This window comes from Psychrobacter sp. N25K4-3-2 (assembly GCF_015351755.1).
In the GTDB taxonomy this organism is placed as follows: domain Bacteria; phylum Pseudomonadota; class Gammaproteobacteria; order Pseudomonadales; family Moraxellaceae; genus Psychrobacter; species Psychrobacter glaciei.
The window spans coordinates 634385-1095757 of the sequence record NZ_JADKLX010000001.1 but is presented as its reverse complement, the minus strand read 5'-3'; the positions used below and the strand labels follow the sequence as shown (position 1 = coordinate 1095757).

The window sequence follows — 461373 nt, the reverse complement described above, 5'->3', positions numbered from 1 at the left end:
GACCCCATTACAACTAAAAGTTGTCAACCGTATCATGCCAGACACGACAGTGCGTAGCCAAGTATGGCAACATTATGGTGCTTGTAGCCCATTGAGCGCGAGTAGTTATTTTCGCCAAATAACCAACTATGCCGGCGCCCTAAAATTGCCCAACGAGCTCAATACTGGCAACAGTTATACCGTCTCAAAATCGCGTTTTATTGGACAAATGACTCGCCTTAATAGTGGCATGCCTGCTGCCAGCATTGATTTAATTTGCCAAGCGGGCAGTCGACGCCAAACGATATTAACCGATGTCCACGTTTGCTACGAAGGCAGTGAATTTGGTAGCTGCAGTGAAGTGGTAGATAATTGCGGCAAAAAGTTTATTATCTCAGGCGGTAAGTAACGCTCTTTTCAGCGAACGATGGATGAATATTGCTCATTTATAAATATCATCCTGATTAAGTAACTTCTGCTAAAGCTATTTTTTTATCACTTCCTCTTCATTCTCCATCCTTTATCTATAAAGGCTTGACCGATACCAATATCCTCTCGTATAAAATGTAACAATATAGTGAGGGATAGCGTTCGCGCTTTCTCTAGACGGTTAACGGGGGGAAGTGCTACACTATCTCTCGGTTTAAGACTGCTAGTGTTCAGTGAGCAAGTCGATATCTATAATGATAATCATCAATTAGGGAGTATTCAATGTCAATGAAACAGCCTTTACGTGTTGCCGTTACTGGCGCCGCTGGTAACATCAGCTATGCGATGCTATTCCGTATTGCATCTGGTGAGATGCTAGGTAAAGATCAGCCAGTTATTTTGCAGTTGCTTGAAATCACTCCAGCACTTGACGCCCTGAAGGGTGTGGTTATGGAACTAGAAGACTGTGCATTCCCATTATTAGCCGGTATCGTTCAAACTGATGATGCAAACGTTGCATTCAAAGATATCGATTATGCTTTGCTCGTTGGCGCTCGTCCGCGTGGCCCAGGTATGGAACGTAAAGATTTGCTAGAAGCCAACGCTGCGATTTTCTCAGCCCAAGGTAAAGCACTGAATGACGTAGCAAGCCGTGACGTTAAAGTATTGGTTGTGGGTAACCCTGCCAACACTAACGCACTTATCGCTCAGCGTAATGCACCAGATCTTGACCCACGTAACTTTACAGCGATGACTCGTTTGGATCACAACCGTGCCATGGCGCAGTTGGCTGGTAAAACTGACAGCACTGTCAATGACGTGAAAAAAATGATCATCTGGGGCAACCACTCATCAACTCAGTATCCAGATCTAACGGCTTGTACTGTTAATGGTAAGCCAGCATTAGATCTAGTTGATCGTACTTGGTACGAAGGCACTTATATCCCAGAAGTACAACAACGTGGTGCAGCGATTATTAAAGCTCGCGGTGCATCATCTGCTGCTTCTGCTGCCAATGCCGCTATCGCACACATGCGTACGTGGGCACTAGGTACTGATGAAAACGATTGGGTATCTATGGGTGTTTACTCAAACGGCGAGTATGGTATTGCCGAAGGCCTAATCTACTCATTCCCATGCACGTGCACTAACGGCGACTGGTCTATCGTAGACGGCGTTGATGTGTCATCTGATTTCTCAAAAGAGAAAATGGCAGCGACTGAGCAAGAGCTTAGCGAAGAGCGTGATGCGGTAGCTCATTTACTACCATAATCAAATAGCTTGCTAAAATTTTAGTGCTATTTGCAATCGTATTATGTATAAAAAGCCTTCTTGTTTGAAGGCTTTTTTACGTCTAAATATCTGTTATTTTTAACCGTTCCTATTAGATTGCTTTTAAGTGTTTGAGGCTCAACCATTAATACAATTGATAACGTTAGATAAACGTTGGTTAACAGTTATTAAAATAAAGCTTGCTACAATAAAGTGGTTAGCCTAAATAATAAATAAAACTAAAATTGCACCATATAAGGAGAAAAGTATGTTGGGTGAACCTGAATATAATATGAATGAGTTATTTGCTCAATTGGGACTTGATAGCTCAGATGAAGCGATTGATGAATTTGTTGAAAAACACCAATTGGCAAAAGAAGAAAAGTTAGTAGAGGCAAAAGTTTGGACAGACAATCAACGTGCTTTTCTACAAGAAGAATGGGAAAAAGATGCGGAATGGGTAGAAGTCATCGATGATTTAAACGTGCGTATGCATCCAGACGCGTAAAAAATAACCTAAAAGATAAGTTAATCTAAAAGACAAACAAGAAGTATAGAAAAGCAAAAACCCACGACATTGTATTTAGAATGTTGTGGGTTTTGCTTTTTTATATCTTGAATGCAATGCGTATAATCTAAGTTCGAGACTTTCCTACATTCTAGTTAGGCTGCTCTGCTCGCCATTCAAGCAATGCTTTTACATCATTATGAATACCAACTTTTAGCGCCTCTAAGCCATCATAATGTCGTTCACCATGCAAATAATGTAAAAAACGAACCTGTAAATTTAGTCCATATAAATCAGCCTGCAATTCTGGGAAATGTACTTCTAAACGCCAGTCACTGCCTTTATCAACAGAGGGTCTAATACCAATACTGGCTGTGCCAAACAAGCTATGCGGGCGCAAACCTGTTACGCCTGATTTTCCGTTAATCACTTGCGTGGTCAAACCATTAGCGATGACTTTGCCATGTTCATCTAAACTCACCACATCGACGGCAAAGATACCATGCAAAGCAGGTTTTAAGCGCTGCAAATCGATATTAGCTGTAGGGAAGTCCATGGTGCGGCCTATCTGATCGCCACCAACAACCACGCCTGTAATTGCATAATCACGACCAAGCAGCGTGTTAGCGGCGTCAATATCACCAGCCAATAACAAGTCACGAACGCGAGTGGAGCTAATACGGGAAGCTTTACCACTGTTATCTATAACGGTATGCAGATTGGTCACATCCAAGCCATAATCCCGCAAAAACTGACTGTCGCCAGTACGGTCATGACCAAAGCGAAAGTCGTCACCCAGTACCAATGCTTTTACGTTCAAACGCTTAGCCAATATATCTGCAAATGCCTGTGCTGATAGCGAACGAAAATCAGTATCGAAGCTCGCTACAATCAAAGTCTCGACCCCATGCTCTGCTAGCAGCGCTTGCTTTTCGGCTAGATTGGTCAGGCGCGCGGGGGCAGTAGCGGGGGCAAAAAATTCACGAGGCTGTGGCTCAAATATCATGACGGCAGAGCCAAGATTTTGCGCTTGGGCAATCTCACGAACTTGAGCCAGCATCGCTTGATGACCCAGATGTACGCCATCAAAATTGCCGATAGTCAGCGCACAAGGTGCTAGATTTATCGGATTCGTATGTGCAGGCAAAGCGCTCGACGACGCAGTCAGTTGCTCAAGAAAATAGGTGTTCATAAGTTTTCAGCTATGATAAGACCAGATAAAAAACGAAAAAACACACCTATACTAACAATCGATGTGTCTAAAAGCAGCCATTATAAAGTAAAATAGCCCCACTAACATCCTATAGTCGACGCATAGTGAAAGTATCAGTCACTCAGCGTGGTCATTCTTTATGAGTTATTTGTATTTGCTTGTGTTATCAGTATGACTATTATTCACTATTATCGATGATGCCGATAATAATGCTAAAAATTATGGAGATCTTATGTCTGATGTTGCCTTGAACGCTATATCAACTGATTTATCGACACATCAGCTCGCTGATCAGTTTATTGTGCAGCGTGCGAGTAAAGAAGATTTAGCAGAAGTCTTAGCCATTTATAATCAAAGCATACCTGCTAAACAAGCAACAGCTAACCTTACATTGGTAACCGTAGATGAGCGAGCTGCTTGGTTTGATGAGCATTTAAGCAGTCCAACAAGGCCCATATATGTGGTCAAAACATTGCGAGGAGGGGATGATGCAGAGCAAGCGCAGTCGCCGATAATTGCATGGGGCAGCTATAGTGATTTGTATGCGCGGACAGCCTATCATATCAGCACTGAGATCAGCGTCTATCTAAATCAAGATTATCAGGGTCAAGGCCTAGGTAGCTTGTTGACACGCTGGATGTTGACGCAAGCGCCAAGCTTGGGCATTCGAAACATTATCGCGCTTGTCTTTGCTCACAATCAGCCAAGTTTAGGACTTTTCCGTAAACTTGGCTTTGAGCAGTGGGGCTACATGCCAGAAGTTTGCGATATGGAAGGGTTTATCGCTGATGTCGTGATGCTTGGTAAAGCAGTGACATCGGATGATGCTTCAGATAAGTAAGCTAAAATAGCTTAACCCAAGATCTTCCATTGACCTTCTATCTTCTGTAGCTGATAGGTCAATGGCGCAGGTTCGCTCTGTCCTTTGAGCATCAATTCACCAGTAATAGTGGCACGAGTCTTGTCATCATTATACTTAGTATCAGTGATAGTAACGCCATCGACAGTCTGCTGAAAAGCGGATTGTGTTTTGGCAAGTTCTTTTTCAAAATTTGCCATATCTACTTGATAATATCCAACCGCTTCTTTTACATCGCCATAATATAAGCTATTTAGCGCCTGTTTGACGGTGTCTTCTGGCGTACCAGCTTCAGTCGGATTAGTCACTAAGCTTTTTTGTTTGGATGAAGCAGTGATTGGGTTGATGTTATCACTATCAATGGCTGTCTCATCTTTAGCGCTATCCGTCATTTGCTCGCTTGCCACTGTGTTATTTGCATCAACGTCTGCCGTCTGATTGGCTGCATCGACTTCAGGGTTTCCAGTCACGGCAGCTGTATCGCTCGCTGTGTTTGCGCTATCGGCTTCTACATTATCGTTGTTGCTACACCCGCTGATTAGCAGTCCGGTGCTCAATACACCAACGGTTAGTAGCATTGGTAAGCGTCGTAACGTTGAATATTCGACTGTCATAGTAAACCTCAAATTTCATTTATTTATCAATAATCGATTATGACAACTATCAGCGGCATTCACTGTCAATTCTCATATTAAGCTTGTTTTGGTTTAGTAAGTCATTTATTCAGCGTTCACAAATAAATTAGCCATGCTTTAGCTGACGCGGACGGAAGCCTGTTGCTAATAACACCACCCCATAAACTAGGGCACCAACCGCACACATAATGAGCAGAGCCGCGATACGTCGCCATTGAGCCTCATCGGCTGGGAAGTAAGGTAACATGATATAAAGGACACCAATCATAGAAGCGGTAGAGATTGCAAACTGAGTAAACAGCTTTTTCCAGTGGCTGCCAAAACGGAAAATATCTCGCTTATGTAAGAAATAATATAATAAGCCCGCGTTTACGAAGGCTGCACCTGTGGTCGCAAGGGCAAGACCACCATGCAGAGGTATCTCTAAAAAGTAAAATATCCCGATAAATATCACACTAAAAACCATATTGGCAAAGACGGACACGATACCGATTTTTACTGGTGTTCTAGTGTCTTGACGGGCAAAAAACGCTGGCGCAAAGATTTTAATGAGCATAAAGCCTAAAATACCACCTGCCATACTGCGTAACGCCAGCGAACTCATTTGCGCATCACGCAAAGTAAATTCACCGCGTAAAAACAGCGCTTGCATCAGCACATCAGCCAGTATAAATAAGGCTGCTGATGCGGGCACACCCACCAATATGATTAAACGTGCTGCCCAATCAATGGTCTTTTTAAAGCTAACATCGTCTTTTTTGGCTTCGCTTTTCGATAAACTGGGCAAAATGACCGTACCAATCGCTACGCCAATCAGTCCTAACGGCAGCTCACTCATACGTTCTGCCGCATAAAGCCAAGACACCGAACCACCAATCATTAACGAGGCAAAAATGGTATTGAGGAGCAGATTGATCTGAGTGACAGAGACACCAAAGATAGCAGGCAGCATAAGTTTTAAGATGCGTTTAACGCCTTCGTGCTGAAAGTCAATCTTGGGCGCGACCAGTAGCTTTTGTTGCCAAAGCTGCGGCAGCTGTATTAGGAACTGTAGCAAACCAGCGATTGCGACGGCATAACCGAGTGCCATAATCGGTGTATCGAACATAGGGGCAAAAATTAATGCACCGCCAATCATACATAAGTTTAACAGTACGGGTGCAAAAGCTGGCGCAGCAAAACGCCCGTAGCTTTGTAAAATACCGCTCGCAAAAGCGGTCATAGAAATAAATAATAAATAGGGAAAGGTAAGGCGCAGTAGCTCAGCGGTGATGGCAAATTTACCAGGCTGGTCAGCAAATCCGGGAGCAAATAACGTTACTACCCACGGCGCCATCAAAATGACGACCACAGTGAGCATCGACAAAATCAGCAACAGGGCGCCCGAGGTACGACTGACTAATATCTGTACCTGTTGTAAGCTGTATTTTTCTTTGTATTCGGACAGTACTGGCACGAAAGCTTGGCTAAAAGCGCCTTCAGCAAACAGACGGCGCAAAAAGTTAGGTATCTTAAAGGCGACCAAAAAGGCATCCATCAGACCACCTGCGCCAAACACCCCTAATAATACGACATCGCGTACCAGACCTAAGATACGGGACAGCATGGTCATGCTGCTGACGACCATGGTTGAGCGAAATAACCGACTTTTTGCCATGAGAACCTATTTTGCTAAGTTGTTTACTGCTGGTTGTTTACTGATGATTGTTTGCTGAGTTGCTGTTATCAAAAAACTGACGGATTATAGCACTTTCATAATCGAGATAAATGGATTGGATGTGGAATTGCTTTAGGGTGCTTAGATAAGCTAGGGCGTGTCCTCATTTTAAAAATGGTGATAAAAGTGAGGTAAATTGTAGTCAAACAAGGAAAAGAGCGCAGATAATATCGAGATATTACCTAGCTATTTGACGATGATTGGCAAGATTTAACCATTTTTAGCCCATTTAGATCGCTATCAGTTGAATTGAGGACACGCCCTAGTCCGTAAGGTTTTTTCCTACCAGTTTACGTAACTTTGGCCAGTCAAAATAATCGCCAGGATCTGTCTTTCGACCCGGTGCGATATCACTATGACCGGTTAAGTGTCGGCGGGTTTTGGGGTAGGCGTCATATAGCGCAGCGATAACAGCTGCAAGTGTGTCATATTGCACCGAGGTAAAGGACACAAAATCTGACCCTTCCAGCTCGATGCCAATGCTATAATCATTACATTCAGGACGACCAAGGTAGCTGGATCTGCCTGCGTGCCACGCGCGCTCGGCAAAGTTTACAAACTGTGTGATAGCACCATTACGTTCTATAAATAAATGTGCTGAGACTTCTGCGCCTTTAATTGTCTGAAAATAAGGATGCGCATCCCAGTCCAATTGATTGGTAAATAATGCTTTTACATAATGAACGCCATCACTGCCGCAGACGCTAAACTCATTCGGTGGCAGGCTAATATTGTGAATGATAATGGTGTCAATAGTCAGGTTGTCGGGTCGTTTATTATAGTTCGGCGACATAAGCCAAGTGGCTGAGGATAAGCGCCCGTCCTTTATAATCATTGGCGGTGTCGTGGACATAGTGCTCTCTTTTATTATGTGATTAATAAGTGCGTAGCAAATACTTGTGATTACCAATTTTTTATTAATTAATAGCAAGACTCTCTAAAAAACAGCTAATAACAACCTTCTTCTGACGATTCGATAGACCCAAAAACGCGATGAGCGTATGGCTTCTACAGTGCGAGATATTACTCATGTCTATATATTCAAACCTTGTGGTGCATTGCAACTTGTTGGCGACAGATTGTACGCCAACAAAGATGAGCAGGCGCGCGCGTTTACCATTAGCGATTGCAGGTCTGTTACTGACGGTACAAGCGCAGGCATTTTTGCCAACGCCAGCAGAGCTTGTGACCACAGGTGCGCTAGCGTTGGATAACAAAGCTGATGCTGGGCTAAATAATAACATCAAGCCAAATAGCACCTCAAATAAAGATATTACTGATCATCCGCGCACTAATAATACTATTGGTAGTGTCGATAATAACGTTAGTCATATTGTCGCTACCAACACCAACACAGAACAGCTGCTAGCATCATGGCGCGAGCAAGCAAAAACAGAAAACCTAGCCCAGCATATGACATGGCGACGTTTATTGTACTTCTTTGATGATCAAAAGAATCTAATTGGTAAGAAAAAAGACACAAGTCTCGTTGATGATGCTAGCTTCTTTTTAAGTGAAAAAGGTGCGCAAGACTCAGGCGCAGAGCTTGATGCATTGCTGGTCGCCCTTGCTGAAGAATTAGCACCGACTCATAATACGGTTGTCAAAGACAATACCGCTAATAATTCGGTACTTTGTCGTTTCCCAGCGCGCGTACAATGGCTGACCGATACGCTAAATATTGATAAGACAAGCTGGCAAGCTGAGTGTCCAGAGCTGGATGAGTGGATGCAAAAGCTGGCACCTGAGCAGCTGTCTATTATGTTTGCCGAAGAGTATTTGGACAATCCCATATCAGCCTTTGCCCATACCTTGTTGCGTATTGACTCAAAGGCCAGTGTGGCTGATCCCAGTCAGATTCATCATGCCTACGCGCTGAATTATACGGTCGATGGTGATCCAAACGATAGTTTTCCAGTTTATGCCATCAAATCCATGACAGGTCTCTATGATAACGCCATTGAAATCGATCCTTACCCAGAAAAGCTGGCGAAATACTTGCAAGACGATGAGCGTGATGCGTGGACGTATCAGTTGAACTTGACCCCAAGCGAGGTGCAACAAATCATGTTGCATGTGTGGGAAACCAAAGGGTTAGAACTACCGTATTACTTCACCACTGATAACTGCGCCTCTGAGGTTTTGCGCCTCATCGATGTCGTACGTCCACAGCAGCATTTACTAAGCCGATTACCTTATGCCGTCGTACCCTCTGACGTCATTCAGCTGCTTAATCAAGAAGACTTACTGGCGAACCCTCGTTATACGCCAGCTGACAATACCGTACGTCAAGCCGCGCTTAACCAAGCCAAGGCCGCCGCTAAGCTGGGTTATCAGCCATTGACTAAAGAAGCTGCCCAAGAGATTAAATCCGCAGAGCGCAATCCAGAATCCAGTATGTCAGCAGATGGTCAAACCATACTAGATCTACCTATCGTCGCTGCCAACAACAATCCAATAGACAGACATCCATTGCAAATGGCGCAGATTGGTGTCGGACAGCGCGGTGACAATAATTATATCGATGTGGGTGTGCGTGCAGGCTTTCATGACACCCTTGATCGGACCGCTGGGTTTTCACAGTTTTTTAATTTAGAAGGGCTGGCAGCGACGCTACGCCTTTATGACAAAGATGATAACAATAGCAGCCACAAACAGCCGGATAGTGTGGTCTTGCAGAATTTTACACTGCTGCGCGGACGCTCATTTAACCCAGTAAATAGCGCTCAGCAAGGCAAAACTTGGGGCGTCAGTGTCGAGGCGACCCGAGTAAACGATGGCTCACAGCAAGATGGCACGGATCATTTGGTTGGGAGCGTGGGCTATGAGACTGGCTGGTCGTGGGCATTTGGTACACCAAGTGCTGGTACTGGCGAGATGCCGCCGCAGTTATGTTACACCTTGCTATCAGGCACGGGACAAGCAGGGCGCGGTATTAATAAAGGCTTTCGCGTAGGTGCAGGTGTGAATGCTGGTTGCCGTTATCAAATTAACAATCAGTTACGTGCGCAGGCTGAATTGCAATTGCCATATTGGTATCATGGCAGCAGCGATGAGTCTAATGCTCGCGGTCATTACTGGCAGCCGGTCTCAACTTTGGGTCTACAATACGATATCGATAAAAAACAAGCATTACGTATCAATGCCAACTACGAGTGGCAAGATCGCATCGATGCCAATGACGATGTACAACTGTCGTATAGACGTTATTTTTAGCACTTATTATTAAAAAGATGGATAAGCAGTCATTAGAAATGGCGTTCGAATAAAGGATAAATGATGAGTACGCAAAATTTACTGATTATCGGTCAAGGTGATATCGGTTTGCCGGTCACCAACAAGCTTGCGCAAGATGGCTTTAACGTTACTGGGCTGGCACGCAATGAACGCGAGCACTATCATCTGGATAGTGAGGCAACGTTTATGCAAGCCGATGCGTTGACATTGACCGCTGAGCAGCTGCAAGACTTTACACATATGGCGATTATCGTCACGCCCGATGACTATTCAACCAGCGGCTATCACGAGAGTTACTTGGCGATTAATCAGCGTTTGGCGACGCTTGCTCCAAAGTTAACCAACCTTGAACGTATTGTCTTTATTTCCTCAACGGGTGTTTATGGGCAAGATAACGGCGAATGGATCGATGAAAATACCACGCCTGTCAGTCCTGAGCGCGAAGCATCAAAGGTCATATTGCAAGCAGAGCAAGTCTTGCAGCAAGGCTTTGGTGATAAAGCCATTATCATTCGTCCGAGCGGTATTTATGGTCGCGCGCGTCTCATGCGCCTGCGCAAAGCCAAAGAGAAACAAAAAGAGCCAGTAGCCGCACAGCACTGGAGTAATCGTATTATGGATCGTGATTTGGTCAATATTATCACCAACGTCCTGACCAGTACTGCGCCAAAATCACTCTATATCGCCACTGACTATGCGCCCGTCACCACTTATGAGCTAGGCGTTTGGTTAAGCGAGCAAATAGGGGAGACGCCGCCTGCTATTGATCATTCAAAAACAGCAGTTACGGGGAAGCGCTTGCATAGCAACATTCCGTTAGCTTGGCTGGATTATCCTGACTGGCAGGCAGGTTACCGTGATATTTTGAGCCATCAAGAGTAAGCCCTTAAGAGTCAGCTTTTAAGAGTAAGATAATTGCCTGATTTAAGCATTCTTATTCGTTTTATATTTTATAAACTATGGAGATTTCATGACCCAGCCTTCTACTTCTGATGACCGTTTGTCTCATGCTAATCTGGCAGCAGAAGGCGGTAAGCTGGCAGAAAACCATGTGCAAAAAAAGGCTGAGCAATCGTCTATGCTAGCTGATTCACAGCAGCCTGCAATCGTCCATCCCAACTTTGATCCCAGACAATCTCCCCTTGATCCTGCACGGCCCTTAACTGATATCCCAGAGCCTGCCCGCCGTTTGAACGGTCAATTAAGACGGCTTTACGGTAACTCTGCGCGGTTCTATCAGCCCAATGAAGACCGCTTTTCGAAATGGGCACTGATTGCTTCAGAAGCGCTGGCTGAGCATTTGTCATTACTCAATGCTGCCAAGCTTATCGAGTTGCCTGATAACTTTTATGAGAATCATAGTGAGCAGCCATTGTTATCAGCATTATCCGATATGACTATGTTAGATATGTCAGATATCCAAAAGGCCATTCGTGCTTATCCAAAACTGCACCGCTTTGGGTTTAGGCCTGCTGATCGCTCTGAAATGATTGAGTCAGATAATAAACGCCACGACGCTTCAGCATCGCTACGAGCATTGACCAAACGTTATAATCCTGATGAGCTACTCAATAGTCTGTATGCCGATGATTGGCAAGTGGTTTTGCAGCCGCAGCAGTTTGAGACAGGAGAGGGCAGTTTAGCGACAGATATCATGGCCTGTAGTGCTGCTGTCCACGCTCTAAAACAGTGTAGTACGCGCAAAAGTATCAATCATAGCTATAGCGCTGCGCAAATATGTCAGCATGTACGTAGCTATTTGCTCAGTCAGATTGTTTATGAGCCCTCGCAGCGGCACGCGTATCGTCAAATTCGGATGTTTTCTGGTCATATTATTGTTGCCGCTTATCATTTGGGCTGGGAGATACAAGTACGGAACGATGGCCAAAGCTATTTTAATGTCTCATCACGTAGTGGCTTACTGACTCGCTATGCCAATATGCAGGATTATGAGATCAATGGTTGGTCAAGCTGATCAATAATGCGTACAATAATGCCAGTTTTTCGCCCCTCTTTTTGCTGATAGGAATGTCATAATGTCTCACGTAGCACGCTCTCAAGACCTCACGTTTTCATCTCATCAATTCATTCAATTGGCCTTAGACAACCAAGTCCTGAAGTTTGGTGAGTTTGTACTCAAGTCTGGTCGCATTAGTCCGTATTTTTTTAATGCTGGCTTGCTAGCGACGGGTGAGATGTTGTCGTTACTAGCGCGCGGTTATGCCGATGCCTTGGCTGAACAAATGGCTGCTAGCAATAACGGTACAGATGAGCAAGAGCTGGTTATTTTTGGCGCCGCTTATAAAGGTATTCCATTTGTGGCTGCCACCGCGCAAGCCTTATGGCACCATCATGGTATCAATGCCAAGTGGGGTTATAACCGTAAAGAAGCCAAAACCCACGGTGAAGGTGGTAATTTAGTAGGCGCTGATGTCAGTGGCAAAGCAGTTTGGGTACTTGACGATGTCATTACGGCTGGCACAGCGATGCGCGAAGTGGTCGATATTTTAGAGCAAGCAGGTGCCAGTGTGGCAGGTATTATCGTGGCTCTTGATCGTAAAGAAAAAGGCTTGGCTGAGCATTCTGCGATTCAAGAACTTGCTGCGACGCTAGAAGTACCAGTGCGCGCACTGGTCGATATTGACGACTTAATCAGCTATTTGTCAGACGGCGAGAGCCATTACAAAGATGCGACCCAGCTAGCCAAAATGCAACATTACCGCGCGCAGTACGGCGTATAGTTGGGCACTGAAGTTTGAATCTGTTTTAATAATAATATAACGTAAGTGAGCCTTATCATGAGCCAAGAAAATCAAAAAAAATCTTTAAAAATACTCGTCATCATGGATCCTATTGAACGGGTTAATTATAAAAAAGACACCAGCTTGGCGATGATGTGGGCAGCGCAAGATCGCGGGCATCAGCTTGGCTACTGTCAGATTCATGACCTATGGTTGGACCGTGGTCAATTGATGGTCGATACGCAGCCGCTGACAGTAAAGCGTGATCCTGCAGATTTTTATACGTTGGGTGATAAAAGCACAGGTCCAGTCAGTGGTTATGACGTGATTTTGATGCGTAAAGACCCACCGTTTGATATGCGCTTTATTTATGCGACTTATATGCTCGATCACGCCAAAGCGGCAGGCGTGCTCGTAGTCAATGATCCACAAGCGATCCGTGATTGTAATGAAAAACTATTTGCGACGTGGTTTAGCGACTATATGAGCCCAACGATTGTGACCAGTAAACAGGCACATATTCGTCAGTTTATCGCTGAACAGCAAGATGTCATCGTCAAGCCACTAGACGGCATGGGTGGAACTGGTATCTTCCGTTTGACCGCTGATAGTCCCAATATTGGTGTAACGTTAGAGGTGCTGACTGAACTTGAGACACTGCCAATCATGGCACAGCGTTACTTGCCAGAGATTAAAGATGGCGATAAGCGTGTATTAATCGTCGATGGCGTCGTGATAGATTATAGTTTGGCTCGTATTCCAAGCAAAGGCGAGACCCGTGGTAATCTCGCAGCGGGCGGTAGCGGCGTAGCCATGCCATTGACTGATATCGAACGCCAAGTAGCAGAAGTTGTGGCACCAATCGTCAAACAAAAAGGCCTGATGTTCGTTGGTCTAGACTTAATCGGTGGGCGTATCACTGAAATTAATGTGACTAGCCCCACCTGTGTACGTGAGATTGATGATCAATGCGGTACAGATATCGCAACCGACTTTATCATGGCGATTGAGAATAAATTTACTGCATAGTTTTATCTATGTTAAGGAATACTTTGACTACGTAAAACCCATATTTTAAGGTATTGTTAGTCATTGATTTTTCTTACCGTTTATTAGCGTTACACGACGCCAAGCTGTGATCGATCATGGCTTGGATTTTTGTTATTTTTGCTGCATAAAGTGCTGTATATAAGACGATGATTTCCTCTATACTATGCGGGCTTTGGCTAGGTCATTATTTTTTCATAATTGTCACCGCGGCAGCGAGATAAACCCTTCATATAAATAAAGTAAAGATAGGCAGGCGTTCATGAAAACACCGCATATATTGATGATGGCAGCTGGTACTGGCGGGCACGTTTTTCCAGCGCTTGCCGTTAGTGATGAGCTGACCCAACGCGGTGCGGTCATTCACTGGTTAGGAACGCCAAACGGTATGGAAAATGGTTTGGTCAAACCGACTGGCTATACTTTTCATGCTATTAATATGCAAGGGCTTCGTGGTAAAGGCGTTGGTCGACTATTAAAGCTACCAATGACTCTGCTGTCAGCGACGATGGCTGCCGTAAAAGTGATTCGTAGTAATCAGATTGATGTGGTCGTTGGATTCGGTGGTTATGTGACTGCACCTGGTGGTATCGCTGCACGTCTAACCAATACGCCACTGATTATCCATGAGCAAAATGCCATCGCTGGCATGAGCAATCGCTATCTGTCTAAGCTTTCGACCAAGACGTTACAAGCGTTTGAGGATACCTTTGCTAATAGTGCGCAGAATGCCAAGCTTGAGACAGTGGGCAATCCCGTGCGCAATGCCATTACTGGTGTCGCAGAGCCAACGGTACGCTATGATGTGAATGATCGCTCACCGCTTAAATTGCTGGTAGTAGGCGGATCACTTGGCGCTCAAGCCTTAAATGACACCGTGCCAAAAGCGCTTGCATTGCTAAACGAGCCTTTTGAAGTGCGTCACCAATGCGGGCGTAACAATGAGGCCGCCACGCAAGCAGCTTACGCTAGCGAAGACTTAAGCAGGCATCAGTTTACGGTACAGCCTTTTATCGATGATATGGCAGCGGCTTATAACTGGGCAGATATGATTGTATGCCGTGCAGGCGCGTTGACCGTGACGGAAATTCAAAACGTTGGAATTGCTGCTATTTTTGTGCCGTTACCACATGCCGTTGATGATCACCAAACGGCTAATGCTCGCACGCTAACCTCACATGATGCGGCAGTCTTGTTACCGCAGTCGGAGTTGACAGCCAAGCGTTTGAGTGATGAGCTTGCTGTACTTAATCGAGAAAAGTGCTTAACGATGGCAAAAAAAGGTCATGCTCTTGCCAATCGTAGTGCGAGTAAGCAAGTTGCCGATATTATTTGGCAAGCGTTGTAGCCTGTAACTCATACCCATTATTTTTAATTTACCAAATTTTATTGACCTTTAATAAAGAGAGATCCTTATGTCTACCTCTGCGAAAGCATTACCTAAGCGTTTGATTGAAATACCAGAGATGCGCCGTATTCAGCATTTGCATTTTGTTGGTATTGGCGGTTCAGGTATGTGCGGTATCGCAGAGGTAATGAACAATCAAGGCTATCAAGTCAGTGGTTCTGACATCGCAGAAAGCTTGGTGACTAAGCGCCTACAGCAGATTGGCATCGAGATATCGATCGGTCATGACTCCAAAAATATCGCCAATGCGGATGTTATAGTCGTCTCATCAGCGATTGATCGTAGCAACCCTGAAGTAAAAGCAGCGCTTGAAGCGCGTCTGCCTGTGGTACGCCGCGCCGATATGTTGGGTGAATTGATGCGCTATCGTCATGGTATTGCGGTTGCTGGCGCGCATGGCAAAACCACCACGACCAGTTTGCTCACCACGATGATGGCAGAAGGGCAGCTCGATCCTACCTACGTAATTGGTGGTAAGCTGAATGCCTCTGGCAAAAATGCCGCACTTGGTAGCAGCCGTTTCTTGGTGGCAGAAGCCGATGAGTCTGACGCATCATTTTTGTCTTTACATCCAATGGCAGCGATTGTGACCAATATCGACCAAGACCATATGGAAACGTATGAGAATAGTTTTGATAAATTAAAAGCGGCTTATATTCAGTTTTTGCAAAACATGCCGTTTTATGGCTTGGCAGTGGTGTGCGGTGATGATCCAGAATTGTATGCAATGATTGATGATATCGGTCGCCCAGTCTTGACCTTTGGGCTTGAACCTTTTAACGACGTACAAGGCGTTGACTTGGTGACGGAAGGCACCAAAACGCACTTCACAGTATTGCGCCGTGACCGTGAGCCTTTGCGCTTGACGCTTAATATTCCTGGTACGCATAACGTCTACAATGCCCTTGCCGCTATCACCATGGCGACCGATGAAGGTGTCGATGATGAAGCGATCAAACGCGCTCTGCAGAAATTTGAAGGCGTTGGTCGCCGATTTGAGCAGCATGCCTCTGTCGATATCGATGATGGTAATGTCTTATTGATCGACGACTATGGTCATCACCCAAAAGAAGTCGACGCCACTATTAAGGCCGCTCGTCAGAGTTTCCCTGATCGTCGTTTAGTAATGCTATTTCAACCGCATCGTTACAGCCGTACCCGTGATTGCTTTGATGACTTTGTCGAAGTGCTCTCAAGCGTAGATGAGCTATTATTGTTAGACGTCTATTCAGCAGGTGAAACACCAATTACAGGCGCTGATACCAAGTCACTAGCGCGTAGTATTCGTTTGCGTGGTGAGGTTGAGCCGACGATTATTGATAAAGATAATTTAGCCCCTGTCATGCAACGTTTACTAAAAGCCAATGACATGCTCATTACTCAGGGTGCAGGTAATGTGGGACAGATTGCTGTCGACTTGGCTGCCAATAACCTTTACATTTAGTAAGCTAAAAATTTTAGGAACTGTCCTTATGACAACGAACGATAATCAAGAAAGTGTAAACAATAATAATGCCGTTGATGCTGCTGAAGATAAGACAGCCATTATCAATCCAGAGTCCGCTCTAGCTGCTGCTGCACAAGCAGAGAAAAATGATATGGAAAACAACCAGTCGAACCAAGACAAACCATTACGCGCTGATGCCAACGAAGTAAAAGATGCTGGACAATTTGGTAAAGTAGCCGTCATTTATGGTGGCAGCAGCAATGAGCGCAGCGTATCGTTAGATAGTGGTGCCGCTGTATTGCAGGCGCTACAAAACCAAGGCGTTGATGCCACTCATTTTGATCCTAAGCATCAAGACATTACTGAGCTTCGTGACTATGATCGCGTGTTTAACGTGTTGCATGGTCGCGGTGGCGAAGATGGCTTGCTACAAGGCGTATTGCAATGGTTTGATATTCCGCAGACGGGTTCAGGTATTCTGGCATCAGCGCTAGGCATGGACAAAGTTCGTACCAAGCAATTATGGCAAGGCTGCGGCTTAGCGACGGCACCATTTTCACTATTGACGGCCGATACCGACTGGCAGCAAGTGGTTAACATGCTAGGTTTACCACTCATTATCAAGCCCGTTCATGAAGGCTCAAGTATTGGCATGACCAAGGTCAACAATCTTGACGAGTTGCCAGCGGCTTATACAACAGCGGTACAGTGCGGTGATGCGGTCATGGCTGAGCGCTGGATTACTGGTCGCGAGTTTACGATTGTCATTATCGATGATGAAGCCTATCCGGTCATCCGTCTTGAACCTGCTGATATCACTAACTTCTACGATTTTGAAGCCAAATACAATCGTAACGATACCAGCTACTATATTCCGTGCGGCTTGAGTGATGCTGATGAAAAGCATTTACAAGACTTGAGCCTTGCGGCATTTCGCGCAGTAGACGCAAAAGGCTGGGGGCGTATCGATGCCATGCAGGATGAGGCGGGCAATTTTTGGTTACTTGAAATCAACACCGTACCGGGTATGACCAGTCATAGTCTGGTACCGATGGCAGCTAAGGCGCGTGGCATGGATTTCGATACACTGTGCTGGCATATCCTTGCGCAAACGTTATAAACACTTGGTAACCTTAGCTCAGATGTTTTTATCTAGGTTAATATAAATGATGCAGTTTATGGCAGAATTATTGATAGTATAGATGTTTGAAAAACCGCTATTAATGAGTAAAAATAACCGTTCGAATAGCACTGATACAGTTGGTTGTTGGCAAACATAAACATAATTGAATGTATCGCTAGCCCTGCTATACCACAGCTTCATGTAAACTTGTGTAAATTCGTTGTCCGTAGTAGGGGTTAGGCTATTGTTTGACCGCAAAATACGTTAATATTGTAATTATTGAATCGTTTTAGTGATATTTATGAATGATTTATGACCTTGCGTTGTAAATCGAGAGAAATAGACGCTTAATCGAGAATGATAGCGTCTCAAAGACGTTTTTAGATAAAATTTTTGATAGTATATTCGTATAATATGTCGCTGCAAAATATAAGCAGACTCACCTTTAACAAAAGCGCTATTGGCTTCATGCAAATAGCTTTATGCAAAAACAGGGACAAAGGTCATTATGGCTCAAACTGTCAACGACGTAACTGACTTGATGAGTGATAAAGCCCGTCGTCCAACATCTAACTTCCAAGTACCGAATTCGGTCAGATATTTTTTTATGGTATTGGTGTTAGGTTTGCTAGTGCTTATATTAATTATGGGTGGTAAAGCCTTACGTGATTCGCCTCCAGCTGCCATTCATGTCAGCAATCAGGGACTCACGGTTGCTCAGTACCAAAAGTTACAGCAAGTCATGAATCAACAGAAAGTGAGCAGTTTTTTTACTTCTGATCTACAAGCATTAAGAGATATTACTACGGGTCTTGCTTGGGTGGATCAAGTGAGTGTGACTCGTGATTGGCAACGTGGCATTGTGGTCACAGCGTTGCCCAAGCAGGCAGTTGCAAATTTTGGTACTGAACGTTTAGTCGATGCAAAGGGGATTGTTTTTGTCCCTGCTGATAGTAAGGATTTGACCCAAGCACAGTTTGCCACTTTGCAAGGTGAGATAACGCAAGCGCCGGTCATCATGCAACAGATGCAACAAATCAACGATTGGTATGCACCACTCGATATGCAAGTTGCAGATATTATCCTGTCGCCAAGAATGACATGGCTCATTCGTTTTGATAACGGTCAGCGAGTCATTGTTGATAATGAAAATACCGCGCAAAAGCTGCTGAATCTTAGTCAATTACTAGGTAATCAATTAAGTAATCGTCGAAGTGAAATACAGTCTGTAGATTTACGTTACAAAAATGGCTTTACCATCGCTTGGAATATGGCACAACCAGAAATCGAAGCACCAAAAAGCTGACTGTCATAAAAAATAGTGAGTAGCAAAAACAGTAAGCAAAAGTAGTTGATAAACCACCATTAATTAATGACACTTTGTTTATTTAGCATAGAGATTGTAGGTGCGGTAGGATATAACGGCGTAAAGATGGTGATTTTTTTAATGATTTAATGGAGACGTCATTTGGTTTCCTGTTTAGCGATAATTTGTCTGGTACCATGAAAAATACTGAAAATCTGGTTGTTGTCCATCTAAGTGCCACGGCAGTGTATGTCGTTATTGGCAGCGTTGTCTCTGCAAAAGACATTCGTATTATGGGTGTGGGGCAAGTCAAAAATAGTGACTTCTATCAAGGTCAAATAAAACATCGCGAACGCTTGCAAGGCGCTATCAGGCAAGCCATTCAAGAAGCAGAAGACACTGCCAATTGCCGTGTGCATAGTGTGTGGTTGACCTTGGCAACGCCTGAGCTCCTGAGTAAAAACAGTGCGGGCGAAGTGCTAGTAGAGGATGAAGTCGTCCGTGCCAAAGATATGGTACAGGCGTTGGCCAACGCCAAATCACGCGACTTGTCCTCAGACTATTATTTGATGCATTGTTGCCAGCAAGGTATCTATGTCGATGAACAAGACTTTATGGTCGACGATGCGATTGAGACGGTGGCGCACAATATCAGCGTGATGTATCACATGATGATGATGCCGGTCGCCAGCCGTCAGAACATCCAAAAACTATTGCAGAGTTGTGATGTCGGCATCGATCATATTGTCTTTGATGCGGTGACCAGTGCAGAATATAGCTTGATGAGTGATGAACGCCAGCAGGGTGTCTGTTTGGTTGATATCGGAGCGAGCACGACTAGCATCTGTGTTTATAAAGAAAACAAGTTGATTTTTACGCATTGTATCGCGACTGGCAGCCATGAAGTGACGATGGATATTTCAGCAGATGTCGGTATATCGATGATAGAAGCTGAAAAACTTAAAAAATCGCATGGTACGGTCGATGTCAATAGCGTCGATCCTAGCTCGTTCTTTATCTTTAAACCGCAAGGGACCAGCGACGAGATTAATATTGGTATTTATAATTTAGCCCGTATTATTGAAGCGCGTTATGTGCAAATCTTTACTGAAGTAGCGCGTCAATTGCATGAGGCAGATTTGATCAGCTATATTGATAAAGGTATTGTGCTGACAGGCGGCGGTAGCGTAATCAAAGGCATGATACCCTTTGCTAAGAAGCTGCTTAAAATGCCAGTCGTTTTGACCAATACCCACCCAGCAATCAGCGCTTATAATCACTTTGATAATGATGAATCATTCAAACAGCTAAATATCCAAGTCAATGATCGCGCTTATCAAACGGCATTTGGTACACTACTATATAGCCAAAGCGAGCAGTTTCGCCACAGTGAAAAAAGCGAACCGGAAGCGATTCAAAAAAACAGAGTAACAGGCGTCTTTCAAAGTGCAGGGCAACGTTTTGCTAGTGTGCTCAAGAAGATACTATAACTCCGCTGCTAACGACGTTGGTATAAAAATATTTGTATAAAAGTATGCTTATACAATAAGCGTTGTTGTTTTGAAAGATGTACCACAATTAAGCGTATAACGTAATATCAAAAGTAACATTTAAAGTAATACCCTGAGCAATGATGACATATTTTCGTCCAAGCTTAACGGTTTAAGATATAGCCCTGTTTTATTTAAATACATTTATATATAGTAAGTCGATAGCGCGTCATATGAGTGCGTTACCATGTATCGACCATCACGCTATCTGCAACTGGAGAATCTTTTTTATGTCAAAATACACCATGCCAGATGATAACCAGCTTCAAAATAACGGCCAAGCAAGCTTCACAGTATTCGGTGTGGGTGGTGGTGGCGGTAATGCGGTTGAACATATGGTACAACAAGGAATTAGAGGTGTGACGTTCGTCTGTGCTAATACGGATAAACAAGCACTTGATCGTCTGACAGCGCCGCATAAGTTACAACTTGGCGCAAAAACGAACCGCGGTCTAGGCGCTGGTGCCAATCCAGAAGTTGGACGTGAAGCAGCAGAAAGCGAAGAAGAAGCCATCCGCGCATTACTCGAACATTCAGATATGGTCTTTATTACCGCTGGAATGGGCGGCGGTACTGGTACGGGTGCAGCACCAGTCGTGGCTCGTATTGCCAAAGAGATGGAAGTATTGACGGTCGCTGTTGTGACTACACCTTTCAAGTTTGAAGGCGGGAAGCGTATCAAAGCAGCTAAGGCTGGTATTGAGCAACTGACCAACTTCGTTGACTCTATCATTACCATTCCAAATGACAAGCTGATGAGCGTCTACGGCAATATCTCTATGCAAGATGCGTTCAAAAAAGCGGATGATGTGTTATTACACGCCGTGCAAGGTATTGCTGAAACCATCGCAAGCGAAGGTATGATCAATATTGACTTTAACGATATCCGTACGGCGATGACTGCTAAAGGTCACGCCATGATGGGTATTGGTCGTGCCAGCGGTGATGATCGTGCGCGTCAAGCAACCGAAAAAGCCATTAGATCACCATTGCTCGATGATTTACGTTTAGAAAACGCCAAAGGTCTACTGGTTAACGTTATCTCTTCTGAGTCATTATCATTAGATGAGATGAGCAAAATCAGCGCAATCGTTGAAGAAATTACCGATATCGATGATGCCCATATCTTCTATGGTTCTGTCATCGATGAAAAAATGGGTGAAGATCTACATGTGACCGTTATTGCAACGGGTTTGACCTTGGATGAAAATGCAGGCCAAGAGCCAGAAGTAGTGGAGCAGCCTGTGCCTTCTGTGAATAGCACACAGCCTGTTGATCCTAACTTGCATACCAGTGCGCTAAACAGCCAAAAGCAGTCACAAGCGCAGCTGCATCAGGATAGTCTAGCGCGTGCAAATCCGACGCAAGAGCAGCCCAAAACCAAGACCAACAGCATTCAAGACTATTTAAAGCGTCAACAAAATAAATAGGTATTCTGCAATATTATTGGTCAGAAAAAGCCAGCGCTATGTCGCTGGCTTTTTTGTGCTCATCCATAAGAAATGATTTTTTTTGAAACATTATTTTTTAGTAAGCCGTTATTAGAGCGTGCTGAACGTTCACAGATAGTCTCTGTTAGTACATGATTAAAGGATCAAACATGCCTTAGTCATGTACCATGCGATATATGCTGTAATCATTATATTCATTCGTAACTAGCTGTTTATTAAGGTAATTTATAGGTCGGTAAAATATTATTCATTCGAATAAAAAAATCACGATAAGTGTTATCAATCAAAGAGATAAGAAAATTAACGCTTTTTAACTATGGCGAATGGGGTGTGGATAATGGTACACTAGGTCAATTGTAACAAAATATGTGGGAAAACAGCCATGAACCAACGAACCATAAAAGCAGCGATAGCTGTTACAGGTACCGGTCTCCATAGTGGTCAGCCTGTTGATTTAGAGTTTCATCCACAGCCAGTTGATACTGGTATTGTTTTCGAGCGCTCAGATATTGAAGGCAGTCAGCCAATTCCAGCCAGTGCTTTTTTAGTACAAGATACTATGATGTCATCCAATCTCGTATTCGGTGGCGCACGTGTAGGTACTGTAGAACACCTATTAAGTGCAATTGCTGGACTGGGTGTTGATAACCTATTGATTCGTGTTTCCGCATCAGAAATACCTATCATGGATGGTAGTGCTGCGCCGTTTGTCGCATTACTGATGCAAGCTGGTTTTTGTGAGCAAGAATCTTCAAAGAAGTTCATTAAGATTGTAAGACCAATAAAAGTAAAAGTAGACGATAAATGGGCAGAGCTACGCCCTTATGAAGGCTTTGAATTAAATTTTGAAATTGACTTTGATCATCCTGCTATTGATAAAGATTTTCAGCATGCACAATTGCAGTTTTCAACGCAAAACTTCATTGAGCAGTTGAGCTCAGCGCGTACTTTTGGTTTTTTACGAGACATCGAAACCTTACGTCAGAACAACTTGGCGTTAGGCGGTAGTATGGAAAACGCGATTGTCATCGACGAGGCTAATATCCTTAATGAAGAAGGCTTACGTTTTAATGATGAATTCGTGCGCCATAAAATTTTGGATGCTCTAGGCGATTTATATCTGATTGGCTATCCAATTTTGGGTCGTTTCAACGCTTATAAGTCTGGTCATGCATTAAACAATTTGTTGGTACGTGAGATATTGTCTAATCCTGATAGCTTTGAAATTGTAACTTTTGATGACAATGTAACCTGTCCTATCGAATATTTGCCCCTAAAAGGGGTAGCAGTTGAAGGATGAATACAGGAATACACACGAAGTATCGAAACATTTACGCAATATTACATAAAATGGTTATAAGAACCGTTAATTTATATTCTCGTATATAGATATATAAGTAAGTATTTTTAAACAATACAACGTTAGCGTAGATAATACCGACGCTGTAGGTAATCAAAAAATCATCTGTTAGTCGTATTCACATTGTGAAGCTGACTAACAGATGATTTTTTTTGTTTACGCCATTACAAAAACCTAGCGTAAATGGCATCATTTTTTGGAAATAGTTACATAACTTTACATGATGAAGTCGAGGTTTTTAATGATTTGCTAAGCGCAAAAGTGCTTTTTTGAGCTTTTCATCAGTGGTGACATGCTCTGCGGCCTGTGATATAGTCCGCTTTGTGTTTTGGCTAAGAGCCTGATTTTCATTGGCTTTGTGAGACTTTGATAAAGTTGCTGATAGCGCTAACGGTTTTTTAGATGAAAGACTATGCGCAGATATTTTAGCTACAACGACGCGAATTTGCTTGAGTTGTTTAAATGTAATCGACTGCTCTGTTAATATCTGCAAATAAGCGTTCTGTAAATAGCGAATATGGTTAGCAGCGGTCATTGAGCCCACACTGAGTGTTAATTGCTCAGAGGTTAAGCCAACGACCCAGCAGGTACTAAGAATTTCTTCCGGTAGACAGTCTATTAGAAGCTCTTTTATCTCAGTGGTTGCTTCAATATATAGACGCATATTGTCAGCAAGGGTTTGGGGTAGCGCGCTACCAGCAAAAGCTTGATGATCAATAAGTTGGGCAAGCCGATTAGGCTGTTTTTTTGACATCGTAATGACTCATCTAATAGGTGACAAAATCGATATTCATAACAAATAAGCTCAATATATATATGGGATGGATAGCAAACGATTTATGAAGCAGAAGACCGCGCTGCCAATAATACCAGCGTTAGTTACTGTAGAAAAAAGAGTGAGCTGTTGTACTAAGGATTTTATCATGTTTATTTGATGATTATGTCCTCTAAACTAATTGATGCTTTGTCACGGATGACGAGCAGTCTTGTATTAACAAATAGGTAGTAAATTTATGAAACAAGCTTTATTAATTTTGTCAGTACTGGGAATGGGCATAGCACAAACGAGTGGTGCTGCCGAGACCACCTTTCAACCAAATAATACCTTGAGTCATACCATCACCAATATCTCTACTTCTGCGAACTACGGTTCTAGTCGTAACATCTATAGCACTAATAGTGGTGCTCATGTATATAGCAACGACGAAATCAGTCAAGCGATTGACAACTTAAGCGCACATGCCAAGCAAAAAGAATATCAGCTTGCCTCGCTAACCAGTCGTTTATCGTATGAGCAGCGTCAGCAGCAAGCCAGCCGTGTGCCTGATCGCAACTCTGCTCCTGCTATGGCAGCAGCAAGCGCGTCACGAGTAGCGCTATCTAGAAGCTCTGGTTACTGTGCTCGCTACGTACGCAAAGCGCTACAATCAGCAGGTTATGAATTTACGCCAAATCCTTCAGCTTATCAGTACGCCTCTCGTGGTACGCTTGCTCAAGCAGGCTTTAGCAAAATCAGTAACGATATGTCGCCACAAGTTGGTGATGTTGTAGTCTACAATCGCACGTCAAGTCGTCCACATGGTCATATCCAGATCTTTGATGGCAATGATTGGGTATCAGACTTCCGTCAAAATAGCATTAGCCCATACAGTGGCACTTATAGCTATACTACATGGCGTGACTCGCAGTACGTTGATGATGCATCAGACCGCGGTATCTACCTTGCAATGGCTGACTAATAAGCGTCAAGTACATCGTATTTTAAGTAAACCGTTTTCTCCGAATCCAGTAATGCTCTTAATGACATTGCTGGTTTTTTTTGTTTTAAAATATTAGATACGCGTTATCGTTCAGTTGCTATCGATGACGCTAGCTGGTTAAGTAAGGCAGTTTCAGGATCAAACCTAGACCAGTAGCGACGGTCGTGAAAGTCAGGCGGAGAGGCATGTGTAGGTGCGAAATATAAAGCGGTTTCACCGAACCATAAAATGACGCAAGGATTTATGTGCTCAATAGTCATATTACTGATAGCAAAATTTTGGCTAGACAGTTTGTCTAATGGCACACCGAAGGTTCGCTCGCAGCTATGAGGTGTATGCGTTTTCGATAATTTGTTCGAGGCATTGGCCTTTATGGATGATATTTGCGTATTTGCGCGGTCAGTCCAGCTAATCTTTGCGGGTGTACGCCCATTTGCTAATAACAAAGGGGATGGTGGCAGAGTGGCAGGGTTTCGATAGCTGTCAAACTGATAAAGCGCATAACGACCATCTGGGCTGGCGTTAACTTCAATATAAGTCGAATTACTGCTAATGTCAGCCATATCGTGATTATTTATTGAGTTACCTGTTATAAAGCATTCAAGACAGCTCTCTTCCCACAAATAGTCAGTAAAGCCGACGTTTACTTCTTTCCAAGTAGGCCAGTCTAATTGACCCACCAAAGATTGTGTGGGCAAGATGATTTGATAGGTTAGCTGTAAATGCAACTGTGGCTGCTGCATGATATTCGCATGCACAACGACTTGGATAGCTCTTAGCGTGTCTATACTAACGCCAAGCTGCTGGGCATCATCTGCTATCTTTTCAGTGGCGATGCAAAGGTTAAAAGTCTGGCTCATAATTTGGTATGACTCAAAAAGTTATAATATTTGAATGTTCAAAAGACCCTAAGTTCACAAAAAGATAAAAGCCGCGAGCAGATTGCATCGCGGCTTTTAGGTTGTATCAAAACACTCAAATCAAGCTGAGTATGACACACTACTGCGTGTGACGAGCAAGGTTTGATAGCTTAGGGTTGGCATTTGGGTTTTTGCGTAGCAATAGCGCCATACGACCAATTGAGTGAATCAAAGTTGCCTTCGCAGTAGCAGCAAGCTCAGCACCGATGACATCGCGTTCTTCTTTTGTGCCAGCAGGCAATTTTACTTTGATGAGCTCATGATCTGATAAAGCGCGATCAATCTCTTCAGTAATGGTCGGTGTAATACCTTTATTGCCAATCATAACGACAGGTTTTAGCTCGTGACCGATGCCTTTTAGGCGTTTGATAGTAGCGTTATCGAGTTGCATAGAATTCCTAGGTGTTGGTAAAAATAAAAATGGTACTGTCAAAAAACAGTGATTGATCATTATAGATAATCTGTGCCCATCTTGCATGAGATCAGCAGGATTTTGCACGATTTTACGTGACGAAAATGTTAAACTGAATGTTTGGTCACATTATAAACGCTACTGCCTTATAAAGCAGTGTTTTAACCAATAGAATTTGGTCAGTTTGCGACCATCAACGAATAAATAGCCTGATTGATGACACATCTAGAGTAATCGACGCTTTATTAAATTTAGTTCGTCAGTGATAAAGCGATTCAAAAAATTGTATTCAGGTTTTGTAAGGTAATAGGAGCAGGTATTTTGGCCACGCGTATTGAGAACAAAAAACTGTCAAAGAGCAGCAGTGCTTGGATGAAAGAGCATATTGACGATCATTATGTCCAAAAGGCGCAAAAAGATGGCTATCGTGCCCGTGCCGCTTATAAGTTATTAGAAATAAATGAAAAGACCAACCTTATCAAAAAAGGCATGACGGTCGTTGATTTGGGTAGTGCACCGGGCAGTTGGTCACAAGTTGCTGGCCAATTAGTAGGTGAACAAGGTATCTTGATTGCCTCTGATATCTTAGCGATGGATACCTTGCCTGATGTTACCTTTATCCAAGGTGATTTTCGTGAAGCTGAGGTTTTTGACGCCATTATGGCAGAAGTCGGTGACAGGCAGGTTGACGTAGTATTGTCTGACATGGCACCCAATACTGCTGGCAATAGCGCAATTGATCAGCCGCGTATGATGTACTTGTGCGAGCTGGCAGTGGACTTTGCACTTGCAACCTTACCAGAAGGTGGCGCGCTTATTATGAAAGTGTTTCAGGGCGAGGGTACACAAGAATTACGCAAGCAGATGCAGCTGGATTTTAGTAAGATTCGTAGTATCAAGCCAGGTGCATCACGACCACGCTCAAAAGAGATGTTTTGGATAGCGATTAAATAGTTTTAACATCAATGAGTTGTTGCTATTGTAAGCGAGATGATAAGTCACCATAAAGTATCATTATCGCACTATAAAAACCGCTACAATCGTTAACTGAATAAAAGTGAAACCTGCTTGAATTATGCAGGACAACACCACATATCATGGTATATTAACTTTGTTTCGAGCATATGTTTTAAGCAAAGTCGTCTGAAAATAAGCGCTTTATCAGCTCATTTACGATAGGTCAATGATAGCGAGTACTTGTTAATGCGTCTTTTTAGTCGCTGCAATGCAAGTACAGTGTTAAGTGTCTAGGCAGTTATTCAAGCAATGAGCAATGCGTTTATAGACGTCACGTGTTTAGTAAACACACCAATAAGTAAGGGATGGGAATAACTAGTGAGCGACATGGTAAAAAATACCTTATTGTGGCTGGTGGTAATCGGCGTTTTGGTGCTGGTGTTTAGCGGCTTTGACCAATCGTCTGAGCCGGATAGCCTTAACTACTCTGAATTTGTGACCGCTGTGTCAGAAAGTCAGGTAGCCAGTGTTGAAATTGATGGCGAGCAGATCACCGGCGAAAAGAAAAATGGCTCATCTTTTGAGACCATTAGACCAGCCGTGGCTGATGAGCAACTAATGCCATTATTGCGCGAGAACCAAGTTGAGGTTCAGGGCACAGCACCGAAACGTCAAAGCGTGTTGATGCAGTTACTGATAGCCAGTTTCCCAATCCTATTGATTATTGGTCTGTTCTTATTCTTTATGCGTAATATGCAGGGCGGTGCAGGCGGTAAAGGCGGCGGCCCAATGAGCTTTGGTAAGTCAAAAGCTAAGATGCTGACTGAAGACCAAATCAAGGTCAACTTCGAAGACGTGGCGGGTTGTGAAGAAGCCAAAGAAGAAGTGGTCGAAGTGGTCGAGTTCCTGCGTGATCCCGATAAATTTACCAAACTTGGTGCAACCATTCCACGTGGTATCTTGATGGTAGGCCCTCCAGGGACAGGTAAAACGTTGCTAGCAAGAGCGATTGCTGGTGAAGCGAAAGTACCATTCTTCTCAATTTCAGGTTCTGATTTCGTTGAGATGTTCGTTGGTGTCGGTGCCTCGCGTGTCCGTGATATGTTTGAGCAAGCGAAGAAAAGTGCCCCTTGTATCATCTTTATCGATGAGATTGATGCAGTCGGTCGTCATCGTGGCTCAGGTATGGGCGGCGGTAACGATGAGCGTGAGCAAACGCTAAACCAATTATTGGTTGAGATGGATGGTTTTGAAGGCAATGAAGGCGTTATCGTCATTGCCGCCACTAACCGTGCTGACGTTCTTGATAAAGCGCTATTGCGTCCGGGTCGTTTTGACCGTCAGGTACAAGTTGGCTTGCCAGATATCAAAGGCCGCGAGCAAATATTAAAAGTACATTTAAGAAAGTTGCCGAATACCGTTAGTGTTGATGCCAACTCTTTGGCTCGTGGTACACCAGGATTTAGCGGGGCACAGTTAGCCAATCTTGTGAACGAAGCCGCTTTGTTTGCTGCGCGTCGTAACAAGCGTAGCGTTGATATGAATGACTTTGAAGATGCCAAGGACAAGCTGTACATGGGTCCTGAGCGTAAATCAATGGTCATCCGTGAAGAAGAACGCCGTGCCACTGCTTATCATGAAGCAGGTCATGCGCTAGTGGCTGAGCTACTACCGGGTACCGATCCAGTGCATAAAGTCACGATTATGCCGCGTGGTTTTGCCCTTGGGGTAACTTGGCAGCTGCCTGAGCATGATCAAACCAGTATGTATAAGTCAAAAATGCTCAGCGACATTGCGATTTTATTTGGTGGTCGTATCGCTGAAGAAGTCTTTATCAATCAAATGTCGACGGGTGCCTCAAACGACTTTGAACGTGCAACCAAAATGGCACGAGCGATGGTAACTAAGTACGGTATGTCAGATGCCCTAGGTATCATGGTCTATGAAGATGATGACAATTCACAAGGTTACTTCGGTGGCGGTGGTCGTACGATTTCTGAAGCAACTCAGCAAAAAGTTGATGACGAAGTTCGCCGCATGCTAGAAGAGCAGTATGATATCGCTCGAGAACTGATTGAAGGCAATCAAGAAAAAATGCATGCGATGGTTGATGCGCTGATGAAGTGGGAGACCATTAATAGTGATCAACTGCAAGACATCATAGCGGGTGAAGATCCACGTCCACCTAGAGTGTACCAGCATAATGAAGTAAACTTAGCTAAAGATAATGTGAAAACGACGGGCTCGACTCCGCCGCCATTACCAGCGATGTAGTTTACCGCTCATGAGTAGCAAACATAAAAAGCCCTTTTTAATAGAGGGCTTTTTTATTGTCATCATTTTATGAAGGATTTAGAAAGACAGCAGGTTTACTGATATCATAAGAGAAAAATAGAGCGCTAGCCCGGTTTTTATAAATTTAATCTACAACGGATTGGCTATGTCATTATTTCAACCTTTACCTATTTGTACCGTCTCTAGTCGCGAAAAAACTTTAGATTTATCGCAACCAAACATTATGGGCATCCTCAACGTCACACCCGATTCATTTTCAGACGGCGGCCGGTTCAATGCTATTGATAGCGCGCTTGCTCATGCCAAAGAGATGATAGAGGCGGGTGCGACCATTATTGATATTGGTGGTGAATCTACCCGTCCAAATGCTGACGCCGTTGCTACCACTGAAGAAATGAAACGAGTTGTGCCAGTCGTTAAAGCAATTAGACAGCAACTTGGTAATGCCGTTTGGTTGTCTATCGATACCAGTAATCCTACCGTTATGCAGGCAGCTTTTGAGGCAGGCGCTGATATTTGGAATGATGTAAGAGCGCTCAAACGCGAGGGTGCAGCAGCGTTAGCGGCGGAGCTTGATATACCAGTTATGTTGATGCATATGCGTGGTGAGCCGACGACGATGAATAATCTGGCGCTTTATGACGATGTCATCGCTGACGTTAGTGCGGAGCTAAGCGCTCGTATCAATGAGGTCACGAGCGTTGGTGTTAAGCGTGAGAAAATAATTATCGACCCAGGTTTTGGTTTTGCCAAAAGCTACGAACATCATTGCGCGCTATTGTCTCAGCTAGGAGAGTTACAAAGTCTTGGGTTTCCCATGATGTTTGGTATCTCCCGCAAACGTTTTTTGGCAGAAGTATTGACCAAAAGTGGCGTCGAAGCGGTGGCTACAACTGAGGCGTTAGAACGAGATACGGTCGGCGTTGCTGCTGGTATATTTGCCCTGCAACAAGGCGCTAGTATTATACGTACTCATAATGTCGCGATGATGCAGCAAGCAGTGGCGTTATGGCAGCAGTTATCTGCCTACAATCAACACTAAAAAATCAATGCTAGAATAGCCCTAATCACTGCTATCGCACTATATGAATATCTAATAGTTAACATTTAATATTAATCTGAACACCTACTAAAATAATGAGAGTAATGCTATGACCACTACGACCCAGCCAGAGCCAACCAATGAACAGCGGCGTGTCATTTATCAAGCCCGTCGTGGCTTAAAGGAATTGGACTTTTATATTGACCTATATGTGAAAGAGCTTTATTTAACAGCAGACCCCGCTGAGCAGGAAAGCTTTGCCCAAATGCTGACTCATGAAGATCCAGATTTATTGGATTATTTTACCAACCAAAATCGTCCAGATGATGAAAGCATATGGGCGCTAGTGAATAAGATCAAAACATGGCGTCATACCAAGGATATATAGTGGATTTACTTTGAAACAGATACAGTGCGATTGGGATGAATTTTTCGTAGCCTCTGTGATAGTAGCAAGTAAAATTTATACCAGTCGTACCTAACGAGTAATGTATCGATTTTATTCTGAACTGACCATATTATAGCTGGGTAGCTTATCAGTTAAGCTATCCATGATTTTGAGTTTCCTTTTATGTGGTTAAATTTGTATTGATGACTGAGACAGTCTGATAAATATGACGGTTTTTCCCATATGGCAGTTTTGTATATATGACAATGATTACCTCACCACGGATTGATACTGCTATCAAGACCGCTAGCCATTTGCGTACGTTACTGTATCTTGGTTTGGCGTCAGTCATGCTTGGATTGGCATGGCTTACTGCATTGGCGCTGTGGCAATATGTACTGATATTAACGATCACGGCAGCCGTCGTTAGCTATCTGGCATTGTCGCGTCCTATTTTATTGCATCTAACGCAGCCACCGCTCGACCAGCGTGTCGATCAACAGTGGCAACTTCTGATACGTACGAGTCAAAGTGATGGGCTATGGCAAGCACAATTGAGGACTGTTCAACATAATTATTGGACGATGAGCTTTGATTTTATTATTACAGAGCCTTATCAGCGCCCCTTGTCGGTGACTGTATTTCGTGATCAAGTGAGCCTTGAGCAATGGCGAGAGCTAAATATTCTGGCGAATGTGAATGCTGCAACAACAACTTGATTGAGTATACGAGGTTTCCCCTGAATGACATTAGATTTGTAATGATTTTAATAGGCCAATATGGTGAATAACAAAACACCTATCTCGATAGTAAGATAGATTTGTTATATTGAACTACAAAAGCATATTCAGCTTTTATGCCATTTATTGATTTTATAATGGTCTGGTCATATGGCATAGCGGCTGAGAACAACAAATAAAATGAACAAAAAGGAAGAAATTATGAGCCTATTAGGGAATTTAGTCAGTCAAGTAGCACGTAGTGCGATGGCTCCAGATGATGCACAGCGCAATCCTGTCAATCAGCGTACGACATCACGCCGCACTGGCGGGCTGGGTGATATTTTAGGTGGGGTATTGGGCGGTGGTGGCCAAACCGGCGGTTATAACCCACAGCAGTATGATCGTCAGACGGATAATGGATTTGGTCTGGACGACATTATAGGTAGTCTCACTGGCAGCAGTCAACGCGGCGGTATGAGCACTGGTGCGGGTGGTTTGGGCGACATCCTAGGTAGCGTACTGGGTGGTCAAAGTAATAGAAGTGGTAGCGGTGGCAAAGGCATGCTGGTTGCAGCTCTCATGCCCATGGTATTGAGCTGGATTCAGCGTAATGGCGGCTTAGGCGCTGCTCTCTCAAAAATTACAGGTATGGGTCACGACAATCAAGTGCGTTCTTGGATGAGTAACAATGAGGTCAATGACAATTTGGATCCTAATGAGATCAACCAATTATTTGACGAAAACGAGATTCAGCAAGTAGCTGCACAGACTGGTGCTAATGAGACTGAAGTGCGTCAAGGTTTAGCGGAGTTGCTGCCAGAAGTGATGAACCAATTGACGCCAAACGGTAACCTAGACAATGAAGCTGAAGCCAATCAAGAGATTGAGCAAATCATTGGTCAGTTATCGAGTCGACTGGGTACGTTAAAATAACCACGCTAAAATAGCTGCTTTTTAACAAACCAGTATTGATAAAAATGTAATAAAAAAAGAGTATGTCTAATGACGTACTCTTTTTTTACGACTAATCAATCGTTATGAGTCATTAGTCTAAAAGCGCTCATCTAACGTGTCTAGCGTATAGTTGAGCGCAGCAAAACAGATATCACTCTTGAAACCTCTATATTGTAAAAATCGTAGTTGGCGAGCTTTGTCTTTTTGCTCAGTGGGGATGTCGTCACCATATTTTTTGGTGCGGGCGGCAACCGCTAATTTCAGCCAATCAATCCCTTCGACGAGGTTGTCGGCGCTGTTATCTACAAATTCGCTAAACTCATCTGACTCTGCATTCGCCATATCGATTAGCTCGTCGATATTACTAGGCATCGCCATCTTTTTACGATAAAACTCCTGCTTGATACGTCCACGTCCCCGACCTTTACGAATATTTTCACGAATAAGCATGAGGGTAGTGCGATAGTCACTTTGATAGCCTTTCTGCTCAAACTCTTCGAGTAGTGCATCGATTTTGGCAGGATTCTGCTCCTTATCGAGTAGCTTTTGTTTTAATTCAGCCTTGCCATGTTCACGGCGTGATAAATAGTAAAACGCCAACCAACGTAAGCGGCTTTCCGCTTTAATGGCATCAACATCGGCCTGTCGTTGTTCAGGGGTACGTAGATAGGCTTTTAATGCGGATGGCAAATTGTCCATTTGATTAACTGCAGCAGTGTCTTTTTCTGGCTCTGATAAATGCTCATCGGTGGAACCAAATGTGGTGTCGTCGATGACGTTATCTGTATCTGAGTTTTCCTTTATATTGGACTTGCCATCTAGCGAGTTATCATGAATGTCACGTTTGATTTCCGCTAGCATCTCTTTGATACTTTGCGGTTCAGGCGATTGATAAGTAGGTACGTTATTAGGCTCTGGCTCGAAGTTAGCAGCTGGATGAAAGCGTTTCTTACGCTTTTTAGACTTGGTTTTAGAGGATTTGGATGAACGTTCAGGAGTAAAAAATGAGCTAGTGTCGTTGTCGAAGTGATCAACGGTTTGAGATGTTTCATCGTCCTCAGAAGTTGAGCGCGCGGGACTAGACTTTGGATGTTTTGATTTAACTACAGGCTGTTGTCGCTTAGCAGATTTTTTAGAGAGATATTTTTGAGTGGCTGTTTTTTGTTTAGAGACAGGAGTACTAGCTGAATCGGCTTCCGACTCAGCTAGAATTTCGGCTAATGTTTTAATCTTCATAACTATTAGGGCGTGTCCTCAATTCAATCGATGATCATCTGAAGCGGTCAAAAATGGTTAAACCTTGCCAAACAGCATCAAATAGCTGACTAATATCTCGATATTATCTACGCTATTTTCCTTGCTTGGCTGCAACTTATCTCATTTTTATCGCCATTTTTAAAATGAGGACAGGCCCTAGTCAGCTAATCAGTAAAAATAGTCAGGTAACGATTATTGTACTGGACTTGCCGCTGTTTCTTTATTAGCTTTGGCTACCTCTGGTGCTTTACTATCGTCGGCAACACTACCATCATCGGCAACACCTAGCTTTTCAGCACGGATTTTGGCTTCAATTTCTTCAGCAATGACAGGGTTTTCTTTGAGGAATAACACTGAGTTTGCTTTACCTTGACCGATTTTTTCATCACCATAGCTATACCAAGAACCTGCTTTACCAACTGCGCCAATTTCGACACCCAAATCAATCACTTCGGCTAAGTGGTTGGTACCTTCACCATAAGTGATTTCAAACTCGGCTTGACGGAATGGCGGTGCCATTTTATTTTTAATGACTTTCACACGGGTTTGGTTCCCGATGATTTCATCACCATTTTTGACCGCACCGATACGACGAATATCCATACGGACTGAGGCGTAGAACTTGAGGGCGTTACCACCGGTTGTCGTCTCAGGGCTACCAAACATGACACCAATTTTCATACGGATTTGGTTAATAAAGACCACCATACAGTTGGAGCGTTTGGCGTTACCAGTGATTTTACGTAAGGCTTGGCTCATTAGCCGTGCTTGCAGACCCATGTGTGAGTCACCCATTTCGCCTTCAATTTCTGCACGTGGTGTCAAGGCTGCGACTGAATCAATGACGATCATGTCGACAGCACCCGAACGTACCAACATGTCGGTAATCTCAAGCGCTTGCTCGCCGTTATCAGGCTGCGAGACTAGCAAGTCATCGGTCTGTACCCCAAGTTTACGCGCATAGACAGGATCTAGAGCATGCTCTGCATCGATAAAGGCACATACGCCACCTTGCTTTTGGCATTCTGCAATCGCCTGCAAAGTCATGGTGGTTTTACCTGAGCTTTCTGGGCCGTAGATTTCAACGATACGCCCTTTTGGTAAGCCGCCGATACCAAGGGCAATATCTAGACCAAGCGAGCCTGTGGATACTACGTCGACATCAAGCGCAGCAGAGTTATCGCCTAAATGCATAATGGTATTTTTACCAAACTGCTTTTCAATTTGACCTAGTGCCGCTTTGAGGGCTTTGGCTTTATTGTCGTCCATACTGGATTCCTTATCTTCAATCATTGGTGTAAGACTATAAATTTGGTGTTATAAAGAAAATATTCGTACCATGACAGTTAATGGCTCAATAGTGCTGATAATTATCTACATAGTAACCAGCGTTCAGCTAGATTATATAGGTTGTCATATCGATGAGATAGATAGTAATATTGGATATATCACTTTACTATACAGTAAAATCAAATAATGATAAAAGTAAAATTAAGTTCGTAATTAATGGCTACAGGGGTAACTTCTAGGCTGTATTAAGCTCGTTAATCATGAAGCGCTTCTTTGTGCCACTATTACTTAGGTAAGGCAATTATAACAAAAACCACGGATCATATAGCGGGTTAGATGATGTTAAACGACACTATATGTCGCATGATAAACGACTGAAATTTTATATAGACTATGCTAGAACTTATGTATTATTTCAGACGGGATAATGGGGTAGTTTGTCAATAGATTTATAAGTTGTCCACAACAAATAAATAGCGTTTATTTACCTTATGTGAAACATCGCTAATATTAAAATAATATTTTAAAATATTGAAAATAATTTATTATGATTTAAATTTCTATATAAGTTATTGAATAATATAGGTTTTTAAATTGTACAAAAAATGAACGATTTTACCTAACCCTTTAAGCTACCTAGGAAAATTCTTGTCAAGTAGTGACTTATACACAGGGTTATCCACAGCTTATGGGGAGAACTCGTGCAGCCCTTATAGTGCCAATGTTTGCATGAATGTATAGTGTCAGCGAATCATTCAATTATATGTTTTGTGCCATTATGCAACTATTTTTTCATCTGGCAATTTCGTCAAAATTGCTATGTTTCACATATTGCTGCTCTGTAAATTTAATAAATAAAATTCTTCAAAGCGTCTCAAACAGAGGGTTTGGCTGATTAAATACTGAATATATTTAGATAAAATGAGGATGGGTAATACCAGCTGCATAAAAAAGCGGCTAAATGTCTTAGCCGCTTTGTCAAAAATCATTAAGGGTAACGTGATAAGGCTTACTCTTTAATATAGATTAAATCCCAGACACCATGCCCGCGCTCTAAACCGCGGCGCTCAAACTTGGTCATTGGACGAAAGTCAGGGCGGTCAGTAAAGTTGCCTGCACCCGCTTGATTGGTGAGTCCTGAAAAACCGTCTAAAACCTCAACCATCCAAAAGGCATAATGCTCCCAGTCGGTTGCTGTATGAAACCAGCCACCTTGTTTTAAACTGCGCGTGACAATCGCCATACGCTCAGGGCTGACAAAACGACGCTTATAATGGCGCTTTTTTTGCCATGGATCAGGGAAGTAGAGCTGAATACGGTCGATATGATTTTCTGGAATCTGCTTGAGCAATTGAATGGCATCACCGTTAATGATTTTGACGTTGCTTAAACCTTGCGTACCTGCCATATAAGCACATTTACCGATACCTGGCTCGTGTACTTCAACACCCACAAAGTTACGGGTAGGCTCGGCAGCTGCCATCTCAATGAATGAGTCACCCAGTCCAAAACCAATCTCTACAGTAAGCGGCGCATCAATACCGTTGGGCGTATCGGCGAATAGTACGCGCAAGTCATCGATACCATCAAGATTGCCATCACCGAAGCTGTTATTAACCAAGTAGTCAGCAAACTCTGGATCAGTGAGAGCCAGCTCAGCGTTCTTATTCATGTGCGTGCGCCGTTTCATAAAAGTATTCACAATACGAATATGTTTATCATTTTGCGAAACGGTCTCAATGGCAGTATTAGGCTCAGCCACTTGATTTATATCATTTGAGTTATCGGGATTAGAGGATTGGTTCATAGGGTTACTAAGACTTTATAAAGTTGCGAATATGAGCGTATTATAGGTTAAATATGAGCAAGTGTGAACGTTCAATTATCAGGCAGTTGCTGATGGCGTAAACCGCTTTCACTCTCCTTTCAAACATTTTCTAAGCTTTCGTACATAATTTTAAACCGGCATCGATGATATCGTCCTTAGAAACTTTGGCGTCAGCAGGTGATAAATAGTTTTTATCTGTTTCAGTATCTGTCTCAGTATCGCGCCAGATTGTATCTTTTGCACTGAGTGTTTTCATTGGCGGCTTATCGATGTCTGTATTTGAATCAGCATTGAGAATATAACGCTCTCCACTGAGGGTTATTATAGAAATAATTGATTTGTCGTCAATGTCATCGCATCTTATTACCATACTCTCGGCAGTAAATGGCCATTGACCTACAAAGGTGCTTTGATCAAAACCTAGCTCATTTTTATAAGGGTCAGATATGGCACTGACGTTAACGATGATAAGGGTTATAGCAGTAGCGATTAGAACGGTAATAATCATAATGGTTATGATTATATTGCGCTTGAGTGTAGACATGAGATGCTCACGAATCAAATAAGGACAAGAGCTTAGTCGCTCTATGATTGGCTTTTGCATCAGTTTATACTAAAGATATTCTAAAAATATGAAATATTAATGAAGAATATAAAGAGTGTATTTAATCTAATTATTCGCTGAAAAAAGTGTCTTACAGTGATTATTGATACGCTTTTTATCGAGAGCCTACTGCTATGTTATTTATCGAGACGGATTCACCGCCACCTTTTTACCAAGAACAGCTGACTGCTGCCAAGCGTGAGCAGTTGGATAAATGGTTTATCGGTCATCGTACCCAACGCTATTATCTCAAGCGCTTTGCACAGTTTGATAAGCAAGGCTATTTGTCGCCAAAATGGCACTGGGCCGCGTTTTTTATTACTTTTCCTTGGCTGCTATATCGCAAGCGCTATATGGATGCGATCGTCTATAGCGTGGCAGGTTGGTCTTTTATTCAGCTTAATATTGCGATTGTGTTGGTTATTTTTGAATTTGTGGCGATGTCTTATATTCCTGATGCCTATCAAATGGCAACGCGGCTCGGTATTGCAGCGATGATTTGGCTATTTTGGGCATCTATGGTGGCACGTTGGACAGACGCTTATTACTACCGTATGGCACGGCGCGAAATCGCTGACGCCGTTGATGACCATCCACGAGATGACAACGCGCAGCAGGCACATCTGCGCCGAGAGGGTGGGGTGAGCTTATTTGGTTTGGGATTGGGTTTTGGGCTTTTTGCTTTCGCCTTACTGGTGATTAAGGTACAGTTTTTACCTATTATCGCGAAGCCAAAAGCCAATGAAATATTATTCAATGCTTATGACCTCACCAAAACGACGCAGAATCGTGTGGCTGTCATTTACCAACAGACTGGGCAGTGTCCCATTGATTTGCCATTTAACATAGACGACCCGCAAGTGCTGGTGCGTATTGACACTCAAGTGCCGGGCGTTCCTAAAACAGATTGTGCTGTCATAGGAACGATTCATGATGTTAAATTCCCACTGCGTTATCTCAATGAGCAAACAGTGGCTTTCTATCATGTGGAAGATGGCGATAGTTGGCAATGCACCAGCTCGCTAAACGAAAAACTGGCGCCGCCAAACTGCTCAACGGATTAAAAAAGGTAGTTAGGCTTTGGGATCAGGAACGATATCGTCTTTTTCATCAACGGGCGTCGCTTGGTTTTTTAAAGCGTCAGAAAACTCACTCAAATCCATCTTACGCGCCTTGCCAATATCCTCATCAAATAAGCTTTCAAGCTCTGCCATTGATGATTGTACTGATTCAATCAGGCTGGCTTCATCATCATAGATGGCTTGCTGACGTTCAATCAAGTCGTCATCATAATCACGGAAAGTCTGTACGGTTTCGCGCGCTTTTTCTGGAGAGATGCCGAGCAGCTGCAAGGACTCACGCGACATATCTAACGACGATAAATAAGTCTCACGCCAAATATGACGCACCCCAACTTCACGGAGGCGATAATAATGCTGACGATCACGCGCTCGTGCCAAGACGATTAAATCAGGGTAGTTCTTACGCAAGTATTGAGCGGTGGTAATAGAGCGCTCTAAGTCGTCAATGGCAAGAATAAACACACGTGCTTTTTTGATACCAGCGGCACGTAATATTTCAGGGTTTTTTGGGTCACCATAATAGACTTGGTTACCAAAGCGACGGACAAAATCCACCCGATTGGCAGAGCGTTCGATGGCTGTGAATTCGATATTATGCATACGTAATACACGACCGATAATCTGACCGACGCGGCCAAAGCCCGCGATAATGACCTGATGCTCATGATCGGGAATGGTGTCGTACTCGCGGCTGGGTTTGCTTTTGGCAAATAATGGCTCTCCTATTTTTTCTAAGAGTAAGAATGCCAATGGCGTCAGCGCCATAGAGATGGTCACAATAAGATTTAGGGTGTTTGCTAGCTCAGGTCGCAGGACGTTTTGGGCGGTGGCCACACTGAACAAGACAAACGCAAATTCACCCCCTTGAGCGAGAGTCACCCCCAATCTGATACTGGTTGGCCATCGATTGCCAGATATTTTTGCGATAGCGGTGACCACACCGAATTTGATAAACATCAATGCCATCGCACAGCCGATAATAAAGATGGGCTTGGCCAAAATGAGTTTGACATCAGTCAACATACCGACTGACATAAAGAACAGCCCCAACAGCAATCCTTTAAAGGGTTCGATACTGGCTTCCAACTCGTGACGGTACTCCGAATCTGCCAGCAATACGCCAGTCAAAAATGCGCCAAGCGCCATCGATAAACCAATTTGACCCATCAAGATAGAGACACCCATGACGATAAATAGCGCGACCGCAGTCAGTAATTCTGTCGCACCACTAGAGGCGACAAATTTAAAGAAAGGTCGAACCACATAGCGGCTGGCAAAAATCAGTCCAGCGAAAACGGCGAAAACCTTGCCAAAATAGATTAAGTCGTAGCTCTGCTCGCGCACCCCTGACAAAAACGGAATGACCGCTAATAAAGGAATCACGGCAATATCTTGGAATAACAAGATGGTAAATGCTTCGCGACCATGGGTACTAGACAGCTGCTGTTTTTCAGTCAGTATTTGTAGCACAAAAGCGGTGGAAGAGAGCGCCAAGCCGAAACCGACGATAAAAGCAGTATCGAGTTGTAAAGAGAAAAATTGATATAGGATACCCATCAATAAGGTGCCGGACAGACCGACTTGCAAGCCGCCAAGGACGAATATTGAGCGGCGCAGCGCCCAAAGCCGTGAAGGCTGGAGCTCAAGGCCAATGATGAAGAGCAGCATCACCACGCCAAATTCAGAAAAATGTAATAAGCTCTCAGCGTCGCCCGCTACATCTAGCGCACTAGGCCCTAATATCAGTCCGGTGATCAAATAACCAAGGACGGTCGCAATACCAAAGCGTTTGCCAAGGGGTACAAAGAGCAGCGCGGCTCCCAAGAAAATTGTAGCTTGTAACATTAAATTTGGTGAGCCGGCGGCGGCAGCGAACATCTGGAATCCTCAAAATTGGCAATAAAATAAGCAATGTAAAACAGTCAATATAAAACAAGAAGGACAATAATAAATAACGCGAGCATACGTTATTTTCTGCGATAAATCTTCCACACGCCATTATCGGCAAGCGGATTGTTATAAGCATCATTACGACGCTTACGCGGTGTCTGCCGACTGTCTATCATTTTAAAATTGGGCAAAGCGTGGACAATGAGTCCAGTACGATAAAATCGCACGCGCTCAGGCTCTAACATCTCACCTTTATTATCGCGACAAAAGACGTACGCACGCAAATCAATAAATTCACGATGAGCGACCAAACGTGCCTCATCATCGTTATCAAATACGGCTGCCATACGCGCAATCTCATCAGCGCTGTAATCCCCGCATTTATCCGTAAGTGCACCGACTGAGCCAAAACTTTTAGATTCTTTAGCGTGAGTTTTGGTTAGATGCAGTCGTTGCACATGATAAATAAACTGCGGTATTTCGAGGCTGGCTGGTAGCGGCAGATAATCAGGTGGTAGATTGGCCGCAGGATAAAAGGCCATCGCGCGTTCGAGCAGAGTCTGCCAACGCTGTTGATAAGCTTTGACTTCGGCTAAATTGCCTTCATAGATAGGCATATCGCGAACTTGTCGCAAAATATCAGGTGGAAATTGCGCATCACGAAAGCTGGCGATGTCTTCTTGCAGGGTTGATAGCAAAACCTTGGCGTGTTTTTTGCCATCTTTTGAGGTAGGGTCGTCGATATAGTCTGGGGCGACAAAAGGTGCTGAGCGTCTAGACATAGTGGTATATCATCAATGAATAAATTAAAAAGATACTAATAAGTATGTTTGCCAATGTTCAATAGGGTTTGAATTGATCATTTATCATTAATTGATAGTTATTATAACCATATAAACTTATTGGAACTTTATTTTTTTAAAGTGATTGAGCAAATTTTAATGGGAGTTGCCAATATAGCAGCCATATGAAGAGTTGGCTTAGTATTAAATTAGCATCGCTTAGGGTCTGTTGAACATTCAAATATTCGGACTGCTGATCGCTAAAATCGCACCAAACTAGGCGTAAACTGATGATAATGTCGAGACCTTAGCTAGGTTTATAACAACGTTTGCTGCGATTTTAGCATCAGCCCTTCGGGGCGGGACTATTTTTTGCCAATACATGGCGAAATTGTCTAACCTAGAATGACTAGGCGTCAAAAATTTCACTGCATATTGTCTAAAAAATAGCCACCGCCAGTGCCACATTTGAATGTTCAACAGACCCTAATATTAATACAGCATACAGATTTTGCTGAGTAGCGTTATTGACGGACTCTAATATAGCTGCTCAATGATTGTGACCAATATGACTCCCATTATCAACGGCTCGCTCGGAGATGTCACAGACTAACGCATCGCTATGGATAGCTGTTTGCAGATGCGATAAGCTTTCGACCTGAATAGTCGCATGATGAATGCCAAGTGTTAATAAGCTTTTTTCCAGATCCTCAATCAGCAGACTCGATTTGTGGATACTCATTTCTCCATCGACGACAACGTGACAAGACAGTGCATTTAAGCCGCTGGTGATACTCCAAACGTGCAGGTCGTGTACCTTGTGTACTTGAGGATGGGCGATCAGTTTTTGCTCCACATTGACTAGCGATATACCTGCTGGCGTGCCTTCCATCAATATATGGACTGAATCGCGTACGACGCGGTAACCGCTGATTAAAATCAGGATGGCAACGATGACTGACGCCGCTGCATCTGCCCACAACCAACCAAAACCTATCATTAGTAACGCGGCAATAATAGCCGCAACCGAACCCATCAAGTCGCTCAAGACATGCAAATAAGCACTTTGCATATTCAGATTCACTGGTGCTTTGCTATCAGATGCTTTGTCTGTACTGGCGCCGTGGCTATGCTCATTTTCAGCGTGGCTACCTCGGTGCATCAACCAAGCGACTAAAATATTAATCAGCATGCCAATGGTCGCAATGATAAGCATCCCTTGGGTAGCAATGTCAGGCGGTGAATTAAATCGTTTAATCGCTTCATAAAAAATCATCAGCGCGATAATAACCAAAGTAGCACCATTGACCCCCGCCACCAAAATCTCAAAGCGCTTATAACCAAAGGTCTTTTGATGGGTCGCTGCTTTTTCACCAATTTTGAACGCCATTAACGTCGCGCCAAGGGCCACCGCATCGCTGAGCATATGACCGGCATCGGATAATAGTGCCAAACTACCGGTGAGCCAGCCACCGATCGCTTCGATAAACATGTAGCCAGTGATTATAATAAAGCTAAACAGTAAAGTGCGCTGATAGCCTTTGGTATCGCGCGGTACCGTGGTCTGTTCTAAGTGTTCATCGTGGTCGTGAGTGTCTTGCTTGTCATGAGTGTAATTGCTCTCATTATCTTTAAGCAGAGGTTCAGGCATATCAGCATCGCTCTGATGAGAATGGTTACTTCGCTCAGGGTTTGAATTATTTTGACTCATAACAACACTCAGGATGATAGAAGGTAAAACGGATGGTTTATAAAGCTGGGTTTGCTTTGCATAAACCAGACAGATATACAGAATTTAGCACATTTAATAAATGCTTGCTGTATCTAGGGCGTGTCATCAATTAGCACATTTATATATTTAGTGGTCTTAAAATGGCTAAATTTTGCTAAACATCATCAGAAATTTTGCCAATATGTTCATATTAGCGGCTATTTCTTCCTTGTTTATCTGTAATTTTTCTCATTTTAAGCCTCACAATCTAATTGATGACACGCCCTAGGCGGTAAACGATGAATGACCGATTTTGAATAGCGTTCTTTAGTAACGGTGAGCTATAGTGTGATGATTGTAGTTAAAGGATCACGATTAGGAATTGGGCGTCACCAACCGACAGGATCGATATCCAAAGTAAGCTTCAGATATTTGGCACTGGGCAAGGTGAGTACCGGTTGCCACCATTGATTTAATACCTGATGTAACTGTCGTCGATCTTTGGCTAGCAGTAGCAATTGTGCATGGTATCGACTGTTCTTCTTGCTCATCGGTGCGTCGATAGGACCAAGCACAGCAAGATTATGGCCATTAGGTAGACTTGCAATCGCATCTTTCAATGCTTGCGTAGTGGCAGCAAGCGTTTTGCCTTCGCAGCGTATCAGGGCAGCATGGCTATGCGGCGGTAGACCCATCATTTTACGCTCTTGCAATAGCTCGCGAGCAAAGGACAGATAACCATCTTTTACCAGCTTTAATAACAGCTCATTATCTGGCTGCAAGGTTTGAATCAATACACGACCAGACTTATCACCGCGTCCAGCACGGCCAGCCACCTGAATCATCAGCTGTGCGGTATGTTCTGGCGAGCGAAAGTCGGCGGACAAGAAACCACGATCAGCATTGGGCAAGCAGACCAAGGTAACATTGGGAAAGTGATGACCTTTGGCGACCATTTGCGTGCCGACTAAGATGGCAGGCTTGCCTTCATTAATACGCTGATAGATATTCTCCCAGCTGTCTTTATGTCTGGTCGTATCACGATCGATTTGGATAATGGGATACAACTCTTTACTGGTTTGCGGATTGGCAAAAATCGCGTGCAGGTTTTCGCTGAGTCTTGTGGTACCCATCCCTTTGGCATCTAGGTTTTGACTGCCGCAATCAGGACAAACGGTGGGAATATAGGCTTGCCAATCGCAATGATGGCATTTTAAGTACGAGCTGCTTGAATAGGAATTAGATTGCGATTGACTATTATAATGAACGGTTAAATGCGCATCACAGCGTGGACAATCTGCCTGCCAACCACAAGCCTCGCATAGCAAAACTGGCGCATAGCCACGACGATTTAAAAATATCAATACTTGATCGCCCGCTTCGAGCGTTTGCCGTATCGCACCAATTAACGCATCTGTCAGCCCCGTATCATAGCGTGCACCATCATCTTGAGTCTGTTGATGGGTACTTTGCAGGCGCGCATCAATCAGCTGCATGGTTGCAGGCTTTGCATTGCCAGGGCGAGTCTGCAGTTGGCATTCTACTAATTTGCCGTCATCGACCAGTTTTAAATGCTCAAGAGACGGGGTCGCGGTACCAAGTACGACAGGAATTTTGCATTGCAAGCCGCGATAAAGCGCAACGTCAGCGGCATGATAACGTAGGGTATCTTGTTGTTTATAAGAACCATCATGTGCTTCGTCGACGACGATAAGTCCCAAATCAGCAAAGGGATATAGCACCGCTGAGCGCGTCCCGATAATGATTTGAGCATGACCCGTGCGGCAGTCTTGCCAGCCTTGTAGACGATGGGTGTTGGTCATGCCGGAGTGTAGCAAGACAATATGGGCGGCAAAACGACTGGCAAAGCGCGCGCGCGTCTGCGGGGTCAAACCAATCTCCGGTACTAAAATCAAAACCTGCTTGCCCGCTTCTAATACGGCTTGCATCGCTTGCAGATAAACTTCGGTCTTGCCACTACCAGTAATGCCGTTCAGTAAAATCCCCGTGTAGCGCTCAGCTTCGTGCGCCGCAATGATAGCGTCGACAGCAAGCGCTTGCTCATCATTGAGATCGAGTGGCATTTTTGCTAATTTAACATTCGATGGTGCTTGTTTTGGCTCAATATAGCGCTCGATCAGGCCTTTATCTTCCAGCGTTTTTAAAAAACTGCGCTGCATACCTTCTAACAGCAGCACATCTTCGCTCGCACCGCGCTCGCCGTGTAGCTTAAGCATATCAAATTGTTGCTTCTGCTTTTTGGCATTGGCACGAAAATCGCCATCAACGATATGCGGCAAAATTCGCCAGTGCGTAATCAGCAAGTCTAGCGGCTTGCCTTGACGAACGAGGCTGGGCAAGATGACAGCTAACACATCACCAAGCGGATAGTGGTAATAGCTTGCCAGCCAATAAGCCAGCTTTAACATGCTGGCATCCAAAATCGGCTCGGCATCTAGGCACTTATTAATAGGTTTGAGTTTTTTCATCGGTACGCTGCTATCCGCTTCAGCGATATGAGCGACCACGATACCGATTAAGGTTTGACGACCAAAGGACACCTCGACGCGGCTACCAATTGGCGGTATCCATGGTGAGTTATTATCTGGCAAAGCATTCATATCTGCCGGTAAGCTATAGTCAAACACCCGATAAAGGGGCACGGGCAGAGCAACTTGTACCAACATAAAATACATCTCTATTGTTTGGGTATTTAAATAATGAGAATAATAGTAAGCCCAAATAGTGATATTTGGGCTTACGCTAACAACCGTTATTTTTGCTCAATTACTTAAGAATTGAGTATGATGAGGCTCAAGATTATTCAATATATAGGATAGACTCAATTTCGACCACACCACCTTTTGGTAGAGCAGCGACTTGTACGGCTGCGCGGGCAGGGTATGGCTCGGATAGGTTGGCCACGAACACTTCATTTAAAACGGCAAAATCACTTAAGTCTGTCAAAGATACATTGAATTTAACCACGTCATTTAGACTGCCGCCAGCTGCTTCACAGATAGCTTTGATATTTTCGAACACTTGCTCAGCCTGTGCTTTAAAACCTTCTCTCAACTCCATGGTTTCAGGGTCGAAACCTAACTGTCCTGAAATATAAACGGTGTTACCGACTTTGACGGCTTGTGAGTAAGTGCCAACAGCGGCAGGGGCTTTATCAGTTTGAATGGTTTGACGGGTCATATTATATCCTTAAGGTGTTTTTTTCGTTTGATTGATTGGATTTACTGACTAAAAACGAAGTAGCAAAGTTTATCATTGTTTTGGGTTGTTCTGAAAATTCGAGATTAAAAGTAAGGGTATTTAACACTTCTATCTACAGCTGATAGAGTCGCATGATATTGGGAAAGCCCAGCAGCGAGCGCAGTTCGCGAATACCTTGTGCTAAATGATTGCGACTACGGACCACAATATGAATGATAGTGTCAGTATGGCGCACATCGACCGTTTCCACCCCCATATTTAACTGGCGCAGATGGTAGATAACCTCGCTGATTTGTTCGTCGCTGAGGGCAAGAGACAGCTTCAGATAAGCCGAAAAACGGACTTTGCTAGCGTGCTCACCGGATTCATTTTGTTTGATGGCCCTGTCATTGCGCCAGCGCAGCTGTATCACTTGATAAGGGTTGTCTTTGCGAATATCGTCGAGCGAGAAGCATTTATGGCGATGTACCACCAAGCCGTGACGGGATAAATGACCAACGATAGGGTCGCCATAGATCGGATGGCAGCAATTGGCAAAATCAAGCTCTACCCCTGAGGCATTGACAATCAATTGTTGCGGTTGGGCATCATCATCATTTTGTTCTTTAGCCTGCAAGTCACTGACTTCGTCGCTAAATAAGCGAGTGACCACCAGTTGTGGTAGTAGTGTGCCCGAGCTAATCTGTTCAAATAGCGCACTTTTTTCTGTCAGACCACGCCATTCTGTCAAGTTTTTCCAGTCGCTGTCCGTTAAATCATCGAGGCTTTTTTGATAGGTTTTTAGCGCGCGATCCAAGGCTTGTTGACCATGATGCTGTTTATCAGCAGCAGATAAATCCTTAAACCAGCGTAAAATCTCTTCACGGGCTTTATTGGTCACGACAAACCCGAGCCATTCTGCCTTTGGCTCTGAGTGGCTATTTACTTCAATCTCGACCAATTGCCCGTTTTTGACCACCGTGCCCAGCTTGGCTTTGTTGCCATCGATATTGGCACCGACGGCCACATTACCGACCATAGGTCCAACAGCATAAGCAAAATCAAGCGCTGTGGCTCCTTGTGATAGCTCATAAGCGCGACCTTTGGGACTATAACAAATAATTTTACTTGAATGCAGGTAATCCATCAGCTCGCTAATCGTCGAGACGGCAGCAGTAAAGTCAGGGCTGTTTTGATTTAAGCTGTCTTCATCAACCAAGTCTTTCATATTGCGTAATGACGCCTGAATGACTGATTGACTGACATCGGAGGCGTGTTCTGCCCCGATAACGCCAAGCCTTGCCGCATTTTGCATTTGCTTGGTCAAAATAGTGACTTTTACAAAATCATTATCCCGCTCATAAATAAGGGTCAGGGATTGATTGCCACCCGGTAGTGGGCGACGAATATTGTCAGCAATATGGGTATCATCGATTTGATATTTTTTGATAAGGTAATAAGCCAGTTTGTCGCAAGCTTCAATATTGTCGAGCACAATCTCAAAAGCATAGTGACGAAGTAGCGCATTAATTTCACCGCGATTGCGGAAAAACTGTCGATATATCACCACGCGATTGTCTAATACTTTGACGAGGCCATTGAGCCCTAAATTGTTTAAGACAATAGTCAGATAGCTATGAATAGCCTCTCTTTGAAAATTACGTCCCAGCCCGTGTTGCAGCAGCTTATCTGAAATCTTGTTATACATACCAGAATCAAGATTGCGGTAACACAGCACTTCAATATAATCAGCAATGTCATTGAGACCCATCAGACGGGCAAATGGCACATAAAAATCTAACGTCTCTTGCGCCGTCGTGCGCTGTTTTTCAGGACGTACCGCATCCAGCGTCGACATATTGTGTAAGCGGTCGGCAAGCTTAATGATTAACACCCGTGGATCAGCAAGGGTAGCCGTCAGAATTTTATGAAAAGTCGCCGCTTTATTTTGTTGCTTATTATGGGTCGAAGATTTTAATTTGGTGACACCATCAACCAGTCTAGCAACCACTTTGCCATAACGTTGCTCGATTTGCTCATCGCTAACGTCGGTATCTTCGACAGTATCATGTAAAATCGCTGCAATAATGGTATCTCGATCTAAACGAAAACCTGCCAATATTTCAGCGACCGCAATCGGATGAGTGATATAAGGCTCCCCTGATTTACGCTTGTCTTTAATATGCGCAATATCACCGAACTCACAGGCATCAACAATATCACGGCGTTCGGCAGCAGTCAGATAGCCAACTGAACGGAGCAAATTATATTGAGCATCATCGACTAGATGATGACTGAGTTTGGGAAGGGTTTGACTCATAAAGTGACGATCCTATTTTCCATTACCTATAATTGATTAAGCCCTGTTAAGGTAAATGGTGACTGAATGAATACTAATCTATCGTTAAAGCAAGATAATATCGATGTATGGATATATGGATAAAAAAGCAACCGTATGCAAGCTGTACTAGCGTCTCATTTACAAGGTTGATGCTGTCACGCTTTTAAATTGCAGCGACCATATTATAAAAGAAAACGATCATTGTAAAAAAGAGCAATAATTATAATAGAGAGCAGTAGAAAGGCGAGACCACTCTCTAATTAATCGTAAATCGTATTCAATGTCAACTGCTAAGCGTTGGTGCCAGAAAAAAACTTATAAATTTATACCCAGTGGTATGATTTTGGGCGTAAATGGCTTTCATGATAGCCAAAAGCATACAGTTGTAAACGAAAAACCACAGCATAAGCTGTGGTTTTTATCATCAATATGCATTCGCATGTCAAACAGCTTTTACTAGAAGCTATGATCGCCTGACAGTGCTAAATCCATTGAGCTAGTAGCAAAATTATGCTCTGGCTGATTTAGAATATCGCGAGTGATTTTGCCCGCGGCAATTTCACGTAGAGCCAATACCGTAGGCTTGTCGTTATCGACTTCAACCAACGGCTCAGCGATACCTTTGGCCAGCTGACGGGCGCGCTTACTTGCGACCAAAACCAGCTCAAAGCGATTATCAACATTATCCAAACAATCTTCAATCGTCACTCGTGCCATAAATAGCTACCTCGGTTGTTTTTATTAGTCACAGACATGGTCCGTCACTCAAATAAAAATAATATCAAAAATATAAAGGGGAATAGCTAGACATTGTAGCATTTTTTGCTTAGCTAGGTGGTTGCTTTTTATGTCTGCTTGCCAAATTAAACCCTACTGATAGGCAGTAATAACCCTACTCTTGTACTTTATTGCTTAGCAAGTTGCTAATCGTACGATGATAACGCTGCTGTTGGCGTTTTAGCGTCTGTCTATCAGCGACGATAATGGCTTTTAGCTCAGTCAAGGCGACTTCGAAATTATCATTAATTATGACAAAATCAAAATTCACATATTGCGCCATCTCAGTCACTGCGCCTGCTAAGCGCTGCTCTATGACTTCTATCGTGTCTTGCGCACGAGTTGACAAGCGCTGGCGTAACGTGGCAATGCTTGGGGGCAGAATAAAGACCATCGTCGCGTCAGTAAATATTTTTTTGACTTGTAGCGCTCCTTGCCAATCAATCTCCAAAATCACATCGACACCGGCCTCTAATTGCGCACGTACGCTTTGTTCTGAGGTGCCATAGTAATTGCCAAACACTTCGGCGTGCTCCAAAAATTTATTGTCGCTGATGGCAGTCACAAACTTATCGACATCGGTAAAATGATAATGATGACCATCGAGCTCACCAGGGCGCGGAGTGCGTGTGGTATGAGACACACTGACGGTCAAGTCATTGGTGGTGGCAAGTAGCTGCTTCACCAGTGAGGTCTTTCCCGTACCAGAGGCAGCGGTAATAATAAATAATGAACCTGTCATACAAAGTGTCCTAATGGGGTGTGCCCTAATAAAGTGTGTGCTAATAAAAGACGAAAAGATATGGTAGTGAACCGCCAAAGCGTCAAAGGCTGGTAAAAATATAAAATGTCATCATGTAGGGTTAGAGAAACCATAACCACTGCCTAATTATAAACTGCTTTTGACACTTTTGTTTTTTTAAAGACCGACTGCGTCTATAGCGACTGAGACGGTGGTATTTTAAAAGGCAATAAAAGCAAATTATGCTAAAGTAGCGTATTGAATGCATCCCAACTTTTGACGTTAAGCTTTTGACGTTAAGCGATAAATACAAATTATCTAATGATAGGCCATCTTATGCAAATTTATCTTGCCAATCCACGTGGTTTTTGCGCTGGTGTCGATCGCGCGATTGCGATAGTCAACGAAGCATTGACCCGCTTTGAGCCCCCTATTTATGTCCGTCATGAGGTCGTCCATAATAAATTTGTGGTCTCGGATTTGGCCAATCGCGGTGCGGTATTTGTCGAAGAACTTCACGAAGTACCCGATGGTGCAATCGTTATTTTCTCTGCGCATGGGGTCTCAAAAGCGGTCGAAGATGAGGCGACTCGTCGTGACCTGACCGTCTTTGATGCCACTTGTCCGCTAGTCACTAAGGTACATATCGAAGTCGCTAAATTTGCCCAAGATGGTATGGATGCGGTGTTGATCGGTCATGCTGGACATCCTGAAGTTGAGGGCACAATGGGGCGATTTAACCGTCGTCATGGTGGAGAGATTCATTTGGTCGAAAATGAAGCCGATGTCGAAAAGCTGACTGTGCAGGATGGTGAGCGCTTGGCATTTGTTACTCAAACGACCTTGTCGATGGACGATACGGCACGCGTCATCGATGCACTGCGCAATAAATTCCCTAGTATCGAAGGACCGCGTAAAGATGACATCTGTTACGCTACCCAAAACCGCCAAGATGCGGTCAAAGATTTGGCCAGTCGCTGCGAGATAGTATTGGTGGTAGGCTCGCCAAACTCTTCAAACTCAAATCGTTTGCGTGAATTAGCAGAGCGGATGAACTGCCGTGCTTACTTGATAGACAATGCCAGCGAAATGGACAGTAGCTGGTTTGATGGCGTAGAGAATGTGGGTGTCACCGCAGGGGCTTCAGCGCCAGAAGTATTGATTCAAGAGGTGCTACAGCAGTTGCAAGATTGGGGTGGCGACTTGCCAAGTGAGCTGTCAGGTATCGAAGAGAATGTCATATTTAGTCTGCCCAAAGCCTTACGTATTCCGGTCACGCAAGTAGGTAAGTAACATGAAAAAGCACAAAAAAAAGTTCGTATTGGCCGAAGCCACAGTCGATGACATTAATAAGCAATTGAAAATTAATATGTTTGTGATTGTCATTTTGGTATTGATGCTTATGCTTAATACGGCACAATTTACGAAAGATTATAGTGTCCTATATGGTGCGCTCATTGCCATCATGGCTTTTTTCCTCTTTATAATGGCTAAGAGTCGCACGTTGCTCAATATGAGAAAGCAAGAGCTTACTAAATAAACAATAAAGGTAAGCCACGCCTGAAAATTACTAGGAAGTGATTAACACGCTCTGGTAACGCATAACTTTTTTATACAACCATAACCACTTCTCACAACAGTTAAAAAATACTGGATGAATGAGCAAGATTTGAGACAACATTAAGGATGGTTAATGTCAGCTTATTACAACTTTATCAAACGTGAACAGCAAGAAGATGGTGTGATGATCGCACACTATCAGCCCACCAAGCATGCCCAAGGCGCTTGGAATGAGCACGAGCAGCATATGGCACCAGCGACAGGATTACTGACCGCTGAGCTTAGTAGATTTGCTCCACAAGAGAATATGAGAATTGCCCGTATTAGTCTCGATATTTTGGGACTCATACCGCTCGATGAGTTTACTGTTACTACCCGTTGTATTCGTCCGGGTAGAACCATTGAGCTGGTTGAGTCGGTGCTGAGCAGTCGTGGCCGTGATGCTATTATTGCTCGTGCATGGCGACTGATGACTCAAGATACCAGCGAGATTGCAGGGCTAGAGGATCAAAAAGCACAGTACCAACCTGAAGACTTGGCAGTCTGGGATGGTATGAAAGGTTGGCCAGGTGGTTTTATTAAAACAGTGCGCTTAGTCACTGATGCTGATCGTCGCGCTGGGCGTGGTATGGTTTGGATCACTAATGACGTTGAGATGGTCGAGGGCGAACCGACGGATGATTTGGTGCATTTATTGGGCATGGTCGATACTGCTAATGGCGTCGTGCCACGACTTGGTCTCGGACTATCAACGTTAGAATGGATGTTTCCCAATACTGATTTGCAGATTCATATGCATCGCGCGCCGCAAGGACGTTGGCTCGGCATTGACGCGGTACAACAGTATGGCGCTGATGGGATTGGAGTGACCAGCGCAGTGTTGCACGATATATATGGGCCGTTTGGTCGTAGCGAGCAGATTTTAACGATTCGTCCGATGCCGCACTGACCAATAAGTATTTAGTAATCTCACGAATCAAAACACACCGTATTATTTTGTAAAATTAAACAATATGGTTAAATCAATTAATTATACGGATGACTGATAATCGGGTTTAATAGTAATCAACAAGATAAAGTAGATTTATTGGAGAATACTATGAAAACAGACAGCCATTTTTCAAATAAGCTAACGACCATTTGGGATTTATTGATAGAAGCTTACTCAGAATAAGGGTTAAAGCGCTTCTTTTATCAATTATGTGAGTATATGGCTCACAAAAAACACCGCCTTAGCAAACTAAGACGGTGTTTTTTATTGAATAACCCTTTTGCGCTTGAAATTTTCTTTGCTGCCCCTATTAGTATAAACAGCTTAACGGTATCCAACAGGCTAGCTTTGATAATGCTATTAAAGCGGTCTTGGCAGGTTCATCGTTATTTTATAATAAGTACTTAATAGAATTCAAAGGAGTGTTTTATGAGTGAAGCAACTCAAGCTAAAGGTCTGAATCCAGAATTAAAAAAACATACGTTTGAAGCAGAAGTGGCGCAATTGCTGCATTTGGTGACGCATTCGCTATATTCTAACGCTGACATCTTTGTCCGTGAATTGGTATCTAATGCCTCTGATGCCTGCGATAAGCTGCGTTTTGAAGGGACTAATGATGACAGTCTTTATGAAAACGATGGTGAGTTAAAAATTCGCATCGCCGTCGATGAAGATGCTAAAACGATTACCTTTACCGATAATGGTATTGGTATGAATGAAGCGGATGCCATCGAAAATTTGGGTACGATTGCCAAGTCAGGTACCAAAGCATTTTTAGACAAATTGTCTGAATCGCAAAAGCAAGAAGGTCAACTAATCGGACAGTTTGGGGTTGGTTTTTACTCAGGCTTTATCGTGGCTGATACTATTAGTGTTGAATCGCGCAAAGCGGGCGAGCCTGTGGATACAGGTGTACGTTGGGTATCAGATGGTACAGGTAGCTTCACAGTTGAGCCTATCACTAAAGCCGCACGCGGTACTGCCATCACTTTGCATTTAAAAGAAGAGTACTCTGAAGGTGAAGACAGCTATCTAGATCGTGGCAAAATCAAGCGTTTGGTTAATAAGTACTCTGACCATATCAGCTTGCCGATTCAGATGCGTAAAGAGATCTGGCAAGAAGACGTAAAAGAAGATGAGAACGACGACGCACCTACTGGTGGCGAGATGGTATTGACTGACGAATGGGAAACCATTAATAAGGCCAGTGCATTATGGACACGTTCAGCATCTGAGATTGAAGATGATGAGTATGTTGATTTCTATAAAAATATCTCATATGACATGGATGCGCCGCTTACGTGGACACATAACCGTGTAGAAGGCCGTGTTCAGTACACGCAGCTTTTGTATATTCCTAAAAAAGCGCCTGTAGATTTATATACTCGTGAGCAGCAGCATGGTCTCAAGCTTTACGTCAAGCGCGTCTTTATTATGGACGAGGCCGAGCAGTTGCTACCGATGTATCTACGCTTTGTCAAAGGGGTTATCGATTCAGCCGACTTGCCATTGAACGTCAGTCGCGAACTATTACAAGAATCGCGTGATGTGAAGTCTATCCGTGATGGTAATGCGCGTCGTATTTTGACCTTGCTGGCAAGTTTGGCCAATAGCGAAGACAGTGATAAGCAAGAGAAGTTCGCGCAGTTCTACGCCGAGTTTGGTGATGTCATCAAAGAAGGTCTGGGCGAGGACATGGGCAATCAAGAACGTATTGCCAAATTGCTACGTTATGCGACCAGCACACAAGACAGTGTGACGACCAGCTTTGAAGACTATAAAGCGCGCATGAAAGACGGTCAAAAGGCCATCTATTACATAACGGCTGATAATTTGGCAGCGGCAAAGAACAGCCCGCAGCTTGAGTTGTTCAAGAAGAAAGGCATCGAAGTTATCTTGATGACCAGCCGTGTTGATGAATGGGCGATGAACTTCTTAACCTCATTTGATGAGACACCGCTACAAAATATCGCCAAAGGCGCGGTTGATTTGGGTGATTTGCAAGATGAAGCCGAAAAAGCCGAAGCCGAAAAAGCCGAAGAAACCATGAAGCCAGTGGTTGATAAGCTAAAAGCAGCGTTAGGCGAGCGTGCGAAAGACGTGAAAGTGTCTACGCGCTTGGTCGATAGCCCAGCCTGTTTGGTCGTTGGTGAAGGTGAGTTGTCGCCACAAATGATTCAGATGCTCCAGCAAATGGGTCAAGATGTGCCAGCGAGTAAGCCGACACTAGAAGTGAACCCAGATCATCCGCTGATTAAGAAGCTTGAGACCAGCGAGCAATCTGATGTCGATTTTGACAAGCTGGCGCAAGTCATCTTTGATCAAGCATTACTAGCAGATGGCGGTCAACTAGATGATCCAGCCGCTTACCTAAAACGCGTCAATGAGTTATTGATGAGATAGTATTGAGTCATTGATATAGAAGGAGGTCTTGTATTCAAGGCCTCCTTTTTTTAATTGATTTTCGGTCAGATTTGAGCGATTTTTTACAAATCAGCCTTATCCTCTTGACCGACAATCCGTTACAATCGCGTTAGATTGGCGAGCCATACTATTGACTCATGCTATTCGTTTTTTTGCTTATTCTATAGTGAATCAAACATAACGTCGCTGTGTGTAAGCCGCGCAAAAAATGTAAACAAATAACATTGAACGGCTGCTGCATCAAAATACTTATTATTGATTCACTTTATTTCTTTCGACTGGCTAGAGGTCTAAGTCTTTGTCACTTACGTCGCTAAAAACCGTATCGCTTCAGCGCTTTTCACTCAATTTCGCTGCCAATATTATCGCAACTTTATGGATGCTAGTGGGGTCAACGCGCGCGTTTTCTTGGGTTAAGCCCACTTTTATTCAGTTTGCGGTCTTCGCGCTATTGGCACTTGGTAGTAACGTACTTTTCTCATGGCTGGCTGCTGAAGGCGGCAGTATTTTTAATGAGCAAGGATTGGTCAGCTATCTCATTTGGCCGATGATTATTTTATTGAGTGGCATTATTTTGGCACGGCGAGCGGGCAATCAAGCGCTGGTTTTTGTGCCTGTGGTGCTATGGTTGGTTGCTGACACCTTGTCGGCATTATTACAAAGTCTGGTGCAGTTTTTTGGCAGTTATGGTTGGCTGCCGGACTGGAGTTATTCATTTTTACCCATTCTGTTTTTAGTGCTGTTCTTATGGCAGACGCTTGCCTTATTGTGGATTTTTTCTCGTCGCATGCGCACGCCATGGTGGGAGCGTATTATTGTGCTGGTAGGCGCAGTGGCGCTGTTGACTATTTGGCAGCGTAATGTCGCTGACCAACCCATATTTAAGCAAATTCCTGTAGAGCCGGTGTTAGAAGAGGCTGCATTGTACGAGCAGCCACGTCTGTTGCAACAAGCGCTTGATGGCATTGATCCAAGTATCGATGGCAAGACTGACTGGTACTTTATGGGTGTGGCTGGGTTCTCTGATCAAAATGTTTTTCGCTCCGAGATTAATAAAGTGCGTGAGCTGTTCGATGTGCGCTTTGGCACTAGCGGTCATTCGCTCTCACTCATTAATAATCAGTATAGCTGGCTCGATGAACCAATTGCGACTAAGACCAGTATTTTGCGCGGCTTAAAAAGAATTGGTCGGCAGATGAATGCCGATGAAGATGTGCTGTTTCTCACGCTATCCTCACACGGTACTGAAGATATCGTGCAATTGGCGAATCCACCACTTGCGATAGATAATTTAGATGCTACTTGGTTGCGTGAGTCTTTGGATGCTTCAGGTATTCGCTGGCGTGTAATCGTCGTATCAGCGTGTTACTCAGGCTCGTTCATCGATGAATTGGCCTCACCAACCACAGTGGTGATTACTGCCTCAGCAGCTGATAAAGCTTCGTTTGGCTGCACCAATACGGCAGAAATGACCTATTTTGGGCAAGCGTTCTTTGCTGAAAGCCTGCGTGAAAATACTAGCTTCGAATCTGCCTTTAAGGATGCCCGTTTACGAGTGACTGAGCGCGAGAGTGTGATGGGTTTTGAGCCATCAGAGCCACAGATGGTGATTGGTAGCCTAATGGAGACGGCACTACCTGCGTTTGAGCAAGTATTGTTTGATAAAACCCGTCCGCCAGTCGCTAGCCTTACGAATAATGCGGGTTCTACCACCGTTAATATTTTACCCAATAATACTGCAAACACCGCTTCCAACAGTACCTCTAACTTGCCAGTAAATGCTACCAGTGATATTGATTAAAATTTGAGTGCTATTTAACTTGTTATCAATGTGCTTTTTAATTTATAAAGCGCTGTTTATAGGCCATCGTTTATTTTACCTTGGACAAAGAGGAAGTTACTCATGAATAATACTTATAATAAAAGCTTGTCTGCTAACAGCCAGCTCACGCAAAAGAGTGTGAACCGTTGCTTTGACGGCGAGCAGCATTACTATAGTCATCAATCGACAGCGACGAAAACGCCGATGACGTTCAGTATTTATCTGCCTGATGAAGCGCTGGCAGGGCGGTTATGTCCTGCCGTTTTATATCTATCGGGTTTGACCTGTAATGCTGATAACGTCACCCATAAAGCGCATTTTCAACAAAAATGTAGCGAGCTTGGTATGATATTTATCGCTCCAGATACCTCTCCTAGAACTGGTGACGGCAGTGATAACGGTGACAGCGGTGAAGTGCCGAACGATGAGCGCTATTTTGTCGGTCAGGGCGCAAGCTACTATGTGGATGCGACACAACAGCCGTGGGCAGAGCATTTTAATATGCAAAGCTATATCATCGATGAGCTATACGATTTGCTGCGCTCAGAATTTCCCATTCATAGCATGGGTATCACTGGACACTCCATGGGCGGTCATGGGGCGTTATTATTAGGTTTTAAATTCCCAAGTAAGTTTGTCAGTGTCTCCGCCTTATCACCCGTCTGTGCCGCTAGTGAATCGGCATGGGGGCAAGCCGCCTATACTGAGTATTTCGGCGATGACCAATCACTATGGTCGCAAGCAGATGCATCAAAGATGATCGAAAAGGTCGGTCAGCAGTATGCCAGCATCTTGGTTGACCAAGGTGCTGCGGATAATTTTTTAGCAGAAGGTCAGTTGCAAACAGCCAAACTTCAAGACGCTTGTACAAAAGCCAAGCAGCCTTTAACATTGCGTTATCAGGCAGGTCATGACCATAGTTATTATTTTATTCAGAGCGTTATTAATGACCATATCGAACATCATTGGCGCATGGCACAACTTAGCTAAGCGTCGATATCGAACTCTTTTCACTAAGCCGCTCAACAAGCGCTAATGTTTAAAAGGTAAAATTATGGCAAGTTATCAAGATTTAACAGCATCTAATTCCGATGCGAATTCAATAAGTGACACCCATTCAATACGTGACACTCATTCAGAGTCTAAAAATGCGCAATCAGCACTTGCGACTATGCAAGCCGAAATGGATGCCGCTCTAAAAAATAAGCAGCATAGCAATAGTGACCGAGTCTCTAAAGCTAACTCAGATGAGTTCATCGCAAAAAATATCAATGACGCTGGTGATAGAGTGCTTGATGAGACCCAAGTCTCGCGAGTGATAGAGATGGCATGGGAAGACAGAACACCATTTGGCGCGATCGAGCACAGCTACGGTCTTAATGAAGCTGGCGTGATTAAGCTCATGCGCCAAGAGCTCAAGCCGTCGTCTTTTCGATTATGGCGTCAGCGCGTGAGCAACCGCGCTACTAAACATCAAGCGAAACGAGATTTTGGCGTTGGTCGTGCTTATTGTAAAACCCAATATAAACAGCGCTAGTGGTTTGACTCCTTAAGATTATTGCTTTAAAGGCTTAAGTTTTTTAAGTCAGTTCTTAGTATTCTTTTATTCCAACAAAATTAGGTAGCTCAATTATGATCAGTCCTTCTAAACCATATCTTATTGCACCGTCGATACTCTCAGCTGATTTTGCACGTTTAGGCGAAGAAGTTGAAAAAGTATTAGAGTCAGGTGCCGATGTGATTCATTTTGATGTGATGGATAATCATTACGTACCCAATTTGACGTTTGGTAGTATGATTTGTAAGGCGCTGCGTGACTATGGCATTGATGCACCTATCGACGTACATCTGATGGTGTCACCTGTTGACAGTATGATTGAGCAGTTTTTGGAAGCGGGTGCGAGTATTATTACTTTTCATCCAGAAGCCAGTGGACACATTGATCGTTCGTTGCAGCTCATTAAAGATGGTGGTGCTGAATGTGGTCTGGTATTGAACCCAGCGACGCCATTACATTATCTCGACTATGTCATGGATAAAGTGGATCAGATTCTACTGATGAGCGTCAATCCTGGCTATGGTGGTCAGTCGTTTATTGAAGGTACCTTGGACAAGGTGCGCCAAGTTCGTCAGCGTATCATCACCAGTGGTCGCGATATTAGGCTAGAAGTCGATGGTGGTGTCAAAGCCAGTAATATTCGTGCCATCGCTGAGGCGGGCGCTGATATGTTTGTCGCTGGTTCTGCGATATTTAATCAAGAAGACTATAAGGCTGCTATCGATGCCATGCGTGTAGAGCTTGCATTGGCCAATAATAGCTAATGACTGCTAATTATTATTAATGACTGCTAATAACTGCCGTATGACGTGATAGCCAAATTGACCCAATACCACTGGGGCAAAAAAGTATTAACATGTGCTGTATAACTTATAATCATGCCTAACAGCAAGTTCCGTAAAGGTAGGTGAAATATGGACACAAAAAATTCAATCAACTCGTCAGCGTCACCTGAACCAGTGGCAAGCACAGCGCAGCAACGTAGCTTAGTACCCAAAGGTATTACCATTGGCTTGGCTATGTTTGCGCTTGTTTTAAGCTTGGCAGGCTATGGCTTTCGTCTCATGGTAGGTGATGATACTGGCGAAGTATTACGCCACGCTGCGGTCATCGTGCCTGCATTTATGCTGGGTATTCCGCTGTTGTTCTGGATAGGGTCACGCATATTTAACAAGGTCAAAGGCACACATATAGAAGGCTGGAATGCGATTAGCTTGGGCTACTTAACCTCTTGTATATCGATACTATGGTTGATGGGCACTTATAGTTAATTTTTTAGTCGCCAAGATGAGATTGCTGAATAGCTATAACTTTATGAATATAGGGTCTGTTGAACATTCAAATATTAGGACTGCTGATCGCTAAAATCGCACCAAACTAGGCGCAAACCGACGATAATGTCGAGACCTTAGCTAGGTTTACAACAACGTTTGGGGTGATTTTAGTATCAGCCTTTCAGGGCAGGGCTATTTTTTGCCAATACATGGCGAAATTGTCTAACCTAGAATGATTAGGCGTCAAAAATTTCACTGCGTATTGTCTAAAAAACAGCCACTGCCAGTTCCACATTTGAATGTTCAACAGACCCTAATATGGCAATATTTTTTATAAGCGGTTTTTACACACTTTTTCATCATTAAGTCATGCTCTATAAGCATGACTGGAATTTTACATGCGAATCATACCGACCAAGATTGCTAACATTATTTATCCAAAAGACTTACCAAATGGCTTATTTACCAGCTTAATTATCGCATGTCTGCTGTTAGGGCTGGCATCACTGCGTCATGGTACAGATTTTCAAGGCTGGCTAAATGTCATCGAAAACTGGCTGCTTATGCTGTTGATATTTCCGACTGCTACTGCCACCGTTGCTTTGCCATTTAAATATCGAGATCCGACGTTAGAGTTAAAGCTCATGTATTACCTCGGCATGTTTGTGGCCTTCTTATTTACCATCGCAAAACTACGCTATTGGCGTTAACTGGTTTGCAGCGTTAGCAGGCGAAAGTTGCATTGATATGTAAGACTTGCGTGACAGCCCTTGAATTCTAAGGTCAAAGCGTCCATTGTATGAGTAAGATAGTTTTACCCGCGTTACTGTCAAATGCTAGCTTTATTAAATGAATTATTAGGGTTTCTTTGCAGCGATAAACGGGATAATAAGGATAACGTGAATGCCATACGACATTGATAATGAAATAGAAGTAGACAACGAAAGTACCGATCAATTTGCAGGATTTGCCAAAGAGACCACACTCGAGCTAGTAGAGGCGGATGATGGTCGATTGTTATTGCGTGACGCTGAACAAGATGAAGCGCCGCTGATGACCATTGATTTTTCTGAAAAACTCAAAGAGTTGCTTGGTAGCGATACGCAAGCGATAGGTCAGCACATGATTCATGCAGCGATTCAGGTCATTATGCAAAAGCAGATGAGTCAATGGCATGCACATGTCTATGATAAAGAGCCAACACACTATAGTTAATCTAATCTGCACAGCTGTTTCTGTATAGCTATTAATAATAGCGAGTAAGTTAGTAAGGCAAGTTAAGCACAAATAGTCAAAACGTCAGCAATAAAAAAGGGTATATCAATTGATATACCCTTTTTTTGTTCAAATAATAGCAATTATTTGATTTTAGCTTCTTTAAAGATCACATGCTGGCGTACTTTTGGATCAAACTTTTTGATTTCCATTTTGCCAGGCATAGTGCGCTTGTTTTTGGTAGTGGTGTAGTAATACCCAGTACCAGCAGTTGATACTAACTTAATTTTATCTCTCATGATAGCTTTCCTGTAAATGAGGGGTCTTCAAACGATAGGTACGGATCTAAAAAATTAAGTGGCTACAATAAATGTAGCAGAATGGCAGCTTAAGTAACAAAGATAATCGATGTCCTTAAGCTACCAGTCGTCACTTATACTTTTTGACCTTGTGCGCGCATATCTGCTAACACTTTATCGATACCAAGTTTGTCAATGGTGCGCATACCTTTGGTAGACACACGTAGACGTACAAAACGATTTTCAGACTCTACCCAAAAACGATGGTTATGAAGGTTTGGTAGAAAGCGACGACGGGTTTTGTTGTTTGCGTGCGAAACATTATTACCCACCATAGGGCGCTTTCCAGTCACTTGGCAAACTCTAGACATGGCGAACTCCTAATCTATGAGGTATGAGTTTTTCTCATACCAGTCTGGGCAAGTTGCACGTATTTGCGGCATGGACACAGCAAGCGGCAGCTTTGCACCAAACAAAACTATATGAAGGTTGAGCTGATATGACTGTCATCTAAAGGCAAATAACAGGCTAACCAATTCAGAAAATTTTAAAGCCGACATTTATACCATAAAAGTAATGAATACTCAAATATTTTTATGATAATTGTCTGCTTCAACGCGAGCTATTATACCTGAATTGAGCGAACTATGTGATTGATTATTTAACGGTAAAGGTTAATTTTTAGTTGTAAGTTATAACAAAAGTCAGTAAAGTTGCTGTTATAAAATTAATACAATCTGTTAATACAACTGGCTTTAATGTAAATCTATGTATCATTGCCAATCTATCATGATTCTGTGTAATGTTATTTTACTTATTTGCTCGAAAAAATTACTGCCGATGCGGAGTTCAAAACATGTCATATAGCTCATTACCACTTAGCTCTAAACTATTTCAATTTACAGCGCTAACATTGGCTTTAACTCTAGCAGGCTGTGGCGGCGGTGGTACTGATACGGTTGCACCAGAACCTGATTTAGGTGTGACGCAACCTGGGACGGGTAGTGGTACTGACGGTGGGGAACAAGCTATTGGAGACATCAATATTGTTGAAGGTGCACTCTTTAACGCTGATGGCAATGTCATAAATTCAGTTAGTTTAGAAGGCGCATACTATAAGATAAAGGTAATTGATGATACTCAAAACCCTATTATAAATGCAAAAGTTGCTTTTGATATTGATGCAGAGGGTATAGAGCTTTCTCAAACGACATCAGGCTCAGTTCTTACAGATGCAGAAGGCATAGCGCAAATATTCTTGAAACCTAGTAGTGCAGAAGTTTCGGGCGCATATACTATATCAGCAAATGCGACTTATGAGCAGCAATCTGCCACAGCCAATACCACGTTTTCAGTTCAAGCGACGAACGTCTCTTTATCAGCAATAACAGTTGGATCCAATAGTTTGGCTTCAGGAGGTCAAACGCCTATTAGCTTGAAAGTAACTGATCAGGCGGGGAGTGTTTTGAGTGGTGTCTTAGTAAACCTTAATAGCAGCTGTGGTCAAATACCAGAACAAGTTACATCTGATAGTGAAGGAATGGTTGAAGCAGTTTTTAAAGCTATTAATTCAGACTCTACACTATGTAGCGGTCCAGCTAGCATATCTGCAAGTACAGGTAACTCAACTCGATCTACTAATATTATGATTGAAGCACCTCAAGCAAACTCCATTGTTTATACATCTAATGATTTGACACTTGGTATCCAAAATAGTGGTTCTTCAAGAACAGGCGAAGTAGAGTTTACAGTGTACTCAAATAATATTCCTGTAGCTAACACTGACGTTATTCTTTCACTAAAAAAATCACCTTTAGGTCTATCATTTGGAACATTGGATAATACATCTGATATTCCTGCTAGAACAGATAGTAATGGTAAGGTATCGGTTCATATTTATCCTGGCACGACGCCTGGTCCAGTGGAGATTGAAGCCATATTGGCTAGCGATCCTCGGATCAATGCTTTATCAAAAGGCATCTCTATTGCAAGCTCACGAGTTACTCAGACAGGCCTCAGTCTCTCATGGGAAAAGAACGTTTTAGACTGGTCTTATGATGGTGATAGTGCTCAAATTAATGCAAGAATGGTAGATCGTAACGGTAATGCTGTGCCAGATGGTACAGTCATTAATTTCACTGCAGAAGGTGGCAAGATTACATCTAGCTGTGCCACAGTTGATGGCAACTGTGATGTCACCTTTACAACGCAAAACCCGCGTCCAGGTGATGGGCGAGTAAGTATATTAGCAGTTGCTGAAGGTGAAAAAGACTATATCGATATGAACGAAAACAATGCTTGGGATGAAGGTGTTGATATACTAGTTCATAATATCGGTGATACATTCCGTGACGATAATGAAAGCGGAGATTTTCAGATTGGTGAGTTTACTTATCCACTGACAACTGGGGCAAGCAATGCATGTGAAAATAATATTGATAAGTACATCAATTTAAAATTTCCATCATTGTCTGATTTGAAAAAACGTCAGTACGAATCTAGGTATATCAATGAGTTCGTTTCACCCAACAAAGTAACTAGCTGTAACACTGATTTAGATACGGTAGTACGTTATCAAGCTGTTACTTTGCTGTCTAACGGTAACGATACGCGTTTCACTGTAGGAAGTTTAGATCAAGGTGGTAATTTTACAGTTCGAACACCTCAAGCTATTTTTAGTAGTGACACATCAATATCATTTAGAGTGAATAGCGGTGGTTTTTACGACTTAAATCCTATGCCTTCTGGTACAACGATAACTGGTTCAGCAATTGACCAAACTTCTGCAAATCCAACTGCTACAATTGAACGTGTCGCAAATGGATTTTTCATTGAGGTTTTGGATGCTAATCCAAGATCAAGAGTTACTGTAAAAGTTGGTAATGAAGAGTTTTTAGTTCCTATTGGTAGTAACGGTACGGGAACTTCACAAGTATTTACTACTAATCCACCTATAGGCGACATTAGTGTAGAAAGCAAAAATAATACTTGTGAGGCTACCCTATCAGGTGTTACTAAAGTACCTGCTAACTTAGCAACTGGTATGCCGGGTGATAACTTGGGTACTTTTACAACCTTTAAGCTGAAAAACTGTCAGGCAACGGATGAGGTTAAGATTACTGCCACTTCACCAAATGGCAATGTAACTAGCTATACTTATACTATTGGATAGTTGCTTTAGGCTTTAGAACGAACCCCTAACCTCGCGTTGGGGGTTTTTACGTTATGAATCTTAATAACTAAAAAAAACCAACTCAGTCAGCAAAATATCGTAAAAGCGACTAAAATAGCGGTTTTCTTATACTACGAATAGATTCTAAAACCAGTAGTAAATTTTGATTTATTTTTTAGATTGGGCGCACTATGTTAAGTAATAAGACATCAGATACCACAATAACAGCTTCATCTTCTAACAATACCTCTGTTAACCCTGCCATTGATACCGCTACTCTTTTGATTAAATGTAAAGATCAAGCTGGTATCGTGCAAGCGGTATCCGAGTTTATTCATCGCTATGGTGGCAACATCATTACTCTTGATCAGTATTCAACCGCTCATGAAGGCGGACAGTATTTTATGCGCTTAGAGTTTGCGCTATCAGGGTTAAGCGACATCATTGATAATTTTGAAGCCAGCTTTGGGCATACGGTTGCCAAGCGTCACAATATGACTTGGCGCTTACACGATAATGCTATTCAAACCAAAGTCGGTATTTTGGTCTCCAAGTTTGATCATGCTTTACTGGATTTATTATGGCGCCACCAGCGTGGATTGCTCGATTGCGAGATAACCTCTGTCGTTAGCAACCATGAAGATTTACGCCAAGCGGTAGAAAACTTTGGTATACCCTTTCATTATGTGCCAGTGACCAAGGACAATAAGGTAGAGGCTGAAGAGCAGATTCATGAGCTAATGGCAGGCAATGACTTGCTGGTATTGGCGCGCTATATGCAGATATTGTCGTCTGATTTTGTGAAGCGTTGGCCGATGCAAATTATCAATATCCATCATTCGTTCTTGCCAGCCTTCGTCGGTGCTGACCCGTATCGTCAAGCTTATGATAAAGGCGTCAAGCTTATCGGTGCGACTGCGCATTATGTCACCGCAGAATTGGATCAAGGGCCTATCATTGAGCAAGATGTGCACCGTGTGACGCATCGTCAAGGTGTGATAGAGTTGCGGGCTATTGGTCGTGATATCGAACGCAATGTGTTGGCACGTGCCGTCAACTGGCATGTGCAAAATCGCGTCATTGTGACTGGCAATAAAACAGTGGTTTTTAATTAGAGCGGTTTTAAAGTTAAAAGAAAGCATTAAAAATAGAGTTAATAAAAAGCCGCCAGTAGTATTAAATAATACTATTGGCGGCTCCGCTTGTAATCACATTACGGTTTTAAAGCTAAGTTTATAAAAGCATCTCTAACACAAATTTGCTGCCGACAAAGCCAATAGCCAGTAGGATAAAGGCATAAATGGTGATGTTGGCCGCACGTTTACCACGCCAGCCAGCACGCCAATTACCGAATAGTAGCGCGCCAAATAATAACCAAGACAGCAGGCTAAACACGGTCTTATGCACAATATGCTGTGCCATCAAGTCTTCTACATAAATAAATCCAATGCCCAGAGCAATACTTAGTAGGACGAATCCTACCAAAAGCATATCGAACAATAGACTCTCCATACTTTGCAGTGATGGCAGTTTATTGACCCAAAAGCGATGGATAGTTTGATGCTTAAGTTCACGGATTTGTAGCCGCAAAAATAGCGCTTGCAGCGCTGCCATCAGCAGCACACAATAGGCGGCCAGTGATAATAAAATATGCGCCTCAAGACCAACGCTAATATCCGTGAGCGGTTGATAAGGAGCGCGGCCGATATAGCCAATCGTCATGCCTATCAGGGCAGTCGGTGCTGCCAAAATGCCGAGGCTAAGAATGGGGCGATAAAGACAGAACAGCACATAAAAGAATAAGAAAAACAGACTGGTCAGGCTAAACACATTAAATAAATTAAAATTTAGCCCATATAAGGTGACGACGTACGGATAGAGTAGCGTCGCGTGTGCGAGCATGCCGACTAATAGCAAGCCCAAACTGATGCTTTTATGGATAGGTTTATCCTGAATAAGCGCCCAGCCGATGTGGAAGCTGACGATGATATAAGCCATACTAGCAAGTAAGAATGCAAGGTGCACAGGTAAAAAGCCTCATCTCTTTATGAGCGTAAGATAGCCGCTCAATATAATGCTAAAGTGATCGTGTCAGAATGATTAGAATAATCGTCCAATTTATCATAAAATGGCAGCCAATTGAGTGTCATCTTATTTATTCCTCATAAATGCTGAGCGATGGCATGATAAATAAGATCTTGTATCGGTAACTGATGAGTTTACCCAGCAACTATTTTGCAAAACGTCTATAAGTTTTTAATCACCTTAATGCTATAGTATTGATAATATGCTGTTTTATTTGCTTAAATTGCGACCATTAACGTAAAAACACACCCTAATATTATTTATAAGCCATTGGCATGGTTTACCTAACAATTATTTTAATTGCGAATTATTTTAACTGAGAGTTATTTATGTTTGATACCTTAACAGAACGCTTATCGTCGAGCCTACGCAATATCGTAGGGACTGGGCAACTGACTGAAGACAATATCAAAGACACGCTGCGTGAAGTGCGCATGGCGCTGCTAGAAGCCGACGTGGCGCTACCAGTCACCCGTGACTTTGTAAAGCGCGTCAAAGAGCAAGCGCTTGGCGCAGAAGTGCTCAAAGAGTTGGCACCGGGGCAAGCCTTTGTCAAAATCGTCCACGATGAGCTGACGGAAATGATGGGCAGCGCCAATCAGCAGCTTGAAATGACAGGTAAGCCGCCAGTGGTTTATCTACTAGCCGGTTTGCAAGGTGCAGGTAAAACCACTACCGCGGGTAAATTGGCCAAATTTTTGCAAGAGCGTCATAAGAAAAAGGTGATGCTAGTCTCTGCTGACGTTTACCGTCCGGCAGCGATTGCCCAGCTTGAGCAAGTGGCTGGTCAGGTAAATGCTAAGTTTGTGAATTCAACGACGGACGAAAACCCCATTGATATCGCACTACGCGCTATCGAAGAAGCCAAGATTCAGTATCAAGATATTCTAATTATTGATACCGCTGGTCGTTTGCATATCGACGACAACATGATGGATGAGATTAAGGCGTTAACGGCAGCGGTCAATCCATCTGAGACCTTATTCGTCGTCGATGCGATGACCGGTCAAGATGCCGCCAATACTGCCAAAGCCTTTAACGATGCGTTGCCATTGACGGGTGTTATCTTAACCAAGACGGATGGCGATGCTCGCGGCGGTGCGGCGCTTTCTGTACGCGCCATCACAGGTAAGCCGATTAAGTTCTTAGGTCGTGGTGAAAAATTAGACGCGTTAGAGCTATTCCATCCTGAACGTATTGCCCAGCGTATCCTTGGTATGGGTGACGTACTTAGTTTGGTTGAAGAAGTCGAGCAAAAAATCGACCGTGATAAAGCCGAAAAAATGGCGAAAAAGATGCAAAAGGGCGGTGATTTCGACCTTGAGGATCTTTTAACCCAGTTCCAACAAATGAAAAGCATGGGCGGCATGGCAGGTTTCTTAGATAAGATGCCAGGTATGGGCGGCTCAGATATGCAAAAAGCGGTTGAAGATGCCAAGCCAGAAGAAAAAGTGCGTGAAATGGAAGCGTTGATTAATTCGATGACACCATTTGAGCGTAAAAACCCTGATAAGATTAATCCGAGCCGTAAGCGCCGTATCGCTGCTGGTTCTGGCCGCGAGATTCAAGATGTCAATCGTTTGCTCAAGCAGCACAAGCAAATGGCAAAAATGATGAAAATGATCTCCAAGCCTGAAGGCATCAGTAAAATGATGAAATCTATGCAAGGGTTGATGGGTGGCGGCGGTGCAGGCGCTGGTGGTGGCGGTCCTTTATTTGGTGGCGGTGGTCAACAAGGCGGCGCTAAAGACGTGAACCCACAACAAATGGCGAATCAAATGGGTCTGGATCCAAACAACATGCCAAGTACTGAAGAGATGCAAAAGCAAATGCAAGAAATGCAACATCAAGCACCAAAGGATTTTAAAAAGCGTTTTTAATTAATATCTGCTTGGATCAATAAGCCGTTTTAATGATAGCCCCATGGCTAAAATAGCCTTGGGGTTTTTTATGTCTGCTACATTCTGATGGATTAAGTATGAAAAACGCAGAAAGTCATAAAATTTGCTTATCCTAAATGCTATGATAGGCGCTGTTTTATAATGCTAAGCAAATAGGCTGAGGTGAAGATGTTTTTAGCAATGGATACCGTGTTTGATCAGTGTTCGATCGCGATTTTAGATGCCAGCGGTCAAGTGCTATCGAGTCATACGGAGACGGGTAAACGCCAGCAAACCCAACAAATTCTGCCGATGATTGATGCCGCTTTGTCCGAGGCTAAGCTGAACCTTGCTGATTTGCAAGCCTTGATATTTAACCGTGGCCCTGGTGCCTTTAGCGGTATACGGATTAATACGGCAGTGGTACAAGCGTTGTCTGTCGCCCATGATATTCCTTGTGTGGGTGTCTCAAGCCTACAAGCGATTGCGCAAGCAGCGTATCAGAAATATGGTGTGACCGACGTATATAGCGCCCTTGATGCGCGTATGCAGCAAGTTTATTTTGGGCAATATGTTGCAACAGATAATCTGATGCAGGCGGTTAATCAAGAAAATGGTGAAGATACCGAGCAGCTGCTCGATTATGACAGCCAGACAGTGCTTAATATTCCTATCGCTGGCAATGGTGCGTCGCTATTAGCATTACATGACGGTCAGATAATTCAGGCAGATATTCACCCTGATGCTACTGTGATAGGGCAGCTTGGTATTGCTCAGTTCATAGCGACAGGTGGCACAGAAGCCTCGCAAGCTCTACCAAAGTATCTTCGTAATCAAGCGTGGAAAACCCTTAAAGAGCAAGGTAAAGCGTAGTCAATCCCTATTATTTTTAACGCTATGTAAAATATAACAACACACTAAAAACTGTACTAACCAATAGGTCTGTATCTAGGAAAGCCATCGTGGATATCATTTTATTAATTCAAGCTGTCATCATGGGTATCGTTGAAGGTATCACTGAATTTTTACCCATCTCTAGTACTGGCTACTTGATTTTATCAGCGGATTTGATGGGCTTTTGGACCAAAGAAAAAGTCGATTTGTTTGTGGTAGTGGTGCAGCTTGGTGCTATCTTAGCGGTCATTTATGATTACTGGGGCAGACTATGGCAAGCGCTTATGGGTCTACTGACCGGTAAAGCAGAAGGCATGAGTAATCCAAGACAGCTTGGATTGAGCTTAATTGTTGCGACTATTCCCGTGATGATCGTTGGTTTTACCTTCGCTGACGAAATCAAAGCCTATTTATTTAATCCTATCGTCGTGGCAATTATGCTGATTATCGGTGGTCTGCTGATATTCTATGTAGAAAATCGTCCCAAAGCGATTATTGCGCAAGAAGCAGAAGACGTTAGTCTAAAAACAGCATTGATGATTGGTCTGCTGCAATGTCTGGCATTGATACCGGGGACATCACGTTCAGGTGCGACGATTATTGGTGCGTTATGGTTGGGTGTCTCTCGTAAAGCTTCCGCTGAGTTTTCCTTCTTTTTGGGTATTCCGGTCATCGTCGGTGCGGCATTATTGGATTTGCTCAAGCACCATGATGTGTTGACTAATAGTGCAGACTGGTTGGTTTTAGGCATAGGTACGATCGTATCATTTGTGGTGGCTTTACTTTGTATTCGCCTGCTGGTCGCTTGGGTCAGTCGTCGTGATTTCAAAATATTTGCATGGCTACGTATCATCACTGGCGTCATCGTTTTGGTCGCTGCTTGGGGTTTTGGCTATCAAATGGCTGGCTAGATTTTCACTATATTTTTTAGCCTTAGAAGCAGTAAATAGGGTGGAGCAGTTATGACCGTTTTACACAAAGAGTCTAAAAAATCTACTACCTTTATGCATTGCCAACTTCTCTATGTGAGCGAGTCTCAGCAAGCCCAAGTCGAGCGCATACAAGCGCTGATCGCTGTACATCAACTGTCAATTATTCTAGATATTGAGCTGTTTACTGATAAGCTCAATCAGAAACGTTGCCAGCAATTAAGCCAGACATCAATTCAACCTATTCTCTTGTTAGATGAGAAAAACAAGCTTTCATGGCTGAGTGATGGATTGAGCGTTGCGCCAGAATGGGATAAATTACAACGCCGTGTAGTGAGTGCGGGGCGTAAGTCTGAGCTATTATTGCAAGCGGCCAAAGTCACATCGGATAGTATAGTCATTGATGCGACGGCTGGTTTTGGTCATGATAGCCTGATATTGGCCAGCACGGGTGCACAGGTCATTATGCTCGAGCAGCAGCCTTTGATGGCATTGTTATTGTTAGTAGAACAGCAGCGTATGAGTGGGCTAGCAAATTGGCAAAAGCTGATGAGCCGTCTGCAGATTATCAATACCGATGCGCTCAGTTATTTTGACAGCTTGAATAATGTATCAGCAGCTGATCAGAGTAAGCTGATCGATGTGGTTTATTTGGATCCTATGTTTCCAGAGAATAGCTATCAAGATAGCAAAACAGGTAAAGGTGCTAAAGTAGGCAAGCATATGCAAGCACTACACCAATTAGCGCTCCCGCCCACAGCAGACGAAGAGCTGCAATTGCTACAATCTGCGCAAGCAGTCGTCCGTCAAAATGGGCGAAACACACAAGTACAGGGCCGTGTGGTTGTTAAGCGTCCACAATTTGCGCCGTTACTTGCGCATCAGCCAGCAAGTGAAAGCTGGCATAATGAAGCCATACGTTTTGATGGCTATTTTGTTTGATGGGTTTTGACGATGACAAGTCTACTTATTTAATAAGCTTAATGGACACGCGTAGAGATATTACGCTCAGATACTGAATATTTAGAGATGACACTGCAATGACTAACACTCACTCCGCTTTGAGTTTTAAAGAAAAGCTATATGCCTATATGCAGCTGACGCGCTTTGATAAGCCTGTGGGTATTGAGCTGCTACTGTGGCCGACGCTATGGGGTGTACTGTTGGCGGCAATGGGTCAGGCGCAGCAGAACGGAGCGACGGCAGGTCTGCCAAGTCTTAAAATATTTTTGCTTTTTGCCCTCGGTGCGATTTTTATGCGGGCGGCAGGTTGTGCGATTAATGATTTTGCCGATCGTAAGGTGGATGGTCATGTGACCCGCACCAAAGGACGTCCATTAGCTGATGGGCGTCTGTCTGCTAAAGAAGCAATCGCTGCTTTTTTAGTATTGGTATTACTCAGTGCCAGTTTGCTGCTTTTCCTGCCCGTTGAAGTGTTCTATTGGTCGCTTGGTGCGATCATACTGGCATTCATTTACCCATTTATGAAGCGTTTTACCCATTTGCCACAAGTGTTTTTGGCAGCGGCTTTTGGCTGGGCGATACCAATGGCTTACGTGGCGGTACAAGGTGCTCCTGATATTTGGTGCTGGCTGTTGTTTATCGCCTACATGTGCTGGACAGTGGCCTATGATACTCAGTACGCCATGGCTGACCGCGAGGATGATTTGCAGATTGGGGTCAAATCAACGGCAATATTATTTGGTCGTTATGATGTGATTATCATATCAATACTCCAAATGCTGTTTTTATTGATCATGGGCGCGGTCATATGGCATTACTTTGCACTGACAACGTTAGGCATAACACCAGTATTTGGGCTCGCGTTAGTGGCGATAATGTTTTCCAAACAAAACAGCGCTTGTGCCAGTCGCAATGCTTTGGCTTGCTTTCAGGCATTTTTAGCCAATATATGGGTGGGACGTTACGTCTTTGCTCTCATAGCAATCGCTTGTATATGGACGACTTTTAATGGATAAGTTCAATAAATTTTCGAGATTAAAAACGAAAAAATCATCTGATACCAATACTAATGCACCTGTCATCGATTATCAGGCAAAGCTAGCCGCACATGGTCTAACACGTGAGCAAGTCATCGCGACCGAGCGTAAATTGGCCAAGTTTGCTAATACGATGGATTCGCTCGTACGTGTGCCTTTTACCAAACAAGGAATGGGTGCCGATGCGGCGCTTTCGACCATTCCGTTGGCAGGAGATTTGGCAGGATTGGCGTTAACCAGCTATGCCTTTATATTAGGTCGTCAACTGGGTGTGCCTGCGCACAAAATGACGCCAGCTGTCAGATTGGCACTCATTGATATGGTGGTTGGCATCGTGCCTGGTATTGGGACGCTACTCGATATCTTTATTCGTCCCAGTCGCAAAACCTTAGGTATCGTGCATGAGCATCTACAGGACGAATACGGCATCACTGAAACCATGCATCTGGATCGACCGTTTTTGCATCAATCACTAGAAGACAAGCAACAGCGCAGTCGCTTTGGTTTTTTTTGGCGCAATCCAGTTGTTGCTTGGTTGTATTTACATATCCCTGATATGCTCGGCGTAATGGTCATTGTGGTGATTGGCTGGGGACTGTGGGCAATGATTAGCTGGCTCGTGAGTCTGTTTGGCAAGACCACTGGTTTTGGCTAGAGGAAAGTAAAAAGACCAAAAAAAGCGGCACACGTTACTATCTAATATTAACGTGCGTCGCCTTTTTTATGACAAATTTTTATAAGTATTCAGTCTCAGATATTACTCAGTGATGACCTCTGCTTCAGCACTGATTGCATCAAAGCTAGTGACTTTATTATTCCGAATAAGATCAATAGTGCCGCCACCCGCATGACTGACCAGCTGAATACTGCCATCGCTTGATCGATAAGTTGGGTTATTGCCTTGACCTTCAGGCGCGCTTAAAATCATTTTTGGTTTGTTCGGTAAGGTGACGATAGCATTGAGCACGCCCGCTGCCGAGGTCTCAAAAACGACAGAGAGTGATTCGCCAGCCGCATTTTTATAACGAACATCAGTGATTTGCGCGCCTTTAATGGCTTGTTCAGGACTGGGCGCTATGCCAGCATTATTCACTGACGGCTCAGTTGCACCAAGGTCATTTTCTAGCTCAGTTAAGCTTACATCTTGTTCTGAATTTACTTCAGGCTTTGCGGTATCCTCACCATTATCAGCGGCCGTATTAACATTAATATTGGTAGTCACGGGTGTGGTTTGTACTGCTACCTCAGCGATTGTCTCGTTATCTGTCTCAGGTTCTGGTGTTTTTTGACAGGCACTCAATAGTGAGATACTCAAAAAAATAGCAGAAACAGCCTGAAAATAGAGGGTAGGTTTAGTTGGGTTAAATATATGGGTTTTCATAAGGAGAGAAATATCCGTAAAGAGAGCTTTATTTAAGCACAGTAAATGGTCAGGAACAATCTACCATTTATTAAGTATTCACGGTAATAATGACTTTTCTATTGCCATTATATTTTTCAAGATAGTTTCGATGTTTACATAAATAAATGCTTTGCCACGTTCCTAGTCTTAGTGCTCTATTTACCCGCGGCACAGTCAAACTGACTCCAAACAGAATGCTTTAATGAGCGGGTAGATCATTTGGATTTTTCAAGTCAGCGGTGTTTGTAAGCGCGTACGGTTTGGCGACAATCGCGCAAGCATCGCTATTGAGAAGGGGGCAAACGATCCTAACATCATATCTGTTAGCGCTTCAGCACATATTGGTGCAATGGCATACCCTTTAGCACCCATCGCACTCATGACCCACATCCGTTTGCTTTGATCTAACTGTCCAACGATTGGATGATAATCCGGCGTTTGAGTGCGAATCCCCGCCCGTCCTTGCCACAAGCTGAGATCTGTTGGAATGACAGAGTCCATCTCAGGAATGGCAGTGACTAGTTTATCACGGCTAATTTTATGCTCTTCTTCGCGAATATCTGTGTCTGTATCATTACGTATAAAGCTCGCGCCTAGTAATAAATACGGCGCACCCACTATCACATTATTCAAAGTTTCATCGCCAGTTTTAGCAGTAAATAACGCACAGTAGCCACTATATTTAAGCGGTATTTTGGGTAGGCTTGTGAGCTGTGCGACTGTGGGCGTAAACCAAGAAAGCTGACCACGAATTTTACGGCAATCAAAAATACGCTTGTCCAGCTCATGACTCTCAAAAGCAGCGCAAATTACCACATTATCAGAGCTAATGGATATTATCTGTTTATCCTGATTATTGCCTTCGATACAAACACTTTCTTCTGTTTCACTAGCACTCGTAACGTCTAACTGCTGAAAGTGGATGAGCGGATGCGTCAGGATAGTATCCTTTAATGCTTGTGGATTGACCAAGCCAGACTGTGGTAAGTACAAATTCTCTGATAAATCTTGTGTTTTGAGGCCGCTCGCATCTTGCGCCTGTTCGCAGGATAGCGTGGTTGCCATGTCATCAGGATAATCAGCGATTTGCTCTGTACCGATATTGGCTTTGATTAATAAATCGAGCGCGCCAGTTGGCTCCAGTATCGGTGCTCTGCTTTCTTGCTCAGATTTTTTATTTAGCAAGCGATATAATCTGCTGCTATAGAGATAACCTATGGTATGCAGATGTTCGTCGACATGATGAATGGGCGTCATCTTGGGAGCGAGCAAGGCACGCGGGTTACCTGAAGCGCCTGCTAAGGGGGCTGATTTATCTAGCAGGGTGACTTGAATACCGCGATTAGCCAGCGACCAAGCCATTAATAGCCCAGAGACACCAGCACCAATAACGATGGTATGGGCGGGCAGGTTGCTAGTGGGTTTGGCAGACTCGCTATTGTTGTCTTTGGAGGGCGCTGCAGTGCTAGCATTATCGTAAAAGGTGATGTCTTTACTATTATCATCGTTTAAGTTTATAGTATCCAGCATGATCGCCGTTAGCATTTCGTTCTTACGACCAAAGCCTTTTACTTTTTTAATCTGAAAGCCACAGTTTTGCAGCCCACGTTTTACGATACCGGCACAGCTATATGTGGCAGCGGTGGTCGTTGGTCGCGATAAACGCTGCATTTGTGCAAAAATACTATCTGTCCATAAGGTACTATTACAGGAAGGTGCAAAACCATCTAAAAACCAAGCATCAACATAAGGCGCATGAAAGCTAGCAGCGTTATTTTCCAGTTTATCTAAGCTATCGGCGGCATCACCCAACCATATATCGACGGTCAGATTGTCCTCAAAGAAGTTTAGACGATGACAGCCAGCGATGAGAGGTGGGTATGCTGTTAGTAATGGCTCAATGAATTCAGCAAGCTCAGGCGCACGCTGTCCCCATAGGGCAAGGATCTGCGTTAAGTCTGCAAGCGGGATGGGATATTTTTCAGTCGTTATAAAATGCAGGCGAGCAGTCGCTAATTGAGGGTACATGTCCCGCAGCTGTCGCCATAGCTGCCAAGTCGCTAAGAGGTTTAACCCAGTACCAAAACCCAGTTCAGCGATCGTAAAGCACTGCTTTTCTACAAGGTTTGCTAGTCGCTCTGGCAGTTGATTGTGAGCTAAAAACACATGACGTGACTCTGCTAAACCATCAGCATTTGAAAAGTAAACATCACCAAACTCACCCGATACAGGCACTTTATTACCTGTATCATCCATCTGCCAGTGAATCTTGGCAGGGCTAATGACGTTTGGCTGTTCAGCGTTATTTAGTTGAGCGTTAGACATGGCGAAGTTCTTAGGAAAGTTGCTAGCTACAGCCTGACCAAAATAAAATCACTACAGCGTCAACCTCGCTGATCATACTCATGTATGGCTTACACTCGGTTTTTGTTGTGGATGTTATTTTAGGTTGACTGTATATGTGAAGAGTCAGAAAAATTGAATTCCATCAAGTGCCGTTAAGCTAAGTGTCGTTAAGCCAAGTGCCGTTAAGTATAGACAGACAATCAAATAATTTTAATCAATAAAAACAGATATTACCAACGTTCGCGGCGTACAAACACCAACCAAGACACAAAAATACCCACCAATAAACTGATTAACACCGTGAACGCGCCATATAAAAACAGTTGACCTTTACTCTCATAGACCAAGACATTGGCTTGGGTTTGCAAGTCATTGACCTGTCGTTGGAGTTGGGCATTACGACTGAGTAACTCTTGATTGGCGGTATTTAGCGCCTTGTTGGAGGGTTGCAGCTGTGCCGCCAAGGTATTATTAATATCAAGGCTTGAATTTGGGGTCGTTACTGGCGCGGTAGCCGCTTGTTCCGCTAACGGATCAGTCGTACCTGTATTCACACTCGTATTGGTAACGGTGGGGGCAGCGTGCGTTGACATAGCCGCGATTAGCATGACAGCAGCAAGGCTACATTGATAGTGGCGACTTTTTGACAAGGATGCGCACTGATTCACGACTGTGCTACTTTGTCTGATACGCTGTCATCGGGCTTGGGTAAGGTATGGATAAAGGGTCTGATATCGACATGACTGTACACACCGTCACGCAAGTAAGGCTCAGCGTTCGCCCATGTCTGTGCTGCTTCAAGAGAGTCAAAGTCAGCAATGATTAAGCTGCCTGACATCTCGCTTTTACCATGTTCAATAGGTGTCGGACCGGCGATAATTAACCGTTGTTCGCGATCTAATGCTTGCAGGCGCTCGACGTGCTCTGCACGAGTAGTCTGCCGTTGTGCGCTACTATTAGCAACGTCATGACCAATAATGGCAAATAAAGACATAATAATTCCTTAATAAATAGTAATAATAAATCGTATCATCATTAATGAGTAATCATTATCAATATTAGGATTTTGCAGTAATGAGTTATTATAAGACAGTAAACTTGCATACCGAATGGTGAATCATTCTAGCGGCTAATTATTTAGCGGCTACTTATCTAGCACTTATTTAGCCGTTTTATCGGTCAGCGCTGGATTGATATGTTTTTTTAGCAGCGCAAACTGAGCGACTACGAACACCAACATAATAGGAATCCAGCCATAAGTTTTGAAGTTGATCCAAGCCTCATCCGACATGGTAAATGCCGTGATATAATGCAGTACACCCATAAAGGCAAAAAACAGCGCCCAAGCGACGGTTAGTTTTTTCCAACCGCTAAGCGTCAAGGTAAAGACTTCTTTCATCGCTAGCTGCATCAACGGCTTATTGATAGCGGCACTGACAAGCAGTGTCAAAGCAAAAATGCCATTAATAATCGGTGATTTCCAACGCAAGTAAATGTCATCGCGTAGCAAAAGCGTACCGCCACAAAATACGATGGTCAATAATAGAACCACCCATTGCTGCTTATCAAATTTGCCTTTTTGGCGGATAAAATGAATGGCGTAGACAACAATAGTGGCAATCAGTAAAGCGCCTGCTGCCGCCAAAATACCTTGGGTACGGGCGACAATAAAAAAAGCGATCAAGGGAACAAAGTCTAATAGGGCTTTCATAGCGTGTGGCATGTCCAACGAAACGTATGGGGTAGTTTACACGTCTACTGCGCCAAAAAAAAGCAATCAACACGATAATCGTTTTATATGACATCCCTTAGCCATTTTTTGGCATTTTATTGATACCATACTCATAAGCGTTATCACATTCAAAACCTTAAGGCCACTTTATATGAAAATCGACTTACATTGTCACAGTACCTGCTCAGATGGCACTTATGCGCCAACGGAAGTGGTGCAACGCGCCCATGCGGCTGGCGTCGATGTATTGGCATTGACAGACCACGATACATTATTGGGTATCGATGACGCGAGAGCTACTGCCACTGCCTGTGGCATGACGCTTATCAATGGTGTTGAAATCAGTTGTGAACATACGCTGAGTGGTGGTTATGGTAAAAATAAATCCACCAACAAGATTATTCATGTGCTGGGACTGGATTTTACTGACCGCGAAAAAATGCATGCAACGCTGCAGCAACTACAGGATAGCCGCGCCACGCGTGGTCAACGAATCACTGAAAAGCTCAGCGAGCTATTAGATATCAACTATGATGAGCTGTGGCAAGCCGTACTGGACAAAGCGAGTGGTAATCCACAAGCAGTTGGGCGTGCACATATCGGTCAAGTATTGTTTGAGCGTGGCGAAGTGAAAACGGTACAAAAAGCCTTTGATAAATACTTGGCAGACAATAAACCCGCTTATGTGGCAATTGATGCACTGAGCATGGCTGACGGCATTGAGCTGATTCACGCGTGCGGCGGCAAAGCAGTACTGGCGCATCCAACGCGTTATCAGCTCTCAGCGACGCGAGTGCGTAAGCTTATCGAAGAGTTTGCTCAGCTGGGCGGTGACGCTTGTGAGCTGCCTGCGAATAGTGAACCGATTAGCACTCGTAGAATGGTCGATCGCAGCATAGCCGAGCACGAGCTCGTTACCTCGATAGGGAGCGACTTTCATGGGAGTAATATGCCGTGGCGACGGATAGGGGATGTGCCGACATTGCAGCCAGAACAACAAGGCATTTGGCAGTCATTTACGGCATTGGCTTAGTCCAAAATAAGCTATCACTCAGACCCAATAGATAAGCTAAACTACCTTTATTTAATAATGCTTAAATGTTATTTAATATTTTCAAAGGGCAACTCTTGATTATGTTAAGTCATGAACGATAATAATCGTTAAAATTTGACTCGCAATTATCTAGTAACGCCATGACGCAAAGCCACACCATAAAACAAGATGCCAGATATTGACGTATAAATCACTTAAACAGATTGATAGTTAAAGGAAAGATTGCCACACTAAATGCGACAATTTGGGTTTAATATAAGTTAACCTTTTTATTTTCTTGTTTGGTTTTAGCTCAATCACTTTTATTATCTGCGGTAGCCCAATTATGGCTGTAAAGATATCTCATTTAGGCTATAAAAAACTCTCCCGAGTTATTTTTGAATGGCAGGCGGCCGATAGGGCGTCGCTGCTGGCCTTATTTGTGTTGATAGAAGTGTTTTCCCATTGGCTATGGTGCTTGATGGTCTGGTGGTGTCGAGATACGCTCAATGATTATGTCAATATTCAACTGTTATATCCACTATGGTTAGGGGTGACGGTAACAGGATTGTTTATTTGGTGGCTAATCGGCTGCTTATCTCGTAGCGGAAACAACGGTAAAGATTTGGATAAATGGCAAATAATGTTCATTGTGCCTTATACCATTTATATTGCCGTGATCATCGTGATGATAGGCTACAGCAGTTTGTTTGCAGGGGTATCGCTGGTTGGTGGTGCGATGCTAGGAATGGTGTTGATCAAGCGTCGTTATGCTTGGCGAGTATTTTTGCTGCAAGTTTTTCTGATTTTGTTGGCTATCGTATCGCCTTATTTTGGTATTGATTTGCCTAGCTTGCGTCAGCTAACGGTGATTTATCCCATGCTTGATACTCCAAGTTATTTGAATTACAACGAAGTCATGGCTATCGAAAATGCCGTTGCCGCCTCCGCTTTTGAAAGCGCGACATTGGACTGGGACAGCATGAGTGAATTGCAGCTCTCTTCAACATTTTTTTGGCGATTAACCCATGTGTTTTTGGCATTGCCCAAAGCTATTTTTATCGTTTATATGTTTCGCACCTTGCTATTGATATTGGACGACAGCAAAAAAGAAGTGCTGCTACATGCCAATCAAGACGAATTGACCAAGCTGAAAAATCGCCGTTATGGTTTGACGCAAATGAAGCAAGTGCTGAAGTCAGTAGAAGACCATCAAGATATCAGCGTTATTTTATTGGATTTGGATTGGTTTAAAGAGGTCAATGACAATTACGGTCATGAGATAGGAGACCGAGTTTTAGTGGAGGTCGCACAGACGCTCTTGCAGTCTTTAACTGATGAAACTATCATTAGTCGTTATGGCGGGGAAGAGTTTCTGATTGTATTGCCAGATACGAATCACGACACGGCTATGATCATTGCTGAACAACTACGGTTAAGCATTGCTAAGCAAACCATCATTGTCGATGACAATATAAGTTTTAATGTGACTGCCAGCTTAGGGCTATATACGCTGACGCATGACGAGCGCAATTGCATAAAGCAAGCGTGCAAAACACCCATCCAAAAAGAAGCGTCGCAGTCGCTTGTAATACCGCGGATCATCAAATCGTACAGCAGTAAACGAGCGAATCGTCAAACTCCCACAGCGCAGCTACCGCATGATATTTGCCAGCGTTTAATTTGTATGGCGGATAAAGCTTTATACGAAGCCAAAGGCTGTGGTCGCAATCAAGTGGTGAGTGCCAACGAGATGTTGGCGGCAGAAAATAATAATATTAAGGTGCTCTACGGCACATGACTAGCTACCATAGTCGAAGGACCGCATACGCTTTAGTGTGTTAATTGCTTTACTAAGCTTGCCAAGACACTGGTGGCAAAGCTGCCTGTCGTTAAAGTAAAGTTCAGCACCAAGATTTGCGTCTCACCTTTATCCTGCCATTCCCAAGATAGTGCTTCAATAGGTAGGCGTAGCGCACGTCGTTGTGCTTTTACCTCGCGCTGCTCTAAGCCATTTGCCAAGCGACCTAATAGCGGATTTTGCTGAATCAGGTCATTCTCGATATCTGCCGCCACACCGCTGACTTTATCATTGCCTGCACCCCATAGCACAGCAGTGGGATGGATATCACCCGTCTCAAGGCGTGTACGCAACGTATCGTCTATCTCCTCGCTAGTAAATATTGACCCTGAACCATCTAAGTTAAACACTTCGCCTGCCAATCCAGTATTCCAGCTGCCATCACGCACTCGTGCTGCCAATATCTCATTGAAAATCAGACTACGTGCAGCAGACAGCTCCATGCTGTTTTGCTCTCGTGGTACGCGCTTACTTTTGCTCTTTTTGGATTGTGGTCGGCTTTGTTGCGGTGGACGCGCAAACAGCGATAATGCTTCTCTAATATTATTGCCATTACGTCCGAAGCGTTGAGGACCAAAATAGTTGGGCACACCAGTTGTGCTGATGTTTGCTAAATGCTGCTCGACACCTTGCTTTGCCAATACTAATTGCTCAGGTGTTGGCGATATCGTATCGAAATTAGTAAATTGGATATCACGCAAGGTAATGATAAATTGATTGGCACGATGCGTGCCGCGATTGAGCTTTTTATTGTGCCATTGCTGGTCGATGATAGTGACCGATTCATTGGCTCCGATATCTATCGGTGCAAACTCAGCCGCTGGCAACTGCTTTTTAGGTATCCGTAAGCTGAACCACTGCGTTGTCAATGCATGACGATCTTTCAGGCCTGAATAGCCAACATCGCGCAGAGGAATCTCTGCCCACTCTGACAGCAGTTTTGCCAGATAGGCTGTGTTCATCCCTGATTTTTGGATATGCAGCCATAGGTGCTCACCTTCACCGGTGAATTCGAGCGGCAATAGCTCATTAACGATGAAATCAGTTGCGTTGGCTTTATAGGTTGCTTGCTGTACAGGTGGTTGAATAGGCTGGGGCAACTGCGCAGTATCTGTCGCTGCGGTAATATCGATGCTTGCTATATCAAACTGCTCATTATCTTGAGTGCTTTCAAGAGCGGATTGAGGGCTAGCATTAATATCTGTGATGGCATTAGGAGAAGTCATAAAATCGTCTTTTATTTTGAGGATAAATTTTAACAAGAAGCGTTAAAGATAGGGACTAAAGGTTAAAAATTACGTTTTGCAACGCAGTAAACATACAAAAAAACAGCGTGTGCGAAAGGGTCTTGCTACTATCAATGCATAGCGTTTTAAAACAGCATTTAAAAAACAGAGAGAAAACAATGTTTTTCGTTGAGACTAACTGATGCGATAGGGTTATTTTCAACACGTTTGATTCAGGAAACCATTATAACTGTTAAGGAAGACTTATGACCAATGCAACGATTCACACAGTGACTATTAATAAGGCCGATATTGCCAGTGGCGGCATGAAATCGTACAAGCAAGATGATGATAGTATCATCTTAATTACCCGCGACGACGATGAGTTTCAGGCGTTCGATGGCAAATGCCCGCATGCAGGCGCAGATTTAGGCACAGGTTTGCGTTGTGGCAATCGCGTGGTCTGTCCTTGGCATCATGCGACGTTTGATAGCCGCGATGGCACACTGCTAGAGCCAGTAGCGACAGAAGGCTTGACTCAATATGAAGTGACCGATAACGGTGACAGCTTGACGGTGAATACCTCAGCTAAGATAGATAAACAGATTGCAAATGACAAACTGACGGATACACATACCCTCATCGTGGGCGGTGGCGCTGCTGGTTTTATGACAGCGCATCAACTGCGTAACACTGGCTATGGCGGCAAAATCACCTTGATTAGTGCTGATGAGAAAGCCCCTTATAACCGTCCATTATTGTCCAAAGCATTTTTAGCGGGCAATATGCCTGAAGAAAAGCTACTACTGGGCGGTGCAGATTGGGCGAGCAAACACGATATTAATTTGAGCTTAAATCAAACCGTCAGCGAAATATTACCCAATGAACGTACGATTGTCATCAAAGATAAAAATGGTCATAGCGACAGACAAACCGCTGATTTCTTAGTGGTCGCAACAGGCGCTGAGCCAAAGATACCGCCTTTTAAAGGGGCTGAGCTTGATGGTGTTTATACACTGCGCAGTATGGATGATGCCAAATTAATCAAAGCGGCCAGTCACGATCAGCGTGTGGTGATTGTCGGTACTGGCTTTATCGGTATGGAGGTCGCTTCCGCATTGGCGCAAGCAGGCACGACGGCTTCTATTACGGTTATCGGACAAGATCATCGGGTGATGGGAAATATTGTCTCCGAAACGGTCAGTAATGCGCTGATTAAGCTGCATGAGGAAAAAGGCATTCAGTTTGTCTTTGATGCCAGTGTGACCGAAATCGTTGAGGTCGAAAAAGCAGATGAGACTAGCGACAGCAATTTTTCGCAAGTTGGCGGTATTAAATTAGCAAATGGTGAGCAAGTTGATGCAGACATCGTGATTTTAGGGACTGGTATAGCACCACGTACAGAACTGTTCGAAGAAGTAAACGCGCCAGATGGCGTGCAAGTGGATGACCATTTGCAGCTACGCGATGGGGTTTATGCATTGGGCGATATCGCTAAAGCTACCAGCCAAATGGGACGCATGCGTATCGAACATTGGCGGGTGGCCTTGCAGCATGGTTTGGTCACTGCTGCCACTATCTTAAACGACCCTAATGTCAACTCACTAGCAGAGCGCATTCCTTTCTTTTGGACGATGCAGTATGGTAAGAGCCTACGCTATAGTGGTCATGCCGCGACACCCGATAATAATATATTGTTTGGTTCACCAGACACGCTAGATTATATCGAATATTATTTTGACGATGAGGGTGCAAACACACGTGCTAGTGCGGCAAGCACGCTTGGACGAGACAAAGAGTTGGTTGCCTTTTCTGAGTTACTCCGCAGTGGTCATGCGCCAACGCGCGCGCAGCTCAATGCAGGTTTTGACATGATTGAGCAATCGCAGGAATTATCGCGCTAGCACTATAGACGGATAAGTATTAGTATTTAAACTGGCTTAGGGATCTAAGCCAGTTTTTTTATACATGAATAAAAAGGAAAAATTATAATATGAATGAAAATAATATAAATCAAAGCAATATACAAACAGACCATTTTGATAAAGAGTCCGTATTTTTACGTCAGGCGGAAGCAAATGATATTGGTGCACTAGAGCAATTGTTAAATTGCTGTTATCGGGAGACGGCGGGCTGGACCAACGAAGCAGATTTGGTGGGCGGTATTCGTATCACGCCAGATGAGCTGGCTAATACCATCGCAAATCCCAAACACTATCTGTTTGTGTATCCAAAAACAACCAGTGGTGAAGGTGAGGCAGAAGAAACGGGTGAGTTACTCGGTTGTATCGCGGTCGATATCAAAACCAATACTGACTCAAACAAAAAAGCCTACATTGGCATGTTTGCCGTACATCCTGTGCTACAAGGGCAGGGCGTTGGCAATGTGATTTTGCAAGCAGCAGAAACCTTCGCTACTCGTCATTTATCGTCAGATGGGCAAGCAGATGATAGAAACCCTGCGCGTTTGACCATGTCTATCTTGAGTCATCGTCCTGAGCTATTGGCTTACTATCAGCGCCGCGGCTATCAGTTAAATGGTAATAAAATACCGTTTCCAAATGATGGCAATAATGGCGAACCAAAGCGCGAGGATTTGGAGTTATTGGAGTTAGAAAAAATCGTTAGCTAACAAAGTAAATCTGTCTAAATCAACGCCAAAAATGTCTGAAGGTCATAAATAGACCAATACTCAGTAAGATGAATGCCACAATAATTAAGCGCTTAAACCAGTTAAAAGCAGGCAAGCACGTGGCATTGTCATCAGACATGAGATAAGCAAACAAAAACAATAAGCTCGCTGCTAAGGTCATAATTCCCAGACCAATCGGTAATATAAACAAATACACCTGCCACACAGTAATCTCTCAACGGTCAGTATTAATTGCATCATAGCAGTATCGGGATTGTGCTGTCAGTATGCCTTGCTTTAAATTTTTCAAAGCAAATAATTTTTAGAAAATACAGTAATGATCAGTGCGATATAAAAGTAATGAGAGAGTTTTAGACATACGAAGATGTATGCTTGCATCAATATTAACAACAAAAAAGGATACACAAATGGCACCCTTTTTTATAGCAGCTCAGACTAAGAGTAATATTGCTTAATGAGCTTAGCGCATCGTCACAAACTCTTCTGAACCAGTTGGATGGATAGCAACCGTATTGTCAAAGTCCGCTTTAGTCGCGCCCATTTTTATCGCGACCGCAAAGCCTTGAATCATCTCATCGACACCAAAACCAAGACCGTGTAGACCAATGACTTTTTCATCATCGCCCAAGCATACCAGTTTCATCATACATTTCTGACGATGCTGGGTCACTGCGCTATACATTGAGGTAAATGTTGAGTTATAGCATTTGATATTGTCCTTGCCATAGCGTTCAACCGCGTCGATTTCAGACAAGCCAATCGTACCGATAGCAGGATGGGTAAAGATAACCGTTGGTATCAACGTATAGTCCAAATGTTCATTAGGCTTGTTGTTAAACAAACGCTCTGATAAGCGGCGACCGGCGGCAATAGCCACTGGGGTCAAATCCACACTATCTTCGATAATATCGCCAACCGCATAGATATTTGCAACATTGGTATTTTGGAACTTATCGACTTTAATTTTGCCGATTTCGTTCGTTTCTACACCCGTCACTTGCAGATTGATGTTGTCTGTCGATGGCGCACGACCAATCGCCCAAATCAAACAATCTGTCGCGTCTAAGCTGCCATTTTCAGTACATAAAGTCAGGCTACCATCTTCGTTTTTATTGACTTCCGTGAGTGTAGTATTGGTGTGCAATTGAATACCGTCTTGCTCCATCTCTATGAGCAATGCCTCTACTACACTGTGATCAAACGAGCGCAGCGGTGAGTGCTGGCGTACGTATAAATGCACCTCAGCGCCCAAACTGTTTAACACGCCTGCGATTTCAACAGCAATATAGCCTGCGCCCACAATCGCCACACGTTTTGGCAAATGGTTTAACGCAAAAAAACCATCAGAATCGATGCCGTATTCTGCGCCCTTGATATCTGGTTGAATCGGGTGACCGCCCGTAGCAATCAAAATATGGTCAGCGGTAATCAACTCGCCATTCACTTCTACAGTATTGGTATCGACAAATTTGGCAAAGCCCTTGATGACCTCTACACCGTTTTTGGCCAAATTATTGTCATAAGAGCGGTGAATATTTTCGATATATTGTTGACGGCTCTGCACCAATTTTTGGAAGTCAAAACCTTTAACATCCACATCAAAGCCATAGTCTGGCGCATATTTATGGATGGCTTCGGCAACTTGAGCGCCATACCACATCACTTTTTTGGGTACACAGCCCAAGTTCACACAAGTACCGCCCAATTGGTTGGCTTCGATAATGGCACATTTTTTGCCATAGCTCGCCGCACGGTTGATTGAAGCAATGCCACCGCTGCCGCCGCCTATGGCGATATAGTCATAATGTTTGGTCATAATGAATCTCTTTATTAAGTTGTTATTGGTGCTATCTTGGACTCTACCGTAATGGGTCTTATCATCCATCTTACAAGTTTTTTGTGGTTAGGGTATGTTAAGTCGCTTCGATGTGGTTAGTATCTCACTAAAAACAGCCTAACATTTAAATGCCTAAACCTACTTAAACAATGGCACGACGTCTATAAAATAGCAGCCCGGGAATGGACAAGCCGAGCACCAACCCTGAAGTCACAAATAACGCCTCAAACAAATACACCATCATTTGGCTAAATAACTCATCTGAAAAACCAAAATATCCAATCTGCACCATGCTCACCATCGCCTTATAAGCAGCGATACCGGGCATCATACAAATGACACTTGGCGAGATGAGTGCTTTGGGCGGTAGGGTGTATTTCTTGGAAAAATACACGCCTAAAAAGCTGGCAAGCATCGCCCCAAAAAAGCTAGCAACCACGAGATGCACATGTTGATAAACAAGAGCCGTCTTTAGTCCAAAGCCAAACGCGGTCATCAGCAAGCAAGGTAAGATATAGCGTTTGGGTACGCTGAACATCAGCGTCCAACCAAGGGTAATAATACACGACAGCGCAACGGTCTCAATGAACCACATCTCAAAACCCCCAGTGCTGTATGCGAAGTAAAACCAGTGCCATCACGATGCCAACGCACGCTGATAGGGTCAGCATATAAGTAAAAACCGCACGTCCAATCCCAATATTGACATAGCCTTTTAAGATATCTGAGAAAGAGTTGATCAAAGGAAAGCTTGGTACTAGTAAGAGCACACTAGAGGCAACCGCAATATCGGCATTATTCCCAATATCAAAATAATAAGTCGTCGCCCCAATTAAGGAAGCGATAAATGCCGTCACAATGACGGTGATAAAAGGATTGAAATGCTGCTTGGACAGATAAATACGGGTGAACATCGCTACCATACCAGCGATAAATGTCACTGCGGTAATCGACCAACTGCCACCATTCAGGTAAGCAAACGCCGCACAAGACGCGCCAACAAATATGCCTACCAGCCACGTTGGATAAACCGTTTTATCTAATTCATCAAATGCAAGAGTGGTGCGGTCAGTCAGCTCGGATTTCAGCTGATTGTTATTTGGCTTATCGCTATCTGTGTCGGCTTCGGTTTTATTGATAATTTGCTGGATTTGTACCAGTAAATTGACGTTGATGCTTTGATTAATCGTGTCTCTGGTGGTGGTGATACAGCGCTCATCGCAGATGGTGGTCAGGGTAATGGCATTAAAATTCAGCGAGCATTCAACGCTGTTCATCCCCAACGCAAGCCCCAAGCGTTTGCATAAGTCCACCACCACGGCAGACTCAGCGCCATACTGCATAAGGAGTAATCCGCAGCGCACGCATAGTCGAGTAATGTGCTGTTGCTGTACGTAACTGATAGAGGTCATTGATTAGATACGCATGTTGGCTATTGTGATATTTGTGAATGGTTATAGTGTATCGATACGGAAAGGTAACGATAGCATAACTTGCCGTGCTTATTTGCTACTATTATAAAGCGTAAACCCCTGTAGTAAGGAGAATAAAATGCATATCGCTATCTTAACCCTGACTTTTACTTTACCCGGTTGTGGCTCGTTAAAAGAAAAACGCCAACGTATTGGCGGCTTGCATGCACGCTTTGGCAATACGCCAAGCGTCGCGGTATGTGAAAGCGGTGAGCGTGATCGGCATGATGCCAGCGAATGGACGTTCGTGATCGTCGGGCTATCCAAACGTGAGGTCGAATCACAATGCAGCCAAATTGAAGAGAAAATAGAACGGACAGTAGATGCGCGGGTAATGAATGTTGAGAGGGAGTTTGTTTAGGTTGGGGTATTTATTGTGGGGAGCCAATCCCGCTTTCCGCTCATATTTGCTCATTGATACGAGGCGAGGGCTACGGTTTGTCCTGTCTCTTGCTCCGCGTAGCCAAGCCAAAACCCAGTCCTCGCAACTCGTCTAATTGAGAAGGATAACAGCTACAATCGGGGCTAAAAGTTGACTTTATATTAGCTGTAAGTAGTAATTTTGAGTTATCTTCATCTTAAAATATTTGATCTTACAAGCTTCACTTATCCCTTGGTTTGTAGAAGTCTAAGGTCAAATTCTAGTATAGTCAAATTGAAGAAAATACAAAATATATTGTGAATTTACAAGTGATGCGAGAATTCGTTATTTTAGTAAAAGAAATTTTTATTTTCTTTACATAAGTAATTATTAAGGATATGTTAATTATAAGTAATAAATACTTTTAAAAGGAATTAACATGCAACATTTAAGTAGGTTTTCGCAAACTCGTAATGTGGATCTTGGTTTGAGTGTTGGCATGGAAAATCGTGGTTGGGCACTACTGCACTCAAAAGAGGCCTCTTTTGAATATTCTCATTCAATTATTGATTTACTTTTTCGACCACAACAATCAAAGTATTTTGAAAGCTATTTTTCTAAGTTTCCTTTTGAATCAAAAGATATAGTAAATAAATTTGATAGTCTTTACGATGAGCTTGAAAAGTCGGTGAAAGAAAAATCTTATGATGACATCATCAAAGCAGCTACAGGTTTTCTTGAGAAAAACTCTATAAAGACTCCCTTCGAGCAAGGTAATTTTATAGCTAGAGTTAATGCCTTTTATACTCATAGACTATCTAGATCAAGCGAGTCAGAGCGCTCCAACTTCTTTCATAGCTTATCGCTAAAGGAACAGGAGCAGCACTTTTCTACCATAATGCAACGTGTTGATATCTTAAAAGCTCAATCGTTGGCTTTAGCCGCTACTGGAGACTTGTGGGATCATCCTGCAGATCCCATTTCACAAATAAGATCTGAAATAGCACTAACGCTACATGTGGCTCAAAAAAATCAAAAGGAAAGTTCACGAAAAGATCGAGTTTTTGATTTATCACAAGCTATGTCAATGGCGGCCTATTTACCAGCTTTTATATTCGACATTGATCCCTGCACATGGACTGCTGAACCAGAAAAGCCAACACAATCTGATTCTGCTGTGGCTAAAAATCCAAAAAATGGCAATAAAAAAACGATTGATGATTATTTCTTCCCAGCAGATCTAGAAGGAGATCCTAAATGTAGTTGCGATTGTGGAGATCCTGAATGTAAGCCCACAGATCCCTGTTGCGGAAAAATCAACTACTATATAACAGATGTGTTAGAGCTACGCGAAAAAACAGTAGCCTATATTCCATCGAGCCTTGCCTATATAGAGAACGTCGCTCCTGGTGAAACACGGGAAAGGGTGCATCAGTTTTCCAAAAATATCGAAGTATATAGTGAAGATGAAATAACGACTACACAGCTTGAAGAGCGTGATCATCAAGTTACAGATAGCTCTAAATTGCAAAAAGAAATCAAGAAACAAATGCAAGCCAGCCTTGATGTAGAAGCTAAGTTCAATGGTGGAAACTATTCAGTAAACACTAATGCAAGCGCCTCAAGAGATGTCGCTGAACAATCGGCTCGAGAAAAATTTAAAGAGATCGTAACTAAAGCCAAAGAAAGCATCGAAACAGAAAGTCGGTCTCTAAGAACACGTAGAGTGTCTACAGGGACATCCGAAGTGAACACCCATACTCAAACAGCAGGAGAAACAGCAGTAGTAGCTAAGTACTTCCATGTGTCCGACAAGAAGCAAGGTCAAGTATATTCTCATGGACTTCATTTAATGATGGATATTTTAATCCCAAGTCCCGCTCTTAGATTCAAAGAGTTGCAACGAAGAAAAGCCTCAGCAGCTTTTAAATTAGAAGCTCCGCGTAAACCTAATGTGACTTTAGAGAATATCGACCCAGCGAAACACAGCTCATACATTGAGTTTTATGAGCTGGCTGATGCTCCATCACCACCAATTGTTGCTGGTGATGTCTTTTACAAGACTTACCAAGGTAACGCTGGAGATATTATTAGTGTTAATGTGCCAGCAGGTTACAAAGCTACTAACATGATATTAGTTGACGGGGATATAAATCGGAGTGGTGCACATACTAAAGGTAGCATATCTTGTGAATTTGGTGGTGGAACAGTAACACTATGGAAAGCAGCTACAAACAAGCCACCTGACATTACAATGTCTTCTACTATAGCTCTAGAGGGCGTAGCAGTCGCCAACTTTACTGGTTTTCAAGCAAATGAAAAGTCATGGCTAAAAGTAAAAATAACCTTTACTCCCATTGCTGTAGATTTAGGTCCATGGAAGAATGACATGATTACTCTTATCATGGAAAACTATAAAGCAGAAATGCAAGCCTATGAAGACGCTCTAACCGAGCATGAAATGCAGTTTAAAGAAAAAGAACAAGAGATGCATCCTTTTACAGCCGAAGAGCATATTCGTATCCAAATGAAACAATCAGCCATTCATATGCTGTGTGAAAAGTTTGATGACGATGATGTGGTTAATCTAATGGCAGAGCCGTGTGGCTATCCTGAAATCAATAGAAAAGCAGCTACTAAAGCTACCAAACGTTGGCACTTTTTTGATCGAGCTTTTGACTGGAAGCGTGCAGAAATCATATTCTATGACTACTTTCGTAATCCGATGTGTAAATGGGCGGAGACCTTTGACCCAGATGAAAGTAACTTTATGCTTAAAGCCTTTAGTCGGGCAGGCTATGCACGAATACAAATCCCCGTTACTTTAGCTATGGAATATGATGTTCTCACTTATTTAAAAACAGGAAAAACTTGGGGTGGAAACGGTGAACCGCCTTCTGATCCTAGCGATCCCAGATACACGGCAGTTACATTTGAGCTTAAGCACTCTTATGACTGCTATCAAAACGATAGAGATGGTGTCATCACTGCCATTACGCGAACAGGTTCAACCACTAATGAAGTACTCGCCACAGACCAAGTATTGTTAGAAGGGTCAAATTTCTATCTTGATATTTTAGGCAATGTCTCTCATCAAGTCATTGACCTTGATAGAAATCATGAGATATTCATTAATGGAGTTGTATATCGCTTACTTGATATTGTTCAAGATCCAGCATCCTCTGCTCCTAACATCAATTGGATACTAACTTTAGATCGTATTTTAGAGAGTCCGATACTGGTAGATACCAGTGATCCGAGTTCGAGTTTGATTGAATACAAGCATGCCATTGGTGCCAAGTTTATAGGTGATAAGTTCTTCTTTGAATTACCAACTGATTTGATTTGGTTAGGTGATGGTAAAGATAATTGCCTTCCAGAGTATCCCATTGATTGTTAATGGGAGAGGGATATGACTAAAGGGATGAGTTGATGTATAACACTTCAAGAAACCATCGACCTCCTAATGGGAGTGAGTCAAAAAGTATAGATGAACCCTTACCAGTTATTCTTGCTGGGCCAATTGTTCGACGATGTGAATATGACTCAAGTAATGAAACTGCGACTGTTAATATATGGTTGGCTACGTCTAAAAACTTTGAAAGTATAACTATATCTGTTTCAAACGTATCCGCATCAGGATATCCAATAATGATAACTTCTGATACCAACTCTACGTTTCAAAATATCCAAATCAGTGACTATTTTTGGGTATGGATGTTAAAGGTAAAATTTAATACAGGTGTTGAAGAGCTTAATAACAACATAGTTAATGAAAACATCGAGAGTTATTTAAAAATAAAAAATGAGGAAAATCAGCCATCTATTATTATAAATAATCTAAAAATTTCACCAGAGTTTTCAAAAAGTATTCCTGATGAAAATTGGTTAAAAAAAACAATATCATTCTATCCAGATCCAAAACCTTTAGCATCTGAAACATTGTTTGCTTACGATATACATTTTTTATCTAAGAGCACCATTGTTGAAAGTGGAGAGAATCTAAGTAGCTATAAATTTGACTCTCTTGCTGGGGTTATGAATGGAGATATAAGCGCTATCACACTGGGAGAATTGGAACTTCCTATTTTTTCGGTTCAAATAGAAAACCAGTCATTAAAGTGCCTATTCGGATCTTGCCGTAAAGCTCATGGTCCAGGTAAAGATGCTTCTATAGGAATGGGGATAGAACTTGAACAGGCTCTGGATAGTGAAGATAAAGAGTTTCCTAATGCATTGTTTCTTACAGGTGATCAAATCTACGCTGATGATGTTCACAATAGTTTATTAGCTACAATAGAATCTTTGGTTGATAAATTAAATATAAAAAAGCATATTGAAGGTCCTGGGAGCCATGACAACAATAAAAAGGCTTACATATCAAAATTAGAGTTCGATAGAAAATCATATAGCGGACTGTCAGGTTTTACTTCCACAGATTCAGAAAATCATCTTCGTGATTTTGGAGAGTTTTCAGCTCTTTATCTTATAATGTGGAATTCAAATCTGTGGAATCAAAACTCTAAAATCAAAGATATTTTGAAGGATGCATATGAAGGAACCAAAAGCATCAGGCGCGTCCTTGCAAACGTTCCCACTTATATGATCATTGACGATCATGATGTAACGGATGATTTTTACTTTGATGACAAATGGAAAACTAAAGTTTTACAATCTGCTTCAGGAAGAAGGATAGTAAGCCATGCCCTTGCTAATTACTGGCTATTCCAAGCATGGGGTAACACTTTTGAGGGTATACCTGATAACTTTTCAGAAATGATTAATGGCTATACTATGGGAAATGAGTCAGAGCAATATGATTACGATAAAACATTTACCGAGTATCATGAATGGTCATTTATTGCCCCAACAGATCCTCCTGCCATATTTCTTAATACAAGAACACAGCGTAAATCAGAGAAAGAAGCTGAAGAAGAATATAGAGAAACAATTAGTGGTCCAATTCTGATCAATAATGCGGAATACAAAATATTAAACACACTTATGAATGATCAAATAGGTGATTTGAATAACAGGCCTATTGTTTTTGTCAGTCCATCTCCAATTCTAACGTTATCAGCTGTGGAAGCTGGAATAGATTTGGTAGTAAAAGATTCTCTAGCTGGAGACAAAGAAACATTTAATACTAATCCGCATACATTTCATCAATTTTTTCAGTTTATAAAAACGCTTAACCCATCACATCTTATTATAATTTCAGGGGATGTACATTACGCAACAATTGGGTATGGGGAACTTAGGAGTTTGGAGTCAGACTCAGAGATTTATATCTCACAGTTTACAAGTAGTGCTTTAAAAAATAAAATCGATCATTGGAAACCAAGATATGGACTTATGTTAACTGATAACCAAATAGGGTATCTACACGAACGCAATTACTACTATAAAAGGAATGGTGAAAAGATAGACCAGTGGAAATTTAACGAAAAGGAGACAGATACTGTATTTGCAGATTACAAGGAGAATATTTCTCATTTTTATAATGATTTAATAAGTGATTTTTCGCTAAAGTATGATTTTGTCAGTACTAATCAGTATGTTGAAAGTAGCTTTCATAATAAGGCCTACAAAAATAATAATTTTGGATACTTAGAAAAACTAGCATCGTCCACAAAAGTATCGGTCTCTATTCGAAATTCCAAAAATGAGGAATGCGTGACATTTGAAGGTGATACGGAGGAGTGGCCTATCTAAAAAGATAGCTTTAAGCTAATTGAATTATATAATTAGATAGTTAACTAAAAATATTGAGAGTTATTTATGAGACTGTATTAGGTTATATTCAACACAAAACAACCCAACAAAAAAGGCCACCCCTAAAGAGTAGCCTTTCAATTACTATCTAACTATTAGTTAGCTCACGTCTTTCATACCTTGCTCAAGCATCGGCTTTAAGAATATACCTGTATAGGATTCTTTGACTTCTGCTACTTCTTCAGGTGTACCTTCCGCGATGATCAGTCCGCCACCTTTACCACCTTCAGGGCCAAGATCAATCACCCAATCCGCCGTTTTGATGACATCCAAGTTATGCTCAATGACCACGATAGTATTACCTTTGTCGCGTAGGGCATGCAGGATATTGAGTAGCTTATCGATATCATGGAAATGCAGACCAGTGGTTGGCTCATCCAAGATATAGAGCATCTGTCCCGTATCACGTTTGGCAAGCTCACGCGCTAACTTAACACGCTGCGCTTCACCACCTGATAGCGTGGGTGCAGACTGACCCAAGCGAATATAGCTCAGACCAACATCCATGAGTGCTTGCAGGCGTTGATAACAAAGATAGTTTCAAGAGTAATTATTTGGAAGGGTTTCAACTTCTTTAATTAATAAGTCGCTAGACCTATCAGCTAGGTTGATAGTGAAAAAGTAGGTTGCTTCTTTTTGATAGTGCCTTCGATATTGCATGCTATTCTGAAAATGATAATTGTTAGCTGATATTACTTAATTTTGTTGGGTGTCGCAAGCTCCATCCAACCTACGAGCTAGCTTAGAACAAACATATGAAGTAACCGAGGCTATAGAGGATGACTATGCTATTTTTGAAGACCCAAGCATAATAAGTGTCAATGTCGTCGTAAGTATGCATTCTTAAGACAAATAATTAGTACATAAGTTGATCTGCGTTCAAAGTCGACGTTAAGAGTTAGCTGGTAGAACTTGTAGAAGAAGTAAGAGCTTCATTAAGAATAATGAAGCTCTTGATTATAAGTTAGCTTACTGAATAGATTTAATTGCTTGTAGAAGGGTACACAAGTGCTGATGTCTTGTTTGCTACCGTTTTTAACCATTCATCAAACCCTTTCTGGTTAATATATCCAGATTGAGTTTCATTAGCATAACCTACTCCATATCTACGACCATGAGCTGGTACACCATTGTCGTTTAAAGTAATCGCTGTATTGTAAGATTTATCCGTCACACTATCAAAAGATAATGCTGGGAACAATAAAATTCTCTTACCATTAATCACAGTTAAATATTCTGTGACTGCTTTACTTGGTCCAGTAGTATCAATATCTTTGGCACAGTTAGAGTCTAATGAATATAAGGTTGCTCCCAGCTGAGTATTATTAAATACAAGTCCCGTTCTACCGAAGCCTGACTCTGCTTTAAATGCGCAAACAACCTTTTCTGTCGTTGAATGAGCAGCGCGATAGGCTTCGATGTTTTGATAAGATGAATCATCATTTGATGTAGATGCTGCTTGTGACGAATAAACTTTGGCATCATCAAAATAGTAATATTCGCCCTCTGAGATTCCTGAATCAATTCTAAAGCTTTTAACAGAGCTGCTATAAGTTCCCGCATTAGGACGCTTGGGATCGATCAGAGTATTACTCAAGCTTTTGTCAGAAATACTGAATTTGTAAGTCGTATTATTTAAGTATTTAGCAGTAAATCCATCAGGAGTAGATGTCCAAATAGAATTTTCTGAATCGAATCTTTTAGTACTTAAGACACTACCATCTGAGTAAAGATCACCATAACCCATAAAACCAAATATTCGTTGTCTAGGATTTATACTCAAAGAGCTCCACTTTTTATCGACAGGTAAATACACCCAAGCGTCTTGATGGATCTTGTTATTTGAGTCTATCCACACACGAATAAAGCTAGGACAAGCTGTGTCACTAGAACTAGGGCAATTTACTTCATCACCAAGTAAATTAACAAGTTTTGGAAGATAAATACCGTTAGTAAGTGCAACCGCTCCTGAATTCGTATGTTTATACGGAAGCTTATTAGAATTTGATTCTACAAGATCGGGAATATTTACAGAAAGCGGTAGTTTAAAAGCTGGGGTCGGATCAGGCGTTGGTTTTGGATCAGGTGTTGGTTTTGGATCAGGTGTTGGTTTTGGATCAGGTGTTGGTTTTGGATCAGGTGTTGGTTTTGGATCAGGTGTTGGTTTTGGATCAGGTGTTGGTTTTGGATCAGGTGTTGGTTTTGGATCAGGTGTTGGTTTTGGATCAGGTGCTGGTTTTGGATCAGGTGCTGGTTTTGGATCAGGCGTTGGTTTTGGATCAGGCGTTGGTTCTGGATTAGGTGTTGGATTCTGTGTAGTAGTCTGAGTAGGCGTTGATGAAGAATCATCACCTCCACATGCAGTCAATAATAGTGTGCATGAAATAGCACTAATAGCTAGTGATAAACGTTTTTTCGAATTCATTATTTAAATGCCTAAAGTGAGTTTTCGCGTAATATAATGTAAACATTATGTCTAAAAAGTAAACATATGTAAATATTATCATAGTACTTAATCACTAACCACCTTTTTAGGAATTGTATGAAAAAGTGTATCAATTCATATTCGTCTTGTTTTGTACTGTTAAGGATGAATTAAAGACTTTGAAAGAAGACACTGGTAGTGCTCCGCTTTATATATCTTTAAATCGTTCAAATAAAAGAGAGTCACTAAAAAAATTAGCTCGCATACCAGTGACGTGGATACAATCAAATAGTAAGTTTAGTCTAATAAACCTAAAACCCAACAAAAAAGGCCACTCCCTAAAGAGCGACCTTTCATTAATTATTACCTAAGTTCTATTAGCTCACTTCTTTCATACCTTGCTCAAGCATCGGCTTTAAGAATATGCCCGTGTATGATTCTTTGACTTCTGCCACTTCCTCAGGCGTACCTTCCGCGATGATCAGTCCGCCACCTTTACCGCCTTCAGGGCCAAGATCAATCACCCAATCCGCCGTTTTAATGACGTCAAGATTGTGTTCGATGACCACGATAGTATTACCTTTGTCGCGTAGGGCATGCAGGATATTGAGCAGCTTATCGATATCATGGAAATGTAAACCAGTGGTTGGCTCATCCAAGATATACAGCGTCTGTCCCGTATCGCGTTTGGCCAGCTCACGCGCTAACTTAACACGCTGCGCTTCACCGCCAGATAGCGTCGGTGCAGACTGACCCAAGCGAATATAGCTTAGACCAACATCCATCAATGCTTGCAGGCGACGATAAATCGCTGGAATGGCTGAGAAGAACTCAGTGGCATCTTCAACCGTCATATCAAGCACGTCGGCGATGGTTTTGCCTTTATAGTGAATCTCTAAGGTCTCACGGTTATAGCGCTTGCCTTCACAGGTATCACACGGCACATACATATCCGGTAAGAAATGCATCTCAACTTTGATAAGACCATCACCTTGACACATCTCACAGCGTCCGCCTTTTACGTTGAAGCTAAAGCGACCGGCTTTATAACCACGGGCACGTGCTTCTTGGGTTTGTGCAAACATTTCACGTACTGGGGTAAACACGCCCGTATACGTTGCTGGGTTTGATCGCGGTGTACGACCAATCGGGCTTTGATCGATATCGACCATTTTATCCAAATGCTCAAGACCGCTGATGCTGTCATGCTTATCCGCGATGAGCGTCGAAGCATTGTTTAACTGAGTCGCGGCAAGTGGCATTAAAGTACGGTTAATCAAGGTCGATTTACCAGAACCTGAAACACCCGTGATACAGGTCATGATACCGATTGGTAAAGACAAATCAACATCGTGTAAGTTGTTACCAGATGCACCTTTTAGCTCAATGGTCATCGGTACTTTTTTCGGTTTGGCTTTACCTTTTTCCTCAACCTCTATCGTTTTGGCTTTATGACGAATCGCTGGAATCTCGATTCTTTTCTTACCAGACATATATTGTCCAGTCAGTGATTCTTTATTGGCCATGATGTCATCGACCGTACCTTGAGCGATGATATGACCGCCATGGACACCCGCGCCAACACCGATATCGATAACGTGATCCGCTTGGCGAATGGCGTCTTCATCGTGCTCAACGACCAATACCGTATTGCCCAAATCACGCAAGCGCGTTAAGGTTTTTAATAGACGATCATTATCGCGTTGATGCAGACCGATTGATGGCTCATCAAGTACATACATGACGCCCATTAGACCCGCGCCAATTTGGCTAGCAAGACGAATACGTTGTGCTTCACCGCCCGATAGCGTTTCAGCAGAGCGGGCAAGGGATAAATAATCAAGTCCGACACTGACAAGGAAGTTGAGACGTTCATTAATCTCTTTAAAGATTTTTTCCGCGACTTCACCTTTATGACCGCCAATTTTTAGCGTTTTATAATAGTCAGCCGCATCACCGATAGACATTTTGACGATTTCAGCAATGGTGTGCTCATCGACACGGACATTGCGTGAAATCTCATTGAGACGCGCACCATCACAGACGTTACAAGTGGTATCAGCCAAATATTTGGCTAGCTCGTCACGGACGAGATTGCTTTGCGTTTTAGCATAACGACGCTCTAGATAAGGCAGTACACCTTCAAATGGTACGGTCTTGTTAGTCTTGCGACCGCGCTCATCGGTAAAGTTAAAGGTCAGCTTTTCTTTACCAGAGCCATTCATAATAAGGTCTTGCTGAGCGTTTGGCAGATCTTGCCACGGGGCATCCATGTCAATTTTAAAGTGCTTGCAGACAGTAGAGAGCAAACCAAAGTAATAAGCGTGACGCTTATCCCAACCATTGATGGCACCTTGATTAAGCGATTTTTCATGATGGGTAATCAGTTTCTCAGCAGAGAAATACTGACGTTTGCCGAGACCATCACAGCTTGGGCAAGCACCATACGGATTGTTAAAACTGAACATGCGCGGCTCAAGCTCAGAGACGGCACGATCACAAACAGGGCAAGAATGCTTGGCTGACATCACTTGGTTTTCATCACCGCCTTCTTTTGGATTGCCATCCATAAAGTGTAGCGTCACCAAACCTTGACCTAAGCGCAGAGCAGTCTCCAAACTTTCAGCGACGCGGTTACCCAAGTCATCACGAACTTTAAAACGATCGACAACCACTTCGATGGTATGCTTTTTCTTTTTATCCAGTGTCGGCAGCTCATCAGTGTCATAGACATCACCGTCGACGCGCACACGTACAAATCCTTGACCGATCAATTGCTCAAGCAATACCGTATGCTCGCCTTTACGCTCACGAATGACGGGTGCCAAAATCATGATTTTGGTGTCATCTGGTAGTGCCATGACTTGATCAACCATCTCAGTCACTGACTGCGCGACCATTGGCTCGCCATGCTCAGGGCAAAACGGCGTACCAATACGCGCATACAGCAGGCGCAGATAGTCATAAATTTCGGTAATCGTCCCGACCGTAGAGCGCGGGTTATGGTTGGTTGATTTCTGCTCGATAGCAATCGCAGGGGAGAGACCCTCGATACTATCGACGTCAGGCTTCTCCATTTGCGAGAGGAACTGACGCGCATACGCCGACAAGCTCTCGACGTAACGACGTTGCCCTTCGGCATACAAGGTATCGAATGCCAATGAAGATTTACCAGAACCTGATAAGCCGGTAATGACCACGAATTTATCTCGTGGAATGTCTAAATCGACATTTTTTAAATTATGAGTACGTGCGCCGCGTATTGCGATATGGTCATGTGCCATCGGTGATAGGTTTCCTATTTGCTAAAATGGTATTTAAAAAAGATGGTCGTCGTTCAATAATAATATAGGTAACTAATATGAGTAACTAATATGAGTAACTAATGACTATGGGTAACTTAGGGTGAGTTTATGGGTTAAACAAAAGCGTGGATAGTTCTCAAATGCATATCGTTTGATAAAAGTTAAGCGTTGTATCGAACAATATAAATGACTGTTTTTATTTTGTGCTTTGTTTTTGACTTTAATAAGCAAATCTAAATCAAATCAGTGTTAACTAATAGGGAGGGTTTGTTATAAATTTATCCAAGCTGTATCAGTACAAGCTGTGTCAGCTTAGGGTATGTCTTTTTATCAGGACATGCGTCATAAGTGCTGTTTAGGCAACAATGTCTGCGCTGCCTTGTTTTATTGTCATGATGGAGGGATTATTCAAGGTATGGTGACCCATCAGATGCACTTGGTAACAAAATTATGGTGTCACTCCTACAGGTAAGTGCAGGAATGGTCAAAGGAAGCGTAAAAAGACAAAAGTCTCGGCAACCTGATGGCGAATGTCTTATACTAGTGGGCTTAATTTATAGCTAAAGCCTTGATAGAGTCACAATAGTATAAGCAGCGCAGTAGTGACAAATCAGCAATGACGAACCAGTGAGGCAAGTATGAATAGCGTAGAAAAACGGGCAATTCTCGGGGTCGGTGGTATATTTGCCTTGCGGATGATTGGTTTGTTTATGATTGTGCCCGTGTTTTCTGTGTATGGCGACAATTATGCGCATGCGACACCGTTTCTAATTGGCTTAGCGGTCGGTATTTATGGGCTAGGGCAAGCAATCTTTCAGATACCGATGAGTCTTGCTGCTGATAAGTTTCCACGTAAGCCGATTATCTTTTTGGGTCTGGTGCTATTTGCTCTTGGCGGTATCATCGCTGCCAATGCCACGGATATTTATGAAGTTATTATCGGTCGGGCGCTGGCAGGTAGTGGCGCGGTCTCTGCGGTATTGATGGCGCTACTCGCTGATGTAACGCGCGAAGAAATGCGCACCAAAGCGATGGCCACGATGGGCTTGACCATTGCGACCTCTATCATGTTGGCATTTGCTTTTGGTCCGCTATTGGTCGGTTCGCTTGGTATCTCTGGGTTGTTTTGGTTGACCTCAGGGTTTGCTATTCTAGCAATGCTGCTGCTTTTTTTCGTACCGACGCCGCTACGAGTGCTCAAGCATAATTTAGATAATAAATCGATTGGTCAGCAGTTAGCGACGGTACTAAAAATCGGCGATTTAAACCGCTTACATATCGGTATCTTTGCGCTACATCTGACCATGACGGCGATATTTGTCATATTGCCGCATCAGCTCAATGACGTGATGGGTCTATCGGTACGCCAGCAGGGTTTAGTCTATTTGCCATTGCTATTTATTGGCTTTGCCGTCGCGATTCCTTTTATTATCATTGCCGAAAAGAAACGCAAAATGCGCCAAGTATTCTTGGGTGCGATTGCCTTGATGACCGTCGCCTTAGCAGTGCTAGCATTGGGTAGTCAGGTCGGCATCGGTATTATTTTAGGATTGCTGCTGTACTTTATGGGCTTTAACTTGCTTGAAGCAACGATTCCTTCGTGGATATCCAAGCGCGCACCAGTTGCCAATAAAGCCACGGCTATGGGGCTGAATTCTTCCAGTCAGTTCTTTGGTGCATTTGTGGGCGGGGCAATGGGTGGCTTGCTATTGAGTCAGCCTAATCTGCTGGCGTGGGGAATATTGGCTATCATTATGGGCATTTCGTTGCTGCTTATTATCCCAATTGCTGATCCACCGTATTTATCAAGTACGACCGTTACGATTCCCAAAAACATCAACATACAAGATTGGTCGCGGCAAGTGCTAGCAGTAGACGGCGTTGATGAACTGGTGGTCATGGCAAAAGAACAAGTGGCTTATTTAAAGCTGGATAAGACCCAGTTGACAGAGGATTCACGGCAGCAGCTATCGAGCTTGGCGCAAAGTCCATTAGATCTTTAATAGATTAACTATGCAACAATCTAAAGGTTATAGAAATAAGCCTAAATGGGCAAAACTGAGTAGACAATAACCGCGTAGACAGACCCTAATAAGTGAAAACTAAAAATTCATCTCTGTTTAAAAGGAATTAATATGAGTCAGTTTAAAATGCTGTTGAATGGTGCTTTTTTTGGTAAAGATGTTGCTCCCCGAGCAATGGTCAAACTGGCGATAGGTTTTGGGCTATCTGCCACGCTTTTGACCTCTGGCTGCGCCACCCAAAATATTCAGGCTTATCAAAACACCACACCAACGCTCGATATGCATGAATTTTTCTCCGGTCAGATTGATGGCTGGGGCATGTTTCAAGGTCGCAATGGCGAGGTCAAAAAACGCTTTTACGTCGATATTGATGCCACTCATGAAGGCGATAACGTCATTGTATTGGATGAAAATTTTGACTGGGCGGATGGCACAAAATCGCAGCGTATATGGCGACTGACCAAGCAAATGGATGGCAGTTGGAAAGGTACGGCAGGTGATGTCATTGGCGAGGCGACAGGGGAAGTGGTTGGCAATACCTTGCATTGGAATTACGTATTAGAGTTGCCCGTTGAGGACAAGACTTACAAAGTGAATTTTGATGATTGGATGTATCTTATTAATGACGATGTCATGCTCAATCGTTCAGTCATGAAAAAGTTTGGCGTAGAGCTGGGTAGCGTTACTCTCAGTATGCATCGTAATAATAAATAATCGTTGGCATTACTGATATTTTATGGTGTTTTTCAGGGCTCTAAGGAGTCCTTTCTACTTATAATCCTCGCTAAGATGTTGATACTTCAAAATAATGAATAGTATGGCACAGAGGGAAGTTGATTTTTAATAGTGATAAAAACAAAGCCTCAACACTGCACGACGTAGCATGTCGTTTGCTGTATACAGTGACTAGATATTTTAAAAGAAAATAGTTAAAGTAAAGCCATATTACTGATAGAATTAATGGTTTATATTAAAGACTCGATTAAAGCTCGTAATTAAATTATTCATAAGTAAGAGGACGGAACTATGCGCGGAGTTAATAAAGTTATCATCATCGGTAACCTTGGAGCAGACCCTGAGGCACGTCAATTTAGTAACGGCGGTAGCGTGACCAATATCTCGGTTGCGACGTCAGAGCAGTGGACAGACAAGCAAAGCGGTGAAAAGAAAGAAGCCACCGAATGGCATCGTATTTCACTCTTTAATCGTCTAGGCGAAATCGCCGCGCAGTATCTGCGTAAAGGCAGTAAGGTCTATATCGAAGGCAGTTTGCGTACCCGCAAATATCAAGATCCCAATGGTCAAGACCGCTATATTACTGAGATTCGCGCTGAGCAAATGCAAATGCTGGATGGCGCAACGGGTGGTCAGGATAATGGCGGCTTCAGTAATAATAACCAAGGTGGCCAAAATCAAGGCTATGGCAACCAAGGCGGTCAAAGTAACCAGAATAATTTTGGTCAGCAAGCAAACAATCAGCCTGCTCAGCAAGGTGGTTACAACCAATCTAGCGGTGGTCAAAACAGCTTTAACAATAATCAAGGTGCACCTGCTCAGCAGAATCAGTTTAATCAACCTGCTCAAAAGCCTGCACAATCAAAGCCGACAGCAATGCCAGATGGTCCTGTCGATGATGATATTCCATTCTAGGATATACCTTAGAGGAATACGTAAATAAAGAATGTTGATTAAGTTAGATAGAGCCTATAAAAATAGGCTCTTTTTTTATGGAGAAAATAAAGTAAGCGTAAATAGTTAATGAAGAAAATACTTATAATTTTAGCAATTACTTTATTGCTCTCGATAATGTTATACAGCATAAAAAAGTGAATTTGAAATACGATAGAATAAGAAAAATTCCTCATTTCTGTTAGCTATTTATCTGCTTGTTTATCATATCAACCATATCTATAAACGAAATTATTCATGGTCATTTTTATATTTTTTTCGCTAGAAATTATTAAAATGACCACTTATATCCTATATCAACCGTTCATTCTATTAGATTTTACTAATGCTAACGCTTCATTAAATGTGTTGATATAATAAAAAGTCGCCAATGATTTAGCAAAAATTACACCTTAAATCTTTTAAAAAAAATGGTTTTGAAAGAATTTATAAAAGTTCAAGGTAGGGTGGATTTATAGCCCAAAGTATCAAAAATTATTTAAGCAGCACCGTATTGTGGTCGTGTTTGCTTAAGTATCAGCGTTAGGTTTATCAGATGAATAATAGCGATGTATTTCGAAAAAGTGACTTGGGTCGAGAAGAAATTAAGACGCAAAGTCTAGGTGTGTTGCCGCGAGAGGCGAGAACATTGTTAATCATGATTGATGGCAAAAAGACTTATCAACAATATCTTGATTCGCTTGATAACAGTAAGATGTTCGCTGAGTTTGGCGGGATAGCACCTCTGTTTGAGTTGTTACAAGAGTTTCAGTGTATTGAGTTGATAGCAGATGATAATGCCAGCGTTGCAAGTCAATCGTATGTAACCCCGCAACCAGCGGCACCACGTACTGTCACTGAGCAGCAAGTGGCTGAAATACAGCCCACGACGCGAGCAAACGAAGACAGCAAAGCACTTCAGCCTCAATCCATTCAATCGCAGAGCAATAGTGCCGCTGAGTTTGATGCTACCTTTAACGATAAGCCAAAAAAGACAGCTTCTTTTACTGGCTATTTTAAGCGCAAAGCCGCTGATGTTAATTTTGAGACATTAAAGTCAGAATTGGCGACTTATATCGAAAAAAATGCACCATCTGAAGATGTATGGGGCTACCTGCTAAATCTGGAGCAGTGTACTGATGCCCCGCAATTATTGGCTCTCATACAAAAGATCCAGCGCTCTACCAGTGGTGGTTTATCGCAGGGTGTGGGTGAGTTTTCCAAAAGAATCAAACTCTAAATTTTACTCACTTATCGTAGCGATGCATTTGGCTATTGCTTACAAGAAAATCTAAATAATTTATCGGAGTGCGTTATGGACGTCGCTGAGCTGTCAGAAAAGAACCAGTCAAATATGCTACATGGCGAGCATATTATTACACGTTTGACCTATATTAGCCGTTATAACAAAGACAACCCTAATGGGGAGGTCACGCGTATCCTAGCGCAAGCGCAACAGAATAATGAGCATAATGGCATTACGGGTGCATTGGTATTCAATCACAATTACTTTCTTCAAAGCATTGAAGGAGCGAGACCTGTCATTAATGAGCTATTACGCAAGCTTGTAAAAGACGAGCGGCATTTTTCCTTACAGATTATTGAATGTCGCGAGATTGAGCAGCGCCACTGGAATAAGTGGTCGATGAAATATCTTATCCCAAGTGATGAGAATAAAGGACTGGCGCTTAAATTTTCGACAAGCACTCAGTTCAATCCTTATCTGATGAGCGCCAACCAAATCATGATGCTGATTGATACATTGTCAGAACTTCAAGAGCAAGAAGAAAAAGAGGCTTCTGCCAAGAAGAAGTCTTGGTTTGCTATCAGTTAATTGACGTTTATAAAGGTGCCAACACCCTATCACATTGCATAAGAGACCAGAGATGACATCATCAACTTCAGATGCGCATATTTTAATGAGTATGACGTACGTGAGCCGTGCAAACCCAGACGTATCAGCGAAAGACTTTAATGAGATTTTGCAGCAAGCCCAAGCCAATAATGCGGCAAATGGCATCACGGGTATGTTGACCTTTAATAAAGACTATTTTTTACAAACGGTCGAAGGACCTAGAGCACAGATTAATCGTTTATTGTACGCTCTCATTGCCGATCAGCGTCATCACGATTTACAGGTGATTGAAACACGCGAGCTCAAGCATAGAAAATGGGCAAAATGGTCAATGAACTATGCTTCTCCAACCGAATCTAACGCCGCGATTTATCTCAAATACTCTACGACAGTTGATTTCAATCCGTATTTATTAAGTGCCGAATCCGCTCTTGATTTGATGACTGAGCTTAGCGCACAACGGGCTTAGTCTGTTGAATTAACATCGAATAATAAGCAGTATGTCACTTAAGTAATATGACAATTAAGCAGTTCAAAATAAAAGAGGGACATTAAAAATGGCGTTCTGCTGATATAAATTTTTCTCGCCTTCCTAAGTCGTGTCCTCGATTTGAACAGAAGCGACTATCTGAAGGTTTATTGTTTATAGCATTAATACGCTTACCTGTATTGAGTGGATTGACTAATGTTGTTTAATTACTGCTTTTTATAATATTATTACTTACCGGATTTATTCCTAAGTTGGTCCAAATAAAGGTTTTTTAAGTGGATAAAAGATATAGCATTAAATTAGGCTAATTATTGGCTATTTCGTATGATATAGTCCGATGACTATAAAGTTATTACGATGGTTATTTTGGTGACTGTGTTGACATAAAACTTATGATTGGTTTTATTGTATTGATATTGTTGCATATTGACTACAAAGTTCATTAATTCCCTATTGTTATGAATACTGTTTTTGTTTATATTGTCCCTACTTATTAATGCCACTGGTAATAGCTTATCAACGTCACTAATAATAACGTTTTGATAAGCAATAAATGAAATTGACTATTAAATTTCGTATTACTACTTATTATTTGTGAATTGGCACTCTTTAGCGCTTAATAAATAGTATTATATTTATTAGGTTTATATCCCTTATATAAAAGTTGAATTTATTATGAACAACAATACTGCCCTTGATTTAGACAGCTTAAACGTCGATGAGCTACGTGCCATCACTGAAAACGCCCAACAGTTAATTGCCAAAAAGCAACATCAGCGTTTGTATGATGCTTATATGCAGTTTGAAAAAATTGCCGAAGAGAGTAATAGCACCATCGAAGAGATTTTAAAGGCTGGTGAGACGTTAGAGAAAAAGCGTAACATCAAGTATCGCAACACCGATAATAATGAAGAAACATGGACGGGTCGCGGTCGCAAGCCACTATGGTTGGTTGATGCGCTAGCAGCAGGTCGTGACATTGAAGATTTCGCTATTTAATCTGTCAAGATTCGAATAGCAATGCTAGGCATTACTTTGTCCTTATGACTTTCATAACGATTGAGTCAAAAGTGCATTAGTAGACAGAAGTCAGTATCTTTATTGCCAATATTTTGGTAAAAAGATACTGGCTTTTTTTCTGTCATCTGTATGCTATTGTTTGTTATGATAATGACGTTTTTACCTTATATAAGAGTTGTGTAACCGTGGCCCAAGTCTCTGCGTCGTCTCATAAGCGTCCCCGTAAGCTGTGGTGGCTATTTGGGTTTATATTATTTGCGCTATTTGCCTTATTGCAAATGCCTGCGTCGTGGCTACTTGAAAAATATGCACCTAATAATCCTTATGTGCAGCACGTGTCGGGCAACTTATGGCAAGGCTCAGCGATTTGGCAGCTGCCTTTGTCAGCAACGCCATTGACAGGTGCGGCGAATTGGTCGTGGCAGCCGTGGCAATTATTTTTGGGTAAGTTGGGTGCAGAAGTCGATATCACGACAGAGCAGACCAGATTAAACGGTCAAATAAAGCTTGGCACCAGCGCATGGCAGATTGATGATATGAGCGGCAAGATTGCGCCGGAAACATTGGCCAGTGTGGTCGATTGGCAGCTGCCCAATACACCGATTCAAGTCAATGCGGTATCGTTAAAACGGCAGACCGGTTCGGATAATGACTCCAATAAAAAGTCCTCTGGTTTCAGTGAGGCCGATGGTCAGTTGACTTGGGTCGGCGGTGAAGTAGGTTATCCGAGTGGCGGTAAGGTTTTTTATATCACTATGCCAGCGATGCGTGCCGAGCTTAGTACGGAACAAAAAAATGATAAAAATCTGCTGCACGTTAATTTATTAAATAATCAAGATAAGCGCTTAGGGGATCTGTATGTCGATGGCGATAATATGCTAGATGTTAGCTTGACCCAGCGTTTATTAGAAAATATGCCTGAATACAAAGGACAAGCCCCGCAAGATACGCCCGTTGTCAGTGTGCGCCAGCCATTGTTAGCCGGTTTGGGGACGCGCTAGATGTCTACTGCTACCTTAAAACCCATCATCAATGTTCTCAATCGCTGCGCTGGTTGGCTGCTACTATTAGCAATTGCTTGGCTGTGCTGGACGGCGGCACGGCTATTGTGGTTGTTGCTAGCTGCGCCTTTGGCACCAGCTTTACCGCTAGCTCCTCTACAAAACGCCAATACATCTGGCGATGATTACAGTGGTCTGTTTGCCATTTTTGCTGACCCCGATCCTGTCGCTGCGGCGGTACAGCCACCCCCTAATATTGGCTTAAAAGGGGTTTTGTTAGCCGTGCCAGAGAGCATGTCGTCCGCCTTATTAGACGTCAATGGCGAGGTCAAAAACTATCGCATCGGTGACAGTCTAAAAGACAGTGACTATACTCTGATCGCTGTCGACTGGAATGCCGTTATCATCGCCGATGCCCGTGATCAGCAAACGGTCATTAGAATGGCAGAGGCGATGGCACTCGACCAAAGCGATATGCTAGCAGGTGCCGTCAGCAATCAGCGTTTGCCAAACAGCAACGCATTGCCCAGTGCTCCAATGCCAGCACAAGATAATACTGAGTCCACAGCAGAGACGACTCCTGAGAGCAGTCCGCAATCTGCTATTGATGAGGCCATCACGTCACTGAAAGAAAATCCAGCCAGTTATCTGAGCAGGATGGGTGTCATGGCCTCAGGCGAAAACTATCAGGTAACGGCAGCGATGCCTTCAAAACTACGCAATCGTCTAGGGCTAGAGCCAGGTGATCAGGTCTTGACCGTTAATGGTCAAAGTGTGGGCAATAATCCTAGCCAAGATGCTGGTATCCTGCAACAAGTACAGCAAGCAGGCGAAGCACAAATAGAAGTCAAACGTGGCGAGCAAGTGATTACGATTCGCCAGCAATTTTAGGCAAGCAATGTTTTAGTAAGCTCTTTCTTATTAGGCCGTTTTAAGTAAATAATGACCATCTGGTTGGGGCTATGGTAGCAACACGCCAGCTGACAATATTCAGTACATACTAAGCGACATCACTGTAGGTAATTATCAATATGGTACGTTCTCATAAATTTTCAGTCACGCCTTTGCACCATACCTTACAGCGCTTGATGCGCCTATGCCGTCCTCTTTGCCTAGCCATACCGCTATGGGCGGCCAGTACAGGTCTTGTTAGTGCTGAGAGTTGGAAAGTCAACTTGCAAGATGCCGATATCAAAGCCTTTATCAACGAAGTGGCGACCATTACCGATCAAAACTTTGTCCTTGATCCACGTATCAATGGCAATGTGACGGTCATCTCCAATAAAGCTTTGTCTCGTGATGAGATTTATCAGCTGTTTTTGAGTGTGATGCAAGTCAATGGTATTGCCGCGATTGACTCAGGTACAACTGTTAAACTGGTGCCAGACAATGTCGCCAAGCAGTCTGGTGTGGCCGTCGATTTGCGCGGTGATAGTGTCGGTGAAGCACTGGCAACTCGGGTCATTTATTTAACCAATACTCAAGCGGCAGAGGTGTTGGGAGTCATACGACCACTCATGCCACAGTCTGCCCATGCTGCTGCTGTGCCTGGTGTTAATGCGTTGGTATTGTCAGATCGCGCTGATAGCTTGAATCAATTAACCGCGCTCATCCGTGACTTAGACAGCAACGTTAATGACAGTTTACAAGTGATACCGCTACGACATGTCGATGCAGAGCGTATGATGGAGCTGATCAGTGCTTTGGTGGCGAGTGCCGGTAGTGGGCAAGCACAAGGGGGCAATAATCAGCTTAAAGTCATCGCCGATACGTCCAGTGATAGGCTGCTGGTCAAAGGCAGCCCTGAGATGATCGCCAAAGTCCAAGAAATGGTCAATCAGTTGGATACCACGCCTACAAGACGCCTGAGTGGTTTGCGGGTTTTTCGATTGAAGTATGCCAGTGCTGGTCATATTGCAGATATGCTACGTGGCTTGCTAGCCAATCAATCTATCAATAGCGCTGGCGCGACCTCGACATTAGAGGCCGCCTCGCTAAATGATGCAAGTACGACAGGTGCATCGATTAATGGTGCAGCCAGTGATAGCATTGGTAATAGCAGTACAGCAGTAGTGCCTGCTAGCAGCGCAAGTGGAACGAGTACGGGGGTGGGCGGTCGGCCGTTCAGTATCATCGCTGATGAAACGCAAAATGCTGTGATCGTCAATGCCGCACCCGAGCTGATGTTTGAGATTGAAGACGCGGTTAGCCAATTAGACAGTCGCCGTGCACAAGTATTGATTCAAGCCGCTATTGTCGAAGTATCGGGCGATGATGCGACCCAGCTGGGTGTGCAGTGGGCGCTGGGTAATGCCAACAGTGGTTATGGAGTAGTAAACTTCAACAATGTTGGTGCTAGTGCGACAACCCTTGCGGCTGCCGCCTTAGCAGGTACTGGTACGGCAGGTATCAGCGCTGCTGCCAGCTCTATCGCTGGTGCTTTGATAGGGATTGGAGACAGTCGAAAAGACAGTCAGGGTAATACTGAGTTTTATGGTGCCATCTTACAAGCACTGGATTCTTCCACCAGTGCCAATCTACTGTCCATGCCGTCAATTTTGACATTGGACAATGAGAAGGCGAGTATTTTGGTTGGTCAAAACGTGCCTTTTGTGACTGGCTCTTTTACCACCAGTGGCAACAATTCAAACAATCCATTTCAAACGATTGATCGCCAAGATATTGGTATTAATCTCAATGTCATTCCGCATATTGGTGATAATGGCACAGTACGCTTGGAGGTATCGCAAGAAGTATCGTCAGTCGTGCCAGGTAGTACGGGTAATGCCAGTGGTTTGATTACCAATAAGAGCCTCATCAACACGACTATTCTAGCCGATGATCAACAGACCATCGCTCTAGGCGGTTTGATGCGCGATAACACCACGACGCGCCAACAAAAAGTGCCTGGTTTGGGCAATGTACCCTTTATTGGTCGATTGTTTCGTTCTGACAATGACAACACGCAAAAAAGCAACTTAATCATCTTTCTACAGCCGACTATCCTACGCGATGGCGGTGCAGTGGCGAGTGTGACTGAACGCAAGTTCAACCAAATGCGTGTCCTACAGCTGGTCATTGACAAAAACGGGACGATTAAGCAGTTGCCCTTAAGTGGGACAGAAGGCTGGGATGGCAATGTCGATGCAGATTACGAATTGATGCCACTCAATCCGCTCGTACCGAGGCGCAATCAAACACCAAAAGCTACGTCACAAGGTTTTACTAAAGTAGATAGTCCAAGTAGTGGTATCACGACTTATCCTCTCAAGCGTTAAACGCAAGCTCAATCAAGCTATCGTATCGTGCGGTTTTATTGAAAATATGACACCGTACATAAGCTTGCGTATTCATAACACAGATAAACACAGCCATTACTATATCCCAGTATACTAAGTAATTTAGATATACCGAATATTGATAAAATAACGTTTTAGTGCACTCTAAAAGACAAACAAGCTGTAAAGGGGTGGAGGTGATGGCGCATCGTATTAGCAAAAAAAAATGGCTTATGTTAAGCGCAGTTGGTACGGCTTTATTACTAATACCGCGTCGTAGCAGCCGCCAAACAGGTAACAGTCGACAATCAGACAGTCACCCACAAAGCGAGATTAAAAAACAAAACGCATCATGATCATTCAGATGCTAAACGTGGACTTTTTTCATGGTGATTTTGCCTATTATGAATATTTTTACGAACAATGATTAAGTTTGGAACCTGTTAATGACTGCTCTTGACTCACCATATATCGCGCCGCATTCATCGTCTGCTTTGCCACTGATTGACACGCATACACATTTTGACGCACCAGTATTTGATAATAATAGAGCGGTACAGGTAGAAAAAGCGTGTGAGCAAGGGGTGCGCCATCTTATGTTGGTGGGCTATTTGTATGAGTATTTCGATCGTCTGTATGAGACTAAACGCCTGATTAATGAAGATTTTCAATCGATTATAGCGCAAGCAGCTATAGTGCAATCATCGATAATTAAGGCTGGCAACCAGTATAACTCGTCTCTAGATGCTCATATTGCGCTGGGTTTGCATCCTTTTTATATCAAGCAGCATACAGAAGCACATCTGGATAGTATGGCAAAGATGCTTGCTGACGAACGCCCATTAGCAATCGGTGAGATTGGCTTAGATACTTTTACAGATGAGATGAAACAGCCTGATGTTTTAGCCAAGCAAGAGTATTTTTTTAAGGCACAATTGGATATGGCAGTGACCCATCAGCTGCCGGTGATGCTGCATATCCGCAAAGCCCATGCTGAAGCGTTAGCCATATTGAAAGCACATGATTATAATGCGCATAATTTGGGCGGGGTCGCGCATAGTTTTAGTGGTGGTGAGCAAGAGGCAAAGGCTTTTGTAAAACTAGGATTTAAGCTCGGCGTTACTGGACAAGTCACCAATCCAAATGCTAAAAAACTGCGTCGCGCGATTCAAGCAGCCGTTGATAGTTATGGTCTTGAGTGCTTGGTGATTGAAACTGACTGTCCGAATATGACACCCATTATGTGTCAGCATTCAAACAATAGCCAGTCAGCGCTTGGGCAAAATTCAGCCAATGAAGGGGATGATACTTCCGCTCATAATAGAAACGTTCCCGCCAATTTGCCATGGGTGCTGCTGAGTCTGAGTGAGTTACTCGATGTACCGTCATATCGCCTTGCCGAGCAACTATGGCAAAACAGTTGCGATGCCCTACGTACTGACTGGCATTATCCTATACCGTCAAAAGGGTAATGGCTACTAACAGTAAAAAGTAACGTGATAGAGAATAAAATAAAAGCAACTTGAGCTACCACCTTTAAAAAGAGCGTTTAATCTGTTATGAGTGAAGCACAATTATTTGACCCGTCGTTTGTAGAGCCTAATACCGTTGAGCATTCTGTCGTTCATGACGACAGTGACAGCGCAAGTGAGCAATATGAGCGGCGTTTCCAAGGAACGCAAACCCTCTATGGTCGCTCAGCCGTTGATACTTTTGCGGCAGCACATGTGTATGTGATTGGCGTCGGGGGCGTTGGTTCTTGGGCAGCAGAGGCATTGGCTCGTACCGCAGTTGGCACTATTACTCTGATTGATTTGGATGTATTGGTGGCTTCTAATGTCAATCGGCAATTGCCAGCGTTAGACAGTACCTTTGGGCAAAGCAAAATTGCGGCGATGGGGCAACGCCTTGGTGAGATTAATCCCAAGGTCACCGTCAACTTAATTGATGATTTCCTGACAGTCGATAATGTTGCCGCACTCCTGCCGAGCCGTGAAGAAGCAAAGGCTGCCATTGCTCAAGGTCATCCTATTGTCATTCTAGATTGTGTCGATGATATGCAGGCCAAACTTGCTATCGCCCTACATTGTCGTTTCAATAAATTAAAATTGGTCTGTGCAGGCGGTGCGGGTGGTAAGATAGACCCTAGTAAAATTACGGTAAGTGATTTGCGCGATAGCTATCAAGATCCACTACTGGCCAAGCTTCGCAATAAATTACGTCACGAAAAAGGCATTAATAGCGCTCTAAAAGAAAAGTTCGGCATCAAATGCGTCTATTCTACAGAACCACCACGCGTCGATAAAAGCTGTCAAACGGGCGGTTTACATTGCGGCGGTTATGGTTCAGCAGTAGTGGTGACATCGGTCGTGGCAATGCTGATGGTGAGTGAAGCGTTACAATTATTGATAAAGCAGACGAACGTCTGAGTCTAATGAATGGAGTCCACCTTGACGATACCCAACTCACCTAAGCGCAGCTACCCAGTCGCCGCAGATGAAGTAGATCGTATTAGCAAGCTCAAAAAATATCAGGTGCTCAACCATAATGATGAGCCTGCTTTTTCTCGTCTGACTGAACTTGCTAAGTTGTTTTTTGACATGCCAGTTGTCACTATTACCTTTATGGATGAGGAGACTCAGTATCTAAAATCTGTGCATGGGCTTGTTGATATATGTACGACGGCGCGTGAAGTGGCTATCTGTAACTATACCTTGCTGTCGGATGGGGTGTTTGTGGTCGCAGATTTGTCAAAAGACAGTCGCTTTGATCAGAACCCATTGGTGACGGAGTCTACCCATCTACGCTTTTATGCGGGTGCTCCCATTATCATGCATGAAGACAATAAGACGTATCGTCTAGGCTCTTTTTGTCTGATGGATACAGAGCCTTATCATGGCTTTGATGCTAAGCAAGAAAAATTATTGGCCCAGTTTGCGATGATGGCTGCCGATGCTTTACAACTACAAGATAAACAACGTGTCGCCAAGCATGCTAATGAGATGAAATCGGACTTTTTGGCCAACATGAGCCATGAAATACGGACACCGATGAATGGCATTATCGGCATGGTAGAGATGCTTAGCGAGACTAAGCTCAGCCAAGAACAACAAGAGTATGTGGACAATATAAAAGTCTCAAATGAGCATTTGCTAGCGATTATTAATGGTATTTTGGATTTATCGAAAGTTGAGTCTGGCAAAATGACCATTGATGCCATCCCGATGAACTTGTCCACCTTATGTAATGAAGTGGTTAGTCTCTTTGCTATCAAAGCTCGACAGCGCGGCTTGATTTTAGACTATCATTATATGGAATCGCTATCACCTTATGTGCAAGGGGATCCGGTACGTCTCAAACAAATCATGGTCAACCTTGTCAATAATGCCATCAAATTCACCCGTGAAGGTGGGCGAGTGAGTATCGATGTTAAGCACGTGCCCAATTGTTGCTATATCAATGACAAGTCTAAAAATGATGAATCTGATGATGTTTTGACTGATGAGACCATTAGTGGTGACAGTATCATTGAAGAGAGCACTAGCCAAGAAAACATGACCTTATATATTCAGGTCACCGATACAGGCGTCGGTATCAAGCCTGAATCAGTTGATGCGATATTTGATGCTTACAATCAAGCTGATAAATCGACCCATCGTCTGTATGGTGGTACAGGTCTTGGGTTGTCTGTGTGTAAATCTCTGGTGGATCTAATGGGTGGGTGCATTAATGTAGATAGTGTGGTCGGTGTCGGGACTACCTTCACGGTATTGTTGCCGCTACCTACTATCGGTGAGGAGCAGTACGAGAGCTGGCAAGATTCAAACGACTTTACTATGATAGTGCCCACTCAGGAGCGTTCTGGTCATATATTGTTAGTTGAAGATGACAGTGTCAACGCGACGATAGCCAAAAAAGCTCTGAATAATAGTGGTCATACGGTCACGCATGTCACCGATGGGCAGCAAGCGATTGAGACTTTTGCGTTGTACCCTGAGCGTTATGACCTCATTTTGATGGACCATCATATGCCGATTATGGATGGCGTACAGGCAACCATTAAGTTACACGAACTTTATGATCCTCAAGTACTGCCACCGATTATCGCTTTGACTGCTAATGCAATGGATGGCGAGCGCGAAAAATATCTCAATGTGGGCATGCAGGATTATTGCACCAAGCCCTTTAAACAAGAGCAGCTAAACGCCTTGGTACAATATTGGCTGATGCATAAGCAATCGTCAGCTGATTAAGAGAGTAAGGCAGACTTAATTTGCAAAGATATAGTCAGAGCACTTTTAAACCGCTACGGTGTTACCCATCCTAGATGTACGCAGTGTAATATCTGTGGTCAGTTGCCTTGTAGCGATTCTAAAATTTTTTGATTATAGATCTACTAAATCGCACGAATGCATTTTTTATTGTGCTGATTGTTAAAAATGTTTTAGTGCTTGTTTATGATATTTTTTCGATGGCTTTCTGACAAGTAATAAAAAAGCTTAACCATTTAATAATGGTTAAGCTTTTTTTATGCGTTACTAGGGCGTGTCCTCAATTCAATCGAGCATTCTCTAAATGCGATAAAAATGGCTAAATTTTTATCGCCATTTTCAAAATGAGGACACCCCCTAAATCAAGTTGAGCGATTAGTTAACGCGAGTTTGGTAGTCACCAGTACGGGTATCGACACGGACGACTTCACCTTGCTGAACAAATAATGGCACACGTACAACCGCGCCTGTCTCTAACTTAGCAGGTTTGCCGCCACCACCTGAAGTATCACCACGTACGCCAGGATCTGTCTCCGTGATTTGTAACTCAACGAAGTTGGGCGGCGTGATCGACAATGGACTTCCATTAAATAGAGTGATGGTACATACGGCATTGCTGTTTTCTTTTAGCCATTGTACTGAGTCGCCCATTGCTGTTTTGTCAGCTTGGATCTGCTCAAAGCTTTCAGGATGCATAAAATGCCAAAACTCGCCATCGTTGTATAGATAGTTCATTTCAGTGTCCATGACATCAGCCGCCTCTAAGCTATCACCTGACTTGAAAGTTTGCTCCAATACTTTACCACTACGAAGATTGCGCAACTTGACACGGTTAAAGGCTTGACCTTTACCAGGTTTGACAAACTCGTTTTCAAGAATGGCACAAGGATTGCCATCGAGCATGACTTTTAGACCGGCTTTAAATTCATTAGTAGAAAAACTTGCCACAAGAAACTCCTAAAGGTTGCGAATATATGATCAGTATTTGGGTGTGGAGATAACTGTGCTAAGCGCTGTCGTCACGCCAACTATTCATGGATGACTGGTATGCTTTGATAGGGTACTCACTAAGGGCGTATAATGACGCCTTTTAGGCACAGGTACTAGGTTGTCATGATAAACCATTTAATCACACAAAAAAACTGGCAAACGCAATTATCCGAAGGCATTACCAGCATTGATGAGCTGCTTAGTATCCTAAAACTGGAATCCTTGCGTGCTGACGTTTATGTGCCTGAGCATTTTGAGCTAAGAGTGCCGCGTGCTTTTGTCGCAAAAATGACCGTTGGCGATAGCCATGATCCTTTATTAAAGCAAGTGCTACCCGACCAACAAGAGCAAGTCACAGTGACTGGCTACGTGGCAGATCCTTTAGCCGAAAACGACCATAACCCGACCAAAGGCTTATTGCATAAATATAAATCAAGAGTGCTGTTAACGATTACAGGTGCTTGTGCGATTCACTGTCGTTACTGCTTCCGTCAGCATTTTGACTACAGTGCCAATATGCCCACTGCCGATGCCAAACAAAGCATCATCGACTATATTACTGCCCATCCTGAGATCAATGAGGTGATCTTGAGTGGCGGCGATCCTTTAAACGTGACCAATAGACGGTTATTTGCTTGGTTAGATACCTTGGAAGCCATCCCACAACTGACCACCATTCGGCTACATACTCGTTTGCCAATAGTGATTCCAGCACGTTTGGATGCGCCATTATTAGAGAGGCTGGCACAAAGTCGGTGTCATATCGTCATGGTCATTCACTGTAATCATGCTAATGAGATTGATGTGCTCACAGCAGAGTATTTGCAGCGGGCGCGAGCAGCTGGCATGACTTTATTAAATCAGGCCGTACTTCTAAAAGGCATTAATGACAGCGTTGCTGCTCAAATCGCTTTAAGCCAACGCTTATTTGCCGCTGGCGTATTGCCTTATTATCTGCACGTGTTGGATAAAGTGGCAGGAGCTGCACATTTCGATAGCGACGAGCGGTCAGCAGTCGCGCTTTATTGGTCATTATTGGCAGTATTACCCGGTTATCTGGTACCTAAGCTGGTCAGAGAGCTGCCAGATAGACCGTTTAAGGTGCCGATTGACATTTACAATGGGGCTTAAAAGTTGCATGATGACGAGGCAATATTATTTATGGACAAATAATGACCAATAAGTGCATAAGCAGCTGTTATTACGACCTTCTATCGATAGCTAACGCTTACCCGCTTGCTAATAGTTTGTGCAGCTATCACTGCGTAATGACTAAGGATAGTAATGATAACTTTATCGGATTTTCAAGAGCATCTGGCTTCGACAGAGCCGTTACAGCCTGCTTCTAGCCACTCGACCAACGGTCAAGAGCAGCATTTGCGCAAGTGGGTGGCACTTTTGCCATCGCAAACAGAAGCGCAGCAAGCAGAGCAATTGGAAAAAGTACTCACAGAGTTGAGAGTGGCTGACGTAGATGATCAGCAACGTTTTAAATTAATTCGTATCGTCCTTGATGCTGCCGATCGGCTGATTGCTGCTTTACGTCAGTCTTACGTCCATGAGACGGGAGCGCTGAGTGACGCTCAGTTGGACTGTGTTGCTCAAGTAAAATCTTTATATTATCTGGTTATTCTGGTCTGCGACGGTGTGATACGCCGCGAAATATCGTTGTTAGACAATCAAAAAACGCCGGCAAGTAGCGGCTGGCAGCGCCGTTTTACGGGCGAAAAATCTGCGCCAATGACGTTAGCCATCGTTATTTACCAGACGATGTTAACGTACCAAAAACTATTGATGGAAGAGGCCATTTGTTATCAAAAGCCACCCTCATATGTCTGGGCTGCACTCAATCGATTGTATTATCTTGCCTGTCAGCGCCATGCTGCAAAGCTTGACTTAAGTGCTTATGTCGTTACCAACCGCGCGGACAGTATACATCGATTGTATTGTCAAATATGTTTGCACAGCTTGCTCAATGTGCGCGGATTGCGTCGTTCTAATATCTTGCTGGTCCATCGCTTATTACCGGAGTGGGCTGAACCAATCGTTGCGACCATAGAGCCGCAAACTGAGACACGCGTCTTTGTCAATTTGCATAGTGAGAATCCACCTACTTATTTGACCGCCCACTCTAGCATCAATCCCTATGAGAGCCAGTACGACTGTCTCTTCATTGAGCTGGCATCAGTGATCGAGCATCTAAAATCACGCCAGCAAGCATTAATCAATGAGGGTAGCGAAGGCGTTGAGTGCTGTTTGCTGAATAAGATAGCAATGGCGATAACCTATCGCTATATGCAGCCGCAATTAACCGTACCGAATAAGTATAGCGCTAAGCAAGATGCCACAATGGTGATTGGATTTAACGATATTCATTATCATGCTAGTCATGCGCAAGGATTGATAAGCTTGATCGGCACCAAAGAGCTGCCGGATGGGGAGCGACCTCGCTATGATACCGTACCAAAAAAACCCGTGGACAGTAACTTATCAATCGTTGAAACCTTTGACAGCAAAAATATCCTTTCGCCTTTTCGCACGTTGCAGCTGATGGTAAATCCTGTTGATGTTGATGTTGATGTTGATGTTGATGTTGATGTTGATGTTGATGTTGATGTTGATGTTGATGTTGATGTTGACGTTCGTCCTCCCATTACCACTCCGCCACCGTTACAAATAATGAGTCTCTCTTTATTATGCCGTTCTGAGACGACGACTGCTGACTGGTCAATTGGGGTTGTACGCTGGCTCAATCTTGATACTCATAATCCAGAGGTAGAGTGGCAAGTCCTTGGTCACAAGTTAATCACTTGCGGGCTGCGTCTAGAGGATAGGAAGTCACGCAGTCAGCATTTTGTGCCAGCCTTCATTGTCGCTGGCGATGATCAGCTACAGACGACTTGCAGCTTAATAGTGCCGACCTTTCATTTTCAGACCAATGATAGAGTGATCATGCGCTTGCATAATAAACAGAAATTGTTACGTTTATTACATCCCTTATTGGTGACCGATGAGTTTAGCCAGTATGAAGTGGTACAACTGTAGTTTACGCAAGTATTTATTTGGATAGTGATATAGTCAATCCTATATAAATCGGCTGCGGTGGCAGCCTCTCTAAGTCTACTATTTGCCATACTTCAGCATGTCCAAGTTAAGTTAATATGCAGTCGGTTAAATTATTGTCTATAATGAGAGATACTGCGACTTACATTTTTATGGTCTAGAAATACCTACCTACCAAGTCAGTCATCCTAGACCGCATCAATAAACCAGTATTTTCAATACCCGCTGAGCCTAATACTTGTAGTGCTTGCTTATTTGCTGTGCTATTTTGATGTTAGAAAAAGCAGCAAGGTATCGAAATTAAGCGATAAAAATAAATACGATCATAAGATTCAAAAGGCCTCCTATGCGTACTCAGTCCGTCTTAAATCTACTAGTTATCGATGCCGATCAGCTCTATGCTGAGCGTCTGGTGGATTTGCTAGATTCTTATTATGACAGCATCAATCTAGGCTTTTTGGATGACAAGGAAGAGTTGCTCAAATCACTCCGCCAGCCGTGGGATGTTTTAGTTTTTGGCCAAGCCTATGATATGAGCTTTACCGACATGGTGGGCATCGTGCAAGAGCAGAGTATTGATCTGCCGATGATCTGTCTGATGAGTGCAGAGACAGCTCCGACTGCTCATAATGAGGACGGTTTGCCTTCTGTGATGAATGGCACGATGGTTAAGGCGCTTAGGGCAGACCAAGAGACAGCAGTGGTGATGGCTATTTGCTTACAGCATGATAATTTGCGTAGCCGCCGCCAGTTAAAAGCTCTGCATCATGTACTGTCTGAGGCAGAGCAGCGCGCTAATATTTTAATCAAAAACTCCAAAAGTGCGGTTGCCTATCTTGACCAAGGTATTCATATCTTTGCCAATGACCCTTATCTTCAGCTATTTGGTTTTGAATCAATGAACGATATCATTGGTGTACCCGTTATTGATTTGATCGCAGGCGGCGACAACGTCAAAGCCTTTAAGCAGTTTTTGCGACAGTTTGATAAGGGTAGCCGTGAAGAGGTCGAGTTCAAATTCGAAAGCCTACGTAAGGATGGCAGTACCTTTGAGGCAAAACTACAGCTGGCAGCAGCCACCTTGGATAGTGAGCCCGTTACTCAAATTATTATCCAACAAAATAACAGTAATAGTGCTGAGGTTGCTAAGCGCTTGGCAGAAGCTGAGCGTAAGGACAGCTTGACAGGAATCAACAACCGCCACGGTTTTGAAGAGCAGTTGATGACGGTACACCAGCAAGCAATCGATGGCGTACTGACTGCAGGGCTAATGTATGTTCGGCTCGATAACATTGGTAAAATTAGAAGTAGCTTGGGTTTGCAGGGTGTCGATACGACGGTCAAGCAGGTAGCTTATACCCTAGACGAGCTGGTGCCAGAGGGTTATGTAAGCCGCTTTAGCGATACAGCATTTACGATACTAGTAGAGAATCAGACAGCCGCAGAGCTCGAACAGCTCGCCGAGCACATTGGCTCACGTATTAGTGAGATGCTCATTGAAGTCGATAAGCGTACGACAAGCACCACCGTTAGTATTGGTATTGTCAAAATCGAAAAAAATACCGCTGAGCCTAAGATTGTATTAGAGCGAGCAATGGATGCCATTGCTCAGATTATGACTGAGACCTCTAATAAAGGTGGCACCTATCATTTATATGATCCGAGTGAGCATGCGAATAGTGATGACCATGCGCTCGCTGAGTCTTTAGTCGATGCCATTGCCAATAATCGTTTTGAGCTATCGTTTCAGGCGATATATGACATCAATAATGACCGTAGTGACTTTTTTGAAGTCTATCTGCGGCTGCCATTGGCAGATGCTGACAATACCGTGTTGACGCCTCAACAATTTATGGCGGTTGCTAAAGCGCATCAATTGCTAGAAAAAATAGATCGTTGGGTACTGATTAATGCCTGTAAAAAGATAAATGACGTCCGTAAGATCCATCCTGAAGCGCGACTATTGATACAATTGACCAGTGCTTCGCTGGTTGATAAAAAGCTGCCAAACGTTGCCAGTCAGCTAATTAATGCCGTTGGCGGTGCTGCAGGAGCATTGACGCTACAATTTAATGAACAAGATATCGCTGATCATTTAACGGTTGCCAAATCTCAATTTGAAGCACTTGACCAAGTGGGCTGTCAGCTTGGTATTACTAACTTTGGCTCGTCTACTAAGTCCGTTGAGATTGCCAGCGTTGTCCAGCCAGATATCGTACGTTTGGCTCGTAGTTACGTGCAAGATATTGATTCTGCGGATAATTTAGAAGCCGTTAAGTCTCTTATCGTGCGTACCAACGCGGTTAAAATCGATGTGTTGATGCCTTACATTGAAGAAGCGGCAACCATGTCTGTCGCTTGGAGTGTAGGTGCGCGCTATCTGCAAGGGTATTATTTGGAAGAGCCAAGCAGTACAATAAAAGTGGCTAGTGGTACATAAGAGCACCTAATCTTGTGTGACCATACAGGTATAACCTTAGACGTTTCTTAAGCGTTATTTATTGGTTTAGATGCCGATAAATAACGCTCTATTTTTAAACAGCTATCTATGCGTACCGACCGATTTTGTCTGATTTCGCATTGCATTATTATCGATATCGTCTTATATAGCTGGTGCTCCTCAACTAAAGATTGTCAAAAATGTCTATTATCAGTAAGTCATCATTGAGCGGTATTTTTACCGCTGTTCTACTGCTCACCGCCTGCGGGGAAAGTATACCACCTGATCATCGCGCGCCTGTCACGCTGCCACTATATACTGGAGGTAACGCTGTCAATGGTGCCCTAATTTATAAAGAGGCTTGTGGTCAGTGTCATCAGCTCAATGCCGGTCTCAATAAAAAAGGCCCGCAGTTGATGAATATATATGGTGCGCCCGCCGCAGAGCTAGAAGATTACACCTATAGTGATGGCCTAAAAACATCAGGTTGGATATGGGATGCAAAAACGCTCGATCCTTATATTGCGGATGCGGAAAAAGCCATGCTAGATTCAAAAATGCTATCTAACCCTATGCCTGATGCTAAAGAGCGTGCGGATGTGATCGCTTATCTGTCAACGCTTCGTGCCGCCGCGCCCCTAGTGGAAGATGAGGCAAAGTAATTCCTGATTTATACTCATTATCCAAAAAACGAGCCAATGATTACTATGACCCATACAGCCATCGATATGTCTCTTTCTTCTACACGCCAGCCAACGTCAGAGATATTCAGTAAATCTGCGCCTAGTGCTAGCGACTATCGCCATAACCAGCAAAAAATCGCCCAGCTTATGGCACAGTTAAACCAAATTGTGTTGGATAAACCTCAAGCCGTTAAGTTGGCGCTCAGTGGTATATTGGCAGGTGGTCATTTATTACTGCAAGATATACCGGGTATGGGTAAGACGACCCTGGCGCAGGGATTGGCACAGTTATTGGGCTTGAGCTTTAGCCGTGTGCAGTTTACTAACGACATGCTGCCAGCAGATATTTTAGGCATGAGTATCTATGACCAAAGTAAACAGCAATTTGAGTTTCGCTCTGGGCCTATCTTTACTCAGCTGTTACTGGCAGATGAAATCAATCGCTCCAGCCCCAAGACGCAAAGCGCATTATTAGAAGCGATGGAAGAGCGGCAAGTCACCCAAGATGGGAAAACCTATTCTTTGCCACAGCCGTTTTTTGTGATTGCCACCCAAAATCCTTTGCAGCAAGCAGGTGTCTATCCACTCCCTGAATCGCAGCTAGATCGATTCTTACTATGCTTGTCGCTCGGTTACCCATCACCTGCGGCAGAGCGTGAGCTCTTAAAAGGTCAGGATCGCCGCGAGCTATTAAAAGAGTTGAATGCCGTGCTAGATACGGACGCTGTGTTATTAGCCCAGCAAGGGGTCAAGCAAGTTCATGTCGCGGATGTGGTTTTGGATTATCTACAAAGACTGGTGGCAAAAACACGAGCAAGTCAAGAGTATCATGGCTTATCACCGCGTGGTGTGCTGTCACTACAGCGTGCTGCACAAGCTTATGCCTATGTATCGGGGCATATGGAGATGACACCTGAAGATATTCAAGCGGTGTTCGCTGCGGTCACTGATCATCGTCTCGGTCAGCGTTTTGTGCCCGCGTATGTGACGGGAGGACAAGCGACGCAGACCATCGCACAACGCATATTGGCAGACGTGGCTGTTATTGTTTAACCGTTTGATTTTTTATAACGTGCGTTTATGTCCAAAACTGCTATTCAATTGTGAATGAGAGTATTAATTTTATGGTAAGGATAGGGTAATCATGAGCTTTTTGCCAAAAGCCTTAACCGTACCAGCTACTTCAGCATTAAGCCGTTGGTTTGCCTCGCGTGCGCCTAAAAGTGATAGCGCCACGCTCAATTTGCGTAATGTCTATATATTTTTTAGTCGTGAAGGGATGCTATTTGCGGTGTTATTGGTCATTACCTTTATCGCTGGCATTAACTATGGCAATAATCTGGTGCTGGGCTTATGTTTTTATTTGGTCAGTGTCTGGCTGATCAGCTTTCATGTGACCTTTGCTCATATCTCAGGTCTAAAAGTACAATTAATAGAAGTGACCATGGCAGAAGCGGGTGCGCCTGTTTGGGTGACTTTGCAGCTGCGCAGTGAGAGCCGCCAACCAAGACGGCAGCTGTTATTTGGCTTTGAGCAGGTTGATAAAGAGACGGATAAAAAATCCAGTAAGAAAATCAAACCTAACGTAGATAGTCAAAACTCTGTGCTCGTTACACGGCTACAAGGTGAGCAAATTATTCGTTTGCCAGTACATACGCATAGTCGTGGGCAGTTTGAATTACCACGATTAAAAATCAAAACCGTTTATCCTTTGGGCATTATGCGGGCATGGTCTTATGTCTATTTTGCGCGTACGGCGTGGGTCTATCCAAAACCTGAAGCCTTTGACTGGCAGGCGCAGTATTCGGTCGCAAGTCAGGAGGATTTAGCAACAGGCGGGCAATATCGACAAGGTCAAGATGACTTTGAGCGGCTCGATAATTATATTGAAGGTGAGTCGCTGGCACGAGTTTCTTGGGGTCATGTGGCGCGCGGTCAAGGTATGTTTACCAAGCACTTTGCTGATCCAGTCGGTCATGAACAAAGTTTAGATTATGCCGATATGCCAGCGGCGCATCATGAGCAGAGGCTGGCACAGATGGCGTATGGGGCGATGAGGTTAGGTGATCTAGGCGTGCCATTTAAGATGCGCTTGCCGAGTGATGTCTCTGCTGCTCTGATGGGAGAAGGTGATAGTTTTGCGCAAGCGTGCTTGCTAAGGTTGGCAAAAACGCCATGACCAGTATCTCTAAAATAAATGACTCAAAGAAACCGGTAGAAGTATTTACTGGCTCTTCTAAATCAGACTTTATAAATTCTGCAAGCTTTGAGCAGTTGGCATTGGGTCAAAATATCACTTCTCATACTGAGCAGGCTAGCGATACTAAATGGACTCGCAAGCTATTTGCCTTGCCAGCGTATTATTGGGTATTAATCGCCCAAATCATCGTCATTTTACCTCATGCCGCGCATCTGCCTTTATGGCTGATTGGCTTTGCTGTGGTTAGTATCGCCGCCCAACTACCGCGCATCAAAGCTAAGTTCAAAAAATTGCGTCATCTAAAACGTGTCTATCAAGGCATGCAAATGCTCGGCTTCTTGCTGGGTCTTTTCGGTCTATGGCTGACGTACAATACAGCGTTTGGTCTCGATATGGGCGTGGCATTTTTAGTGCTATGTCTCATCAGTAAGCTGTGGGAATTGTATAAACGGCGCGATGCTTATGTGGTCTTAAATTTATCGCTATTCGTGCTTGCCGCGCTGTTTTTGATGGATCAAGGTCTTGTTACGACTTTAGAAGTAATCATCGGTGCTGTCATTATCTTGTTGGCATTTATTGCACTCAATGACGACGGCAATACTCGCGGTGATGGTCGTCTGCGCACTTTGGGTGTATTAGGTCTTGGGGCACTGCCATTATTGGTTGTATTGTTTTTATTCTTCCCGCGCTTACCACCGCTATGGTCAGTTCAGCTATCGGGTCAGCAAGCAACCACTGGCGTCTCCGATAGTATGTCGCCCGGTGACTTTGCTAATTTGGGACAATCGACTGAGCTGGCTTTTCGGGTAGAGTTTGCAGATAAGCGCCCACCGCAGCAGCAGCTGTACTGGCGCGGCTTGGTATTTAGCGACTTTGATGGGGTTACATGGCGTCCTAGCCCTCAGCAACAACAATGGCGGCCTGCACCGCAAATGCCTGTTTGGATGGAGAACGCCTTTGCTACTATCCCCGATGAAGTGAAAGTTGCGCCTACCAGCTATGAGGTTATTCTAGAACCCACACAACAAAAATGGCTATTTGGCCTCGATTATCCTTTTGCCCAGCGCCAAGACATCAGTATTACTTCAAACTTTACCTTATTAAAAGACCAGCCAGTTACTCAGCAGTTCCGTTATGACGTATTGCAATTTGCGCCGATGCGCATTGACCCTGTTCTGTCTGAAGCGTTGCGGCGTCTGAATCTTGCTCTGCCAGCTGATGGCAACCCACAAGCACGCGCACTGGCAAAGCGATTATTTGCGCAATCTGGCGCAGACCCTACACGCTATATAGCGGCTATTGAACGCTGGATTAATCAAACAGAATTTCGTTATACTTTATCGCCACCACGATTAAATAATAACCGTATTGACGAGTTTTTATTTGAGACTAAAGCGGGATTTTGTGAGCATTATTCTTCAAGCTTTACGTTTATGATGCGGGCAGCTGGCATACCTGCACGGGTCGTGGCAGGCTATCAAGGTGGCGAGCTAAGCCGCAGTGGTGATGTTTGGGAAGTTCGGCAGAAAGATGCGCACGCTTGGACGGAGGTTTGGCTTGAGGGTCAAGGCTGGGTACGTGTCGATCCGACAGCTTTTGTTGCGCCTGAGCGCGTTGAGCAAGGAATGGATGCGCTGACGCAGTCGCAGGGAGCGGCGATGTTCGGTGATGGCGCTAGTGCGCAAATCAGCTATCAGCAATATCAAATGCTACAAACCTTGCGCCGCCTCTCAGATCAAGCCAGCTACTATTGGCAAAAAGACGTCGTCGGTTACGATCAGGACAAACAAGCTGACTCATTACTCAAATGGTTCAACATCCGCTCAGTCATGCAGCAAATTATTTGGTTGGCAGCGAGTGCTATTACTGTCATGGCTATTTTAATCTTTGTCATCTGGCAACGTCGCCGCAAACGCTGGCATCTAGCAGATCTGCCGCTTGCACAGCTATCAAAACGTATTGGTAAGGTGGATAAATCGCTGGCTCGTGATGACAGCGAAGGCCAACTGGCATGGCTTGAGCGCGTGGCACTGGCTATTGATTCAAATGCCGAAGGTGGTACTGATAGCCGTTTAACAGACAGTGGTCACTCAGAAATTGTCCAAGCCAAAATAATGCAGATTCAACGAGATTATCGTCAGCTACGCTATGGGCGTCTCAGTACACTTGAAATCAGTGATAAAGAATATCAAATAGTGCTTAAACAGCTCAAAAAAAATGTCGGTGAGTTATTTTGATGACTGTTTGTGAAAGCGTGGTTTAGCGCATGAGAAGAAGTTAAGGGTAATAAAGGAGGTGGCTGTATGGCAATATATGTGGATTTTGTGCAAATAGAATTTAAAGGCTATAAATGGTGCCATATGTTGGCTGATACGCTGCAAGAGCTGCATGAGTTTGCCTTATTGATAGAAGTAGATCAGCGCTTATTCCACCGTCATGCCAGTTATCCGCATTATGATGTTACGGTACAGATGCGCGCGATAGCGATTGAATATGGCGCTATCCCTGCCGGTCGAAAAAAGATTATCGAATGTGCTAAGAAGTTAAAAATAGAGCTACACGAGCAAATAGCACAGTCTAAGAATGGCTAATAAGTTAATCTTTTAAAGATATAAAAAAGGTGGGTTATGCTTTTGCATCCCACCTTTTTTGTGTTCATATTTCCATTTATAGCTTATTTTGCAATAGCTGCCTTACTGACACCATCAAGCGCTTTTGCGATGTTAGCTATCTCGGTATCACAACCTTTGATGTTATGACGCTCTTTCAAATATTCAGGATTGTTGTACGACAACCAGACTTTTTTATCGGCATCTTCACTGATTAGGATTTTTTGTGGTAAGTCGATGGCGACGCTTTGCTCGCAATTCATCAATGGCGTACCCGCTTTTGGGTTACCAAACATAATCACCTGTGTTGGTCTCAATGTTAAATTGGCACCCTGCGCATTTTTTTGATGATCGACGCGCGCAAATACTTTCATGCCTTTACTTTCGATAATCGCCGCCAGCTTATCAGCAGTATCTTGCACGGAATGATTACTTTGCATCGTAACCAAACCCTTTTCAGCATTGATAGCAGTCATCGTTTCTGGCATTGATGGCATCTTATCCGGCGCGTTTAAAATATTTTCAACGCTGGCGCACGAGGACATGGCAAAAGCTAAGGCAGCGATAGAGACAATCTTAATCATAAAAATTCCTTTTATTATGGTTGTTTATAGTCAGAGCACTTTTAAACCGCTACGGTGTTACCCGTCATAGATGGACTCAGTGTACTATCTGCGGTCGGTCGCCTTGTAGCGATTCTAAAATTCCTCAACTATATTTAGTGATTGATGCTTGGTTTTGTTAAGCGATCTTCTTCTAATATTACAGATATTTCTTAATCATAGTGGATAATATTCATTTTAAGTAAAACCGAATAGGGGCTTTGCATGTTCATGCTAAATGCTCCGATAGATAATCTACCAGTAATCGAATCTTTGGCGATAAATGACGGTTGTGCGGATAGATAGCCCAGATACTTTCTTCAGGCTCTCTATAGTCATCCAGCAAGCTTATCAGTTCACCAGATGCTAGGTATTTTTGCACATAATAATCTGGCAGCTGGACGATGCCCAAACCTTTTAGCGCAGCATCAACTAGGCTATGACCACTGTTATATTGAACGCTGCCCGAAACGCGTAGATTCTTTTCTTTATCAGCATTTTTTCCAGAATCTATTTTGCCATCTTCTATAAAGTGCCAATAGTCACGTGTGCCTAGCAGACAATTATGTTTACTCAGCTCACTCAAAGAGTGCGGTGTACCGTGTCTCTCAAGATAAGCAGGCGCGGCACAGACAAAATTCGTACGACGGCTGAGTTTTTTTGCCATCATGGTTGAATCGCTTAACTTGCCAATACGAATCGCCAAATCATAGCCACCGTCGATCAAGTCCATTTTTTGATTGCTCAAAAAAGCCGTTACTTCGATATCGTTGTATCGCACCATAAAATCATTGACCAGTGGTAATAATTGCTGCTCGCCATAAGTGACAGGAGCGGTCAATTTAATCCTGCCTTGTGGCTTTGACTGTAGGTGGCTCACTGCTTGTTCAGCGGCATCCAAGCCATCAAGCACACCACGGCAATGCTGATAAAACACGCGGCCTTCTTCGGTCAGTGAGACCTTGCGCGTGGTTCGATATAGCAATTTTATATTCAAGCGCTTTTCTAACGCGCTGATCTGCCGACTGACTTGCGCAGTCGAGAGGCTCAATTCTTTTGCGGCGCGCGTGAAGCTCTCATATTCTGCCACACAAACGAATTCGCTAATACCATCCCAGCGCATGATTGTTACCACTGTGTAAAAGATATTTGCAAATATAGCATATTGTTATCACCTCAGAAACAACTATAATTATCGACATAGCATGAAATGTTTTACAGACTGCTACAACTGTAGCTTGCCTCTATTAGGTAAGCACTATAAGCTGAATAGGTCTGCGCTGAATAAGCGATAAAATTAATTAAAAAGAGAGACAACTATGTCAGATAAATTTATCAAATCGAAAGCCGCCATTGCTTGGGGTCCAAACCAGCCGCTATCTATCGAAGAAGTGGATGTCATGCTGCCACGTAAAGGCGAAGTATTGGTAAAGATCATCGCCAGTGGCGTTTGTCATACCGATGCCTTTACCTTATCTGGTGAAGACCCAGAAGGCGTATTCCCAGCGATTTTGGGTCATGAGGGTGGCGGTATCGTTGAGCAAATCGGCGAAGGCGTGACCAGTGTCCAAGTTGGCGATCATGTTATTCCTTTATACACCGCAGAATGTGGCGTCTGTAAAATGTGTACCTCAGGCAAAACCAATTTGTGTTCAGCCGTGCGCGAGACCCAAGGTAAAGGTCTGATGCCAGACGGTACCACGCGTTTTTATAAAGATGGTGAGCCAATTTATCATTACATGGGCTGCTCAACTTTTTCTGAATATACTGTTTTGCCAGAGATTTCATTGGCTAAAGTCAATAAAGAAGCACCATTAGAAGAAGTTTGCTTGCTAGGTTGTGGCGTCACTACGGGTATGGGCGCGGTCATGAACACTGCAAAAGTCGAAGAGGGTGCTACGGTCGCTATCTTTGGCATGGGCGGTATTGGTCTGTCAGCGGTCATCGGTGCTGCCATGGCAAAAGCCAGTCGTATCATTGCGGTTGATATCAACGAGAGCAAATTTGAGCTGGCCAAAAAACTGGGCGCGACTGACTGCATCAATCCAAAAGATTATGACAAACCAATTCAAGAAGTCATCGTTGAGCTAACTGATGGCGGGGTTGATTACTCATTTGAGTGTATCGGTAACGTCGATGTGATGCGTTCCGCGCTTGAGTGCTGCCATAAAGGCTGGGGCGAGTCAGTTATCATCGGTGTCGCTGGTGCTGGGCAAGAAATCTCAACCCGTCCATTCCAGTTAGTGACTGGTCGAGTCTGGAAAGGTTCAGCATTTGGCGGCGTAAAAGGCCGTTCAGAATTACCAGGCTATGTTGAGCGTTACCTAGCGGGCGAAATCCCACTACAAGACTTCATTACCCATACCATGCCATTAGAAGACATCAACGAAGCGTTTGACTTGATGCATAAAGGCGAAAGTATTCGTACGGTTATTCATTTTTAAGAGTCAATCTTAAGGTAGTAGTTTTAAAATGAATATCGTGTCATAGCATTCATAAAAATGCCGCTTCTATTAGTAGAAGCGGCATTTTTTGTTTTATTGCTAAAAAGTTTGATTGCTAAAAATTAGAAGGGTTATTTGCTCTGATTATTAAGAATAATCTGATCGGTAAGCGTACCTAAATCTGATGCTATAAAATCAGGTGTGGGAACATTCGACGCTGATAGCAACGCATTATAAGGTCGCGTGAGAAATGCAGCGTGGCAACCAGCCGCTTGCGCGCCGATAGTATCCCAAAGGTGACAGGCGACCAAACACAACTCTGACACTTCAACAGACAACTCTTTGGCTACCATCTGATAGGTTTCAGGTGCAGGCTTAAACTTGCCGACAGTCTCAACGCTGAAGTGCTGCTCAAAAAACTGACTTAGCCCTGCTTTTTCTAATGGTGTTGGAGATGGACTGCTCGCTGAGTTGGTCAACGTCACCAGTCGAAACCCTGCTTCAGTTAGCTTGGTTAATGCTGGCACCGTATCAGGGTGGGCTGGCATTTTGCTCATACGCTCTTTTAACTCATCGATATCGCTTTTTGTCAGCGTGACATTATGAATATCAGCCGTCATCTGTAAGGCAGCGACGCCAAGTTCGCCAAAAGGTGTATAGAGACCGGATAAGGTCATGGTTTGAGAATAAAGCACCAATTGGGCAAACCATTCTCTCAGTATTTTTTCATTATCAAATAAGCGAGAAAATAAAGGCGCGAGGGTATCAATATCGAGTAGCGTCTCATTGACGTCAAATACGATAATCGAAGGTGAATGCTCAGAAGACATAAGAGATTCCTTTATAAAGAGACAATGTAAGAGCTAATAAAACCTAGTCTGGCATGTCAGCCAACTGCTGCAAGATACTCGTGAAGTTCTCCACTCCTTGAGCACCGCTAACCAAATGACGCTCATTGAATATCACCGCAGGTACGCTTTGAATACCTTGCTGCTGCCAATGTTGCTCAGCGGCACGTACTTCTTTAGCAAAACGTTGGTCTTCCAGTACTGCTAGCGCCTCGCTACGATCGAGTCCAGTCTCCGACGCAATATCCGCGAGCACGGAATGATCAGAGATGTTTCTGCCATTGGTAAAGTGAGCGGTGAACAATGCTTGCTTTAACTCATGCATGCGACCTTGCTGATGCGCCCAATGTAAAAGCTGGTGCAAGTTAAAGGTGTTGTGCATGCGCATGTCATCACTAAAGTTGAACTCAAAACCAACTTCACTACCAGCTTCCGTCATTCTCGCTCGGCTGGCGTCAGACTCTTGCTTGGTTGAGCCATATTTTTCGGCAATATGCTCCCGAAAATTTTGACCTTCGCTTGGCATATTAGGGTTTAGCTCGAACGGATGCCAATGAATCTCGTGTTCGGTATTGGTTTGCTTGAGTGCTTCAGCCAACTGTCTATAACCAACGACGCACCAAGGACAAACGACATCTGATACGATATCTATACGTAGGGGCTTCTCGATATTTTTCATATGACCTCTCGTTATTTACAAGTTTGTTATTCATGATTTTGGTATTTATGATGGTAATTATAGTCAGTGAAAAGTAATATCGATACATCACATACTGCTGACATCATTTTTCTTGCTTACTATGCCTGCTCAGACAGAGGCGACAAAAAATTGATATCAGCAATACCGTCGCGTTTTTAGGATACTTTGACTATAACTACCGTCTTATTCAATAAGATTTTAACTGAAAAAACTGCTGCTCGATTGTTTTCGAACAGCAGTCTCTCTTACAGCAGTATAAAAACACCAGAGGGGTCATTACAACCCCAAATTGGCGGTTTAATTAGTCTGCTTTGTGCCATTCAAATTTCTGGAATGGCTTGTCGATTGGCGTGTTAGCAAGATGGTTGGTGTAATTGCTCATCACTTTTTGCGCCGCAGCAAGGACTACTTCTAGGATTTGGCGTTTGGTAAAGCCAGCATCCAAGAATGCTTGTACAGCAGCATCATCTACGTTACCGCGACCACGGACTACAGAGAGTGTAAAGTCACGTAGCGCTTCTAATTTCTCAGTCGGTAGTGTAGTTTCATTGCGCAATGCTTCGGTAATAGCATCATCCACTTTCATGCTTTTGGCGATACCAGTATGTGCAGGTACGCAATAATGACAAGCATGCTCGACGTTGATGGTTTGCCAGACAACGGTGACTTCTTCGTCATCGAAACTGCTGTCCAAAAATAACTGATGTAGACGTTGATAGCCTTCAAGCAACCCAGGCGCTTCAGCCATCACAGCATGCAAGTTTGGAACCATGCCAAATGCTTTGATAGAAACGTCTAGCAAGTCTTTGCTCTCTGCTGGTGCGCTTTCTTTGTCGTGTAATGTAAATTCGGTCATACAAAATCCTTAAAATAAATAGTTGTTAGGTTGTTTTTAAAGTGTTGTAGCTTAGATTTCTTAGATTAGATACCTTAAATCAGATCTCTTAAAAAGGACAAGTCAATTTGAGTGAATACTCAATTTAAACATGTCGATCTTCTCTAAGTGAATCAACTGCAACCACTATAAACAAATTTGAGTGATTGCTCAACAATGAATTGTGAAGATATATAGCCAATTTGTAACGGCCACCAAAAATGTGACTCATGAAAGGATAATGACTGTATTGAAGATTTTACCGAACACATTTAAAACTTGTTCGATTGTCTACTGACGAATATAGAAAACTGACCAATGTAAAAAAGAGTCATTATTATAAATAAGATGCCCGCTAGCAGCATCACTCACGTCTCGACATTCTCTATGATTAAAAAATACCTATGATTAAAAACTACACTGTAATAACTACAAAGTAAAAACAAAACAACTTTTTTGATACGTCATAATAAATTTATCGATGCCGTCTTTTGAGGCGTATTTTACCATTCCATTATATTCATCTGCCAGCGAGAAGCCAGCATGTCTACTTTGACCTTAACAATCAATAAACAGGATTATCAGCTCGATAATCTTGACGCCCGTACGACACTGCTCGACGTCTGTCGTCAGCACTTACGAATCACTGGACCTAAAAAAGGCTGTGACCACGGTCAATGTGGGGCTTGTACGATGCTCATCAATGGACGACGGGTTAATTCTTGTCTGACACTTGCCGTCATGCATGATGGGGATGACATCACAACGATTGAAGGCATCGGAATGCCGGATTCGTTATCGGAATTGCAGCAAGCCTTTAAAGACAACGACGCATTTCAGTGCGGATATTGCACGCCCGGTCAGATTTGCTCAGCGACCGCATTGATAGAAGAGATAAAGCAAAATTGGCCAAGTCATGTGAGCACAGACTTGCAACATCCTGACGGTCTCCTTGTACAAGAAATCGCTGAGCGCATGAGCGGTAACATCTGTCGCTGCTCAGCTTATCCAAATATTATCAAAGCCATTTCACAAGTGCTTGGGAGTCAATTGTCAGAGTCTAATATTCAAACAACGGACAATACTGCGCAAAATCCAAGCGTGACAGGTATCTGGTCGCCGCCACCGAGCGAGGCGCAACTCGGTAAGACCTCAGCGAATAACAAGACAGCAACTGCTACAACAGGAGGCCGCTCATGAAACGCTTTGAATATAGTCGTGCTGATGCACCAGAGCAAGCGGCAATATCTGCCAGTACTGAGGATGCGTCTTTTATCGCAGGTGGTACCAACTTATTAGACTTGATGAAATTGGAGATTGAAACGCCAATTAAATTGGTCGATATTACCCGTTTAGAATTAGAGCAAGTTGAAACTACTGCCGATGGTGGTCTGCGTATTGGTACGCTTGTGACCAACAGTGATTTGGCAGCGCATCCTGACGTTATTGCAAATTACCCAGTATTGTCCAGAGCAATTTTGGCAGGAGCGACAGGTCAGCTGCGTAACAAAGCGACCACTGGTGGTAATTTCTTGCAGCGCACTCGCTGTTATTACTTCTATCAAACGGATAGTGCCTGCAACAAACGTGAACCGGGAACAGGTTGTCCTGCCGTCAACGGTGAGAACCGTACGCTGGCTATTTTAGGAACCAGTGACGCCTGTATTGCCCAACATCCCTCTGATATGGCAGTGGCCATGCGCTTGCTGGATGCCACTATAGAGACAGTCAAAGCTGATGGATCGACTCGCGCTATCAATGTGAAAGACTTTTATTGCTTACCAAAAGATACGCCACATATCGAAAATATATTGGAGGCAGGCGAGCTTATCACTCATGTTGTATTACCTGCGCCTGTTCAAGGTATGCATACTTATGACAAAGTGCGCGATCGCGCTTCTTATGCCTTTGCGCTTGTGTCCTGTGCGGCAGTCATTGACGCTGACGATAGCGGTAATCTAAAGGCGGTACGATTGGCATTTGGTGGTATCGGTACTGAGCCATGGCGTAACGAAGAAGTTGAGGCACTGTTAACGGGTACCGATGGTAATAGCGATGTTATCGCGCAAGCCGCCGATCTGTTGTTGCATGATGCCAAAGGTAATGGTCAAAACGACTTTAAGATACCGTTGACGCGTCGCCTACTAAAACAAGTCATTCAGCGCGCACTAGCGGGCGAGGGAGCATAATCATGTCATTATTTGAATCAATCACTCAGTCAGAACCGACCAAAAAAATGACCATGGATGAGCCTGTCGAGTCTCTGTTTAGCAAAACGGCGAGTAAACTGGTCGGTAAGCCAATCAACCGTATCGATGGCTCGTTAAAGGTTAGCGGTCAAGCCCACTATAGTGCCGAAATCCATTTAGACAATAAAGCGTACGGTGTCTTGGTCGGTGCGACCATTGCTAAAGGTCAAGTCGAGAATATCGATAGCAGTTCTTTAGACGGCATTCCTAATATTATCAAGGTTGTCACAGACCCTAAGCATTTTTTGCGTAACTCTCAGCAAGGTGGGTTAAAAAAAGCGCCAAAGCAGGGAGCAACTGAGATTTTTTATCATGGTCAACCTATCGCTGTGGTCATCGCTGAAACCTTTGAAGCGGCAACAGAAGGGGCGAAGGCGCTTAAAGTCAGTTATAAAGATGAGACTGACCAAGCGGCATTGAATTTTACTAAAGAGCTGTCTAACGCCCATGCAGTCGATGAAAAAAAAGGCTCTGACAAAAACTATGTCCAAGGCGATCCAGAACAAGGACTTATTGACTCTGATGTGACGCTCGATCGCTTTTACCATACGCCAAGTCAAAACAGCTCTGCTATGGAGCCACATGTGACATTGGCGCATTGGGAGGAAGACAAGCTAATTCTCTATACTGCCAATCAAATGCTCGCGTCTTGTAAGCAGCAAGTCATGGACGCCTTAAACTTAAACAAAGACCAAGTTCAGTTAATCGCGCATTATGTCGGTGGCGGGTTCGGTAGCAAGCTGGGTATTGCGCCCGAATCTATTGCTGCTGCAATTGCTTCAAAAGAGCTTGGTCGACCAGTATTGATAACCATGACGCGTCCACAAGTGATGGAAGCGACAGTCAGACGCTCAAACACTCGTCAGCGCATTGCGATTGGCTGTGACAAGGACGGCGTTATTGACACATTGATTCACGATACTGTTTCTAGCAATTTGCCCGGAGAGGCATTCTTTGAGCCAACTGCTCTGTCTACCCATTACTTGTACCGCGGTAAAAACCGCCGTGTGAACTATGAAATGGTAGACATGAACCAAGTGCTATCAGGCTCGATGCGGGCGCCTGGTGAGGCGGTTGGCATGATCGCCGTTGAATGTGCGATGGATGAGTTGGCTTCACAATTAGATATTGATCCTATCGAGCTGCGTCGCCGCAATGAACCCGAAAAAGACCCTAGTAAAGACATTCCGTTTTCTTCACGTCAGCTGATTGCTTGTATGGAACAAGGTGCAGAGCAATTCGGCTGGAATCAGCGGAATGCCAAACCTGCCAGTCAATTAGAAGGAGACTGGTGGATAGGCACGGGCATGGCGGCGGCCGCACGTGGGAATCAATTACAGCCTTCTGAAGCGCGAGCAACTCTGCAAATCGATAAGTCAAAAGCACTCGGTGTCAAAGCAGTTATCGAGACAGACATGACGGATATCGGTACAGGGTCTTATACTGTGTTCTCTCAAGTAGCCGCAGATTTACTAGGACTACCCATTGACCATATTGAGATGAAACTGGGTGATAGTGCATTTCCGCCCGCAGCAGGTTCAGGTGGTAGTTGGGGAGCGGCAAGTGCAGGTAGTGGTGTCTATCTTGCTTGTGAGCAGCTGCGTGAAATGCTAGCAGAAAAAGTGGGTCTATACCCTGATACGATTCAGCTAGATAACGGTCAAATTAAGCAAGTAGGAAAGCACGATCTAACTGCTATAGAGGCAGCCAAAGAGAGTAGCCAAGCGTTCGCTGATAGCACTATCGATAAAATATCTGAAACGACCGGAGTTTCATTTTCAGAGAATGTGTTAGAAGAACAGTCAGAATCAGAAAAATATGATTTTGACAGTAAAGAGTCATATACGCTTGCCGACGTGGTCGCTAGCTATGAGGAGCAAAAAATCAGTGCCAAAGGCCAAATAAAGCCAGGTAAAAATGGTAAGAAGTATCGTCAATCCTCTTTTGGCGCGAACTTCGCTGAAGTAGCTGTTCATAAGGTCACGGGCGAGATTCGAGTGAAACGTATGACGGGTGCATTTGCCGCAGGTCGTATTCTTAATCATAAAACAGCAACTTCGCAATGTTATGGCGGCATGGTGTTTGGTATTGGTTCAGCGTTGATGGAAGAGGTCATCCACGATAAACGTGATGGTCGTCTGTGTAATCATGACCTTGCTGAGTACCACGTCCCCGTCAATGCAGATGTACCGCAGTTGGATGTGATATTGGTAGAAGAAGATGATCCTTATACCAACCCAATGCATATAAAAGGTATCGGTGAGACCGCGATTGCTGGCGCTGCTGCCGCGATTGCTAACGCTGTCTACAATGCAGTCGGTGTACGTGTATATGATTTTCCGATTACCCTCGATAAGCTGCTTTATGAGATGCCAGAGTAATTTTTTAAGCCATATGTACGACAGGAACCCGCTTAATGAGCGGGTTTTTATAACTCAATCAGCAGTATATTTCATCATTATCAAAAAAATAAATATCAAATAAGAGGCGTTATGAATCAAGTCGCTGACATTCTTGAGCTGGCAAGTACGGCTAAGCAGCAAGGCGTTGATGCTGTATTGGCAACGGTCGTACGCACCGAGGGCTCAGCATATCGCCGCGCTGGCGCGATGATGCTAATCTGTGAAGATGGTCGCTCAGTTGGGATGATTAGTGGTGGCTGCTTGGAGCCGCATATTATCAAACGTGCCTTTTGGCTCACGCGTGACGGTGCCACTGTGCAAGTCTATCAGACAGGCGACGATATTGAATATGCTGACAATGGTCAAGCGAAAGCAGGTGCGAGGGGAGCTAAGTCTGATATATATAATGAGTCAGATAGTGATTTAGATGACGCGGACTTTGATGAGCTAAATTTTGGATTGGGCTGTAATGGGCGAGTGCATGTATTGTTTGAGCGACTAACGACAGCAACGCCATTGTTAGAGACCATCCGTAATGTTCGACGTACTCAGCAGCCGATTACTGTAGCGACTTTAATTCGTGTTAACGACTATCAGCATCAAGATTCTATAACGCAAAACAGTGATAGTTTGCGAACTGGGATGAGAGTTAATTTAGATGAATACTGCAATTTGGGAAGCATTTCTGCACAAGGGAAAACAGTGTTTTCAAGCATACTTGCCAATACTGTAGAAGAGTTAGCAGAATATAAGCTGTCTGATAAAAATGCCAAATATGTGATAGTGGAAAACAGTGAGTTAACAACAGAGTGGCTCGTGCAACGCCTGCAACCACAATTGCGTCTATTGATTTGCGGGGCAGGTAACGACGTGATGCCACTAGTGACCATGGCCAAGCTACAAGATTGGCATGTGACAGTTATAGATAGTCGCGCGCAATATGCGACGCGTATGCGGTTTCCTCAAGCAGACGTTGTGATGTCGCTACCCTTAGAGGACAGTGAGACTTTGCTTAAGCTTAGTAACAACGCAGCAGTTGCTTTGATGTCACACAGCTTGAGTCAAGATCGCGCTCGCTTAGCAATACTGCTTAAGCATTCAGACAATTATAGATACTTAGGGCAATTGGGGCCGGGCTATCGTACCGAACGCTTGATTAATGAGATTAGTATAAATCTTAGCAATCCTACTATGTTAGAAGCGGGTATCCGTAAATTGCATTATCCGATTGGTTATAAGATGGGCGGAGACGGCCCTGAGGCACTCGCGCTCGGTATCATGGCACAGATAAATGCTGTGATGCACGAGCAAACTGCACCAGTCGTTTTCTCGCACAATAAATTTTCAAATATAGCAGCGGTGAGTAATGATAAAGATGCTGATATTATTCAGAGTATCGTATGAGCAAGAGTACATTTACAGAAGGTACTGAGCGACAGAGACAAAATCATGCGGTCATTATCTTGGCAAGTGGACTCAGTCGGCGTCTCGGTCAACCAAAACAGATACTTTTTAAGGATGGCGAGCCGTTAATTGCCTGCATGACTCGACTGGCATTGGGGAATAACCCGCAAGCTATCGTTGTCGTTATTCCTGATAATCGTCGTTTGATTGCCAGTGCGATTACGGATTTAGCTGATCAACACCCATCGGTTCAAATAGTGGTGAATCCACAACCTGACACAGGTATGGCGCATAGTTTAAGTTTGGGTATTGAGACCATCGCTAGTTTTGAAAATCCGTCAATCAATCGAGTGCTCATCATGGGAGTGGATCAAGTGTTACTAGACGAGTTGCATTTGACGGCTTTGCTCGCTGGCAAGCAGGCTGTGGTTGCGAGTAACTATCACCATTGGCAACCTTTAGAAAAACACCAAAGTCTGCATAAAGGTGCATCTGATATCATAGGTTTACCTTTAGCAATTAACTATAAATTGCTTAGACAGTGGCAGCTAGAGTTGATAGGCGACAAAGGGCTTCGTCACCTCATTAGAGGATTGCCTGCCGATCAAATAGGTAAAGTCGATAATGATCAACTTAGCTATGACATTGATACGCCTGAGCAGCTAGCATATGCAAAACAGCAAGGATGGCTTGATGATTAGCTTTACGAATATAATTTATTTTAAACCATGAGATGCGAGAGAATAAAATCATACATACGATAGAAACTGAACGTCTGTATCTTAGACAGTGGCAAGCAAGCGACTTTGCGACCTTTGCCGACATGAATGCTGATCCAGAAGTAATGCAATACTTTCCTAAGCTATTAACCTCTAAAGTAAGCGATATCATCGCCAATAAGTGCCAGCAGCTTATTGCAGATAATGGCTGGGGGCTTTGGGCAGTTAGCCTAAAAGTTGATGAAGAAAATAGCGGTGGCTTTATCGGGTTTGTTGGATTAAACGATACGCATGCTGATATGTCGTTTGCCCCTGCGGTTGAGATTGCATGGCGTTTGAGCAAAGAACATTGGGGACAAGGGTATGCTACTGAAGCAGCTCGTGCGTCCTTAAATTTTGCCTTTACTGAGCTGGGGCTTGAGGAAGTGGTTTCATTTACTGCGGTCATTAATAAGCGCTCGCAACTGATCATGCAGCGCATTGGTATGACGGATGCGCAAGACAATTTCTATCATCCTGCGCTCAAGTCTACTCACCCGCTAGCTGAGCATGTGTTGTACAAGATATCTCGTCAGCAGTGGGAAAATATATAGAAAACTTGCCATAAAATGGCTCTGTATTGTTTATCAATTTTGACCAGTCTCAATCCGCGAAAATGTCAAAATATGCCCCTTAAAAGGCAAGTCTAAGTAAGTGGTATTCTCAGGCTTGACATGTTGACTACTAAAGCCAAACTCAGTCATCTTGTTGGTCAGCTTGTTTTTGCGACCGCGCCCAGGATCGACCACGATGACCTCGCAGGTTGGCATAGCATGACGGTCAATGAACTCAGCCAGTATATCAATATGTTGGTCTTCATAGAGTAAGTCACTGCCGATAATCATATCAAACTTGCCAAGATGGCTATTGTCTTCTGCCCAGTCTAAACGCTCAAAATTGATCTCTTTGTTATTATTCAGCGTGGTATTTCTATCAAGGAAATACTCAACCGTTGGATGATAGTCAGTCGCTGTGATGTCCGCATGTCTATGATTGAGTAGCAGACTAGAGAGCGCCATACCGCAGCCAACTTCCAAAATACGTTTGCCTGCGATATCGTAATCGAGCATGTGATTGGCCAGTACCAAGCTTGACGGCCATATCACCCCAAACATCGGCCAAGAAGCCGAGCAAATGCCCAAATTCAACGCTTCATCGTCAGGGTCACTAAATTGTTGGTTGTCACGCAGGGTGCAAATATGGATATCGGTGTTGCCAATTTCAATCGTTTGATAACGCACGCGCACAGTGGTCAGCGAAGTCATAAACTGTCCTAAAAATAAGCAAGAATGCAAAGTTTGGCAGAGGTTGCCACTTTCAGTAAGGTAGGACGTTGGACGAGGTGATTTAAATCTTGGAGGCTTTATATTTTGTAGAAGCTAGGGTTTTATGGAAACTTAAACAGCAGTAAGAAAACATCTTACATGCGTGAGAGGAGTATGACCTAAACGTTGACAAGTTGTTGTTAATTCTGAGGGTATTCTTATTACTGTGTGAAATTGACTAGAATTAGAAAGCAGTAGAAAAATGAATGGCATGAGAGGAGTTGGTGTAAGAGAGGGCAGTGCGCTTAATTTTATATAAGCGCACTGAGTATTACTCTAGTGTGAAAGGTTGATATTAAGCAGTATATCAATTGGTTCAACTGAATTAATTCAGAAATCTTAGTCCAGAGGTTTTTAGTGCCCATACCAGCTCTACAAAGGCGCGGCTATTGGTCAAAGGTTCGCCATCGATGATGAGAACGTAGCCAGCACTATCTATCCATAAAAACACAAAGCTGGTCTCAGGAATGAGCAGGTCAACTTGCTGAAAGAAAGAGATCGCTTGGCTTTCTACTGCCCATCCACGTTGCTTTTGTCGTAGCATAAATCCTGAAAAATCAGCTGCCGCGACACTGAGCATGTCTGCTTCTTCTTGGCTGTAGCCAATACGTGCCAAGCAAAATCCTTCATCAGAGCCAATGGCAGCGCGGCGTTTGCCCGATAAGCTGGCAACCACATAGGGCAAAAACTGATCTAGTGGCAGATTGGGCGCTGGTAACAGAAGAGACAGTTTTTCAATCCAGCCATGTTCTATAAAGCTCTGTAGCCATTCATCAGAATAACGTTGGAGCCAATCAGCAGCGAGCAATGTCTGATCATAAGACAATAAATCCTGTAATGCTAGCTGCTCAGCAGTCGGTTCGTTTTGTGAAAATGCTTCAAAAATACCGGCTGGGGTCAGAGTTAGATACGTTTTAGCAGCATTTAAATAAGAAGACATAGTAACTACCATTATGATGAAAGTGATTAATAAGTGACAAATTAGGCTTTCATATAGCTGAATTCAAATAATTTCGATACAAGGAAACCGAGCGCAAGTTATACATTAGTATGCTTAGCGAGGTTGACGATGTAGCGGATTTATATGGATTTGGCTATAGTTTGATCAAGGTGCTGTTGGCAATTATCCCAACGCATATCGAACTGCCAATCACTTTTGCCCAAGCGAAACCATACTAAGGAAAACGCCAAACGATCATTGCGCGCGATACAGTGGGCAAAAAACTCATTTTCGATTTGCTCAATCGTACCCCAATCTTTGTCATCACGCGCTTGCATTAGCTCCGTCGTGATGTCTTTAGCGATTTCTTTGGCATCATCGCTACTGATACGTAACCGTTGTTTTTGCTCATTTAGAGAAGGTGATATCAATACGCTCCAGCGGGTCGCGAGCATACTATTGCGTTGAATATATCTTTTCTTATCGATACAGTCGCGGAACCCTTGTTGAATATGAGGGTATAGGCGATCTTTGACACGAATGAACAGGTTATTTACATCGTAAGGAATGTCGTACCAGCAGCCATAAAAAAAATCTGCAACAGCACCTTGCAGCGGCTCTCTTTCAGTCAATAGTAGAGCCGCATTGATACGTTGTTCATGAAAGTAACGGTTGTTGGGTGCCAAAAACACTTTGCGCGAGTAAAACCGAAATGCTCGGTGCGCGACTTTCTCATTCTCTTTGATAAGGTCTACATCAGACATAATGGTGTTCCTCAGTCCAGCAAGGTCTGCATCAAATCTATCATAAATTCGGCGTCTTCTTCATTCATCGCCTCAAACCCTTGCGGCATACCAAGCTCGGCTAAGGCTTTTTTACCATCATCATCGTTGTGCAGATTGAGAATGGCCTCTATAAAGATTTGCGCATCAGGGAAGTCGTCTTTAATAAGTAGCACGTGGCTGATGTCAGCCAAGTCACTTTCGATGAGTACGGAGAGCTGGGTCTTGGTCAACCGCGAAAAGCTATGAAAAATCTCTGCCAAAAAGAACGCGGCTTGGGCGTCACCCTTAATGACTTTACGAGCAGCTGCCTGATAGGTTTCAGTGACATCCCATGTCAGATCAGATTCTTCGATATCGACGGCTTCTAGTAATCGTAAGCCAATCAGTTTGACATCTCGGTTGTCTGCCATGGCGATGGTAGCGCCAGCCTGAATGTCTTCTAAGTGGCTAATGTCGCTATTTGCAGCAGCGGCAATGACCATTTCATCAGACTTTCCGATAGGGCGGGCGACGGCTCGGTAGCCTTGCTCACGGATTAGGGTTGCGGCATCAAAAGGGTTGGCGTAAATGACCTGAATGTCACCCGCATTAATGACTTGCTCTTGCTCAGCATGTGATGCAGGGATGTTCAAGTGCATATTTAAATTGGCACGTTTTTGAATCAACGTATTGAACATGTGCCAGCCTGCAAAACGCTCAGGTGAAAAATCTGGGGCGATTAACATATTGTGTGTCGTCATGATTTAGCCTTCCTCGTTTTGTTTCATTTGGGCATATTGCGCCATTGCCGCTTCGATTTTGCTGCGTGATGGCTTGCGTCGTACGGATGTATAGCCGACGGTTTCGCCGTGACGAACGTTAGGTACGACGGTTGCATAGACCCAATAATGACTACCATCTTTGCACAAGTTTTTGACGTAGCCATGCCATTTTTTCCCTGCTTCGGCAGTGTCCCACAGGTCTTTATAAGCCGCTTTTGGCATGTCAGGATGGCGCAAAATGTAATGCTGCTGGCCAATCAATTCATCCACATGGTAACCGCTAATCTGAACAAAAGCATCGTTGACGTGTGTGAGTATGCCATCCAAATCTGTACGCGAGACAATCAATTTGCCATCTGGATAAGGGCGTTCGATACCCGTGTCATAGACAGTCCGCGACGTGCCATCATGGTAAGTCAAGGTAATCTGTTCGGCAGGCATATCAGGCTTGTGTGCATCAGGGATTGGAGAACCCATGGTCATCTCCTTCATTGGTCGTTATGTAGTTAATCTTCTATAAATTGGATACGGTGTCAGCCTTGCTTAGCCTACTACTTGTAGTACTTTCACCCGGCTTCCTTGTATCCAAATTATATTGAACCGACTATGTTTATAGTAATTAAAAAGCGAATAAATTCGATAAGCAGTCGCCAATCAAATGAGCTTTGCAAGGGCTTCTGAGGCACGTTTGATATCTAAGAATATCAAACCAAGCTTGGCATTTGGTTTTGCCATAATAGTGAGTACCGCCTCATCTCCCGATGACGTCATAATAACGTAGCCTTTTTCACCCTGAATCATAATACGATCGATACTGCCACGTGCCAATTCACGACCTGCACGGTCACCCAACGATAATAATGCTGCTGACATAGCACCCACACGGTCTTCATCGACGCCAGTTGGCAGAGCTGAAGCAATCATCAGACCATCGTTAGAGATTAGGGCAGATGCTTCAACATCTGCCGATGAGCTGTTTAGGTCTTCTAGTATCTGTTGAAATGAATCGGTACGCATATCGCTTTCTCTGTACTGGTGATTGGTTTGTATTTATGAACTAGCTGAGTTAGCCAGAAATATCCTTGTTATAAGAAAGGTATTATAATTCCTTACTAATAATATTGATATACATTTGCTCAATAAAAAGCGAATTTTTTGGTATTTTTTACCGTTTATCATCAAATTTTTTCCTTTTGTCTTTATTTTTTAGAGAGAAATGACATTTTTCTATTATGTCTAGTCGATGAGCGGTTAAACGTAACAGCTCAAATTTAGCTAACAAAAATTGCTTATAGAGTTTTATGATGGAGATATTTACTAGACTTATCAGTCTTAAAGATGATATATAGTTGTAAGATGAAAAATGTTGTCACTTCTAAATTTGCCATATAAGCACAAATTCAGTCAGCTTTTTTAATCCCATTTGTCTCTATACAGAACCTTGTATAGGGGCGATTTCAGTTTTACGTCAGCGTTCGTAATCCTCTTATCCGTTGTGATATGACGTGACGCTGACGTAAGTAAATATGATCCCCAGTTTTATCCTAAGGAAGAGACGTATGAGTATCAGTCAGGCCATCGAAAAAATCGAAGCACGTTATGCGCATCAGCCAGAGTTTATTCAAGCAGTAAAAGAGGTGGCGATTACGATTCAACCTTTATACGATGCTCATCCTGAATATAGTGCATTGAAAGTATTTGAGCGTTTGGTGGAGCCTGATCGGGTATTTGGTTTTCGTGTTAATTGGGAAGATGATAAAGGCGATGTGCAAGTCAATCGTGGCTGGCGTGTGCAGTTCTGTAATGCTTTAGGCCCTTATAAAGGTGGTCTTAGATTCCATCCTACCGTCAATCAGTCGGTATTAAAGTTCTTAGGCTTTGAGCAAATTTTCAAAAATGCCCTAACTGGCCTACCTATTGGTGGCGGTAAAGGCGGGTCAGATTTCGATCCTAAAGGTAAAACGGACAGTGAGATTCGGCGTTTTTGCTACGCCTTCATGCGTGAGCTACATCATTACGTGAGCAAAGATATGGATGTGCCTGCTGGTGACATCGGTGTCGGTGGTCGAGAAGTCAGCTATATGTTTGCGATGTATAAGAATTTAACACGCGAATCAACAGGTGTTATCACTGGAAAAGGTGTGGGCTTCGGTGGCAGCTTGATGCGTACAGAAGCGACTGGCTATGGTGCGGTATATTTCTTAGAAAATATGCTTCTTGCCCAAAATGACACGCTCAAAGGTAAAAAGGTGCTGATATCAGGGGCAGGTAATGTCTCATTACATGCTGCCGAAAAAGTGAATGCACTTGGTGGTATGGCAATAACGGTCTCTGACTCGCAAGGAACTTTGCATGATGAAAAGGGTCTTAATCAAGAAAAAATCGATTGGCTCAAAAAACAAAAACAGAAGAACAAGCCGTTAGCAGATTATGTTGGTGTTTATGGTGGAGAGTGGCTTGCTAAACAAAAACCATGGCAGTTTGAGGCTGATATTGCGATTCCATGTGCCACTCAAAACGAAGTCAATGAAGCTGACGCCAAACTGTTCGTCGAAAATGGTGTGAAGTACGTGGTCGAAGGCGCTAATATGCCACTCACTGCTGAAGCGATTGACTATATCCGTTTGCACCGAGTCCATTATGCACCTGGTAAAGCTGCTAATGCTGGCGGGGTAGCAGTATCTGCGCTTGAAATGTCGCAAAACTCTGTCCGTCAATATCAAACCTTTGAGCAAGTCGATGAGCGTCTAAAAGGTATTATGAAAGATATCCACGACAGTGCTGCGAACGCTTCAGAACAATATGGTCAAACTGACAATGGTTATGTCGACTATATGGCTGGTGCCAATATGGTTGGTTTCAAACGTGTGGCTGATGCGTTGGTCGCTTTTGGTATTTTGAACTAGTCTTACTTATAAGGGTTAAACAAGCCTTAATAGTTGGTTAATACGGACGAATAGCAAAGCCCCAGTCATTGAATGATTGGGGCTTTTTTAATGGCGATAAACAAAGGTAGGTTGATCATATTGTGTCGCGCCATTCACCTTGAACCATAATGCCTTGGATAGGATTTAGTCCCATCTGATAGGCCAGATCAGCAGGACGGGCGATATCCCATAGTACTAAATCAGCATCACAGCCCACTTCTACTTTTCCTTTGTTAGATAACCCTAATGCTTGTGCTGCATAGACGGTCGAGCCTGCTAGTACTTCTTCGGGCGTCAGGTAAAATAACGTACAGCCCATATTCATCGTTAATAACAGCGACGTCAACGGTGAGGTGCCAGGGTTACAATCGGTTGAAATAGCCATGGGAACTTGATGTTTACGTAAGGCTTCAATCGGTGGCAACTTGGTGTCACGTAGCGTATAAAACGCCCCTGGCAATATCACGGCAACGGTATTGCTAGCCGCCATTTTTTTAATATCTTCTTCTGATAAGTGCTCTAGATGGTCGCTCGATAGTCCTTTATATTCAGCAACTAAGGCACTACCACCTATATCAGATAATTGCTCAGAGTGCAGTTTGACTGGTAGGTTTAATGAACGAGCCACTTCAAACACTTGTCTAATTTGCTCTGTGCTAAAGGCGATGTTTTCACAAAATCCGTCGACTGCATCGACTAAGCCTTCTGCATGTAGAATCGGTAGCCACTCGCAGACTTGTTCGATATAGTCGTCCGCATGGTCTTTGTACTCAGTGGGTAGGGCATGTGCAGCTAAATAAGTGGTGCTCACATGAATATCGTATTTCTCTCCCAGTTGACGGGCGACCGTGAGCATTTTGCGCTCCGTGTCTAAGTCCAAGCCATAGCCAGACTTGATTTCGATACTGGTAACGCCTTCTTTCATAAGTGCGACTAAGCGTTTCTCACTTTGTGCAAATAGTGACTCAATATTAGCGGCGCGGGTAGCACTGACCGTCGCGACAATACCACCGCCTTGTGCCGCAATGTCTTGATAACTCGCGCCTTGTAATCGTGCTTCGAACTCATTGCTACGGTTGCCACCATAGACGATATGCGTATGGCAATCGATAAGCCCTGGGGTTATCCATTTACCATCTGCATCTGTGATTTGGCTAGCTTGATATTTAGACAAATGAGCAGTGATTTGATCCTGTGCACCAATCCAAGCAATTTTGCCGTTTTTAATACCGATAGCCGCGTTAAGTAACTGGCCATATGGGATGCTATCAGCCTGCTCATTTGTATCACCACCTGTATTAATACCAAAACCATGCTGCGCTGAAAACGTCGCAAGATTGGCATTGATAATGACATGGTCAAATGATGTCATAGTAGATGCATCTAGCGTTTGTTCTATAGGATTTTTCGATACGGAGTTCTTTAATTCATTCATAATATGCTCCTAATTATTGTGAAGTCAGTGATCTTTGTTGGTAAGATCTAAGCGCTAAGTAAGTGCTGCTCTACAATAGTTGCTAGTAAGCGAGCAGCAACTTTGCAGCTACGACTGTCAATATCAAAGGTAGGATTGATCTCAGCAATGTCTGCCATTTTTACTTTGCCTGATGCCATGATGGTTTTTACCATGCGCTCAACAAAACCTAGTTCAATGCCGTAAGCGGCAGGTGCGCTCACTCCCGGGACAATACTAGATGGTAGGCAATCCATATCGATGGTTAGATATATTATATCGACCTGATCTACAAAGTTTTTGACGCGCTCAGCAAGTGTGTCCCAAGGCTGATAATGACAGTCTTCATCACTGATAACCTGTACGCCCAATTGCTCAGCACGATCGAAAAGCGCCGCTGTATTAGAGAACCGACTGACGCCAATACAGCAATAGTAAAAAGGCTGATCGTGTGCGTCAAGATGCTCGGCAATTTGGCGAAACGGTGTACCAGAGGTCGCTACATCAGACTGACGAATATCAAGATGAGCATCGAAATTAATAATTCCGATAGTAGGCGCTGTGTTTGTGCTGATAGTTGCTTCGCTTATATTTTCTAAAGCCTGCCATAATCCCAAAAAGCTACCGTAAGCAATGGCATGACCACCGCCAAGCCCGATGGGTAGGCCACCTTGCTTGACAATAGTACCCACTGCATCAGCATATTTGAGCTGAGCTTGCTCAAGAGTGCTCTCGGCAAAGCCATAATTATCATCACAATGAATGTCACCAGCATCACCCAATAAGCTCGGTAGTTGACCATCAAAACGTTGTTGCAAATCAGAGATGACTGGCAGCGTAGCAAAAGCTCGACGAATCAGTGGCGGGGCGGCTCTAGCACCCACGCGGCCTTGATTGCGTCTGACGCCTTGATCACATGCAAAGCCAATTAGCCCAATATTTTGATTCTCGTAGGGCTGAGCAAGCTGATACCAATAGCGAGCACGTGCAGTCTCAAATGGCTCAGCGCGCCCTGTCCACTGAGTCATATCAGCAGGTGTATGGCTAATGCGTGTGGTATTCGGTGCTGTTGTTATCGCTATTGTCATCGCTGCTCTCCGCACGTTAATCTTTATTTAGACTCGTACCAGTCGCTGCGTAGTGACTGCCAGTGTTCAGCAAGCGTACCGTCTAATACTAACTGCTTGGCCGCTTCGATATCAGGGGCTAGGTAGCGATCTTTGTCATAGAAAGTCACTTGCTCACGTAGTTTCTGATGTGCCACCGTCAACGGCTCTGAAGTGTCTAGTCCGCGATGAAAATCGATACCTTGACCAGCAGCTAATAGCTCAATGCCAATGATGGTCGCGGTGTTTTGCGCCATCTCGTATAGGCGGCGTGCGCAATAGGTGGCCATAGACACATGATCTTCTTGATTGGCAGAAGTTGGGATACTGTCGACGCTACCAGGATGGGCGATAGATTTATTTTCTGAGGCCAGTGCTGCGGCGGTCACATGAGCAATCATAAAGCCTGAGTTTACCCCAGCGTTATCAACCAAGAATGGCGGTAAGCCACCTGATAGCGTCGCATCGATCAGCAAGGCGATACGGCGCTCAGACATAGAACCAATCTCGGCAATTGCCAATGCTAAAATATCAGCGGCAAAAGCGACTGGCTCAGCATGGAAGTTACCACCTGATATGGCCACTGGGCCATCTTCGTTATTAAAGATAAGTGGATTGTCCGTTACGGCATTGGATTCGATTAATAAGGTTTTACCTGCTTGGTTGATGATATCAAGACAGGCACCCATAACTTGCGGCTGACAGCGTAAGCAGTAAGGATCTTGCACTCTATCGTCTTGCTCGCCGTCATGTGAGGCACGAATAGCACTGCCTTTGATTAATTGACGGTGTGCTTTGGCGATTTCGATTTGACCATGATGGCCACGTACTTCGTGAATACGCGCATCAAACGGTGAATCGGAGCCTTTGGCAGCATCAATCGACATCGAGCCAACGATGGTCACAGTCTCAAGTAAATCACGCGCTAAGAAATAACCCCGTAAAGCTAGCGCGGTTGATACCTGCGTACCGTTGATAAGTGCAAGGCCTTCTTTGGCTGCAAGAGTAATAGGTTCAAGTCCATGCTGGGCTAGGGCATCAGCGGCAGGCACTTTTTTACCAGCAACAAAGACATCACCTTCGCCCATCATCGCAAGTGTCATGTGTGATAACGGAGCTAGGTCACCAGAAGCGCCAACAGAACCTTTGGCTGGGATATTTGGCGTAATTTGATTGTTGATTAAGGCTAGTAAACTGTCCACCACCTCGCGGCGTACACCAGAGACACCTTGCGCCAAACTGGCGACTTTCATCACCATAATCAGTCGTACTACGCTATCTGGCAACGCTTCACCAGTGCCCACTGAGTGAGAAACGATCAGGTTGCGTTGAAGTAGCTCAAGTTGGTCGTCACTGATACGCGTCTTTGCTAACAGGCCAAAACCCGTATTAATACCATAAGCGCTTTTGTCGCGTGCAATGATGGTACGCACATCTTCGTGCGAGGCATCTATTGCCTTATAAGCACTCTCAGGTAGTGTAAATATGACAGGCTGCTCATAGATATCACGTAGCATCTTAAAGCTAAGCTGGCGAGGGTATAGGGTTAGTTGTTTGATGTCGTTCATAGGGGTAATCCTAGTGTTGTAAGCCGTATGGGTTATATTATTTTTGATTCGTATCTTTTTTAAAATGAAGTTGTTGAAAGGTTTTTAATCAACGAAATATCTATTATTGAGTTTGAATTTTTAGCCAATCCAGTTGAAGTACATCGCCAGATGTCCGAATGCCGCAGCCAATAAAATACTGAGTACCACTCGCTCGAACCAAATGATGACCATTTTGCCAACAGAGACTGGAATCTCGGTCGCAAGCACACACGGAATCATGGCTGAGAAAAACAGTACACTGCTGATGGAAATGACCCCTGCGACATAGCGTGTCAGAATATCTGCTTCACTTAGTAGTAATGCTGGCAAGAACATCTCAGCCAATCCCGCTGACATTCCTTTGGCAGCGACGAGCGGCTCTGGCAAACCGCCCAACCAGGTAAAGGGGTAAAGCAGTAAACCTAAAGCGTCAAATACTGGCGTGTACTTGGCCAATAATAAACCAGTGAGTCCAACGGCGATGATAGACGGCACGATAGCAGCGGCCATCGTTAAACCGTCACGAAAGTTAGACCATAAGATTTGTTTGAGGTCAGTGGCACGGCGCGAAGTAGACAAACCCAAATCAAATGCTGCTGCTAACCGTGTACCACCTTTATGATCTAAAGCGGGACGTTCAACGCTATCATCAAAAAGGCTGATAGGCGGAATACGAGCGGTAATCGCAGTGACAATAAAGGTAATCACTAGCGTAGACCAAAAGAACACATTCCAAAACTCCATCAATCCAAGCGTTTTGGCAACAATAACCATGAACGCCGCTGACACGGTTGAAAACCCAGTCGCAATGATAATGGCTTCACGCGCTGAGTATTGCTTTTGCAAGTACACGCGATTGGTGATGAGCAAACCAATGGAGTAGCTACCGACAAAGGAAGCAACGGCATCAATCGCTGATGAACCTGGGGTTTTCCAAATAGGTTTCATAATCGGCTGCATGAGCACACCAACCATTTCTAGTAAGCCAAAACCAACCAAGAATGCCAATATCAATGCCCCAATCGGTACAATCATACCGACTGGTAAGGCCAGTTTTTCAAACAAAAACGGCAGCATGTCCTTTTCCATCATAAAGGCAGGCGCTACGTCAGCCACATACATCACTGCCAATATAAGACCCATGATTTTAAAAGCAGTCATAACCATGTGAGTGATGTTTTTACGCCATGAGCCATCGATAAATGGCTTACTCACACCATAGAGCATAAGTAAAAACAATAGCGTCACGGACAAAGTATGCTGCTGAGTCACCAGATAGGTCGCGCCATGATCGAACAAAATCGTGCTTTTTTCACCAATGGTAAATGGTACGAAGAACATCACCAAACCGATGGCACTGAATACGATAAGCTGTATTAATGCAATAGGGGTTGATAGCAGTTTTTTGGACGAGGTCGTTGCATTTTCATCGTTCAGACCGGATGTCGTATTTTGTTCAATCATATTATCCTCCTTGATAAAATGTGCTTGACAGGCTACTTAATCATTGGCAGGTTTAAACCATACTCTTTCGCTGTTTTAATCGCCAGCTCATAACCTGCATCGGCATGACGCATGACGCCTGAGCCGCAATCATTGACAAGCACGCGTGACAATCTTTTGGCTGCGGCGTCAGTACCATCCGCGACGATGACCATACCTGAGTGCTGCGAGTATCCCATGCCAACGCCGCCGCCATGATGTAGTGATACCCACGTCGCGCCGCCAGCCACATTCAGCATACCGTTTAATAACGCCCAATCAGATACGGCGTCTGAGCCATCTTTCATGCTTTCTGTTTCGCGGTTTGGACTGGCAACAGAACCCGTATCCAAATGATCACGACCAATGACGATAGGGCCTTTTAGCTCACCGTTTTTGACCATCTCATTAAATGCCAAACCTGCTTTGTCACGCTCACCAAGACCTAACCAGCAGATACGCGCAGGCAAGCCTTGGAATTGAATGCGCTCTTTTGCCATGTCTAACCAGCGATGGATATGTTTGTTTTCAGGGAATAGCTCTTTGATTTTTTGATCAGTCTTATAGATATCTTCTGGATCACCTGATAACGCTACCCAGCGAAATGGGCCTTTGCCTTGGCAGAACAGTGGACGAATATACGCAGGGACAAAACCTGGGAAGTTAAAGGCATCTTTGACCCCTTCATCAAAAGCGACCTGACGGATGTTATTGCCATAATCGGTCGTTGGAATGTTCATCGCTTGTAGATCTAGCATCGCCTGTACGTGTACGGCACAAGATTGAGCGGCTGCTTTAGTCAGTGCTGCGTGTTGCTCTGGATCTTCTTGGGCGGCTTTCCATTCCTCTACCGTCCAGCCGCTTGGTAGATAGCCATTGATTAAGTCATGCGCTGAGGTTTGATCGGTGACCAAATCAGGCTTTATGCCATCAGCGTTAGCGCGCTTGACCATCTCAGGTAAGATGTCTGCGGCATTACCAAGTAGGGCGATAGAAACCGCTTCACCCGCATCAGTATGTTGTTTAATCAATTCATAAGCGTGGTCAAGGTCATCGGCTTGCTTATCGACATAACCAGTGCGCAAGCGGAAATCGATACTAGACTGCTGACACTCAATGTTCAATGAGGTTGCACCCGCGAAGGTTGCAGCTAGTGGCTGCGCGCCACCCATACCACCAAGGCCCGCAGTCAAAATCCAACGACCCGCCCAGCTACCATCATAATGCTGACGACCCGCTTCAACGAAAGTCTCATAAGTACCTTGGACGATGCCTTGCGTGCCAATATAAATCCAGCTACCGGCTGTCATTTGGCCATACATCATTAAGTCTTTGCGATCCAACTCGTTAAAGTGCTCCCATGTTGCCCAGCGCGGTACAAGGTTGGAATTGGCAATCAACACGCGCGGTGCATTTTCATGTGTTTGAAACACGCCGACGGGTTTGCCAGACTGCACCAATAATGTCTCGTCATCTTCTAATTCTTTTAATGACTCTAGGATTTGATCGTAGCTTTCCCAGTTGCGGGCTGCGCGTCCAATACCACCGTACACAACTAGACTTTTTGGGTTTTCCGCCACATCAGGATGCAAGTTGTTTTGCAGCATACGATAAGGCGCTTCGGTCAGCCAGCTTTTGCAATGTAGGGTGCTGCCAGTAGGCGCGGCGATTTCGCGGCTTTCGTCACGGCGGGTCAGCTTAGTCTCTTTGTTGGTTCCATGGTCAGTCGTCATGATCATATCCTTGTGATAGCGAATAGGGCGATACAGTAATCAAAGTAAGTGTTTTACAGTCAGGCTATAAACGCAGCAAAATATCGAGTAGATAAAGCAGATTGTTTATGCTGCTGTAAAGTTGTATATACAAATTATCAAAGATACTTTTTTCATGCAAGAAGTTTTTATAAATAACTCAATTATTTTTGTGCGCATTTTGGTAGATAGGTAGGTGTCATGTGGTTTTGCTGACGTTCATGAGGGTATCTCGTGATATTATGACGCTATTCTCATTGGTGAAACTGACGGTTAAAGGCGAACATGACAAAAATGATTCCGGCGTATCAACGTATAAAAAACGCCATATTAGACAACATTCATTCTGGTAAATGGCAAGCGGGTAACGCGATTTCGACAGAAATGGCACTGGCAGCAGAGTTTGGTGTGTCGCGAATGACGGTCAACCGCGCGCTAAAAGAGCTGAGCGAAGAGCGGGTATTAGAGCGTCGGCAGGGGTCGGGAACGTTTGTCGCGCAGCAGCAGTTCAATCATACGTTTGTAGAAGTGCGTAATATTGCACAGGATTTAAAATCTGCCAATCGCGATTATCAGGCACAAGTAGTAAGTAAGCGCACGCTAACTGCCGCTATGTTGGACGATGAATTACGGCGTAAATTTGGCATTGATAAGGATGATGACCGTATTGAACACGAAGTAGCTGTTTTATACGAGGTAAAAATCATTCATTTTGCAGATGGTCAGCCCATACAGTTCGAAGAGCGCTGGGTAGATGCGAATAAAGTACCAGCGTTCATTGAGCAGGATTTTAGTGTGGTCAATACCAGTGATTATTTGATTGCCAAAAGTCCACTAGAGCGCGGCAACTATACTATTCGGGCCTTAGCGGCACTTGATGAAGTAGCAAGTGCACTACAAATTGCCCCGCAGTCACCGACGCTCGTATTGCGTCGCCAGACCTACTCGGCAGGCCAAGTCGTTACTTTTGTAAAAATGTGGCATGCTGGTGATCGCTATCAGTTTTCAGGTGAATTATAGCCAGCACCTTACGTATACTAACTGATTGTGTACGTTTTTTCTGTCTAAAGTGAGATACTATATCCATAAGCTGGTATTTAATGAGCAGAAATTACTATTTATTGAATAGTAATAAGATTTGAACAAGCGTTAAAAATTCAAAAATAAACTAGAAATAGCATTGAAAAATCGCCTAAATAACCTCAAATTGGGCAGTCAAAGCCGAATATTGCAGGACAGTTTATACTGTTCTCTTGTGCCGGCTTTCCCTATTTATTAGCTTTATGCGTTTTCACTTTATTCATTCACTCTTATAAGGACGTCTTATGAAACGTCGTACTCTTTTAGCCCTTGCCGCCAGCACTATGTTCCTTGCCGCTTGTGGTCAATCTACTACCAACGAAGCCGATACTACGGCAACTGACAGCGCTGCAACAGGCGGTTCTGATTTGCTACAGCGTATCAATAATGGCGGCACCATCAACGTCGGTACAGAGGGTACTTATCCTCCGTTCACGTATCATGATGAGAGTGGCAAACTCACGGGTTATGATGTCGAAGTGACGCGCGCAGTGGCGGAAAAACTGGGCGTAGAGGTTGAATTCAAAGAAACCCAGTGGGATGCGATGCTGGCAGGTTTGGATTCAAAACGCTTTGATATGGTGGCCAACCAAGTCAGCTTGACGACGCCTGAGCGCTTAGCTAAGTACGATAAGGCTCAAGCTTATAGCTGGTCGGGTGCGGTTGTATTGGCACCAACGGACGATAATCGTTATAGCTCGTGGGAAGGTCTAAAAGGTCTACGTACGGCGCAATCACTCAGCAGTAACTATGGTGAACTTGCAGAGCGTTACGGTGCAGAAATCGTTCCTGTTGATGGCATGGCACAAGCAATCCAGTTGGTCAAACAAGACCGTGCTGACTTTACGATGAATGATAACCTTGCAATATTAGATTATCTAAAAAAATTCCCAGACAGCGCGCTTGAGATTAAATTGGTTGCTCCTGCTAGCGAGCAGACTGGTTCAGGATTAGTCTTGATTAAAGGCGATGATGCTGTTGTAGCAAAATTAAATGAAGCAATGGCTGAGCTACAAGCTGATGGTACGTTGACCAAGCTTAGTCAAGATTTCTTCGGTGCTGATATAAGTCAACAAAAATAATGCTAGCTTCTATAACCTCATGGATAGCTGAATTGCTGGCATTGTTGCCATTCATGGATCCGGATCGGGCGCAGATTGTCATCAATTCATTTTGGCCAATGCTCAAAGGCGGTATCTATTATTCGATACCGCTCGCGTTGATCTCATTTGCGATTGGTATGGCGATTGCGCTGACAGTGGCGCTGATTCGTATCATTCCGCGCGCCAGCTGGTTCCATGAGATTGTCTACAGGCTTGCTCGTATTTATGTGTCTGCGATTCGCGGTACACCGATGCTGGTACAGTTGTTTATCATCTTTTACGGACTGCCTAGTGTTGGACTGAAGCTTGATCCGTTTCCTTCCGCGATTATTGCCTTTTCGCTGAATATTGGTGCTTATGCATCAGAGACAGTGCGTGCTTCGATTTTGTCCATCCCAAAAGGACAGTGGGAAGCAGGATCGACCGTTGGCTTGACGTATCTACAGACTTTCCGTCATGTGATTTTGCCGCAAGCACTACGAGTGTCGGTACCGCCGTTATCTAATACCTTTATCAGTTTGGTAAAAGACACGTCGCTTGCATCATTGGTGCTCGTCACTGAGCTGTTTAAACAAGCGCAGATTATCACGGCTCGTAACTATGAGTTTATGCTGGTCTACACAGAGGCAGCGGTGATTTATTGGGGTATTTGTTTATTCTTGACCTTTATCCAAGGCAAGCTTGAAACTAGGCTTGATCGTTACGTGGCGAAATAGCGCCAGATAGCGATAGGTTAGTATGACATTGCTTACTGACCTATTGCAGGATAGCTTTAGCATCATCAGCACAACAGGAACCTTTATGATTCAAGTCACCAATATTCACAAGGCCTTTGGCAGTAATCAAGTGCTCAAAGGCATTGATTTGACCATCGAAAAAGGCAAAGTGGTCGTGATATTAGGACCATCTGGGTCAGGTAAAACGACTTTTTTACGTTGTCTTAATGCGCTGGAAATTCCAGATCAAGGCGTGATTGCCTTTGACGATGACAGCCTTACGGTCGATTTTGCTACTAAACCTAAGAAAAAAACCTTGCTCGCACTGCAACGTAAGTCAGGTATGGTTTTTCAGTCTTATAATTTGTTTCCACATAAGACCGCCATTGAGAATTTAATGCTTGGACCGACAGTGGTACAAGGACAAAGTAAAGCGCAAGCCCGCGAGCAGGCAGTGGTCTTGCTTGAGAAAGTTGGTCTGTCAGATAAAGCCGATCTGTATCCGTTTCAGCTATCTGGTGGTCAGCAGCAGCGTATTGGTATTGCTCGTGCGCTGGCTATCGAACCGTCATTATTGTTGTTCGATGAGCCAACGTCCGCGCTTGATCCAGAGCTGGTACAAGACGTCCTTGAAACGATGAAACAGCTTGCGTCTGAAGGCTGGACGATGGTCGTAGTCACGCATGAGATTAATTTTGCTCGTGATGTCGCCGATCATGTGGTTTTAATCGAAGATGGTGTTGTCGTCGAAGAAGGCAGTGCCAAGCAGTTGTTTGAGGACTCAAAGCATCCTCGTACGCAAGCATTTTTACAGCGTATTGATCAAAAGTAAGCTTGAGATAATTCAAGCTGTCTATTAGCTCTTCTTATTGTAAAGTGTTCGTCTTTAAGCGATGAAACCAAGAAACCCCAACTATGATGTCATGGTTGGGGCTTTTTTATAGAAACGGATAGAGTGTATTTTAAATGAGCAAGCAAGAAAAATTGATATCAGCAGTCCTAATATTTGAATGTTCAACAGACCCTATATCTTTTGCCGTTGTTTTAACCAACGAGGTACGCGCGTAGCAGTACCGTTTAACACCGCATTTAATAAAGCCGCGAGCAAAATAAGCGCCACGCCCAGATACTGAATCCAAGACAAGGATTGATGTAGTAACAGCACCGCAAGGGCAATCGCAGTCAACGGTTCAAAAATCGTAAAGACTGATGCGCGAGTGGCGGGCAATTTTTCTAACGCTTTCATGTATAGCCCGAAAGGCACCACGGTACCCAATAATGACAACCCTAAAACATAGCCCCAAGTCAGTAAAGGTAAAGTGAGCAGCTGCTCATAGGTATTATAGGTGTCGGGCAAGAATAGTAGTACGCCGGCACTAATGATAATGGAAGTAAAGAATACCAAAGGGGCAGGGTGAGCATCGTGCATCGCGCGCTTGCCCAACACGCCATATAAGGAGTAGCACATTCCTGCTGACAAGCCGAGTAAAATACCCCAGTTGACTTGCGCTTGCTCGCCCAGCATCGTTAAGCCGACACCAAACACTGCCATTAATGCCAGCAAGACTGATTTGCGTGTAATGGACTCACTAAGCAAGAATTTCGAAAATAATAAGCTAAAAACGGGTGCGGTATATAGCAAGGCGACAGCAGGTCCAGCACCGACGTAAATCACCGCAAAAAAATAGCATAACGACATACCAAGCACACCTATCAAAGACTGGAGCGCCAGTCCGAGCCATTGCTTGGGTCGTAGTTTGATCAGATGTGGCCACAGTTTTGGTAGCATGGCTAGAATAATAAATGCTGCCGTGACGATGCGTAATATCGTCACTTGCCAGCCGCTAAAGCCAATTTGATTAAGGTAGGTAGAAAATATACCTAACGTACCCCAGCAGACAGCTGCCGTAATGATTTGGATAGTGCCTATCCATGATTGCCGCGCTGACATGACGCTATCGGTGTTTGCCATATTATTTTCTTCTTATTATCTAAGTGACACAAGGTTTTGTAAGATTACCAGCGACTCAAGTCAAGCGCCCGAGCACATACTGAAAGTCGCGCAAATAAGAAAAGACAACCTGATGAAAGGCTGTCTTTTGTTTGTTTTTTAGTCTATCACTAAAAGAGAAGAAATGGCTACTAGGGCGTATCCTAAATTTAATCAATCCACAAAAACCACGCTTGTTCTCGGGTATCATTCTGCTGAATAAAGCACACTTTTTCAGCTTGGGTTCTTGGTTGATGTTTGACGTCGGCACCGCAGTCTTTTGAACGCTGTTTTATCCATTCTACTTGCTCTTGTCTTAAGCTGGATTCCATTTTCTTACCATATAAGCGTCTGACTTCATCTCGAATGCCGCGATAGCTATCATTCAGTTCTTGATCAGAGCTTTTATACCTATCATTAATAAGTCCGACTTGTGACGCTAACGGCAAATAAGTAGCATTTTCTTTGTAGGAGAAAGTACCGCTATCTGTCGTCCAGTTACTGGCTACGTATAGCTCATTATTTGATGGCTCTATAAATCCGTTGAAATCTTCCCCCTCAAAAGTATAACCCTGAAATCCACAAGGAGTCACGCCATCTTTGCATAAACTATGCTTGGTCTTAGCAGGATAAAGCTTAATGGCATAGGGCGATTTATCCAGTCTTTCATTGAGCAGTTTCGTTTGCAATAACTGTCCTAAATCTGGAGCGACCAATAGCATGTCATCGCAAGTCACATGCCCTTCTGCGCAGCCTTCATAGAGGTTCAAACGTTGACCTTGGATGTCCATACCTAATATAAATGTTGCTTCCAAAGGTGCTACGGCTGAGCTAAAAGAAGCGGCTATCATTAGGCCAGAGAACAATGTGATACGTCTGAGTGAGCAAGATGCAATTAAGGGCATGACAAACATAATGGATTTATACCTGCATTAAAAAATTACTCAATAGACGCTTAGCACCTTCAGTCGCAAATGACTCAGGGTGAAACTGAACACCTTGAATTGGATAATCTTTGTGCGCCAATCCCATAATCTCATCACCGGTCAATGCGGATTCATCAAAGCTCAAATCCACACGGCTGTCATTGGCGACCACAGAAGTAATCGTAAGGCAGCTTGGTATAGTATCGGCTTTTACGATTAGTGAGTGATAGCGCATGATCTCAAGCTCTTGCGGCAGGCCTTGATAGATACCTAAACCATTATGGCGAATCGATGAGACTTTACCATGCATCGGTACGCTGGCACGCACCACATCACCACCGAACACATGAGCGATACCTTGCATACCCAAGCAGACGCCTAGTAATGGCACAGTTTTACCCAGTGTCTCGATGACTTCTGCACAGATACCAAAGTACGCTGGATCATCGGGGGAGCCAGGGCCAGGTGAGATGATGATTCTATCCAGATTCATCGCTTGCACATCTGCTAGGGTGATTTCGTTATTGCGTTTAACGATGACGCTGGCTTCTTTATCACTGTCTAAGGTTTGCAAAATCTCACCCACATATTGGTAGAGATTGAAGGTAAACGAGTCGTAGTTATCAATAATTAAAACATTCATAGGTCATAAACTCTTTTGTAAAAATATAGCTAGGTAAAATATGGTCAATGTACGAATTACGGTTGGTACAAATTACAGTTACATAAAGCTGTCTAATACGACTTTCATCGCAGACAGTTTACGCTGAATCTCTAAGTATTCATCGGCTGGGTTTGAGTCATAAACGTTGCCACCACAAGTTTGGGCATAGGCAGACTCGCCATTGATGAATAGACTGCGAATAGGAATGGCAAAGATACAATCACCATTGAAATTAAACGAGCCTAATGCGCCGCCATAAGCACCGCGTCCGTCTGGCTCTAGCTCATTAATCACTTTGATGGCTTCTACTTTAGGCGCACCTGATAGGGTGCCAGCAGGGAAGTTGCTGGCAAGGGCACTAAACATATCTTCATCAGGGTGCAAGATACCAACGATTTCAGAAGAAATATGCTGCACGTGTGAGAAGCGTTTGATATCCATCAAGCTACGGACTTTTACCGTACCAAATCGTGCCACACGGCCGATATCGTTACGATGCAAGTCGACTAGCATATTGTGCTCGGCAATTTCTTTGTCGTCGTTGAGTAGTGCGCGGGCAAGTTTACGGTCTTCGATCACATCAACCCCGCGCTTGGCAGTTCCTGCGAGTGGGTAGGTTTCCATTTCACCCTGACGTAAGCGAAATAATAGCTCAGGGGAGGCGCCAATGATGCACTGCTGAGCAAATTTCATAAAATACATATGCGGCGATGGATTGACGGCGCGCAGCTTTTCATAAATGGGCATCTTGTCGCCAGCGATACGATACTTAGACTTAAAGCCTACTTCACACTGAAAGATACGCCCAGCGATAATGTCTTCTTTGACCTGCATGACGACATTGGCATGCTCCTCTTGGCTCATGCCATCACCTAAGAACTCGACTTTCGGCGCTTCATAGCTAGGCGTTGGCTCATTGAGTAGGGCCTTGATTTGCTCAATACGGTTTTCTTGCTGAGCGGTCGGGTAATAAAAATAGAAAATTTCCCCCGTCATTTTATCTAATGTCAATCCATCTAAATACACGCCAAACTTAAATGGCTCAAAATCTTCGCTGGCTTTTGCATTGAGGCTAGGCTCAAAGAAGTTCACGCAGTCATAACCCAAATAACCGACCAGACCGCCACTTTGATCGCGGGCGATGACATGCTGCGGCGTGATGGTACGGAGCAGTTGATAAGGGTTGTCAGTTTGATAGTGGCTGGTTTCAGCGGTTTTATTATCGGTAATGGCAAGCGTAGTGCGGTCTAATGCCGCTATGGTCGTGACAGGATCAAAACCTATCGCATGATGGCGTGAGATATGGCTGTCTTCGCCCAATGATTCGAGCAAATAGCAGGTATCAAAAGCGCTCTCGATGCGTTTGAATAGCGCAAAGAAATCAATATCTTGCGTAAGCTTAATACGCTTTGGTTTGCTCGGAATATCAATAGGAGCAGGCTTGGTCTGTATGCGAGTAATAGAGGTCATAACAAAGTCCGAAATTCATCAAATGTGTGTCGATTAATAAGTAAGAAAGTAGCAATTAAAAAGGTGGATAGTGCTGAAATAAGTGGCTTAAGAGCGACTTCTATGAGTGGTCAGTAACGCGCTCACGTCATGGCTTTGCTTGGCCTTGGCACCGCGAGAGACAGTGGCGATACCAACGCCTAGCTGCTCAGAGATATCACGTTGCGTGATGCCGCGATCAAGCAAATCAAAAATCCGAATACGGTTGGCAATGTCGTGCTGCTCTTTATCCGTCAGCAGTGCACTGAGCAGCTTGTCGATATCTGAGCTATCAGTACAGTTCGTCAAATGTTTCACTAAGCTCTGATAAGGATCGGTAGTCATAATAGGTAATCTTAGCCAAAGAAAATAGATAAGTCGCTCATCGAGTAATTTTTCGCTGAGAACTATCTTGTTTCAGTATTCTAGTACAGTAGTACAAGAAAAACAAGTGCTAGCCCATATCGTTATTATTGATCAAGACACGCCCTAGTTGATCTTTCATCAATGCTAAATCAGCCGTGCTTATAGCCCTGCATACCTTTGTATTTGTAATTATCAAAGCATCTCATTGTATATTCGTGCTTGATCAGAATTATTCATGCAAATTTTTATATTAATTATTGCCAAATTGTTAATACTTCGTTATTATGCCTCTCATTATTTAAACGCTAATAATTATCATTAACATTAATAATGTTATTCGCACGATGAGTCAAGTGTTTTAAAGTATTAAATCTTCTGATAGGCACTATTTCAAAGGTTATCTAACGACCTTTGAAAATAATTCTAAAAATTCTAATTTCTGATAGTCAATAAAGTGAGTGTGTTATGCGCGAAGTAAAGTTATCTAGTCAATTGACGGTATTGTCAATGGGTGTCGCAGCAGTATTATGGACGCAAGCTGCCAGTGCCGCAACGGCAGCAGATATGCCAAATACGACGTTACAGACTATCACCGTAACAGCGAATAGCTCAGTACGTAACGCTGTACAAGAAGACTCTGTTTATATAGATGACTATACGCCAGCGGCACAAGCCAGCCACTTGAGCGATTTTCTGGACGTTGTGCCAGGAGTAAGCGTGGGCGGTACATCATCGGTCAACCAACGTATTCGTGTACGTGGTCTTGATGATACTAATTTAAAAGTAACGATTGATGGCGCACGTCAAGAAGGCGCGTTGTTCTACCATATGGGTGATGTCACCATCGATCCAGATCTGCTAAAACAAGCAGAGGTATCAGTCGGTAATAACTCAGTGACGCTAGGCAATGATGCTATCGGCGGTGCGGTTGCTTTTGAGACAGTTGACGCGGCAGATTTACTCAAGCCTGGTCAAAAAGTAGGTGCTAAGCTTCATACGGGTTATGCTAGCAACAATGATGAACTGCTAACCTCAGCCACTGTTTATGGTACGCCAACAGAAAATATTGATTTACTGGCTTATTATGGCAAGCGTGATGCCAATGCTGGCGAAGACGGCAAAGGCCGTGACATTCAAACAAAAGACAGCGAAGGCGAAAATATCCTATTGAAAGCTGGTGCTTATGTCGGTAGTGATCATCATGTAGGTGCTAGCTTCAGCCGTACCGAAAACAAAGGCAAGTTCCCATTACGTCCAGATTTTCCTGCTGGTGGCTGGAACCCAATCATTCCGCAGGAAGTCAAACGCGATACCTACGCGCTTGACTATGCCTATAGTCCTGCCAACCAGTTGGTCAATGTAGACGCCAATGTCTATCAGACCAGCACGCAGATTTTGCGTAACTCTGATGGCGAGCCTGGGTTTGAGTTTGATGCAGAAGTAAAAACCACAGGCGGCAAAGTACAAAACACCAGTATCATCGATAGCAGTATCATCAATGGTGTGCCAGGGGTTCATAAGTTAATCGCTGGGGTTGAACATTACAAAAAAGAATCTGAGATGACACGCGACTTTGGTAACACCAGTACCGATGAAGCGACCAATACCTCAGTCTATCTAGAAGACCAATGGCAAATGGGTAAGCTTAGCTTAACGCCAGGTGTCCGTTATGACCGTTATGAGTCTCCAGAGTATGTATCTGCTGGCAAGACTTATGACAATGTCGTTGGCGCATTAGCTGCTAGTTATGAGATTGCACCACGTACCCAAGTATTTGCGAGCTATACTCAGTTGTTTAATGGTCCAGACCTTAGCCAAACGATTTTTAATTCCGATGGTGTTGATACCTATGTGAACAATGATCTAAAAGCAGAAGAAGGTGACAATGCAGAAGTCGGTATTGCTACAACGCTGCGCGGGCTGACTATGGCTGATGACTCTCTTAAATTAAGTGCTAAATACTTTGAAACCAATATCGAAAACTATATTGAGTTTGTACGTGCAGGTGGTAGTAGAACTGGTATGAATTGCACAACTGGCCAACTAGGTACAAGTGCTGCCCCTGAAGCCTGCCAAGGTGTCATTAATAATGACGAAGATTTCAAAATCAAAGGGGTAGAGCTATCAGCCGACTATCGAGCAGATAACTTCAACATGGGTCTAAGCTATGCTCGTGCGCGTAGCAAAGGTGAAGATACTGGTTATAATATTTCTTCTGTCAGTGGTAGTGGCTCTGAGTCTGGCGACAAGTACATGGTCAACCTGGGTTACGCTCCAACCAACACTACCGAGCTTGGCTGGCGCAGTACTTATGTAGCCGATGTGACACCGAATACCGCTGGTGATGACAACGAAAAACCAGGCTATGACGTGCACGATATCTTTATGACTTATACGCCAACTCAAATCGAAGGTTTAAAAGCCACATTAGGTGTATACAATATCTTTGATGAGACTTATGCGAGCCATGCGTCACGCAATTCTATCGATGATGCCTATACTGATTTTGAGATGGGACGTAATATCAAAACGTCTTTAACGTATCAGTTCTAATTTAGGTTATCTAGTTTAAGTCTAATAGTACTTATCAAGTCAGCTGTCTTTACATGAGAGCTGGCTTTTTATTGCCTATTAGCTTTTAAATTGGCTACAACAGCAGTGACGTGCTAACTGATAAGTACCTACTAAAACAACATATGACAAAGAACCAAGACCAATGATTTCACTTAACCCTCGCCAAGCCTGCCTTTGGATTCACCGTTATACGGGGCTTGCCATGGCAGCATTTTTAATTATCGCCAGTATCACTGGTGCACTATTAGCTTTTCATGACGAGCTGGACGATGTGTTCAATCATAAACTAGCTCAGGTCGACGTCCAAGAGACACCGCAACTGCCTATCGCCACGCTTCATGATAGAGTCATCAGTGCCTATCCAGAACATACCTTTTCTAGCATGCCGACGTCGATAGCGATGGACAGGTCGGCAGTATTTTCGGTAGATAGAGTCCGAGGTAAGACCGCCGAAAATCAACCGAAAGCACCGTTTCAAGAAGTGTATGTGAACCCCTATGACGGTAATATCATCGGTACTCGTGATAGAGATGAGTGGGCATGGCGTAATACCATGTGGAAAGTGTTTTGGTTACATCGCGACTTATTGCTTGGTGACATTGGTAAATGGGTCTTGGGCATTGTCTCACTGGTCTGGACTATCAATTGCTTTATTGGTTTTTATTTAACCTTTCCACGAGCGGTTAAATCAAATAAAACCAAGCAAGCTTCTAACAAAAAGCGCGCCTCGCTTTTTAAACGTTGGCTACCTGCTTGGAAAATTCGTCGCAAAACCAATCTCTTTAAGCTCAACTATGATTTACATCATGCTTTTGGTTTATGGCTTTGGGTTATGCTATTCGTCATTGCGTGGTCAAGTGTCGGATTTAATTTAAAATCCGTCTATCAGCCAGTGATGCAAGCTGTTGTCGGATTGACCCCAAGAGAAGGGCGACCAACTACCAAACCTGAGCCGAATAAAACAGCAGAACAAAACAGTCGTGCAGATGGGAGTGCACATTCAAATACGGGGGTCAATAATCGCTTAAACGATGTGGATGTAATCACTCATGTGGTGAATAAGACCAATAGCATTGCCTATTTAAGCGCACAAGCCGATAGTGTAGCGCAACAGAACGGCGTGTCTGTGCAGCAGCTGCTAGGTATTCGCTGGGTCGAAGAAGACAAGCAATGGCAGATGCGCTTTAAAACGGATAAAGATATCGGTACGCACGGTGGCGCGTCATCTATTACTGTTGATGCGGCAACAGGCAATGTCGAGCGCGTCAATTTTGGTTATCAAAATACCTTTGGCAATAAAGCAGACCAATGGCTATCAACCTTGCATATGGGGCAGATCGGTCAAGGGTGGAGTCATCGATTGTATCAAGTATTTTTGGCGATGATTGGACTGGCTGTAGCAGTATTATCAGGGACTGGTGTTTATCTGTGGTGGAAAGGTCGTCAACAGCGCTTAAAAGCGATGCAAAAGGGTAGGTAATATTGCCAGATTTCTAAGGTAGGCTTTTAATTCAGTAAATAGCTATGTACTGCATTAAAGGCATGCCCTAGTTATCACTTGAATTGCAAAAATATTGTGTATGCTATCGAGACAGTAAAAATGAAGTAAGCAAACGTCTCACCTAGCATGACATTTCTATGCCAGCTATTATTTTCGTCATAGTTTTTTGTGTAATCTACGGAAGCAATATCTTGAGTAAAGTCCATAGGAATAACGACTAATCTTAGAGCATACAAAGTGAAACCTAACCAAGTCAGGGTATTTGCTATGTCTTTATCTACAGCAGAAGACAGGCACAGACAAAAGCTAATCACTAAAATTAATAGAGATAGATTTTTATAGTTTATCCATCGATTATTCAATAGAGCTTTATGCATCGACAATTCCTTTTTTCGTTTGCAAAATTCTGTACTTAAACCGCATCAACAATCACTGGACGACCTTGATGGTTTAGCACGGTCACATCGACATTGTACAATTCTTTCATGGTCTCTTGCGTAATGACATCGACTGGCTGACCAACAGCCATCACTTGTCCTTCTTTCATCGTGACCACTGTATCAGCGAATTGTGCGGCTTGATTGATATCATGTAAGACGATGACGACGGTCTTCTGCTGACTGTGGCTCAGCTCTCGTAGCTCACGCATTAGGCGACCAGCGTGATACATGTCCAAATTATTCAGCGGCTCATCGAGCAATAAATAGGGTGTATCTTGGCAGACAATCATAGCAATCAGTACGCGCTGGCGTTGACCACCAGACAATGTCGATAAGAAGCGGTCGGCCAACAGCCCCAGCTCAAATCGCTCGATAATCTCTTGTACTTTTTGCTGATCGTCAGTAGTCGGTTGTCCCTGATGATAGGGATAACGCCCAAACATCAGCAGCTCATGTACACGCAATCGACCTTGCACTTGATTGTCTTGGCCAAGCATCGCCACTGTCTTAGACAACGTCCGAGCATGACAACTGACGATATCACGTTCCTCATTATTTACAGCGAAACTCACTTGTCCCGACTGTAGCGGTTGCAGGCGTGACATAACTGAAAACAAGGTAGATTTACCAGCACCATTAGGGCCGATCAAAGCAATGACTTGTTCGCTTGGTAGAGACAGCGTAATGTCATGTAGAATTTGCTGTTTGCCAATATGGTATGAGATATTATTTAGTTTAATCATAGTGCTTCTTGTCTTTATTTACGTTGTGTCGTAAAAATTAATAATAAGAATACCAAGCCGCCCGCGAGTTCAATCACGACTGATAACACACCTGCCATACCCAGTACTTGCTCAAAGATGGTTTGACCGAGTACCAAGCAAATCATAGCGACCAGACTGACCAATATCAGCCGCTCGCTGTGGTACATATGACGGGCGATACGATTGGTCAATGCACATACCAATAAGCCAAAGAACGTCACAGGGCCGACCAAAGCCGTAGCAGTGGCGACCAATATAGCGATGACCGTTAATAGGCCAAATGCGAGACGTTGATAATGGATACCAAGGTTAATAGCTTGGGACTTACCGAGCATCAACACATCACACTGATAACGCCAGCGCCAAACAAATATCGCAGTGATAGCACAGATAAATAAGCTGATACCCAGCAGCTGCGGGTTGACCGTATTAAACTGTGCATAGCTGGCAGATTGCACCACCACAAAGTCATCAGGATTAATCAGCCGTGCAATCAGGGTTGATAAACTGCGAAACAACACACCAAAGATAACACCGACCAATATCAACCGCGTCAAATCTTGACTGCTTTTTGAGAATAGTAGTTTAAATAATAATAACGACGCGCCAAACATCAAGACAATCTCAAGCGTGAACTTGGCAAGAGGGTCGATACTGGTAAAGCTAATCGCACCCAAAAAGAAAACCAATAAGCTTTGCAATAGAACATAGAGCGAATCAAACCCGAGTAGGGAGGGGGTGAGAATCGGGTTGTGCGTTAAGGTTTGAAACAGTAGTGTCGACACTCCGATAGCATAGCCGACCACCACTAATGCCAGCAGTTTTTTGCCACGTAATGGTAGGGCAAAGCCCCAATGTCCGTTGACGTTGAGTGTCAAAAATAGCAACATTGAGATAAGTAGAATAATGGCTGCGATGGATTTTGGATGCTCAGCTATGAATGCCCAAAATTTTGCCAACTGACTCTGAATAGCAGAGGTGGAATATGGGCTGTCTGTTGAATATGAGCTATCTATCGCTGTGCTGGTTTTGGTAGCACCAGTCTTTGTGGCAGTAAGCTTAGTTGATGAGAACATACAAAAATCCTATGGTGCCAAGCTTATCTAATAAAGCAAAAAATGAACGACGGTAAATAAGTGCCGAAAGTGAATAAAGACCTTGCTACTGCTCAGCTGGGGCGCGCAATAGTAGCCATAAAAACAGCACCGTACCGACCACGCCAAATACCGTCGCGACAGGCACTTCGAACGGATAGCGAATCGAGCGCCCGATAATATCGCAGAGTAGGACGGCTGAGGCACCGAGCAATGCGACTGCTGGCAAGCTACGACGTAACTTATCTCCCATCAATCGGCTGACGATATTAGGCACGACTAAGCCGATAAAAGGAATCATCCCAACAGTGACCACGACGACAGCGCTCATCATTGCGACCATACCCACACCAAGCCAGGTGACCTGCCGTTTACTAATACCCAAGTTCAGTGCGATATTATCGCCAAGTCCCACAATGGTGAGCTTATCAGCGATGATATAAGCCAAAACACACAGACCTCCGGTCAGCCATAGCAACTCATACCGACCGGCTAACACGCCAGAGAAGTCACCAAACTGCCAAACGCTTAGCATCTGTAGCGATTCGGTTTGATAGGCAATGAAAGTGTTAACCGCTTCGATAATGCCGCCAAAGACAATGCCAATCAGTGGAATCATCAAAAAATCCGTCGGCGGAATACGATGAATCAGCAGCATAAACAGCATCATGCCAAATACGGCAGCGATGGTCGCCACGCCCATTTTGACAATGAGTGCGCTGGCTGGAAATAGCAGACTAACCACTAGCAAACCAAGTGCGGCACTTTGAGTCGCACCGACCATGGATGGCTCTACAAAGCGGTTTTTTAGCACCACTTGAATAATCATCCCAGCCACTGCCATCGAGATACCAGTCAAGATAATCGCAATAGTGCGGGGGAGTCGGCTGACTAAAAAAAGCGAGCTATCAGAGTTGGCGCTATGATTGATAAGGCTGTGTAGAAAACCGGACCATGAAAAATCAGCCACACCAATCGATAAGCTCAATAACACCAAAAGCCCCATAATAATGAGGCTTGCTGTATTAATTAACCACGGTGGTATGACGGCACGTCGATGTTTAGAATTGAGACTGTTGCCAGTGCTTCTTTTCCAACTTGATGTTGCCGCTGGCAAAGAAGTATTAGCTTTAACGCTGGCATGAGCGCGAGAGGAAAATAACGACATAACGTCTACTGGCTTATTAGTATTTGATTAAAAATATGGCTTGTATGGTCATCGCTTTTATTTCGCGTTAGCGAAGGCTGTCTTAATCGTCGTTAAATCCTGCATCCACTGATAATAACCGCCAAAGGCAAGATATGAGTCTGGGCTAAGGTAAACCACCTGCTGCTTGCTCCATGCGTTGGTTTGCGCGACCAACGGATTGTCTAACACGGCTTTGGCACCAGCGCCATCTTCCCCAATGGCGGCACTGCGATCGATGACGAATAGCCAATCTGGATTGGTCTTTTGTAAGTACTCAAAAGATATTGGCTGACCATGACGACCTTCTTTGATTTGATCATCAGCGATGGGTACGTTTACGACATTATGAATAAAGCCGTAGCGTGATTCAGCACCATATACAGACATTTTATTGCCATTGACCATGACCACTAGGCCAGTACCGCTGTCTTTGGTGACGGCTTTGGTTTCTTCAATCAAACCGTCAATATCTTGTTGTAATCTAGCGGCTTGTTCACTTTTGCCAAACAATGCGCCTAAATCGGCCAAGCGGCGTTTGCTTGACTCATAAATATTGGCCGTATCAATAGACATGTCTAGTGTTGGGGCAATGCTAGAGAGCTCGTCATATTTTTCAGCCATACGTGAGCCAACTAAGATAGCTTGCGGCTGCATAGCATTCAATGCCTCAAGATCTGGCTCAAATACCGTACCGACGCCTGCAGGTGCTGGTTGATTTTTGGCTTGTAAGTTATCTAGAGGTGTTGTGGCTGGCGCGCCATCAATAGCCACATCAAGCGCTGCCAAATCCTGCATCAATGTCATGTCATACACCACGATTGGCGATGGGTTTACTGCTAACTCGACGTCTCCTTTTACGGTATCCACTGTGATAGTGCTAGCAGCGCTGTTGTCAGCAGTTTGATTTTCAGTCGTGGTATCTGTTGGCTCAGAGTCCGTTGATTCTGGTGAGCTACAGCCTGCCACACTGATACTAGCAACGAGTGCGGTCGTCATAGCAGTCAGTAATGGGCGTTTAAAAAAGGTGCTAGGAGAGCGGTTAGACAATAAAGCGATAGACATAAATAACTCGGTATATTAGCTGGTTGGACAACGTGTAAATAAAATGATTGGCCATATGAAAAGAAAAAGAGCTTATCTAGCGTGATGCTCCACGCTATACAATGCTCGACGGTATTACTTTAAAAGTCATGTTTTTTTATTGATTGTTTTTTACGCTTAAATATAGAGACGCTTATATTATTAAGACAAGCCCTAATATCTTGAAAATTTTTATATTATAAGATGGGCAATCAATCAGTGGCTATGATAAATTAATTGAGACTCATTATCAATACAAATGATAATGAGTTTTATTAACGTTTCTGTGTTTATTGATTTTGACTGCCTCAACACAATAAGTTTCGATAGCGATATTCGAGATAGGATAGCCGAATGACTAAGCAGATTTTTCTTTTCAAATAATGCAAATTATTGGTTCAGCATTTACCTGATAAGCAAATCATTATAAATTTATTATTGATAATAGTTATCGTTTGCATTATTATCTACGCCATTCTACCTCGGTTAATTAATATTAGGGTGTTATGAGTTCAACGGATTTAGACGCGCCACCACTCAAATTGATACTCGCGGCTATTATTATAGTGGTGGGCTTGCACGTGCTGACAGCAGTCGCATTAGTGGCGATCAAGACCCCTGAGATAAAAGTTGAACCAGAAAAAGACACGCCACCTATCGAGATCGAGATGGTGACGTTACCGGCTGAAACGAAAGAGCCAGAGGTTGCGATGGATACTGCTGAGCCTGTAAAACCTATACAGCCACAGCCTAGGTCTGTCACTACCACTAAACCTGAAATAGTGAAAGAATCTCAGCCGCTAGCGAAGACTAAACCAGCTGTCAAACCAGTGGTAACATCAGAAAAGCCTAATTTGAAGCCTAAAACGAAGGCGCAACCTGATACAACAAAGGCTGTGGAAAACGAACCTTTTAAACATGAAGTAAAACGGCAAGAGTCGATATCAACAGCTCAAGCAGATGCTTTAGCTGCTGATAACAACCGTAAGATATTGGCAGCACAAGCTAAAAAAGCCGCACAAGAAGCCCAACAATTAGCCGATGCCAAAGCTGCCCGAGAGGCTCAAGCCGAAGTGGATGCCAAAAAAGCAGCAGAAGCAAAAGCGGCCGCAGAAGCCGCTGCTCGTGCAAAAGCACAGGCCGCCGCTGCCGCCGCAAGTAATACTCCTGTGAACTTCACAGCGACCAATGCCAATTGGGCGTCACGACCGAACTTTAGTTTTCCGACTAGTGCGGCACGCAGAGCTAGGTCAGGTGATAAATTGACTGTCGTTTTAGTGTTGCGAGTAAATAAGCAGGGCGGGATTGATAATGTACGCGTTGCTCAATCTTCTGGTAATAGATTATTAGACCAAGCTGCACAAAAACAAGCTGACTCTGGCAAGTTTAAGCCCTTTACCGAAGCTGGTGTGCCAGTGGTAGGCAACGTGACCTTGCCGATCGAATATGTCGTTCCTTAACCATAAGCATTTTGACCCATTATTTATATATGGCACTAATATCGTCGCTGTCATCTGCATAGATTTATTAGCTGCAGCGAGACTAGATAATAAAACAATACTCTAAGGAGTCTAATATGGACTTTATGCAATACTGGCAAATCAGCGACATGGTGACAAAAACTTTGTTCTTTTTGTTGCTGGCTTTATCTATCCTCTCTTGGGTGACTGGCATTATTCGTGTGCTACAAAGCCGCAAATTGGCCGTCAATGTTGCAGATGATTTGAGTCAACAGATTCAGATAAAACAGGCCGAGATGATAGCCGCAGATACCTCTACTCGCCGTGTGGTTACTGAGCAGACCCTGCTCAAGCATATTGGTCGTTATCGCTTTGCCAGCGAGCGTGGATTGCCTATCCTTGGGACGACGGCAGCGATTGCGCCGTTTATTGGCTTGTTTGGGACAGTATGGGGTATTTTCCATGCACTGCATAATATCGGTATGAGTGGGCAAGCGGGCTTGGGACAAGTGGCAGGGCCAGTTGGTGAGGCACTTATTATGACAGGTTTGGGGATTGCCGTGGCGATTCCAGCAGTGGTGTTTTATAACCTTGCAGTGCGTATCAACCGCCGTGTGATGTATCACGCCAACGACAGAGCGCATGACTTATTGGCACATTCTGTCGAGATGGTAGTCACACAGCAGCCCTCAATAGACAGCAAGTCTACAGTTGCCCAAGATTCATTGGCAAAAAGTATGCACTCAAACGCAGCAGATGCTCAGCAAGTGACGCATTATCAGAGTTCAGCTGCGTCGCAGCCTTAACAATTATCCATTGATGAAACAGTCCGTTAGGCGAGAGCCAAACGAGCTGTATTGCGAATAACCAAATGTATTGAGAGTGATTATGGCATTTCAATTGGGCGATGATGATAGTCAAAGTATGAATGAGATGAACCTCATTCCGCTTATCGACATCATGCTGGTATTGATGATTATATTTCTATTGACGGCGACCGTCTTGAATCCGACGGTGCCATTAGAGTTGCCGAAGACCAATGCCGAGGTCAATGAAACACCGCCAGAGGCTATTCAAATCAGCATTGATAAAGACGCAGGGATATTTTGGGACAGCGATGCGATTAGCATGGAGGAGCTAGAGGCACGGTTACAACAGCAAAGTGCCGCGGGTAAAGATCCTTCTGTACAATTGCGTGCTGACAAAGACAGTAAGTACGACACTGTCGCTCAAGTGCTCGCCGCTGCCAGTCAGGCTGGTCTTAGTAAAATAGCTTTTGTTAACGAATAAAGTAATTTGCCGTGCCTAATACCGTGCTTATATTAAGAAGCTTATCAGTAAAATTAGCAGGCTGAGCGATATAAACCTAGCTAAGGTCTCGACATTATCGTCGGTTTACGCCTAGTTTGATGCGATTTTAGCGATCAGCAGTCCTAATATTTGAATGTTCAACAGACCCCAAGATAATAATAAGAATAATTAAAATAATAAACTTTTTTCAACCTCGCTAGGGTAACCTTGCGAGGTTTCCTTTAATGCAAAACTTATTTAATACACTGTCCCGTTTGCCACAATATCTCGTTCAATTATCGTTATCTTGATTTCGATATGGTTTTTTGAAGGGATAAGAAGCTTCATATGGTTAGCAAGGATGACGATGTTTAGCAGAATTTAGCCATTTTAAAACCACTAAATATACAAATGTGCTAATTGATGACACGCCCTAGATTACCAACCATAGACAAATGGACTATAACCATAACGACCAGCAGGTCCGTAGGCAAATGGATAGGGTGTGCGTAGGTAATCAAGATCACGCTGGCGAATATAATAGTAGCGTCCTTGAGAGTAAGCTTCTTCCAACTTCTCGATGCCCTCAAGGGGACAGACAGGCTGCCAGTCATAGCCTTCGCGACCAATTTTATAAGCATTAAGCTCAGTGCAGTAATTTTTTAGACCTTGCTGTCGACCTTGTTCCCATTGAATGCGGTTGGGGCTAGCACCGCCGACGCTGGCGCATTGATTGGTATATTGACCAAAGTATGCGCCCGAGCGTCCACGGATGCCATCGGTGTAGCCGACTTCTTGCCAATTGCTGCTTTGGCACTGCTGCGGTGTGAGACTTTGGGTCGTGGCACAGCCTGACAGGGTGAATAATGCGGCGCTCATCAGCGAAAAGACGATACTGGTTTTACTCATGAATTTATTCGTCAGTTTGCTGGCTAAAAGAGCGGTTGATGAGTTTGACTCAATAAGATAATTCATAATAAACCTGCGCGCGTCTAAAATTATGGTTTATCATAGCACTTTTTGCTGCGTACAACTTTTTGTATCTTGTTATTAAACTTATTTTTTTTCGTACTAACTGATTGATATGCCAGTATAAATAGTAGGATTGCTGGGTGAAATGCATTTGCCAATCAAGTGCCAATCAAATGGCAATCACCTGATTATCGACTAATCCCTTTATGAGCCCTGCTTGATTTTTTATGGTTCGTGCTTATTATAAGGACGGGTACGACAAATCACTGGTCAGTCAGTTACTCGTTAATAGGTTTTATGATAGATCAGGTCAAATGTATCGCCTCAGCAGTATTTTAATTCAGCTAAAGGTCAGGTTGTTATGGGAATATGGATTGTCATCGCCATTGTACTATTTGTACTAGGGAGTATGATGGCGCTCAAACCGAGCGGTATCGATCAGCGCTTGGATCATTTACGCATGACCGCCCGTCGCTTACAATTGAACCCAAAACTGATCGCTTGTCCGGATTGGATCATGGGCAAAGACAATGAATATGGTCGCGGGATGCTTGGTCAGTATGGCTTGGTGCTAGATAATGTCAAACTGCCACTAACCCGTTATCAGGTCATCGATGGGTGCTGGCGACCAGATAGCAATGCAAACAGCAACGCAAACCCTGCAGACAAAAATGCGAGTGGCAGTAGTAATGGCAATACGCCACCTCAAACCAATTTTAGCTTGGACAAAGTGCCGCTAGCATTGCCAGCCAGTATTGAGCCGTTTGTAAAAGCCTTGTTAATCAAGTCCAATAGCATTGTTATTTACTGGGAAGATATCGCCTATGTGCGCCCAGTAACAAATCCTAATTATCAGCAAAAAATGATTGAGGCAGACTTACTAGTACTAAAAGCACAGCTTAAAGCGTGGGCGTTACAGATGCAAAAAAATCGCAAGAACTAGTAAATCGTTTTTTAGTCTCCATTAATGAGCAATAGGTAAGCAGTTTTGCGATGCCCCAGTTATTTACAGTTGACAGCTCAGCGCCTAGCAGTGTAACGTCTTTGTATCTTTATTGCTGTTTTATGACTCGTATCGGCGTCGTTGCTTGCTTTATACCTTTTTATATCGGCAGCTATTATTACAATAAATCGTTGATCTATGATGATCAGCTTCCATAAATTACCATGCTGCTGAATTTAACCTTACTTTTAAACTACTTATATTATGGTGTCGTCAAATATGGCAAAAACCACAACTAAAAAAAGTCCAGCTCCTGTCTCTGACAGCTCCAAAGGTAAGTCTTTGGTGATTGTTGAGTCACCAGCTAAGGCAAAAACGATCAATAAATACCTCGGCAATGACTTCGTTGTTCGCTCGAGTATCGGACACGTACGCGATTTACCCGTCGGTGCGAGTAAAAGCGCGAAGAAGCCAGCGACTAGCAAAAAAGATGACAGTCTGAGCAAAGAAGAAAAAGCGCAGCAAGCATTGGTACGTCGCATGGGTATCGACCCTGAACATGACTGGGCAGCAGTGTACGAAGTACTGCCAAACAAAACCAAAGTCATCAAAGAGCTCAAAGCCTTAGCCAAAGACGCTGACAAAATCTATCTGGCAACGGATATGGATAGAGAAGGGGAAGCCATCGCTTGGCATCTCAAAGAAGTCATCGGTGGCGCTGATAGCAAGTATGAGCGCGTGGTCTTTAACGAGATTACCAAAACCGCCATTCAAAATGCCTTTAAGCAGCCCTCAAAACTCGATATCGATCGCGTCAATGCCCAGCAAGCACGCCGCTTTTTGGATCGCGTCGTTGGTTTTATGATATCGCCATTATTGTGGCAAAAGGTTGCACGCGGTCTGTCAGCAGGGCGTGTACAGTCGGTCGCCATGCGTTTAGTGGTCGAGCGTGAGCATGAAATTCGCGCCTTTATCCCAGAAGAGTACTGGCAGATTCATGCTGATACTCACGTCGCCAGCAGTAAAAAAGACGCTGAACAAATTGCCATTCGTTTAGAGGCGACCAAGCAAGGTGGCAAAACGCTAAAGCTTGTCAATAAAGAGCAGACGGATAAAGTCTTAGAAGTGCTTAACGCCAACGACTTTATCGTTAAAGAGCGTGAAGAGAAGCCAACACAATCACGTCCGAGTGCGCCATTTATTACCTCGACATTGCAACAAGCAGCCAGTACGCGATTGGGATTTTCGGTTAAGAAAACTATGATTTTGGCGCAGCGTTTATACGAAGCCGGTCATATTACCTATATGCGTACCGACTCGACCTTTTTATCTGGCGATGCACTTGCCGCTGTCCGTGGCTATATCGAAGACAGCTATGGCGCGAAGTATGTACCAGAAAAGCCTAACTTCTATGGCAATAAGCAAGGCGCACAAGAGGCGCATGAAGCGATTCGTCCGTCTAATGTCAATATGAAATCCACACAGCTGAAAGGCGTTGAACGTGATGCGATACGTCTGTATGAGCTGATTTGGCGTCAGTTTGTCGCCTGCCAAATGCTACCAGCAAAGTATCTGTCAGTGAACTTGTTTGTTGGTGCTGATGATGTCGAGCTAAAAGCGCGTGGTCGTACGCTAGTATTTGACGGCTATACCAAAGTCATGCCGCCGGCGAAGACCGATGATACCTTGTTACCTGATGTCAAAAAAGGCGATAAGTTAACGCTAGACAAGCTTGATCCAAGCCAACACTTTACCAAGCCTGCACCGCGCTATACCGAGGCAAGCTTAGTCAAAGAGCTTGAGAAAAAAGGCATCGGTCGTCCATCGACTTATGCTTCTATCATCTCGACCATTCAAGATCGCGGTTATGTGAAGCTTGAAAACAAGCGTTTATTTGCCGAAAAAATGGGCGATATCGTTACTGATAGACTGACGGCAAGTTTCCCAGATTTGATGGATTATACCTTTACCGCCGCGCTTGAAGACAAGCTTGATCATGTGGCAGAAGGCGATACAGACTGGAAAGATGTCCTCGATAATTTTTACGGTGACTTCAAAACCACGCTTGATCGTGCTAAAGAAAAAGACGGCATGCGTCCAAATGATCCAACCGATGTACCAGACGTCCACTGCGATATTTGCGATCGTCCGATGCAATTACGTACAGGTTCTACGGGTGTCTTCTTAGGTTGTACGGGTTACAATTTACCACCGAAAGAGCGCTGTAAAGGCACCAAGAACTTAATGCCAGTCGAAGCTTTTGCTAATCTTGATGATGCCGAAGGTGAGGAAGACGAAGCGGCCGAAGTCAAAGATTTGATGGAGAAAAAACGCTGCCCGAAATGTGGCACCGCAATGAACGGCTATATCGTGGATGGTGGCCTTAAGCTACACATCTGCGGTAATAACCCTGACTGCGACGGCTATATTTTAGAAGAAGGTAAATTCGAAGTACCGGGTTCAGACGCACCTACCATCGATTGTAATAAATGTGATGGACAGATGGAGCTGAAGACGGGACGCTTTGGTCCTTACTTCGCTTGTCAGAAATGTGACAACACTCGTAAAGTACTAAAAACAGGCGAAGCAGCACCACCGCGCATGGATCCTATTCACTTGCCAGAGCTAAAATCGGTCAAGCATGAGGATTACTTCATTTTGCGTGAAGGCGCAGCTGGGATGTTCTTGGCAGCATCTAAGTTCCCGAAAGTAAGGGAGACACGTGCACCAAAGCTCGCTGAGCTAAGAGAAATCAAAGACAAAATGGAAGACAAGTTCCAATATCTCTTTGAAGGTCCAGACGAAGATCCTGAGGGTAATGCAACGATTCTACGTTGGTCACGTAAGAAAAAAGAGCAGTATATCGGCTCTGAGAAAAATGGCAAAGCCACGCGTTGGGGTGTGTACTGGCGCAAAGGCGAGTGGGTAGAAGAGTAATGCTTTTTTACCTTTAGGCTTTGTACCTCCATCTTGCTATCGTAATATTTTAAGTCATAAAAAAACCTCTTAGATAATCTAAGAGGTTTTTTTATGCTGTCAATAAACTCTAAATGTCATTAGTTCTTTTCGATGATACCACAAGCGATACGGTCGCCTGCATTACCTGCTGGCTGACTAGTATAGTCATCAGTACCACCATGAACGATAAAGGCTAGGCGATTAACGCTGTATTTACCTGCTTCTGTTGCCGCGATTTTTTTGTTCACATAATTAATAGTAGCAACACCATTTTCATTTGCCGTTAGGTTTGGCAAATCACCTGCATGACCATTCATATCATCAGGATTAGAATGTGGCTTTTTGTCCGGATTAAAGTGACCACCTGCCGCTTTACCCATAACATCACAGCTACCAGTTTCATGAATATGTAGGGCAACAGTCTGACCCGGTGTCAGGTTCATTAGCTTACCGTAGACCTGTACACCACCATCGACTGGGCGTAAGAAAACTTGTCCAACTTCCGTTTTATTCGCGTCTGTTGTTTTAAGCGCTGATTTCAACACAGGTTGATTCAGTGGATTGCCAGTCTTTAATTGACCTTCTGTACTCTGGCAACCAGTCATAGCTAGAGCAGAACCACATAATAGAGCGCTTGCAAGAATTACTTTTTTCATCGTCTTCTCCGTTTATTTAAATAGTCTTTCAAATTTTTATATTTATAATCGTTACTGGTTTTGTTACAACATATCGTTGATATCGCAATCAGTATAGCTAAGAGCTTGTCATAGATATTCATTAAAAGCGCAACAATCGGTTAATAAATGTAAGTATCGTATGGGTTTGAAAATTGGTTACGGTGTTTTCTTTACTTCGCTTTGCCAAACTAAGGTTTCGCCTGATTCTAACTTCTGAGTAAGGAGATAGTTGGATTCTGAATTATCAGAAGGATTAGATACTTTCTGCTTATCAAGATTGTCCAGGGTTAACTGACTAGAACTATAAAGCATTAGCCCGCTAAGGCTTGATTCAATATCATCAATGTCATCACCACACCCTACCATCGTTGAAGGGTTGCCACCAATTAGCAATATTTGATTAGTAGATAAAGCATAAGACCCACCAGCCCCGTTGCATCCGACAGAAAATCCAACACCTTGGCTAAAACTACTTTGCTGAGGATTGCTATAATCATGTGAACCAAGTCTGTAGTTTGCAGTAATAGGTACATCTGGACGATTAAATTTATTAATAGTTTTATTGGTATCGTCAGTTGCACTAATAAGACGCCATTGGTATCGCTCTAATAGTGCATTGGTCAGCGGTATGCCCACCACAGGATATTCAGGCTTGGGCGTACCCGAAAAAATCAGTGTTTTTCCTTTATTGGTTTTTAGAGCCAGCTGTTTTAATGTCTTGTTAGAACTCTGTGCAAAGTTTGGTAGTACTGGATCAAATCTGAAAGCTGTATCTGAATAGGGTATAAAAACACCATTTACGACATTTCCTGTTTTGTTCTTGATTGTGTTTTTATTACTCAAATTTTCGATAATTGAATGGTTTACTGTGGTGCAGTTATCAGATGGTTCTCTGACATTGATTTGCCCATAAAGGTACGGTAATGGTAACCACATATCAAAAGAAACTTGGTGACGCTGACAGCCTTCTGTAAATGTTAAAAGGCTTGGATGTACCTCCATTATCAAAGGCAGCTTTTGGTTAAGAGGCTTAATTCGACCATTATCATCGCTGACATGGGTTAATTGCCACTCATATTTTGTGGTGGTTTGAAACAGTCTGGATTCGAGTGTGGTCGCTGACCATTCCTTATCGTCGATAATGGGGCTGGCTTGTGCTGAATGATTGATACTTTTGGTTTGGCAGCCTAGTAAGGCGAGGGGTAGTAATGCACTTATTATAACTAGAGGGATTCGTAAACGATTTAACAGCATATATTTCTACTTGATAAACATTTGTCTAAAATATAGCACAAGGTCTTAGAGGAATTGTTGTTTATTTTTGTCAAAAAAAAGCCGCCCATCATAGTGATGAGCGGCTCTTTAATTTGTAAGACTGGATTAGTAATTGATCAGATTAGCTATGCAGTGCTTTGCCTGAGGTTTTATCAACCGTCACTTTAGCAGGTTTAAGCGGCACTGGCATACTCACCAACGCAACTTTTAATATCTCATCAATCGTTGCGACTGGCTGAATAGTCAGGCCTTCTTTGACGTTATCAGGGATATCGGCCAAATCACGCTCATTGGTCGCTGGAATCAACACATGCTTGATACCACCGCGATGTGCCGCAAGTAGTTTCTCTTTGAGACCACCGATACGTAGGATTTTTCCTCGTAAAGTGATTTCACCTGTCATCGCAATATCTGGACGAATGGCGATACCTGTCAATGCAGATACGAGTGCTGTAGTTAATGCACCACCAGCTGATGGGCCATCTTTTGGCGTAGCGCCTTCAGGCATATGCACGTGGACATCCGTGGTTTTGAACGTCTCGTAATCAATCCCTAAGCTGTCACCGCGAGCACGAACCACACTCATCGCTGCACGAATCGACTCTTTCATGACATCGCCGAGTGACCCTGTAAAGCTAAGCTCACCTTTGCCTTTCATCGCAACTGCTTCAATGGTTAATAATTCACCACCGACTTGTGTCCACGCCAGACCAGTGATACGACCAATCTCAGGCTCTTCTTCAGCCAGACCATAATCATATTGATGAACACCAAGGTAGTCATCGATGTTTTTGTCATCGACTGTCACTAGCTGACGTTCAGCTTTTTTCGGAGCACGTGCGCCATGGCTTTCAACCGAACCGCGAACAACTTTGCGGCAGATTTTATTCACTTCACGCTCAAGGTTACGGACACCTGCTTCACGGGTATAACTACGAACGATACTATGCAGTGCCGCTTCAACAATCTCAATCTCGCCTTCTTTGAGACCGTTATTCTTGATTGCTTTTGGCACTAGATACTTCTGTGCGATATTTACTTTTTCTTCTTCGGTATAACCCGGTAAGCGGATAACTTCCATCCGATCAAGAAGCGCCGCTGGAATATCCATGCTGTTAGCCGTACAGATAAACATCACTTGCGACAAATCTAAGTCCATATCTAAATAATGGTCGTTAAACGTATCGTTCTGTGAGGGATCTAACACTTCAAGCAATGCTGATGCTGGATCACCGCGGAAGTCTTGCGCCATCTTATCGATTTCATCCAATAAGAATAGCGGATTTTTGACTTCAACTTTGGCCAGTGATTGAACGATTTTACCCGGCATCGCACCAATATAGGTGCGGCGATGACCACGAATTTCCGCTTCATCGCGCACGCCGCCAAGCGCCATACGCACGAACTTACGACCAGTGGCACGCGCAATCGACTCACCCAATGAAGTTTTACCAACACCAGGAGGACCGACGAGACATAGAATCGGACCACGCAGTTTTTTCACACGTGATTGCACGGCGAGGTATTCTAAGATGCGGTCTTTTACATCTTGTAATCCGTAATGGTCTTCGTCTAATACCGTCTTAGCTTTGTCTAAATTGATCGAAACTTTAGTCGTCGCATTCCACGGCGTGTCCAAAATCCATTCAATATAGTTGCGTACGACTGACGATTCACTCGATGCCGGCGGCATCATTTTGAGCTTTTTAAACTCTTGCTCAGCTTTTTTGCGTACATCCTCTGGCAGGTCAGCATCTTCTAGACGCTGCTCTAGCTCAGCCACATCATCTTCACCATCGAACGCGCCGTCATTCATATCTGACAGCTCGTTTTTGATGGCTTTCATTTTTTCGTTTAAGAAGTACTCGCGCTGATTCTCTTCCATTTGCTGACGGACAGCTTCTTGGATATCTTGTTCGATATTCTGCTCAGCACTTTGTTTGACCAAATATTCAGTCAAGGTATTGATATGCGTTTTGATATCGTCTTTTTCTAAGAACGACTGTTTGATATCAAGATCCATCGATACACGAGTTGAGATGAAGTACACCAACTCAAGTAAGTCGTCAATGCGTTTCGCCACGCGCGTTAGCTCACGGGCATTACGCAGACGCGCATCAGCATAGCTTTCAAATAGCGTGGTCAACGCTTGAATGGTGTTCTTTTGCTGACTCTCATCCATACTGACATCGAGGTCAGCACGTTCAAATTTCGCCATCAATAACGTGTCGTGATCTTCTATATTGTCAACGCGCGCACGATACTGACCTTCGATCAATACCTTGATGCAGTTTTCATCGCTGTCATGTGGCATGGTGCTGACGATGCGGCACACTGTACCGTATTGATATAAGTTGTCTTGATCGATGTCTTCGGTCAGCGAGTCTTTTTGCGCCACGACCAGTACTTTATTGCCATACTCAGCCTGTGCCAGCTCGACCGCTTTCACCGATGGTGCACGACCTACGAACAAGGCAATCTGCATATGTGGATAGACGACCACATCACGCAGTGCCAATAACGGTAAGTAGGTGTCGTCTTCAACGCTGTCTTTAGCATCGTCGTCTTCACTAGTACTGTCTTCACTATCGTCGTCTTTGACAGTGGTTTCAGTATTGTCAGACGCTGTCTCTAACTCGCTTTCTGACGCATGACTAGACAACGTGTCTGGCTGGTTATCATCAGCAACAGTAGATGAAACGTCGACATCTATGTCGATATTGTCTTGGGCTATTTTATGTTCACTCATATATTTTTCCTCGTTCACCAGACTTGTAAAGTCAAGTTCGTGGTTCATGTTTAGATAAATGGTGCTCCCAGATAAAATTGCAAGGCTTGTACTCAAACTCACCTGCTTAACTGTGCAAAATATTTATATCTAACTGAATACAGAGCATCATATGGTTATGAGCTTTATGCGTTGCTGGTGAGAATCCGTATATCGGAAGTAACCATACAAGAATCATAGAAAGCAGTCATAACAGATGCTTATAGATCACTTATAAATAGCATCTATCAAATATCTATTGGGGTCTACGCATAGGTTTTATAGGCAAAATAAGGTAAACTGTCGCGCGTCTTAAACGGTGTGTTTTAGAGTAGAACGCTTTATAGACACATTCGAGAAAAAGCATTTTTGAGACGATGGCGATATCCATACATTATGAGATATCAATAAGTTTAAATTGAACCAAAGCAAATAGAATACGAGGCAACACATGGCAATCAATGCGGTACTGCTGGCAGTCATCATCATGTTGGGGCTGTCACTTGCGCGAGTGCACGTGGTGCTCAGTTTATTAATTGGTGCGCTGGCTGGTGGATTAATAGCGGGTCTTGGTATCACTGATACGCTCAATGCGTTTCAAGAAGGTATTCGTAATGGGGCGCAGATTGCACTTTCATATGCGTTACTTGGGGCGTTTGCGGTCGCAATTGCTCATTCGGGTTTGCCGCAATCACTGGCAGGATCAGTCATCAAGCGCATTGATGCAGGTGGCACCAGTGGCATGATTAAGTACATGCTGTTTGCAGGCTTGATTACCATGAGCTGCTTTAGCCAAAACTTAATCCCTATTCATATTGCCTTTATTCCGCTACTTGTACCGCCATTATTGTTAGCATTTAATCGAATGCATATTGATAGACGTCTGATCGCTTGTCTGTTGACCTTTGGTTTGGTCACCACCTATATGTTTATCCCATATGGCTTTGGTGATATCTACCTCAATCAAATCATGCTAAAAAACGTCGGTGAAGCAGGCATTGATATCACTAATATTTCTGTGGTCAAGGCCATGGCAATTCCTGCACTTGGTATGCTCATTGGTTTGCTGGTTGCTGTATTTATCAGCTACCGTAAGCCACGCGCATATCAGCAGATTGCGATAGATCAGCAAGCGCATGATGCCGTAGTAGAAGGCGATGCATTAAGTAAAACCGCTGCTGGTGCACAGTCGCAAAGCAAGCTAAAAACGCTGGTTGCACTGGCTGCTATCGTGACTGCTTTTGTCGTGCAGTTATACACAGACTCGCTACTACTTGGCTCAATGTTTGGCTTTGGTGTGTTTATGGCGACTGGCGTGGTGAAATGGCGTGATGCTGATGGCGTCTTTAATGACGGTATCAAGCTGATGGCGATGATTGGCTTTATTATGATTACCGCGCAAGGGTTTGCGGAAGTCATGAAAGCGACTGAGCAGATTCAGCCACTCGTTGATGGGGCTGCGTCACTGTTCGGTGGTAATAAAGCGATGGCTGCATTTATCATGCTATTGATTGGTCTCATTGTGACCATGGGTATCGGCTCGTCATTCTCGACCATTCCTATTTTGGCCGCCATTTATGTGCCGCTATGTATTTCGTTAGGGTTCTCACCATTGGCGACTGTGGCGATTATAGGTACGGCGGGCGCGTTGGGTGATGCCGGTTCTCCTGCGTCAGACTCGACATTAGGGCCCACTTCTGGTCTAAACATCGATGGACAGCATGACCATATCAAAGACAGTGTAATCCCCACTTTTATTCACTACAATATTCCTTTGTTAGTGTTTGGTTGGATAGCCGCGATGGTGCTGTAGGTGATTTGGTCAGCCCTTTAACTCAATCCAAGTACCCAACAAAAAAGACGCTTATCGGTAAGCGTCTTTTTTTTGCATTAGTTATAGGACTGTTAGAATAATTAAATTAGACGGTTATCTTAAGTACCGATATCTTGCTTTATACTTTCTATATTTTTGCGCAACAGGTACACGAAAAACAGCGTAATGAAGGGGTCATAAACACGATCTAGTCTCAAATCGCCATTGATGTATTCAACAATAGCCAACGCAAACAAAGACAGCAGAATAAAAGAAAAGCATTGAGATATAGGAACCAAAAAACGTAGAAAAGATGTGCTGCTAGAGGGCTTTATATGACGTATTTCAATATGGGTGCTAAGCGCGAAGGTATAAAATGCTGCAAGCGCTAGCAAAAAGGTTCTTAGTTCAGCAAAATCAAAGCCGTTGTAATCATAAATATAAGCCGCAGGCGTGGCCAAGAGTAATAGCACGAACAGATAAAAACAAACTTGTAGCGAAGCGGGCGACATAAACTCTTTTTTTACTTTGTCCACGATCAACGACCTATACTGTAATGATAATTATTTGCGATAAGTATAGTTTATAGGCCATGTAGAAACAATAGTTTGGCAATAAAAAGCAAGCGTCGATCAAATCAAACCACTCTATAACCGCGTTTCTTCAAATTGTGCTCTATCAGTTATATATGTGTTATTCATCAAAATCTCTAATTTCACCGCTTAAACTACTCAAAAACTCATCACTTTGCGCTAGCAGCTCGTTTAAGCGTTTCTCGTTAATTAACGCTGATAACTCATCAGTACTAAAAGCCTGTTCTTGACTGTAGTAGCGTTGCTCTCTAGCGTCCTCGTTGCCTAACGTTTGTAAATATTCATCCACGTTATCAGCGCTAGAATTTTTTTCAGACTTTTTATCGTCATTTTTCATCAAAACCACCTTATGCCGCTTGGCGTAATTAAGCCATCTAATGGTACATCCCACGGTTGGCGCTCTAATTGCTCAACCACTTGAAAGTCATAACACCAGCCAATTTTTAATGGCTTTTTAGCGCCCGACCGATAGCTTTTGCCAAGCGTCGTATCATAGAACCCACCACCCATGCCCATACGGTTGCCGTTTAGGTCGACCGCCACCAGTGGGCAGATAATGACATCCAATTCGCGCGCCCAAAGTAGTCGACGATGATGGTTTTGCCTCATGCCCAAACGATGAATGCGAGTCGGTACGTTGACGAATTTAGAATGGTAAATTGGTACAAAACGTAATCGTTTGTCATTAGTGCCATCGCTAGTACGACCGAGCGAACCGACGACTGGTAAATAAGGTAAATAGCCTAAGCGTTGACACCAATCTAATATTGGCTGAGTAGGTAGCTCACCAAAGCCATCGTAATATAAGCCAACTCGTGCATTAGCTGGCAAGCGCTGCTGTAACTTCGTTAGATGCAAACTCGCTGCTTGTCCCATATTCCTACGCGCACTGTCAGTCAGCTGCCGCCGCTGGCGAGTAAAGTGTCGTCTGGGCGGGTTGCTAACGGCTGATTCCTCTGACGCTGCGTTTTTTGGTTCAGGATGCATATCTATACTATCCGCTAGTTTGTGAGTTTGATGATGACAGCTGCTTTTAGACGTTAGCAATGGCTATTTGTCAATATTCAACGGGTCGTAGTCATGCTATCATAACGCCACTTTACATCGTATTCTCCTTTATGTGCAGCAGCTGTTGCACTTTTTATCGTTCAGTTATTTAACAACAAACCAGTAAAGAGGGTAGTTATGTCGACACAGAATCAGGCAACTCGTACCGAAAAAGACACCATGGGCAACGTAGAAGTCCCAGCTGACGCTTATTGGGGTGCGCAAACCCAGCGTAGCCGCGAAAACTTCAAAATTGGTGGCGAGACTTTGCCACGTCCGATGATTGAAGCAATGGCACTGGTCAAAAAAGCCGCTGCAATCACTAATGCTAGCCTAGAGCGTATCGAAGATGACAAGCGTGATCTCATCGTGCAAGCTGCTGACGAAATCATCAACGGTGGTCTAACGGATCAGTTCCCATTGGTTGTATGGCAGACGGGTTCTGGTACGCAGTCAAACATGAACATGAACGAAGTATTGGCCAACCGTGCCAACGAAATCGCTGGTTCTGAGCGCGGCAGCTACACGCCAATTCACCCAAATGATCATGTCAATCATGCACAGTCTACCAACGACAGCTTCCCAACGGCGATTCGTGTGGCTGCTGCTCGTCAGATCAACAGCTTGTTGATTCCAGCGGTAAAAGCACTACGCGACACATTAGCGGCTAAAGCCAAAGAATTCGATAGCATCGTAAAAATCGGTCGTACGCATTTACAAGATGCTACTCCATTAACGTTAGGTCAAGAGTTCAGCGGCTATGTTAGCCAACTTGATCACTCATTGGTACGTATTGATAACGCGTTACAAGGTCTATATGAATTGCCACTAGGTGGTACTGCAGTTGGTACGGGTCTAAACGCCCATCCTGATTATGCAGTAAAATCAGCTGAGCAACTAGCGACTTTGACTGGCTTGCCGTTCGTTACCTCACCGAACAAATTTGAAGCACTAGCGGCTCGTGATGCAGAAGTATTTGCGTCAGGCGCACTAAAAACGCTAGCAGCTAGCTTAAACAAAATCGCTAACGATGTACGTTGGTTGGCATCAGGTCCTCGTTGTGGTCTAGGCGAATTGACGATTCCTGAGAATGAGCCAGGCTCTTCTATCATGCCGGGTAAAGTTAACCCAACTCAGTCAGAAGCATTGACGATGGTTGTCGCTCAAGTCATGGGTAACGATGTGACGATCAGCATGGCTGGCGCATCAGGTAACTTTGAGCTAAACGTTTATAAGCCAGTTATCGCGTTTAACTTATTGCAATCTATCAAGCTGTTGGGTGATGGCTGCAACAGCTTCAATGAAAATTGTGCCGTTGGTATCGAGCCAGTAAAAGACAAAATCGATGATTTCTTGCACAACTCATTGATGCTAGTGACTGCATTGAATCGTCATGTTGGTTATGAGAATGCTGCGAAAATCGCTAAGACTGCGTATAAAGAAAACAAAACCTTGAAGCAAGTTGCGGTTGAGCTAGAGCTATTAACTGAAGCTCAGTTTGATGAGTGGGTAATTCCTGCTGATATGGTGAACCCTAAGTAAGCAGTAGACCAAATAATGACGCTGCTACGGTGTCAGAATTGCTTAATGTACGACAAGTACAATTTGTACTGCTAGTAGCAGCATCATATTTGTTCCACTAAAAATTTAGAATAAAAAAAGACCTTGTCACTTCTTGTACGAGAATGTGGCAAGGTCTTTTTTCTAGCTATCAGTTCGAAAAATTGAAATAGATATAATTATTCGTTTTCATTTTTTTCTTTAAATACTTCGATTCCATTGGGAAATAGCCATCTAGCGACGATGTAAATAATTCCAATCACGTTGATAGTAGTAGTGGTAATAAAAGCTATTAATACGTTATCTGATAGATTAAATTCAAAAAGAGTAAAATCTAGACTTAACCATTCGATTTTTATGTGTAAGTTGCCTATCCCAGTTAGCAGTACGATAAAACCGATAAAAATTAACCAAATATATGTTAAGCGATAAATATTTTTAGCATATTTCTGTCGGAGAGTATTAGTTTCTTTATAATCTCTAAGAGTTTCTTCTGAACGTCTATGTGCTAGCTCTTCTTCCTTTGTTTGTTGATAAGGTTTGGCTAGGTTTTCTTTATACTTTGACAAATAATCATGAACACTTTTACTTGAGTTGTTCGTAGTGTTTCTAAAAATTTCTTCAGGTATATCGTTATTTCGCAAAGATTTCAGTGTCTCGTCTAAATCGTTTTCATTATTCATATTATCTACCAAAACGTTTAGTTAGATTGTTGAGTAATAACGTTTATCAATGTTTTATAATAGTCAGCAATCACATTATTATCTATCATGCCATAGTCATTATTTCTCCAAGTAATATCCCAAGGAGTACCAGCTTGATGGGTTAGATCAGATAACTTATAAGCAGACATATCGCTATATTTTGACCAGACATAATTAATGATTTTTTCTTCATTTAAATCAATTCTATCCTCATAAGGACTTATTGGAATTGTAGAGGTAATATTGTTAGAGCCATAGCTCATGAGGCTAGAATATAATGGTTTAATTAGTGGTCCATATGTCCACGCATAGGTCTCTTCGTAATATAAAGGTTTGTCGAGTAGAGCTAGACAAAAGCCATTTGCTATGTAAACTAATTTTTGTAGTTGCATGTTGGATAAAGGCTTACTTTCTGCATGTGAACGCTCGATAAAAGCGTTAGCTATTACCTTAGCTGACGTAGTCATTATTTCACCTTATTAAGAAATACAGATTTAGGTAGTTTGTTATAAAACTAGCACAATTATTTTATTGTTATTTAGCGACAGATGCTAATAGACGAGATAGTAGCTCAAGAGATGTCATGGAATTAAATATCAGGATACGTTGTAAGTATAAGAAGCTGCTATCATAAATATAAAAATTTTTATATTTGTTACCTACTAATTATATGATGTACTCTAGCTGTTCTAAATGCAAGACAATAGTAACAACTGCTAAAATCTGTCTCAAGTATAAACGACAACTAATGTCGCATATAAAGTAATTGGTGAGTGATAGAGTTCTATAAGTTTTATCTGATACATCTCAAAGAAATATAGATCATAGCAATTCATAGTCAAATTAAATTGTTCAAAAAAGCCGAGCAAAGTGCTCGGCTTTTTTAAATCAAAAATCTAAGCTCAATTAGAACTTATAAAGCAAACCAAGCGTCGTCGCGGCTTCAGTACGTGAGTCTACCATTGGGCTGTCGTATTGCTCAGTCGGCAGATAACTTAGGCTTTGACTGGCGAATCCTGCCCAGCGCTCATTGAAATCGTAGTTGGCACTAATATTGATATAAGGATTTAAGCTCGAATTAGATTTATAAGCAGCAACGCCCGTTTCTGCTGATTCTTTTTCACTGACGCCATAGTAGTATTCATTGTAGTCAGCATCATAATACTCAAAGCCAATGCTTGGATAGACCGTTAGCTTGTCTTTAGTAATTCTGGCAAGGTAGGTCAAGCGCGCCGTGTTACCACCACTACGATCTAGCACGTCAGCGCCTATTTGAGCACGGAAGCCGCCGACAGGTGTACGGCGCTGATAGCTAAGTCCTGCTTCTGCTGACGACTTACGTTCATCAAGACCTTGAAGCGCGCCATTGGCATCATCAGGATCAAACTCGCTGCCCGCGAGCTTGGCATAAGCAGACAGCTGATTCACACCATCATTGATTAGATATGCACCCGCTTGAGCACCGCGCACATAAAACTTATTATTGTCATAAAATGCACCCGGCAGCACCCGCACTTCGGTGCTGTCTTCTAGATCATAGGCTGACTTGACCGCCATGACGTTAACGCCAACGCTGAGCTCAGCATCTGGATCAGCCGGTAAGTTTTTATTAAAAAAGGCGGCATTTGACATGCTGGCAACACTAAATAGGGCAGTAGCTATTAAGGTGTTGAGCAAGGTGCGCGTAGAGATAGTGGGTAGCACTGAAGATTTAAACATAATCAAGTCTCGTAAGTAGGTAAAAATAGCCGGATAACAATAGAGGAATAAGGAAAGCCAAAATCAGATGTCTGTTTTTGTGAGCCGTTTAATGATCATAGATAAGTGTCACCATTTACTCAACAGCTTTTAGCACTTGCACTATCTGCTGATGAATATCTTGCCACCACCAGACAAAGCCAATGCCTATGAGCAACATCACCAGCCATGGCAATAGTTGCCAAATGAAGGCGGGCTTGACCGCTGTTTTTTGCTCGATTGTTTCTTGCTCGATAATGTGGACACGATTAGCGTTCGTATTTATAGCTAAGTTTACACCAGTGTCGTCATCAAAATGAGCATTATTATCCAAATCAACGTTGCTTATCGTTGACTGATCGATATAGCTGGTTTGGTAATTGTTTTGAGTGGTGGTTTGGGTATTAGCTTGATAATGGCTCTGGTTGATAGCGACTGTCTGCATGATGGCTGCCATGCGCTGACGATGGACGATTCCGATTGCCAGTGCAATGATCAATCCAGTAACTGCACCGCCAATATGACCAGCATTGTCAATACCTGGTACGGCAAAGCCATAGACGAGGTTGATGCCCATAATAAGTATCAAGCTCTTTAAATTGAGCACTAAGCCATTGACCGATATTTTAAATACAGCAGCTATTAATAATGCCGCACCGATACCCATGATACCGCCAGAGGCACCAGCCGATATTCCTGGCTGTCCGGTTCCTTCCAAAATGCCTTGCCACGTCACATAGCTGTTCAGTAAATTGCCACCGATGGCTGCCAATAAAAACAACGCCAAAAACTTAGCAGAGCCAAACATCGGCTCGGCAACTTGTCCAAAGAAATACATGGCAAAGCCATTAAACAATAAATGCATGAGGCCAATGTGCAAAAACGCACTGCTCACCAACCGCCATGGATCGTCGCCCATGGTAAAAGGTAAGGCATTAGCACCCCATTTAAGCAATGCCTCAGTCGATGGATTATTGGCATCGACGCCTGTCAGCACCTGCATGATGAATAGTCCAATAAAGCTGACTAAGAGCAGGGTAGTCACGGGTGCTGTTTTTAAAAGCTGTTGAATGGTCATAAAAGCTAACTATCAATTCAAAAGGTGGCGTAGAGTATAAAGGGTATGATCGGATCATGTCAGTCAATGGCATGTTATTAGCGATATCAAAAACCCATATGACGTTTTATAAGTAAATGCATCTTATAGGCTTTCAATATTAATGTCTTATGCCTTGTGCCTCATAAACATTGTAGTGTTGATGCGTCATGACGCAGTGTTACTTGATGACGGGATAGTAATTATCCTATGGCAGATACTATGACGCCAGCAGCTGCTGTAAGTCCATAACTGAAAACGGATAATCCAGACGCTGCGTCTTTGTCAGTAGCACGGGAATGCTAGTGGCAAATTCCATCATCAGCGATTCATCAAAGTCGGCGATATCGACATACTGGTAGGTAATTGGCTGCACGGCTTGAAACTGAGTCAGCAGCTGCGTCGCCACGTCACATAAGTGACAGCCGGTCGTTCCAAGTAACCACCATTGATCAATATTTTCAATGTTCCCAAGATCAGGGCGTGCTGCAACAACACGGTTCCGTAATGTTTTTATACTATTATCATTATGCATGTTTCTACTCTTATTGTATGCCTTCAAAATGCTTGTTTAGCGTTTTTAAGCCGACATATCAATGTGGCTTAGCGGTTATGACATGATAAAGAAATGGGGTAAATAATGACAGCGATTGTGAGATTAGGTAAGATGAGCTGCTGTTTATGATTATCAATTTTATCTTATTACTTCTTTAACCACTCGGATATCGCGCATGGCAAGTTTTGGCACATTCATTAAACGACTGTTATTGGCAATTATGTTATTGGTCGTCGCATTCCATATTTTAATAGTTGGGCTACTATTAATCTGGAAAACACAGCCGATTAATAACAGTATGTTTATGTTGACGCATCGCTTAACTGGTGGCACGGTCACTCAGACGTGGGCTGAATACGATGCTATCGCCAAGTCAGCCAAGCAAGCAGCGATTGTGAGTGAAGACTCGACGTTTAGTCAGCACAGTGGCTTTGATTTTAAAGGGATCAAAGCGGCGCAAAAGAAAAATGAAGAGACAGGTAAAATGTCTGCTGGTGGCTCGACCATCACTCAGCAGTTGGCCAAAAATCTATTTTTGACCTCGCATCGCTCTTATGTGCGTAAAGCGGAAGAAGCTGTAATCACCGTTATGATTGAAACGCTGTGGGACAAGCAACGTATCATGACCGCTTATCTTAATGTTGCCGAGTTTGGCAATGGCATCTATGGTATTGACGCAGCGGCGCATCACTATTTTGATAAGTCTGCGGCCAATCTGAATCGAGACGAATCAGCACTCCTCATTGCGATGCTCACCAATCCAAAGTATTACGAAGATAATCAAGGTGACAGACGCTTACGTAACAAGCAGCGTATTATTAAAAAACGTATGAAGAATGCAGTATTGCCGCAAGCGTCTTAATCGACATGTGCTAGTGGTTTGCTGAATGATAAATACAATTATAAATAGCACGATAAACGAATGACATGATCAATAGTCACGTGGCTGCAATGATAGGACGTCACTATTATTAAATTTACTATTATTAAATTCACTATTATGAATGCCACTATATACACTATAGATAAGTCAATATAAAAAGGATACAACGAGGCTGGGATAATTTTTTGCAGCCTCTGTCGGCGTAGGCACAGCAAGCAAGAAAAATTTGTACCAGCCTCATACGATAATATCGTGTATCTAATTTATTCAGTATCGACTATATATAGGTATCAAAATATATAAGCGTCAAAATACAGCTTTTCAAATAAGTTGGGAATAAAAAAGATAGCTGATGACAGTAAAGACAAATTACTCATTGATGATAAATTGATAACGACAGGGGAATAGCGGTATGGCAGATATGAATAATCAGAACGACAGTGTCATGACTAACGACAATACCGATGTTAACGACCTGAATATGCACCAAATGACCCAGCTTAACGTAGCCGATAGCGCAACAGAATCTAGAACAGAACAGCTTAGCCAGCAGCTGACTGACATTGCATGGCAGCGCTCAGAAGATGGCAGCTATTCGCCCAGTAGTTATATCAATCGTGATTTGTCCTTATTGCAGTTTCATCTGCGGGTCTTAGCGCAAGCCGCCAGTCCTCACCATCCGCTACTTGAGCGCTTGTTTTTCTTAATTATTTTTTCATCCAACCTCGACGAGTTTTTTGAGATTCGTGTCGCGGGTATCATGCAAAAGCTCAATATAGGTGACGTATCGACTAGTGCTCATGGGATGCGTCCGAGTGAAGTGCTAAACGAGATATCCGTTATCACGCATGATGCCATCGCTGAGCAGTATCGTATTCTTAATGAAGATATCTTGCCTGCGCTCGCCAAAGAAGACATTCGATATCTAAAACGCGATGAGCTGAATACTGAGCAATCGGCATGGATGAAGCGCTATTTTACAGAACAAGTCTCACCAGTGCTGACACCTATTAGCATTGATCCTGCGCATCCGTTTCCGAGATTGGTGAATAAAAGCCTCAACTTTATTGCCACTTTAGAGGGCAAAGATGCCTTTGGTCGCGATATCAATCTTGCGATTGTCCCAGCGCCACGTAGCCTGCCACGGGTCATTCGTCTGCCAGATGACCTGACTGGTGGTAAAGAGCACCATGTCATGCTGTCCGCCATCATTCACGAGCACATCGGTGAGCTGTTCCCAGGTATGCAAGTGACAGGCTGCCATCAGTTCCGCCTCACGCGCAATGCCGATTTGGACTTAGCAGATGATGTCGAGGATATTGCCAAGGCATTAGAAGGCGAGCTTGAAAATCGCCGCTTTGGCGACAAAGTACGGCTTGAGGTGACGACTGATTGCCCAACACCGATTAGCGATTATCTTCTCAATGAGTTTGAGCTACATGACAATCAGCTGTACCGTGTCAATGGTCCTGTGAACTTAACTCGCTTGCTGTTTGACTTTAATATACCCAAGCTGCGCTATGAGCCTTTTACCCATATTGTGCCAAAACCCTTTCGCCGTGAGCTGGACAAGCTTGATAAAAGCACCAGTATATTTTCTGCCATGCGCAAAGGCGATGTCTTGGTACATCATCCTTTTCATGCGTTTTCACCGATTATCAATCTACTTTGGGAAGCGGCCAGTGACCCCAAAGTATTGGCGATCAAACAAACCCTGTACCGATCAGGCACCAATTCAGAAATCGTCAAGGCGCTGGCTGCTGCTGCCCGCAATGGCAAAGAAGTCACGGCTGTCATCGAATTACGTGCCCGTTTTGATGAAGCGTCCAATATCGCTGTCGCCAATTTTTTACAAGAGGCTGGGGCAGTGGTGGTTTACGGGATTGTCGGCTACAAGACCCATGCCAAGCTGATGCTTATCGTGCGCCGCGAAGACGATCGCATTCGCCGTTATGTGCATCTCGGCACCGGTAATTATCACGCAGCCAATGCCAAAGTCTATACCGACTATGGCTTGTTCAGCGCTGACCCTGATATCTCAGAAGACGTACATAAAATCTTCCAAGAGCTGACAGGCATGGGCAAACCTGCCAATCTAAAAAAACTGTTGCACGCACCATTTACGTTGCACGAAAAGTTAATGAGCTTTATCGATGATGAAATTACTCATGCCAAGGCTGGCAAGCGCGCACATATTATTATCAAAGTGAATGCTTTGACCGAACGTCGTCTGATCGATAAGTTATATGATGCGTCGCAGGCAGGCGTCAAAATAGAATTGATTCTGCGCTCCATGTGCTGTCTGCGTCCACAAGTAAAAGGCCTATCTGAAAACATCACCGTACGCTCAGTCATCGGGCGCTTTTTGGAGCACACACGCGTTTATTACTTTTATAATGATGGTGATGAGCGCTTGTATTGCGGCAGTGCTGACTGGATGGATCGCAATCTATTCCATCGTGTCGAAGTCGCTTTTCCGATTGAAGACAAAAAACTGTTCAAGCAGGTTTATCAAGATGGGCTGCTCAATTATCTACAAGATAACGTCCAAGCATGGCTACTTAATGGCGATGGGGCATGGCAGCAAAGTCAACCAGCCGCCGATGAAGCACCACATATTGCCCAAGATCATTTGCTACGGGTGATCAATCACGTCGGTGAGCCAATATAGATAAAGCTTTCGCTTATCTTGTTTATTAATGCTGTCATTTAATGGCATTAGCCCTATAAAAGCCCTATAAAAGCCCTATGATTTATTTAACCAAGCGTTGGCTACGACCGACGCTTGGTTTTTTTGCGCTCGGATAAGTTACAAACTGTCTTGTAACCTCACATTTATTCACATATTGATACGGCAGTACACTGGTGCGCTGTTGGTTGGCTTAACTATAATTGATGACAGTTCTACCGCTATTGCACAGATATTTCTAATAAAAAATCATACTGAGATGCTTACCTTTGTAGAATGTTATTCGATTTTGCAAAGGTAAGTGTACAAAGGATGGCTGGTTTACTAAACAACGATAATAATAGGAATTGCACCATGAGTAACACTAACAACGATACTTCAGACATTAAAAAAGCAGCAGAGCAGGTTGATGATCATCAAATTGAGAAAAATTTAAATGAAGATAAAAAGGTAGATGCTCCTGAAGAACTGAGCAAAGAAGAGCAAACCTCTTTTATTGATGATGAGCTACGGACAGATAAGTAAGCAGCAGTTTGAACGATATCAATGACTATGTTAAATATTAAATAAAGAATTAACACCATAAACGCGAGGGACACGCTATGACAGTCAATACAAAACCAAATAACAAAGAGAAAGTATTGGTCGATGATCCCGTAGCATCAGAACCAAAAAATACCAACGAAAACACTAAAGACAGTTATGAAGGTCGTAAACACGAACCTAATATCGATGGACCACAGCAGGATTCACAGGAAACAGACGAGATATATTCCGACCCACGTGAAGAAGAGCACTTACCAGCAGGTGGAAAAAACGTGGCGGATCTCAATGCTCATGATTTGAGCAAAAATAACAACACCTAGTATTTGCATGACTGCTTGGTATTTTCTATTAATTAAAACGCTGACATCATTCGTTGGCCTCCTAACACGATAAGGACATGACTATGCAACCGCAAGATCCTGCGCTAAGTAGAACCGCAATTGATGATACTAATGCTGAGGCAATGCATAAAGAACCTGTCAATAACCATGACGTCGTCGAAAGCCATACCAATCAAAACAAAGGGACTGATACTTTAAAGGAAGAGATCGTTGATTCAGAGCATGTGAATGACAATGACAATCCTGCGCGTCAGCCTGATCGCCGAGATCAGCAGGGCAGTAGTCCGTTTGATGACAATATCAACGAAGACACCGTGGGCAGTGAAGCACCAAAAAGCGAAGGCATCACGGACATGAATAGATATGCCAATATTGACAATGCACAAACTCGTGTCTTAAACCCAGACGAAAAAGACTGATTTCTTAGCAATATATTTCTGAGTATTATTAATATGAGTATCCTCAAGTTATCGAATACTCGATGTGAAAAATAATTATTATAATAAGGATTAGTTATGAATAAGTCTAATGATACAGTTAACCATGATAACCATCAGCTCAAAGATGCAAATGATAATAATGGTATCGTCCCTGATGATGCATTACAAAAGGCAAATCCAGCTGCTGCAGAACAAGCGACTGACGATCATGATCCGCATAATGTCGCGAAAAATCACAAACAGTATGACAGTCCGCTTATGGAAGATAAGAAATAGTCATAACTGACCATTATATTCTGTACAGACAAATAAAAAACCTAACGCTAGGCATGGTTTATGAGACTAGGGTGTGTCCTCATTTTAAAAATGGTGATAAAAATGAGATAAATTGCCGTCAAACAAGGAAAGTAGCGCAAAAAATATCGAGATATTGATAAGCTATTTGACGATGTTTGGCAAAATTTAGCCATTTTTAGCCCATTTAGAGAGTAGTCTATTGAATTGAGGACACGCCCTGATGTTAGATTTTTTATGCGATCGATATGGGTACTTTTATATAGCGCTTATTTAACAAAATCTGCCAGCTTAAACGCTAAGCAGGGGTGCCGCTGTGAAAGCGCAGCTCAGTATCAGGACTGGATATCAACTCTGCTTCTACTTCTTTGAAGAATGCGACACGCTCATCGATATTGTCATCAGATAGCGATTGTGCCAATGCCAAATAATCTTCGAAATGGCGGCTTTCTGACTTCAATAAGTAGCGATAGTATTTTGCCAAACGCTCATCGTCGATGACGTCAGAAAGCGCAGCAAATCGCTCGCAAGAGCGTGCTTCGATAAACGCACCAATGATTAGCACGTCGACCATCGCTGCTGGCTCATGAGTACGCTTGTGCTTGAGCAACCCTTTGGCATAACGCCCCGCACTCAGATATCTCCACTCTTGCCCGCGCTCATGCATGATGCCGAGCACTTGCTCATAGTGCAACATCTCTTCACGTATCAATTGTGCCAACTTGCGCTGCAAATCATACGAGAACTCATAGCGGAATAATAAATTCATCGCTGTACCAGCCGCTTTTTTTTCGCAGTTGGCATGATCTTGAATGATTAATGGCACATCCGCAGTAGCCGCATCTACCCACGCCTGGGTGGTTCGCGAGCCCAAAAAGTCATAGACAGCGGATAGGTCGACCTTAATAGGGGTGCGCAGCTGTGCGATATCGGCACTCTCTTTTTCTATACGGTCTTTTTCTACACTGTTTTCTTCTATATTGTCTTTGTCTATAACGTCTTCTACACGGTTGTGGGAAGCAACGTCGTCTTTGCTGTTGCTGGGTTTCATACTTTCTTTATTCATAGTCTTTGCCATAGTGGAATGTTAAACACTTTTTAATCAAATATTAAAAGTTGAATAGATAACCGTTGAGCATAAATAGAGGCTGTAATGATTACTTACAGTTTATACTGAACGTATAACGGCCTAGCTCTAAAGTATGGATTAATGCCCCTAGAGTATATGGCTCATAGAGTATCATTATTATACAGCCTAAGTATTTACTTAGTGAATGGCGTTTCCTTGTTTATTTTATTATTTGATAGTAGGATGAGATTTTGCTTTTCAGGCATTTTGTCTTACTATTGATTATCATTCAGTAGCGGCTAATGCGCATTATATCAACTGCCAATCCTGTATCAAAACACAAGATTTATAGACTAAGACTTCTCAAAGACGGTCCAAAAATTATAGATGCTACATTAACCAGATGTTGCATCGAACAGGTTTTGCACTAACCAGATATCACATGAGCAGCTGCCCGATTATAGCTGACAGTACATATTATTATGTTTGCTATTTATCCACTGTAAAGCAAACTAGGCACAAATGCTGCAAGGGCACACATTTTCCAACCATTAGAGTAGCAACCTAGCATTAACACACCTCACGAACAGATAAGGATAACAATATGAGCCAGTCTTCTAACGCCAACCGTGTTCAAAAAGGCATTCTTGCCATCGACCAGCAGATGTATGACTTTATTGAAAACGAAGTGCTGCCGAAAGTCGGTGTTGATTCAGAAAGTTATTGGTCAGGTTTTGAAAAAGTCATCAAAGAATTTACTCCGCGTAATAAAGCGCTGCTAGAAACTCGTGACAAGATTCAAGCGCAGATCGATCAGTGGCACCTGCAACACCCTGCCAAAGACGGCGAAATTGATTACCCTACTTATAAAGCATTCTTAAAAGAGATTGGCTATCTGTTACCAGAAGGCGATGATTTTAAAGTTAGCACGCAAAACGTTGATGATGAGATTGCTCATATCGCAGGGCCACAGCTGGTCGTGCCAGTCCGAAATGCTCGCTACGCACTCAATGCGACGAACGCTCGTTGGGGCAGCTTATACGATGCTTTGTATGGTACTGATGTCATTAGTGATGATAATGGCCAAGAAGCGAAAGGCGGCTATAATCCGACTCGCGGTGCGGCAGTTGTCGCCTATGCCAAAGCATTTTTAGACGAGCATTTTGCCTTGGCGTCAGGCTCGTATAACGATGTGACCGGATTTAAAGTGGTCGATGGCAAACTTGAAATCGTCCAAGGCGATAGCAGCACTGAGCTAAAAGATACCGCCAAATTTGTTGGTTTCGTTGGTGAGGCTGAATCTCCTACTGGTATTTTATTAAAAAATAACGGCTTACATGCTGAGATTCAAATCGATGCCAATCATCCGGTCGGTAAAGATGACCCAGCAAACATCAAAGATGTACTATTAGAATCAGCGATTACGGCGATTCAGGATTGTGAAGATTCAATCGCTGCTGTCGATGCAGAAGAAAAAGTAGAAGTATATCGCAACTGGCTGGGTCTAATGAATGGCGACTTGCAAGAAACCTTTGAAAAAGGGGGCAAGACCAGTACTCGTAAGCAAAACCCAGACCGCGAATATAACACCCCAGACGGTGGAAAGCTGATCTTACCTGGCCGTTCACTACTATTGATTCGTAACGTTGGTCACTTAATGCAAAACCCTGCAATCTTAGTTGATTTGGGCAATGGTCAAGAACAAATCTTTGAAGGTTTAATGGATGGCTTGATTACGCCACTATTGACGCTCAATGATTTGAAAGGCAAAAATGAGCTATCAAACTCACGTAAAGGCTCGATGTATATTGTGAAGCCAAAAATGCATGGCCCTGAAGAAGTTAAAATGGCCAATGACTTGTTTAACGCTTCAGAAGATTTATTAGGGCTTGAGCGCAACAGCCTTAAAATCGGCATCATGGATGAAGAGCGTCGCATGACGGTTAATTTAAAAGAAGCCATTCGCCAAGCGAAAGAGCGCGTTATCTTTATTAACACTGGTTTCCTTGACCGTACTGGCGATGAGATGCATACCAGTATGAACGCAGGCCCATTTGTTCCTAAAGGTGATATGAAGTCACAAGCATGGCAGCCAGCCTACGAGCAGTGGAACGTTGATATCGGTCTAGAGACTGGCCTGCAGGGTGTTGCTCAGATTGGTAAAGGCATGTGGGCGAAGCCTGATGAGATGAAAGAGATGATGGATACCAAGGCCGCTCATCCTAAGTCTGGTGCGAGTACGGCGTGGGTACCATCGCCAACAGGTGCAACCTTACACAGCATGCACTATCATCAAGTCAACGTCGCTGATGTACAGGACAGCCTAAAATCACGTGAGCGTGCCAGTTTAGACGATATCTTGACCATCCCATTGGCGAAAGACACCAACTGGACAGACGAAGAGAAACAGCAAGAGCTTGAAAACAATGCTCAGGGCATCCTAGGTTACGTCGTACGCTGGGTAAACCAAGGCGTTGGTTGTTCTAAAGTCCCTGACATCAATGACGTTGGTCTCATGGAAGATCGTGCGACCTTGCGGATATCGAGCCAACACATTGCCAACTGGTTGCATCATAACGTCGTGAGCGAACAGCAAGTGATGGATACGATGAAGCGTATGGCAAAAGTCGTCGATGAGCAAAATGCAGGTGATAGTGACTATCAGCCAATGGCAGATAACTTTGAACACTCTTATGCGTTCAAAGCGGCTTGTGATTTGGTGTTTAAAGGTCGCGAGCAGCCAAGTGGTTATACTGAGCCACTATTGCATCAAGCGCGTCTTGACCTCAAAGCAAATGCCTAAAACGATAGGTTAAGTATCATGTTTGCTCATGTAATCTAAGTGCTATTTAAGCCTCTAGGCATGATCAGGCCTTGATGTATCTTACCCGTTTGTGACTGTCATATGTGTCAGAAATATGACAAACAATTCTTTATGAGCGCTATTTATTTATCAATAAGTAGCGCTTTTTTTGGGTCAATGTATCGTATTTATTACCGCCAATTAATATTATCAGTAATGATATTAATTAATGGGTATCGTATCTATTTGAGTCGATAGGGGTTTTTTCATAACGGTTCAAATATGACAAAGCATTTGTTATTCGATAGTAGATGTATCGAAAAAGCAAAAAAAAATGTTGCAAATTATGTCAAAGTTGTTATGCTTGTATTCGAAGTATGAGTTTGGTAACGGATGTTACGCAACGGAGTGATAAAGACCAAAGATTACATGGCAGTTACGTTCTAATCCCAGTCATGTGAGTCATGGTTTTTTTTGTCTTATTGTAGTAGAAATTCGCCACACTTGTTTTAGACCAATCTCGGTAGCCAGTTACACATTATATCTTTGAGGATTTGTGACGATACCATTATGGGCGCCAGCTAATCATAGCTTGCTCATTACTACAATTGTAAAGTGGAGATACCCCATGAAAAAACTACTTTTAGCTACAGCCATCGCAGCCCTATCTGTATCTGCAGCCAACGCAGCACCTACTGTTTATGGTAAAGCTTTCGTTACTGCTGACTATGTAAATGCTGAGCGTGATGGTAACGATGATCAATTCGACGTAGACAGTGATTCAGTACAAATCAACTCAAACATTTCACGCCTTGGTTTTAAAGGTTCTGAAGCAATGACTGCTAACACTGATGTTATCTATCAGTTAGAGTATGGCATTGCCATCGATGGTACTGATGACAATATTGGTCTTAAAAGCCGTGATACCTATCTTGGTCTAAATAACAAGCAATATGGTCAATTCCGCTTTGGTCGTAACTACTCAGTAACTGACTACATCAACAACGTTACTGTTACTGAAGGTTTTTGGGATAATTTAGGTGTTAGTAATCTTGATATGGAAGGCGATGTTCTTGATGCTGTAACTATGGCTGATGGCGGCCGTGTCAATGACTCTATCGTATGGATTGCCCCTAAATACAACGGCTTGCCTTTAGAGCTTGCTCTACAATACGGTGCAGACGAGCGCTTTGTAACTGACAGTGACGACCGTGACAGTGGTTATGGTGCTTCATTAATGTTTGACCAAGGTACAGGCTTCACTGCTGGTGTTGCTTACGAAAAAGACATGAGCCAAGCTGGTGATCTTTTACGTGGTAGTGCTACCGTTGATCTAGGTAAATACATGGCTTATCCAGTTATGTTAGGTGCCATGTATCAAGTAGCTGATTTCGATGGCGGCGATGAAGATGAAAAAGGTCTAATTGTAAGCGCTGAAATGGGTCTAGCTAACTTTGCTCGTCCAGCATCTGTATATGTACAGTACAATGGTACTGAAAACTTGGCTGGTTTTGATAACCGTGATTCAGATCAAGTTGTTGTAGGTGGCAAATATAACTTTAAAGACAACATGATTGCTCATGCTTATGTTGGTAACAACTCTGCTGAAGACAAGAATAGTAATACTGATCTTGACGTATTCGCACTTGGTGGCGGTCTAGAATACTTATTCTAGTATCACACTCAAGTAGATAGTATAAAAAAACTCATCCTTCGGGATGAGTTTTTTTATGCGAAAAAAGAAAGTAGCCCTCCATTGTAATCAGTCTTAAAATAGATAGTTACAGTCATGTAAATTTTGTTCTTTCATCTTACTGTAATATTTGCTTGATAAAGTAGTGTCTAAGCCGTTCTGGTGGCTCGTTATATATCATGGTCTTGGGAGTTTGTAGCAATACCATTGTACATGCCAGTCAATCTTAGCCAATTTATCACTCAAATCGTCAAGTGGAGATACCCTTTGAAAAAATTACTTTTAGCCTCAGCAATTGCAACGCTATCAGTTTCTGCCGTTCAAGCCGCGCCAACGGTTTATGGCAAAGCATTCGTCACTGCTAACTATGTCAACGCTGAGCTTGATCGTCAGTCTATGGATCTGCCTAACGACACTATCAATATTAATGAAGACAGCAGCTCAGTACAAGTCAGCTCGCATTCTTCACGTCTAGGGTTCAAAGGGTCCGAAGCAATCACTGCTAATACCGATGTGATTTATCAATTAGAGTATGGCATCAAGATCGATGACAGCGGTAGCAGCAACATTGGTTTTAAAAGCCGTGACACCTATTTAGGTTTTAAAAATAAAGACTACGGTCAATTTCGCTTTGGTCGCAACTACTCGGTGTCAGATTACGTCAACAACGTAACCGTTAACGAAGGTTATTGGGATAATATCGGCTCAAGCTCTCTTGGTGGTGATGGTACACTGAGTGAAGCGCTTACCTTGACTGATGGTAAGCGTATTAATAATTCAATCGTATGGATTGCACCCAAATACAATGGTCTACCATTAGAGCTTGCCTTACAATACGGTGCTGATGAGTCTTTTGTCTCTGATAGCGATGACCGTGACAGTGGCTTTGGTGCTTCACTGATGTTTGATCCAGGTACTGGCTTTACCGCAGGTGTGGGTTATGACAAAGACATGAGCGTCACAGGTGAGATTCTTCGTGGCAGTGCCAGTGTCGATTTGGGCAAATACATGGCTTATCCAGTGAAGCTAGGCGCGCTATACCAGCAAGTTGATTTTGATAATTCAGATGATGAAGAGAAAGGATTGGTCGTCAGTGCTGAGATGGGTTTGACTAACTTTGCTCGCCCAGCATCTGTTTATCTTCAGTATGATAAGACTGAAAACTTGGCTGGCCTTGGTGGCAACGACTCAGACCAAATTGTATTGGGCGGTAAATATAAGTTCAAAGACAATATGATTGCTCATGCTTATATCGGTCAAAACTCTGCAGATTTAGAAAACGGTCTGCTCGTTGTTAGAAACAATGCTGATGATACCATTGACTCAGTTAAAGCTCGTGGTGATGCGGATGTGTTTGCTATCGGTGGCGGTTTAGAATATAAATTCTAACTCAATATAGTCAGTTCAATATAAAAAAGAGACAGTGTGACTGATATGAATTTTTTGTACCCTCTGTCTGCGCTTGCACAGCAAGCAAGAAAAATTTGTACCAGTCATACATTATAATGTCGTGTATCTATTTTATTTAGTATCGACTATATGCTGCATAAATACTCTGCTAAAAAGCTCATCCTTCGGGGTGAGTTTTTTTATTATGCGGTTTTAATCAATAAACATTGAGCAAAAACCAAGAGTTTCTGATAGTTTGCGCTTTTGCCCTATATTTTTTGGCGTATCTTTAGTAAAATCCTTCTTTACCAATTACCGAAAGAGTACTATGACCAAGTTTATATTTGTGACCGGTGGGGTAGTGTCCTCACTAGGAAAAGGTATCACTGCTGCTTCTCTTGCTGCGATACTCGAAGCGCGCGGTGTGAACGTGACAATGACCAAGATGGATCCGTATATTAACGTCGATCCAGGTACCATGAGTCCGTTCCAGCATGGCGAAGTGTTCGTCACTGAAGATGGGGCGGAGACGGATTTAGATTTGGGTTATTATGAGCGTTTTTTACGCCACTCTAAGATGAGTAAGAGTAATAACTTTACCAGCGGTCGCATCTATCAGAATGTACTGAATAAAGAGCGCCGTGGTGAGTATCTTGGTGGTACTGTGCAGGTTATCCCGCATATCACTGATGAGATTAAGAGCAAAATTCTTGCCAGTGGCGAGGGTTATGATATCGCTATTATTGAGATTGGTGGTACGGTCGGTGATATCGAGTCGTTGCCCTTTATGGAAGCAGTGCGCCAGATGCAAGTAGAGCTAGGTCGCAATCGCGCCATGCTGATGCATTTGACCTTGGTACCTTATATCGCTAGTGCTGGTGAAACCAAAACTAAGCCTACCCAGCATTCGGTTAAAGAGCTTCGTTCTATTGGTTTACAGCCTGATGTCTTAATTTGCCGCTCTGATCATCACATCTCACAAGACAATCGCCGTAAGATTGCGTTGTTTACCAATGTCGAAGAACGTGCGGTCATCATGTGTGAAGATGCGCAAAGTATTTATCAAATACCGCGTACCCTTTATGAGCAAGATCTTGATGATTTGATTTGTGAGCGCTTTGGTTTGGATGTACCTGAAGCAGATTTGAGCGATTGGGACAAAGTGGTTGAAGCCCAGCTCAATCCTGAATCAACGCTCACTGTAGCGATGGTCGGCAAATACGTCGAGCTGCCTGATGCGTACAAATCAATTAACGAAGCATTATTACACGCTGGTATCACTCATAAAGTAGATGTGAAAATTGATTATATCGATGCCGAACGTTTGGAAGGCGACGATGTTTTATTTGCACAGCTTAATGATGCCGATGCTATTTTAGTGCCCGGTGGCTTTGGTGAGCGCGGTACCATGGGTAAAATGAAAGCCATTACTTATGCTCGCGAAAACAACGTGCCATATTTGGGTATTTGCCTTGGTATGCAGTTGGCCGTTATCGAATACGCACGTAATGTGATGAGTATCGATGCCAACTCTTCTGAGTTCGATCGCAAGACTGCTGAGCCGATCATCGGTCTCATCACTGAGTGGCTAGATGAGCGCGGTGAGTTACAGATCCGTAGTGATGACTCAGATCTTGGTGGCACTATGCGTCTAGGCGCACAGCAAGCCGAGCTGGTGGCTGGCAGCAAATTAAGCCAAATCTATGGCGCGAGTAATATCACGGAGCGTCATCGTCATCGTTATGAGATGAACAACCGTTATATCGAGCCATTAGAGCAAGCAGGCATGACGATATCGGGTTATTCTGCCAAGCAGCATTTGGTTGAGTCGGTTGAGATTAGCGAGCATCCATGGTTTGTCGCCGTACAGTTCCATCCTGAATTTACCAGCTCGCCACGTGGTGGTCATCCACTGTTTAACAGCTTTGTAAAAGCCGCAAAAAATCATAGCGAAACAAAGTAATCGTTAAAATGTGAAGTGTTGTGAAATATAGTGTGAAAGCGTTATTTTCACCAAAAAAGACTGATCTACGGATTGGTCTTTTTTTTTGCTTAATTTGATGGGTGATAATGGTTGTTTAGATATTCTTTAAGTTAGCGATATCTAATTACGCTTGGACACTTTTTTTAATTGGGCTATCGGTTACAATATGGAATATACGTGTTGATAACAATAATGAGGACAAGGGTTTCATGGAAAATCTATTAACAGCGCAATCACATATTCAGCTTAAGACTCCGAGTAATAACACCATTAATATTGGTAACGATCAGCCCTTTGTGCTGTTCGGTGGTATGAATGTCTTAGAGTCCAAAGAATTGGCGTTCGAAATTGCTGAACAGTATGTCGAGATTTGTCAGCGTTTGGGCATCGGCTATGTGTTCAAGGCCAGTTTTGACAAGGCCAATCGCTCAAGCCTGCATTCGTATCGAGGTCCTGGATTAGAAAAAGGTGTCGATTGGCTGGGACAAATTAAAGAAAAGTTCCAAGTGCCTATTATTACTGACGTGCATGAGCCGTACCAAGCAGCGCCCGTCGCTGAAGTTGCTGATATCATCCAACTGCCCGCTTTTTTATCGCGTCAGACTGACTTGGTGCATGCGATGGCGAAGACCGATGCGATTATTAATATCAAAAAAGCGCAGTTTTTAGCGCCGCATGAGATGCGCCATATCGTCAATAAATGCCTCGAAGGTGGTAATGACAAGCTGATACTTTGTGAGCGCGGTAGTGCTTTTGGTTATAATAATTTGGTCGTCGATATGCTGGGCTTCGATACCATGAAGCAAATGGACATACCGGTATTTTTCGATGTCACCCACAGTCTGCAGCAGCCAGGCGGCCGTAGCGATAGCGCTGGTGGACGACGTGAGCAAATCACGACACTTGCACGTGCCGGTATGGCAACTGGATTGGCAGGGTTGTTTTTAGAAGCGCATCCAAATCCAGAAACTGCAAAATGTGATGGTCCGTGCGCCTTGAGAATGAGTCAGTTAGAGCCATTTTTACGTCAGCTTAAGCAAATTGATGATCTCGTTAAAGGCTTTGAGATATTAGATACTCATTAATAGTATAGATTATAAGAGAGTAAGATAATGGCCATACAAGTTGCACAAGTCAGTATCGAAAATATCGATGACGCTGAAGGTCTTGATAGCTTGATGAAAGCGCTTAAGAATATTACAGGAGTCACTGCGATTGAGCTTGATCCTGATAATGACGTTGCAACCGTGCGCTATGATGATACCGATACCAGTATTCACGCCCTAACTGCCGCGATTAGCATGGTCGATTATGTTACCCAACCGTTTCCTATCGATTCACCGCAAAATCCACATCATGATGATTAGCGTTGAGCAAAACATTCTTTGATGATAGGTCTTTTAATAAAGTAACAACCAAACAGTCTTGTTACTGAGGATGATAGCGCTTATGCTTGTTTAGTGTGGCTTTGATAAATTTTAAAAGGTAAATATTAAAGAACAGCTATCAAGGCTATTTTTCACTAATAAAAATAAGGAGCCTACCATGGCAAACCAAACACGTATTATTAAAATTGACGGCATGACTTGTGGTGGCTGTGTGGCCAGTGTCCATAACGCCACCGCTGATATTGATGGGCTAGATGATATCAGTATCGAGCTTGCAGACAATCAAGCAACGGTCACCTTTGATGATAGTAAAACCAGTGCAGAAGTCATTGCGTCAGCTATCGATGACGCTGGCTTTGATGCCACCGTTGCTAACGCTTAATCTTATCCATTTGTATAAAAAACCGGCTATCATGGCTGGTTTTTTAATGGTTAAAAATTATTGATAGTAGCGTCGACATACAATCTTTGTGTCTCCCCAATATGGCTGAAGAAGTTGAGTGATTTGTATTATTATCAATCAGGATCATTGTTTAGCATTATTGCCATTACTGATGATAGTAGCATGCTGATTATTCGATTCGATTACAGTAATATTCAATAGCAGAATGTTTTATTTGTTTGACTTAGATGTCCCCTACACTGGGTTGTTGTTTTAGCTCAGACGACTTTATAACGCCATAACGCATAAACGCCATAACGCATAAACGCCATAACGCATAAACGCCATACCGAGTTTTATTTATGAATGATTCTACCCAAACTGACAATCATAACGCCTACGATGTAGAAACTGACATTCAATCCAATACGCCGCTCGCGCCGCAGCGTGCGCACTTGCAGTTGGCTATTGATGGCATGACGTGTCAGGCCTGTGCCTCGCGAATTGAAAAGGTGCTCAATAAAAAGCCGTCGGTATACGAGGTGAGTGTGAATTTCGCTGGCGAGACCGCGAATGTCGATTATGATCCGACCCAGACGACACCTGAGCAAGTCACAGAATGGGTAAATAAAACTGGTTTCGTTGCCAATTTGCAGGCAGCTGATAGTTTGTTTGCCCAAACTGATAAAGATACCGCGACCGAATACCCATGGCGATTGATTGGTTTGTGGCTATGTTTGCTGCCGTTTTTAGTTGGTATGGCAGGTATGCTGACAGGTTTTGGTATGGCGTGGATGCCACCGGTTTGGATTCAGTTTGTCCTAGCGACGATTGTACAATTTGGCTTAGCATTACCGTTTTATAAGAGCGCTTGGGCATCCATCAAAGGTGGTCTTGCTAATATGGATGTGCTGGTCGTCATTGGTACGGTAACCATATGGGCATATTCAACATATCTGTGGCTGACGCATGGCGATGGTACGTTAAATAGCCTACTACAAAGTGGTCACGCTGGTGGTCATGGGACTGGCAATAGCCCTGATGTGTATTTTGAAGCAGGGGTGATGGTCATCGCTTTTGTGCGAACGGGTAAATATTTAGAAGAGCGTACCAAAAAACACAGCCTTAACAGTATTGATTTATTATTGTCTTTAACGCCTGATGAAGTTGAACAGCAGCAGCCAAATGGTGATTTTCATAATGTTGCTCTTAAAGATGTGCAAATTGGTGATATTTTGCGTGCCAAACAAGGTAGCCGTGTGGCAACGGATGGGGTAGTCATCGAAGGTAGTGGCTGGTGTGTGGAGAGTCACTTAACGGGTGAGTCAGTACCTCTCAAAAAAGAAGAGGGTAATAGTCTGCTAGCAGGCGCTTTAGTCGAAAACGGCAGCTTACTATATCGTGTCAATGCTAAAGGCAGTGATACGAAGCTGGGTGATATGGTACAAGCCCTCAGCGACGCCCAAGGCTCAAAAGCCGACTTGGCGCGTCTAGCTGATCGAGTCACGGCTATTTTTGTGCCAGTGGTGGTAACGATTGCTCTAGTCACCTTTGGGGTTACATGGTGGCTAACAGGTATGGTTGATACTGCCCTAATGCATGCCGTATCAGTATTGGTCATTGCTTGTCCTTGTGCGCTTGGCTTAGCCACGCCAGCGGCTATCATGGCTGGTATGGGGGTCGCTGCTCGTCATGGCGTTTGGTTTAAAGATGCGCAAAGCCTTGAGGCAGCAGGTAATATTGATACGGTCGTGCTCGATAAAACGGGTACATTGACTATTGGCAAACCGACTATCGTCGATAAGGTGATGGTTGATAAGTCGCTTGCTGTGGATGATGTATTGCAGATTGCCGCCAGCGTCGAGGCGCATGCCAGCCATCCGTTAGCCACCGCGTTAATAAATACTGCCAGAGACCGTAATCTGCCACTAATGAATGTTACGGATATTAGTGTCGTTAAAGGCGCTGGTATACAAGCGAACATTGAAGGTTTAGGTGTGGTAAAAGTCGGCACCGCAGAGTTTGCCAATTTAACGCTACCAAAGCTGATGCCAAAAGTATGGCAAATCGCCAGTACCGTTGCCATTAGTATTAACGATGAAGCCTTAGGTGCTTTTGCTTTAGCTGATGATTTAAAAGCCGATACCCCTCAGGCCATTACTGCGCTGCAAGATGCTGGTATCAATGTCATTTTGATGAGTGGTGATAAGCAGTCCGTCGTCGATCATGTCGCAGGGCAGCTGGGTATCAAGCAAGCTTATGGCAAGATGAGCCCACGCGATAAAGCGAGCCAAATCGCCTTGTTGCAAACGGCTGGTCACAAAGTCGCAATGGCAGGTGATGGCGTCAATGATGCGCCAGCGATGGCAACCGCCGATGCCAGTTTTGCGATGTTTGAAGGCACAGATGTTGCCCAGCATAGTGCTTCTGCCCGTTTGATGGGCGAGTCGCTGATGCATATCGATGCCGCGCAAAAAATTGCGCAAGCCACGCTACGTAATATTAAGCAGAATCTGTTTTTTGCCTTTATTTATAATTGTCTTGGCATTCCACTTGCCGCTTTTGGTTTTTTAAATCCTATGATTGCCGCCGCTGCGATGGCGCTTAGCTCTATTTCTGTATTAATGAATGCGCTACGTCTAACTCGATTTAAAACGGAGGTTGAACTTGATAACACGGTATCTGCCTCTCAGACTAAAGCGGAACGTCCAACAAAAGCATAAAAGTCATTTTACTTTTAATATCAGCTACTGAGACAAATTGATAATTAATATTTGGCTATCTATGTGTGGTTTTATGACCGCCAGTCGATGTAAGATAAGGGAAGTTTAGTGAAATTTATGCTATGATGCCAACCACTATAGCTGACGGTTAAAGTACTAAACAAACCCTGAAGCCTGCCCAAAACTAGCCGAGTATATCAGTAGAAAAATCTGGTCTAGGTATAGGGCTATATGATATTTTGCTTTATCTTTTTTGTATTCTAGTTGCCGTTATTTATCCCACAAACTTGGCATGACCAAAGGAATTAACAGACATTATGTACGCTGAAGAAACCACCAACGTTGCCGCAATTAAAGACATTCGTGCTCGTGAGATTTTAGACTCGCGCGGTAACCCAACAATTGAAGTCGATGTTATCTTAGCTGACGGTACTGTCGGCCGTGCTGCTGCCCCAAGTGGCGCGTCTACTGGCTCACGTGAAGCACTTGAGCTACGTGATGGCGACAAAAACCGCTATATGGGCAAAGGCGTCAAAAAAGCCGTTGCCAATGTCAATAGCCAGATTCGCAGTGCGTTGATGGATAAAGAGGTCACCGAGCAGCAAGGTATCGATGATGCCATGATTGCGCTAGATGGTACAGAAAACAAAGACAGCCTTGGTGCCAATGCGATGCTAGCGGTGTCTCTTGCCACTGCAAAAGCCGCTGCCAAGTCACAGAGTCTGCCATTACATCAATACATCGCCAATTTGCGCAACCAGACGTCGTTGACCATGCCTGTACCCATGATGAACATCTTAAATGGTGGCGAGCATGCAGATAACACAATCGATATCCAAGAGTTTATGATTGAGCCAGTTGGTTTCACCAGCTTCTCAGAAGCGTTACGTGCTGGCACGGAAATTTTCCATAGTCTAAAGTCCGTCCTAAAATCACAAGGCTTGAGCACAGCGGTTGGTGATGAAGGCGGCTTTGCTCCGAACCTACGTAGTAACGAAGAAGCTATCACCGTTATCATGCAAGCGATCGAGCAAGTTGGCTACAAAGCAGGCGAAGACATTCATCTTGCACTAGATTGTGCGGCTAGTGAGTTTTATAAAGATGGTCAATATATCTTGGCAGGCGAGGGCAATAAAGCGTTTGATAGTCAAGGATTCTCAGATTATTTAGTAGGGTTGGCGCGTCAATATCCTATTATTTCTATCGAAGATGGTCTTGATGAATCGGATTGGGATGGTTGGAAATACTTAACTGAGCAGATTGGTGATAAAGTCCAATTGGTTGGTGATGATTTATTTGTGACCAATCCTGCTATCTTACAAGAAGGTATTGATAAGCATATTGCCAACGCGATTTTGATTAAATTCAACCAAATCGGTACCTTATCAGAAACGCTAGATGCGATTTATTTGGCGAAGAAAAATGGTTATGCGACGATTATCTCGCATCGTTCAGGTGAAACTGAAGACAGCACCATTGCAGATTTAGCCGTTGGTACTGCTGCTGGTCAGATCAAAACTGGCTCACTATGCCGTTCAGATCGCGTGGCGAAATACAATCAGCTGCTACGTATCGAGCAACAAGTACGTGCAAGCTACCGTGGTCGCGAAGAGTTTATCGGTCTACGTGGCTAATTAGCTAAGGTTAGGCAGTATGTCATTTTTGATATATTGTCTAGCAAGCTTAGCTGGTATTTATTTTATTATCTCTCTATCGTTTGGCCTATCACATGAAATACTTTAGCCAATTTATACTACTTGCTTTAGCCGTTGCGGTGCTGTTAGGACTGCAATATCAATATTGGCTGGGTGAAAATGGGCGCTTTGAGCATAATAAACTACTGACTCAGACTGAAGATCAGCAACGCTTAAATGACAATCAAGTGGCCGCAAATAACTTATTACGTACTGACGTCTATGATTTAAAAAATGGACTTGAGGCAGTAGAAGAGCATGCGCGTTTAGACTTAGGTTTGATTAAGCCAAATGAGACGTTTGTCCAAGTATCAACCGCACCAACGACGCACAGTCGCTACTAATCTTTAACGCCATCGTAATGAGTGTTCATTGATAACGATGGCTTTGCTTTTCTCGAAACCACTATTACTCCTCCTCTTAATACTCATACCTTCCCAGTCATATCATCATGCAAGCAAACCCTGATTACTACTTTATGAACACCACCTTATGAACGTCACCTCATGAATACTACACCTAATATACATGCCATTATCGTCGCTGCTGGTCGCGGTAATCGTTTTGGTGCCTCTATCGCCAAGCAATATACTATGCTGCAAGGGCAGACCTTGCTACAGCACAGTGTGGCACGGCTTGGATGTAGTGCTTATATTGATAAATGTTTATTGGTCGTCGCAGCAGATGATAGCAAAGCAGAGACACTCAATTTTACGCTTCCAATTCATTATGCTATTGGCGGTGCTGAGCGCTGGCAGTCTGTACAGGCGGGGGTAGAGGCGATCGTTAATACAGGTGCGGATGACTCAGACTTGGTGCTCATTCATGATGCTGCGCGTCCAGCAGTTCCAACTCATGATATTGAACAAGTCATTGAAGCGGCAATGCTTGAGCCTTATGGCGCTATCTTAGCGACCCCTGTTGCTGACACTCTAAAGCAATCCTGCAAACAATCCAGCGCTCACTCTGAGCTTATGCGTGATTCTCTAAACGTAAACAAAGACACGTCTAGCGCTTATGTTAAACAAACGATTGATCGCAGTAATATGTGGCAAGCCCAAACGCCCCAAGTATTTCGTTTAGGACAGCTAAGACAAGTATTGAAGCATGTGGCTGAACACAAACTCGATATCACCGATGAAGCCAGTGCATTTGAATACTTAGCACTGCCTATTCGTCTAGTGACTGGCAGTCGCCAAAACATCAAGCTCACCTATCCTGATGACGCTATCTTGCTCGCAGCGATTCTGAAAGCCCAGTCTTAGGGCATATCCTCAATTTGAAAAATCGCTATCTGAAAGCCTAGTTATTTTGATAAATATCAAAAAACTACCTTCTCTTTATTGGCTTACCTTCACTATTTGTTATTAGTCCAAATTATTATGCTGGCATATTGGTGAGTTTACATGACGCGGCAAGTGATATTGTCATAAGTAGCATTCTGTACCAATCTTACAATCTAAATGACGGTTCTATCATTAACTGATCACGTTTTTTTATCATTAACTTCCCGTCATATTGTCTCCTTATGCTACCAATATTAAAAAATCATACCCTACATTCTCATTATGAATGAATATATTATATTATTTAGTATTACTACTTAATGATGTAATATAAACATATATTGATTTGATGACTAAACTAGCCTATGATGTAACCAACTTAATACAATTAATATAAACATTTATAAAATCAATAATATACCAAGCCAATTCGATGTTTTCGAAAGTCTTGTCTCTATGTTTTTTCTAAAGTTAGTATGGTTGTTTTAGCTACATTTACCTGAAAATAGGGAGAAGCTGATTGTCAGTAGTCAATGATTCGACAAATCCAGTAACGACAGATCTCTGCCAACTTGTGTATTTGAGCCGCATCACGTCGACTGGTCTATCAAACGCCAGTACACTGAACGATATCGCAGAAGTCGCCAGCAAACATAATAAAGCTGATAATATTACGGGTATTCTTTGCTACGGCAATGGTTACTTTTTACAGTGTGTGGAAGGTAGTGAGCAAGCGTTAACCAATCTCAAGAATCGCTTGATAATGGATGATCGACATAAAGACTTAACCATTTTAGATTTTTCAGCATTGGAAGATCGTCGTTTCGCTGGTTGGTCACTGCGCTCGATTACTCTTGAGCGCTGGATGATTAAAGAGCCTAAGCTTAAGAAGTTTATGCCGTTTAAGCCTTATGCGTGGAGCACTGACGAATGGACGGAGTTTTTAGATATCTTGCAAGGTTATTATGAAAAGCATGTCAGCACAGGCGAAACTGACAGTCAGCCGATACAATATAGCACTTTAGGTTTAACCTTAAGTAAAGTTGTCGGACAGCACCAAGCCTTTTTCTTAATTCAGACCGTATTGGGCTCGCTGATTATATTAGCGCTACTGTGGTTCATGATATCGGATAAGATTTTTTAGAATATTTTAATTTTTTAGGTCATAAAAAGTAGACCGCTTATGTCGAAAAGCCAGCAAAGATTGCTGGCTTTTTTTGTTATGAATTTTGATAGCTTTTGATAATTATAGTCAGGTTAGGTGTAATATAAAAAGAGACAGCGTGACTGATATAAATTTTTTGTCGCCTCTGTCTGCGTAGGCACAGCAAGTAAGAAAAACTTGTACCAGTCACGCATCATAATGTCGTTTACCCATTTTACTTAGTATTGATTATAACTTTGATATAAGAGCAGGAGTGAAAAAACAGATAAAGGAGAGGATTGGTAGGCGGATTTTTTTATTTGTCGTGTCTTTTTTATAGTGAGCTGACTGTACATCCATGCTTGGAAGTTACAGTAGCAATTAGTTGCGATACCAAGAAAGTAAATCGGGAAAATAAACCGAAAAAATGAATAGACATAAAAAAAGTCCAATCACGATATATTGTGATTGGACTTTTTGATGGTACATTTATCAGTCTTATCTGATGCCTTTCGATAACAGTGCTGATAAGTGACGCCAAATAGTGGCGTCCCCAGGGGGATTCGAACCCCCGTTACCGCCGTGAAAGGGCGGTGTCCTAGGCCTCTAGACGATGGGGACTAGTAACACAACACCTCAGCTGCTTTCACCATTTATGCCGAAGTGGTGCGTATTTTAATGGCGTCTGCGCTTGCTGTCAAGCCTTTTTCTTCGTCTTTTTAATATTAAGTATCTTTTTTTGAGCGCACGGCGTGGATGTAAGTCATTACTCTTTAAATGATGGCGAATCCATAGAGATGTGCAAGCACTAATAGTTAAGGCGAGCAGCATATAGCCGATGATGGTGCCCCATAACTTAAGTTGTGGATCCATAATAAAGTCCCTCCTATTACGCCTTAACAGCAGCAGTGCTACTACTAATAGCAGCTATCAAGGCAGTGTGAGCAACTTAAACCATCTATAGGATATAACGGCGTCGTTTGGGAGTGAAATAGTGGCAAGCAAGTAAGCTATTAAGTCCCTTCAACAGTACTACATAAAGTCAGGAAGGTTTGTCAACTTACTGAAAGTGGTATCAATCATATCCCTATTGATTGTCAAATCAAGATGTCCAAGATGTCAAAGTCATCAAGTATTATAAATAGCACTATTACGTATGGTTGGCAACATAGGATATGTGACTTATGTATTATCGCTATCGCCCGATTCTTCTTTAGTGTCCTCATTATGCATCGCGTTGGCCAGCATTGGATAATGGTTAAGTATATGACAGAATAGCTCGGCTGTTTTTTGGGTGTCATATAGTGCGGAGTGGGCATTTTTGCCGTCAAACTCAAGCCCTGCTGCTTTACAAGCGCGTGCCAGCACTGTCTGACCGAAGGCAAGCGCTGATAGAGTCACCGTGTCAAAGACTGAGAAATTATGGAATGGGTTGTGGCTTTTACTGTTGGTACGTAGCACGGCTGCATTTAAAAACCCTAAATCAAAATGCGCATTGTGTCCAATCAAGACACATTGACGGCAGTCTTCAGCACGGCGGACTTCTTTTAAATCTTTAAAAATTCGACGTAGTGCGGTTTTTTCATCTTCGGCAATGGCTTTACGCATCGGATTGTTGGGATCAATGCCAGTAAAGGCAAGCGCACTTGGCTCAAGATTCGCGCCTTCAAAGGGCTCGATATGAGCATTAAATGCCTCACCAGGATAAAACACACCTTGCTCATTGAGTAATACAGGAATGCAGGCAATTTCTAGCAAAGCATCCGTTTGCGCATTAAAACCTGCTGTCTCCACATCGACGACGACAGGCAGAAACTTGCGAAAACGGTCTTTCAAGCCCATGGGCGCTTGCTCGTCTGCTGCGCTCTCTTCGATGTGAATAGTTGACGCGACATTGAGGCTAGCATCTACATTGCTTAATGGGTTGTCGTTCGGTAAGGCGGCATCGTTTTTAGTGGTCATATCAGGTTAAATCGCTTTTATCAGTCGTATTGTTATATTGAATTAGAAATGAGTATCCCATGAAATCAACCGCTCCTTCAGTACAAAGGCATTATTGATATCATAGGATAAAATACAGAGGTTGCTTTATAAGTGCTATGTTTTATAAGTACTATGCTTTGATAGACCAAGGCAGCGTCTCGCCCGCCATAAGCGGGGTCAATGATGAGCCATCAAAATAAGGGTAGCCTGCGGGTACTTGCATAGGCGTTTTGATTAGGGTAATCGTGCTTTCATTGACTGGCAAGCCATAGAATTGAGCACCAAAGCGACTCGTAAACCCTTCTAACTTGTCTATTTTACCAACACTATCAAAAGCGGTGGCGTACAAAGGCAAAGCAGTTGCCGCACTATAGCAGCCAGCGCAGCCGCAAGCCGCTTCTTTTTTATCCGTTGCATGTGGGGCAGAGTCAGTGCCCAAGAAGAACTTTGGATTGCCACTGGTGGCGACATCTAATAAGACCTTTTGATGACTTTCGCGCTTTAAGATAGGCAAGCAATAAAAGTGTGGTTTGATGCCACCAACCAACAGATGGTTGCGATTGAACATCAAATGCTGCGGGGTGATAGTAGCCGCAATATGATTGCCTTGCGCCAAGACAAAGTCAGCCGCATCACTGGTAGTAATGTGCTCCATCACAATCTTTAACGTCGGGAATTTGATGATAATTTGTGCCAATACCTCATCTAAGAAGCGTTTTTCGCGGTCAAAAATATCCACATGATTTTGTGTCACTTCGCCATGCAACAGTAGTGGCAGGTTGTGCCTTTCTAACGCTTCAAAGACATCCACACAGGCATTGATGTCAGTGACACCATCTGCAGAGTTAGTGGTGGCACCAGCAGGGTAGAGCTTAACTGCTTGGACGATACCTGACTGTGCTGCCATTTCGATATCTTGCGCCGTCGTCCGATCTGTTAAGTATAACGTCATGCGCGGGTCAAATGCTGCTTGGCGCTCTGCAGCCAAATCGCTAGCTTGTAGATGCTCCATGATCCGCGCACGATAGGCACGCGCATCGTCGACATTTTTGACAGGTGGTACTAGGTTTGGCATACAAATAACACGGTTAAAACTACTGGCTGCATGCGGTACGGTAGTGGCTAAGGCGCTGTCATCACGGAGGTGAATGTGCCAATCATCTGGCTGAAGGATGGTCAATTCGGTCATTGAATCAGTCATAGTGTCATCGCGCTCTATATCGTCATTTATGGGAATAAAAAGGAATGATGCTGTGTGGCTATAATAACAGATTTGCCTGCGCGACTAAATATGCGACTAAATATGCGACAACATATCTGTATATCATTTATGGGTCATTGTGTATTTACCAAGATGAATAAGGATTTTATGCACATAATGGCGGGAGACGATAAGCAAATGAAGGCCAAAAGCTAGCACCTTGTGGCAGTTACACTTTTGCCGATAGTAAATATGATGTACACTGAGCAAGCAATGTATCTTTTGATTGATTCTTAGCGTCTTTTACCCTTAGCATAGTTCACACAGTCAATTCTCATAATAGGAGTTATTCATGGCTCAGCTTGATCCAAAAAATATTAATAAAATCGTACTGGCCTATTCAGGTGGTCTTGATACCTCAATCATCGCAAAATGGCTACAAGTAACCTATGATGCCGAAGTGATTACCTTCACTGCTGATATCGGTCAAGGCGAAGAAGTTGAGCCAGCACGAGCCAAAGCTAAAGCCATGGGCATCAAGCACATTCATATCGAAGACTTGCGTGAAGAGTTTGCCCGTGATTATGTATTCCCAATGTTCCGTGCCAACGCCATCTATGAAGGCGAGTATCTGCTAGGTACTTCTATTGCGCGCCCATTAATTGCCAAGCGTTTGGTTGAGATTGCCAAAGAGCACAACGCCGATGCGATCAGCCATGGTGCGACTGGTAAAGGTAATGACCAAGTACGTTTTGAGCTTGGTGCAGTTGCCTTGTCTCCAGACGTTGTGACCATTGCCCCTTGGCGTGAGTGGGATTTATCAAGCCGTGAGAGCTTGATGGAATATGCCAAAGAGCATGACATTGCCATCGACTATGCAGGTAATAAGAAAAAATCACCTTATTCTATGGATGCCAACTTACTGCACATCTCTTATGAAGGTGGTATCTTAGAAGATCCCTATGCCGAAGCAGAAGATGATATGTGGCGTTGGTCAGTCAGCCCAGAGCAAGCCCCTGACGAAGCCCAGTATCTAGAGCTAGAATATGAAAAAGGCGACATCGTTGCTATCGATGGCGAGCGTCTCAAGCCTTATGAAGTGATGATTAAGCTCAACGAAATCGGTGGCAGTCATGGTATCGGACGTTTGGATATCGTAGAGAACCGTTATGTAGGCATGAAGTCACGTGGCTGCTATGAGACGCCAGCAGGTAACATTATGCTAAAAGCACATCGCGGTATTGAGTCGCTAACGCTAGACCGTGAAGCTGCGCATCTAAAAGATGAGCTGATGCCGCGCTATGCAAAAATCATTTATAACGGCTACTGGTTCAGCCCTGAGCGTATGATGCTACAGGCGTTGATTGACAAATCACAAGAGTATGTCAACGGTACGGTTCGCGTGAAACTATATAAAGGTGCTGTGAGTGTCGTCGGTCGTAAATCAGACGATTCACTATTTGATGAAAAAATTGCTACTTTTGAAGATGATGCTGGTGCGTATGATCAAAAAGATGCCGAAGGTTTCATTCGTTTGAACGGATTACGTTTGGCGATCGAAGCCAGCCGTGGTCGTGATTTATCTAAGTAAGTTTTTTGGCTACTTATAGCCAATTAGGAACTTAGATCGCACAACAAAAAAGAGACTCTATGTTGATAGGGTCTCTTTTTTTATGGCTGCTTTTTTATGACTATCCGTGTCTACTCAGTTTTTGCAGTGTCTGCAATGACAGGCTCATCATCATCTACTTTTACGATAGCCACATCTTGCTGCTGACGTTCTTCGAGGAGGTCCTGCTCTATGACCTCTTCTGTTGCAAGGATAGCACCATCAGATTTTTGGCTTTGATATTTGAGAGTGGCGAGCGCACCAAGAATACCGATGACGACAAGAATGATGAGAATAACGGGATTTTTCCAAAGCGGTGTTGAGGTCTCATACTCAATCGGTTTTTCACTGATCGTTGCCGGTGTGTTGTCGTTATTGCCACCGATCAACCCCAAGCTAACCAATGGCGGTTTCGGGGGATTTGCAGGTTCAGAGTTTACGCGCAGACGGTTTCGGCTGAGATAGATATCCGAGATTTTAGCCAGCTGTAACAACCAGCGCTGGTGGGGTAACGCAATTGCCTGCATTTCTACAAACACCAACATGTCATTATGGCGGCCTTGCTGCAAATTATCAGGTGAGCGCCCGATGGCTTTTAGGTAGTTGCCAGTTGCCAATTGCATGTCTTGCACAGGATCATGATTTTCAGGTTTGAATCCACTCAGCTCATACCAGTAAGGATCAAAAGGAGGCGGAGTGCTTGATAACTGCTCAGCATTTAATAAAGTACGCTCCGCATTACTCTCTAAATTGTTCTCTATAGCTTCAACAGATTTTACCGCTTCAGTAGTTGATTCGGGCACGTCACTATTGCTTTCTGTCTCAGCAGATAAGGTATGTGTATGCTCTGGACTAAAACGTGCCGCTGATAAAAACTGTGGTTGTAAGGCGAACCATTTATTAATTTCATCATTATCGAGTTGACTGTATTCTGCCAAGATAGCCAGCTCACGGAGTACAATCACACACAAAGCGGTGAGTAAAATTTGTGCTTGTTGCGTCGTTGCATCAATCTTCTCAGCGATATGTTCGCTTGCCTTTATGACACGGGCATTATCGCTAAATACAGCATCTGCTGCATCGTGACGATGGTACATTGTGGCGCTAATGGTTGCAAAGTTCATTGAGTTATACTGTCGTAACTCTTTAACAGCACTACGACTAAATAGCTTTTTGCTGACTGATTGTCCCTGATAACGCTGCTGATAGGCGAGAAGCGCACTTACGATGGCTTGTAGACTGGCATCCATCCCTAAGCGAGCTTGTGGTAGAGAGAGCTGTGCAGCATCGGCCAAAAGTGACAGCATCGGCTGGGTATCATGATATAAAAAATCATACATCGACACACGTGTCGGTGAAATAGTCGTCATAATCTGCTAGCATCAAAAAGTGTGCCCCTATATTACGGTGCCAAATGTCTTGATACAATCCCTTGATAATAGAAATTTTCAATCATTTTGCTAATAACCTTGATAGTAATCTGATGAATGACTGATAGTCGGAAGCATTTATGACCAATAATAAGACGCTTGATAAACAACTCGTGATTAATATCGCTGAGCAAACATTAACGATGTACCAGCAGCAGACTGAGGTTGTGAGATACGTAGTCTCCACTGCAAAGAATGGTATTGGTAGTCAGCAGGATAGTGGTTGCACGCCGCTCGGTAGGCATACCATTGAACAGAAAATAGGTGGTAGCGAGCCTATGAATGCTGTGTTTATAGGGCGTGTCCCTACAGGCGAAGTGTATAGTGCGGATTTTGGCGTACTACATCCTGAGCGCGACTGGATACTGAGCCGTATTTTATGGTTAAGCGGTCTTGAGGAAGGCGTTAATAAAGGCAGAAACAGCCAAGGCAGCTGTGATACTTATCAGCGCTATATCTATATCCATGGCACGCCAGACAGCGAACCGATGAGCGCACCTTACTCACACGGCTGCGTCCGTATGCGTAATCAAGACATTATTGAGCTGTTTGAACAAGTCGAAGAGGGCATGCCCGTTACGATCGTTGTTGATTAGGTCGTGTTGCGTACAAATTTAGCCATGGCGCTGATAGACACTATTTAAATACGATAAAAAAATACAGCCTGTTATACAACAAGCTGTATTTTTTATGGAACGTTCTTATTTTATGAGAGTAGTGTCCGTCTTAAAAATAATATTACTACTACCAAAACGTTGAGCTGTCCGCAAATTTTGCTAAACGTGCGTCAATATGACTTTGGTCATCAGTCAGTATGGCTGCAAACCAACCCGCGCCATATAAAGCATTAGCATCTGTTGTTGATTTTAGATTGTAGAACTGCTGATATTGATTATCATCGTTCAGTTGTTCTAACGCTTTTTGCGCTTTTATCAGCCGTTTTAGCCAACGTTTGGTTTTCTTCTTAGCTTTTTTCTTACTTAGTAAAGGTACGGAGAATTCACTGATGTAACGCAAATCTCTTAACTGATTGAGCAACTCGCTTTCAGGTTGGTCATTATGAGCGATGTCTTCGTCTACATCATCGCTCATAAGCTCGGTAACACTTACTTCGTCAGTTTTTTTATTGGTTTTAAGGCATTTTTTATATTGTTTGGAGAGGACTTTTTCCATCTTGTCGCGGGCAAGCTGATCAGTCTGAGGTTCAATGCTTGGGTCGCTCATGGTAAAGGCAATTAGCTCTAGCAAGGTTATTTGAAAATCATTAGCTTGCAGCGTATTAATGGGTGTAATTTTAATATTTTCGATATCTGTCGTCCAGTCAACGGCAGGCGCGCCACATGCTTGTAGCTCAGGTTCGATCTGTGCATTGATATAAGAAAGCTGATAATAATCGCTAAGTAAGTTCGCAGTTTGATTAAGTATCGGCAGCCATTCAGGGTTAATTTCATCAGAGAAGTCGACAAATGCTTTCAACGCAGTACGCAAGCGATCAATACCAATCCGTAATTGTAAAGTATGATTATCATCTATGCTGCCAGCGACGATAGCACTACTATTTGGTAGTATCTGCAATAAGCAATTGTGTACTACCGCACGTATAAAGCCAGGTGCACTGCTGTCTTTGTCTATTTGCAATTGACTTAGGCTTGCGTTGACTGCAGGACTGTGGCTCTGCTCATTAATAAGTAAGCCGCCATTTTCGGCTTTGGTGACGGTAGATAGACACAGCTTATAGCGCTTGCACCATGTTTTGGCAGTCGTAAATAGAAAATCTAAATCTCCTGACACCAATTCAAACTCTATCTCTCGAATGGCTTTGCGCCGAGTTTCATCAGTACCATGAATAATTTCTCCCTGATCATAAGCCATTTCGATACAATTATCGGTTTCATCCTCATTACTTTCTGTTAGCAACCGCGTAGTGCGCTCGACGTCAGTAACATAAAGTCGTGTTAGCGTCTTTGCTAGCTTTTTGAGTTTAAAATCAGCCAATGCCTCAGCGATTGGAGTGTCTTCATATATTGTCAAATCAGGCATGAGCTCATGATTATCGAGCATCGTTTGTACTTGCTCATTATCGAGCACGGCATTATGCTCTAAGCGCGCCGCAATCCCATCACCACCCGCTTTGATAGTCTGTACCCATGTATCACCTTCTTTGCGAATACGCAGGCCTATACTTGCTTGTGCAAGCTGCTGGTCAGGCGTATCGTAATAGTGTGCCGCCAGTTGCAGTACTTGTGACGATTTAACGTGCGTTTGACGCATCAAACCTTTTAACCGCGATTCTGGCACCAAAAACTTCAGCTCTATTTCTTGCATCGTATTTTCCTAGTCAGGTAATCAAATTTCGATAATCATAGATAGTCAGGTATTAGTGGTTCGATAATTATAGTTCGAGAATCATAGTCAACTGACTAACATCGTATGAAAGCTGCCTCATAATGACAAGTGAAATTTTGACAGTTTGCATGCGTTTTATGCTTAGCAATATACTTTTGGCAAATAATCATTATAATCAAGGCAAGGAATTAAACAAAAGTAAGATAAAATGGAGTTACAGCGATGAAAACGAGGCTAAAAAAGACAGGGGCTTTTTCTGTAAGACAAGCCCTCAAATCAAACACGTCAGCATCAGATTACAGTGACTCCATCTTCCAAACGGCGACCTGGGTTAAAGTATGTAGCGTTATAGCCTTGACTGCTATTATCGCTAGTGGCTGCAGTCAACAAAATGAGGAATATGAATCAGAACAAAGTAGCGCTGAGACCGAATATGTGGCTACGGAACAAGCGATTGAAGAGATAGCGGATCAGGGTGCTGATATATCAGATACTAATAATGAAGACTCACCTAAGTTACAAGTACAAAACCTATCTAATGATAGTGAGCAAACCCTTAATAGCCAAGCGGCTGATATAAAAATAGCAGATAAGACCTTACTTATCAACGCGGCAGCTGACTTTAAAGTAGAGGATGTGGTAGAGAGTAGTAGCGCTATTGAAAGTTTAACCTATCAGCAAAAGGGTTACGTTGCATCAAGTCATATTAGCAATCGGGAGCGTGATAGTCGTGGTTTTGTGCAAGGGGATAAGAACGTTGTTTTGACAACCTATTATCGACAAGCTGAGATGACCGTACGTATCCCTAGACAAAACGTGAACAAGTTCCTAAAACAAGTACAGCAGCAAGTGGCTTTTTTGAATGAGCAGGAATTCTCAGCTCAAGACGTCACTTTGGATATATATCGTGAGCAACTGGCAAGTAAGCTCAATAGCGATATGGCAAAGGATCTCAGTCAAGAACGGCTTGATAGCAAAAATGATAAAGATCAAACCAGTAATGTCGATACGATCACCGCCACCTATGCGGCGCGGCAACAGCAGGAATATGCGCAGTTAGAGCAAATGAATATTGCGGATAGAGTGAAATACAGTACGATCAACTTAACCTTTACGCAACCGGATATTAGTTATAAAGAAACGACGCAAAATATAGATCTACTGATAGAAGCTGAACGTCCAAGCTTTAGCACACAAGTGGGTCAGGCATTCAAAGAGGGTTGGGAGATGTTAAGAGAAGTCGCCATCACTTTGATTAGACTATGGTGGCTTGTCGTATTAGTAGGGGTTTTTTATATGGTTTATAGAGTTATAAAAACACTGTATCGCACATTTCGTAGAAGTACTAGGCGTATGAACCACGCCAAGCTCAACGCAAAACGTAGGTCTGATATGAAAACTAAGGGTAATAGCCATACTGATGACCGTCATTCTAACGATTAAAGCGCGTTTTCTATCGAGAGTCAGTTTTTGAGATGCTTGTTATTCAACTGAGTTTTTGATTGTATTCTTTATAGTGGGTAACGTCTGCCCATAAAAAAGCCGCCCTACATGATGTAGGGCGGCTTTTTTTATAACTTTTACTGATAAAAATTACTTACAAAGTGTCGGTGATTAGAACTGGTTCATCGTGTTCTTGCCGCCGCCAGCTTTCAGAGCATTATCGCCTGAGAAGATTTCTTTGTGATCATCGCCAAGGTCAGAACCTGCCATTGCTTGGTGCTTAACACAAGAGATGCCTTCACGGATTTCTTTACGTTGTACGCCAGCAGCATAAGCAAGCATACCTTCTTCACCGAAGTAGCCTTTAGCAAGTTCATGAACGCTAAGAGCAGTCGTGTGGTAAGTTGGTAGGGTGATTAAGTGATGGAATACACCAGCTTCACGTGACGCGTCTTTTTGGAAGTTTTTAGCCGCTTCATCAGCCGCTGCATCCAATTCAGTACCGTCATAATCAGCACTCATCAAGTCATTCTTGTTGTATGCTGAAACGTCTTTACCAGCTTCTTCCCACTCTGCAATAACTTGCTTACGGAAGTTTAGCGTCCAGTTGAACGATGGGCTGTTGTTATAAACAAGCTTCGCTTTTGGTTGCTCTTCTTTAATACGATCAACCATCATTTTGATGTGTTCAACGTTTGGCGTAGGCGTTTCGATCCATAGTAGATCAGCACCGTTTTCTAGAGCAGTTACGCAATCAAGTACAACGCGATCGATGTTGGTGTCTTCACGGAATTGATACAAGCCGTTTTGCAAGCGAACAGGGCGTACTAGTTTGCCGTTGTGCTTAAGCAAGCTGTCGTTTTCTAGAGCATCTTCTAGCGTTACTTCTTCCATTTCGATAAAATCGATATATTTAGAAGCAAGATCGCCTGGCTCATTTGATACTGGTATTTTTTGCGTAAGTGACGCGCCTTCAGAATCAGTACGAGCAACGATAACACCGTCTTCAACACCAAGCTCTAAGAATGCATAACGAATAGCATTTATCTTAGAGATGAAGTCTTCATGCGGTACAGTTACTTTACCAGCCTGATGACCACATTGCTTAGCATCAGATACTTGGTTTTCAACCTGAATAGCACAAGCACCAGCTTCAATCATTTGCTTAGTTAGCAAGTAAGTCGCTTCTTCGTTACCGAAACCCGCATCGATATCAGCAATGATTGGCACAACATGCGAATCAAAGTTTTCGATTTTTTCTAGAATAGCTGAGGTGTCTTGACCCGCTTCTTCAGCAGCGTTTAGCTCACGGAAATAGTCATTCAATACTTTAGCATCAGCTTGACGTAGGAACGTATAGATCTCTGCGATTAGCTTAGGTACTGACGTTTTTTCGTGCATTGATTGGTCAGGTAGAGGACCAAACTCAGAGCGTAATGCTGCTACCATCCAACCTGATAGATAGATGTAAGTTTTAGCAGTAGTACCAAAGTATTTTTTCTTAGCATACATCGTTTGTTGTGCAACAAAACCATGCCAAGCACCTAGAGACTGAGTGTACTGAGACGTATCGTTGTCATAGTCTTCCATGTCTTGGCGCATGATTTTTGCAGTATACTTTGCAATATCTAAACCGGTTTTGAAGCGGTTTTGTGCCATCATACGTGCAGCATCAGTTTCGCTGATATTTTGCCAGTTACCGTGTTTTTGCTTTAATTCACGTACTAGATCGATCGCTGACTTATAAACAGTTGACATATATAGTCTCCTTGGTGGGGTGTAAAAACGATAAAAATTAAGTGATAAAAAATGATTACGACTGTCTGTTATTAAAAGAAATAGAATAAGATTTTATTAACGTCATCGACATCTAATAAGAATGGACATCATTAAAAAGGATGGATGGTTATATTCGCCAAAAATAAATGTCTATCAAACGTAGCTCCACTTACCCTAAACAAACCTATCTATAAACACAAGGAATTTGCTGAACTCAGCAGTTGACAAATTATCTGGTACAGGGCGATAACTTTGCGCTCACTCAGTATGTTTTATAGACTGCCAAAACAATTATAGAGTTGTGATTTCATAATTGGCGATGAGAGGTGTTACAATAATCAATGATGCTATCGTCCAAAAAATATAATCGTCTAAAAGTTAATTTAGTAGTATTGATGGTCAATTCATTATGTTTTGCTATCGATATAGACCATTAAAATATAGTGTTGGTCAGTAAGGCTTATAATCAGCATCTCAACCGACAGTTTCTTGCTTACATGATGACTTGTCTGTGTCACTTACTATAACTGCCTTACCAAGATTTATCTAATTTATGATAGTTATCTTGGGTATTTTATTTAGTTATAATATATAAAAAACAATGTCTTATGATTACTGGTTTGCGTTATAATTGGCAAATACTAGAAAATTTTAATCAAAAAAACAACGATATTGTGCGGTTCTAGAGAATAAATCTCTATGACAGCATTAAAAATACCAATATTTAAAATGGTATTTATTCTAAGGCAAAGAGAAATATATATGAATTTGCAGCGGGTTGATTTAAATTTATTGGTACATTTAGATGTATTGTTACGAGAAAAAAACGTGACACGTGCTGCCGAGCAGCTTGGCATTACTCAACCTGCTATGAGCAATATTTTACGGCGTTTACGTAAACTATTTAACGATCCATTACTGGTACGTTCATCAGAAGGCATGACACCAACTGAGCGCGCGCTTGAGCTACAGCCTCGTATCCGCGAGATATTGGCTGACTTGACCCAAGTTCTAGAGCCACGTACCGAATTTCGCCCTTATAGTACCTCACGTGTCTTTCGTATCATGACCTCAGACTATGCAGAGGCGACCTTAGTACCCAAACTGGTAAAAGCATTACGGTCTGAAGCACCCAATGTTATTTTGGATTTTTTGACGCCATCCGATGTCTCTTATCGCGATATGGAGCAGGGGCGCGTGGATTTGGCCATCAACCGCTTTAATGAAATACCGCAAAGCTTTCATCAAGTGTTGGTCTGGCGTGATACCTTCAGCTGTTTGTTGTCTTCTGACAGCCCTTATGCTAACCGCTTCAATCTCAAAAATTATCTAAAAGCGCAACACGTTTGGGTGTCCAAAACTGGGATGGGTGTAGGGTTTGGGGTCAACCCAGAAAAATCTGGTGGGTTGGGTTCTATCGATCAAGCACTGCAACGTTTGGGACAAAAACGCCAAATCAGCGTTTTTACCCGTCATTACCAAATGCCGGCTATGCTGGCAGCCAATAAAGATTTGATCGCGACATTGCCCACCCGTGTGGCAAAAATGCAGGCCAACAACGACAGTATAAAGATGGAAGAACCACCATTTTTTATCCCTGAGTTTGAGCTAACTATGGCGTGGTCACCTCTATTACAGCATCATCCAGCACATAGATGGTTGCGTCAGCTTATCATGCATGTGGCACGTCAAATCGTTGACGAAGAAGAAAATCCACCGCAAGACATTCCCATTATTAATCACTTGTTTTAATTGGTTTTTAAGCAATTACGCAATCAATATAGTCAGTTATTGAACTACTTAAAATACCGTTATCGAGCTCGTATTTCGTCCAGACCATGAACCAGCCTTATAATTAGGCTGGTTTTTTTGTTTAGTTTTTCTAAAAATAATTATTCAATATTTAATTATTTATTAATAAGATAGTCACACTATTAACATCTTCAACACACTTCACAATATATTGTAAAACTCTTCGCCGATTACCTTGTTATTATAGCTGCAGATGGAAGACGACTTACCGACATGTCGTTCTATCAGCGTGACAACTAAATAATTACAAGTCACGACTACACTGAAAGTCACGACTATACTAAATATATAAAATTCAAATATATAAAACCAAATAACAAGGGCAGCAATTATGTCAGACATTACTACTATCAACCCAACCACGGGCGAAGAGATCAAAAATTACGATTACATGAGTACAGATGAGGTCAACAAAATTGTTGATGCCTCACATAATGCGTTTTTAGAATGGCGCAAGGTGAGTCACGAAGAGCGTGGTCGTGCTATCAAATCTATCGGTGATAAGCTGATGGAATATAAAGAAGAGCTGTCTAAGCTAATGACTGAAGAGCGTGGCAAGCTTTATAGCCAGAGCTTACAAGAGTTGGATCTGTGTAAAGCAATCTGTGATTATACGGCTGAAAATGGTGTTGCTTCTTTAGCGGACGATGTACGTGATATCGAAGGCATGAAAAAAGGTATTGTATCGTATCAGCCTATCGGTATTATCTACGGTATGCAGCCTTGGAATTTCCCAGCATATCAGGTATTTCGTTACACCATTGCCAACTTGATGGCAGGTAACAGTATTCTACTAAAGCATGCGTCCAACGTGACGGGTTCAGGCTTACTGATAGAGAAAATACTTCACGAATCTGACTTGCCAAGCGATTTATTCCGCACTATTATCATTGATCATGATCAATCAGAAGCGTTGATTGGACACGATAAAGTACGCGGTGTGACATTGACTGGTAGTGACTCAGCAGGTGCTATTGTTGGACAACAAGCTGCTAAAGCGATCAAAAAAGCTGTACTAGAGCTTGGCTCAAATGATGCATTTATCGTATTAGAAGATGCTGATATAGAAGTGGCAGTAGAAACTTGTGCTCAAGCTCGCTTGATCAACAACGGCGAAACTTGTGTGGCTGCCAAACGCTTTATCGTCGTCGATAGTGTGTATGATGAATTCCGTAAGCGCATCGTCGAAAAGTTTGAAGGCACAAAAGCTGGTGACCCAATGGATGACAGTTCAGACATCGGTCCTCTAGCACGTATAGATCTACGAGAGCAGCTCCACGATCAAGTAGAAAAGAGTGTGGCTAAAGGTGCAACCATCGCTGTTGGTGGTACAGTTCCTGAAGGTAAAGGCAGTTTCTACCCAGCAACTATTCTAGAAAATGTGCAAAAAGGTCAGCCTGCATATGACGACGAATTGTTTGGTCCTGTCGCGTCACTCATTCGTGCCAAAGACGAAGAAGATGCTATGCGTATTGCCAACGACAGTCGCTACGGTTTAGGTGGTGCTATTTTCTCTAAAGATGAAGAGAAAGCCATTCGTTTAGCACGTGAGCAATTCGACACAGGTATGATTTACATCAATGGTTACGGTCTTGCCAATCCTGCACTGCCTTTTGGCGGCGTGAAAAACTCAGGTTATGGTCGTGAGCACGGTGGCTTCGGTGTGAAAGAGTTTGTCAACATCAAAGGTGTTCATGTATTTTAAGAATACATACCAACATGCTTATGACCATTTATATTTTTAAAATATAAATGGTCGTTAAATAAAAAAAGCCCAGTGACTCGTTATGAGTGACTGGGCTTTTTATTGTGTTATATAAATTACGTTATAAAAAAATAACTCAGCAAACTGAATTTTTTATACGTCTATAAATAGTTGTAGTGGCAATGCTGGCAAGTAAGTTGTAGCCTTTGACGAGATGTTATCTACTTCTAGCGATAACACATTTTTTGCTAACAGTAAAATCGTCCACGGCAGTAGCTGGTGTTCAAGCTTCTGTACCCGTGACTGTAAGCTTTCTACTGTGTCGTTGATATTGACGTTCAATACCGCTTGGGTTAACACTTGACCTGCATCAAGCTCAGCGGTGACGACATGGATACTACAGCCATGATGACATTCACCCGCTTGCAACACTCGTTGATGAGTATCTAGTCCTTTATAAACAGGCAGCAGAGAAGGGTGAAGATTGATCATCGGTGCTGGTGCATTATCGATAAATGAGCCGCTCAGCACCCGCATAAATCCAGCCAAAACAATTAAGTCAGGTTGCCACGCCATTAATTGGGCACTAGCATGGCTCTCAAAGGTTTTGATAGCCATGCGCTTACCGCTATCAGTGTGCGATAACACGGCGACAGGTATATTGGCTTGCTCAGCACGCTTGATAGCGTAGGCATCTTCACGGTTGCTGATGATACCTACTATTTCAATCGGGAGCGCGCCTGCTTGCATCGCATCTATTAAGACTTGTAGATTGCTACCACTACCTGATACTAGCACGGCAATACGTAACGGCTTGATGGGTTGGCTTGATTGATCAAGGGACATTAACGGTATACCACTGCGTCGGCTTCACGATTGATCATCTCACCCAGTTTCCAAGCATTCTCACCAGCATCATTCAATGTTTCAATTGCCTTGTCAGCGTGCGCTTTAGGCACAACAATCACAAAACCAACGCCGCAGTTAAAGGTGCGGTACATCTCACTTTGCTCGATATTACCTTGGGTTTGCAACCAAGTGAACAGCTCTGAAAACTGCCAGCTATTGGTATCGATGCTAGCGGCTAGCGTTTCAGGCAATACACGCGGTAAGTTATCCGTTAAGCCACCACCAGTAATATGCGACATGGCATGAAGGGCTGAACTGCCAAGGGTATCTTGTAGGGCTTTAATGGCTTTGACATAGATGCGTGTCGGTGCCATCAGCGCGTCTTGAATAGATTGACCATCTAACTGCTCATTGCTGCTAGTGACATCAATACCGCTGACTTCGATGACTTTACGTACTAGTGAGTAGCCATTAGAATGCGCGCCGCTTGAGGCAAGAGCGATTAAAACATCGCCTTCTGCAACATTCTCGCCAGTGATGACTTCCGCTTCTTCGACCACGCCCACACAAAATCCAGCAAGATCGTAATCATCGTCTTGGTACATGCCTGGCATCTCAGCAGTTTCGCCACCGATAAGTGCACAATTAGCCAGCTTACAACCATCACCAATGCCGCTGACGACAGTAGCAGCGACATCGACATCGAGTTTACCAGTTGCATAGTAATCTAAAAAGAATAAAGGCTCAGCACCGCACACCAATAAATCGTTGACACACATCGCTACCAAGTCGATGCCGATCGTCTCATGACGATTCAGCTGTAAGGCAAGCTTGAGCTTAGTACCGACACCGTCAGTACCAGAGACTAATAAAGGTGAGGTGTAACCTGTTGGAATACGGCACAACGCGCCAAAACCACCCAACCCACCCACGACTTCAGGACGAGTCGTGGCTTTTGCTACGGACTTGATTCGCTGAACCAATGCATCGCCTGCATCGATATCAACGCCGGCATCTTTGTAGCTTAACGAAGGCTTGTCACTCATAGTCATCTCACAGTTGGGGAATATAATTAGAATTAAAAGGTAAAGTCATTGATTATGCAAAAATCAAGGTTATAAGGTTTGAAGATAGTGGGCGCATTATACCTAATAATAGACCTCACTCGCAAAGCAACTTGCCAATATTCGGCTAAGATTAAAGATAAGCGACAAATTAAACGCTAAGAAACAAAAAATGACTGCTTTTTTTATCTACTCTGCGATAATAAAGTACTTAGAATCAAAGCACTTAGAATTTATAGACGTAAAGATAACCAGACAGTTATTTGCTAGCAATAAAATTGCCCTTTTAACGATAGGTTATCGATATCAGCTTACTTGTAGGATAGCCCTTAATGATCAACCAATCGATTGACCCTTTTTTTCGGCGTTTATTTATCGTCGTCGCGCTTATCATCACCTTCGTTTTGCTGTATTTAATGCTACCAGTCATTCTGCCGTTCATTTTTGCTTTTGTGCTCGCTTATTTATTCAATCCGCTGGTCAAGCGTCTCTCGAAATACATTAAACGCTGGATAGCCATTATTATTGTCTATTCTACCATTACCTTGGGGATGGTACTGCTGCTTTGGTGGTTGATACCAACATTGTGGCATCAGCTACAAGCGGCTTGGGAATATTTGCCTAAAGTGTTGAGCTGGTACAATGAGGTAGTACGCCAGTGGTTGATCGCCAATACCAATATTCGCTTACCCCTACTAGAAGCGAAGGGCGTTTCTGAAACGTTGGTTGAATACCTGCAAACGCATTATAAGTTCTCTGATGCCAGCTCGATGATGAGTCAAGTGCTTGCTTCGAGTATGAGTTTTATCAATAATGCAGGATTGATTGTTTTAGTGCCCATTTTAACCTTTTATTTCTTGTTCAATTGGGACAAACGCCTGCAGATGTGGAGGATGGCGATTCCAGCACCATACTGCAAAAAAGTCATTGGTATTGCCCAAGAGTGTGATCGGGCATTAATGGCGTTTATCAAAGGTCAGTTGTTGGTGATGGTTTTATTGGGTGCCATTTATGCCGTACAGCTACAACTTATTGGGCTGGAGCTAGGTCTTATTATCGGGATGGTGGCTGGTATCGCCAGCTTCGTACCTTATCTGGGCTTTGGTATTGGTTTTATCGCGGCAATTATCGCTTGTTTATTCCAGTTCGGCTTAAATTGGACATATCTGTCATTGATCGTTGGCGCGTTTTTAGTGGGACAAGCCGCAGAGGGCTATATCCTACAGCCTTTATTACTAGGTGATAAAATTGGATTGTCACCATTATGGGTCATATTCGCGGTACTAGCTGGCGCGAGCCTACTGGGTTTCGTTGGTATGCTTATCGCGCTACCAGTATCCGCGGTCATTAACGTATTATTCCGCCATTTGTACAGTTATTATCTCTCCACGGACTTTTATAAAGGTCGGAAACAGTTGGTGTTATTTAAAAAATAATGAACATCTTGTCATTGAAAGTTGATAAATTTATTAGATAATAAACATGAAATTTGGGCTTGATGGATGATGACTGACAAAGCTTAGTAAGTAAAAGACTTGTCAGTCATTTTGCAAATATGTTATATATAGGCGCAGTAGTAGCGGTAATAGCCGTTACTATGATGGTTTTGATAAGCGTCGTCAGTTTTGATAATTGTCAGGTTAGACTAAGCTTGATTGAAACTTCAAATCTGTTTAAGCGTTTTTGATTAAGCCTGTTTAAAAGTTACCGAACCTTTTTCCTTTTTTACCTATTGCGCTACGCAAACCGAGTTGATGATTCATGGCAGAAGCCCAGCTAAGTCTCAATCTGGACATTAAGCATGATGCGAGTCTCAGTGACTTTGCCGGTCCCGGTTGGATGTCGATTATTGATGCAGTGCGGCAGCTACATGTCGGCCTGATTGGTCAGTTGTACCTGTTTGGCAGCCCCGCTACTGGCAAATCCCATTTACTATCCGCTATTTGTGAGTCTTTCATTGAAATGGACAAATCCGCGATTTGTTTGTCACTCAACGAATTGATTCATGCCGATGTCCATGTGCTCTCATCTTTAGAGAACTTCGACCTTATCGCAATCGATGATTTGGAAGTGCTGGAGCAGAGCAGTCAGTGGCAAGAAGCCTTATTCCATCTCATTAATCGCAGCCGTGAAGGTCAGCGCCAGTTATTATTTGCCGCCAATAAATCTGCCACTGACTTACCGTTTCAGCTGACAGACCTGCTCACTCGTTTGGCACAAGCGCCTACTTTTAAAGTACCAAATGGTCACGATCTCGCTGATCGTCAAGCCTTGTTGCAGTCTATCTTGCGTCGTCGCGGTTGGCAGTTTGATGAGCGTATTATTGATTATCTACTTACCGAAGGGCCGCATCGTATCGGTGCCATGATGGAGGTGCTCAACTACATCCAGCCGATGTTCTCAAACTTAGGGCGTAGTAATATCTCTAAGGCGGTAATCAGTGATGCCTTGCGTACGATTGATGAGCAAACGCTAGCGGCGGAGCTTGCAGATATTGCCCAAGAAACGCAAGTGGATAATGATGCCGCCAGTCAAGACCAACATACGATGCCACTCGATTTTTAATATTCAAAATGTAATTTATTTTATTCAAAATACCGCTGTTATCAATGCCTTTATTATCAATGGAACCACTTATGAAAACCAATGCTTCTTTACTAAAAAAACTGACCATCAGCACCTTACTAATTAGTGCAGGATCGGTGTCTATGCTCTCACATGCTGCTGTTACTTTGCTCGTCGATGACTATATCAAGGTGACCGCCATTAATGGTCAAGAAGTTCAACAGAGTGCCTTTCAGCCATTGACCAAAAAATTCACTTTGCAGCCTGGTCAGCACGCTATCACCGCGAAATATGACCGACTGTATCAGTTACCTCGCGACGAACATGATTATCTGCGTTCAGGAAATATTAGCGTGACAGCAGAGTTGGCAGACAATCAGACATACCGCTTGACCATGCCCAATCAACCAGAAAAATATGAAGCAGCCAAAGAGTATGCGGATCAACCAACCCTCGCAGTGCAGCAGAACAATACTATTGTCGCTAGTCAAAAAAGCATTGCAAACAACGACGGTGGTTTATTTGCTGGATTGGGCAAAGCGATAGGCGGTGTATTTGGTGGTAGCACTGATGCAGAATTACAAAACCAGCGTGCGATTGCGGCTATTGGTCAGCCATCAGTTACTGCCCAAAGCAACGTCAGCATAGCGCCAACGGCTCCTGTTAGACAGGCTACGAGTGTGAATACCTCTACCAACACGTTAGATGCATTTATGCAGGTTTGGCTACAAGCAACCCCTGCAGAGCGCGAAAAAATGCGTCAGTGGATTCAACAGTAAATCAATACTCTATAAAGTATTGATAATAATAAAAAATTATTGATAATAAAAAAGCACCCATATCGGGTGCTTTTTATTGTTCTACATTCGACTATTATTTAAATTATCGTGATCTGATGGTTATTAACCCAAAAAAGCGTTGTACATCCAGATCAGCTTTTCTTGCTCTTGCACATAGGCATCTACGAGGTCAGCGGTGCCTTGATCTTCACTTTCTGCTGCCAACGCTGATACTTTACGTTGCTCTACAATCAGCTCTTGTAGGCCAGTTACTACGCCTTTCACACAAGTATTGCCATCTTTGACGTTTTTGTCTTCTTTGATACTCGTATGCTGAGTAAAGTCGCTATACGCGTGGAGTGGGGTACCACCTAACGTCAAGATACGCTCAGCGATTTCATCGATTTGTACTTGTAGGCTGGTATACAGCGCTTCAAACTGTGGGTGCAAAGTAAAGAAATGCTCACCTTTGACATTCCAGTGGTAACCACGGACGTTGATATAGAACATGTGATAGCTTGATAGTAAGCTATTAAGCTCAGTGATTACAGCGCTCATATCTGCTTTTTCTAGGCCGATTTGGTTAGTAGCGTTATTAGAGTTACTCATAATATTATCCTTATAGTGTGAGTGTGGTTATACGGGATTAAATAAAGAAGAGTAGTTCTAGTCAATCAATATATAAAATATATCAATGTAAGCTCTATCTCTTCCTTTGATGCTTATAATAATAGCAAACTATTACTAATAAGTTAAATTTAATAAATACAATTTTATGATTTATTTTATAAAACTATAATTGGCTCTCTCTACCATTACTATAAATGATAGAGAAATGCTTACCTTCATTATGCTGGTGGCTGCAAGTTTTCAGGGTTTAATCCTTTAACGGGGATTACTTCTTGCAAATGCTGACGTACCGTATCAATAGGAAATTTTTGTGCTTGTAGACGTTTAGGGACAATCTGACTGCCTTGTTGACCTTTCATCTCAAACATCATAAAGATATAGTCGTCTGTTTCATCCCAGCTTTTGATAGCAGTCCAAGGTATAACGGCTTGTTGAGTGTTGCTCGCGCGCATTTGCATGCCACGCATTTGTGAGTTTTTCATCATATCAGGTTGATTGACGGGCATTGCCATCACTAAGCCATGCTTTTGTACACCCAACTTCATTTGGCGCATTTCATCTGGCATCTCTTGATCTGCCACTTGTTTTTCGAACTCTCTTTTGACGTACCATTTAAAACCTAAAGTGCGAACCAACAGATAAACCACCACTGAAACCAACATGACCCAAAAGATAATCGTGGAATAGCCGGTGACAAAGATTAACCCTGCAATGGCTAGTACCACCACCACCGCCATGATGATCCACTCTTTGGTCTTTAAACTTGATAGACCAAATGAAGGGCTGGCACTGGCAAACAGTTCATACTGTGCTTGGTGAAATTCAGCCTCAGTCAGGTTTAAGGCGACAGGTTGGAGCGTGTAAGGATACAGAGCCATAAAGGTTTCTCAAATACTTGTGTTAAAAGTGTTGGATTTAAATCGCCAAAGTGGAGCAGCTATGCGGTACTTGGCTGAAAATGTAAGAAAGGTATGCGCTTATCTTACCGAAAAGTATTCCTAAATGAAACATATAAGCAGGTCTGTTCGCTGATAGAGGCGATATTAATGGCATTAATAGAGAGGGGCGAGGCTTATTGGGGTGAGCTGAACGTTAGGCCATGTATTTAAGACAAATGTGATTTTCTATAGATAATAAAAGTAATAGATGAGAACTTAGTCAAAAGTAGCCAAAACATGGTCAAATCTGCTGCGTCTTGGTATTATAGCGGCTACAAGATATATTGATGCAAAACATAGCGGCGCAGGCATTAAGCGATTATTATATTAATAATATTTTTAACCCTTTTACTCACCTTTAGTGTTACAGGCAACTATTATGATTGATGCAAAACTCTTACGCGGCGATTTAAACGATTTACAACAGCAACTGGCCACTCGTGGTTATGCACTTGACATGGATTTTTGGCAAACCGTTGAGTCAGAACGTAAATCTTTGCAGATCAAAACTGAAGAGTTGCAGTCGCGCCGTAATGCTGGTGCTAAGCAAGTAGGCGCGCTAAAAAAATCAGGCGAAGATGCCAGTGAGCTATTGGCTGAGATGCAAAGTGTCAGCGGTGAGATTAAAGCTGCTGAAGATGAACTGCGCACTTTGCAGGAACGCATCACCAAAGCTGGCATGCAAATCCCTAATATTCCAGCAGCCGATGTGCCAGTGGGTACGTCAGAAGAGGACAACGTAGAAGTTCGCAAGTGGGGCACGCCGCGTACGTTTGATTTTGAGATTCAAGATCACACTTATATTGGCGAGACACTTGGTATGCTGGACTTTGAAGCGGCGACTAAGCTGACTGGCAGTCGCTTTAATGTGCTAAAAGGACAGTTGGCGCAGATGCATCGCGCACTGATTCAATTTATGCTGAATACGCATACCATGAAGTACGGCTATCTTGAGACCTATGTGCCTTATATTGTGAATTCAGACAGCCTCAAAGGTACGGGGCAATTGCCAAAGTTTGAAGATGATTTATTTAAATTGAAAAATCACACAAACAATGAAGACATGGACTTCTATCTCATTCCAACCGCTGAAGTGCCCATGACCAACTTGGTACGTGGCGAGCGTTTGGACATTAGCGAGCTGCCACTTAAATTTACCGCGCATACGCCTTGTTTCCGCAGTGAAGCGGGCTCTCATGGTCGTGATACCCGTGGTCTGATCCGTCAGCATCAGTTTGAAAAAGTTGAGATGGTCAATATTGCCACGGCTGAGCAGTCTGATGACTTGCTAGAAGCGATGACAGGACAGGCTGAATACATCTTGCAGCAGTTGAACCTGCCGTACCGCACTGTGCAGCTATGTACGAGTGATATGGGTTTTGCAGCACAAAAGACTTATGACATCGAAGTATGGTTACCGAGCCAAGATACGTACCGTGAAATCTCTAGCTGCTCTAACTGTGGTGACTTCCAAGCGCGCCGCATGGGCACACGTGTCAAAGACGGCAAGCAAACCAGCTTGGCTCATACTTTGAACGGTTCAGGTTTGGCCGTTGGTCGTACGCTATTGGCAGTTATGGAAAATCATCAAAACGCAGATGGCAGTATCACCATTCCAGAAGTATTGCGTCCGTTTATGGGCGGTGCTGAGACGATTTCAGTTTAATAGCTACCTTGCTTATACCAGCTGTGAGTTACTAAGATGACTCGCAGTTTTTTAATATAGGGTAGTTTGATAAAACTGATATAAATTACTGTGAAATACTCATCGCTAAGCCATGCCATTTTTTGGCGTGACTTGCATCAAATATGTTAATATTGCACTTTGATTTTATAGCCAACACGGTAAGGGCGCATTTTGCGTCCTTATTTTATTACCCTTTGAGTAAACTCTCCTCTTATCAGCCATACCCCTCATTTGAATATTAGGACACTCTATGCCAGCTCCAATTAGCGAACGTAAATTAGCCAATGCCATTCGTGTACTGTCGTTTGACGCGGTACAAAAAGCCAACTCTGGTCATCCAGGTGCTCCGATGGGCATGGCTGATATTGCTGAAGTTCTGTGGCGCAAGTTTTTGAAGCACAACCCAACCGATCCACAGTGGCACAACCGTGACCGCTTTGTCTTATCGAACGGTCATGGCTCAATGCTTATTTACTCATTGCTGCATTTATCTGGTTATGATTTGAGCATCGATGACCTGAAAGGTTTCCGCCAGTTGCATTCAAAAACCCCAGGTCATCCTGAGCTTGGCTATACACCAGGTGTCGAGACAACTACTGGTCCACTAGGTCAAGGTATTGCTAATGCCGTTGGTTTTGCTATCGCTGAAAAAACCCTAGCCGCACAGTTCAATCGTGAAGGCCATAACATCGTTGACCATAACACCTACGCGTTTTTAGGTGATGGTTGCTTGATGGAAGGTATCAGTCATGAAGTTTGCTCATTGGCTGGCACGTTAGGTCTTGGCAAGCTAGTCTTCTTCTATGATGACAACGGTATCTCTATCGATGGTAATGTCGAAGGCTGGTTCACTGATGATACGCAAGCGCGTTTTGAATCTTACGGCTGGCAAGTTATCAAAGTAGATGGTCATGATACTGATGCAATCACTCAGGCAACTGAACAAGCGCTTAAAGAAACTACTAAACCAAGTCTTCTGATTTGCAAAACTACGATTGGCGCGGGCAGCCCGAATAAACAAGGTCTAGCAGCCAGTCATGGTGCTCCGTTAGGTGATGACGAAATTGCCTTGACTCGTGATGCATTGTCTTGGAAGCATGCCCCGTTTGAATTAGATGATGAAATCTATGAAGCGTGGGATGCTAAAGCCAAAGGTGACGTACAACAAAAGAACTGGGAAGCTGACTTCGAAGCTTATAAGAAAGCATATCCTGAACTAGCAGCTGAGTTGTTACGCCGTTTAAATGGTGATTTGCCTGCTGACTTTGATAATCAAGCACAAGCCTATATTCAGCAAACGCAAGAAGCGGGCGGTGATGTCGCCAGTCGTAAAGCCAGTCAAAATGCCATCAATACTTTGCAGCCATTATTGCCAGAATTGCTAGGCGGTTCAGCGGATTTAGCTGGCTCGAACCTCACGCTATTCAAAGGCGCTAAAGGTATCGAAAAAGACGCTGGCGGCAACTATATCTATTATGGTGTACGCGAATTCGGTATGACCGCGATTGCCAATGGTATCGCCTTGCATGGCGGATTTATCCCTTACGTAGCGACGTTCTTGATGTTTATGGAATACGCACGTAACGCGGTACGTATGGGCGCATTGATGAAGCAGCGCGTTATCCATGTCTATACGCATGACTCTATCGGTCTGGGTGAAGATGGCCCAACGCATCAGCCAGTTGAGCAATTGACTAGCTTACGTACCACGCCAAATCTACGCACATGGCGTCCGTGTGATGCGACTGAATCTGCAAGTGCTTGGGTAGAAGCAATCAAATCTGCAAACAATCCATCAGCATTGATCTTTAGCCGTCAGAGCTTGCCACATCAAGCGCGTGATAGTGAGCAAGTAGCCAACATCACCAAAGGTGGTTATGTACTGGCGAAAGAACAAGGCGAGCTACAAGCCATCATCATCGCTACTGGTTCAGAAGTTGGCCTAGCGATGGAAGCGTATGAAGCGTTGAGCGCAAATGGTGTTGGCGTGCGTGTGGTCTCTATGCCGTGTGCTGAGATTTTCGTCGAGCAAGATGATGACTACCGTGAAGCGGTATTGCCTGCCAATATCCGTGCTCGTGTCGCAGTCGAAGCGGCGCATGTAGATTACTGGTATAAGTTCGTTGGTCTAGATGGCAAAGTCATCGGCATGACCACTTATGGCGAATCTGCACCTGCAGACCAGTTATACAAAGAGTTTGGTATTACGACTGACGCTGTAGTTGATGCGGTAAATGGTTTGGTGTAATAAATCTAACTTAATTAGCGTTTAAAAAGAGCTGCCGGAGAAATCTGGTGGCTTTTTTTTATGGTTTTATTTTTGGTTTTAGAGCTAATACTGTTTTATTATAGCCATAAATTCAATTATAGTTAACATACTTTAAAGCTTACATTATTGGAAGTATTATGATTTGGCTTATTTCTATTGGTATAATTATTTTATTACTTTTTTTATATCAGGCTTATGAAAATAGCAGGAAAGCAGTAGCTGAGGAAAAATTGAAGATAAATTTCAATATTTTTTTAACAAACAACTATAAAGATATTGAATATGCAAGTTTCGCTTTGGCTAAATATTTTCAAGGTGGAATGTGGGCGACTGGTTTATCGGTTGATGACGTTTATATCAATAAGGCAAAACATCCAAAAATTAAAAAAATCATAGATGATTCTGAAAAATCAGGATTTGGAAGTTACTGGATTTGTAAAAAATTATCCTCAGAAGCTATTAAAATTAGAGATAAATCTTTTAAGAATTTTCTAGAAAATAATGGTCATGATCTAGAGGACGTTATTAGCTACCTAGTATCTATTCGAGAGAGCTTTGTAGGAGGAGTTTGCCATGCATTTGAAATTGAAGAAGCTACAAAAAATTGTGAGATAATTACACAGCTAGACTTAAAAGCAAGTAATGGAGTATTTCCAAATGAAATGCTATACGATTATATCGAAAAGTTAACTAACGAAAAATTAGAGATGATGAAAATTGAGAATGACGACGAGTTTAAAGTTTTTGTTAATCAATAAGGCATAATGAATGTAGGTCTTGCTAAACGCACCACATAAACTAATTGCTATTTCATGATAAAAGTACCAAAAAATCATGGATTAGAGGAAAGTTATTTACAGACTTAACCTAGATGTAATATTTATAAAAAATTTTTACTATATAACTATAAAAATAAAATAGAGAATCATAGTATATAAAACGGTACGACAAATTAGCTAAATGCTACGATTTGTCGTGTTATTGCACTGGGATAAAACCATGTCACTCAATCTCACATCTTCTAAGACAACAACATGCTAAATTACACTGATTCTATTAACTCGCAAAAGCCATTCCTTACGTCTAATCAACCGACTGTTGAAACAGTAAATGTGCTCTTAACGTTAGATGATTTTTTCTCTGGTATGTCAGAACAGGCGAATCCTGATAAGTCAGATGATTTGACCAGACATCAGGACTTTAAATATGGAAGAGAGCTTCGTAACTGCAATCTTGATTATTCAATAAATAGTCTCAAGCGAGTTGATGAGTGGTTGCTAACGGTTAAAAATAGACTGCCTGACTTTACAGAACATCGAATCTTTTCTTCAGAATACCCGCTGCACAATAGCTCGACTATTGAGATATTGAGCTATTATTTAGGTGAAGTCATTGGGCGAGCTCGTAGAGAAGCCCCAGTTTGGTACTCTGATGCAAGCGATCATTGTATAGGGGAACAGGCCGCACTGACTGAAAACATGTTTGTCGAGTTTGATAGTGATATCCAAGATTTGTGTGATTTTTTCGTTCCTAAGCAAGTGATTTACCAAGCATTGATAATAGCTAGTGACGATGGGGTATTACAAGACCAGACAATTTGGCAAAGTGTGTTGGAACTAGTTCCATCTACTATATTAAGCAATACAGATTTTAATCAGCCTTTGCCACCCGTACCCATTATGGAGTTGAAGTTTGATAGAAAGATTGAATTTGCTAATTTAGATCGAGCGGATTTAGCTTACTTACAGATGATGCCTCCAAAATGGATGAAAGATGACGTCTTGTATGAACAGATCAACCAATTGGCCAAGCTATATAAAACAGGCAAAGTAGTATGGGCTCATGTCGTCCAAGCAAATAAAATGCTATGGTCTTCTGATCAGGCATACTCTTGTCCTGCTGGAATAGTATACGATCCGACAGGGCGAACACCAGTTTCTTATCTAGCAGAAATTGCACATAAACTTTATACTTTTAAAAATACCATTCCTGATACAGATGATATAGAAATATTAAAGTATGCCGAGCACATAACTGACGAACATACTAGAATGCTTGGTTTTGACATCCCTAGTAGCATTACGCCTTTACCACTAAAGTCTACCAGTCTGTTCGTTTGGCGATTACATTTACCCAATGGTATTTTGCAAAGCTCATTTCCTATTTTAATCAGTGATGAAACAGCTGAGGTTACTGTACTTCCTGCCAAGTTTTGGGAGCAAGCTTATTATGATGAATGGATTCAAGACAGTTATTTTGAAGAAGATATGTATTACGGCGTACGAAAACTTTATGAGAGTGACAATCCTTGGAAAAAGTATGAGAAGCACCTTCGGCCACAAGTGACTGAGCTTACTGATGATATTCCAAGCTTAGCTAGCGAAGTCTCCTTTAATAGCCATAAGCCTACTTCAACTGATATAGCCTTCGTTGCAACCTCAATTCAGCAGAATTTTGCAGAAGCAAGACAAGAAAGTACAAGCTTCATGAAAACTGTCATTGCCGTAATCTTATTCATAGCTGTCTTATATGGGTTTAAGTTCTTTATTTAATAGATATCAACCTAATGAATTGTTTTTTGAGAAAGCCACCATGTCCCTAAAATCCAGCTTTAAAGGTTTCTTAGGTGAAACCGTCATCAATGTCGCCATGTGGATCAAGCTTGAAAAAAACGTTTATCACCGACTAAACGGTATTACCTTGCCAAGAGCAAATGGCGGTAGTACCCAAATCGACCATATTATTGTCTCTGTATACGGCATCTTTGTCATCGAAACCAAAAACTATAAAGGCTGGATATATGGTAGCGAAAAGCAAAGACAGTGGACGCAAGCTTTCCCAAATGGCAGTAAATTCAAATTCCAAAACCCATTGCGCCAAAATTATCTGCACATCAAGACGCTTGCAGATTTATTAGGGTTGGAGCTGAGCTATTTTCATTCGATGATTGCCTTCATTGGTGAGTGCGAGTTAAAAACCCGTGATGAGTTACCCGAACACGTCTTAACAGGTGGTATGGTGTCTTATGTTAAGAAAAAGCAGGATGAAATACTGACTGAAGACGAGGTTAAGTCCATCGTTGAGCAGATTAACAGCAATAAATTTAGCAAGTCTTGGCGAACCAATAGAGAGCATAAGGCCTATCTGAAAGATAAGCATAGCCAGTCAAATAAGCAGCCTAGCGATAACGCTAATGACAAGCCAGTTGCTAAAATGGCTAATAAGCCAATACTTGAGCCGATAGTAAAAGAAACCGCTAAACGAGCCACGCTAAAAAGTAGAGAAGTACTGCGATGGTCTGGTCAGACTGAGATTGAATCTAGCGATTTACCAATTGATAGCTTGAGTACTCAGCAGACAATTACACCGCATAATATTACCGATAAAGTGTTTCTTACGCCATTCGAAATTGTAGAGCCTGAACTAGTAGCGAGTTCCTCTGAGACAGATGTGGTGATAGACCATACAGCTGATTTGATTCAAACACCAACCTGTCCGAGATGTAACGGTGAGATGATCAAGCGTGTTGCCAAAAAAGGCGCACGCCAAGGACAGTCCTTTTATGGGTGCGCGCAGTTTCCTAAGTGTCGCGGCGTAGTAAATATTGACTAATCTTTAGTTACTTTAACCATATATTTCTTCTAAACGTAAACATGCAACCAGTCGACCGTCCCACTCTCGCAGCTGTGGCTCTACTTCGCTGCATTGCTGCTTGGCATATGGGCAGCGTTTGTGTAGGGCGCAGCCACTTGGTGGATTGAGTGGGCTTGGTAACTCTCCTTGTAGGGTCAAATCATTCTTATGACCATTTACCGTTGGCGCGGCAGCCAATAGGGCTATGGTATATGGATGTTTTGGCGCGTTATAAATCGCTTCTTTCGGCCCGTGCTCAACAGCTTGACCTAAATACATGACCATCACATCATCAGCGACGTGGCGTACGACTGACAAGTTATGCGAGATAAAAACGTAAGCGGTACGATACTCATCCTGCAAATCCATAAATAGATTTAAGACTTGCGCCTGAATGGAGACATCGAGGGCGGAGGTCGGCTCATCAGCGACGACAATCTTAGGGTTGAGCATCATCGCGCGGGCAAGGGCAATCCGTTGGCGCTGACCACCAGAAAACATATGCGGATAACGGCCAGCATGTTCAGGACGTAGACCAACATTTCTCATCATCTCGTTGATTTTGTCACGTTTTTCTTCTTTAGAGAGTTTGGTATGGATATCTAATGGTTCCGTCAATTGATAGCCAATAGTATGGCGCGGATTCAAGCTACCATAGGGGTTTTGGAATACCATTTGAATTTCGGTACGCAGCTCTTTAAGCGCCTTTCTACTATAGTCAGTGGTGCCTTCATCGTTGATAAATAGCTGACCATGAGTGGGCTCTTCGATCAGCGTCAGCTGGCGGGCAAGCGTAGATTTACCGCAGCCTGACTCACCAACGACTGCCAGTGTCTTGCCAGCTTCAAGCTCGAATGAGATACCATTGAGGGCTTTAACATACGCTTTTGCCTTACCCAAGCCTTGAGATACGGGGTAATGCTTGTGTAGATTGTCTGCTTTTAGGACCACTTTATTACTCATACTTGTGACTCCAATGTAGCAGCGTGAGAGATAGGGTTGCGAGAAGAAGGATCAGCATGAATACAACGCACCTTGCCAGTAGGCGTGTCTAATATGGGCGGTGGTACTTCGCAAGCGGACTCTTTGTACGGGCAGCGAGGAGATAATAAGCAACCGCTTGGGCGATCGTATTGACTGGGCACAACTCCTGGTAAGCTATTCAGTCGGTCTTGATCGATAGCCAACTCAGGGATAGCTTGGAGCAATGCCTCAGTATAAGGGTGCGCAGGGTTTTGAAAAATCTCCGGTACGGTACTAGTTTCAACCACTTGTCCGGCATACATGACTGCAACATCACGCGAGTTTTGTGCGACCAAACCCAAGTCGTGGGTAATAAGTACCATCGCCATTTGTTTTTCGCGTTGTAATCGGCTCAGCAAGTCCATGATTTGCGCTTGTACCGTGACATCCAGAGCCGTAGTCGGTTCATCGGCGATAAGTAGTTTTGGCTCACAAGCAATAGCCATCGCAATCATGACGCGCTGACTCATACCGCCCGATAGTTGATGCGGATAGACCTTAAGACGGTTTTTTGCATCGGGCATTTCCACTAACTCTAGCAATTCTAAGATACGTGTCTGTACGGCTGACCCTCGCAAACCAAGATGCTTGCGTAGTACTTCGCCCAGCTGCATCTCAACCGTAAAGCTTGGGTTTAGGCAAGACATCGCATTTTGAAAAATCATAGAGATGTCTTTGCCAATGATGCCGCGCTTCTCTTTGGCTGGCATACTAAGCATGTCTTTATTATCGAACATCACTCGCTGAGCGCGAACGGTTGCAGAGGGTGGCAACAGTCCCATTAGCGCCATCATAGTGACGGACTTGCCTGAGCCAGATTCACCCACCACGGCGATGACTTCGCCTTGTGTGATTTTCAATGACACATCATCGACGGCACGAAAAGCACGTACCCCTTGTCCAAAAGTGACGGACAGGTTCTCGATGTCTAATAGCAATGGTGATTCTTTTGCTGACACGCCATTCATAGAGGTATGGCTGGTTGGCGTTTTAATTAATGGATCAATCATCTTAGGTCACCTGCTTTAATTTGGGATCTAGCGCATCGCGTAAGCCATCACCAGTCAAGTTAATCGACAGGGCAGCCAAGAAAATAGCGACACCCGGCCAAATAGCGAGCCAAACATTACTTTGAATATACTGACGTGCCGTACCTAGCATCGCGCCCCATTCGGCATCAGGTGGTTGTACACCAAAGCCTAAGAAACCGATCGCGCCTGCTTCTAAAATAGCAGAAGAGAAAATCATCGTCGCTTGTACGATGAGCGGCGCCATACAGTTGGGTAGAATGGTCACAAACAATAACCTGAGCACACCAGCACCCATCACTTGCGAGGCAACAAAGTACTCACGTTGTAGCTCTACCATCGCAGTGGCACGTGTCAGCCGAATAAAGGGTGGTGTACAGACCAGTGCGATGGTAATAATCGTATTGGTCATAGAAGGCCCTAAAATAGCGGCAATGATGATCGCCAATAGTAAGCTCGGATAAGACATTAAGATATCATTGACCAGCATGACGGCTTTGCCCCAAACTTTGGGCCAAAACGCAGCACTCAGTCCTAATGAGACACCCACCAACATGGCAAGAGTCGTCGCACTTAGACCGATAAACAACGAGTAACGCGCGCCATACATCACCCGAGATAGGGTATCTCGGCCAGCATCATCAGTACCTAGCCAAAACATTGTATTGCCGCCATCCAGAAAGGCAGGTGGCAATTGCTCTTGACCAGTAAATAATTCATAAGGGTCATGAGGGGCAATAGCAGGCGCGAGTATGGCAATGAGAACCATCAATGCCAGTACAATAAACCCAAGTACCGCGCCTTTATTACGGCAGAACGTCGATAAAAATAGCTGCCAAGACGAGGGTGGTGTCATGGCTGTAAGGTCAACATCAGAGGGGAGAACAGAAGGCTTCATGAGCATTTCCTACAGTGACCAGTGCTTTGCTAATATTTAAAGTTTTAGTGTTTTAGCCTTAATAAGTATTAAGCATTTGCTAAAAAATCACTCAAAACCATACAAACAACAATAGCCACTATTTATAATATGAGTATTTATCAATGTGAAATTAAGAAGTATGTCGAATACGCGGATTGATCAGACCATACAAAATATCAATAAATAAACTGACTAAAATCAAGGCGGTGGCGACCAATAAAATACCGTTTTGCACAATAGGATAATCACGGGTAAAGAACCCATCAAGTAGCCAATTACCAACACCTGGCCAACTAAAGATAGTCTCGGTAATAATAGCGCCAGCCAATAACGTTGCCATCTGTAAACCAACGACAGTGACTACGGTAATCAAGGCATTGCGCATCACGTGTATCAGTATCACTCGCCGTGGTGATAAGCCTTTGGCTCGTGCCGTACGCACATAATCTTCATCCAATACCTCTAGCATCGCAGAGCGTGTCATCCGCGCGATCATCGCTAAGGGAATGGTCGATAAAGCAATGGAAGGTAAGATAAAGTGCTTGACCACATTCCAAAATGCGCCAGGTTCTCCCGAGCTTAGCGAGCCGAGCAGCCATGATCCATACAATGGCTGGACATCTAAAAACTGCGCCACAGATATCACCCCAGCAACGGGCAGTAGACCTAAGTAGTGGGCAAATATACCTGTCAGGATAGGGCCTAATAAATAGATGGGCATAGAGTACCCTGCCAGCGCCCCTGACATTAATGTGTAATCAATCCAAGTACCACGGCGTAGGGCGGCAAAGATACCTAAGCTCACACCGATGACGCTAGCAATGACGATGGCGCACAATGCTAGCTCTAAAGTGGGTACAAAATGGGCAAAGAAATCTTGTAATACGGGGGTTCGAGTACGGAAGGACTCACCAAAATCACCTGTTAAGATACCGGTCAAGTAATCCCAATATTGGACGATGAGAGGTTTGTCTAATCCTAGCCTTTCTAGGGCGCGAGCATGTAGCTCTGGATCAACCATACGCTCACCCATCATAATCTCGACGGCATCTCCAGGTACGAGACGAATCAGAGTAAAGGTTGATAGCGTTAAGCCAAGATAGACAGGAATGAGAATGGCAATACGACGCAGAATATAAAGTAGCATGGGCTGCTCAATAGTTGTGGTTCAATGATTAGAGTATTGGTAGTGATGAGAGTGTCGGTGACAGAACGCTTAACGAAGCGCTTAACTCATATGAGTTCGGCTGGAGCAGAGTATCTGACCCAGCCGAATATAAATGAATCAATCGTATATGTCGTACCGAAATTAATCAGTTAAGATTATTCGACTTTCACACCATCGAAACGTATTGAGCCAAGCGGGCTAATCTTATAATCAACTACGTTTGGTGCGGTGAATACCGTCACGACTGAATGTGCCATCGTCGTCCAAGGTAGCTGCTCTTTGAATATCTGCTGCGCTTGCTCATACTCATTGATGCGTTCGTCTTGATTGTTGATCTGACGGGCATTGGTCACTAAATTATCAAAGTCTTTATTACACCAGCGCGAATAGTTGTTTCCGCCGACAGCGTCACAAGACAATAATGAACCAAGCCAATTGTCAGGATCACCATTGTCACCCGTCCAACCCGCTAGAATAACATCGGGCTCACCTTTAGCAGCGCGCTTTAGATACTCACCCCATTCATAAGTCACAAGATTGGTATCAACACCAATCTTAGCCCAATCTGCTTGGAGCATTTCAGCCATTAGCTTGGCATTAGGGTTGTAAGGTCGTTGAACTGGCATATACCATAGATTGATAGCCAGATTGTCTGCCCCCGCTTCTTTGATAAGGGCTTTTGCTTTTTCAACGTCATAAGGCGCATCTTTGAGGGATTTGTCGTAGCCCCACTGCGTTGGCGGCATAGGATTGGTCGCTTTGAGACCTTCGCTCTGATAGACCGCATTGATAATAGCGTCTTTATTAATTGCCATATCTAATGCTTGACGGACTTTCAGATCACTCAGCTTAGGTTTTTCCACGTTGTAGCCGACGTAGCCGACGTTGAAGCCAGGCTGATCAAGGACCGTGGCTTTGCCTGATTTTTTGACAGATTCAATTTCGGCAGGTTTTGGGTAAGCAGATACATGACACTCGCCCGCTTGCACTTTTTGGGCACGAACCGCTGAATCTTTGGTGATAACGAAGACCAGATTGTCGATATGGATGTCGTCTTTGTTCCAATAATCTGGATTCTTGGTATAACGAATTTGCGCATCTTTTTGATAGGAAGTAAAGACGAAAGGTCCAGTACCAACTGGTTTGGTATTAATATCAGCCGCATTGCCATCAGCCATCAATTTGTTGGCGTATTCAGCAGAGTTAATATAAGCAAAGGGCATCGCTAGGTTCTGTAAAAACGGTGCATTGGTCTCGCTAAGGGTGATTTTGACAGTATAATCATCCACCTTCTCGATATTGGAGATGATATCAGGCAGTCCCATGCCGACAGAATATGGGAATTCAGCAGGATAGGCCTTGTTAAAGTCAAAGTCTGGGTTGGTTATGCGTTCTAGGGTGAAGAGAATGTCATCTGCATTAAAATCTCGAGTGGCAGTAAAGTAATCCGTCTTACCAAATTTGACGCCTTTGCGCAGATTAAAGGTGTACGTCTTACCATCTTCGCTGACATCCCAGCTTTCAGCCAGTCCTGGTTGAATTTCGGTACCCGCTCTTTTGAATTCTACCAAGCCGTTATAGATGGGGAAGGCGCTCGCATCAAAATCAGTGCCTGACGTATACTGCGCTGGATCGAATCCAGCAGGGCTACCTTCTGAGCAATAGAGCAACGTTTTAGCTGCTTTGGCATCTGAGCTGGCAGCAGAGTCATCGGTGGTTTTGTTGTCTCCACTACAGGCACTAATACCCAAGGCAAGCGTCGTCAACATCGTAAGTTTGAAGAGTGAGTTCTGCATTATTACATCCTATGTAATGATAAATAGCCGCCAATATAGTTATAGTTTCGCTTTCGAACCATAAATATAACTGACGAGCTTCTAATTCCCTTTAGAATAGTATTTATATAATATTTTCAGTATACAAAGTAAAAAATGAATGAGGTTGTATTCGCCTGAATTCAGATTGCAAAAAATACCAATATAAATAAGTCGTTTAAATATACTCTTTTAAACAGTGGTAACGCAAGCCATCTCTAAGATAATTTTGATAGAAAATGTACCGTTTTAATATCTTTATTTCCGAATGTATTAGGGCTTGTCCTCATTTTTAAAATGAGGACAAGCCCTAGCCCTAATACACTAATAGCCACTGAATTTAGCAATCTAACGCCGCTTGTCGATTTTTTCGGTATTCTAAAGCTAGAAGATAGATTACGAGGGTCTGTATTTGAATATTCAACAGACCCTAATATAGAATAGTCTAAATAAGTCCTAAAAATAGCGACGAAAAAATATGAGCCAGATTTTTATAAAATCGGCTTATTCTCATTTTTTTGAATATGAAGTTTTTAGTAGATACGATTTTAAAAAAGAGCACCCCTAATAAGGTGCTCATCCTTCTGTATTTTATGAATTTGTATCTTATAAAATAGCTTGCTCAACATTTTTATGTTTGGCTTTGATAAGATCGGCCATTTTCTCAGCAATCATAATCGTTGGTGCATTGGTGTTGGCGCTAATCAGCGTTGGCATCACTGAGGCATCAATCACGCGCAATCCACGCACACCGCGTACCTTTAACTCTAAGTCAACCACTGAGCTTTCATCTGAACCCATGCGGCAAGTGCCCACCGGATGGTAGATAGTGTCCGACTTGTTGCGAATATAGCCAAGCATGCCGTCTTTTTCGATATAAGGGGCAGGGTAGTCTTCGGTAATATATTTGGCCATTGGCGACTCTTGCATAATGGCTCGCGTACGCTCAGCGCCTGCCACCATATACTCTACATCTTTGGGGTCAGAGAGATAGTTTGGATCAATCAACACCGCGTCTGAGGGATTGGCAGAGTCAAGCCTGACGGTACCGCGACTTTCAGGGCGTAGATAACAGGTATGACAAGAAACGGCAAAGCCACGTCTAAGATCACGTCCGTGTTCAATTACGCGAGAGATGACAAAATGCAGCTGAGTATTTGGCCATTCTTGTGGGTCGTCACCGACACTAAAGAACGCGCCTGCTTCTGCATAATTGGTAGATAACAGACCTGTGCCATCTTTTCTCCATTGACGAATGCTTTTGGTCAAGGTTGAAATAGTCGCCATACCAAGACCGATGACATCAGTGGTATTGACTTCGTAATCAAAAACGACGTCTAAATGATCTTGTAAGTTACCGCCAACGTCGGGTGCATCTACCACCACCTCGATGCCATGAGACTGCAAATGTTCAGCAGGACCAATGCCCGATAGCATTAAGACTTTAGGGGAGCCAAAGGCACCGCCTGATAGTATGACCTCTTGGTGCGCCATCACACTATGCTCGACACCGTCTTTTTCGTACGCCACCCCGACGGCTTGATTGTCTTTAATAATGACACGGTTGGCTTGCGCATGAGTAATGACCGTTAAGTTCGGGCGATTTTGGACGGGATGTAGATAGGCGGCTGCGGCAGAGCAGCGTTGCCCTTGTTTTTCTCCGTGGAAATGGGTGACTTGATAGAGACCTGCACCGTCTTGTTTTTTGCCGTTAAAGTCATCATTTTTATCTAAACCATTGGCAATGGCAGCTTCTACAAAGGCTTTTGAGATGTCACGTGGACTTAGTAAATCGCTGACATGAAGTGGTCCACTATCACCATGCAGCTCATCGCTACCATGGATATTGTTTTCTGCTTTAATAAAGTAGGGCAGTACATCATCAAAACCCCAGCCTGTGCAACCTTGCTCGACCCAGCGTTCATAATCAAGCGCACTGCCACGGGTATAAATCATGGCATTGATAGCGGAGGAGCCACCCAAACATTGACCGCGCGGTTGAAAGCCGCGTCGGTTATTAAGGTGTTCTTGAGGGGTGGTATGAAAGCACCAATTATTTAATTTTAGTGGCTTGCCCGGTACCATTAAAATCAGTCCAGCAGGAACACGAACTGCCAAGTCTTTGCCGTCACCACCGTACTCTAATAAGCAAACACTGATATCTGGGTTTTCTGTGAGACGGCTGGCGAGCACACAGCCTGCTGAACCGCCACCAACGATGACGTAATCAAAATTTTTGTCAAATTCCATTTTATATTCCTTATAGCATCCATGCTAATTAAAACGCGCACATTAAAGTAGGGTACGCTTTACAATATCTATTATTTTGCTGAAATAATAAAATAAAAATGACTCTGCGGTATCTATTTTCGTAAGCACTATAGAACAGACTGGCTTAAGGATATTAAGCTCATCGTTTAGAGTTTACGCTGTTTGATTTTGTACCAAACGGCCTTATACCGCACAGACTTCTGAGCGTACGATAAAGCGTTTACCTTCAGGTATTTCTAGCGAAAAGCTGGCACCGCGTCCATTGACGACATCAATGGTTAGATCGGTATGTTGCCATAGGTTATATTGTGCTTTGCCCATATAAAATGGACAACCAACCAGCTCACTGACGAGGACGTCTTGTCCACCCACTTTAAATTCGCCCAATGGGTAGCACATGGGCGAGCTGCCATCACAGCAGCCACCCGATTGATGGAACATCAGCTCGCCATGCTTAGATTTTAGCAATTCAATTAATGCTTTGCAGGATTCTGTCGCCGTGACTTTCATAACTAACTCCTTGTAACTTATGAATAGCTCATTCTTATCGAGACTTTATTAAAGCAAAAATGCAACCTACCTTGCGACAGATTGCATTGATTTATTTAGAAAACAACCAAAGACTGATTTAAAAGAAACCCATCGCTTTAGGACTGTATGAAACCAGCATGTTTTTGGTCTGCTGATAATGATCGAGCATCATTAGATGGTTTTCACGACCAATACCTGACTGTTTGTAGCCACCAAACGCTGAATGCGCAGGATAGAGGTGATAGCAATTCGTCCAAACGCGACCGGCTTTGATGCCACGACCGAAACGATATGCACGAGTGCCGTTACGTGTCCAGACACCAGCACCTAGACCATATAAGGTATCATTGGCCAGCGCCATCGCTTCTTCATCATCTTTAAAGGTAGTGACAGCAAGCACAGGACCAAAGATTTCTTCTTGGAACACGCGCATGTCATTCGTGCCTTCAAAGATGGTTGGCTGCACATAATAACCGTTTGCCATGTCGCCATCATGTTTGGCAAGTTCGCCACCGACTAAGACTTTGGCACCTTCTTTTTTACCGATATCGAGGTAAGAGAGGATTTTTTCTAGCTGATCTGAGCTGGCTTGAGCACCAATCATGGTATCGGTATCGAGCGGGTTACCCATTTTGATGGCTTTTACGCGAGCGATACAGCGTTTCATAAATTCATCATAGATGCTTTCGTGTACGAGTGCACGTGATGGGCAAGTACAAACTTCGCCTTGGTTCAGCGCAAACATCACCAAACCTTCGACGGCTTTGTCTAAGAAGTCATCGTCTTCGTCCATGATATCGGCAAAGAAGATGTTTGGACTTTTACCGCCCAGCTCTAGCGTTACTGGAATGATATTTTCACTGGCGTATTGCATGATTAAGCGACCAGTGGTGGTCTCACCCGTAAAGGACACTTTATCGATACGTGGATTAGAAGCAATTGGTTTACCAGCTTCTACACCAAAGCCATTAATGACGTTCAGTACGCCTTTAGGCAGAATGTCCGCCGCGCCTATTATGTCAAGCATAAATAAGACAGAAGCAGGGGTTTGCTCGGCAGGCTTTAGGACGACGCAGTTACCCGCTGCAAGTGCAGGCGCAATTTTCCAAATCGCCATTAGAATAGGGAAGTTCCACGGGATGATTTGACCGACGACGCCAAGTGGCTCATGAAAATGATAGGCAACGGTATCTTCATCAATTTGGCTAATGCCGCCTTCTTGCGCGCGAATCACACCAGCGAAGTAACGCAAATGGTCGATGGCGATTGGAATATCAGCAGCGAGGGTTTCACGTACGGGTTTGCCGTTTTCATAGCTTTCGGCAATAGCGATAGCCTCTAAATTGGCTTCGATACCATCGGCAAGTTTGAGCAACATATTAGAGCGTTCAGTGACACTAGTTTTGCCCCACGCGTCTTTTGCTGCATGAGCGGCATCTAGGGCAGCTTCAACATCTGCTTCTTTAGAGCGTGCGATTTGACAGAAGGTTTTACCATCGATTGGACTTGAGTTATCAAAATATTCGCCATTGATGGGGGCTACCCATTCACCATTGATAAAGTTGTCGTATTTTTCGCGGAATTGGACGGGACTGTTTTCAGTATTGGGATAAGCGTATAACATTAACCACTCCTTGTTGTGTATTATGGCTATTTAAAATAGAGTTACTTAAAGTATAGTCAGGTGAAGCGTATAGTCACATGAAGATAAATACTTGGTCTTCCTGAACAAGTTATTACCCTATCGTACTGAGCTTTGGTGCGGAACGATAATGACTTTTTATAATGATATATTTTGTATCATATAACTTTAAGTTATGTGATATGTAACGGTTAAAGTGGTTCGCAAAGCGAATGCAGCTGTTATAATTGTTGCCATCTATTTTGGCTTGCTATCTCGGCTTGCTAGGGTTCTTTACTTAGACGTGGCAACTTTCTTTTTCTATACTTTATTTTTTATGCCCTTCTTCTTATTACTATTCATTTAATTGGTTTGGATCTATGCGTCAATCTTCTGCTCTTGATATCCTAAAAACAGGTCAAAACGTCTTTTTGACTGGCTCAGCAGGTTCAGGTAAAACTTATACTCTCAACCAGTACATCGACTATCTTCGTGCGCGACGTGTGCCGGTTGCCGTCACCGCGAGTACGGGCATTGCCGCAACGCACATGAATGGTACGACGATTCATAGTTGGTCGGGTATTGGTATCAAAGATGAGTTGTCTGATCGCGACTTGAGCAATTTAGCGCGTAAGCAATTTTTAGCAGACCGCTTAAAAGATACTGCGGTATTGGTCATCGATGAGATATCGATGCTGCACGCCAAGCAGATCAATTTGGTCAGCCAAGTACTCAAACATGTACGCAAAAATGACAAAGCGTTTGGTGGTATTCAGGTAGTGGTGGCAGGCGACTTTTTTCAGTTACCGCCGATTGGTAGTAAGGGTGAGAGCAATCGTGAAAAATTCGCCTTTATGTCGGAAGCCTGGCTCGATGCTAAGTTTCATATTTGCTATTTGTCTGAGCAGCATCGGCAGGTCAGCGACGCTGCGAATGGTGGGCTTGATTTAGACGATATTCTTAACCAAATCCGTCGTCAGGAAGTGACCTTTGAGGCGATTGCTGCGTTAGAAGCCACCTATGATCAAAGCGTCGATATCAAGCGCACTCGTCTCTATACACACAATCTCAACGTCAATAAAATCAATGACAAAGAGCTTGCTGCGCTAGATGGAGAGATGATGCGCTTTGAGGCGACTGCGACAGGCGACAGTAAGCTGGTTGAGACCCTAAAAAAGACGGTACGTACCCAAGATGAGCTGATTCTCAAAGTGGGCGCAAAGGTGATGTTTATCAAAAACAATGCCGAGCTTGGCGTCTCTAACGGTACGATGGGTGAGCTGATTGGTTTTGCTGCTGTTAAAATCGATGAGAGCAAGGACAGCAGTGAGGCGTTAATCGAAGATGATAGTAGTGACGATACTAATGAAGACAATGCTAATGAAGATGCTGTCGAAAATACCGCTAAAGGTAAAAAGAGTGCTGCCAAAAAAGATAAAGAAAAACCAAAAACCAAAAAACCAACCACGCAAAAAATGCCGGTGGTTAGGCTTAACTCAGGCCGTGAAGTCATCGCCGAGCCCGAAGAATGGATGATCGAAGATGAAACCGGTGATGTGCTGGCAAGCTATGAGCAAGTACCGCTCTGTCTAGCATGGGCAATCACTATTCACAAATCGCAAGGTATGACCCTCGATGCGGCTGAAATTGACTTATCACGTACCTTTGAGCTTGGGCAGGGCTATGTGGCACTGTCACGACTCAAATCGCTGTCGGGCTTGCAACTGCTGGGTATGAATGACATGAGCTTGCAACTTGATCCGTTGGCACGCGGGGCAGATAAGCGGTTTTTGGTACTGTCTGACGAAGCCGATGCCAATTATGCGATGCTAGATGAAGAGAGCATGCAGCAGGCACATGAAAAATTCACCTTGAAGTCAGGCGGTACATTGAGTAAGTCTGTGATTGATGCCTATGCCACTCTACAAAAAAAGCGCCGCGAACAACAGCATGCGAAGCTCGATAAAAAACAGAAGCTTGGCAATCAGGTCTCTGATAAGTCAGACAGCACCTTACTTGCGACCAGAGTGCTGTTAGAAGAGAGCTTGACCATTGCAGAAATCTCGCAAGCGCGTCAGCTGTCACAATCAACCATCATGCGTCATATTGGCGATCTAAAGGCACAAGATCCAAGCCTTGCGTGCGACCATCTGCGTCCAGAGGATGAAGTGATGACAGCCGTTGGTAATGCTTATGTCGCCATCAAGGTTGCCAATAATCCAAACGACTTTAATGATGATGGTAGTATCAAACTGCGTCCGATATTTGATCATCTCAAGCAGAGTATTGACTACAATACCATTCGCTTAGCGCTGATTTTTATCACGCCATAACGTCTATTAAGCTTTGATAGGTAGCAGCCATCAAAACAAAGCACGTTCAAGGTAACAGCTCTCCGATCCTACCGCCCTTTATAAAATAGCGATAACTTGTTATGCCTGATTTTTCTAGCGCCACTTATCAATTGACCTCTGACCCGATAGCAGCGAGCTATCGTACCACTGGTGAGCACACACAGCCACTGAGGATTGCTATCAATGGGTTTGGACGTATAGGGCGCAATGTACTTCGCGCCTTGCTAGAGCGCTTTGAAGTGTTAGGCCGTGCCATTCATGTGGTGGCGATTAATGATTTAGCGCCAGCGGACATACTCCTTCATTTGTTAAAATTTGACAGCACGCACGGTCGCCTCAGTAGACTGGGCGTCAATGCTGAGCTTGTAGAGAGTGGTGCAGATGACGCTAGCAAGACCCAGCTTTGCCTGACCAAGAACAATCTGACTTACTGCATCAATATGCTATCAGAGCCTGATCCACAAAACCTACCTTGGCAGGTGCTGGGTGTCGATGTGGTGCTAGAGTGTACTGGACACTTTCGCTCTTATGAGCAAGCGACGCTACATATCGACGCTGGCGCGCAGCAAGTGATTATCGGTGCCGCGCCATTCGATGATGTGGATGCCTGTATCGTTATGGGTGTGAATACGGAGGCATTAATGCTTGAGCTACCGATTATATCGAGTGTCTCTTGTACCACGCAGGCATTGGTGCCGCTCATTGATACCCTTGATAAGGCGTTTGGTGTGACGTCTGCCATGATGACGGAGATTCATGCGGTCACCGCTGATCAGACCGTGCTGGATCAGGCGCACCGTGATCCAAGACGGGCGCGCGCGTCCGGCTACAACATTATTCCGACCACCTCTAGCAGTATCGCTGCGACAGAGCGGGTGTTGCCAGCGATGGTGGGCAAGATAAATGGACATTCGATACGCGTGCCAACCATCGATGTGGCGGCGATAGATGTCACTTTTGTGTTTGATACACCAGACGTCAGTGTCGAGGCTATTCGAGAGGTACTCAAATCGGCCAGTCAGGCACATTTGCATGACATCATGGCTTATACCGAAGAACCACTGGTGTCCAGCGATTTTATCCATCAGACTGAATCGCTGATTATTGATGGACAACAGCTGATGCAAGTGGGCGGGCAATACAAGGTTTTTGCGTGGTATGACAATGAATGGGGCTATGCTAATAGGCTGCTAGATATGTGTTTGCATCTGGCATCTCATAAAAAACCTATCGTCAATCCTGTATAAAAGAGTGACAGTGTTAACCTCGCTTGAAGTATGACTTATACCTCTGAACTCAGTTGCCTTAATTCTCTTTTAAACTGAATCAACGATAGCATCAAAATAATTTAAATTCGTTCAATTAATTGCTTGCATTCTCATGTTATATCGCTATAATATTGCACCAATGGAGACGTGGCAGAGTGGTTGAATGCACCGGTCTTGAAAACCGACAAGGGTTTGTAGCCCTTCGAGAGTTCGAATCTCTCCGTCTCCTCCAAATTCGAAAGCCGCAATTATTATTAATGATTGCGGCTTTTTTTGTTGCATTTTTATTTTATATCGTTATAATGATCCACCAATGGAGACGTGGCAGAGTGGTTGAATGCACCGGTCTTGAAAACCGACAAGGGTTTGTAGCCCTTCGAGAGTTCGAATCTCTCCGTCTCCTCCAAATTCGAAAAAGCCCTAATCAGCAATGATTAGGGCTTTTTTTATGATGAATTTTATAACACCATTTTTATCAATTATCTGAATGACTGCTTTTACTTTATTAGTGACTCATCGAACTCAATTTCTTGTCCATTCTCTAACACCAATGTGCCTTTGCTGATCATAATAGTCATGTCCTTGGTGTTTTTTATGGCGCGCATGACGTTGATGTCTTCTATGCTACTCTCAATGATAATTTTGCCAGACTGCTCTGGTTGAATGGGAGGATCAAACTGGGTTAGTGGTACGTTAAAGCTTTTGCCTTGCGCCAGCTTAGTGTCTTGCATGGTCAGTGTGCCTTTGAAGCTTTGAATGGCTACCTGACCGTGGTTTGATAGCATGAACTGTAGTTTTACTTGGTTTAAGCTATCGTCGTCGCTGGTCTTGACTGGCAACAGGGCGACAGGGTAGTTCTGTGCATTGGCACTATAAGCTGGCTGACTGCTGACAATAGGGCTTTTTTTACCCGTTGGATTGTTTGGATGTAGTCGTTCATATTCACGCTGTTGCACAAGGGCTTGCTTGATGGTGGTACGCGGCATCGCACCAGATTCGTATGCGTCACTGAGCTTCATTCGCAGCATATATCGGCTAAGTACTTGTTGATCGGGCTGGGATAATTGCTCAAAGGTTTGCCCCAATTTCTTTTGCCATTGGTCTGAATCTGTCGGTATGGTTGTTTTACTTGGGTCAGTCTGCGGCGATGAGCAGCCAGTCGCAATTACTAGCATTGCTACCGTCATGGTTGAAAACAAAGTTTTGTTGAAACGCTGATGTAAGCTCGTCATCGTACACCTCCTTGTAAATCTTTATTATGTTGAAACCCAATAAATAGTCGCGATTATTTTATTAATATACCTCGTTTAATGACAACTTGTGTTTAATTATGGCTAAATACGGTAGCAAATTTAATAGAGCGCTAAAAAAGACGAGTGACTTTAAGTACGAAAGGAAAGCACATAACGAGAAGCGGATTTAAAAAATATCAATAATGCTTTAATCTTTATAACAGACAAAAAAAGACCAAGTTCGCTGTAGCAAACTTGGTCTTTTTTAATAAAAATCATTGTGAGGTTTTATACGACCGACCAGTGACTTTTTAAATGTACTTTTCTAATAGCATTTAATAGCAGTGCTACTAATCGTTGTTCTGTAGCTCAGACAAAGGATGAGTAATATTGTTATTGTGCGTTACCACAATAGCCTCATCGATGATATGTTGGCTCACACCGCGCTTACGGAGGGTTTCGATAAATACTTCATCATGGGCTAGGGTGTAATCCTGATGGTCACGATCGAGACCTTGGCGAATATACAAGCGTATAAGACCTTGAATACGTTTGAAACCTAACTCAGACGAAGTCGCTTCTAGTAGCGAAATCATTTCTTCAGACAGACGAATGCTAACTGGCCGCATGATTTTTTGCGGATGATCAGAAAACTTATTTTTTATACGTACAGGTATCATAATAAACCATTACTTTTAGTGAGTAGGAGCAAAGCACTCAAACAAAAACAAACCCAATCAAGACTAACCTTACCATACAACAAAAATGTCTAAAAGAACACCGCAGCTGTGCTAATATTATTAGAAGTAAATATAAAAGGGGCAACAATAAAAAAACCTCCATCAAATTATGATGAAGGTTTTTAGTATATGGCTCTCCAACCTGGGCTCGAACCAGGGACACACGGATTAACAGTCCGTTGCTCTACCAACTGAGCTATTGGAGAATAGATGGTCATAACAGCAGATTATTCATGCTTTATATCAAAGCGATTACTTATCTTGTTTGCGTTATGTGGGGCACATTTTAGCCAAGTCGTTCGAGGCTGTCAACCTTATTATGACATTAATAATAAATATTGTCGTAACTTATCAAAAATAACCCGTAATCCCTTATCAAACGGGCTATTTTGATGAATCCTTATATCTGAAATCTTTATTGAGTGACTAGATTAAGTGACTAGGATTAAATAACTAGGGCAAGCCTTAATTGATAGGCCTTTACAGAAGGTTTTAGCCTTATTAATTCATCATTAAAATAAGCACTCATCAGTATTAGTTATCAGTCTTTGCAATCATATTTGATTAGATGAATTGCCTATCTTTTTGAATATTAACGCAATACATACACCACTTGAAACAAAAAACTTATGAGTTAGCCCTTCACATTGCTAGAATATGTCTATAGAATACCGACCGTACGGTATCTTTAATACATGCTCAAACAATTTATTATGACCAATTGATACTGAATCGAGAAACATGCTTGATTCGAAAAGGTATGTTAAATATGAGTCCTACCACTATTGCTTATGGTTACTTAGCCATTGCCATCATTTGTGAAGTGATCGGCACCACCTTCTTGATGAAGTCAGAGCAGTTTACGCGTTTGGTACCGACGCTCATTATGGGTTTGCTTTATGTCATCTCGTTTTATTTGTTGACGCAGACCCTTAAAACCATACCGCTTGGTATTGCCTACGCGCTGTGGGGCGGACTCGGAATCGTACTGACATCACTCGTGGGCTTGGTGTTTTTTAAGCAAAGCCTCGATACAGCAGCAGCAGTTGGTATCGCTATGATTGTGGGCGGTGTGATGGTGATGAACTTATTCTCTAATTCTGTGGTGCATTGATATGGAAGTGGAAAACGCTTACAAACGTAAAAAACAGCCAGAAGTTGTGCGTCGGGCGCTGCTCGATCAGGCAGCACGAATAACGCTAGAGCAAGGGTTATCTAAAGTGACCTTTCAAGCAGTCGCTGATGCCGTTGGGGTAACTAAAGGTGGCGTTATGCATCATTTCGCCACTAAAAACGCGCTTATTTTGGAAGTGTTTCATGATGCGATGGCGAAGTTTGAGGCAGAAGTAGATACAGCAATGGCTAAAGACCCCGTGCGTTATGGCTCTTTTACCCGCGCTTATATCGATGCCACGATTAGCCTAGGCGAAAAAGGACAGGCAGAATTTCATAGCCAAGCAACGTTGTATGTATTGATGCTAGGCGATAGTAAGCTGCGCGAACTATGGGCTGAGTGGTCAAATCAGCAATTGAAAAAGCATGAGCCAACTGATAATACCGAGACCTTATGTATGGCACGTTTGGTCGCTGATGGGATTTGGCTCTCAGATTTTTCCGGCATTGACATAGTAGATAAACAGTCATTACGTGATCGTTTGATAAAAATGACGCAACGTGGCTTTGATGCATAAAGATGGTGCAGCGCATTTATTAAAACGCTGCGCTCAAATAATTTATTAAAGAACAATTGATAAGTACATAACGATTTTTAGCCATATAACAAATTTTAGTCACACAACGACTTTTAATCATATAACGATATAACTTTTATTTTTAAAACTTAAACCATGACGACATTATTCGGTACTAGCTTGTTCATAAGGCTTTTGCCAGTCGTCAATAGGAGCACTGCATGACAGCTATTAATACAAACTCAAATAACTTAACAGATATTATCGACTTAGAACAAATACAAACGGCTTATATTAACGGCCGTTATTTGGCGGTAGATGAAACGCTGACGATTTTTGAAGATATCAATCCAGCGACGGGTGAAGTGCTGGCGACGATTCAGCAAACGACCGATGAGCAGATCAATGAAGCGGTAAAAGCGGCACAAAAAGGTCAAAAAGTTTGGGCAGCGCTGACAGCAGTTGAGCGTGGTCGAATCCTATCAAAGGCGGTTGAGATATTACGCGAGCGCAATGACGTACTGGCATTGCTCGAAACGAAAGACACTGGCAAAGCTTACTCTGAAACCAAGTATGTCGATATCGTCACTGGTGCGGATGTCGTTGAATATTATGCAGGTCTTGCACCAATGATTGAGGGTCGTCAGATTCCGCTTCGTGATACCAGCTTTGTTTATACTCGCCGTGAGCCGCTGGGCGTGGTCGCTGGTATTGGTGCGTGGAATTATCCGATCCAAATCGCGATGTGGAAGGCAGCACCAGCACTAGCTGCTGGTAATGCGATGATCTTTAAGCCGTCAGAAGTAACACCTTTGACGGCATTGAAACTGGCAGAAATTTTGACAGAAGCAGGTTTACCAGATGGCGTATTCAACGTCGTGCAAGGGAATTATGAAGTGGGTGAGGCCTTAACTCAGCATCCTGATATCGCAAAAGTATCCTTCACTGGTGGCGTACCGACGGGTAAAAAAGTCATGTCGAGTGCGGCATCATCATCTCTTAAAGACGTAACATTAGAGCTGGGTGGTAAGTCACCACTAATTATCTTTGATGATGCAAATATCGACACTGCTGCTGACATCGCCATGATGGCGAACTTCTATAGCAGTGGTCAGGTATGTACCAATGGTACGCGTGTGTTCATTCCTAAAGCGATGCAAGCTAAGTTTGAGCAAGCAATTTTGACGCGTGCCAATCGTATTAAGCTGGGTGATCCAATGGATGAAAACATCAACATGGGCCCACTAGTTAGCTTCCCGCATATGGAAAGAGTGCTCGGCTATATCGAGCAAGGTAAAGCCAGTGGCGCACGCTTGCTAACAGGTGGTGACCGTGTGATGACAGGCGAATTGGCAAATGGCGCATTCGTTGCCCCAACGGTATTCACTGACTGTACTGATGGAATGACTATCGTACGTGAAGAAATCTTTGGCCCAGTGATGTCGATATTGACTTATGAGACCGAAGAAGAAGTCATTCGCCGTGCCAATGATACTGAGTATGGATTGGCAGCTGGCGTCGTGACTGCTGATTTGACCCGAGCACATCGAGTCATTGCTCAAATTGAAGCGGGTATCTGCTGGTTAAATACATGGGGCGAATCAGCCGCTCAAATGCCAGTCGGCGGTTATAAGCATTCGGGTATTGGCCGCGAAAACGGCATTGAAGCCCTTGAGCATTATACTCAGACCAAATCTATCCAAGTAGAATTGGGTAAGTTTGAATCTGTATTTTAATCATTTGTATTGAGAAAATTCTTAATCAGTAAAGTGGTTCAGTAGAGCTAATTTGTTCTTTGTTCGACTTTGCTGATAGTAAATGATTTATTTTTCAATATTATGGAGCATGTTATGACATCAACCACACCTGAATATGACTACATCATTGTCGGTGCAGGATCAGCAGGCAATGTGCTGGCCACACGTCTGACCGAAGACGCCAATATTAAGGTATTGTTGTTGGAAGCTGGTCGTCCAGATCATCGTTTAGATTTTCGCACACAGATGCCAGCAGCGCTCGCCATGCCGTTGCAAGGAACAACCTATAACTGGGGCTACAAGACCGATCCTGAACCGAATATGAATAACCGTGTCATGGACTGCGGTCGCGGCAAAGGGCTTGGCGGTTCATCTTTGATCAATGGTATGTGTTATATCCGTGGCAATGCACTAGATTTTGATGATTGGTCTAAGATTAAAGGCTTAGAAGATTGGACGTATTTGGACTGCCTGCCGTATTTTAAAAAGTTGGAAAACCGCGATGCTGGCGAGAATGACTATCATGGTGTGGGTGGTCCCGTTGAGATGACCACCTCAAAACCAGGGGTCAATCCACTGTTTCAAGCGATGATTGAAGCAGGCGTGCAAGCTGGCTATCCGAGTACCGACGATTTAAACGGCTATCAGCAAGAAGGCTTTGGGCCGATGGATCGCTTCGTGACGCCTAATGGTCGCCGTGCTTCAACGTCCCGTGGCTATCTGGACCGTGCTAAACCGCGCAGCAATATCACAATTTTGACGGGTGCACTGACCGATGTAATCTTGTTTGATGGTAAGCGTGCCATCGGTGTCAAAGTCGAGCATCAAGGTCAAACCAAGAACTTTCATGCATCGCGTGAAGTGATTGTTTCCTCTGGTGCAATTGCTTCGCCACAACTATTGCAGCGCTCTGGTATTGGTCCTGGTCAATGGCTAAAAGACTTAGGTGTCAATGAGATTCTAGATTTGCCAGGTGTGGGTAATAATTTGCAAGATCATTTAGAGCTGTATATGCAGTATGAATGTAAGCTGCCAGTGTCGATTGCACCTTCCAATAAATGGTGGAACAAGCCCGCCATCGGCGCGGAGTGGTTATTCAATGGTACGGGTCTTGGCGCGTCAAATCAGTTCGAAGGTGGCGGTTTTATTCGTACCGATGAGAAATTTACGCATCCTAATATTCAGTACCATTTTTTACCACTGGCGGTACGCTACGATGGTCGTAGTGCGGTTAAATCGCATAGCTTCCAAGCACACGTGGGCTCATTACGCTCGCCAAGCCGCGGTCGTGTCAAGCTGACGTCGAAAGACCCAAGTGCTCATCCGAGTATCTTGTTTAACTATATGTCTCATGATCAAGACTGGCAAGAGTTCCGTGCTGCCATGCGCATCACTCGTGAGATTATGCATCAGCCAGCACTTGATCCTTATCGTGGTCGCTCGATTGCACCAACGGATGATCTAGTGACTGATGCACAGTTAGATGAATATGTCCGTAATCATAGCGAAACCGCTTATCATCCGTCTTGTACCTGTGCGATGGGCGAAGACAATGATTCGGTCGTCAATGGTGAAGGACTCGTACACGGCATCGATGGCTTGCGCGTGGTTGATGCGTCAATTATGCCAAATATCATCAGTGGTAATCTCAACGCGACCACCATTATGCTGGCAGAAAAAATCGTTGATAAAATGCGCGGCGTACAATTACCACGCTCGACGGTAGATTATTTTACCGCCAATGGTGCACCATTGAGAGCTGAGCCGATGCGTGCTTATGGTTCTGTTTAAATTAAATATTAATAAGAAGGCCTTTTTATAAAGGTCTTTTTTATCCGTGCTACTGTTTTAGAAAACGAACACCATTAAAATTGATTTTTTAATGACTTACCTTGTTGCTTAAGTAATTACTGAAGTAGCCATTATGGAAGTGGTCATTACTTGAGCAACAAATTTTTATTTATTGGTACTGCTTTGTGCGTCATGCAGTTATTTGTATGTCATGCGGTTATCAGTCATAAAGTTATGACGGACAAAGCAATATCAGACCCTGTTTAATTTACCTATTGAGGTCTTTTATGTACAGCTCGCCATCAAAGGATGCGACGAAACCCCTGACTCTAAATAAGACGGTTTTTTTAGGCTCAGCTATTATTTCTATTTTATTGATAATCTGGACGATTGCGTTTCCAGATTATAGTGAGGCATTATTAAGTTCAAGCATGGCATGGGTATCAGAGAGCTTTGGCTGGTATTACATGCTGGTGGTTGCCGCTTATAGTATATTTGCCTTGTTTGTTGGCTTTTCTAAGTATGGCGATATCAAGCTTGGTCAAGATCACGAAAAGGCGCAATTTCCCTTTTTAGCGTGGGCAGCGATGCTGTTCTCCGCTGGTATCGGCATTGATTTATTGTTCTTTGGTGCGTCTGAGCCGTTGATGCATTACCTGACGCCGCATACGGGGTTAGAGCCTGCCAGTGAGGCGGCTATGCGTGAAGCACTTGCGCAGACCTTTTTACATTGGGGTCTACATGGCTGGGGCATTTATGCCTTAATCGGGATGGCATTGGCGTACTTTGCTTACCGTAAAAACATGCCACTCGCGTTACGTTCACCACTGACGCCTATCTTTGGCGAGCGCTTAATTAAAGGCTGGCTTGGTGATGGTATCGATACCTTTGGTGTGGTTTGTACCTTGATGGGTATCGCGACCAGTTTGGGTATTGGTGTATTGCAAGCCAATGCTGGTTTGACTCATGTGTTTGGGATTGAATCTAGCAAAATGGTTCAAACCTTTATCATCATAGGTGTGGTCGCTGCCGCGGCGATCTCTGCGATGACTGGTGTGGAAAGAGGCGTCCGCCGTTTATCCGAATTCAACATGCTGTCTTCGATATTGCTATTAATCGCGATATTGGTGATGGGTAACACGGTTTATTTGCTGAATACCTTTACCCAAAATATTGGTCAATACTTCCAAACCATCGTTTTCAAAACTTTTGATGTTTATGCTTATGATGGTCAAGCAGGCGCTGACTGGAAGTCAGGCTGGACGATATTTTTCTGGGCATGGTGGGTCGCTTGGGCACCGTTCGTAGGTCTGTTTATTGCGCGTATTAGCCGTGGTCGTACCCTGCGTGAGTTCGTATTTGGTGTGATGTTTATCCCACTTGGTTTCATCTTTGCTTGGTTCTCTATCTTTGGTAACTCAGCGATAGACTTGGTTGCCAATGGTGCCACTGAACTTGGTGAAATCGCAGTCAATGATGCGGCGATGGGCATGTTTGCCTTGTTTGAGTATTTCCCTTACAGCGAAGTGCTATCATTTGCAGGTGTTGTGATTGGGTTAGTATTCTTTGTGACTTCAGCTGACTCAGGCGCGTTAGTATTAGCAAACTTGAGCTCAAGAGGTATGACCAATGATACTGATGCACCTGTTTGGTTACGCTTATTTTGGGCAGCAGCAACCGGTCTTATTACCTTAGGATTATTGTTTGCTGGTGGTTTTGCCTCATTACAGTCAGTATCTGTGATTGCAGGTTTGCCATTCTCACTCATTCTTGTGCTCTATATGGTGGCGATGTGGAGATCATTAAAAGAAGAGGGCAATAAGCGCAAAGCCAGTACGATTGGTACGGCTAACGTGCTCGATAGCGGTAAGAGCTGGAAAGCTCGCTTGCAACGTATTGTTAGCTTCCCTAAACATGCACAAGTTGAACGGTTTTTACAAAATGTGGTCAGACCTGCCATGACGGAAGTTGAAAAAGAGTTTGCCGCAGGTGGTCTAAAGACGTCTTTGGATATCCGTAACCCTGAACATATCGGGCAAGATATAGATGAGGGTATGGACGAGAGTAGCGGTCAAATAGATGGTCTCAAATTGCGTGTTGGACATGGCGATGAAGATGACTTTATTTATGAAGTTAATTTGATCAAAGCGGAACGTCCTAACTTTACATTGAGCACCTCAACTAAGAACGCAGAATACTATTATCGTGCGGAAGTGTTCTTAAGCGAAGGCTCGCAAGAATATGACTTGGTGGGCTACTCCAAAGAGCAAGTATTGGTCGATATTTTAAATCAGTACGAGCGTCATTTGCAGTATCTACATTTAGAGCGTTAATTGATTTATCAACACGTTCTGAATATTTAAGTAAAAATATTGTAAAAAATAACCCCATAAGTTGAATTCAGCTTATGGGGTTTTTTTATGAACCAATGATAGGCAGATAGTAGATATAGGGTAAAATCTATACAGACAAAATTTGAAGTACCAGCAAAGGATAAATTTGTGACCACATTAAAGTACATCGCTCATTATTCTGAGCAAATTCAAACCCAAGCCGCGTTACTCATTAGCGATGGTAACTTGGGCGCTTATCTAGAAAAAAAGTATCCCACTCAGCATCAGGTGCAAAGCGATAAGGTGCTTTATCAATATATCAATGACATTAAAAACCAGTATATGCGCAAAGTTGGCCCGTTATCGAATGTCAGTTATAGCAGTAAATTAAAAGTCTTAAAACATGCGCTGGGTATCCATACCACTCAGTCTCGCGTACAGGGCAGTAAGCTGAAATCGCACAACAGCATCACCGTGGCCAGCTTGTTTCAAGAAGCACCGCCTGAGTTTTTGCGCATGATCGTCGTACATGAGTTGGCGCACTTTAAAGAGCATGAGCATAACAAAGCGTTTTATCAATTATGCTGCCATATGGAGCCTGAATATCATCAATTTGAGTTAGATACGCGGCTTTGGTTGCACTGGCGAGAGTTGTAACCTTAATATAGTCATTCCACTATAAAAGTATTACAGCGTTAACCTCGCTTGAAGTATCAAATATACATCTACACTTGGTTGCCTTGTACTACTTTTAAATTGAATCGACTATAGTATGAATAGCAACCTTAATAAGGTTCATAGTAATCTTAATAGCAGCCATATAAATATCGTGTCCTTTTCTGTGGCAATCATCTGAGCCGCTAGGGCGTGTCCTCAATTCAATTGATCATATCTAAACGGGCTAAAAATGGCTAAATTTTGTCAAAAATCGTTAAATAGCTGGTTAATATCCCGATATTATCTGCGCTATTTTCCTTGTTTGACTGCAATTTATCTCATTTTTATCACCATTTTTAAAATGAGGACACGCCCTAGAATTACGTTATAATCCTAACCAAATAATCTATACCCCAAGTCAATAAAAGGTTGTAAGCAATGATTAATACCAAAATATATAAATCTATTTATAAATTGGCAGAAGAGTTACTAGAGGCTGACCGTATCGGTAATCAAGAAAAATTTGATGCGTTTTATGCTGAGTTAAAAGCCGTCTGTACTGATAACGAAAACACAGACAAAGATCATCCAGAGCAGTGGGAAACGCTTGCTGACTTTACAGAAGATTTGGATGAAGCACTGGTCATTTATGACAAAGCACTCGAAAAAGCAAAGGCGATCAATTCAAAAGATCATCTGTCGTCGATTGCTTTTTCTATGGCGGTGCTACAGTTTGAGACAGGTAACAAAGAAGCGGCTATTCAAAGTCTACAAAATGCCAAAATCACGGCAAATAAGATTGAGGATAAAGAGTTTAAGGTTGAGATAGATGAGATGCTGACTAAGTTGTTGGGTGAATAATTTCAACTAAGCAGGAATAATTTTATATGCAAGACGTACCTATTGTAATTGTTGGCGGTGGCCTAAGCGGTCTATATGCGGCATTTTTATTAGAGCAAAAAGGCATCGATTATATATTGATAGAGGCTCGTGATAGATTGGGCGGGCGTATCACTGTTGCCAAGTCATCAGCAGGTCAGAATGCTAGCAGTCAAAGTGTTGATCATAAAAAATCAAACGACGGCTTTGATTTAGGGCCGTCGTGGTTTTGGCCAGAGTATCAGCCACAATTAAGTGATTTGATTGAAGCATTAGATTTACCACGTTTCGCCCAGTTCGAAGAAGGCGATACGATGGTTGAACGTGCTGCCAATGAGTTGCCTATCCGTACGCAAGGCTATCAGAGCTCGCCACCATCTATGCGCCTCGTGGGTGGAATGACGGCTCTAACTGATGCTTTATACGCGCGCTTAGATGCCAAGCGTGTCATAACCGGTCAAATCGTAAAGCGTTTAACCAAGACTGGTCAGCATATCGAAATAGAGAGCGAAGATAGCTTTAGGTATGCGACTACGTTGCGAGCGCAGCATATATTACTTGCGCTACCACCGCGGTTGGCGGGCAATAATATTGTATTTGAACCTGCTTTACCGCAAGATTTAGCGATAGAGTGGCAAGAGACCGCCACTTGGATGGCACCACATGCCAAGTATGTGGCGGTTTATGACTCGCCCTTTTGGCGCAATCAAGGACTGTCAGGTGCAGCACGCAGCGCGATAGGGCCACTCACTGAGATTCACGATGCCTCACTAGTAGAAGGCAAAGGCGCTGTGTTTGGTTTCTTTGGCGTCCCTGCGCAAGTGCGCCAAAATGTTTCGGAGATGGCGCTAAAAGCGCATTGCCGTGCGCAGATGGTGCGGCTTTTCGGTACACAGGCAAACACACCAACTGCTGAATATATCAAAGACTGGGCGCAAGATCCATTTACGGCGATGCCTGCTGATGCCAGTGGCGCAGGTCAGCACGCAGTAGCACCTGCTTCCAAGCCAACAGCAGGTGTGTGGCAAGACAGTCTAACTGGTTGCGGTAGCGAATGGTCAGCGCAGTTTCCTGGCTATGTCGCTGGTGCTATTGACGCGGCAAACAGAGCGGTACAAGGTTTGCCTAATGTTGTAGTGCAGTCTGGATCGTAAACAGGCGCAGGCTTTCGTTTTCTAATATGTCTGGTTTAACATAAGTTGAGACAGTATATTTCTAGAAAGTAACGGGCAAATATAAGTGTAAATAAGCGTGTTCATCCGATGAACGAACACGTAGTAGGCAGTATTGAAAGCGCTAATAAAGAGACTGATAAGGACATCTACAACGGCTACTTAATTAAGAAAAAAAGATATATTCTTTATTTCTATCAGACGAAATTAATTTTTCTAACTGTTCAGACTGACGTATACTGATGAGGCTCCATATATAAAATATGCCCACGGACGAGCACTAAAATCACTATAAGGATATTCAGATGTTAGGAAAAATGATGTATCAGCCGCTGCTCATTAGCAGCCTCATTGAGCACGCCGCCCAATATCATGGTGATACCGCTATCTTGTCAAAAGAAGTCAATGGCGAGATGACCAAGAGTGATTGGTTGACCGTCTCCAATAACTCAAAACGTTTGGCAAATGCGCTACAAGCACTGGGACTTAAGTCATCAGAGCGCATCGCAACCTTGGCATGGAACAATCGCCGTCACCTAGAAGCGTGGTACGCAATCTCGGGTAGCGGTATGATTTGCCATACTATTAATCCCCGTTTATTCCCCGAACAGCTTGCCTACATCATTAACGATGCGGACGATCAAGCTTTGTTCTTTGACATTACTTTTTTGCCACTAATTACCGCTATCAAAGAGCGCATCAAAGGTATTAAGCATTTTATTTATTTGGGTGATAGAGACGAAAAAGTCTTGGAGCAGTTACCGAATGCTCTGTTCTTTGATGAGTTGCTGGCAGATAATAGCCCTGATTTTGACTGGCCGCAGTTTGATGAAAAGCTTGCAAGCTCACTCTGTTATACCTCAGGAACGACAGGCAATCCCAAAGGCATTTTGTACTCTCATCGTTCCTCAGTTCTGCATGCGATAGCTTTGTGTATGCCCGATGTGTCCTCGTTGTCTGCCCAAGATGTCTTGCTACCAGTAGTGCCGATGTTCCATGTCAACGCGTGGGGCACGCCTTATGCTGCTGCTCTGACGGGCTGCTCTCTGATACTACCCGGTCCAAATCTTGATGGTGACAGCTTAGTCGCAGTAATTGATGACTATAAAGTGACTGTGGCTTTGGGTGTGCCAACTATTTGGCAAAGTCTGCTAACCGCTGCCAAAAACAAAGGCAGTAAGCTGGACAGTATGACGCGTACGATCGTCGGCGGTGCAGCATGTCCGCCATCAGTCATCAAAACCTTTAGAGAGGACTTTAACTGCGATGCAATACATGGTTGGGGCATGACCGAGACCAGTCCGCTCGGCACGATGAATCAGATAAAAGCCAAGCACAAATCGCTCAGTAAAGAAGAAATTAATGAGCTGCGTAAATCGCAAGGTCGGCCTCCTTATGGTGTCAAGATACGTCTGATGGATACGGAACAAAAAGATAAGCCAGTTGCTGAAGATGGCGAGTCACAAGGGCGCTTACAGATTCGTGGGCATTGGGTCATTGATGATTATTTTACTGAAAATAAAGATGCCATTACTGCAGATGGCTGGTTTGATACCGGTGATATCGCCACGATTGATGCTGACGGCTATATGAATATCCGTGACCGCTCAAAAGATTTGATCAAATCAGGAGGCGAGTGGATATCTTCTGTGGAATTAGAAAATATCGCTGTGGAGCATCCAGAGGTTAAGATGGCAGCAGCGATTGCAGCGACTCATAAGCAATGGGGCGAGCGTCCAGTCTTAATTGTCGTCAAAGAAGCGGACTCGGCAGTAGATGAAGCGCAGATTCTTGAGTTCTATAAAGGTAAAGTGGCCAGTTGGCAAATACCTGATAAAGTCGTCTTTGTAGATAATATCGTGCTCAACGGCGCAGGGAAAATGATGAAAAATAATTTACGTGATGAGCATGGTGATGTCTTGCTTGACTAATATAGTCAATCCACTATAAATCAGGTACGGTGGCAGGCTCATTTAGTCTACTATTTGTAGTGCTTTAACTTGCCTTCCTTGTACCTGAATGGTCTTGAACCGACTATGGCATTAGGGTTAATTGATTCGAGGTTCGTTCAAGGTTACATAGATATTCTTAATCATATTTTTGACGAAAAAGTCCGCCTATAAGCGGACTTTTTTATTTTTGATGTCAGTTTCGATATTAGTTTCGATGTCAGTTTCGTTTATACGTACTGGCACACCGAAATTATAATACGCTCTCTGCATCCTTTTGCTTTACAACTTTATGCTGATCTTCTGTGCTATCGACTTTCCAATAACTGGATATGTATAAATGCGTTTTTGGTATTGGGCAATCTACCTTAAAATAATGGCGTAGGGCACGCATACTATGGAATTCACATGCCGCCCACACTGCAGGTTGTCCTGCTAGCCACGTAAGCGTTTTAACGCGATCAAGTAATGGGCTGCTTTGTTCATTTGGATGTGCATTTATCACCCAATGAATGTCAACGTTGTCTGGCTTCTTGAGTAGTTGCTTATCTGCTTCGGTGGTAACCTCAAGGACTGCATAGCCGTGTGCGTCAGCAGGTAGCTGGGCAAGATTGACGGTAATCGCCGGCAGCGCTGTCATATCACCGATCAATAAAAACCAATCAGCCTCATTGTTAATCAGCTTCTTCGGTCCAGGGCCGCCTACTAATATTTTCTCACCTATTTGGGCGTTACGTGCCCATGTTGAAGCAGGGCCTTCTGTCTCGTGCAACGCAAAATCGACATCGATTTCGTCATTTCGTTGAACGCTGACGGTATAGGTGCGCATCAATGGTCGAGCCTCATCGCCTTGAGGGAATATCAGTTTGATATAAGCACTTTCTTGGTCTGCCGGAAAATCAGTCAGTCCAGCACCGCCAAGCGTGATACGGCACATATGTGGCGTGAGGTATTTACTGCGAACAATCTCTAGCATTCTTGGGGTGGGTTTTGCCATTTTAATACCTTCCTTTATTTGACTGATTGGTTGTATATCAAAAAGTATGATAATTATAATTTAAACAACTTTTGATGATTTGAAAGCCCTTTAGAATCAGAGCATTGCTTGCTTGTTGATTTTTATTGGTAGCATGCTTTTTAAAACAACACTGAATATAAAAAGTTCGATGGCTAAGTTAATAACAATGATAATCATTAACATATGTATATTACGCTAATTGGTACTTATGTCAATTGGGTTGTAAGTGTTTGGTCGTTGGTCTTGATCATTTGCTTCTCATACTCAAGTAAAAGTGCTACTAGACAGCAGCTAAAACAGATGAAGTTTTGAGGTTCTTCAAGGCAACAGACCCTAATATAGATACGGCTTATAATGTGAATTATGCTATAAATGATGGTGGAGAGAATCAGGTAACTGTTTTTGATTAGCGTCTCTCAAATGAGAAAGGCTAAACGTTGGCAGTAAGCACACTTAAAACCAAGGAGTAGGTATGTCTGCAAGCAAACAAGAAATCGTCGCTTTTATAGAGGCGGAGTTTCCGCAAACCAAATGTAGGGTCGAGTCAGTAGATGAGAAGGGTTCGACCTTATCTCATGAGATAGGTGTCAATGAGCTGCGACCTGGTGGCACGGTCTCTGGGCCAGTATTGATGAGTGTCGCTGATGTGGCCATCTATGTGGCAATATTGGGAAAAATCGGTATTGTACCGTTGACTGTGACAACGAGCTTGACCATCAACTTTTTGCGTAAACCCTCAGCAGATGCCCGTATCATCGCCGAGTGCACGTTAATGAAAGTAGGGCGCACATTAATCGTGGGCGAGGTTTCGCTTTACTCAGAAGGCTCTAGCGACTTGGTCGCCCATGTGGTTGGTACTTATTCTGTACCACCACAACCGAGACAGACGACTTTATAGCAATCTATATTTAGATAAATTAACAGACACAAAAAAACCTCAAGTAAACTAATACTTGAGGCGAAACTTGCTTAAACTCGAAAGTTTAAATTCGTTTTAAATATGGCGCAGCGGACGGGACTCGAACCCGCGACCTCCGGCGTGACAGGCCGGCATTCTAACCAACTGAACTACCGCTGCTTAGGTCGTTTTTAGCATCTTACTCGTATAAATAGGCCCACTTTGCTAAAAGAGTGGTGGGTGATGACGGATTCGAACCGCCGACATTCTGCGTGTAAGGCAGACGCTCTACCAACTGAGCTAATCACCCTGAGAAGCGTTAGCTTCGCAAGTTAAAATTCCTTAAAAGGAATCTTATAGAAGTCTTAACATTTAAAGTTGTCACACTCTAAATTAATAAAAATTCTAACAACATAGAACTCAATTAAGTCCCCTTGCTGTGGGTGTGTATTATATAGATTTACATATGCCTGTCAAACGTTATTTCATATATTTTATAAATTAATGATTATCTTTCTTTTACGTCAGCGACATTAAGACTGGTTCAGCCCATATGGTGGGTACATAGTTACCTATTGTGTGTGCGTCAAAAGCTACTATACTGATAATGTTTTGTGGTACGTGCAGGTATTGGATAATTTGATTTGTATTAATTGACTGATTGGTTGATGGAGGCAGGCATAGACACTTTTGCTATTGAAAAGTACTTTACGACATGGTCATTGGGTGACTTTGCAGAATTGGGGCTGATATTACATGTCGTGCTCATGATACTCATGACATTACGAATTGTATCGGTACAGCGCAATATTGGCGTATCGATCGCTTGGGTTGCTGTGCTCTATACCTTGCCTGTCGTAGGATTAATTGCCTACATACTGCTTGGTGAGCCAATGATCGGACGTCGCTATCGTGAACGCATGGATCAAGCCAGTCTGCTGATGAATGAGATGGCAAAGCGGGAGCATTTGGTCTTTGATAAAGGGCAAGATTTGTTGCCTGATAACTATCGCGGTGTCAGCCAAATAGGGACGCGCTGGACAGGGTTCGGGGTGTTTCCCGATCACCAGATGCAGCTACTAACCGCGCCCAGTGCTATTTTTAAGCGTTTGATCGATGATATTGAGTCAGCAAAGAGCATCATCTTGATGGAGTTTTATATCATCTATCCGAAGGGGCAGGTAGTAGAGGTGATAGAGGCGTTGGTCGCTGCCGTACAGCGCGGGGTTGAGTGTCATATATTGGCTGATAGTGTTGGTAGTTTTAGGTTTTTTAATAGCAATGAGCATCGAATATTAGAGCAAGCAGGTGCCTTTGTTCATCAGTCGTTACCAGTAGGCCTGTTCAAGACCTTATTTAAACGTTCAGATCTGCGTAATCACCGAAAAATGGTGGTCATTGATGAATATATTGGTTATATCGGCAGCTTTAACTTGGTCGATCCTAAGTTTTTTAAACAAAATAAAAATGTCGGACAATGGATCGATGTGGCGATACGTAGTGTGAGCCACCGTACCATCAGTATAGCGACGGCGATGGCAAAAGTTGTGGTCACCGATATCGGCGCTGAAAACAACAACAATCTAGACGAGCTTAACCAGCGAATCAATAACTATACCCGTAAGCTATATGTGATGGATCCGACTATCAATGATATCAACAGTCGGGTAAAATTTTTGGGTGATAGTATCGATGCTGATGAGCCGCTACATACTGGCTCAATGTCGATAGTCATACCACAGATGCCCGTAATAGAAGGCGTGATCGCGCAGTTGATACCTTCGGCACCGCAGGTAACAGCGCATGTTATTTATAATACCTTGGTGACGGTTATTCATCGCGCCAATAAATGCATTTGTATTACCACGCCATACTTCGTACCTGATGAGTCGCTATCAAGTGCACTGACGATAGCGGCTAAGCGTGGGGTGGAGGTAACGATTATCGTTCCCGAAAAGGTCGATTCGTTTTTAGTGCAGCATGCGTCACAAGCGTATTATGAAGAGTTATTGCAGGCGGGCGTCACCATTGCCTTATTTAAGGGCGGGCTGCTACATGCTAAAACCGTGGTGATCGATGATGATTATTGTCTGTTTGGTACAGTAAATATTGATATGCGCAGTTTTTATCTCAATATGGAAGTCAGCTTGGCGATTTATACCCCTGAAATGGTCGCTCAAATTGCTAACTGCCAAGAGACTTATCTACAGAGCTGTCATTTTTTAACGTTAGCAGAATGGCAGCAGCGCGCAGGCTATGAGCGTTTGTTTGATAATGTGGTACGCTTGTTTAGTCCTTTATTGTAGCGGTTTATTGTAGCTATTTGAATTTTAGGCTAAGGTAAACTATCTACACATTGTCTTTATCCACACATTGCATTACTGTCGCCATCATAACGATTTCATCCTATTCATTACCTATTAAACTGTAAAAGGACACGCTGGTCTTATGTCTGCATCGCCTCTAACACCACTGGATTATATCGCCGCAGGCTATTGGCAAGATTTCTTAGCGAATCGTCCGATCGCAGGTAGCATTGCCTATGAAACTGAGCTACGTGATTGCGTTTTGGATGAGTCACTGTCGAGCTTACAGCGAGTAGATACTTTGCTATCGCAGATACGCCGTGATCTGATTAAAATGGGTAACTGGGATGAAGCGACGCTGTTAACGGATGAACGCTATCGTAATCTTATGATGTTTTTGGCATTTTATGCCGGCCAAGTATTGGCGCAGCAATGGCAAGCCACAGCGCATTGGTATGGTCAATTCGAGCTGCGTAAACGTTATCCAATATGGTCGCTGAGTACCGATGATTTTTATCAGCATATGGCAGTGTTATATAGTGAGAATAATAGTGCCAATATTAATGCCAATGCCAATATTAATGACAGTGCCAGCTTACCAATATTTTTTGCCCTAGAACCGATAGGTTTGCGCTTGTTCGGTCATGTCGATAGACCTTTTGTTGCCGTACAAGGTGGTCAAGTTGCTAGTGGCTTGTATCAAGCGGTTAGTGCCAGACTGCCAGTCGCTAATAATGATTACGTGTCTACCATTATCACTCAAGACAATAAATCTAACGTGGCTGCTCGCATGGCTCCTCAAGTGGATTTAGGCTCAAGTAGCATAGACTCTAATTCTCAGACAGTGGGCAATAGCGCAGCATTTTTAGTAAAGCAGAATATAACGGTTACACAAGCAGATGATTTAAATGAAGAGGCTTCTACGTATATCGTATCAGACAGGCTAACCAATGAAAGCTTATCGAATGAACAAGAGAACCAATTAAAGCCTGAACCATCTAAAGCGGAGCTGCCAGTAGCACAGACCATTCCCTTGGTAGAAACCAAGCCAGCAGCCGCTGTCAAACCCTCATCAACCCCAGAGATTTTTAGCCAATTACTCATAGAGTTAGATGAGATTGAACGGCCGCAAACTGCGGGCAATGCTGAGGATCAGCAAGCCCGCAAAGTCTTGGATCAGTTTGAACAGCATGTTGCCAAGCAATCTAAACCGCGTGCGCAAATTAACTTTTCAGAGAATCATTTGGCGGCAAAAAAGCAAGCGTTGTTAAAACTACAAGAGGCCGCGCATGTTGGGAATACCGCTGCTATGCTGCGTTTGGCGATGTATGAGCTACTCGGTGAAGGCTTGATGATTGATAAAAATGCTGGTATAGAGGCAGGTGTTGAATGGGTTAAGCAAGCCGCTAGCAAAGACGACAGTCGAGCGCAGCGCTTACTCAGTAAGATGTACTACCAAGGGGTTGGCGTCGTGCAAGATATTAATAACGGTAAATATTGGCTAGAGCAAGCTGCCCAAAACGGTCACGTGGAAGCGGCCAGTTTGGTGGCACAGTGGCAGCAAGCGCAAACGTTGATAACGACACAAAAGCAAGAGCAACACAGTATTAAGCGCTATCAGCTGTTACTGGCGGTAGTGCTAGTAGTGGCGGTGTTAATACTAATTATTGTCTAAACGATTTTTGTTAGCTCATACTGCGTAAAAGCTTATTATTAAGCAGAAAATTCAGGTAGAATTGTCGCGTTTTTTACCATCAGTTTTTTTGAGAATGGTATTATCTGATCCATTACTAATCTGGGCTGTTCTATGCCATCTTCTCCTACGCCATCCAAACCCTCTACCACCGCGTCTTCATCTACCGCGTTGTCCAGTCCAGCGGTATATCCGCCACCCTTTTATTATCAATTTATTATCGGCTTACTCAAGCCGCTATATCGCCTACAGGTTTGGCGACGCTCACACAAGCGCGATAACTATCAGCAAGAAGTGGCGCAGCGTTTTGGCAAGCACTATCCTGCAGCGCCAACAGCTGATATCAAAGCTGAAATGCACCATAAAGCTGAGATGAATAATAACGTTATCTGGTGCCACGCGGTGTCTTTAGGTGAGACCAATACAGTAGCGCCGTTGCTAGACATGCTATTGGCGCATGGTTATCAGATTTGGCTGACCAATACCACGCAGACAGGTTTCGCTCGCGGTGCCAGCCGTTTCGCTGATGACATTGCTCAGGGTCGGCTTAGCCATAGTTATGTACCTGTAGATAGCCCCGCTGTTATTGAAACGTTTTTAGCGCACGTGCAGCCAGTCGCGGCCTTATTTGTAGAGACCGAGCTGTGGGCAAATATTTTAGCCAAGCTGTCCGAGCATCGTATTCCGAGCATCTTAGTCAATGGTCGTCTATCAGCCAGTTCATTTACAAGCTATCAAAAAATCGCTGCTGTCAGCGCCAGTATGATGAAAAACCTGACGTTAATTATTGCGCAAGACAACGAGTCTGCCAAACGCTTTCGTCAGCTGGGCGCTCATAGTGCGCAAATTCGGGTGGCGGGCTCACTCAAGTGGGTCATTAATAGCCCAGTGCTCAATAATGAAACGATTGATAGCAAAACTGATGATGTACAAGCGACTGATAGCAACGCTGCTAAGAAAGAACATGAGCGTGTCATTATACAAAAGCAAAAGAGCGGTATTGCCGTCGAGTTGGGAATAGCGGATCGTCCTATTTGGGTCGCGGCCAGCACCCATAGCGGCGAGGAAATCATCTCTCTGTCATTGCAAGAGCAGCTATTGTCCAACCCAGCGCTGGCAGACACGCTGTTGATTATCGTGCCCAGACATCCTGAACGCTTCGATGAAGTGGCGACACTTATCCAAAACAGTCAGTTAACAATGGCACGGCGCAGTAACGAAGAAATAATCAATACGGACACGCAAGTCTATTTAGCAGATAGCATGGGCGAGCTAATGACATGGTATGCATTAGTGGATGTGGCGTTGGTGGGCGGTTCGTTGGTCGATGTGGGCGGACACAATCCAGTTGAGCCAGCGAGTGTGGCAACACCGGTACTAATGGGACGCCAAACCCAATCGTGTCAAAGTGTGGTCGATAAGCTGGCGAGTGTGGGCGCGTTATATCAGCCAAACAATGCGTTTTATCACCCAATTAATATAGAGGATGTTGCTACCAATAATGAAAATATCGACCATTCAGATATCATTAGCTCAGATATCAGTAGCTCAGATATGAAGGGTAAGCAAAAATCCTCGCGCAAAAAATCCTCATTGGCTGCTAACGATACGGCGCTCATTTATGATCAGCTACAGTCTTGGCTTATCCATCCGCTATTAGCCAAACAAGCAGGGCAAGCTGGCGAGCAGATGACCGTACAGCAGCAAGCAGTATTAACGCGTCAATTTGCCATGATCGAAAAGGTGATTGAGCAACACTCAAACCAAGAGACGCTATGAACTGTCTATTACTGCCTGCCGAAAACTTTTCGCAAGATTCTGCGATAATCAATAATCTATCGCAAATTAACCATATCAATGACGTGTTGACCGCAGCAGTGGGAGATACCCTTAAAATCGGGCAACTCGGTGGCAATCTTGGTACGGCGATGATTGAGGAGATTGCTGCTCATCGTATTCAGCTAGGTGATGTCCAATTGTCATTTGTGCCACCTGCTAAGTTAAATCTGACGGTCATCTTGGCATTGCCACGTCCAAAAGTGCTGCGCCGCTTGATAATGGATATGACGGCGCTTGGCGTGCGCGACATTATCCTTATCAATAGCTACCGCACGCAAAAGAGCTATTGGCAAAGTCCGATGTTGAGTCGTCTCGATGAGTTCGTATTAGAAGGCTTACAACAAGGAGTGGATACTGTTGCCCCGCGCATTACTTTGCAAAAGCGTTTTAAACCCTTTGTCGAGGATGAGCTGGCAAGTCTAATCACCAACCGCGCTATTGTCGCGCATCCTTACAGCGATCTGTCATTTTCGCAATATGTGCAGCAGCAAGTGCTAGCAAAGCAAGAGCAAACTGCGCCATCGCTCGTAGAAACCAACTCAGCTAATAGTACCTCCTTGCCCAGTCTCGTTTGTATCGGCGCAGAAGGGGGCTGGATCGACTATGAGATTGAGCTACTTGCCAGTCAAGGCTGTCAGGCGGTACACATAGGTCCACGCATATTACGTACTGAAGCGGCAGTCAATGTGATTTTGGGGCAATGGTTGTTATAAAAAAGTGTTGAGCGAACACTATTTGGCTAAATCATTGCTTTTGAAATTGTATTTTAAAAGCAATGATTTAGCCAAACAAACACCAGTTTATCCAGTTAAATAAATGTATTGATAATTAATCTCATTTCTATTAGTATGTTGTTTTCAACTAATATGCTCTTATTACTCTTAATGAGTAATGTTTTTTATCTCTCTCACTTATCCGTAGCACCATTATGGGGAAAACCATGTCATTGAAAGCTTTCAGCGCAAATTTACCTTCTACCAAGCTCACTTTACCTGTTGCCGTATTTGGCATGATGCTAGGGCTTGCGGGTTGTAGTAATTCCTCTACGCCAGAAGAAAGCGTTGATGCTGAAGCGGCGCCAGCCAGTAGCGAGCAAGAAGTGGCTAACGATGGCGCGACGAGTGCTGAAGGACAAACGATTACGATCTACTCATCACGTAACGAGCAGCTGATCAAGCCTTTGCTAGACCGCTATACAGAAGAAACAGGTGTCAAAATTGAACTGGTCACTGATAAAAGTGGTCCATTGATGGCACGCTTGCAAGCGGAAGGTCAAAATACGCCAGCGGATATGTTATTGACTGTGGATGCGGGTAATTTGTGGCAAGCCACAGAACAAGGATTGCTCCAACCAGTGGCATCGACGGTATTAGAAGCCAATGTCCCTGCAAAATATCGTGATCCAAAAGGTCAGTGGACAGGTCTGTCATTACGTGCCCGTACTATCATGTATGACCCAAGTAAAGTCAGCACCGACCAATTATCCACTTATGCAGATTTAGCGGATCCAAAATGGAAAGGCAAGCTTTGTTTGCGCACCTCAAACTCTGTATACAACCAGTCATTGGTTGCCAGTATGATTGAAAACTTAGGCGAAGAAAAAACCGAAGCCGTCATTCGTGGTTGGGTAGATAATTTGGCCACTGACGTCTTCAGTGATGACACTAGCATGTTAAAGGCTATCGCTGCCGGTCAGTGTGAAGTGGGCTTGTCTAACAGCTACTACTATGGTCGCTTGCTCGATGAGCAGCCTGATTTTCCTGTCAAAGTCTTTTGGGCAAACCAAGGCACTACTGGTACCCACGTGAATATTTCTGGGGCAGGTGTGGTGACAGGATCAGACAATCCTGATGGCGCCCTCAAATTAATGGAATGGTTGTCTTCGGATAAGGCGCAAGGTCTCTATGCCAGCTCTGATAAAGAATATCCAGTCAAAGAAGGCGTTGATGAGTCAGATATGCTCAGATCGTGGGGCGAATTCAAAAAAGATGATATCAACGTGCAAAAGTTTGGCGAGCGTCAAACCCAAGCGATTCAAATGATGGACAAAGCAGGTTATAAATAGAGTATCACAAGCCAACCACGCCCAAAAAATGACAGTAACCATAAGATAAATGTCAGCATGACTCTTAGTAAGCGGAACAGTAAGCTGAACAAGTTTGGCAGAGAAAATGGTGTTTTTGGGTGTGCGATAGGCGAATTAGATCGGGATCTCTATGCGTATGACATGGTAATAATTATATGATAACAACGCCAAATGCGTCTGTTCGTCAAGACAAGACAGCCAACGACCATAACAATGGCAGTGACCATAGTAGTTTGGCTGTTAGTCAAGACCATGCCGTTCGCAAACGCATCCTCTCAAAATCAGTCTTAGGACTGATTTCGTTGTTTATGCTGGTACCAATTCTCATCGTCCTGCTGTCATGGACGCAGCCAGTGGCAGACATCTGGACGCACATGCGCGAGTATGTGCTGCCACAAGTCCTCAAAAATACCGCGATTTTATTGGTGATGGTGACGGTTATCTCTGGCAGTATCGGCACCGCACTTGCTTGGATCACCAGCATGTATCGCTTTCCCGGACAGCGCTTTTTTTCGTGGGCGCTGATGCTACCGCTGGCGATACCTGCTTACGTGCTGGCATTTGTTACCGTCGGTATTGTTGATTTTAGTGGACCGCTACAGACAGGTTTACGAGAGTTAGGCATCGATACAGCCATTCCGTCAGTACGCAATGTCTGGGGCGCAGGCTTGGTCTTGTCACTGGCATTTTATCCCTACGTTTATTTGCTAGCGCGTCAGGCCTTTTTGTCACAAGGCAGGCGGGCGATTGAAGCGGGTCAAATGCTTGGTTTAAGCCGCAGTCGCGTGTTTTTCCGCTTGGCATTACCGCAAGCGTTACCGTGGATAATTGGCGGCTTGTTACTCGCCAGTATGGAAACACTTGCGGACTTTGGTGCGGTTTCGGTCTTCAATGTCGACACTTTTACAACGGCTATTTATAAGGCTTGGTTTGGCTTTTTTAGTCTAACGACTGCCGCACAATTAGCCGCTTTATTAATCGGTGTGGTATTTATCGTGGTATTGTTTGAGCAGTATTGGCAAGCCAAGCGCGGTAATATAGTTACCCAAGGCAGCAATCAGCGTTTTGAAGCCAGTGCGTCTGCTAAACTGGCCATGACGCTGCTATGTACACTGGTGTTTTTGCTGGCTTTCCTAATACCGTTCTTGCAGTTGATCTACTGGACCGCGTTGAATTTTCGCCAAGATTTTGACGCCCGTTATATTGATTTTGTTACCAACAGTCTCATGATTGCGAGCATGACCACCATTTTCATTGCTTTTTTAGCCATCATCATTGCGTGGATCAAGCGCCAATATCCTGATAAATCAACCAAGCTCATGACGACTTTAGCCAATCTAGGCTATGTCGTACCGGGTACAGTACTGGCTGTTGGTATATTTATTCCCATTGCTTGGATAGACAATCAGCTGATTGCGTTTGGTGTGACTTCAGAGCAAGTGCTGTCGGGTAGTGTGATCGTGATGCTCCTTGCCTTATCGACGCGCTTTATGACCGTAAGCTTTCAGCCAGTCGATCGGCAGTTACAGCGACTGACTGTCAATCAGGAAGCGGCTGCTAAATTACTGAGTGACAGCCCTTATCAGCGTTGGCGGCAAGTGATGTTGCCTGTACTCAGCCCTGGGGTGCTAACGGCTTTATTGATGGGTTTTGTCGAAGTGATGAAAGAGATGCCGATCACCTTGATGACACGGCGACAAGGCTGGGATACGCTAGCAGTGCGGGTATTTGAGATGACCAGCGAAGGCATGTGGGGCAGAGCAGCATTGCCAAGTTTGCTGATTGTGTTGGTCGGTCTTATTCCTGTTTGGATACTGCTGCGCCAAAGTGATAAGCAGGGATAAGTTGAAAACAGTTTATTATTTAAGACATTGCCGTTTATTATTTAAGAAGTTAAAGACAGAGTTGCTCGCGCTTAAGCCTTCATTAGTACCATAATTTTTTACCGTTTTATTTATTGGTTTTATTCATTAATCGCTTACTGGTACCATCTATGTATACTGACTTGATTAAAGACTCAACAGACCCAGCCAATCCTCAGTCGGCGACGGCTAAAGTGAAAGTGCACGCTGATAATGTAAAAAAATCACCAGTATCAACAGATGAAGTTTACCAAATGCAGGATAATAATACCGTTAATCATGATAGTAATTCTGCCGCACATACTGAGACAAATATCGCCACCAATCCTTACTTTAGCGTCCAAGATTTAATCGTCGGTTATGACGATACCATCATCGTTAATGGACTATCGCTAAGCTTACAGCAAGGCGAGATTGGCTGCTTTTTAGGTTATAGCGGCTGCGGCAAGACCACGGCATTGCGAGCCATTGCAGGGCTAGAGCAAAGTCGTCGCGGCACGATTGGCTTAAATAACCAACGCTTGACAGAACAGACGCCGACGACCTCGTTTGCCGTCGCGCCAGCCAAACGTGGCATGGGCATGGTGTTTCAAGATTATGCGTTATTCGGGCATTTAAGCGTGGCAAAAAACATCGCTTTTGGTCTCAATAAATGGTCAGCGGCTGACAAAAAAGCCCGTGTGGCTGAAATGCTAAGCCTCGTTGAATTGACTGAGCATGCTGACAAACGGCCCAATGAGCTCTCAGGTGGACAGCAACAACGCGTTGCTTTGGCACGAGCGTTAGCGCCCAATCCCAAACTCTTGCTACTCGATGAGCCGTTTTCTAATTTGGATGTGGTACTGCGTGAGTCATTGGCGATGAATGTCCGCGATATTCTCAAACGTACCAATACCACCGCTATTTTGGTGACTCATGATCAAAATGAGGCTTTTGCGCTGGCGGATAAAGTAGGCGTGATGAATAAAGGCCGATTGGTACAATGGGCGACACCAAGCGAGCTATATCATGAGCCAATCAGTCCGTTTGTCGCTGAGTTTGTCGGTGAAGGGGCGATGATAGATGGCATTATCAAAGAAGGTCACGTCGAGACTGCGTTAGGTGACATTTACCGTCGCATGGAAGTTTATGATGAGTCAGGGCAGCCGCAGTATTGTGAGTACGACTACCCCAATGGCACCCCAATTAAGGTGCTCGTGCGCCCTGATGATATAATCCATGATGATGATAGTACGCAGACCGCTTTGGTGATTGGGCGCGTCTTTCGCGGTGCCAATTATCTGTATCGCTTGCAACTCGATGATGGGCAGACAGTTTTATCCTTGGTCGCCAGTCATCATAATCATGAGATTGGCTCGCAAATTGGGATTTTGCCGATACTTGAGCACGTTGTTGTTTTTGATGAAAAAGACATCAATGCGACGACTTGGTCAGAGTACGATCGGTCCGAGCGCGTGGCAGAAGCCAGATAGTCGCTTTAGCAAATTATGATTTAGGTGCTCGTTATCATTAAGCTTATTCAACTTACCGAGTTGCCATTATATGTAGATAGCGACCCAGCCATTTATACGGCTCTCGTTGTGAGTAGCGCAGCTCCATGCGTATGACTGCATCAGGATCATTATGACCACCACGCTTGAGCGGCGCATAATCATGAAACACGCGCAAGCCACTGGTTAGAATGGTTTGGTAATGATGTGTGGTGAGCCAAGATTCGACTTCTTCTTTGGCGACTGGATAATTAGGCGTCAGGCTTTTTTTAGTGTCAGCCTTATAATCAGTGTTATCGAGCAGATTAAAATTACCCATAATTAGATTACGATAGTCAAAGCTCGCTGGATTATAAAAGCACAATGACAGCGCGCCATGCTCAGCCAATAGCCGATCACAAAAGTCCATAATCGCTGCTGGTTCTGCGAGCCATTCGAGTAGGGCGTGCGACATTATCAAATCAAACTTAGCTGCTTTCTCAGCATTCATACCCATACTGTCTTTATTCTGCAACGCATCGATTGCCAATTTATCCTCTATCTCCTGATAAGGGCACACATACCAGTGTATATCTAGATTCCTATCGATTTCTGCGGCGCTCGCTTTTGCTTTCTCTAACATATTGGCAGAGATGTCATTGATGACCACGCTATGCCCTTGAGCCGCAAGCTCAATCGCAATCTGTGCAAGTCCTGCACCCACATCTAAAACCCGTAAAGGTCGCCCAAGCTCTTTACTCATCTGGGCTGTATAGGCAAAGATATCACGGCGCAATACTGCCAGTCGAATGTCGCCTTTAAGACCACCGTAGACCTTTTTTTCAAAATAATCCGCAATCGTATCAAAACTACGATCGGTGCGCGTCTCGTCTTGCATCGCTGTTTCTTTTGTGAGATCTGTCGATTGGCTGTTGGTTTCTTTCGTGCTTTGACTGCTGGTTTGCATAGGGTGATATCTGTATTAGGGTTAAATTTGGAACATCGTACAACAAAGACTAAAGCTAAGCTAGAACTGCTTTAACGGCAACAAAATTTTTCGTATAAGGTAAAAGACGCCATTCAGCGCATGTTTTGCAGTAGCTTTTCATAAAATTTTACGGTATAAATAGTAAGGTTTAAGAAACAATAACTATTGAGAAAATTTTGCTAAAAAGTGTTTAATACGAATCATTGATGAAAAAAGCTGCCATGCTAAACGGCATTTACTGCCAAAAACTTTCAGCGAACGTCTGATTTACAATTGCTAAGGACAGCAACCATGATCAAATTCACCACGGATACCAGCGACAAATTATCTGCCCCTTTATCTGCCCCTACTTATCAATCCATGTCTATCACTACCAAAATACCAAAGATGTCACGCTGCCTATTGTCGGTAGCCGTTGCCAGTGCTTTGCTGCTCACCGGTTGTGGAGATGACGACGATGATAATGACACAGCATCCATTATTTTTCCTACTAGCGTTGAGACAATTAGTGCTTTCAGTACTGCTCAAATAGATGGTATTCCTGGATTGGAAAATGCTGGTACGCCTGATGCTAAGTGTGATATTAAAGTAGAGAAAGTCACCTATCAAACGGTAGGGTCAGCAGGCGAGGTTACCAATGCAACTGCTGCTTTAATGCTGCCTAGTGGTGAGGGTGCAGACTGTTCGGGTGATCGTCCAGTATTATTATATGCTCATGGTACGACTACCGATAAAAGCTATGACTTTAGCCAAGTTGGCAATCCTCAAAATTCAGGCTCGGGTGAAGCCACCTTGATAGCAGCAAACTTTGCCGCGCAAGGCTATATCGTTGTAGCCCCTAACTATGCTGGCTATGATGATTCAGAGCTTGATTATCATCCGTACTTAGTTGCTGAGCAGCAATCTGCTGACATGATTGATGCGTTGAATAGCTCGCGTATCGTCATCGATGCACAAAAACGAGATAAGAATACCGATTACGCCAATATCGATGATTCAGGCGAGCTATATATTTCAGGTTATTCACAAGGTGGTCATGTTGCTATGGCTACTGCTAGAGCGCTAGAAGCACAAAACAAACCAGTGACAGCCATTGCGCCTTTATCAGGCCCTTATGCTTTAGCCGCCTTTGGTGATGCTATCTTTACAGGGAGCGTTAACCTTGGTGCAACGCGATTTGCGCCATTATTAACGACAGGATTACAGAAAAAGTATCCAAACATTTATAATAATGTTAATGAGATTTTCACTGACCAGTATGCTAATACTATCCTTCCAAGTGATTCAAGTTTTGAGCAATTAGTCGAGGATAATAAACTGCCTGGATTTGCGCTGTTCCAGTCAAAATCTACTGGCAATGCAGTACTTGACCAGCTACCTTTTAGTACACTACCTTTTGCGTTTGTAGGATTTTCTCCTGATAACTATCTCATTAAGACGGACTTTCGTGCCGCTTATGTGACAGATATGCTTGCAAATCCTGATGGTTTGACAGCAACAACACCAGCTGGAATACCAGCCGCTTCTCCACAGAACGAGCTTCGCAAAGCCCTAAAAGACAACGATTTACGAGGATATGTACCAAAGATGCCAACATTGTTATGTGGTGGTCATCGTGATCCAACGGTATATTATGATTTAAATACAGGTGCAATGACTGCTCAGCTGCAACAAGCCAACCTAAATGTCACTGTTCTCGATGTCGACAACGAAAATGAAGCGGGTCGTGGCATTCCAACGTTACTACCTTTAGGTCAATCAGCATTAGCAAACCCTTGGCTAATGACCAATACTATTGATAATATTCAGTCGCGATTTAATAAGAATGTCGACGCTGCTGGAGCTGGCCTCTTATCTAGCTATCATGGTGGTTTAGTCGCTAGTGCTTGTACTGACGCCACTCGTGAATTCTTTAAGCAAGACTTCAGTGCCAGTGCCAGTGCCAGTGCCAGTGCCAACCGAACTTAATATGCCAAGCGGCAATAAGTTATTTACAGATGAATGATGTCAAAAAACTGCATCCCAGTGGGTGCAGTTTTTTTATGTATAAACCCATTATTTTTTAGGAGGATAAAACAATGAAGTCAATACTGTTATCTTTGCTAGCGCTCACCTTTGTATTGTTGCCTATGAGTCAAGCACAAGCAAAAAATACGCCTTGCTCCGGTAAGATGGGCGGTGTTTCTCATTGTTCAAAAGATGGTAAATTCGTCTGTAAAAATGGCAAAATTAGCCAGTCTAAGCGAGTATGTCATTAAAGATATTTCGGCGGATATTGCTGGATCCAAAAACCTGCGCTAATGAGCTGTTTTGCTTGATTTTAATGACAGTCAGAACCCCCTAAATCAACAAATTTGTGCTAAAATAGCTTCTTTTATTCAACATTACTTTTAACAAAAACCGTATCGCCATTTTCCTATGGTTTTGCACGTTTTGAGGTGTTTTTTAGCGTTGATATAACAATCATAGTTGCGCATTTGTGCAGCTATATTTTTGTATCAGCTTAAACCTTTTTAAGGTGTGCAACCCTTAGAGAAATTATGTGAGTGAAGGAGTGTATATGAGCGACTCGATCAGTCCTATTGCCATCGTGGATGAATTAAAGCAATCCTATTTGGATTATGCGATGAGCGTGATCGTCTCGCGCGCGCTGCCTGATGTGCGTGATGGGTTCAAACCAGTGCATCGCCGTGTGATGTATGCGATGCACGTGCTGTCTAATGATTACAATAAAGCCTATAAGAAGTCGGCGCGTGTGGTCGGTGATGTCATCGGTAAATATCACCCGCATGGCGATAGTGCGGTCTATGATGCGATTGTACGGATGGCGCAGGACTTTAGTTTGCGTTATCCGATGGTTGATGGTCAAGGTAACTTTGGCTCGATTGATGATGATCCACCGGCGGCTATGCGTTATACCGAAGTACGTATGACCAAGCTGACCCATCAGATGCTGGCTGATCTCGACAAAGACACTGTCGACTGGGAAGACAACTACGATGGCTCTGAGCGTATGCCAAGCGTGTTGCCTGCGCGTGTGCCTAACTTGTTGGTCAATGGTGCGACTGGTATTGCAGTCGGCATGGCGACCAATATGGCACCGCATAACCTGACCGAAGTCATTAATGCGTGCTTGGCATATGCCGAAAACCCGCAAATATCAGCTGAAGAGCTGATGACTCATATCTCCGGTCCTGACTTTCCCACGGGCGGTATCATCTACGGTCGTGCAGGTATTTTGGATGCTTATCGCACGGGTAAAGGCCGCTTGCACATACGTGGTCGCTATATCATTGAAGCGATGAGTGATACGGGCGTCAACCGCGATCGTGAGCGCATTGTATTTACCGAAGTACCTTATCAGACCAATAAAGCGAAGCTCATTGAGCGTATCGCTGAGCTGGTACGTGACAAAAAAATCGAAGGTATTACTGAGATTCGTGATGAGTCTGATAAAGACGGCATGCGTATCGCCATTGATTTGCGTCGCGGCGAGACGGCTGAAGTTATCGTCAATAATTTATTCCTCCAAACACCGCTTGAGTCTAGCTTTAGTATCAATATGGTGGCGCTCGATAATGGTCAGCCAAAGTTATTGACCTTACGTCAATTAATCGCTGCTTTTGTACGTCATCGTCAAGAAGTGGTGACGCGCCGGACAATTTATGAGCTTAACAAAGCTCGCGTTCGTGGTCATCTGCTCGAAGGCTTGACCGTTGCACTGGCGAATATTGATGAAATTATCGCTGCGATTAAGGCGTCTGCAAACCGCGGCTTGGCACGTGAAAGCTTACTGAACAACACATGGGGTTCAGGTAGTGTCGTGGCGATGCTAACCGCTGCTGGCAGTCAATCAGTACGTCCTGACTTCATCGAAGGCGAAGATCCAAAAGCACCGTTTGGTCTGATTGAGGGTAATGAGCATTATCGCTTATCGCTTGAGCAGGTCAATGCTATTTTAGATATGCAACTGCATCGTCTAACGGGTCTTGAGCAAGACAAACTGACCGAAGAATACCAAGATTTACTGCGTGAAATCGCCCATTTAGAGTCTATCCTTGGCGATTTTGACAAGCTAATGACCATTATCTCTAATGAGATGATTGAGATTCGTGAGAACTTCGGTGATGAGCGCCGCACTGATATTATTGATTCACGTATGGACTTTAACCGTGAAGACCTTATCCCAGAGCAAACTGTAGTCATGACCGTTTCTCGTACTGGTTATGCAAAAACCCAGCCAATTGATGATTATGTCGCGCAAAAACGTGGTGGTAAAGGCAAATCTGCGACTGCGATGAAAGAAGACGATGTGATTGATCATTTAGTAGTGACCTCAACGCATTCTACAGTATTGTGCTTCACTGATAGTGGACGTGTCTTTAGCCTACGCGGCTTTGAAGTACCGATTGCCAGTCGCGGTGCCCGTGGTCGTCCATTAGTGAATTTAATTGGGTTAAATCCTGATGAAACCGTGACAACTATCTTGCCTATTCCAAAGATAGTAGAAGAGCTACCGGTAAAAGGTGACACATCATTAACAGATACCTTAATAGATGGTGATGATGAGTTATCAGAAGATATCAATCAAGCAGAGCCACCTTTTGTATTCTTTGCAACTGCTAATGGTACAGTGAAACGGGTAGAGCTTAAGCAGTTTGCCAATATTCGATCAAACGGCTTGATTGCCGTTGGATTAGAAGAGGGTGATAAATTAGTCAGTGCTCGTATCACCAATGGTAGCCAAGAAGTAATGTTGTTTGCTTCCAGTGGCAAAGCCATTCGTTTTGATGAAAATGATGCTCGCGCGATGGGTCGTACTGCGAAAGGTGTCCGTGGTATGCGTCTGGCTGCTGATGAATTCATTAAGTCGTTAGTCGTTATCGAAGATGATGTCCGCGAAATCCTAATCGCTTGTGAGAAAGGCTTCGGTAAACGTACCTTTATCGATGAGTTCAATACCCAAAATCGTGGTGGTGGCGGTGTAATCGCGATTAAGACCAGTGAGCGTAATGGCGCGTTAGTACGCGCCACCAAAGTTGACTCTACCGATGATATTATTTTAATTTCTGACAAAGGTACATTGGTTCGTACGCCAGTTGAGCATGTCGCTAGCTCTGGTCGTAATACGCAAGGTGTCACGCTGATTCGTCTGTCAAAAGATGAAAAACTGGTTGCTATGGCACGTGTCGAGCACGAAGAAAGCGATGATGAGCTAGTTGATGCTATGAGAGAAGATGGCACGTTGCATGTAGAAGGCCAAGAGCAAATAGACATCGATGCGGCAACTGGCAACACCGCCACAACTGAAGTTGATGATGCTATCGATATTGCAAACAATGATGAGTTAGACGGCGAATAAATATCTCAGTAGTTAGCTTTGTGATATAGGGCATGTCATTAATTAGCACATTGATACATTTAGTGGTCTTAAAATGGTTGAATTTTGCCAAACATCGTCAGAAGTCTTGTCAATATGTTCATATTTACGGCAATTTCTTTCTTGTTTGGCTGCAATTTTCCTCATTTTAAGCCTCACAATCTAAATGATGACACGCCCTAGTCTTATACGATTGTTCTAAAAAAAGCCTCTGACGTTATCGTCGGAGGTTTTTATTTTTTGATTCTCATTTTTCTCAATAATGTAAATAAGGTTCTATTTTTAAGGCTGTTGTTATGCTTACGACCAATCAAACTTTTCAGGGAACTGTCGCATCGGTATCATCGAGTTTTTTATTTTCGATGATGTTTGTATTTGGGCTGTTTATGTTGCCCTTAACGGGGACACAGGTAGCATCATGGCGTGTCCTTATGATGCTATTAAGTTTGGTAATATTGCTTAGTTTGACCAAGCAGTGGCAGCATGTCTTTGATTATATAAAAACGCTAAAGACAGTAAAGGAGTGGTTGATATTTATATTGCCCGCACCGATTTTGGGTGGACAGATTTGGTTGTTTATGTGGGCGCCCGTTAATGGGTTTGGTCTGGACGTTACGCTGGGTTATTTTTTATTGCCGCTTGTGATGATTGTGCTTGGTCGATTTTTTTACCATGAGCATATGAGCGTCCTACAGTGGGCAGCCGCACTATTCGCAGCGTTAGGCATCGGTTACGATATTTTTCAGTATGGTTCGGTATCTTGGGTGACGCTGTTTGTGTGCTTGGGCTACCCACCTTATTATCTGTTGCGTCGTACACTTGCTGTGCCACCAGTGACGGGGCTGTTGTTTGATTTAACTCTGCTGACGCCAGTAGTGCTCATCATACTTTATGTGACTGGTGGTTTTGACGTTGCGGCACAAGAGATGAAGTTTTGGTATCTGTTGCCGCTGCTTGGTGCTTTGAGCGCGCTTGCGATGTCACTGACGATGATTGCGAGTAGTAAGCTGCCCGTGTCATTGTTTGGCGCGTTAAGCTATATAGAGCCGATGCTGTTGTTTGTATTATCCATTACGGTTCTGAGTCAAAACCTCGATGAAGGCGGCTCGCTCTTTATGTATGGCATGATTACGCTTGCGCTACTGGTCATGATGGTTGATAGTGCCACAGGCTATCTTGTTCGTCGTCGTAACGATCATCTTTATGGTTATAGAGAGCCACAAGTGGGCGGTTTCCCACCGCGACGCCATTTTATCAATCAGCGTATCGATGGCGTACTAAAAGCGCATCGTTTTCGCAAGATACGTCGTTACCAAAAAAAGATGAATAAAATACAGCAAAAAATTGAGCAACTTGATTTAAAATAAGCATTTAGAGTCATTAAACTTACTCAACGAAGAAGTTGATATACTAAATGAAAGGCAGTATTGCTTATCTATTCTGACTTTGACATAATGCAGCCCATGATATAAGCACGACATATCAAAAGCGTTGATCTTGGATTGCGCGACGACCTTATATGCAAAAGCCTCAGACGTTCTCGTCTGAGGCTTTTGTTTTTTTTAAAATTGCCAAGGATGTGCCCCAATCTCTAAAGGCTGCTGTGATGCTGACTACTAACCAAACCTCGCAGGGTACGATCACTGCTGTGGCTGCAAATTTCTTATACTCTCTGCTGTTCTTATTCAGCTTGCTGCTGCAACCGTTATCAGGTACGCAGGTCGCTTCGTGGCGTGTGCTAACGATGTTTTTTAGTTTGGTGCTATTGGTAAGTATATTAAAACAATGGCAGCATATTTTTGACTATCTAAAAACATTAAAAAACGCCAAAGAGTGGTTTTTATTTATATTGCCCACCCCAATTTTGGGCGCACAAATCTGGATATTTATGTGGGCGCCAGTGAATGGTTTGGGGCTTGAAGTGACGTTGGGTTACTTTTTATATCCAATGATTATGATCGTCGTTGGTCGATTTTTTTATAATGAGGATATGAGCTTACTTCAGTGGGCTGCCATTGTATGTGCGGGTCTTGGTATCGCTTATGATATCTTTGAATATGGTGCTATCTCTTGGGCGACGTTGTTTGTCTGCTTGGGTTACCCGCCGTATTACCTACTGCGTCGCTATCTAGCCGTACCACCCATCACTGGTCTTATATCGGACCTTGTGTTGTTATTGCCAGTCGTATTGGTTGCGCTGTATATGAATGGTGGCTTTGAAGTAGCGATAACCAACCATAAACTGTGGTATCTGTTGCCTTTACTTGGCATTATTAGTACCGCTGCCATGTCATTGACAATGGTCGCCAGCCAAAAGCTACCTGTCTCGTTGTTTGGAACGTTGTGCTACCTTGAGCCGATATTTTTGTTCGTATTCTCAATCGCAATTTTGGATCGTAACTTACATGATGGTGGATCCATGCTGATGTACAGCATGATTTTTGTGGCATTGCTTATTATGATCGCTGATAGTGCGCTTGGTTATTTGGGACGCAAACGTGATGACCGCTTACATGGCTACAATGAGCCACAAGTGGGCAGCTTTCCACCACGCCGTCGCCTAGAAAATCGCCGTATTAAAGGCGTGTTGGCTGCACATCGGTTTCGTAAGATTAAGAAGTATCAGCAAAAAATAGACAAAATGACGCGAAAAATAGAAGTGCTCCATGCCAAATAAGCAGGTGTCGTTGTAAAACCAAAGTTGACTTGGCAGGCATTATTTTTCGTAACTACTCTACACAGTTGTGGTGTCAAAGCCGCGTTAAGTACGCTATTATCAGTAGCAGCAGTATCACACTCGACCTAATTTGGCACATGATATCTAGGGCGTGTCCTCAAGCTGAACGAAAATACCTAAATGGGTCAAAAATGGCTAAATCTTGCTAAACTGTGTCAAATAGCTAGTTAATATCTCGATATTATCTGTGCTACTTTCCTCGTTTGGCTGCAATTTATCTCATTTTTATCACTATGTTCAGAATGAGGACACACCCTAAAATAGTATAGCGGACTTACAATTACTTATTACTAGGATGGTTTATGTTACACCTTCATCATTTAGCAAACTCACGCTCGTTTCGTATTTTATGGTTATTAGAAGAGCTCAAAGCCGATTATCAACTGACGTGCTATGAGCGCAATAAAGCTTACCGCGCGCCTGAGAGTTTAAAAGCCATACATCCGATCGGTCATGCACCGATATTGGAAGTGGATGGTCGCCCGCTGATTGAGTCAGGGTTTATCATCGAATATCTGCTCAAGCATTATGATAAAGCCCATCAGTTCAAGCCTGCTGATGACAATGAAGCAGCGTGGGAAGCCTATACGTTTTGGTTGCATTTCGCTGAAGCGTCGGTGATGCCACCGCTCATCATGCGATTGGTGTTCACCAAAGTGGTTGAGCAATCGCCGATGTTGATTAAACCTGTTAGCAAGGGCATCAAAGCAAAAGTCGAAAAAAGTATGATTGCTAACAGCTTAAACAAAATACTCGACATGATGGAGCAGCATCTACAGGACAATCATTGGTTCGCTGGTGAAGATTTTAGCGCCGCCGACATTCAGATGCATCTGGCGGTAGTAGGTGCCAATGCTGGTCCGGGCTTAGATAAGAATAAATATACCAATATTTTAAATTGGCTAAAACGCTGTGAAGAACGTGAGGCCTTTAAGAGCGCAGAAGAAAAGGGCGGTCGTCTTAAGTTTTAGTTGCTGGCGTTTACACATGTATAAGCGCTTGATTTAATATTTTGATAAAAGGTTTTGTTTATGCATAGACAAAACCTTTTTAGGATAAAGTAATGTCTGATCTGAATAAATCTGAAAACAAAAGCATCGATACCGATGTCAATACTAACCCATCGCTTGCTCGTCAAGAAATCAATAGCCAGCAGGTGTCTATCAAAGCGTGGTCACAAAAACTGCTGGTCGTGCTGCTATGTGTAGCGAGCTTTTATGGTGGTTGGAAGTCTTATGAGTCCAATATGGTCAATGAGTGTACTGCCAATGGTGGGCAGATGGTAGCAGGCGACCGAACCATGATATGCCAACTATCATAAGCCGTATTATTCATTAATAATTTTGTATTATGAGTGCTAAATCATGCTCAAACTGACCTTTTTAGGTACTTCAGCAGGGGTGCCAACCAAACAGCGCAATGTCACTGCCTTAGCGATCGAATGCTTGAATCCTTATTCATCGGGCGCTAGTCAGCAGCCTAAAAAATCGCGTCCGTGGCTATTGATTGATTGCGGTGAAGGTACGCAGCAGCAATTGCTGCACACCAAGCTCTCCTTACATCAATTAACTGCCATTTGTATTACCCATGTGCATGGCGATCATTGCTATGGTTTGCCAGGATTGCTGGCGAGTGCGGCTATGTCTGGACGCCGCGAACCGCTGACCCTCATTGCACCGAAAGCCATCGCTACATTGCTTGAAGCTATTACCGTCCCCACAGAGTTGTATTTGCCCTTTGCCATCAATTTTATGGCGATTGAAGAGTTATTGTCTCCAGATAGTGGGAGTAACAGTCAGGTAAGTATCAGTTTAGACAGCCAGCATCAGCTTGATATTGATATCACACTGCTATCACATCGCGTCGCCTCTCATGGTTTTGGTATCACTCAGACTATCAGTCAGCGCACGCTTAATACGGATAAGTTGACCGCAGACGGCATTCCAGCAAGTGCACTGTGGGGCAAACTGCAGCAAGGTACAGATGTCATGACCGAAGATGGTCGTGAGCTGCGCTCAGCATATTATGTCAATAATGACGCTAAGCGCACACGGATAGTGGTAGCGGGAGATAACGATACGCCAGCTTGTCTCACCTCTGCGTTGGTCGATACTGATTTGCTGGTGCATGAAGCGACATATACGCATGAGGTGTTGACTAAGATTCAAGCCAAAAATCCAGACTTTGACCCCATGCATAGTAGTGCGCAATTGGTGGGCAAATTTGCTCAAGATATCGGGCTTAAGAATTTGATTTTGACCCATTTTAGCGCGCGTTATCAAAGCTTTGATAACCCAGATAGCAGTACGGCAAACATGGGGCATATTCGCTTAGACGCGCAAAGTGTATATCAAGGTAATCTCTGGTTGGCCGCAGATTTTGACCAATATATGGTCGATGGTGCAGTTGACTTGGCAGGTAATCAAGAGGGCAGTCAAGAGGAGGATCGCGTGCAGTATCTAGGCTCTGCACGCAGTGATTAGATATGGCTTAGCGCTTACCGTCTGCAATTTCCAATTGCGTTATACCGCTCCAGTATCGACTGAACTGGTAAGCAACTCGTCCTGAGCGACCACCACGTTCAGAGGCCCAACGTAGCGCGTCCTTTTTGATCTTGTCAGGCATGGTCTGACTTTCCAAAACATTCTTAGCATCGCTATCCATATCAGCTGAGATTTTCTGCTGCTCTAAATTCAGATAATGCTGAACGATATGCAGATAAGTCTGCTGATCCATAGGATGGAAAGTGAGTGATAAACCGAATCTATCTGACAATGACACGGTCTCATCAATAGCCTCATAAGGATTGACTTCATCCGTCTGACCATTGTAGATATTGACATTGTCTTTCATCATTTGCGGTAGCAGGCGACGGCGATTACTGGTGGCATAGACCAGTAGTTTGTCTTGCTCAGAGTCTAGCGAGCCATCAAGCACGCTCTTTAGCGTACGATAGCTTTCATCTTGACCGTCAAACGCGAGATCATCACAGTATACGATGTAGCGGCAATTACAATCTGCTGGTAGGGCATTAATGGCAGCGCGAATCTTATCTAATATTTGCAGATCATCGCGAGCAACTTCAATAATACGCAAGCCTTCACTATGATGGGCTTGTAGCAAGGCGCGAATCAATGATGATTTACCGGCACCGCGTGTACCCGTCATCAGCACGTGATTGGCAGGGTAGCCTTTTAGGAACTGGCGCGTGTTTTGTACCAGTTTAGACTTTTGCGTATCGATACCATGCAAGTCATCTAAGCTCAAAAACAGATTGACCGACAAAGGCTCTAAATTACCAGTGCGTCCACCAACCCAGCGATAAGCAAGCTGGCGTGGATCGATTTCAATCGTCGGTGTCACCTGCTCTTGCAAGTACTGACTGAGCAAATCTAACAACGGTTGAGGTAGGGCATAAGTAGGCTGATTAGAGGGCGTGGTTGGGATGATTGGTTGTGACATAGTGGCTCAAGTATTTAAGGTTGTCTTTAATACCATACCCAAAAATATCATTAACGTGGCTAAACTTTTGGCACCTACTGAGCGTAGTACTGGTAAAAATTATTCGCGCTACTATTATTTTTGGAAATGATACGAACAGGCAGGCAGTAATCTCACCCTATTATGAGAAAAACACCATGGAAAATAGTGCCAGTAATCTTTCTATTAAGCAAGCGTTACAGGCGCAATCTCAGCAGCTATTACCCATTATTACGCAATCACTGACCACACTGCATTTTAGCGAAGTCGTTCACCAGCGTATTACTCAGCAAAATCATGAGCATACGCAAAATATTGAAAATACTTATTATCAAGGCTTAACCCGCGCCCAGCATCCGCAATTTGGTAGCGTAATGATTAAATGGCAGTTGAGTGATGCCGCTTATCCTATCGCTTTCGATTTAACTCATGAAGCAGACGTTTTAGCTGCTGTAAATACTTCATTGAAAATCAAAGATAATGCTATCGCAATCGCACCGCCGCTATTGGCGCATCATTGCGTAAGCGTTCAAGTACTGGAGCAGTTACAACAGCTGGTAATATTAGTCATGCCTTATTACTCTAATGGTAGCTTGGCAGGACAGTTGAGTGATCGAAATCAGTATTCATTGACGGTGCAACAAAAGCATCATTTCTTAGTGCAATCCGCATACTTGATAGCCAATTTGCATCAGGCTAGCTGGCTACATAATGATATTAAGCCCAGCAATATTTTGCTAGATGGTTTGTTGCCAAATAGTGCGGATAATAGCAGTGTAATGCCTGATTTACTGTTGACCGATTTTGCCTTAGCGCAGCGCTGCAACGCAATAAGTGTGGAAAATCCTGCTGGTACACCTTCCTATCTCGCACCTGAGCGCTGGCAAGGTCAGGGTGCAACGGTGAAAAGTGATGTCTATGCATTTGGCATAATGATGGTTGAGATATTAATGGGCGTGCGACCGTTTCAGGTAAGTGCTAACAGCAATGATAAATTAAAAGCGTGGGCGATTCAGCATTGCCAACAGCCTATTCCAAAGCTGTCATCAGAATATAGTCGTTACCAATGTATGGTCGATAAGGCATTGGCGAAGCGGGTAGAGAGACGGTATCGGAGTATGGAAGAGGTGTTGGAGGGTTTAGAGCGTTTGTGATAATAGATAGCCAAATTCCAGACACAAAAAAACCTGCTAAAAAGCAGGTTTTGATATTTGGTCTAAGATGTACTATCCGAAAATGGTGGGGCTGGAGAGACTCGAACTCTCACACCTTGCGGCGCCAGAACCTAAATCTGGTGCGTCTACCAATTCCGCCACAGCCCCATTTTCGTTACTCTATCATTATTAGCGTTTAAACTCAAACACAACATAGATAGTTAACTGATTCGGTAGTGCGTCTCAGTGGTTGGCTATTATATAGAGTTTGAATGGTTTGACAAGCCCTTTTTGCAATTATTTTTAATTATTTAACGATTATTTTTGCTCATCGTGATAAATAACTGATTTTACTGGAATTATTAATTCAATTATTTTGTGCTTTTATCACTCTTTGGTCTGCGTTTCTGCTGCTGACATATCTAACTGCTGTAATTTACGGGTGAGCGTATTACGTCCCCAGCCGAGTAAGTTGGCAGCCGCTATCTTTTTGCCACCGCTATGATTGAGTGCCGCTGTAAGTAACACTCGTTCGAACTCAGGCGTTGCCGTTTGTAAGATGTCAGTTTCGCCTGTTTGTAGCGCTTGTTTGGCCCACTCTGCCAGTGCCTGCTGCCAACTTGGATTTTTAGCGATATTTTGAGTTTGATTATTTTGACTATTTAGATTACTGCTATTTAGATTGTTGCTGTTTAAATTATTGCTATCTATATTGGGGCTATGTGAGCTATCACCGTTGTGCTGCTGGTTGTACTGATCAAATTCAGACGAGGATGACGTTTGTTGTGGCTGCAACTCTGTGTTTGCTGGCATCGCTTCAAGCAGCTCTGGCGGCAAGTCATCAACCATGACTATATCTCCGGTTGCCATGACCGTTAGCCATAGACAGACGTTCTCAAGTTGACGCACATTACCGCGCCAGTCAAAGGCTTGCATAATCTGTAGCGCCGCAGGCTGTAGCTGTTTTAAGGCGGTGTTCATTTGCTTAGCAGCTCGTTGCATAAAATAACTGGTTAAAGCAGGAATATCTTCGCGGCGCGTCCGTAGTGGTGGCAGCGGTAGGCGAATGACATTGAGACGATAAAATAAATCCTCACGGAACCGACCTAGTTTGACCAGTTCTTCCAAGTTTTGATGGGTGGCAGCAATGATGCGCACGTCCACTTTGACCGGTTGCTGTCCGCCCACACGGAAGAATTCACCGTTTGCCAATACCCGTAGCAGCCGCGTTTGGGTGCTAAATGGCATGTCACCGATTTCATCCAAAAATAACGTACCGCCATCAGCTTGCTCAAAACGACCTTGCCGTGTCGTCGTTGCGCCAGTGAATGCACCTTTTTCGTGACCGAATAACTCCGATTCAATCAAATCGTGCGGAATCGCGGCCATATTGAGGGCAATGAATGATTGCTGGTGACGCGGTGAATGCTGATGTAGGGCACTGGCGACCAGCTCTTTCCCTGTGCCTGATTCACCGGTAATCAAAACGGTAATGGGTGAGTGCGCCAATCGCCCAATCGCACGAAACACTGTTTGCATCGCTTGTGACTGACCAATGATGCCGCTGGGGTTGTCATTGGCTTGTGAATCATTTTTGATCTCAGCTTTGTTTTTAGTCGTCTTATGGGCTTTGGTGGCTGTCTTAGTGTTATGAGTGGCTGTATTTTTACTAGTGGACTTCGTATCTGTCTCAGGCGATTTATTTGCAGTTGTTTTGGCATCCGACTCATTTGGTTGATCTATTTTCGCCATGTCTGGTTGAAAATTAATCGCTTTATAAATCGTAGCGACTGCATCATCTAAGTCAAACGGCTTCGGCAGATATTCAAATGCTCCTGTCTGATAGCTATTGATGGCAGAGGTCAAGTCTGAATGCGCTGTCATGATGACAATCGGCAACGCAGGGAAGTGCTTATGCACCCAGTCGCTAAAAGACAAGCCGTCCATCATAGGCATCCGAATATCGGTCAATATCACATCCGGTAGCTGCGTGGCTGACTCGCGCTGCTGCAAGATATCATTGAGGCGTGTCCATGCTGCTTGTGCTTGGGTAAAGCTGATGACCGTCAACCCAGCATCTTCAAAAGTATCCGCCAACACCAAGCGCAGCGCTGCATCGTCATCGATGAGCCATAAGGTCGCAGGGTTGTCAGCAGGCGCATTATTGACCGTTACTTTCATAGCTTGATTGTTAAGTGTTTGATTGTTAAGTGCTTGGCTATCAGATATTTGATTGCCAGATGTTTTATCATTCGAGCCTTGATTGTCGCTGTTAGATTTAAGGTTGTCGTTATATGCAGTCATGTATCAGGCCTAGTGAGCAAGTGATTCAGGGTTGTTGTTTGATAGGTTCAGCCATGATTTTTACGCATCGGTTGCGGGCTGTTTAAAGGGTAAGTACAGCGTAAAACGAGTCTGACTGTTATTGTAATTATAACTGGGATTAGAATTTGGGTTAGCACTTTGTGCTTGATTTGAGCTGACGTCAATCATACCATGATGACAGCTGATAATATCTTGCACAATCGATAAGCCAAGACCAGTACCAGCGGCACGACTGGTCACCATCGGGAAAAATATCTGCCCAATCAGCGCTGCATCTATCCCTGAGCCGTTATCCGTAATGCTAACTTGCAAAGCTTGTTTGTGCTGTTGGCTGCCAATCGTATGTTGGAAGGCAACGCGCGTTTGAATATGCAGTTTTGGTTGATAGTTTTCCTCAACCTCAAGATTACTATGCAAAATATCTGAAGGTAATTGATCAGCTTTGGCTGGCGCGTTTTGTTGAAGTGTCTGCTCAAACTCAGTCATTGATTCACAGGCATTGTTAATTAGGTTTAAAAACACTTGAATCAATTGATCTTTATCAGCGCATAACTCAGGTAACGACAAATCATAATCACGTTGCAGTATAACTTGGGGGTACTGATTGAGCACTAAGGTTAAAACATGCTCAAGTGGCTCATGAATGTTAAGCATTTGCCAGTTTGGTAGCTGATTGGAGCCAAGAAACTGTCCGATAAGATGGGTTAAGCGATCGGTCTCTGAGATAATGATATCAGTATAGCTGCGGAGCTTCTGCGCTGTTTTTTGCAACTGTTTATCGCTATTCGGAGCAGAATTTATATCGCTAATAGCAGGAGACGGAGGGTTATGTAACGCAGTCGCCTCGCTGAATTTGATAAATTGTCGCTGTAATAATTGTGCCGCGCCGCGAATACCTGCCAATGGGTTTTTGATTTCATGGGCAACCGAACGCAGCATATGACGGGCAACATTATATTGCTGCTGCTGACGCTGCTCCTCTGAGATACGGCTTTGGCGGTCTTTACCCCACATCTCAATGATAAAGTAAGGTTGCTGCTCATAGATGACAGGCGTCACGCTATAGTCGACTGAGAGCGGTAAGTTGCCATTGAGTGGGGTTTTGATGATGTGATCATGATCGATAAAGGGTTGTTGATATTGCTTTGCTTGATGAAATCGCTCGGTCAAGGCGCAGTGATTATCTAGCTTGTCATGTTCGTTGTTATTGTTGTCGTTATCCAGAGTCAGAGCAGCGCGCTCATCGAGCTTTAATTCATCGGTTGCGAGCAGGGTCAATATTGACTGATTGAGCAAGCGCTCACTGCTGATGGCTAGTAGTTGTTCAGCTTGGGCATTTAGCCACGTAATGACTAGCTCGTCATTGACCCACAAGATAGCGGTGAATAAATGCTGTGATATAAAGGCTAAGTCAGGAGTCGGTTTGGCGGTTGTAAAATCAGCTGTCATTGTCAGTGCCTAATAAAGAATAATACTGAACGTAATATTTAACCATAAATCAATACACTAGCGCGGCAAAACTGGTGATTATCACAAAAAAAACGTACAATGCGCTCAGCCAATTTATCTCTAGCAAGGTCAGCCATGCCCAAAACTTCTATCGAGTCTATTAATACGACAATCGTAACATCCTCGTCAGCGTCTATTGCCCCAAAAGACACTGCCACCCTCTTTAATCCTGCCAAGCCGACAGCAACGCCTGCGCAAAGCTCGACGGATAGTAGTGAACCTTACCATCATAAAGCCAATCACAATCAAAACCGTAGCATTGAGCAAAGTAGTGAGGTTACGACAGCCAATGCGACTGCCACGATGCCTGTTAGTGCCGCGCCAAAGATTGGTTTTGTATCACTAGGTTGCCCAAAGGCACTAGTGGATAGTGAGCGTATTATTACAGAATTGAGCCGTGATGGGTATCAAGTTGCCAGTGATTACGAAGGTGCCGATCTCGTCGTGGTCAATACCTGCGGTTTTATCGAATCTGCGGTGCAAGAATCATTGGACGCCATTGGTGAAGCCATTAGCAAAAACGGTAAAGTGATCGTCACTGGTTGCTTGGGTAAAGAGGCGGACAAAATCCGCGCCATGCACCCAGCCGTGCTAGCCGTGACCGGTGCGCATGCGTATGACGAAGTGATTACGGCAGTGGCGCAGCATGTACCCAAGCCGAACCGCAGTTTGGACGCAAACTATGACCCAAAGATAAATTTAATCAATGAAGCGGGTATCAAATTAACCCCAAGCCATTATGCTTATCTAAAAATATCGGAAGGCTGTAACCATCGTTGTACTTTCTGCATTATTCCAAGCTTGCGCGGAGATTTGGTCTCGCGCCCGATTGATAATGTCATGAACGAAGCCATGGCGCTAAAAAACGCTGGCGTGAAAGAGCTGCTAATTATTTCGCAAGATACCTCTGCTTATGGACTGGATTTGAAGTATAGAACCAGTTTTTGGAATGGCATGCCGCTCAAGTCGAAGTTTTATGACTTATGCCAAGCATTGAACGATTTGGGTATTTGGGTACGTCTGCATTATGTCTATCCGTATCCGCATGTAGACAAAGTCGTTGAGTTGATGGGCGAGAAGAAATTATTGCCTTATCTTGATATTCCGTTCCAGCATGCCAGCCATCGCATCCTAAAGGCAATGAAGCGTCCAGCGCATAGCGAAAACACCTTGGCGCGTATCAAAGCGTGGCGTGAGATTTGTCCAGACATCGTCATTCGTTCGACCTTTGTGGTTGGTTTCCCCGGTGAAACAGAAGAAGATTTCCAATGCTTGCTTGATTGGTTGGTCGAAGCTCGCCTTGATCGCGTGGGTGCCTTTACTTATTCAGAAGTCGAAGGCGCAGTGGCTAATGATTTGCCAGATCACGTCCCTGAAGCCGTCAAGCAAGAACGCTATGAGCGTTTCATGGCGCTACAGCAAGACATCTCAGCACAGAAGCTGCAAGAAAAAATCGGTAAAACCTTGACGGTATTGGTCGATGAGATTGATAGTGAAGAAGGGATTGCGATTTGCCGCAGCTATGCTGACGCCCCTGAGATTGACGGTCATGTCTATGTTGATGATATCAATGCGCAAGTCAAAGTCGGGCAATTCCTCACGGTCACGATTGATGATGCTAGCGAATACGATTTGTTTGCCAGTTACCAAGGTTAGATGACTGTTATTTAAATGACCGCTATAAAGGTTAAATGACTACGATAATATGTGAGTGAAAATTGCCCAATGGTAGGCAGTTTTTGCTACAATTAGCGCAATTTAGCCTTTTTATACGCCTGCCATCAAGTATGGCGGTATAAGCGAGTTTAAAGGTTAACTGTATTTGTGTTTTACCGATGATTTTAATTATAATTAACGAAACTATAGTTTAACGAAATAAGGTGACCTCATGTCTGACAAAAACCCGCGTTACTCTCGTATCTTGCTGAAACTCTCTGGTGAAGCCTTAGCCGGTAGCAAAGATATGGGTATTGATACCGAAGTGCTCGATAAGATGAGCTTGTCTATCGCGCACTTGCGAGGGCTTGGGGTACAAGTCGGTATCGTGGTCGGCGGTGGTAACTTATATCGCGGTGCCCAGTTACAAAAAGAAGGCTTGGTTGGTCGCGTCACCGGTGATCAGATGGGTATGCTAGCGACGGTCATGAACGGTCTGGCGATGCGTGATGCCCTTGAGCGTCGCAATATCAAAACGCGTTTGATGTCAGCTTTGCCTATTGGCGAAGTGACCGAAAGCTATAGCAGTCGCAACGCCATTCGCTACCTAAAAAATGGCGAAGTGTGTATCTTTGTCGCAGGTACGGGCAATCCTTTCTTTACCACTGATACGGCTGCTTGTCTACGTGGTATTGAAATCGAAGCGGGCTTGATTCTAAAAGCCACCAAAGTAGATGGGGTTTATGACAAAGACCCAAGCTTACATGACGACGCAGTGAAATATGACGGTCTGACTTTTGATGAAGTATTAGAACAAAAGCTTGGCGTTATGGATTTGACCGCGATTGCTTTATGCCGTGAGCACAACGTGCCGCTACAAGTGTTCGATATGACCAAACCTAATGCTTTGTTGAATGTCATTATGGGCGAAAATGAAGGCACACGAGTTTTTCATTAATTCATATTGATACAGCGGTCATTAGCACTATCATAGCAATGGCAATAAATAGCTCACTGGTTTAACAGTTAATACCTTAATAATTAACAACAATGAATGATTTGTCGATAGCGATAAATAAGGATACATGATGATCAAAGAGATTAAGCAAGACGGCGAAGCACGTATGCAAAAGACATTGGAAGCGCTTGAGAGCACTTTTAGTAAAGTTCGTACGGGTCGTGCGCATCCAGGTATGTTGTCAGGTGTGATGGTCAGCTACTACGGTTCTGATACAGCACTTAATCAGGTAGCCAGTGTGAACGTTGAAGACTCACGTACGTTACTTGTTCAACCGTTTGACCGTACCATGGTACAAGCGATTGATAAAGCCATTCGTGAAGCAGATCTGGGTTTGAACCCAATGACCGCTGATGTGATTCGTGTACCGATGCCAGCATTGACCGAAGAGACGCGCCGCGACATGCAAAAGCTTGCGCGTGGAGAAGCAGAGAACAGCCGAGTCTCTATCCGTAATATCCGCCGCGATATGATGAATGACATCAAAGAGCTGGCCAAAGAAAAAGAAATCTCAGAAGATGACGAGCGCCGCGCCAGTGATGATATTCAAAAAATCACTGACAAATATATCGAAACTATCGATAAAAGTCTGACCAAAAAAGAAAGCGATTTGATGGACGTTTAAGCACTGTCTTTGATTTGTTTTTTATCAATAAAAAATAAATCAAGCGCTTAAAAATTAAGTTTTTTAATGCAGACAATATCATAATAATAGACAGCTAATGGTCAATCACTATTGGCTGTCTATTGCTATATGGATTGTGATGACATAAGCACAGAGTTTTATAACGTTTCTTTAATAGCTCGCAAATAGGCCTTAACAGTTTACAAAAATGGTTTTCCAATCCTCATTAGCTCTAGACTGGTTTATGATAAATTTGTGAATCTTAAGCATGACGCTTTTTTAATGCGATAGAGCGCGTTATGATTGTTTTACCTCAATACATTATTTTACCTCAACAATAAGTCGTATCGCCCATGTCTATTCCCACCGTTTTGGCTCCTGTACTCATTCCTCGTCATATCGCCATTATCATGGATGGTAATAATCGCTATGGTACAGCCAATGCGCTCGGCAAAGGCCAAGGCCATGTGGCAGGTAAAGATGCGCTAGATCCTATCGTGGAGTATTGTGTCGACGCGGGTATCGAAGTATTAACAGTATTTGCTTTTTCCAGTGAAAACTGGCAACGTCCCCCTAGCGAGGTGGCGCTATTGATGCAGCTGCTAACATCGACCATTCATGAGCAGATGCCGCGTATGAATGAGTACCGCATTCGCTTGCGTTTCATCGGTGACCGTAGCCAGCTTAGTCATGATTTACAGACATTGATGGCAGATGCAGAAGCAGAAACGGCTCATTTTGAAGCCATGACATTGGTGATTGCCATTAGTTATGGGGGGCAGTGGGACATCGCCAACGCCGCAAAACAGCTGGCACAGCAAGTAGAATCCGGTGAGTTGCGCGCTGCAGAAATTGATAAAGAAATGCTTGGTAACTATGTGCAATTAGCCGATGCGCCTGCAGTTGATATGTTGGTGCGGACGGGCGGCGAGTACCGAATTTCTAACTTTTTATTGTGGCAATCAGCTTATGCTGAGCTGTTCTTTACCCAGACATTATGGCCGAACTTTACTGCCGATGAGTTGGCAGCGATGGTCACAGAGTTCGCACAGCGTCAACGCCGTTTTGGCAAAACCAGCGAGCAGATAGTGACAGAGCAGCAGCGCTAAAGCCACTGATTTAGTCAGGATCGAGTGGTTCATGATGACGTGATTCATTATCAAATCTGTAGCATATTCGCTGGCATTTATTGACGAAATACAGTCACTGTTTTAAAACGTACGTGTTCGAAAAATCTATCAAGCCATTAATATTACTTGCTTGTGCAGTCACAAACCGCTTTAATTGGTCTCAATCGCCACTAGTAGGCTATTGTAGATTAGCTATTATATAAGGCACTTTTATATAAGGCACTTTTTGACCAGACATTTTTCATTATTATAAGGTTCGACAAGTATGTGGCAACGAATTAAAACGGCAATTGTTCTCGTTATTATCGTTGGTATTGCAATGTTTGCGAGCCAAACCCCTATCTTGTTTGCCCCATTATTGGCCATTGGCGTGATTATCGCGGCGCATGAATGGACAAAGCTGATGCCAAAATGGCGCCAACCTGCGGTGTTTGTGGTATTGGTATTGGTACTGACTTTAGTTTCGCTGATGTTCAAAGTGACTTGGCTATTTTGGTGGGTGGCTTCACTCGCTATATGGTTGATGGCGCTATCTTGGGTCAGGGTATTCCCGACACACACCAATTGGTACGGAAAGAAACTAGCGTTGATGGGTGCAGTTATATTGACCGCATCGATTACGGCGATGTTTTATTTGTGGCAGCTGTCAGCATGGTGGCTACTCTACGTATTCTTACTGGTCTGGTGTGCGGACAGTGGTGCTTATTTTGTAGGTCGCAAGCTCGGTCGCCGCAAAATGGCGCCAAATGTCTCACCTAACAAGAGCATGGAAGGGTTGGCTGGCGGTCTTGTGACTGGTCTGCTAGTTGTGGTTGCTATTAGTGTCTTCAAACTACAATTAACTGGTGTACCATTAATCGCATTTGTGTCGCTATCAGCCATCACTATTCTTGCCTCTGTACTCGGTGATTTGTTTGAATCGATGCTCAAGCGCCGCGCTGATGTAAAAGACTCAGGAACGATTTTACCGGGGCATGGCGGGATACTTGACCGTATTGATTCGCTATTGTCTGCCACGCCAATATTTGCGCTTGGCTTTTGGGCGATACAGCAGCTGGGCCTCATCGTCGTTTAAGAGACTGATGCAAGCTCATTGATTTGCTGAGTCTGATTAGGCGACTGGTTTTTGCCAACATCTTAGTTTTATCTATTATAATAAAGCATCGATATAGGGTCTGTTGAACATTCAAATGTGGTACTGGCAGTGGCTATTTTTTAGACAATACGCAGTGAAATTTTTGACGCCTAGTCGTTCTAGGTTAGACAATTTCGCCATGTATTGGCAAAAAATAGCCCTGCCCTGAAAGGCTGATACTAAAATCACCCCAAACGTTGTTGTAAACCTAACTAAGGTCTCGACATTATCGTCGGTTTACGCCTAGTCTGGGGCGATTTCAGCGATCAGCAGTCCTAATATTTGAATGTTCAACAGACCTTAATCTAGCATCGATGCTTTGCTGTTATTCATACCTTATTAACTCTCCTGATTTTTTATTTAAATTTTAACAGTAACAATATTTTGGGCACCGATGGTTATGACGCAACGCATCGCCGTACTAGGCGCAACAGGCTCGATTGGCGATAGCACGCTAGCAATTTTGGTGGCACAACCGCTCAATTACCAAGTCTATGCGCTATCAGGCTACCACCGCTTAGACAAATTGTTTGCGCTTTGCCAGCAGTTTTTACCCAAGCGCGTCAGCGTACCGACAGCCGCAGTCGACGACTTTTCTGAGCGTCTTAGCGCGGCAGGTCTTGATATCGATGTGGTAGGCGGGGCAGCAGGGCTGGTCGATATTGCTACCGATACGCAAACTGATACCGTTGTCGCTGCTATTGTTGGCGCAGCTGGTCTGCCTTCTACTTTGGCAGCCGCACGGGCAGGTAAGCGTATTTTATTGGCCAATAAAGAAGCGTTGGTAATGGCTGGGCAGGTAATGATAAATGCCGTTAAAACAAACAATGCCACCTTGCTGCCGCTCGATTCTGAACATAATGCAATTTTTCAGTGTCTGCCACTCGCTATTCAACGAGATAACACCCAAATTCACCAGCCAAACCATGGTGTCCGTAAGCTATGGTTAACCGCATCTGGTGGGCCATTTTTGCAGCAGTCATTTGCTCAGATGCAGCAAGCGAGCGTCGCTGAAGCCGTTAAACACCCAAACTGGTCGATGGGGCAAAAGATATCGGTCGATTCTGCAACGATGATGAACAAGGGACTTGAGTTGATTGAGGCTTGTCATTTATTTGACTTGCCTGAAGATAAGATAAATGTGGTCATTCATCCACAAAGTATCATCCACTCAATGGTAGAATATAGCGATGGCAGCTTTTTAGCGCAGCTCGGCAGCCCAGATATGAAAACTCCGATTGCTCATGCGCTCAGTTACCCTGATCGTATCGAAAGCGGCTCGCAGCCTTTAGACTTGTTTGCGCTAAGTGCTCTAGAATTTATTCAGCCTGATTTGCAGAAGTTTGCGTGTTTGCGTCTTGCCCGTCAAGCCATGCAAGCAGGCACACAGGCAACGATTGTGCTTAACGCTGCTAATGAAATTGCCGTTGCTGCATTTTTGAACGGTCAGATTCGTTTGACGGATATTGCTGATATTAATGAGCAAGCCTTAAATGACATACAGGTACCACCATTAAACGACACGGCTGACATAGAAGATATATTAACAATTGATAAGATAGCGCGCCATCTTACTGACAAGCTTGTGGCAAAGTTGGCATAATCATGGCAAGAGTTTCTTGGTTTAAAAGTGATATTAATAGAACATGCTAAGAGAAAATACTGAGAAAAGATCATGACGTTTTTATTAACGCTCCTTGCGGCAATATTTGTCTTAGGTCCGCTTATTGCCTTACATGAATGGGGGCACTACATTGTAGCGCGACTCTGCGGTGTTAAAGTTTTGACCTATTCGATTGGTTTTGGTCCCAAACTCTTTGGCTGGACGAGCAAAAAGAGCGGCATTGATTATCGTATCTCAGCGCTGCCGCTGGGTGGTTATGTCAAGATGCTGGATGAGCGTGAAGGCGAGGTAGCCAAAGATGAGCTACATTTGGCCTTTAATCGTCAACATCCGCTAAAAAAGATTGCCATCGTTGCCGCTGGCCCTATCATGAACTTTATTATCGCGATTGCGTTGTTTTGGGTGTTATTTATGACACCATCAGAGCAGTTGGCGACGAAGATTGGGCAAGTATTACCTGATACACCAGCGGCTATAGCACAGCTGCCCGTTGGTGATAAAATCGTTGCGATTGATGGTCATGAGGTGCAAACGTGGGAAGGGATTAATTATCGTCTTGCTGGACGGATGGGCGAGACTGATAATGTCAGTATAACCTTGCAATCAGAGTCGCAGGCTTCCAATGCAACGAAGACTTATCAAGCACCCGTTAAAACATTTATGCAAGGCACATCGCAAGGTAAAGACGCGCTAACGAGCTTTGGCATGCTACCATGGCAGCCAGATATTGAACCTATCGTTGGTGATCTGAGTGCTGATGGTGCTGCCAGTCGGCAGGGGCTAAAAGTCGGCGATCGCATCACAGCTATCAATGATACAGAAATCAAAGATTGGATTAGTGCTACCCGTATTATCCGCGATAATCCTGAAACGCTGCTTAATTTTATGGTTTTGCGTGATGGAAAATCTGTTCAATTACAGATTATGCCGCAAGGTAAAAAAGACAATCTAGGTAATGACTTTGGGCAGATTGGTGCTATGGTGGCGCAGTCTGAGATTGTCATTCCCGATGCTTATAAAGCCACCGTCGTGTATGGTCCTGGTGAGTCATTGGTTAAGTCGTTTGAAAAGACAGAACAGTTGGCGGTGATGACGGTCAGCTCAATGGGAAAAATGCTCTCAGGTATGATTGGTCTGGACAATTTATCAGGGCCTATTACGATTGCTAAAGTCGCCAAACAAAGCTTTGATATCAGTTGGCAGATGGTATTGTCCACCGCTGCTTTGATTAGCCTGAGCCTCGCCGTACTCAATCTTTTACCGATTCCAGTGTTAGATGGTGGTCATATTGTGTATTATCTCATAGAGCTGATACGTGGTAAGCCTCTCTCGGAAGGGATACAAATGGCAGGGCTAAATATCGGCTTACTCTTGCTGGCAGGTTTCATGGTGTTAGCAATTGGTAATGATATCAGTCGACTGTTTTGATAGACTACAGAGCAGCCTAAAGGGTAAGCCGCGATACACTAATGGTTTTGCGCGTATCTTGCGCTGATTATTGGTAGACGTGCTGCGCTCTTTTGTATCGCTGTCTCTGTACTAATCGTAATTTTTAGTTTATTTTATGATGCGTTTTATATAAAGTGTCCTGAGTCTCCCGCGAGTGAGCGAATGATTTCACTCGGATTGGGCTAGACAACATGTGCTTTTTAACTTAACTTCAGCAAGTTTTTTATTGACGGATAGTGTTTATGCGTACGCCTTTATTTATGAGCGCGGCAGGGTTGCCGTTAGTTGTAGCGATGATGAGTATGCCTGTACAGGCGGCAGAATTTGTGGTCACTGACATCGGTTTCAATGGTTTACAACGCCTAACTCCTGATAGTCTCTATCCGGTTTTACCTATTTCGGTAGGCGACACGGCGAATGATAGTAGTCTGGCAGCCAGTATTAAGGCGCTATATGCGACTGATAACTTTGCCGACATCCAAAGCCGTGTCGAAGGCGGTCAGCTACGATTTGATGTCGTTGAGCGTCCAATTATTGCTGAGGTCAGTTTCGAAGGTAATAAGCTCATTCCAAAAGAAGGTCTAGAGCAAGGACTTGGCAACGCTGGTCTGTCAGTCGGTAGTGTACTTAAGCAATCGACATTGCAGGGCGTCGCCAATGAACTACAGCAGCAATATATTAGCCAAGGTTATTACAATAGTAATATCGAAGTTGATCAAACGCTACTGGATGGCAACCGTGTCAAGCTTGATGTGCGCTTCATCGAAGGTAAGCCTGCTAAAGTGGTTGATATCAATGTTATTGGTAACACACATTTTAGTGACGAAGAGATTAAAGACGTTTTCGCTGTCAAAGAGTCGTCATGGACACGTTTGCTGTCTAAGTCTGATCGCTACGCAAAAGAAAAGCTGGCTGCTAGTTTAGAGAATTTGAAAGCGCTGTATCAGAATGATGGTTATGTGCGTTTTAACGTGGATAATGCGGTACTCAATATCAGTGAAGACAAACGCAGCGTCTTTATTGAAGTCAGCTTGAGTGAAGGCGAGCAATATCAGTTTGGGGAAGTGAATTTCTTAGGTAAGCCGACATTTGAGACCAATGAGCTTAAAGAATTGGTTACTTTTGAGCAAAATGAAAAGTATTCACAAGCTAAGCTTGATGCCACGACTGCTTCTCTAAAGAGCCGTTATGGGAATGAAGGTTATTATTTAGCACAAATTCGACCAGTACCGCGTATTAACGACGAAACTAAAATGGTCGATGTCGATTATTATATCGATCCAGCACGTCCTATCTATGTACGCCGTATTAACTTTACGGGTAATACCAAAACTCAGGATGTGGTACTGCGTCGTGAAATGCGTCAATTGGAAGGGGCGCTCGCCTCTAGCGAAAAAATTCAGTTGTCACGTACGCGTCTGATGCGTACAGGTTTCTTTAAAGCAGTCAACGTCGATGTCAAGCCAGTACCCAATCAGCCAGACCAAATGGATGTGAATTTTACGGTTGAAGAGCAGCCTTCTGGTAGCTCAACGATTGCTGCCGGTTACTCGCAAAGTGGCGGTGTTACTTTCCAGTTAGATTTAACGCAAAATAACTTTATGGGTACGGGTAACCGCGTTAAAGCGGCGCTATCACGTTCAGAAACTCGTGATTCTTATAGCTTGGGTTATACCGATCCGTACTTCACCGAAAACGGTGTTTCTCAGGGTCTGAGTGCCTATTATCGCGAAACCAAATATGATGACAGAAACGTCAGTAACTATGTCACCGATTCTTATGGTGCTACGCTGAACTATAGCTATCCTGTCGATGAAACCAAGCGTGTTAGTGCTGGTCTAAATGTTGATAATACCTCAGTACGTGGTGGTCGCTTCCTTGGCGTATCAAACGTACAACAGATTATCGATGATGGCGGATCGTTTGAAAACTTTACTGGAGACTTCGAAGGTCGTACTGGCTTCAAAAACGACTATCAGACCTATAACTTGCTGTTTGGTTGGGATTACAGCACTTTAGATCGCCCAGTATTTCCGACCAAAGGTATGAGTCACACGGTTGACGCGACCATTGGTCTTGGTGATGCCAATTATCAAAAACTCGTTTATCAAGGCAATGTGTACTATCCACTTTATAAAGATTTAGTAGCACGTGGTTATACCAAGCTCGGTTACGGCAATGACTTACCTTTCTACGAAAACTTTTATGCTGGTGGTTACGGCTCGGTGCGTGGCTATGAAGCGTCAACGCTAGGTCCTAAATCACAAGGCTATTTTGACGCGATTAATAGTGACAGCCGCTTTAAAGACGAAGAGGTCGGTGGTAATGCCTTGGTCAGCTTTGGTAGTGAGCTGATCTTACCAATGCCATTTAAAGGTGATTGGGCAGATCAAGTGCGCCCAGTGCTATTTGCTGAAGGTGGTCAAGTATTTGATACCACGAGTAAAGAAGATCGTACGTTTATTGACCCTAATACGGGTGAGCCGACTAAGAATTCAGATGGCAGTGAAATAAAGCTGTTAACGCAAGATAATGACATGCGCTATAGTGCGGGTGCGGGTGTGACTTGGTATACGCCAATCGGTCCAATTTCACTGAGTTATGCCGTACCGTTCGGTGATAAAGAAGGTGATGAGACTGAGAAGGTACAGTTCCAGATTGGTAGCACGTTCTAAGTTGCCAGCGCTTATTAGTTTGGTTTGATGGCTTGTATTAAGTCAATATTATAAATCAATCAAAAATCTGATCTTCATAGGTCATCGAGTTGATGTTTCAACTTGATGACCCTTTTATTCATTCTAATGTTAATGCCAACTATGATAACGATTGATCAACTTATCACGCGGATTGAGCAGCGTCAGCCTATCATTAATAAGGCTGATCTTAGTGCTGAACAGTTACAGCTGACACTCAACAGTGTTGGTAGTTTAACCACTGCTAATGATGCACAATTAAGCTTTTTGGCAAATTCTCATTACGTCTCTAGCTTGACCAACAGTCAGGCAGCGGCAGTGTTTGTCACTGCTGAATACCGTGACCAAGTACCAGCAATGTCGATAGCGCTGGTAGTGGCAGCGCCTTACTTAGCTTATGCGAGTGCCAGTCAACTATTTGCTCGTCAAACGCCAGAGGTTGGTATCCATCCTAGTGCGGTCATTGCGGATAGTGCGATCATTGGTGAACAGGTCAGTATTGGTCCATTTTGTGTAATTGGTGACAATACGAGCATTGGTGCGCGCAGTCGTCTTGATGCCCATGTGGTCGTCGAACCCCACAGTACTATCGGTACTGATTGCCTTATCAAGTCGCAAGTCGTCATCGGCCATGACTGTATTATTGGCAATCATGTTAGGCTGCATGCTGGCGTCAGCGTAGGGTCTGAAGGCTTTGGTTTTGCCCCAACCAGAGACCCGAGTATTACGGGCTGGGAGCGCATCGCTCAGCTTGGTCGTGTGATCATCGGCGACCATGTACGTATTGGTAGCCAGACCTGTATTGATCGCGGTGCTATTGATGACACGGTAATTGGCAATCATGTTATTATTGACAATCTTGTACAAGTTGCCCATAACGTGCACATCGGTGATGGGACGGCTATTGCTGCCCACACGGCAATTGCGGGCAGCACGAGTATTGGCAAACGTTGTGTTATCGGTGGGGCAGTTGGTATCACTGGTCATATTGATATCACCGACGATGTGACGTTGTCGGGAATGACCATGGTGACCAAGTCAATTAAGGTCGCAGGGTCATATTCCTCTGGAACAGCTGCCATGCCGACTGCTAAGTGGCGCCGTGCCGCTGTACGCTTTCGTCAGCTCGGCAGTGAATAACGCCTATACAAGTTCGTCATCCATAAATTTTTTAACATAGCTTTTAACATACAGCTTTTTTAATATAGCAAGGAAGCGTCATTATGAGCAGTACCTATATCGATATCCCATCCGACGAAGACATCAAAAGCTTAGCGGAGCAAGGTCTGACGTTGCCGCTAACCTATCATACGCTCAAGCATTATTTGCCACATCGTTATCCTTTTATGTTGGTAGACAAAATTATCGCTTGTCAGCCTGGGGAATGCATTACTGGTATCAAAAATGTGACCATTAATGAAGAGTTTTTTAATGGCCATTTTCCTGATGAACCGATTATGCCAGGGGTATTAATGGTAGAGTCCATGGCGCAAGTTTCTGGCGTATTAGGCTTTATTAGTGCCGGATTGACTGCCGAAGATGGCTATCTATATCTGTTTGCAGGGGTGGATAAGGTGCGTTTTAAGCGCCGCGTCATTCCTGGTGATCAACTGATTATCCGTGCCAAAACGGTTATGCAAAAGCGCGGTATTTATAAATTCGATTGTACGGTACATGTTGAAAATGAGCTTGCTGCGAGTGCTCAAGTCATGATTGCCCGCCAAGAGCAATAGTTTATCTTCACCATCTTGGAATGAAGACTGGCTCAATCGTTCAAAGACTGACGCTTATATCGGCGATAGTACTAACCACTAATCATTATAATCTGAACGGGTATTGGCTTAATTTATAAAGTTAAATTGGTTGTATTTGTTTTACTATTTACTTGCATCAGATGATACAAAGGCCTAAATTATGAGTCAGATCCATCCAACAGCACTCATCTCACCGTCCGCTCAGATTGATGAGACTGCTATCATCGGTCCTTATTGTATTGTTGGCGATGAGGTGACGATTGGTGCCTATACGACGCTGCATCGGCATGTCGTCGTGGCAAGACTTACCCGTATTGGCAGCCACAATCAGTTTTATCAGTTCGCCAGCATCGGTGAAGATCCACAGGATTTGAAGTATGCAGGTGAGCGTACTTGGCTTGAGATTGGCGATCATAATACCGTTCGAGAAGCTTGTAGCTTACATCGTGGCACAGCCCAAGATGGTGGACTGACCAAAATTGGTAGCCACAACCTGATGATGGTTAATACGCACATTGCTCATGACTGCTTGATTGGTGATCATAACGTACTGGCTAATAATGTTGGCATCGCAGGCCATGTAACGATTGGCGATCATACGATTATCGGTGGTAACTCAGGTATTCATCAGTTCTGTACCGTGGATGATTATAGTTTGGTGGGCGGTGCCAGTTTAATCTTAAAAGATGTAGCAGCCTTTACTATGGTGTCTGGCAATCCGGCAAAAACTCATGGTCTCAATGTAGAAGGCATGCGCCGTAAAGACTGGTCTAAGCACACGATTGACATCTTACGTCAAGCGTATCGCACGATCTTTAGATCAGGCTTAACGACAGCTCAGTCGCTTGAAATTCTAAAGCAAGAGCTATTACCGAAAGAGCCAAAAATTCAGCTGCTTATTGATTCTTTGCAAAAAAGTCGTCGGGGTGTCGTTCGCTAACTAAGTGATAGATAGTGTACGGATAGAAAGTTAGAGCATTACCTTGTTGAAGGTTCGATGAACCAAAAGGTTGTTAAGTAGTCATAAACATAAAAAGCCATAGCCAATTGTTATGGCTTTTTATGTTTATGACTACTTGACTTTTTTAGTCGCTTAGCAGAAACTGAGCGTTTACGATATTGTAAACAATTCTTTCATAATGTTGCTAGGCGCGTCACATTGAAGCGTTGATTAGATAGTCTGTGGTACGGAGGACTATTTAAAATAATCATGGAAGATTATAAGCGACATTAATTGAAGCACGAGGACAGAAAAAATGGCTATCAATAAACAAGAACATGCACAGTGGAGCTCAAGTTTTGGCTTCGTATTAGCAGCGGTTGGTTCGGCAGTAGGTTTAGGAAACATATGGAAATTTCCATATATGGTTGGTGAAAGCGGTGGTTCAGCTTTTGTTATTGCTTATTTATTCTGTATCGCGCTGGTAGGTTTTCCTATCTTAGTTGCTGAATGGTTGATTGGTCGTCGTGGGCAAAAAAACCCAGTCAATACTTTTGCAGACGTAGCCGCAAGCGAAGGTAAGTCACGCAGTTGGGGTATCGTTGGGGCCACTGGTATTTTGGGCGGCTTTTTGATCCTATCTTTTTATAGTGTGATCGGTGGTTGGGCGCTCAATTATATTACTAAAGTAGGTACAGGAAGTTTTGTAGGTCAAGATAGTGATTCTGTCGCTGCGACCTTTGATGCCATGCTTGCTTCAGCTGGTACGCTGACGATTTGGCATACCGTATTTATGGCGCTGACCGCTTTGATTGTTGGTATTGGTGTGACCAAAGGTATCGAAACCACTGCCAAAGTTTTAATGCCGCTACTAGGTGTGATTTTATTTGTCATCGTGGGTTATAACGTGATAAATGGTGGCTTTGGTGAAGCAGTAGCTTACCTATTTACGCCAGATCTTAGCAAGCTGACCGCTGACGTTATGCTTGCAGCCTTAGGACATGCTTTCTTCACGCTATCTATTGGTATGGGTATCATGGTTGCTTACGGCTCATACTTGGGTCGAGAAGTGAATTTGCTTAAGACCGCACGTACCGTGGTTATTTTGGATACGGTCATTGCCTTGGCAGCTGGTTTAGCCATCTTCCCAATTATCTTTAGCAACGGTCTTGATCCTGCTTCAGGTCCTGGTCTTATCTTTGTGAGCTTGCCGATTGCTTTTGGTAGTATGGGCGCAGGTACGATCATTGGTACCTTATTCTTCTTACTCATTACTTTTGCTGCTATTACCTCATCTATCTCATTGCTTGAGCCAACGGTTGAGTTTTTAGAAGAACGTACTCCGATGAATCGTACCGTATCAACCATCGTTGCAAGTACAGTGATCTGGTTATTAGGCATCGCCGCTTTATTATCATTTAATCTATGGTCTGAATTTACGATTATGGGTAATGGTATTTTTGATGCCTTGGACAAAATTACCAGCAAATTCTTATTGCCATTGACGGGTCTGGCGGCGATTATTTTCCTTGCTTGGAAAATGGATCAACGTACTATTCAACAAGAGCTTGGCTTATCGAATGGTGCTTGGCAGCTTTGGCAAATTGTCGCTAAGTTCGTAGCACCAATTGCCGTGATCGTGGTATTTGTAACCTCGTTAATGGGCTAGTACTGATTAATTAGAAATAATAAAAGCAACACACTAAAAAGGGCTTAAGATAATTCTTAAGCCCTTTTTGTATTTATAACTATTTCAAAAAATATGATTAGCGTAAGTTTAGTTCAGGAACCGCTTGTCCACGCTTGCTATAAAATTCAGTGACGAATTCATCAAATTTGTCTTGTTCAATAGCGTCTCTAATACCTTGCATCAAACGTTGGTAATAGCGCAAGTTATGAATAGTCGCTAACTGCGCGCCTAGCATCTCTTTGCACTTGTTTAGATGATATAAATAGGCACGGCTAAAGTTTTGACAAGTATAGCAGTCGCACTCTGGGTCCAATGTACCTTCATCATTGCGATATTGGCTGTTACGGATACGTACAACGCCAGCATTGTCTAAGTCGCCTGTAACGAAGTAATGACCGTTACGCGCGTTACGAGTCGGCATGACGCAGTCAAACATATCAACGCCGCGACGGACTGCTTCGACAATATCTTCAGGCTTACCAACACCCATCAGATAGCGTGGCTTGTCGGCTGGCATCGCATCTGGAATATAGTCCAAAACATCCATCATCTCGTCTTTTGGCTCACCAACAGATAGACCGCCGATGGCATAACCATCAAAGCCGATATCGAGCAGTCCTTCGAGCGACTGCTGGCGCAAATCGGCATACATACTGCCTTGAATAATGCCAAATAAGGCATTGGTGCTGCCCAGTCTGTTGTGCTCATCAACGCAGCGCTGTCCCCAACGTAATGAGAGCTCTAATGATTTTTTGGCTTCATCATGAGTCGCTGGGTAGGGCGTGCATTCGTCGAATTGCATGACGATGTCTGAGTTTAAGCTGTACTGAATCTGCATCGATTTTTCTGGTGATAAAAATACTTTAGCGCCATCGATAGGAGATTTGAAATCGACCCCTTCTTCAGTGATTTTACGCATTGCCCCCAGACTGAATACTTGAAAGCCGCCTGAATCGGTCAGAATAGGCTTATTCCAATGCATAAATTTATGCAAACCACCGAACTTATCGATGACTTCAGTACCCGGACGCAACCATAAATGAAAGGTATTACCTAACACGATATCAGCGCCAATGGCTTCAATATCACGTGGCAACATACCCTTGACCGTGCCATAAGTACCGACAGGCATAAAAGCAGGCGTTTGCACGTCGCCATGATTGAGATGAACCGTACCACGGCGTGCACGCGTCTCGCCGCTGGCCGTTTTATGTAAGACAAATTGCATATGATAATCGCTATTTACGCTATGAAAATGGCGCTAATTATAGCATTGTTAGGAGTTTTTTTGGATACGGATGTTTGTTTATCGATAATATAAATCTTCGATATGATCGTGCTATAACCTAAAGAACACAGAGGGTATTACGGAAACACACAGACAGCATTACAAAGTAATTGGTACAGTAGATCATAAATTAATGATAAAAAAATCATCATCAAATTTTCTATTTGGATGCCGGAGATGCAATATGACAAGAACAATTCCTCTACTATTAAGTGGTTTATTATTCATACCAGGAGTTGCTATGGCCGTTGAAGAGCCTTATTACACCGTAATAAGTCAGTCGGAAGATTTTGAACTACGCCGTTATGACCCACAATTGGTGGCTCAAACACTGGTAACTGGCGATCAAAAAGATGCCAGCAATAAAGGGTTTAAAGTATTAGCCGATTTTATTTTCGGTAACAACACTGCACCGACTGGTGGCAGTGGCAAAATCAGTATGACAGCACCAGTCAAGATGCAGCCGTCACAAGAAATTGCAATGACGGCACCAGTTAACATGCAACAAACCGATGGGAAATGGCGCGTACGTTTTGTGATGCCGAGTCAGTATACGATGCAGACATTACCAAAACCGAATAATCCAGAGGTCGAAATAATTGAAGTGCCTGCTCAAACTTACGGCGTTATCAAATTCTCAGGATTTACCGGAAGCAGTAAAGTGGATGATAAGACGGAGGAGTTGCGCACTTGGATGCAAAGTAAGAATCTAACGCCTACAGGTGATCCTGAACTGGCGCGTTATGACACGCCATGGACACTCCCATTTTTACGCCGTAATGAGGTGATGATTCGTTATCAGTAAGCGTATTTGCTACAATATTAGTTAAATAGCGCCCATAAAAAAGACAGCAGATGCTGTCTTTTTTGTATTGAATTCTTAAGAAATCTAGCTTAGTTTTTTTGCTCGCGGATAATGTTTAGCATGCGGCGTAATGGTTCAGCTGCGCCCCATAATAGTTGATCGCCAACGGTAAATGCGCCTAGATACTCAGGGCCCATATTAAGCTTACGCAAGCGACCTAATGCCACTGTCAAAGTGCCTGTCACTGCCACTGGTGTTAAGCGGTTCATGGTGGCTTCTTTGTCATCTTCGACTAGATCTAACCACTCATTGCCACTGTTTTTTAGTGCGGCTTCGATTTCCTCTAACGGGATGTCCTTTTTGAGCTTGATGGTCAAGCCTTGAGCATGACAGCGCATCGCGCCAACACGGACACACATACCATCGATAGCAATCTTATCAGCTTCAGAGTTACCAAGAATTTTATTGGTTTCGACACCGCCTTTCCACTCTTCCTTGGATTGCTTATTTTCTAATTGTGCATCGATATAAGGGATCAAGCTACCAGCGAGTGGTACACCGAAGTACTGCTTAGGAAAGCCCTCTGAGCGTTGGGTCTGGGCGATCTTTTTATCAATCTCAAGGATCGCGCTCGCAGGATCAGCCAATTCATCTTTGACCGCATCGTGTAGCACGCCCATGCCGCTAATGAGCTCGCGCATGTTGTTGGCGCCAGAGCCACTCGCTGCTTGATAAGTCATCGCGCTGACCCATTCTACCCAGCCTCTATTAAACAATTCACCAATAGCCATCAGCATGAGTGATACCGTACAGTTACCACCGATAAAGTCTTTTTGACCATTGGCTAGGGCGCTATCAATGACGCTACGATTGACTGGATCAAGAATGATAATACTGTCATCTTCCATGCGCAGAGTGCTTGCTGCATCAATCCAATAGCCATTCCAGCCGCTAGCACGCAGTGGTTGATGAACTTTTGAGGTGTAGTCGCCACCTTGGCAGGTAATAATTACATCACAAGCTGCTAGTGCGTCAATATCATGAGCGTCTTTTAGTTGGCTGGTCTGAATACCATCGAAACTTGGCGCATCACCACCAGCATTACTGGTTGAAAAAAATACCGGCGTGATACCGTCAAAATCTTTTTCTTGCTGCATACGTTGTATCAATACGGAACCAACCATGCCGCGCCAGCCTACCAAACCTACTGTTAAATCACTCATGAATCTTAATCCTTTTTTACCGTTATTTATTGCATTGCCAGCCGATAACAATGCCGTGAATGACCATAAAAAGCAAGGCGTTTTAGCAGATTTTGGCTATTTTTCATACACTAATAACTATGTTCACTATAACTTTACGTTATCATCATGAGCCTATTATGAGATCTGCTGTGTTCATATTGGATAAAGTCTGAGAAAAATGACGAAAAATATAACAAGCTCAGTATCGTGACTGCGCTGACATTGTAACGTTTTATGGTCAGCTGAGCATATTAATGCTCCGTAGTAGGCGATAGACTGATGAAATGCTAAAGTAATACCAAACCCAAATATACGACTAGCTGTGTCAAACTCGTTTAGTCTACAATGCGTAGTACTTACACTCGTTTTCCTTGCTACTCTAATTTTTGTGAATGGTATAAGTATCTATTCTTATCAAAGATAATCATTATACAAACGTTAGTCACTGGCTGACGATGAGTATATGAATCATTGGCTCAGCCAGCAACTCAATAAATGGTTAATACATATTATGGATCTCTCATTATTATATTATGGCGCGCAGTGGTTAGCTGGACTTATCGCGTTTGTGACGATTTGGGGGTGGTTGCCTCTTGATAATTGGTGGGTGCGCGGCGTTGAGTTTCCCCGTATTCAAATAATGGTGCTTGGGATTATTGCTTGGATTGGCATGTTGGTATTTTGGTCAGACTGGCAGCTGGGGCAGTGGTTATTGTTCGTTGCCTTAAGTCTCACTTTGGCTTTTCAGATTAGAATGGTATTGCCTTACACCAAACTATGGAAGAAAGAAGTACAAAGTGCCAAGAGCAAGCCAGATGGCCAAGATCATCAATTAAAAATCATGGTGTCAAATGTCTTAACCCCTAATGATGAAATGCAAAAATTGGTCGATTTGGTCAAGCAAAGACAGCCAGATATTTTGATTACGTTAGAAAGTGATAAAAAATGGGAACAAGCATTACACCAAATCGAGCCAGACTATCCCTATACCGTAAAAGTCCCGCTGGATAATCTGTATGGTATGCACCTTTATTCTAAGCTTGAGCTGATAGATCCTGAAATCAAATATCTGATGATTGATGATATTCCCTCTATCCACACGCAGCTGCGATTGCAAAGCGGCCGAGTAATTTGGCTGTATTGTTTGCATCCTATGCCGCCAAGCCCGACGGAAGCGGACAAATCAACGACTCGTGATGCCGAACTGCTCATGGTCGGCAAGCATATCAAAGAAAAAAATCAAACAGCGATACTGGCTGGTGATCTCAATGATGTGGCATGGTCAAAGACAACGCGTCGCTTCCAGCGTATCTCAGGGTTATTAGATCCACGTATTGGTCGTCATTTTATCAACACCTTCCATGTCAGTTATCCATTTTTACGTTGGGCGTTAGATCATATTTTCCATAGTGCTTGCTTTACAGTGGTCGATATCCAGCGTATGCCATCTGTAGGATCCGATCATTTCCCTGTTATGACGACTTTACAATACGAGCCAGAAGAAACGAGTCGACAAGAAGGTAATGCCCCCACGGCACAGGCAGAAGATATCCAAGAGACAGAAAACAAAATTGAAGAAGGCAAAAAAGAAGGCAAAAAAGTCTCAGATGAGCACAGAGAAGAGCAGCGAAGTTTTGGGTAATGGCAGACCTAAGTGATGGGGTGAAATGCGCTATCATGACGTAAGCATATGCTTACGTTAAATAAGGTCTTTAGCCTCTAGTCGCATCAAACTGATTGCCTTAAAATACCACCATCAACACAAGGATACGCATGGATGCAGTGTTGAGACCGTATCAATAAAAGCACAGGTCAGCCCGCTGTCTTATAGGATACTGTTTGTGACTTAGGATGAGTCAACAAGGAAGAAATAACAACAATAATATGAAGCGCCATAGCCCCGAACCAATCGCCCTAGGTTCGGGGCTTTTCTTTGTGTATAAATTATTGATTTATAAATTTCAGCTTCTAGCATATCAAGGTTTGAGAGCATTTAGATATAGTCAGTGAAAAGTAATATCGATATATTAGCAGTATCGTCGCGTTTTTGGGGTATTTTGACTATACGAGAGTTTGAGTTGAGGACATGCCCTAGGGTAAAAGAAAAAAGCCTACGCGTTGTTCATACAAAAGAAGGGTACATGCAATGGCATATACCCTTTTTTTATTTAGAAATGTGTACTGATATTCAGCTTGCTAGCGTCTCGTCAAGCAATTAGCCAAGCACTTGAATATAAGCGCCAGCACGTAGCTCTTGTAGCCAATCTTCTTTGGCTTGTGGTGCTAGACGTTGATATAACGCTTGACGCGCCATGTTACGGCGATATTGCTCACTAACGTCTTCTTGACGCTTACCTTCTACTTTTAAGATATGCCAACCAAATTGGGTCTTAAAAGGAGCAGAATAATCACCAACTGCTGTATTTTTCATCACTGCTTCAAATGGTCCGACCATATCTTCTGCGCTTACCCAGTCCAGATCGCCACCGCGTCCTGCTGAGCCTGGATCATCCGAATAGGTTGATGCCAAACCAGAAAAGTCAGCGCCGCTGCGTAATTGCTCATACAGATCATTAATCTTCTGCTCAGCAAGGGCATCCGTTTGTAGCTCATCGACTTTGATCAAAATATGACGAGTGTTCCACTGCGGTATGAGCATTTTATCACTTTCTTTTTTATCAGCAAGCTTAATGATATCAATGCCTTCAGGCGTCAATAACGGCGCACTCACTGCGCCGACATCGAGCTTAGTAATCTCACTCGATAACTCTGTCGGTAGCGAGGCCGCTTTATGAAAGCCCATATCGCCACCTTGTATAGGGATAGCGTAGCTGCCTTGACTGGCAGTAACGGCTGCAGCCACGTCGACATTTGGTTCTAATAAGCGTGCACGCAATGCTTGGGCCACTTTGAGTGCTTCAGCACGCTGGGCTTCTGACAGTCGGCTGTAGTCATCCATATAAGGGACGCGTACATGAACAGTTTGGTACTCGCTTTGGTTCAAACGTTTGGCTTCTGGAGAAGCCAAAAATGCGTCGATATCTTGCTCACTAATACGCACACGACTGCTGATTTGGCGTTGTTGCAAAGACTGAATGGCGGCATCTTCAATGAGTTTGGCTCGTAGGGTCGCATAGCTCCCAGGTTGGTCAGCGTCTAAGCGTTGCTGTAAAGCAGCAATACTACCAAGCCCTTCAGCTTGAGCAATTTGACCAAGACGCTGATTGATATCGGCTTCGTTAGGATTTAGACCCACACGTTTGACCAGTGACAGTTGCAGCTCACGCAAGATGAGAGCATTTAACACTTCAGACTGTAGCTGTGCTGAATTGGCAATCGGTTCACCAGCAGCTTGTGCCCGTGCTTGTGTTTGGGTGATCGCATCAATCAAGTCGCTTTTTAAGATAGCATTTTCATTGACCAAAGCAATGATGCCATCGGTACTGTTTGCTGGGGTCAAGCGATTGACGTTACTTTGCTCAGCGCTAGCATTTGTTTTAGATGCTGTTGCAGAATTAACGGTGGCAGCTTGAGCGCTGAAACTAAGTACAAGGCCTGCACTCATACTCATAGAAAGCAGTACGGCTCGGCTGGTCTGACGTAAAGAAAAAAATCTCATGATGCTCCTCATCAATGTCATCGCATCGGATGGTAGTCGGTCAACGCTATCTAATATCTTTAATAAGCAAATATTGTCTAAGGTTGCCCATAATAGGGTTACAAACAAGGTTATATAAATAATGACGAAAACAATGCCTTAATATAGCATTATTTGCGCCTTGTTAGTCTTTCCATGCAGTCTGGACGGGTTCAAAGCCCAAGACCTTATCAGCGAGCAATCGTGTCAAACGGCTGCTATTGTTACCAAGACCATTCAATCTAATCTCTGCCATAATCGCTTGTGTCGGCTTGTCTTTGACGTTCAGGTCATTATAGTAACGACGACCGTAAACGGCAAAACCAAAGCAGCAATCTTCATAATCGATGCCGATTAGCGAATCGAGCATTTTATCACGATTATAATCATATTGACCTTGAGCCAATACTCGCCAGCTGTTATTGATCGGGAACACGGCTGAAGCAGTAAAGGCAGACAGCGGCAATTGATTGGTGTTTTCATCGCGCTGACGCTTAACAAAGCCAACGTTAAACAAGCTATTATCCGATGGCTGATAACGTAGCTCTGTCGTAACGTAGTTCAAGTCATAATCATCGGTTAGCGCACCGCTGACATCGACCCAAAAATTATTGTAGGGTTGCGTACTGGTATCCCAAACCATTCCTGAAGAGGAAGAGCTAAAGACAGGTTGTTGATTTTCAAGGGTCACGCGACCATCATCGATATAAAACTGCTCAGCAATGCTACCATCAAAACGTGTCACACCCGTTGCATCGATGTAACGATAATTAATCCCAGGGGTAATAGAATGCAAATCCTGCAAGCGATCATGACCTAAAAACCAACTGTCTGAAAACAACTGCTCGTAGTTAATTGAGGCGATACGAGTGTTAAAGTTAGGGATGTCGTTTTGGTTTTTAAATGGCGAATAGGTGTATTTCAATCGTGGACTCAATAGGCGATAGCCACCCATGGTATCGTCAAAGGCACCGAAGGGTGAGCCTGCTTGGTAGAAGTGCAAACCTGCATCAATACTGGCTTGCGGTACAAATACCGATTGGCTACCATCTTCTTCACTAAGTTGGTTGTCCGCGAGGCTGTCTTCGTCATATGAGGTATACAGATGTTGTAGGCTCAGCTTGGGCTTAATATAACCCCATGATTTTTCCATCGGATAAACAGCGCTGATTTTGTTATAGACCCGCGCACCACTTTTTTCATTTTCAGAACCGTCATCGATAGATTTTTTGAAATAAGCAGAATCATGCACACCCGTGATATCAAAACGCTCTGCCCACGGTAATCGATAGTCAAGTTTGAGCTGCGGTAAGCGTGAATAAGGCTTGTCTTTGTCTTCTAACGGCTCACCATTATCGGTAAAAGCATTGAGCGTTTGGAAGGTCTCAACCTTTAGCTCACCATTGACATAATCGTTGTAATAATTAAGTCGAGCGCGACGTGGCAAGTTTAAGGTGTTGTCTGATAAACCCAAAGTATCAAAGTCGTTAATATAATCTTCATCCGACACATAGCTGTATTTAGCATCACCACTTAAGCGTGGGATACTGGTAGATGACCAATAATGATCATAAAAAAAGCTGGTGCGATCTTCGTCATCATATTCTTTGTCGTTCGGCAAATATGAACCGTTAAAAATACCTTCGCCATAATTTTCGGTCAAGTAGCGAAACTCACCTGTGAGCATAGGGTTGCGATCGCTATAGATGTGAGTATTGATCGTCGCATCATAATTGGGTGCTAAATTGAGATAGTAGGGGATATCAACCTCAAGCCCACTTTCACTACTAATGCTCGCATTCGGTAATAAGAACCCTGTACTGCGTCGGCTGTCTATGGGGAAGTTAAAGTAAGGCAGATAAAACACTGGAACATCCGCAATACGGAAAGTCGTATTGTAAGCTTCACCGCGACCAGTCTCCGTGTCCAAATCAATACTTTTGGCATCGAACTGCCATTTGCGGTCAGTCGGTGGGCAAGTGCTGAACATGACCTGATCCAGCTCATATTGGCTGTCGTTAGGTCGATTAAGGCGCTTAGCATAGCCGTGTGCTTGGAGTTCTACGCTCGCAAACGCCACGTCATTAGCCGTTGATTGTCCAGTTTCAGTATTGTAAGCCAGACTGTCTGCGACACCAATGAGACCACCTTTGGCTGCCTGTTCGGTGATACTGCCTGTACCTGTGTTTCTAGTGTTAGCACGGGTTACTTGATTGCCAGTTGCTTGATCGGTAAACATGACTTTACCTTGTGCAGCGGCAACACCACGACTCAAATCTAACAAGATACTATCAGCTTCAATATGCTGAGTACCTTGATCGACAATCACGTTACCAGATAGCTCCGCATAGTCGACATTGTCATAATAACCATAGTCGGACTCTGCAAATAAAGGCGCTCGATTATTAGCCACGCCATTCAGATTGGTCGCCACCTGACCATTATCCATCGCCGCTTCATTGACGGCTCGTTGATAATTAGCATTTTGTTGCGGATAGACCCATCGGCCTTCGCAGCGCTGGGCACTATCGATGACGTTTGGTAGCAGCCGTAAGTTTTTGCCTACTTTGGCGATGGTTTGCGTCGCAGGTGATAAATTATTTTGGATATTATCTGGTTCAGACTCTAAAGTACTATCACTCGTATTTAGGACTGATAAATCGGTATCAGGGGTCAGCTCATAAAATTCTGCCAAACGCAGCAAGCTGTTTTGAATGCTCTCATCGCTGGCATCGATTGCATCGCTGTCATCAATCGGTTTCAGCGTATTGCTAGCGTTGTCAGCCACTCGCACATCGTTATTTCTCGAATTGGTGTTGTCGCCGATGGTCGTTAGGGGTTTTCTCTGTGCCTGTACGTCAGAGATAGCATCACTATTGTCGTTGATTTCAGTGATGTCTAAATCGCTATTATCAAATGTGCTACTAGCCATCAAAGCAGCGTTGCTGGCTTCGGGAGCAATATTTACAGTTTCTTCGTTTACTGCTTCATAAGCGCTATTCTGTGCAGTGACGCGCGGGTAACTAATGTCTTGATTGACGGTGTTAATATTGGTATTGGTATTAGAGCTGGCATCGTTATTGACATCGCCGGCTGGGTCAGAGACATAACTGCTGACAGTATCGGTGGCTAATGGCGCAGTTGTCTGTGTGTCAGCCTTGGTGAGCGCTGCACTGACGGTCAAGCTCGATAAGCCTAAGGCACCGAATAAAACCAAACGGATGCTTTGGTAAAGCGGAGAATATAACAAGGGCACACCTATGATTGCAGAGCCTATTGGATTACGATATTTAGTTTAATAGCCATGTTTTAGCTATATTTAGCGGTTCATAAATGACTAAAAACTTAGTGGTTCATAAATGATTAAAAAATCAGGAGTTAATCATATACTCTCAAAAATTTGGCTGTTTTACATATAATGACGACTAATCATAGTCAAAAAAAACCAAATCAGCTACACTATTTACCAAAATTTATGACATTGCCAAGCTGTTTTCTTGAAAATTGCTGGGCAACATTGATAAAACTATGTGTCAATACCTACATTACAACAGATACTGTCAATCAAGCTGTCACTATTTTAGCAAGGTTTTGCCTGACTTATCACTACTTTAATGATTTACGACTTATATTTAACCTGCGATGTACTCTATGACTGATACCATGCCTTTGAACGCCACCCTGAACGCCACTCTGAGCGACAAGAATAACCGCCAACAGCAGCTAGAGAATTGGTTGCAGCAAGTGTTTGCCGACCAAGCATTTGTGCTCGATAGTTTGCCTGGTGATGCGAGCGCCCGCCAATATCACCGTATCCAATTGGCTGATAAGGATGACGCCACCGCGCGCTATATTGTCATGGATTCTGCTGACGAGCAAGATGCCTTGCAGCAGTTTATCAATGTTGCAAAGCTGATGGCGCCCGCAATCAATGTGCCGACGCTGGTTGCGCAAGATGTAGCAAAGGGCTTTTTGGTATTGCAAGATTTTGGCACGATAGAATTTGCGCATTTGCTCGTTGATGCGACACCTGAGCAGATTAATGATCATTATCAATTGGCCATGCAGACCTTGGTAGCGCTACAGACTGTGCCAGTAGAGACTGCAAAAATTCAGTACCAATTGCCTGATTACGACAGCACGTTATTGAACCGCGAGATGGATTTATTCAGTGATTGGTTCATACCCTATATCGGGGTCGAACTCGATAATGAGCTATGGAACACTCTAAAAACGGCATTGATACAAGAGATTTTACAGCAGCCAGCAGTGATCGTGCATCGTGATTATCACAGTCGAAACCTGATGCAAGATCAAGCGGATCGCTCGCGCTTAGGCGTGATTGACTTCCAAGATGCGGTGATTGGCTCTTATACCTATGATTTGGTGTCATTGGTGCGTGACGCTTATGTTGAATGGCCAGAGCATCAAATATCTGGTTGGATTCGTGATTTTTGGCAGTTGCAACAACAGGCGGCGCTCACCACCGCCGATAGTGCTGAACAGCTTGAGAATGATATGAATGTGATGGGCGTACAGCGGCATCTTAAGGTACTAGGAATCTTTATCCGTTTGTCTGAGCGAGATGGTAAAGACCGTTATTTGGCTGATATCCCCAAAGTCATGCGCGATCTAATACTTGAGTTAAATTGGCTTGCTGAGCATGGCAATGAGGCGATGCAGCAAGCGCTATTGCCATTTAATCAATGGCTTGCAGATCAGGTATCACCTGCTTATCAAGAGAAATTTTCCTCGCTATAGAGATGGATAATAAATTGCATCTATCTCTCTCATTATAAATTGAATAAGGAGCGTGCATGTCTACGATTACGCAAGCAATGATTTTGGCTGCTGGTAAGGGAACGCGCTTGCGTCCGTTAACACTTGAAACGCCTAAGCCCTTAGTAGAAGTAGGTGGACAGCCGCTGATTGTTTGGCATATTAAGGCGCTACAAGCCGCGGGCATTACCGATATTACGATTAATGCCTCTTGGCTTGCTGACAAGCTCATGGATACATTGGGTGATGGTAGCGAGTACGGGGTCAAATTGCATTGGTCAGTAGAAGATGATGAGCCTTTAGAGACCGCAGGTGGTATTTTTCAAGCATTACAAACCGGTAAACTGCGAGATGAGCCATTTATTTTAGTCAACTCCGATGTCTGGACGATGTATGATTTTGCTCAGTTGCGGGACTATAGACTAGGCGCTGATCAACGGGCGCATCTGTTGTTGATTGACAATCCAGAGCATAACAATGGCGGCGATTTTGCAATCAGTAATGGTCTGGCTAGTGAGCAGCCAATTGGCGAGGCAGACAAATATACCTTTGCCGGTATTAGTGTGGTGTCACCACGATTGGTTGATGGCGTAGTAACAGGGCAACCGGCAGCGCTAGCACCTCTGCTCAGGAAAGCCATGCCCAAATTCCAAATTACAGCGGAAGTCATCACTGATAATTGGATAGACGTAGGCACACCTGAGCGCTTAACGCAGGTCAATGAGTTTATTGACAGTCATGGCGTGGCTAACCATCTCGGTGCATAATTTTTAGTAATAGTACTTTAATTAATAGAACTTTAATCAATAGTATTTTAAGAGACCATACTTTAACGAAGATCATAAAAAACGCCGCACTGGTTATAAATCAATGCGGCGTTTTTGTTTTTTTTAGCGAAATAAGGAAGGTTTTACACACCCATCGCCAATTTTATCAATTGGGCAATGGTAAAAATAACGGCAAACCCTGCTATATATAAACCAATGAACCATGCCCATTGCGACTGTTTTTTACTGAGTTTTTTCATACTCATCTCCATTGACGTATTAAGACGCTTGTTGGCTTAAGCACTCGCTGTGGTAAATACGAACCGTAGCGAGTGCTATTTTTACGCTTAATACATATGCTCATGACCTGTTTTACCTTTAAAAGTGTAATAGGCAAACGCGGTATAACTCAAGATAATCGGCAACATGATACCGGCCCCGATCAGCATAAAGGACAGTGAGGTATCGGCCGCGGCCGCCTCATAGATAGTCATTTGATACGGTACGATATAAGGGAATATCGCTGTGCATACCCCAATATAACCCATCAAAAACAGTGCGACGGTCAATAAGAACGGACGATACTCACGTTCAGTCCGTAAATCTTTACGCATGAAAAAGAACAGCAGTAGCACGATAATTGGCATTGGCGCTAGATATAATGCACCCGGCAAACTGAACCAGCCTTCAAGGGCCTCGATATCTGAAAAATACATAAACACGGTAACGACAATCATCGCCAATACCAATGCTGATAATATCCAACCAGACACTTTACGTGCCCATACTTGCAGCTTATGTTCGGTTTTAATGATTAACCATGTAGAGCCAAGCAAAGCATAACCAACTATCATGGCAAAGCCGCAGACGATAGAGAAGGGGGTGAACCAGTCAAATGGGCCACCAGTATACAGACGATTGCTCGCCTCTAAGCCTTGTACCAAGGCACCGAGCATAATACCCTGCGAAAAAGTTGCCACTACTGAGCCGACGAAAAAGAACGTATCCCATACATGACGACGTGAAGAAGCTTTGAAACGAAATTCAAATGCCACCCCGCGCATAATAAGTCCGAATAGCATCGCAGTCACAGGCAAGTAGAGACCCGTCATAATGATGCCGTAAGCGACTGGGAAGGCGGCGAATAGACCACCACCGCCCAATACCAACCATGTCTCGTTACCATCCCAAAAAGGGGCAATAGAGTTCATTATACGGCTGCGGTTTTTATCTGATCCGGCAAAGGGAAACAAGATACCACAGCCCAAATCAAAACCATCCAACAGCACATAAATGAAGACGGATAGGGCGATCAATCCGCCCCAGATTAAAGGTAAATCTAATACATCACCGTAATTAAACATTAGCGTAACCCTCCATCATCGACATCATTTGCAGGTGCGTCGATATCTTCAGAGTCATCATGCTCTGTTTTTTCGCTCGCCTTCTTATCGCCACTAAGCGTGCGGCCTTGACCTTCGGTGATAGAGTGCTCATAGAAATTATCATCTGCTGGATCTTCATAAGGCTTAGGCCCCTGCGCAATCAAGCGTAGGATATAAAAACTGCCTGCACCGAACACGAAGATATACAGTATGATAAAGCCAATCAGCGTGGTTGCTACTTGCTGTGCGGCAAGCGGTGACATGCTCTCAGCTGTACGTATGACGCCGTATACTGTCCATGGCTGACGCCCTGTTTCGGTCACAAACCAACCGGCGAGTAGAGCGACAAAACCAAGTGGTGTCATCATCATCCAAGCACGGTGAAACCACACACTTTTAGGGTCAAATTGTTGTTTTTTGAAGAATTTGTACAGACTGAATAAGCCCACTAGCACCATTAACATGCCAATACCAACCATGATACGGAACGCCCAAAACACAATAATAACGGGAGGTTGGTCCTCTGGTGCCCAGTTTTTAAGACCTTTTACTTCACCATCTAAGGAGTGGGTCAAAATCAAGCCAGAGACATAAGGGATTTTGACTTCATATTTATTGGTCTGGTTTTCTTGGTCAGGAATGGCAAATAAGCGCAAAGCAGCACCGCGCTCATCTTCCCAAATACCTTCCATCGCTGCCACTTTGGCTGGTTGATGCTCCAAGGTATTTAGACCATGCTCATCACCGATCAACACCTGCGCTGGCGCGACAAAAATCGCCATAACCATCGCCATACTAAGCATGACGCGGCCATGCTGGCGATGTTCAGTATGCTTTTTAGATTGGAGATAATAAGCGCCGATACCACCAATGACGAAGGCAGTAGTTAAGAACGCCGCGGTCATCATATGAGCGTAACGGTAAGGAAATGAGGGGTTAAAGATAATCTCAAGCCAATTGGTTGGATAGAGCAAGCCATCCGCACCCATCATAAAGCCCTGAGGCGTTTGCATAAAGCTGTTGGCTGCCAAAATCCAGAAGCCTGAAATCAGCGTACCAATGGCGACAATGGCAGTTGAGGCAAAGTGCATGCGTTTGCTGACACGTCCCCAACCAAATAGCATAATACCTAAGAAGGATGCTTCTAAGAAAAAGGCCGTCAATACTTCATAGGCGAGCAGTGGTCCTAAGACATTACCGGCTTTGTCGGAGAATACAGCCCAGTTAGTCCCGAACTGGTAGGACATAACGACACCTGATACCACACCCAAGCCGAAAACAACGGCGAATATCTTGACCCAATGCTTATAGACTTCTGCATAAATGGGCTTGCCCGTTCTGAGCCATCGAAACTCAAGGACTGTCAAAAAGCTGGCAAGTCCGATAGAAAAGGCAGGAAAGACGATATGAAAGGATATGACAAAAGCGAACTGAATGCGCGCGAGCGTCAGCGCATCAAGCTGGTCAATCATAAACGTAGCGAACATAAACGGTTACCCTTATCTGTTAGCTGAATAGCGCTGGCTTCCATGACACGCTCAAGTAACTGTCCGTAAAGCAGGATGACAAGTGTTACGGGCAATGGCTTAGTATTAGTTAGCAACCAATATCAATGTATCAAATGCGGCTAAGCTAAGACTGTTTAGCTGAATGAAGTAATTTATATCCCTATAAATTAATGTATGACTGTCAGTTAAGATGAATATAGTATGCGCCACCATAAGTATACACGCAAGCTACTCATGGGGCTGGTCGCATACCTAACAGTCACCAAAACTTCCTTGAAGAAACACCCTTTCGGCTGATCAATTAGGCTGACATCATTGCTGTAACTGTTCATGCAAAATCTGTCGCAGCGTTAGTACGGTTTGTGGATTTTCTTGGATGCTATGACCGCCATTAATGACGGTTTCAGAGGCGGCACCTTCGAGATGGGCACTGGTGTAGGGGACGATACCATCTGACAAGCGTTCGGTCAGTGCTTGGCTGATATCTTCATCGACAGTCACAGCGGCGACGAGTGGCTCACTGATTGACTCAGATTCAGATGCAGGGCCATTGCTTGCATTCTCGCTACTGTCCTCTTCTGATACTTCTTGGGATAAGTCAATTCTTGCACCACCGGGTTGCATTTGCGCCAAGCCGTTAGTGATATCGGCATCGTTATTAGCGATAATCGAATGATAAGTAATGCGATCATTGATGCTGATGTCTTTGGTTAGCTGAATAAAAGATGATTTATCGCTTAGCTGGCTAGCACCATTCTGCAAATACAGAGCACCTAAGGGGTTTTGCGCCAAGTCGCCCTGAATGGCGAGGGTGGCCACGTTATCGGTGACAGTCTTGACCAATCCCACAGGTAAGTACACGATGCGCCTTAGCGCTCGAGTAAACCAGCGATCAGCGTAATCGGTGCCTTGAAAGGGTGAGGACAAGAAGATGGCAGTATCGACTTGTGGCAGGGTGTGTAGCTCAAAACGGTTACGCAGATCGTCGTTAGCAAAGGCTTTTTTCAGCATGTCATCGACTCGTCGTTTACTGCTGTTTTCGAGTAAGTCTTTATCCTCTAAAGCGTCTAAGTTGTTGGCCAAATTGTCATCAGACAGCATCATGCGGGAGATGATACCACCCATGCTATGACTGATAATCACGCTATTTTTGCTGGCACGATTTTGTCCTTCAGGATCAGTCTGTTGATACGTACTATTGATTAATTCCTGAATTTGATAACGGTTCTCTAAAATAGGTAAATTGGTCGGATAAAAAATCTGCCATACCTGATAGTTATCACGCAACTTATCATCATTAAAAATATCGTTGGTCAAATTCACCCACGTGGCGGGACTAGACGCCAAGCCATGCACCATGATGATTACCCGCTTGTCAGGATCGTAAGGCTCTAGCATAAACAGCTTAGGTAAGCTGGCCTGTTTTTGGCGGGTGATTAGGTTTAAGTAACCGACGCCATCGAGCTGGTTTTCTGCCAGCCATAGTCCATAGCCAGCAGAGAAGTTCGCTGCCAGTGGATAGTCATCACCCAAGATAGTGGCGCTCTCGCTGCGATAAGGGTTGTATAAATGAATATCGAGCTGATGACTGCTGAGCGTATCAAGGACGCTATCTCCCGTGGGCTTAATTAAGCCCGTCATCAATAAATGCCCTGTAGGATAGATGCGTGAGCTGGGCGCGCTATCATCTTTTTTCCCGTCAACGGTATCTTTATTGAGCTGCCCCGATAACGATGAAACCAACAGTTGTCGGACAGTCGTGGTATAGCGATCATCCAATGAAGCGACTAAGCTAATACCCAGTCCTGGACGTTTGCTGATTGAGTTGAGGCCTGAGAGACGCAGCTCATAAGTGGATACCAAGTCAGCGAGCGCTGAGGTTTGTTTTTGTGCATTTTTTAGATAGTTACTTTCGTTGGGCATAAATATATTGAGATTATAACGGTCTACTTGCACCTTCATCACTTCGATCTGGTCAGTAGGTTTACCGTTTAACGATGCTCGGTTTGCGATCGCTTCTTGTTTGCTCGTATCTTGAGACGCCGTGCTCATTGGTAGATAGTCCACTTCGGTCTTACCCATCAATTTATTTGTGCCATCTACCGATTGATATAGTTGGGTAATGACGTCATTGCTGGCTGCGTTATAAATATCTTGAGTTTGGATGTCAATATCGCTTGGAATACGGTTTTTTGCCTGAGATTGACTTTTTACTTTATCTGCTCCTTCAAAGTCATGTGCCAAACTGTCATAAAACAGATAGGTATAGCTGGATTTGATGGCATCAAACAGTTGACTTTGGTAGTTGATCAAGCATTCGTCTGTATTCTTCTGCTGACTCTCAGACTCATCATCGCTCAGAGGCGCGTTGGCATAATAAGGATCAAGCGGCGGACGGGCGAGGGCATTTTGACACTCTTTGGAGTCGGCAAGCTGACGAGCTCTGGCATAATGTAATTCTGAAAACACAGCCAGCGCTGGACGGTAATTTTCATTGAGCATGCTGTCAGTGAGCTGCATTAGGCACAAATCAAACTGTTGAAAACAGGCCTGTTCGTTGAGTCCTGCTGATAACAAGGCTGACGCTGTATCAGTACTGAGCTCATTGTCTGTGACGATATTGCCGCGCTGTGCAGAAATGGTCTTCGCTGATGCTTGTTTTTCAACCGATACGGTACTACAAGCTTGTAATAGTGCCATTGCCATTATGAGCCCTGATAGAATGACAGGTTTTATTTTTATAGTAGCGTGTGTTGCCGGATTACTGACAGGGCGAGTGAAGGTCATAGGTAATTCCAATAAATAATAGTCATGCCTATAGTCATCATAGGTCGTCAATATAATAAAACGAGTGTAGCGCAACTTTTTGGATTTCACTATTTTATTTGAAACTTCAGGTGTAATGGACAAAATTAATAGTAAAATTTTGTTTAATAATATTCAGAATAAAATGAGTGTGACGACAACGTATCAAATTTTTAACCTGAATGGCTAAAGAGGTTATTTGAATAAGCAAAAGAAAAAGCAACAATGACTAGGGCGTGTCTTCATTTCAAAAATGGCGATAAAAATGCGATAAATTGCCGTCAAACAAGAAAAATAGCGCAGATAATATCTGGATATTAACCAGCTATTTGACGATGTTTGGCAAGATTTATCGCATTTTTAGCCCATTTAGATGACTATCGAGTGAATTGAAGACAGGCCCTAGCATTGAGCCAAAAAAAACCTTCTTTTTATATTGATATCAAACCAATACAAAAAGAAGGCGCTGCGTACTTTAGTTTTAAATCAGATATTAATAATTGAGATTAATAACTGGATTTATGCCCCTGGCTTTACGTCGATATCAGGCGCTGGTATGTCCCAAATATAAAACTTGCCATCTTCAACGAGCTTAATTTGTTGACGAATAACTGCATTATTAGGGACTTGTTGCTCGAGACGACGCAAACGCTCTAGAGCATTATCGCGACGATCACTTAACAAGTCTGACTGTGCCAAGCTCTGCTCCGCTTCGGTGTAGCCCAAAGAGACGGCTCGGTCTAGATATTTTTGACCTTCTTTGAAGCCACCGCCTTCTGATAACATCATACCGTACAAGAAGTTGGCTTCACCACTATCAGATTTGATCTTGATGGCACGGTCGACATATTTGCCGCCACGTACCGTATAGTCTGAGCCTAAGTCCAAATTACGTCCCATACCATTGAGTTTGGCCGCCCGAAGTAGCACGTCATAAGAAGCATTTGGCGATTGGGCATAAGGCTCAATCCATTCGGTCAATACTTTGATTTTTTCACGAGTATAGTGACGTTGTGAGCGATTAGGAAAGTTCGGTGGATAATGACGGGCATTAGGAGAGACGTCTTCAATAAAGTCATCTAGCAAGCTAACGTCAAGCTTATCAGTACCTAAACCTTGCTGCTGTGGAACCAACACTGTCGGTACAAAGCTAACGCTTGAAAGTTGCACTTGCGGGGTTGGAATATTAGATAGCTGACCACCACGAAGGTCAATACCGGTTGCTGTCATTGGTCCACGCTCGTACACACGAGTCGTCCCTGTCAATTCAGGAGTTGCTACTGCTGGTGCCTGCGGTACTGCTGCTGACTGTGCAGCATTTAATGGCGGCTGACTTTGCTGAGTGCCAGTTGGTAGGGCATTGTTTTGCTGGGTACTATTTGCCGTTGCCATATTTGCCGCTACGTCGGTTTGAGCCGTACTGGCAGCAGCGTTAGCATTTGGCTTAGCAAGACGAATGACGCGTCTGCTTGAATCCATGGCACTAGGGACAGCAGCGACTGTGCTAGCGCTAGCTGTGCTGTCAGTTTCTGCCGCATTAACAGGGACAGACAACATCATGGCACAGGCAGCCGCTAAGGCGGTCAAGGTCGCAAACTTAGGCGCTTTAGTAGATGAGTCGGTAGACAAGCTAGAGTGGTTGATGGCTTTCATAAAAGTCGTTACCTTGTGTATTAAGTCGTTATTTACAATCGATTGATAGTTGTTTTGTATTATCGAAGCTATTTTGTATTGTCGAAGCTATTTTGTATCGTCTAAAATGTTTTGTATTATTGGCGCGCAATCTTGCAAATTTCTAATACCCTAGCAAATTAAGCTGAATGCTATCAGTAGTAGGATTGTTAAATTAAATAATTCAGTCAGCCCTATGAGAGGCGCTACTCACTATGCATTTACAGATGATAAGCCGTGGCTTTCATCCGATTTGCCATCCAACGCATGGTCTGACGCACTGGTGGTGATAAGGCCGCGCCGCCACTTGCTAGTGCCAGCTCGCGATGGTGCAATTCTTCAATATCCATTTGCGCCAGTATCTCTCTTGAGCGCTGATCATGGACGGGTAATTGCCCAATATGCTCTTGCAGATGCTCGCTGACTTGCGCCTCGGTTTCGGCGACAAACCCCAAACTAAACTCGTTAGAGATAGTGCCTGCTACTGCGCCAAGACCGAAGGACATGCCGTACCATAATGGGGTAAAAAGGCTGGCATGACTGCCTAATTCCTTTAAACGCGTCTCGCACCACACTAGATGGTCGACTTCTTCTTCGGCTGAATGCTGCATAGCTTGCTTGACGCCATTGTCTTTGGCGGCAAAGGCTTGACCGTGATATAGACCTTGCGCACATACTTCGCCAGTATGATTGATGCGCATCAGTCCTGCCACGTGACGCGCCTCCGTAATGGTCAGCTCAGGAATATCGTCATTACTGACGGGCAATGGACGGGTACTGGGGTTTGAGTGCGGAACAACCGCTCGCAATGCCTTGTCAACCCCAAGTAATAACTGGTCAATTTTGGATAAGGGACGCAGGGCCATGATTCACTCCTGATGGCTTTATTTTTTATCAATAAAATACTTTTATTAAGGCTATTTGCTTTTTAAGGCAGTCATATTCTGTTCATGCACATTACTATAGCAAACAATACAAATTATCGGCACCACTATTATCGGCTGCATGATTCAGTGAACACCAACTTTACTAATGCTCGTTAGGTCTTCTAAGCATTTAGTCTTGTCGGCTAAGCTCGTCATCATGAGTTTGGATGACCGCATGCTTTACGTGTTTGTTCAGCTTAATATATAAAAACGCACCAAAAGCAATGTTTAGCAGACCAGTGACCAAGAATAATTGCGGTAGCGTCAATCCTAAGGTGTTTAGCACTACAATCGCAAAAATCGCTGAGCTGACCATAAAGATAGCATTAAAAATGTTGTTGGCACCAACGATACGTGCGCGGTGGCTTTTGGGCGCGTAAGCCTGCATAGACGCATATAAAGGGACAATATATAAGCCGCCACTAAACCCTAAAAAGAACAAATCGACAAACACGCGCCAACTGCCACTCACGCCAAACAAATCACCAATACCCAGTAACGTCTCAGTATTAACGTCAATGTTTAGTCCTGACAAGGAAAAATACAAATCGATAGCAAAAATACTTAAACCAGCAATACCAAAAGGCAGTAAGCGTAAACTGACTTGGTTTTTGGTCAAGGTTTTACATAACAAAGACCCGATCGACACACCAACAGAAAATAACGTTAATAGGAAAATAACCACTGACTCATCGCCATGCAAAATGACTTTGCTGAATTCTGGTACTTGGGTCAAAAACGTCGCGCCATAAAACCAAAACCAGCTGTTGCCAAGAATGACAAAGAATAAGAAAGGCAGCGAGTATAAATAGCGTACCGTCGACCAGCTGGTGGTAAAAATATTCCAATTAATCTTGAGCGTCGGCTGCATGGCTGGCATCGTAGGAATATATCGAGCTGCTAGATAACCCAAAACAGCGACGACCAATACGGTGGCGCTAATCCAATAAAGGGATTGCGATAGCTGGGTCAAAACACCGGCGACAATCATACCAATGAGGATAGCCAGTGAGGTGCCCATCTGAAACAAACCATTGGCACCGACGAGCTCATCTTCCTTCATCGCTTGCGGTAAGTAAGCGTATTTAATCGGGCCAAAAAAAGTTGAATGTGTGCCCATCAAAAACAACGCCACAAATAATAAGCCGTACCACTCAAAGACAAAGCCTACAGCAGCAATCGCCATAATGACCAGCTCAAGCATTTTAATGAAGCGCGTGAGCTTTGACTTTTCAAACTTATCAGCGATTTGTCCCGCCAATGCCGAAAATAGAAAGTAGGGTAGTATAAATAGCATTGCCGCTAAGTTATTTAAAATACTAACTTCCATGCCCAACTGACTGGCAGCGGTATAAGTCAGTACTAATATGAGTGCTTGTTTAAAAATATTGTCATTGAACGCCCCCAAAAACTGGGTAAAAAACATGGCGCTAAAACGGCGGCGCTTAAATAACTGAAACTGGTTGGCCATGAAGATTCCTACAGATGGATCGCGGCTGATAGATGAAAAATAAGGGCTGCGCGCAGCTTTTGAGGTGTAAGCAATTATCAATATTATCAAAAACTTATCGAAATATAGCATAGGTTTTATCAATATTAAGCCGTATAATAGCAAGGCTTCGATAAAAATACATGCGCCCGATGCTATGATTTCATAATTAACTAAGTTATGATTTGTAATTTTACATGGTTGTCTTTTGAAGGGTTACCTTGTGAAAGCATCAATGAGGTGAAGGTATCAATGAGACTCAAGACTCGGTATCACTTAAAACGACCTATTTTATGCTAGCAAGTTTAGATGATAGACGTTCAGCGCTAAAACTTAGCAATAAAAAAGTACGGTAGTCCATAGAGCATCTCAGCTAACTGTTATAAGTTTATTCACCGGTAATACCTGATGAGTCTATCGTCAGTGACTTGTGCCGCGTGAGGTGATAGGAAATAAGTATACATGGAACAGCAGCCTTCAACTCTAGCGCGCCACTTGTCAGTTACGCAGTGTAATGCGTTAACCAGTCATGATGGGAACAACATCAAACCCTCTAAATATGCCGCGACTGATGAGTTGCAGCCGGCATTGTCGCGTACTTATTTTACACGCTCAGCGCTTTTTAGTGCATTAGCGACCAGTTTGGTGGGCTTTGGCATCGCGCCTATGGCATTGGCTGAGACCACAACAGGTATCGATACTAGTAGTCAAATCATTGATAGTCAGAACGCTGGTTCTCAGAATGATGACACGCAAAATACAGCCAGCCGGTCAACCGCCAGTACTGCGACACTAGCCCAACCACCAACAGCATCACAGCCCCCGACCCCTCGCGAGCCATCTTCTACTGAAGACACTCAGCTCGATATCGCATTGGATGCCTTACGACTAAAAAGAGCCGTGGAACAAGGCATCATTGATAAGTCAGTATTAGATGATTATAGAGAGCAAAACCTAAGCAATAAGCAGCCTAATAGTAAAGAGACAGACGCGCAAAATTCACTATCTAAGCAAGCATCTGCAAATCAGCAAGGTGTTGATGATAATGACAATATCAATGACAATGATTTGGATAATGAGCTTTATGATGTAGACGACTTGAGTGACGCGCAGGCGAACGTTGCCAATAAGGATTTGTTGCAGCAAGCTGAGACAGTGCAGCAGCAAGGCTATCAGATGATGACGCCTGAGGAGATTGATCGCGAGCTGGCAGCGCTAGATAGGCAAAATGCGCAAGACATTGACAGTATCAATAATGGTAGCGCCGCTACTAGCACTGATATTAATGGCATGAATGGTATTAGCAATAACGACAGCGACTTTGATGCGCCTATCGCGACGTTAAACGATACCAACCCGCCTATCGGTTTAGATGTGAGTCTCGACGCCACCAACTTGCCAGCACCGAACAACCTTGATACGTTAGGAAGAAATGAGACGGCGGCTGAACAGGCTAAGACCGCTGAAATCATGGCACGACCCATTAACGTAAGCGATGCTGTCAGTAGTGGAAGCGCTGATGACGATAATATTATTATCGATGATCAGATGTCAGTCAGTGCAGATAATGTGATAGGAGAGGACGGCGAACAATCAGATATCATCAATCCAAATGATTATTTGCCAGATTATCAGTCCGAAACCCAAGCCGTCAATCAAAGTATCCTGCAGGCCAAAAAGCCTAAGGCGCTGTCTCGCAAAAAAACCAATATCGTTAAGCGGCTCTATGATAGGTTATTTAATGATGGCGCTCTAGCGCTACCACATGTAGAGACAACGGTTTACTTGCAGCAAGTCGCTGCTGACGATGCGACTAACGCTCAACCAAAAGTTATCGAAGCAGACGAAGACACGCAACCGATTAAGAATATTAAGGCGGCGCTTGATGACACGACCGTCCAATCTGTCGTTGACTTTACGGCAGCTTTACCGCGTCTGCGTCAAACGGCATTAGATGCCGCAAAAGCCGTTGGTTATTACGATGTGACCTTACGTTTGCGCCAACCCAATAGCGACATCATTGAGGTGGTTATTGAAGATTTAGGCGAGCCGGTCACTGTGGATAGTCGTATTGTCGAGATTCGTGGCGAAGGTAGCGCGCAAGAAGAATATCAAGCGTTAGAAAAAGAGCTGCCACCGCAAGAAGGCGATGTATTTAACCATCGCGTCTATAAAAACAGTAAAGCAGCGCTTGAGTCACTCAGCAATACTTATGGCTATTTCGACCAATATTGGTTAAACAAATCAGTCGATATTATTTTGCCAGACAACACCGCTGATATATCGCTGGTTTATAACACGGGCGACCGTTATGAATACGATGATGTAGTGTTTTTTACTTATGATGCAGCGACCAATACTCTGACCCGCGACCCTGATAAGCTACCTGTCGAACTGTCTTTATTGCAGCAGTTGTTTGATTTTAAACCCGGTGATCCGTTCTATCGCCCCGATATTACCAAGTTTAGTAACGATTTATCGGCGACGCGTTATTTCAACACTGTGAATGTCGAATCCATTTTGCCACCCAATGAAAGCAGCGAAAACAGTACTTTAGCTTTTGATAATGCACCCGCCAATGCCATAGGTAATACTCTTGACAACGATGTTGATGGTGAGGTCAATGCTTCAGAAATTATCGATGGCGTAGCGGCAGCAAATAATGGGGCAGAAAGTAGTAATAATACGAATGGCACTGTCCAAAACAGTGATGAGGCAAATGGCAGTGAAGGCACCAACACTGCCAACAGTGGAGAAACAGTCAATCCGGCTGATATCGCTGCCATTGAGTTTGAGGCAGACGAGCAAACACTGGAAAAACTTCAAGCCATTAAACAAAAAGCCAATCGTTTAAGTCGCCTACCAGATGATCGGGTATTAGACGAAAAAGACCAAGAGACAGACACGATTTTAGGTAAAATCAGTGACTCTATTAGCAATGTGGCACAAAAAATATTTCCGGATGAAAAAAGCATTCTTGCGGATGAAAACTTTGTACCACCAACGCTGGCAGGACGTAAAACGCCGCAACAAGTACGAGAGAGTAAAAAAGTCCCACTATATGTCTTTGTCTCTGCCAGTAAGCCACGCGATGCCCAAGTAGGTATTGGTTATGGTACCGATACTGGCGTACGTGCCACGGCGAAGATAGATTACAATCTACTCAATCGTCAAGGCTATCAGGCAGGGGCAGAAACAGAAGTCTCTAGAATTACTAAGAATGTTTCGGTCTATGCCAGTCGACCGTGGAAGCATCCGCTTAATGATAAGTTAGATGCTCGCCTGACTTATGAAGAGGAAGTCATCGATCAAGGCGAAGGCAACTTTGATCTGTCTACCCGAACGCTAAAAGCGGCATTGGCACGTAATATTCGCCGTGACAGTGGCTGGAATCGTAGCTACTCTGTGCGTTACCGTTTAGATGAGTTAGAGACGGGGGTGGATGAGGCCAACTTAGAAGATCTGCCCATACGTTTTACCTCTTCTAGCCCGCAGCAACAAGCGCTGTTATTGGGCTATGGTATGAATAAAACGGATGTGGATAGTGCAACCAATCCGACCCGTGGTATCCGTCAGTACTACTCTATTGAAGCAGGAACTGAAAAGGCATTAAGCGATACGGATTTGGCAATTGTGCGTGCGGGTGTCAGCGGTATATATAGTTTTGGTAATGATAATAAACACCAAGTTCTTGGTAGCCTCAATACCGGCTACATTTGGGCCGATGACTTTTATGACGTGCCTTACAAGTTGCGCTTCTTCGCGGGTGGCGACCAAAGTATCCGCGGTTACGATTATGAAAGCTTATCGCCAATTGACAAAGGCTATCTGACGGGTGGACAAATCCTCGCCGTTGGTAGTGCCGAATATAACTATGAATTCAGACCTGGCTTCCGCGGTGCGTTGTTTACCGATGTGGGTAACGCCTATGACAAAGACTTCGAAACTGAAACCAAAGTCGGCGTCGGCGTTGGTATTCGCTGGGCATCACCAGTCGGTGTAGTGCGGGTTGATGTCGCTGCTGGTGTGACAGAAGAGAGTATTCCGGTTCGATTGCACTTCTTTATCGGATCGCCTTTATAAGAGCCTCGTCAATCGTTTTTTAGCGATTGTTGACAATCATTTTTTAACGTAGTTGAGTGTGATGTTGACCGAAAATACCCCGCCTAATGATTCATCGGATGAAGATCCGGCGCAACGAGATGCCCGTGCTGTAAGACGTTGGTATCCGCTGTCTTTTTTGCTCAAACTACTGGTGCTCATACTAATTGTGCTAGCAATTATGTTCGCCGTATTTTTTTATGCGGCTGGTACTGAATCAGGTACCAAGTTCTTATTAGAAAAGATCAGTGCCGAGACGGGTATTAAATTCAAATATGGGCGCGGTAATTTACGTGATGGTTTGTTGGTCACGGATATCGATATCGAGGCGACCGAAGACCTTGAAGTACGGGTAGATAAAGCCTATGTCAAAATAGGCTGGCGTGCAGTATTTGCAAAAGAAGTCCATCTACGGGATGCCGACATTCAACGTATTGAGATTATCAATAAAAAACCACCAACGGGTGAGGCTTTCGATTATAAAACGCTCAAGCTACCGGTGAACCTGCGTTTTGATCAAGCAAAAATAAAAACGATTGTCTATAAGCAAGTGACGAAAGACCCTATCATCGTCCATGACATTACCGCTCGTGACTTAACATGGGTTGGCAGCATGGTCACGGTAGGTCGTGGTGACTTACGCTATGCGGACATTGTCAAAGTCAGTGCTTTACAAGGTGAGATTGATCTTCAAGGTGACTATCCGTTAGATTTGAGTGCTATTGCTGAAGTGAGTGCTTTAGACAAAGCCTATATCGATCCGCTAAATATCACTGCCACAGGCAGTTTAAAGCGTACTGTCGGCAAAGTGCGTAGTCGCTATAATGATAGCGATGTCAGCGGTGATTTTGTCGTACAGGCATTGGACAAGGATTTGCCACTTCAAGCAAAACTGCAATGGGATGATATTTTGATTCCTTATGCTGAAAGCCAAAATATTCGTTTAAAAAGCGGCACGGCCACTGCCTCAGGTGTCATCTCTGAGATACGCCTGCGTATCAATACCGAATTGACTGCCAAAGATATCCCCTCAGGGCATTATCAAGGGCGGGCAGTGATTGCCAATAGCCAACTGCGCATTGATCGTTTGGATGCTCAGGTTCCAGCTGGAAACTTAATACTACAAGGTATTTTAGATTGGAAAGATAGCTTCGATGCAAAAGTACGAGTGACGGGTAGCAACTTCGATATTCGCCGTGTTATTCCTGACGACTATGCCGATTTCAAAGCCTATGCCCCGCAAAAACTAAATGGTCGACTATCGCTACATTATCAACAACAGAACAGCGCGGGTAACTTAGAAGTTGACGCAGATTTCCGTCAGCGTGATGGCGAGCATATTAATGCCAATATTACCCAAGGTAAGACCTCTGCGAAGATCAAACAGGCAGCGCCTTTATATATCGATGCCACTTGGCAAAATCTGACCCGTCGTAACGTCCCTAACATCGGTAATATCGATAGCCCAAGCGGTCAAGCGGATGTCATCGTGCGCGGTTCAGTGCTTTCTGTCGATGCCAAAGCTGTTATTAATGAGCTGAATGCCGCTCCCAAAGGCAACTACGATGTACGTGTCCGCAAAGTGGGTAATGTCATCGATATCAATCGCCTTAATTATGATGGCATCGTCGGTGACCTATCGGGTACAGGGCAGATCCAACTGGCGAGCAAGCAGCGCCCATTAACGTGGCAAATTGATGCCCGTACCAATGGCTTACTAACCAAAGAGTATCGTAGTGATCTACCGCTTGAGCGTTTAACGGGCAGCATTAGTGCCAGTGGTCGCTTAGTGAATATCACCAAAAGCGGGGTCAAGGGTCAGCGTCATATTATTAATTTAAACAATACCGATTTGCAGGCGCAGCTTGATGCCACGCAAGACGGTCGTGCTATCGGTATTACTGGTGGCGGTGACGCCAAAGTTGATATCGTTGGTGGCGAGCTGTCTATGTTTGATGTGCGTTTTGATGGGCAGGTCGATACTGCGGATGTGCCAAAGGGTCGTCTGTCTATCGATGCAGCTGGCACGCCAAGGCTGATCAGTATTCGCAAGCTCAATTACAACGGTGAGGCTGGCGCAGTGAATGCAAAAGGTGTCATCGATTTGCGCAAAAATATTGGTTGGACAGTTGACGGTCGCTTTGATAACTTCAATTTGGGTTATTTTTTACCCAATAATCCCGCTATTATTACTGGTGATCTAAAAACCAATGGCGAGTGGCAAACGGCTCCAAAAAACAACGCGAATGCTAAAGGTAAATTGAATAGCTTTGCAGTAAATTTTAACGGTGTATTAGATGCCGAGCAATTACCAGCAGGCAAACTCACTATTGATGCCAATGGCGATGCTCAACTCATTCGTATCAAACGCTTCCGTCATGTCGGCGCTGCAGGTAGTATCGATGCTAGCGGCACTGTCGATGTACGTAAAGGTATCGCTTGGGATATCAAGGCGGTAATGAATCGCTTTAATTTAGGTTACTTCCTCAAAAGTACGCCAAGCGCTATCACTGGTACTATAGATACCGACGGTCGCTGGAGTGATACTCAGCAAACCATTAATATCAAACAAATCAACTTGACCGGCATGTTAAAAGGTCAGCCGCTTAGTGCAAAAGGCAGCTTAGCCGCGAAAATGCGTCTGCCAAAAGACTTGGCGAGTTACTTTAAGCGTCTGCAAACGCAAGATGCACAAGCACAATATAAGCAAGTGAACGCCTTAATCGACAGTTTAAATGCCAATAACCTCGTCTTACGTTGGGGTGATAACTACATCACTGCTAATGGCAATGCCAAGCAATTACAAACCAAGATTAATATCACCAGTCTCGATCAGCTCTCCAATAAGCTGACTGGTAAAGTGACCGGCGGTGCGACCTTATCGCAGCCTGCGGGACAAGCCTTGCCCACTATTTATATTGATTTAGTCGGTGAGCGTATGGCGCTCCCAGGTTTTATATTGCGTCAAGGTCGTATTCGCGGCAAAATCGTCAACTTAGCAAATAGCCCAAGTCAGCTGATTGTCAGCGCTGAAGGCTTAGATGCTGCGGGACAGAGTTTTAAAAGCGTTAATGCGTCTTTTAATGGCACTGAAAAGTCGCATGTGGTCGATCTAAACGTCGCGAATGAGCAACTTGATATTGCGGCAAGACTCAAAGGTGGCTTTAATCGCGACACACTCAGTTGGTCTGGGGTGATTGGTAAAGGTCGCGTCAAGTCTAGATACGCCACGTTGAACCAACTACAGCCAGCGCAATTAATCGTCAATTTGCCCAACAATCAGAATGGCAATAACCGTGAGCTTAAAGTGCAACTTGCCGCACACTGTTGGCAGGCGGCAGATCAAACTGGCAAGCTATGTTTGCGTGAAAAATTAATCGCTTCGCCATCTGGTGGTCAGGTTGACGTAGTGCTACAAAAGCTGGATACCTCGCTATTTTCAGTATTTCTACCTAAAGATATTGATTGGCATGGTCAGATCAATGGTAAAGCCGTTGTCGGTTGGCAACGCGGTCGTCCACCGACTATTAATACCACTTTATATTCTGACAATGGCAAAATCGGCTTGCTCCAAGATGGTGATAGCGCTCCTATAAGTCTGTCATATAAGCGTGTATCACTGATTGCCTTGTCAGTACCTGAGGGTCTCAAACTGCGTACAGACATCAATACTGGTCGCGGGGCACGTGGTTATGCGGAAGTTATTGTCGATCCTTATAAAGATCCTAAACCCATCTCGGGCGCATTGGTGCTCAACGAGCTCAATTTAGCGATTTTCAAACCTTTCTTCCCCGGTATGCGCGTACTCGAAGGTAATATCACCATGGCGGGTGGTGTGGGTGGCACATTGGATAAACCACAGTTCTATGGCGATGTTAAATTGGCTAATGGTCGTATCGCGATGCTCGACCTTCCTGTCAATTTAAGAAAAGTTAATGTCGATGCTAAAATTCGTGGCACGCAAGCGACTGTTGATGGAACCTTTAATAGTGGTACGGGCAGCGGCACGCTAACCGGAACGGTAAACTGGCAGCAAAAACTACAAGCCAAACTGAGTATCGCTGGTGAGCGTCTAGTACTGACCCAGCCGCCATTGCTATTGGCTGAGATTAATCCTGATATCGATATCATCGTGCGTCCAGGCGACCGTTACGTCAACATTACAGGTGCTATCAGTGTGCCGTCGGCGACCATTCGTCCGCCAGAAGCCAGTGAAGACATTATTACGCAAACTGAAGATGTGGTCGTCCTTGATCGTCGTCTTATTGGTAATATCGACGAAGTTTTAGCTATCTCAAAACCTTGGTCGATCAATGCCGATATTGGCGTAGATTTAGGGGATGATATTAATTTCCGTGGATTTGGTGCCGTTATTCCTTTGGCAGGTGCTATCAATATCACTCAAAACGGCACGGGCATTATGCGCGCCACAGGGGTGGTACAGGTATCACGTCGTACCAATATCAATGCCTTTGGTCAGAGTTTAGAGCTTAACTATGGTCAGGTACGCTTCAATGGTGATGTCATGAAGCCTAACTTGAGTATTGAGGCCGCCAAAACCATTAGTGGAAAAACAGTTGGCGTGCGTGTTAAAGGCAGTACTGAAAGTCCAAATATTATTGTCTTTAACAATGCTGGTCTTACTCAGCAGCAAGCAATGAATGCCTTGGTAACGGGTCGTATCGATAATAAGAGCGCTACACAAATCAGTGAGCAAGGCTTTAAGTCACAAGTGACTAATAATCTAGCCGCTGCTGGTCTGAGCTTTGGCCTGAGTGGGACGCGCAACTTGACCAATCAAATCGGTCAAGCTTTTGGTCTACAAAGCCTGACTGTTGATGCTTCTGGCGGTAGTGAAGACACCAACGTCAATGTCACTGGTTACGTGACCCCTGACTTATATATTCGCTACGGTGTGGGTGTTTTCAATGCGCAGAATAGCTTATCTGTCCGTTACCAATTGACGCGTCGCATTTACGTCGAGGCAACGTCAGCGGCAGAGAACGCAGTTGATGTGGTCTATAGTTGGCAGTTTTAGGTAACGCTGTCATCCGTTGCTTATTCATCAATGAATTGCAATAGTGGCTCGATAGCACTTACCATGTTCTACCTAGTAAAACGCTGTCCAATAAAAAATGCCTTCATCGAAAGGCGTTTTTTATTGAGGTTTAATTTTGACTATTTGGTCAAAATTAAGCGATTATTGCGGGTTAAGCGTAAGCGATATTCCTCACCTTCGTGCTCAATACGTACTTCTTTGGTCAAGGCAAACAGATGCTGTGACTGTAAAGTTGGTAGGCGATTTTCGCGGCAGTTCAAGTAACGAGAGATAACCATGCTCATAGTAAATTCCTTTTGATAAAACAGTTGAGTAGTCGACATCAGAGAGTAATAATTATTAACGATAATAATTATCATTTAGATTGCGTTTTTTTGCAAGGTAATTGATAAAATAAAATGCAGTTATTATGTAAACTTATATGAAGCAGTAGTGATAAAGCCCATTTCAAATAAATTTTCACCAGTCTTGTCGACCTTTTGATTCCATAGCAGACCACCATTTCAAGTTATTATCAGCAAACAATGAAATAAGCACTTAAGGACAGTATTATGCCAAACCTCTCAAAAATCCCAGCAACGAGTCATCAAAAGATTGTAAACGTCGCTGTCGCTGTTATTCATTATCAAGCACATTATTTGCTTGGGTTCCGCGATGCGGCTCAACATCAGGGTAATCGTCATGAGTTTGTAGGTGGCAAGATTGATGCGGATGAAACCGCAAAACAGGCCTTAATACGCGAAGTCGCTGAAGAAACTGGGATCGATATCCATGGCAATACGGTCGTCAAACTTGGACGGCTACATCATGATTATGGGGATAAGCAGGTAAGCTTGCAGGTCTATAATATTGAGCTGACAGCGCTACAGTACGAACAGCATCGCCATCTTCGCTATGGCTTAGAAGGGCAGGCGCTAAAATGGGTCAATAAATCTGCGCTATTGGCGGGAGAGTATCACTTGCCTGCTGCCAATAAAACGATTCTTGAATGGTTGCGACTACCCACGCAGATAGCGATTACTTATCCTCTGGCACACTTTAGTGATCGACCCAATCCAGCAGCAGAATGGTTGACTTACCACGAGGAAAAGGTAGCGCCTCATGCTTGGCTATACATTCGAGTTAAAGACTCAGGCTTTGATAACAGCGTAAAGCAACTGATGACTTTGCGTCCAGATATTCAGGTGATTCTGCCTTTTGATCATCACATGCAATCTGTGCAACCCGACTATCAAATCGTTGCTCATCAAATCTCTCAGACTGCGCTCATGAAATGGCTTAATGATGGGGAGCACGTTTCTGTAGGTGAGCAGACGTCATTTAACGATCGACCATTGATAGTTAGTTGTCATGATGCGGCTAGTATTTATGCTGCCAATAAGCTTGCTAATGCTCGTTTACAGCAGCAGCTACCACCAGTTATCGGTATTTTTCTATCACCGTTATTAGCGACCCAAACTCACCCTGATACTGCACCATTAGGTTGGTCAGATTGGTCAACTCTGGCACAGCTGGCAGATATGCCTGTCATCGGCTTGGGTGGTTTATCACCTGCTATGATCGAGCGAGTCGCTCAGTACGGTGGTATCAGCGTGGCAGGTATTCGTCAGTTTATTTAGCGATTTTTTTAGGTCGTATCTTTATTTTTATCGGGTATTTGTTATAAAAGGTTTATGCAAGTAATGGATCTTCTCTATATTTATCCAGCCAGTAACTCTGTGTTTATTCTTTAGCACAAACATAGAATTACTTACAAACCGTTGCGTTTTCCTACATTGCAACACTGTTTTAATCGTAGTGCTGCCATTAAGATAAGCTATCAAATTAGAAAGTGTCCATTAGAAAGTACCCACGCTTAGAAAGTGCCCACGCTATTTTTTATAAATGACGATTTTAGTGTTTATAAGCCAGTAATCGGGTCAAGCTGTCTTCACTACTTCTAATAACATTTAATTTTACTCGTATTATTTTTCACATTAGCAGTGTGTTTGAGCAAGAAATTAAATGGTAATCATTTGATAATTGATCAATTTTAACCATCACCACTAATTAATGGTACCTCTATGAAAACCAATAAGTTACCTCAGTCAGCATGGTCTGATTCACAGGCAGCCGGTTCTCAAGCGCAGCAACTCAGCCAATCAAAGGCTCGCTATCCGCATGATAGTGGGCAACATGCCAATAGTGCTAGCAACGATGCTAGCTATGACAGTTATGACGATGAACGTTCAGACTATTTGGCAAGAGATACGTCTCTGCAAGACAGCTATTTTGGATACAAGAGTATCGACAAAAGCCTTACACAGGCAAAAGAGTTTGCTATGATTGAAAACGGCAGTACCGGCAGTATCGGCAGTAACGATCCAAAAAACAGTGATCCAGAAGATTTTGACACAGCTAATGGCTACAAAAAATCTGGTGGCTCTCAAAAAATCAGCGGTTATAAAGAAACCAGCGGCTATAAAAAAGTGCAGAAGAAACAAGCACAAAAAATCAGTGAATTAGACGTATTTAGGTCAGAAGATTACGCTGATACTTCAACAGAAAAACCTCAAAAAACCGATGATTTATCATTGACTACTACTTCATACAAAAAAATACCGGAGCGTATATTCATGAACGGGCTTATCAAGCATACCGGCATTGCCTTAGCGATTATTATACCGTTGGCAGCGTTTTCGGCATATGCCGCACCGTTGCCGGCTACAATGTCCGTCAATAAAACCTCTGCTACGGCGACGACTGATAAAGCGACAACAGAGACATTGTCGGTGAAGCCTAGCAGTATCATGCATAGTTCTGCCAATGTACCAACGACCGTCGATAGTGTGGATCTCAAACAATATGCAGGTACGTGGTATGAGATAGGTCGATTGCCGATGTATTTTCAGCGCAATTGTGCCAGTGATGTCACTGCCAATTACACCGAAAAAACAGATGGCTCAGGAATTATAGTCACTAATAAGTGTCAGGCTGAAGATGGTTCAGGCATTGTAGCTGAGGGGTTGGCAAAACCTGCTGACGATACGGGTAGCAAATTGAAAGTCACGTTCTTGCCTTCATGGATTCGCTGGCTGCCAGTTGGTCGCGCTGATTATTGGGTGTTGGCACGGGATCCGGATTACAAGACAGCTTTGGTCGGTACACCCGATAAAGGTAGTCTATGGTTGTTGGCACGGTCGCCCAATATCAGTCAGGAAACTTACGCAAAGTATCGCCAAATTGCCCAACAACAAGGATATGATTTAAAAGAATTTAAATTGACAGCGCACAGTAATCAAACGGTTACTCTGGTGCCATAACTGTCTAAAATATTCGTGTTTATCAAAAGGTAGCGTAATAAGCTGCCTTTGTTTTTATAATCTATTAAATATACCTTCAAAACGCGTTATAAGTGCTTGCTGATCGGTTAGCACTGGCAAAATAGAGCATTTTAAGCTAAAATCTAGGCGATCTAAACACTCTGATGAAAATGATTGACATGAATATTCTTCTGTCATTTTATTTGAGTGGCTTACTTAGACTAAATTTAATCTATCTGTTTGATACTTTTTCATAATACTTTACTGATCATAAGGATGTTTCTCGTGAGCAATGCTGATACCTTACGCCAACTACATCAAGAGCACTTGAGCAATTACAACAACCAAGAGCAACAAGCGATCGAGCTTATGGGGCTATTGAATAAGCTCTATAATGAGCAAGATGTACAAGTAACATTGTTCGGTGAGACGCTAGGTACTACCTCAGTTGGTCAGATATTAGCACTACACCAAAAAGTAGCACTGCGCGACCATGGCGCTAAGTCTATCGATATCGCTGACACGTTAGCGATGGTAAAAGTCATCGCAGAGAGCAAAGACATTCAAGCCACTCGTATCGATGTTGGTCAATTGATTGCTAATGACACTGACGTACAAGCTGCACTCAAATCTGTCAATAATGCAGGTGCCGTCAATGGCGCGACGGATGTTGTATTGTATGGTTTTGGCCGTATTGGTCGTATTTTGACCCGTTTGTTATTGTCACAAGCGTCAAGTGCAAAAGGTTTGCAACTAAAAGCCATCGTTGTACGTCCAGCTGCTGCTGGTGATTTGGCTAAGCGTATTTCATTGCTTGAGCGTGACTCGATTCATGGTAGATTTTTGGGTGGCATTAGTATCGATGATGACAACAATGGCATGATTATCAATGGTCGTTTTGTGCAAGTAATTTATGCTAAAGACCCTAGTGAAATCGATTACAATGCTTATGGTATCGACAACGCTTTGGTCATCGATAATACAGGTATCTGGAAAGATGAAGCAGGCCTTGGCAAGCATCTACAATCTACTGGTGTGAAAAAAGTTCTGTTAACTGCACCTGCTGGTGGCGATATTAAAAACGTCGTTTATGGTGTGAATAATAATACTATTGGCGACGATACGATCGTGAGTGCTGCTAGCTGTACGACCAACGCGATTACCCCAACGCTTAATGTATTGAACGATGAGTATGGCATCGAAAACGGTCACGTAGAGACCATCCATTCATTCACCAATGATCAAAACTTAGTCGATAATTATCACAAAGCAGATCGCCGTGGTCGCAGTGCAGTTATGAACATGGTGATTACCAGCACTGGCGCAGCAAAAGCAGTTGGCAAAGCATTGCCAGAACTAAGTGGTAAATTAACGGGTAATGCTATCCGTGTACCAACGCCGAATGTCAGTTTAGCTATTTTGAATCTGAACCTTAAAACAGCACCAAAAAGCGCTGATGCGTTAAATGAATTTTTGCGCAAGATGGCCAACAGCAGCACTTGGCAGTCGCAAATTGCTTATACCGATTCTACAGAAGCCGTATCAACGGATTTTGTTGGCACGACTCATGTCGGTATCATCGATGCTCAAGCAACTATTTTGACGGATAATCATGCCATTGTTTACATTTGGTATGACAATGAAGTCGGCTATAGTACGCAAGTATTGCGTTTGGCGACGCAAATGGCTGGAATCAGCTACACTCAGATTCCAGCATAAAAAGCCTAAGGTGACATCATTTATGCGGTAATACCTTGCAATCCGTATAGATTCGTCGGTTTTTAGATGCGCTAGTTTTTAGATGCAGTACTTAAGCACCCGATAGTCCGATTGGTTATCGGGTGTTATTGTCATAATGACTACCAAGGGCGGCTTCACACACGGGTCGCAAATATTTTTTAAATCAGTTTTTAAAATTATTGGTTTTTATAACCACACAAACACATAGCTATACCCTAAAATACAGTCGTTGGCTGTAACCAGTTGATAAACTGGATGGTAAATTAAGGAACGTAAGATGCGATTTATTGATGAAGCCGTCGTAACGGTAAAAGCAGGTGACGGTGGTAACGGAATCGCCAGTTTTCGCCGAGAAAAGTATGTCCCACGTGGTGGACCTGATGGTGGAGATGGTGGCAAGGGCGGAGATATTTACGTCATTGCAGAGGATAACACCAACACCCTAGTGGACTATCGTTATACCCGTCGTCACGATGCTATGCGAGCAGAGAATGGCCACAGTAGAAACTGTTCAGGCAAGGGCTCCGATGATTTGTTTTTACCAGTACCTATCGGTACCACAGTAGTTGATACCGAAACTGACGAAGTGTTGGGTGACTTGGTTGAACTTGATCAGACGTTACTGATTGCCAAAGGTGGCGATGGTGGTTTGGGTAATACCCATTTCAAAAGCTCGACTAACCAAGCACCACGTAAGGCTACGTCTGGTTTTGAAGGTGAGTTAAAAGTTCTTAAATTTGAGCTAAAAGTTGTGGCTGATGTTGGCTTGATTGGTTTGCCTAATGCTGGTAAATCTACCTTTATTCGTCAAGTCTCTGCTGCTAGACCAAAAGTTGCTGACTATCCGTTTACCACCCTCGTTCCGAATCTAGGTGTGGTTGATATCGGTCGTCATCGCTCATTTGTGATGGCAGATATTCCAGGTTTGATCGAAGGTGCTTCAGAAGGTGCTGGACTTGGCATTCGTTTCTTAAAACATGTGGCTCGTACTCGTCGTCTGTTACATGTGGTTGATGTAAAGCCAATTGATGGCAGCGATCCGGTAGCCAACGCTTGTGTTATCTTGAATGAACTTGAGCGTTTTTCGCCTGAGTTATCCAACTTGCCCCAGATTTTGATATTAAACAAAATTGATCAGGTGCCTGACGAAGAGTTAGATGAGCTTTGTACTCATATTGTCGCCGAGCTTGAGTGGACAGGCGATGTATTTCGCACGTCAACCTTAATGGGTGAAGGGACTGATGCAGTTAAATATCATTTAATGAATGAGATTGAGCGTGAGCGTGAGCGTGAACTAGAAGATCCTATCTTCGCTGAAGCACAAAAAGCGCGTTTTGAGCGTTTAGAAGCAGAAGTGCGTCTCAATACTGAAGCCCAGCGTGAAGCATATCGTGCGGCTCGCAAAGCGGCGCGTGAAGGCACAGACTTAGTCAACGAAGACGAACTGGATGACGATGACGATGGTGTTGAAGTCGTATACGTTCCCTAAGTTATTTCGTTTGAGTTGATTTTTTAAATTAACCCCCGTAATTAATCCATAAAAGAAACAGGAGTTTATATGGCAGGTGACATAGAAAACACGACCGAAGAGGCAAGGTTTATTAAGCAAACTCGCAACTTTGATATTCAGCGCGTTATTGTCAAGATTGGTTCATCGTTATTAACCAATAACGGTCGAGGGCTAGATCGTACTGCCATATATGAGTGGGCAAAACAGATTGCTAAGCTGCACAAAAAAGGTGTGGAGGTGCTACTGGTATCGTCAGGTGCCGTTGCTGAAGGTGTGGTACGTATGAACCTTGAGGAGCGCCCTAAGAAACTAGCTGCACTACAGGCTTGCGCTTCTATTGGTCAGATGGGTCTGATTGAAACGTGGTGGTCAGCATTGATCCAACATGGTATTCAAAGCTCGCAGCTACTATTGACTCATGATGATTTGTCCAACCGTAGCCGTTACCTCAATACGACGGGTGCGCTGACGCAATTACTAGAATGGCGCGTACTACCTGTCATTAATGAAAACGATACCATCACTATTGATGAGATCAAATTTGGTGATAACGACACGTTAGGTGCAATGGCAGCAGCGATGGTCAATGCTGACTTGTATATTATCCTAACCGATCAAGACGGTGTGTTTACAGATAACCCACGTGACAACCCTGATGCCAAAATGATTCGTCAAGAGCGGGCGATGGCTGATTATTTGTTTGATATCGCAGGGGATGGTGGCAAGCTCGGACGCGGTGGTATGTTGACCAAAATCCGTGCTGGTCGTCTTGCAGCGATGGGTGGGTGTCCAACCGTTATCGTGAGCGGTGCTATTGATGATGTTATCACTCGTGTCGTTTCAGGTGAGGCAGTGGGTACATTACTGACTACCAACGAAGAAGACAAAATCATTGCTCGCAAACAATGGCTTGCAGCGCATCTGCGCATGTCAGGCAGCTTGATTGTCGATGCTGGTGCAGCTAAAGCGCTGACTGAACACAATAGAAGCTTGCTGCCAGTTGGGGTCGTAGAAGTGCGCGGCGGTTTTGATGAAGGCGATGTGGTAGAGATTATTGATCAAGATACAAACGAACGTATAGCTGTCGGTCAAGTGAATTTTTCATCGCATGATGCGCGACGTGTGGCTCGTGAGCGTACCGAAAGCTTTGATAAAATTTTTGGTAGTAATGAAGAGCGCGTTGTCATGGTACATCGTGACAACTTAGCATTGACGGTATAGTCAATCCTATATAAATTGGATACGCTGTCAGCCTTGCTTAGTTTACTATTTATAGCAATTTTTATAGTACTTTCGCTCAGCTTCCTTGTATCCAAATTATATTGAACCAACTATATAATAAGGTTATGGCCTGTTTGCAGGTGTGGATGAGTCATAAAGATGTGTCGGTTGATAGCTTATATAGGTCATAGCATGACTTATCAACGTTTGAAAACTGTCAACATTTAGGCATTTATCAGTATTTAGCAGTAACGAGCACTCAAAAATCTAAGAACCAGTATTACTTAATGATACGAGACGTTTTTGGATTGAAAGACAGCGTTGACTAAAACGTGTCTTTGAATGAAAGCTTAATTATCCAACGTGCAACGCGTTTTATATCCTTTATATTCAACTTATTTTATCCAGCACGGTATTCATTGAAAATAGTAACAATGAATACCGTGCTGCTTTGGAGATTTGTACATGAGTGCTTCAGACCATAGCAACTCGCTTCAGCAAGAATTTGCACCTTTAAAAAACGACAGATTGCTCCGCGCATTTCGTTTTGAGACGATAGACACCACCCCAGTGTGGATGATGCGTCAAGCAGGTCGTTATTTACCAGAGTACAAAGCCACCCGCGCTGAAGCAGGTGATTTTATGAGCTTGTGCCGAGATACTGACCGCGCAACTGAAGTCACTTTGCAACCCTTACGTCGTTATGATTTGGACGCCGCTATTTTATTCAGTGATATTCTGACCATTCCTGATGCTATGGGATTGGGTTTGTATTTTGAAGCTGGAGAAGGGCCGAAGTTTAAACACCCTGTTCGTACGCAAGCAGATTTAGATAGATTGCCTGTGCTTGATGTGAATGATTCTCTTGATTACGTCATGCGTGCGGTGACAAGTATTCGCAAAGCGCTTAATGGCCAAGTCCCCTTGTTTGGCTTTTCTGGTAGCCCGTGGACACTAGCGACTTATATGATTGAAGGCGGTAGCTCAAAGGATTATCGTTATACCAAAGGCTTTTTATATAGCAATCCTGCTTTTTTGCATCAATTATTAGATAAGCTTGCTACGTCTGTTATTGACTATTTAGATGCGCAAGTCGTTGCTGGTGCTCAGGTACTACAGATCTTTGATAGCTGGGGCGGCGCGCTGGGTCATCGTCAGTTTATCGATTTTTCACACGCTTATAATAAGCGCATCGTCGCTGAGCTAAAAGTGCGTCACCCTGATATACCAGTGGTATTATTTACCAAGGGTGGCGGACTATGGCTAGATATCCAAGCAGATAGTGAAGCGGATGCCTTAGGTTTAGATTGGACGATGCCGCTTGATCGTGCGCGTCAGGCGTTGACTGAGAGTCAGCGTCAATTGACTAAGCAGCATAAAAAACTACAAGCTAGCAAAGCGCTTCAAGGTAATTTGGACCCAGCAACCTTGTATGGTTCTCCTGAAACCATCCGCTCAGAAGTAAAATTAATGCTTGATGATGCCTATGCTAACGGCGAAAAAACCGGCTACGTGGCGAATTTAGGTCATGGTATTACGCAGTGGGTCAACCCTGATAATGCCAAAGTGTTTATCGATGCTGTGCATGATTATAAAATCTAGCCACCGTTTTATTTAATTACTGTTTTATTTAATCACCGTTTTATTTAATTACTCTGCTATTTAGCCGCTAGGGTATTTAAATGCTATGATAAATTGGACTTATAAAGTTAAAATCCAGCTATAGCGATAGCTAGCAATATACATTATTGAGTAAAAGGGGATATCTTATGATTTCAGCAGCAATCGTCGGTGGCACAGGGTATACAGGTATTGAGCTGATTCGCTTACTATCCGCTCATCCTGAAGTTTCTATTGATTTGCTAACGTCACGTAGCGAAGCTGGTACACGTGCTGATGAGATATTCCCAAGCTTACGCGGTATCTCAGACATCGTTTTTAGTGACTTGGGTGATGATACACTTGCAACGTTGCAAAAATGTGATGTGGTATTTTTTGCCACGCCACACGGTGTCGCGATGAAGCAAGCGGAAGCATTGACTCAAGCAGGCGTGCGAGTCATCGATCTGGCAGCTGATTTTCGTCTCCAGTCATTGACGGAGTTTGAGCATTGGTATCAACAGTCGCATGCATGCCCTGAGTTATTGAAGACAGCTGTTTATGGTCTACCTGAAGTCAATCGCTACAAGCTTGCAAACGCCTTAGTAGTAGGGAACCCTGGCTGTTATCCAACCACGGCTATTTTGGGACTAAAACCCATTATTGACGAGCAAAACAAGCAAGCAGCACGCTTGATCGACGCACGTATCGTTATTGATGCCAAATCTGGTGTTTCAGGGGCGGGACGTCAGGCAAGTTTGGCGCTTAATTATGCGGAAACGACAGACAATTTCAAAACTTATAGCGTTGCAGGTCATCGCCATTTGCCAGAGATTGAGCAAGGAGTTTCGCAGCTATTAGACAGTCAGTTTAGCCATCGTATTCGCTTTTTACCGCATCTAGTGCCAATGATTCGTGGGATGCTGAGCTCCATCCATATGGAGATGACTGAGGAAGGCGCGGCTATCGATTGGCAACAAGTATTTGAAGAGTGCTATGCGTCAGAGTTGTTCGTTGATGTCATGCCAAAAGGTATTTATCCTGATACGCGCAGTGTACGTGCCAGCAACCGTCTGCGGATTGCGGTACATCAAGACAATGACCGTGCTGAACTGACGGTTATCGTGGTACAAGATAACTTAGTAAAAGGCGCGGCAGGGCAGGCGGTACAAAATATGAATGTGATGTTTGGTCTTGATGAATCACTGGGATTGAATTTCGCGCCTATTGTTCCTTAATATTAGGGCGTGTTGAACGTTCATAAATAAGCACTGTCATGGTCGAGGGATCAAACATAACCTATTAAGTTACCTCATTTTTTTATTGTCACATCGTTCATATTGATGGTGCTAGGTATTGATTATAAATTCCGCTATAATAACCTGCCCTTACTGTTAAGAGATACTGTCTAAATGCGTGTTAAGATTGTACTACGCTTTTGCTCACAGCCAGCACGTCTATCGTGCCAAGACGCTATTTCATATAAATTGGAGCGTAGCCGACATTCTTTACAAGTCAGTAATGGCACTATCGATAGTCGGAACAGTCTCAGTGCGAGCCAAACAGGTGCTTCGACACTGGTACTGGCGCTTTTTGTCGTGGCCATATTAGCGACAGCTATCGTTGGGTTGGTGTTTGGTCACAAGCTTGGCTATCAGCGCGGCTTTCATGCGATGCAAACTGAGACCAAACAAGCGATTATCAACAGCACTGAGGCAACTAAAGAGCTGAAAGATCTACGTGTTAGCAATAAGATTGCCACGAGTGAAGCCGCCACTGCCAAGCAAGAGCTGGCGATAAGTTTGACAAATTTAGAAGAGTTACGCGTCACACAAAAAGAATTAACCATTGAAAACAAACAAGTTGCCCAGCTTAATGAGCTTTATACTGAGGTGATTAGTGATAATGGTGGCATGCCATTACAGATAATTGGCGCTAATATTAAGCCGTTACCCGAGAACGCTTTCGAATATGGTTTTGATGTTGGTATGCTGAGTAAAGATGGCACTGCCAAGCGTTTAACGCCAATTTTGACATTAATTGACAATGATGACTTTGTGGAAGTACCACTAGATCCTGCCAGTTATTCGATCAAAGGTATTGTACGTATTCGTGGTCGCTTTATGATGCCATCAGGATTTAAGCCTTTACAGGCTAAACTGACTTTAAGAGCTGGTGGGCAACAAAAAGAACAGCTGTATGATTGGAGGCTTGGCGATAGGGTCGATAATATGCCGCTCTCCCTTTTAGACTTGCCAGAAGTCGATGAAAGTCCTATTGAACCTTGATTATTACTCAAATTTTAATAAGCACTTGAAATTTAATGGTATGAGCCAAAGTTAGTTAAACATAATGGCTGCTAATAGCAGCTATGTGAAAGCAAAGGTGCTTTGTTACATGCCAATTATGCACCAAATAGCCTCTCTGTATAACCTCCTTTTTATTTAGAATTTACCTTATAATTATATTTTTATTATGATAAAACCTATGACTCTACAAGCTAGGCCAACCGTTTTCGATTGGCATTTTCCCAACATACCTGCACAGCGTGCTCAAGACAGTGCGCCAGAGGATGAGACGTCGCCGCAAGCAGACGTGCTCGTGGCCGAGCCAGAAGTGGCGAAGCCGCCGATGTATGCGGTCGTGATGTATAATGACAATTACACGCCGATGGAGTTTGTCGTCTATGTTTTACAGTCGGAATTTCGCCACAGTGTTGATTCTGCCGTTGAAGTGATGTTGACGATTCACAATAGCAGTAAAGGTATTGCTGGTATCTATCCCAAAGATATCGCTGAAACCAAAGCCAAAAAGGTAAACAGTTTGGCTCATCGCGAAGGTTATCCTTTATTGACTCAAATTGAACCACATCAGGGTGAATAGCCGTCACAACGGTTTTATTTTTTCGCAGCTTTTCACCTTGTTTGATATTATTTAATCAGCTATTTAATGCTGCCACTTCTAAGCTTATATACCCGTAATATTTTTCAAAAGCCTTTTTACTAGGCAGTTTTACTATTACTTCACCGCAAATCAGCCCTTATACCTCTCCTAAGTAATCAGTCTTCTTTCTGCTTTGATCTTGATTTTTATCTCAAATAGCCTTATATACTAAACATAACGTTGTGTGATAAATCGATGTCTTGCGTTCAGTTTTTTAGCATTTCGCTATGTTCCTAACACCTTGATGATTTACGCCCTTATTTTTATAAGATCTTTTTTATTCTCAACTTCTCATTTGTGTAATTCGTTATTTTCTGACTTTCTCGTCTCCAACATCCCCTCACAAAGTGTGCTTAGATACATTTTAGTATGCGTTAATAGATTGACTATGCTTGAGTATCATGTTGAGATAAAGAAAAGCGAATATGAATTATCACAATCATTGCTAGATAGGTCGAAACACTCACTAAATGATACACGGTACACTTCAATCATCGTTTGGTCGTGTCTCTTAATAATACTAACATTGCCCTTGAACAATACATCTATCGCCCTGATTTACTACCTAACTCATTCATAAAGCTATCAATTTATAAGATAGGTACAACCGTAGGAAGTCCTTATGTTAAGTCGTCATCTTGAAGTTTCTTTGCGTTTAGCAATGACACTTGCGCGCCAAAAATCGCATGAGTATCTCACTGTTGAACATTTATTGTTGGCACTGTTAGAGAACACGCATGCTGCCAACACATTAACGGCGTGCAATGCAAATGTTTCAACGCTACGTACCGAGCTCGAGGCTTATATCAATAAGCATACGCCAACGGTAGATGCAGAAACGGAGCAATCACCACAGCCAACCCAAAGCTTTGATCGCATCCTGCAACGTGCTATTTTTCATGTGCAGTCTATTGGTGGTGGTCGTTTGGTCGAAGGCTCAGATATCTTGGTATCTATGTTTTCCGAGCACGATACTTACGCTGTTTATTTACTCAAAAAACAAGGCATCAGTCGTCTTGAGCTGACCCAGTATTTATCACATGGTCAAGATAAAGATGAGCCATCAGAGCCTCGTGCTTCTACGACTGGAGAACGTCGTAGTGCTTCTGAAAAAACCAGCAAAGATCCGTTGGTTGAGTTCGCTACTAACCTAAACCAGCGTGCGGCAGAAGGTAAAACCGATCCATTAATTGGACGTACTTCTGAGATTGAGCGTGCTGCTCAAGTACTCTGTCGTCGCCGCAAAAATAACCCATTGTTGGTTGGTGAGCCAGGGGTTGGTAAAACGTCCATCGCTGAAGGTTTGGCATGGTTAATTATTAATGATAAAGCACCAAAGCCGCTTAACGGCTGTGTGATTTATAGCTTAGATATTGGTTCGCTCATCGCCGGTACTAAGTACCGTGGTGATTTTGAAAAACGTATGAAATCGCTCCTTGATGCAATGAAGAAAAAGCCTAATGCCATCTTGTTTATCGATGAGATTCACATGATTATTGGTGCAGGCTCTTCAATGAGTAGCAACATGGATGTGTCTAATCTAATCAAACCGGCGCTTGCCAACGGTGAATTGCGTTGTATTGGCTCAACGACCTTCACGGAGTATCGTCAGGTGTTTGAAAAAGACCATGCACTCTCGCGTCGTTTTCAAAAAATTGATGTTAAAGAGCCAAGTGTCGATGACAGTATCGATATTTTACGGGGTCTCAAACCGCGTTACGAAGAGTTTCACAATGTTGAATATACAGATGAAGCATTGGTCACCGCTGTACAGTTATCGGCCAAGCATATTCACGAGCGCTTTTTACCTGATAAGGCAATTGATGTTATCGATGAAGCTGGTGCTTATAAGCGTTTAGGCGTGATTCCAGATACCGATGATATCGAGGCAGAAGAAAGCTTCATTGCTGATTTGGAGCAAGATTTTGATGCGCAGATTGATGCCGATGTTGAAGCTCTTGAGAGCGATATTCATAATGACGTAACCAGTGATGACGACGATAATGAAATGCAGGATGAAGCCAATACTGCAAAAGCCAATGATCGTGCTAAATCATCTGATGAGTCAAAAGCGGCGAAGGCCAAGAAAAAACCACCGATGAAAATCGATGTGGCAGACATTGAAGCCATCGTGGCCAAGCTTGCGCGTATTCCGCCCAAGTCGGTATCAAGCGATGACAAGAGTATTCTTGAGCATTTAGATCGTGATCTTAAGCATTTAGTATTTGGTCAAGACGAAGCGATTGAGACCTTGGCAGATGCCATTAAATTGTCTCGTGCGGGTCTAAAAGCGCCAGATAAGCCAATTGGTTCATTTATGTTTGCCGGTCCGACAGGGGTTGGTAAGACAGAAGTATCGCGTCAGTTGGCAAAATTATTAGGCGTAGAGTTGGTGCGCTTCGATATGTCAGAATATATGGAAGCCCATACCGCATCACGTCTGATTGGTGCGCCTCCCGGCTATGTCGGTTTTGATCAAGGTGGACTACTTACGGAAAAAATCAATCAACATCCGCATTGTGTCTTATTGCTTGATGAAATTGAAAAAGCGCATCCTGATGTATTCAACTTGTTATTACAAGTGATGGATCATGGTACGTTGACGGATAATAACGGCCGTGTCGCTATCTTTAAGCAAGTGATTGTCATTATGACCACCAACGTGGGTGCTGATAGTATTAGCCGCTCTTCGATGGGTTTTACCCAGCAAGATCATAGCCGTGATAATACAGAATCGCTCAAACGTGTCTTTACCCCTGAATTCCGCAACCGCTTAGATGCCACCATTCAGTTCAATTCACTAGATACATCAGTGGTGGTATCAGTGGTCGATAAATTCTTGGTCGAGCTACAAGTACAGCTCGATGATAAGCAAGTCACGCTAGAGATTGATGATGAAGTACGTGATTACTTGGCTGTAAAAGGATATGACCGTTTGATGGGTGCGCGTCCGATGCAGCGTCTGATTCAAGACGAAATCAAAAAACCATTGGCAAGTATGATTTTGTTTGGAGATTTGGTTAATGGTGGGGTTGTTCATCTTACCTTAGAGCCTGAAGCGGGCGATGAGCAAGATGGCGCTACTATGAAACTGGATAAGGTATCGGATAAAGGTTCAGCGAATAGTCGGATTATCTTAACAGTCGTTGAGACCCATGAGCCGCGCTCAGACTCTGAATCATTGGCCAGCTAAACGGTTTTACATTAGCTTTATAAAAACGGCTACCATATTGCTGTGGTAGCCGTTTTTTTATTGCTATAATTTATCAACAAACCTCACATCATTTTTTGTTACCATCAATCTAAATGATGACATGCTCTAGTTGCGAAGTAATTATTCATAACAAATATAATAAGGATGTACCATGGAACTGTTTGACGAACAGCCGACGAAGACCCCAGAGCAAAGGCAAGCGATTTTAGACAATGTCCGTCTACCAGCAGACTGGAAAACGGCACTAGCAGATGAATTGACCTCTGACAATATGGATAACCTACGAGCTTTTTTAAAGGAAGCGTACCAATCAGAGGAAAGTGTTTATCCACCTGCACCGCTGATGTTCAATGCCTTTAACCTAACCCCATTATCGAAGGTTAAAGTCGTTATTTTAGGACAAGACCCTTATCATCGTCCAGGTCAGGCAATGGGGCTATCTTTTTCTGTGCCCAAAGCGATTCCCAAGCCGCCGTCACTTAATAATTTACTCAAAGAAATGGCCAATGATATCGGCACCAGTTACTCAGCGCATGGTGATTTAACGTATTGGGCGCAGCAAGGAGTTTTACTCTTGAACAGCTCATTAACGGTGCGAGAAGGTGAGCCGAATAGCCATCAAAATAAAGGTTGGGAGCAGTTTACCGATGCCGTGATTGATGTGGTCAATCAACAAACGGAGCACACGATATTTATATTGTGGGGCAGTAAAGCGCAGAAAAAAGGCAAGTATATCGATACTGAAAAACATTTAATCTTAACGGCTGTGCATCCTTCACCACTGGCTGCCAATCGTGGTGGATTTTTTGGTTCCAAGCCATTTTCTAAAACCAATGATTACTTGGTACAGTATGGACAAACACCAATTGACTGGCAATTACCACAATAGATAACAAATAATCTAATGATAAATTTACAATCTCATCCGTTAATACCTAGCCAATTGGCCGCTATTGAAGTAGAGATGTCACTTGCAAACAGTATATTTTGGTCGCTGCAAGACGTTAAATGGATGCAAAAAGCATTGCTACTGGCTAAACAAGGGGCTGCACTCGGAGAAGTGCCAGTAGGCGCAGTGTTGGTACACAATCAGCAGATCATCGGGCAAGGATTCAATGAGCCAATTGGACGCCATGACGCGACTGCTCATGCTGAGATAGTTGCGCTAAGGGATGCGTGCGCGCGTTTAAAAAACTACCGCCTGCCATTACAGACAACTTTGTACGTAACTTTAGAGCCTTGTACGATGTGTGTTGGCGCACTCATTCATGGCCGTGTGGATAGACTGGTCTATGCGGCGAGCGAACCTCGAGCGGGCATGGTTGGTAGTCAAATGAACTTAGCCATGCAGCCTTTTTATAATCATAGTATTCAAGTTGATAAAGGTTTATGCCGTGAGCATAGTAGTCAGATGCTAAAGCATTTTTTTCGTGAACGTCGCCGCGCCGCCAAAAAAAGTAAAAACACTGTCATTAACAATTAGGGTCTGTTGAACATTAAAATATTAGGACTGCTGATCGCTAAAATCTTCCCAAACTAGGCGTAAACCGACGATAATGTCGAGACCTTAGCTAGGTTTACAACAACGTTTGGGGTGGTTTTAGCATCAGCCTTTCAGGGCAGGGCTATTTTTGCCAATACATGGCGAAATTGTCTAACCTAGAATGACTAGGCGTCAAAAATTTCACTGCGTATTGTCTACAAAATAGCCACTGCCAGTGCCACATTTGAATGTTCAGCAGACCCTAAAACAGACATTCAACAAGATATCAGTCTTGTGGCTAGTGATAACGTGGTTTTTTTGCTATAATATCGCCCTATTTGATTGCTAATAAGTTAGTAGTCTAACAAGCAGTTGATAATTAAGTAAATATTGCGTTGTTACTGTTGCATAAGTAGCATTCTAGCTAATGTGCTTTTTAGTATAAAAGCAGCCATATAAGCAGTGCCTACTATTAAGTGATAAGTGAGTCCTATGACCGTCTCTACACCTACTAATGATAATAGCCAAGCGCAGCCAGTGCGTTATCCTGTTATTTGTATTGACGGTCCAAGTGGCGCAGGCAAAGGCACGGTAACTTGGCGTCTGGCACAAGCATTGGGTTATCAGCTGTTAGATTCAGGCGCTTTATATCGCATCGTTGGTCTAAAGGCGTTTGAAGCAGGATTGATTACTGCCGATGCTAGCAAAGCGATTGATGAGATGGCTGTATTGCATCTGACACAAAGCTTGGACATTGCTTTTGTGCCTAATAATAAGTCAGGCCGTGTCGATATCATCGTTAATGGCGAAGCAGTGGGTGAGCAAGTACGTAACGAAACGATTGGTGGTTACGCCTCACAAGTGGCTGTCTATCCAAAGGTTCGTAATGCCTTGCTAACGCTACAACAAGACATGGCAACCCGTTCAGGCCTAGTGGCTGATGGTCGCGATATGGGTACAGTGGTGTTCCCAGATGCTGACGTTAAAGTATTTTTGACTGCCAGCGCGGAAGCACGTGCCAAGCGCCGTGTCACACAGCTAATGGAAGCGGGACAAGTAGCAGATTTTGAGGAAATATTAACGACGATTAAAGCCCGTGATGATCGTGATGAAAATCGTACGACAGCACCATCAAAGCCAGCAGACGATGCCTTAGTATTGGATAGCTCGATGCTAGATGCAAATGCGGTTTATGAGCAGATAAAAAAACACTGCCAGAATCAGGGTGTCTGCTTTAATAGCTAATAGAAACAACATATTGAGCACTAAATAGTTTCCTATATCTTTGATTTTAGTATAAAATTATAGTATGTCGGATAAGCAGTGATTAGAACAACGTTGTCGTTTTAATAACACAAGACAGTTGTTGCTAATGAGCTCTATAAACATTGTGTTTATGAATAATGCGCTTATTAGCAACAAACGTTTTTTTATATGACTATGTAGGATATAAAACCAGTATTCCGTTTTATATAGTCATAAATTTGATCCGTACTGTGCTGGACAGGATACGGCTATACAAAGGTAGACATAATGGAATCATTTGCTGAACTATTTGAAGCGAGCATCGAAGAAACAGGTCTTGATATCGAGCGTGGCTCGGTTATCACAGGTACTGTTGTAGCCATCGATAGTGATTGGATTACAGTAGATACTGGTCTTAAGTCTGAAGGTATCGTCGCTCGTGAAGAGTTTTTAAGCGAAGAAGGCGAACTTGAAGTTGAAGTTGGCGATAGTGTTGATGTTGTGGTTGAAGCGGTTGATAACGGTATGGGTCAAACCTTACTGTCACGCGAAAAAGCCAAACGCGTTGAGACTTGGAATTTCCTTGAGAAAATCTCTGACAATGATGAGATCGTTAAAGGTATTATTTCTAGCAAAGTTAAAGGCGGCTTTACCGTAGATATCGGTTCAGTACGCGCGTTTTTGCCAGGTTCATTGGTAGATGTACGTCCTATCCGTGATACCACGCATCTTGAAGGCAAAGAGCTAGAATTCAAAGTCATCAAACTTGATCAAAAACGCAACAACGTTGTGGTTAGCCGTCGTGCAGTTATGGAAGCTGAAAACTCAGCTGAGCGCGAAGAGCTATTGAACAAGCTTGAAGAAGGTATCGAGATCGAAGGTATCGTTAAGAACCTTACTGATTACGGTGCATTCGTTGACCTAGGTGGTATCGATGGTCTATTGCACATCACTGACATGGCATGGCGCCGTATCAAGCACCCATCTGAGGTGGTTGAAGTTGGTCAAGACCTAAAAGTTAAAGTATTGAAGTTTGACCGTGAGCGCAATCGCGTTAGCCTAGGTCTAAAACAACTTGGTACTGATCCTTGGGATAACGTTGGCGGCACATACCCAGTGGGTAGCGTTGTTAAAGCACGCGTTACTAACCTAACTGATTATGGTTGTTTTGCTGAGATTTCTGAAGGCATCGAAGGTCTAGTGCACGTGTCAGAAATGGATCATACCAACAAAAACATCCACCCATCAAAAGTAGTTCAAGTGGGCGATGAAGTTGAAGTAATGATTCTTGATATCGATGAAGAACGTCGTCGTATCAGCCTAGGTATCAAACAGACTCTAGCCAATCCATGGGATGAGTTTGATAAGAAACATGAGCGCGGTGATAAAATCACTGGTACGATCAAATCAATCACTGACTTCGGTATCTTTATCGGTTTAGATGGTGGTATTGATGGTCTGGTTCATCTATCTGATATCTCTTGGAACGAAACTGGCGAAGATGCTATCCGTAACTACAATAAAGGCGACACCGTTGAAGCAATGGTATTGTCTGTAGATGCAGAAGCTAACCGTATCAGCCTAGGCGTTAAGCAGTTAAGCTCTGATCCATTCAACGAATACCTAGTCAACAATGACCGCGGTGCTATCGTTAATGGTAAAGTGAAAGAAGTAGACGCTAAAGGTGCTACTATCGAACTTGCTGACGAAGTAGAAGCTTATCTACGTGCCTCTGAGATCCAACGTGACCGCGTTGAAGATGCGACTAAGCATCTAACAGTTGGTGATGATGTTGAAGCTAAAATCATCAGTGTTGATCGTAAAACACGCAACATCAACTTGTCTATCAAAGCGAAAGACGAAGCTGAAGAGCGTCAAGCGATTAAAGATCTTGGTAGCACTAGCACGACTGCTGCTCCAGGAACTGATGCACAGCCAAAAACAATTGGTGACTTGATCAAAGAACAAATGCAGTAAGTTGCTAAGCTATTGATATAAAAGTAATGTAAAAAAAGCGACTCCGGTCGCTTTTTTTTATGATTAAATTTGTATAACGTGGTCAGTAATGGAAGTTTTTGCTCAAACAGACAAACTCTTATTTCCATTTATCCTAATATCCGCTATCATTTGCAACATTGAGTAACAATATATCAGTCGGATTTAGTTTTATATAAATAATATCGGCTTATAGAAGCAGTTGTGACTTTAGATGTTTCTAAGTTAATTCAGTATAATGCTATAAATAGTCATCGTAAAAACCAAATTTTGACTCACAATCATTTTATCCATTAATCAACAGGGCAAGCGTCATAATGCAGCAAGCGATTAACAAATCCGAATTTATTAGTAATTTGAGTGCGAATTGTGAAAATATAACTGACACAGTTGTAGATGATGCAGTACGTGAAATATTAAATTTGATGACCCATACTTTAGCCAATGATGGTCGGGTAGAGGTTCGTGGGTTTGGTAGTTTTTGTCTACATCATCGCCGCGCTCGTATGGGGCGCAACCCAAAAACAGGGGAAAGCGTGCCTGTACCTGCCAAAGCTATTCCGCATTTTAAGCCGGGTAAAGCACTACGTGAAGCCGTAAATGATAAAGTAGCAAATAACTAGTAGTGGCTATGTTAGTACTGGTAATAGATGTGTTAATTGATGATGCACTCTAGAATGCTATCTTTAAACTGTTAGCTCCATTCAAAACTGAGGTATCTTTCATGCGCTTTTTACTGTTTGTATTACTGTTTTTAAGCTTTGCTTATTCGCTTGGCTTGGTATTAGCAAATAATACTGAGGTTGGCGTAAACTTGCTGTTCTCACAAGCACCGACGATGAATTTGGGGCTGCTGCTGATACTCTGTTTAATACTCGGTATAATTATCGGTATTTTGCTAGCATTGCTTATCTTCCGCGTCTTACAAAATAAGTGGGAAATCTCGCGCCTTAACAAGGCCAACAATCATTTGCAAGAGCAATTGACCCAAGCCAATGTCGTTATTGATCGTCAAGCAAATGCACCAACAGTAGAAGATGCGGTCTACGGGACAGCGGCGACCCAGACTCAAGATACAGCAGTTAATATAGATGAAGGCTCTACTTTGATTAAGCATAAGCGAGACTAAGCGGCTTGATAATGGCGGCGCGGCTAATTTTAAAAATACAATGCTTTTATAACTCTGATATATGGCAAAACCATGAATAATATAACTAACTCTCCAGTCATCGTTGCTTTAGATAACATGACTTTAGATGCATCCTTGGCGCTAGCTGATCAATTAGACCCAACGTTATGTCGATTAAAAGTGGGTAAAGAGCTGTTTACTCGTTGTGGCCCTGATATCGTCAAGGCATTGCATCAGCGTGACTTTGAGGTGTTCTTGGACTTAAAGTTTCATGATATTCCTAATACCACGGCTCAAGCAGTATTGGCGGCAGCTGAGCTTGGCGTATGGATGGTTAATGTCCATGCAAGCGCGGGCTTAGAGGCGATGTCATTGGCCAAACAACGCCTGTTAGACGGTAATTTTGAGACCTTGTTGATTGCCGTCACTGTGCTGACTTCTATGGACAATCAAGCATTGATGCAAACGGGCATCACGGACGGTTTAGATGCGCAAGTCAGCCGCCTAGCACAATTGACCAAGCAAGCTGGTCTAGATGGTGTGGTGTGTTCTGCCCAAGAAGCAAAAGTGCTTAAGGCTTTATGCGGTAAAGACTTTAAGCTGATCACGCCTGGCATCCGACTCGCTGATGACAGCGCGGATGATCAAAAGCGTATTTGTACGCCGAGTCAAGCATTGATGGAGGGTTCTGATTATCTGGTCATTGGACGCTCTATTACTCAAGCGCAAAATCCTACTGCTAAACTACAGAAGATACTTCAAAGTATTTAAGTTTGAATAGATATCAAGTAAAAAGACAGCCTAAATGGCTGTCTTTTTACTTTTTGATGGACAAGGAAAAGCTGCTACACTACTTAAATTTATGCTTACAACCTTTCTAAAATATAATGGCCATATCAAAAATGTTCATCTAACTAAATATGAATATTACTATCATGAGCGTTTATCGCTAATTAGATTTTTAATAATAACGCCACTAAATGATGTTGGATAATATGAAATTACAGATATTAAGTGACTTACACATTGACAGCTATGCCCGGCAATTGCATCCGATGGGGCATATTCCTAAGACCGATGCAGACATTGTATTGGTCGCTGGTGACACCGCTAATAGTGATAGCGGCATGCCGTGGCTACAAGAGCAAGCTGCACGTTTACAGGTACCGCTTATTACCATCGCGGGAAATCATGAGTATTTCAAAGAAGATGTGCTAAATTTCGATCAGAAATTGGCAACATGGGATAATTACGATGAAACCTCAGCCAAAGGCATGCGCGTGCTCCAGTGTCAGCATATTGATATCGGAGAAGTACGCATCTTAGGGTGTACGCTATGGACTGATTATCAGTACCAAGCGAATGAGGACACTATGGTCGCTGCTAAACGCTTTATGCGGGACTATACGCAAATATATGCTGGTGATCAGCTATTCTCACCTGAGCTGTCTATGCAATTGCATGCTGAGCAGCGTCAATGGTTACAACAAGCCTTGATAACCGCGAAAACACTGGGCAAAAAAACGATAGTGATGAGTCATCATAGCATCAGTGCATTATCAGTGTCTGAGAAGTATGCCAGCCTACCCAGTAATGCAGCGTTCGTCAGTGATTTATCTGGCTGGATGCATGAAACTTGGGCGCCTACGCTGTGGGTGCATGGACATACGCACGAAGCATTTGACTATCGTATTGGTAATACCCGAGTGATTGTCAATCCACGCGCTTATCCAAACGAGGTGAGTAGTACAGCATTAGCCTTTGCTTGGGATAAAGTCATTGATATTGGTTGAGCCGTTTTTCGTGTAAATACGTTGGATCGCTAGCAGTGGCTTAGCGCATTCTGAAATAGCCTATCATTCATCATTCATAATTGGTCTTAAAAGTCCGTTCATTATCGCTGCTTATATTGCAACTGGATTTATATTTTGTTCATTCCTGATAAAAAATCTGCTAGGCTTGCTAGCATGAGCAAATATCCTATTAGTACCCAGTCAAAACTATCCGCAGATAAGCTTGCGAGTCACACGCCAAGTGCGCCTGCGCCGTCACACTTACCTGACAGTATGATCTCTTCGGTCAGCTTATTACCTGATAATAAGCGACTGATTTTATTTACTAGGCACTCTCTACGCGAGCGTTCTGATGGTAACGGTTTTGCCAGTTATCAGTTGCCGCTCACGCCTAAAGGTCGCATATTGGCTAAGTCTTGGGGACGTTGGCTAGCAGGACACCTGCCGTATTCGCTCGATGTCGATAGCATCTCAAGTCCGATTGGGCGCTGCATTGACACGGCACAATTGATGCAAGAAGGGGCGGGGTTACAGCGTCATATTGCTCATCAATCATTGCTAGTGGAGCCGGGCAGTCTGGTTACTGAACCTGAGATTGCCAATGTCGTATTCAAAGAAATTGGTGTGCTTAACTTTATTAATCGTTTTTTGCAAGGAAACCTCGAAGGTACTAAAAATGCCTATCAAGGTGGTCTTGATATTTTATCGCTCTTTTATCAACATCAGCCGCAGCATGGGCATTTGATGCTCGCTGTTAGTCATGATACTTTGTTATCAGCTTTTTTGGCGGTAATGCTTGATGTGACCGAAATCGATTGGAATGATTGGCCTAAGATGATGGAAGGGGTGTTTTTGTGGTTCGATGACAAGCCTTTTGATCAGGCGAATGCTTATTTTGTCTGGCGTGGTGAGGTTTATATTCGTCCTGTTAGTACTTTGTTAGAAGGTTACCGTGCTGCCGGCTTTCATCCTAGCAAATTATTGCTGCCACCAAAAGTGAAGTGGACTTAATTTTCAAAGGGGTTTTATGCTTATTAAGCACAAACTTGACCCATTCATCTCAAAAATGGAAAATCAGTCGAATTTTATTTTTTATCCCTCTGTTCGGCTTTTACCATAAGAAAACTGAGAACGATCACCCACACTGCGACCATGTTTCCATAATTGCATGCCATGCGATAGCTGGTTACTCTCCCATGCCTGTAAGGCTTTAGGAACGTTATGACTATGGTCAACGAGTGCCTCTACCAACGAAATAGCGTTTGCTGCTGCTTTTGCCGTACCCGCTGCTGTATGAGGCCGAGGAATAAAAGCGGCATCTCCTATCAGTGCCATTCTATCGAAAGCCATCTGCGGCACTGTTAAGTCTAAAATCGACTGTACAAAAGGCTCTTTAGTCGCGGCTACTAATTTTTTGAAGGGGTCAGCGAGTACAAGATCTGCGTAGCTTCGCATTGCTCGATCAACAGCAGGCGACATCATTCCTGGCGGCACAGAATGCGTTCTACATTTACTGTTTTTGTCGGTAAGTATATGAGCTAACTCCGTTTTCTCATCATAGTTAACGTACCAAACCCAGTTAAATCGGCGTTTTCCTGGAACCAGCGATTCGTTTTCACCAGGAATGACGTAGGCCAAAATATGCGAGTTTGGAAAATCATAAAATACAAACCGTTCAGTAAATATCTTAGCCACTTCTGGCGCTAAGTCAGCTTCGTCGATCAAACCTCTATAAGCCACGTAACCTGCATATTGAGGCTCATAAGTGGGCAAAAGCTGTTGGCGTACAGTTGAATTTGGCCCGTCAGCACCAATCAATAAATCTCCAGTTTCACAAGAGCCATCAACAAAAACAGCTGTTACTTTAGCGCCTTTTGATTGTACCTGCGCTAATACTTTACCTTGATGATAATGCTTATCTGGAAAGTGTCTTCGCATCGAGCGATAGAGAATATTCCAAGAGGTGAGCGTCTGACGCATGGCCATTTTTTCAATTGAGCCATTTTTTTGCAGATAATAGCGCTCAAGAGCATCGACGCCTAGCTTATCTGTCGCAATTCCCGCCTTTTTAAGAGCAGTCACGACATCAGCTTGCAAAACAACACCACCGCCTCTGCTATCCAAATCATGAGCAGAACGCTCGTAAATATCTACTTGCCAGCCAATAGAACGTAATAGTGTCCCTGAAAACAGCCCAGCTAAAGAACCACCGATCACGATTGCACGCTTAGTCATTGATTCCACTGAGCCTCTCCTAAATATCCATATACAAATAAGAATAGCATAAAAAAACCTTGCCCCAGTATTAGAACCAGTGACAAGGTTTTTTTATGCTTACGGTCTAAACAGAACAAATCTTAAGCTTGAAGGCCTTTGATTGTTTTGTTTAGGCGGCTCTTACGACGAGCAGCTTTATTCTTATGAATAATACCTTTGTCAGCCATACGATCAAGAACCGGTACCGCTTTTTTGTAAGCTTCGGTAGCCGCGTCATAATCTTTAGCTGCGATTGCCGCATCAACACGTTTTAAGTAAGTACGAACCATAGAGCGTTGTGACGCAGAGTTCTGACGACGTTTGGTGTTTTGACGGGCGCGTTTACGAGCTTGTGCAGTATTAGCCACGCGTATCTCCTTGATAAAGACAGATAAAAATATGAATGTTGATTGCAATAATGGGTTTAACAATCATCGGTGACGAGCAGCCTCTCGCCAAACATGATGTCGATGTCTGATATTAATAGGGTATCTAATATCAATAGATCATCGCAAGCGTCAGAACTGTTTGGAATAATTAAACAGCGTTGACGTGTAAAGCCGGTTATCTTAGCAAATTATTGCGCTTAGAACAATATATTTGATGGTTAATGCTCAAAGTAGTTAAACTATTTGCTAATATTTTACTTTATTAGGCTATTAAGAGTAAAGTCAGCTGCCAAGTCATACCTATCGCTGACAAAATCTCTTACAATAAACTGTGCTTAATGAGCTCAGTTATCTGTTAATTTAGGTATGATAGAGGAGCAATCTGTCTTTACGGATATGTCTTCTCATAATCATGGATTTTCTAACATTATATAAATGGATAAGGTATGCAGCGAAAAGCAATTATGATTGGCGCGACAGGATTGGTGGGGGAACACCTTGTCAAACAATTGAGTGAGCTTTACGACACGTTGATTGTGATTGCACGGCATCCGCCACGCTACATCAATGCCAGTATGCGCTTTTATCAGGTCAATGACTTCGACAATCTAAGCGAAATATTTGTCAGTGTGGGTGTTGATCGAACGACAGATGCCTTTAGTTGCCTCGGCACCACAAAAAAGCAGGCTGGCAGTGACGAAGCGTTTCGAAAAGTCGATCACGATTATAATATGAACTTTGCCAAACTATGCCGCGATAAAGGCGTTGAAAATTTCTTTTTATTATCTTCAATGAACGCTGATATCGACAGTCGGTTTTTGTACAATCGAGTAAAGGCTGAAACTGAGCAGTCAATTAGCGCATTAGATTTTGCGCAACTAGTGATTTTTCGCCCGTCATTGTTACTTGGCAAACACAAGGGACGTCCGCTTGAAAGCCTTGGTCAAAAAGCCTTTAAACTTATCTCGCCGTTATTGTCAGAGTCTTTATCATTGCATCCCATTTCTGCCAAACGTGTCGCTAGTGCAATGGCGATGAGCGCCAATGATATGTATCAGCGTAGTAAATACCGTACGGAACCGCTAATTAAGCATACTAATATTATCGAAAATAAGCAGATGCTGGCGATGACCAGAGTGAAAAAATAGCCTAAGCGGTATATCAAAAAAAGTTAAAATCAATCATAAGTAGTTAGGGAGCTTGATCATGTCAGACACGATGCCAGAATCAACCGCGATGAATAAAGAGAACTTTGTGACCTGTGATTTATTGGATGCCAATCCTGAGTCGCAGGTATGTTTGCCCAATATCGAAGGCAAGTCGTTTCATCGTTTCGGTGGCAAAGACAGATTTTGCGGTGAAATCGTGACGGTGAAATGCTTTGAAGACAATAGCCGTGTAAAATCATTACTGAACAGCGATGGCAAAGACAAAGACGGTAATGGCAAAGTATTGGTGGTCGACGGTGGTGGCTCAATGCGTTGCGCGCTGTTAGGCGATATGATTGCACAGTCAGCAATTGATAATGGCTGGGCAGGGGTCGTGGTGTATGGCTGTGTTCGTGATGTCGATGATATGGCAGCAATGGATATCGGTGTCATGGCACTCGGTTGCATCCCTCGTAAATCAAATCGCCGCGATGAAGGCCAGACGGACATTGAAATTAGCTTTGGTGATTTGACACTAAACTCTGGTATGTTTGTCTACGCAGATAATAATGGCATTATCGCGAGCGACAAGCCATTAATTTAAAAACAGCTTATAATTTAAAAACAGCTTAATGATTATAACTCAAAAACCTCAGCTCAACCGTTGAGGTTTTTACATTTAATTATCCTGTCTTTATGTACGAATACTATTTTTATCAACTATTTAGCTGTTGGTTTTTTAATAAAAATGCTAAGTGACAAACCGTTACGGCATAAATTTTGGTAATTGCTGAAATATTCGTATAATAGCTTTCTGACTCTTAACATTGATCCTATCCTTTATGCCTATCACTGCTTTGACTGACGCCTTTGACCCGATTAACCAGCAGTTGTTTCCTATCCAAAATGCCCAGCGGCGTTGGCTGGCTCCTGTGCATGGGGCTGTCAGCAGTTTATGGCTGGCAAGTCTAGTACAAACGCCGCTATGGAATGTTGCTGACCGTTTGAAGGTTGTGGTAACCCGTGACCAAAACCAGCTCAATCAGATAGAGACGGAATTGGCATTTTGCGGGGTCGATGCTTATGTGTTCCCCGATTGGGAGACATTGACTTATGATGAGCTGTCCCCGCATCAAGATATTGTCAGTGAGCGTATCAATCTATTAACCGATATGCCAACGACAGGGGTGCTGCTCATCTCGGTTCAAGCTTTGATGCATCGGGTCGCACCGCCAAGCTGGCTGATAGGGCAGCATTTTGATTTGAGTGTGGGTGATCGATTTAATATCAACACTCAACGTGGTCTATTGGCAAAGGCAGGTTACCGTGCAGTTGAGAATGTCTTTGAGCCGGGCGAATTTGCCGTACGCGGTAGCATCATTGATATCTTTGCGATGGGTCAGCCGTTTCCGCTACGTCTAGATCTGTTTGACGATGAAATTGAGACCATTCGCTTCTTTAATCCGCAGACCCAGCGGACGTTGACCGTTGATGACCTTAAAACGATGATGAGTGGCAATGATAGTAGCATGGGCAAAGAGTCACTATCGCTACTGCATAAACTGCCAGATATCTCAAAGCCTATCCAGCAATTTCAAATCCTACCGGCGAAAGAGTTTCCGCTCGATGAAGGGCGTGAGACTTTCCGCACTAACTTTGCTGCCATGTTCCCTAGTGCCAGTAGTCGTAAGTTTGAGCTGCATAAAGATGTGATGGCAGGTATCGCCAGTAGCGGATTAGAATACTACCAACCATTATTTTTTGATTTAAAGGATTGGGAGGCGGAGAGTAGCTTATTTGCTTACTTACCAAGCGATGCCTTATTTATAACAGATGAGCTAATTAACGAAAAGCAAGCAGATTACTGGTCACAGATTCAGCGCCGTTATGAAGAGCGTCGTCATGATGTTGATAAGCCCATCGTCGCCCCTGAGCTATTGTATTTATTATCAAATACTCTAAACGAGCACCTCAACCACTATCCACGCGTGATTCTCAGTGCCCGTAATGAATTGGCTACCATGACCGATGTCGCTGCGATTGATAGCGATGATTCACGGTTAGAGGTTGAACAACAGTCAGATTCACAGCCACAACTGCCGCTTGTGGCAAATAAACAGCAAGGCTTGGTGACGTTAAGCGCGCTAGAGCCACCGCAATTATCAGTGAATCATCAAAAAGCTGAACCTCTCACGGAGTTATTAGAATTTTTAGCGCTACAAGCGCAAACGGCGACACCAGTATTAATCGTTGCCGAAACAGCAGGTCGTCGTGAGATTTTGATCGAGCTGTTTAAAGGTAAAATAGACATCAAAGCTTATGATAGCTTTGAGGCGTTTCTAGCCGCTGATAAAACTACTGGGCTTAATGATAAAAAGCTGCCACAGGTTGGGCTAACCGTTGCACCCATTGAACGCGGCGTTTATGTCCCTGAGCGTTTGGTATTGATTAGTGAGACACAGCTGTTTGGGCGTCAAGTATTACAGACGCGCCGTCGCCGTCAAAGCGGTGTGTCAGAAGAGTTTTTGGTAAAAAGTGTTACTGAGATAACAGATGGTAGTCCCGTTGTGCATATCGAGCACGGTATCGGTCGCTATAATGGTCTGATTACACTAGATGTGGGTGATGGCGAGCAAGAGTTTATTCATTTGAAATACGCTGATGATGCCAGTATTTATGTGCCAGTCGCCAATCTACAAATGATCAGCCGTTATAGTGGCGGAGATCCTGCACTTGCGCCATTGCATAAAATCGGCAGCGGCAAATGGGACAAAGCCAAGCAAAAAGCTTTGGAGCAAATTCATGATGTTGCTGCTGAACTGCTCAATATGCAAGCACGGCGTGAAGCTAAAGTCGGTATTCATTTTAAAATCGACTCATCACAGTATGAGCTGTTTGCCAGTCAATTTGCTTTTGAAGAAACACCTGATCAAGCCAATGCTATCCATGCCGTTATGGAAGACATGAGGCAAAACCAACCAATGGATCGCCTTATCTGCGGTGATGTGGGTTTTGGTAAAACTGAAGTCGCTATGCGCGCTGCGTTCATTGCGGTTAGTGCTGGCTATCAAGTAGCGGTATTGGTACCGACGACTTTGCTGGCAGGTCAGCATGAAGACAATTTTCGCGATCGTTTTGCTGATTGGCCGGTACGAGTCGAAACGCTGTCGCGTTTTGGCGGTAAAAAGCATCAAGATACGGTATTGGCTGACTTGACGGCTGGTAAAGTTGATATTGTTATCGGCACTCATAAGTTATTACAACCGGATGTGAAGTTTTCTAATTTGGGCCTGATGATTGTCGATGAAGAGCATCGATTCGGTGTGCGTCATAAGGAGCGTATCAAGGCGATTCAGACCGATGTAGATAGTATGTCGATGACAGCGACCCCAATCCCTAGAACGCTTAATATGGCGCTCTCTGGTATGCGTGATATGTCGATTATTGCTACGCCACCTGCTCGTCGTCTGGCGATTAAAACCTTTGTCATGCAAAAAACAGAAGCATTAATGAAAGAGGCTATCTTGCGCGAGTTACTGCGTGGAGGACAGGTGTATTTGCTTCATAACGATGTTGCCAGTATCGAGCGTATGGCTGAGACCATTCGCGAGCTAGTACCAGAGGCGCGAGTAGGGGTCGCTCATGGTCAAATGCAAGAGCGCCAACTTGAACAAGTAATGCAGCAGTATTATCATAAAAAATTCAACGTCCTGATATGCTCGACTATTATTGAAACCGGTATTGATGTGCCGAATGCCAATACCATTATCATTGAGCGCGCTGACAAGTTTGGCTTGGCTCAGTTGCATCAGCTGCGTGGTCGTGTAGGTCGTAGCCATCATCAAGCGTATTGTTACTTACTTGTGCCGTCTATTAAGGGTCTCAAAGGTGATGCCAAGCGACGCTTACATGCCATTGAACGTGCTAATACACTGGGTGCAGGTTTTATGCTGGCAAGTGAAGATTTAGAGATTCGCGGGGCTGGCGAGATACTTGGTAAGCAGCAAAGCGGCAATATGCAAGCGATTGGCTTCAGTTTATATATGGACATGCTGGAGCGCGCGACAAAAGCGATTAAAGCGGGTAAAGAGCCCGATTTGAGTACGCCATTGTCACTGACCAGCGAGATTAATCTGCATAGCTCGGCATTGATACCAGAAGAGTATTTACACGATGTGCATCAGCGTTTGTTGTTTTATAAACGTATCAGTAATGCCGATGATAAAGAAGCGCTCACTGATATCCGTACCGAAATGATTGACCGTTTTGGCATATTACCCGATCAAACCAAGCAGCTTTTTGCCATTCACGGACTGCGTATACAAGCCGAACCACTAAAGATCAATAAAATTGATGCCAATAGTAATAGTATGACGTTGGAATTTGCGCCTGATACACCCGTTGATGCGTTAGCGATTATTAAATTGATTCAGAGCAATGGGCAGCGCTATCGTATGAATGGTGCTTCTGGTATTCGTTACCAAGATGCCGATAAACTGGCAACACCGCAGCAGCGCGTCACTGTGATCCAAGAGCTATTACGCTACTTTAGTGAACATATGGTGACAGAGCCTGTTTAGCTTTGTTCTAAGCAACGGCTTAGCAGGTACAGGCGTCAACTATGCTACGCTAAACGAACATTCCAAGGCAATCAGTCAGGGTGCTATTTTATCAACTAGATAACTGATAAAATAGCGACATTCTATATTTAGCCTATTATCTTTATACAGTCGATTCACTCTAAAAATCATCCCAGCTGGATGCTTTATTTGTCGTATCTTTTTCATATTGAACTGGCTATAACCCATTAAGTTTTTAATTCATTTCCTTTTATTCAAGCGTCATAACAAGAGAACCGTCATTATGTTCCAACTTCATCATAAACTTGCTGCTGATAGTTTCTTAGTGGGGGATTTCCCTTTATCGACTTGTCGTCTAATTAATGATTGCCAGTTTCCTTGGTTGATATTGGTGCCACGAGTATCAGGCATCAAAGAGTTATATGAGCTGTCTGAGGCAGACCAAGTGCAGTTTTTGCGTGAGTCGAGCTGGTTATCAAGCCAACTGGCCAAGACCTTCCAAGCCGACAAAATGAACGTGGCAGCACTGGGCAATCAAGTACCGCAGCTACATTTCCATCATATCGTCCGTTATCAGAACGACATGCAATGGCCAAATCCAGTATGGGGTGTCCCTGCTATACCGTATACCAACGAAGTATTAGCGCAGATGCAACAGACGCTAATGATGGCGTTACGTGGTCATCATCAAATGCCGTTTGATTGGCAAATGCAGTAAAAAAACTTAAATGGCACCTAAAAAAGTATACTGAGGGATCAAACGAAAGGGGTTAGACCACCCAATGCGGTTTGAGTCAGAGTAGGATTTTTTAGGGGCAGTCTTATAAAGCGATGAGCATAGCTGCTCATCGCTTTACCAACACTAACTGAGACCATAACAGCGATGTCTCTAACACCACAACTTCTAACCGTCATTAGCCGTATGATACTTTCTATTTTAGAATGATAGCCGTGATAGGTTAAGGCATTATCGACAATGAAGCTGATGCTTGCAGTCCTTACATTGGTAATTCTGCTTTAGCGGTCACTCTCCTTTATTCCTTTAGTATACTTTTTGATACACCACCGAAAATCTTAATTAATTGAAACTGTGTATCCTACACTTGTACCTGTTTTTTCATCGTAATTTCTAAATGGCAAAAACCAGATGTTAGTGGTTTTATTCTGTTTCCAAAACTCAAAGGTCGCTTCCTGTTCGATAGTATGAGATGTGCTATCTTTTTTATCTACTATTGATATAACTAAAGAATCAATCCCACTGTCTTCAAATAATAGATCGTCTATAGGAAAGCTAAGAGTAGATTCGTAGGGGCCAATATATAGATAGTTGGAGACTTTGTGAGAATATATTTCGATATTAGACGTATTTGGCGGAATAATATTATGGAATTTCATTGTCACTTCAGTACTAGGTTTTTTTTGATGCTTTCTTTGTATGATATATATTGACTATTAAAGTCTTCTTGAATATATATAAAATCAGCTTGACTAAATTTCTGAGAATTAAATGCATTCATTGATTTTGCCATATGAATGTAAGTAAAAATTAGTATTAATAAAAAAACTAACGTGACCACGGTATATTTTAAATAATGTCTTTTCATATATAGTCTAATCCAAATAAAACCGATACAATCTTATTAACAATCGCATTTAGTGAAATAAACGATGCCTTATTCAATAGACAATCGCAAGCAGATATTTTCTAGCATCGTTGATGGCATGACCATACGAGAAGCTGCTCTGTTTTATGGACTTAGTACCAGCAGTATTCATAGCTGGCAATAGAGCTTAGCCCCTAAAACAAAGGGAAATAAAGCACCGACTAAAATACCTGATGACGCATTGATTGAAGACGTAAAAAGATACCCTGATGATTATAATTACGAAAGAGCTCGTCGCTTGAACTGTAGTAAAACGGGTATCTTTAATGCTCTAAAACGCCTTGGTATCATTCTGTATTGGCATAATTAACTTTAGACAACTGATAAGAAGTTATGAGTATTTATTCTATTTCTACAATATATGAGATGTTTTGCCCCGTTTTTGCATCAGGTTGTCTAGAAGGTAGAAAGCTTACTACTGTTTTTTTTCCTTCAACCCAAGTAGGAGAAAACTTCTCTTGTTCAGCTGTATACCCTGTTAATGTTTCATCGTCATAAATATAGAAAGCTAGAGAGTCATTTATTTCAGAATAAAAGACATCACTAATATTAGTCTCTATAACTTCAGAAAATGAACCAGCATATATAAAAGAATTATTAATTCTTGAGTAGATATATAGACTTGAGTTTCTAGGAGGATTTACTCCTTTCAAAGTGATAGGATGCTGTAAATAATTAGTATGATTGAGGCTTTCAAAGTACTTTTTCTTGTGTAATTTATTCTCTGCATTAATTATTTTATAAACTTCTTTATTGAACTGATTGGTACTAAACGAAGACATTGAGTTAGCATTCATATTAATTCCTAGTAATGTGAGAAGAAAAAGAGTAGATATAGAAAAGGTTATGATAATTTTTTTCATAGATAATATCCGCTATTTAGGTTTGAATATATGAATACCCGTAGGTAGACCTAAAGGAGTTTCTGCTGTAGATGGGAGGTTCATGCCACCTCCTTTTCTCCAGAGAGAATAGTCTTCTACTCCTTCACCTACATTTCCTCTAGGAATAAGATCAAAAAAGTTAGGCATCTTAATAGGAGATTTTATTACTATGGTATGACCTAATCCTACATGCTTTAAAGCTTCATAATTAGTTAATAAATTAAATGAGCTTAAATCTCCATTATTACTTCTTTTTGTTCTAAGTTCTTTGGAGATAGAAGAAGATTCTTTAGGCATGAATAATATATTGCGGTATAGAGAGCGTTTATAAAAAGCATGAAAATTTATACCATTATGCGTAGAAAAATTTTGTGCAAAACTTAAGCTTGGTTCAGCTGAAGACAGTTTAGTAAACTCGTCATCACTTTTCGAAATTCCGGTTCTACAGGCGTATGAATAAGCTGTGCCATTAGAAAGAAATATATTAGGATTTAATGATTTAATTTGAGAAGTGGTAAGATTTATAGGAGGTGAGCTGTAATAATTTAGTGCAATTACACTATTGAGGCCATGACAGAAGAATGCTAAATCTTGTATTTTGTAAGTTGCTCTCTGCTCATTGAAAATATCGATAACTTGCGACTGCATATAAATAGGAATAAATCTAATATCACAAGGGAAGTTAATTTCTTCTTTTAATCCTTCAATTGCTAGCTTCTCTAGACGGGTATAGCCGTAGTCTACATAAGCGATTGTTACTTTGTCACATGCTCTAAATTTCTTTCTATCTTTTATAAAAGGATAAGCAGATGCGATGAACATATTTTTCAACCAAAAGCTATCGTAATCATACTCAGAACCGATGAATACAATATTTTCAGTTTTTGGTACTTTTGTACTTACTACTGCTCTATTAGTATTACTTTTTGGACTAGTTGATGACTGCCCGATTCTTTGCCAGTTATCAGTGGTGTTTGCCATTAGAATTTTACCTCGATTTCTAGTTCTTCAATATTGTAACCTTCGATTATATGCGTTTTACCTGTTTTGTCCGTGATACCTGTTTCAAAACTACGATCTGGTTTTATGATTTTATAATGGCAGCTTTGGATAGGTAATTGAGTATCTTCGTCGATTATAATAAATCCTTCGTCATATACAATTCGTAAATTATTATCCGTTTCAAGCATCTTACTGGGTAGTTTTTCTAACCCCAACCCATTCCTTCCACCCCCAGCCTTACTATGCTTACCGCCTTTCTCCGTAAACTGCTTAGCCGTAATTGTAATATCTGTGCCATCAAGTGTAATACTCGCACCACCAGCCGTCAGCGTAATCTTATTCGCTGCGACTATTTCAACCTCTTTGGTGGAGGAGGCGATGTTTACATCTTGCTTAGCAGTCGCTTCCAGTTTGCCTGTATGGGCGGAGAGGGTGATATTCTCTTTTGCATTGGTCATACTAAACTGACCATCGGCTATTATGTTTAACGACTCACTACTGACTTGATTATGACTATCGCCACTACTGATACTCATATCTTGCTGAGTGGTATTGATCATTTCGCCCATGCTTCTGTGAATCAGCGTATCTTCGCTGACATAACTTGTGTCTGCTGCGCTGTCGATTAGCGTGTAAGGTGTTTGCTGATGGGTTTTAGTGTCTTGTTCCTTGGCGATACTCTCTAACTGAGTCTTAATATTGGCATGGTCTTTGACGTTTCTGCCTAGTCCTGTTGCCAGTTGCGTTAAGCGTTCCGCTAGATGCTGACCACCTAGACCAGTTTGGGTCAGAGTCGGGGTATGCTGCTGATAGTTATGCTGTCCAGATTGAGCGTGGGTTTGTGCTTGGGTGGAGAGAACGAGCGCTTCGCCTGATTTTATATTGATTTGGGCATTAGTAGCCGCATTGATACCTTGACTTTTGGTGGTTTCTGATGGATTGATAACCCCCATTTTTAGACTGGCGGATATCCCAGCACTGTCTACTTTTAGCTGAGAGTAAGCTTTTTCTGTACGGTGATCAGTGACCCATTCTGATAAACCGTTGTCCGTGTTGCGATAGCCGCTTTCAATTGCTTGTTCGTTGTCCGTGGCAAATAAGCTAGGGCGACTCGATGACAGTAGACTGCCAGTATTGATCAGATGCTCGCCGTCACCGATAGACTGCATCAGGGTTTGGTCGTCCGCTCGATGGGTAAAGTGTGTGCCATAGTTAGCGCCAGCTTGTGCCTCAAGGCGATTGATAGATTGAGCTGGACTATCCAGTAAGTAGCTTTTGGTCGGGGTCATATGATTGCGACTGTCTGTATCGCTTTGACTGTCCGTAATGCCTGTCATCGGCGGTAGAGCCTGTCTGCTGTATAGAGGACCAACCCATGGAGTATCAGCGGTAATGAGGCGCAGCTGGGTTAAGTGAATGCCAGCTTCTAAACTGGAAGCATGGCGCTGATGATGGCGTGAGCTTATGGTGAGTCCAGTGACGTGCGCCAGACTATTGCGTGCCAAATGAACGATATGGGTAGCACGGTAGTGTTGATTGAGCGCACTGTGATCGACAAGTATAAAAGTATCAGCAACACACAAATCCGTAGCATGGGCGAGGGCGTGATAGACGCTATATCTGCTTTGATGGCTGTTAGCGACTATGCTTGCCTCATCTATAGTTTCGGTATCGGTTACTGGTGCAAAGGCGGCTGGGCTGTCTAAAGTGAGTGAATGGCTACTCGTTTGATTGTTTTCTTTATCCCCATTATGGCTCGTCGCAATATCGGCTGACTGGGTTGGATGTGCGACATTTGCTGCATTGAAACGCTGCATCGTTACTGAGTTTGGTTGGGTGATGACCTGCTCACTGATGGCCAAGACAGGCGCATGGACACGGTCGTGTAATATTTGTTGATAGCGTAATGCGCCAATGTTCACGCTGATACCATCGCTATCGCTGGGATGAGCGGAGGTGATAATGAGCTTTGGCAGGCTGTGATCGTCCGTTTGCTCATGGCGCAGATAAGCCGTCAGACCTTGACGCGCGAGCCGCTCACAAATATGCGACCAGTGACTCATTTGCCACTGAGTCATACGAGCGGGTATCCAGTTCGTATCATTCTCACCATTGCTGCTGTCATCGACCACGTCCACAGCTAGTGTGCTGAGGCGCTCTGAGACCATAGTGAGAACAGATAAGTTGGTGTCTATTTGACTATGTAGATGCTGATGCAAGCGATAGGTAATCGGCTGTGCCAGCAGACGGTAATAGCCATAACTGCCATCATGATCCAGTTGACGAATGGCTGTGATATGGAGATGACGATAGGTCAATCCGCTCGGAGTATCAAAGCTCAAGGTTAATGCACTACCGATTAAAGCCGTTAACGGTGTGAAAGGGGGATGATGGCGCTCATGGATATAGACGTGTAATAGATAGGTATCAATACCGTGCTGCTCGTGCTGGTGACAGCCGTTCGGGTTCAGCTGAGCGATGATGTGTGCTTCCTCATGAGCATGAGTCAGTTTCTGTAGCCACGCTCGGTGAGCCGCCATATCTTGTCGAGCACTGGCGTAAGGGGCTTGGCTATTGCCTTCAATCGCATACAGCCTATCAGGGTGCATCGGAAGCACGGTGTTGGTCAAGCGTAACATAGGGGTAGTCCCTCTTGTGTCAGAGACGGCATCATAAGCATCAGTGCTTGGCTGCCATGATCAAGGTATATAGCAGCGTTATTCACCAAGGGTAAATTCGATCCGGCGGTTACGAGTGCGTCCTTCTTCATTGTCATTACTCGCGATAGGATCAGCGTCACCTTTACCTGCGGTACTTAGACGGGCCGCATCAATGTTACGACCGATGAGGTATTGCTTAACCGCTTCGGCACGCTTGTTAGATAAGACCAGATTGGCACTTGGGTTGCCCACATTGTCAGTATGTCCAATAATGGTCACTGGTTTATCGCCAACTCGCTGCAGGACGCCAGCCATATCGTCTAAGATACCAAGACCCAAGGAGGTCAACTTCGCGCTGCCGGATTCGAACTCGACGATACGGTTGCCCAAGGTGTCATCGATAAGTCGCTGCTCACCTTCTACGACGACCAATTGATTTTCTAATTGGTAAAGATCGGTGAGACGCGTGTGTATCCGGTTTTGGATGGCTTGCTTTTGCTCAATGCTGCTCACCTTGCCATGCAAGCTGATGGTAGTCCCATGAATATCAATACGACCCTGACGGATATTGGAGATATCACTATCGATAATAGCCGTCGCTACCTGTTGCCAGTTGGTCGGTATGCTAATGTTAGAACGCACTTCGATCTCATCTCTGACGGGCTTGTTAGGGTATTGCGCTTTTAGCTTTTCCAGGAGTTGCTGCTTATCCGAGCTGGTAGCCACGACACCTTTAATGACCACAGGCACATCTTCAGGACTGTTGTTAATATGAGCATCATTATGAGCCGCAAACACCGCAGCACTCATAGACAAAGTAACAGCTGCGAATAATAGGCTTTTTTTACGACGTGTTAATTTAGGTATTATGGTTGAGACTTGGGCTAGCATAAAAATACCTTTTTTAATCTTACTGTTATTGAAAGTATGCTTGTTAACGACCAATTATCGAATAGCTACTGTGCCAAGAAGGTTTTTTTAAACAGTTGTCTAGTATCGTATAAATAAAGGTCATCTTGCAACAATATTTTGTTAAACCGAGTCAAGCCGATATCTTCATCGATATAGCTTTGTGTCCAGTCACTATGAGCAATGATTACCCAATCATCGGGATGACTGTCCTCACTACTTGCCAGCTGGCTAAGCATGCGACCGTCCGGCTTGGTAAAGCTCAGGAGTAGGCGGTAGCAGCTCGAAACTCGGTACAGATACGTATTCAGATAGAGCTGGTGTGGCTGATAAAAACCGCTAATAAGATCATGCCAAAAAGTCGCCATATGTATGGCGTTTTCTCTATCGGAGGTCAGAGTCCAGTATATGGCTTTATTCAGACCGCTAAAGCCTTTGCTATAAGTCGGTAAGAATAACAAGCCTGTGGCTATGATTTGTTGTATCAGTTGTGATTTACTGATGTTCATCAATATCGCGATGTCGTTCAATGTGGTGGTATTGATAAAATCGTAATAGTGGGTACTGGCGTTTTTATTGACGGTAAGCTGACCGTCGTTCAGACCCGCCATAACCTCAGCGCTATCGGTTTTAGATTTGGCCACGCTCAGGACTTCATAAGTCTCATTCCACAGCGTTAATGACTTAACGGGCAGATAGTTCATCCAGCTTTTTGGTTTATCGAGATGAAGCACACCAAAACCTATAAGCGGATAGTTTCTATGGCTACTGTCATGACTAGGAAGCAGGACGCCGGTAATAATCTCGTTAGATACCGTATCTACGTGACTAAAGTTCAAAAAAGTAATGTTGTTCGTCGGTGGGCTGTCTATCAACGAGTAACTCGCGTCACTGAATAAGTTTTCTGATATTGCCAAGGCTTGACTGACCCATTGATCAATCGCATTGGTCTCAGCGATATGAGCGCGCGCCCTGATAAAGTCTCCACGAGCTGGTAATTTGCCAAAATAAACTAAGGGTAGTGATTCAGTAGTCATGGCGTTGACTCCCGCGGCTCAGAGGTAGACGTAGTTGGAGACGAGGCAGTTTGTGTGCCATTGCCACTATTGTCCTCAGTGTTCTGAGCGTTACTCGTGGTAGCACTGGTGTTGACATCTGTATTGACACCTGTATTGGCGTCTGTACTAGGAGCCAAGTTCAACACGCCTGCTACTGGAGGGACTGTGCTCGTTTGCTGAGTATTTTGACCGGTTGATTCACGAGCATTATTGCTATTAGGGGTATTAGCCGCTGCACTGTTATCCGTAACAGGTCTTGCCGTGCGTGTGACCCCAAGGGCAATCACCTCGTTAGGGAGTTTCATACCAGTAAAGGGGTTGTTAGAGCGCCCTTGACTGGCTGTGCTACTGCTACCACTGATGATTCTAAAACGTACCGGAATAGTGATGCCATCACCTGACCATGCCATCTCAAAGATATTGTCGCCAAGCTCAGTGCGGCGAGCACTATTGATCAGTCTTTCAACGCCAAAGCTACCAGCTTCCTCAAATATGGTGTAATCCTTGCCATCGTAGTTTTTGGCTCTGATGCTGGCTCCTGGTTGGCTACTTGGATTTGGCCATACAAACGTCGTCCATGCTTGCGTACCCATACGATAACGCAGCTGCTGTCCATCAACGACGATCGTATATTCGGTCAAACCGCTAACCGGTAAAGGCATGATTTGGAATGTGGTTTGATTGGCAGTGGCACTGCCACTACTCGCACCTGAAGAGCTTCCGGCATTGCCACCAGTATAGTTGACAAAATATCTGCCAAAATCAGCGACGAACTTAGGATTCAGACCTAAGCCTGCACCATTCCAAATCTTACTTGAGATTTGATCGCCTCGGCGGATGATAAAGGGCGATAAGGTTTCGTTGACGAACTTGGCGACATAGCCATCTTCCCCGAAGAATTGTCCAATCTCAGCAGGGGTTGCCTCCAAGTTAGCATTGGCGGTAAATGGATATTTATTGCCCAAGTTATCCAAAAAGGGCTTGTATACTTGTGCTTGCCAGACTTTATTAATCTCAGCCTTAGTCGGGGTGAGGAGCATCGTAAATGAGCGAGTTAGCGGCTCGCTTAATAATGGACGTACCAGCTGTTTTATTTCAGAGTTGGCTTGGCTAAGTATTTGCTCATCTAATATCTGCAAGGACTTGGTCATCTCTGAGCCTTCAGTGCTGAGCGTTTGCGAAGCAAATAACAAGGCATCAGGACCGATGTCATCGCTACGGGCTATGTTATTGAACCGCGTTCTAATATCTCCTAAGCTTGCCAAATAGTTGTCTAATAGCGATAAGTCTTGATTGTCCTCTCTTGGGGTGACTAGGTTGTGTATTGAGGAGAACTCCTGCGCTACCATGCCGGTGCTGGCAGGGATGGCCGCCGCCTCATTAGTACTGTTATTATTGCCATTATTCATCGCCGCTTCTGCTTGACGAAGCTCAGCTGGGCTTTGACGCAGGATCGTTTGCTTGAACCAATTGACAAATGAGCGCCGAGAGTTGGAGCCATTCGCTGCGGGTTGGTTTGCGGCTTTATTGTCCCACTGGGTCTGACGATCTACCGTCTCAAATAGTGTTTTTAGTGGTGATTCGGTGGCGTTAGACAGCTGATTTAATAAGAGCGCATGATCGTCGAAGCCTTTACTATCGCGGATGTAGACCTGTGATAAAAAGCGCTTCCATTCAATGACGTATTCTTGCTTGTAGCGATTGACCAGATATTGACGTATTTGTTCAGGGCTGCCAGTTAGGGTCAAATCATCTTTGCTACTGGTCGCAAGTACCCAATCGTCGGCAACCACTCTATTGGTGGCAGCTCTATCGATCTCATCACTCACGAATGATTCCCATGCTTGCTTGGTAAAGGTGCCGGAGATCACATAACTGCCTAGCAGTACTTCATTGGCACTGTCTTGGGTAATTTGTGCGACAGTCACCGATGGAAAGCGAGCAGAGGAGCGCATTTTAATTTCAGAATAGACACGCTCACGGGCAGGCTGGCCTTTACTGGCTTTAGACAACGTCGTACGAGTTTTATCCACCAGTCCCAAGTCATTTTGAATGAGTGGAAAAGCAGGGTCGTCGACATGAGAAAGCGTAAAGCTTAAGATGCGCTCAGCCTGACGAATCATCTTGTCACGCGGCATATCAGCACGGTTGGACTCAAGCCAAGTGCGCCAAAAACGTGTCATCTGATCGCTCAAATGGCTGGTTTCTAAGTGCTCATGATTGCCCAGCATCAGATAAGCTTTCAGCGCATTATAAGCATCCTCTACGTCGGTAGGGTCAGATTGTATATAAGCGTCGTTACTCACGGTTTCGGATTCGACTGCTGAGGTTGCTGCCTCCTGCACTTTTAGATCTGCCGCATTCGTATTGACGTCGGTCAGAAACCTTTCAATGTTCTGTTTGGTAGGTGCTAATACGATAATGCCTACACCATTATAATATTCAGATAGCAGTTTTTCTTTGAGCTTATCTCCTTGATATAACCCAAAGCTCAGCGAGAACGGACGATCCTCGTCGTAGCCTTCGAGTTGCTCTATTCGGCTTTGCAGGATAGTAAGCGACTCAAGTTGCGACTGCAAATCACCATTAGTATTTTTTTGCATCAGCGCGACTTGCTGTAAGTCAGCCTCTACGCGTTCAGTCAATTGCTTGTTATTGGCATAAGACCAAGTCCATAAACCAACTGCTGTACATAGCACCACCACAGAGGCGAGGGTGGCCAGCGCGCGATGGCTACGCTTGTTGCGGTTTTTATGTTGTTTGACCAAATGCTTGTCTTTTAAGATGACTTTAGAAAATAAATCATGCAAGAAGTAAGGCTTGTCAGCGGCTTCTTGCTGAGCACTTAAAGGCACTGCAGGTGGTTGCAAGTCGTAATTTTGCACCATTTGCAAGGTCATTTGACTGCTGACTTGCCCTTCCTGTAAGGCACTGGTGAAATAAAACCCGCGTAGTATGGGCTTAAACTGAAAAGGGTTGTCTTCGAATAAGGCGTGCATCAGTGTTCTAATCATCGGACGCAGTGACTGGAACTCCATGGGAAAAGTCATCAGACTCGGAGATACCGTACGTTGGTGACGCAGAGACAACTTAGTGGTGCTAAGATCTTTTAGACCGTTGACCAGCACGCCAAAATGCTCTTCAAACACATCGCTGATATTGATGCTATCAGGGTCTTCGGGATAGGGAATCGTCGCGCCCCATACTTGCCCGCGCTCTTCTTGCTCGTAATCATTAAAAAAGTCACGGAAGCCTGATACCAAATCCATTTTTGTGAAGACCACATAAACGGGGGCATAAACTTCTAATTGCTCTGTTAAATCTTGCACACGGCTACGCAGGTTTTTAGCCAAGTTCAGCGCGTAACTAGGATCATTTTTGGTAAGCTCAGCGATACTAACGGCGATAATAATACCGTTGATAGGCGCTTTGGGGCGGTTCTTCTTCAATAGGTTTAAAAACGACAGCCATTCTGAGCGGTCATCTTCGTAGGCAGAGTAGCGTCCTGCGGTATCAAGTAGTATGCCTTCGGTAGAAAAAAACCAATCACAGTTACGAGTACCGCCGACACCTTGTACCGACAGCTTGTTGGTTTTTTCCATAAACGGGAATTTTAGCCCAGAGTGAAGTACCGCCGAGCTTTTACCCGCTGCCGGATTGCCAATGACCATATACCATGGCAACTCGTATAGTGCAGCTTTGCCAGTTTGATCGCCAATTTTTGACTTACGTATGGTCTTAATGGCGTCTTGCATTTGCTGACGTAAGGCCTGTACTTCCTGTGCATTCTCGTCTTTAGCGGCACTACTATTGACACTATTAGTGCCTTCATCGTTATTGTCTTCTACTAAATCTGCAAGCTCAGCGGCCGCCTTTTTACGCTTTTTCCACCAGTAGTAGCCAAACCATGCTAGTAGCAGACAGGTTATGGAGACACCGATAATGACGAAGAAGGTTTGTAGCGCGACATAATCATAGAGTAAGACCAGAGCGACTATGATAGCTAAGACCAATAACACTCTTGGATTGTAGATGAGATGAAAAAACCTTGAGAACATGCCTGCTACCTAATGTGATCTTGAAATAATAGAGAGTCATCATTTCATCATAAACAATGACTGATATAAGCGATAAAACGAGCAATATTAACTGAACTAAAAGTGGCTAAAGTGTTTGGTTGGATTCCGCAAGCCATACTACGCAGCAGCGCTTATGTTGGGTAATAAGGAGTTTAATGTCAGACTCCTGTGGCTGGTCTTTGGCGGCGCTGACCAACAGTGCGAGACTTAAAAAAGGCTGTAACCATGAGTTCAGAGGCATATAATGCCCTAAATGGTGGTCATTTACTAGCGCCCCTTGCGCTATAAATTCATCGATAAATGTCATAAGTATGGATAAGTCGTAAGGTTGTGTTGCTGGATTAATGTCTGACAAGAGGGTGATGCTATTTTCACTTAACGCATCTGTCATTGTTGTTTTATTGTCAATGGCCTGCGCTGATTTTTTTTCTTCTACCTTGGTTTTGTCGTCATGGCGATCTAATAGAGCAAATGAATTATCTAGTAACAGCTGTTTTATCGTTTTTAAATTTGCTAAATAATGCTGGCGAGTATTGCTATTAGCCTGCTTCGGCATCTCAGCGGCCATACTACTGGCATCATTGGGTAGCGCATCGCCAATTTCAGTCATGGAAAAACGCACCTTGTGATCTAGATCGAGAAGGTCTTTGGCGGCTTTGTTATAAAAAATTAGCAATACACTGGCTTCGGTAGGCAAGAGATTGGAGGCGTTGTCTGCATATAAATTTGCTTCAAGCCATTGCTCATTAATCTGCGAGTCGACGGTGATAAAAAGACAAATCTCGGGGGTTGAAGCTTTGGTCAAGGCAATAAGTTGCTCATGAATAAATTGCAGCGGCTGATAGGACTCGCTATCAGCACCGTCATGGCTATTATGAAAAGAGTCTGTATGACGAGCATTTTTATTAGGAAGATTTGGGTCTTCATCAGCGATGATGGTCTGAATAGTGAGTAGCTGCTCGGGAATGCCATAGGTTGCCAATTGCTGTTTTAGCTTTTCAACCAGATAATTAGCATCAGCCAGTTCAGGAATAGACAAATAAACAGACAGCGTAGACAATGAAATAATGGGGAGGTTGTCATCTCCAGAAGGGTCTTCCTGTGCGCTCGCGATATAGTGTTGCTGCCATTCTGGGTGGATACTGAGAGCGGAATCTGGCTCATGGATATTTTGTTGCATAATGCGCTCGAAATGCTGAGCCAGTACACTTAGTGCATCATCACTTGTGGTAAGTTGATTATCAATCAATGCCCATAGACGCACTGTTAGCTCATTTAGGTTTTCAGCCGCGTCTTCAGGATATGCCTCGTTATCTAGCTCATTATCGTAAGCGTAGAGCGCTGTTTGTTCGGTGATGACACCCTCAATCGACTTGGTTAATATTGGTAAGCCGTCAAAGTCTGATAGCGCCTCACTCAATACCGTGAGATCGTCATCATTGTCTATAATCTCAGACCAACTAGTCCCTTCGGGTAGACAGATACTACTATCTATAAACAATTGATAGGAATCGATAGGTGGTGTCTTTATTTTTTTGCTTATTTTCTGAGTTGGCGCTAGTTCTTCTGCTTCTGATTTTTTTTGTCGCCATCTGATAAACATGATAAAGCCAAACAAAGTTATTGGAATAATTACAAACCATAAGAGAAGTCTTGCAGAGGTAAGTTGCAGCGTATTATCTTTAAAGTACATCCAAACCAATAACAGATAAATGACTAAAAAAAGTGCAAGAGCATAGCGCCCGTAAGTTATTAGCTTTTTTACGCCCACTTGCCATACCCCTTATCTACATAATTTTATTAGAGGTAGTTTATGGTATTTGAAGATTTCCCGCTACCATGTATCATTACTTTGCTTGGTTAATTAGCATAAGATGGTCTTTCTTCTCGATTTTTGCTCATCGCCATGCTATATCACTAGTCAATATAGCCAGTTTATAAAAAATACAATTAAGTTGGGTTTTTTATAAAAAAACATCTCATCTGTCTATATAATAGCCAGCTACGACATGCTGATGGCTGAACCTTAGCCTTCACTGCTAGTTTGCCCGCTGTTTTTCTTTATGCCTCACTGTGCCATTATTTTCCCTATGATGTATTTGGTCGTTATCCTTTTTACGCTTGTCTCCATTACAGTGATTATCATGCTTTTTGATCGTCAGCTGTATGAGCGACTGTTTAATAAGGTGAGCACTGTTTGGCAAGGCATCTCAGCGATCAAATTTCGACGCCCCACGCTCAATCTGCCAGTTGTGCCACGTATCTCGTATCACAGCATTCCTATCGTTCCTGTTTTATCTGTCTTAGCCATTCTCACGACGACAGCGGGGTGTTATTTTCTGATTACGCATAACTCTCTTGAGGTTTATCATGCTCAAGATGACTCATTGAATACCGCCAATTCGCAAATTAGTCAACTACTGGTCGGGGAGCGTTTGCGACCGCCACCTGAGCCGCCCGCCGAGCTTTTCGCTGAGCTAGAAGCAGAGATTGCTAGCTATCAAGCCACGCAAACCGACGAGGGCTATTGGCCAGAGGTGGCGACAGACGCGTCACCAGTACAAAGGCCTTTAATGCTCCCTGAACCTGACCTGTCTGATTTAAATACCCAAGACCATAGTACGGGCTACTCGGGTGATATTTTGGCATCGCATATCAGCAATGGGCACATTAACATCAGAAATGCTGACCGTAATTGGAATAAAATGAACTCTGAGTTTGTCCAACGGCTGTTGACTGTCTATAAGGTGATGAGTGATCAGTATGGTTATGACATGGTGCTGTTAGAGGGCTATCGTAGTCCGGGAAGGCAAGCACGCTTACTCAAAAAAGGCCCAAATGTCACCAAAGCAGGATCTTATAAGAGCTATCATCAGTTTGGTCTAGCAGGCGATAGCGCCTTTATTAGAAATGGTAAAATTGTGATTACTGAAAAGGATCCATGGGCGATGCAGGGCTACAAGTTATATGGTAAAGTAGCAAAATCGGCTGGACTAGTGTGGGGTGGTGACTGGCGTATGATGGATTTGGGTCATGTTGAGCTGCGCAAAAAAGGCGTGCTTGGTCGCCCGAAAATGGCAGAGATTTTGACCAGTCAATAACGACAATAACAAAGCAAAATACAGAAATAATATGGACAAATGTATGGAATTATCTATAGCGGCAGTGGCTCTTGGTTGTGTATTAACGACCACGCTATCAGGATGTAGCCTCAGTGGGGCTAGTAAGTCTGATAGTACTGCGTCTGTACTGGCTGGCAAGTCAGGCACCACTAACGAAGCCTCCGTCATCGATGGCATGAAAGACGTTATTAGCCATAAAAGCACGGTAATGAATGAAGATTTGCAAAATCTAAAAGCGCAACTAGAGCAGCAGCAACAAAGGCTTGAGTCAATGAATGACGAGCAAAAAGCATTACAAGAACAGCTAAAACGCCAAAGTATTACTCTGCAAATTCTGCCTGCGGCTAATGCCAATGCTGGACGTGCCAAACAAGGCACTGCGAGTACGGCTTATATTGGATTTTTAGAAGAAGAGAATCAATTCGCCGAGGTAGAGGAGCGGGCTGCTAAAGAAGTTAGCGTCATTCCCAATCGTGCCACGAGTCTTAAGCTAAGTATTCCACAGGATGCACAGTTTATTGCCATCAAAGTTGGACTGAGACATACGCAAAAACGCTCGCAGGTATTGATACCACTTGATAGTATCGATTTTGACCAAACGCTGGTTTTAAATGTTGGCGCTTGTGATATCAATATCAAAGAAGGCGTCAATCCAGAGTTAGTGCCTGACTTTACCACCAAACTTAAATATTATCAGCAACCGCTGGTTAGCTGCTTGTAGGAGATAGCCTTGAGTAAACATAGAGTATTATGGGGAGAGGGACTGTTTTTAAGACCCCAGCATTTTCAGATTCAAGACAGCTATCATAACTCGCAACGTGCACTAAGTATGACACTGATGCACCCTTATGCTTATGGCATAGCAGACGTACAAATTGATAAGCAGTTGCTAGAGAGCAATTTATTAAGCTTCCAAAGCATCTACGGTGTGCTACCAGACGGCACTATCTATCAAGCGCCACGTACCGATGCGCTGCCAAAGCCAATCACGCTTGATACTCACAGTAACGACGATGAGATATTCGTGTTTTTGAGCCTTGAGATTGTTCATAGTGGCGGTAGCAATATACAGACAGAACAAAGCGATAACCCAGCACGCTATGTGAGAAATACGGTCGAGGCACAAGATCTGTACAGTCAAGCTGCCGAAGCGATGATCGATGTTATTCAACTGTCGCCAAGCTTGCAGCTGAGCCATTCTGCTCAAGCGCCCAGTCAAGATACCGTCTCTTTACTAGTTGCTAAGTTGCTGCGTACCACCCAAGGTGTCTACCAAGTGGACGAGGATTATATTGTACCTAGCGTCCATATCACCAGTAATCCTGCATTGGTCAACCAAGTCTATCGCTTGATGACGATGATTAATACCAAGTCCACCTCTCTCTATGACCATCATCGTCAATCTAACAATGATTTGCTAGAGTTTCGCTCATCAGACATTGCGTCTTTTTGGCTTTTACATACGCTGAATACCGCATACTCTCAGCTCAGCCATTTATATAATAATGCCAAGCTACATCCAGAACGGCTTTATGAGGCGCTATTGAATGTTGCCAGTCAATTGGCGACCTTTAGCTCATTATATAAAGTGGGTGATTTGCCCTCTTATCAGCATAACAGTGCCAATGAGTCTTTTATTAATATCATTTTGATCATTCGTGAGCTGCTCAATACGGTGATTGCTAGCAACTTTATCTCTATTCCTTTGCGTCAAAATAAACCGTCTTACTACACAGGGGAGCTGAGCAGTGACAAGATTACTCGTAGCTCACAGCTGTATCTGTCTGTTAGCTCATCGCTACCGATGCATGAGTTAATTGATATCGTTCCAAGACGCTTTAAAGTGGCAACGCCAGACGCGGTAGAGAAGCGGGTACTATCAGCACTACCGGGATCACCAGTCTCGCATGTCACCCAAGTACCTAGTGCGATACCGGTAAGACCAGGCTTTAGCTACTTCACTATTGAACCGGTCGGTGAGCTGTATGATGAGATGATTAAGTCTGAGTCTATCTGTATTTATGTACCGAACGGCTTTGATGACTTAAAAATAGAGCTGATGGCCATCGTGCAGTAGTTTTTCTGAGAAATTTTATGAATAAGGGTTTATGAAAAATTGATGTTTATATTTAAAATATCTCACTCAATTTTCGCTTACAGATAATTTTTGACCAAACCCTTTTATTCAGTTGTATTTCAACTAATTAGTATTAGGAACGATCATGTCAGCAAATAATTCAATGGGTTCTGCGCCTTCATTGCTAGATTCAGGCGAGGTGGCATCAAAAGTATCAGCGAATGGCCTTGATAGACGCATCAGCAGCCAGTCGCTGGTTGATATCATGTATGACGGCTTTTACTTGGTTTTTTTATTGCGTAATCATTATTTTAGTACCGAACCGCGTAAGTTCCGTCAAAAAATATACGAGTTTTTAGATAAGTTCGAAATGAACGCTCGTAAAAAAGGCTTTTTGTCAGAAGATATTCACGAAGCCAAGTACGCTTATTGTGCGCTGATTGATGAAACAATCATGACGTCGCAAGAGCTAGAGTTTCAAACGTTAAAGGACGCTTGGGAGCTAAACCCTTTACAGTTAGATTTGTTTGGCTCGCAAATCGCTGGCAATGAGTTCTTTGAGCGTTTAGATGGTCTGCGTGAACAAGGAGAGAGGCGTCTGCCAGCGTTAGAAGTCTATCACTATGCGATGTTGCTTGGCTTTCAAGGAAAGTATCGTTTAGAGGCGCCAGAAAAGATACGCTATCTTATCTCGCGTTTGGGTGATGAGATTGAGCATTTGCGTGGTAATAAAAACGAGTTTTCACCATTTTGGGCGATTCCTGATCAGATTAAGCACACACTGACCAGTGAAACACCGCTATGGATCATCGTTGCCGTAATGGCAGTGCTATTGACCGCGATATTTACAACCATGTGGTATCTGACCAATAGCTTCACTGATCATCAACTCTCAGCTTATGATAACGTCATCCAAGAAAATAAAGAACAAGCGCATATTTCAATTTTCTTGCCGTAACTGCTTGTATTTACCGAGAGATATTTACTGAGGGATAGTTACCGATAATAATTTAAAATACGGCCGTTAGTTATAGTTAATATTAAGTAAATGGATACGTTGTTTAATAACGCGAAACTGGGATGAATTTTTCTGGCTTGCTGTGCCTATGCCGACAGAGGCTGCAAAAAATTCATCCCAGTCCAGCTGTATCTTTTTAATATTGGACTGACTATAAGTACTGATGGTCGTTTTCATGAGTCGGTAGTAAAATGTTTTTAGTAATATCTAAAACATAAAGCAATAAATAACACCCATAAAAAAACCCCCATCAAAGTGATGAGGGTCTTGGCAAATGCCATAATCGAATCAAAGATGACTCAAAAAATTTACTACTAAAATATGGCTCTCCAACCTGGGCTCGAACCAGGGACACACGGATTAACAGTCCGTTGCTCTACCAACTGAGCTATTGGAGAATAAGCTGTAAGTGTTAATGGCTTACAACGAGCTTAGAAAGTCTCTAACGAGTTCTTGCTAAGTGGGGCGTATTCTAGCAAAGATAAAAAATACGTCAAGCTTTTTTTGCATAATTAGCAACATTAATGATTTTTAATAGGATGATGAAGGCTTTTAAGACGTTTTTCATTACCGATAGCTGTTAAAACCACAGTAAAAAAGACGCCCACATATCGTTTATGCGGGCGTCTTTTTTATTTACATATTTCTAATGCTTATTACTGTTTATAGTAGATTTAACTATAATCGTTATTCAGCAACGTCTAAATCAGCAACCGCTTTTTCGATACGCGATAAGGCGTCTTTTAGCGTCGCTTCATCAGTGGCGTAAGAGATGCGCATATAACCACCCAGACCGAAGGCATCGCCAGGAACGACCGCAACGCCAACTTTTTCTAAAAGCCATTCTGAGAATTCAGTACATGACGATAGGCCAGCGGCTTTGATGAGTGGTTTGATATCAGGATAGACATAAAATGCGCCATCAGGACGTAGGCAAGTAATACCTTTGATCGCGTTTAGACCATCAACGACCAAATCACAACGCTTTTCAAATGCCGCGACCATAGGCTCTAGTACGCTTTGATCACCACTGATAGCAGCTTCGGCGGCGACTTGACTGATAGAAGTTGGGCATGAGGTTGATTGTGACTGTACTTTTTTCATCGCACCGATCAGCTTAGCAGGTCCACCAGCATAACCGATACGCCAGCCAGTCATCGCATATGCCTTTGACACGCCATTTAGGATAATCGCGCGGTCTTTAAGCTCAGGCGCAGCATTCAAGATATTGTAGAACTTATCACCCGTCCAGCGAATGTGCTCGTACATGTCGTCAGAGGCCACATAGACTTGTGGGTGCTTTTTCAGCACTTCAGCGATGGCTTTTAGCTCATCTAACGTATAAATCATACCCGTTGGGTTAGAAGGACTGTTCAATACCAGCATTTTGGTTTTGTCAGTGATGGCAGCTTCTAATTGCTCTGGGGTGATTTTGAAGTCTTGCTCAGCTGGACATTTAACAATAACTGGCACGCCTTCTGCGATGATGACCATGTCAGGATAGCTGACCCAGTACGGTGCTGGAATGATTACTTCATCACCAGGATTGATAAAAGCTTGGGCAATGTTAAAGAAGGACTGCTTACCACCGACTGATACCAAGATTTCGTTTGGCTCATAGCTGATGTCGTTATCACGCTTAAACTTTTCAATGATAGCTTTTTTTAGCTCTGGGGTGCCATCGACAGCAGTGTATTTGGTGAAGCCGTCATTGATGGCATCGATTGCTGCTTTTTTGACATGTTCTGGCGTATCAAAATCAGGTTCGCCAGCACCTAGACCAATAATGTCTTTGCCTGAAGCTTTTAGCTCTTTGGCTTTATTGGTGATTGCTAAGGTAGGAGATGGTTTGATGTTGTTGACACGGTCAGACAATTGCAATTCGCTCATGAGAGCTCCTTTTTGTATGGGAGTGGGTTGGTGAAAATCTGCTGGTAATTATATAACGTTTTAAGCGTTATCAGGACACGTTATAAGATGGTTTAAGCGTTTTTAGCGTCATTTTATTATGCATATCATGCATCACCGAATAATACATGGCTATTACTGAATAATAAGTCGTTAGCGCTCAGTATAAAGGTTGCCAGTTTTGGCATTGTAGCATGCTGCTATTACGCTGTCTCATAGAGGCGGTAACAGAAAATGACGCTTTTGCAGAGAGTTTTAACCTTTGTTTGATCAAGTATATGTCACATTGATACCATGACTTGTGCGTCATTGATTGCGAAGTCACAACAATAGAGATGCAGCCTTATACTATAATTATTTAGATTTGGTAAATAAGCGCCATGCTTGGTTAATGTAAATGCTACTAATACTCACTATCAATAAACATAAAAAATGAGCGATTAATGCATCATGGCGGTTAAGATTTCTATATGATAAAACTGGTTAAAAAGGATATTAACGATGACAAACGCTCCCGAAAAACAACACATACTTATCACTGGCGCGACCTCAGGCATTGGTAAGCAGCTGGTCAAAGACTATCTGTTAGACGGTCATCATGTCCATGCCGTTGGACGTGATGATGAAGCGCTGGCTGAGCTGAAAGCACTAGGGGCAGAGACGATCGATTTGGATCTCATGGATCGAGAAAAAGTCATTGCAGCCTTTGACAAGATTAGCCAGATTGATGTGGCGATTTGCGGTGCTGGCATGTGTGAATATTTAGACATGCCAAACTTTGACAGTAGTGTGTTTATGAAAGTCATGTCAGTCAATATGGGCACGTTATCGCACGCTATCGAAGGGGTGTTGCCAAAGCTGATTGCCTCAAAAGGTCGCTTAGTCGGTATTGGCTCAGCCTCTGCTTATGTGCCTTTTGCTCGTGCCGAAGCCTATGGTAGCTCAAAGGCGGCTATCCATTATTTAATGAAAACCTTGCAAATTAGTCTCGCACCGCAAGATGTATCGGTGAGCTTAGTGGTTCCGGGCTTTGTCGAAACACCGATGACCAAAGAAAATGATTTTCCTATGCCATTTATACAGACACCAAAGCAGGCAAGCCAAGCGATACGCGATGGTATTGCCAGCGGGCATGACGTGATCGAATTTCCCAAAAAACTTACCTTGCCATTAAAAGTGCTGGGTACATTGCCAGATCTAGTCTGGCAACGGGTCAGTGAAAAAATGAATAAAAAATAAGACTTTGAGATTTATAAAATATCGCTCATCCAAATAATAGCAAAAATAAAAATATAGAAAGGAATGCTTTTATGCTGTTCAATCGCCGTAAGCGTGCTAGTACGAATACAGTGTCAACCAATAAAAAACAACTTAATGCCTTTAAAGATTCAGCTAATGTGCCCGTGAAAAAGCGTATCGCTATTATCGGATCGGGGGTATCAGGACTGACTTGTGCTCATTATCTGATAGCAGAGCATGATGTGACGATATTTGAGGCCAATGATTATATTGGTGGGCATGTAAACACCATCGATGTGGCGCTACAAGATGGCAAAAAAGCAAAAAACAGTAAAGTAGAAAACAGCGCAATAGATACCGGTTTTATTGTCTTTAACGAGCGTACTTATCCCAACTTTTTTCGCTTGCTTCATGAGTTACAAGTGCCGTTTCAAGCAACGGATATGAGCTTTTCAGTAAAAAATATCGCGCGTCATTTTGAATACAATGGTCATACGCTCAATACTTTATTGTCACAGCGAAAAAATGTACTCAATCCTAAATTTTGGCAATTTATCAAAGATATCCTACAGTTTAATAAGCATATCAAGCAGCTGCGTCAAGATTATGATGCGGCGCGTGCACAAGGGCAAGATGTCAGCGGCTTTACTGCGCAAACATTGGGCGATTATTTAGCGCAAAAACGCTATGGTCAGCTGTTTACCGATAACTATCTACTGCCGATGGTATCGGCTATTTGGTCAACCAGTTTGGACGAAGTACAAGATTTCCCATTGGTGTTTTTCGCCCAGTTTTTTGACAATCACGGCCTGCTCGATGTGGTTAACCGCCCGCAATGGTTTACGATCAAAGGTGGCTCTAAGCAGTATGTTAACAAATTGATTCCCCGCTTCGTTAAAGCAGGCGGCAAGGTAAAAGTCAATACTCCGGTACAGTCTGTGGCTCGTGATGGTGATAAAGTATTATTGACAGTTCAGAACAAAGATAATGCTAATAACAGTATCGATAATTTTGTGTTTGATGACGTTATCTTTGCTTGCCATGCAGATACCGCGCTCAAGATTCTAAAAGATGCCAGTACCGATGAAGCTGACGTGTTGAGTCATTTCCGCTTTACCAAAAATACGGCTGTCCTGCATACCGATACCCAAGTGTTGCCCAAAAAACCTCTAGCGTGGGCAAGCTGGAATTATCTGATAGATGATAAGACTGATTCTACAAAGACTGAGCGCGTAGAGGCCGCCTCAAAACCTGTACTCACTTATCATATGAATATTCTGCAACGTCTGACCAAAAAGCATAATTATTTGGTCACACTGAATCCAACCGCAGCTAATGAAAATATTGACGATAGGCAGGTTGTTAAACGCATTGATTACAGTCACCCCGTGTTTGATCTAGCGATGATTGATGCTCAAAGTAACTGGTCAGACATCTCTGGCAGTGGTCTCCATACGCATTTTTGCGGCGCATATTGGTTCAATGGTTTTCACGAAGATGGTGTACGCAGTGGCCTACGTGTGTGTCAGGCGCTCGGTCATACTGTTACTATAAAAGATGAAGTCGACCCAAGTCACTTGCCGGATAGCGATAGCGCACACACGCCGTTTCGTTATAAAGACTTACCAGTAAAAGCCGATAAAAATTCGCGCAAACTGACGAAGCGTCAGGTAGTGACAACGACGACCAATCAGGAATTGGTTGATTACGTTCACCGTTTACAGTCTGCCACTAATGACTCGATGCAAAAGAAAAAACGTGGCTTATTTGGTCGACGTAAAGCCGAACAGCATAGTACTAAGCAACATAGTACCAAGCAGTATAGTAATGATTGAAATAGAAGAGAGTCTTATGACGACCCCAGCGCATCCGTCTCACGCAATGCCAGAGCATGAGTTACCTTGTACCTCTGACAGCTTGCCGCACCAGTTATTTCATGGGACTACGTGGCACAGTCGGCTACTGCCAAATGTGCATAAGTTTGTGTATCCGTATCGCTATTGGGGTGTCAATATTAGCGCGTTAGCAGCAGGGCAGGCGCTTCCTGAAGTCGATATAGCAGGCTTTGGTAAACGTAAGCGCTTAAAAGGACTGCCATTATTTTCCACAGGAAAAAAGGCATTACAGCAGTTCTATCCTGATGATTATTTACAAAGCATATCACAAGAATTAAGTTCGCAAGAGCCAAATAGCCTAAGTGAAAATAATAATCCAAATGATGCTAAAAAATCGCTCGATGTAAACGCTAAAAATAGTAAAGAAGCTAATAATAGAGTAGCCAACAATAAATTAGCTAACGTCAGTAGCTATCAAAAGCTTGAGCAAAGACTGCGTCAGGCTTTTATGACCCATGCTGGTAGCGCGCCAAGTGGTGACATGCTGGGTTTGGTCGTTTGCCGCAATGCTGGCCTATACTTTAGCCCCGTAAATTTCTATCTGGGCTTTAATGAGCAGCAACAGCCAACGCATTTACTGGCTGAGGTCTCTAATACACCATGGAATAAACGTCACTATTATGGGTTTTTACTAGATGGAACGGATACCGAATTCTGCCATGATAAAGACTTTCATGTCTCACCATTTAATCCTATCGACCAGCTCTATCGCTGGCAAGTTAAGGTTAAACAACAGCGAGATAACTGCTTACAAGTGCGCATTGCCATCGATATTAGCGACGAGCGGGGAGAGGTGCTAAAGACTGGGATAAAAATGTCTGGTGTACCAATGACCGAGGCAACGGTGCGTGATAGCTTGCGCAAAAATCCGCTGATGAATATGACGTCGTTAACGCGTATTTATTGGCATGCTTTTAAGCTCTATGCGATTAAAAAAGTGCCTTATATTAATTATGATGAAAAGCTAGCCGATAGCAAACAGCAGCAAGCGGCTAATAAAAAAAACAGTGTTTGACCAGTGCAAAGTTAACATTCAGTATAAATGTAAAACTCAGTACAGAGTTAATATCAATTTTCAGAATTAAGCCACGCGACTTCAAGAGCCTAATGTCCAAGCATAAGGCCTTTAAATAAGGATAAGTAGACGATGTCAGCACGACCGACCAACAGAAATCCAGCTTCGACATTAGGAAGATTTACCGCACGTATTAATAAAACCGTTAATGGCAGTGCCGTATTGCGACCAGTCAATGACCGTATTAATAATTTGGCACGAAAGTTAATCTTTCGCGCGTTAAAGCACGTGCAGTTCGGCAGTATTACGTTGATCGAAGCATTTGATGAGCACGCGCCTAAAGAGCAAAGCTTTGGTAGCAAAGCCGCTGAAGCGATGAGCAGCTCAGCAGTGGGTCGCCATCCTTTAAATGTGACGTTGATGATTCATGACAGTGCCGTCTATCGCCAATTGTTATTTGGTGGCTCAATTGCTCTAGCAGACAGTTATATCAATGGTGAGTGGGATACGGATGATCTGACCGGCTTGATTCGGTTGGCAGCGCGCAACTTAGCCGTGCTTAACCAGTTAGAAAACCGCTTCGCTGCGGTCAGCAAAACTTTTGAAAAAGCCAAGCACCGACTGCGTAGTAATGATAAATCTGGCTCAAAATCCAATATCTTAGCGCATTATGATTTGGGCAATGATATGTATGAGCGGTTTTTAGACGATACCATGATGTATTCGTCGGCAGTATATCAGTCGCCTGATACGACACTGAGCGATGCCCAGCAGCATAAGCTGGCGCTTATCTGTCAACGTCTACAACTGAGTGCTGACGACCATGTCATTGAAATCGGTACTGGCTGGGGCGGTTTCGCTATTTATGCCGCCAAGCATTACGGCTGTCATATAACGACAACGACCATTTCTGATGCGCAGTATAATGAGGCACAGCAGCGAGTCGAAGCTGCTGGACTGTCTGATAAAATCACCCTCCTCAAGCAGGATTATCGTGAGCTGACTGGGCAGTATGACAAATTGGTCAGTATCGAGATGATTGAAGCGGTCGGGCATGAATTCTTGCCGACGTTTTTTGCTAAGTGTAATAGTTTGCTTAAGCCAACAGGGCTGATGGTGCTGCAAGCGATTACCTTTAATGATCAGAACTATCAAGACTATATCGATTCGGTCGACTTTATCCAGACCCATATTTTCCCAGGTGGTTGTCTGTTGTCCAACCAAGAGCTCAATACTCAGTTTACTGAGCAGACCGATATGGTTATCAAACAATTGCATGATTATGGTTTTGATTATGCGTATACGTTGCGCGATTGGCGCACAGCATTTATGGCACAGCGCAACGAAATCAAAGCACTCGGTTATGATGAAGCCTTTATCCGCTTGTGGGAGTTTTATTTCTGCTACTGTGAAGGCGGATTTTTGGAGCGCACCATCGGCGTGGTGCAAGTAACAGCGGTCAAACCAAATAACATCGATACGCTGCATTTTTCTGATTTGCCAGCGGCAGACAAGGTATCCGCTTAACGCATTGTTTGACCTGAGGTTGCGTGTTGGTGCAAAAGCGTCTAACGCTGAGCAACCCTTATAAAAGGATATTATTATGGCTTACGTATTTATCTATCTGGCTGCTGTTGTCATATTTTTGGGCGTTGATGCGGTTTGGCTTACGACCATGAAAGGGGCTTTTTATGAGTCGCGTATCGGTCATCTATTGGCTGATGAGCCAAATATGATGGCCGCTGGCGTGTTTTATATGTTTTATATATTGGCACTCTGTATATTGGTTCTGTATCCGCAAATCAAGGCAGGAGCGTCTGTTGGTCATATTTTCTTACTGGGTGGTCTGATAGGACTGATGGCATATGGAACTTATGACTTTACCAACTTAGCTTTGTATAAAGGGTTTACTTTAGATACCGCGTTAGTAGATTTTGCGTGGGGTGGAATTTTAACTGGCTCAGTGAGCGCTATCGTTGCTTGGCTGGCGTACCGTTTTCATTGGTTGAGCTAACCATTATTTATATACCGCCTATTTCTCTGAAATACAGTCCAAATTTATTAGGCCAGTCAAAGGGCAACAAAAAGGGCAATAAAAAGGGTATATATAAAAGACAGTAGATATATAATTACATTATTTAAAATAATAGTAACTAAAGTATGGGCATTGAAAACATAGATATCGAAAGTGACACCGCCAATCAAATCGCTAACCCAATAGAAATTATCTATGAAGATGAGTTTTTGGTGGCGATTAATAAAGAGGCGGGTCTATTAGTGCATCGCAGTTGGCTGGATAAAGGAGAGACCCGCTTTGCCATGCAACTCACCCGTGATGCGGTAGGTTGCCATGTATTTCCGGTACATAGGTTAGATAAGCCGACATCAGGCGTATTGTTGTTTGCCAAGAGCTCAGCCGTGGCGCGCAGCCTTACCGAGGCTTTTACTGCGCATAAGGTTTCCAAGCAATACTTAGCCGTGGTGCGTGGCTTTATGCCAGAGCAGGGCACCGTTGATTATGCATTAAGTTTTAAGCCCGATGCCATTGCCGATAAGTTTGCCAACTTGGACAAGCCCGCTCAAGAGGCGGTGACCCATTGGCAGAGCTTGGCTCAAATTGAGCTGCCATTTGCGGTGTCAAAAAAGCATGAAACTAGCCGCTATAGTCTAATGCGCTTAACCCCCGAGACCGGTCGCAAGCATCAGCTGCGTCGGCACATGAGACATTTATTCCACCACATAGTAGGCGATACCAGCCACGGCGACGGACGGCACAATCGATTTTTTCGTACTCAATACGACTGCGCACGTATGCTGCTACATGCCCAGACTTTAGCGCTCAGCCATCCGGTCACTGGTGAGCCATTATTGCTAAAAGCGGGATTAGACGATCAATGGATGAGTATCATGGAAGCGTTTTCTTGGGTAGAGAGCGCTGAAGTTTGAGCCGCGTAAAGTTTAGGTTCTGTCTTATAAAATCATTTCAAAATAGTCGAAATACTGGTATGGAGTTCAGCCATGTTAACTTTTCATTCAAAATCATCATTGCCGATAATTAAAACGGCAATGGTTTCTACTTTACTAATCGGTACTGTCCAACTGATGATAGGCTGCGACTCACAGCCCTTATCTTCGAATAATGACGGCACTGCGCAAACAAATACTGTAGATAAAGACATGGCTAAGAATGATGAGATGTCTGTCAATCCAGCGCTTACAGATACGAGTGTTATGGATAAAGCACAAATTAACGAAGCAGCAGATATAGCTAATGAGCAAACCGTCAGACCGTCAGGGTATCAAAAGTTAAGCTTCGGTCAGGTTATTACCCCTGAGCTGCTAAGTAGCCTAGGAATGACCAAAGCAAAGAGCGATAACGAACAATGCTATTACGTCAGTAATCCGAAACTGAGCTATGTCGATAAAGAGTACGGTGAACGTGCTTCTGTGCTATATCAAATCATAGATGGTAAAGTTGCTCTGATCAGTATTCAGGATCCAAGCATCACGTTTTATAAAGACATCAACATTGGTGATTCAGCCACAGCGGTTATGAAATCACATAATGATGAGCTTGACTACGAAGTCGATAAATATGCAGTTGATGGTGACTACTATAGCCTGATTGCTAATGTTAATTTCAAGGTAATAAAAGAAGGTCCACTCGGAGAATCATTGAAAGACGAAAATATTGAGCTTAATAATAAACAGGACAAGCCGCCTCTACAAATTGAATATCATATCAAGGGCGGTCAAAAACTTAATGATTATCAGATTAAGGCGACTGAGTGGACAGCAGACAATAAAAGCCTATTAAAAGGTGAGGTAGAAAGCATAGATATCGGTATACCAGAAGCGATTTATTTGGTCGAAGGGTGCTCTTAAAAGTTGAATGTAAAAACCCAGCATCTAGCTGGGTTTTTTATGAAAGGCTGTTTTCTATAAGGTTGCTTTGTGACTCAAGATTAATTAACGAGTCATCGCACTCTCTAAAATCGTATAGGCTGCTTTGACCCTATCTGCATTTGGATAGTTTTTATTTGCCAGAATGACAATGCCTGATTTTTCGGCAGGAATATAAGCGATATAACCACCAAACTCATTAGTAGCGCCTGTTTTGTTGACCCAGACGTTATTTAAAACAGCCGTTGGATGATTGTCTGTTGTAATGGCTTGAGGCTTTAGCACCACGTCCATCGAGTTGCCTTCGTAGGGGAGGGTATCCCAAATTCTGTGTAACTGCCCTTTAGATTAAATGCTTGCTGATGCGGTCATCAAACATAATCATAAAGCGATTAAGAGCAGACGTCCAGTTACGGATGGACATTGACCACTTTTTTGATGCCTGCTGAGTTGCTAAGTACACCACCTTGAATGCTGCCTGATCAGATGGGAACACCTTACGCTTATTCACCGCCGTACGAATGACGCTGTTTAGCGACTCTATCGTATTGGTGGTATAAATCGCTTTTCTGATGTCTTTAGGATACTCGAAAAACACCGTTAAGCCCTCCCAGTTATTACGCCAAGAGATGACCACATGCGGGTACTTATCACCCCACACCTCATCAAAGTGCTCAAGGTTGGTCTCTGCTATCTCAAGCGTATCAGTGCCGTAATTAGGACTTGATATCAAGCCCTAAATGGAGGCAGTCGCACCAAAACGCTTTGGTGTCGTTTTATCTTTGTGCAGACACTAATATCATCATTGGTCGCTCCGCTTCTTCAGCAAGCGCAGGGTTTTCTGCTATCTGCTGCGCTGTTGGGCCCCACTCATTAACATGGCGAATAGTGAAACCAGCAGCCATCAGCGCGTTTAATATAGTGCCCAAAGTCCGGTGATATTTTACCACCCCGTCAGCTAGCCAATTGCTTACGCGCTGACTTTCATTTTGATAGTTGTTGACTGCCCATGATCGCTGACCTTCATCATCAGTGAGCCAACCTTGGCGTACCGAACAAGTATAAATTGGGTGTTCGGCAGTAAAGACAAACCAACCGTCAGGTTGCAGTGATTGATAGATGGCAGAAAATAGCGGAGCGAGATCAGGTAGATAATGTAAAGCCATTTGACTATATACCAAGTCAATAGCCTGATTCGGTAGTGAAAGATGCTCGAGGTCCTCGCACTGGTAGCTGATGCCACTATCATTTGTGAGCTCTTGTGCCTGTGCCAGCATTTTTTCGGACAAATCGATACCAAGAACTTCGGTAGCCCCTAATTCTCGTGCACTGCGACAAAACCAACCGTATCCACAGCCGAGATCTATGACTCGTTTTCCGGAAATGTCTGGAAGTAGGGTCTTAACAGTCTCCCATTCAGGTGCAGATTTTAAGCCAAACTGGGAGCGTGGTAGTTGAGCATAACCATCGAAAAAAGCCTGATTATCGTAAATATTTTGAGACATAATAAACTCCGAAAGTAATTTGATCCCCTAAAAACGAGGCAAAAAAAGCGAGCAAGGGAAGCCCTGCTCGCTCTATTAAGCTGCCGTTAGACAACTTAAACGAAAAGGACCGTGGATGAATTATCATCCACGGTCCTGATTTAATCGCCACATAAATAACCGCCGCCATCCCTATAAAAGAGGCATACAAGTACTGTGGCGATGAATGTAAGGAAGCTAAAGCTCCTTATCAGGCTCTGAACAATACTTCATCGCAAGCAATTGTTAGAGCTCACTCGGGTAACGAGCTGATCTGAATCGTACATATTTCGCATAATAAACCAATAAAATAAGGGTGTTTACACACTATTTTAACGACTTTAGTGAAAAACATCAATTGGTGCTCTACATCATATCTAACGACACTCTATGACTATGTTGACCTTTTATCGTCATGTAATAGTGATCCAACAACCGATCCCGCAAGATTGATAGTGAAGAAATAACTCGCTCCTTGATGATAGTGCCTTCGATATTGCATGATACTCTACGAGTGATAGGGTAGAGTTGATCTTAATCTATTAGGTTGGGTGTCGCAAGCTCCACCCAACCTACGGACTGGATTATTAATGAAAGGCTGTTTTCTATAAGGTTGCTTTGTGACTCAAGATTAATTAACGAGTCATCGCACTCTCTAAAATCGTATAGGCTGCTTTGACCCTATCTGCATTTGGATAGTTTTTATTTGCCAGAATAACAATGCCTGATTTTTTGGCAGGAATATAAGCGATATAGCCACCGAACCCATTAGTAGCGCCTGTTTTGTTGACCCAGACGTTATTTAAGACAGCCGTTGGATGATTGTCTATTGTAATGGTTTGAGGCTTTAGCACCACATCCATTGAGTTACCTTCGAGTAAGGTATCTAGCTGAGTAGGATAAGGGTACATCTCCCATCCTAACCCTTGTGTAAAAGTGCTCGCCTGATAGTAACCTTTTCTATTATTATTTAGTGCTTGCTGAATATCTTTATCCAGCGGTACTAGCCCCATATTCGCCGCCATAAAATGCGTCATATCTTTAATGGTGGATTTAATGCCATAGGCTTCAGCGTCTAACATGCCAGGATTGACTCGGATAGCATCGCCAGCAGCGTTATAACCAAATGCATAATCAGCCATCTTGTCACTAGGCACATTGATAAAGGTGTTGGGCATATTGAGTGACGGCAGTATTTTTTCTTCCATCAATTGTGTGTAATCAGCGTCCATGCTCAATGCCGATATATAGCCAAACAGACCGATACTGGCGTTGGAATATAAACGCTTTGAGTTGATAGGGAATACAGGCTGCCAAGATTTATAGTAACGGAGCAACTCTTCATTGTTTTTGACGTCATCAGGGACTTGTAGCGGTAGACCACCAGCTGAATAGGTGGCTAGGTTTATAAGCTTGGTGTTGCCAATGGCGCTGTTTTTTAGGTAAGGAATATATTTGTCAGCGGTATCTTCTAATGCAAGTGTGCCATTTAATTCTGAATAACTGGCTAAGGTAGCAGCAAACGTCTTACTAATTGAGCCTAGCTCAAAAATAGTGTTTTCTGAGACAGGTATTTTGGCTTTCTTGTCAGCCAAACCATAATGATAGAGATGTGATTTACCATCAACAATAATACCAAAAGCCATTCCTGAAATATTATGCTCATTCATTAGTAATTTGGCTTGTTGATCAACTGTGCTCTTTAGATGGTCATTGTTATCTGCTGCTTGTACGGTTCCAGATAGTAATGATGCTGTCACTAAAGCGGTAAGTCCGACTTGATTTAACAGGGTTTGAAAGGGTTGTTTCATTATAGGGTTTCTCATTTATTCTAATAGATGTATTAATAATTTAATGCTTATGCAAATAGCGCTTTGCTTTCAGTTCGGGTATACCGTTTTACATTATAGTCAGTGAAAAGCAGTATCGATACATCACGCACTGCTAATATCAATTTTTCTTGCTTGCTGTGCCTGTGCAGACAGAGGCTACGAAAAATTAATATCAGCAGTATCGTCGCGTTTTTGAGGTATTTTGACTATATCTCAGAGCACGGAATCCCCGACAATTTTGGCGATTCCGTACCGTTGATTGGATCTTTTAAGGTATACCCAAGTGGAACCAGTGATTTCACCCTTTAAACCTATTTACAAACCACTCAAAATAGACTGCTATAATGGAAACTATTATAATAGACTATGAGAATGGTTATCTTTATAAAAAATTACTGAAGGCAAGTGATCAAAACCCGTTTGGTCGCTCAAGGCCAATAAATTTTAGAACACCGTAAGGAATGTTATGCCCCAGTACAATACTACCTCCACCGCCAAAAAAGCCCCTTTGAACCATGAACTATATATGACGGTGCTAATGACCCCTGATATGGCAAATTTCATCGGCAATGTACACGGTGGTGATTTACTCAAAATGCTCGATCAGGTCGCTTATGCCTGTGCCAGTCGCTATAGCGGCAACTATGTGGTGACGCTATCGGTTGATCAGGTGATGTTCCGTGAGCCAATCTATGTGGGTGAGCTGGTGACCTTTGCCGCGAGCGTCAACTACGTGGGTAGAACGTCGATGGAAGTGGGCATACGTGTCGAAGCAGAAGATGTGCGGGCGCGTACGGTTCGTCATACCAATAGCTGCTACTTTACGATGGTCGCCATCGATGACAATGGCAAACCAACTCCTGCGCCGCCGCTTGATATCAAAAATTTGATGCAGCAGTGTCGTTTTGATGCAGGCTTAGAACGTAAGAACCTACGTATGCAAAGCTCACACCGTCCTAGCTGTGATATTGAGAATATGATTGGTGAGCTAGCCAGCAGTCATGACAATCAAGCTAAGTAACATGACACAGTAGCCAAGGGTTTCCAGCTTAGTGGTTAAATATTCGCTATTTTACTGAGACTATTATGAGTTTGAAGCCATCAAAAACCCATTCAAATATTCCTACTCTTACTCCTAATCAGTCAGTACGCCGCAATAGTCGTGCTCGAGGTGCTGGTACGCTCATTAACGACGCCACTTCTGATGGTAATTCTCGTTCCGGCTTTGATGGTTCTAAGTCAGCAACCAACAAAGAAGAACAGCATTCTGCCTCATTGACGACGGTTTTGATTGCCGTCGGGGCCAACCTCATCATTGCTATTGCCAAAACTGTAGCGGCGTTTATGACAGGTTCTGCTTCTATGATTGCAGAGTCAGCACACTCTTGGGCAGATGCAGGTAACGGCACTTTATTAATTGTCGCCGAAAAAAAATCCGTCAAACCTGCTGATGAAAGTCATCCGCTCGGCTACGGTAAAGAGTCATACGTCTGGTCGATGATTGCGGCATTTGGCGTCTTTATGGCGGGTTCCATTGTCTCCATTTATACTGGTATCACCGAGTGGAATGCGGCTGAGAGCGAGACCGACTATACCATTGGTTTTATTATATTAGCAGTCGCCTTTGTGCTAGAAGGCTTTTCGTTGGTGCAGGCGTACCTGCAAAGTAAAAAACATGGTGAAGCGATTAATGTCAGCGCTATTGGTTATGTGGTCGATACGTCGAACCCCACTTTACGCGGTGTATTTTTTGAAGATTTAGCGGCTGTAGTTGGCTTGGTTATCGCTGCGGCTGCGATGGGTATGCATGCTTATACCGGACAGCCCTTTTGGGATGCGCTAGGTTCTATCGTCGTCGGGCTATTATTAGGCGTGGTCGCTATCTTTTTGATCAGCCGTAATCGGGATTTTTTGATTGGTTACAAGGTGTCTGATAGGATGCATTCCTATGCGTTGAGCGAGCTGCTCAATCATGCAGATATTGATAGTGTTTCTTACTTACACCTAGAGTGGGTGGGACCCAAGAAAATATTTATGGTGGCGGCAGTAGACATCACTGGCAATCAAAAAGAAAAAGAAATCGCGCAAAAATTTGAAGACATTGAAAATTTGTTTCGATGTAATCCTATCTTTCAAGAAGCTATTTTGACACTGTCTGTACCCAATGCCAAAACGTTATCTTTGCCGGAAAATTATTTGGCTAATAAACAAGATTTTGCATGATAGTCTAGATGACGGTGCTATTAACAACTACTATGGCTAAATCTTGCCAAACTGCGTCAAATAGCTGGTCAATATCCTGATATTATCTGCGCTCTTTTCCTTGGTTGGCTGCAATTTATCTCATTTGCATCACCATTTTCAAACTGAGGACACGCCCTAGTCGTTCTAGGTTAGACTTTATCGTCGATGGATGCCTAGTTTGGTAAGATTTTATCTATCAGCAGTCCTAATATTTGAAGGTTCAATAGACTCCAGTTACTCTTAACTATACGGGTCTAATAACTATACGGGTCTAATAACTATACGGATCTAATAACTATACGGATCTAATAACTATACGGATCTAATAACTATACGGATCTAATTCGAAAAATTAGGCTAAGATAACAACGATAATTAGCAGTAAAAACTAGATACTAAAATAAGGTGATAATATGACATATATTTTGAAAAATACTTTGGTGTCTCTGACGTTTGGTTTAAGCGTCGCTACTATGATGGCAGTACCGACGCTCTTTGCACAGGCTGCGGTACCTACTGACAAGTCAGTGAGAGAGTTAGTAAATGTCACACATTTGAATGAAACAATTAAACAGATGTCCTCGAAAGATAGTTTACAAAAAATAGTTAATGACTCTATGTTGTCTAGCCTTGTGACTGATGACATGAGTACTGCCCAACGTCAAAAACTAATCAAAGTTTTTTCTAATTATAGTAGTAGTATATTTGATGATGAGTATATTGAAACTATCAATGAGGCACAAATTCAAGCGTATGTTAGTGCTGTAAAAAAGTATTTTACTCAAGAAGAAGTTGACGCTCAAATCGATTTTTACGAAAGCGACTTAGGGGCTAGCATAATAGAAAAGCAGCCTATTATGATGCAAGAATATGCGAAAGATGTCAGAGCTATTATGACACAGAATGTTTCAGCCGAGCTAAAGAAAGCTTTGCCCATTATGATAGAAGAACTAAAAGCCCTGAAATAGAAAATGGTAGAATATGCGTGCATAAAAAAAGGTCACCCAATCAGGTGACCTTTTCTATTTTTACTTCATATAATACTTCGCACTTAATATAATAACGTTAATAATCAACTAAATTTTTAACGGTATTATTTCCTTGGCGCATTTGCACCGATGAACCATGCATCTTTATCAATAATACGGCTGGCTTCTGTAAATAAATCAGCTGTGTCTTCATCGCCTGCATCACCAGCAGTAGCGATCGCTTCTCTCAAAGCTTCCGCGACTTTCTTGTAGCGGCTCGTCAGCTCGCGAACATGTTGATCTACTTCGGTAATGTCAGTAGGGTAATCGTCTAAAATAGATTCTTTTACCACGCGACTGGCCAAACCATTTGGCTGACCACCTAAGATTACAATACGTTCTGCGATAGTATCTGATACTTCAAGGATACGATCTGATGTGTCATCTAATAATTGATGCACACCGATAAAGCCAGTACCTTGTAAATTCCAATGGCATTGTTTGCCATCTAAAGTTAAATCAATGACATTTGCTAAGTTAGCGTTTAACACATCGATCATTTTTTTGGCAGTTTCATCGGAAATTCCACTTGCGTAACGTTCTCTCATATCTTACTCCGTTATGTATTTTGTTTTATTGAATTAAATAGGTCACTTGTTTCTTATTTGGTTTTTGTATTAGTAGTGCTTGTTGATTCGTTATGAATAATAACAGCTTAAATCTGTGATGGAACCCTTCAGTGTTAGGCTTTATGAGGTGGTCGTGTAAGGAGTTTGTTAACCATGAAAATCTTTGTAATTTTATTCAAGATTGTGTGAGTTTTTTATAACAATATAAGATTTATCACCTAATAAAAAATTGATTCTTTGATAAAAAATATCTTTATACACTTACACTTCGGGCTGTGGAATATCGTTGTAATCATAAGATAAGCCTCGTCACTATCCGTTAAAAAGCCTTTAAAAACCGCTGCTCAGACCCCATATTGTTATAAACCTCAAGAAGAAGAAAGCCATTATGCGTATGCCCGAACCGCGCTCATCGCGTCAGTTAAACCAATTGGCCACTCAGCTCCAAGGCGAAGCTGAAATTAGTGGTGTTAATGCGTCAGGGACGCAAATATCGAGTCGTGCCTTTGAGATGGTCACCGATTTTGAACCAGCAGGGGATCAGCCACAAGCGATCAAAAAGCTGGTCAATGGTATTAATTCTGGTATGAATGAGCAGTTGTTATTGGGGGTGACGGGTTCTGGTAAGACTTATACCATGGCCAAGGTCATCTCTGAGACTCAGCGTCCGACGATTATCATGGCGCACAACAAAACGCTTGCCGCTCAGCTGTATGGTGAATTTAAGTCGTTTTTCCCGAATAACGCGGTGGAGTACTTCGTCAGTTATTATGACTATTACCAACCTGAAGCTTATGTCGCAGCGAGTGATACCTTTATCGAAAAAGACAGCGCCATCAATGATCATATCGATCAGATGCGTCTGTCAGCGACGCGCGCTCTATTAGAGCGTCGTGATGCTATTATTGTAGCTTCTGTATCGTGTATCTATGGTTTGGGTGATCCTGAAAGTTATCTAAAAATGCTACTGCATGTCGTGGTCGGTGATCAGATAGATCGTACCGCTACCATTAAACGTTTGGTTGAAATGCAATATACGCGCAATGAGCTAGATTTTGGTCGTGGTACATATCGCTTGCGTGGCGAGCTGTTAGATATCTATCCTGCTGAATCTGAGCAATTGGCTGTTCGTGTGCATTTATTTGACAATGAAGTGGAAAAAATCACTTGGTTTGATCCTTTAACAGGTAAGACGGTACGTAGCGTGCCACGTATTACTATTTATCCAAAATCGCATTATGTGACGCCGCGCAATAAACTAGAAGCTGCCAGTCATACGATTCGCGCTGAGCTAGAGCCGCGTCTAGAATATTTCCGTGATAACAATAAGCTGATAGAAGCACAACGTCTCAAAGAGCGTACCCAATATGACCTTGAGATGATACAGCAGCTTGGCTACTGTAATGGCATCGAAAACTATTCGCAGCATCTCTCTGGCCGTCCATCAGGGGAAGCGCCGCCGACGTTGTTTGATTATATTCCAGAAGATGCACTGCTGTTCCTTGATGAGTCACACGTGACCGTCTCGCAAATTGGCGCGATGTATAAAGGCGATAGATCACGTAAAGAAAACCTCGTGAATTACGGCTTTCGTCTGCCAAGTGCCATGAACAACCGCCCGATGAAGTTTGAAGAGTGGGAGCGTATCAAGCCTAAGACCATTTACGTTAGCGCCACACCAGCATTATATGAGCTTGAGCATAGTGAGCAAGTCGTTGAGCAAGTCGTCCGTCCAACGGGTTTGATTGATCCTGAGATTGAGATTCGTCCTGTATTGACGCAGGTCGATGATGTGTTATCAGAGATTACCAAGCGCCGAGAAAAAGATGAGCGCGTATTAATTACCACATTGACCAAACGCATGTCAGAGGATTTGACCAGTTATCTAAAAGAATATGATGTCAAAGTTGCTTATCTGCATTCTGACATTGATACCGTTGAGCGTATGCAGATTATCCATGAACTGCGTACAGGCGTGCATGATGTACTGGTCGGCATTAACCTATTGCGTGAAGGGTTAGATATGCCAGAAGTATCATTGGTCGCGATATTTGATGCCGATAAAGAAGGCTTTTTGCGTTCTGAGCGTGCACTTATTCAGACCATTGGTCGTGCTGCGCGTCATATCAATGGTAAAGCTATTCTTTATGCTGATCGCATTACCAACAGTATGCAAAAGGCGATAGACGAGACCGACCGTCGCCGTGAAAAACAAGTGGCATTTAACCTTGAGCATAACATCACACCGAAAGGTGCGCGTCGTAGTATTACCGATAAAATTGATACGGGCGACGATCAAAACGCCAATGACAATCAAGTGATTCCCATCAAGAGCAATCTGCCTGATGTGGATATTAGTATCTTACGCAGTCCTGATTTGCTAGCCAAAGAAATCAATCGTCTTGAAAAGCTTATGAAACAGATGTCTCGTGACTTGAAGTTTGAAGATGCCGCGAAAACGCGAGATAAAGTGCTTGAATTAAAGGCGCATTTGATTTAGATGGTAAGGTTTAGAATATAAAAACAGTAGGCGGGTTAACGGATAGTTAGCTCGCCTTCTTTTTGGATGATAAAAAGGAGAATAAAAATTGGACACAAAAAGAATATTCGTACTAGGTAATGGTTTTGATTTAGCTCATTATCTGCCAACTGCATATGTGCATTTCATGGATGCAATGATGGTTGTGGAATCTTGGAAAGAAGAAAAAGAGCTTGGTTTTGATCATTTATTTCAGAAATATATTGCAGGACAATGTTCTGATAGAGACAAGGATTTTTTTGGCAAGACTAAGGAGTTGTATAAAACAGATGACTTGAGGTTGTCGATTGATACTGTGAAGGATTTGCAAATAAAGTTAAAAGATAACGGCTGGTTTCAGCATTTTAAGCATCATTTAACTGGTGTAGATACGTGGATTGATTTTGAGAACGAAATCGAAAGTTTACTGGTGAAAATGTGTGATTTATTTGAAATGAGTTTCGATGAAAAAACAATTGGTTACTTCACAGATAATACAAGTTTATATTCTAATATTGATAATGAAACATTGACTATAAAAGCTACAGATGTATTAGCTGACAATTATCGTCAAGTCAACAAAGCATTTTTTGATAATTTTAAATTGCAAACGACGTTTGTGCAGAACACTTTAAGAAATTTTCATTTGATAGATGATTTATATTTTAAAGCTGAGGATACATATAATCCAAATAGTTTTCGTTCGAATACTATTGAACGTAGTGGAATAAGCTTAGAGGAATTTAAAGAGCTAAAAGAGAGTAATTCACCTTATGCCAGAAGAGTCACCAAGGAATATTTCAAAAACGTTATAGATATAAATTTTCTAAAAAAGTACTCTGATAGCTATTTAGAGTTTGAAGGTAATAAGGTATTAAGACAAATTCTAAGCCATTTAGATGGCTTTAATGATATTTTTAAGATGTATATCATGCTAGTAGTAAATCAGCTTGAGCCAATAAATGAGTTTGTAAGGTTTGGTGACTTGAATAAGAATCTACAAGCAATATTTACTTTCAATTACTCTAACTCATTTGAACGTTTGTACTCTGATGTCAAATTATTGACTATTGATAAGGTTCAATATGTTCATGGCAGCACTAACAGTCGTAAAATTGTATTAGGTATAAGTGATCTGGAGGATGAACGTCTTAGAAAATATAAAGTTTATGGTTTTGTTAAAACTCATCAAAAGTTAATTAATGATACTGACTACCAATTCCTTGACCATGAAGATCTAAATATTAAACGTGTATTAGGTCAATCTCTAAGTGATGTGCCTTATGAAGTTATCTTTTGGGGTCATTCTTTAGCTGATTCAGATGCAGAGTATATCAAAGCTGTGTTTGAGATGAATGCTGATGAAAAATTACCCAATGTGAAATTAAGAGTTTGGTGTTTCCAAAACGATCCTCATGAACCGTTAGCTAACTTGATTCACATTGTTTCTAAGGAAGTTATAGAGCGTTGGATGAAGAAAGGTTGGCTAGTATTTGAAGCCGCACCCGATATCTATGAAGAGAATAAAAAGGCTGAATGACCATAGCTTGAAAGTGTTTTTTAATAATTTGCGTCCTATATTTTTCATAGCAGTATAGGTGATGACAAGTCACAGTCTCTTGTGTTGAATTGAACCAATATTAGGACTAAAAGGAAGGGTTTTATAGATATAAATTAATAACTAAAATTTGGTTGTAACAAAACTTGTGTTTATACCAAATGCCCCTTAATATGATATCAATGAGCAATATGAACTTATAACAACGGACGTTGAGGCACATAATCCATCATGCAAAATAACAAATTCTTAGAATTAAATGCGAATGAAAACTCACTAGGCATGTCAGACTCTGCCAAACAAGCCATTATAGAGTCTTTAGGTGAGGGCTTTCGTTATCCAGATAATCCACGCGCTGCGCTCATTAGCAAAATTGCCACCATCCATGGTGTGGCAGAAAACCAAATCTCATTAGGCAATGGCTCGACTGAAAATATGCGAGCGGTCATACAAATGCTGCAACACAAAGCCTTAAAAGAAGGTAAAGCATTCCAGATGGTCATTCCGGTACCAACGTTTGATTGTGCAGAGATGTATGCAAATTCTATTGGCGTGCCGGTAGTTAAGATACCATTGACCGCTGAAAACTATGATTATGATTTTGATGAACTACAAAGGGCTGCTGACGATTTTGATGGCATCAGCCTACTTTATATTTGCAATCCAAATAATCCAACTGGCATCATTACATCAACGGAAAAACTCAAAAATTGGGTAAGTAATGCACCAGATAACCATTACTTTTTATTAGATCAAGCTTATTTAGAGTACGTGACAGATCCAAGCTTCGAGAGTGGGATTGAGTGGTTAAAACAAGGAATATCCGACAACCTCATTGTTATTCATACTTTTTCAAAGTTATGTGCCTTAGCCGGTATGCGAGTGGGCTACGCGATTTCTAACCCGCAAGCTATTGAGACTGTCGAAGCGTTTATGTCTATGGACAATACCAACTTATCAGGTGCGGTTGCTGCCATTACGACGTTGAATGATGCAGCGTTTTTAGCGCTAAGTTTGCGCAATACCAATCAATCACGTCAAATGATCGAAACAGTGTTAGATGAACTTGGACTTCGCTACTTACCATCACAAACTAACTTTATCTTTCATGAAATAAAAGGCGATTTAAAAACTTATATCGATAGAATGCGAGAGAGTGGCATTAAGGTTGGTCGCGAGTTTCCACCTGTCATAGGCTTCAATCGCTTGACGCTTGGCACCCCTGATGAGATGGAGGTGTTTATAAAGGTGTTAAAAGAATTTCGTGAAAAAGGTTGGGTTTAGCGCCTGTATTGAAAGGTTGGTAAGTTTAAAGCCAGCTGAATTTGAAAGACGGTATTGTGAGAATTTGACTTTGTCAGGCATTGCAGCCTGACTCAAGTAAATCTGTCTCCGATATATTCGGGGCGGTTCAAGAAAAATAAGCTCTGAAATTAGAAGGGACAGTCAATCGGCTCTTCATTAGCTAAAAAAGCCATTTGGTAGTTATAGGTATCATTAACACATATCTCTGTTTCGTTAACAGTTTCAAACTGATCTGCGATCATATATATAGAATGGCTAAAGTCTATAACCTGTTGGGGCGAGCGCAAATCTGTGGCCAAGTTATCAGCAGTAAAGTGAATTTTAGCGATATTGTCCTCAATTTTGACTATGGAGCTATTGTTGCCAAAATTACTTGACTCAAATCCTAGTTTTTGTTCTTCTGGCGTTAAGCCGTTCAAATATTCTTGGATGCTGTTTTTGAGTGGCGATGCTTTATCTACATATCGAATAACATAGCTTGATTTATCTAAGTTTGAATTCTCAAAATAAACTTTTACAGCTAGTTTATTTTTGACTGATTTCTTATTCATTGTATCAAGATATTTTTTATAGTTTTCAACATGAGTTTTACCACTAATAGGTTCACGCAAATCTAAATGACGAGGCTCTAAATCAACTCCTCCTTCATCTTTGAAAGGAAATAGGAAGTATTGATCACAATCCTTTTCGTAACATCCAAAGCTGAATTTAGAGCCATTATTACATTCTGCATGACCGTAAGCTCCAGCATTTAAGGTAACATTACAAATGCTTTTATCTACTTCAATATCTTCAAATGTCATTTCGCAGGTTGTAATAGAATTCATGACGTAAATGTTTCGAGGTGACTCTTTGGTGAGCATTGGAATCAAATGTTTGATATCATCCTTAGCTAATGACCACAAGATACCCTTTTTAGGTATATCGTTCTTAATTGTAGTATCTGAGTCAACGCATAAGGTTTGGTAAACTTCTGTATCCTCCTGACATGCAGGTAAACACAGAGTGATTAATAATGCACTTACAGTCTTATAAATATTCTTTGATAAGTTCATAGACTGTTTTTCTTTTATCTTTAATTTAGTGAGAATTTTGGTTGATTCAGTATATCAATGCACTGCAAGTAGTTTAAAAATATGTTTAATAAAGAATTAACTATAGCTGCCTTATTGAGCTGTGCTAATATTCGAAAAAGATTTAATAGTTTAGATTCCTAAAATGTTTCCTGAATTGTTCACTTTATAATTTTTAGATTTGTCATTAAAATTAATTTCTATATTTTTATAATTTTCGCTAATAGAAAATCTTCTATCAGAATTATCAGCTGAACCTATCTTTCCGATCAATAGTTTATCAATTATTTTTTTATTATAAGTAACTATCGTATATTCTTCAACATCTGTCATATTTCTAGCTAAAATATAGACTTCTATGTCATTTATATTTGGAAGTTTTAATATAGTGTCTATATATTTGATATCAGCGTAGCCTTGCTTTAAATTAATAGGCAAAACCTTAATATCATAAGTTGGAAACCTATTTTTACAAAAAGTATTATCATTTTCCATATTGCAATTTGTGTAACTATTAAGCGTTAACGGAAGTTTTGTTTCTTTGATTATCTTACTTTCGTCCGAATTGGATGCTTCCATTTTAATATAACTAACTTCTTTATCTACTTCCTCTATGAGTTTTGAATATTTATTTTTATCTTCATTATTAACTATTGTCTTTCCACTAATTGCTTGAGGCTGTGAGATATCAAAGTTACATCCTACAATAAATAAAGAAAATGACATTATTATAAAGACCATGACTTACTCACTAGATTTTCGTAAACAAGTTCTTAAAAGTATAGATGACGGCATGACCTTTGCTGAAGCTGCTATTTTCTATAATCTCAGCCCAACCACCATACAAAACTGGAAGAGACTTGTTCATAGCAGAACGACTAGGCAAACCAAACCCTATAAAATACTAGATGACGTGCTACTTAATGATGTCAAAGAACATCCTGATGATTACCAGGATGAGCGAGCACGTCGTTTAAACTGTAGTAAAACAGGCATTTATCATGCCTTAAAGCGCCTTGGTATCAGTCAAAAAAAAGACCTTGGAACATCCAAAAGCGTGTCTGATAAAAAGAGCGAAGTATCGGAGTAAGCTTAATAGCTTTACGCAGCAAGGCTACCCCATTGTGTACATGGATGAAAGTGGCTTTGAGGCTGAAACTATTCGTCCTTATGGCTATGCACCGATAGGCAAACCTTGTATTGATAGCTACAACTGGCAAGCAAAAAAACGAACCAACGTCATTAGTGCTCTGTATGAAAAGATGTTGTTTGCACTGAATTACTTTGAACAGAACATTAACAGCAATATATTTTATGATTGGTGCAAGTTCACACTTATTCCAAGCCTTAAAATCAAATGCGTGATTGTCATGGATAATGCCAAGTTTCATAAAAATAAACGCATTCAAAAGCTATTGAACAGGCATGGTTATCGTATTCTTTGGCTGCCGCCGTACAGCCCAGACTTGAACCCTATCGAAAAGAAATGGGCACAGGTGAAGTTTCTACGTCAAGGCTGGATGCAAAATGACTTATCTAAATTGTTTTATGATATTTGTCCTGGCCATAACAGTTTTATTTTGAACTGACTATAGTTAATTATAAGAAAATATAACTTACTCTAAATAATAATCGCATTCTCTATGTTCTTTCACCAGCTGATTATTTTTTTTATAACGATAGTCACAATCTACTAGTTGAAATTGAGTATTATCATTCTCTAAATCTAACTTAAACTTGTATGTTAGAATTTTTTCTTCACTAAAATTAAATTGAGAATTTTTTAATCTGGGTAAATTATTGAAACTTATTGTATAAATTCCATTTTTTACTTTTACTTCATCTAAATACACTTCATCTCTTTCATAATCATTTTTTTTCGTAACTCCAGTACGCTTGATATCTTGTCTGACGCAACCTTCAGGAAAAAACTCCACAAATTTATTTACCTTTTTATTATAAATAAACAAACAAGAACTCCATGCATATTCTTCAGGACGCAAAGTAGAACCCTTACTTTCAATATGGAGTAATGAGATATTAGTGTCAGAATAACTTGAGCTTATGTGAATATATTCTTTGTTCTTAAAACTAACGTTAAGTTTCTTTTTATTTTTCCCTGATAAAAAATATACATCGAAGTTATTATTAAATACTTTTCTAAGTTCTTTTTGGTCTTCGTTAATTGTAGGGACTTGAGTAACTTTAATATTATCTGAATTGGTTACAATGGCAATTGGTTTAGAGTTTTTATTTGAAGGATCTTCTGAATGTATTTTAACTAATAGTTTCTTATTATATTGACTAAGAGGGTAGTCTATTGCACGAATAAAAATGTCATCAGTTACTTCAAGATTAACATTATCTGATAAAGGATCAATATCAAGTATATTGGTAACTTCATTGCTAACAGTCTTGTGAACATCATTGTATGATTGTGCTATAGAATTTTTATTCTGACTTTTATTCTGACTTTTATTCTGATTTATAAGATTACTTTCAGATTTTCTATCTGATAATTCTTCACTATTTTGCTTCGCTTCACCAAAACTACAAGCAGTGACGCTGAGGCAAATACTCATTGATAAAAAAAGTAATTTAATATTCATTTTATTGGACTCCGTTTTCAATAGTCGAACAATTATCTAATAAGGGAAAAGGATCATAACGATATTTAAGTCCTGTTGCGCCTAACGATTTACTTACTTCATCTCTGACTTCAAAGTGAAGGTGAGAACCCTTAGATATTGAGGTCATACTTCCTGCATTGCCTGAATTACCACTAAGACCAATCGGCTGGGAAATATCTTCAACTAACTCATCTTTGTCAACTTTAATTTTGTTTAAATGGCAATATATGAAATATACAATATCTTTTTTAAAATCGAGTTTATTTCTTAGTATATTCTTTTTACTTACTGGTAGATCATCAACATTACACTGTAAAATTATCGAATTACCATAGCTACTATATGAAGTGGCAAATACGATACGTCCCTTACAAACTGCGTATACGGGACTGTTGAGAGCTGCTTCTAAATCATTTCCCTGATGTAACTTTGAATGACGCTTGGAAGTTCTACCGTGTCTTGATATTTCATTTGTAGCTAATGCTAAATTTTCTTTGCTATATTTATTGCTTTTATAAGTTAATGGAGCAGAACCATAACCGAAACGTCTAACTTGGCAGGTATCAAGTGGATTTCGCCATTGATTCCCTCCACCCACATTAGTAGTGTTTTTTGCAGGAGCAGGAGCAGGAGCAGGAGCAGGAGCAGGAGCAGGAGCAGGAGCAGGAGCAGGAGCAGGAGCAGGAGCAGGAGCAGGAGCAGGAGCAGGAGCAGGAATACATTTTTCATTACTCTTACTTTTATATGAAACACCTTCCAAAATGACAATAATAGCGTCAAGACTATTTATACAGATATTATCAGAAATTTTATGCATAAAATTTTTAACATTTATGTACGAATCAATATAATCTCTAATCCAAGTTTGATAAGCTTTCACACCATTTTGATTAGCTTCTTTCATATACTTTTTAAACTTGTCTTTTTCCCCTATTTGTATAATGAGTTTTTTTCTCATTAAGCTACTACTTGTGTACTCATTTTTTATTAGTCTTTCAGAACCTGATGGTCCATCATGATGAGCAAGATAAGCTATCTTAGCTAAATCAGCTTTACTAGTGATTTTATTAATAGGTAAACGTTTTCCTAGAGTCTCAAGATTCATTTTAGCGTAGACCATTCCTGCATCAATCGAAAGTTCAGGATTATATTTAAGTTTTAGAAATTTCGCATCTGTAAGCTTAGGATGCTTTTGTTTGTACTTATAAAGCAGTGAGTCAGACCTTTTGGAAATGTCACGCCAAGTACCATCTAACATTTGAGTCATACCGCCTGCTGATGTTGTACTATTCTGAGAATCTGCTTTCCAACGACCTTTCAATGAACCACTGCCTATTTTTGCTGATTCTGCATTAATTATTGCAGCTGTAGTAGGAGCATCAAAGCCATGCCTTTTAGCTGCACTAATTATAAATTGACGATATATTTCATTATTTGGATGAAGTTTTAAATTTTCGTCATTATAAAAATCTGCTACTACATGGGTTGGAGTGCCGCCATCTGTACGAATTACTTCATTGTGATCTTTTACAGAAGAGTTTTGATTATTAGTCTTTGTTGGAGCTTTACTTGATGTTTTGGACTTATCAGTTTGAGTGCTTTTATTGCCATCCAACTGACTTTCAACTTCTTTTTGAACAGGAGGAGTTGGTTGTTGGTTTTCTTTTTCCAAGACTTTACTTAAGTCTTTGAGCTTTTCTAATTGATGCCCTTTTTCTGGAAGATTACTCCCAGAAACTTTCATCATTCTTGAAGTTAAAGTCAAACTTTTTTTCCCTAAAGGAAGAATAGTGTGATGAGAAATTAATTGAAACTTTTTATGGATATTTAAAAAATAGATCTTGATACCTGCATGTCTATCTTTGATCAAAATATCTTCTGTTATACTTTTAGTAATTGCGATATTTTCGCATTTACTATCATATTCGAGTTGAAGAGTAGCTTTATTGATAGGTTTAAAAGCAGAGTCTAAAAGTTTTATTCTTAAAGTCGTATCATAACTTTCACTTTCGTCAAGGTGTAAAAATATTTTTTGACCAATACTTAATTGATGTATTTTCTTACCCTTAATATTATTCCAATCAGCTAACTGTTTGACACTAACGCCATAAAATTGACCTATGCCCCAGAGTGTGTCACCTTTTTTTACAATATGTGTTTTTTTAGTCATTATACAGCCTTAATTAGGATTCTTGAGAACCATGTTCACCTAAAATAATACCCTCATCCTCATCTTCGCCTTCAATATCTTCATCTTCAAAATGACTTGACCACTGATCAAATCCAATTAAGGAATCATATTTCATATGATTATCATCTTGTAATAGCATAGTCATACCTGAGTTGTCTGTTTCTGATTCAGAAATAATCTCATGAGTGTCTGGGTTAAAAAGAATAACTTTAGCTTGTTCAATCCCTTTACCTAGTAAACTCATAAAACTAAACTGAACTGCAAAAGGAGGAGAGTTTAAAAACTCTAAAGGCTTGTAATTAACTCTCGCCCCCGCCACCAAACTCTTCCTCACCGCCTTAACTTTAATCGTCCCCGGACACACCAGCTTAATACCACTCTTATCGATCGTAATGGATGCTCCTGCACTGGTTTGCAGCTTAATACGTTTTGGACTCGACACATTCACCTGTCCAGCCTCACTACCAATCGTCATGCTTTGTTGACTGTGCAGCTGCAACTCACCGCCTTGTGCCTGTATCGCTAGTGGTTTAGTGTTCGCACTCACATGTAATCCCGATGCGCTCGCTTCACCACCAACCCCAGAGAGCGAATCAATACTATCTGCCGTCAGCGTATAATTACCTGCCACCACATCCGACTGCGTGCTGCCTGATTGTCTGACTATTGTTTTCGCCGTCCATAGGGTATTGCTTGCTGATGCGAGGATGCTGTCTTTGCTCACCAGCATCACATCAGCTGCGCCTAAGACTTCTGTATTTAGCGTCTCATCGATCACTTGCGCACTGGTTTTAAAGGCTTCTATCGTTTGGTTGGCATTACTAAGTGCCTCGGTTGATTGCAAATGTGCCTGCTTTGCCTCTTTAAAGGTTTCACTCAGCTCAGTGCCCATTGTTAACTGGCGTTGTCCTGCATCATTGACCCATGCCGACTCGTGCTCTGACTGACTGTGTCTGATATCAAAGGTGGAGAGTAGAACACCTGTATCGCCGGTGATTTGCAAGCCATGGTCGGTTGCTAGATTAATACCTTGTCCACTATCTGATGATTGATGATTGCTATAGCGATGACGCAGTATGCCAAGCTCTAATACATGTTCATCAGGGGCAAAGGTCGCTTGCTCTGTAATCGTTGGCATATCAGCATTGGCTTTACTGCCCGTATTAACCGTCCACTGTAGACCGATCTTGCTTGGCGTATCATCAAAGCTCATGGCCACTTCAGAGTCGCAGGTCAGCCCATACTGGGCGATACCCGATAGCCAGCCGCTGTGTCCGTCATCGTCACTGATCTGTGAGTGACCCATACCACCGCCATGCCATCTAGGAGACGCGCCGCCTTGTAGGTTGTGTCTATTAGATAATCCCGCATCGCGAGTGGTGATGTCTGTTGCGTCCACATCGCCCATACCGATACCGTCATAGAGCGATCTGCTAATCACTGGACTGTCAATATCGCCGTACCAATGGTTAAGCAGGACAGATTGTCCAAGCCGTGGGGCGAATTGCCAGCCATGACTGCTACCGGATGACAGTTGCAATGCGCGCAGGGGCGGGGTAGTGCCGTCGTCGTGAGGGCTGATGCCTGAGTAGACGGGGGTCGTGATGGTTTGTTGTAGGTTGTCATCGGTGACACTAGAGTCATAACTTGGTGTAGTAGCGCTGCCAGTACGCGCTTGGGTCAACCCTTTATAAGTATGACTGGCAAAGAACAAGTTGCTGGGATAAGGGGCGTAGGGGATTGCGGCGTCAAGCAAAGTCGCTGATACCCAGACCCCAGTGTCACGAGCAATATCGTAGCCATGATCGGGGATGAATATCCCGCTCTGTTGCGTAGTACGTTGTAACCACTCTTTGATATAGGCTTGGTTGTGATAAGACACGCTGTCGCTGTCCGGCTCAATCCCAACCATCTGCGTACTGATACAGTAGCTAGTCAAACGACTGATAGTAGGTAAATTATGAATACTCACAGGACTACCGACCACCATGCCTCGCATCGCACCAGCCGCTTGGTAATGTTCACGCTGACAGCGATTGGCATTCACCCATTGCTGTGCCAACACCGTCGCTGCGCTATCGCTATCGACGCGTGAGGGCGCGCTTAAAAGCACAGTCGTGTCATCTGTTGCTAGCGCTGACTCATCAGCGGCTTGGCCTTCATAAATGGTATCCGCGCTTAAGCCATCTGCTCTTACTATCACCGTCTGACTACCCAGTTGCTGCGACCTCATTTGTAGCTCATTAACCGTATCTTGTCCTGACTGGATAGAAGACTGGGCATAACGATAGTCTAATGGTAGTAACTCTATCTCATCAAAACTGCTTAGTAGCATCAGACAGCCTAAATTATCTAATGAATCACCCGATATCCATAGGGTACTGACACCACTATCAGCAAGTAGCCTGGTTATAAACTCCCAATCACTGACATCCGACTGGGTGCGCATAGAAAGCTGAGAAGACAGGCGCTCTGATGCCTGCAAAGTCTCAGATAACTGCCAATCAAATTCATAGTCGGCAAAGAGGGTAGTGACGATGTCGAGCGTAGATTGATTGATAAAAGTACGAGTATGAATGCACTGGGTTAATTGCCAATCGGGGCTGACGATGTCTAAAGTGTAAAAATGCAGTGCGCCATCTGAATGCTGGTAGTTGACTGCTTTAATAAGCCCAGTGCGATGAGTGGGTTCACGGGAAACCGAAAGGGTGTTTAAGCAGACAAATGTATTTATCAAAGATAAACAAGAGTTTGAATCTAAAAAAGCATGCGAATAGAACAATAGCTGACTAGTAGCCGCTTTATCAATGGTACTTGACCAAGAGAATGCAGCAGGATATAAGGTAGTAATGGGTATATTATTGGTTTCAACGGTAATCTGGTGTAGACGAGCGGTTTGCGAAGGCATAAGGGAGGTTCCCGTGACTGCAGATTTAAGGGTACAGTCGGTCGCTTAAAAGTAAGCACTGCTAAAATATATACTAATAAAAGTATAGAGTTTATTGAAATATTGTCAAGTATCTGTATAATCGATTTGCAATAAGTTTTTCATTAAAGAACTTTAGTTCTAAATATATTCTATTATAACGTCATACTTTTTCTTATTCTTTTTGTTTTAATGATGATGATTTGCTTATGAATTCTATTGATTGTACTAAGCTGAAAGGGATAGGTCTGCTATCTGTGATTTTCAGTGCCAGTGTGTTACTGACGGCGTGCGGTGGCGCCGCGAAGAAGAACACACAGCCCTTAACGGTTTCTAAGCCAACAGTGGCTAAGCAGTTGGATGAGCCTTCACTCTCTTATCTTTCTGATGCCATGAAAGTCGATGATGGGCGTGCAGTGACAGCCCAGCAATGGCTGACCATTGCTCAAAGCAATTATCAATCAAAAAAGTACGCCCGTTCATTAAGAGCTGCAACCGAAGCATTAAGTCTCGATGATCAGCTGGTAGGAGCGCGTCAACTTGCTATGCTCTCTGCGGTCAAAGTAACGGAGAGTAATATTGACGCTTATAGTGACAATGCGGTGATGAACGATAATGATAAAGCGAGATTCAAAGACACTTTAACCAATATGACGACCTTGGTTAGTACGGCTGATTAACCATTATCGAGTCAACAGATGCATATATCTCATATTAATAATAGCGAGCACCGATTTACGATGACAAGTATTAAAAACGCTATCAAAGTCACTAATAAAATACCTAAGACGATCTTGACCGGTCTACTTATTATGGTATCGGTTATGGGTACAGCCCATAGCGAGCTTTCGATACAAGAGCAAGATCCAGGGTCAAGTGTCATTAACCAGTATGCTGCCCTTAAAAATGCGGATGCAAAATCACCGCAGTTGCATCAATTGATTGCCAACTTAAATGAGAGGCTAACTCGTAATCCGAAGGATTCTTTGGCTTGGGAGCTGTTGGCTCAGATTTACGCCAACAATGGCTATCATGCTTATGCTGTCTACGCAGCGAGCGAAGCAATGGACTCAGGTCAAAGCACCGCCACGCTCAAAAGCATCCTTATAAATAGCAGTGCTCTTGTCTCACAGAGCCAATTACAGTCAGATTACTTGACGGATGATATGGATACGGCATTTTTAACTGAGTATCAGCACGCGCTTAGCAAGATATATGGTGAAGTCTACGGTTTTAACTATGATGAGTCTTTGCCAAAACCACCTGCGCCTGTGGTGAAGGCTCGATCGACTAGAAGCAAAAACGTGTCCAACGCGAAGCGCCGCGCAGCCGTCAAAAGACAAGCCGCCCCTGTTAAAAGAAAAGCAGCAGTGAAACAGAAGTCACGTCCAGTGCCAAAAGCGAAGCCCGTTCAGAGACCGGCTAAACCATCATCCCCTAGAAGTAGCAACACCAAATCTACTGATCCATTCAGTATATTACGTTGAAACCAGAAACTGCTGAGGCAACTTATTATGGCTAATCAAGATAGTGTGCAAAAGAAACTCGCAAAAGTACGTGCTCCTCGGGTGCATTTGACTTATGACGTTGAAGTGGGCGATGCGATCGAAACGAAAGAAATTCCGTTTGTCGTTGGGGTGTTGGGAGAGTTTTCAGGAGATTCTACCCTTGAGCAACCGCGCTTTAAAGACAAGAAATTTGTCGAAGTGGATTTGGATACCTTTGATGAGGTGATGTCTGGTCTAGCACCGCGTGCGACGTTCCGAGTAAGCAATGACTTGAGTGACAAAGGCGGCGAGTTCGCGGTTGATTTGGCATTCAATAGTATCAACGATTTTCGCCCTGAAGCGGTTGCTGATCAAATTGAGCCATTAAAGCAACTGGTACAAGCACGAGATCGCTTGGCAGATTTACGCAACAAAATATCGGCCAACGAAAAACTTGAAGACCTATTAGATGATGTACTTAAAAACACTGAACAAGTTAAGAAAATGGCGGAACAAAATCAAACTGACGATGAGGATTAAACGATGAATGCTCAAGCCCAGCAGCAGATAGCAACGGATCCATTGAATAGCGAGAGCTATGACTTACTCGAAGAAATCGTCAATAAAAGTAATGTTGCCAAGTCCGATGATGAAAAAAATCGCGCGAAGTCGCAAATCGCCGAGCTGGCCAATGAAGTCATGCAAGGCACGGTGACATTATCAGACAATTTAGCCTCATCTATTGATGCACGAATTGCCCAAATTGATGCGCTGATCTCTAAGCAGCTGACCACTGTTATGCACGCACCTGAGTTTCAGAAGCTAGAGTCTAGCTGGCGTGGTCTACATTATCTATGTAGCCAAACCCCGTCTGAATCCATGCTTAAGATACGCATGATGAATACTACGAAGCGCGAGCTTACCAAAGACTTTCAATCTTCAATTGATTTTGACCAAAGCACGCTGTTCAAAAAAATATATGAAGAAGAGTTCGGTAGTTTCGGTGGTGAACCATATGCAGCAATCGTTGGCGACTTTGAATTTACTCGCCAAAACTCTGATATGTATCTGCTTGAGCAGTTGTCTCATGTTGCGGCCGCTTCCCATGCACCGTTTGTGTCGGCGGCTTCCGCTGAGATGTTCGGACTTGATTCCTTTACTGATATTGGTCGCCCACGCGATTTATCAAAGATATTTGAAACGGCTGAATATATACGCTGGCGCGCCTTTAGGCAGTCAGAGGATGCTCGCTATGTGGCGCTGACAGTGCCTAGCTTTTTAGGTCGTCTGCCATATGATCCTAAAGATGGCACAGTGGTAGAGGGTTTTAATTTCACTGAAGAAGTCTCTGGTAATGATCACAATGATTATCTATGGGTGAATGCCGCTTATGCTTTTGCTTCGCGATTGACTTCTGCCTTTTCTGACTATCGTTGGTGTGCGGCTATTCGCGGTGTGGAAGGTGGCGGCTTGGTTGAGGGTTTACCTGTCCATACTTTTAAGACTGATGAAGGGGACTTGGCGCTTAAATGCCCAACGGAAATCTCGATCACTGATCGACGTGAAAAAGAGTTGAGCGATTTAGGCTTTATTCCATTAGTCCATTGCAAAAATACCAATTATGCCGCCTTCTTTGGTGCGCAATCAGTTCAAAAAGCCAAAACGTATCAAAACGATGATGCCAATGCCAATGCGGTACTGTCGACTCAGTTGCAATACATCATGGCAGTATCACGTATTGCTCATTATCTAAAGGCAATGATGCGCGATAAGGTAGGTAGTTTCTTAGCACCTGGTAATGTTGAGTCGTTCTTGAATGATTGGATTTCTCGCTATGTCTTGCTAGATGATGGAGCCTCACAAGAAGCAAAAGCCCAGTACCCACTGCGCGAAGCTTCTGTACAAGTTGTAGAAGTGCCAGGCAAACCTGGTGTCTACAAGTCCGTGGTCTTTTTGAGACCACACTTTCAGCTTGACGAATTGTCTGTTTCTTTGCGTCTGGTCACTCAACTGCCGCAGTCTAGCAACAGCTGATCGTTTATTAAAATCCAACGTTAAATTTAAATTTTTTAATACAAGGTGTGTGATATGAAAGATATTTATATTCAGTTCCGTGGTAAGTACAAAATTGACGGTGAGTCTCGTGATAGCGAGCATAAAGGTTGGCTTGAAGTAAATACTTGGGATCACTTGATCCGTCAGCCAAAATCAGCGACAGCCAGCAGCGTTGGTGGTCACACTTCTGAGCGCTGTGAACATGCCGATATGACCTTTATGAAAGATTTGGACTCGACCAGTCCTAAGCTATGGGAAGCATGTTCTGCTGGTTATACTTTTGATGAAATTCAAATTGACTTTTATCGTGCCAACGGTGATAAGCGCGTTAAATATCTTGAAGTAAAGCTTAAGCATGCGCTCATTGCTAGTGTTGAGCCAACTGTCCGCTCTGAAGGCGTACCAATCGAAAAAGTCGGTATCAAGTATGCAGCAGTTGAGTGGACTTACACGCAGCAAGATATCGATGGTACTGCCAAGGGCGCTGTGACGAAGAAATGGTCACTAGCCAACAACACTGCTACTTATACTGCCTAAACTGGTGTTAAGTGTCATTCATTTATTGTGTCAATGAAGAAAGGTTTATATCTAGGCCTTTCTTTTTTATTTTTTTAAATAGGGATGACTGTATCCATGAATTACGCCGCTAACGCCTCTAATCATAAAGTTGGGTTTCGCCCAAATTTATTTGAGCAACTATTCGATGACCAGCCTCGTCATTTAGCGCATGAACTCGTGGTTCGCAGGCTTAATATTGATGAGTTAAAGTCTTCAGTAGCCCAAGACCTAGAAGCGTTATTAAATACTCGCTGTGTGGTGTCGAGTAAGCTGCAAGCCTATCAACATGTACGCTCATCGATACTAAACTTTGGCATATTGGACTTTGTGGGACTGAGTAGTGCCAATCCTGCAGACTGTGATTATATCTGCCGACAAATCGCGCAGACAGTCGAGCAGCAAGACAGTCGTCTGCAGAATGTCAGAGTATCGCTAGATATTGGCGCAGTCGATGTCAATCAGCTATGTTTTTCAATTGAAGCGTTACTGAAAGTTTATCCTGCCCAAGAGCTGGTCAGTTTCGATGCGTTCTTTGAGCCAAGCTCTCAGCGCTATTTAATAAAATAGTCATTATTAATTTAATGAAATAACCAGTGTTACCGCTCAATCTTTACAGTTAACAGCGATCACTATATTGAGGCATCATGGACAGTCTACTTCCTTATTTTGAGCATGAGCTTAGTTTATTTAATAAGCAATCAAAAGAATTTGCCAAAAAGTATCCCAAAATTGCCAATCGGTTATTGATGGGTCACGATACGGTAGATGATCCGCATATTGAGCGATTGATACAGGCTTTTTCACTGATTAGTGCGCGCATCAATAAAAAGCTAGATGATTCATATGCAGACTTTACCGAGTCTTTACTTGAAGTCGTTTATCCCGATTATCTTAAGCCTTTTCCATCAGTCTCTATTGCACAGTTTAACCTAGGCGTGCAGGGCAATGCGATGAGTGAGCCTGTTTTAGTGCCTAAAAAAAGTATGTTTGCTAGTCAAAAAATAAACGGCACGCCTTGCCAGTTTCAGTCAACCCAAGACGTGACGTTGCTACCGCTACAGATAGATAGCGTCGATTTTGAGACACGCCAAGAAGTATACGATAATCAGCATGGACTGCTTAACGGCTGCATTAGCATTAAATTCAAAGGTCTTAATCCAAGCTTCGACTATCAGGCTTTGTTAAATCATCCGCTAGATTTATATATAGATGAGGATGCCAGTCAAGGCACCAGCTTGTGGGATCTGCTAGGGTGTGATGTGAAACAAACGCAGCTTCATGGTAGGCAGGTCAATAAGATAACGGGTAGTCCGTTTGAGATTATAGGCTTCGATCCTGAGCAGCAAATTCTTCCTAGTCATCGAGTAAGTAATGCTGCCTCTGCATTATTAAAAGAGTATTTTTATTTCCCTGAAAAATTCAATTTCTTGCGCCTCAATCTTGGCCGTGTTTGTCCCAATTTAAAAATTGATAGCACTGGTCTTGAGATTCGCTGTTATTTTAAGTTTGATAAAAAAAACACCATCCATTTAAAAAACTTGCAGCAACTGAGTGCCAGCAGTATCAAGCTGTTTTGTACGCCCGTGGTCAATCTATTCAAGGCAGCCGCCAAGCCCATTCAAGTCACTCATCGCTCTATCTATTATGATTTGGTGCCCGATACTCGTGCGCTTTTTCAACATGAGATTTATGAGGTCAATAAAGTCATAGAGTCCAAGCAAAGTAATAATCGTTTGATACAACGTGAGTATCATCCATTTTATGCGCTCAATCACTATGAGCAGCAAGATGAAGGTCGTTATTATCATATCAAACGCGATAAGGATATGGCTGAATTTAAGCAGGGCTTTGAATATCAGATTATGTTTGTAGAAAAGCAGCGTGAGGATGTGTCAGGTGCGGTGAGCATAAGTGCCGCTTTGCTATGCACCAATAGAGACTTGCCCGCGCAAGTGGTGTTCGGTCAAAGCCGAGGTGATTTGTTTAGTGAGGGGATGATGGGCTTTAGTAGTCTGTCATTATTAAAGCAGCCTACCAGAACGGCGCGGTTTGAATACACTGGTGAGGAGCGTTGGCGACTAATATCGCTGATCAGTTTGAATTTTTTATCACTTGCTGCCCAAGATGCTGAGCTGATGAAAGAGTATCTGTCGCTCTATGATATTACTCAATCTGCCTCTAATAAACTGCTGGTAGAAGGCATCGTCTCTGTCACCACCAGTATCAAAGCTCAGCGGATTCAGCGCTTGCCGCAACCTGGATTTGTACGCGGTACGGTCATTGATATTCAGATTAACCAAAAGAATTTTTCTGGAGTGAGTATCCGCCAGTTTGCCCATTTATTGGCTCATGTTTTTGGCTATCACGCCAGCTTAAACAGCTTCGTTGAGGTTGCCATCAGTGATGCCGTTACCAAAGAGGAGATATACAGATGTCAGCCACGCAGCGGTCTCAGTCCTCTTATTTAACGGATTTATTAGCGGCGCCGCAATCCTATGAGCTATTGCAAGCACTGCGTTTGGTTCAGCATGAAGTTGGTATGGGGCATGACCCTATCGAGGTGCGCTACCGTGCCTCGTTGTCATTGGCGTATCCGCAAGCAGAAATTGAGTCGATGGCGCTCATTGCTCAAGACAATATGGAAGACAGTGGCCGTTTAGTAAAGGATGGTCAAATAAAGGACAGTTCATTAAATGCCAGTTCGTTAATGGCCAGGCAGATAGAGGTTTGCCCAGCAGTTATTGGACTGACAGGCCCGTTATCAGCTTTGCCCGCGATGTATACCGATCATCTAGCGTCGCGAGTCAATCATGCAAAGGATAAAGCCGCACCGGCATTTTTAGATTTATTTAACCATCGATTGACGGATTTGTACGTACAAGCGAGCTGGTTTTATAACTTGCCATTACAGTACGAGATAAATAATAAAAAAGACAACTATCTACTGAGCTTGCGAGCGCTGGCACGGCAGCCGAAAAAGCTAACGGCAATCGATAGCTTGATTGCTTATGCTGGCATGATTGCCCCTGGACGTCTGACGGCTGATCAGTTAGCACATGTACTGTCGCACTTCTTAGATAGCACGGTCAGCGTTCAGCAGTTCGTGCCTGAGTGGTTTGATCTACCAGCAAGCGAGCAGACAGCACTCGGTGGTCAGCATGCGGCACTTGGGGTATCTACATTTTGCGGCGCGCGGGCTGTACAGTTCGATAGCAAAATTAGAATCGTATTTCATCAGTTGGATGCCAAACGCTATTTAAGACTGTTACCAGCAGGGGATATGTATCGCGTCATTATCGATTTTATTCGTAAATGGTGCGGTGTGAGCTTGGCGGTCGAAATGCAGCTGGAGCTAGACAAGCAATATATTACCCCTTTGTCATTATCAGAAAGCAGCTTTGGTGGCTTAGGGCAGGGTGGGTTTTTGGTATCTCACCCTGCAACCGAGCACTATGATGATACCCGCTATGCGCTGCCTATTCAGTAGCATTCATATCGGTTTTGAAGTGAATCAACTATAAGTTGCTTGTTTGCTAGTAACTGTAAGAAATTGCTCTAAAAGTTGCTCTAAAAAAAGCCACTCTAATTTTGATACATCAGTTTAATAAAAATAATGTTAAGTCTATTGAACATGCCAAAGGAAAAATTTTATGAGCCAGTTAAAAGCTGTAATTACCCGCTTAAGCCCAAGCTGTCGACAGTGTTTGCAGCAGGCAGCTAGGCTTTGTATCAATAACGGGCATCGCGAAGTTGATACCGTCCATCTGCTACATGAACTGATTGCGATGCCGCACAATGATGTGGCTCAAATACTCAAAGTGAATAAAGTCAATCAGCCATCGCTTTTAGCAGACATGACCGATTTGCTGAATACCTTTGGTCAAGCAACAGGCTCTACCCCTGTGTTTAGTCAAGGGTTGATGGCGTTGTTAGAGGACGCATGGGAGCTAGCCAGTAGCCAACATGGTCAGAGTGCTGATAATAATAGCGCACTAGAAATCCGCTCTGGGCACATATTGCTCGTGCTGTTGGCATATGAGCGTTATCAGTCGATACTTAAAACCCTTCCTGAGCAGCTACAGTATATCGATCGTTTTACCTTAAAAGATGATTATGAGCGTCAGTGTCTCGGTAGTACCGAGGGCAGTGGATCAAGCAGTAATAAAAGTACCAATAACAAAGGCATCAATAAGGGTGCTGATAGTGCAGACAATGATATTAACAATCAAGAATCTTTAGACGCTAAGCAAACTGAAACCAAGCCAACCCCTGCGTTGGATAAATATACTTATGATTTGACTGCAAAGGCCAGTGCGGAGCAAATAGATCCAGTTATCGGCCGTGAGTTTGAGATTCATCAGCTGATCGATATTTTGATTCGTCGTCGCCAAAATAATCCTATTTTGACGGGTGAAGCAGGCGTGGGTAAAACAGCGGTGGTAGAAGGCTTGGCGCAAAAGATAGTTGCCGGTCAAGTGCCAGATCAGCTAAAAGACGTGACGATACGGAGTCTCGACATGGGCTTGCTACAAGCTGGGGCGAGCGTCAAAGGTGAGTTTGAGAATCGTCTCAAGCAAGTCATCGAAGAAGTACAAGCCTCGCTACAGCCGATTATTTTGTTCATTGATGAAGCACATACCCTTATCGGTGCTGGTGGGCAGGCAGGTCAAAACGACGCGGCGAATTTGCTTAAGCCTGCTCTGGCTCGCGGCGAGCTGAGAACCATTGCGGCGACGACGTGGTCAGAGTATAAGAAATACTTTGAAAAAGACGCTGCATTATCACGTCGCTTTCAGGTAGTCAAAGTCGATGAGCCTGATATTGAAACGGCAGTGGCGATGATTCGTGGGTTGAGTGCCAAGATGCAGGCGCATTTCGGTATTTTAATAGACGATGATGCGCTACAAGCGGCGGTTGAATTATCCGCACGTTATCTCAGTGATCGACAACTACCTGATAAAGCGGTCAGCGTATTAGATACGGCAGCGGCACGGGTGAGTTTATCAAAAACTGCGATGCCCAATCAGCTGGATAGATTACAAGCCAAAGGCGTGCAATTAGAGCAGCATATCAATAATCTCAGTCAACAGCTTGAGCGTATCGGCGGTGTGGACGAAAAAGAAAAAGTCAGCCAAAAAATTGCCGTGCTTGATGAACAGCGTCAAACCAATCAGCAAAGCATCGCTGACATGACCAGTCGCTGGCATGAGCAACGTCAGCTTAATGATCAGCTTGATGCCTTAAATCAGCAGTTGAATGGTAAGGCTGATGGTGCTGATACGCTCAGTGCAACAGAGCGCTTAGACAAACAGTCTGAGTACCAAAGCATTGAGCAGTCACTAAAACAAGTACAAGAGACGCATCGCCTTATCCATCCTGTATTGGATAGACAAGTTATTAAGCAGATTATCTCAGATTGGACAGGGATTCCACTCAACGATATGGCAGGCAATGAAAAAGACCATATTTTGAATTTGGCTGATACCTTGCAAGCACGTGTCATTGGGCAAGACCACTCTGTGGCGGCTATCGTGAAGCGGATTCATACTGCAAAAGCGCGCTTAGATGACCCCAACCGCCCGCAAGGCGTATTTATGCTAGTCGGGCCAAGCGGTGTGGGCAAGACAGAAACCGCATTGGCGCTATCAGAGGTATTGTATGGTGGTGAGCGTAATCTTATTACCATTAACTTGTCAGAGTATCAGGAAGCGCATAGCGTTGCCTCCTTAAAAGGCTCGCCTCCAGGTTATGTGGGCTATGGTGAAGGTGGTGTGCTAACGGAGGCCATCCGCCGTCGTCCCTATAGTGTGCTCCTACTCGATGAAGTCGAAAAAGCACATCCAGATGTGTTGGATTTGTTTTATCAGGTCTTTGACAAAGGGGTAATGGAAGACAGCGAAGGGCGTTTGATCGATTTCAAAAACACGCTTATTTTATTGACCAGTAATGTTGGCTCAGCGCAGATTATGCAAGCGTGCATCAATACTGATCCAGCCGTTACTGACTTTAGCTTGCCCGATAGTGACAACCTAAAACAGGTGATTAATCCGCATTTATACAAAGCCTTCAAGCCTGCCTTTTTGGGTCGTCTAACGGTCATTCCTTACTATCCATTGACGGATGACGCGCTTGCAGAAATTATCCGCCTGAAACTGGACAAAATTACTGGCCGCATCCGTGACAATTATGATGTGCCTTGTGTTATTGACGATGAAGTCATTGAGCTCATTTTATCGCGTTGTCATGAGGTCGACTCTGGTGCACGTAATGCCGATGCCATCATCAGTCATACCTTGCTACCGCAGCTGGCAGGTCAATTATTGGCTCACGATGACAGTCAAAGTGTCCTCAAGAAAATTACTGTATTCGTCGATGAGGATGATAATTTTGCGTATCGTCTTGATATCGATGCGGTTGTGCCACTGAATCAAATGGTGCAATACAGTGAAGATGAGACTGAGGATAAGGTTAAAAAGTCGGCAAGCAAGCCAGTTTCAGCCAAAAAGCCTGCTGCTAAAAAGCCATCAGTGAAAAAAACCATCAGTAAAAAATCTGTTAAGAAGGATTTATTATAATGAATATGGGTAATTCCTTACTAACCGATATTGACACCCTTATCGCGCCTATCGATGGCAGCCATCATGGGGTGGGTGAAGATCTCATCTTTGATCCACGTATCGATGCCATCGTTGCGGCTCGTCAAGAAGATGACCCATTACTGGCGCAAGGCAATTGGGTCACTGAGCTAAAAGTCGCCGACTGGGACTTTGTCAAAAACCAATGTGCCGAGTTGCTCAGCGATACCAGTAAAGACATGAAGCTGGCACTGTGGTACGTCGATGCACTGAGTCACACCAATCATTTAGCAGGCATCAGTCATGGGCTGAGCGTACTGCAAGCATTTAATGACGAATATTGGCTCACCATGTATCCACCATTAGATGGTGAAGAAGACAGCATGGATATCAGAGCAGGGCTGCTGTCGTGGTTCGTCAAGGCACTCACTGATGACCTCAAGCAATTGTCACTTTCTGATACGAAGGTGGGTAATTATAACTATAACTATTATCTCACTGCGCGTGATCATGATAAGCAGCGTCAGCAAAACCCCGATAGCGAAACATCTAACCAATTGACACTGAGTGACTATAACCACGCCATCAAGACCAGTAGTGAGACTTGGCAACAAGCACTGATGAGCAATCTTAATAAAGTAACTGAGCAGTGGCAGACATTGACCGATCAGCTCAATGATCTGATGGGTATGGATGCGCCAGTCTTCGCACCAGTGACGGATTTATTGATTGCACTGACGCAGCATTTGCGTCCATTGATACCAGAATATTCTGATACTGCTCATAGTATGGATCAAGAGAGCCAAGCCGATAATGTCGACCTGATTGATACTAATGAACCTATGATGTCGGATAGTAGTGGACAATCAGCCAGTACAAATAATATTAGCTCAACCAGTTTTAATCCTAGTAACCGCGATCATCAAAACAATCGTCGGCAAGCGCTTAAATTGCTGGCTCAAATTCAAGACTACTTTGCAACCAATGAGCCGCACAGCCCAGTGACTTTTTTACTCGGTCGGGCGATTGATTGGGCTGATATGCCGCTGGATCAATGGCTCACTCATATCATCAAAAACGAAGATCAATTATCGATGCTGTCTGACATGATTGGTATTCAGCCCAAACGTGATTCCTCTGACGATGATCATTAAATTAAAGTTGGATTGATAGAACTGTTGGTTAAATTGCAATGTTCGCATTATTTTTTACTTGGTAATTTTGATCGCTAAACCTTTAGATAGAGAAGGGCTTGTCATGGTATGGACTCAAACAAAGCGGCATGTGCAACTTAGTAGTGCCCATCCTGATATTGCCACCAGTATTATTCAACAGGCTGACTTGGTTGAGAGCTTGTTAGGTATGCCATTACCTGACAGCGTTTGGGGTAAGCCCGCGCTTATGCCAGCGCCTGATGCCTACCCAAGCCCTTATCATCACGACCAACGTGTCCAAAGCTATACCGACCGTCAGCTCGCTCTATTCAGTGGTTACCGTATTAGCATTACGTTACTGCACCCACAAGCAGGACTGGATATACAACAATGGTTAGGCCAAAAACTAGCCATGCACTGGCACACGGGTGACGCCATACTACCTAGCCAAACCCGTCACGGTATCATCACCGAAGCCGTTGCCCTTGGTAGCAACAGTGGTATGGCTGCCTACCGTATTATCTGCGAACCTACGGTAAGCCAATTACGCCTTAACAGTCATAACCGCCGTCATCATCATCTAAGTTTAAGCGAGCTTATCAAAGATATTATTAGCCCATATGATATAGATGTTGAGATTGACGAGCGTCTCAGTGATGACAGCAGCTATCATATTCAGCATAGCGTCCAATACAACCAAACCGATCTTGCCTATTTAACCCAATATCTTGCCCTCTACGGTATTACAGGTTATTACCGTCATGAAGCCGACAAGCACACCTTAGTCTTACTGCCTAGTGATGGCGAAATCTTACGTCCAGACACGAATAACATTCAAAGCATCTTAAGTCAAAACCCCGCCAATCTCGCTGACAGACAAGATCGCATCACCACCATTCGCCCCCGTATTGCCCAGCATATTCAGCAAAGCGATCTACATCGTTATGACAGTCGCTTGATGAGTACCTATACCGGCAGTAGCAGTAGCGAGCAACCTATCGACTCATCAAGCAGCACACATCAGCGCTTTTTGCACAGTCATAGTCGTTTTGATGATAAAGGTCTCGACAAGCTTGCCACCCGTTACCAGCAGCACGCACAGCAGCTGGCCAATCTAGGCAGCCTAACAGGTAATATTCGTCATTTGAGTCTGCCCAGTAGCCACTATATCGATGGCAACCCTTATTTGACCGATCCGATCAGTCTGGTTTCTATTCATCAGCACATTAACAATCATATACCCGCAGACTGGCTGGGCGCAGTCGCTTTTGATCCTATTACCTTACAGCCCAATACGAATCATGCCAATGACAATGATGACGACAACGTCCATCACATCAACGCCTGCTACCTACCGTTTCCACATCATCACCACATTCCCTATGGGGAGCAGCTTGCTACACTTGGACAACCGCATCCGAGTCTGACAGGTCTCATGAGTGCGAGTATTATTGATACAGATAGCAGCGCCATCACCCATGATCGCAACCACCGTGCCCATATCAGATATCACTGGCAGCAAGAAGAAGATGGGCAGGATAACAATAGTGACAGCGGTCATTGGATACCCATTGCTAGTCATTTAGTCGCCGACCATATGGGACAGACTCATCCTCTGCGTCATGGACAGCATGTCCTCATCGACTTCATCGGTGGTGACATCACCCATCCCATCATCATCGGTAGCACCCATAACGGCCAAGGCAATTCTGATGCTCAGCATAATAGCATCGTCAGTGATACCGACACTATTGACGCCACCAGTCCAGCTTGGTTCATCAATCAAAGCCATGCTTATCCCATAGATGGGATTAAGACTCAAAGTATTGATAGCAGTCGAACAGGTGATGCCACTAAAGACAGCCTTATTAACGGCTATAACCAGCTGATGTTTGACGCTCATCCTGAGAGTCCGCAAATTAACGTCTATAGCAGCAGCTTTCAGTCCAGCTTAACCATCGGTCATCTGTATCAGCACACCGACCATACCCGTGGTCAAGCACGTGGACAAGGTATTAGCATCGAGACCCAAGCCGCCGCCAATGTGCAAGGCAGTACAGGTATTCATATCAGTAGCAGCCAGTCAGACCCCTCATCAAACCCTCATATGAGTCATGACCGTCACGGTAAGCTACAAACCGCTGACCAACATCAGCAAGCCTACGCGCAGCTTGCCGAGACTCATCAGCCAGTGGGACTAGAGGGTAGTAGTGATAATAAGCAAAGCAAAGATAAGAGTAACAAGGAAGAATCCCAAACGCCATTTGCCCAATTTAGCAAAGACACTAACGACGCAACCTTAAGCGAGTCCGGACAATGGCAGCAATCGCACTTACTCATAGACTCCCAGCGTCATCTCGCCATGCTAAGCGGACAACATAGCCAACACACCAGTACCCAAAGCACGCATAGTCATGCCACCGATAGCACCCATCATCACAGTCAAACCCAAATGAATCAGTTGGTAGCAGGCGATATACATTACTACAGCAATAAAGCGCAAACCCATACCGCCGCTCATGGCGATGTGATCATACAAGCGCATCAAGAGCAAATGCGACTCGATAGTGAACAAGTACTACGCCTGCACAGTCGCGATAGTATTGAGATTATCGCGCCTGATACGCTGACGCTAAAAGCTGCAGGCAGTGGCATTGAAATATCGGGTGGCAATGTGACGTTTATCACGCCTGCTCAAGTGGGCTACAAGGCGAGTAGGGTGGATTGGGGGAATGGGGGTGGTAGGAGTCCAACGATTACCATGCCTCAAGACGAGCTTGCTGACTGTGCTGCCAAGACTGGTAGTGCTGGCAATAAAGGTGGAGCGGTTTAGGTATGCTAATACCAAAAGTAGAATTTCTCGATGATATACAAGCGACTGACGCTTATCAAAAGCAACTTAATGCCTTATATCTAACAGTCTCTGACAATCAGTATCAAACGCTGACAGTCCTTATCGATCTAAATACTTACGGCACAGCCGTCTTTGATTTATTAGACTGCGGCATAGATTTGCCAGTTGAACGCATCAAACGTATTCATCATAGCTTTAGCGATGATTTGGCACTTATTGAGATGTCACTAGATAGTAGTAAAGGTCAACGGCTACTCGAGCAGCTAATGGCATTGGCACTATATGAAAACACCTATGATATATCTGGTCATCCGCACCCACGTAGCGTCTGTCTATGGCTGTTTGATCAACCCATCACTGAGACATTAAAACATAGTGTTTATTTAATGGGGCAAGCCTATGGACTAGACACAAACAAAAGACGTTATCTACGTTACTGGGATCCAAGAGTACTCGCGCTACTAACCCATATCTGGGTAGTCGAGCAAAAACTACAGATATATCAATTAGGACTGTCCCAAATTCATTATGTAGACTGGAACAATATCTTTACAGAGATAACGTTGCCGACACCCAATGAAGTATATCCGTCTGATACTCAATTGGCATTGGAGCAGCTCAGATCTTTACCCTTTAGATTCAACCAACAACAGTGGCAACTGCTTGAGCAGATAGAGTGGATGAATATGATAGTTAGGCAATTAAAAGAGCAGATAATTATTACAGGTCAAGTTTATGAGGTAGTGATCGGCCAAGCTTTACTCATTGCTAAGTGTCAGATAAACCAGCTGCAAGCCGTCAATAATATTGTTAAAAGCTTAGAGCGGATAAAAGATAAGGGAGTACGGGTATGAGTGGCGATCTGAGTTTTATGGATAAATTGACAAGAGACCATAACGAGATTCAAAGTAGTAGAAAGTCTGAGCATGTAGTGTTGGAGCTTGAATATGAAATTCCAATTAAAAGCGATGAGCCATTTGTAGATGCGCGTGCAGATAAAATAACAGTTATCGCAGAAACTAGCTGTTCTTATAAGTGTGGAAAAGTTGGCATACCGATTCTACCCGTAGTGTTTAGTAAAACAGACTATAAAGTATCGCCAAAAGATGAGCGATACTTTTTCCATGAGGTTACCTCTATACCATCCAGCCATAACGCTGTTGCAAGTCTGCCAAGCTATGCTTATCTTTACTGTTATATTGAGGACAGTGATGGTTATAGTTTTGAGGAGCATTACACAGGTTCAGATGGAGCATTGAAAAAATTAGGCTCTTGGATTAACAAAGATTTTGTAGAAAGTTCTAGTCAGTTTGGACAAATAGATGTACAAAATGTAGATGAATATAATAGTCAAGACGAATTAAGTGAAGATGCTCAGCCTTTTAACTGTACACGACCAGAGCACAGTACTTTAGAGAGTAAATATATCACTTTGTATCAAGGGGATACGGCATGGATAATGGTGAGCCATGCGAAGCTGAGTAAATCCACCTTAAAGAAATATATTAAAGATGAAGGACTGCGTAATAAACGCATGCAAAAGTTCGTCGCAGATGAATTAACGGGCAATAAAAACACTGTCAATATGAGCGACAGTGAAGTTGGCTATATAAAAAGCTTCTCTCAACGTAAGCAGCTCGCTCAAGATGGAGATATTGCAAGTAAAATTACTATATCAGAGCAGAACGGAGGAAGTGATATATCAGGAAGTGCAACAGCCGCGTCATTACTTTATCAAAGTATGCAAAGAAGTATCGCAGAATACGATAAAAATCTTGCTTCAGAAATAAAACCCATGATGGTTGCCTTACCTGATCCTGTAGGAGAGGTCATGGCAGCAGCGGAGAAACGTAATTATCTACTCAAAAAACTTGATGATGCTCAAAAAAATAAAGATAAAATTCGAGAACAAGTTAATGCCATTATTATTGATAATATTAAAAGTAGAATAGAAGCTGCTAATCAATCTTCTATTCACGAACAAAACGGCTATTCAAGAGCAGGCCTTAAGCGTAATCGTAAAGCAAATTCAGCAGTTGGTAGGAATGTCTATAGTTACATTGATGAATCAAAATTTAAAGCTGTTTTAGCATCTGCGAAAAAAAGTCGCAAAGACAAGGCTGCCGTCGCAGCAGCGCGCCAAACATTCATAGATGCAATTAAACGCCCTGAGTTTGCTTTTGTCATGCGTGAAGACTTTCCTGAAAATGATGAAGACAGCCATTCTGGCTATGCTCAAATTATTGCAGAAGCCACTCAAGGCATTGGTATTGATGAAAGTAACATTGGCATACCAGACTCGATATGGGCGGATTATGAACCAGAGCAAATAGAAGGTATGACGGCCAAGCAAGAGTTTGAACAATCACTACTGCCGTGTATTTCAGGTCAACAGTCTATTGAAGACAATTGGTTAATTAAGGCGTTGATTGGTCTCAATAAAGAAGATCTTAATAGATTAGAAAATCCACCAGCCTATGAAAACCTAGCGCGTGCTAGTGACTTTATTGGTACGACGACAAGCTGGGTGGTGGCATTCAAAGTACAAAAACAAAAGCAACAAATCACTGCTAAAATCAATCTGGATATTGAGCAACTTAATAAACTTGCCAATCATAAAGCTCAAATTGTCCAAACGATGAGCAGCAACATGAGCCATATTAAAGATAATCACAAGCTATTACATAAGCTTGATTTATGGCAAAGAGCGAGTGTATATCAATCTACAGGTTTTAAACTGGCGCAAAAAATCTTGAAACATAGCCCAGAGGCCATACTTAAATGGAGTGAGCAGCGTCTCAGCCGTTCTGTTAATAACGCCAAACCGCATCAAACGCTATTGCCAGCTAGTATTGATAATAGAGTCGTTAGTAATGCCTCCTCAGTCCAAGCTCCGATTGCTTTCGATCTAGTAAACTCACATGGCGTAGACCAAACAGCATTAAATATCTTTGATCAGGCAGCTGCTGGTGATGAGCATGCCCGCACTGTGGTGACCATGTATACCAACGAAGAGTCAGCGCGTACAACTCAAACCATCAATCAGGATATGGATAAACAAGCTGCCAATCTAAACAGAGCGTTAGATCCCATCAATGGCGAGTATCAAAAGCTTGAGCGCAGCTCAGCGGGCAAAGCAGCATTGATCTCTGCAGGGATTGGCTTGTTTCAACTACGTAGTGTTTGGATAGGCAAGAGCACGCTTAGCAGTATGGCACGCCGAGGCGACCGCGCGGGTCTTGAATTCATGACAGGTTATGCCAGTACCTCTCTTGCTTTAACGAGTGTCAGCCTTGATGTCGCTAATGCGGGACTACAGATGAAAGCGGCACGCAGTGCATGGGTCGCAAGGCTCAGCCTCAGTGTCGGTGTACTTGGTGCTGTGGGTGCTGGGTTTGAAGTGTATAGTTTAGAGCTGACACAGCAAAAAATGATAGAGAGTGGTAGTACTACTTCAGCTAAAGTTACTGGTGTTGCACAAGTAGCAGCAGGAGTAGCTGGAGTAGCGGGTCTTGGCTATGGTACATTGGCATTTGTGGGTATAGGCGCTTTTGCATTACCTTGGCTTAGCGCGATTATGGCAGTCGCATGGGGTATTAGTTTAGTCGCTCAATGGGTGGCCTATACCTATGATAAAAGCCACATACTACCAATTCATTATTGGTTAGATGCAGGAGTGTTTGGTAAAAAAGAGATGCTAAATAACGAGTATCCGAATAATCCTTTTAAAATACAAGCAATGAGCAGTCTTGAGCAAGACTTGCATGCTTATACATTGGCCTTAGTAGAGATACAGACTGAACCAAAATTTAGTACGACTGTACAAGACTTTAACGAGGTACTGTCTGGGCAAGTCATCGTCACCATTAGCCAATGGCTAGATAACAGTGAGCTGGTAATAGAGTATGTAGGCATTGGTGATAGAGAACAAAGTCTTAATAAAAAGGTATTTAACATAGAAGCATTAAAACGACAAAGCAAAGTAATTACGGCTTCAGAAGGACTCAAGATCACCCTAGATATTCCAAAAACCAGTCACTATAAAGCCCAATATTTAGGTTCGAGAAAAGAAGGAACGTTCGATCCTAACAAGCAAAAGATAATGGAACAAGCAAGTGAAAGGGCACGGAACAATCCTGCTAGTCAAATTGAACAATTAAGAGTAGTTGTACTGTACTCTTTGAGCCCAAGTGTCAATCCATATTATCAACTTCGTACTACCGTAACGAGTTAATAGAGACAAGCCAATGATTGAAGACAAACATAGTGAATTTGCTAAACATATTAATGAGCTACAAGAAGTTCTTGAAAGCCCTTATAGTAGCGAGATAAATAAAGGTTTATTAGAAGAAGGAGAAGACATTGAACATCTTAACAAAGAGATTGCCAACATTAATCCTGATTATATGGCTTTCTTACCTAGCTACTTTTGGTATTGGTATTTCTGCATAGGCTGGGTTTATTTTTCTACATTTTGGCTAGGTAACTATTTTTTGCAAGATATTGGAGAAGTTGTATTTATAAATGGTAATTTTGACTTATTTGATATAATACTTACTTTTTTCTGGCTACTTGTGTTTGGTACTCCTCTTTTCTTACTCTTCTATCAATTTATCAGAAAGCATCCGTACCGCATTCAATACTACTTTCTAAAAAAAGAGCAGAAGTTAGTGTATTACTATCGTCCCTCATTACAGTTTTTTAAACCTTTTGAATTAAAGATAGTAGATTATAAAGACCTTATTCCTGAAATTCATACCATCAAACAAAATACTGCTTATACGCCGCTAAATCTATATATCGCAGATCCTAATACAGGAAAGATTACTCATCATATAAAACCTCATGATGTTAGTGTTGACCCACGTGTACACTGGGCGTTTATCCGCACCTATATGGAAGGTGATGCCGCCGATTTACCAATCAATCCTAAGTTCTGTGAGGCTTATCCAGTAGACACCAGTAAGTCACTTTTTGCCTGCAGTGATATTGTCTTTCGCAAATACGGTATTCTCAATACGCAGCATTCAGGCGCTGGCGGCATCGTTATGCTTATAATCAGCTCAATATATGCGCTTGGTTACTTATTACAAGGCAATAACTACCAGTGTACTGAACAAGCCATATTACATCCTGACATTAAGAAGTTACTGACATGGGATGGTCAAGATAACCCATATCCTATTCAACCAATTACACCAGAAGCGGAGAGGGCATTTCGAGGTAAAAACTGGCAAGTAAATATCAGATGGATAATAGCGATAGCGATTAACGTTAGTCTATTTGCTTGGGCGGTGGTCGCTTATAATAGCTAGTTAGTGGTGATCTACTACAGTCCCTAATTTGAAGAATAAATATAAGCAGGGAGACTGAAACCTTGCTGATAGACAAGATCGCATCACCGCCATACGTCCCCGTATTGCCCAGCATATTCAGCAATGTGAGCTATGCCGAAGAAACCGTACACCTAAACTTGTGGCTTTCTACTTGTTGATACACACGCCACCACTGGCTACAGCTAGCCAATCGCATGATCGCGTAACCAGTAACGCCTATCCATGTTAGTCCTTGCTCAAAAAACTGATTGATGTTGGCGACAAGCATTAATGAGCCAAACATTTGCAACATTACTGAGAGACGGTAATACCAATCATCGGGATCGTACTCTAAGGCAAACCAAGTAAAGCTCGTCCAAGCATTCTACAATATAAAAAAAGCCACGATAAAAGTTAAAAATCCAAAAAAGTCATGCTCAAGTAAGCGGTGATGAAGCCCGCTTGCAGCAGCAGAGCAACAGCAATGACATAGACAAGATCAAATCATAACTTAAGCGTACTAGAGGCTCGATGTTGCTCATTAGGGTCTCTAGCATGGATCGTGGGTACACAAATCATTCACTATGCTTCAATAGATATAATTTGAATAATTAAAAAACTAATACCTATCCCAATAAGGATCATCACCGAAACGTTCAGCGATAAGATCAATTAAATAGCGGCAACGCTGAGATAAAAATCGATTTTTTGGATAGACCGCATAGGCATTTAGTGTGGGCAGCTGGTACTGCTGCATGATAGGGACTAGCTCACCACTGGCTAAGGTTTGATAAGTAATAAAGGTTGGCAAAAAGGCAATGCCTTGGCCTTTCACTGCCATCTCACGCAAAAAATCACCGTTGTTGACTTTTATTTTTGAGTTAACCTCTATCTCATGTTTTTTGCCTTGCTCATCTATCAATTCTATCGTGCTAGATTTACTCAGACCATATTGCAAGATTTTATGCGTTGCCAACTCTTTTACCGTTTTTGGTGTGCCCATTTTATCCAGATATTCAGGACTGGCGCACAATGCATAACGAATGAGTGCGAGGCGTTTGGCTTGATAGCTAGAATCTTGCATCTCTCTGACACGAATGGCCAGCTCAAATCCTTCTTCGACCAAATCCACATGTCGATCAGAAAAATCTAACTCAAAATTCAGATTAGGGTGTTGATTGGCATATTCATCAATAACGTCATTCAGATGCATCAAGCCAAACGATAATGGCGCGGTCATTTTTAGCGTGCCCTCGATACGAGTCGGAGCACCACTCGTTTCTTCGTTGAGCGCGTCTACTTCACTCAGTATGTTGCCGACCTTTTGGTAATACTGCTCACCTGCTTGTGTTAAGTTCGATTGGCGCGTGGTGCGGCTAATGAGCTGACTGCCCAATCGTGTTTCTAATTCCTTTAGTCGACGACTTACAGCTGATTTAGCGATGTTCAATTGCTCAGCGGCTTTTGTGATGCTCCCTGCTTCGACAATGCGGACAAACATTGCCATATCTTCTAGTTGTCCCATTTGAGCTACTCCTTGACTGTTCTTAAAAAAAGAACTTACATTTATAATTATCACGGTTTATCTATTTATAAGCAACGACTACAATTACTGTGTTTCCTAATCAAATAAAAGCTATTTAAACAAACGTACTCATTACTGGAGCATCACTATGGACAAATTACAACAGCTAAGCACACCAATTAGTCGTCTATTTTTATCCATGATCTTTATTTTTTCAGGCTTTACCAAAATAACAGGTTACGCTGCTACCCAAGGTTATATGGAATCTATGGGCGTACCTGGAATGCTCTTACCTTTCGTTATTGCGCTTGAGCTATTTGGCGGTATCGCCATTTTGATTGGTTTTAAAGCGCGCCTGATAGCTTTGTTGTTTGTTGGTTTTAACATCGTATCGGCGCTTCTTTTTCATCAATTCTGGATCGATGAATCACAAATGAATCCATTTATGAAAAACATTGCTATCGCTGGCGGCTTCTTAATGATTTTTGCCCATGGCGCAGGTGCGTATTCAATTGATAATAGTAAGACGCATAAAATTTAGTATAGTAAATGCTTCACTCATCAGGTTTTATCCTCATTAAGGAGTTGCTATGAGCGCATCCATCAATATTGCACTGATTATTGGTAGTTTACGCAAAGAGTCAATCAATCGTAAATTTGCAGAATATGTTGTGTCGCAGATGCCTGACCACGTGAATATCAAAGAAGTGGCTATCGCAGACTTGCCGCTTTATAACCAAGATTATGATGATACAACGATTGATAGCTACGAGCGTGTACGTCAGCAATTAAAAGACGCTGATGCAGTATTGATTGTCACTCCAGAGCACAATCGTACAATGCCCGCGGCTTTGAAAAACGTCATAGATATTGCTTCGCGCCCTTATAAAGAAAGTATTTGGACACATAAGAAAGTTGCGGTAGTGACGGCCTCACCAGGTAGCTTTGGCGGTATCAATAGTGGACTTGATGTCAGAAAAAGTATGCAAATGCTTTCGGCACAAATGATGATTGATCCCGAAATTCATTTAAGTCGGGCAACTGACAGTTTAAGTGAAGATAGCAGTGTCACTGAACGCACACAAAAATTCTTACAACGCTTCGTTGCTGATTTTGTAGACTTTGCAGGGAAATTGGGTGACTAAATTAATCTCTAACGATCCTGACAACACCGCTATTTATACCACTAAAGAGAATCAAACAGTGTCACCACATTCAAAACCGCCGAGTTTTTGGCAGCGTTATCAAACGCCCGTACTATTAACCGTGGTGGGTGGGGCTATTGATACTATTGGTTTTATCACCTTGTTTGGTTTTTTTACCGCGCATGTCACTGGTAACTTAGTGATGGCGGGTAGTGGATTGGTCAAAGGTGAGCAAGGTCTGTGGATTAAACTTGCCGCTTTACCATTGTTTATTATAACGGTGATGGTGACCAAGATATTTATTGATCATAGTAAAAACAAGCAGCTAACGCTGAGCCATTTGTTTTTAGCAGAAGCTGTTTTTCTGATAGCCTTTATGATTGCCGGCCTTTACTACCAGCCTTTTGTGGATGCAGGGGACATCACTGTGGCAATAACAGGGGGCTTAGGTCTGATTGCGTTGGCCATTCGTAATACAGCCAGCAAAACGGTGATTAAGCATATGAGTCCGACTGTGTTAATGACGGGTAATACCACGCAACTGGGTATTAATCTGACCGATTACTTAATCAATCGCACCGCAGATAACGGTAAAAAGTTGACGCACAGCTCAGCATTGGTTTTTAGCTTTCTAGTTGGGGCGTTACTGGGTGCACTTTTATATATTCAGCTAAATTTTTGGGCAGTCGGATTGTTCGTATTACCCGTATTGTATTTGTCAGTAATGGCACGTGATAAAGCGTTCTTGCAAAGTATTGCCTAGTATTTTCTAACGTAATCGAGCCTTGCATTACTATTCAGTAGTGTGGATTTTCAAAACTGATGTCTTGCTATATCAACCTTTGCCTTTTGACAATAAAAAAGCCCTATCTTGACGGATAGGGCATTTTTTATGTCATCTACATGGTTGTTACTGATAAATATTATTTAAGGCGTTGCTTTGTGAAATATCGAGTTGTCTTGGTATTCTGGATGCTTGTCTATGTAGGCTTTGATATATGGGCAGATAGGTTTGACTCTTAGGTTTTTAGCTGCTGCATCGTCTAGTATTGATTTAGCAAGATAACCTGCAATGCCTCGTCCGCCAATCTCTTCGGGCACCTCAGTATGTGTATAAGCAATGCCATCTTCACCTTGACTGGTGGTAAAAAATTCATAATTTTCAAAGGCGATATGCCCATCAACGTGAATTTCAAAACGTTTCTGATCTGTATTATCTATTACATCATAATTCAATAATGGTTTGTCTGACATCGTTAGGCTTCCTTATATCGTAAGTGTGATTAGACTTATTCTATATGTACTTTCATTCTATGAAGCGTAGCAGCCATTTATGCTACTGGCTCTGTTTAGAAGATATAGTGTTCTACCACAAATATATGACGCTATATTGATGGTTTTATTGTTCTAGTAATAAGAATAGTTATTTGTATTTATCTATGTTTATCTCTTCTTAAACAACAATTATAATTGTTCCATTGTTTAGACAAGTTCGTTAATAGTAAATTTTCAGACATGTTTAACTCCCCAATAACTAAGGATAAATTATGAAAACTGTATATCATGCAGCAAACTCTCGTGGCGATGCAAACCATGGCTGGCTGAAAAGTAAACATACCTTTAGCTTTGCTAATTATCACAATCCAGAACGTATGGGATTTGGTGTGCTACGTGTCATTAACGATGATTTTGTTATTGGTGGTCAGGGTTTTGGCAAGCACTCACATCGCGATATGGAAATCATCAGTATTCCCCTATCGGGCAAGCTCGGTCATGGCGATAACATTGGTAACAATGGCATTATCGCAACGGGTGAAATCCAAGTTATGTCAGCCGGTACAGGCATCACTCATAGTGAGATGAATGGCGATGACAAAGAGGATGTCAAGTTTCTACAGATTTGGGTCATTCCAAACAAGATGAACGTAGCGCCTCGTTATCAGCAAGTGCGCATGGGTGACATCATGCAGCCGAACACGTTCAACCAAGTATTGTCACCAAACGCTGACGATGCGGGCGTCTGGATTCATCAAAACGCATGGTTCAGTATGGGTGACTTTGAGCAAGGAGTCACTCAAAACTATAAGCTAAATGATGCGAACAATGGCGTGTACGTTTTCGTGATTGAAGGTAGTGTGACCATTAACAATAACGTGTTAAATACACGTGACGGTCTAGGTGTCTGGGATACCAAAAGCATGACTATGGATGTTCTAGAGAACTCAAAAGTATTAATCATGGAAGTACCTATGACTTTTTAATACTTTTCTACGCTCATTATTTGTGAAAATAAAATATCAAAAAAGGAGTTAGTTCATGAGTATTCAAACGTTAGAGCCAAGATTGGCTGATGTCGGCGGTATTCCAATTGCGCGTTTATTACCTAACAAAGGCAAAAAGCCTATTGGTGCGTGGTGCTTTTTAGATCATGCAGGTCCTGCTGATTTTGACCAAGATGACGCAGGTATGCAGGTTGGTCGCCATCCGCATACCAATTTGCAAACCTTTAGCTGGATGTTAAATGGCGAAGTGCTACACAAAGACAGTTTAGGTAACGCGCAAGTCATTACCAAAAACCAAGTCAATGTCATGACCGCAGGTACGGGTCTGAACCAAGGTATCAGTCATATTGAACAAAGTGTCTTTCCAGATACGGGCGGTTCGAAAGATGCAGCACGTGGTATCAGTATGGTGCAGCTATGGATTGCACTTCCCACCGATCAAAAAATTGAGCGCAGTTTTCATCACTATCCTGAGCTGCCGACGTGGAGCGAGGGCAATGCAAAGATGGTTCTGACGACAGGTAGTTATACCAATGTATTGGGTGAAACGTTTGAAGCACCTACCATCCAATACTCAAAGCTGGTCGGTATAGATGTGTACTTCAAGCAAGATGGCGAAGCGACATTGAGTCTAGAGTCAGGTTTTGAGTACGGTATCTTGGTTTCAGAAGGTGAGATACAGTCTGAAGGCAAGGTCTGTCAGCAAGATCAGTTATTCCGTTTTCATCATAGCGATGTCGCCAATAGCAAAAGTATTAAACTGGCTGCCAAAAAGGGCACACGTATCATGTTCATCGGTGGCGAACCGCTTAATAACCAAGTGCTACTGTGGTGGAACTTCGTTGCTGATAACAAAGCAGAGATTGAGCAATCTATTATTGATTGGAATAATGGCCATGAGCGTTTCGGTAATGTCGACTCTGATATGAAGCGTTTGCCTGCGCCTGAACTACCTAAAGGTTTCAAAGGTTAATTATTATCTGTTTTGATACCTTATATCTAACCTTAACTCATAGAAAACCACTGGAGAAAATTATGTCAAATTTACAAGAATTACAGCAATTAGCTGAGAAACGCCGTTCAATTTATGCGCTAAGCAATCAATTACCAGTATCGAATGATGACGTGGTAAAATTGGTTGCACACGCCATCAGCGTTCAATTCACAGTCAGCTCGTATTGTTGTGTTGTTTGGTGACGATCACAACAAGCTTTGGGATATCACCGAAGAGACACTAAAAGCTATCGTTGGTGATGAAGAGAAATTCAAAGGAACAAAAGATAAAATCGCTGGCTTTAGAGCGGGTGCGGGGACCGTCTTATTTTTTGAAGACAAAGGCGTCGTAAGAAGTATGCAAGAAGCAGCTCCTTTATATGCCGATAAATTCCCAATTTGGGCACATCAAACCAGTGCGATGCATCAGTATGTGATCTGGACAGCATTGGCTAGTTTAGATATCGGTGCAAACTTACAGCATTATAATCCAGTCATTGATCAAAAAGTCGCTGAGGAGTGGAGTATTTCTGAAGATTGGGAGCTTAATGCGCAAATGGTGTTTGGTGCGATCGAGCAGCCAGCAGGTGATAAAGCGTTCAAGCCTGTTGAAGAACGTATGAAAGTATTTGGCTAATAAGTTTTAGCGTTAAAGACCATATAACCAATGAAACCGCCATGATATGTTCATAGCGGTTTCATTGGTTTTTTTATAATTATAAACTGGATAGGACGTACCATTAAGAATAGCTTAGGATGAATCTTGATAAGAAAGAAGTAATTCTTGTCTTCAGGCTTGTGACTGCTAATGCTTCGATCTGAACGGAGCGCTTTTCTATTCATATCCTAGGTCTCCATAAGTACACTCAAAACTCGGTATACTTAAAGTGTGTGGATTGGGATAGATAGAGCAGGACAGTATGGGACGCCAGATACAACAAAGCCCCTGATATCAGGGGCTTTAGCTGTTCTATAAGATAGTATAGGACTATATAATGGTACCCGGAGCCGGACTTGAACCGGCACGCTATTGCTAGCGAGGGATTTTAAATCCCTTGTGTCTACCAATTTCACCACCCGGGCAAAACTTGTTTTATCTTTAACGTAAGCTAGCTGATAGACCATCTAGTTACTAGATAAGTGGTCGCTATTATAATCGGTTGTGATAATAATGCAAGCCAAAATTAACGTAAAGTTAATAAATAATTGGAGGCTGGAGTCGGAATCGAACCGGCGTTAACGGAGTTGCAGTCCGCTGCATGACCACTCTGCCATCCAGCCAATCAAGGTGGCCTATATTAGCAAAAATATAGTAAATTACAAGTCATTTTTTAGTTAAAAGCAGGTTATTTACTATCTTGCCTGCACTTAATCCCAGTTTAGGGGCATTTATGCTGTTAATAGGCTTTGTTAAGTCATCAATAAACGAATACTTAGCGATGATCGTCAAAAATGTAATAGCTAAGGTACGTTAAACAATATCCCTATTGTCACGCTTGGCCTTTTTGATATCGCGATAGGTGGCGGTACAAATCAATACCAGTACCCCAAGAGTAATGGCGGGCCAAATTAAAATATATAAGCCGTAGATAAAAACGTTGTCCATGATATCTCCTTATAATATTTCTAAGTAAGTAGCGATTGGTCATATACTGATAACTAATCACTACTTGGATAAAACGATTTTGATTTAAGATTTAGGTGATGACGGTATTTCAGTTTTTTTATCGTAATTGCCTACGCGCTGCTTAATCAACTCAAAGTCGAAATGCTCATCGCCCATGAGACTGACGATCACACAAACGATAGTACTGGCACCGTAAGCCGTCAGTGAAGCGAGTAAGATCATGTACTGGCGTAGGAACCCAGTGGCAAAGATTAACATCAGCACCAGCGTAATAGCAGCTGCTCCCATGCCGATCTTACGACCTAAGAAACCAAATACCATCAGACCGATGACAACTGCACCACCAACGCTGGCTAAGATTTCAAAGAATAGGGCAGTGATGCCAACGATGGGTATCAACTCAAAACGCGCCACACAGAATAACAGGAGCCCGACAATCACTGCTGAAGTAAAGGCGGCATTAGTGACACGATTCCAGAATACACTGGCGATAACAGGGAAAACAATCGCACCCCACAAGGCACCAACGAATACCAGCATTACGAGAATATCAAGCTTGAAGCTGGCAAAGATAAGTCCCGCTGCCGTCGCGACAATCATGGTACCACGACCGACGAGCATCATGGTTTTAGGTTTAACCTGACCTTTTTTGGCGATATTTTTACCGTAGACATCGGCCATCATAATGGTTGATAGCGCCGATAAATCCGAGTCAGCTGTGGAAGATAACGAGCCAATGACCAGAATAAAGAATAATGCGATGAAGACCGGATGCAGATAAGTGCTGACCATTTGCGGGATCAGGTTGTTCATATTGCCATCAAGTGGTTCAATACCAATGGTCAAGGCCATCAAGCCAATCATACCAAGCCCAATGACGATACCCGCATAGCCGACTGTGGCCGTAATGAATGTTGCCTTAATCTTGGTTTTATCAATCGCAAATAAGCGCTGAGTAATGGTCTGGTTACCGATAGCATAGGCCAATACCGCGACAAAATACGGTGCACCTTGCTGAAAGAATGCCTCAGAAGAAAAGAAATCCTGCTGCTCTAATGTCAGGTTTGATAGTCCGCTGACCATCACTGCAGGACCTCCCATGGAGAATAGCACCGCTGGAATGATGATGACACCAATCGCCATCAAAGCGACCAATTGGGCAAAATCAGTAAAGACTGAGGCGCGAAACCCTGAGGTTAAGGTATAGCTCAATACCCCGACACCCGCGATAATTACCCCTGTTTGGAACGATAATGGTGACAATACTGACACCAATGCCCCAGCAGCGGTAAAGTTGACCATCAAGCTAATTAAGCTGCCCATAAGGTTGGATATGGCTAAAATTAATTGGCTTGATGAGCCGTGGCGGGCGTGGATAAGCTCACCTAAAGTGTGACCGTTGGGAGCAAGCTCTCGAAAGCGCATGCCAAAAGGGTAGATGAATAAAATCATCAATGCACCCCAAAAGCCGTAATGTATCGGCCCTGATACGCCATACTTATAGCCAGAGGTGGCGGCAGCGTAAAATGAGGCCGCCCAAATCCAGGTCGCGGTCATACTTGCCGCGCCCATCCCAAAGCCCACATTGTGACCTGCGACCATAAAGCCAGAAGTCGTCTCTTTGTCTTTTTTAATTAATAAAGACAGCAGATA

361 protein-coding genes, 10 tRNA genes and 6 pseudogenes (2 of these 377 only partly in view) are annotated in these 461373 nt (G+C 43.3%); 234 read left to right on the top strand and 143 right to left on the bottom strand.

Going from position 1 to position 461373, the window contains the following annotated elements:
- From IOD06_RS04385 to IOD06_RS04375, 3 genes are all read left to right on the top strand, one after another.
- Nucleotides 1-388: the 3' end of a ribonuclease T2 gene (locus tag IOD06_RS04385; protein ID WP_227669882.1), read on the top strand. 389 nt of this gene lie to the left of the window's left edge; 388 of the gene's 777 nt are visible here — the last part of the coding sequence; its start codon lies off the left edge, out of view; it ends in the stop codon at nt 386-388.
- A gap of 308 nt (nt 389-696) precedes the next feature.
- Entirely contained in the window at nt 697-1680 is a 984-nt protein-coding gene (locus IOD06_RS04380; protein ID WP_240215757.1) for a malate dehydrogenase, read from the top strand.
- Nucleotides 1681-1948: 268 nt separating this feature from the next.
- Nucleotides 1949-2188 carry a DUF2789 domain-containing protein gene (locus IOD06_RS04375; RefSeq protein ID WP_194619359.1) on the top strand — a complete coding sequence of 80 codons (240 nt, stop codon included), beginning with the start codon at nt 1949-1951 and terminating at the stop codon, nt 2186-2188.
- Nucleotides 2189-2339: 151 nt separating this feature from the next.
- Here the strand turns inward: IOD06_RS04375 and ribF are convergent, their stop codons facing one another.
- Nucleotides 2340-3380 (bottom strand): riboflavin biosynthesis protein RibF, encoded by a 1041-nt coding sequence (gene ribF, locus IOD06_RS04370; protein ID WP_227669880.1) that lies wholly within the window; start codon nt 3378-3380, stop codon nt 2340-2342.
- Between the two features lie 253 nt (nt 3381-3633).
- Here ribF and IOD06_RS04365 point away from each other — a divergent pair, with 253 nt between their 5' ends.
- Complete coding sequence (locus IOD06_RS04365) at nt 3634-4242, top strand: GNAT family N-acetyltransferase (RefSeq protein ID WP_194619357.1); 609 nt, start codon at nt 3634-3636, stop codon at nt 4240-4242.
- An 11-nt stretch (nt 4243-4253) separates the two neighbouring features.
- On the opposite strand, the gene IOD06_RS04360 is transcribed toward IOD06_RS04365, so the two are convergent.
- The 3 genes from IOD06_RS04360 to ampD all read right to left on the bottom strand — a co-directional run bounded on the left by IOD06_RS04360 (nt 4254) and on the right by ampD (nt 7465).
- A complete protein-coding gene (locus IOD06_RS04360; RefSeq protein ID WP_227669879.1) occupies nt 4254-4874 on the bottom strand; it encodes a hypothetical protein in 621 nt (206 codons plus the stop codon).
- Nucleotides 4875-5001: 127 nt separating this feature from the next.
- Nucleotides 5002-6552: a murein biosynthesis integral membrane protein MurJ gene (murJ, locus tag IOD06_RS04355; protein ID WP_194619355.1), complete on the bottom strand. Its 1551-nt coding sequence runs from the start codon at nt 6550-6552 to the stop codon at nt 5002-5004.
- 322 nt (nt 6553-6874) lie between these two features.
- Nucleotides 6875-7465: a 1,6-anhydro-N-acetylmuramyl-L-alanine amidase AmpD gene (gene ampD / locus IOD06_RS04350; protein WP_194619353.1), complete on the bottom strand. Its 591-nt coding sequence runs from the start codon at nt 7463-7465 to the stop codon at nt 6875-6877.
- A 176-nt stretch (nt 7466-7641) separates the two neighbouring features.
- Between ampD and IOD06_RS04345 the strand changes: the two genes are divergently transcribed.
- The 12 genes from IOD06_RS04345 (at nt 7642) to lpxC (ending at nt 23222) form a co-directional block, all read left to right on the top strand.
- Complete coding sequence (locus IOD06_RS04345; protein ID WP_227669876.1) at nt 7642-9828, top strand: DUF4105 domain-containing protein; 2187 nt, start codon at nt 7642-7644, stop codon at nt 9826-9828.
- 63 nt (nt 9829-9891) lie between these two features.
- Entirely contained in the window at nt 9892-10731 is an 840-nt protein-coding gene (locus IOD06_RS04340; protein ID WP_194619351.1) for an SDR family oxidoreductase, read from the top strand.
- An 88-nt stretch (nt 10732-10819) separates the two neighbouring features.
- Complete coding sequence (locus IOD06_RS04335; RefSeq protein WP_194619350.1) at nt 10820-11824, top strand: hypothetical protein; 1005 nt, start codon at nt 10820-10822, stop codon at nt 11822-11824.
- A 61-nt stretch (nt 11825-11885) separates the two neighbouring features.
- Nucleotides 11886-12590: an orotate phosphoribosyltransferase gene (pyrE, locus tag IOD06_RS04330; protein WP_194619349.1), complete on the top strand. Its 705-nt coding sequence runs from the start codon at nt 11886-11888 to the stop codon at nt 12588-12590.
- Nucleotides 12591-12647: 57 nt separating this feature from the next.
- Nucleotides 12648-13619: a glutathione synthase gene (gene gshB / locus IOD06_RS04325; protein ID WP_194619348.1), complete on the top strand. Its 972-nt coding sequence runs from the start codon at nt 12648-12650 to the stop codon at nt 13617-13619.
- Between the two features lie 280 nt (nt 13620-13899).
- Complete coding sequence (gene murG / locus IOD06_RS04320; protein ID WP_194619347.1) at nt 13900-14985, top strand: undecaprenyldiphospho-muramoylpentapeptide beta-N-acetylglucosaminyltransferase; 1086 nt, start codon at nt 13900-13902, stop codon at nt 14983-14985.
- Between the two features lie 67 nt (nt 14986-15052).
- Nucleotides 15053-16489 (top strand): UDP-N-acetylmuramate--L-alanine ligase, encoded by a 1437-nt coding sequence (gene murC / locus IOD06_RS04315; protein ID WP_010201477.1) that lies wholly within the window; start codon nt 15053-15055, stop codon nt 16487-16489.
- Between the two features lie 154 nt (nt 16490-16643).
- Nucleotides 16644-17612 carry a D-alanine--D-alanine ligase gene (locus tag IOD06_RS04310; protein ID WP_194619665.1) on the top strand — a complete coding sequence of 323 codons (969 nt, stop codon included), beginning with the start codon at nt 16644-16646 and terminating at the stop codon, nt 17610-17612.
- A 511-nt stretch (nt 17613-18123) separates the two neighbouring features.
- Nucleotides 18124-18921: a cell division protein FtsQ/DivIB gene (locus IOD06_RS04305; protein ID WP_194619346.1), complete on the top strand. Its 798-nt coding sequence runs from the start codon at nt 18124-18126 to the stop codon at nt 18919-18921.
- Nucleotides 18922-19118: 197 nt separating this feature from the next.
- Complete coding sequence (ftsA, locus tag IOD06_RS04300) at nt 19119-20411, top strand: cell division protein FtsA (RefSeq protein ID WP_201574509.1); 1293 nt, start codon at nt 19119-19121, stop codon at nt 20409-20411.
- A 290-nt stretch (nt 20412-20701) separates the two neighbouring features.
- The gene (gene ftsZ / locus IOD06_RS04295) at nt 20702-21901 is read left to right on the top strand and encodes a cell division protein FtsZ (protein WP_010201472.1); all 1200 of its coding nucleotides are present in this window, start codon (nt 20702-20704) and stop codon (nt 21899-21901) included.
- Nucleotides 21902-22304: 403 nt separating this feature from the next.
- Nucleotides 22305-23222, top strand: a complete 918-nt coding sequence (lpxC, locus tag IOD06_RS04290) for a UDP-3-O-acyl-N-acetylglucosamine deacetylase (RefSeq protein ID WP_194619345.1) — start codon at nt 22305-22307, stop codon at nt 23220-23222.
- Between the two features lie 298 nt (nt 23223-23520).
- Here the strand turns inward: lpxC and IOD06_RS04285 are convergent, their stop codons facing one another.
- Nucleotides 23521-24036 (bottom strand): hypothetical protein, encoded by a 516-nt coding sequence (locus IOD06_RS04285; protein WP_189585447.1) that lies wholly within the window; start codon nt 24034-24036, stop codon nt 23521-23523.
- A gap of 259 nt (nt 24037-24295) precedes the next feature.
- Here IOD06_RS04285 and IOD06_RS04280 point away from each other — a divergent pair, with 259 nt between their 5' ends.
- Nucleotides 24296-25021, top strand: coding sequence for a CHAP domain-containing protein (locus IOD06_RS04280; RefSeq protein ID WP_010201465.1), 726 nt, complete (start codon nt 24296-24298; stop codon nt 25019-25021).
- A gap of 104 nt (nt 25022-25125) precedes the next feature.
- On the opposite strand, the gene IOD06_RS04275 is transcribed toward IOD06_RS04280, so the two are convergent.
- The gene (locus IOD06_RS04275) at nt 25126-25902 is read right to left on the bottom strand and encodes a hypothetical protein (protein WP_194619343.1); all 777 of its coding nucleotides are present in this window, start codon (nt 25900-25902) and stop codon (nt 25126-25128) included.
- A 139-nt stretch (nt 25903-26041) separates the two neighbouring features.
- A complete protein-coding gene (locus tag IOD06_RS04270) occupies nt 26042-26353 on the bottom strand; it encodes a YhbY family RNA-binding protein (RefSeq protein ID WP_189585441.1) in 312 nt (103 codons plus the stop codon).
- Nucleotides 26354-26695: 342 nt separating this feature from the next.
- Between IOD06_RS04270 and IOD06_RS04265 the strand changes: the two genes are divergently transcribed.
- The 6 genes from IOD06_RS04265 to IOD06_RS04240 all read left to right on the top strand — a co-directional run bounded on the left by IOD06_RS04265 (nt 26696) and on the right by IOD06_RS04240 (nt 32711).
- Nucleotides 26696-27328, top strand: a complete 633-nt coding sequence (locus IOD06_RS04265; protein WP_025652421.1) for an RlmE family RNA methyltransferase — start codon at nt 26696-26698, stop codon at nt 27326-27328.
- Nucleotides 27329-27709: 381 nt separating this feature from the next.
- Nucleotides 27710-29605, top strand: a complete 1896-nt coding sequence (gene ftsH, locus IOD06_RS04260; RefSeq protein ID WP_010201457.1) for an ATP-dependent zinc metalloprotease FtsH — start codon at nt 27710-27712, stop codon at nt 29603-29605.
- Between the two features lie 166 nt (nt 29606-29771).
- Complete coding sequence (gene folP / locus IOD06_RS04255) at nt 29772-30668, top strand: dihydropteroate synthase (protein WP_194619341.1); 897 nt, start codon at nt 29772-29774, stop codon at nt 30666-30668.
- Nucleotides 30669-30777: 109 nt separating this feature from the next.
- Entirely contained in the window at nt 30778-31056 is a 279-nt protein-coding gene (locus IOD06_RS04250) for a succinate dehydrogenase assembly factor 2 (protein ID WP_010201454.1), read from the top strand.
- A 260-nt stretch (nt 31057-31316) separates the two neighbouring features.
- Complete coding sequence (locus IOD06_RS04245; RefSeq protein ID WP_194619338.1) at nt 31317-31775, top strand: hypothetical protein; 459 nt, start codon at nt 31317-31319, stop codon at nt 31773-31775.
- Nucleotides 31776-31997: 222 nt separating this feature from the next.
- The gene (locus IOD06_RS04240) at nt 31998-32711 is read left to right on the top strand and encodes a YidB family protein (protein ID WP_194619336.1); all 714 of its coding nucleotides are present in this window, start codon (nt 31998-32000) and stop codon (nt 32709-32711) included.
- A gap of 117 nt (nt 32712-32828) precedes the next feature.
- Here IOD06_RS04240 and IOD06_RS04235 read toward each other — a convergent pair whose 3' ends face one another.
- The 4 genes from IOD06_RS04235 to IOD06_RS04220 form a co-directional block, all read right to left on the bottom strand.
- Complete coding sequence (locus IOD06_RS04235; RefSeq protein WP_194619334.1) at nt 32829-33968, bottom strand: regulatory protein RecX; 1140 nt, start codon at nt 33966-33968, stop codon at nt 32829-32831.
- A gap of 213 nt (nt 33969-34181) precedes the next feature.
- Entirely contained in the window at nt 34182-35258 is a 1077-nt protein-coding gene (gene recA, locus IOD06_RS04230) for a recombinase RecA (RefSeq protein WP_194619332.1), read from the bottom strand.
- A 1030-nt stretch (nt 35259-36288) separates the two neighbouring features.
- Nucleotides 36289-37086 carry a tRNA (guanosine(46)-N7)-methyltransferase TrmB gene (trmB, locus tag IOD06_RS04225; protein WP_189585422.1) on the bottom strand — a complete coding sequence of 266 codons (798 nt, stop codon included), beginning with the start codon at nt 37084-37086 and terminating at the stop codon, nt 36289-36291.
- Nucleotides 37087-37216: 130 nt separating this feature from the next.
- Nucleotides 37217-37711, bottom strand: coding sequence for a hypothetical protein (locus IOD06_RS04220; RefSeq protein ID WP_194619330.1), 495 nt, complete (start codon nt 37709-37711; stop codon nt 37217-37219).
- A 134-nt stretch (nt 37712-37845) separates the two neighbouring features.
- On the opposite strand from IOD06_RS04220, the gene IOD06_RS04215 reads away from it, so the two are divergent.
- Nucleotides 37846-38775: a DUF2628 domain-containing protein gene (locus tag IOD06_RS04215; protein WP_189585416.1), complete on the top strand. Its 930-nt coding sequence runs from the start codon at nt 37846-37848 to the stop codon at nt 38773-38775.
- Between the two features lie 9 nt (nt 38776-38784).
- On the opposite strand, the gene IOD06_RS04210 is transcribed toward IOD06_RS04215, so the two are convergent.
- From IOD06_RS04210 to gmk, 8 genes are all read right to left on the bottom strand, one after another.
- Nucleotides 38785-40671 carry a monovalent cation:proton antiporter-2 (CPA2) family protein gene (locus tag IOD06_RS04210; RefSeq protein WP_010201442.1) on the bottom strand — a complete coding sequence of 629 codons (1887 nt, stop codon included), beginning with the start codon at nt 40669-40671 and terminating at the stop codon, nt 38785-38787.
- A gap of 89 nt (nt 40672-40760) precedes the next feature.
- Entirely contained in the window at nt 40761-41465 is a 705-nt protein-coding gene (locus IOD06_RS04205; protein ID WP_194619328.1) for a hypothetical protein, read from the bottom strand.
- A gap of 550 nt (nt 41466-42015) precedes the next feature.
- On the bottom strand, nt 42016-43176 hold the full coding sequence (locus IOD06_RS04200) for a cation diffusion facilitator family transporter (RefSeq protein WP_227669871.1): 1161 nt from the start codon (nt 43174-43176) through the stop codon (nt 42016-42018).
- A gap of 389 nt (nt 43177-43565) precedes the next feature.
- Nucleotides 43566-45863 (bottom strand): primosomal protein N', encoded by a 2298-nt coding sequence (locus IOD06_RS04195; protein WP_194619326.1) that lies wholly within the window; start codon nt 45861-45863, stop codon nt 43566-43568.
- 133 nt (nt 45864-45996) lie between these two features.
- Complete coding sequence (locus tag IOD06_RS04190; protein WP_010201437.1) at nt 45997-46377, bottom strand: RidA family protein; 381 nt, start codon at nt 46375-46377, stop codon at nt 45997-45999.
- Nucleotides 46378-46510: 133 nt separating this feature from the next.
- Nucleotides 46511-48697, bottom strand: a complete 2187-nt coding sequence (locus IOD06_RS04185; RefSeq protein ID WP_194619324.1) for a bifunctional (p)ppGpp synthetase/guanosine-3',5'-bis(diphosphate) 3'-pyrophosphohydrolase — start codon at nt 48695-48697, stop codon at nt 46511-46513.
- A gap of 477 nt (nt 48698-49174) precedes the next feature.
- Complete coding sequence (rpoZ, locus tag IOD06_RS04180; protein WP_010201435.1) at nt 49175-49435, bottom strand: DNA-directed RNA polymerase subunit omega; 261 nt, start codon at nt 49433-49435, stop codon at nt 49175-49177.
- Between the two features lie 175 nt (nt 49436-49610).
- A complete protein-coding gene (gene gmk / locus IOD06_RS04175) occupies nt 49611-50237 on the bottom strand; it encodes a guanylate kinase (protein ID WP_194619322.1) in 627 nt (208 codons plus the stop codon).
- Between the two features lie 336 nt (nt 50238-50573).
- Between gmk and ispH the strand changes: the two genes are divergently transcribed.
- The 11 genes from ispH to IOD06_RS04120 all read left to right on the top strand — a co-directional run bounded on the left by ispH (nt 50574) and on the right by IOD06_RS04120 (nt 61081).
- Entirely contained in the window at nt 50574-51530 is a 957-nt protein-coding gene (gene ispH, locus IOD06_RS04170; protein ID WP_194619320.1) for a 4-hydroxy-3-methylbut-2-enyl diphosphate reductase, read from the top strand.
- A gap of 1 nt (nt 51531) precedes the next feature.
- Entirely contained in the window at nt 51532-51777 is a 246-nt protein-coding gene (locus IOD06_RS04165; RefSeq protein WP_194619318.1) for a hypothetical protein, read from the top strand.
- Nucleotides 51778-51930: 153 nt separating this feature from the next.
- Complete coding sequence (locus IOD06_RS04160; RefSeq protein WP_194619316.1) at nt 51931-52746, top strand: thioesterase family protein; 816 nt, start codon at nt 51931-51933, stop codon at nt 52744-52746.
- 471 nt (nt 52747-53217) lie between these two features.
- Nucleotides 53218-55191, top strand: a complete 1974-nt coding sequence (gene htpG / locus IOD06_RS04155; protein ID WP_194619314.1) for a molecular chaperone HtpG — start codon at nt 53218-53220, stop codon at nt 55189-55191.
- 319 nt (nt 55192-55510) lie between these two features.
- A complete protein-coding gene (locus tag IOD06_RS04150; protein WP_194619312.1) occupies nt 55511-57013 on the top strand; it encodes a C13 family peptidase in 1503 nt (500 codons plus the stop codon).
- Nucleotides 57014-57115: 102 nt separating this feature from the next.
- The gene (gene fghA / locus IOD06_RS04145; protein WP_194619310.1) at nt 57116-58024 is read left to right on the top strand and encodes an S-formylglutathione hydrolase; all 909 of its coding nucleotides are present in this window, start codon (nt 57116-57118) and stop codon (nt 58022-58024) included.
- A 298-nt stretch (nt 58025-58322) separates the two neighbouring features.
- Entirely contained in the window at nt 58323-58571 is a 249-nt protein-coding gene (locus IOD06_RS13780) for a TIGR03643 family protein (RefSeq protein WP_227676205.1), read from the top strand.
- A gap of 95 nt (nt 58572-58666) precedes the next feature.
- Nucleotides 58667-59356 (top strand): ribulose-phosphate 3-epimerase, encoded by a 690-nt coding sequence (gene rpe / locus IOD06_RS04135; RefSeq protein WP_189585381.1) that lies wholly within the window; start codon nt 58667-58669, stop codon nt 59354-59356.
- A 150-nt stretch (nt 59357-59506) separates the two neighbouring features.
- Complete coding sequence (locus IOD06_RS04130) at nt 59507-59863, top strand: hypothetical protein (protein WP_189585377.1); 357 nt, start codon at nt 59507-59509, stop codon at nt 59861-59863.
- A gap of 401 nt (nt 59864-60264) precedes the next feature.
- Nucleotides 60265-60576: a hypothetical protein gene (locus tag IOD06_RS04125; RefSeq protein ID WP_010201409.1), complete on the top strand. Its 312-nt coding sequence runs from the start codon at nt 60265-60267 to the stop codon at nt 60574-60576.
- Between the two features lie 193 nt (nt 60577-60769).
- Nucleotides 60770-61081, top strand: coding sequence for a hypothetical protein (locus IOD06_RS04120; RefSeq protein WP_010201404.1), 312 nt, complete (start codon nt 60770-60772; stop codon nt 61079-61081).
- 143 nt (nt 61082-61224) lie between these two features.
- Here IOD06_RS04120 and rpmG read toward each other — a convergent pair whose 3' ends face one another.
- Nucleotides 61225-61380, bottom strand: coding sequence for a 50S ribosomal protein L33 (gene rpmG, locus IOD06_RS04115; RefSeq protein ID WP_010201403.1), 156 nt, complete (start codon nt 61378-61380; stop codon nt 61225-61227).
- A 134-nt stretch (nt 61381-61514) separates the two neighbouring features.
- A complete protein-coding gene (gene rpmB, locus IOD06_RS04110) occupies nt 61515-61751 on the bottom strand; it encodes a 50S ribosomal protein L28 (protein ID WP_010201401.1) in 237 nt (78 codons plus the stop codon).
- Nucleotides 61752-62182: 431 nt separating this feature from the next.
- On the opposite strand from rpmB, the gene IOD06_RS04105 reads away from it, so the two are divergent.
- On the top strand, nt 62183-64552 hold the full coding sequence (locus tag IOD06_RS04105; RefSeq protein WP_194619306.1) for a hypothetical protein: 2370 nt from the start codon (nt 62183-62185) through the stop codon (nt 64550-64552).
- 191 nt (nt 64553-64743) lie between these two features.
- Nucleotides 64744-65667, top strand: coding sequence for a formyltetrahydrofolate deformylase (gene purU, locus IOD06_RS04100; protein ID WP_227669870.1), 924 nt, complete (start codon nt 64744-64746; stop codon nt 65665-65667).
- Between the two features lie 118 nt (nt 65668-65785).
- Here the strand turns inward: purU and IOD06_RS04095 are convergent, their stop codons facing one another.
- Entirely contained in the window at nt 65786-66550 is a 765-nt protein-coding gene (locus tag IOD06_RS04095; protein ID WP_051000756.1) for an inner membrane protein YpjD, read from the bottom strand.
- Nucleotides 66551-66966: 416 nt separating this feature from the next.
- Between IOD06_RS04095 and ffh the strand changes: the two genes are divergently transcribed.
- From ffh to IOD06_RS04065, 6 genes are all read left to right on the top strand, one after another.
- Entirely contained in the window at nt 66967-68517 is a 1551-nt protein-coding gene (gene ffh / locus IOD06_RS04090; protein ID WP_194619304.1) for a signal recognition particle protein, read from the top strand.
- Nucleotides 68518-68706: 189 nt separating this feature from the next.
- Nucleotides 68707-69390, top strand: a complete 684-nt coding sequence (gene tsaB / locus IOD06_RS04085; protein WP_194619302.1) for a tRNA (adenosine(37)-N6)-threonylcarbamoyltransferase complex dimerization subunit type 1 TsaB — start codon at nt 68707-68709, stop codon at nt 69388-69390.
- A gap of 89 nt (nt 69391-69479) precedes the next feature.
- The gene (locus IOD06_RS04080; protein WP_194619300.1) at nt 69480-70322 is read left to right on the top strand and encodes an undecaprenyl-diphosphate phosphatase; all 843 of its coding nucleotides are present in this window, start codon (nt 69480-69482) and stop codon (nt 70320-70322) included.
- A 51-nt stretch (nt 70323-70373) separates the two neighbouring features.
- Complete coding sequence (locus IOD06_RS04075) at nt 70374-71282, top strand: class I SAM-dependent methyltransferase (RefSeq protein WP_194619298.1); 909 nt, start codon at nt 70374-70376, stop codon at nt 71280-71282.
- Nucleotides 71283-71380: 98 nt separating this feature from the next.
- Nucleotides 71381-72319: a 4-hydroxybenzoate octaprenyltransferase gene (gene ubiA, locus IOD06_RS04070; RefSeq protein ID WP_194619296.1), complete on the top strand. Its 939-nt coding sequence runs from the start codon at nt 71381-71383 to the stop codon at nt 72317-72319.
- Complete coding sequence (locus IOD06_RS04065) at nt 72312-72995, top strand: DUF4112 domain-containing protein (protein ID WP_194619294.1); 684 nt, start codon at nt 72312-72314, stop codon at nt 72993-72995. The genes ubiA and IOD06_RS04065 overlap by 8 nt, the downstream gene beginning before the upstream one ends.
- A 102-nt stretch (nt 72996-73097) precedes the next feature.
- Here IOD06_RS04065 and IOD06_RS04060 read toward each other — a convergent pair whose 3' ends face one another.
- From IOD06_RS04060 to ispZ, 6 genes are all read right to left on the bottom strand, one after another.
- A complete protein-coding gene (locus IOD06_RS04060; RefSeq protein WP_194619292.1) occupies nt 73098-73721 on the bottom strand; it encodes a hypothetical protein in 624 nt (207 codons plus the stop codon).
- A gap of 70 nt (nt 73722-73791) precedes the next feature.
- Nucleotides 73792-73935 carry a YjbQ family protein gene (locus tag IOD06_RS13810; protein WP_369075561.1) on the bottom strand — a complete coding sequence of 48 codons (144 nt, stop codon included), beginning with the start codon at nt 73933-73935 and terminating at the stop codon, nt 73792-73794.
- Nucleotides 73936-73970: 35 nt separating this feature from the next.
- Nucleotides 73971-76067 carry a tRNA (5-methylaminomethyl-2-thiouridine)(34)-methyltransferase MnmD gene (gene mnmD, locus IOD06_RS04050; protein WP_194619288.1) on the bottom strand — a complete coding sequence of 699 codons (2097 nt, stop codon included), beginning with the start codon at nt 76065-76067 and terminating at the stop codon, nt 73971-73973.
- A 251-nt stretch (nt 76068-76318) separates the two neighbouring features.
- On the bottom strand, nt 76319-76738 hold the full coding sequence (locus IOD06_RS04045) for a hypothetical protein (RefSeq protein WP_227669869.1): 420 nt from the start codon (nt 76736-76738) through the stop codon (nt 76319-76321).
- A gap of 14 nt (nt 76739-76752) precedes the next feature.
- Nucleotides 76753-77082, bottom strand: a complete 330-nt coding sequence (locus tag IOD06_RS04040; protein ID WP_194619284.1) for a YciI family protein — start codon at nt 77080-77082, stop codon at nt 76753-76755.
- A gap of 165 nt (nt 77083-77247) precedes the next feature.
- Nucleotides 77248-77799 carry a septation protein IspZ gene (gene ispZ, locus IOD06_RS04035; protein ID WP_010201375.1) on the bottom strand — a complete coding sequence of 184 codons (552 nt, stop codon included), beginning with the start codon at nt 77797-77799 and terminating at the stop codon, nt 77248-77250.
- Nucleotides 77800-77971: 172 nt separating this feature from the next.
- Here ispZ and IOD06_RS04030 point away from each other — a divergent pair, with 172 nt between their 5' ends.
- Nucleotides 77972-78853 (top strand): PHP domain-containing protein, encoded by an 882-nt coding sequence (locus tag IOD06_RS04030; protein WP_194619282.1) that lies wholly within the window; start codon nt 77972-77974, stop codon nt 78851-78853.
- A 346-nt stretch (nt 78854-79199) separates the two neighbouring features.
- Nucleotides 79200-80654: a diguanylate cyclase gene (locus tag IOD06_RS04025; protein WP_227669868.1), complete on the top strand. Its 1455-nt coding sequence runs from the start codon at nt 79200-79202 to the stop codon at nt 80652-80654.
- 32 nt (nt 80655-80686) lie between these two features.
- Here the strand turns inward: IOD06_RS04025 and truD are convergent, their stop codons facing one another.
- Nucleotides 80687-81940 (bottom strand): tRNA pseudouridine(13) synthase TruD, encoded by a 1254-nt coding sequence (truD, locus tag IOD06_RS04020; RefSeq protein ID WP_194619280.1) that lies wholly within the window; start codon nt 81938-81940, stop codon nt 80687-80689.
- 266 nt (nt 81941-82206) lie between these two features.
- Here truD and IOD06_RS04015 point away from each other — a divergent pair, with 266 nt between their 5' ends.
- Nucleotides 82207-83844 carry an FAD-dependent oxidoreductase gene (locus tag IOD06_RS04015; protein ID WP_194619278.1) on the top strand — a complete coding sequence of 546 codons (1638 nt, stop codon included), beginning with the start codon at nt 82207-82209 and terminating at the stop codon, nt 83842-83844.
- 89 nt (nt 83845-83933) lie between these two features.
- Nucleotides 83934-84572: a GNAT family N-acetyltransferase gene (locus tag IOD06_RS04010; protein WP_194619276.1), complete on the top strand. Its 639-nt coding sequence runs from the start codon at nt 83934-83936 to the stop codon at nt 84570-84572.
- A 481-nt stretch (nt 84573-85053) separates the two neighbouring features.
- Here the strand turns inward: IOD06_RS04010 and gorA are convergent, their stop codons facing one another.
- The 3 genes from gorA to IOD06_RS03995 form a co-directional block, all read right to left on the bottom strand.
- Nucleotides 85054-86409 (bottom strand): glutathione-disulfide reductase, encoded by a 1356-nt coding sequence (gene gorA / locus IOD06_RS04005; RefSeq protein WP_194619275.1) that lies wholly within the window; start codon nt 86407-86409, stop codon nt 85054-85056.
- Between the two features lie 163 nt (nt 86410-86572).
- Nucleotides 86573-87025, bottom strand: a complete 453-nt coding sequence (locus tag IOD06_RS04000) for a threonine/serine exporter family protein (protein WP_194619273.1) — start codon at nt 87023-87025, stop codon at nt 86573-86575.
- Nucleotide 87026: 1 nt separating this feature from the next.
- Nucleotides 87027-87842, bottom strand: a complete 816-nt coding sequence (locus IOD06_RS03995; RefSeq protein ID WP_194619271.1) for a threonine/serine exporter ThrE family protein — start codon at nt 87840-87842, stop codon at nt 87027-87029.
- A gap of 139 nt (nt 87843-87981) precedes the next feature.
- Between IOD06_RS03995 and IOD06_RS03990 the strand changes: the two genes are divergently transcribed.
- From IOD06_RS03990 to IOD06_RS03980, 3 genes are all read left to right on the top strand, one after another.
- Nucleotides 87982-88263 (top strand): DUF503 domain-containing protein, encoded by a 282-nt coding sequence (locus IOD06_RS03990; protein ID WP_194619269.1) that lies wholly within the window; start codon nt 87982-87984, stop codon nt 88261-88263.
- A gap of 439 nt (nt 88264-88702) precedes the next feature.
- A complete protein-coding gene (locus tag IOD06_RS03985; RefSeq protein WP_194619267.1) occupies nt 88703-91663 on the top strand; it encodes a hypothetical protein in 2961 nt (986 codons plus the stop codon).
- Between the two features lie 32 nt (nt 91664-91695).
- Nucleotides 91696-93978, top strand: coding sequence for a hypothetical protein (locus tag IOD06_RS03980; protein ID WP_194619265.1), 2283 nt, complete (start codon nt 91696-91698; stop codon nt 93976-93978).
- Nucleotides 93979-94137: 159 nt separating this feature from the next.
- Here IOD06_RS03980 and IOD06_RS03975 read toward each other — a convergent pair.
- From IOD06_RS03975 to uvrA, 3 genes and pseudogenes are all read right to left on the bottom strand, one after another.
- Nucleotides 94138-94566 (bottom strand): annotated as a pseudogene (locus IOD06_RS03975) (ATP-binding cassette domain-containing protein); the annotation flags it as partial.
- Between the two features lie 454 nt (nt 94567-95020).
- Entirely contained in the window at nt 95021-96463 is a 1443-nt protein-coding gene (locus IOD06_RS03970; RefSeq protein WP_194619263.1) for a hypothetical protein, read from the bottom strand.
- Nucleotides 96464-96840: 377 nt separating this feature from the next.
- A complete protein-coding gene (gene uvrA, locus IOD06_RS03965) occupies nt 96841-99747 on the bottom strand; it encodes an excinuclease ABC subunit UvrA (protein WP_194619261.1) in 2907 nt (968 codons plus the stop codon).
- A gap of 659 nt (nt 99748-100406) precedes the next feature.
- Here uvrA and IOD06_RS03960 point away from each other — a divergent pair.
- The 13 genes from IOD06_RS03960 to IOD06_RS03900 all read left to right on the top strand — a co-directional run bounded on the left by IOD06_RS03960 (nt 100407) and on the right by IOD06_RS03900 (nt 115357).
- Nucleotides 100407-101771 carry an MFS transporter gene (locus tag IOD06_RS03960; protein WP_194619259.1) on the top strand — a complete coding sequence of 455 codons (1365 nt, stop codon included), beginning with the start codon at nt 100407-100409 and terminating at the stop codon, nt 101769-101771.
- Nucleotides 101772-101903: 132 nt separating this feature from the next.
- The gene (locus IOD06_RS03955) at nt 101904-102506 is read left to right on the top strand and encodes a DUF3833 domain-containing protein (RefSeq protein ID WP_227669867.1); all 603 of its coding nucleotides are present in this window, start codon (nt 101904-101906) and stop codon (nt 102504-102506) included.
- A 312-nt stretch (nt 102507-102818) separates the two neighbouring features.
- Nucleotides 102819-103442 (top strand): single-stranded DNA-binding protein, encoded by a 624-nt coding sequence (ssb, locus tag IOD06_RS03950; RefSeq protein ID WP_010201344.1) that lies wholly within the window; start codon nt 102819-102821, stop codon nt 103440-103442.
- A gap of 574 nt (nt 103443-104016) precedes the next feature.
- Nucleotides 104017-104700 (top strand): hypothetical protein, encoded by a 684-nt coding sequence (locus IOD06_RS03945; protein ID WP_194619257.1) that lies wholly within the window; start codon nt 104017-104019, stop codon nt 104698-104700.
- 75 nt (nt 104701-104775) lie between these two features.
- A complete protein-coding gene (locus tag IOD06_RS03940) occupies nt 104776-105294 on the top strand; it encodes a BLUF domain-containing protein (RefSeq protein ID WP_194619255.1) in 519 nt (172 codons plus the stop codon).
- Nucleotides 105295-105346: 52 nt separating this feature from the next.
- Nucleotides 105347-105784, top strand: coding sequence for a BLUF domain-containing protein (locus IOD06_RS03935; RefSeq protein WP_189579874.1), 438 nt, complete (start codon nt 105347-105349; stop codon nt 105782-105784).
- A 696-nt stretch (nt 105785-106480) separates the two neighbouring features.
- On the top strand, nt 106481-106804 hold the full coding sequence (locus IOD06_RS03930; protein WP_189579877.1) for an H-NS family nucleoid-associated regulatory protein: 324 nt from the start codon (nt 106481-106483) through the stop codon (nt 106802-106804).
- Nucleotides 106805-107010: 206 nt separating this feature from the next.
- The gene (gene gspN, locus IOD06_RS03925) at nt 107011-107826 is read left to right on the top strand and encodes a type II secretion system protein N (protein WP_194619253.1); all 816 of its coding nucleotides are present in this window, start codon (nt 107011-107013) and stop codon (nt 107824-107826) included.
- Nucleotides 107827-108717 (top strand): type II secretion system protein N, encoded by an 891-nt coding sequence (locus IOD06_RS03920; protein ID WP_189579882.1) that lies wholly within the window; start codon nt 107827-107829, stop codon nt 108715-108717. It abuts the gene before it with no gap.
- Nucleotides 108718-108857: 140 nt separating this feature from the next.
- Complete coding sequence (gene gspD, locus IOD06_RS03915; protein ID WP_194619251.1) at nt 108858-111104, top strand: type II secretion system secretin GspD; 2247 nt, start codon at nt 108858-108860, stop codon at nt 111102-111104.
- Nucleotides 111105-111550: 446 nt separating this feature from the next.
- Entirely contained in the window at nt 111551-112576 is a 1026-nt protein-coding gene (locus tag IOD06_RS03910; RefSeq protein ID WP_194619249.1) for a TatD family hydrolase, read from the top strand.
- A gap of 87 nt (nt 112577-112663) precedes the next feature.
- A complete protein-coding gene (locus IOD06_RS03905; protein ID WP_194619247.1) occupies nt 112664-113533 on the top strand; it encodes a ThiF family adenylyltransferase in 870 nt (289 codons plus the stop codon).
- Nucleotides 113534-113554: 21 nt separating this feature from the next.
- Complete coding sequence (locus IOD06_RS03900; protein WP_227669866.1) at nt 113555-115357, top strand: GAF domain-containing hybrid sensor histidine kinase/response regulator; 1803 nt, start codon at nt 113555-113557, stop codon at nt 115355-115357.
- 393 nt (nt 115358-115750) lie between these two features.
- Here IOD06_RS03900 and efp read toward each other — a convergent pair whose 3' ends face one another.
- Nucleotides 115751-116323, bottom strand: a complete 573-nt coding sequence (efp, locus tag IOD06_RS03895) for an elongation factor P (RefSeq protein ID WP_189579898.1) — start codon at nt 116321-116323, stop codon at nt 115751-115753.
- 165 nt (nt 116324-116488) lie between these two features.
- Here efp and epmB point away from each other — a divergent pair, with 165 nt between their 5' ends.
- The 8 genes from epmB to IOD06_RS03855 all read left to right on the top strand — a co-directional run bounded on the left by epmB (nt 116489) and on the right by IOD06_RS03855 (nt 127342).
- Nucleotides 116489-117496, top strand: coding sequence for an EF-P beta-lysylation protein EpmB (gene epmB / locus IOD06_RS03890; RefSeq protein WP_194619243.1), 1008 nt, complete (start codon nt 116489-116491; stop codon nt 117494-117496).
- 153 nt (nt 117497-117649) lie between these two features.
- Nucleotides 117650-119410 carry a hypothetical protein gene (locus IOD06_RS03885; protein WP_194619241.1) on the top strand — a complete coding sequence of 587 codons (1761 nt, stop codon included), beginning with the start codon at nt 117650-117652 and terminating at the stop codon, nt 119408-119410.
- A gap of 364 nt (nt 119411-119774) precedes the next feature.
- On the top strand, nt 119775-121868 hold the full coding sequence (locus IOD06_RS03880) for an EAL domain-containing protein (protein ID WP_194619239.1): 2094 nt from the start codon (nt 119775-119777) through the stop codon (nt 121866-121868).
- A gap of 200 nt (nt 121869-122068) precedes the next feature.
- The gene (locus tag IOD06_RS03875; protein ID WP_194619237.1) at nt 122069-122530 is read left to right on the top strand and encodes a cytochrome c family protein; all 462 of its coding nucleotides are present in this window, start codon (nt 122069-122071) and stop codon (nt 122528-122530) included.
- Between the two features lie 45 nt (nt 122531-122575).
- Nucleotides 122576-123604: a MoxR family ATPase gene (locus IOD06_RS03870; RefSeq protein WP_265087656.1), complete on the top strand. Its 1029-nt coding sequence runs from the start codon at nt 122576-122578 to the stop codon at nt 123602-123604.
- A 91-nt stretch (nt 123605-123695) separates the two neighbouring features.
- On the top strand, nt 123696-124730 hold the full coding sequence (locus IOD06_RS03865) for a hypothetical protein (RefSeq protein WP_194619235.1): 1035 nt from the start codon (nt 123696-123698) through the stop codon (nt 124728-124730).
- Entirely contained in the window at nt 124727-126988 is a 2262-nt protein-coding gene (locus IOD06_RS03860; RefSeq protein WP_194619233.1) for a DUF3488 and transglutaminase-like domain-containing protein, read from the top strand. Before IOD06_RS03865 ends, IOD06_RS03860 begins: the two co-directional genes overlap by 4 nt.
- A 66-nt stretch (nt 126989-127054) precedes the next feature.
- Nucleotides 127055-127342 (top strand): DUF4031 domain-containing protein, encoded by a 288-nt coding sequence (locus tag IOD06_RS03855; RefSeq protein ID WP_189579919.1) that lies wholly within the window; start codon nt 127055-127057, stop codon nt 127340-127342.
- A gap of 83 nt (nt 127343-127425) precedes the next feature.
- Here the strand turns inward: IOD06_RS03855 and IOD06_RS03850 are convergent, their stop codons facing one another.
- A complete protein-coding gene (locus IOD06_RS03850) occupies nt 127426-127944 on the bottom strand; it encodes a DUF302 domain-containing protein (protein ID WP_194619231.1) in 519 nt (172 codons plus the stop codon).
- A 247-nt stretch (nt 127945-128191) separates the two neighbouring features.
- Nucleotides 128192-129085 (bottom strand): LysR family transcriptional regulator, encoded by an 894-nt coding sequence (locus tag IOD06_RS03845; protein ID WP_194619229.1) that lies wholly within the window; start codon nt 129083-129085, stop codon nt 128192-128194.
- Between the two features lie 196 nt (nt 129086-129281).
- On the opposite strand from IOD06_RS03845, the gene IOD06_RS03840 reads away from it, so the two are divergent.
- Entirely contained in the window at nt 129282-130406 is a 1125-nt protein-coding gene (locus tag IOD06_RS03840; RefSeq protein ID WP_227669865.1) for an S-(hydroxymethyl)glutathione dehydrogenase/class III alcohol dehydrogenase, read from the top strand.
- A gap of 131 nt (nt 130407-130537) precedes the next feature.
- On the opposite strand, the gene IOD06_RS03835 is transcribed toward IOD06_RS03840, so the two are convergent.
- The 3 genes from IOD06_RS03835 to IOD06_RS03825 form a co-directional block, all read right to left on the bottom strand.
- A complete protein-coding gene (locus IOD06_RS03835) occupies nt 130538-131236 on the bottom strand; it encodes a haloacid dehalogenase type II (RefSeq protein ID WP_194619227.1) in 699 nt (232 codons plus the stop codon).
- Between the two features lie 43 nt (nt 131237-131279).
- The gene (locus IOD06_RS03830; protein WP_194619226.1) at nt 131280-131933 is read right to left on the bottom strand and encodes a DsbA family oxidoreductase; all 654 of its coding nucleotides are present in this window, start codon (nt 131931-131933) and stop codon (nt 131280-131282) included.
- Between the two features lie 322 nt (nt 131934-132255).
- On the bottom strand, nt 132256-132810 hold the full coding sequence (locus IOD06_RS03825; protein WP_194619225.1) for a carboxymuconolactone decarboxylase family protein: 555 nt from the start codon (nt 132808-132810) through the stop codon (nt 132256-132258).
- A 561-nt stretch (nt 132811-133371) separates the two neighbouring features.
- On the opposite strand from IOD06_RS03825, the gene IOD06_RS03820 reads away from it, so the two are divergent.
- From IOD06_RS03820 to IOD06_RS03795, 6 genes are all read left to right on the top strand, one after another.
- Nucleotides 133372-134028: a 2Fe-2S iron-sulfur cluster-binding protein gene (locus IOD06_RS03820; RefSeq protein ID WP_194619224.1), complete on the top strand. Its 657-nt coding sequence runs from the start codon at nt 133372-133374 to the stop codon at nt 134026-134028.
- The gene (locus tag IOD06_RS03815; protein WP_194619223.1) at nt 134025-135017 is read left to right on the top strand and encodes a xanthine dehydrogenase family protein subunit M; all 993 of its coding nucleotides are present in this window, start codon (nt 134025-134027) and stop codon (nt 135015-135017) included. The genes IOD06_RS03820 and IOD06_RS03815 overlap by 4 nt, the downstream gene beginning before the upstream one ends.
- Nucleotides 135018-135019: 2 nt before the next feature.
- Nucleotides 135020-137458, top strand: a complete 2439-nt coding sequence (locus IOD06_RS03810) for a xanthine dehydrogenase family protein molybdopterin-binding subunit (protein ID WP_194619222.1) — start codon at nt 135020-135022, stop codon at nt 137456-137458.
- A 111-nt stretch (nt 137459-137569) separates the two neighbouring features.
- Nucleotides 137570-138883, top strand: coding sequence for an XdhC family protein (locus tag IOD06_RS03805; protein ID WP_194619221.1), 1314 nt, complete (start codon nt 137570-137572; stop codon nt 138881-138883).
- Nucleotides 138880-139584: a nucleotidyltransferase family protein gene (locus IOD06_RS03800; protein WP_194619220.1), complete on the top strand. Its 705-nt coding sequence runs from the start codon at nt 138880-138882 to the stop codon at nt 139582-139584. The genes IOD06_RS03805 and IOD06_RS03800 overlap by 4 nt, the downstream gene beginning before the upstream one ends.
- Before the next feature lie 32 nt (nt 139585-139616).
- Complete coding sequence (locus IOD06_RS03795; protein WP_194619219.1) at nt 139617-140195, top strand: GNAT family N-acetyltransferase; 579 nt, start codon at nt 139617-139619, stop codon at nt 140193-140195.
- A gap of 33 nt (nt 140196-140228) precedes the next feature.
- Here IOD06_RS03795 and IOD06_RS03790 read toward each other — a convergent pair whose 3' ends face one another.
- From IOD06_RS03790 to IOD06_RS03765, 6 genes are all read right to left on the bottom strand, one after another.
- The gene (locus IOD06_RS03790) at nt 140229-140906 is read right to left on the bottom strand and encodes a methyltransferase (RefSeq protein WP_194619217.1); all 678 of its coding nucleotides are present in this window, start codon (nt 140904-140906) and stop codon (nt 140229-140231) included.
- A gap of 385 nt (nt 140907-141291) precedes the next feature.
- The gene (locus IOD06_RS03785; RefSeq protein WP_194619215.1) at nt 141292-141906 is read right to left on the bottom strand and encodes a hypothetical protein; all 615 of its coding nucleotides are present in this window, start codon (nt 141904-141906) and stop codon (nt 141292-141294) included.
- A 140-nt stretch (nt 141907-142046) separates the two neighbouring features.
- Nucleotides 142047-142670, bottom strand: a complete 624-nt coding sequence (locus IOD06_RS03780) for a hypothetical protein (protein ID WP_194619213.1) — start codon at nt 142668-142670, stop codon at nt 142047-142049.
- Between the two features lie 11 nt (nt 142671-142681).
- Complete coding sequence (locus tag IOD06_RS03775; protein ID WP_194619211.1) at nt 142682-143431, bottom strand: PhnD/SsuA/transferrin family substrate-binding protein; 750 nt, start codon at nt 143429-143431, stop codon at nt 142682-142684.
- A 3-nt stretch (nt 143432-143434) separates the two neighbouring features.
- The gene (locus IOD06_RS03770) at nt 143435-143929 is read right to left on the bottom strand and encodes a PAS domain-containing protein (RefSeq protein ID WP_194619209.1); all 495 of its coding nucleotides are present in this window, start codon (nt 143927-143929) and stop codon (nt 143435-143437) included.
- A gap of 177 nt (nt 143930-144106) precedes the next feature.
- Nucleotides 144107-144469: a roadblock/LC7 domain-containing protein gene (locus IOD06_RS03765; RefSeq protein WP_010201036.1), complete on the bottom strand. Its 363-nt coding sequence runs from the start codon at nt 144467-144469 to the stop codon at nt 144107-144109.
- Nucleotides 144470-145011: 542 nt separating this feature from the next.
- On the opposite strand from IOD06_RS03765, the gene gdhA reads away from it, so the two are divergent.
- Nucleotides 145012-146358: an NADP-specific glutamate dehydrogenase gene (gene gdhA, locus IOD06_RS03760; protein ID WP_194619207.1), complete on the top strand. Its 1347-nt coding sequence runs from the start codon at nt 145012-145014 to the stop codon at nt 146356-146358.
- A 115-nt stretch (nt 146359-146473) separates the two neighbouring features.
- On the opposite strand, the gene hutI is transcribed toward gdhA, so the two are convergent.
- From hutI to hutU, 5 genes are all read right to left on the bottom strand, one after another.
- Nucleotides 146474-147751: an imidazolonepropionase gene (gene hutI / locus IOD06_RS03755; protein WP_227669917.1), complete on the bottom strand. Its 1278-nt coding sequence runs from the start codon at nt 147749-147751 to the stop codon at nt 146474-146476.
- A 110-nt stretch (nt 147752-147861) separates the two neighbouring features.
- Nucleotides 147862-148920, bottom strand: a complete 1059-nt coding sequence (gene hutG / locus IOD06_RS03750) for a formimidoylglutamase (protein WP_194619203.1) — start codon at nt 148918-148920, stop codon at nt 147862-147864.
- Nucleotides 148921-148943: 23 nt separating this feature from the next.
- Nucleotides 148944-150506 (bottom strand): histidine ammonia-lyase, encoded by a 1563-nt coding sequence (gene hutH, locus IOD06_RS03745; protein ID WP_194619201.1) that lies wholly within the window; start codon nt 150504-150506, stop codon nt 148944-148946.
- A 120-nt stretch (nt 150507-150626) separates the two neighbouring features.
- The gene (locus tag IOD06_RS03740; RefSeq protein ID WP_194619200.1) at nt 150627-151991 is read right to left on the bottom strand and encodes a YjiH family protein; all 1365 of its coding nucleotides are present in this window, start codon (nt 151989-151991) and stop codon (nt 150627-150629) included.
- 32 nt (nt 151992-152023) lie between these two features.
- Nucleotides 152024-153742 (bottom strand): urocanate hydratase, encoded by a 1719-nt coding sequence (gene hutU / locus IOD06_RS03735; RefSeq protein ID WP_194619199.1) that lies wholly within the window; start codon nt 153740-153742, stop codon nt 152024-152026.
- A gap of 312 nt (nt 153743-154054) precedes the next feature.
- Between hutU and IOD06_RS03730 the strand changes: the two genes are divergently transcribed.
- The 4 genes from IOD06_RS03730 (at nt 154055) to IOD06_RS03715 (ending at nt 157491) form a co-directional block, all read left to right on the top strand.
- Nucleotides 154055-154780: a UTRA domain-containing protein gene (locus IOD06_RS03730; RefSeq protein WP_194619651.1), complete on the top strand. Its 726-nt coding sequence runs from the start codon at nt 154055-154057 to the stop codon at nt 154778-154780.
- Between the two features lie 305 nt (nt 154781-155085).
- Nucleotides 155086-155922, top strand: a complete 837-nt coding sequence (locus IOD06_RS03725; protein ID WP_010201058.1) for an amino acid ABC transporter substrate-binding protein — start codon at nt 155086-155088, stop codon at nt 155920-155922.
- Nucleotides 155922-156659: an amino acid ABC transporter permease gene (locus IOD06_RS03720; protein WP_275691767.1), complete on the top strand. Its 738-nt coding sequence runs from the start codon at nt 155922-155924 to the stop codon at nt 156657-156659. Before IOD06_RS03725 ends, IOD06_RS03720 begins: the two co-directional genes overlap by 1 nt.
- Before the next feature lie 85 nt (nt 156660-156744).
- Complete coding sequence (locus tag IOD06_RS03715) at nt 156745-157491, top strand: amino acid ABC transporter ATP-binding protein (RefSeq protein ID WP_010201060.1); 747 nt, start codon at nt 156745-156747, stop codon at nt 157489-157491.
- A gap of 192 nt (nt 157492-157683) precedes the next feature.
- On the opposite strand, the gene IOD06_RS03710 is transcribed toward IOD06_RS03715, so the two are convergent.
- The 5 genes from IOD06_RS03710 to IOD06_RS03690 form a co-directional block, all read right to left on the bottom strand.
- Complete coding sequence (locus IOD06_RS03710) at nt 157684-158631, bottom strand: DMT family transporter (protein ID WP_189579991.1); 948 nt, start codon at nt 158629-158631, stop codon at nt 157684-157686.
- Nucleotides 158632-158819: 188 nt separating this feature from the next.
- Nucleotides 158820-159563: a lysozyme inhibitor LprI family protein gene (locus IOD06_RS03705; protein ID WP_194619197.1), complete on the bottom strand. Its 744-nt coding sequence runs from the start codon at nt 159561-159563 to the stop codon at nt 158820-158822.
- Nucleotides 159564-159570: 7 nt separating this feature from the next.
- Nucleotides 159571-160218 carry an aminodeoxychorismate/anthranilate synthase component II gene (locus tag IOD06_RS03700; protein WP_194619195.1) on the bottom strand — a complete coding sequence of 216 codons (648 nt, stop codon included), beginning with the start codon at nt 160216-160218 and terminating at the stop codon, nt 159571-159573.
- 78 nt (nt 160219-160296) lie between these two features.
- Entirely contained in the window at nt 160297-161709 is a 1413-nt protein-coding gene (locus tag IOD06_RS03695) for an anthranilate synthase component I family protein (RefSeq protein ID WP_194619193.1), read from the bottom strand.
- An 87-nt stretch (nt 161710-161796) separates the two neighbouring features.
- On the bottom strand, nt 161797-162072 hold the full coding sequence (locus tag IOD06_RS03690; RefSeq protein ID WP_194619191.1) for a Trp family transcriptional regulator: 276 nt from the start codon (nt 162070-162072) through the stop codon (nt 161797-161799).
- A gap of 486 nt (nt 162073-162558) precedes the next feature.
- On the opposite strand from IOD06_RS03690, the gene IOD06_RS03685 reads away from it, so the two are divergent.
- Together IOD06_RS03685 and IOD06_RS03680 are read left to right on the top strand one after the other, a co-directional pair.
- Entirely contained in the window at nt 162559-164646 is a 2088-nt protein-coding gene (locus IOD06_RS03685) for a TonB-dependent receptor (RefSeq protein ID WP_194619188.1), read from the top strand.
- Nucleotides 164647-164809: 163 nt separating this feature from the next.
- Nucleotides 164810-166147: a PepSY domain-containing protein gene (locus IOD06_RS03680; protein WP_194619187.1), complete on the top strand. Its 1338-nt coding sequence runs from the start codon at nt 164810-164812 to the stop codon at nt 166145-166147.
- 433 nt (nt 166148-166580) lie between these two features.
- Here the strand turns inward: IOD06_RS03680 and IOD06_RS03675 are convergent, their stop codons facing one another.
- From IOD06_RS03675 to IOD06_RS03660, 4 genes are all read right to left on the bottom strand, one after another.
- Nucleotides 166581-167351, bottom strand: coding sequence for an ATP-binding cassette domain-containing protein (locus tag IOD06_RS03675; protein ID WP_194619186.1), 771 nt, complete (start codon nt 167349-167351; stop codon nt 166581-166583).
- Between the two features lie 14 nt (nt 167352-167365).
- Nucleotides 167366-168448 (bottom strand): iron chelate uptake ABC transporter family permease subunit, encoded by a 1083-nt coding sequence (locus IOD06_RS03670; RefSeq protein WP_194619185.1) that lies wholly within the window; start codon nt 168446-168448, stop codon nt 167366-167368.
- 85 nt (nt 168449-168533) lie between these two features.
- A complete protein-coding gene (locus IOD06_RS03665; RefSeq protein WP_194619184.1) occupies nt 168534-169634 on the bottom strand; it encodes an ABC transporter permease in 1101 nt (366 codons plus the stop codon).
- A gap of 57 nt (nt 169635-169691) precedes the next feature.
- Complete coding sequence (locus IOD06_RS03660; protein WP_194619183.1) at nt 169692-170717, bottom strand: siderophore ABC transporter substrate-binding protein; 1026 nt, start codon at nt 170715-170717, stop codon at nt 169692-169694.
- A 524-nt stretch (nt 170718-171241) separates the two neighbouring features.
- On the opposite strand from IOD06_RS03660, the gene IOD06_RS03655 reads away from it, so the two are divergent.
- The 3 genes from IOD06_RS03655 (at nt 171242) to IOD06_RS03645 (ending at nt 173485) form a co-directional block, all read left to right on the top strand.
- Entirely contained in the window at nt 171242-172195 is a 954-nt protein-coding gene (locus IOD06_RS03655) for an energy transducer TonB (protein WP_194619182.1), read from the top strand.
- 116 nt (nt 172196-172311) lie between these two features.
- Nucleotides 172312-173001: a MotA/TolQ/ExbB proton channel family protein gene (locus tag IOD06_RS03650; protein WP_194619181.1), complete on the top strand. Its 690-nt coding sequence runs from the start codon at nt 172312-172314 to the stop codon at nt 172999-173001.
- A gap of 82 nt (nt 173002-173083) precedes the next feature.
- Entirely contained in the window at nt 173084-173485 is a 402-nt protein-coding gene (locus IOD06_RS03645) for a biopolymer transporter ExbD (protein ID WP_194619180.1), read from the top strand.
- 438 nt (nt 173486-173923) lie between these two features.
- Here the strand turns inward: IOD06_RS03645 and IOD06_RS03640 are convergent, their stop codons facing one another.
- On the bottom strand, nt 173924-174460 hold the full coding sequence (locus IOD06_RS03640; protein WP_227669864.1) for a DUF2799 domain-containing protein: 537 nt from the start codon (nt 174458-174460) through the stop codon (nt 173924-173926).
- 358 nt (nt 174461-174818) lie between these two features.
- On the opposite strand from IOD06_RS03640, the gene IOD06_RS03635 reads away from it, so the two are divergent.
- Both IOD06_RS03635 and topA read left to right on the top strand, forming a co-directional pair.
- A complete protein-coding gene (locus tag IOD06_RS03635; protein ID WP_194619178.1) occupies nt 174819-175400 on the top strand; it encodes a hypothetical protein in 582 nt (193 codons plus the stop codon).
- Nucleotides 175401-175679: 279 nt separating this feature from the next.
- Complete coding sequence (topA, locus tag IOD06_RS03630; protein ID WP_010196278.1) at nt 175680-178337, top strand: type I DNA topoisomerase; 2658 nt, start codon at nt 175680-175682, stop codon at nt 178335-178337.
- Nucleotides 178338-178456: 119 nt separating this feature from the next.
- Here the strand turns inward: topA and IOD06_RS03625 are convergent, their stop codons facing one another.
- The 3 genes from IOD06_RS03625 to lon form a co-directional block, all read right to left on the bottom strand.
- Nucleotides 178457-179014 (bottom strand): superoxide dismutase family protein, encoded by a 558-nt coding sequence (locus tag IOD06_RS03625; RefSeq protein WP_189580036.1) that lies wholly within the window; start codon nt 179012-179014, stop codon nt 178457-178459.
- A 177-nt stretch (nt 179015-179191) separates the two neighbouring features.
- Complete coding sequence (locus IOD06_RS03620) at nt 179192-180289, bottom strand: hypothetical protein (RefSeq protein WP_194619176.1); 1098 nt, start codon at nt 180287-180289, stop codon at nt 179192-179194.
- Between the two features lie 142 nt (nt 180290-180431).
- Nucleotides 180432-183059 carry an endopeptidase La gene (lon, locus tag IOD06_RS03615; protein ID WP_194619174.1) on the bottom strand — a complete coding sequence of 876 codons (2628 nt, stop codon included), beginning with the start codon at nt 183057-183059 and terminating at the stop codon, nt 180432-180434.
- A gap of 469 nt (nt 183060-183528) precedes the next feature.
- On the opposite strand from lon, the gene IOD06_RS03610 reads away from it, so the two are divergent.
- Nucleotides 183529-184890 carry a Na+/H+ antiporter family protein gene (locus IOD06_RS03610; protein ID WP_194619172.1) on the top strand — a complete coding sequence of 454 codons (1362 nt, stop codon included), beginning with the start codon at nt 183529-183531 and terminating at the stop codon, nt 184888-184890.
- A 119-nt stretch (nt 184891-185009) separates the two neighbouring features.
- Here IOD06_RS03610 and IOD06_RS03605 read toward each other — a convergent pair whose 3' ends face one another.
- The 3 genes from IOD06_RS03605 to IOD06_RS03595 form a co-directional block, all read right to left on the bottom strand.
- Nucleotides 185010-185426, bottom strand: coding sequence for a hypothetical protein (locus tag IOD06_RS03605; RefSeq protein ID WP_194619170.1), 417 nt, complete (start codon nt 185424-185426; stop codon nt 185010-185012).
- A gap of 157 nt (nt 185427-185583) precedes the next feature.
- A complete protein-coding gene (locus tag IOD06_RS03600) occupies nt 185584-185820 on the bottom strand; it encodes a hypothetical protein (protein ID WP_194619168.1) in 237 nt (78 codons plus the stop codon).
- Nucleotides 185820-186470 (bottom strand): 5-formyltetrahydrofolate cyclo-ligase, encoded by a 651-nt coding sequence (locus IOD06_RS03595; RefSeq protein ID WP_194619166.1) that lies wholly within the window; start codon nt 186468-186470, stop codon nt 185820-185822. The genes IOD06_RS03600 and IOD06_RS03595 overlap by 1 nt, the downstream gene beginning before the upstream one ends.
- A gap of 198 nt (nt 186471-186668) precedes the next feature.
- Here IOD06_RS03595 and fumC point away from each other — a divergent pair, with 198 nt between their 5' ends.
- Nucleotides 186669-188072 carry a class II fumarate hydratase gene (gene fumC, locus IOD06_RS03590; RefSeq protein ID WP_194619164.1) on the top strand — a complete coding sequence of 468 codons (1404 nt, stop codon included), beginning with the start codon at nt 186669-186671 and terminating at the stop codon, nt 188070-188072.
- 197 nt (nt 188073-188269) lie between these two features.
- Here the strand turns inward: fumC and IOD06_RS03585 are convergent, their stop codons facing one another.
- The 5 genes from IOD06_RS03585 to IOD06_RS03565 form a co-directional block, all read right to left on the bottom strand.
- Complete coding sequence (locus tag IOD06_RS03585; RefSeq protein ID WP_194619162.1) at nt 188270-188773, bottom strand: hypothetical protein; 504 nt, start codon at nt 188771-188773, stop codon at nt 188270-188272.
- 17 nt (nt 188774-188790) lie between these two features.
- Nucleotides 188791-189261 (bottom strand): Panacea domain-containing protein, encoded by a 471-nt coding sequence (locus IOD06_RS03580; protein ID WP_194619160.1) that lies wholly within the window; start codon nt 189259-189261, stop codon nt 188791-188793.
- Nucleotides 189262-189700: 439 nt separating this feature from the next.
- Nucleotides 189701-190513 carry a MipA/OmpV family protein gene (locus IOD06_RS03575; protein WP_194619158.1) on the bottom strand — a complete coding sequence of 271 codons (813 nt, stop codon included), beginning with the start codon at nt 190511-190513 and terminating at the stop codon, nt 189701-189703.
- A gap of 115 nt (nt 190514-190628) precedes the next feature.
- Nucleotides 190629-191609: a rhomboid family intramembrane serine protease gene (locus tag IOD06_RS03570; protein ID WP_194619156.1), complete on the bottom strand. Its 981-nt coding sequence runs from the start codon at nt 191607-191609 to the stop codon at nt 190629-190631.
- Between the two features lie 238 nt (nt 191610-191847).
- Nucleotides 191848-192162: a glutaredoxin family protein gene (locus IOD06_RS03565; protein ID WP_194619154.1), complete on the bottom strand. Its 315-nt coding sequence runs from the start codon at nt 192160-192162 to the stop codon at nt 191848-191850.
- Between the two features lie 196 nt (nt 192163-192358).
- Between IOD06_RS03565 and mtgA the strand changes: the two genes are divergently transcribed.
- The 6 genes from mtgA to IOD06_RS03535 all read left to right on the top strand — a co-directional run bounded on the left by mtgA (nt 192359) and on the right by IOD06_RS03535 (nt 197358).
- Nucleotides 192359-193045 carry a monofunctional biosynthetic peptidoglycan transglycosylase gene (mtgA, locus tag IOD06_RS03560; RefSeq protein WP_194619152.1) on the top strand — a complete coding sequence of 229 codons (687 nt, stop codon included), beginning with the start codon at nt 192359-192361 and terminating at the stop codon, nt 193043-193045.
- A gap of 502 nt (nt 193046-193547) precedes the next feature.
- Nucleotides 193548-195737 (top strand): polyphosphate kinase 1, encoded by a 2190-nt coding sequence (ppk1, locus tag IOD06_RS03555; protein WP_194619647.1) that lies wholly within the window; start codon nt 193548-193550, stop codon nt 195735-195737.
- Between the two features lie 372 nt (nt 195738-196109).
- On the top strand, nt 196110-196280 hold the full coding sequence (locus IOD06_RS03550; protein WP_194619151.1) for a hypothetical protein: 171 nt from the start codon (nt 196110-196112) through the stop codon (nt 196278-196280).
- Between the two features lie 77 nt (nt 196281-196357).
- Complete coding sequence (locus tag IOD06_RS03545; protein ID WP_194619149.1) at nt 196358-196621, top strand: hypothetical protein; 264 nt, start codon at nt 196358-196360, stop codon at nt 196619-196621.
- A gap of 83 nt (nt 196622-196704) precedes the next feature.
- Nucleotides 196705-197061, top strand: a complete 357-nt coding sequence (locus IOD06_RS03540) for a hypothetical protein (RefSeq protein WP_194619147.1) — start codon at nt 196705-196707, stop codon at nt 197059-197061.
- A gap of 96 nt (nt 197062-197157) precedes the next feature.
- A complete protein-coding gene (locus tag IOD06_RS03535; protein WP_194619145.1) occupies nt 197158-197358 on the top strand; it encodes a hypothetical protein in 201 nt (66 codons plus the stop codon).
- Nucleotides 197359-197674: 316 nt separating this feature from the next.
- Here the strand turns inward: IOD06_RS03535 and IOD06_RS03530 are convergent, their stop codons facing one another.
- Nucleotides 197675-198442, bottom strand: a complete 768-nt coding sequence (locus IOD06_RS03530) for a tRNA-(ms[2]io[6]A)-hydroxylase (protein ID WP_194619143.1) — start codon at nt 198440-198442, stop codon at nt 197675-197677.
- Nucleotides 198443-199049: 607 nt separating this feature from the next.
- On the opposite strand from IOD06_RS03530, the gene IOD06_RS03525 reads away from it, so the two are divergent.
- The 12 genes from IOD06_RS03525 to IOD06_RS03470 all read left to right on the top strand — a co-directional run bounded on the left by IOD06_RS03525 (nt 199050) and on the right by IOD06_RS03470 (nt 214931).
- A complete protein-coding gene (locus IOD06_RS03525) occupies nt 199050-201248 on the top strand; it encodes a malate synthase G (RefSeq protein WP_194619141.1) in 2199 nt (732 codons plus the stop codon).
- 628 nt (nt 201249-201876) lie between these two features.
- Entirely contained in the window at nt 201877-202923 is a 1047-nt protein-coding gene (locus IOD06_RS03520; protein ID WP_194619139.1) for a porin, read from the top strand.
- 285 nt (nt 202924-203208) lie between these two features.
- Nucleotides 203209-204330 carry a porin gene (locus IOD06_RS03515; protein WP_194619138.1) on the top strand — a complete coding sequence of 374 codons (1122 nt, stop codon included), beginning with the start codon at nt 203209-203211 and terminating at the stop codon, nt 204328-204330.
- A 328-nt stretch (nt 204331-204658) separates the two neighbouring features.
- Nucleotides 204659-206293, top strand: coding sequence for a CTP synthase (locus IOD06_RS03510; RefSeq protein ID WP_194619136.1), 1635 nt, complete (start codon nt 204659-204661; stop codon nt 206291-206293).
- A 230-nt stretch (nt 206294-206523) separates the two neighbouring features.
- Entirely contained in the window at nt 206524-207399 is an 876-nt protein-coding gene (kdsA, locus tag IOD06_RS03505) for a 3-deoxy-8-phosphooctulonate synthase (RefSeq protein WP_194619134.1), read from the top strand.
- Nucleotides 207400-207426: 27 nt separating this feature from the next.
- Complete coding sequence (locus IOD06_RS03500; protein WP_194619132.1) at nt 207427-207681, top strand: heavy-metal-associated domain-containing protein; 255 nt, start codon at nt 207427-207429, stop codon at nt 207679-207681.
- A gap of 178 nt (nt 207682-207859) precedes the next feature.
- A complete protein-coding gene (locus tag IOD06_RS03495; RefSeq protein ID WP_010196358.1) occupies nt 207860-208084 on the top strand; it encodes a heavy-metal-associated domain-containing protein in 225 nt (74 codons plus the stop codon).
- A gap of 362 nt (nt 208085-208446) precedes the next feature.
- Nucleotides 208447-210807 carry a cation-translocating P-type ATPase gene (locus tag IOD06_RS03490; RefSeq protein WP_194619130.1) on the top strand — a complete coding sequence of 787 codons (2361 nt, stop codon included), beginning with the start codon at nt 208447-208449 and terminating at the stop codon, nt 210805-210807.
- 317 nt (nt 210808-211124) lie between these two features.
- Nucleotides 211125-212441, top strand: coding sequence for a phosphopyruvate hydratase (eno, locus tag IOD06_RS03485; RefSeq protein ID WP_194619129.1), 1317 nt, complete (start codon nt 211125-211127; stop codon nt 212439-212441).
- Nucleotides 212442-212536: 95 nt separating this feature from the next.
- A complete protein-coding gene (locus IOD06_RS03480; RefSeq protein WP_010196361.1) occupies nt 212537-212845 on the top strand; it encodes a septum formation initiator family protein in 309 nt (102 codons plus the stop codon).
- Nucleotides 212846-213007: 162 nt separating this feature from the next.
- On the top strand, nt 213008-213766 hold the full coding sequence (locus tag IOD06_RS03475) for a 2-C-methyl-D-erythritol 4-phosphate cytidylyltransferase (protein WP_194619127.1): 759 nt from the start codon (nt 213008-213010) through the stop codon (nt 213764-213766).
- Nucleotides 213767-214307: 541 nt separating this feature from the next.
- Nucleotides 214308-214931: a BLUF domain-containing protein gene (locus tag IOD06_RS03470; protein ID WP_189580140.1), complete on the top strand. Its 624-nt coding sequence runs from the start codon at nt 214308-214310 to the stop codon at nt 214929-214931.
- 545 nt (nt 214932-215476) lie between these two features.
- Here IOD06_RS03470 and IOD06_RS03465 read toward each other — a convergent pair.
- The 3 genes from IOD06_RS03465 to pyrC all read right to left on the bottom strand — a co-directional run bounded on the left by IOD06_RS03465 (nt 215477) and on the right by pyrC (nt 218115).
- Nucleotides 215477-215552 (bottom strand) — tRNA-Glu (locus IOD06_RS03465).
- Nucleotides 215553-216113: 561 nt separating this feature from the next.
- A complete protein-coding gene (gene rnt / locus IOD06_RS03460; RefSeq protein WP_194619645.1) occupies nt 216114-216773 on the bottom strand; it encodes a ribonuclease T in 660 nt (219 codons plus the stop codon).
- 271 nt (nt 216774-217044) lie between these two features.
- The gene (gene pyrC / locus IOD06_RS03455) at nt 217045-218115 is read right to left on the bottom strand and encodes a dihydroorotase (protein WP_227669863.1); all 1071 of its coding nucleotides are present in this window, start codon (nt 218113-218115) and stop codon (nt 217045-217047) included.
- 352 nt (nt 218116-218467) lie between these two features.
- Here pyrC and IOD06_RS03450 point away from each other — a divergent pair, with 352 nt between their 5' ends.
- Nucleotides 218468-219706, top strand: coding sequence for an argininosuccinate synthase (locus IOD06_RS03450; RefSeq protein ID WP_010196371.1), 1239 nt, complete (start codon nt 218468-218470; stop codon nt 219704-219706).
- A gap of 110 nt (nt 219707-219816) precedes the next feature.
- Here the strand turns inward: IOD06_RS03450 and IOD06_RS03445 are convergent, their stop codons facing one another.
- A complete protein-coding gene (locus tag IOD06_RS03445) occupies nt 219817-221094 on the bottom strand; it encodes a hypothetical protein (RefSeq protein WP_194619125.1) in 1278 nt (425 codons plus the stop codon).
- A gap of 140 nt (nt 221095-221234) precedes the next feature.
- Between IOD06_RS03445 and IOD06_RS03440 the strand changes: the two genes are divergently transcribed.
- On the top strand, nt 221235-221750 hold the full coding sequence (locus tag IOD06_RS03440; RefSeq protein ID WP_194619124.1) for a L,D-transpeptidase: 516 nt from the start codon (nt 221235-221237) through the stop codon (nt 221748-221750).
- A gap of 148 nt (nt 221751-221898) precedes the next feature.
- Here the strand turns inward: IOD06_RS03440 and IOD06_RS03435 are convergent, their stop codons facing one another.
- Nucleotides 221899-223479 (bottom strand): CYTH and CHAD domain-containing protein, encoded by a 1581-nt coding sequence (locus IOD06_RS03435; RefSeq protein ID WP_194619122.1) that lies wholly within the window; start codon nt 223477-223479, stop codon nt 221899-221901.
- A 243-nt stretch (nt 223480-223722) separates the two neighbouring features.
- Here IOD06_RS03435 and IOD06_RS03430 point away from each other — a divergent pair, with 243 nt between their 5' ends.
- Entirely contained in the window at nt 223723-224943 is a 1221-nt protein-coding gene (locus IOD06_RS03430) for a DUF4349 domain-containing protein (protein WP_194619120.1), read from the top strand.
- Nucleotides 224944-225114: 171 nt separating this feature from the next.
- On the opposite strand, the gene IOD06_RS03425 is transcribed toward IOD06_RS03430, so the two are convergent.
- Nucleotides 225115-226701, bottom strand: a complete 1587-nt coding sequence (locus tag IOD06_RS03425) for an isocitrate lyase (protein ID WP_189580155.1) — start codon at nt 226699-226701, stop codon at nt 225115-225117.
- Nucleotides 226702-227484: 783 nt separating this feature from the next.
- Between IOD06_RS03425 and IOD06_RS03420 the strand changes: the two genes are divergently transcribed.
- Nucleotides 227485-228474 carry a LysR family transcriptional regulator gene (locus tag IOD06_RS03420; RefSeq protein WP_010196381.1) on the top strand — a complete coding sequence of 330 codons (990 nt, stop codon included), beginning with the start codon at nt 227485-227487 and terminating at the stop codon, nt 228472-228474.
- Between the two features lie 391 nt (nt 228475-228865).
- Nucleotides 228866-230239, top strand: coding sequence for an NAD-dependent succinate-semialdehyde dehydrogenase (locus tag IOD06_RS03415; RefSeq protein ID WP_189580158.1), 1374 nt, complete (start codon nt 228866-228868; stop codon nt 230237-230239).
- A 153-nt stretch (nt 230240-230392) separates the two neighbouring features.
- Here the strand turns inward: IOD06_RS03415 and purN are convergent, their stop codons facing one another.
- Together purN and purM are read right to left on the bottom strand one after the other, a co-directional pair.
- Nucleotides 230393-231085, bottom strand: coding sequence for a phosphoribosylglycinamide formyltransferase (purN, locus tag IOD06_RS03410; RefSeq protein WP_194619118.1), 693 nt, complete (start codon nt 231083-231085; stop codon nt 230393-230395).
- Nucleotides 231085-232134, bottom strand: a complete 1050-nt coding sequence (gene purM, locus IOD06_RS03405) for a phosphoribosylformylglycinamidine cyclo-ligase (RefSeq protein WP_194619116.1) — start codon at nt 232132-232134, stop codon at nt 231085-231087. The genes purN and purM overlap by 1 nt, the downstream gene beginning before the upstream one ends.
- Nucleotides 232135-232484: 350 nt before the next feature.
- Between purM and IOD06_RS03400 the strand changes: the two genes are divergently transcribed.
- The 3 genes from IOD06_RS03400 (at nt 232485) to IOD06_RS03390 (ending at nt 235496) form a co-directional block, all read left to right on the top strand.
- A complete protein-coding gene (locus IOD06_RS03400) occupies nt 232485-233588 on the top strand; it encodes an AI-2E family transporter (RefSeq protein ID WP_194619114.1) in 1104 nt (367 codons plus the stop codon).
- A 325-nt stretch (nt 233589-233913) separates the two neighbouring features.
- Nucleotides 233914-234717, top strand: coding sequence for a DnaA regulatory inactivator Hda (gene hda, locus IOD06_RS03395; RefSeq protein WP_010196392.1), 804 nt, complete (start codon nt 233914-233916; stop codon nt 234715-234717).
- A 71-nt stretch (nt 234718-234788) separates the two neighbouring features.
- Nucleotides 234789-235496 (top strand): DUF2057 family protein, encoded by a 708-nt coding sequence (locus IOD06_RS03390; protein WP_189580170.1) that lies wholly within the window; start codon nt 234789-234791, stop codon nt 235494-235496.
- A 123-nt stretch (nt 235497-235619) separates the two neighbouring features.
- Here IOD06_RS03390 and IOD06_RS03385 read toward each other — a convergent pair whose 3' ends face one another.
- Nucleotides 235620-236105, bottom strand: coding sequence for a Dps family protein (locus tag IOD06_RS03385; protein ID WP_189580173.1), 486 nt, complete (start codon nt 236103-236105; stop codon nt 235620-235622).
- A 239-nt stretch (nt 236106-236344) separates the two neighbouring features.
- Nucleotides 236345-237004 carry a YcxB family protein gene (locus tag IOD06_RS03380; protein ID WP_010196398.1) on the bottom strand — a complete coding sequence of 220 codons (660 nt, stop codon included), beginning with the start codon at nt 237002-237004 and terminating at the stop codon, nt 236345-236347.
- Nucleotides 237005-237443: 439 nt separating this feature from the next.
- On the opposite strand from IOD06_RS03380, the gene serS reads away from it, so the two are divergent.
- From serS to IOD06_RS03355, 5 genes are all read left to right on the top strand, one after another.
- On the top strand, nt 237444-238730 hold the full coding sequence (gene serS, locus IOD06_RS03375) for a serine--tRNA ligase (protein WP_194619112.1): 1287 nt from the start codon (nt 237444-237446) through the stop codon (nt 238728-238730).
- 271 nt (nt 238731-239001) lie between these two features.
- Nucleotides 239002-240999 carry a transketolase gene (tkt, locus tag IOD06_RS03370; RefSeq protein ID WP_194619110.1) on the top strand — a complete coding sequence of 666 codons (1998 nt, stop codon included), beginning with the start codon at nt 239002-239004 and terminating at the stop codon, nt 240997-240999.
- Between the two features lie 158 nt (nt 241000-241157).
- Nucleotides 241158-241778 (top strand): hypothetical protein, encoded by a 621-nt coding sequence (locus tag IOD06_RS03365; protein ID WP_194619109.1) that lies wholly within the window; start codon nt 241158-241160, stop codon nt 241776-241778.
- Between the two features lie 276 nt (nt 241779-242054).
- Nucleotides 242055-243572, top strand: a complete 1518-nt coding sequence (locus IOD06_RS03360) for a hypothetical protein (RefSeq protein ID WP_194619107.1) — start codon at nt 242055-242057, stop codon at nt 243570-243572.
- Between the two features lie 40 nt (nt 243573-243612).
- On the top strand, nt 243613-244632 hold the full coding sequence (locus tag IOD06_RS03355; RefSeq protein ID WP_194619105.1) for an NERD domain-containing protein: 1020 nt from the start codon (nt 243613-243615) through the stop codon (nt 244630-244632).
- Between the two features lie 12 nt (nt 244633-244644).
- Here IOD06_RS03355 and IOD06_RS03350 read toward each other — a convergent pair whose 3' ends face one another.
- The 8 genes from IOD06_RS03350 to IOD06_RS03315 all read right to left on the bottom strand — a co-directional run bounded on the left by IOD06_RS03350 (nt 244645) and on the right by IOD06_RS03315 (nt 255031).
- Nucleotides 244645-245616 (bottom strand): peptide ABC transporter ATP-binding protein, encoded by a 972-nt coding sequence (locus IOD06_RS03350; RefSeq protein WP_189580192.1) that lies wholly within the window; start codon nt 245614-245616, stop codon nt 244645-244647.
- Nucleotides 245613-246686, bottom strand: coding sequence for an ABC transporter ATP-binding protein (locus IOD06_RS03345; protein WP_265087654.1), 1074 nt, complete (start codon nt 246684-246686; stop codon nt 245613-245615). The genes IOD06_RS03350 and IOD06_RS03345 overlap by 4 nt, the downstream gene beginning before the upstream one ends.
- A 1-nt stretch (nt 246687) precedes the next feature.
- Nucleotides 246688-247602 carry an ABC transporter permease gene (locus tag IOD06_RS03340; protein WP_189580195.1) on the bottom strand — a complete coding sequence of 305 codons (915 nt, stop codon included), beginning with the start codon at nt 247600-247602 and terminating at the stop codon, nt 246688-246690.
- Nucleotides 247603-247753: 151 nt separating this feature from the next.
- Nucleotides 247754-248770: an ABC transporter permease gene (locus IOD06_RS03335; RefSeq protein WP_189580197.1), complete on the bottom strand. Its 1017-nt coding sequence runs from the start codon at nt 248768-248770 to the stop codon at nt 247754-247756.
- Between the two features lie 176 nt (nt 248771-248946).
- Nucleotides 248947-250587: an ABC transporter substrate-binding protein gene (locus IOD06_RS03330; RefSeq protein WP_194619103.1), complete on the bottom strand. Its 1641-nt coding sequence runs from the start codon at nt 250585-250587 to the stop codon at nt 248947-248949.
- Between the two features lie 624 nt (nt 250588-251211).
- Entirely contained in the window at nt 251212-252855 is a 1644-nt protein-coding gene (locus IOD06_RS03325) for a GMC family oxidoreductase (protein WP_194619102.1), read from the bottom strand.
- 204 nt (nt 252856-253059) lie between these two features.
- Nucleotides 253060-253386, bottom strand: coding sequence for a DUF779 domain-containing protein (locus IOD06_RS03320; protein WP_194619101.1), 327 nt, complete (start codon nt 253384-253386; stop codon nt 253060-253062).
- 118 nt (nt 253387-253504) lie between these two features.
- Nucleotides 253505-255031 carry an aldehyde dehydrogenase family protein gene (locus tag IOD06_RS03315; protein ID WP_194619100.1) on the bottom strand — a complete coding sequence of 509 codons (1527 nt, stop codon included), beginning with the start codon at nt 255029-255031 and terminating at the stop codon, nt 253505-253507.
- Between the two features lie 377 nt (nt 255032-255408).
- On the opposite strand from IOD06_RS03315, the gene IOD06_RS03310 reads away from it, so the two are divergent.
- The 4 genes from IOD06_RS03310 to IOD06_RS03295 all read left to right on the top strand — a co-directional run bounded on the left by IOD06_RS03310 (nt 255409) and on the right by IOD06_RS03295 (nt 259056).
- On the top strand, nt 255409-257361 hold the full coding sequence (locus IOD06_RS03310; protein ID WP_194619099.1) for an AAA family ATPase: 1953 nt from the start codon (nt 255409-255411) through the stop codon (nt 257359-257361).
- Nucleotides 257362-257462: 101 nt separating this feature from the next.
- Nucleotides 257463-258629, top strand: coding sequence for a type I glyceraldehyde-3-phosphate dehydrogenase (locus IOD06_RS03305; protein WP_227669862.1), 1167 nt, complete (start codon nt 257463-257465; stop codon nt 258627-258629).
- Nucleotides 258630-258791: 162 nt separating this feature from the next.
- A tRNA-Ser gene (locus IOD06_RS03300) sits at nt 258792-258882 on the top strand.
- Nucleotides 258883-258965: 83 nt separating this feature from the next.
- Nucleotides 258966-259056 (top strand) — tRNA-Ser (locus IOD06_RS03295).
- Nucleotides 259057-259147: 91 nt separating this feature from the next.
- Here IOD06_RS03295 and IOD06_RS03290 read toward each other — a convergent pair.
- The 3 genes from IOD06_RS03290 to IOD06_RS03280 all read right to left on the bottom strand — a co-directional run bounded on the left by IOD06_RS03290 (nt 259148) and on the right by IOD06_RS03280 (nt 260828).
- A complete protein-coding gene (locus tag IOD06_RS03290) occupies nt 259148-259882 on the bottom strand; it encodes a hypothetical protein (RefSeq protein WP_194619098.1) in 735 nt (244 codons plus the stop codon).
- Nucleotides 259883-260232: 350 nt separating this feature from the next.
- Nucleotides 260233-260562, bottom strand: a complete 330-nt coding sequence (locus IOD06_RS03285; RefSeq protein ID WP_194619097.1) for a CopG family transcriptional regulator — start codon at nt 260560-260562, stop codon at nt 260233-260235.
- Between the two features lie 190 nt (nt 260563-260752).
- A tRNA-Asn gene (locus tag IOD06_RS03280) sits at nt 260753-260828 on the bottom strand.
- Nucleotides 260829-261391: 563 nt separating this feature from the next.
- Here IOD06_RS03280 and IOD06_RS03275 point away from each other — a divergent pair.
- From IOD06_RS03275 to IOD06_RS03235, 9 genes are all read left to right on the top strand, one after another.
- Complete coding sequence (locus IOD06_RS03275) at nt 261392-261736, top strand: multidrug efflux SMR transporter (RefSeq protein ID WP_010196452.1); 345 nt, start codon at nt 261392-261394, stop codon at nt 261734-261736.
- Nucleotide 261737: 1 nt separating this feature from the next.
- Complete coding sequence (locus IOD06_RS03270; protein WP_194619095.1) at nt 261738-262313, top strand: TetR/AcrR family transcriptional regulator; 576 nt, start codon at nt 261738-261740, stop codon at nt 262311-262313.
- Nucleotides 262314-262576: 263 nt separating this feature from the next.
- Nucleotides 262577-264049: a betaine-aldehyde dehydrogenase gene (gene betB, locus IOD06_RS03265; protein WP_320157424.1), complete on the top strand. Its 1473-nt coding sequence runs from the start codon at nt 262577-262579 to the stop codon at nt 264047-264049.
- Nucleotides 264050-264163: 114 nt separating this feature from the next.
- Nucleotides 264164-265861, top strand: coding sequence for a choline dehydrogenase (gene betA, locus IOD06_RS03260; RefSeq protein ID WP_194619093.1), 1698 nt, complete (start codon nt 264164-264166; stop codon nt 265859-265861).
- Nucleotides 265862-266148: 287 nt separating this feature from the next.
- On the top strand, nt 266149-268194 hold the full coding sequence (betT, locus tag IOD06_RS03255; RefSeq protein ID WP_194619092.1) for a choline BCCT transporter BetT: 2046 nt from the start codon (nt 266149-266151) through the stop codon (nt 268192-268194).
- Nucleotides 268195-268362: 168 nt separating this feature from the next.
- Entirely contained in the window at nt 268363-268851 is a 489-nt protein-coding gene (locus IOD06_RS03250) for a M48 family metallopeptidase (protein ID WP_194619091.1), read from the top strand.
- Between the two features lie 438 nt (nt 268852-269289).
- The gene (locus IOD06_RS03245) at nt 269290-269712 is read left to right on the top strand and encodes a tetratricopeptide repeat protein (RefSeq protein WP_194619090.1); all 423 of its coding nucleotides are present in this window, start codon (nt 269290-269292) and stop codon (nt 269710-269712) included.
- A 26-nt stretch (nt 269713-269738) separates the two neighbouring features.
- Nucleotides 269739-270884 (top strand): FAD-dependent oxidoreductase, encoded by a 1146-nt coding sequence (locus IOD06_RS03240; RefSeq protein ID WP_194619089.1) that lies wholly within the window; start codon nt 269739-269741, stop codon nt 270882-270884.
- 323 nt (nt 270885-271207) lie between these two features.
- On the top strand, nt 271208-272833 hold the full coding sequence (locus tag IOD06_RS03235) for a long-chain-fatty-acid--CoA ligase (RefSeq protein ID WP_194619088.1): 1626 nt from the start codon (nt 271208-271210) through the stop codon (nt 272831-272833).
- A 271-nt stretch (nt 272834-273104) separates the two neighbouring features.
- On the opposite strand, the gene IOD06_RS03230 is transcribed toward IOD06_RS03235, so the two are convergent.
- Nucleotides 273105-273848, bottom strand: coding sequence for a siderophore-interacting protein (locus tag IOD06_RS03230; protein WP_194619087.1), 744 nt, complete (start codon nt 273846-273848; stop codon nt 273105-273107).
- Nucleotides 273849-274341: 493 nt separating this feature from the next.
- On the opposite strand from IOD06_RS03230, the gene IOD06_RS03225 reads away from it, so the two are divergent.
- On the top strand, nt 274342-274767 hold the full coding sequence (locus IOD06_RS03225) for a PaaI family thioesterase (protein WP_194619085.1): 426 nt from the start codon (nt 274342-274344) through the stop codon (nt 274765-274767).
- Nucleotides 274768-274870: 103 nt separating this feature from the next.
- Here the strand turns inward: IOD06_RS03225 and IOD06_RS03220 are convergent.
- Nucleotides 274871-274947, bottom strand: a tRNA-Asp gene (locus IOD06_RS03220).
- A gap of 54 nt (nt 274948-275001) precedes the next feature.
- Nucleotides 275002-275077, bottom strand: a tRNA-Val gene (locus tag IOD06_RS03215).
- Between the two features lie 343 nt (nt 275078-275420).
- Between IOD06_RS03215 and IOD06_RS03210 the strand changes: the two genes are divergently transcribed.
- From IOD06_RS03210 to IOD06_RS03180, 7 genes are all read left to right on the top strand, one after another.
- Nucleotides 275421-277073 carry a cardiolipin synthase gene (locus IOD06_RS03210; RefSeq protein WP_265087653.1) on the top strand — a complete coding sequence of 551 codons (1653 nt, stop codon included), beginning with the start codon at nt 275421-275423 and terminating at the stop codon, nt 277071-277073.
- A gap of 142 nt (nt 277074-277215) precedes the next feature.
- Entirely contained in the window at nt 277216-278748 is a 1533-nt protein-coding gene (locus IOD06_RS03205; RefSeq protein WP_194619083.1) for a tetratricopeptide repeat protein, read from the top strand.
- 132 nt (nt 278749-278880) lie between these two features.
- Nucleotides 278881-280545, top strand: coding sequence for a 3-deoxy-D-manno-octulosonic acid transferase (locus IOD06_RS03200; RefSeq protein ID WP_194619081.1), 1665 nt, complete (start codon nt 278881-278883; stop codon nt 280543-280545).
- The gene (locus IOD06_RS03195; RefSeq protein ID WP_194619079.1) at nt 280542-281318 is read left to right on the top strand and encodes a 16S rRNA (uracil(1498)-N(3))-methyltransferase; all 777 of its coding nucleotides are present in this window, start codon (nt 280542-280544) and stop codon (nt 281316-281318) included. Before IOD06_RS03200 ends, IOD06_RS03195 begins: the two co-directional genes overlap by 4 nt.
- A 227-nt stretch (nt 281319-281545) precedes the next feature.
- Nucleotides 281546-282670, top strand: coding sequence for an extracellular solute-binding protein (locus tag IOD06_RS03190; protein WP_194619077.1), 1125 nt, complete (start codon nt 281546-281548; stop codon nt 282668-282670).
- A gap of 176 nt (nt 282671-282846) precedes the next feature.
- A complete protein-coding gene (locus tag IOD06_RS03185; protein ID WP_189580431.1) occupies nt 282847-284535 on the top strand; it encodes an iron ABC transporter permease in 1689 nt (562 codons plus the stop codon).
- A 149-nt stretch (nt 284536-284684) separates the two neighbouring features.
- Nucleotides 284685-286025 (top strand): ABC transporter ATP-binding protein, encoded by a 1341-nt coding sequence (locus tag IOD06_RS03180; RefSeq protein ID WP_194619075.1) that lies wholly within the window; start codon nt 284685-284687, stop codon nt 286023-286025.
- Nucleotides 286026-286077: 52 nt separating this feature from the next.
- Here the strand turns inward: IOD06_RS03180 and IOD06_RS03175 are convergent, their stop codons facing one another.
- The gene (locus IOD06_RS03175; protein ID WP_194619073.1) at nt 286078-286989 is read right to left on the bottom strand and encodes a methyltransferase domain-containing protein; all 912 of its coding nucleotides are present in this window, start codon (nt 286987-286989) and stop codon (nt 286078-286080) included.
- A 312-nt stretch (nt 286990-287301) separates the two neighbouring features.
- On the opposite strand from IOD06_RS03175, the gene IOD06_RS03170 reads away from it, so the two are divergent.
- The 8 genes from IOD06_RS03170 (at nt 287302) to IOD06_RS03135 (ending at nt 297610) form a co-directional block, all read left to right on the top strand.
- Entirely contained in the window at nt 287302-288978 is a 1677-nt protein-coding gene (locus tag IOD06_RS03170) for a S9 family peptidase (RefSeq protein ID WP_194619071.1), read from the top strand.
- A 110-nt stretch (nt 288979-289088) separates the two neighbouring features.
- Nucleotides 289089-289268: a hypothetical protein gene (locus IOD06_RS03165; RefSeq protein ID WP_194619070.1), complete on the top strand. Its 180-nt coding sequence runs from the start codon at nt 289089-289091 to the stop codon at nt 289266-289268.
- Nucleotides 289269-289570: 302 nt separating this feature from the next.
- A complete protein-coding gene (gyrA, locus tag IOD06_RS03160) occupies nt 289571-292372 on the top strand; it encodes a DNA gyrase subunit A (protein WP_194619069.1) in 2802 nt (933 codons plus the stop codon).
- 314 nt (nt 292373-292686) lie between these two features.
- Nucleotides 292687-293757 carry an EamA family transporter RarD gene (rarD, locus tag IOD06_RS03155; protein WP_194619068.1) on the top strand — a complete coding sequence of 357 codons (1071 nt, stop codon included), beginning with the start codon at nt 292687-292689 and terminating at the stop codon, nt 293755-293757.
- A 239-nt stretch (nt 293758-293996) separates the two neighbouring features.
- On the top strand, nt 293997-295067 hold the full coding sequence (gene rarD / locus IOD06_RS03150) for an EamA family transporter RarD (protein WP_194619067.1): 1071 nt from the start codon (nt 293997-293999) through the stop codon (nt 295065-295067).
- 362 nt (nt 295068-295429) lie between these two features.
- A complete protein-coding gene (locus tag IOD06_RS03145) occupies nt 295430-296098 on the top strand; it encodes a glutathione S-transferase (protein WP_194619066.1) in 669 nt (222 codons plus the stop codon).
- Between the two features lie 92 nt (nt 296099-296190).
- Nucleotides 296191-296448, top strand: coding sequence for a hypothetical protein (locus tag IOD06_RS03140; protein WP_194619065.1), 258 nt, complete (start codon nt 296191-296193; stop codon nt 296446-296448).
- A 43-nt stretch (nt 296449-296491) separates the two neighbouring features.
- Nucleotides 296492-297610: a ribonuclease Z gene (locus IOD06_RS03135; protein ID WP_194619064.1), complete on the top strand. Its 1119-nt coding sequence runs from the start codon at nt 296492-296494 to the stop codon at nt 297608-297610.
- A 7-nt stretch (nt 297611-297617) separates the two neighbouring features.
- On the opposite strand, the gene IOD06_RS03130 is transcribed toward IOD06_RS03135, so the two are convergent.
- Nucleotides 297618-298589: an ATP-binding protein gene (locus tag IOD06_RS03130; RefSeq protein ID WP_194619061.1), complete on the bottom strand. Its 972-nt coding sequence runs from the start codon at nt 298587-298589 to the stop codon at nt 297618-297620.
- Nucleotides 298590-298765: 176 nt separating this feature from the next.
- Between IOD06_RS03130 and IOD06_RS03125 the strand changes: the two genes are divergently transcribed.
- On the top strand, nt 298766-299761 hold the full coding sequence (locus tag IOD06_RS03125; protein WP_194619059.1) for a protein kinase: 996 nt from the start codon (nt 298766-298768) through the stop codon (nt 299759-299761).
- 83 nt (nt 299762-299844) lie between these two features.
- Here IOD06_RS03125 and IOD06_RS03120 read toward each other — a convergent pair.
- From IOD06_RS03120 to IOD06_RS03110, 3 genes are all read right to left on the bottom strand, one after another.
- Nucleotides 299845-299929: transfer RNA gene (locus IOD06_RS03120), tRNA-Leu, on the bottom strand.
- A 219-nt stretch (nt 299930-300148) separates the two neighbouring features.
- Nucleotides 300149-301942: a sigma 54-interacting transcriptional regulator gene (locus IOD06_RS03115; protein WP_194619636.1), complete on the bottom strand. Its 1794-nt coding sequence runs from the start codon at nt 301940-301942 to the stop codon at nt 300149-300151.
- A gap of 183 nt (nt 301943-302125) precedes the next feature.
- Nucleotides 302126-303535 (bottom strand): nitrogen regulation protein NR(II), encoded by a 1410-nt coding sequence (locus IOD06_RS03110; RefSeq protein WP_194619057.1) that lies wholly within the window; start codon nt 303533-303535, stop codon nt 302126-302128.
- 135 nt (nt 303536-303670) lie between these two features.
- Here IOD06_RS03110 and rimO point away from each other — a divergent pair, with 135 nt between their 5' ends.
- The 12 genes from rimO (at nt 303671) to IOD06_RS03050 (ending at nt 319288) form a co-directional block, all read left to right on the top strand.
- Nucleotides 303671-305251: a 30S ribosomal protein S12 methylthiotransferase RimO gene (gene rimO / locus IOD06_RS03105; RefSeq protein ID WP_194619055.1), complete on the top strand. Its 1581-nt coding sequence runs from the start codon at nt 303671-303673 to the stop codon at nt 305249-305251.
- Nucleotides 305252-305483: 232 nt separating this feature from the next.
- The gene (gene pyrH, locus IOD06_RS03100; RefSeq protein WP_010200240.1) at nt 305484-306209 is read left to right on the top strand and encodes a UMP kinase; all 726 of its coding nucleotides are present in this window, start codon (nt 305484-305486) and stop codon (nt 306207-306209) included.
- Between the two features lie 130 nt (nt 306210-306339).
- Complete coding sequence (frr, locus tag IOD06_RS03095; RefSeq protein ID WP_010200239.1) at nt 306340-306894, top strand: ribosome recycling factor; 555 nt, start codon at nt 306340-306342, stop codon at nt 306892-306894.
- Between the two features lie 353 nt (nt 306895-307247).
- Nucleotides 307248-308003: a polyprenyl diphosphate synthase gene (uppS, locus tag IOD06_RS03090; protein WP_194619053.1), complete on the top strand. Its 756-nt coding sequence runs from the start codon at nt 307248-307250 to the stop codon at nt 308001-308003.
- A gap of 286 nt (nt 308004-308289) precedes the next feature.
- The gene (locus IOD06_RS03085; protein WP_010200237.1) at nt 308290-309099 is read left to right on the top strand and encodes a phosphatidate cytidylyltransferase; all 810 of its coding nucleotides are present in this window, start codon (nt 308290-308292) and stop codon (nt 309097-309099) included.
- A 454-nt stretch (nt 309100-309553) separates the two neighbouring features.
- The gene (gene ispC / locus IOD06_RS03080; protein ID WP_194619051.1) at nt 309554-310762 is read left to right on the top strand and encodes a 1-deoxy-D-xylulose-5-phosphate reductoisomerase; all 1209 of its coding nucleotides are present in this window, start codon (nt 309554-309556) and stop codon (nt 310760-310762) included.
- Between the two features lie 72 nt (nt 310763-310834).
- Nucleotides 310835-312211, top strand: coding sequence for an RIP metalloprotease RseP (gene rseP / locus IOD06_RS03075; RefSeq protein WP_194619049.1), 1377 nt, complete (start codon nt 310835-310837; stop codon nt 312209-312211).
- Nucleotides 312212-312474: 263 nt separating this feature from the next.
- Entirely contained in the window at nt 312475-314907 is a 2433-nt protein-coding gene (gene bamA / locus IOD06_RS03070) for an outer membrane protein assembly factor BamA (protein WP_194619047.1), read from the top strand.
- Nucleotides 314908-315048: 141 nt separating this feature from the next.
- Entirely contained in the window at nt 315049-316065 is a 1017-nt protein-coding gene (lpxD, locus tag IOD06_RS03065) for a UDP-3-O-(3-hydroxymyristoyl)glucosamine N-acyltransferase (protein ID WP_194619045.1), read from the top strand.
- 83 nt (nt 316066-316148) lie between these two features.
- Nucleotides 316149-316658, top strand: a complete 510-nt coding sequence (gene fabZ, locus IOD06_RS03060; protein WP_194619043.1) for a 3-hydroxyacyl-ACP dehydratase FabZ — start codon at nt 316149-316151, stop codon at nt 316656-316658.
- Between the two features lie 181 nt (nt 316659-316839).
- Entirely contained in the window at nt 316840-317619 is a 780-nt protein-coding gene (gene lpxA, locus IOD06_RS03055; protein ID WP_189580617.1) for an acyl-ACP--UDP-N-acetylglucosamine O-acyltransferase, read from the top strand.
- A gap of 316 nt (nt 317620-317935) precedes the next feature.
- Nucleotides 317936-319288 carry a sodium-dependent transporter gene (locus tag IOD06_RS03050; protein ID WP_010200218.1) on the top strand — a complete coding sequence of 451 codons (1353 nt, stop codon included), beginning with the start codon at nt 317936-317938 and terminating at the stop codon, nt 319286-319288.
- A gap of 97 nt (nt 319289-319385) precedes the next feature.
- On the opposite strand, the gene tgt is transcribed toward IOD06_RS03050, so the two are convergent.
- The gene (gene tgt / locus IOD06_RS03045) at nt 319386-320537 is read right to left on the bottom strand and encodes a tRNA guanosine(34) transglycosylase Tgt (RefSeq protein WP_010200213.1); all 1152 of its coding nucleotides are present in this window, start codon (nt 320535-320537) and stop codon (nt 319386-319388) included.
- 301 nt (nt 320538-320838) lie between these two features.
- Between tgt and IOD06_RS03040 the strand changes: the two genes are divergently transcribed.
- Nucleotides 320839-321402, top strand: a complete 564-nt coding sequence (locus IOD06_RS03040; protein WP_194619041.1) for a heme-binding protein — start codon at nt 320839-320841, stop codon at nt 321400-321402.
- Between the two features lie 89 nt (nt 321403-321491).
- Here the strand turns inward: IOD06_RS03040 and asd are convergent, their stop codons facing one another.
- The gene (gene asd, locus IOD06_RS03035) at nt 321492-322625 is read right to left on the bottom strand and encodes an aspartate-semialdehyde dehydrogenase (RefSeq protein WP_194619039.1); all 1134 of its coding nucleotides are present in this window, start codon (nt 322623-322625) and stop codon (nt 321492-321494) included.
- A 484-nt stretch (nt 322626-323109) separates the two neighbouring features.
- On the opposite strand from asd, the gene IOD06_RS03030 reads away from it, so the two are divergent.
- Nucleotides 323110-324288 (top strand): endonuclease/exonuclease/phosphatase family protein, encoded by a 1179-nt coding sequence (locus IOD06_RS03030; RefSeq protein WP_227669860.1) that lies wholly within the window; start codon nt 323110-323112, stop codon nt 324286-324288.
- 573 nt (nt 324289-324861) lie between these two features.
- On the opposite strand, the gene IOD06_RS03025 is transcribed toward IOD06_RS03030, so the two are convergent.
- Together IOD06_RS03025 and IOD06_RS03020 are read right to left on the bottom strand one after the other, a co-directional pair.
- The gene (locus IOD06_RS03025) at nt 324862-326265 is read right to left on the bottom strand and encodes a peptidylprolyl isomerase (protein ID WP_189580627.1); all 1404 of its coding nucleotides are present in this window, start codon (nt 326263-326265) and stop codon (nt 324862-324864) included.
- Nucleotides 326266-326428: 163 nt separating this feature from the next.
- Nucleotides 326429-329533, bottom strand: coding sequence for an LPS-assembly protein LptD (locus IOD06_RS03020; protein WP_194619037.1), 3105 nt, complete (start codon nt 329531-329533; stop codon nt 326429-326431).
- Nucleotides 329534-329934: 401 nt separating this feature from the next.
- Between IOD06_RS03020 and IOD06_RS03015 the strand changes: the two genes are divergently transcribed.
- Nucleotides 329935-331044 (top strand): aminoglycoside phosphotransferase family protein, encoded by a 1110-nt coding sequence (locus IOD06_RS03015; RefSeq protein ID WP_194619035.1) that lies wholly within the window; start codon nt 329935-329937, stop codon nt 331042-331044.
- Nucleotides 331045-331100: 56 nt separating this feature from the next.
- Complete coding sequence (gene murU, locus IOD06_RS03010; RefSeq protein ID WP_194619034.1) at nt 331101-331829, top strand: N-acetylmuramate alpha-1-phosphate uridylyltransferase MurU; 729 nt, start codon at nt 331101-331103, stop codon at nt 331827-331829.
- Nucleotides 331830-332176: 347 nt separating this feature from the next.
- Here murU and cydB read toward each other — a convergent pair whose 3' ends face one another.
- The 6 genes from cydB to IOD06_RS02980 form a co-directional block, all read right to left on the bottom strand.
- Complete coding sequence (gene cydB, locus IOD06_RS03005) at nt 332177-333193, bottom strand: cytochrome d ubiquinol oxidase subunit II (RefSeq protein WP_189580639.1); 1017 nt, start codon at nt 333191-333193, stop codon at nt 332177-332179.
- Nucleotides 333193-334686: a cytochrome ubiquinol oxidase subunit I gene (locus IOD06_RS03000; protein WP_240215764.1), complete on the bottom strand. Its 1494-nt coding sequence runs from the start codon at nt 334684-334686 to the stop codon at nt 333193-333195. Before IOD06_RS03000 ends, cydB begins: the two co-directional genes overlap by 1 nt.
- 348 nt (nt 334687-335034) lie before the next feature.
- Complete coding sequence (locus IOD06_RS02995; protein ID WP_194619032.1) at nt 335035-337509, bottom strand: triacylglycerol lipase; 2475 nt, start codon at nt 337507-337509, stop codon at nt 335035-335037.
- A gap of 537 nt (nt 337510-338046) precedes the next feature.
- Nucleotides 338047-339180 carry a hypothetical protein gene (locus IOD06_RS02990; RefSeq protein WP_194619030.1) on the bottom strand — a complete coding sequence of 378 codons (1134 nt, stop codon included), beginning with the start codon at nt 339178-339180 and terminating at the stop codon, nt 338047-338049.
- A 239-nt stretch (nt 339181-339419) separates the two neighbouring features.
- Entirely contained in the window at nt 339420-340058 is a 639-nt protein-coding gene (coq7, locus tag IOD06_RS02985; RefSeq protein WP_026037258.1) for a 2-polyprenyl-3-methyl-6-methoxy-1,4-benzoquinone monooxygenase, read from the bottom strand.
- Nucleotides 340059-340254: 196 nt separating this feature from the next.
- The gene (locus tag IOD06_RS02980) at nt 340255-341595 is read right to left on the bottom strand and encodes an MFS transporter (RefSeq protein ID WP_194619029.1); all 1341 of its coding nucleotides are present in this window, start codon (nt 341593-341595) and stop codon (nt 340255-340257) included.
- A 480-nt stretch (nt 341596-342075) separates the two neighbouring features.
- Between IOD06_RS02980 and IOD06_RS02975 the strand changes: the two genes are divergently transcribed.
- Both IOD06_RS02975 and IOD06_RS02970 read left to right on the top strand, forming a co-directional pair.
- Nucleotides 342076-345696 (top strand): autotransporter assembly complex family protein, encoded by a 3621-nt coding sequence (locus tag IOD06_RS02975; protein ID WP_194619028.1) that lies wholly within the window; start codon nt 342076-342078, stop codon nt 345694-345696.
- 61 nt (nt 345697-345757) lie between these two features.
- Nucleotides 345758-350752, top strand: a complete 4995-nt coding sequence (locus IOD06_RS02970; RefSeq protein WP_194619632.1) for a translocation/assembly module TamB domain-containing protein — start codon at nt 345758-345760, stop codon at nt 350750-350752.
- A 140-nt stretch (nt 350753-350892) separates the two neighbouring features.
- Here IOD06_RS02970 and hemP read toward each other — a convergent pair whose 3' ends face one another.
- Nucleotides 350893-351057 carry a hemin uptake protein HemP gene (gene hemP, locus IOD06_RS02965; RefSeq protein ID WP_010200173.1) on the bottom strand — a complete coding sequence of 55 codons (165 nt, stop codon included), beginning with the start codon at nt 351055-351057 and terminating at the stop codon, nt 350893-350895.
- Between the two features lie 267 nt (nt 351058-351324).
- Here hemP and IOD06_RS02960 point away from each other — a divergent pair, with 267 nt between their 5' ends.
- The 19 genes and pseudogenes from IOD06_RS02960 to IOD06_RS02870 all read left to right on the top strand — a co-directional run bounded on the left by IOD06_RS02960 (nt 351325) and on the right by IOD06_RS02870 (nt 374958).
- The gene (locus tag IOD06_RS02960; RefSeq protein WP_194619027.1) at nt 351325-352392 is read left to right on the top strand and encodes an NUDIX domain-containing protein; all 1068 of its coding nucleotides are present in this window, start codon (nt 351325-351327) and stop codon (nt 352390-352392) included.
- Nucleotides 352393-352836: 444 nt separating this feature from the next.
- Entirely contained in the window at nt 352837-354075 is a 1239-nt protein-coding gene (locus IOD06_RS02955) for a lipocalin family protein (RefSeq protein WP_194619026.1), read from the top strand.
- A gap of 276 nt (nt 354076-354351) precedes the next feature.
- Nucleotides 354352-355794, top strand: coding sequence for a glyceraldehyde-3-phosphate dehydrogenase (locus IOD06_RS02950; RefSeq protein WP_037033396.1), 1443 nt, complete (start codon nt 354352-354354; stop codon nt 355792-355794).
- 298 nt (nt 355795-356092) lie between these two features.
- Nucleotides 356093-357304 carry an Obg family GTPase CgtA gene (gene cgtA / locus IOD06_RS02945; protein ID WP_010200157.1) on the top strand — a complete coding sequence of 404 codons (1212 nt, stop codon included), beginning with the start codon at nt 356093-356095 and terminating at the stop codon, nt 357302-357304.
- Between the two features lie 69 nt (nt 357305-357373).
- Nucleotides 357374-358546, top strand: a complete 1173-nt coding sequence (proB, locus tag IOD06_RS02940) for a glutamate 5-kinase (RefSeq protein WP_194619025.1) — start codon at nt 357374-357376, stop codon at nt 358544-358546.
- A 465-nt stretch (nt 358547-359011) separates the two neighbouring features.
- A complete protein-coding gene (gene hemE, locus IOD06_RS02935) occupies nt 359012-360148 on the top strand; it encodes a uroporphyrinogen decarboxylase (RefSeq protein ID WP_194619024.1) in 1137 nt (378 codons plus the stop codon).
- 167 nt (nt 360149-360315) lie between these two features.
- Entirely contained in the window at nt 360316-361383 is a 1068-nt protein-coding gene (argC, locus tag IOD06_RS02930; protein WP_194619023.1) for an N-acetyl-gamma-glutamyl-phosphate reductase, read from the top strand.
- Between the two features lie 174 nt (nt 361384-361557).
- Nucleotides 361558-362433, top strand: a complete 876-nt coding sequence (locus IOD06_RS02925; protein WP_194619021.1) for a hypothetical protein — start codon at nt 361558-361560, stop codon at nt 362431-362433.
- Between the two features lie 199 nt (nt 362434-362632).
- The gene (locus IOD06_RS02920; RefSeq protein WP_010200136.1) at nt 362633-363028 is read left to right on the top strand and encodes an ATP-dependent Clp protease adaptor ClpS; all 396 of its coding nucleotides are present in this window, start codon (nt 362633-362635) and stop codon (nt 363026-363028) included.
- 682 nt (nt 363029-363710) lie between these two features.
- Nucleotides 363711-366137, top strand: a pseudogene (locus IOD06_RS02915) (AAA family ATPase); the annotation flags it as partial.
- A gap of 316 nt (nt 366138-366453) precedes the next feature.
- A complete protein-coding gene (locus IOD06_RS02910) occupies nt 366454-367191 on the top strand; it encodes a uracil-DNA glycosylase (protein ID WP_194619019.1) in 738 nt (245 codons plus the stop codon).
- 15 nt (nt 367192-367206) lie between these two features.
- Entirely contained in the window at nt 367207-367785 is a 579-nt protein-coding gene (tadA, locus tag IOD06_RS02905; protein WP_227669859.1) for a tRNA adenosine(34) deaminase TadA, read from the top strand.
- 492 nt (nt 367786-368277) lie between these two features.
- The gene (gene cmk / locus IOD06_RS02900) at nt 368278-369030 is read left to right on the top strand and encodes a (d)CMP kinase (protein WP_194619018.1); all 753 of its coding nucleotides are present in this window, start codon (nt 368278-368280) and stop codon (nt 369028-369030) included.
- 288 nt (nt 369031-369318) lie between these two features.
- On the top strand, nt 369319-371007 hold the full coding sequence (gene rpsA / locus IOD06_RS02895; protein ID WP_189580689.1) for a 30S ribosomal protein S1: 1689 nt from the start codon (nt 369319-369321) through the stop codon (nt 371005-371007).
- Between the two features lie 335 nt (nt 371008-371342).
- The gene (locus tag IOD06_RS02890) at nt 371343-371648 is read left to right on the top strand and encodes an integration host factor subunit beta (RefSeq protein WP_010200120.1); all 306 of its coding nucleotides are present in this window, start codon (nt 371343-371345) and stop codon (nt 371646-371648) included.
- A 101-nt stretch (nt 371649-371749) separates the two neighbouring features.
- On the top strand, nt 371750-372154 hold the full coding sequence (locus IOD06_RS02885) for a lipopolysaccharide assembly protein LapA domain-containing protein (protein ID WP_194619017.1): 405 nt from the start codon (nt 371750-371752) through the stop codon (nt 372152-372154).
- 72 nt (nt 372155-372226) lie between these two features.
- On the top strand, nt 372227-372925 hold the full coding sequence (gene pyrF / locus IOD06_RS02880) for an orotidine-5'-phosphate decarboxylase (protein WP_194619016.1): 699 nt from the start codon (nt 372227-372229) through the stop codon (nt 372923-372925).
- A 224-nt stretch (nt 372926-373149) separates the two neighbouring features.
- The gene (locus IOD06_RS02875) at nt 373150-373947 is read left to right on the top strand and encodes a metallophosphoesterase (protein ID WP_227669858.1); all 798 of its coding nucleotides are present in this window, start codon (nt 373150-373152) and stop codon (nt 373945-373947) included.
- Nucleotides 373948-374121: 174 nt separating this feature from the next.
- On the top strand, nt 374122-374958 hold the full coding sequence (locus IOD06_RS02870; protein ID WP_194619014.1) for a histidine phosphatase family protein: 837 nt from the start codon (nt 374122-374124) through the stop codon (nt 374956-374958).
- A gap of 81 nt (nt 374959-375039) precedes the next feature.
- Here IOD06_RS02870 and IOD06_RS02865 read toward each other — a convergent pair whose 3' ends face one another.
- The gene (locus IOD06_RS02865; RefSeq protein ID WP_194619628.1) at nt 375040-376182 is read right to left on the bottom strand and encodes an FAD binding domain-containing protein; all 1143 of its coding nucleotides are present in this window, start codon (nt 376180-376182) and stop codon (nt 375040-375042) included.
- A gap of 122 nt (nt 376183-376304) precedes the next feature.
- Entirely contained in the window at nt 376305-376571 is a 267-nt protein-coding gene (gene rpsT, locus IOD06_RS02860; RefSeq protein ID WP_010200097.1) for a 30S ribosomal protein S20, read from the bottom strand.
- A 467-nt stretch (nt 376572-377038) separates the two neighbouring features.
- Here rpsT and IOD06_RS02855 point away from each other — a divergent pair, with 467 nt between their 5' ends.
- From IOD06_RS02855 to IOD06_RS02840, 4 genes are all read left to right on the top strand, one after another.
- Nucleotides 377039-377740, top strand: coding sequence for an NAD-dependent epimerase/dehydratase family protein (locus IOD06_RS02855; protein ID WP_194619013.1), 702 nt, complete (start codon nt 377039-377041; stop codon nt 377738-377740).
- 88 nt (nt 377741-377828) lie between these two features.
- Nucleotides 377829-378344, top strand: a complete 516-nt coding sequence (gene rraA / locus IOD06_RS02850; RefSeq protein ID WP_227669915.1) for a ribonuclease E activity regulator RraA — start codon at nt 377829-377831, stop codon at nt 378342-378344.
- Between the two features lie 238 nt (nt 378345-378582).
- Nucleotides 378583-382320, top strand: a complete 3738-nt coding sequence (mfd, locus tag IOD06_RS02845; protein WP_194619012.1) for a transcription-repair coupling factor — start codon at nt 378583-378585, stop codon at nt 382318-382320.
- A gap of 283 nt (nt 382321-382603) precedes the next feature.
- Entirely contained in the window at nt 382604-383038 is a 435-nt protein-coding gene (locus IOD06_RS02840) for an HIT domain-containing protein (protein ID WP_189580711.1), read from the top strand.
- Between the two features lie 356 nt (nt 383039-383394).
- On the opposite strand, the gene IOD06_RS02835 is transcribed toward IOD06_RS02840, so the two are convergent.
- Nucleotides 383395-383715, bottom strand: a complete 321-nt coding sequence (locus IOD06_RS02835; RefSeq protein WP_194619011.1) for a hypothetical protein — start codon at nt 383713-383715, stop codon at nt 383395-383397.
- A 420-nt stretch (nt 383716-384135) separates the two neighbouring features.
- Here IOD06_RS02835 and IOD06_RS13575 point away from each other — a divergent pair.
- A pseudogene (locus IOD06_RS13575) lies at nt 384136-384294 on the top strand (IS630 transposase-related protein); the annotation flags it as partial.
- 31 nt (nt 384295-384325) lie between these two features.
- Here IOD06_RS13575 and IOD06_RS02825 read toward each other — a convergent pair.
- The 7 genes from IOD06_RS02825 to IOD06_RS02795 form a co-directional block, all read right to left on the bottom strand.
- Nucleotides 384326-384781, bottom strand: a complete 456-nt coding sequence (locus IOD06_RS02825) for a hypothetical protein (protein ID WP_194619009.1) — start codon at nt 384779-384781, stop codon at nt 384326-384328.
- 78 nt (nt 384782-384859) lie between these two features.
- Nucleotides 384860-385849 carry a hypothetical protein gene (locus IOD06_RS02820; protein WP_194619007.1) on the bottom strand — a complete coding sequence of 330 codons (990 nt, stop codon included), beginning with the start codon at nt 385847-385849 and terminating at the stop codon, nt 384860-384862.
- Nucleotides 385849-388509, bottom strand: coding sequence for a DUF2345 domain-containing protein (locus IOD06_RS02815; RefSeq protein ID WP_194619005.1), 2661 nt, complete (start codon nt 388507-388509; stop codon nt 385849-385851). Before IOD06_RS02815 ends, IOD06_RS02820 begins: the two co-directional genes overlap by 1 nt.
- Before the next feature lie 78 nt (nt 388510-388587).
- Nucleotides 388588-389421: an OmpA family protein gene (locus IOD06_RS02810; protein WP_194619003.1), complete on the bottom strand. Its 834-nt coding sequence runs from the start codon at nt 389419-389421 to the stop codon at nt 388588-388590.
- A gap of 65 nt (nt 389422-389486) precedes the next feature.
- The gene (tagF, locus tag IOD06_RS02805; RefSeq protein WP_194619001.1) at nt 389487-390476 is read right to left on the bottom strand and encodes a type VI secretion system-associated protein TagF; all 990 of its coding nucleotides are present in this window, start codon (nt 390474-390476) and stop codon (nt 389487-389489) included.
- Nucleotides 390473-394555: a type VI secretion system membrane subunit TssM gene (gene tssM / locus IOD06_RS02800; protein WP_194618999.1), complete on the bottom strand. Its 4083-nt coding sequence runs from the start codon at nt 394553-394555 to the stop codon at nt 390473-390475. Before tssM ends, tagF begins: the two co-directional genes overlap by 4 nt.
- A 106-nt stretch (nt 394556-394661) precedes the next feature.
- Nucleotides 394662-396179 (bottom strand): hypothetical protein, encoded by a 1518-nt coding sequence (locus IOD06_RS02795; protein WP_194618997.1) that lies wholly within the window; start codon nt 396177-396179, stop codon nt 394662-394664.
- Nucleotides 396180-396720: 541 nt separating this feature from the next.
- Between IOD06_RS02795 and IOD06_RS13570 the strand changes: the two genes are divergently transcribed.
- From IOD06_RS13570 to icmH, 4 genes are all read left to right on the top strand, one after another.
- A complete protein-coding gene (locus tag IOD06_RS13570) occupies nt 396721-397677 on the top strand; it encodes a M15 family metallopeptidase (RefSeq protein ID WP_227669856.1) in 957 nt (318 codons plus the stop codon).
- Between the two features lie 43 nt (nt 397678-397720).
- Nucleotides 397721-398419 (top strand): hypothetical protein, encoded by a 699-nt coding sequence (locus tag IOD06_RS02785; RefSeq protein ID WP_194618995.1) that lies wholly within the window; start codon nt 397721-397723, stop codon nt 398417-398419.
- Between the two features lie 9 nt (nt 398420-398428).
- Nucleotides 398429-399775, top strand: coding sequence for a type VI secretion system baseplate subunit TssK (gene tssK, locus IOD06_RS02780; protein ID WP_194618993.1), 1347 nt, complete (start codon nt 398429-398431; stop codon nt 399773-399775).
- 145 nt (nt 399776-399920) lie between these two features.
- Complete coding sequence (gene icmH, locus IOD06_RS02775) at nt 399921-400733, top strand: type IVB secretion system protein IcmH/DotU (RefSeq protein ID WP_194618991.1); 813 nt, start codon at nt 399921-399923, stop codon at nt 400731-400733.
- 382 nt (nt 400734-401115) lie between these two features.
- Here the strand turns inward: icmH and IOD06_RS02770 are convergent.
- Both IOD06_RS02770 and IOD06_RS02765 read right to left on the bottom strand, forming a co-directional pair.
- Nucleotides 401116-401191, bottom strand: a tRNA-Asn gene (locus IOD06_RS02770).
- Between the two features lie 289 nt (nt 401192-401480).
- Nucleotides 401481-402683, bottom strand: a complete 1203-nt coding sequence (locus IOD06_RS02765) for a pyridoxal phosphate-dependent aminotransferase (protein ID WP_194618989.1) — start codon at nt 402681-402683, stop codon at nt 401481-401483.
- Between the two features lie 519 nt (nt 402684-403202).
- On the opposite strand from IOD06_RS02765, the gene IOD06_RS02760 reads away from it, so the two are divergent.
- The 7 genes from IOD06_RS02760 to IOD06_RS02730 all read left to right on the top strand — a co-directional run bounded on the left by IOD06_RS02760 (nt 403203) and on the right by IOD06_RS02730 (nt 410735).
- Nucleotides 403203-403940 (top strand): SDR family NAD(P)-dependent oxidoreductase, encoded by a 738-nt coding sequence (locus IOD06_RS02760; RefSeq protein WP_194618987.1) that lies wholly within the window; start codon nt 403203-403205, stop codon nt 403938-403940.
- A gap of 71 nt (nt 403941-404011) precedes the next feature.
- The gene (locus IOD06_RS02755; RefSeq protein ID WP_194618985.1) at nt 404012-405775 is read left to right on the top strand and encodes an NAD(P)/FAD-dependent oxidoreductase; all 1764 of its coding nucleotides are present in this window, start codon (nt 404012-404014) and stop codon (nt 405773-405775) included.
- Nucleotides 405776-405791: 16 nt separating this feature from the next.
- The gene (locus IOD06_RS02750; RefSeq protein WP_227669855.1) at nt 405792-406850 is read left to right on the top strand and encodes a DUF1365 domain-containing protein; all 1059 of its coding nucleotides are present in this window, start codon (nt 405792-405794) and stop codon (nt 406848-406850) included.
- 132 nt (nt 406851-406982) lie between these two features.
- Nucleotides 406983-408377, top strand: coding sequence for a cyclopropane-fatty-acyl-phospholipid synthase family protein (locus tag IOD06_RS02745; protein ID WP_194618981.1), 1395 nt, complete (start codon nt 406983-406985; stop codon nt 408375-408377).
- Nucleotides 408378-408453: 76 nt separating this feature from the next.
- Nucleotides 408454-408864, top strand: a complete 411-nt coding sequence (locus tag IOD06_RS02740; protein ID WP_010200017.1) for a DUF2177 family protein — start codon at nt 408454-408456, stop codon at nt 408862-408864.
- A gap of 146 nt (nt 408865-409010) precedes the next feature.
- Nucleotides 409011-409796, top strand: a complete 786-nt coding sequence (gene truC, locus IOD06_RS02735; protein WP_010200016.1) for a tRNA pseudouridine(65) synthase TruC — start codon at nt 409011-409013, stop codon at nt 409794-409796.
- A gap of 72 nt (nt 409797-409868) precedes the next feature.
- Nucleotides 409869-410735, top strand: a complete 867-nt coding sequence (locus IOD06_RS02730; RefSeq protein WP_194618979.1) for a hypothetical protein — start codon at nt 409869-409871, stop codon at nt 410733-410735.
- 84 nt (nt 410736-410819) lie between these two features.
- Here IOD06_RS02730 and IOD06_RS02725 read toward each other — a convergent pair whose 3' ends face one another.
- The 4 genes and pseudogenes from IOD06_RS02725 to ampC form a co-directional block, all read right to left on the bottom strand.
- Nucleotides 410820-411047: a serine hydrolase gene (locus tag IOD06_RS02725; protein ID WP_227669854.1), complete on the bottom strand. Its 228-nt coding sequence runs from the start codon at nt 411045-411047 to the stop codon at nt 410820-410822.
- Nucleotides 411048-411096: 49 nt separating this feature from the next.
- Nucleotides 411097-411432 (bottom strand): annotated as a pseudogene (locus tag IOD06_RS02720) (transposase); the annotation flags it as partial.
- Nucleotides 411433-411529: 97 nt separating this feature from the next.
- Nucleotides 411530-412258, bottom strand: coding sequence for a bifunctional 2-polyprenyl-6-hydroxyphenol methylase/3-demethylubiquinol 3-O-methyltransferase UbiG (locus tag IOD06_RS02715; RefSeq protein WP_194618977.1), 729 nt, complete (start codon nt 412256-412258; stop codon nt 411530-411532).
- A gap of 653 nt (nt 412259-412911) precedes the next feature.
- Entirely contained in the window at nt 412912-414087 is a 1176-nt protein-coding gene (gene ampC, locus IOD06_RS02710; RefSeq protein ID WP_010200011.1) for a class C beta-lactamase, read from the bottom strand.
- A gap of 487 nt (nt 414088-414574) precedes the next feature.
- Between ampC and IOD06_RS02705 the strand changes: the two genes are divergently transcribed.
- The 3 genes from IOD06_RS02705 to IOD06_RS02695 all read left to right on the top strand — a co-directional run bounded on the left by IOD06_RS02705 (nt 414575) and on the right by IOD06_RS02695 (nt 417320).
- Nucleotides 414575-415129, top strand: coding sequence for an acyl-CoA thioesterase (locus IOD06_RS02705; protein WP_010200010.1), 555 nt, complete (start codon nt 414575-414577; stop codon nt 415127-415129).
- A 65-nt stretch (nt 415130-415194) separates the two neighbouring features.
- On the top strand, nt 415195-416331 hold the full coding sequence (locus IOD06_RS02700) for a cation diffusion facilitator family transporter (protein ID WP_189580804.1): 1137 nt from the start codon (nt 415195-415197) through the stop codon (nt 416329-416331).
- A 434-nt stretch (nt 416332-416765) separates the two neighbouring features.
- A complete protein-coding gene (locus IOD06_RS02695) occupies nt 416766-417320 on the top strand; it encodes a DUF2059 domain-containing protein (RefSeq protein ID WP_189580806.1) in 555 nt (184 codons plus the stop codon).
- A 125-nt stretch (nt 417321-417445) separates the two neighbouring features.
- On the opposite strand, the gene dps is transcribed toward IOD06_RS02695, so the two are convergent.
- Complete coding sequence (gene dps, locus IOD06_RS02690; RefSeq protein WP_189580808.1) at nt 417446-417928, bottom strand: DNA starvation/stationary phase protection protein Dps; 483 nt, start codon at nt 417926-417928, stop codon at nt 417446-417448.
- A 409-nt stretch (nt 417929-418337) separates the two neighbouring features.
- Here dps and uvrB point away from each other — a divergent pair, with 409 nt between their 5' ends.
- From uvrB to IOD06_RS02675, 3 genes are all read left to right on the top strand, one after another.
- Complete coding sequence (gene uvrB / locus IOD06_RS02685; RefSeq protein ID WP_194618974.1) at nt 418338-420449, top strand: excinuclease ABC subunit UvrB; 2112 nt, start codon at nt 418338-418340, stop codon at nt 420447-420449.
- An 88-nt stretch (nt 420450-420537) separates the two neighbouring features.
- Nucleotides 420538-422007 carry an AbiH family protein gene (locus IOD06_RS02680; protein WP_189580812.1) on the top strand — a complete coding sequence of 490 codons (1470 nt, stop codon included), beginning with the start codon at nt 420538-420540 and terminating at the stop codon, nt 422005-422007.
- A gap of 249 nt (nt 422008-422256) precedes the next feature.
- The gene (locus IOD06_RS02675) at nt 422257-423309 is read left to right on the top strand and encodes a histidinol-phosphate transaminase (protein WP_189580814.1); all 1053 of its coding nucleotides are present in this window, start codon (nt 422257-422259) and stop codon (nt 423307-423309) included.
- Nucleotides 423310-423458: 149 nt separating this feature from the next.
- Here the strand turns inward: IOD06_RS02675 and IOD06_RS02670 are convergent, their stop codons facing one another.
- Nucleotides 423459-424385, bottom strand: a complete 927-nt coding sequence (locus tag IOD06_RS02670) for a hypothetical protein (RefSeq protein ID WP_189580816.1) — start codon at nt 424383-424385, stop codon at nt 423459-423461.
- Between the two features lie 150 nt (nt 424386-424535).
- Entirely contained in the window at nt 424536-425129 is a 594-nt protein-coding gene (locus IOD06_RS02665; protein ID WP_189580818.1) for a hypothetical protein, read from the bottom strand.
- A gap of 67 nt (nt 425130-425196) precedes the next feature.
- Here IOD06_RS02665 and IOD06_RS13565 point away from each other — a divergent pair, with 67 nt between their 5' ends.
- The gene (locus IOD06_RS13565; RefSeq protein ID WP_308430249.1) at nt 425197-425493 is read left to right on the top strand and encodes an IS630 transposase-related protein; all 297 of its coding nucleotides are present in this window, start codon (nt 425197-425199) and stop codon (nt 425491-425493) included.
- Nucleotides 425420-425992 (top strand): IS630 family transposase, encoded by a 573-nt coding sequence (locus IOD06_RS02660; protein ID WP_227669852.1) that lies wholly within the window; start codon nt 425420-425422, stop codon nt 425990-425992. The genes IOD06_RS13565 and IOD06_RS02660 overlap by 74 nt, the downstream gene beginning before the upstream one ends.
- 27 nt (nt 425993-426019) lie before the next feature.
- On the opposite strand, the gene IOD06_RS02655 is transcribed toward IOD06_RS02660, so the two are convergent.
- The 3 genes from IOD06_RS02655 to IOD06_RS02645 are packed head-to-tail and all read right to left on the bottom strand — an operon-like array spanning nt 426020 to nt 432132.
- Complete coding sequence (locus tag IOD06_RS02655; protein WP_194618972.1) at nt 426020-427012, bottom strand: hypothetical protein; 993 nt, start codon at nt 427010-427012, stop codon at nt 426020-426022.
- Nucleotide 427013: 1 nt separating this feature from the next.
- A complete protein-coding gene (locus IOD06_RS02650) occupies nt 427014-429203 on the bottom strand; it encodes a LysM peptidoglycan-binding domain-containing protein (protein WP_194618970.1) in 2190 nt (729 codons plus the stop codon).
- A gap of 13 nt (nt 429204-429216) precedes the next feature.
- Nucleotides 429217-432132 carry a contractile injection system protein, VgrG/Pvc8 family gene (locus IOD06_RS02645; protein ID WP_194618968.1) on the bottom strand — a complete coding sequence of 972 codons (2916 nt, stop codon included), beginning with the start codon at nt 432130-432132 and terminating at the stop codon, nt 429217-429219.
- 227 nt (nt 432133-432359) lie between these two features.
- Here IOD06_RS02645 and IOD06_RS02640 point away from each other — a divergent pair, with 227 nt between their 5' ends.
- From IOD06_RS02640 to IOD06_RS02575, 14 genes are all read left to right on the top strand, one after another.
- Nucleotides 432360-432830, top strand: coding sequence for a hypothetical protein (locus tag IOD06_RS02640; RefSeq protein ID WP_189580830.1), 471 nt, complete (start codon nt 432360-432362; stop codon nt 432828-432830).
- A 60-nt stretch (nt 432831-432890) separates the two neighbouring features.
- Nucleotides 432891-433637 carry a hypothetical protein gene (locus tag IOD06_RS02635; protein ID WP_189580833.1) on the top strand — a complete coding sequence of 249 codons (747 nt, stop codon included), beginning with the start codon at nt 432891-432893 and terminating at the stop codon, nt 433635-433637.
- A gap of 27 nt (nt 433638-433664) precedes the next feature.
- Entirely contained in the window at nt 433665-434177 is a 513-nt protein-coding gene (tssB, locus tag IOD06_RS02630) for a type VI secretion system contractile sheath small subunit (RefSeq protein ID WP_194618966.1), read from the top strand.
- A gap of 3 nt (nt 434178-434180) precedes the next feature.
- Nucleotides 434181-435671 (top strand): type VI secretion system contractile sheath large subunit, encoded by a 1491-nt coding sequence (tssC, locus tag IOD06_RS02625; RefSeq protein ID WP_194618964.1) that lies wholly within the window; start codon nt 434181-434183, stop codon nt 435669-435671.
- Nucleotides 435672-435725: 54 nt separating this feature from the next.
- A complete protein-coding gene (locus tag IOD06_RS02620; RefSeq protein ID WP_025651832.1) occupies nt 435726-436229 on the top strand; it encodes a type VI secretion system tube protein Hcp in 504 nt (167 codons plus the stop codon).
- A gap of 96 nt (nt 436230-436325) precedes the next feature.
- A complete protein-coding gene (tssE, locus tag IOD06_RS02615; RefSeq protein ID WP_189580852.1) occupies nt 436326-436817 on the top strand; it encodes a type VI secretion system baseplate subunit TssE in 492 nt (163 codons plus the stop codon).
- A gap of 77 nt (nt 436818-436894) precedes the next feature.
- A complete protein-coding gene (gene tssF / locus IOD06_RS02610) occupies nt 436895-438718 on the top strand; it encodes a type VI secretion system baseplate subunit TssF (RefSeq protein ID WP_194618962.1) in 1824 nt (607 codons plus the stop codon).
- Nucleotides 438682-439737, top strand: a complete 1056-nt coding sequence (gene tssG / locus IOD06_RS02605; protein ID WP_194618960.1) for a type VI secretion system baseplate subunit TssG — start codon at nt 438682-438684, stop codon at nt 439735-439737. The genes tssF and tssG overlap by 37 nt, the downstream gene beginning before the upstream one ends.
- A gap of 163 nt (nt 439738-439900) precedes the next feature.
- Entirely contained in the window at nt 439901-442825 is a 2925-nt protein-coding gene (tssH, locus tag IOD06_RS02600; protein WP_194618958.1) for a type VI secretion system ATPase TssH, read from the top strand.
- A complete protein-coding gene (tssA, locus tag IOD06_RS02595; protein ID WP_194618956.1) occupies nt 442825-443979 on the top strand; it encodes a type VI secretion system protein TssA in 1155 nt (384 codons plus the stop codon). Before tssH ends, tssA begins: the two co-directional genes overlap by 1 nt.
- Before the next feature lie 103 nt (nt 443980-444082).
- A complete protein-coding gene (locus IOD06_RS02590; protein ID WP_194618954.1) occupies nt 444083-446812 on the top strand; it encodes a contractile injection system protein, VgrG/Pvc8 family in 2730 nt (909 codons plus the stop codon).
- A gap of 2 nt (nt 446813-446814) precedes the next feature.
- Entirely contained in the window at nt 446815-447687 is an 873-nt protein-coding gene (locus IOD06_RS02585; RefSeq protein ID WP_194618952.1) for a hypothetical protein, read from the top strand.
- Nucleotides 447684-451067, top strand: a complete 3384-nt coding sequence (locus IOD06_RS02580) for a toxin VasX (RefSeq protein WP_194618950.1) — start codon at nt 447684-447686, stop codon at nt 451065-451067. The genes IOD06_RS02585 and IOD06_RS02580 overlap by 4 nt, the downstream gene beginning before the upstream one ends.
- A 13-nt stretch (nt 451068-451080) precedes the next feature.
- The gene (locus tag IOD06_RS02575; protein WP_194618948.1) at nt 451081-452148 is read left to right on the top strand and encodes a hypothetical protein; all 1068 of its coding nucleotides are present in this window, start codon (nt 451081-451083) and stop codon (nt 452146-452148) included.
- Between the two features lie 130 nt (nt 452149-452278).
- Here IOD06_RS02575 and IOD06_RS13560 read toward each other — a convergent pair.
- Together IOD06_RS13560 and IOD06_RS02565 are read right to left on the bottom strand one after the other, a co-directional pair.
- Nucleotides 452279-452470: pseudogene (locus IOD06_RS13560) on the bottom strand (low temperature requirement protein A); the annotation flags it as partial.
- Nucleotides 452471-452767: 297 nt separating this feature from the next.
- Nucleotides 452768-453673: a LysR family transcriptional regulator gene (locus IOD06_RS02565; RefSeq protein ID WP_194618947.1), complete on the bottom strand. Its 906-nt coding sequence runs from the start codon at nt 453671-453673 to the stop codon at nt 452768-452770.
- A gap of 148 nt (nt 453674-453821) precedes the next feature.
- Here IOD06_RS02565 and IOD06_RS02560 point away from each other — a divergent pair, with 148 nt between their 5' ends.
- Genes IOD06_RS02560 through IOD06_RS02550 form a run of 3 tightly spaced genes read left to right on the top strand, consistent with a single transcriptional unit; the run spans nt 453822 to nt 455581 of the window.
- Nucleotides 453822-454214, top strand: a complete 393-nt coding sequence (locus IOD06_RS02560; protein WP_194618945.1) for a DoxX family protein — start codon at nt 453822-453824, stop codon at nt 454212-454214.
- A 49-nt stretch (nt 454215-454263) separates the two neighbouring features.
- Nucleotides 454264-454818: an NADPH-dependent FMN reductase gene (locus IOD06_RS02555; RefSeq protein WP_227669851.1), complete on the top strand. Its 555-nt coding sequence runs from the start codon at nt 454264-454266 to the stop codon at nt 454816-454818.
- Between the two features lie 58 nt (nt 454819-454876).
- The gene (locus IOD06_RS02550) at nt 454877-455581 is read left to right on the top strand and encodes a YoaK family protein (RefSeq protein WP_194619620.1); all 705 of its coding nucleotides are present in this window, start codon (nt 454877-454879) and stop codon (nt 455579-455581) included.
- 164 nt (nt 455582-455745) lie between these two features.
- Here IOD06_RS02550 and IOD06_RS02545 read toward each other — a convergent pair whose 3' ends face one another.
- Nucleotides 455746-456072 carry a GNAT family N-acetyltransferase gene (locus tag IOD06_RS02545; RefSeq protein WP_194618943.1) on the bottom strand — a complete coding sequence of 109 codons (327 nt, stop codon included), beginning with the start codon at nt 456070-456072 and terminating at the stop codon, nt 455746-455748.
- Nucleotides 456073-456365: 293 nt separating this feature from the next.
- On the opposite strand from IOD06_RS02545, the gene IOD06_RS02540 reads away from it, so the two are divergent.
- From IOD06_RS02540 to IOD06_RS02530, 3 genes and pseudogenes are all read left to right on the top strand, one after another.
- Nucleotides 456366-457079: a pirin family protein gene (locus tag IOD06_RS02540; RefSeq protein WP_194618941.1), complete on the top strand. Its 714-nt coding sequence runs from the start codon at nt 456366-456368 to the stop codon at nt 457077-457079.
- Nucleotides 457080-457134: 55 nt separating this feature from the next.
- Nucleotides 457135-458073, top strand: coding sequence for a pirin family protein (locus tag IOD06_RS02535; RefSeq protein ID WP_194618940.1), 939 nt, complete (start codon nt 457135-457137; stop codon nt 458071-458073).
- A gap of 62 nt (nt 458074-458135) precedes the next feature.
- Nucleotides 458136-458730: pseudogene (locus tag IOD06_RS02530) on the top strand (nitroreductase family protein).
- A 359-nt stretch (nt 458731-459089) separates the two neighbouring features.
- Here IOD06_RS02530 and IOD06_RS02525 read toward each other — a convergent pair.
- The 4 genes from IOD06_RS02525 to IOD06_RS02515 form a co-directional block, all read right to left on the bottom strand.
- A tRNA-Leu gene (locus IOD06_RS02525) sits at nt 459090-459176 on the bottom strand.
- 124 nt (nt 459177-459300) lie between these two features.
- Nucleotides 459301-459374, bottom strand: a tRNA-Cys gene (locus IOD06_RS02520).
- 190 nt (nt 459375-459564) lie between these two features.
- On the bottom strand, nt 459565-459699 hold the full coding sequence (locus tag IOD06_RS13555; RefSeq protein ID WP_210539970.1) for a putative transporter small subunit: 135 nt from the start codon (nt 459697-459699) through the stop codon (nt 459565-459567).
- An 84-nt stretch (nt 459700-459783) separates the two neighbouring features.
- Nucleotides 459784-461373, bottom strand: partial view of a sodium:solute symporter family protein gene (locus IOD06_RS02515; RefSeq protein WP_227669850.1) — the 3' portion only. 81 nt of this gene lie beyond the right edge of the window; only the last 1590 of its 1671 coding nucleotides appear in the window; the start codon falls outside the window, past its right edge; its stop codon occupies nt 459784-459786.

What these genes read in the sequence shown, in the direction of transcription:
- IOD06_RS04380 (WP_240215757.1), top strand. Translation starts at nt 697, where the DNA reads ATGAAACAGCCTTTACGTGTTGCCGTTACTGGCGCCGCTGGTAACATC.
- IOD06_RS04375 (WP_194619359.1), top strand. Translation starts at nt 1,949, where the DNA reads ATGTTGGGTGAACCTGAATATAATATGAATGAGTTATTTGCTCAATTG.
- ribF (WP_227669880.1), bottom strand. Translation starts at nt 3,380, where the DNA reads ATGAACACCTATTTTCTTGAGCAACTGACTGCGTCGTCGAGCGCTTTG.
- IOD06_RS04365 (WP_194619357.1), top strand. Translation starts at nt 3,634, where the DNA reads ATGTCTGATGTTGCCTTGAACGCTATATCAACTGATTTATCGACACAT.
- IOD06_RS04360 (WP_227669879.1), bottom strand. Translation starts at nt 4,874, where the DNA reads ATGACAGTCGAATATTCAACGTTACGACGCTTACCAATGCTACTAACC.
- murJ (WP_194619355.1), bottom strand. Translation starts at nt 6,552, where the DNA reads ATGGCAAAAAGTCGGTTATTTCGCTCAACCATGGTCGTCAGCAGCATG.
- ampD (WP_194619353.1), bottom strand. Translation starts at nt 7,465, where the DNA reads ATGTCCACGACACCGCCAATGATTATAAAGGACGGGCGCTTATCCTCA.
- IOD06_RS04345 (WP_227669876.1), top strand. Translation starts at nt 7,642, where the DNA reads ATGTCTATATATTCAAACCTTGTGGTGCATTGCAACTTGTTGGCGACA.
- IOD06_RS04340 (WP_194619351.1), top strand. Translation starts at nt 9,892, where the DNA reads ATGAGTACGCAAAATTTACTGATTATCGGTCAAGGTGATATCGGTTTG.
- IOD06_RS04335 (WP_194619350.1), top strand. Translation starts at nt 10,820, where the DNA reads ATGACCCAGCCTTCTACTTCTGATGACCGTTTGTCTCATGCTAATCTG.
- pyrE (WP_194619349.1), top strand. Translation starts at nt 11,886, where the DNA reads ATGTCTCACGTAGCACGCTCTCAAGACCTCACGTTTTCATCTCATCAA.
- gshB (WP_194619348.1), top strand. Translation starts at nt 12,648, where the DNA reads ATGAGCCAAGAAAATCAAAAAAAATCTTTAAAAATACTCGTCATCATG.
- murG (WP_194619347.1), top strand. Translation starts at nt 13,900, where the DNA reads ATGAAAACACCGCATATATTGATGATGGCAGCTGGTACTGGCGGGCAC.
- murC (WP_010201477.1), top strand. Translation starts at nt 15,053, where the DNA reads ATGTCTACCTCTGCGAAAGCATTACCTAAGCGTTTGATTGAAATACCA.
- IOD06_RS04310 (WP_194619665.1), top strand. Translation starts at nt 16,644, where the DNA reads ATGGAAAACAACCAGTCGAACCAAGACAAACCATTACGCGCTGATGCC.
- IOD06_RS04305 (WP_194619346.1), top strand. Translation starts at nt 18,124, where the DNA reads ATGGCTCAAACTGTCAACGACGTAACTGACTTGATGAGTGATAAAGCC.
- ftsA (WP_201574509.1), top strand. Translation starts at nt 19,119, where the DNA reads ATGAAAAATACTGAAAATCTGGTTGTTGTCCATCTAAGTGCCACGGCA.
- ftsZ (WP_010201472.1), top strand. Translation starts at nt 20,702, where the DNA reads ATGTCAAAATACACCATGCCAGATGATAACCAGCTTCAAAATAACGGC.
- lpxC (WP_194619345.1), top strand. Translation starts at nt 22,305, where the DNA reads ATGAACCAACGAACCATAAAAGCAGCGATAGCTGTTACAGGTACCGGT.
- IOD06_RS04285 (WP_189585447.1), bottom strand. Translation starts at nt 24,036, where the DNA reads ATGTCAAAAAAACAGCCTAATCGGCTTGCCCAACTTATTGATCATCAA.
- IOD06_RS04280 (WP_010201465.1), top strand. Translation starts at nt 24,296, where the DNA reads ATGAAACAAGCTTTATTAATTTTGTCAGTACTGGGAATGGGCATAGCA.
- IOD06_RS04275 (WP_194619343.1), bottom strand. Translation starts at nt 25,902, where the DNA reads ATGAGCCAGACTTTTAACCTTTGCATCGCCACTGAAAAGATAGCAGAT.
- IOD06_RS04270 (WP_189585441.1), bottom strand. Translation starts at nt 26,353, where the DNA reads ATGCAACTCGATAACGCTACTATCAAACGCCTAAAAGGCATCGGTCAC.
- folP (WP_194619341.1), top strand. Translation starts at nt 29,772, where the DNA reads ATGTCATTATTTCAACCTTTACCTATTTGTACCGTCTCTAGTCGCGAA.
- IOD06_RS04250 (WP_010201454.1), top strand. Translation starts at nt 30,778, where the DNA reads ATGACCACTACGACCCAGCCAGAGCCAACCAATGAACAGCGGCGTGTC.
- IOD06_RS04245 (WP_194619338.1), top strand. Translation starts at nt 31,317, where the DNA reads ATGACAATGATTACCTCACCACGGATTGATACTGCTATCAAGACCGCT.
- IOD06_RS04240 (WP_194619336.1), top strand. Translation starts at nt 31,998, where the DNA reads ATGAGCCTATTAGGGAATTTAGTCAGTCAAGTAGCACGTAGTGCGATG.
- IOD06_RS04235 (WP_194619334.1), bottom strand. Translation starts at nt 33,968, where the DNA reads ATGAAGATTAAAACATTAGCCGAAATTCTAGCTGAGTCGGAAGCCGAT.
- recA (WP_194619332.1), bottom strand. Translation starts at nt 35,258, where the DNA reads ATGGACGACAATAAAGCCAAAGCCCTCAAAGCGGCACTAGGTCAAATT.
- trmB (WP_189585422.1), bottom strand. Translation starts at nt 37,086, where the DNA reads ATGAACCAATCCTCTAATCCCGATAACTCAAATGATATAAATCAAGTG.
- IOD06_RS04220 (WP_194619330.1), bottom strand. Translation starts at nt 37,711, where the DNA reads ATGCAAAAGCCAATCATAGAGCGACTAAGCTCTTGTCCTTATTTGATT.
- IOD06_RS04215 (WP_189585416.1), top strand. Translation starts at nt 37,846, where the DNA reads ATGTTATTTATCGAGACGGATTCACCGCCACCTTTTTACCAAGAACAG.
- IOD06_RS04210 (WP_010201442.1), bottom strand. Translation starts at nt 40,671, where the DNA reads ATGTTCGCTGCCGCCGCCGGCTCACCAAATTTAATGTTACAAGCTACA.
- IOD06_RS04205 (WP_194619328.1), bottom strand. Translation starts at nt 41,465, where the DNA reads ATGTCTAGACGCTCAGCACCTTTTGTCGCCCCAGACTATATCGACGAC.
- IOD06_RS04200 (WP_227669871.1), bottom strand. Translation starts at nt 43,176, where the DNA reads ATGAGTCAAAATAATTCAAACCCTGAGCGAAGTAACCATTCTCATCAG.
- IOD06_RS04195 (WP_194619326.1), bottom strand. Translation starts at nt 45,863, where the DNA reads ATGTTGGTACAAGTTGCTCTGCCCGTGCCCCTTTATCGGGTGTTTGAC.
- IOD06_RS04190 (WP_010201437.1), bottom strand. Translation starts at nt 46,377, where the DNA reads ATGACCCGTCAAACCATTCAAACTGATAAAGCCCCTGCCGCTGTTGGC.
- IOD06_RS04185 (WP_194619324.1), bottom strand. Translation starts at nt 48,697, where the DNA reads ATGAGTCAAACCCTTCCCAAACTCAGTCATCATCTAGTCGATGATGCT.
- rpoZ (WP_010201435.1), bottom strand. Translation starts at nt 49,435, where the DNA reads ATGGCACGAGTGACGATTGAAGATTGTTTGGATAATGTTGATAATCGC.
- gmk (WP_194619322.1), bottom strand. Translation starts at nt 50,237, where the DNA reads ATGACAGGTTCATTATTTATTATTACCGCTGCCTCTGGTACGGGAAAG.
- ispH (WP_194619320.1), top strand. Translation starts at nt 50,574, where the DNA reads ATGCAAATTTATCTTGCCAATCCACGTGGTTTTTGCGCTGGTGTCGAT.
- IOD06_RS04165 (WP_194619318.1), top strand. Translation starts at nt 51,532, where the DNA reads ATGAAAAAGCACAAAAAAAAGTTCGTATTGGCCGAAGCCACAGTCGAT.
- IOD06_RS04160 (WP_194619316.1), top strand. Translation starts at nt 51,931, where the DNA reads ATGTCAGCTTATTACAACTTTATCAAACGTGAACAGCAAGAAGATGGT.
- htpG (WP_194619314.1), top strand. Translation starts at nt 53,218, where the DNA reads ATGAGTGAAGCAACTCAAGCTAAAGGTCTGAATCCAGAATTAAAAAAA.
- fghA (WP_194619310.1), top strand. Translation starts at nt 57,116, where the DNA reads ATGAATAATACTTATAATAAAAGCTTGTCTGCTAACAGCCAGCTCACG.
- rpe (WP_189585381.1), top strand. Translation starts at nt 58,667, where the DNA reads ATGATCAGTCCTTCTAAACCATATCTTATTGCACCGTCGATACTCTCA.
- IOD06_RS04130 (WP_189585377.1), top strand. Translation starts at nt 59,507, where the DNA reads ATGGACACAAAAAATTCAATCAACTCGTCAGCGTCACCTGAACCAGTG.
- IOD06_RS04125 (WP_010201409.1), top strand. Translation starts at nt 60,265, where the DNA reads ATGCGAATCATACCGACCAAGATTGCTAACATTATTTATCCAAAAGAC.
- IOD06_RS04120 (WP_010201404.1), top strand. Translation starts at nt 60,770, where the DNA reads ATGCCATACGACATTGATAATGAAATAGAAGTAGACAACGAAAGTACC.
- rpmG (WP_010201403.1), bottom strand. Translation starts at nt 61,380, where the DNA reads ATGAGAGATAAAATTAAGTTAGTATCAACTGCTGGTACTGGGTATTAC.
- rpmB (WP_010201401.1), bottom strand. Translation starts at nt 61,751, where the DNA reads ATGTCTAGAGTTTGCCAAGTGACTGGAAAGCGCCCTATGGTGGGTAAT.
- IOD06_RS04105 (WP_194619306.1), top strand. Translation starts at nt 62,183, where the DNA reads ATGTTATTTTACTTATTTGCTCGAAAAAATTACTGCCGATGCGGAGTT.
- purU (WP_227669870.1), top strand. Translation starts at nt 64,744, where the DNA reads ATGTTAAGTAATAAGACATCAGATACCACAATAACAGCTTCATCTTCT.
- IOD06_RS04095 (WP_051000756.1), bottom strand. Translation starts at nt 66,550, where the DNA reads ATGGCTTATATCATCGTCAGCTTCCACATCGGCTGGGCGCTTATTCAG.
- ffh (WP_194619304.1), top strand. Translation starts at nt 66,967, where the DNA reads ATGTTTGATACCTTAACAGAACGCTTATCGTCGAGCCTACGCAATATC.
- tsaB (WP_194619302.1), top strand. Translation starts at nt 68,707, where the DNA reads ATGTTTTTAGCAATGGATACCGTGTTTGATCAGTGTTCGATCGCGATT.
- IOD06_RS04075 (WP_194619298.1), top strand. Translation starts at nt 70,374, where the DNA reads ATGACCGTTTTACACAAAGAGTCTAAAAAATCTACTACCTTTATGCAT.
- ubiA (WP_194619296.1), top strand. Translation starts at nt 71,381, where the DNA reads ATGACTAACACTCACTCCGCTTTGAGTTTTAAAGAAAAGCTATATGCC.
- IOD06_RS04065 (WP_194619294.1), top strand. Translation starts at nt 72,312, where the DNA reads ATGGATAAGTTCAATAAATTTTCGAGATTAAAAACGAAAAAATCATCT.
- IOD06_RS04060 (WP_194619292.1), bottom strand. Translation starts at nt 73,721, where the DNA reads ATGAAAACCCATATATTTAACCCAACTAAACCTACCCTCTATTTTCAG.
- mnmD (WP_194619288.1), bottom strand. Translation starts at nt 76,067, where the DNA reads ATGTCTAACGCTCAACTAAATAACGCTGAACAGCCAAACGTCATTAGC.
- IOD06_RS04040 (WP_194619284.1), bottom strand. Translation starts at nt 77,082, where the DNA reads ATGTCTTTATTTGCCATTATTGGTCATGACGTTGCTAATAGTAGCGCA.
- ispZ (WP_010201375.1), bottom strand. Translation starts at nt 77,799, where the DNA reads ATGAAAGCCCTATTAGACTTTGTTCCCTTGATCGCTTTTTTTATTGTC.
- IOD06_RS04030 (WP_194619282.1), top strand. Translation starts at nt 77,972, where the DNA reads ATGAAAATCGACTTACATTGTCACAGTACCTGCTCAGATGGCACTTAT.
- IOD06_RS04025 (WP_227669868.1), top strand. Translation starts at nt 79,200, where the DNA reads ATGGCTGTAAAGATATCTCATTTAGGCTATAAAAAACTCTCCCGAGTT.
- truD (WP_194619280.1), bottom strand. Translation starts at nt 81,940, where the DNA reads ATGACTTCTCCTAATGCCATCACAGATATTAATGCTAGCCCTCAATCC.
- IOD06_RS04015 (WP_194619278.1), top strand. Translation starts at nt 82,207, where the DNA reads ATGACCAATGCAACGATTCACACAGTGACTATTAATAAGGCCGATATT.
- IOD06_RS04010 (WP_194619276.1), top strand. Translation starts at nt 83,934, where the DNA reads ATGAATGAAAATAATATAAATCAAAGCAATATACAAACAGACCATTTT.
- gorA (WP_194619275.1), bottom strand. Translation starts at nt 86,409, where the DNA reads ATGACCAAACATTATGACTATATCGCCATAGGCGGCGGCAGCGGTGGC.
- IOD06_RS04000 (WP_194619273.1), bottom strand. Translation starts at nt 87,025, where the DNA reads ATGTGGTTCATTGAGACCGTTGCGCTGTCGTGTATTATTACCCTTGGT.
- IOD06_RS03995 (WP_194619271.1), bottom strand. Translation starts at nt 87,842, where the DNA reads ATGACCTCTATCAGTTACGTACAGCAACAGCACATTACTCGACTATGC.
- IOD06_RS03990 (WP_194619269.1), top strand. Translation starts at nt 87,982, where the DNA reads ATGCATATCGCTATCTTAACCCTGACTTTTACTTTACCCGGTTGTGGC.
- IOD06_RS03985 (WP_194619267.1), top strand. Translation starts at nt 88,703, where the DNA reads ATGCAACATTTAAGTAGGTTTTCGCAAACTCGTAATGTGGATCTTGGT.
- IOD06_RS03980 (WP_194619265.1), top strand. Translation starts at nt 91,696, where the DNA reads ATGTATAACACTTCAAGAAACCATCGACCTCCTAATGGGAGTGAGTCA.
- IOD06_RS03970 (WP_194619263.1), bottom strand. Translation starts at nt 96,463, where the DNA reads ATGAATTCGAAAAAACGTTTATCACTAGCTATTAGTGCTATTTCATGC.
- uvrA (WP_194619261.1), bottom strand. Translation starts at nt 99,747, where the DNA reads ATGGCACATGACCATATCGCAATACGCGGCGCACGTACTCATAATTTA.
- IOD06_RS03960 (WP_194619259.1), top strand. Translation starts at nt 100,407, where the DNA reads ATGAATAGCGTAGAAAAACGGGCAATTCTCGGGGTCGGTGGTATATTT.
- IOD06_RS03955 (WP_227669867.1), top strand. Translation starts at nt 101,904, where the DNA reads ATGAGTCAGTTTAAAATGCTGTTGAATGGTGCTTTTTTTGGTAAAGAT.
- ssb (WP_010201344.1), top strand. Translation starts at nt 102,819, where the DNA reads ATGCGCGGAGTTAATAAAGTTATCATCATCGGTAACCTTGGAGCAGAC.
- IOD06_RS03945 (WP_194619257.1), top strand. Translation starts at nt 104,017, where the DNA reads ATGAATAATAGCGATGTATTTCGAAAAAGTGACTTGGGTCGAGAAGAA.
- IOD06_RS03940 (WP_194619255.1), top strand. Translation starts at nt 104,776, where the DNA reads ATGGACGTCGCTGAGCTGTCAGAAAAGAACCAGTCAAATATGCTACAT.
- IOD06_RS03935 (WP_189579874.1), top strand. Translation starts at nt 105,347, where the DNA reads ATGACATCATCAACTTCAGATGCGCATATTTTAATGAGTATGACGTAC.
- IOD06_RS03930 (WP_189579877.1), top strand. Translation starts at nt 106,481, where the DNA reads ATGAACAACAATACTGCCCTTGATTTAGACAGCTTAAACGTCGATGAG.
- IOD06_RS03920 (WP_189579882.1), top strand. Translation starts at nt 107,827, where the DNA reads ATGTCTACTGCTACCTTAAAACCCATCATCAATGTTCTCAATCGCTGC.
- gspD (WP_194619251.1), top strand. Translation starts at nt 108,858, where the DNA reads ATGGTACGTTCTCATAAATTTTCAGTCACGCCTTTGCACCATACCTTA.
- IOD06_RS03910 (WP_194619249.1), top strand. Translation starts at nt 111,551, where the DNA reads ATGACTGCTCTTGACTCACCATATATCGCGCCGCATTCATCGTCTGCT.
- IOD06_RS03905 (WP_194619247.1), top strand. Translation starts at nt 112,664, where the DNA reads ATGAGTGAAGCACAATTATTTGACCCGTCGTTTGTAGAGCCTAATACC.
- epmB (WP_194619243.1), top strand. Translation starts at nt 116,489, where the DNA reads ATGATAAACCATTTAATCACACAAAAAAACTGGCAAACGCAATTATCC.
- IOD06_RS03885 (WP_194619241.1), top strand. Translation starts at nt 117,650, where the DNA reads ATGATAACTTTATCGGATTTTCAAGAGCATCTGGCTTCGACAGAGCCG.
- IOD06_RS03880 (WP_194619239.1), top strand. Translation starts at nt 119,775, where the DNA reads ATGCGTACTCAGTCCGTCTTAAATCTACTAGTTATCGATGCCGATCAG.
- IOD06_RS03875 (WP_194619237.1), top strand. Translation starts at nt 122,069, where the DNA reads ATGTCTATTATCAGTAAGTCATCATTGAGCGGTATTTTTACCGCTGTT.
- IOD06_RS03870 (WP_265087656.1), top strand. Translation starts at nt 122,576, where the DNA reads ATGACCCATACAGCCATCGATATGTCTCTTTCTTCTACACGCCAGCCA.
- IOD06_RS03865 (WP_194619235.1), top strand. Translation starts at nt 123,696, where the DNA reads ATGAGCTTTTTGCCAAAAGCCTTAACCGTACCAGCTACTTCAGCATTA.
- IOD06_RS03860 (WP_194619233.1), top strand. Translation starts at nt 124,727, where the DNA reads ATGACCAGTATCTCTAAAATAAATGACTCAAAGAAACCGGTAGAAGTA.
- IOD06_RS03855 (WP_189579919.1), top strand. Translation starts at nt 127,055, where the DNA reads ATGGCAATATATGTGGATTTTGTGCAAATAGAATTTAAAGGCTATAAA.
- IOD06_RS03850 (WP_194619231.1), bottom strand. Translation starts at nt 127,944, where the DNA reads ATGATTAAGATTGTCTCTATCGCTGCCTTAGCTTTTGCCATGTCCTCG.
- IOD06_RS03845 (WP_194619229.1), bottom strand. Translation starts at nt 129,085, where the DNA reads ATGCGCTGGGATGGTATTAGCGAATTCGTTTGTGTGGCAGAATATGAG.
- IOD06_RS03840 (WP_227669865.1), top strand. Translation starts at nt 129,282, where the DNA reads ATGTCAGATAAATTTATCAAATCGAAAGCCGCCATTGCTTGGGGTCCA.
- IOD06_RS03835 (WP_194619227.1), bottom strand. Translation starts at nt 131,236, where the DNA reads ATGTCTTCTGAGCATTCACCTTCGATTATCGTATTTGACGTCAATGAG.
- IOD06_RS03830 (WP_194619226.1), bottom strand. Translation starts at nt 131,933, where the DNA reads ATGAAAAATATCGAGAAGCCCCTACGTATAGATATCGTATCAGATGTC.
- IOD06_RS03825 (WP_194619225.1), bottom strand. Translation starts at nt 132,810, where the DNA reads ATGACCGAATTTACATTACACGACAAAGAAAGCGCACCAGCAGAGAGC.
- IOD06_RS03820 (WP_194619224.1), top strand. Translation starts at nt 133,372, where the DNA reads ATGTCTACTTTGACCTTAACAATCAATAAACAGGATTATCAGCTCGAT.
- IOD06_RS03815 (WP_194619223.1), top strand. Translation starts at nt 134,025, where the DNA reads ATGAAACGCTTTGAATATAGTCGTGCTGATGCACCAGAGCAAGCGGCA.
- IOD06_RS03810 (WP_194619222.1), top strand. Translation starts at nt 135,020, where the DNA reads ATGTCATTATTTGAATCAATCACTCAGTCAGAACCGACCAAAAAAATG.
- IOD06_RS03805 (WP_194619221.1), top strand. Translation starts at nt 137,570, where the DNA reads ATGAATCAAGTCGCTGACATTCTTGAGCTGGCAAGTACGGCTAAGCAG.
- IOD06_RS03800 (WP_194619220.1), top strand. Translation starts at nt 138,880, where the DNA reads ATGAGCAAGAGTACATTTACAGAAGGTACTGAGCGACAGAGACAAAAT.
- IOD06_RS03795 (WP_194619219.1), top strand. Translation starts at nt 139,617, where the DNA reads ATGCGAGAGAATAAAATCATACATACGATAGAAACTGAACGTCTGTAT.
- IOD06_RS03790 (WP_194619217.1), bottom strand. Translation starts at nt 140,906, where the DNA reads ATGACTTCGCTGACCACTGTGCGCGTGCGTTATCAAACGATTGAAATT.
- IOD06_RS03785 (WP_194619215.1), bottom strand. Translation starts at nt 141,906, where the DNA reads ATGTCTTCTTATTTAAATGCTGCTAAAACGTATCTAACTCTGACCCCA.
- IOD06_RS03780 (WP_194619213.1), bottom strand. Translation starts at nt 142,670, where the DNA reads ATGTCTGATGTAGACCTTATCAAAGAGAATGAGAAAGTCGCGCACCGA.
- IOD06_RS03775 (WP_194619211.1), bottom strand. Translation starts at nt 143,431, where the DNA reads ATGACGACACACAATATGTTAATCGCCCCAGATTTTTCACCTGAGCGT.
- IOD06_RS03770 (WP_194619209.1), bottom strand. Translation starts at nt 143,929, where the DNA reads ATGGGTTCTCCAATCCCTGATGCACACAAGCCTGATATGCCTGCCGAA.
- IOD06_RS03765 (WP_010201036.1), bottom strand. Translation starts at nt 144,469, where the DNA reads ATGCGTACCGATTCATTTCAACAGATACTAGAAGACCTAAACAGCTCA.
- gdhA (WP_194619207.1), top strand. Translation starts at nt 145,012, where the DNA reads ATGAGTATCAGTCAGGCCATCGAAAAAATCGAAGCACGTTATGCGCAT.
- hutI (WP_227669917.1), bottom strand. Translation starts at nt 147,751, where the DNA reads ATGACATCATTTGACCATGTCATTATCAATGCCAATCTTGCGACGTTT.
- hutG (WP_194619203.1), bottom strand. Translation starts at nt 148,920, where the DNA reads ATGACAATAGCGATAACAACAGCACCGAATACCACACGCATTAGCCAT.
- hutH (WP_194619201.1), bottom strand. Translation starts at nt 150,506, where the DNA reads ATGAACGACATCAAACAACTAACCCTATACCCTCGCCAGCTTAGCTTT.
- IOD06_RS03740 (WP_194619200.1), bottom strand. Translation starts at nt 151,991, where the DNA reads ATGATTGAACAAAATACGACATCCGGTCTGAACGATGAAAATGCAACG.
- hutU (WP_194619199.1), bottom strand. Translation starts at nt 153,742, where the DNA reads ATGACGACTGACCATGGAACCAACAAAGAGACTAAGCTGACCCGCCGT.
- IOD06_RS03730 (WP_194619651.1), top strand. Translation starts at nt 154,055, where the DNA reads ATGATTCCGGCGTATCAACGTATAAAAAACGCCATATTAGACAACATT.
- IOD06_RS03725 (WP_010201058.1), top strand. Translation starts at nt 155,086, where the DNA reads ATGAAACGTCGTACTCTTTTAGCCCTTGCCGCCAGCACTATGTTCCTT.
- IOD06_RS03720 (WP_275691767.1), top strand. Translation starts at nt 155,922, where the DNA reads ATGCTAGCTTCTATAACCTCATGGATAGCTGAATTGCTGGCATTGTTG.
- IOD06_RS03715 (WP_010201060.1), top strand. Translation starts at nt 156,745, where the DNA reads ATGATTCAAGTCACCAATATTCACAAGGCCTTTGGCAGTAATCAAGTG.
- IOD06_RS03710 (WP_189579991.1), bottom strand. Translation starts at nt 158,631, where the DNA reads ATGGCAAACACCGATAGCGTCATGTCAGCGCGGCAATCATGGATAGGC.
- IOD06_RS03705 (WP_194619197.1), bottom strand. Translation starts at nt 159,563, where the DNA reads ATGTTTGTCATGCCCTTAATTGCATCTTGCTCACTCAGACGTATCACA.
- IOD06_RS03700 (WP_194619195.1), bottom strand. Translation starts at nt 160,218, where the DNA reads ATGAATGTTTTAATTATTGATAACTACGACTCGTTTACCTTCAATCTC.
- IOD06_RS03695 (WP_194619193.1), bottom strand. Translation starts at nt 161,709, where the DNA reads ATGACCTCTATTACTCGCATACAGACCAAGCCTGCTCCTATTGATATT.
- IOD06_RS03690 (WP_194619191.1), bottom strand. Translation starts at nt 162,072, where the DNA reads ATGACTACCGATCCTTATCAGAGCTTAGTGAAACATTTGACGAACTGT.
- IOD06_RS03685 (WP_194619188.1), top strand. Translation starts at nt 162,559, where the DNA reads ATGCGCGAAGTAAAGTTATCTAGTCAATTGACGGTATTGTCAATGGGT.
- IOD06_RS03680 (WP_194619187.1), top strand. Translation starts at nt 164,810, where the DNA reads ATGATTTCACTTAACCCTCGCCAAGCCTGCCTTTGGATTCACCGTTAT.
- IOD06_RS03675 (WP_194619186.1), bottom strand. Translation starts at nt 167,351, where the DNA reads ATGATTAAACTAAATAATATCTCATACCATATTGGCAAACAGCAAATT.
- IOD06_RS03670 (WP_194619185.1), bottom strand. Translation starts at nt 168,448, where the DNA reads ATGTTCTCATCAACTAAGCTTACTGCCACAAAGACTGGTGCTACCAAA.
- IOD06_RS03665 (WP_194619184.1), bottom strand. Translation starts at nt 169,634, where the DNA reads ATGTCGTTATTTTCCTCTCGCGCTCATGCCAGCGTTAAAGCTAATACT.
- IOD06_RS03660 (WP_194619183.1), bottom strand. Translation starts at nt 170,717, where the DNA reads ATGTCTATCGCTTTATTGTCTAACCGCTCTCCTAGCACCTTTTTTAAA.
- IOD06_RS03655 (WP_194619182.1), top strand. Translation starts at nt 171,242, where the DNA reads ATGAGTTCAACGGATTTAGACGCGCCACCACTCAAATTGATACTCGCG.
- IOD06_RS03650 (WP_194619181.1), top strand. Translation starts at nt 172,312, where the DNA reads ATGGACTTTATGCAATACTGGCAAATCAGCGACATGGTGACAAAAACT.
- IOD06_RS03645 (WP_194619180.1), top strand. Translation starts at nt 173,084, where the DNA reads ATGGCATTTCAATTGGGCGATGATGATAGTCAAAGTATGAATGAGATG.
- IOD06_RS03640 (WP_227669864.1), bottom strand. Translation starts at nt 174,460, where the DNA reads ATGAATTATCTTATTGAGTCAAACTCATCAACCGCTCTTTTAGCCAGC.
- IOD06_RS03635 (WP_194619178.1), top strand. Translation starts at nt 174,819, where the DNA reads ATGGGAATATGGATTGTCATCGCCATTGTACTATTTGTACTAGGGAGT.
- topA (WP_010196278.1), top strand. Translation starts at nt 175,680, where the DNA reads ATGGCAAAAACCACAACTAAAAAAAGTCCAGCTCCTGTCTCTGACAGC.
- IOD06_RS03625 (WP_189580036.1), bottom strand. Translation starts at nt 179,014, where the DNA reads ATGAAAAAAGTAATTCTTGCAAGCGCTCTATTATGTGGTTCTGCTCTA.
- IOD06_RS03620 (WP_194619176.1), bottom strand. Translation starts at nt 180,289, where the DNA reads ATGCTGTTAAATCGTTTACGAATCCCTCTAGTTATAATAAGTGCATTA.
- lon (WP_194619174.1), bottom strand. Translation starts at nt 183,059, where the DNA reads ATGAGTGAACATAAAATAGCCCAAGACAATATCGACATAGATGTCGAC.
- IOD06_RS03610 (WP_194619172.1), top strand. Translation starts at nt 183,529, where the DNA reads ATGGCAATCAATGCGGTACTGCTGGCAGTCATCATCATGTTGGGGCTG.
- IOD06_RS03600 (WP_194619168.1), bottom strand. Translation starts at nt 185,820, where the DNA reads ATGAAAAATGACGATAAAAAGTCTGAAAAAAATTCTAGCGCTGATAAC.
- IOD06_RS03595 (WP_194619166.1), bottom strand. Translation starts at nt 186,470, where the DNA reads ATGCATCCTGAACCAAAAAACGCAGCGTCAGAGGAATCAGCCGTTAGC.
- fumC (WP_194619164.1), top strand. Translation starts at nt 186,669, where the DNA reads ATGTCGACACAGAATCAGGCAACTCGTACCGAAAAAGACACCATGGGC.
- IOD06_RS03585 (WP_194619162.1), bottom strand. Translation starts at nt 188,773, where the DNA reads ATGAATAATGAAAACGATTTAGACGAGACACTGAAATCTTTGCGAAAT.
- IOD06_RS03580 (WP_194619160.1), bottom strand. Translation starts at nt 189,261, where the DNA reads ATGACTACGTCAGCTAAGGTAATAGCTAACGCTTTTATCGAGCGTTCA.
- IOD06_RS03575 (WP_194619158.1), bottom strand. Translation starts at nt 190,513, where the DNA reads ATGTTTAAATCTTCAGTGCTACCCACTATCTCTACGCGCACCTTGCTC.
- IOD06_RS03570 (WP_194619156.1), bottom strand. Translation starts at nt 191,609, where the DNA reads ATGACCATTCAACAGCTTTTAAAAACAGCACCCGTGACTACCCTGCTC.
- IOD06_RS03565 (WP_194619154.1), bottom strand. Translation starts at nt 192,162, where the DNA reads ATGCATAATGATAATAGTATAAAAACATTACGGAACCGTGTTGTTGCA.
- mtgA (WP_194619152.1), top strand. Translation starts at nt 192,359, where the DNA reads ATGGCAAGTTTTGGCACATTCATTAAACGACTGTTATTGGCAATTATG.
- ppk1 (WP_194619647.1), top strand. Translation starts at nt 193,548, where the DNA reads ATGCACCAAATGACCCAGCTTAACGTAGCCGATAGCGCAACAGAATCT.
- IOD06_RS03550 (WP_194619151.1), top strand. Translation starts at nt 196,110, where the DNA reads ATGAGTAACACTAACAACGATACTTCAGACATTAAAAAAGCAGCAGAG.
- IOD06_RS03545 (WP_194619149.1), top strand. Translation starts at nt 196,358, where the DNA reads ATGACAGTCAATACAAAACCAAATAACAAAGAGAAAGTATTGGTCGAT.
- IOD06_RS03540 (WP_194619147.1), top strand. Translation starts at nt 196,705, where the DNA reads ATGCAACCGCAAGATCCTGCGCTAAGTAGAACCGCAATTGATGATACT.
- IOD06_RS03535 (WP_194619145.1), top strand. Translation starts at nt 197,158, where the DNA reads ATGAATAAGTCTAATGATACAGTTAACCATGATAACCATCAGCTCAAA.
- IOD06_RS03530 (WP_194619143.1), bottom strand. Translation starts at nt 198,442, where the DNA reads ATGAATAAAGAAAGTATGAAACCCAGCAACAGCAAAGACGACGTTGCT.
- IOD06_RS03525 (WP_194619141.1), top strand. Translation starts at nt 199,050, where the DNA reads ATGAGCCAGTCTTCTAACGCCAACCGTGTTCAAAAAGGCATTCTTGCC.
- IOD06_RS03520 (WP_194619139.1), top strand. Translation starts at nt 201,877, where the DNA reads ATGAAAAAACTACTTTTAGCTACAGCCATCGCAGCCCTATCTGTATCT.
- IOD06_RS03510 (WP_194619136.1), top strand. Translation starts at nt 204,659, where the DNA reads ATGACCAAGTTTATATTTGTGACCGGTGGGGTAGTGTCCTCACTAGGA.
- kdsA (WP_194619134.1), top strand. Translation starts at nt 206,524, where the DNA reads ATGGAAAATCTATTAACAGCGCAATCACATATTCAGCTTAAGACTCCG.
- IOD06_RS03500 (WP_194619132.1), top strand. Translation starts at nt 207,427, where the DNA reads ATGGCCATACAAGTTGCACAAGTCAGTATCGAAAATATCGATGACGCT.
- IOD06_RS03495 (WP_010196358.1), top strand. Translation starts at nt 207,860, where the DNA reads ATGGCAAACCAAACACGTATTATTAAAATTGACGGCATGACTTGTGGT.
- IOD06_RS03490 (WP_194619130.1), top strand. Translation starts at nt 208,447, where the DNA reads ATGAATGATTCTACCCAAACTGACAATCATAACGCCTACGATGTAGAA.
- eno (WP_194619129.1), top strand. Translation starts at nt 211,125, where the DNA reads ATGTACGCTGAAGAAACCACCAACGTTGCCGCAATTAAAGACATTCGT.
- IOD06_RS03480 (WP_010196361.1), top strand. Translation starts at nt 212,537, where the DNA reads ATGAAATACTTTAGCCAATTTATACTACTTGCTTTAGCCGTTGCGGTG.
- IOD06_RS03475 (WP_194619127.1), top strand. Translation starts at nt 213,008, where the DNA reads ATGAATACTACACCTAATATACATGCCATTATCGTCGCTGCTGGTCGC.
- rnt (WP_194619645.1), bottom strand. Translation starts at nt 216,773, where the DNA reads ATGGGCTTGAAAGACCGTTTTCGCAAGTTTCTGCCTGTCGTCGTCGAT.
- pyrC (WP_227669863.1), bottom strand. Translation starts at nt 218,115, where the DNA reads ATGACTGATTCAATGACCGAATTGACCATCCTTCAGCCAGATGATTGG.
- IOD06_RS03450 (WP_010196371.1), top strand. Translation starts at nt 218,468, where the DNA reads ATGGCTCAGCTTGATCCAAAAAATATTAATAAAATCGTACTGGCCTAT.
- IOD06_RS03445 (WP_194619125.1), bottom strand. Translation starts at nt 221,094, where the DNA reads ATGACGACTATTTCACCGACACGTGTGTCGATGTATGATTTTTTATAT.
- IOD06_RS03440 (WP_194619124.1), top strand. Translation starts at nt 221,235, where the DNA reads ATGACCAATAATAAGACGCTTGATAAACAACTCGTGATTAATATCGCT.
- IOD06_RS03435 (WP_194619122.1), bottom strand. Translation starts at nt 223,479, where the DNA reads ATGCAAGAAATAGAGCTGAAGTTTTTGGTGCCAGAATCGCGGTTAAAA.
- IOD06_RS03430 (WP_194619120.1), top strand. Translation starts at nt 223,723, where the DNA reads ATGAAAACGAGGCTAAAAAAGACAGGGGCTTTTTCTGTAAGACAAGCC.
- IOD06_RS03425 (WP_189580155.1), bottom strand. Translation starts at nt 226,701, where the DNA reads ATGTCAACTGTTTATAAGTCAGCGATCGATCTAGTACGTGAATTAAAG.
- IOD06_RS03420 (WP_010196381.1), top strand. Translation starts at nt 227,485, where the DNA reads ATGAATTTGCAGCGGGTTGATTTAAATTTATTGGTACATTTAGATGTA.
- IOD06_RS03415 (WP_189580158.1), top strand. Translation starts at nt 228,866, where the DNA reads ATGTCAGACATTACTACTATCAACCCAACCACGGGCGAAGAGATCAAA.
- purN (WP_194619118.1), bottom strand. Translation starts at nt 231,085, where the DNA reads ATGTCCCTTGATCAATCAAGCCAACCCATCAAGCCGTTACGTATTGCC.
- purM (WP_194619116.1), bottom strand. Translation starts at nt 232,134, where the DNA reads ATGAGTGACAAGCCTTCGTTAAGCTACAAAGATGCCGGCGTTGATATC.
- IOD06_RS03400 (WP_194619114.1), top strand. Translation starts at nt 232,485, where the DNA reads ATGATCAACCAATCGATTGACCCTTTTTTTCGGCGTTTATTTATCGTC.
- hda (WP_010196392.1), top strand. Translation starts at nt 233,914, where the DNA reads ATGGCAGAAGCCCAGCTAAGTCTCAATCTGGACATTAAGCATGATGCG.
- IOD06_RS03390 (WP_189580170.1), top strand. Translation starts at nt 234,789, where the DNA reads ATGAAAACCAATGCTTCTTTACTAAAAAAACTGACCATCAGCACCTTA.
- IOD06_RS03385 (WP_189580173.1), bottom strand. Translation starts at nt 236,105, where the DNA reads ATGAGTAACTCTAATAACGCTACTAACCAAATCGGCCTAGAAAAAGCA.
- IOD06_RS03380 (WP_010196398.1), bottom strand. Translation starts at nt 237,004, where the DNA reads ATGGCTCTGTATCCTTACACGCTCCAACCTGTCGCCTTAAACCTGACT.
- serS (WP_194619112.1), top strand. Translation starts at nt 237,444, where the DNA reads ATGATTGATGCAAAACTCTTACGCGGCGATTTAAACGATTTACAACAG.
- tkt (WP_194619110.1), top strand. Translation starts at nt 239,002, where the DNA reads ATGCCAGCTCCAATTAGCGAACGTAAATTAGCCAATGCCATTCGTGTA.
- IOD06_RS03365 (WP_194619109.1), top strand. Translation starts at nt 241,158, where the DNA reads ATGATTTGGCTTATTTCTATTGGTATAATTATTTTATTACTTTTTTTA.
- IOD06_RS03360 (WP_194619107.1), top strand. Translation starts at nt 242,055, where the DNA reads ATGCTAAATTACACTGATTCTATTAACTCGCAAAAGCCATTCCTTACG.
- IOD06_RS03355 (WP_194619105.1), top strand. Translation starts at nt 243,613, where the DNA reads ATGTCCCTAAAATCCAGCTTTAAAGGTTTCTTAGGTGAAACCGTCATC.
- IOD06_RS03350 (WP_189580192.1), bottom strand. Translation starts at nt 245,616, where the DNA reads ATGAGTAATAAAGTGGTCCTAAAAGCAGACAATCTACACAAGCATTAC.
- IOD06_RS03345 (WP_265087654.1), bottom strand. Translation starts at nt 246,686, where the DNA reads ATGATTGATCCATTAATTAAAACGCCAACCAGCCATACCTCTATGAAT.
- IOD06_RS03340 (WP_189580195.1), bottom strand. Translation starts at nt 247,602, where the DNA reads ATGAAGCCTTCTGTTCTCCCCTCTGATGTTGACCTTACAGCCATGACA.
- IOD06_RS03335 (WP_189580197.1), bottom strand. Translation starts at nt 248,770, where the DNA reads ATGCTACTTTATATTCTGCGTCGTATTGCCATTCTCATTCCTGTCTAT.
- IOD06_RS03330 (WP_194619103.1), bottom strand. Translation starts at nt 250,587, where the DNA reads ATGCAGAACTCACTCTTCAAACTTACGATGTTGACGACGCTTGCCTTG.
- IOD06_RS03325 (WP_194619102.1), bottom strand. Translation starts at nt 252,855, where the DNA reads ATGGAATTTGACAAAAATTTTGATTACGTCATCGTTGGTGGCGGTTCA.
- IOD06_RS03320 (WP_194619101.1), bottom strand. Translation starts at nt 253,386, where the DNA reads ATGAAAGTCACGGCGACAGAATCCTGCAAAGCATTAATTGAATTGCTA.
- IOD06_RS03315 (WP_194619100.1), bottom strand. Translation starts at nt 255,031, where the DNA reads ATGTTATACGCTTATCCCAATACTGAAAACAGTCCCGTCCAATTCCGC.
- IOD06_RS03310 (WP_194619099.1), top strand. Translation starts at nt 255,409, where the DNA reads ATGCGTCAATCTTCTGCTCTTGATATCCTAAAAACAGGTCAAAACGTC.
- IOD06_RS03305 (WP_227669862.1), top strand. Translation starts at nt 257,463, where the DNA reads ATGCCTGATTTTTCTAGCGCCACTTATCAATTGACCTCTGACCCGATA.
- IOD06_RS03290 (WP_194619098.1), bottom strand. Translation starts at nt 259,882, where the DNA reads ATGACGAGCTTACATCAGCGTTTCAACAAAACTTTGTTTTCAACCATG.
- IOD06_RS03285 (WP_194619097.1), bottom strand. Translation starts at nt 260,562, where the DNA reads ATGATACCTGTACGTATAAAAAATAAGTTTTCTGATCATCCGCAAAAA.
- IOD06_RS03275 (WP_010196452.1), top strand. Translation starts at nt 261,392, where the DNA reads ATGAGTCCTACCACTATTGCTTATGGTTACTTAGCCATTGCCATCATT.
- IOD06_RS03270 (WP_194619095.1), top strand. Translation starts at nt 261,738, where the DNA reads ATGGAAGTGGAAAACGCTTACAAACGTAAAAAACAGCCAGAAGTTGTG.
- betA (WP_194619093.1), top strand. Translation starts at nt 264,164, where the DNA reads ATGACATCAACCACACCTGAATATGACTACATCATTGTCGGTGCAGGA.
- betT (WP_194619092.1), top strand. Translation starts at nt 266,149, where the DNA reads ATGTACAGCTCGCCATCAAAGGATGCGACGAAACCCCTGACTCTAAAT.
- IOD06_RS03245 (WP_194619090.1), top strand. Translation starts at nt 269,290, where the DNA reads ATGATTAATACCAAAATATATAAATCTATTTATAAATTGGCAGAAGAG.
- IOD06_RS03240 (WP_194619089.1), top strand. Translation starts at nt 269,739, where the DNA reads ATGCAAGACGTACCTATTGTAATTGTTGGCGGTGGCCTAAGCGGTCTA.
- IOD06_RS03235 (WP_194619088.1), top strand. Translation starts at nt 271,208, where the DNA reads ATGTTAGGAAAAATGATGTATCAGCCGCTGCTCATTAGCAGCCTCATT.
- IOD06_RS03230 (WP_194619087.1), bottom strand. Translation starts at nt 273,848, where the DNA reads ATGGCAAAACCCACCCCAAGAATGCTAGAGATTGTTCGCAGTAAATAC.
- IOD06_RS03225 (WP_194619085.1), top strand. Translation starts at nt 274,342, where the DNA reads ATGTCTGCAAGCAAACAAGAAATCGTCGCTTTTATAGAGGCGGAGTTT.
- IOD06_RS03205 (WP_194619083.1), top strand. Translation starts at nt 277,216, where the DNA reads ATGTCTGCATCGCCTCTAACACCACTGGATTATATCGCCGCAGGCTAT.
- IOD06_RS03200 (WP_194619081.1), top strand. Translation starts at nt 278,881, where the DNA reads ATGCCATCTTCTCCTACGCCATCCAAACCCTCTACCACCGCGTCTTCA.
- IOD06_RS03195 (WP_194619079.1), top strand. Translation starts at nt 280,542, where the DNA reads ATGAACTGTCTATTACTGCCTGCCGAAAACTTTTCGCAAGATTCTGCG.
- IOD06_RS03190 (WP_194619077.1), top strand. Translation starts at nt 281,546, where the DNA reads ATGTCATTGAAAGCTTTCAGCGCAAATTTACCTTCTACCAAGCTCACT.
- IOD06_RS03185 (WP_189580431.1), top strand. Translation starts at nt 282,847, where the DNA reads ATGATAACAACGCCAAATGCGTCTGTTCGTCAAGACAAGACAGCCAAC.
- IOD06_RS03180 (WP_194619075.1), top strand. Translation starts at nt 284,685, where the DNA reads ATGTATACTGACTTGATTAAAGACTCAACAGACCCAGCCAATCCTCAG.
- IOD06_RS03175 (WP_194619073.1), bottom strand. Translation starts at nt 286,989, where the DNA reads ATGCAAACCAGCAGTCAAAGCACGAAAGAAACCAACAGCCAATCGACA.
- IOD06_RS03170 (WP_194619071.1), top strand. Translation starts at nt 287,302, where the DNA reads ATGATCAAATTCACCACGGATACCAGCGACAAATTATCTGCCCCTTTA.
- IOD06_RS03165 (WP_194619070.1), top strand. Translation starts at nt 289,089, where the DNA reads ATGAAGTCAATACTGTTATCTTTGCTAGCGCTCACCTTTGTATTGTTG.
- gyrA (WP_194619069.1), top strand. Translation starts at nt 289,571, where the DNA reads ATGAGCGACTCGATCAGTCCTATTGCCATCGTGGATGAATTAAAGCAA.
- rarD (WP_194619068.1), top strand. Translation starts at nt 292,687, where the DNA reads ATGCTTACGACCAATCAAACTTTTCAGGGAACTGTCGCATCGGTATCA.
- rarD (WP_194619067.1), top strand. Translation starts at nt 293,997, where the DNA reads ATGCTGACTACTAACCAAACCTCGCAGGGTACGATCACTGCTGTGGCT.
- IOD06_RS03145 (WP_194619066.1), top strand. Translation starts at nt 295,430, where the DNA reads ATGTTACACCTTCATCATTTAGCAAACTCACGCTCGTTTCGTATTTTA.
- IOD06_RS03140 (WP_194619065.1), top strand. Translation starts at nt 296,191, where the DNA reads ATGTCTGATCTGAATAAATCTGAAAACAAAAGCATCGATACCGATGTC.
- IOD06_RS03135 (WP_194619064.1), top strand. Translation starts at nt 296,492, where the DNA reads ATGCTCAAACTGACCTTTTTAGGTACTTCAGCAGGGGTGCCAACCAAA.
- IOD06_RS03130 (WP_194619061.1), bottom strand. Translation starts at nt 298,589, where the DNA reads ATGTCACAACCAATCATCCCAACCACGCCCTCTAATCAGCCTACTTAT.
- IOD06_RS03125 (WP_194619059.1), top strand. Translation starts at nt 298,766, where the DNA reads ATGGAAAATAGTGCCAGTAATCTTTCTATTAAGCAAGCGTTACAGGCG.
- IOD06_RS03115 (WP_194619636.1), bottom strand. Translation starts at nt 301,942, where the DNA reads ATGAAAGTAACGGTCAATAATGCGCCTGCTGACAACCCTGCGACCTTA.
- IOD06_RS03110 (WP_194619057.1), bottom strand. Translation starts at nt 303,535, where the DNA reads ATGACAGCTGATTTTACAACCGCCAAACCGACTCCTGACTTAGCCTTT.
- rimO (WP_194619055.1), top strand. Translation starts at nt 303,671, where the DNA reads ATGCCCAAAACTTCTATCGAGTCTATTAATACGACAATCGTAACATCC.
- pyrH (WP_010200240.1), top strand. Translation starts at nt 305,484, where the DNA reads ATGTCTGACAAAAACCCGCGTTACTCTCGTATCTTGCTGAAACTCTCT.
- frr (WP_010200239.1), top strand. Translation starts at nt 306,340, where the DNA reads ATGATCAAAGAGATTAAGCAAGACGGCGAAGCACGTATGCAAAAGACA.
- uppS (WP_194619053.1), top strand. Translation starts at nt 307,248, where the DNA reads ATGTCTATTCCCACCGTTTTGGCTCCTGTACTCATTCCTCGTCATATC.
- IOD06_RS03085 (WP_010200237.1), top strand. Translation starts at nt 308,290, where the DNA reads ATGTGGCAACGAATTAAAACGGCAATTGTTCTCGTTATTATCGTTGGT.
- ispC (WP_194619051.1), top strand. Translation starts at nt 309,554, where the DNA reads ATGGTTATGACGCAACGCATCGCCGTACTAGGCGCAACAGGCTCGATT.
- rseP (WP_194619049.1), top strand. Translation starts at nt 310,835, where the DNA reads ATGACGTTTTTATTAACGCTCCTTGCGGCAATATTTGTCTTAGGTCCG.
- bamA (WP_194619047.1), top strand. Translation starts at nt 312,475, where the DNA reads ATGCGTACGCCTTTATTTATGAGCGCGGCAGGGTTGCCGTTAGTTGTA.
- lpxD (WP_194619045.1), top strand. Translation starts at nt 315,049, where the DNA reads ATGATAACGATTGATCAACTTATCACGCGGATTGAGCAGCGTCAGCCT.
- fabZ (WP_194619043.1), top strand. Translation starts at nt 316,149, where the DNA reads ATGAGCAGTACCTATATCGATATCCCATCCGACGAAGACATCAAAAGC.
- lpxA (WP_189580617.1), top strand. Translation starts at nt 316,840, where the DNA reads ATGAGTCAGATCCATCCAACAGCACTCATCTCACCGTCCGCTCAGATT.
- IOD06_RS03050 (WP_010200218.1), top strand. Translation starts at nt 317,936, where the DNA reads ATGGCTATCAATAAACAAGAACATGCACAGTGGAGCTCAAGTTTTGGC.
- tgt (WP_010200213.1), bottom strand. Translation starts at nt 320,537, where the DNA reads ATGCAATTTGTCTTACATAAAACGGCCAGCGGCGAGACGCGTGCACGC.
- IOD06_RS03040 (WP_194619041.1), top strand. Translation starts at nt 320,839, where the DNA reads ATGGCCGTTGAAGAGCCTTATTACACCGTAATAAGTCAGTCGGAAGAT.
- asd (WP_194619039.1), bottom strand. Translation starts at nt 322,625, where the DNA reads ATGAGTGATTTAACAGTAGGTTTGGTAGGCTGGCGCGGCATGGTTGGT.
- IOD06_RS03030 (WP_227669860.1), top strand. Translation starts at nt 323,110, where the DNA reads ATGAATCATTGGCTCAGCCAGCAACTCAATAAATGGTTAATACATATT.
- IOD06_RS03025 (WP_189580627.1), bottom strand. Translation starts at nt 326,265, where the DNA reads ATGAGATTTTTTTCTTTACGTCAGACCAGCCGAGCCGTACTGCTTTCT.
- IOD06_RS03015 (WP_194619035.1), top strand. Translation starts at nt 329,935, where the DNA reads ATGACTGATACCATGCCTTTGAACGCCACCCTGAACGCCACTCTGAGC.
- murU (WP_194619034.1), top strand. Translation starts at nt 331,101, where the DNA reads ATGTCTACGATTACGCAAGCAATGATTTTGGCTGCTGGTAAGGGAACG.
- cydB (WP_189580639.1), bottom strand. Translation starts at nt 333,193, where the DNA reads ATGTTTAATTACGGTGATGTATTAGATTTACCTTTAATCTGGGGCGGA.
- IOD06_RS03000 (WP_240215764.1), bottom strand. Translation starts at nt 334,686, where the DNA reads ATGATTGACCAGCTTGATGCGCTGACGCTCGCGCGCATTCAGTTCGCT.
- IOD06_RS02995 (WP_194619032.1), bottom strand. Translation starts at nt 337,509, where the DNA reads ATGACCTTCACTCGCCCTGTCAGTAATCCGGCAACACACGCTACTATA.
- IOD06_RS02990 (WP_194619030.1), bottom strand. Translation starts at nt 339,180, where the DNA reads ATGAAAGCCATCAACCACTCTAGCTTGTCTACCGACTCATCTACTAAA.
- IOD06_RS02980 (WP_194619029.1), bottom strand. Translation starts at nt 341,595, where the DNA reads ATGGCCAACCAGTTTCAGTTATTTAAGCGCCGCCGTTTTAGCGCCATG.
- IOD06_RS02975 (WP_194619028.1), top strand. Translation starts at nt 342,076, where the DNA reads ATGGAACAGCAGCCTTCAACTCTAGCGCGCCACTTGTCAGTTACGCAG.
- IOD06_RS02970 (WP_194619632.1), top strand. Translation starts at nt 345,758, where the DNA reads ATGTTGACCGAAAATACCCCGCCTAATGATTCATCGGATGAAGATCCG.
- hemP (WP_010200173.1), bottom strand. Translation starts at nt 351,057, where the DNA reads ATGAGCATGGTTATCTCTCGTTACTTGAACTGCCGCGAAAATCGCCTA.
- IOD06_RS02960 (WP_194619027.1), top strand. Translation starts at nt 351,325, where the DNA reads ATGCCAAACCTCTCAAAAATCCCAGCAACGAGTCATCAAAAGATTGTA.
- IOD06_RS02955 (WP_194619026.1), top strand. Translation starts at nt 352,837, where the DNA reads ATGAAAACCAATAAGTTACCTCAGTCAGCATGGTCTGATTCACAGGCA.
- IOD06_RS02950 (WP_037033396.1), top strand. Translation starts at nt 354,352, where the DNA reads ATGTTTCTCGTGAGCAATGCTGATACCTTACGCCAACTACATCAAGAG.
- cgtA (WP_010200157.1), top strand. Translation starts at nt 356,093, where the DNA reads ATGCGATTTATTGATGAAGCCGTCGTAACGGTAAAAGCAGGTGACGGT.
- proB (WP_194619025.1), top strand. Translation starts at nt 357,374, where the DNA reads ATGGCAGGTGACATAGAAAACACGACCGAAGAGGCAAGGTTTATTAAG.
- hemE (WP_194619024.1), top strand. Translation starts at nt 359,012, where the DNA reads ATGAGTGCTTCAGACCATAGCAACTCGCTTCAGCAAGAATTTGCACCT.
- argC (WP_194619023.1), top strand. Translation starts at nt 360,316, where the DNA reads ATGATTTCAGCAGCAATCGTCGGTGGCACAGGGTATACAGGTATTGAG.
- IOD06_RS02925 (WP_194619021.1), top strand. Translation starts at nt 361,558, where the DNA reads ATGCGTGTTAAGATTGTACTACGCTTTTGCTCACAGCCAGCACGTCTA.
- IOD06_RS02920 (WP_010200136.1), top strand. Translation starts at nt 362,633, where the DNA reads ATGACTCTACAAGCTAGGCCAACCGTTTTCGATTGGCATTTTCCCAAC.
- IOD06_RS02910 (WP_194619019.1), top strand. Translation starts at nt 366,454, where the DNA reads ATGGAACTGTTTGACGAACAGCCGACGAAGACCCCAGAGCAAAGGCAA.
- tadA (WP_227669859.1), top strand. Translation starts at nt 367,207, where the DNA reads ATGATAAATTTACAATCTCATCCGTTAATACCTAGCCAATTGGCCGCT.
- cmk (WP_194619018.1), top strand. Translation starts at nt 368,278, where the DNA reads ATGACCGTCTCTACACCTACTAATGATAATAGCCAAGCGCAGCCAGTG.
- rpsA (WP_189580689.1), top strand. Translation starts at nt 369,319, where the DNA reads ATGGAATCATTTGCTGAACTATTTGAAGCGAGCATCGAAGAAACAGGT.
- IOD06_RS02890 (WP_010200120.1), top strand. Translation starts at nt 371,343, where the DNA reads ATGCAGCAAGCGATTAACAAATCCGAATTTATTAGTAATTTGAGTGCG.
- IOD06_RS02885 (WP_194619017.1), top strand. Translation starts at nt 371,750, where the DNA reads ATGCGCTTTTTACTGTTTGTATTACTGTTTTTAAGCTTTGCTTATTCG.
- pyrF (WP_194619016.1), top strand. Translation starts at nt 372,227, where the DNA reads ATGAATAATATAACTAACTCTCCAGTCATCGTTGCTTTAGATAACATG.
- IOD06_RS02875 (WP_227669858.1), top strand. Translation starts at nt 373,150, where the DNA reads ATGAAATTACAGATATTAAGTGACTTACACATTGACAGCTATGCCCGG.
- IOD06_RS02870 (WP_194619014.1), top strand. Translation starts at nt 374,122, where the DNA reads ATGAGCAAATATCCTATTAGTACCCAGTCAAAACTATCCGCAGATAAG.
- IOD06_RS02865 (WP_194619628.1), bottom strand. Translation starts at nt 376,182, where the DNA reads ATGACTAAGCGTGCAATCGTGATCGGTGGTTCTTTAGCTGGGCTGTTT.
- IOD06_RS02855 (WP_194619013.1), top strand. Translation starts at nt 377,039, where the DNA reads ATGCAGCGAAAAGCAATTATGATTGGCGCGACAGGATTGGTGGGGGAA.
- rraA (WP_227669915.1), top strand. Translation starts at nt 377,829, where the DNA reads ATGAATAAAGAGAACTTTGTGACCTGTGATTTATTGGATGCCAATCCT.
- mfd (WP_194619012.1), top strand. Translation starts at nt 378,583, where the DNA reads ATGCCTATCACTGCTTTGACTGACGCCTTTGACCCGATTAACCAGCAG.
- IOD06_RS02840 (WP_189580711.1), top strand. Translation starts at nt 382,604, where the DNA reads ATGTTCCAACTTCATCATAAACTTGCTGCTGATAGTTTCTTAGTGGGG.
- IOD06_RS02835 (WP_194619011.1), bottom strand. Translation starts at nt 383,715, where the DNA reads ATGAAATTCCATAATATTATTCCGCCAAATACGTCTAATATCGAAATA.
- IOD06_RS02825 (WP_194619009.1), bottom strand. Translation starts at nt 384,781, where the DNA reads ATGAATGCTAACTCAATGTCTTCGTTTAGTACCAATCAGTTCAATAAA.
- IOD06_RS02820 (WP_194619007.1), bottom strand. Translation starts at nt 385,849, where the DNA reads ATGGCAAACACCACTGATAACTGGCAAAGAATCGGGCAGTCATCAACT.
- IOD06_RS02815 (WP_194619005.1), bottom strand. Translation starts at nt 388,509, where the DNA reads ATGTTACGCTTGACCAACACCGTGCTTCCGATGCACCCTGATAGGCTG.
- IOD06_RS02810 (WP_194619003.1), bottom strand. Translation starts at nt 389,421, where the DNA reads ATGCTAGCCCAAGTCTCAACCATAATACCTAAATTAACACGTCGTAAA.
- tagF (WP_194619001.1), bottom strand. Translation starts at nt 390,476, where the DNA reads ATGACTACTGAATCACTACCCTTAGTTTATTTTGGCAAATTACCAGCT.
- tssM (WP_194618999.1), bottom strand. Translation starts at nt 394,555, where the DNA reads ATGTTCTCAAGGTTTTTTCATCTCATCTACAATCCAAGAGTGTTATTG.
- IOD06_RS02795 (WP_194618997.1), bottom strand. Translation starts at nt 396,179, where the DNA reads ATGTTTATCAGATGGCGACAAAAAAAATCAGAAGCAGAAGAACTAGCG.
- IOD06_RS13570 (WP_227669856.1), top strand. Translation starts at nt 396,721, where the DNA reads ATGCTTTTTGATCGTCAGCTGTATGAGCGACTGTTTAATAAGGTGAGC.
- IOD06_RS02785 (WP_194618995.1), top strand. Translation starts at nt 397,721, where the DNA reads ATGGAATTATCTATAGCGGCAGTGGCTCTTGGTTGTGTATTAACGACC.
- icmH (WP_194618991.1), top strand. Translation starts at nt 399,921, where the DNA reads ATGTCAGCAAATAATTCAATGGGTTCTGCGCCTTCATTGCTAGATTCA.
- IOD06_RS02765 (WP_194618989.1), bottom strand. Translation starts at nt 402,683, where the DNA reads ATGAGCGAATTGCAATTGTCTGACCGTGTCAACAACATCAAACCATCT.
- IOD06_RS02760 (WP_194618987.1), top strand. Translation starts at nt 403,203, where the DNA reads ATGACAAACGCTCCCGAAAAACAACACATACTTATCACTGGCGCGACC.
- IOD06_RS02755 (WP_194618985.1), top strand. Translation starts at nt 404,012, where the DNA reads ATGCTGTTCAATCGCCGTAAGCGTGCTAGTACGAATACAGTGTCAACC.
- IOD06_RS02750 (WP_227669855.1), top strand. Translation starts at nt 405,792, where the DNA reads ATGACGACCCCAGCGCATCCGTCTCACGCAATGCCAGAGCATGAGTTA.
- IOD06_RS02745 (WP_194618981.1), top strand. Translation starts at nt 406,983, where the DNA reads ATGTCAGCACGACCGACCAACAGAAATCCAGCTTCGACATTAGGAAGA.
- IOD06_RS02740 (WP_010200017.1), top strand. Translation starts at nt 408,454, where the DNA reads ATGGCTTACGTATTTATCTATCTGGCTGCTGTTGTCATATTTTTGGGC.
- truC (WP_010200016.1), top strand. Translation starts at nt 409,011, where the DNA reads ATGGGCATTGAAAACATAGATATCGAAAGTGACACCGCCAATCAAATC.
- IOD06_RS02730 (WP_194618979.1), top strand. Translation starts at nt 409,869, where the DNA reads ATGTTAACTTTTCATTCAAAATCATCATTGCCGATAATTAAAACGGCA.
- IOD06_RS02725 (WP_227669854.1), bottom strand. Translation starts at nt 411,047, where the DNA reads ATGGACGTGGTGCTAAAGCCTCAAGCCATTACAACAGACAATCATCCA.
- IOD06_RS02715 (WP_194618977.1), bottom strand. Translation starts at nt 412,258, where the DNA reads ATGTCTCAAAATATTTACGATAATCAGGCTTTTTTCGATGGTTATGCT.
- ampC (WP_010200011.1), bottom strand. Translation starts at nt 414,087, where the DNA reads ATGAAACAACCCTTTCAAACCCTGTTAAATCAAGTCGGACTTACCGCT.
- IOD06_RS02705 (WP_010200010.1), top strand. Translation starts at nt 414,575, where the DNA reads ATGCCCCAGTACAATACTACCTCCACCGCCAAAAAAGCCCCTTTGAAC.
- IOD06_RS02700 (WP_189580804.1), top strand. Translation starts at nt 415,195, where the DNA reads ATGAGTTTGAAGCCATCAAAAACCCATTCAAATATTCCTACTCTTACT.
- IOD06_RS02695 (WP_189580806.1), top strand. Translation starts at nt 416,766, where the DNA reads ATGACATATATTTTGAAAAATACTTTGGTGTCTCTGACGTTTGGTTTA.
- dps (WP_189580808.1), bottom strand. Translation starts at nt 417,928, where the DNA reads ATGAGAGAACGTTACGCAAGTGGAATTTCCGATGAAACTGCCAAAAAA.
- uvrB (WP_194618974.1), top strand. Translation starts at nt 418,338, where the DNA reads ATGCGTATGCCCGAACCGCGCTCATCGCGTCAGTTAAACCAATTGGCC.
- IOD06_RS02675 (WP_189580814.1), top strand. Translation starts at nt 422,257, where the DNA reads ATGCAAAATAACAAATTCTTAGAATTAAATGCGAATGAAAACTCACTA.
- IOD06_RS02670 (WP_189580816.1), bottom strand. Translation starts at nt 424,385, where the DNA reads ATGAACTTATCAAAGAATATTTATAAGACTGTAAGTGCATTATTAATC.
- IOD06_RS02665 (WP_189580818.1), bottom strand. Translation starts at nt 425,129, where the DNA reads ATGTCATTTTCTTTATTTATTGTAGGATGTAACTTTGATATCTCACAG.
- IOD06_RS13565 (WP_308430249.1), top strand. Translation starts at nt 425,197, where the DNA reads ATGACCTTTGCTGAAGCTGCTATTTTCTATAATCTCAGCCCAACCACC.
- IOD06_RS02655 (WP_194618972.1), bottom strand. Translation starts at nt 427,012, where the DNA reads ATGAATATTAAATTACTTTTTTTATCAATGAGTATTTGCCTCAGCGTC.
- IOD06_RS02650 (WP_194618970.1), bottom strand. Translation starts at nt 429,203, where the DNA reads ATGACTAAAAAAACACATATTGTAAAAAAAGGTGACACACTCTGGGGC.
- IOD06_RS02645 (WP_194618968.1), bottom strand. Translation starts at nt 432,132, where the DNA reads ATGCCTTCGCAAACCGCTCGTCTACACCAGATTACCGTTGAAACCAAT.
- IOD06_RS02640 (WP_189580830.1), top strand. Translation starts at nt 432,360, where the DNA reads ATGAATTCTATTGATTGTACTAAGCTGAAAGGGATAGGTCTGCTATCT.
- IOD06_RS02635 (WP_189580833.1), top strand. Translation starts at nt 432,891, where the DNA reads ATGACAAGTATTAAAAACGCTATCAAAGTCACTAATAAAATACCTAAG.
- tssB (WP_194618966.1), top strand. Translation starts at nt 433,665, where the DNA reads ATGGCTAATCAAGATAGTGTGCAAAAGAAACTCGCAAAAGTACGTGCT.
- tssC (WP_194618964.1), top strand. Translation starts at nt 434,181, where the DNA reads ATGAATGCTCAAGCCCAGCAGCAGATAGCAACGGATCCATTGAATAGC.
- IOD06_RS02620 (WP_025651832.1), top strand. Translation starts at nt 435,726, where the DNA reads ATGAAAGATATTTATATTCAGTTCCGTGGTAAGTACAAAATTGACGGT.
- tssE (WP_189580852.1), top strand. Translation starts at nt 436,326, where the DNA reads ATGAATTACGCCGCTAACGCCTCTAATCATAAAGTTGGGTTTCGCCCA.
- tssF (WP_194618962.1), top strand. Translation starts at nt 436,895, where the DNA reads ATGGACAGTCTACTTCCTTATTTTGAGCATGAGCTTAGTTTATTTAAT.
- tssG (WP_194618960.1), top strand. Translation starts at nt 438,682, where the DNA reads ATGTCAGCCACGCAGCGGTCTCAGTCCTCTTATTTAACGGATTTATTA.
- tssH (WP_194618958.1), top strand. Translation starts at nt 439,901, where the DNA reads ATGAGCCAGTTAAAAGCTGTAATTACCCGCTTAAGCCCAAGCTGTCGA.
- tssA (WP_194618956.1), top strand. Translation starts at nt 442,825, where the DNA reads ATGAATATGGGTAATTCCTTACTAACCGATATTGACACCCTTATCGCG.
- IOD06_RS02590 (WP_194618954.1), top strand. Translation starts at nt 444,083, where the DNA reads ATGGTATGGACTCAAACAAAGCGGCATGTGCAACTTAGTAGTGCCCAT.
- IOD06_RS02585 (WP_194618952.1), top strand. Translation starts at nt 446,815, where the DNA reads ATGCTAATACCAAAAGTAGAATTTCTCGATGATATACAAGCGACTGAC.
- IOD06_RS02580 (WP_194618950.1), top strand. Translation starts at nt 447,684, where the DNA reads ATGAGTGGCGATCTGAGTTTTATGGATAAATTGACAAGAGACCATAAC.
- IOD06_RS02575 (WP_194618948.1), top strand. Translation starts at nt 451,081, where the DNA reads ATGATTGAAGACAAACATAGTGAATTTGCTAAACATATTAATGAGCTA.
- IOD06_RS02565 (WP_194618947.1), bottom strand. Translation starts at nt 453,673, where the DNA reads ATGGGACAACTAGAAGATATGGCAATGTTTGTCCGCATTGTCGAAGCA.
- IOD06_RS02560 (WP_194618945.1), top strand. Translation starts at nt 453,822, where the DNA reads ATGGACAAATTACAACAGCTAAGCACACCAATTAGTCGTCTATTTTTA.
- IOD06_RS02555 (WP_227669851.1), top strand. Translation starts at nt 454,264, where the DNA reads ATGAGCGCATCCATCAATATTGCACTGATTATTGGTAGTTTACGCAAA.
- IOD06_RS02545 (WP_194618943.1), bottom strand. Translation starts at nt 456,072, where the DNA reads ATGTCAGACAAACCATTATTGAATTATGATGTAATAGATAATACAGAT.
- IOD06_RS02540 (WP_194618941.1), top strand. Translation starts at nt 456,366, where the DNA reads ATGAAAACTGTATATCATGCAGCAAACTCTCGTGGCGATGCAAACCAT.
- IOD06_RS02535 (WP_194618940.1), top strand. Translation starts at nt 457,135, where the DNA reads ATGAGTATTCAAACGTTAGAGCCAAGATTGGCTGATGTCGGCGGTATT.
- IOD06_RS13555 (WP_210539970.1), bottom strand. Translation starts at nt 459,699, where the DNA reads ATGGACAACGTTTTTATCTACGGCTTATATATTTTAATTTGGCCCGCC.